Source organism: Devosia epidermidihirudinis (genome assembly GCF_000971295.1).
Taxonomy (GTDB): Bacteria; Pseudomonadota; Alphaproteobacteria; order Rhizobiales; family Devosiaceae; genus Devosia; species Devosia epidermidihirudinis.
Genome location: NZ_LANJ01000016.1, coordinates 228234 through 689606 on the forward strand (window position 1 = coordinate 228234; position 461373 = coordinate 689606).

Annotated in this window: 440 protein-coding genes, 2 tRNA genes, 1 other RNA gene and 5 pseudogenes (1 of these 448 cut by a window edge); 260 read left to right on the forward strand and 188 right to left on the reverse strand. The window is 60.8% G+C overall.

The genetic code is table 11. The annotated features are described in order from the left end of the window. Positions 1-646, reverse strand: the 5' end (the start) of a protein-coding gene (locus tag WH87_RS09435; protein ID WP_046139361.1) for an MFS transporter. The gene continues 869 nt to the left of window position 1, outside the view; the window shows 646 of its 1515 coding nt (coding positions 1-646); its start codon is at positions 644-646; its stop codon lies beyond the left edge, outside the window. A gap of 88 nt (positions 647-734) precedes the next feature. Here WH87_RS09435 and WH87_RS09440 point away from each other — a divergent pair, with 88 nt between their 5' ends. Then, entirely contained in the window at positions 735-1280 is a 546-nt protein-coding gene (locus tag WH87_RS09440) for a TetR/AcrR family transcriptional regulator (protein ID WP_046139360.1), read from the forward strand. Here WH87_RS09440 and WH87_RS18975 read toward each other — a convergent pair. Next, positions 1277-2119 carry a glycosyltransferase family 2 protein gene (locus WH87_RS18975; RefSeq protein ID WP_052726469.1) on the reverse strand — a complete coding sequence of 281 codons (843 nt, stop codon included), beginning with the start codon at positions 2117-2119 and terminating at the stop codon, positions 1277-1279. The genes WH87_RS09440 and WH87_RS18975 overlap by 4 nt on opposite strands. Before the next feature lie 133 nt (positions 2120-2252). Here WH87_RS18975 and WH87_RS09450 point away from each other — a divergent pair, with 133 nt between their 5' ends. After that, entirely contained in the window at positions 2253-2672 is a 420-nt protein-coding gene (locus WH87_RS09450; protein ID WP_046139359.1) for an Hsp20 family protein, read from the forward strand. A 15-nt stretch (positions 2673-2687) separates the two neighbouring features. Further along, positions 2688-2975: a DUF1150 family protein gene (locus WH87_RS09455; RefSeq protein WP_046139358.1), complete on the forward strand. Its 288-nt coding sequence runs from the start codon at positions 2688-2690 to the stop codon at positions 2973-2975. Between the two features lie 74 nt (positions 2976-3049). Here WH87_RS09455 and WH87_RS09460 read toward each other — a convergent pair whose 3' ends face one another. The 8 genes from WH87_RS09460 to WH87_RS09495 all read right to left on the reverse strand — a co-directional run bounded on the left by WH87_RS09460 (position 3050) and on the right by WH87_RS09495 (position 9818). Beyond that, positions 3050-3517 (reverse strand): PTS sugar transporter subunit IIA, encoded by a 468-nt coding sequence (locus tag WH87_RS09460; protein WP_046139357.1) that lies wholly within the window; start codon positions 3515-3517, stop codon positions 3050-3052. Between the two features lie 48 nt (positions 3518-3565). After that, positions 3566-4138: a ribosome hibernation-promoting factor, HPF/YfiA family gene (gene hpf / locus WH87_RS09465; RefSeq protein WP_046139356.1), complete on the reverse strand. Its 573-nt coding sequence runs from the start codon at positions 4136-4138 to the stop codon at positions 3566-3568. A gap of 248 nt (positions 4139-4386) precedes the next feature. Further along, positions 4387-5898, reverse strand: a complete 1512-nt coding sequence (gene rpoN / locus WH87_RS09470) for an RNA polymerase factor sigma-54 (RefSeq protein WP_046139355.1) — start codon at positions 5896-5898, stop codon at positions 4387-4389. A gap of 132 nt (positions 5899-6030) precedes the next feature. Next, positions 6031-6789, reverse strand: coding sequence for an LPS export ABC transporter ATP-binding protein (gene lptB / locus WH87_RS09475; RefSeq protein ID WP_046139354.1), 759 nt, complete (start codon positions 6787-6789; stop codon positions 6031-6033). Continuing rightward, positions 6786-7238, reverse strand: coding sequence for a lipopolysaccharide transport periplasmic protein LptA (lptA, locus tag WH87_RS09480; protein WP_082092603.1), 453 nt, complete (start codon positions 7236-7238; stop codon positions 6786-6788). Before lptA ends, lptB begins: the two co-directional genes overlap by 4 nt. Continuing rightward, entirely contained in the window at positions 7235-7888 is a 654-nt protein-coding gene (locus tag WH87_RS09485) for a hypothetical protein (RefSeq protein WP_046139353.1), read from the reverse strand. The genes lptA and WH87_RS09485 overlap by 4 nt, the downstream gene beginning before the upstream one ends. Before the next feature lie 6 nt (positions 7889-7894). Then, a complete protein-coding gene (locus WH87_RS09490) occupies positions 7895-8509 on the reverse strand; it encodes a ribonuclease D (protein ID WP_046139352.1) in 615 nt (204 codons plus the stop codon). An 85-nt stretch (positions 8510-8594) separates the two neighbouring features. Next, a complete protein-coding gene (locus WH87_RS09495) occupies positions 8595-9818 on the reverse strand; it encodes an FAD-dependent monooxygenase (RefSeq protein ID WP_046139813.1) in 1224 nt (407 codons plus the stop codon). Between the two features lie 262 nt (positions 9819-10080). Here WH87_RS09495 and WH87_RS09500 point away from each other — a divergent pair, with 262 nt between their 5' ends. From WH87_RS09500 to WH87_RS18980, 4 genes are all read left to right on the forward strand, one after another. After that, complete coding sequence (locus WH87_RS09500) at positions 10081-10419, forward strand: P-II family nitrogen regulator (RefSeq protein WP_046134535.1); 339 nt, start codon at positions 10081-10083, stop codon at positions 10417-10419. A gap of 20 nt (positions 10420-10439) precedes the next feature. Continuing rightward, positions 10440-11780, forward strand: a complete 1341-nt coding sequence (locus WH87_RS09505) for an ammonium transporter (RefSeq protein WP_046139351.1) — start codon at positions 10440-10442, stop codon at positions 11778-11780. Between the two features lie 339 nt (positions 11781-12119). Then, positions 12120-14885 (forward strand): DNA translocase FtsK, encoded by a 2766-nt coding sequence (locus WH87_RS09510; protein WP_052726467.1) that lies wholly within the window; start codon positions 12120-12122, stop codon positions 14883-14885. Between the two features lie 145 nt (positions 14886-15030). Beyond that, the gene (locus WH87_RS18980; protein WP_052726466.1) at positions 15031-15654 is read left to right on the forward strand and encodes a LolA family protein; all 624 of its coding nucleotides are present in this window, start codon (positions 15031-15033) and stop codon (positions 15652-15654) included. Between the two features lie 3 nt (positions 15655-15657). On the opposite strand, the gene WH87_RS09520 is transcribed toward WH87_RS18980, so the two are convergent. Continuing rightward, a complete protein-coding gene (locus WH87_RS09520) occupies positions 15658-16467 on the reverse strand; it encodes an undecaprenyl-diphosphate phosphatase (protein WP_046139350.1) in 810 nt (269 codons plus the stop codon). Between the two features lie 111 nt (positions 16468-16578). On the opposite strand from WH87_RS09520, the gene WH87_RS09525 reads away from it, so the two are divergent. From WH87_RS09525 to WH87_RS09540, 4 genes are all read left to right on the forward strand, one after another. After that, positions 16579-17256 carry a glutathione S-transferase family protein gene (locus tag WH87_RS09525; protein WP_046139349.1) on the forward strand — a complete coding sequence of 226 codons (678 nt, stop codon included), beginning with the start codon at positions 16579-16581 and terminating at the stop codon, positions 17254-17256. A gap of 128 nt (positions 17257-17384) precedes the next feature. Then, a complete protein-coding gene (gene queG, locus WH87_RS09530; RefSeq protein ID WP_046139348.1) occupies positions 17385-18527 on the forward strand; it encodes a tRNA epoxyqueuosine(34) reductase QueG in 1143 nt (380 codons plus the stop codon). Further along, positions 18524-19396 (forward strand): NAD-dependent epimerase/dehydratase family protein, encoded by an 873-nt coding sequence (locus WH87_RS09535; RefSeq protein ID WP_046139347.1) that lies wholly within the window; start codon positions 18524-18526, stop codon positions 19394-19396. Before queG ends, WH87_RS09535 begins: the two co-directional genes overlap by 4 nt. Continuing rightward, positions 19393-20046: a GNAT family N-acetyltransferase gene (locus WH87_RS09540; protein ID WP_046139346.1), complete on the forward strand. Its 654-nt coding sequence runs from the start codon at positions 19393-19395 to the stop codon at positions 20044-20046. Before WH87_RS09535 ends, WH87_RS09540 begins: the two co-directional genes overlap by 4 nt. Positions 20047-20226: 180 nt before the next feature. Here the strand turns inward: WH87_RS09540 and WH87_RS09545 are convergent, their stop codons facing one another. Further along, on the reverse strand, positions 20227-20778 hold the full coding sequence (locus tag WH87_RS09545; RefSeq protein WP_197410770.1) for an ActR/PrrA/RegA family redox response regulator transcription factor: 552 nt from the start codon (positions 20776-20778) through the stop codon (positions 20227-20229). Positions 20779-20997: 219 nt separating this feature from the next. Then, positions 20998-22311: an ActS/PrrB/RegB family redox-sensitive histidine kinase gene (locus tag WH87_RS09550; protein WP_245622361.1), complete on the reverse strand. Its 1314-nt coding sequence runs from the start codon at positions 22309-22311 to the stop codon at positions 20998-21000. A gap of 145 nt (positions 22312-22456) precedes the next feature. Here WH87_RS09550 and WH87_RS09555 point away from each other — a divergent pair, with 145 nt between their 5' ends. Together WH87_RS09555 and WH87_RS09560 are read left to right on the forward strand one after the other, a co-directional pair. After that, positions 22457-22936 carry a DUF2852 domain-containing protein gene (locus WH87_RS09555; RefSeq protein ID WP_046139344.1) on the forward strand — a complete coding sequence of 160 codons (480 nt, stop codon included), beginning with the start codon at positions 22457-22459 and terminating at the stop codon, positions 22934-22936. A gap of 198 nt (positions 22937-23134) precedes the next feature. Next, positions 23135-23872, forward strand: a complete 738-nt coding sequence (locus WH87_RS09560) for a M48 family metallopeptidase (RefSeq protein WP_046139343.1) — start codon at positions 23135-23137, stop codon at positions 23870-23872. Positions 23873-24060: 188 nt separating this feature from the next. Here the strand turns inward: WH87_RS09560 and WH87_RS09565 are convergent, their stop codons facing one another. After that, positions 24061-26616: a PBP1A family penicillin-binding protein gene (locus WH87_RS09565; RefSeq protein WP_052726464.1), complete on the reverse strand. Its 2556-nt coding sequence runs from the start codon at positions 26614-26616 to the stop codon at positions 24061-24063. Between the two features lie 283 nt (positions 26617-26899). On the opposite strand from WH87_RS09565, the gene WH87_RS09570 reads away from it, so the two are divergent. Next, on the forward strand, positions 26900-27238 hold the full coding sequence (locus tag WH87_RS09570) for a YnfA family protein (protein WP_046139342.1): 339 nt from the start codon (positions 26900-26902) through the stop codon (positions 27236-27238). Here WH87_RS09570 and WH87_RS09575 read toward each other — a convergent pair. After that, complete coding sequence (locus WH87_RS09575) at positions 27235-27552, reverse strand: hypothetical protein (RefSeq protein WP_046139341.1); 318 nt, start codon at positions 27550-27552, stop codon at positions 27235-27237. The genes WH87_RS09570 and WH87_RS09575 overlap by 4 nt on opposite strands. Positions 27553-27650: 98 nt before the next feature. On the opposite strand from WH87_RS09575, the gene WH87_RS09580 reads away from it, so the two are divergent. Then, a complete protein-coding gene (locus WH87_RS09580) occupies positions 27651-28184 on the forward strand; it encodes a hypothetical protein (RefSeq protein WP_156458176.1) in 534 nt (177 codons plus the stop codon). A 77-nt stretch (positions 28185-28261) separates the two neighbouring features. Here the strand turns inward: WH87_RS09580 and WH87_RS09585 are convergent, their stop codons facing one another. The 8 genes from WH87_RS09585 to mutM all read right to left on the reverse strand — a co-directional run bounded on the left by WH87_RS09585 (position 28262) and on the right by mutM (position 39716). Beyond that, entirely contained in the window at positions 28262-28987 is a 726-nt protein-coding gene (locus WH87_RS09585) for an ankyrin repeat domain-containing protein (protein WP_046173242.1), read from the reverse strand. Between the two features lie 217 nt (positions 28988-29204). Beyond that, the gene (locus WH87_RS09590) at positions 29205-30227 is read right to left on the reverse strand and encodes an LLM class flavin-dependent oxidoreductase (protein ID WP_046139338.1); all 1023 of its coding nucleotides are present in this window, start codon (positions 30225-30227) and stop codon (positions 29205-29207) included. A 352-nt stretch (positions 30228-30579) separates the two neighbouring features. After that, the gene (gyrB, locus tag WH87_RS09595) at positions 30580-33033 is read right to left on the reverse strand and encodes a DNA topoisomerase (ATP-hydrolyzing) subunit B (protein ID WP_046139337.1); all 2454 of its coding nucleotides are present in this window, start codon (positions 33031-33033) and stop codon (positions 30580-30582) included. A gap of 203 nt (positions 33034-33236) precedes the next feature. Next, positions 33237-34355: a DNA replication/repair protein RecF gene (gene recF / locus WH87_RS09600; protein ID WP_046139336.1), complete on the reverse strand. Its 1119-nt coding sequence runs from the start codon at positions 34353-34355 to the stop codon at positions 33237-33239. A 264-nt stretch (positions 34356-34619) separates the two neighbouring features. Then, the gene (dnaN, locus tag WH87_RS09605) at positions 34620-35741 is read right to left on the reverse strand and encodes a DNA polymerase III subunit beta (RefSeq protein WP_046139335.1); all 1122 of its coding nucleotides are present in this window, start codon (positions 35739-35741) and stop codon (positions 34620-34622) included. Positions 35742-35868: 127 nt separating this feature from the next. Next, entirely contained in the window at positions 35869-37320 is a 1452-nt protein-coding gene (dnaA, locus tag WH87_RS09610; RefSeq protein WP_046139808.1) for a chromosomal replication initiator protein DnaA, read from the reverse strand. 889 nt (positions 37321-38209) lie between these two features. Continuing rightward, positions 38210-38476 carry a 30S ribosomal protein S20 gene (gene rpsT, locus WH87_RS09615; protein WP_046139334.1) on the reverse strand — a complete coding sequence of 89 codons (267 nt, stop codon included), beginning with the start codon at positions 38474-38476 and terminating at the stop codon, positions 38210-38212. A gap of 352 nt (positions 38477-38828) precedes the next feature. Continuing rightward, a complete protein-coding gene (gene mutM, locus WH87_RS09620) occupies positions 38829-39716 on the reverse strand; it encodes a bifunctional DNA-formamidopyrimidine glycosylase/DNA-(apurinic or apyrimidinic site) lyase (protein WP_046139333.1) in 888 nt (295 codons plus the stop codon). Positions 39717-39814: 98 nt separating this feature from the next. On the opposite strand from mutM, the gene ubiE reads away from it, so the two are divergent. From ubiE to WH87_RS09650, 6 genes are all read left to right on the forward strand, one after another. After that, a complete protein-coding gene (gene ubiE, locus WH87_RS09625; RefSeq protein ID WP_046139807.1) occupies positions 39815-40579 on the forward strand; it encodes a bifunctional demethylmenaquinone methyltransferase/2-methoxy-6-polyprenyl-1,4-benzoquinol methylase UbiE in 765 nt (254 codons plus the stop codon). Positions 40580-40709: 130 nt separating this feature from the next. Continuing rightward, positions 40710-42266, forward strand: a complete 1557-nt coding sequence (ubiB, locus tag WH87_RS09630) for a 2-polyprenylphenol 6-hydroxylase (protein WP_052726463.1) — start codon at positions 40710-40712, stop codon at positions 42264-42266. A gap of 40 nt (positions 42267-42306) precedes the next feature. Next, positions 42307-42912: a hypothetical protein gene (locus WH87_RS09635; protein WP_046139332.1), complete on the forward strand. Its 606-nt coding sequence runs from the start codon at positions 42307-42309 to the stop codon at positions 42910-42912. Next, positions 42912-43373: a dUTP diphosphatase gene (dut, locus tag WH87_RS09640; RefSeq protein ID WP_046139331.1), complete on the forward strand. Its 462-nt coding sequence runs from the start codon at positions 42912-42914 to the stop codon at positions 43371-43373. Before WH87_RS09635 ends, dut begins: the two co-directional genes overlap by 1 nt. Beyond that, positions 43324-44097, forward strand: a complete 774-nt coding sequence (locus WH87_RS09645) for a DUF2259 domain-containing protein (RefSeq protein ID WP_082092605.1) — start codon at positions 43324-43326, stop codon at positions 44095-44097. The genes dut and WH87_RS09645 overlap by 50 nt, the downstream gene beginning before the upstream one ends. Further along, positions 44087-44812, forward strand: coding sequence for a HesA/MoeB/ThiF family protein (locus WH87_RS09650; RefSeq protein ID WP_046139329.1), 726 nt, complete (start codon positions 44087-44089; stop codon positions 44810-44812). The genes WH87_RS09645 and WH87_RS09650 overlap by 11 nt, the downstream gene beginning before the upstream one ends. Positions 44813-44874: 62 nt before the next feature. Here the strand turns inward: WH87_RS09650 and WH87_RS09655 are convergent, their stop codons facing one another. From WH87_RS09655 to fabA, 3 genes are all read right to left on the reverse strand, one after another. Beyond that, positions 44875-45597, reverse strand: coding sequence for an outer membrane protein (locus tag WH87_RS09655; RefSeq protein WP_046173243.1), 723 nt, complete (start codon positions 45595-45597; stop codon positions 44875-44877). A 136-nt stretch (positions 45598-45733) separates the two neighbouring features. Further along, complete coding sequence (fabB, locus tag WH87_RS09660) at positions 45734-46960, reverse strand: beta-ketoacyl-ACP synthase I (RefSeq protein ID WP_046139805.1); 1227 nt, start codon at positions 46958-46960, stop codon at positions 45734-45736. Positions 46961-47047: 87 nt separating this feature from the next. Further along, the gene (gene fabA / locus WH87_RS09665; RefSeq protein ID WP_046139327.1) at positions 47048-47578 is read right to left on the reverse strand and encodes a 3-hydroxyacyl-[acyl-carrier-protein] dehydratase FabA; all 531 of its coding nucleotides are present in this window, start codon (positions 47576-47578) and stop codon (positions 47048-47050) included. Between the two features lie 186 nt (positions 47579-47764). Here fabA and irrA point away from each other — a divergent pair, with 186 nt between their 5' ends. Further along, positions 47765-48211, forward strand: coding sequence for an iron response transcriptional regulator IrrA (gene irrA / locus WH87_RS09670; protein ID WP_046139326.1), 447 nt, complete (start codon positions 47765-47767; stop codon positions 48209-48211). 74 nt (positions 48212-48285) lie between these two features. On the opposite strand, the gene WH87_RS09675 is transcribed toward irrA, so the two are convergent. Then, positions 48286-49068 (reverse strand): aquaporin, encoded by a 783-nt coding sequence (locus WH87_RS09675; RefSeq protein WP_407060032.1) that lies wholly within the window; start codon positions 49066-49068, stop codon positions 48286-48288. A 79-nt stretch (positions 49069-49147) separates the two neighbouring features. Between WH87_RS09675 and WH87_RS09680 the strand changes: the two genes are divergently transcribed. The 12 genes from WH87_RS09680 (at position 49148) to WH87_RS18985 (ending at position 59418) form a co-directional block, all read left to right on the forward strand. Then, a complete protein-coding gene (locus WH87_RS09680; protein WP_407060036.1) occupies positions 49148-49612 on the forward strand; it encodes a TadE/TadG family type IV pilus assembly protein in 465 nt (154 codons plus the stop codon). Beyond that, positions 49609-51237, forward strand: a complete 1629-nt coding sequence (locus WH87_RS09685) for a pilus assembly protein TadG-related protein (RefSeq protein ID WP_156458178.1) — start codon at positions 49609-49611, stop codon at positions 51235-51237. Before WH87_RS09680 ends, WH87_RS09685 begins: the two co-directional genes overlap by 4 nt. Before the next feature lie 220 nt (positions 51238-51457). Beyond that, entirely contained in the window at positions 51458-51832 is a 375-nt protein-coding gene (locus WH87_RS09690) for a GntR family transcriptional regulator (protein ID WP_046139322.1), read from the forward strand. Continuing rightward, positions 51825-52739, forward strand: a complete 915-nt coding sequence (locus WH87_RS09695; RefSeq protein ID WP_046139321.1) for an ABC transporter ATP-binding protein — start codon at positions 51825-51827, stop codon at positions 52737-52739. The genes WH87_RS09690 and WH87_RS09695 overlap by 8 nt, the downstream gene beginning before the upstream one ends. Then, the gene (locus WH87_RS09700; RefSeq protein WP_046139320.1) at positions 52736-53623 is read left to right on the forward strand and encodes a hypothetical protein; all 888 of its coding nucleotides are present in this window, start codon (positions 52736-52738) and stop codon (positions 53621-53623) included. The genes WH87_RS09695 and WH87_RS09700 overlap by 4 nt, the downstream gene beginning before the upstream one ends. Positions 53624-53692: 69 nt before the next feature. Then, a complete protein-coding gene (locus tag WH87_RS09705; RefSeq protein ID WP_046139319.1) occupies positions 53693-54274 on the forward strand; it encodes an NAD(P)H-dependent oxidoreductase in 582 nt (193 codons plus the stop codon). A gap of 60 nt (positions 54275-54334) precedes the next feature. Further along, positions 54335-54616: a hypothetical protein gene (locus WH87_RS09710; RefSeq protein ID WP_046139318.1), complete on the forward strand. Its 282-nt coding sequence runs from the start codon at positions 54335-54337 to the stop codon at positions 54614-54616. Between the two features lie 79 nt (positions 54617-54695). Continuing rightward, positions 54696-55586: a metal ABC transporter substrate-binding protein gene (locus WH87_RS09715; RefSeq protein ID WP_046139317.1), complete on the forward strand. Its 891-nt coding sequence runs from the start codon at positions 54696-54698 to the stop codon at positions 55584-55586. Positions 55587-55648: 62 nt separating this feature from the next. Continuing rightward, a complete protein-coding gene (locus WH87_RS09720; protein WP_245622389.1) occupies positions 55649-56476 on the forward strand; it encodes a manganese/iron ABC transporter ATP-binding protein in 828 nt (275 codons plus the stop codon). Continuing rightward, positions 56473-57327, forward strand: coding sequence for a metal ABC transporter permease (locus tag WH87_RS09725; protein WP_046139315.1), 855 nt, complete (start codon positions 56473-56475; stop codon positions 57325-57327). The genes WH87_RS09720 and WH87_RS09725 overlap by 4 nt, the downstream gene beginning before the upstream one ends. Next, positions 57324-58160 carry a metal ABC transporter permease gene (locus tag WH87_RS09730; protein WP_046139314.1) on the forward strand — a complete coding sequence of 279 codons (837 nt, stop codon included), beginning with the start codon at positions 57324-57326 and terminating at the stop codon, positions 58158-58160. Before WH87_RS09725 ends, WH87_RS09730 begins: the two co-directional genes overlap by 4 nt. Before the next feature lie 226 nt (positions 58161-58386). Then, complete coding sequence (locus tag WH87_RS18985) at positions 58387-59418, forward strand: DUF2793 domain-containing protein (protein WP_052726462.1); 1032 nt, start codon at positions 58387-58389, stop codon at positions 59416-59418. Between the two features lie 105 nt (positions 59419-59523). On the opposite strand, the gene WH87_RS18990 is transcribed toward WH87_RS18985, so the two are convergent. Continuing rightward, positions 59524-60042, reverse strand: coding sequence for a DUF6622 family protein (locus tag WH87_RS18990; protein WP_052726461.1), 519 nt, complete (start codon positions 60040-60042; stop codon positions 59524-59526). A 146-nt stretch (positions 60043-60188) separates the two neighbouring features. On the opposite strand from WH87_RS18990, the gene WH87_RS09745 reads away from it, so the two are divergent. Continuing rightward, positions 60189-60932 carry a LytTR family DNA-binding domain-containing protein gene (locus tag WH87_RS09745; RefSeq protein ID WP_046139802.1) on the forward strand — a complete coding sequence of 248 codons (744 nt, stop codon included), beginning with the start codon at positions 60189-60191 and terminating at the stop codon, positions 60930-60932. On the opposite strand, the gene WH87_RS09750 is transcribed toward WH87_RS09745, so the two are convergent. Further along, complete coding sequence (locus tag WH87_RS09750) at positions 60925-61839, reverse strand: LysR family transcriptional regulator (protein ID WP_046139313.1); 915 nt, start codon at positions 61837-61839, stop codon at positions 60925-60927. The genes WH87_RS09745 and WH87_RS09750 overlap by 8 nt on opposite strands. Before the next feature lie 99 nt (positions 61840-61938). Then, positions 61939-62958: an oxygen-dependent tRNA uridine(34) hydroxylase TrhO gene (gene trhO, locus WH87_RS09755; protein WP_082092645.1), complete on the reverse strand. Its 1020-nt coding sequence runs from the start codon at positions 62956-62958 to the stop codon at positions 61939-61941. A gap of 91 nt (positions 62959-63049) precedes the next feature. Here trhO and WH87_RS09760 point away from each other — a divergent pair, with 91 nt between their 5' ends. Next, complete coding sequence (locus WH87_RS09760; RefSeq protein ID WP_046139312.1) at positions 63050-64087, forward strand: aldo/keto reductase; 1038 nt, start codon at positions 63050-63052, stop codon at positions 64085-64087. Between the two features lie 411 nt (positions 64088-64498). Here WH87_RS09760 and WH87_RS09765 read toward each other — a convergent pair whose 3' ends face one another. Both WH87_RS09765 and WH87_RS09770 read right to left on the reverse strand, forming a co-directional pair. Beyond that, a complete protein-coding gene (locus tag WH87_RS09765; protein WP_046139311.1) occupies positions 64499-65752 on the reverse strand; it encodes an NAD(P)/FAD-dependent oxidoreductase in 1254 nt (417 codons plus the stop codon). A 167-nt stretch (positions 65753-65919) separates the two neighbouring features. Further along, positions 65920-66831, reverse strand: a complete 912-nt coding sequence (locus tag WH87_RS09770) for a LysR substrate-binding domain-containing protein (protein ID WP_046139310.1) — start codon at positions 66829-66831, stop codon at positions 65920-65922. A gap of 105 nt (positions 66832-66936) precedes the next feature. On the opposite strand from WH87_RS09770, the gene WH87_RS19600 reads away from it, so the two are divergent. Next, on the forward strand, positions 66937-67080 hold the full coding sequence (locus tag WH87_RS19600; protein ID WP_156458179.1) for a hypothetical protein: 144 nt from the start codon (positions 66937-66939) through the stop codon (positions 67078-67080). 59 nt (positions 67081-67139) lie between these two features. Then, the gene (locus WH87_RS18995) at positions 67140-67625 is read left to right on the forward strand and encodes a hypothetical protein (RefSeq protein WP_052726459.1); all 486 of its coding nucleotides are present in this window, start codon (positions 67140-67142) and stop codon (positions 67623-67625) included. A gap of 32 nt (positions 67626-67657) precedes the next feature. Here the strand turns inward: WH87_RS18995 and WH87_RS19000 are convergent, their stop codons facing one another. Then, positions 67658-68566, reverse strand: coding sequence for an extensin-like domain-containing protein (locus tag WH87_RS19000; RefSeq protein WP_052726458.1), 909 nt, complete (start codon positions 68564-68566; stop codon positions 67658-67660). A 99-nt stretch (positions 68567-68665) separates the two neighbouring features. On the opposite strand from WH87_RS19000, the gene lepA reads away from it, so the two are divergent. Both lepA and WH87_RS09790 read left to right on the forward strand, forming a co-directional pair. Further along, positions 68666-70471 (forward strand): translation elongation factor 4, encoded by a 1806-nt coding sequence (gene lepA, locus WH87_RS09785; protein ID WP_046139308.1) that lies wholly within the window; start codon positions 68666-68668, stop codon positions 70469-70471. 116 nt (positions 70472-70587) lie between these two features. Next, the gene (locus WH87_RS09790; RefSeq protein WP_046139307.1) at positions 70588-70968 is read left to right on the forward strand and encodes a nuclear transport factor 2 family protein; all 381 of its coding nucleotides are present in this window, start codon (positions 70588-70590) and stop codon (positions 70966-70968) included. A 716-nt stretch (positions 70969-71684) separates the two neighbouring features. On the opposite strand, the gene WH87_RS09795 is transcribed toward WH87_RS09790, so the two are convergent. Together WH87_RS09795 and WH87_RS09800 are read right to left on the reverse strand one after the other, a co-directional pair. Then, positions 71685-72659, reverse strand: a complete 975-nt coding sequence (locus WH87_RS09795) for a DUF2971 domain-containing protein (RefSeq protein WP_046139306.1) — start codon at positions 72657-72659, stop codon at positions 71685-71687. A gap of 487 nt (positions 72660-73146) precedes the next feature. Continuing rightward, positions 73147-73605 (reverse strand): hypothetical protein, encoded by a 459-nt coding sequence (locus WH87_RS09800; protein ID WP_046139305.1) that lies wholly within the window; start codon positions 73603-73605, stop codon positions 73147-73149. Positions 73606-73878: 273 nt separating this feature from the next. On the opposite strand from WH87_RS09800, the gene WH87_RS09805 reads away from it, so the two are divergent. The 4 genes from WH87_RS09805 (at position 73879) to WH87_RS09820 (ending at position 75870) form a co-directional block, all read left to right on the forward strand. Further along, positions 73879-74358 (forward strand): hypothetical protein, encoded by a 480-nt coding sequence (locus WH87_RS09805; RefSeq protein WP_046139304.1) that lies wholly within the window; start codon positions 73879-73881, stop codon positions 74356-74358. Between the two features lie 524 nt (positions 74359-74882). After that, positions 74883-75089 (forward strand): cold-shock protein, encoded by a 207-nt coding sequence (locus tag WH87_RS09810; RefSeq protein ID WP_046139303.1) that lies wholly within the window; start codon positions 74883-74885, stop codon positions 75087-75089. Between the two features lie 47 nt (positions 75090-75136). After that, positions 75137-75328 carry a hypothetical protein gene (locus WH87_RS09815; protein ID WP_046139302.1) on the forward strand — a complete coding sequence of 64 codons (192 nt, stop codon included), beginning with the start codon at positions 75137-75139 and terminating at the stop codon, positions 75326-75328. A 62-nt stretch (positions 75329-75390) separates the two neighbouring features. Beyond that, positions 75391-75870, forward strand: a complete 480-nt coding sequence (locus WH87_RS09820) for a glutathione peroxidase (protein WP_046139301.1) — start codon at positions 75391-75393, stop codon at positions 75868-75870. Here the strand turns inward: WH87_RS09820 and WH87_RS09825 are convergent. Beyond that, positions 75867-76394, reverse strand: coding sequence for an SH3 domain-containing protein (locus WH87_RS09825; RefSeq protein WP_046139799.1), 528 nt, complete (start codon positions 76392-76394; stop codon positions 75867-75869). The two genes, WH87_RS09820 and WH87_RS09825, sit on opposite strands and share 4 nt — an antisense overlap. Positions 76395-76557: 163 nt before the next feature. On the opposite strand from WH87_RS09825, the gene WH87_RS09830 reads away from it, so the two are divergent. Genes WH87_RS09830 through truB form a run of 3 tightly spaced genes read left to right on the forward strand, consistent with a single transcriptional unit; the run spans position 76558 to position 78917 of the window. Continuing rightward, a complete protein-coding gene (locus WH87_RS09830) occupies positions 76558-77550 on the forward strand; it encodes a 2-hydroxyacid dehydrogenase (RefSeq protein ID WP_046139300.1) in 993 nt (330 codons plus the stop codon). A gap of 54 nt (positions 77551-77604) precedes the next feature. Further along, complete coding sequence (gene rbfA / locus WH87_RS09835; RefSeq protein WP_046139299.1) at positions 77605-78018, forward strand: 30S ribosome-binding factor RbfA; 414 nt, start codon at positions 77605-77607, stop codon at positions 78016-78018. Next, positions 78015-78917, forward strand: a complete 903-nt coding sequence (truB, locus tag WH87_RS09840; RefSeq protein WP_046139298.1) for a tRNA pseudouridine(55) synthase TruB — start codon at positions 78015-78017, stop codon at positions 78915-78917. Before rbfA ends, truB begins: the two co-directional genes overlap by 4 nt. Before the next feature lie 143 nt (positions 78918-79060). On the opposite strand, the gene WH87_RS09845 is transcribed toward truB, so the two are convergent. After that, positions 79061-79945: a 6TM ABC transporter family protein gene (locus tag WH87_RS09845; RefSeq protein ID WP_052726456.1), complete on the reverse strand. Its 885-nt coding sequence runs from the start codon at positions 79943-79945 to the stop codon at positions 79061-79063. Between the two features lie 236 nt (positions 79946-80181). After that, positions 80182-81231 carry a LacI family transcriptional regulator gene (locus WH87_RS09850; RefSeq protein ID WP_046139297.1) on the reverse strand — a complete coding sequence of 350 codons (1050 nt, stop codon included), beginning with the start codon at positions 81229-81231 and terminating at the stop codon, positions 80182-80184. Positions 81232-81754: 523 nt separating this feature from the next. Between WH87_RS09850 and WH87_RS09855 the strand changes: the two genes are divergently transcribed. After that, positions 81755-81976 (forward strand): hypothetical protein, encoded by a 222-nt coding sequence (locus WH87_RS09855; protein ID WP_156458180.1) that lies wholly within the window; start codon positions 81755-81757, stop codon positions 81974-81976. A 23-nt stretch (positions 81977-81999) separates the two neighbouring features. On the opposite strand, the gene WH87_RS19605 is transcribed toward WH87_RS09855, so the two are convergent. From WH87_RS19605 to WH87_RS09875, 5 genes are read right to left on the reverse strand one after another with little or no spacing between them, the layout of a single operon-like run. Next, entirely contained in the window at positions 82000-82224 is a 225-nt protein-coding gene (locus WH87_RS19605; RefSeq protein ID WP_156458181.1) for a hypothetical protein, read from the reverse strand. After that, a complete protein-coding gene (locus tag WH87_RS19790) occupies positions 82190-82336 on the reverse strand; it encodes a hypothetical protein (RefSeq protein WP_046139295.1) in 147 nt (48 codons plus the stop codon). Before WH87_RS19790 ends, WH87_RS19605 begins: the two co-directional genes overlap by 35 nt. 52 nt (positions 82337-82388) lie before the next feature. After that, positions 82389-82955, reverse strand: a complete 567-nt coding sequence (gene phnN / locus WH87_RS09865) for a phosphonate metabolism protein/1,5-bisphosphokinase (PRPP-forming) PhnN (RefSeq protein ID WP_046139294.1) — start codon at positions 82953-82955, stop codon at positions 82389-82391. A gap of 2 nt (positions 82956-82957) precedes the next feature. Then, positions 82958-84097 (reverse strand): alpha-D-ribose 1-methylphosphonate 5-triphosphate diphosphatase, encoded by a 1140-nt coding sequence (locus tag WH87_RS09870; protein ID WP_407060037.1) that lies wholly within the window; start codon positions 84095-84097, stop codon positions 82958-82960. Next, positions 84094-84786 carry a DUF1045 domain-containing protein gene (locus WH87_RS09875; protein ID WP_046139292.1) on the reverse strand — a complete coding sequence of 231 codons (693 nt, stop codon included), beginning with the start codon at positions 84784-84786 and terminating at the stop codon, positions 84094-84096. The genes WH87_RS09870 and WH87_RS09875 overlap by 4 nt, the downstream gene beginning before the upstream one ends. A gap of 154 nt (positions 84787-84940) precedes the next feature. Between WH87_RS09875 and WH87_RS09880 the strand changes: the two genes are divergently transcribed. The 3 genes from WH87_RS09880 (at position 84941) to WH87_RS09890 (ending at position 87564) form a co-directional block, all read left to right on the forward strand. Next, the gene (locus WH87_RS09880; protein ID WP_046139797.1) at positions 84941-86170 is read left to right on the forward strand and encodes a glycerate kinase type-2 family protein; all 1230 of its coding nucleotides are present in this window, start codon (positions 84941-84943) and stop codon (positions 86168-86170) included. Between the two features lie 9 nt (positions 86171-86179). Beyond that, the gene (locus tag WH87_RS09885; RefSeq protein ID WP_046139291.1) at positions 86180-86530 is read left to right on the forward strand and encodes a VOC family protein; all 351 of its coding nucleotides are present in this window, start codon (positions 86180-86182) and stop codon (positions 86528-86530) included. A gap of 95 nt (positions 86531-86625) precedes the next feature. After that, the gene (locus WH87_RS09890; RefSeq protein WP_046139290.1) at positions 86626-87564 is read left to right on the forward strand and encodes a Gfo/Idh/MocA family protein; all 939 of its coding nucleotides are present in this window, start codon (positions 86626-86628) and stop codon (positions 87562-87564) included. Positions 87565-87680: 116 nt separating this feature from the next. Here the strand turns inward: WH87_RS09890 and WH87_RS09895 are convergent, their stop codons facing one another. Next, the gene (locus tag WH87_RS09895) at positions 87681-88622 is read right to left on the reverse strand and encodes an aldo/keto reductase (RefSeq protein WP_046139289.1); all 942 of its coding nucleotides are present in this window, start codon (positions 88620-88622) and stop codon (positions 87681-87683) included. Positions 88623-89004: 382 nt separating this feature from the next. Between WH87_RS09895 and WH87_RS09900 the strand changes: the two genes are divergently transcribed. The 5 genes from WH87_RS09900 (at position 89005) to WH87_RS09920 (ending at position 94259) form a co-directional block, all read left to right on the forward strand. After that, entirely contained in the window at positions 89005-90600 is a 1596-nt protein-coding gene (locus tag WH87_RS09900) for an ABC transporter substrate-binding protein (protein WP_156458182.1), read from the forward strand. 63 nt (positions 90601-90663) lie between these two features. Continuing rightward, the gene (locus WH87_RS09905; protein ID WP_046139288.1) at positions 90664-91671 is read left to right on the forward strand and encodes an ABC transporter permease subunit; all 1008 of its coding nucleotides are present in this window, start codon (positions 90664-90666) and stop codon (positions 91669-91671) included. Continuing rightward, positions 91671-92570, forward strand: a complete 900-nt coding sequence (locus WH87_RS09910; protein WP_046139287.1) for an ABC transporter permease subunit — start codon at positions 91671-91673, stop codon at positions 92568-92570. Before WH87_RS09905 ends, WH87_RS09910 begins: the two co-directional genes overlap by 1 nt. A gap of 4 nt (positions 92571-92574) precedes the next feature. Next, on the forward strand, positions 92575-93423 hold the full coding sequence (locus tag WH87_RS09915) for an ABC transporter ATP-binding protein (RefSeq protein ID WP_052726455.1): 849 nt from the start codon (positions 92575-92577) through the stop codon (positions 93421-93423). Further along, positions 93420-94259, forward strand: a complete 840-nt coding sequence (locus WH87_RS09920) for a dipeptide ABC transporter ATP-binding protein (RefSeq protein WP_046139286.1) — start codon at positions 93420-93422, stop codon at positions 94257-94259. Before WH87_RS09915 ends, WH87_RS09920 begins: the two co-directional genes overlap by 4 nt. 76 nt (positions 94260-94335) lie before the next feature. Here the strand turns inward: WH87_RS09920 and WH87_RS09925 are convergent, their stop codons facing one another. From WH87_RS09925 to WH87_RS09945, 5 genes are all read right to left on the reverse strand, one after another. Next, entirely contained in the window at positions 94336-95106 is a 771-nt protein-coding gene (locus WH87_RS09925) for a DeoR/GlpR family DNA-binding transcription regulator (protein ID WP_046139285.1), read from the reverse strand. A 57-nt stretch (positions 95107-95163) separates the two neighbouring features. Beyond that, positions 95164-95568: a methylmalonyl-CoA epimerase gene (gene mce / locus WH87_RS09930; protein ID WP_046139284.1), complete on the reverse strand. Its 405-nt coding sequence runs from the start codon at positions 95566-95568 to the stop codon at positions 95164-95166. Continuing rightward, the gene (gene scpA / locus WH87_RS09935; protein WP_046139283.1) at positions 95565-97688 is read right to left on the reverse strand and encodes a methylmalonyl-CoA mutase; all 2124 of its coding nucleotides are present in this window, start codon (positions 97686-97688) and stop codon (positions 95565-95567) included. The genes mce and scpA overlap by 4 nt, the downstream gene beginning before the upstream one ends. A 153-nt stretch (positions 97689-97841) precedes the next feature. Then, entirely contained in the window at positions 97842-99821 is a 1980-nt protein-coding gene (locus tag WH87_RS09940; protein ID WP_046139282.1) for an acetyl-CoA carboxylase biotin carboxylase subunit, read from the reverse strand. 11 nt (positions 99822-99832) lie between these two features. Beyond that, positions 99833-101365: an acyl-CoA carboxylase subunit beta gene (locus tag WH87_RS09945; protein WP_046139281.1), complete on the reverse strand. Its 1533-nt coding sequence runs from the start codon at positions 101363-101365 to the stop codon at positions 99833-99835. 119 nt (positions 101366-101484) lie between these two features. Between WH87_RS09945 and WH87_RS09950 the strand changes: the two genes are divergently transcribed. Further along, positions 101485-102897 (forward strand): helix-turn-helix domain-containing protein, encoded by a 1413-nt coding sequence (locus WH87_RS09950; protein WP_046139280.1) that lies wholly within the window; start codon positions 101485-101487, stop codon positions 102895-102897. Between the two features lie 290 nt (positions 102898-103187). On the opposite strand, the gene WH87_RS09955 is transcribed toward WH87_RS09950, so the two are convergent. Both WH87_RS09955 and WH87_RS09960 read right to left on the reverse strand, forming a co-directional pair. Further along, entirely contained in the window at positions 103188-103742 is a 555-nt protein-coding gene (locus tag WH87_RS09955; RefSeq protein WP_046139279.1) for a gamma carbonic anhydrase family protein, read from the reverse strand. A gap of 10 nt (positions 103743-103752) precedes the next feature. Beyond that, on the reverse strand, positions 103753-105162 hold the full coding sequence (locus tag WH87_RS09960; RefSeq protein WP_156458183.1) for a protein adenylyltransferase SelO: 1410 nt from the start codon (positions 105160-105162) through the stop codon (positions 103753-103755). A 98-nt stretch (positions 105163-105260) separates the two neighbouring features. On the opposite strand from WH87_RS09960, the gene WH87_RS09965 reads away from it, so the two are divergent. Together WH87_RS09965 and WH87_RS19005 are read left to right on the forward strand one after the other, a co-directional pair. Next, entirely contained in the window at positions 105261-105944 is a 684-nt protein-coding gene (locus tag WH87_RS09965) for an HAD family hydrolase (RefSeq protein ID WP_046139277.1), read from the forward strand. Between the two features lie 336 nt (positions 105945-106280). Beyond that, positions 106281-107222, forward strand: a complete 942-nt coding sequence (locus WH87_RS19005) for a cell wall hydrolase (RefSeq protein ID WP_082092609.1) — start codon at positions 106281-106283, stop codon at positions 107220-107222. Between the two features lie 681 nt (positions 107223-107903). On the opposite strand, the gene pckA is transcribed toward WH87_RS19005, so the two are convergent. Continuing rightward, positions 107904-109496 (reverse strand): phosphoenolpyruvate carboxykinase (ATP), encoded by a 1593-nt coding sequence (gene pckA / locus WH87_RS09975; protein WP_052726453.1) that lies wholly within the window; start codon positions 109494-109496, stop codon positions 107904-107906. A gap of 247 nt (positions 109497-109743) precedes the next feature. On the opposite strand from pckA, the gene WH87_RS09980 reads away from it, so the two are divergent. The 6 genes from WH87_RS09980 (at position 109744) to WH87_RS10005 (ending at position 114179) form a co-directional block, all read left to right on the forward strand. Next, positions 109744-110460, forward strand: coding sequence for a response regulator transcription factor (locus WH87_RS09980; RefSeq protein WP_046139276.1), 717 nt, complete (start codon positions 109744-109746; stop codon positions 110458-110460). Between the two features lie 15 nt (positions 110461-110475). Then, entirely contained in the window at positions 110476-112278 is a 1803-nt protein-coding gene (locus WH87_RS09985) for a stimulus-sensing domain-containing protein (protein WP_407060038.1), read from the forward strand. Between the two features lie 3 nt (positions 112279-112281). Next, positions 112282-112758 (forward strand): HPr kinase/phosphorylase, encoded by a 477-nt coding sequence (locus WH87_RS09990; protein WP_052726452.1) that lies wholly within the window; start codon positions 112282-112284, stop codon positions 112756-112758. Positions 112759-112936: 178 nt separating this feature from the next. After that, entirely contained in the window at positions 112937-113338 is a 402-nt protein-coding gene (locus WH87_RS09995; RefSeq protein ID WP_046139275.1) for a PTS sugar transporter subunit IIA, read from the forward strand. Next, the gene (locus WH87_RS10000; protein ID WP_245622365.1) at positions 113335-113646 is read left to right on the forward strand and encodes an HPr family phosphocarrier protein; all 312 of its coding nucleotides are present in this window, start codon (positions 113335-113337) and stop codon (positions 113644-113646) included. The genes WH87_RS09995 and WH87_RS10000 overlap by 4 nt, the downstream gene beginning before the upstream one ends. After that, the gene (locus tag WH87_RS10005; protein WP_046139273.1) at positions 113643-114179 is read left to right on the forward strand and encodes a GrpB family protein; all 537 of its coding nucleotides are present in this window, start codon (positions 113643-113645) and stop codon (positions 114177-114179) included. The genes WH87_RS10000 and WH87_RS10005 overlap by 4 nt, the downstream gene beginning before the upstream one ends. Positions 114180-114188: 9 nt before the next feature. Here the strand turns inward: WH87_RS10005 and WH87_RS19795 are convergent, their stop codons facing one another. Then, positions 114189-114923, reverse strand: a complete 735-nt coding sequence (locus WH87_RS19795) for a hypothetical protein (RefSeq protein ID WP_046139272.1) — start codon at positions 114921-114923, stop codon at positions 114189-114191. A 145-nt stretch (positions 114924-115068) separates the two neighbouring features. Between WH87_RS19795 and WH87_RS10015 the strand changes: the two genes are divergently transcribed. From WH87_RS10015 to WH87_RS10035, 5 genes are all read left to right on the forward strand, one after another. After that, the gene (locus WH87_RS10015) at positions 115069-115575 is read left to right on the forward strand and encodes a DUF2937 family protein (RefSeq protein ID WP_046139790.1); all 507 of its coding nucleotides are present in this window, start codon (positions 115069-115071) and stop codon (positions 115573-115575) included. A gap of 100 nt (positions 115576-115675) precedes the next feature. Beyond that, a complete protein-coding gene (gene ahcY / locus WH87_RS10020) occupies positions 115676-117079 on the forward strand; it encodes an adenosylhomocysteinase (protein WP_046139271.1) in 1404 nt (467 codons plus the stop codon). A gap of 534 nt (positions 117080-117613) precedes the next feature. Then, positions 117614-120076, forward strand: coding sequence for a sensor histidine kinase (locus tag WH87_RS10025; RefSeq protein ID WP_197410771.1), 2463 nt, complete (start codon positions 117614-117616; stop codon positions 120074-120076). Between the two features lie 238 nt (positions 120077-120314). Beyond that, entirely contained in the window at positions 120315-120746 is a 432-nt protein-coding gene (tsaE, locus tag WH87_RS10030; protein ID WP_046139269.1) for a tRNA (adenosine(37)-N6)-threonylcarbamoyltransferase complex ATPase subunit type 1 TsaE, read from the forward strand. Between the two features lie 200 nt (positions 120747-120946). Continuing rightward, complete coding sequence (locus tag WH87_RS10035; RefSeq protein ID WP_046139268.1) at positions 120947-121987, forward strand: type I restriction enzyme HsdR N-terminal domain-containing protein; 1041 nt, start codon at positions 120947-120949, stop codon at positions 121985-121987. A 53-nt stretch (positions 121988-122040) separates the two neighbouring features. On the opposite strand, the gene WH87_RS10040 is transcribed toward WH87_RS10035, so the two are convergent. Together WH87_RS10040 and polA are read right to left on the reverse strand one after the other, a co-directional pair. Next, positions 122041-122991, reverse strand: a complete 951-nt coding sequence (locus WH87_RS10040) for an aminoglycoside phosphotransferase family protein (RefSeq protein ID WP_245622367.1) — start codon at positions 122989-122991, stop codon at positions 122041-122043. Between the two features lie 86 nt (positions 122992-123077). Then, positions 123078-125996: a DNA polymerase I gene (gene polA / locus WH87_RS10045; protein WP_046139267.1), complete on the reverse strand. Its 2919-nt coding sequence runs from the start codon at positions 125994-125996 to the stop codon at positions 123078-123080. A gap of 145 nt (positions 125997-126141) precedes the next feature. On the opposite strand from polA, the gene WH87_RS10050 reads away from it, so the two are divergent. Beyond that, complete coding sequence (locus WH87_RS10050) at positions 126142-126513, forward strand: response regulator (RefSeq protein WP_046139266.1); 372 nt, start codon at positions 126142-126144, stop codon at positions 126511-126513. Here the strand turns inward: WH87_RS10050 and WH87_RS20030 are convergent. Then, positions 126510-126851 (reverse strand): annotated as a pseudogene (locus tag WH87_RS20030) (transglycosylase SLT domain-containing protein); the annotation flags it as partial. The gene WH87_RS10050 and the pseudogene WH87_RS20030 sit on opposite strands and share 4 nt — an antisense overlap. 710 nt (positions 126852-127561) lie before the next feature. Here WH87_RS20030 and WH87_RS10060 point away from each other — a divergent pair. Genes WH87_RS10060 through WH87_RS10090 form a run of 7 tightly spaced genes read left to right on the forward strand, consistent with a single transcriptional unit; the run spans position 127562 to position 134244 of the window. Then, positions 127562-128434 (forward strand): sulfurtransferase, encoded by an 873-nt coding sequence (locus tag WH87_RS10060; protein WP_046139265.1) that lies wholly within the window; start codon positions 127562-127564, stop codon positions 128432-128434. After that, positions 128427-129815, forward strand: coding sequence for an LLM class flavin-dependent oxidoreductase (locus WH87_RS10065; protein WP_046139264.1), 1389 nt, complete (start codon positions 128427-128429; stop codon positions 129813-129815). Before WH87_RS10060 ends, WH87_RS10065 begins: the two co-directional genes overlap by 8 nt. Next, entirely contained in the window at positions 129812-130360 is a 549-nt protein-coding gene (locus WH87_RS19010; RefSeq protein ID WP_052726448.1) for a YkoF family thiamine/hydroxymethylpyrimidine-binding protein, read from the forward strand. Before WH87_RS10065 ends, WH87_RS19010 begins: the two co-directional genes overlap by 4 nt. A 17-nt stretch (positions 130361-130377) precedes the next feature. Continuing rightward, positions 130378-131145, forward strand: a complete 768-nt coding sequence (locus tag WH87_RS10075; RefSeq protein WP_046139786.1) for an ABC transporter permease — start codon at positions 130378-130380, stop codon at positions 131143-131145. Further along, on the forward strand, positions 131142-131897 hold the full coding sequence (locus tag WH87_RS10080) for an ABC transporter ATP-binding protein (RefSeq protein ID WP_046139263.1): 756 nt from the start codon (positions 131142-131144) through the stop codon (positions 131895-131897). Before WH87_RS10075 ends, WH87_RS10080 begins: the two co-directional genes overlap by 4 nt. A gap of 26 nt (positions 131898-131923) precedes the next feature. Further along, on the forward strand, positions 131924-132934 hold the full coding sequence (locus WH87_RS10085) for an ABC transporter substrate-binding protein (RefSeq protein WP_046139262.1): 1011 nt from the start codon (positions 131924-131926) through the stop codon (positions 132932-132934). Then, complete coding sequence (locus WH87_RS10090; RefSeq protein WP_046139261.1) at positions 132934-134244, forward strand: LLM class flavin-dependent oxidoreductase; 1311 nt, start codon at positions 132934-132936, stop codon at positions 134242-134244. Before WH87_RS10085 ends, WH87_RS10090 begins: the two co-directional genes overlap by 1 nt. A gap of 227 nt (positions 134245-134471) precedes the next feature. Here WH87_RS10090 and WH87_RS10095 read toward each other — a convergent pair whose 3' ends face one another. From WH87_RS10095 to WH87_RS10145, 11 genes are all read right to left on the reverse strand, one after another. Next, positions 134472-135704, reverse strand: a complete 1233-nt coding sequence (locus WH87_RS10095; protein WP_046139260.1) for an acyl-CoA dehydrogenase family protein — start codon at positions 135702-135704, stop codon at positions 134472-134474. Beyond that, a complete protein-coding gene (locus WH87_RS10100; RefSeq protein WP_046139259.1) occupies positions 135697-137025 on the reverse strand; it encodes an LLM class flavin-dependent oxidoreductase in 1329 nt (442 codons plus the stop codon). The genes WH87_RS10095 and WH87_RS10100 overlap by 8 nt, the downstream gene beginning before the upstream one ends. Before the next feature lie 59 nt (positions 137026-137084). Further along, positions 137085-138680, reverse strand: a complete 1596-nt coding sequence (locus WH87_RS10105; protein ID WP_046139258.1) for an ABC transporter substrate-binding protein — start codon at positions 138678-138680, stop codon at positions 137085-137087. Positions 138681-138739: 59 nt separating this feature from the next. Further along, a complete protein-coding gene (locus WH87_RS10110) occupies positions 138740-140404 on the reverse strand; it encodes a dipeptide ABC transporter ATP-binding protein (RefSeq protein ID WP_156458186.1) in 1665 nt (554 codons plus the stop codon). Further along, positions 140401-141339, reverse strand: coding sequence for an ABC transporter permease (locus tag WH87_RS10115; RefSeq protein ID WP_052726447.1), 939 nt, complete (start codon positions 141337-141339; stop codon positions 140401-140403). Before WH87_RS10115 ends, WH87_RS10110 begins: the two co-directional genes overlap by 4 nt. After that, on the reverse strand, positions 141339-142325 hold the full coding sequence (locus WH87_RS10120; RefSeq protein WP_046139256.1) for an ABC transporter permease: 987 nt from the start codon (positions 142323-142325) through the stop codon (positions 141339-141341). Before WH87_RS10120 ends, WH87_RS10115 begins: the two co-directional genes overlap by 1 nt. Positions 142326-142960: 635 nt before the next feature. Then, the gene (locus WH87_RS10125) at positions 142961-143518 is read right to left on the reverse strand and encodes a nucleoside/nucleotide kinase family protein (RefSeq protein WP_156458187.1); all 558 of its coding nucleotides are present in this window, start codon (positions 143516-143518) and stop codon (positions 142961-142963) included. A gap of 143 nt (positions 143519-143661) precedes the next feature. Next, a complete protein-coding gene (locus WH87_RS10130) occupies positions 143662-144426 on the reverse strand; it encodes a glutamine amidotransferase (RefSeq protein ID WP_046139254.1) in 765 nt (254 codons plus the stop codon). A 71-nt stretch (positions 144427-144497) separates the two neighbouring features. Then, positions 144498-145505 (reverse strand): rhamnose ABC transporter substrate-binding protein, encoded by a 1008-nt coding sequence (locus tag WH87_RS10135; protein ID WP_046139784.1) that lies wholly within the window; start codon positions 145503-145505, stop codon positions 144498-144500. Positions 145506-145573: 68 nt separating this feature from the next. Further along, positions 145574-146575, reverse strand: a complete 1002-nt coding sequence (locus WH87_RS10140; protein ID WP_046139253.1) for an ABC transporter permease — start codon at positions 146573-146575, stop codon at positions 145574-145576. Beyond that, positions 146575-149148 carry an ATP-binding cassette domain-containing protein gene (locus tag WH87_RS10145; RefSeq protein WP_046139783.1) on the reverse strand — a complete coding sequence of 858 codons (2574 nt, stop codon included), beginning with the start codon at positions 149146-149148 and terminating at the stop codon, positions 146575-146577. Before WH87_RS10145 ends, WH87_RS10140 begins: the two co-directional genes overlap by 1 nt. A 263-nt stretch (positions 149149-149411) precedes the next feature. Here WH87_RS10145 and WH87_RS10150 point away from each other — a divergent pair, with 263 nt between their 5' ends. Continuing rightward, positions 149412-150653 (forward strand): ROK family transcriptional regulator, encoded by a 1242-nt coding sequence (locus tag WH87_RS10150; RefSeq protein WP_046139252.1) that lies wholly within the window; start codon positions 149412-149414, stop codon positions 150651-150653. A 298-nt stretch (positions 150654-150951) separates the two neighbouring features. Here the strand turns inward: WH87_RS10150 and WH87_RS19015 are convergent, their stop codons facing one another. After that, the gene (locus WH87_RS19015; RefSeq protein ID WP_052726446.1) at positions 150952-151770 is read right to left on the reverse strand and encodes an SDR family NAD(P)-dependent oxidoreductase; all 819 of its coding nucleotides are present in this window, start codon (positions 151768-151770) and stop codon (positions 150952-150954) included. A gap of 209 nt (positions 151771-151979) precedes the next feature. Between WH87_RS19015 and WH87_RS10160 the strand changes: the two genes are divergently transcribed. The 4 genes and pseudogenes from WH87_RS10160 to scpB all read left to right on the forward strand — a co-directional run bounded on the left by WH87_RS10160 (position 151980) and on the right by scpB (position 155436). Further along, complete coding sequence (locus tag WH87_RS10160; RefSeq protein ID WP_046139251.1) at positions 151980-152369, forward strand: winged helix-turn-helix transcriptional regulator; 390 nt, start codon at positions 151980-151982, stop codon at positions 152367-152369. Between the two features lie 873 nt (positions 152370-153242). Beyond that, positions 153243-153319, forward strand: a tRNA-Arg gene (locus WH87_RS10165). 466 nt (positions 153320-153785) lie between these two features. Then, positions 153786-154732: pseudogene (locus tag WH87_RS10170) on the forward strand (DUF1403 family protein). 2 nt (positions 154733-154734) lie between these two features. Then, positions 154735-155436 carry an SMC-Scp complex subunit ScpB gene (scpB, locus tag WH87_RS10175; protein WP_046139250.1) on the forward strand — a complete coding sequence of 234 codons (702 nt, stop codon included), beginning with the start codon at positions 154735-154737 and terminating at the stop codon, positions 155434-155436. Positions 155437-155703: 267 nt separating this feature from the next. On the opposite strand, the gene WH87_RS10180 is transcribed toward scpB, so the two are convergent. Together WH87_RS10180 and WH87_RS10185 are read right to left on the reverse strand one after the other, a co-directional pair. Then, positions 155704-156621, reverse strand: coding sequence for a nucleotidyl transferase AbiEii/AbiGii toxin family protein (locus tag WH87_RS10180; protein WP_046139249.1), 918 nt, complete (start codon positions 156619-156621; stop codon positions 155704-155706). Continuing rightward, positions 156611-157450 (reverse strand): type IV toxin-antitoxin system AbiEi family antitoxin domain-containing protein, encoded by an 840-nt coding sequence (locus WH87_RS10185; protein WP_046139248.1) that lies wholly within the window; start codon positions 157448-157450, stop codon positions 156611-156613. The genes WH87_RS10180 and WH87_RS10185 overlap by 11 nt, the downstream gene beginning before the upstream one ends. 522 nt (positions 157451-157972) lie before the next feature. Here WH87_RS10185 and WH87_RS10190 point away from each other — a divergent pair. Then, on the forward strand, positions 157973-158296 hold the full coding sequence (locus tag WH87_RS10190) for a hypothetical protein (RefSeq protein ID WP_156458188.1): 324 nt from the start codon (positions 157973-157975) through the stop codon (positions 158294-158296). Further along, the gene (locus WH87_RS10195) at positions 158293-159402 is read left to right on the forward strand and encodes an ImmA/IrrE family metallo-endopeptidase (protein ID WP_046139246.1); all 1110 of its coding nucleotides are present in this window, start codon (positions 158293-158295) and stop codon (positions 159400-159402) included. Before WH87_RS10190 ends, WH87_RS10195 begins: the two co-directional genes overlap by 4 nt. On the opposite strand, the gene WH87_RS10200 is transcribed toward WH87_RS10195, so the two are convergent. From WH87_RS10200 to WH87_RS10230, 7 genes are all read right to left on the reverse strand, one after another. Beyond that, a complete protein-coding gene (locus WH87_RS10200) occupies positions 159399-160340 on the reverse strand; it encodes an alpha-glutamyl/putrescinyl thymine pyrophosphorylase clade 3 protein (RefSeq protein WP_046139245.1) in 942 nt (313 codons plus the stop codon). The genes WH87_RS10195 and WH87_RS10200 overlap by 4 nt on opposite strands. Beyond that, positions 160327-161418, reverse strand: a complete 1092-nt coding sequence (locus tag WH87_RS10205; protein WP_156458189.1) for a thymidylate synthase — start codon at positions 161416-161418, stop codon at positions 160327-160329. Before WH87_RS10205 ends, WH87_RS10200 begins: the two co-directional genes overlap by 14 nt. 236 nt (positions 161419-161654) lie before the next feature. Then, positions 161655-162281: a dCTP deaminase gene (dcd, locus tag WH87_RS10210; protein WP_046139244.1), complete on the reverse strand. Its 627-nt coding sequence runs from the start codon at positions 162279-162281 to the stop codon at positions 161655-161657. Beyond that, complete coding sequence (locus WH87_RS10215; protein WP_156458190.1) at positions 162241-163182, reverse strand: M48 family metalloprotease; 942 nt, start codon at positions 163180-163182, stop codon at positions 162241-162243. Before WH87_RS10215 ends, dcd begins: the two co-directional genes overlap by 41 nt. A gap of 489 nt (positions 163183-163671) precedes the next feature. Then, on the reverse strand, positions 163672-164025 hold the full coding sequence (locus WH87_RS20400) for a DUF6527 family protein (protein ID WP_407060033.1): 354 nt from the start codon (positions 164023-164025) through the stop codon (positions 163672-163674). Beyond that, positions 164025-165434: a ThiF family adenylyltransferase gene (locus WH87_RS10225; protein ID WP_046139241.1), complete on the reverse strand. Its 1410-nt coding sequence runs from the start codon at positions 165432-165434 to the stop codon at positions 164025-164027. Before WH87_RS10225 ends, WH87_RS20400 begins: the two co-directional genes overlap by 1 nt. After that, positions 165431-166297: a multiubiquitin domain-containing protein gene (locus tag WH87_RS10230; RefSeq protein ID WP_046139240.1), complete on the reverse strand. Its 867-nt coding sequence runs from the start codon at positions 166295-166297 to the stop codon at positions 165431-165433. Before WH87_RS10230 ends, WH87_RS10225 begins: the two co-directional genes overlap by 4 nt. Before the next feature lie 157 nt (positions 166298-166454). Between WH87_RS10230 and WH87_RS10235 the strand changes: the two genes are divergently transcribed. Then, complete coding sequence (locus WH87_RS10235) at positions 166455-166661, forward strand: transcriptional regulator (protein WP_046139239.1); 207 nt, start codon at positions 166455-166457, stop codon at positions 166659-166661. A 43-nt stretch (positions 166662-166704) separates the two neighbouring features. Here the strand turns inward: WH87_RS10235 and WH87_RS19620 are convergent, their stop codons facing one another. Then, a complete protein-coding gene (locus WH87_RS19620; protein WP_156458191.1) occupies positions 166705-166851 on the reverse strand; it encodes a hypothetical protein in 147 nt (48 codons plus the stop codon). A 90-nt stretch (positions 166852-166941) separates the two neighbouring features. On the opposite strand from WH87_RS19620, the gene WH87_RS19350 reads away from it, so the two are divergent. The 3 genes from WH87_RS19350 to WH87_RS10250 are packed head-to-tail and all read left to right on the forward strand — an operon-like array spanning position 166942 to position 168728. Then, positions 166942-167274, forward strand: coding sequence for a hypothetical protein (locus tag WH87_RS19350; protein ID WP_082092613.1), 333 nt, complete (start codon positions 166942-166944; stop codon positions 167272-167274). 9 nt (positions 167275-167283) lie between these two features. Next, entirely contained in the window at positions 167284-167769 is a 486-nt protein-coding gene (locus tag WH87_RS10245) for a helix-turn-helix domain-containing protein (protein ID WP_046139237.1), read from the forward strand. 11 nt (positions 167770-167780) lie between these two features. Next, complete coding sequence (locus WH87_RS10250; protein ID WP_046139236.1) at positions 167781-168728, forward strand: ImmA/IrrE family metallo-endopeptidase; 948 nt, start codon at positions 167781-167783, stop codon at positions 168726-168728. A 43-nt stretch (positions 168729-168771) separates the two neighbouring features. On the opposite strand, the gene WH87_RS10255 is transcribed toward WH87_RS10250, so the two are convergent. Next, positions 168772-169461, reverse strand: a complete 690-nt coding sequence (locus WH87_RS10255) for a HEPN domain-containing protein (protein WP_046173244.1) — start codon at positions 169459-169461, stop codon at positions 168772-168774. Positions 169462-169864: 403 nt separating this feature from the next. On the opposite strand from WH87_RS10255, the gene WH87_RS19020 reads away from it, so the two are divergent. After that, the gene (locus WH87_RS19020) at positions 169865-171364 is read left to right on the forward strand and encodes an alpha/beta hydrolase (protein WP_052726444.1); all 1500 of its coding nucleotides are present in this window, start codon (positions 169865-169867) and stop codon (positions 171362-171364) included. Positions 171365-171939: 575 nt separating this feature from the next. On the opposite strand, the gene WH87_RS10265 is transcribed toward WH87_RS19020, so the two are convergent. The 3 genes from WH87_RS10265 to WH87_RS20405 all read right to left on the reverse strand — a co-directional run bounded on the left by WH87_RS10265 (position 171940) and on the right by WH87_RS20405 (position 176102). Then, positions 171940-173604, reverse strand: coding sequence for a hypothetical protein (locus WH87_RS10265; RefSeq protein WP_046139234.1), 1665 nt, complete (start codon positions 173602-173604; stop codon positions 171940-171942). 226 nt (positions 173605-173830) lie between these two features. Then, complete coding sequence (locus WH87_RS10270; RefSeq protein WP_245622371.1) at positions 173831-175249, reverse strand: tyrosine-type recombinase/integrase; 1419 nt, start codon at positions 175247-175249, stop codon at positions 173831-173833. A gap of 652 nt (positions 175250-175901) precedes the next feature. After that, positions 175902-176102, reverse strand: a complete 201-nt coding sequence (locus tag WH87_RS20405; RefSeq protein WP_197410772.1) for a hypothetical protein — start codon at positions 176100-176102, stop codon at positions 175902-175904. Between the two features lie 158 nt (positions 176103-176260). Between WH87_RS20405 and WH87_RS20410 the strand changes: the two genes are divergently transcribed. Beyond that, positions 176261-176548: a sugar phosphate nucleotidyltransferase gene (locus tag WH87_RS20410; protein ID WP_052726443.1), complete on the forward strand. Its 288-nt coding sequence runs from the start codon at positions 176261-176263 to the stop codon at positions 176546-176548. A gap of 146 nt (positions 176549-176694) precedes the next feature. Here WH87_RS20410 and WH87_RS10280 read toward each other — a convergent pair whose 3' ends face one another. The 6 genes and pseudogenes from WH87_RS10280 to WH87_RS20040 form a co-directional block, all read right to left on the reverse strand. Next, the gene (locus tag WH87_RS10280) at positions 176695-177438 is read right to left on the reverse strand and encodes an ABC transporter ATP-binding protein (protein ID WP_046139233.1); all 744 of its coding nucleotides are present in this window, start codon (positions 177436-177438) and stop codon (positions 176695-176697) included. Between the two features lie 8 nt (positions 177439-177446). Next, positions 177447-178337, reverse strand: a complete 891-nt coding sequence (locus WH87_RS10285; protein ID WP_245622372.1) for an ABC transporter permease — start codon at positions 178335-178337, stop codon at positions 177447-177449. After that, positions 178276-179298: a glycosyltransferase gene (locus WH87_RS10290; protein ID WP_046139232.1), complete on the reverse strand. Its 1023-nt coding sequence runs from the start codon at positions 179296-179298 to the stop codon at positions 178276-178278. Before WH87_RS10290 ends, WH87_RS10285 begins: the two co-directional genes overlap by 62 nt. A gap of 3 nt (positions 179299-179301) precedes the next feature. Then, complete coding sequence (locus WH87_RS10295; protein WP_046139231.1) at positions 179302-180195, reverse strand: glycosyltransferase; 894 nt, start codon at positions 180193-180195, stop codon at positions 179302-179304. Further along, a complete protein-coding gene (gene glf / locus WH87_RS10300) occupies positions 180195-181346 on the reverse strand; it encodes a UDP-galactopyranose mutase (protein ID WP_052726441.1) in 1152 nt (383 codons plus the stop codon). Before glf ends, WH87_RS10295 begins: the two co-directional genes overlap by 1 nt. A 305-nt stretch (positions 181347-181651) precedes the next feature. Beyond that, positions 181652-181944, reverse strand: a pseudogene (locus tag WH87_RS20040) (integrase core domain-containing protein); the annotation flags it as partial. A 121-nt stretch (positions 181945-182065) separates the two neighbouring features. Here WH87_RS20040 and WH87_RS10310 point away from each other — a divergent pair. From WH87_RS10310 to WH87_RS20415, 4 genes and pseudogenes are all read left to right on the forward strand, one after another. Next, complete coding sequence (locus WH87_RS10310) at positions 182066-183094, forward strand: glycosyltransferase (protein ID WP_052726440.1); 1029 nt, start codon at positions 182066-182068, stop codon at positions 183092-183094. Continuing rightward, complete coding sequence (locus WH87_RS19365; RefSeq protein WP_082092616.1) at positions 183067-184011, forward strand: glycosyltransferase family 2 protein; 945 nt, start codon at positions 183067-183069, stop codon at positions 184009-184011. The genes WH87_RS10310 and WH87_RS19365 overlap by 28 nt, the downstream gene beginning before the upstream one ends. Positions 184012-184028: 17 nt before the next feature. Further along, a complete protein-coding gene (locus WH87_RS10320) occupies positions 184029-185156 on the forward strand; it encodes a polysaccharide pyruvyl transferase family protein (RefSeq protein WP_082092617.1) in 1128 nt (375 codons plus the stop codon). Between the two features lie 200 nt (positions 185157-185356). After that, positions 185357-185639 (forward strand): annotated as a pseudogene (locus WH87_RS20415) (transposase); the annotation flags it as partial. A 142-nt stretch (positions 185640-185781) separates the two neighbouring features. Here the strand turns inward: WH87_RS20415 and WH87_RS10325 are convergent. Continuing rightward, the gene (locus WH87_RS10325; RefSeq protein ID WP_156458192.1) at positions 185782-186987 is read right to left on the reverse strand and encodes a sugar transferase; all 1206 of its coding nucleotides are present in this window, start codon (positions 186985-186987) and stop codon (positions 185782-185784) included. Positions 186988-187638: 651 nt separating this feature from the next. Further along, the gene (locus WH87_RS10330; RefSeq protein ID WP_046139229.1) at positions 187639-188436 is read right to left on the reverse strand and encodes an AraC family transcriptional regulator; all 798 of its coding nucleotides are present in this window, start codon (positions 188434-188436) and stop codon (positions 187639-187641) included. 99 nt (positions 188437-188535) lie between these two features. Here WH87_RS10330 and WH87_RS10335 point away from each other — a divergent pair, with 99 nt between their 5' ends. Beyond that, positions 188536-189744, forward strand: a complete 1209-nt coding sequence (locus WH87_RS10335; protein WP_046139228.1) for a CynX/NimT family MFS transporter — start codon at positions 188536-188538, stop codon at positions 189742-189744. An 8-nt stretch (positions 189745-189752) separates the two neighbouring features. Continuing rightward, on the forward strand, positions 189753-190457 hold the full coding sequence (locus tag WH87_RS10340) for an SDR family oxidoreductase (protein ID WP_046139227.1): 705 nt from the start codon (positions 189753-189755) through the stop codon (positions 190455-190457). Between the two features lie 302 nt (positions 190458-190759). On the opposite strand, the gene WH87_RS10345 is transcribed toward WH87_RS10340, so the two are convergent. After that, complete coding sequence (locus WH87_RS10345; RefSeq protein ID WP_046139226.1) at positions 190760-192661, reverse strand: heparinase II/III domain-containing protein; 1902 nt, start codon at positions 192659-192661, stop codon at positions 190760-190762. A gap of 116 nt (positions 192662-192777) precedes the next feature. Here WH87_RS10345 and WH87_RS10350 point away from each other — a divergent pair, with 116 nt between their 5' ends. The 14 genes from WH87_RS10350 to kduD all read left to right on the forward strand — a co-directional run bounded on the left by WH87_RS10350 (position 192778) and on the right by kduD (position 207901). Beyond that, positions 192778-193812, forward strand: coding sequence for a LacI family DNA-binding transcriptional regulator (locus WH87_RS10350; RefSeq protein WP_046139225.1), 1035 nt, complete (start codon positions 192778-192780; stop codon positions 193810-193812). Next, positions 193812-194732 carry an ABC transporter permease gene (locus WH87_RS10355; RefSeq protein ID WP_052726437.1) on the forward strand — a complete coding sequence of 307 codons (921 nt, stop codon included), beginning with the start codon at positions 193812-193814 and terminating at the stop codon, positions 194730-194732. The genes WH87_RS10350 and WH87_RS10355 overlap by 1 nt, the downstream gene beginning before the upstream one ends. Continuing rightward, complete coding sequence (locus WH87_RS10360) at positions 194732-195628, forward strand: carbohydrate ABC transporter permease (RefSeq protein ID WP_052726436.1); 897 nt, start codon at positions 194732-194734, stop codon at positions 195626-195628. Before WH87_RS10355 ends, WH87_RS10360 begins: the two co-directional genes overlap by 1 nt. Positions 195629-195693: 65 nt before the next feature. Then, positions 195694-197145: an ABC transporter substrate-binding protein gene (locus tag WH87_RS10365; protein ID WP_046139224.1), complete on the forward strand. Its 1452-nt coding sequence runs from the start codon at positions 195694-195696 to the stop codon at positions 197143-197145. 70 nt (positions 197146-197215) lie between these two features. Next, a complete protein-coding gene (locus tag WH87_RS10370) occupies positions 197216-199144 on the forward strand; it encodes a hypothetical protein (RefSeq protein WP_052726435.1) in 1929 nt (642 codons plus the stop codon). A gap of 8 nt (positions 199145-199152) precedes the next feature. Next, positions 199153-200154 carry an ABC transporter ATP-binding protein gene (locus WH87_RS10375; protein ID WP_046139222.1) on the forward strand — a complete coding sequence of 334 codons (1002 nt, stop codon included), beginning with the start codon at positions 199153-199155 and terminating at the stop codon, positions 200152-200154. Positions 200155-200167: 13 nt separating this feature from the next. Continuing rightward, on the forward strand, positions 200168-201130 hold the full coding sequence (locus WH87_RS10380; RefSeq protein WP_046139221.1) for an aldo/keto reductase: 963 nt from the start codon (positions 200168-200170) through the stop codon (positions 201128-201130). Next, complete coding sequence (locus WH87_RS10385; protein ID WP_052726434.1) at positions 201127-202332, forward strand: glycoside hydrolase family 88 protein; 1206 nt, start codon at positions 201127-201129, stop codon at positions 202330-202332. The genes WH87_RS10380 and WH87_RS10385 overlap by 4 nt, the downstream gene beginning before the upstream one ends. Before the next feature lie 4 nt (positions 202333-202336). Then, complete coding sequence (locus WH87_RS10390) at positions 202337-204232, forward strand: DUF2264 domain-containing protein (protein WP_052726433.1); 1896 nt, start codon at positions 202337-202339, stop codon at positions 204230-204232. After that, positions 204229-205080, forward strand: a complete 852-nt coding sequence (locus WH87_RS10395) for an amidohydrolase family protein (RefSeq protein ID WP_046139220.1) — start codon at positions 204229-204231, stop codon at positions 205078-205080. The genes WH87_RS10390 and WH87_RS10395 overlap by 4 nt, the downstream gene beginning before the upstream one ends. Further along, positions 205064-205408 carry an L-rhamnose mutarotase gene (locus tag WH87_RS10400; protein WP_046139219.1) on the forward strand — a complete coding sequence of 115 codons (345 nt, stop codon included), beginning with the start codon at positions 205064-205066 and terminating at the stop codon, positions 205406-205408. The genes WH87_RS10395 and WH87_RS10400 overlap by 17 nt, the downstream gene beginning before the upstream one ends. Further along, positions 205405-206250 (forward strand): fumarylacetoacetate hydrolase family protein, encoded by an 846-nt coding sequence (locus tag WH87_RS10405; protein WP_046139218.1) that lies wholly within the window; start codon positions 205405-205407, stop codon positions 206248-206250. Before WH87_RS10400 ends, WH87_RS10405 begins: the two co-directional genes overlap by 4 nt. 59 nt (positions 206251-206309) lie before the next feature. After that, positions 206310-207140, forward strand: a complete 831-nt coding sequence (kduI, locus tag WH87_RS10410) for a 5-dehydro-4-deoxy-D-glucuronate isomerase (RefSeq protein ID WP_046139217.1) — start codon at positions 206310-206312, stop codon at positions 207138-207140. Further along, entirely contained in the window at positions 207137-207901 is a 765-nt protein-coding gene (gene kduD / locus WH87_RS10415; protein WP_046139216.1) for a 2-dehydro-3-deoxy-D-gluconate 5-dehydrogenase KduD, read from the forward strand. Before kduI ends, kduD begins: the two co-directional genes overlap by 4 nt. Before the next feature lie 80 nt (positions 207902-207981). Here the strand turns inward: kduD and WH87_RS19625 are convergent, their stop codons facing one another. Further along, complete coding sequence (locus WH87_RS19625; RefSeq protein WP_156458193.1) at positions 207982-208134, reverse strand: hypothetical protein; 153 nt, start codon at positions 208132-208134, stop codon at positions 207982-207984. A 277-nt stretch (positions 208135-208411) separates the two neighbouring features. Between WH87_RS19625 and WH87_RS10420 the strand changes: the two genes are divergently transcribed. The 3 genes from WH87_RS10420 to WH87_RS10430 all read left to right on the forward strand — a co-directional run bounded on the left by WH87_RS10420 (position 208412) and on the right by WH87_RS10430 (position 212608). Beyond that, positions 208412-209800, forward strand: a complete 1389-nt coding sequence (locus WH87_RS10420) for an aminotransferase-like domain-containing protein (RefSeq protein ID WP_046139215.1) — start codon at positions 208412-208414, stop codon at positions 209798-209800. A 115-nt stretch (positions 209801-209915) separates the two neighbouring features. Next, entirely contained in the window at positions 209916-210371 is a 456-nt protein-coding gene (locus WH87_RS10425; protein WP_046139769.1) for a DUF983 domain-containing protein, read from the forward strand. Between the two features lie 137 nt (positions 210372-210508). Then, positions 210509-212608 (forward strand): mechanosensitive ion channel family protein, encoded by a 2100-nt coding sequence (locus tag WH87_RS10430; protein ID WP_046139214.1) that lies wholly within the window; start codon positions 210509-210511, stop codon positions 212606-212608. A gap of 20 nt (positions 212609-212628) precedes the next feature. Here WH87_RS10430 and WH87_RS10435 read toward each other — a convergent pair whose 3' ends face one another. Both WH87_RS10435 and WH87_RS10440 read right to left on the reverse strand, forming a co-directional pair. Further along, positions 212629-213657, reverse strand: coding sequence for an FUSC family protein (locus WH87_RS10435; RefSeq protein ID WP_046139213.1), 1029 nt, complete (start codon positions 213655-213657; stop codon positions 212629-212631). A gap of 11 nt (positions 213658-213668) precedes the next feature. Continuing rightward, positions 213669-214934: an HlyD family secretion protein gene (locus WH87_RS10440; protein ID WP_082092622.1), complete on the reverse strand. Its 1266-nt coding sequence runs from the start codon at positions 214932-214934 to the stop codon at positions 213669-213671. Positions 214935-215033: 99 nt separating this feature from the next. On the opposite strand from WH87_RS10440, the gene WH87_RS19035 reads away from it, so the two are divergent. After that, on the forward strand, positions 215034-215516 hold the full coding sequence (locus tag WH87_RS19035; RefSeq protein ID WP_156458194.1) for a MarR family winged helix-turn-helix transcriptional regulator: 483 nt from the start codon (positions 215034-215036) through the stop codon (positions 215514-215516). Positions 215517-215572: 56 nt separating this feature from the next. Here WH87_RS19035 and WH87_RS10450 read toward each other — a convergent pair whose 3' ends face one another. From WH87_RS10450 to WH87_RS10475, 6 genes are read right to left on the reverse strand one after another with little or no spacing between them, the layout of a single operon-like run. After that, complete coding sequence (locus WH87_RS10450; protein WP_046139212.1) at positions 215573-216505, reverse strand: DUF4434 domain-containing protein; 933 nt, start codon at positions 216503-216505, stop codon at positions 215573-215575. A gap of 7 nt (positions 216506-216512) precedes the next feature. Then, on the reverse strand, positions 216513-217589 hold the full coding sequence (locus WH87_RS10455) for an ABC transporter ATP-binding protein (RefSeq protein WP_046139211.1): 1077 nt from the start codon (positions 217587-217589) through the stop codon (positions 216513-216515). Then, positions 217582-218442, reverse strand: coding sequence for an ROK family protein (locus WH87_RS10460; protein ID WP_046139210.1), 861 nt, complete (start codon positions 218440-218442; stop codon positions 217582-217584). The genes WH87_RS10455 and WH87_RS10460 overlap by 8 nt, the downstream gene beginning before the upstream one ends. Next, on the reverse strand, positions 218439-219290 hold the full coding sequence (locus tag WH87_RS10465; protein ID WP_046139209.1) for a carbohydrate ABC transporter permease: 852 nt from the start codon (positions 219288-219290) through the stop codon (positions 218439-218441). The genes WH87_RS10460 and WH87_RS10465 overlap by 4 nt, the downstream gene beginning before the upstream one ends. After that, on the reverse strand, positions 219277-220197 hold the full coding sequence (locus tag WH87_RS10470) for a carbohydrate ABC transporter permease (RefSeq protein ID WP_046139208.1): 921 nt from the start codon (positions 220195-220197) through the stop codon (positions 219277-219279). Before WH87_RS10470 ends, WH87_RS10465 begins: the two co-directional genes overlap by 14 nt. 4 nt (positions 220198-220201) lie before the next feature. After that, positions 220202-221455, reverse strand: coding sequence for an ABC transporter substrate-binding protein (locus WH87_RS10475; protein WP_046139207.1), 1254 nt, complete (start codon positions 221453-221455; stop codon positions 220202-220204). A 190-nt stretch (positions 221456-221645) separates the two neighbouring features. Between WH87_RS10475 and WH87_RS10480 the strand changes: the two genes are divergently transcribed. From WH87_RS10480 to WH87_RS10490, 3 genes are read left to right on the forward strand one after another with little or no spacing between them, the layout of a single operon-like run. After that, the gene (locus tag WH87_RS10480; protein ID WP_156458195.1) at positions 221646-222395 is read left to right on the forward strand and encodes a GntR family transcriptional regulator; all 750 of its coding nucleotides are present in this window, start codon (positions 221646-221648) and stop codon (positions 222393-222395) included. A gap of 1 nt (position 222396) precedes the next feature. Beyond that, positions 222397-223956, forward strand: coding sequence for a DUF4127 family protein (locus WH87_RS10485; protein WP_197410774.1), 1560 nt, complete (start codon positions 222397-222399; stop codon positions 223954-223956). Continuing rightward, on the forward strand, positions 223953-224627 hold the full coding sequence (locus WH87_RS10490; RefSeq protein ID WP_046139205.1) for an N-acetylmannosamine-6-phosphate 2-epimerase: 675 nt from the start codon (positions 223953-223955) through the stop codon (positions 224625-224627). Before WH87_RS10485 ends, WH87_RS10490 begins: the two co-directional genes overlap by 4 nt. Here the strand turns inward: WH87_RS10490 and WH87_RS10495 are convergent. Both WH87_RS10495 and WH87_RS10500 read right to left on the reverse strand, forming a co-directional pair. Further along, a complete protein-coding gene (locus tag WH87_RS10495; protein ID WP_046139204.1) occupies positions 224624-226090 on the reverse strand; it encodes an N-acyl-D-amino-acid deacylase family protein in 1467 nt (488 codons plus the stop codon). The genes WH87_RS10490 and WH87_RS10495 overlap by 4 nt on opposite strands. Before the next feature lie 2 nt (positions 226091-226092). Beyond that, a complete protein-coding gene (locus tag WH87_RS10500; RefSeq protein ID WP_197410775.1) occupies positions 226093-227046 on the reverse strand; it encodes a MurR/RpiR family transcriptional regulator in 954 nt (317 codons plus the stop codon). 296 nt (positions 227047-227342) lie between these two features. Here WH87_RS10500 and WH87_RS10505 point away from each other — a divergent pair, with 296 nt between their 5' ends. The 9 genes from WH87_RS10505 to WH87_RS10545 all read left to right on the forward strand — a co-directional run bounded on the left by WH87_RS10505 (position 227343) and on the right by WH87_RS10545 (position 235715). Continuing rightward, positions 227343-228137 (forward strand): ABC transporter ATP-binding protein, encoded by a 795-nt coding sequence (locus WH87_RS10505; protein ID WP_046139203.1) that lies wholly within the window; start codon positions 227343-227345, stop codon positions 228135-228137. 26 nt (positions 228138-228163) lie between these two features. Then, a complete protein-coding gene (locus tag WH87_RS10510) occupies positions 228164-229012 on the forward strand; it encodes an ABC transporter permease (protein WP_046139202.1) in 849 nt (282 codons plus the stop codon). 59 nt (positions 229013-229071) lie between these two features. Further along, complete coding sequence (locus WH87_RS10515; RefSeq protein ID WP_046139201.1) at positions 229072-230199, forward strand: ABC transporter substrate-binding protein; 1128 nt, start codon at positions 229072-229074, stop codon at positions 230197-230199. Between the two features lie 57 nt (positions 230200-230256). Beyond that, positions 230257-230595, forward strand: coding sequence for a hypothetical protein (locus WH87_RS10520; RefSeq protein WP_156458197.1), 339 nt, complete (start codon positions 230257-230259; stop codon positions 230593-230595). Beyond that, the gene (locus WH87_RS10525; protein WP_046139199.1) at positions 230592-231773 is read left to right on the forward strand and encodes a hypothetical protein; all 1182 of its coding nucleotides are present in this window, start codon (positions 230592-230594) and stop codon (positions 231771-231773) included. Before WH87_RS10520 ends, WH87_RS10525 begins: the two co-directional genes overlap by 4 nt. Further along, positions 231770-232546 carry an SDR family oxidoreductase gene (locus tag WH87_RS10530; protein WP_046139198.1) on the forward strand — a complete coding sequence of 259 codons (777 nt, stop codon included), beginning with the start codon at positions 231770-231772 and terminating at the stop codon, positions 232544-232546. The genes WH87_RS10525 and WH87_RS10530 overlap by 4 nt, the downstream gene beginning before the upstream one ends. Positions 232547-232556: 10 nt before the next feature. Next, positions 232557-233558 (forward strand): Gfo/Idh/MocA family protein, encoded by a 1002-nt coding sequence (locus tag WH87_RS10535; RefSeq protein WP_046139197.1) that lies wholly within the window; start codon positions 232557-232559, stop codon positions 233556-233558. A 12-nt stretch (positions 233559-233570) separates the two neighbouring features. After that, complete coding sequence (locus WH87_RS10540) at positions 233571-234614, forward strand: Gfo/Idh/MocA family protein (protein WP_046139196.1); 1044 nt, start codon at positions 233571-233573, stop codon at positions 234612-234614. Positions 234615-234785: 171 nt separating this feature from the next. Continuing rightward, on the forward strand, positions 234786-235715 hold the full coding sequence (locus WH87_RS10545; RefSeq protein WP_046139195.1) for an MYG1 family protein: 930 nt from the start codon (positions 234786-234788) through the stop codon (positions 235713-235715). On the opposite strand, the gene WH87_RS10550 is transcribed toward WH87_RS10545, so the two are convergent. After that, positions 235712-236320 carry a LysE/ArgO family amino acid transporter gene (locus WH87_RS10550; protein ID WP_046139194.1) on the reverse strand — a complete coding sequence of 203 codons (609 nt, stop codon included), beginning with the start codon at positions 236318-236320 and terminating at the stop codon, positions 235712-235714. The two genes, WH87_RS10545 and WH87_RS10550, sit on opposite strands and share 4 nt — an antisense overlap. Positions 236321-236417: 97 nt before the next feature. On the opposite strand from WH87_RS10550, the gene WH87_RS10555 reads away from it, so the two are divergent. Next, positions 236418-237320 (forward strand): LysR family transcriptional regulator ArgP, encoded by a 903-nt coding sequence (locus WH87_RS10555; RefSeq protein WP_046139193.1) that lies wholly within the window; start codon positions 236418-236420, stop codon positions 237318-237320. Between the two features lie 106 nt (positions 237321-237426). Beyond that, entirely contained in the window at positions 237427-238452 is a 1026-nt protein-coding gene (locus tag WH87_RS10560; RefSeq protein WP_046139192.1) for an aldo/keto reductase, read from the forward strand. Between the two features lie 37 nt (positions 238453-238489). Here WH87_RS10560 and WH87_RS10565 read toward each other — a convergent pair whose 3' ends face one another. The 4 genes from WH87_RS10565 to WH87_RS10580 all read right to left on the reverse strand — a co-directional run bounded on the left by WH87_RS10565 (position 238490) and on the right by WH87_RS10580 (position 243734). Further along, on the reverse strand, positions 238490-241123 hold the full coding sequence (locus WH87_RS10565; RefSeq protein ID WP_046139191.1) for an AAA family ATPase: 2634 nt from the start codon (positions 241121-241123) through the stop codon (positions 238490-238492). After that, the gene (locus tag WH87_RS10570; protein ID WP_046139190.1) at positions 241120-242244 is read right to left on the reverse strand and encodes a metallophosphoesterase family protein; all 1125 of its coding nucleotides are present in this window, start codon (positions 242242-242244) and stop codon (positions 241120-241122) included. Before WH87_RS10570 ends, WH87_RS10565 begins: the two co-directional genes overlap by 4 nt. 60 nt (positions 242245-242304) lie before the next feature. Further along, positions 242305-243342, reverse strand: coding sequence for a cation diffusion facilitator family transporter (locus WH87_RS10575; RefSeq protein WP_082092624.1), 1038 nt, complete (start codon positions 243340-243342; stop codon positions 242305-242307). A gap of 77 nt (positions 243343-243419) precedes the next feature. Continuing rightward, on the reverse strand, positions 243420-243734 hold the full coding sequence (locus WH87_RS10580; protein WP_046139189.1) for an ArsR/SmtB family transcription factor: 315 nt from the start codon (positions 243732-243734) through the stop codon (positions 243420-243422). Positions 243735-243852: 118 nt separating this feature from the next. Here WH87_RS10580 and WH87_RS10585 point away from each other — a divergent pair, with 118 nt between their 5' ends. Further along, on the forward strand, positions 243853-244845 hold the full coding sequence (locus WH87_RS10585) for an MDR family oxidoreductase (protein ID WP_046139188.1): 993 nt from the start codon (positions 243853-243855) through the stop codon (positions 244843-244845). A 3-nt stretch (positions 244846-244848) separates the two neighbouring features. Here WH87_RS10585 and WH87_RS10590 read toward each other — a convergent pair whose 3' ends face one another. After that, positions 244849-246726, reverse strand: coding sequence for an ABC transporter ATP-binding protein (locus WH87_RS10590; RefSeq protein ID WP_046139187.1), 1878 nt, complete (start codon positions 246724-246726; stop codon positions 244849-244851). A gap of 216 nt (positions 246727-246942) precedes the next feature. Continuing rightward, positions 246943-247932: a potassium channel beta subunit family protein gene (locus WH87_RS10595; RefSeq protein WP_046139763.1), complete on the reverse strand. Its 990-nt coding sequence runs from the start codon at positions 247930-247932 to the stop codon at positions 246943-246945. Between the two features lie 164 nt (positions 247933-248096). Between WH87_RS10595 and WH87_RS10600 the strand changes: the two genes are divergently transcribed. Next, complete coding sequence (locus WH87_RS10600) at positions 248097-248474, forward strand: VOC family protein (protein ID WP_197410776.1); 378 nt, start codon at positions 248097-248099, stop codon at positions 248472-248474. Here the strand turns inward: WH87_RS10600 and WH87_RS10605 are convergent, their stop codons facing one another. The 3 genes from WH87_RS10605 to ilvA all read right to left on the reverse strand — a co-directional run bounded on the left by WH87_RS10605 (position 248475) and on the right by ilvA (position 252193). Continuing rightward, positions 248475-249176, reverse strand: coding sequence for a pyrimidine 5'-nucleotidase (locus WH87_RS10605; RefSeq protein WP_046139186.1), 702 nt, complete (start codon positions 249174-249176; stop codon positions 248475-248477). A gap of 80 nt (positions 249177-249256) precedes the next feature. After that, positions 249257-250501 carry a hypothetical protein gene (locus WH87_RS10610; protein WP_046173245.1) on the reverse strand — a complete coding sequence of 415 codons (1245 nt, stop codon included), beginning with the start codon at positions 250499-250501 and terminating at the stop codon, positions 249257-249259. A gap of 168 nt (positions 250502-250669) precedes the next feature. Beyond that, positions 250670-252193 carry a threonine ammonia-lyase, biosynthetic gene (gene ilvA, locus WH87_RS10615; protein WP_046139184.1) on the reverse strand — a complete coding sequence of 508 codons (1524 nt, stop codon included), beginning with the start codon at positions 252191-252193 and terminating at the stop codon, positions 250670-250672. Positions 252194-252946: 753 nt separating this feature from the next. Between ilvA and WH87_RS10620 the strand changes: the two genes are divergently transcribed. Continuing rightward, the gene (locus WH87_RS10620) at positions 252947-253555 is read left to right on the forward strand and encodes a TetR/AcrR family transcriptional regulator (RefSeq protein ID WP_046139183.1); all 609 of its coding nucleotides are present in this window, start codon (positions 252947-252949) and stop codon (positions 253553-253555) included. An 11-nt stretch (positions 253556-253566) separates the two neighbouring features. Next, positions 253567-255066: a DHA2 family efflux MFS transporter permease subunit gene (locus WH87_RS10625; RefSeq protein WP_046139182.1), complete on the forward strand. Its 1500-nt coding sequence runs from the start codon at positions 253567-253569 to the stop codon at positions 255064-255066. Between the two features lie 55 nt (positions 255067-255121). On the opposite strand, the gene argB is transcribed toward WH87_RS10625, so the two are convergent. Continuing rightward, entirely contained in the window at positions 255122-256024 is a 903-nt protein-coding gene (gene argB, locus WH87_RS10630) for an acetylglutamate kinase (protein WP_046139181.1), read from the reverse strand. A gap of 191 nt (positions 256025-256215) precedes the next feature. On the opposite strand from argB, the gene WH87_RS10635 reads away from it, so the two are divergent. The 6 genes from WH87_RS10635 (at position 256216) to WH87_RS10660 (ending at position 260110) form a co-directional block, all read left to right on the forward strand. Then, on the forward strand, positions 256216-256767 hold the full coding sequence (locus WH87_RS10635; RefSeq protein WP_046139180.1) for a sigma-70 family RNA polymerase sigma factor: 552 nt from the start codon (positions 256216-256218) through the stop codon (positions 256765-256767). Continuing rightward, complete coding sequence (locus tag WH87_RS10640; protein WP_046139179.1) at positions 256764-257480, forward strand: anti-sigma factor; 717 nt, start codon at positions 256764-256766, stop codon at positions 257478-257480. The genes WH87_RS10635 and WH87_RS10640 overlap by 4 nt, the downstream gene beginning before the upstream one ends. Before the next feature lie 299 nt (positions 257481-257779). Then, complete coding sequence (locus WH87_RS10645) at positions 257780-258256, forward strand: fasciclin domain-containing protein (protein ID WP_407060039.1); 477 nt, start codon at positions 257780-257782, stop codon at positions 258254-258256. Positions 258257-258439: 183 nt separating this feature from the next. After that, positions 258440-258940, forward strand: a complete 501-nt coding sequence (gene msrB, locus WH87_RS10650) for a peptide-methionine (R)-S-oxide reductase MsrB (protein WP_046139177.1) — start codon at positions 258440-258442, stop codon at positions 258938-258940. 65 nt (positions 258941-259005) lie between these two features. Further along, on the forward strand, positions 259006-259713 hold the full coding sequence (locus WH87_RS10655) for a glutamine amidotransferase-related protein (RefSeq protein ID WP_046139176.1): 708 nt from the start codon (positions 259006-259008) through the stop codon (positions 259711-259713). Position 259714: 1 nt separating this feature from the next. Continuing rightward, the gene (locus tag WH87_RS10660; RefSeq protein ID WP_197410777.1) at positions 259715-260110 is read left to right on the forward strand and encodes a DUF1801 domain-containing protein; all 396 of its coding nucleotides are present in this window, start codon (positions 259715-259717) and stop codon (positions 260108-260110) included. A 181-nt stretch (positions 260111-260291) separates the two neighbouring features. Here WH87_RS10660 and WH87_RS10665 read toward each other — a convergent pair whose 3' ends face one another. The 6 genes from WH87_RS10665 to WH87_RS10690 form a co-directional block, all read right to left on the reverse strand. Continuing rightward, complete coding sequence (locus WH87_RS10665) at positions 260292-261050, reverse strand: sugar phosphate isomerase/epimerase family protein (protein WP_046139175.1); 759 nt, start codon at positions 261048-261050, stop codon at positions 260292-260294. Positions 261051-261059: 9 nt separating this feature from the next. After that, positions 261060-261527, reverse strand: a complete 468-nt coding sequence (locus WH87_RS10670) for a VOC family protein (RefSeq protein WP_245622373.1) — start codon at positions 261525-261527, stop codon at positions 261060-261062. An 88-nt stretch (positions 261528-261615) separates the two neighbouring features. After that, on the reverse strand, positions 261616-262863 hold the full coding sequence (locus WH87_RS10675; RefSeq protein WP_046139173.1) for an ABC transporter substrate-binding protein: 1248 nt from the start codon (positions 262861-262863) through the stop codon (positions 261616-261618). Positions 262864-262887: 24 nt separating this feature from the next. Next, positions 262888-263979 carry an ABC transporter ATP-binding protein gene (locus tag WH87_RS10680; protein ID WP_046139172.1) on the reverse strand — a complete coding sequence of 364 codons (1092 nt, stop codon included), beginning with the start codon at positions 263977-263979 and terminating at the stop codon, positions 262888-262890. Between the two features lie 11 nt (positions 263980-263990). Beyond that, the gene (locus WH87_RS10685; protein WP_245622374.1) at positions 263991-264956 is read right to left on the reverse strand and encodes a carbohydrate ABC transporter permease; all 966 of its coding nucleotides are present in this window, start codon (positions 264954-264956) and stop codon (positions 263991-263993) included. Beyond that, complete coding sequence (locus WH87_RS10690) at positions 264920-265816, reverse strand: carbohydrate ABC transporter permease (protein ID WP_046139170.1); 897 nt, start codon at positions 265814-265816, stop codon at positions 264920-264922. Before WH87_RS10690 ends, WH87_RS10685 begins: the two co-directional genes overlap by 37 nt. A 190-nt stretch (positions 265817-266006) precedes the next feature. Between WH87_RS10690 and WH87_RS10695 the strand changes: the two genes are divergently transcribed. The 3 genes from WH87_RS10695 to WH87_RS10705 all read left to right on the forward strand — a co-directional run bounded on the left by WH87_RS10695 (position 266007) and on the right by WH87_RS10705 (position 268591). Continuing rightward, the gene (locus tag WH87_RS10695) at positions 266007-266819 is read left to right on the forward strand and encodes an aldo/keto reductase (protein ID WP_046139169.1); all 813 of its coding nucleotides are present in this window, start codon (positions 266007-266009) and stop codon (positions 266817-266819) included. Between the two features lie 151 nt (positions 266820-266970). Further along, on the forward strand, positions 266971-267414 hold the full coding sequence (locus WH87_RS10700; protein ID WP_046139168.1) for a VOC family protein: 444 nt from the start codon (positions 266971-266973) through the stop codon (positions 267412-267414). 133 nt (positions 267415-267547) lie between these two features. After that, positions 267548-268591, forward strand: coding sequence for a LacI family DNA-binding transcriptional regulator (locus WH87_RS10705; RefSeq protein ID WP_046139167.1), 1044 nt, complete (start codon positions 267548-267550; stop codon positions 268589-268591). A 242-nt stretch (positions 268592-268833) separates the two neighbouring features. Here WH87_RS10705 and WH87_RS10710 read toward each other — a convergent pair. The 3 genes from WH87_RS10710 to WH87_RS10720 form a co-directional block, all read right to left on the reverse strand. Beyond that, positions 268834-268910, reverse strand: a tRNA-Arg gene (locus tag WH87_RS10710). A 130-nt stretch (positions 268911-269040) separates the two neighbouring features. Continuing rightward, positions 269041-270468 (reverse strand): sensor histidine kinase, encoded by a 1428-nt coding sequence (locus tag WH87_RS10715; protein ID WP_046139166.1) that lies wholly within the window; start codon positions 270466-270468, stop codon positions 269041-269043. A gap of 54 nt (positions 270469-270522) precedes the next feature. After that, the gene (locus WH87_RS10720; RefSeq protein WP_082092625.1) at positions 270523-271953 is read right to left on the reverse strand and encodes an FAD-dependent oxidoreductase; all 1431 of its coding nucleotides are present in this window, start codon (positions 271951-271953) and stop codon (positions 270523-270525) included. A gap of 236 nt (positions 271954-272189) precedes the next feature. Here WH87_RS10720 and rpmH point away from each other — a divergent pair, with 236 nt between their 5' ends. From rpmH to yihA, 4 genes are all read left to right on the forward strand, one after another. Then, positions 272190-272324 carry a 50S ribosomal protein L34 gene (gene rpmH / locus WH87_RS10725; protein ID WP_046136922.1) on the forward strand — a complete coding sequence of 45 codons (135 nt, stop codon included), beginning with the start codon at positions 272190-272192 and terminating at the stop codon, positions 272322-272324. Between the two features lie 15 nt (positions 272325-272339). Next, entirely contained in the window at positions 272340-272741 is a 402-nt protein-coding gene (gene rnpA, locus WH87_RS10730) for a ribonuclease P protein component (protein WP_046139164.1), read from the forward strand. Beyond that, positions 272738-274567 (forward strand): membrane protein insertase YidC, encoded by a 1830-nt coding sequence (yidC, locus tag WH87_RS10735; protein WP_046139163.1) that lies wholly within the window; start codon positions 272738-272740, stop codon positions 274565-274567. Before rnpA ends, yidC begins: the two co-directional genes overlap by 4 nt. Positions 274568-274639: 72 nt before the next feature. Further along, on the forward strand, positions 274640-275284 hold the full coding sequence (gene yihA / locus WH87_RS10740) for a ribosome biogenesis GTP-binding protein YihA/YsxC (protein WP_407060034.1): 645 nt from the start codon (positions 274640-274642) through the stop codon (positions 275282-275284). Positions 275285-275437: 153 nt separating this feature from the next. Here the strand turns inward: yihA and WH87_RS10745 are convergent, their stop codons facing one another. The 6 genes from WH87_RS10745 to WH87_RS10770 form a co-directional block, all read right to left on the reverse strand. Further along, on the reverse strand, positions 275438-276940 hold the full coding sequence (locus tag WH87_RS10745) for a tripartite tricarboxylate transporter permease (RefSeq protein WP_046139161.1): 1503 nt from the start codon (positions 276938-276940) through the stop codon (positions 275438-275440). Then, positions 276928-277422 carry a tripartite tricarboxylate transporter TctB family protein gene (locus WH87_RS10750; RefSeq protein WP_046139160.1) on the reverse strand — a complete coding sequence of 165 codons (495 nt, stop codon included), beginning with the start codon at positions 277420-277422 and terminating at the stop codon, positions 276928-276930. The genes WH87_RS10745 and WH87_RS10750 overlap by 13 nt, the downstream gene beginning before the upstream one ends. Positions 277423-277456: 34 nt before the next feature. Continuing rightward, complete coding sequence (locus WH87_RS10755) at positions 277457-278428, reverse strand: Bug family tripartite tricarboxylate transporter substrate binding protein (RefSeq protein ID WP_046139159.1); 972 nt, start codon at positions 278426-278428, stop codon at positions 277457-277459. A gap of 305 nt (positions 278429-278733) precedes the next feature. Next, complete coding sequence (locus WH87_RS10760; RefSeq protein ID WP_046139158.1) at positions 278734-279807, reverse strand: LacI family DNA-binding transcriptional regulator; 1074 nt, start codon at positions 279805-279807, stop codon at positions 278734-278736. Positions 279808-279993: 186 nt separating this feature from the next. Beyond that, positions 279994-280992 carry an AraD1 family protein gene (gene araD1, locus WH87_RS10765; RefSeq protein WP_046139157.1) on the reverse strand — a complete coding sequence of 333 codons (999 nt, stop codon included), beginning with the start codon at positions 280990-280992 and terminating at the stop codon, positions 279994-279996. A 37-nt stretch (positions 280993-281029) separates the two neighbouring features. Further along, positions 281030-281890: an amidohydrolase family protein gene (locus WH87_RS10770; RefSeq protein ID WP_046139156.1), complete on the reverse strand. Its 861-nt coding sequence runs from the start codon at positions 281888-281890 to the stop codon at positions 281030-281032. 228 nt (positions 281891-282118) lie between these two features. Between WH87_RS10770 and WH87_RS10775 the strand changes: the two genes are divergently transcribed. Together WH87_RS10775 and WH87_RS10780 are read left to right on the forward strand one after the other, a co-directional pair. Then, the gene (locus WH87_RS10775) at positions 282119-283822 is read left to right on the forward strand and encodes an IlvD/Edd family dehydratase (RefSeq protein WP_245622375.1); all 1704 of its coding nucleotides are present in this window, start codon (positions 282119-282121) and stop codon (positions 283820-283822) included. 33 nt (positions 283823-283855) lie between these two features. Further along, on the forward strand, positions 283856-284515 hold the full coding sequence (locus WH87_RS10780) for an RraA family protein (RefSeq protein WP_046139154.1): 660 nt from the start codon (positions 283856-283858) through the stop codon (positions 284513-284515). A gap of 114 nt (positions 284516-284629) precedes the next feature. Here WH87_RS10780 and WH87_RS10785 read toward each other — a convergent pair whose 3' ends face one another. The 6 genes from WH87_RS10785 to WH87_RS10810 all read right to left on the reverse strand — a co-directional run bounded on the left by WH87_RS10785 (position 284630) and on the right by WH87_RS10810 (position 291622). Then, complete coding sequence (locus WH87_RS10785) at positions 284630-285448, reverse strand: ABC transporter permease (RefSeq protein WP_046139153.1); 819 nt, start codon at positions 285446-285448, stop codon at positions 284630-284632. Then, complete coding sequence (locus tag WH87_RS10790; RefSeq protein ID WP_046139152.1) at positions 285445-286293, reverse strand: ABC transporter permease; 849 nt, start codon at positions 286291-286293, stop codon at positions 285445-285447. The genes WH87_RS10785 and WH87_RS10790 overlap by 4 nt, the downstream gene beginning before the upstream one ends. Then, positions 286293-287402 (reverse strand): ABC transporter ATP-binding protein, encoded by a 1110-nt coding sequence (locus tag WH87_RS10795; RefSeq protein ID WP_052726429.1) that lies wholly within the window; start codon positions 287400-287402, stop codon positions 286293-286295. Before WH87_RS10795 ends, WH87_RS10790 begins: the two co-directional genes overlap by 1 nt. Before the next feature lie 75 nt (positions 287403-287477). After that, positions 287478-288530: an ABC transporter substrate-binding protein gene (locus WH87_RS10800; protein WP_046139151.1), complete on the reverse strand. Its 1053-nt coding sequence runs from the start codon at positions 288528-288530 to the stop codon at positions 287478-287480. Between the two features lie 157 nt (positions 288531-288687). After that, the gene (locus tag WH87_RS10805; protein WP_197410779.1) at positions 288688-289728 is read right to left on the reverse strand and encodes a LacI family DNA-binding transcriptional regulator; all 1041 of its coding nucleotides are present in this window, start codon (positions 289726-289728) and stop codon (positions 288688-288690) included. Between the two features lie 457 nt (positions 289729-290185). Beyond that, positions 290186-291622, reverse strand: coding sequence for an MFS transporter (locus WH87_RS10810; protein WP_197410780.1), 1437 nt, complete (start codon positions 291620-291622; stop codon positions 290186-290188). A 610-nt stretch (positions 291623-292232) separates the two neighbouring features. On the opposite strand from WH87_RS10810, the gene WH87_RS10815 reads away from it, so the two are divergent. Beyond that, positions 292233-293471, forward strand: coding sequence for an O-antigen ligase family protein (locus WH87_RS10815; RefSeq protein WP_052726428.1), 1239 nt, complete (start codon positions 292233-292235; stop codon positions 293469-293471). A 159-nt stretch (positions 293472-293630) separates the two neighbouring features. Beyond that, a complete protein-coding gene (locus WH87_RS19040) occupies positions 293631-294674 on the forward strand; it encodes a glycosyltransferase (RefSeq protein WP_197410781.1) in 1044 nt (347 codons plus the stop codon). A 3-nt stretch (positions 294675-294677) separates the two neighbouring features. Here the strand turns inward: WH87_RS19040 and WH87_RS10825 are convergent, their stop codons facing one another. Further along, positions 294678-295739, reverse strand: a complete 1062-nt coding sequence (locus WH87_RS10825) for a 2OG-Fe(II) oxygenase (RefSeq protein ID WP_046139148.1) — start codon at positions 295737-295739, stop codon at positions 294678-294680. Positions 295740-296242: 503 nt separating this feature from the next. Between WH87_RS10825 and WH87_RS20195 the strand changes: the two genes are divergently transcribed. From WH87_RS20195 to WH87_RS10850, 5 genes are all read left to right on the forward strand, one after another. Further along, complete coding sequence (locus tag WH87_RS20195) at positions 296243-298048, forward strand: M10 family metallopeptidase C-terminal domain-containing protein (RefSeq protein WP_052726426.1); 1806 nt, start codon at positions 296243-296245, stop codon at positions 298046-298048. 440 nt (positions 298049-298488) lie between these two features. Then, positions 298489-299310: a transporter substrate-binding domain-containing protein gene (locus WH87_RS10835; RefSeq protein ID WP_052952322.1), complete on the forward strand. Its 822-nt coding sequence runs from the start codon at positions 298489-298491 to the stop codon at positions 299308-299310. 2 nt (positions 299311-299312) lie between these two features. Next, positions 299313-300095 (forward strand): amino acid ABC transporter permease, encoded by a 783-nt coding sequence (locus WH87_RS10840; RefSeq protein WP_046139147.1) that lies wholly within the window; start codon positions 299313-299315, stop codon positions 300093-300095. Between the two features lie 2 nt (positions 300096-300097). Then, a complete protein-coding gene (locus WH87_RS10845; RefSeq protein WP_052726424.1) occupies positions 300098-300754 on the forward strand; it encodes a glutathione S-transferase family protein in 657 nt (218 codons plus the stop codon). Next, a complete protein-coding gene (locus tag WH87_RS10850) occupies positions 300751-301479 on the forward strand; it encodes a creatininase family protein (RefSeq protein WP_052726423.1) in 729 nt (242 codons plus the stop codon). The genes WH87_RS10845 and WH87_RS10850 overlap by 4 nt, the downstream gene beginning before the upstream one ends. Positions 301480-301522: 43 nt before the next feature. Here the strand turns inward: WH87_RS10850 and WH87_RS10855 are convergent, their stop codons facing one another. Continuing rightward, positions 301523-302941, reverse strand: a complete 1419-nt coding sequence (locus tag WH87_RS10855) for a glucose/sorbosone family PQQ-dependent dehydrogenase (protein ID WP_052726422.1) — start codon at positions 302939-302941, stop codon at positions 301523-301525. Between the two features lie 339 nt (positions 302942-303280). Between WH87_RS10855 and WH87_RS10860 the strand changes: the two genes are divergently transcribed. Then, positions 303281-303715, forward strand: a complete 435-nt coding sequence (locus WH87_RS10860) for a c-type cytochrome (RefSeq protein ID WP_046139145.1) — start codon at positions 303281-303283, stop codon at positions 303713-303715. 89 nt (positions 303716-303804) lie between these two features. On the opposite strand, the gene WH87_RS10865 is transcribed toward WH87_RS10860, so the two are convergent. Continuing rightward, positions 303805-305562: a M28 family peptidase gene (locus WH87_RS10865; protein WP_245622376.1), complete on the reverse strand. Its 1758-nt coding sequence runs from the start codon at positions 305560-305562 to the stop codon at positions 303805-303807. A gap of 198 nt (positions 305563-305760) precedes the next feature. Here WH87_RS10865 and WH87_RS10870 point away from each other — a divergent pair, with 198 nt between their 5' ends. From WH87_RS10870 to WH87_RS10885, 4 genes are all read left to right on the forward strand, one after another. Next, a complete protein-coding gene (locus WH87_RS10870; protein WP_046139144.1) occupies positions 305761-306480 on the forward strand; it encodes a GntR family transcriptional regulator in 720 nt (239 codons plus the stop codon). 64 nt (positions 306481-306544) lie between these two features. Beyond that, positions 306545-308374 carry a hydantoinase B/oxoprolinase family protein gene (locus tag WH87_RS10875; RefSeq protein ID WP_046139143.1) on the forward strand — a complete coding sequence of 610 codons (1830 nt, stop codon included), beginning with the start codon at positions 306545-306547 and terminating at the stop codon, positions 308372-308374. 8 nt (positions 308375-308382) lie between these two features. Continuing rightward, complete coding sequence (locus tag WH87_RS10880) at positions 308383-310410, forward strand: hydantoinase/oxoprolinase family protein (RefSeq protein WP_197410782.1); 2028 nt, start codon at positions 308383-308385, stop codon at positions 310408-310410. After that, complete coding sequence (locus WH87_RS10885) at positions 310407-311768, forward strand: M20/M25/M40 family metallo-hydrolase (RefSeq protein ID WP_046139141.1); 1362 nt, start codon at positions 310407-310409, stop codon at positions 311766-311768. The genes WH87_RS10880 and WH87_RS10885 overlap by 4 nt, the downstream gene beginning before the upstream one ends. A gap of 87 nt (positions 311769-311855) precedes the next feature. On the opposite strand, the gene WH87_RS10890 is transcribed toward WH87_RS10885, so the two are convergent. Together WH87_RS10890 and WH87_RS10895 are read right to left on the reverse strand one after the other, a co-directional pair. Next, positions 311856-312815: an ABC transporter ATP-binding protein gene (locus WH87_RS10890; protein ID WP_052726421.1), complete on the reverse strand. Its 960-nt coding sequence runs from the start codon at positions 312813-312815 to the stop codon at positions 311856-311858. Continuing rightward, positions 312805-313803, reverse strand: coding sequence for an ABC transporter ATP-binding protein (locus WH87_RS10895; RefSeq protein WP_046139139.1), 999 nt, complete (start codon positions 313801-313803; stop codon positions 312805-312807). Before WH87_RS10895 ends, WH87_RS10890 begins: the two co-directional genes overlap by 11 nt. 96 nt (positions 313804-313899) lie before the next feature. Here WH87_RS10895 and WH87_RS10900 point away from each other — a divergent pair, with 96 nt between their 5' ends. From WH87_RS10900 to WH87_RS10935, 8 genes are all read left to right on the forward strand, one after another. Then, complete coding sequence (locus WH87_RS10900) at positions 313900-315507, forward strand: ABC transporter substrate-binding protein (protein WP_046139138.1); 1608 nt, start codon at positions 313900-313902, stop codon at positions 315505-315507. 25 nt (positions 315508-315532) lie between these two features. Next, the gene (locus WH87_RS10905; protein WP_197410783.1) at positions 315533-316474 is read left to right on the forward strand and encodes an ABC transporter permease; all 942 of its coding nucleotides are present in this window, start codon (positions 315533-315535) and stop codon (positions 316472-316474) included. Positions 316475-316476: 2 nt separating this feature from the next. Beyond that, positions 316477-317379, forward strand: a complete 903-nt coding sequence (locus tag WH87_RS10910; protein WP_052726420.1) for an ABC transporter permease — start codon at positions 316477-316479, stop codon at positions 317377-317379. Between the two features lie 2 nt (positions 317380-317381). After that, positions 317382-318545 (forward strand): M24 family metallopeptidase, encoded by a 1164-nt coding sequence (locus WH87_RS10915; protein WP_046139136.1) that lies wholly within the window; start codon positions 317382-317384, stop codon positions 318543-318545. Between the two features lie 21 nt (positions 318546-318566). Next, a complete protein-coding gene (locus WH87_RS10920) occupies positions 318567-319415 on the forward strand; it encodes an alpha/beta fold hydrolase (RefSeq protein ID WP_046139135.1) in 849 nt (282 codons plus the stop codon). Between the two features lie 390 nt (positions 319416-319805). Next, positions 319806-320831 (forward strand): methionine ABC transporter ATP-binding protein, encoded by a 1026-nt coding sequence (locus WH87_RS10925; RefSeq protein ID WP_407060040.1) that lies wholly within the window; start codon positions 319806-319808, stop codon positions 320829-320831. Next, positions 320828-321496 (forward strand): methionine ABC transporter permease, encoded by a 669-nt coding sequence (locus WH87_RS10930; RefSeq protein WP_046139134.1) that lies wholly within the window; start codon positions 320828-320830, stop codon positions 321494-321496. The genes WH87_RS10925 and WH87_RS10930 overlap by 4 nt, the downstream gene beginning before the upstream one ends. A 19-nt stretch (positions 321497-321515) precedes the next feature. After that, positions 321516-322322, forward strand: coding sequence for a MetQ/NlpA family ABC transporter substrate-binding protein (locus WH87_RS10935; protein ID WP_046139133.1), 807 nt, complete (start codon positions 321516-321518; stop codon positions 322320-322322). Between the two features lie 89 nt (positions 322323-322411). Here WH87_RS10935 and WH87_RS10940 read toward each other — a convergent pair whose 3' ends face one another. The 9 genes from WH87_RS10940 to WH87_RS10980 form a co-directional block, all read right to left on the reverse strand. Next, positions 322412-323326 (reverse strand): PfkB family carbohydrate kinase, encoded by a 915-nt coding sequence (locus WH87_RS10940; protein ID WP_046139132.1) that lies wholly within the window; start codon positions 323324-323326, stop codon positions 322412-322414. Positions 323327-323426: 100 nt separating this feature from the next. Continuing rightward, positions 323427-324176 (reverse strand): HpcH/HpaI aldolase family protein, encoded by a 750-nt coding sequence (locus WH87_RS10945; protein ID WP_052726419.1) that lies wholly within the window; start codon positions 324174-324176, stop codon positions 323427-323429. After that, a complete protein-coding gene (locus WH87_RS10950) occupies positions 324173-325060 on the reverse strand; it encodes a dihydrodipicolinate synthase family protein (protein WP_046139131.1) in 888 nt (295 codons plus the stop codon). Before WH87_RS10950 ends, WH87_RS10945 begins: the two co-directional genes overlap by 4 nt. A gap of 19 nt (positions 325061-325079) precedes the next feature. Continuing rightward, positions 325080-326582 (reverse strand): tripartite tricarboxylate transporter permease, encoded by a 1503-nt coding sequence (locus WH87_RS10955; protein WP_046139130.1) that lies wholly within the window; start codon positions 326580-326582, stop codon positions 325080-325082. Next, positions 326579-327112: a tripartite tricarboxylate transporter TctB family protein gene (locus WH87_RS10960; RefSeq protein ID WP_046139129.1), complete on the reverse strand. Its 534-nt coding sequence runs from the start codon at positions 327110-327112 to the stop codon at positions 326579-326581. The genes WH87_RS10955 and WH87_RS10960 overlap by 4 nt, the downstream gene beginning before the upstream one ends. Positions 327113-327117: 5 nt before the next feature. Continuing rightward, on the reverse strand, positions 327118-328062 hold the full coding sequence (locus WH87_RS10965; RefSeq protein ID WP_046139128.1) for a Bug family tripartite tricarboxylate transporter substrate binding protein: 945 nt from the start codon (positions 328060-328062) through the stop codon (positions 327118-327120). A gap of 53 nt (positions 328063-328115) precedes the next feature. Then, on the reverse strand, positions 328116-328808 hold the full coding sequence (locus tag WH87_RS10970; protein ID WP_046139127.1) for a GntR family transcriptional regulator: 693 nt from the start codon (positions 328806-328808) through the stop codon (positions 328116-328118). A 241-nt stretch (positions 328809-329049) separates the two neighbouring features. Next, positions 329050-330354 carry an MFS transporter gene (locus WH87_RS10975; protein WP_046139126.1) on the reverse strand — a complete coding sequence of 435 codons (1305 nt, stop codon included), beginning with the start codon at positions 330352-330354 and terminating at the stop codon, positions 329050-329052. Between the two features lie 42 nt (positions 330355-330396). After that, entirely contained in the window at positions 330397-330798 is a 402-nt protein-coding gene (locus WH87_RS10980) for a MarR family winged helix-turn-helix transcriptional regulator (RefSeq protein WP_046139125.1), read from the reverse strand. A 129-nt stretch (positions 330799-330927) separates the two neighbouring features. Here WH87_RS10980 and WH87_RS10985 point away from each other — a divergent pair, with 129 nt between their 5' ends. The 8 genes from WH87_RS10985 (at position 330928) to WH87_RS11020 (ending at position 340213) form a co-directional block, all read left to right on the forward strand. Next, a complete protein-coding gene (locus WH87_RS10985) occupies positions 330928-331638 on the forward strand; it encodes a polysaccharide deacetylase family protein (RefSeq protein WP_052726417.1) in 711 nt (236 codons plus the stop codon). A 249-nt stretch (positions 331639-331887) separates the two neighbouring features. After that, on the forward strand, positions 331888-332229 hold the full coding sequence (locus WH87_RS10990; RefSeq protein ID WP_046139124.1) for a hypothetical protein: 342 nt from the start codon (positions 331888-331890) through the stop codon (positions 332227-332229). A 113-nt stretch (positions 332230-332342) separates the two neighbouring features. Further along, the gene (locus tag WH87_RS10995) at positions 332343-333092 is read left to right on the forward strand and encodes an SDR family NAD(P)-dependent oxidoreductase (protein ID WP_046139123.1); all 750 of its coding nucleotides are present in this window, start codon (positions 332343-332345) and stop codon (positions 333090-333092) included. Between the two features lie 209 nt (positions 333093-333301). Further along, positions 333302-334282 carry a zinc-dependent alcohol dehydrogenase family protein gene (locus WH87_RS11000; RefSeq protein WP_046139122.1) on the forward strand — a complete coding sequence of 327 codons (981 nt, stop codon included), beginning with the start codon at positions 333302-333304 and terminating at the stop codon, positions 334280-334282. Positions 334283-334547: 265 nt separating this feature from the next. After that, positions 334548-335903, forward strand: coding sequence for a dihydroorotase (locus WH87_RS11005; protein WP_046139121.1), 1356 nt, complete (start codon positions 334548-334550; stop codon positions 335901-335903). 172 nt (positions 335904-336075) lie between these two features. Next, positions 336076-337329, forward strand: a complete 1254-nt coding sequence (locus WH87_RS11010) for a Zn-dependent hydrolase (protein ID WP_046139120.1) — start codon at positions 336076-336078, stop codon at positions 337327-337329. Further along, positions 337329-338432: a DUF917 domain-containing protein gene (locus WH87_RS11015; RefSeq protein ID WP_046139119.1), complete on the forward strand. Its 1104-nt coding sequence runs from the start codon at positions 337329-337331 to the stop codon at positions 338430-338432. The genes WH87_RS11010 and WH87_RS11015 overlap by 1 nt, the downstream gene beginning before the upstream one ends. 119 nt (positions 338433-338551) lie before the next feature. Then, positions 338552-340213, forward strand: a complete 1662-nt coding sequence (locus tag WH87_RS11020; RefSeq protein ID WP_046139118.1) for a urocanate hydratase — start codon at positions 338552-338554, stop codon at positions 340211-340213. Positions 340214-340725: 512 nt separating this feature from the next. Here the strand turns inward: WH87_RS11020 and WH87_RS19050 are convergent. Beyond that, positions 340726-341118 carry a VOC family protein gene (locus tag WH87_RS19050; protein ID WP_052726416.1) on the reverse strand — a complete coding sequence of 131 codons (393 nt, stop codon included), beginning with the start codon at positions 341116-341118 and terminating at the stop codon, positions 340726-340728. A gap of 296 nt (positions 341119-341414) precedes the next feature. Here WH87_RS19050 and WH87_RS11035 point away from each other — a divergent pair, with 296 nt between their 5' ends. The 8 genes from WH87_RS11035 to WH87_RS11070 all read left to right on the forward strand — a co-directional run bounded on the left by WH87_RS11035 (position 341415) and on the right by WH87_RS11070 (position 350093). Beyond that, positions 341415-342629 (forward strand): LysR family transcriptional regulator, encoded by a 1215-nt coding sequence (locus WH87_RS11035; protein WP_046139116.1) that lies wholly within the window; start codon positions 341415-341417, stop codon positions 342627-342629. Between the two features lie 90 nt (positions 342630-342719). After that, positions 342720-343961: an MFS transporter gene (locus WH87_RS11040; RefSeq protein ID WP_052726529.1), complete on the forward strand. Its 1242-nt coding sequence runs from the start codon at positions 342720-342722 to the stop codon at positions 343959-343961. 282 nt (positions 343962-344243) lie between these two features. Then, complete coding sequence (locus WH87_RS11045; protein WP_052726415.1) at positions 344244-345200, forward strand: ABC transporter permease; 957 nt, start codon at positions 344244-344246, stop codon at positions 345198-345200. Between the two features lie 5 nt (positions 345201-345205). Next, positions 345206-346063, forward strand: coding sequence for an ABC transporter permease (locus tag WH87_RS11050; RefSeq protein WP_052726528.1), 858 nt, complete (start codon positions 345206-345208; stop codon positions 346061-346063). Beyond that, complete coding sequence (locus WH87_RS11055) at positions 346060-347031, forward strand: ABC transporter ATP-binding protein (RefSeq protein WP_046139115.1); 972 nt, start codon at positions 346060-346062, stop codon at positions 347029-347031. The genes WH87_RS11050 and WH87_RS11055 overlap by 4 nt, the downstream gene beginning before the upstream one ends. Beyond that, a complete protein-coding gene (locus tag WH87_RS11060) occupies positions 347028-347999 on the forward strand; it encodes an oligopeptide/dipeptide ABC transporter ATP-binding protein (protein WP_046139114.1) in 972 nt (323 codons plus the stop codon). The genes WH87_RS11055 and WH87_RS11060 overlap by 4 nt, the downstream gene beginning before the upstream one ends. 47 nt (positions 348000-348046) lie before the next feature. Further along, entirely contained in the window at positions 348047-349600 is a 1554-nt protein-coding gene (locus WH87_RS11065) for an ABC transporter substrate-binding protein (protein ID WP_046139113.1), read from the forward strand. Positions 349601-349715: 115 nt separating this feature from the next. Continuing rightward, positions 349716-350093: a DUF427 domain-containing protein gene (locus tag WH87_RS11070; protein ID WP_046139112.1), complete on the forward strand. Its 378-nt coding sequence runs from the start codon at positions 349716-349718 to the stop codon at positions 350091-350093. A gap of 91 nt (positions 350094-350184) precedes the next feature. Here the strand turns inward: WH87_RS11070 and WH87_RS11075 are convergent, their stop codons facing one another. The 4 genes from WH87_RS11075 to WH87_RS11090 all read right to left on the reverse strand — a co-directional run bounded on the left by WH87_RS11075 (position 350185) and on the right by WH87_RS11090 (position 353696). Beyond that, positions 350185-351222: an extracellular solute-binding protein gene (locus WH87_RS11075; RefSeq protein WP_046139111.1), complete on the reverse strand. Its 1038-nt coding sequence runs from the start codon at positions 351220-351222 to the stop codon at positions 350185-350187. Between the two features lie 67 nt (positions 351223-351289). Further along, complete coding sequence (locus WH87_RS11080; RefSeq protein WP_046139110.1) at positions 351290-352102, reverse strand: ABC transporter permease; 813 nt, start codon at positions 352100-352102, stop codon at positions 351290-351292. Then, a complete protein-coding gene (locus WH87_RS11085) occupies positions 352099-352944 on the reverse strand; it encodes an ABC transporter permease (protein ID WP_046139109.1) in 846 nt (281 codons plus the stop codon). The genes WH87_RS11080 and WH87_RS11085 overlap by 4 nt, the downstream gene beginning before the upstream one ends. Then, positions 352944-353696, reverse strand: coding sequence for an MBL fold metallo-hydrolase (locus WH87_RS11090; protein WP_046139108.1), 753 nt, complete (start codon positions 353694-353696; stop codon positions 352944-352946). Before WH87_RS11090 ends, WH87_RS11085 begins: the two co-directional genes overlap by 1 nt. Before the next feature lie 151 nt (positions 353697-353847). Here WH87_RS11090 and WH87_RS11095 point away from each other — a divergent pair, with 151 nt between their 5' ends. After that, entirely contained in the window at positions 353848-354669 is an 822-nt protein-coding gene (locus WH87_RS11095) for an IclR family transcriptional regulator (RefSeq protein ID WP_046139107.1), read from the forward strand. A gap of 6 nt (positions 354670-354675) precedes the next feature. Beyond that, positions 354676-355458 carry an inositol monophosphatase family protein gene (locus tag WH87_RS11100; RefSeq protein ID WP_046139106.1) on the forward strand — a complete coding sequence of 261 codons (783 nt, stop codon included), beginning with the start codon at positions 354676-354678 and terminating at the stop codon, positions 355456-355458. On the opposite strand, the gene WH87_RS11105 is transcribed toward WH87_RS11100, so the two are convergent. After that, positions 355453-356253 (reverse strand): ABC transporter permease, encoded by an 801-nt coding sequence (locus WH87_RS11105; RefSeq protein WP_046139105.1) that lies wholly within the window; start codon positions 356251-356253, stop codon positions 355453-355455. The two genes, WH87_RS11100 and WH87_RS11105, sit on opposite strands and share 6 nt — an antisense overlap. Continuing rightward, positions 356250-356837, reverse strand: coding sequence for an ABC transporter ATP-binding protein (locus WH87_RS11110; protein WP_046139104.1), 588 nt, complete (start codon positions 356835-356837; stop codon positions 356250-356252). Before WH87_RS11110 ends, WH87_RS11105 begins: the two co-directional genes overlap by 4 nt. A gap of 91 nt (positions 356838-356928) precedes the next feature. Here WH87_RS11110 and WH87_RS11115 point away from each other — a divergent pair, with 91 nt between their 5' ends. Next, complete coding sequence (locus WH87_RS11115) at positions 356929-357792, forward strand: MurR/RpiR family transcriptional regulator (RefSeq protein WP_046139744.1); 864 nt, start codon at positions 356929-356931, stop codon at positions 357790-357792. A gap of 66 nt (positions 357793-357858) precedes the next feature. On the opposite strand, the gene WH87_RS11120 is transcribed toward WH87_RS11115, so the two are convergent. The 3 genes from WH87_RS11120 to WH87_RS11130 all read right to left on the reverse strand — a co-directional run bounded on the left by WH87_RS11120 (position 357859) and on the right by WH87_RS11130 (position 359978). After that, the gene (locus WH87_RS11120) at positions 357859-358902 is read right to left on the reverse strand and encodes an extracellular solute-binding protein (protein WP_046139103.1); all 1044 of its coding nucleotides are present in this window, start codon (positions 358900-358902) and stop codon (positions 357859-357861) included. Positions 358903-359254: 352 nt separating this feature from the next. Next, positions 359255-359515 carry a hypothetical protein gene (locus WH87_RS11125; protein ID WP_156458199.1) on the reverse strand — a complete coding sequence of 87 codons (261 nt, stop codon included), beginning with the start codon at positions 359513-359515 and terminating at the stop codon, positions 359255-359257. 256 nt (positions 359516-359771) lie between these two features. Continuing rightward, positions 359772-359978: a hypothetical protein gene (locus WH87_RS11130; protein ID WP_046139101.1), complete on the reverse strand. Its 207-nt coding sequence runs from the start codon at positions 359976-359978 to the stop codon at positions 359772-359774. Positions 359979-360125: 147 nt separating this feature from the next. On the opposite strand from WH87_RS11130, the gene WH87_RS11135 reads away from it, so the two are divergent. Both WH87_RS11135 and WH87_RS11140 read left to right on the forward strand, forming a co-directional pair. Further along, complete coding sequence (locus WH87_RS11135) at positions 360126-360794, forward strand: response regulator transcription factor (RefSeq protein ID WP_046139100.1); 669 nt, start codon at positions 360126-360128, stop codon at positions 360792-360794. Beyond that, positions 360791-362200 (forward strand): sensor histidine kinase, encoded by a 1410-nt coding sequence (locus WH87_RS11140; protein WP_046139099.1) that lies wholly within the window; start codon positions 360791-360793, stop codon positions 362198-362200. The genes WH87_RS11135 and WH87_RS11140 overlap by 4 nt, the downstream gene beginning before the upstream one ends. A gap of 6 nt (positions 362201-362206) precedes the next feature. Here WH87_RS11140 and WH87_RS11145 read toward each other — a convergent pair whose 3' ends face one another. From WH87_RS11145 to WH87_RS11155, 3 genes are all read right to left on the reverse strand, one after another. Beyond that, positions 362207-363640: a M81 family metallopeptidase gene (locus tag WH87_RS11145; RefSeq protein WP_046139098.1), complete on the reverse strand. Its 1434-nt coding sequence runs from the start codon at positions 363638-363640 to the stop codon at positions 362207-362209. Continuing rightward, positions 363640-364833 (reverse strand): MFS transporter, encoded by a 1194-nt coding sequence (locus tag WH87_RS11150; RefSeq protein WP_046139097.1) that lies wholly within the window; start codon positions 364831-364833, stop codon positions 363640-363642. Before WH87_RS11150 ends, WH87_RS11145 begins: the two co-directional genes overlap by 1 nt. 146 nt (positions 364834-364979) lie before the next feature. Beyond that, on the reverse strand, positions 364980-365462 hold the full coding sequence (locus WH87_RS11155; RefSeq protein ID WP_046139096.1) for a hypothetical protein: 483 nt from the start codon (positions 365460-365462) through the stop codon (positions 364980-364982). A gap of 413 nt (positions 365463-365875) precedes the next feature. Here WH87_RS11155 and WH87_RS11160 point away from each other — a divergent pair, with 413 nt between their 5' ends. From WH87_RS11160 to WH87_RS11190, 7 genes are all read left to right on the forward strand, one after another. Continuing rightward, positions 365876-367030, forward strand: coding sequence for a Gfo/Idh/MocA family protein (locus tag WH87_RS11160; RefSeq protein WP_046139095.1), 1155 nt, complete (start codon positions 365876-365878; stop codon positions 367028-367030). Between the two features lie 11 nt (positions 367031-367041). After that, positions 367042-367929 carry a carbohydrate ABC transporter permease gene (locus tag WH87_RS11165; protein WP_046139094.1) on the forward strand — a complete coding sequence of 296 codons (888 nt, stop codon included), beginning with the start codon at positions 367042-367044 and terminating at the stop codon, positions 367927-367929. Between the two features lie 86 nt (positions 367930-368015). After that, positions 368016-368858 (forward strand): carbohydrate ABC transporter permease, encoded by an 843-nt coding sequence (locus tag WH87_RS11170; protein WP_046139743.1) that lies wholly within the window; start codon positions 368016-368018, stop codon positions 368856-368858. A 112-nt stretch (positions 368859-368970) separates the two neighbouring features. Next, a complete protein-coding gene (locus WH87_RS11175; RefSeq protein WP_046139093.1) occupies positions 368971-370155 on the forward strand; it encodes an extracellular solute-binding protein in 1185 nt (394 codons plus the stop codon). A 73-nt stretch (positions 370156-370228) separates the two neighbouring features. Further along, a complete protein-coding gene (locus WH87_RS11180) occupies positions 370229-371305 on the forward strand; it encodes an ABC transporter ATP-binding protein (protein ID WP_046139092.1) in 1077 nt (358 codons plus the stop codon). A 30-nt stretch (positions 371306-371335) separates the two neighbouring features. After that, positions 371336-372202: a MurR/RpiR family transcriptional regulator gene (locus tag WH87_RS11185; RefSeq protein ID WP_052726410.1), complete on the forward strand. Its 867-nt coding sequence runs from the start codon at positions 371336-371338 to the stop codon at positions 372200-372202. Between the two features lie 38 nt (positions 372203-372240). After that, complete coding sequence (locus tag WH87_RS11190; protein WP_046139091.1) at positions 372241-374256, forward strand: family 20 glycosylhydrolase; 2016 nt, start codon at positions 372241-372243, stop codon at positions 374254-374256. A gap of 186 nt (positions 374257-374442) precedes the next feature. Here WH87_RS11190 and WH87_RS11195 read toward each other — a convergent pair whose 3' ends face one another. Further along, a complete protein-coding gene (locus WH87_RS11195) occupies positions 374443-375900 on the reverse strand; it encodes a M81 family metallopeptidase (RefSeq protein ID WP_046139741.1) in 1458 nt (485 codons plus the stop codon). Between the two features lie 195 nt (positions 375901-376095). On the opposite strand from WH87_RS11195, the gene WH87_RS11200 reads away from it, so the two are divergent. The 21 genes and pseudogenes from WH87_RS11200 to WH87_RS11300 all read left to right on the forward strand — a co-directional run bounded on the left by WH87_RS11200 (position 376096) and on the right by WH87_RS11300 (position 396182). Next, on the forward strand, positions 376096-376479 hold the full coding sequence (locus WH87_RS11200) for a RidA family protein (protein ID WP_046139090.1): 384 nt from the start codon (positions 376096-376098) through the stop codon (positions 376477-376479). A gap of 10 nt (positions 376480-376489) precedes the next feature. Next, a complete protein-coding gene (locus WH87_RS11205; protein WP_046139089.1) occupies positions 376490-377269 on the forward strand; it encodes an SDR family oxidoreductase in 780 nt (259 codons plus the stop codon). Continuing rightward, positions 377266-378327: a D-TA family PLP-dependent enzyme gene (locus WH87_RS11210; protein WP_046139088.1), complete on the forward strand. Its 1062-nt coding sequence runs from the start codon at positions 377266-377268 to the stop codon at positions 378325-378327. Before WH87_RS11205 ends, WH87_RS11210 begins: the two co-directional genes overlap by 4 nt. Positions 378328-378360: 33 nt before the next feature. Beyond that, the gene (locus WH87_RS11215; protein WP_046139087.1) at positions 378361-378855 is read left to right on the forward strand and encodes a GNAT family N-acetyltransferase; all 495 of its coding nucleotides are present in this window, start codon (positions 378361-378363) and stop codon (positions 378853-378855) included. A gap of 63 nt (positions 378856-378918) precedes the next feature. Continuing rightward, positions 378919-379497, forward strand: a complete 579-nt coding sequence (locus WH87_RS11220) for a DNA-3-methyladenine glycosylase (RefSeq protein ID WP_245622377.1) — start codon at positions 378919-378921, stop codon at positions 379495-379497. Positions 379498-379674: 177 nt separating this feature from the next. Beyond that, positions 379675-379848: pseudogene (locus tag WH87_RS11225) on the forward strand (plasmid stabilization protein); the annotation flags it as partial. Positions 379849-379946: 98 nt separating this feature from the next. Continuing rightward, on the forward strand, positions 379947-381791 hold the full coding sequence (gene recQ, locus WH87_RS11230) for a DNA helicase RecQ (protein WP_046139085.1): 1845 nt from the start codon (positions 379947-379949) through the stop codon (positions 381789-381791). Positions 381792-381912: 121 nt separating this feature from the next. Then, a complete protein-coding gene (locus WH87_RS11235; RefSeq protein WP_046139084.1) occupies positions 381913-382890 on the forward strand; it encodes a DUF1624 domain-containing protein in 978 nt (325 codons plus the stop codon). A 174-nt stretch (positions 382891-383064) separates the two neighbouring features. Then, the gene (locus WH87_RS11240; protein ID WP_046139083.1) at positions 383065-384921 is read left to right on the forward strand and encodes an ABC transporter ATP-binding protein; all 1857 of its coding nucleotides are present in this window, start codon (positions 383065-383067) and stop codon (positions 384919-384921) included. Further along, positions 384918-386816 (forward strand): ABC transporter ATP-binding protein, encoded by a 1899-nt coding sequence (locus WH87_RS11245; RefSeq protein ID WP_046139082.1) that lies wholly within the window; start codon positions 384918-384920, stop codon positions 386814-386816. Before WH87_RS11240 ends, WH87_RS11245 begins: the two co-directional genes overlap by 4 nt. A 187-nt stretch (positions 386817-387003) precedes the next feature. Beyond that, complete coding sequence (locus WH87_RS11250; RefSeq protein ID WP_046139081.1) at positions 387004-388308, forward strand: hypothetical protein; 1305 nt, start codon at positions 387004-387006, stop codon at positions 388306-388308. 141 nt (positions 388309-388449) lie between these two features. Further along, a complete protein-coding gene (locus tag WH87_RS11255) occupies positions 388450-389193 on the forward strand; it encodes a sulfite exporter TauE/SafE family protein (RefSeq protein ID WP_046139080.1) in 744 nt (247 codons plus the stop codon). Positions 389194-389225: 32 nt separating this feature from the next. Continuing rightward, positions 389226-390137: a LysR family transcriptional regulator gene (locus WH87_RS11260; RefSeq protein ID WP_197410785.1), complete on the forward strand. Its 912-nt coding sequence runs from the start codon at positions 389226-389228 to the stop codon at positions 390135-390137. 75 nt (positions 390138-390212) lie between these two features. After that, positions 390213-390596, forward strand: coding sequence for a hypothetical protein (locus WH87_RS11265; RefSeq protein ID WP_156458200.1), 384 nt, complete (start codon positions 390213-390215; stop codon positions 390594-390596). A 53-nt stretch (positions 390597-390649) separates the two neighbouring features. Then, a complete protein-coding gene (locus WH87_RS11270; RefSeq protein WP_046139077.1) occupies positions 390650-391138 on the forward strand; it encodes a copper chaperone PCu(A)C in 489 nt (162 codons plus the stop codon). A 3-nt stretch (positions 391139-391141) separates the two neighbouring features. Beyond that, positions 391142-391732: an SCO family protein gene (locus tag WH87_RS11275; protein WP_046139076.1), complete on the forward strand. Its 591-nt coding sequence runs from the start codon at positions 391142-391144 to the stop codon at positions 391730-391732. A 161-nt stretch (positions 391733-391893) separates the two neighbouring features. Further along, positions 391894-392820: a siderophore ABC transporter substrate-binding protein gene (locus WH87_RS11280; RefSeq protein WP_245622378.1), complete on the forward strand. Its 927-nt coding sequence runs from the start codon at positions 391894-391896 to the stop codon at positions 392818-392820. Positions 392821-392909: 89 nt separating this feature from the next. Continuing rightward, entirely contained in the window at positions 392910-393872 is a 963-nt protein-coding gene (locus WH87_RS11285; protein ID WP_046139075.1) for an ABC transporter permease, read from the forward strand. 134 nt (positions 393873-394006) lie between these two features. Next, complete coding sequence (locus tag WH87_RS11290; protein ID WP_046139074.1) at positions 394007-394969, forward strand: iron chelate uptake ABC transporter family permease subunit; 963 nt, start codon at positions 394007-394009, stop codon at positions 394967-394969. After that, positions 394966-395724, forward strand: a complete 759-nt coding sequence (locus WH87_RS11295) for an iron ABC transporter ATP-binding protein (protein ID WP_046139073.1) — start codon at positions 394966-394968, stop codon at positions 395722-395724. Before WH87_RS11290 ends, WH87_RS11295 begins: the two co-directional genes overlap by 4 nt. Before the next feature lie 59 nt (positions 395725-395783). Further along, complete coding sequence (locus WH87_RS11300) at positions 395784-396182, forward strand: VOC family protein (protein ID WP_046139072.1); 399 nt, start codon at positions 395784-395786, stop codon at positions 396180-396182. Between the two features lie 91 nt (positions 396183-396273). On the opposite strand, the gene WH87_RS11305 is transcribed toward WH87_RS11300, so the two are convergent. The 3 genes from WH87_RS11305 to WH87_RS11315 all read right to left on the reverse strand — a co-directional run bounded on the left by WH87_RS11305 (position 396274) and on the right by WH87_RS11315 (position 399028). Further along, positions 396274-397467, reverse strand: a complete 1194-nt coding sequence (locus WH87_RS11305) for a YeeE/YedE family protein (protein WP_046139071.1) — start codon at positions 397465-397467, stop codon at positions 396274-396276. A 63-nt stretch (positions 397468-397530) separates the two neighbouring features. After that, on the reverse strand, positions 397531-398460 hold the full coding sequence (locus WH87_RS11310; protein ID WP_082092656.1) for a sulfurtransferase: 930 nt from the start codon (positions 398458-398460) through the stop codon (positions 397531-397533). Between the two features lie 172 nt (positions 398461-398632). Then, on the reverse strand, positions 398633-399028 hold the full coding sequence (locus WH87_RS11315) for a winged helix-turn-helix transcriptional regulator (protein WP_046139737.1): 396 nt from the start codon (positions 399026-399028) through the stop codon (positions 398633-398635). A gap of 127 nt (positions 399029-399155) precedes the next feature. Here WH87_RS11315 and WH87_RS11320 point away from each other — a divergent pair, with 127 nt between their 5' ends. Continuing rightward, on the forward strand, positions 399156-399908 hold the full coding sequence (locus WH87_RS11320) for an SDR family oxidoreductase (protein ID WP_046139070.1): 753 nt from the start codon (positions 399156-399158) through the stop codon (positions 399906-399908). A gap of 268 nt (positions 399909-400176) precedes the next feature. Here the strand turns inward: WH87_RS11320 and WH87_RS11325 are convergent, their stop codons facing one another. From WH87_RS11325 to WH87_RS11335, 3 genes are read right to left on the reverse strand one after another with little or no spacing between them, the layout of a single operon-like run. After that, positions 400177-401718 (reverse strand): coiled-coil domain-containing protein, encoded by a 1542-nt coding sequence (locus tag WH87_RS11325; RefSeq protein WP_046139069.1) that lies wholly within the window; start codon positions 401716-401718, stop codon positions 400177-400179. A gap of 4 nt (positions 401719-401722) precedes the next feature. Continuing rightward, positions 401723-402661, reverse strand: a complete 939-nt coding sequence (locus WH87_RS11330) for a DUF6384 family protein (protein WP_046139068.1) — start codon at positions 402659-402661, stop codon at positions 401723-401725. Positions 402662-402692: 31 nt separating this feature from the next. After that, complete coding sequence (locus WH87_RS11335) at positions 402693-403919, reverse strand: hypothetical protein (RefSeq protein ID WP_046139067.1); 1227 nt, start codon at positions 403917-403919, stop codon at positions 402693-402695. A 239-nt stretch (positions 403920-404158) separates the two neighbouring features. Between WH87_RS11335 and WH87_RS11340 the strand changes: the two genes are divergently transcribed. From WH87_RS11340 to WH87_RS11410, 16 genes are all read left to right on the forward strand, one after another. Next, positions 404159-404626, forward strand: coding sequence for a CoxG family protein (locus WH87_RS11340; RefSeq protein ID WP_046139066.1), 468 nt, complete (start codon positions 404159-404161; stop codon positions 404624-404626). Positions 404627-404758: 132 nt separating this feature from the next. Continuing rightward, positions 404759-404881 carry a hypothetical protein gene (locus WH87_RS20200; RefSeq protein WP_281175227.1) on the forward strand — a complete coding sequence of 41 codons (123 nt, stop codon included), beginning with the start codon at positions 404759-404761 and terminating at the stop codon, positions 404879-404881. A 194-nt stretch (positions 404882-405075) separates the two neighbouring features. Continuing rightward, the gene (locus tag WH87_RS11345; RefSeq protein ID WP_046139065.1) at positions 405076-406080 is read left to right on the forward strand and encodes a BMP family lipoprotein; all 1005 of its coding nucleotides are present in this window, start codon (positions 405076-405078) and stop codon (positions 406078-406080) included. A 34-nt stretch (positions 406081-406114) separates the two neighbouring features. Continuing rightward, the gene (locus WH87_RS11350; protein ID WP_046139064.1) at positions 406115-407686 is read left to right on the forward strand and encodes an ABC transporter ATP-binding protein; all 1572 of its coding nucleotides are present in this window, start codon (positions 406115-406117) and stop codon (positions 407684-407686) included. Then, complete coding sequence (locus tag WH87_RS11355; protein WP_046139063.1) at positions 407683-408630, forward strand: GIY-YIG nuclease family protein; 948 nt, start codon at positions 407683-407685, stop codon at positions 408628-408630. Before WH87_RS11350 ends, WH87_RS11355 begins: the two co-directional genes overlap by 4 nt. Beyond that, positions 408624-409757, forward strand: a complete 1134-nt coding sequence (locus tag WH87_RS11360) for an ABC transporter permease (RefSeq protein ID WP_407060041.1) — start codon at positions 408624-408626, stop codon at positions 409755-409757. Before WH87_RS11355 ends, WH87_RS11360 begins: the two co-directional genes overlap by 7 nt. A gap of 3 nt (positions 409758-409760) precedes the next feature. Beyond that, positions 409761-410726, forward strand: a complete 966-nt coding sequence (locus tag WH87_RS11365) for an ABC transporter permease (protein WP_046139062.1) — start codon at positions 409761-409763, stop codon at positions 410724-410726. Positions 410727-410904: 178 nt separating this feature from the next. Next, positions 410905-411312: a cytidine deaminase gene (locus WH87_RS11370; RefSeq protein WP_046139061.1), complete on the forward strand. Its 408-nt coding sequence runs from the start codon at positions 410905-410907 to the stop codon at positions 411310-411312. Further along, on the forward strand, positions 411309-412103 hold the full coding sequence (locus tag WH87_RS11375; RefSeq protein ID WP_046139060.1) for a purine-nucleoside phosphorylase: 795 nt from the start codon (positions 411309-411311) through the stop codon (positions 412101-412103). The genes WH87_RS11370 and WH87_RS11375 overlap by 4 nt, the downstream gene beginning before the upstream one ends. Next, positions 412100-413089, forward strand: coding sequence for a deoxyribose-phosphate aldolase (gene deoC, locus WH87_RS11380; RefSeq protein ID WP_046139059.1), 990 nt, complete (start codon positions 412100-412102; stop codon positions 413087-413089). The genes WH87_RS11375 and deoC overlap by 4 nt, the downstream gene beginning before the upstream one ends. A 167-nt stretch (positions 413090-413256) precedes the next feature. Then, positions 413257-415623, forward strand: coding sequence for an aldehyde dehydrogenase family protein (locus WH87_RS11385; protein WP_046139058.1), 2367 nt, complete (start codon positions 413257-413259; stop codon positions 415621-415623). Positions 415624-415626: 3 nt separating this feature from the next. Further along, a complete protein-coding gene (locus WH87_RS11390) occupies positions 415627-415923 on the forward strand; it encodes a DUF6958 family protein (RefSeq protein ID WP_046139057.1) in 297 nt (98 codons plus the stop codon). Further along, entirely contained in the window at positions 415924-417243 is a 1320-nt protein-coding gene (gene deoA / locus WH87_RS11395; RefSeq protein ID WP_046139056.1) for a thymidine phosphorylase, read from the forward strand. Positions 417244-417366: 123 nt separating this feature from the next. Further along, complete coding sequence (locus WH87_RS11400; RefSeq protein ID WP_046139055.1) at positions 417367-418584, forward strand: phosphopentomutase; 1218 nt, start codon at positions 417367-417369, stop codon at positions 418582-418584. Between the two features lie 17 nt (positions 418585-418601). After that, positions 418602-419231, forward strand: a complete 630-nt coding sequence (gene upp / locus WH87_RS11405) for a uracil phosphoribosyltransferase (protein WP_046139054.1) — start codon at positions 418602-418604, stop codon at positions 419229-419231. Between the two features lie 57 nt (positions 419232-419288). Beyond that, positions 419289-419684, forward strand: coding sequence for a VOC family protein (locus WH87_RS11410; protein ID WP_046139053.1), 396 nt, complete (start codon positions 419289-419291; stop codon positions 419682-419684). Positions 419685-419724: 40 nt separating this feature from the next. Here WH87_RS11410 and WH87_RS11415 read toward each other — a convergent pair whose 3' ends face one another. From WH87_RS11415 to WH87_RS11430, 4 genes are all read right to left on the reverse strand, one after another. After that, positions 419725-420345 (reverse strand): HAD family hydrolase, encoded by a 621-nt coding sequence (locus WH87_RS11415; RefSeq protein WP_046139052.1) that lies wholly within the window; start codon positions 420343-420345, stop codon positions 419725-419727. 69 nt (positions 420346-420414) lie between these two features. Beyond that, positions 420415-420978, reverse strand: coding sequence for a TadE/TadG family type IV pilus assembly protein (locus tag WH87_RS11420; protein WP_082092635.1), 564 nt, complete (start codon positions 420976-420978; stop codon positions 420415-420417). 8 nt (positions 420979-420986) lie between these two features. Then, positions 420987-421550: a TadE/TadG family type IV pilus assembly protein gene (locus WH87_RS11425; protein ID WP_046139050.1), complete on the reverse strand. Its 564-nt coding sequence runs from the start codon at positions 421548-421550 to the stop codon at positions 420987-420989. Between the two features lie 121 nt (positions 421551-421671). Further along, on the reverse strand, positions 421672-422127 hold the full coding sequence (locus WH87_RS11430) for a pilus assembly protein N-terminal domain-containing protein (RefSeq protein ID WP_046139049.1): 456 nt from the start codon (positions 422125-422127) through the stop codon (positions 421672-421674). A 391-nt stretch (positions 422128-422518) separates the two neighbouring features. Here WH87_RS11430 and WH87_RS19375 point away from each other — a divergent pair, with 391 nt between their 5' ends. The 10 genes from WH87_RS19375 (at position 422519) to WH87_RS11475 (ending at position 431243) form a co-directional block, all read left to right on the forward strand. Further along, positions 422519-422683 (forward strand): Flp family type IVb pilin, encoded by a 165-nt coding sequence (locus WH87_RS19375; RefSeq protein WP_082092636.1) that lies wholly within the window; start codon positions 422519-422521, stop codon positions 422681-422683. A gap of 106 nt (positions 422684-422789) precedes the next feature. Continuing rightward, on the forward strand, positions 422790-422984 hold the full coding sequence (locus WH87_RS20205) for a Flp family type IVb pilin (RefSeq protein ID WP_046139735.1): 195 nt from the start codon (positions 422790-422792) through the stop codon (positions 422982-422984). A gap of 87 nt (positions 422985-423071) precedes the next feature. Next, positions 423072-423572: an A24 family peptidase gene (locus WH87_RS11440; RefSeq protein ID WP_046139048.1), complete on the forward strand. Its 501-nt coding sequence runs from the start codon at positions 423072-423074 to the stop codon at positions 423570-423572. Between the two features lie 206 nt (positions 423573-423778). Continuing rightward, positions 423779-424660, forward strand: a complete 882-nt coding sequence (gene cpaB, locus WH87_RS11445; protein WP_052726407.1) for a Flp pilus assembly protein CpaB — start codon at positions 423779-423781, stop codon at positions 424658-424660. Positions 424661-424673: 13 nt separating this feature from the next. Beyond that, on the forward strand, positions 424674-426113 hold the full coding sequence (locus WH87_RS11450) for a type II and III secretion system protein family protein (protein ID WP_046139047.1): 1440 nt from the start codon (positions 424674-424676) through the stop codon (positions 426111-426113). A 27-nt stretch (positions 426114-426140) separates the two neighbouring features. Next, positions 426141-427412, forward strand: coding sequence for an AAA family ATPase (locus WH87_RS11455; RefSeq protein ID WP_046139046.1), 1272 nt, complete (start codon positions 426141-426143; stop codon positions 427410-427412). A 78-nt stretch (positions 427413-427490) separates the two neighbouring features. Further along, on the forward strand, positions 427491-428984 hold the full coding sequence (locus WH87_RS11460; RefSeq protein WP_046139045.1) for a CpaF family protein: 1494 nt from the start codon (positions 427491-427493) through the stop codon (positions 428982-428984). Positions 428985-428986: 2 nt separating this feature from the next. Next, positions 428987-429961, forward strand: a complete 975-nt coding sequence (locus WH87_RS11465) for a type II secretion system F family protein (protein ID WP_046139044.1) — start codon at positions 428987-428989, stop codon at positions 429959-429961. 28 nt (positions 429962-429989) lie between these two features. Continuing rightward, complete coding sequence (locus tag WH87_RS11470; protein ID WP_046139043.1) at positions 429990-430991, forward strand: type II secretion system F family protein; 1002 nt, start codon at positions 429990-429992, stop codon at positions 430989-430991. Continuing rightward, complete coding sequence (locus tag WH87_RS11475; RefSeq protein ID WP_046139042.1) at positions 430992-431243, forward strand: hypothetical protein; 252 nt, start codon at positions 430992-430994, stop codon at positions 431241-431243. 3 nt (positions 431244-431246) lie between these two features. Here WH87_RS11475 and WH87_RS11480 read toward each other — a convergent pair whose 3' ends face one another. Further along, the gene (locus tag WH87_RS11480; protein WP_197410787.1) at positions 431247-432017 is read right to left on the reverse strand and encodes a tetratricopeptide repeat protein; all 771 of its coding nucleotides are present in this window, start codon (positions 432015-432017) and stop codon (positions 431247-431249) included. 141 nt (positions 432018-432158) lie between these two features. Here WH87_RS11480 and WH87_RS11485 point away from each other — a divergent pair, with 141 nt between their 5' ends. Beyond that, positions 432159-433508 carry a leucyl aminopeptidase family protein gene (locus WH87_RS11485; RefSeq protein ID WP_046139041.1) on the forward strand — a complete coding sequence of 450 codons (1350 nt, stop codon included), beginning with the start codon at positions 432159-432161 and terminating at the stop codon, positions 433506-433508. A 24-nt stretch (positions 433509-433532) separates the two neighbouring features. Here WH87_RS11485 and WH87_RS11490 read toward each other — a convergent pair whose 3' ends face one another. From WH87_RS11490 to WH87_RS11500, 3 genes are all read right to left on the reverse strand, one after another. After that, positions 433533-434165 (reverse strand): YqaA family protein, encoded by a 633-nt coding sequence (locus WH87_RS11490; protein ID WP_245622382.1) that lies wholly within the window; start codon positions 434163-434165, stop codon positions 433533-433535. A gap of 151 nt (positions 434166-434316) precedes the next feature. Continuing rightward, the gene (locus WH87_RS11495; RefSeq protein ID WP_046139040.1) at positions 434317-435255 is read right to left on the reverse strand and encodes a 2-hydroxyacid dehydrogenase; all 939 of its coding nucleotides are present in this window, start codon (positions 435253-435255) and stop codon (positions 434317-434319) included. Between the two features lie 70 nt (positions 435256-435325). Continuing rightward, positions 435326-436120 carry a c-type cytochrome gene (locus WH87_RS11500; RefSeq protein WP_046139039.1) on the reverse strand — a complete coding sequence of 265 codons (795 nt, stop codon included), beginning with the start codon at positions 436118-436120 and terminating at the stop codon, positions 435326-435328. Positions 436121-436391: 271 nt separating this feature from the next. Between WH87_RS11500 and WH87_RS11505 the strand changes: the two genes are divergently transcribed. From WH87_RS11505 to WH87_RS11530, 6 genes are all read left to right on the forward strand, one after another. Then, positions 436392-437219 carry a prephenate dehydratase gene (locus tag WH87_RS11505; protein WP_046139038.1) on the forward strand — a complete coding sequence of 276 codons (828 nt, stop codon included), beginning with the start codon at positions 436392-436394 and terminating at the stop codon, positions 437217-437219. 88 nt (positions 437220-437307) lie between these two features. Further along, entirely contained in the window at positions 437308-438150 is an 843-nt protein-coding gene (dapD, locus tag WH87_RS11510; RefSeq protein ID WP_046139037.1) for a 2,3,4,5-tetrahydropyridine-2,6-dicarboxylate N-succinyltransferase, read from the forward strand. A gap of 94 nt (positions 438151-438244) precedes the next feature. Next, positions 438245-438721: a DUF805 domain-containing protein gene (locus WH87_RS11515; RefSeq protein ID WP_197410788.1), complete on the forward strand. Its 477-nt coding sequence runs from the start codon at positions 438245-438247 to the stop codon at positions 438719-438721. A 23-nt stretch (positions 438722-438744) separates the two neighbouring features. Continuing rightward, the gene (gene dapE / locus WH87_RS11520; RefSeq protein WP_046139035.1) at positions 438745-439908 is read left to right on the forward strand and encodes a succinyl-diaminopimelate desuccinylase; all 1164 of its coding nucleotides are present in this window, start codon (positions 438745-438747) and stop codon (positions 439906-439908) included. After that, positions 439905-440447 carry a hypothetical protein gene (locus tag WH87_RS11525; RefSeq protein WP_046139034.1) on the forward strand — a complete coding sequence of 181 codons (543 nt, stop codon included), beginning with the start codon at positions 439905-439907 and terminating at the stop codon, positions 440445-440447. The genes dapE and WH87_RS11525 overlap by 4 nt, the downstream gene beginning before the upstream one ends. Before the next feature lie 16 nt (positions 440448-440463). Beyond that, a complete protein-coding gene (locus WH87_RS11530; RefSeq protein ID WP_046139033.1) occupies positions 440464-441054 on the forward strand; it encodes a hypothetical protein in 591 nt (196 codons plus the stop codon). Here the strand turns inward: WH87_RS11530 and truA are convergent. The 3 genes from truA to def all read right to left on the reverse strand — a co-directional run bounded on the left by truA (position 441051) and on the right by def (position 443365). Further along, entirely contained in the window at positions 441051-441788 is a 738-nt protein-coding gene (gene truA / locus WH87_RS11535) for a tRNA pseudouridine(38-40) synthase TruA (protein ID WP_046139032.1), read from the reverse strand. The two genes, WH87_RS11530 and truA, sit on opposite strands and share 4 nt — an antisense overlap. Next, complete coding sequence (gene fmt, locus WH87_RS11540) at positions 441788-442708, reverse strand: methionyl-tRNA formyltransferase (RefSeq protein ID WP_046139031.1); 921 nt, start codon at positions 442706-442708, stop codon at positions 441788-441790. The genes truA and fmt overlap by 1 nt, the downstream gene beginning before the upstream one ends. A gap of 141 nt (positions 442709-442849) precedes the next feature. Beyond that, complete coding sequence (gene def / locus WH87_RS11545; protein ID WP_046139030.1) at positions 442850-443365, reverse strand: peptide deformylase; 516 nt, start codon at positions 443363-443365, stop codon at positions 442850-442852. Between the two features lie 122 nt (positions 443366-443487). On the opposite strand from def, the gene WH87_RS11550 reads away from it, so the two are divergent. Together WH87_RS11550 and WH87_RS11555 are read left to right on the forward strand one after the other, a co-directional pair. Beyond that, the gene (locus tag WH87_RS11550) at positions 443488-444900 is read left to right on the forward strand and encodes a DNA recombination protein RmuC (protein WP_052726404.1); all 1413 of its coding nucleotides are present in this window, start codon (positions 443488-443490) and stop codon (positions 444898-444900) included. A 76-nt stretch (positions 444901-444976) separates the two neighbouring features. After that, entirely contained in the window at positions 444977-445456 is a 480-nt protein-coding gene (locus tag WH87_RS11555) for a hypothetical protein (protein ID WP_156458201.1), read from the forward strand. A 17-nt stretch (positions 445457-445473) separates the two neighbouring features. Here WH87_RS11555 and recR read toward each other — a convergent pair whose 3' ends face one another. The 5 genes from recR to WH87_RS11575 all read right to left on the reverse strand — a co-directional run bounded on the left by recR (position 445474) and on the right by WH87_RS11575 (position 449265). Next, the gene (recR, locus tag WH87_RS11560; protein WP_046139028.1) at positions 445474-446067 is read right to left on the reverse strand and encodes a recombination mediator RecR; all 594 of its coding nucleotides are present in this window, start codon (positions 446065-446067) and stop codon (positions 445474-445476) included. 66 nt (positions 446068-446133) lie between these two features. After that, positions 446134-446457: a YbaB/EbfC family nucleoid-associated protein gene (locus tag WH87_RS11565; protein ID WP_046139027.1), complete on the reverse strand. Its 324-nt coding sequence runs from the start codon at positions 446455-446457 to the stop codon at positions 446134-446136. Continuing rightward, positions 446454-448199: a DNA polymerase III subunit gamma/tau gene (locus WH87_RS11570; RefSeq protein WP_046139026.1), complete on the reverse strand. Its 1746-nt coding sequence runs from the start codon at positions 448197-448199 to the stop codon at positions 446454-446456. The genes WH87_RS11565 and WH87_RS11570 overlap by 4 nt, the downstream gene beginning before the upstream one ends. Before the next feature lie 76 nt (positions 448200-448275). After that, positions 448276-448371: signal recognition particle sRNA small type (ffs, locus tag WH87_RS19380), an RNA gene on the reverse strand. 39 nt (positions 448372-448410) lie between these two features. After that, positions 448411-449265, reverse strand: coding sequence for a DUF817 domain-containing protein (locus WH87_RS11575; RefSeq protein WP_046139730.1), 855 nt, complete (start codon positions 449263-449265; stop codon positions 448411-448413). A gap of 108 nt (positions 449266-449373) precedes the next feature. Between WH87_RS11575 and WH87_RS11580 the strand changes: the two genes are divergently transcribed. The 3 genes from WH87_RS11580 to WH87_RS11590 all read left to right on the forward strand — a co-directional run bounded on the left by WH87_RS11580 (position 449374) and on the right by WH87_RS11590 (position 453310). After that, entirely contained in the window at positions 449374-450219 is an 846-nt protein-coding gene (locus WH87_RS11580; RefSeq protein ID WP_046139025.1) for an LOG family protein, read from the forward strand. A 224-nt stretch (positions 450220-450443) separates the two neighbouring features. After that, on the forward strand, positions 450444-451859 hold the full coding sequence (gene sthA / locus WH87_RS11585) for a Si-specific NAD(P)(+) transhydrogenase (RefSeq protein ID WP_046139024.1): 1416 nt from the start codon (positions 450444-450446) through the stop codon (positions 451857-451859). A gap of 71 nt (positions 451860-451930) precedes the next feature. Then, positions 451931-453310 (forward strand): FAD-containing oxidoreductase, encoded by a 1380-nt coding sequence (locus tag WH87_RS11590; protein WP_046139023.1) that lies wholly within the window; start codon positions 451931-451933, stop codon positions 453308-453310. 140 nt (positions 453311-453450) lie between these two features. On the opposite strand, the gene WH87_RS11595 is transcribed toward WH87_RS11590, so the two are convergent. The 3 genes from WH87_RS11595 to WH87_RS11605 all read right to left on the reverse strand — a co-directional run bounded on the left by WH87_RS11595 (position 453451) and on the right by WH87_RS11605 (position 455978). After that, positions 453451-454284: a sugar phosphate isomerase/epimerase family protein gene (locus WH87_RS11595; protein WP_046139022.1), complete on the reverse strand. Its 834-nt coding sequence runs from the start codon at positions 454282-454284 to the stop codon at positions 453451-453453. Positions 454285-454365: 81 nt separating this feature from the next. After that, positions 454366-455187 (reverse strand): amidohydrolase family protein, encoded by an 822-nt coding sequence (locus tag WH87_RS11600; protein ID WP_046139021.1) that lies wholly within the window; start codon positions 455185-455187, stop codon positions 454366-454368. Positions 455188-455204: 17 nt separating this feature from the next. Next, positions 455205-455978 (reverse strand): IclR family transcriptional regulator, encoded by a 774-nt coding sequence (locus WH87_RS11605; protein WP_046139020.1) that lies wholly within the window; start codon positions 455976-455978, stop codon positions 455205-455207. Between the two features lie 154 nt (positions 455979-456132). Between WH87_RS11605 and WH87_RS11610 the strand changes: the two genes are divergently transcribed. The 4 genes from WH87_RS11610 (at position 456133) to WH87_RS11625 (ending at position 460497) form a co-directional block, all read left to right on the forward strand. Then, entirely contained in the window at positions 456133-457665 is a 1533-nt protein-coding gene (locus WH87_RS11610; protein WP_046139019.1) for a sugar ABC transporter ATP-binding protein, read from the forward strand. Next, positions 457665-458669 (forward strand): ABC transporter permease, encoded by a 1005-nt coding sequence (locus WH87_RS11615; protein WP_046139018.1) that lies wholly within the window; start codon positions 457665-457667, stop codon positions 458667-458669. The genes WH87_RS11610 and WH87_RS11615 overlap by 1 nt, the downstream gene beginning before the upstream one ends. 92 nt (positions 458670-458761) lie before the next feature. Beyond that, the gene (locus WH87_RS11620; RefSeq protein WP_046139017.1) at positions 458762-459709 is read left to right on the forward strand and encodes an ABC transporter substrate-binding protein; all 948 of its coding nucleotides are present in this window, start codon (positions 458762-458764) and stop codon (positions 459707-459709) included. Between the two features lie 56 nt (positions 459710-459765). After that, the gene (locus tag WH87_RS11625) at positions 459766-460497 is read left to right on the forward strand and encodes an SDR family oxidoreductase (RefSeq protein ID WP_046139016.1); all 732 of its coding nucleotides are present in this window, start codon (positions 459766-459768) and stop codon (positions 460495-460497) included. Here WH87_RS11625 and WH87_RS11630 read toward each other — a convergent pair whose 3' ends face one another. After that, entirely contained in the window at positions 460498-461289 is a 792-nt protein-coding gene (locus tag WH87_RS11630) for a GGDEF domain-containing protein (protein WP_156458202.1), read from the reverse strand. Positions 461290-461373: the final 84 nt, after the last annotated feature.

The window sequence follows — 461373 nt, forward strand, 5'->3', positions numbered from 1 at the left end:
TGATGGCGTAGACCGTGGCGATCAGCCCGGCGATCAGCAGCAGGGCCTGACCGATGGTCCAGTTGCCGCCGCCATCAGGCTTGCGCTTTGGCACGGTGAAATAGGCCAGCGGCCAAACGATCAGCATCACCGGCACATTGATCAAAAAGACCGAGCCCCACCAGAAATGCTCCAGCAGAAAGCCGCCCGCCAGCGGACCCATCGCGGCACCGGCCGAGCCGACCGTACCCCACAGGCCCAGCGCAATGCCGCGCTCGCGGCTGTCCTCGAATGTGTGGCGAATGGTGGCCAGAATGGATGGCATAACCATCGACGCGCCAAAGGCCAGCACCACGCGAGCGCCGATCAGCATGGCGGCACTGGGCGCAAAAGCGGCGGCAATCGAGGCAAGGAGGAAGATCACCAGACCCGTCAGCAGCATGCGGCGATGGCCGATCTTGTCGGCCAGGGTGCCCATGGGCACAAGCAAGCCCGCCATCATCAGCGGATAGATGTCGATGATCCACAATATCTCCGTACCCGTTGCGCCGAGGGCCAGCGTCAGCGAGGGAACAGCGATATGCAGGATCGTCATGTCGATCACGATGGGCGTAAACGCCAGCATGACGGCAAGCAGGACGAGCCAGCGGTTGCGGGGGGAAGACATCAAAAACCTCTTGGCGTTGGCAATAATCGATTGAGATAAAACGAGGTCCGGATATATATCCGTCCAGACGGTTTGAAAAGAGACGAAAATGGGTCGACGCCAGACAATTGATCGCGGTGCCTTGCTTGACGCGGCCGAAAAAGTCGTGCTCCGCGACGGCCCGGCCAGCCTCACCATGGATGCCGTGGCCAAGGAGGCCGGGGTCAGCAAGGGCGGCGTGCTCTATGCCTTTGTCACCAAGGACGCGCTGATCGATGCGCTGATGGGGCGGGTCTTTGACTCCTATGACAGGTTGGTCGCCGACTACCTGGCGCGCGAAGGCGGGTTGCCGCACGCCCAGATCCGCGCCCATGTCGATGCCAATCGGCATGAGGACGCGGCGACCCATGCCCGGGGCATTGCGCTGATGGCCAGCTTCATCCGTTCCCCCGCCTATCAGGAGAGCTCGCGGGCGTTTTATCGCGACTTGTTCAGTCAAATAGACCCAGCGACTGAGCGTGGCCGCAAGGCACGCCTGGCGCTGCTGGCGGTCGAAGGGGCGTTCGTGGTGCGCGGCTTTGCGTTCTACCCGTTCAGCGATGCCGAATGGCAGTCCATCCACGACGATATCGTCAGCCTGCTGCTCGAAGGCTAGGGGCGCGCCGCCAGCATGGGTTCGAGGTGATCCTCGAACAGCAGGCCCGGTTGGGCCGCCAGTGCGTCGCCATAGAGCGCCTCGGCTTCCAGCGATATGCGCAGGAACGCGGCGACGCCGTCGACCTCTTTTGCCGGCAGGCCGTAGTAGCCGGTTTCCAGCCGGCGCAGGATTTCCTGCTTGGAGCGGATCATACCCGCCGCGACATTGGCGCCATTGCTCATCGAGCTTGAGCGCTTGATGTAGTCATGCAGCGGCGTGCCCAGATGCAGCGAGGTTGGCGTGGTCCGGTAGAGTTGCAGCAGGAATTCCAGATCCGTCATATTGCTCATGGTCGGATCGTAGCGACCGTCAGCGCGTCGACGGTCCCAGACCAGCATGGAATCCATGGACAGACTCACCGCCTTGTGGGTGCCCGGTGTCAGCACGCGGTCAGTGCCGTTTCCGACAAAGCGCAGATGCTCGAAGCGGTCGGTCATCACGTCGAGCGCTGTCGTCACAATGGCGTGCTCGGCAAGCCCCGCCACGGCGCGTTCAAGCTTGGTGGGCTTTAGGCGGTCATCCGCATCAAGGATCGCCGCATAGGGGGCTTCGATCTGCTCCAGCGCCACGTTGCGCGTGCGCGATGCCCCCAGTCCGACGCCGCCGCTGCTGAGATGGCGGATACGCGCGTCGGCGATCCCGGCTTGTGCGAGGAACGCTGCATAATCCACGTCGTCATCGGCTATCAGCCAGAGCTGCCAGTCCTGGTAGGTCTGGTCCAGCACGCTTTGCACTGTCGTGACGATGGTGTCCTGGGCGTTCCAGGCGGGGGTAATGACGGCGATGGTCTGGCTCATCTGGCGCTCTCGAACCGTCGTGCAAACGGTCTTGAATGAATCCTGTCCCTGACCCATATCTGCCCAAGGCGCGCGATGCCAAGCTTTGATGGGTCCGCGCCGATACGTTGCTTGACGATCAAGGACGGAATGGATGTCGCGTGTTTCGGTATTTTCAGCTCCTTTTCTGCTCGGCTTCGAAGCCTTTGAGGAGCGTGTCGATCGGTTGGCCAAGGCCACCGATGGCTACCCGCCCTACAATATTGAGCGGACAGTCGATGCCGAAGGCACCGAGCGGTTTCTCGTGTCGATAGCCGTTGCCGGATTTGGCGTGGGTGAGCTCGAAGTGCTGGCCGAGGACAACCAGATTGTGGTCCGTGGCCGACAGAAGGATGAAACGGGACGCGAGTTCCTGCACCGCGGTATCGCGGCGCGGCAATTCCAGCGTTCCTTCCTTCTTGCCGATGGCATGATCGTGAAAGATGCAACTTTAGGGCATGGTATGCTCGTTGTTGCTATAGAGCGACCCAAGACGTCCAAGATCGCCCGCCGTATCGACATTCGCTCACTCTGAGGAAAGGGCCGACAAATGTATGAAAAACGCAATGACGAGGCCACGTCCGACACCCTGGTCCATCCGCTCAAGTTACTGACCCGCGCGCAGTTCGCCGCGCTGGGTGGGGATGCTGTCGCCTATGTGCGCTGTGTGCACGGCGATATCCTGTCCGCGATGGTCAAGGACGCCGAGTTCGAGAGCGATACCGATTATCAGCTGGTGATGTCTGCTGACGGCAAGCCGCTACTGGTGACCGACACTGAAGATGCGGCGCTCGAATGGCTGGGCGAACAGAATTTGGGCCTGGCGACGCTGCACTAGGCGCGCAACAGACCCCGCAAATGAGAAAACCCTCGGTCGTGACCGAGGGTTTTGTTTTGGGCTTATGCCGTTCCCTAAGCGGGGACGGTGTCGGCAAGCGGCGCCGTCAGGATTGTGTGGAGCTGGGCCGGATCATCGATCTGGCGCAGTTCATCGACAATCGAGTCGGTCCGCAGCAGGCGCGCAACGCGCGACAGTGCCTTGAGATGGTCTGCACCGGCCCCGGTGGGGGCCAGCAGCATGACAACGAGGTCAACGGGTTCATCATCGACCGAATCGAAGTCGATCGGACTGGGCAGCCGGGCAAAGAGAGCGGTGACGCCATCAAGGCCCGCAATCTTGCCGTGCGGAATGGCAATACCATTCCCAAGGCCCGTAGAACCAAGTTCCTCGCGGCCAACAATGGCCGCAAGGATGTCGTTGACGGGAATCCCTGTCAGCTCGGAAGCTTTTTGAGAAAGGATTTCAAACAACTGGCGTTTTGTCTTCACGTCCGAGCAACAAAGCACGGCGCTCTCAGCCAGGATTTCGGCCAATTCCATTAAACTTGCCTTAGAGTCAACTACGCTGGACTGTGGCGACCGGGCGCTTCAATTTGCCCCGAGGGCTGGATCGATCCAGCCAATATTGCCGTCGGAGCGGCGGTAAACCACATTCAGGCCGCCATGTCCAGCGTGGCGGAACATCACGACCTGTCCGCCGGTCAAATCCAGCTCCATAACCGCCTCCTCGACGCTCATTTGACGCAGGTTTTTTGTAGTCTCGGCGATCACCGGTGGCGCGTAATCCTCATCGAACTCGTCAATGTCGTCGGAGGCGCTAAACACTGTGTATTGCGCGGTTTCACCGTCGCCATTGGCCGCGCCACGACGGTGCGAGCGGAGTTTGCGATTGTAACGGCGCAGGCGCTTTTCGATGTTGAGCGCCATCACTTCATAGGCCGCTGTCGCGTCATTGCCCTGGGCGCTGGCCTGCAGCGTCGCGCCGGTATCGAGGTGGACGACACAGTCCGCTCGGAAACCGATTCCATCGGGCGTGAGGGTGAGATGTCCGTCATAGCCGCCGTCGAAATATTTCGTGACGACGGTGGCGAAATGGTCCTGCGCTTTGCCGCGCAGTGCATCGCCGACGTCCATGTTCTTTCCCGAAACGCGTAAGGTCATGGCTTCCTCTTCCTTCTTGTCGTTGTAGTCGACACGAGGATCCCGAAAACCGTTTCCCGGAGTTCGGGATCACGCCTACACCATCATCTGGGTATGGCGCAGGGGTGATGCTAGCCCTGCCGGGGGCCCCTCGCAATGCGCAAGACCCCCGTCGGGGCCGTTTATGGCTTGGACATCGCCATACATTGGCCTTAGCCTTCGCGGGCAGTTAAGGCGAAGCGCTGATTTGTCGACAGATCACGATGACGTTAGCTGGTGGCTTGCAGGTTCTTCTTCTGCCGGCGACGGATCACCGAGGAGGGGATGTTCATGCCCTCGCGGTACTTGGCCACAGTGCGGCGGGCCACATCGATCCCCTGCTCCTTCTGCAGCATCTCGGCGATGGTATCGTCCGACAGCACATCGGCCAGCGTTTCTGCCTCGATCAGCTGGCGAATGCGGTGACGCACCGCTTCGGCCGAGTGCTCGCTCCCACCATCGCTGGAGGCAATGGCGGTGGTGAAGAAGTATTTCATCTCGAACAGACCGCGCGGCGTCGCCAGATATTTGTTTGAGGTAACGCGGCTGACGGTCGATTCGTGCATTTCGATGGTTTCGGCGACCATTTTGAGCGTCATCGGGCGCAAATGCGCGATGCCGTGGGTCAAAAAGCCATCCTGCTGCCGCACGATTTCGGCGGCGACCTTGAGAATGGTCTGTGCCCGCTGATCAAGGCTTTTGGTCAGCCAGTTGGCGGTGGCCAGGCAATCGCTGAGGAACGCCTTTTCGCCGGGATCGCGGGTCTTTTTGGTCACCGTCGCATAGTAGACGCGATTGACCAGAACGCGCGGCAACGTCTCCGAATTCAGCTCGATCTGCCAGGTGCCATCGGGCCCTTTGCGCACGAACACGTCGGGCACCACTGATTCGACCGGGCCACTGTCAAAGGCCAGGCCCGGGCGCGGGTCGAGCAGCCGAATTTCGGCCAGCATGTCGTTGAGATCTTCGCGGTCGCAGCCGACCGCACGCATCAGGCCGGCCATGTTGTGCTCGGCCAGCATGTCGAGATGACCCAATAGGGCCTGCATCATCGGATCGAGCCGGTCCCGCTCGCGCAATTGCAGGGCGAGGCATTCGGGCACGGTGCGGGCAAACACCCCCACCGGATCGCAGCCTTGCAGGGCCTCAAGCACCGCCTCGACGTCGGCAAGCTCGGCGCCGAGTTGTTCAGCAATGGCGCTGGGTTCGGCGACGAGGTAGCCCGCTTCGTTGAGGCCGTCGATCAGATGCAGCGCGATCAGCCGGTCGGCTGTCGTGCGCAGCAGCATATTGGCCTGCGCTTCCAAGTGATCGGACAGCACCGGGCGCGAGGCGACGAACTGGTCGATATCGGGGGCTTCGCCGGTGGCGCTGCTGCCGTCGCGATCCAGCCGGCTCGATGGATTGAGCTGATCCTGCGCACTCTGATCGGGAAACACGTTGTCGACCGCTGTATCATAGCCATCGGCGATGGAATCAGCGTCCTGGATGCGATCGCCGCGATCGACGGTGTCTTCATAGGCGCTGATTTCGGTGGAGCGTTCGGGCGCTTCACTGGACTCATTGTCGCCGGGCTCGCTGCCATCCTCGCGCTCCAGCAGCGGGTTGCGCAGCAGCTCGGCGTCGACGAATTCGTTGAGCTCAAGGTGGCTCAACTGAAGCATCCGGATGGACTGCATCAGCTGCGGCGTCAGTGTCAGGCTCTGGGCCTGCCTAAATTCCAGACGCGGCGAAAGTGCCATTAATGGAGTACCTTAGCGCAAACAAAGGCCGTTTCCGGCCGCTTCCCGCGCGGACCATGACTCATTTCCGGGCAGGGGGCAAGCCGGAGGGCAAGTTCTGTGCCAAGTGGCCGGGGATGTTTGCTGGGCGCCCTAGAGCTCGAAACTCTCGCCCAGATAGACCCGGCGCGCATCGGGGTCGGCACTGATGGTTTCCGGGCGACCCTGGATCATCACCTTGCCGCCATGGATCACATAGGCACGGTCCACCAGCCCCAGCGTCTCGCGCACGGCATGGTCGGTGATGAGAACGCCAATGCCGCGCTTGGTGAGCTGTCGCACCAGCCCTTTGACCTCGGCCACGGCAATCGGATCAACGCCCGCGAACGGTTCGTCGAGCAGCATGAAGATCGGGTCGGCCGCCAGGGCGCGGGCGATCTCGACGCGACGACGCTCGCCGCCCGACAGAGCCAATGCGTTGGACTTGGCGAGATGCCCGATGGAAAATTCCTCTAGCAAGGAGGCCAGTCGCGCCTTGCGCTCGCTGCGGTCCCGAACGTGATTTTCCAGTACCGCCATGATGTTATCGGTGACGCTAAGGCCGCGAAAGATCGACGGCTCCTGCGGCAGATAGCCAATGCCCAGCCGTCCGCGCTGGAACAACGGCAAATGAGTGATTGGGCGCCCATCAAGGTGGATCTCGCCGCCGTCGGGTTTCACCAGCCCCATGATCATGGTGAAAACGGTGGTCTTGCCCGCGCCATTGGGGCCGAGCAGGCCAACAGCCTCGCCCCGACGCACGGCGATGGACACATCGCGCACAACGGTGCGCTTACCAAAGCTCTTGGCAAGGCTGTGGGCAACCAGCCAGCCTGTCTGGTCGATACGCGGCTTGGTTTCGATGTCGGTCATTGCGAGGTGAAGACCCCGGTCACGCGGCCACCGCCGGTGCTGGTAAAGGTCGAGACATTGGTCTTCATGTTCACCACCAGCTCGCTGGCGTTCACCGTACCACCGGAATTGGTGACCTTCACATTGCCGGTGAGGCGTAGCAACTGATCGGCCGGGGTAAACACCGCGTGCTCGCCCGTCGCGTCCTGATCGGAGGTCTTGAGGCGCACGGAACCCGACGCGTCAAAGGTCTTGATATCGGACGTGCCACCCTCGCCATAAATCGCGACGACTTTGGGTGCCCAGACAGTCACCGTTGGGTGGGTCACCACGACATTGCCGGTGAACACGGCCTGGTGGGTGGTTTCATCCAGCGTAAATTGGTCTGCGGTGATGTTCACCTTTTGCTGTGCCAGCGCAGGGCTGGCGAGCAAAGCAAGGGCTGCGGCGATCAAAAGGTGTCGTTTCATGGAATAGCCGCTCCGTCCGTTGCGCTACCTGGCGTATCGGGCAAGGTGACGCTGACATTGGAAAAAGTCCAGATCATCGCCTTGGCATCGTAGTGCATCGTCTCTGCGATCACAGTCGTTCCGTTCGCGTAATTGATGTCGACCGGTCCCTGACTGTCGAGTGTCTGGCTTTCGGCTCGAAAGACCGAACGGCTGAACTCGCCTTTCGTGCCATCTGAATCCTCGAAATAGGCGCGCCCGTCGATGGTCACTTGTTCGCGGGTGGTATCGAGCAAGGCCTCTTCGGTGTTGACGTTCATGGTCGTGCCCTTGGGGCTGTTGACGACCAATGCCGCATCGATGAGGTTGATCTTGTCGGTCGAGGTCAGTGGCGCCTCGGCCATCGAGGCCCAGACGCGATAGGCCGAGCCATCGTCCAATAGGCCCGAATACTCGGGCGCCTCCACGGTGACGCGGTCCCGGGTCACGGCGATCTTGTCGATGCCGAAGCGATTGGCGATGCTGGAGATATATATCTGCAGCATCAACCCAATCAGCAGGACTGCGCCAGCCAGCGGCAAGCCGATGCGCAGCACCGCCACCACGCGATTGCGCGTGGCGAGGCGCTGGTAGATCGCAAGGCGTTGTGCTGCGTCGCCGTGGCTGTCCATTGCGTCCTAACTGTGTGCGAAAATGTCGGTTTCGCCCCAACCCAGCAGATCGAGTTCGCAGCGTGTCTTGAGGAACTCAAAGCACTCCTGCGCGATCTCGTAGCGCTTTTCGCGCTTCAGCATGCGGTCGAGGTGGCGCTTGAGATCGTGCAGATACAGCACGTCGGATGCCGCATATTCGAGCTGCGCATCGGTGAGCTTTTCCGCCCCCCAATCCGAGCTCTGCTGCTGCTTGGAGAGATCGACATTAAGCAGCTCGCGCACGAGCTCTTTCAGGCCATGTCGGTCGGTATAGGTGCGTACCAGCTTGGACGCGATCTTGGTGCAATAGATCGGGCCGGTGACGACGCCGAAGCGGTTCTTCAAAGCGGCGACATCAAAGCGCGCATAGTGGAAGATCTTGGTGACATTGGCGTCGCCGAGCAACTTGACCAGATTGGGTGCGTCGTTGCTGTCCTGGGCAATCTGCACAATGTCGGCGCTGCCGTCGCCCGGCGACAGCTGGATGACGCAAAGACGGTCGCGCAGCGGATTGAGCCCCATGGTCTCGGTATCGATGGCCACTTCGCGGCCGTAGCGGGACAGGTCGGGCAGGTCGCCACGGTGCAGTCTGATGGTCATGATGCTCACATATATCTGGCGTTTTTACCCTGATGACATAGCAACGGGGCAATGGAAAGGCACGCTAGCGGCAAAGCGCCCTCAACTATAAGGGCAGTCCGCTCAGCAGCTTGGGACCCGAGGTCGAAACGCCTGATGCCGTGCGGATCAGTGCCGCCTTGACCGGGCCGGCGCGATCGATAAGCCCCAGCCCGAAGTCGCGAATGGCCCGGACGGGCGCCACATCATTGGAGAACAGGCGATTGAGCCCATCGGTCATCGCCGCCATGCTGGCCGTGTCGAGCCGCCGCCAGGACTGGTAGCGCTCGAGCACGTCATCGCCGCCATGATCGAGCCCCAACCGGATCGCGTCGACCACGGTTTCGGCCAGTGCCGCGACGTCCTTGAGACCAAGATTGAGCCCTTGACCGGCAATGGGATGCACCACGTGGGCGGCGTCGCCCACCAGAGCAAGCCGTGGCGCGATGAAGCTGCGCGCGATCTGTAGCCTGAGCGGAAAGCCCATCAGCTTTTCCTCGACAGTCACGGCGCCAAGGCTTGAGCCCATGACGTCTTCGATTTCGCGCGCGAGGCTTTCGGCATCCATGGCGAGAAAGCGTGGTGCGTCGTCGGTTCGCTCGGTCCATACCAAAGAGGACCGATTGCCGGGGAGGGGCAGGCTGGCAAAGGGCCCGGCTGGGCGGAAGTGCTCATAAGCCGCGCCATTGTGCGGCAGGGTGTGGGCAATGGTGGTGACAAGGCCAGTCTGGCCGTAATCATGCCCGGTGACGCCAATGCCTGCCCAATTGCGCAGGGCCGATTGCGCGCCATCTGCTGCGACCACGAGGGGGGCGACGAGGATGCGGCCATCGGCCAGCACAAGCTGGGCGCTACCACTCTCATTGATAAGCTGGGTGATCTCGGCGGGTGCGATGACGCTGATGCGCTCGCGGGCTGCATTGAGCAGGACTTCTCCGCTCAGCCGGTTGGGCACCATATGGGCGAAGGCTTCGCCCGGCGCGACTTCGCCGCCAAATTCGAGAAATTGCGGCCGTGCGATATCGCCCTTGCCCGAGTCGGTGATCCGCATCTCTGTGATGGGCTGCGCGCCATCGGCCATGGCGGCCCAGACGCCCAGCGCCTCAAACACCCGGCGCACGCCTGCAGCAATGGCCGAAGCGCGGTTGTCGCGCGGCACCGTCAGGGGGCGCCGATCCACCAGCCCGACCTTGATGCCACGAGCCGATTGCACCAGCGCCAGCGCCAGGGTCAGTCCCACCGGGCCCCCTCCCACGATCAGTACGTCAAAGCGTTCTGTCGGCTGCGTCATGCTGGTCTCCTTTGCACGCATTTGCGCTCCTGCCCCCCATTTGCGCAAGCGTCTGAACGTCGCGCGTGCAGTGCCTGTTTTTTGCACAGCGTCCCTTCAAACTGCACAAATTGCGAGCAATCGCGATCACCAGATTTGAGCAGGGATTGTGCGTAAATGCTAAGCCGCTGAATCAAAACATATTTTTCATGTGGCCAAAAGTTGGCACGGCGCTTGAGTCTAGGAAGGCATCCAGACCGCGCCAAGTCGCAAAGGGGCACACATGAAACTGGTGATCGCAATTATCAAGCCATCCCGCCTCGAAGAGGTTCGTCAGGCTCTCAACTCGCTCGATGTACACGGCATGACCGTCACCGAGGTGAAGGGCTACGGCCGCCAGAAGGGCCATTCCGAGATTTATCGCGGCACAGAATATGCCGTCCACTTCCTGCCAAAGCTCAAGGTCGAGATCGCCGTAGACGATGCACTCGCCGATGCCGTCTCCACGGCCATCCGCGACAGCGCCCAGACGGGCCGCATTGGCGACGGCAAGATTTTTGTCCTCGACCTGCTCGCTGTCACGCGCATTCGCACCGGTGAAACCGGCGCGGCCGCCCTTTAAAGCGTCATCGGAGAAAACAGATGAAGACGTCAAAGATCCTGGGGAGCGTCGCACTGGCCTCCCTGTTGCTGGCTCTCCCAGCCTTTGCCCAAGAGGCGGCGGCCCCGGCCGTCGAAGCTGCCGCTGAAGTCGCCAAGATCGACACCGGCGACACCGCCTGGTTGATCGTTTCGACCCTCCTGGTCATCATGATGACCATTCCGGGCGTGGCCCTGTTTTATGGCGGTCTCGTCCGCTCCAAGAACATCCTGTCGGTCGTGACGCAGGTGTTCGGAGCCTTCTCGATGATCTCGCTGCTCTGGGTGGCCTATGGCTATTCGCTGGCCTTCTCGGGCCCAAGCGAAGGCGGCATCTCGGCCTTTATTGGCGATTTCTCCAACTTCTTCCTCGCCAATGTGAACCCCGACTCAGTCTCGGGCACCCTGCCTGAACTGGTGTTCGTGGTGTTCCAGCTCAGCTTTGCCTGTATCACAGCGACCCTGGTCGTTGGTGGCATCGCCGAGCGCATGAAGTTCGGCGCGCTGATGGCGTTCCTGGCCATCTGGTTCACCTTCTCCTACCTGCCGATCGCCCACATGGTGTGGTCGGGCGCTGGCCTGTTCTTCAACATGGGTGCCCTCGACTTCGCTGGCGGCACCGTGGTTCACATCAACTCCGGTGTGGCCGCTCTCGTCGCTGCCATCGTTCTGGGACCACGCCTTGGCTATATGAAGGAGCCAATCGCTCCCCATAACCTCGTCTTCACCTATATCGGCGCCTGCCTGCTCTGGGTTGGCTGGTTCGGCTTCAACGCCGGCTCCGCTCTTGGTGCCAATGGCCTTGCCGCGCAGGCTTTCCTCAACACCATCACCGCGCCTGCCGCCGCCGCCATTGCCTGGGCAATCGGTGAAAAGGTGACCCGCGGTCATGCGTCGGCTCTCGGCTTTGTCTCGGGTGCCGTGGCAGGCCTGGTTGCCATCACGCCTGCTGCCGGTTTCGCTGGCACCTTTGGCGCCATCGTTCTCGGTGCTGTCACCGGCTTTGTCTGCCTGTGGGCCGTCGTGACCCTCAAGCCAATGCTCAAGTACGATGACAGCCTCGACGTCTTCGGCATCCACGGCATCGGCGGCATTGTCGGCGCCATCGGCACCGCCATTGTGGCTGATCCGGCTCTGGGCGGCTTTGGTGCCGAGGGCTATGCCTTGGGCGGCCAGCTCGTCACGCAGGTTCTGGCGGTCCTCGTGGCCATCATCTGGTCGGGTGTGGTTGCCTTCCTCGCCATGCTCATCGTCAAGGCCATCTTCGGTGGCGCCCGGGTCTCGGAATCGAGCGAAATCGACGGTCTCGATCTCTCGAGCCACGGCGAGCGTGCCTACAACTAAGCTTGCAACACACCCGGCGGCGCGCTGCCGCCGGGTACCTTCCAGAGCGTCTTAGCGTTGATCGTGGCGTGCGGCACGTGTCCCTCTTGGCCCGCCACAGAGGCTTCCCACTCGCAAACTGCACGGGCCGCACACCACGATCAATTGCTTCTCTGCGGGGCGTAACTTCCCTTCGTTACTCGCGGAAAGACTGGGCTCGCTGCACAAGCGGGCCCATTTTCTTGGCTTTATGCGGGCATTTCCAGAACGTGATCGCGATGGTTAGCCTTGGGTTAACCCGTGCGTTCTAGTCTGACCCCAGATTGGCCCGGACCGTCCCGGGCCGCCCCGGAACAGCCCATGCCTAGCCATCCTTCGCCCGTGCTCGATGAAATTCGCTCCGTGCCGCAACGTGGTACGCGCAGCGGCAGCAAGCCTCTTCCCACCCCGCCACCGGCGCTGGCCATTCGCATTCCTGTGCGTCTGGCCGGGTTCGTGTTGCTGGGGCTGGTCGCGATCTGTCTGATCGCGCTGGCGACGTGGTCGGTAGATGACCCGAGCTTCTCCTATGCTACCGGCAAGCCTGCCGCCAATTGGCTGGGCTTTCCCGGCGCGGCTATCGCCGACCTGCTGTTCCAGTGCCTTGGGCTCGCCGCGCTGGTGTTTCTGGTGCCGCCCGCCATCTGGGGCTGGGCCATGGCGCGCCGCCGCGTGCCATCCAAGATGGGTCTTCGCCTGCTGGGCTGGATTGGCGCGACCATTCTGGCTGGTGGCGTGTTTGCTTTTGTCGCCATGCCAACGAGCTGGCCGCTGCCAACGGGTCTGGGCGGCCTGGTCGGCGCGGGCTTCTCGGGCATTGCCACGATGATCACTGGCGCGCAGCCACAGGCCGTGACGGCGGCCCTGTTTGCCATCATCATCGCCGCGCCTGCCCTGGCGCTGTTCTGGATCGGCATGGGCCTTGGCTCGGCTGTGCCAACCGGCCCCAAAAAGGCATCCGCCGCCAATGCGAGCCGCAAGGGCGCGACTGTACAGTCTGCCGAACACGAACCTGAAACCAATCCCATCATGGACGTGGCGCTCGGGGCGCTGGTGCATATGGGCTATTCGGTGCGCACGGCCTATCGCCGCGCCCGTGCCAGCCATGCTGAACGCCGCGCTGCCGATGCTGAAACCTGGCGCGACGACGAGGTCGAGCCGAGCATGGAAGGCCATGCCCCGGTCGTCGAACGCCGCGAGCCGCAGGTGTCGAGCACTCAGCGTCGCATCCATGCGCCGGTTGAGCCGGCCTTCGTCGAGCCGTCCTATGGCGAGCCGATGGACGAGCCACATCTCGAGGTTTCGCCACGCATCAATGCGCGTCCGAGCTATGACGATACCGAACTCGATTATCCTGAAGAGGTCGAGGACGACGACATGCCGTTCGTGCCCGATGTCCCCGTGGCACCGGTCAATCATCGCCAGCAGGGCGACTCGCGTTTCCATCCCGCCGATCCAACCAAGCCGCGCGCCGTGGCCGTTGCTGCACCCGCGCCGCGTCCGGTGCAGGGCCAGCGCATGCTGCGTGAAGCACAGGCCTCGTTCCTCGACGAGCCCGGTGGGTTTGAACTGCCGCCGCTGAGCCTTCTGTCCGAACCCAAGCACAACGGCCCATCGCCCGAGCACGCCCCTGAGCGGCTTGAGGAAATGGCGCGCCAGCTGGAAGGTGTTCTCGAAGATTTCGGCGTCAAGGGCGACATCATCAACGTCCGCCCCGGCCCCGTCGTGACCCTGTTCGAGCTTGAGCCCGCACCTGGCATCAAGTCGAGCCGCGTCATCTCGCTGGCCGACGATATCGCCCGCTCGATGTCGGCGCACTCGGCCCGCGTGGCCGTGGTGCCGGGCCGCAACGCCATCGGTATCGAGTTGCCCAATCAGCAGCGCGAAACCGTCTATTTCCGCGAAATGCTGGCCAGCTCCGACTTCGAAAAGATGAAGGGCAAGCTGCCAATTTGTCTCGGCAAAACCATTGGTGGCGAGCCGGTGATCGCCGATCTGGCGCGCATGCCGCACTTGCTGATCGCCGGTACCACCGGCTCGGGTAAGTCGGTGGGTATCAACACCTTCATCCTCAGCCTGCTCTATCAGATGACCCCGGCCCAGTGCCGCATGATCATGATCGACCCCAAGATGCTCGAACTGAGCATCTATGACGGCATCCCGCATCTGCTCACCCCTGTCGTCACCGACCCACAAAAGGCCGTCGTGGCGCTCAAATGGGCGGTGCGCGAGATGGAAGATCGCTATCGCAAGATGAGCAAGATCGGCGTCCGCAATATCGACGGCTTCAACCAGCGCGTCAGTGAGGCTGCGGCCGAAGGCAAGACCATCACCCGCACCGTGCAGACCGGCTTTGACCGCGAAACCGGCGAAGCCATCTTTGAGAGCGAGGAATTCAACCTCGAAGTGCTGCCCTACATCGTTGTTATCGTCGACGAAATGGCCGACCTGATGATGGTGGCCGGCAAGGACATCGAAGGCGCTATCCAGCGTCTTGCCCAGATGGCCCGTGCCGCGGGTATCCACATCATCACCGCAACCCAGCGCCCATCGGTCGACGTCATCACCGGCACGATCAAGGCCAACTTCCCCACCCGTATCTCGTTCATGGTGACCTCCAAAATCGATAGCCGGACCATTCTGGGCGAGCAGGGCGCCGAGCAGCTGCTCGGTAACGGTGACATGCTCTACATGGCCTCCGGTGGCCGCACCAAGCGCTTGCACGGCCCGTTTGTGGCCGACAGTGAAGTCGAAGCGGTGGTCAACCACCTCAAGAGCCAGGGCACGCCGGACTATCTCGACTCCATCACCGAAGACGCCGAAGAGGGTGGCGAATTTGGTGGCGAGAGCGCTTCGGGCGGTGGCGACGACTATGCCGGTTCGGGCGACGAGCTCTACGACAAGGCCGTCCATATCGTGCTGACCGACAAGAAGGCCTCGACCTCCTATGTCCAGCGTCGTCTGGCCATCGGCTACAACAAGGCCGCGACCCTGATCGAGCGCATGGAACGCGAAGGCGTCATCAGTGCTGCCAACCATGCTGGCAAGCGCGAGATCCTCGTGGGCAACAATGCGGATGGCTATTAGGCCATCCGCTCGCGTGGGCGCATCTGAGGCGCCCGACCTGACAATGCTGGCGCAATGAACGGGGTGTGAATGGAACCTTCCACCTGTTGCCGCAATTGGTTTCTAGGTTAGCTTCAACCAAGTTCTTCAGTCAGGGACCTATTCCATGATTCGCCGCGATGCCTTGTTGCTCGGCCTGTCCGCCGCTTTTGCTCTCAGCGTTCCTGCTTTCGCGCTCGATCGCGCCCTGACGGCCGGCGAGCAGCAGATGATTGCCGACATCAACGCCCACAATTCGGCGATCCGCAGCATGGTTGGCCGCTTCCTGCAGATCGATTCCCAGGGTGGCCGCACCGAAGGCACGTTCTTTCTCGAGCGCCCCAACAAGATCGCCTTCCGTTACGCCCCACCAAGCCGCGAGGAAATCGTCTCGGTGGGTCGTGGCTTTTACGTGCTCAACCGCAAGGACGAGACCTATTACGCCTATCCGCAGGACTCGATCCCGCTGCGCCAGTTCCTTGGCGACAAGATCAACCTGCTCAATGCCAATGTTGTCGATGTTGCGTCTTCGGACGGCTATATCTCGATCACGGTGATCGATGAGACCGTGGCCGGTACCGTTCAGGTGTCGCTGGTGTTCGACACCGACACCAAGGATCTGTCGCAGTGGAGTCTGGTCGAGCCCAGCGGCGCCGAGCTGACCTTCTCACTGTATGATGTGGAAAAAGACGTGAAGATCCCTCCCGCCTTTTTCTCCATTCCGTCGAACTATTCTGCTGTTCGCAAGTAAGGCCTAGCGCATCACGAGCAGGGCGATCAGCCCTGCACCACCCACGGCAATGCGCCAGTAGGCGAACGGCGCAAAGCCGTGCTTGGACACGAAATCGAGCAGATAGCGCACCACGATGGCGCCCGCCACGAACGCCGCGGCAAAGCCAATGGCGATATTGATGCCCACGCTCATGTCGATGAGATCGCGGCTTTTATAGAGATCATAGCCGAACGCGCCGACCATGATGGGCAGGGCGATAAAGAAGGTGAACTCTGCCGCCGCCCGCTTGGTCGCGCCAAACAGCATGGCGCCAACCACGGTTGAACCCGAGCGCGAGACGCCCGGGATCAGGCTGATCACCTGGAAAAGCCCAATGATCAGAGCGAGATGCCAGGGGAACTGGTAGATGTCGTCGTACTTTTCCTGCTTGGGCATGCGATCCACAATCAACAGGATCACGCCGCCGATCAGCAGGCTGAGGCAGATCAGCAGCGTCGATTCCCAGAGATCGCCCTGGATGAAATCGCGCAGCAGCACGCCGGCAACCACCGCCGGCAGACAGGCAATCACCACGGCCAGCGCGAAGTGCCAAGCATAGGCCTTGCCGGTCAAAGCGTCGCGGATCAACACGCCCAGTTTGACGAAGTATACCGTGACAATGGCGAGGATCGCGCCGAGCTGGATCAGCACAATGAAGGTCGCCGGCTGGGTCAATCCGAAGAAGTGGCCGGCCAGCAGCAGGTGACCGGTGGAGCTGACGGGAAGGAATTCAGTAAGGCCTTCGATAATTCCCAGGATCAGCGGCACAAAAAGACCTTGATCGGCGTTCATTTGATCCCCTAATTCAATTCTCGTGAGCGGTGAGGTACTAACCCACTAAACCCGTTTGCCATAAGCGCCAAGCCGCCCGTCGATCGTCGGCCCAAAAAGAGACGAGCCCCCATGCCGAGCCTTCTCCATCATCCACTCGATCCCTCCTCGCGCCTCATTCGTTTGATGTGTGCCGAATATGGCGTTCCTCTGGATATGGAAGAAATTAAGCCCTGGCTGCGCACCGCCGAGTTGCTGGAAATCAACCCCGCAGCGACCCTGCCCATCATGCTTGATGATGGCGATGTGCCGATTGTGGGGCTCCTGGCCAATATCCACACCATCGAAGATCTCTATACCCCCGATGCCATTGCCGGCCTGATCCCGCCTGAGCCTTTGGCCCGCGCCGAGATGTGGCGGATGATCGAGTGGGTGATCTCCAAGCTCAATGACGAAGTGACGCGCTACGTGCTTGAAGAAAAGATCGTCAAGCGCGACCAGCGCGGCGCGACGCCCGATCCTGCCGTGCTGCGCATCGCCAAGGCGAACCTCAACGAGCATATGCTCTATTTCAACTGGCTGTTCGCCACCCGCTCGTGGCTGACCGGGGATGTGATGACGCTGGCGGACTTCGCGTTGGCCGCGCATCTGTCGACGCTGGATTATCTGGGCGATATCGACTGGGGCAAGGCCGGGGAAACCCGCGACTGGTATTCCCGCATCAAGTCGCGTCCGGCCTTCCGCACCCTGCTCAACGACCGCGTCGTCGCCATGCCGCCTCATCGCGGTTATGCTGATCTGGATTTCTAGGCCCTTCGATCTGCGGCAAATGCTAAGGTGATCGTCACCACCCGGCCTGTCCGGGTGGTCCATACGGCGCTGCGGCACCGCTGGATTGCCCGGACAAGCCGGGCAATGACGGCCAACGGATAGACCCAATGACCATGGCAGCTGCCACTCCATCCCCCGATAAACTGGTTGCCGAATTGCGCGCCCGGGCGCTGGCTTTGGGGTTTGGCAGCTTTGGCATTACGCCTGCCGATGCACGCCCGGACCTGCCGGAAAAACTGGCGACGGCGATCGATGCCGGCTGGCACGGCGATATGGACTGGATGGCCGAGACCGCCGAACGGCGCGGCAGCCCCAATGCGTTGTGGCCGCAAGCGCGCTCGATCATCCTGCTCGGCTACAATTACGGCCCCACCAGCGATCCCCTGGCGATTCTCGGCGAAAAATCTCTTGGCTCGATCTCGGTCTATGCGCGCAATCGCGACTATCACGAGATCATCAAGGGCAAGCTCAAGGAGCTGGCGGGACTTTTGGCGCGGCGCAGTGGCGCTGAGGTTAAAGTCTTCGTCGATACCGCCCCGCTGATGGAAAAGCCGCTGGCGGAGGCCGCCGGGCTGGGTTGGCAGGGCAAGCATACGGTGCTGGTCAGTCGCGAATTCGGCTCCTGGTTGTTCCTCGGCGCCATTATGACATCGGCAGAACTACCCGAGGATAAGCCGCATGCCGAAAGCTGCGGCAAGTGCACCCGGTGCCTTGATATCTGCCCCACCAAGGCCTTCCCGGCGCCCTTCCAGCTCGATGCGCGACGCTGCCTCGCCTATCTCAGCGTCGAGCATAAGGGCCAGATTCCATTGGAGTTTCGCACGCCGATGGGCAATCGCATCTATGGGTGCGACGATTGCCTTGCCGTGTGCCCATGGAACAAATTCGCTTCGGTCAGTCGCGAGGCCAAACTGCGGGCGCGCGAAGATCTGGAACGGCCGACACTGGCCGATCTGGCGCGGCTCGACGATGACGGGTTCCGGACGCTGTTTGCCGGCTCGCCTGTCAAGCGTATCGGCCACGCCCGGTTCCTGCGTAACGTGCTGATCGGCATCGGCAATTCTGGCGATGACAGCCTGAAACCGTTGGTGGAAGCCCAGCTTGAGGCGCAGGATCCGCTGGTGCGGGGCGTTGCCATCTGGGCGCTGCGCAGGCTCGATCCCGCGCGCGCGGACAGTCTGGCTCTTGCCTATAGTGCCCGGGAAAGCGATAGCTCGGTGAAGAGCGAATGGACCGTGGATATCTCATGAACGCCTTTTTCTTCGGCCTCGGATTTTCGTCGCAGGCGGCTGTCACAGCCATGCACACATTGGACGAAAACGTTAGCACACTGGGAACAGTTCGCACCGCCGAACGCCAGAAAGCGCTACAATCCGCTGGGCTAAACGTGCACGTTTTTGACGGCACCGCGCCCGGTCCCGATCTCGGCCCAGACCTGCGCAAAGCCAGCCATGTGGTGCTTTCCATTGCGCCCGGACCCGAGGGTGATCCGGCGCTGATCCATCACCGCGCCGATCTCGACGCTGCTGAGGACCTCGAGTGGCTCTGCTATTATTCCACGGTGGGGGTCTACGGGGATTTTGGCGGCAACTGGATCGATGAGACCGCGCCGCTGGTGCCGCGCAATGATCGCTCCGATCGCCGGGTGCTGGCCGAACAGGCCTGGCGCGATTACGCCGCAGAGCGTGGCGTCAAACTGGCCATCCTGCGCCTTGCGGGCATCTATGGCGCCGGCCGCTCCGCCTTCGATAAGCTGCGCGATGGCACAGCGCGACGCGTCATCAAGCCGGGTCAGGTGTTCAACCGCATCCATGTCGCCGATATTGCCCGCGTGACCGCGTTGGCCGCACAGCAGCGGCTAGAGGGCACCTTCAATCTGGCCGATGACGAGCCCGCTCCACCGCAGGATCTGGTAGTGCTGGCGGCGCAGATGCTGGGTGTGGAGCCGCCACCGGAAGTGGCGTTCGACACGGCGGAGATGACCCCGATGCAGCGCAGTTTTTATGCTGACAACAAGCGCGTCTCCAATGCTGCCATCAAGGCCGCGCTGGGGACCGAATTGATCTATCCAAACTATCGCGACGGCCTTGCGGCCATTTATCAGGACGAGCATCCATGAGCCCAAGTCCCGCCAAGTCTGCGCCGCAGCCCATCGTGCTTGAGGGTCGCTATGTCAGGCTCGAACCGATTGGTCAGCAGCACGCTGCGGACCTTTATGCGGTTTCCACCATGGCGGGCGGCAGCGAGCGCTATCGCTGGTTGTTCACCGACGCGCCGCAAAGTCTTGCCGAAATGGAAGCGCGGATCGAGCAGGGCAAGGCGGTATCAGACCCGAGCTATGTGGCGGTGATCGACAAGCGCAGTGGCAAGGCCGTCGGCCAGCAGGGCTGGATGCGCATTCGCCCCGAACACGGCTCCATCGAAATCGGCGGCATCTATTGGGGCCTGCCCATGGCGCGGACCCCGCTGGCGACTGAGGCGCTGTTTCTCTTCGCGCAGCACGCCTTCGATGAGCTCGGCTATCGGCGCTTTGAGTGGAAGTGCAACAACAACAACGAGCCCTCCAAGGCCGCCGCTTTGCGCTTCGGCTTCCAGTTCGAGGGCGTGTTCCGTCAGGACATGATCCTCAAGGGCGAGAGCCGCGACACGGCCTGGTTCTCGATCCTCGACAGCGAATGGCCCGCCATGCGCGCGGAATATCAGCGCTGGTTGAGCCCGGACAATTTTGATGTGGATGGGATGCAGAAGACACGGTTGGTGACGCGCTAATTCGTCTCGGGAGCCCTATGAGACCTCATCCTGAGCTTGTCGAAGGACGAGGTCGGGGTATGCCGAACGCTCCACTTCAGCGACCTCGTGGTTCGACGGGCTCACCATGAGGTCTTTGGGGGATTGCAAACGCTCTCGGGTCAGGCCCGAGAGTGACGATCCGGTGGGTGCCCCCAAGTCTTACTTCGGCGCGCGCTTGGCCAAAATACGCTGCAGGGTGCGGCGGTGCATGTTCAGGCGGCGGGCTGTTTCCGAGACATTGCGGTCGCAGAGTTCGTAGACGCGCTGGATGTGTTCCCAACGCACGCGGTCGGCGGACATCGGGTTTTCGGGCGGCTCGGGCTTTTCTTCGCCGGTGGCCAGCAGCGCGTTGATGACGTCATCGGCATCGGCGGGCTTGGACAGGTAATCCACGGCGCCAAGCTTCACCGCAGTGACGGCGGTGGCGATGTTGCCATAGCCGGTCAGCACCACGGCGCGCGCATCGGGGCGCTTGGTGTGGAGGGCAGAGACAACCTCAAGCCCATTGCCGTCTTCCAGTCGCAGGTCGACCACCGCATAGGCGGGCGGACGTTCGGCGACGGCGGCAAGGCCATCGGCGACCGAGCCGGCGATGCGAACATCGAAACCGCGGCGCGCCATGGCGCGCTCAAGTCGGGAGAGGAATGCCGCGTCGTCATCGACAAGCAGCAGGCTTGGGTCGTTGGCCAGAAGATCTTCGATCGTGCTCATGGGTGTCATTTAGGGCCTTGACGCGAAAAGGTCAAAATTTGCGTGGGATACCCCCTCCTAGCCTCCCCCTGATAGGGGGCAGGACCCCCTTGTGGGTAGGCGACATATCCTCACAGGCAGCAGATTATTTCAGGCGATGAGATGCTGACGGGGGCCCGAGGTCACCGCGTCATTCCCGCTTGCGTGGGAATGACGCGGTGATGGTGGTGGCAGCCGGCCCTACGCCGCCTCCACCGCGCTGCGCGGCCAGACGATGCGGACCTGGGCATTGCCATGGCTGTCGATATTCTCGAAGGCCAGCCGCGCGCCGCTGCGCTCGAGCAGGGTCTTGGCGATGAAGATGCCGAGCCCAAGGCCGCCCGGTTTGTGGGCGTCGGCGCCCTGCGGATCACGGGGGCGGCTGGTGAGATAGGGCTCGCCCAGTCGCGCGATCAGTTCGGGCGCAAAGCCGGGGCCGTCATCGGTGATGGCCACCGACACGGATTCACGATCCCAGCTGGCTTCGATCTTGACCGTCTGGCGCGCAAATTCGGTGGCATTCTCGATCAGGTTCCCAAGGCCATAGAGCAGGCCCACGCTGCGGTTGAACACCGGCGGCTCGCCTGCGGTTTTTTCGGAATAGAACAGGATGGCCTTGCCGCGGCCCTCATGCGGGCGAGCGACTTCGGCCAGAAGGTCAGTCAGTGGCACGGCCGCAAACGGGTCGCCGCCCTCATTGCCCAGATTGCGCAGTTTGGCCAGGATCGCCCGGCAGCGCGCCGCCTGGGCGATGATCAACTCGACGTCGTCGGCCAGATCGCTGCCCGGCTCGGCTTCGGCCCGCATTTCCTTGGCGGCCAGGGCAATGGTGGAGAGCGGCGTGCCCAGCTCATGGGCGGCGGCAGCGGCCAGACCATCCAGCGCCGAAAGCTGCTCTTTGCGCGAGAGGGCCAGCTCGGTCGCGGCCAAGGCGTCGGCAATCTGGCGGGCGTCGTGCGCGACGCGCATCGTATAGGCAGAGATGAACACCACGCCGCAGATGATCGAGACCCAGATGCCGATCACATAGATGCGATTGAACACCAGCCGCTGATTGGGATCCCAGGGCAGGGGCAGGTGCCAGACCGACAGGACCGAGGCGATGATGGCCGCAAGGACGGCCACCGCCACGGTGACGCGGCGCGGCAGGGTTGTCGCGGACACCGAAACTGGCGCCAGCAGCAGCAGGGAGAACGGATTCTCCAGCCCCCCGGTCAGCGCCAATAGGCCCCCGAGCTGACAGAGATCGAACACCACCTGACTGGCAGTGAAGGTCGAGGAGGGGCGATGGGCCGCGCCGAAGCGCACCACCAGCCAGATATTGAGCCCCGCCGAGATGGCGATCAGCACAAAGCATTCCATCAGTGGCAGCGGAAAGCCCAGTCCAAAGGCCACAAACAGCACGCCAATGGCCTGTCCGCCCACGGCCAGCCAGCGCAGCAGGACCAGCGTTTCCAGCCGCAGCGGCCGCCAGGTGGAGGGCAAGGGCAGGCCATCTGCCTGGGTCATGGTCATGAGGGAGCCTTCATTATGCGCAATCGCCCGTGTCGTATGGGGATCATGTTTTTCATTTCAAGACCAAAAAAGTGATGGGCACATTCTTGATCCTGTCCGCAACGGGGCCAAATTAGGCTCATCGTGACTGGGAGAATGCAACGAAATGAACACAGCAATCATCAAACCTCAATGGTCGCCGCTCACCATCGGTCTCATGGTCATCGGCTTCATCACGTTCTGGCCGCTTGGCCTAGCCGTCCTAGGTTATATCCTCTGGGGCGAAAAGTTCGGCGGCTCGCCTGAAAAGGCACAGCGCTACTTCAATCAGGGCAAGGCCTGGTGCACGTCCAATAAGGGCCGTCATGGCTTTGGCGCACACCGCTACGCGTCCAATTCGAGCGGCAATGCAGCCTTTGACGATTACCGCGCTGAACAGCTGCGCCGTCTTGAAGAAGAACGCGCCCGCCTCGACGCCGAAATCGACGCCTTCCACGAATATATGGCCAACCTCAACAAGGCCAAGGATCGTGAAGAATTCGATCGCTTCATGAATGAACGCCGCGGCTCGCGCCAGGGCTATGAGCCCAAGCCAGACAATGGCGATCAGAACAACAACAATGGCTGGGGCAACAATAACAGCTGACCCAGCTATTTACAGGCCGCGCATAAGCCCCCAAGCGCGGCCTGACCTTTCTCCTGAGCCGGTCGTTTCCCACGACTGAACTGGCGTCCTCCCAAGGGCGCCATTTTTGTTTTGTGATCGCGGCGCGCGGCTGGGGTGGGGAGTCAAAGCCCGGCTTTCCCGCTATGCTCGTCCCTGCGATTCCCTCTTCGGGTGCCCATGAACCTGTTTTTCCGCTCCAAGCCGAAAATCCCAGCCTCGACGGTGATCGAGATCGATGGCGAGCCGGTGACGGTCACCGTGCGCGTCAATGCGCGGGCCAAGAGCTATCGCCTGTCCATTCCCCATAGCGGTGGCCCGCTGCTGACGCTGCCGCCGCATGGCAAATGGGCTGAGGCGGAGGGGTTCCTTCATCGCCATCGCAACTGGCTGGCCGCCCGTATCCATCGCGCGCCAACCGCTGCCAGTTTTTCCGATGGCGGCGTGGTACCGCTGCGCGGCGTCGATCACGCCATTGTCGGGACCGGCAAGCTGCGGGGGCGGGTGGAAGTCACCGAGATCGATGGCGTGCCGACCCTATTGGTCCCCGGCGCACCGGAACACACGGCGCGGCGGCTGACGGACTGGTTCAAGGATGAGGCGCATGCCGATCTTGTGGCGCGCACTGCCATCCACGCGGCGCGACTGGGCGTGGTGGTCAAGACCATCAAGATGCGCAGCCAGGCCAGCCGCTGGGGCTCCTGCTCGTCATCGGGCAATATCAATTACAACTGGCGGCTGGTCCTCGCGCCGCCCTTTGTGCTCGATTATGTGGCGGCCCACGAAGTGGCTCACCTGGTCGAAATGAACCACTCGCCGGCGTTCTGGGCCACGGTCACGCGCACGCTGCCCGATATGGACCGTGGCCGCGCCTGGCTCAAGGCGCATGGGCGGCAGTTGATGGCGCATGGTGGGTAGGGGGCTCCCCCCCGCCTCAAGACCTCAGGGTGAGCCTGTCGGTCGTGTGCGTGGAGAAGTCCGCACTCACCGACCTCGTCCTTCGACGGGCTCAGGATGAGGTCTCATCTCGTCCATCCGTTCTTACGCACGAGCGGGGGCAGCCCCAAAGAAAAACACCGGATGCTGGGCACCCGGTGTTTCACACATCAATTGCCGAAGATCAGGTCCATCAGCGTGCGCTGGCGGGCTGGCTCCTGGTAGACTGGCTGCTGCTGGCCGACATTGGCCGGGGGCTGCATCTGGGCCGGAGCGCTTGGTGCCCAGACCTGCTGGCCGGTGGCCGGATCAATCACGATCACCATGGGCATTCCGGTATTCGGGTCAATCGGGGCCTGCGGCGCAACGAGTTGCTGCTGCTCCTGCTGGATCGGGAAGCCGGTGGCGCCATCGAAGGCCTGACCATCAACGATGATCTGCCCCGTTGGCATGCCGGTGGTCGGGTCGATCTGGTTGCCATTGGCATCAACAATGGTGCCACCGGCGGGCAGGCCGGTATTGCCATCGACCATCGGGCCGGTCTGGATCGGCTGGTTGGACTGCACCGGCATGCCGGTGGCGCTGTCGACATACTGCACCTGCGGCTGGCCCGTGGTCGGGTCGATCACCACCTGCCCGGTCGTTGGGTCGATGACATGCTGGGGCACGATCTGGCCGTCATAGCTGCCGCCGGGGATCGGACGCGGGTCCTTGCCGGCATGGGCCTTGGTCATGAACTGGGTCCAGATTGCCGCCGGCACGTTGCCGCCCGACAGCGTGGTCTTGGTGTCATTGTCGTTGCCCAGCCAGACGCCGGTGACCATGGCCGAGGTATAGCCGACAAACAGGGCGTCGCGCGCCTGCTGGGTGGTGCCGGTCTTGCCGGCAAATTCCCACTTGCCCACGCTGGCCGACTTGCCCGTACCCACCTCGACGGCGGTCTTGAGCATGTCGTTCATTTCCGCCAGCACCCGGGGTTCAATGACGCGGCCAGGACCGGCGTCCGAGGCCTCATAGAGCACTTTGCCCTGCACGTCGGCGATCTTGGTGATGACATTTGGAATGACGCCGATGCCGCCATTGGCAAAGGGTGCATAGGCGCTGGTCAGCTCCAGCAGGTTCACTTCCTGGGTGCCCAGAGCAATCGAGGGCACGGCAGTCAGCTGGCTCGAAATACCCATGCGGGTGGCCACATCGACCACGGCCGCTGGCGTCACGTCGATGGCGAGGCGCGCTGCAATGGTGTTGAGCGAATAGGCCAGGCCCTGACGCAGGGTAACGGTGCCGGCATATTTGCCCGAGGCATTGCGCGGGCTCCAGCCATTGTAGTCGAACTGGGCATCCTCGGCCAAAGTGTCGGGCGTATAGCCCTTTTCCATGGCGGCCAGATAGACGAAGGGCTTGAACGAGGAACCGGGCTGACGCTTGGCCGTGACCGCGCGGTTATACTGGCTGGCCTGATAGTCCACGCCGCCCACCATGGCGCGCACTTTGCCATCCACATCCATGGCGACGAGGGCGCCCTGACTGAAGCCGCGCTTGGGACCTTCGGAGGCCACCATTTCCTTGACGATGAACTCGGCGTCCTTCTGCATCTTGAAGTCGATGGTGGTCTGCACCACGACGTCGCTGCTGATGTCGCCGATATAGGCGGTCATTAGGCTTTCCACCCAGTCGGCCACATAGGATTCCGAACCGGCAACGCGGGTGCGCACCGTCTGGTCGGGATTGATCTGCGCCGCCGAGGCTTCATCGCGCGTAATATAGCCTTCCTGCGCCATGGAGTTGAGCGTCAGGCGCTGGCGTTCCTTGGCCCGTTCAGGATTGTTCTTGGGGTTATAGGCGGATGGCGCGGGCAGAATGCCGGCCAGCATGGCCGCCTGACCCAGCGACAGATTGCGCGCCGAGACACCGAAATAGGTCTGCGCTGCCGCCTCGATACCGGTTGCACCGGCGCCGAAATAGACGCGGTTCATATAGAGTTCGAGGATTTCTTCCTTGGTGTAGTTCTGCTCGAGCCATACCGCCAGAATGGCTTCCTGCACCTTACGGCCGATATTCTGGTCGGGCGTGAGGAACAGGTTCTTGGCCACCTGCTGGGTAATGGTGGACGCACCACGCGTCACCCCGCGCGCCTGCACCGACTCCACAGCCACGGCGAGCAGACCGATGGGGTCGACGCCGAAGTGGGTGAAGAAGCGCCGGTCTTCGCTGGCGACAATGGCCATGGGCACATAATAGGGCAGCTCGCGGAAGGTCACGGCCTCGCCACCGGTCTGGCCGCGATTGGAGATCAGGCTGCCGTCAGCCGCGAGAATGCGGATATTGGGCGGACGGTCAGGGATTGCCCAGGTGTTGGACGACGGCAATTGGGCGCCGTAATAGACGATGACGCCGATAACGGCGATGCCGCCCCAGAGCGAGAAAATGAAGCCCCAATAGAGGATGCCCATGAGAAAGCCGCCGGTGCGCGACCGGCGCTTGGGCTTTTTGCCACGGGCAGGCTGGGCCTTGCCGCGCTTTGGGGTTTTGGGGGGCTTGCCGCCGCCGCCATTGCCTTTGGGCTCTGGTGCAACGCGGTTCGAGCGTTCATCGCCAATGGACAGGCCAGTTGTTGCGCCCATGACGGGTTCAACCCGCCCACCCTTGGTGGTGGGTGCAGACGGTTTGCTGGCTTTTTTGGGCTGTCCGCCAACGCGGTCATCGGCGGAAATGCGAAAGTCCATCAAGCGAACCCTGAAGAAGTGCCTTTTGCCGCTTCTACCCGGTTCCGCGCCATTGGGGAACAAGAGGTTAGCGTAGGTGAAGGCCAATCCTGACCGACTCGTGTTGACGTCATCTCCTTCGAGGCGTCAGCCACGCGGCCATGCCCCCTTGTCCGGATAAATTGTGGCCGGTTTATGTGGGGTTTGCCGGTTCCGCCCAGCCTGTGGCGGCTGCGCCACAAGCGCGACGGAGCACCATTTATTGTGCTAGGCGGGACCTCAACCTGATCAGGAATGTCCTCCCATGCCCATTTTTGCCACCACAGCGATGATCTATGCCGGGGCAGCGCTCGCCGAAATCGCCGGGTGCTTTGCCTTTTGGGCGTGGTTGCGACAGGGACAGTCGCCGCTCTGGCTGGTGCCAGGCCTTGCTGCGCTGATCACCTTTGCGTGGCTGTTGACGCTGGCTCCGGCCGAACATGCCGGACGCGCCTTTGCCGCCTATGGCGGGGTCTATATCGCGGCCTCTTTACTCTGGATGTGGCTGGCCGAAGGCCGCACACCCGACCGCTGGGACCTGACCGGCGGCGCACTGGCTCTGGTTGCGGCCGCCATTATCCTGTTCGCGCCGCGCGCCAGTTAGCAGTTGAGATTGCGATAGGCCTTGAGGGCTGCGGGCAGGAACTGGTCGGCGCCGCCGGTCCATTCCTGAACCACGTCCTCGCCAAACTCGCCGTTTTCGCAATCGTAGGTCACGTAGGACGAGCCGACTTCCTTGCCCTCGACACTGACCAGCAGCACATGGGTGCGTTCATCCGAGCCATCCTGCTTTTGCGCCGTGATTTCGTAGAAATAGGGCGCGTCGATATAGACGCGCAGCAGCGGTACGGCTTCCTGGGCATGGGCAGGCAGGGCAAGAACTGTCAGCGTCAGGCTGGCAAGGAGAGCGGATTTCATGGACAAAGCCTCGTTGAGCACACAGTGATGCACGACATTGTTGCGCCAAATATGGCCGGTTAAGTCAGACGCGTGAAGCACTTATGGAGCCTGCCCGCATGAAGCGCCTGCTTGCCGCCCTCAGCCTTGCTGTCGCTCTCTTGCTCTCTGGCAAGGCCATGGCCCAGCAACAGGCAATGCTGGACGAGGCGTTTCGGGCGGCGCAAAAGACCTTCGAGCGGGCGCTGCCCGGCATGGGCGAGACCCAGTTCGGCGTGGATATCGACGACTATGGTAATGCGCTTCTGGCCAAGCGTTTCACCTCATCCCACTGGAAGGGCGCGGTCACGCTCAAAACCGAAATGGGCGACGGCAAAGGCTCGTGCAGCCGCTTTGCCGCCTTTGTCCGCATTCCGCCCAATCAGGGCGTGGTGACGCTGGTGCTGTGCCCGCAGTTTTTCACCAAGGGCGCCGATGCCCTGCGCGAGCTGACCATTTTGCATGAAATGGTGCATGTGGTGGCCGGACCCGATGAGTGCCGCGCCATGGCACTGGCAGCCCTGATCCAGCAGCGCGCCACGGGCAAGTTCACACCGGTGGATGGCTATTGGACGGCCAGCGGCTGTGAGGGCGGGCGGTTCAAGCTGCCTTAGTGAGGAGGGTGTGATGCCGCCTTGCACCATAAGCGGACGTTGGGAGCGCACATTGTCCCTCCCTTGATCTCGGCGCATTAATGGTTTCCGGGCGTCTTTCCGAGCAGCGAGAGCATTTCTGTCGATCCGGTGGCCTCGATGCAGTCCGCCGTTGTTTCTCCCACCCCGGATGGAGCGTCGAGGGCCGCGCCCTGCCTAATCAGGACCCCTACGGCATCGACATATCCGCCCTCCGCCGCGATGCACAGCAGCGGGCGCCCGGCTACGGACTGGTTGGCGTCTCCGCCGGATGGCTGGGCCCGGGTATTGGGGTCTCCGCCATTGGAGAGCAACTTTTCCAACAGGACCGAGTCGCCCATCATGGTCGCCCCGATCAACGCGGAAATGCCAAAGCGGTTCGCTTGATTCACATCAGCGCCAAACGCCAGCAGCATGTCTACCCCGCGAGTATTTCCGCTCATGATCGCCATAATCAGTCCATTGTCACCGACTGAGTTTGTGCCATTGGGGTCAGCGCCGGCCTCAAGCAACATTCGCAGGATTGTAGGATCACTCTGTTCAGCGGCGTAAGTGATCGGCTTGCACCTCGTACCCGGTGGGCATTCGGGGTTGAGCTCCCTGCTGACCGTATCGGGGTCATCCAAATGCCGCGCCACGGCATCGGCGTTGCCTTGGGCAACGGCAGTGATGAGGTAGTCGTCGGCAGTCGGTTCCGCCGCAGCAACCGGCAGCAACATCCACGCGAACAGGAATGCGACGATGAACCACTTCGACATGCCAAGTCCTTTGACGGTTTCAAACATCAAAGCATAGCTGGAAGGTTGAGCAGTATTGTTACACCAGCAGATAGTTAAAACGATCTTGCTATGGTGGGGATGTGTCAGTGAGGAAGTCGGATGTCTGTCTCGGGCGAGAAGCTGACATGGATAGCCCAAGTCAAAAATGACGACGCTTGGGTGGACAAGGCTCTGCCGACATCCCTCCGCGCAAGGGTGGAGGGATGTCGGCAGATGGTTCGGCTTAGCGCCAGCCCAGGGCCGGGGCGACGTGCTTGAGGATGCTCTCGATGACATGGGCGTTGTAGTCGACGCCCAGCTGGTTCGGCACGGTCAGCAGCAGCGTATCGGCTTCGGCGATGGCTTCGTCTGCGGCCAGAAGCTTGATCAGCTGCTCTGGCTCGGCGGTGTAGCCACGGCCGAACACGGCGCGCTTTTCCGGCTCGATATAGCCGAACTGATCTTCCTCCGAGCGGCCCGTGCCGAAATAGGCGCGGTCCATGTCATTGACCAGGGCAAAGATCGACCGGCTCACCGACACGCGGGGCGTGCGGGTGTGGCCAGCTTCCTTCCAGGCGGCGCGATAGGCGCGGATCTGCTCGGCCTGCTGGATATGGAACGGCTTGCCGCTCTCGTCGAACTTCAGCGTCGAGCTCTGCAGGTTCATGCCCAGCTTGGCCGCCCAGACGGCGGTGGCGTCGGTTGCCGCGCCCCACCAGATGCGATCGACCAGTCCCTCCGAATGGGGCTCAAGGCGCAACATGCCGGGAGGATTGGGGAACATCGGACGTGGATTGGGCTGGGCAAAGCCATTGCCCTTGAGCACTTCGAGCAGAACCTCGGTCTGGCTGCGCGCCATATCGGCATCGGTCTGGCCCTCGGCGGGGGCGTAGCCGAAATAGCGATAGCCATCGATGACCTGCTCGGGCGAGCCGCGGCTGATGCCCAGCTGCAGACGACCACCGGCAATCAGATCGGCCGCGCCGGCATCTTCCGCCATATAGAGCGGGTTCTCGTAGCGCATGTCGATGACAGCCGTGCCCAGCTCGATCTTTTTTGTTTTCGCGCCGGCAGCAGCCAGCAGCGGAAAGGGCGACGCGAGCTGGCGGGCAAAGTGATGCACGCGGAAATAGGCGCCATCGGCGCCCAGTTCCTCGGCAGCCACGGCCAGATCAATGGACTGCAGCAGCGCGTCGCCTGCACTGCGCGTGCCCGATTGGGGCGAAGGGCTCCAATGGCCAAAGGACAGAAAGCCGATGTTTTTCATGTGACGGACCCGTTGCTTGAATAACCCGCCAAAGGCGGGGCCCCGTGGGGCTTGTCACCTTAGCTATAGTCTGTAGGGGGCGAGAAAAAGCCGCATTGGCGCAACGATCTGGTCTTGCTGAGCGAACGATGGTCCCGGCTCAGGCGGCCAGTCTGGAAAAAGAGACGGGGCGAGCGCGTTGGGGGGCAAAGCGCTCAGCCCCTTGAGCCCCATCGCTAGCGATGCGCCCCAATCTAATGACGCTGTTGTCCTACATTTGGTTCCAAGCGCTTGAAAAAATAGAGTGCTCGGAAGAACGGGCACAAAAAAACAGCCGGCCCATGGGACCGGCTGTTGCAAGATTTGATACGCCTTAGACGTCCAGGTTGCTGACGCTGAGGGCGTTTTCTTCGATGAACTCGCGGCGGGGTTCGACGAGGTCACCCATCAGGGCGGTGAAGATCGCGTCGGCTTCGTCGGTCTGGTTGATTTCGACCTTGAGCAGGGTGCGCGCATTGGGGTCGAGCGTGGTTTCCCAGAGCTGGGACGCGTTCATTTCGCCCAGACCCTTATATCGCTGCAGCGATACGCCCTTGCGGCCGGCATCGGTGACGGCCTTGAACAATGTCGACGGCCCATAAATCGGGATAGTGTCGCCCTTGCGGGTCAGCGTGGGAACGCCGCCATAGATTTCGTCGAGGCGGTCGGCCAGCAGGCGCAGCTTGCGCGCATCGGCGCTCTGCAGCAGCGGCTTGTCGAGCAGGTGACGCTCGGCCACGCCACGCACGGTGCGCGAAAAGGCCAGCTCATCCGCATCGGTGATTTCGCCGCTCCAGCCCTGTTCCCACTCGTCCGAAATGCGGTCGAGACGGCTGGCCACGCGGTTCATCACTTCGCCGATCTTGGCGGGATCATTGAGACCCTCTGGGTCCAGACCGCCAACGATAGCGGCCTGCTCAACCAGGCTCCGGTTGTAGCGCGTGTTGAGGTTGTTGATAGCGCTGACGATGCTGCGGGCCTGCTGCACAATGGCCTGCAGGTCGGGGCCGGCATGCTGGTGGCCATCGCGCGTCGTGAACACCGCTTCATCAAGGCCAGCCTCGATCAGGTAGTCGTTCAGCGCGTCTTCGTCCTTGAGGTACTGTTCGGACCGACCGCGCATCGCTTTGTAGAGCGGTGGCTGGGCGATGTAGATGTGCCCGCGTTCCAGCAACTCCGGTGTCTGACGGTAGAAGAAGGTCAGCAGCAGCGTGCGAATGTGGGCGCCGTCCACGTCGGCGTCGGTCATGATAATGATCTTGTGGTAGCGCAGCTTGTCGGCGTTGAACTCTTCGCGACCAATGCCGGTGCCGAGCGCCGTGATCAGCGTACCGACCTGATCGGACGAGATCATGCGGTCAAAGCGTGCGCGCTCGACGTTGAGGATCTTGCCGCGTAGGGGCAGCACGGCCTGATTGGAGCGGTCACGCCCCTGCTTGGCCGAACCACCTGCCGAGTCACCCTCCACGATGAAGATTTCCGACTTGGCAGGGTCGCGTTCCTGGCAGTCGGCAAGTTTGCCGGGCAGGGACGAGATTTCGAGCGCGCCCTTGCGACGGGTCAGCTCGCGCGCCTTGCGGGCAGCTTCACGGGCAGCAGCGGCCTCAGCCACCTTGCCGACGATGATCTTGGCTTCGTTGGGATGCTCTTCAAACCACTGGCCGAGCTTCTCGTTGACGATGTTTTCGACAACGGGACGCACTTCGGACGAGACCAGCTTGTCCTTGGTCTGGCTGGAGAATTTGGGATCGGGCACTTTGACCGACAGCACGCAGGTCAGACCTTCGCGCGTATCGTCGCCGGTGAGCGTGACCTTTTCCTTTTTGGAAATGCCGCTCGATTCCGCGTAGCCGACAACCTGACGCGTCAGCGCACCACGCAAGCCTGCAAGGTGGGTACCACCATCGCGCTGCGGGATGTTGTTGGTGAAGCAGAGCACGTTCTCGTGGTAGCTGTCGTTCCACTGCAGCGCGACTTCGACGGTGATGCCGTCCTTCTCGCTGATCATGGTGATCGGGCGCTCCACGACGGGGGCTTTGGACTTATCGAGGTAATTGACGAAGGCTTCCAGGCCCCCCTCATAGTACAGCTCGACATGGACAGGCTCGGGATGACGCAGGTCATTGAGCAGGATGCGGACGCCCGAGTTCAGGAACGCGAGCTCGCGCAGGCGATGCTCCAGCGTCTTGAAGTCGAACTCGACCATGGTGAAGGTTTCAGCCGAAGGGAAAAAGCTGATCGTGCTGCCGCTGCGCCCTTCATAGGTGCCGGGCTGCTTGTCTTCGACATAGGTGCCGGTCTGCGCCAATGGCGCATCCGAATCGCCATGGGTGAAGCTCATCTCGAAGATGCCGCCGTCGCGACGGATATGCAGCTTCAGCCACTGGCTGAGCGCGTTCACCACCGAGACGCCTACGCCGTGCAGGCCGCCCGAGACCTTATAGGAGTTCTGGTCGAACTTCCCGCCGGCATGGAGCTGGGTCATGATGACCTCGGCTGCCGAAATGCCTTCTTCCTTGTGAATGCCCGTCGGAATGCCGCGACCGTTATCGGCGACCGATACAGAGCCATCGGCATTGAGCGTCACCGTCACGAGGTCGGCGTGGCCGGCCAGGGCCTCGTCGATGGCGTTGTCCACCACCTCATAGACCATGTGATGCAGACCCGAGCCGTCATCGGTGTCGCCGATATACATGCCGGGGCGCTTGCGCACCGCGTCGAGGCCTTTCAGCACCTTGATGCTGTCTGCGCCGTATTCGTTCGGGACGGGATTTTCGCTATCGGTCATGGGGTCCGAATCATGTCGTTTCTATAGGGTTTAGTTCTAGCGGATAGGGGGTGTATCCCCAAGCAAAATGGGCTTTTTAGGGCTGTTTGCGGGGGAATCATCGCCTGTTTGCGCTGGTATTGTGACCAGCGTGGAAATCGCTCCACCCGCAACGCTGTCCGTGGCCCCGGCGGGGAGGGCCGATCGTGGTCAGGCACAGCAATTTAGTCCGGGTAAACCCGCCCATCCCTGACCGTCAGCATCTGTGCCCGGGGCCCGAGAGCCTCGAACAGCAGCTTGTCCGTGCCGGTCAAAAAGCACTGCGTGCCCAGCCCGTCCAGCGCCGAAAACAGCGCCCGGCGACGATCTGGGTCGAGGTGAGCGGCGATTTCGTCGAGCAGCAGGAACGGCGTGATCGCTGTGCGCAGCTTGACGAGGCGGGCATGGGCGAGAATGAGGCCGATCAACAGGGCCTTTTGTTCCCCCGTCGAGCCCAAGGCGGCTGGCATGCCCTTTTGGGCGTAGGTCACTTCGAGATCAACGCGGTGTGGACCAGATATGGTGCGTCCAGCGGCGCGATCAACCCCGCGCGAGCGCTGCCAGGTGCTAGCGAGCGCCGTTTCGAGCGCGGTTGAAGCCGACGGTTCCTCGCCGCCCTCAAACAGCGGCGTCAGCGCCAGATGGGCCGCCGGGAAGCTGGCATCATCAAGGCTTTGTTCGATCAGACCCTGCAAATGCGTGAGGCTATCGGTGCGCGCGAGATGGATCGATGCGCCCAGTTCAGCCATCTGCGCCTCGATGGCGCTGAGCCAAGAACTGTCGCCATTGTCCTCGAGCAGGCGATTGCGCTGCCGCATGGCCTTTTCATAGTCGTTGACCGAAGCAGAATGGCTGGGGATGAGCGTGGTCACCAGCCGGTCCAGAAACCGCCTGCGATCGCTTGCCGGGCCCGAGAACAGCCCGTCCATGGCGGGGGTGAGCCAGAGGACGCGCAGATAGTCACTCATCGCCTCAATCGAGCGCGCATTGGCGCCATTGATGCGGACCCGCCGCCCGCCGCCCTCGCCGGGCGCAGCGCCGGTGCCGATATCGGCGGGGCCATCATTGGTTTCCACAGTCGCCGCCACCGCCCAACCAATGTCCGAGCCCTGCGCCTGCACCGTATCGAACGCGGCGCGGCGCAGTCCGCGACCGGGCGAGAGCAGGGACACCGCTTCGAGCAGGTTGGTTTTGCCGGCGCCATTGGGGCCGGTCAGCACCACATGACGCTCATCAAGATCGAGCGCCGCCGCCGCATAATTGCGGAAGGCGGTGAGGCGCAGGCGGGAGAGGTGGCGGATCATGGCGTAATCGGGTGGAGGAAAGGCCCCCTCACCCGCCCTTCGGGCGACCTCTCCCCCAAAGGGAGAGGTGGTGCATGCCAAAACGCGGAGCCCCCTTCACCTCTCCCTTTGGGGGAGAGGTCGGCGCACAGCGCCGGGTGAGGGGGCCTTTTTAAAGAGAAGGGAAATCGCTTATGCGGCACACCCGGGCCCTGCGAGCGCAGCTCTCCGGGCCTAGTCGACTTAAATCGCTCCACTGGAGCGATTTCCCCTGCGGGACGCCGCCTAGACGCGCATCGGCATCAGGACGTAGAGCGCGCGGGTTTCGCCGTCGTCTTTCACCAGCGTGGGCGAGCCCGCGTCGTTGAACATGAAGATGGCGCTTTCGCTGCGGATCTGGCCGATGATGTCGAGCAGGTAGCGGGCATTGAAGCCGATTTCAAAGCCATCGGTGTCGAACTCAACCGCCAGCTCTTCGCTTGCCGTGCCGTGATCCGGATTGGTCACGGAAAGCTCGAGCAGACCATCCTTGGCCTGCAGCTTGACGGCCTTGCCGCCGCGATCAGAAGCAATGGTGGAGACGCGGTCGACGGCGATCGAGAAGCTCGAGCGATCGACGGTCATCTGCTTGTCGTTGTTCTTGGGCGTGACGCGATCGTAATCGGGGAAGGTGCCCTCGATCAGCTTGGACAGCAGAACGACCGAACCCACGGTGAAGCGGATCTTGGTGTCGGACACTTCCACATTGACGTCGCCATCGGCGCCATCAAGCAGCTTCTGGACTTCGCCAACGGTCTTCTTGGGCACGATGATGCCGGGCATGCCCGCAGCGCCTGCGGGCGCGTCGATCTCGGCGCGCGCCATGCGGTGACCATCGGTCGCCACAGCGCGCAGCACGGTGCCGACATTGCTGACGTCCACGGTGTGGAAATAGATGCCGTTGAGGTAGTAGCGCGTCTCTTCATTGGAGATGGCGAACTGGGTGCGTTCGATCAGCTCACGCAGCGCCGAGGCGGGCATGGTGAATTCATGGCCGAAATTGCCCGACTTGAGGTCGGGAAAGCTTTCGGGGCTGAGGCAGGCGAGGTTAAAGCGCGAGCGCCCGGAGGTGAGAACCATGTTCTCGCCGCCATCGGTCTCCAGACGCACTTCGGCGCCGTCGCTGAGCTTGCGCACGATTTCATAAAGCGTATGGGCCGGAACGGTCGTGGTACCGGGCGTCGCGACCATGGCGGGGACGCCTTCGGTCACTTCGATGTCCAGGTCGGTCGCGCGCAGCTCAACCTTGTCCTCGCTGGCCTTGAACAGCACGTTGGCCAGAATCGGATAGGTGTTCCGCCGCTCGACAACCCGGTGCACATGGCTCAGCGACTTGAGCAGATGATTGCGTTCGAGCGTAACCTTCATCGAAATCTTCCCTGGCACTTACGCGCTGCCATAAGCAGCAAAAACCCCCGGCAAGCCGGGGGTTGGACATTTACAATTTGTTGACGCAAAGGCAAGGGCATGGGCGGTCGCACCGCCCATTTTACCCCTATTCTTCGAGCATACGCTTCAACAGTTCGATTTCCTGCGCCAGCTCGACGTCGTCCTTGATCATCGATTCGACCTTGCGCACCGAGTGCAGCACGGTGGTGTGATCGCGGCCACCGAAGCGACGGCCAATTTCGGGCAGCGAGCGCGAGGTCAGCGCCTTGGCGAGGAACATTGCGATCTGGCGTGGACGCACCACGTCGCGGCTGCGACGGGCCGACAGCAGTTCATTGCGCGGCACCTTGTAGTGGCGCGAGACGATCTTGAGGATGTCTTCGATGCGGACGCGACGGGCTTCGCGGCTGCGGATCAGATCGCCCAGGGTCTTTTCGGCCAGCGGCACCGTGATCAGCTCGCCGGTGAGCTGGTTGGCCGCGACGAGGCGGTTGACCGCGCCATCGAGATCGCGGCCATGGCTGATGACAGCGCGGGCGACGTAATCGATCACGGGGGCGGGGAAGTGCATGCCGTAGCGCGCGGTCGCCTGATCGGCGCGGCGCTGCACGATGGACTTGCGCAACTCCATGTCAAAGCCGGAGATCGGCACGACCAGACCGCCCGACAGGCGCGAGCGCACGCGCTCGTCCAGCATTTCGAGATCACGTGGCGGCGCGTCGCCTGCCACCACAACCTGCTTGGCGCCGGTCAGAAGGGTGCCAAGGGTATGGCCGAATTCTGTAGCCGACTTGCCCTGCAGGAACTGCATATCGTCGATCAGCAGCAGGTCGACGCGGCGGAGCCATTCCTTGAAGCCGAGCGCGGACTGGCGCTGCACGGCGGTGATGAAATGGTACATGAAGTGGTCGGCGGTCAGATAGACAATGTTCTTGGTGCTATCGGCCTGCTGGGTGGCATGGGCGATGGCATTGAGCAGGTGCGACTTGCCCAGGCCCACGGTCGAGTGAATGTAGACCGGATTGAAGGTCACGGTGTTGTTGGCGGCGGCAGCAGCAATCTGCTTGGCAACGCCAAAGGCCATTTCGTTGGCCGCGCCGGGCACGAATGTATCAAAGGTCATGCGCGCATCGATGGCGCTACCAGCAAGGGCGTCGCCCTTGGCGGCGGAATTATCGCGGACGAGGCGTGGGGTCGCAGGAGCCTGGGGCGCGGCGTTTGCGGTCGCGGCTGGCGCCTCACTGACAACAGGTTCTGCAGCGGGCTGGGCAAGGCGCGGGCGGGCCTGGCCATTGACGCGCAAAGTCACCTGAATGCGGGCAACATCTTCCATGTCCTGACGGAAGGCTTCGAGCATCCGGTCGGAATAGTTGGACTGGACCCACGAGCACAGGAAGCGCGTTGGTGCCGACAGGTGCACCACGTCTTCGACAATCTCTTCGAGCTCAAGACGGGCAAACCACGAGGCGAACACGTCTTCGCCAACACCGGCCTTGAGACGGGCGCGGACACGGTTCCAGAGTTCGCGCTGGCCTTCGGCAGAATCGGTGGAGCTCATGACAGGTTTTTCGCCCTTGTTGGTCGAGTGAGTGGAGGAAGAGGTGGCACTTGCCCAGTCTTCACTCCCGGCGGTCGCCTGTCGCGTCATTGATAGCCCCATTTCTGTTCTGCCAACTGGTCCGCAAAGCCCAGTCGGCGTTTGTCTGATCGCCCTGTCCCTGGACATTGTTGTCCATTTGGCCAAAGCTTCGCCCCCAGCCCCCAACGTTGTGGGCGCACTACTTCTGCCCGGCGGTTCATCCCGCCAGCAGCTCGTCTAAATCTTGCCGTGAACCAGGTCGGTGTGACCTATGGCTTACAGTCCCCCAGGTCCGAAACGCGAACCTGCCGCAAACGCAACTCTCACTAGTTCTAACGCCCCAACATTTTCGGTGTCCCGAAAACGACCATTGGTTTGACCTGCCAGCATATTCAGACGCTCGTTTTTGGCGTCTCGTTTCTTGCTGACCAGATTACTTTAGAGCCAGCGTTTTGGCCCCGCAACACGTGAATCTGCAAAATGGGGGGTTGACTCCGAGGATGTCTTTTTTGCTTCCGGCTAGCTCCAAAATCCACTCAAACCAAGGCTCTGTGACTCAACGCAGATTCCCGTCACAGAGGGGGTGGAAGAGGTAAAAATTTTATTTCCACTACGGATATTTTCGACCCTCTGGTGACTTTGTCGCGCCTCGTTCACCGCGCTGGTGTAACCGGCAAAGCACTGGCGGTGCGGCAAAAACGTTGCGCGCACTTTTATAGACTTTGAGGCGTAACGAGCGTCACAAGACAGACTCGGTACTGTCATGAAAGAAAAACCGCTGTCGACCAGACCAAAGAAAATGGGCCCCCGAGGGAGCCCATTCAATCTATGTCGCTGGCTGCCAAAACGGCGCCGCGGTATCAGCCAATCAGGCGCTGAGAGCCTTAACGCGGCTGTTCAGACGGCTGACCTTGCGGGCTGCGAGGTTGGCATGCACGATGCCCTTGGTCGCTGCACGGTTGATCTCTGGAGCCGCAACAGCCAGGGCTTCCATGGCAAGCTTGTGATCGCCAGCAACGATCGCTTCTTCAACCTTGCGGATGAAGGTGCGGACGCGCGAACGGCGCGACTTGTTGATCGCAGTGCGAGCTTCGATCTTGCGGGTAGCCTTTTTGGCTGAAGGCGTATTGGCCATAACGGTCCTCTTGGCGTCCAACCGGCCAAATGACCCCCAAGGGGTGCAAGCGTCCGGAATAAAATGAAATCGGCGGCGTAGCTATGCCGCTAAGTTGGGCGGTCTATAAGGGATGGGGCGGGGAGCGTCAACTGGATTCAGGGAACGAGAGGTTCTTCACATCCCCCCAGGCTACAGCCAAGCCGCAAGCCCTCTTCCACCTCGCCCCTCAGGGGAGAGGTCGGCGCGCAGCGCCGGGTGAGGGGGCCGATGGTGCAGTATGGTGCGTTCCCCCGGCACCGCACCCCTCACCCTGTCCCTCTCCCATGAGGGGCGAGGGGACGCTGGAGCTGTCCTTCCGGCTCCTGGGGCTCTAAGGCTTCTTCTGGCACACCGGGCAAAAGAATGTCGATCGGCCCGATTGCACGATGCGCTCGATGGTCCCTGTGCACATTGGCGTCGGGCAGGGCTCGCCTTCACGGTCATAGACGGCGAAGCGGTGCTGGAAATAGCCCGATCCACCCTCGGCATTGCGGAAGTCACGCAGCGTCGACCCGCCCACTTCGATGGCCTCGATCAGCACTTGCCGCACGGCATTGGAGAGATCCTCCAGCGCCGCCTTGGGCTTGCCCCTGGCCGTCACCAGCGTGCCTGCCAGCACAGTGGGCAGGATGTGGCTGCGATGCAGCGCCTCCGCCACATAGATATTGCCCAGCCCCGCTACGACCCGCTGGTCGAGCAGCGCCGCCTTGATCGGGCTTTTCTTGCCGGCAAATTTCTCGGCCATTTCATCGGCGTTGAAATCATTGCCCAGCGGCTCGGGACCAAGGTCCTTGAGGTAGGGACTGTCTGCAAGGTCATCATAGAGGTCGATAAACCCGAACCGGCGCGGGTCGGCGTAGATCAGATGACTTTTGCCATGCTTGGGGTGATCAATGTCCCAGACCATATGATCATGTTTGGGCTCGGTGCCTGGTTCGTAATAGCGCGGCGGCTTGTCGATGCCGTGCTCGGCAAAGCGCCAGGAGCCGGTCATGCCCAGATGGCTGAGCACGGTCTTGCCATTGGAGAGGCCGATCAGCAGATATTTCGCCCGTCGCCCGACCGAAATGATGGTCTGGCCCTCAAGGCTTTCCGCCAGATGCTCGGGGAAGGGAAAGCGCAGATTGGGGCGGTTGAGCGTGACCTTGTCGATTCGGGCGCCGTCGATCCAGGGTTCCAGCCCCCGTCGAACGGTTTCAACCTCTGGCAATTCGGGCATAGTAACCTCGTTCACCTGCGCGGCTTTGCGCGATTGGCAAAGCCCATATCGCTTCTATATGGTGCGCGCCAACCGCTAAACAGCAAACGAGCATGGCCATGACCGAGGCGCGCGAGACAACCCATTTCGGCGAGCAGACCGTGGCGATGGACGACAAGCAGAGCATGGTCAACGCCGTGTTCCACAATGTCGCCGACCGCTATGACCTGATGAACGACCTGATGAGCGTGGGTGTTCACCGCCTCTGGAAGGACGCCATGGTCAATGAACTGGCGCCGCCCAAGACCGGATCGCGCCCCTATCGCGTGCTCGACATGGCGGGCGGCACCGGCGATATCGGCGAGCGCATCATCAATGCCTCGGTCGGTTATGCCGAAGTGGTGGTCTCCGACATCAATACCGACATGCTGCGCGTCGGCGCCGAGCGCGCCAAATCCTGGCGCTATCCGGCCCAGGCAAGCTTTGTTGAAGCCAATGCCGAAGAGCTGCCCTTTGAGGACAACAGCTTTGACGCCTACACAATCGCCTTCGGCATTCGCAATGTGCCGCGCATCCAGAAGGCGCTGAACGAGGCCCATCGCGTGCTCAAGCGCGGCGGCCGCATTCTGGTGCTGGAGTTTTCTCAGGTCGACGTGCCCGGCTTTGACGCGTTCTACCGCGCCTATTCCGACAATGTCATTCCGCCCATGGGCAAGGTCGTCACCGGCGATTCCCAGCCCTACCAGTACTTCATCGAATCGATCCGCAAGTTCCCCAACCCGGCCCTGTTCACCTCGATGCTCGTCGAAGCCGGCTTCAAACGCGCCAAGCACACCTCCTTCACCGGCAACATCGCGACACTGTTCTCCGGCTGGAAGATTTGATGAGCGTGCGGGCTGCCCACCGAGTCATTCCCGCGAAAGCGGGAATCTCCCTTCGGTCGAGCAAGAGGGATTCCCGCTTTCGCGGGAATGACGCCCTGCTGATGAGTGCCGACGGCTTCGAGACCATTTCATGCTGATTTCTGCGTATTTTCGTTTGGCTCGGGCTGGCTATGTGTTGGCGCGCGAGGGTGCGCTGTCCATGGTGTCGACCAAGGGGCTGCCGCCGGCTTTGGCGCCGCTCCGGCTCGGTATCTGGTTTGGCCGGCTGATCGAGCGGCCCAGTGTGCGCAAGACCGGCCATGTTGAACGCCTGACCAAGGCGCTGAACCTTTTGGGCCCTACCTATGTCAAATTCGGCCAGACACTGGCCACGCGCCCCGACGTTGTTGGTCCTGCCATCGCCAATGACCTGGCGGGGCTGCAGGATCGCATGGACCCGTTCGATGCGGCGCTGGTGCCGGCCATTCTCGAAGAGGCGCTGGGCCCCAAGGCGGCCGAACTGACCGAGATGAGCCCGCCGATCGCGGCGGCCTCCATTGCGCAGGTGCATCGTGCCAAGTTGCGTCCGGCGTCTGGTCTTTCCAGAACCGTCGCGGTGAAAATCCTTCGCCCCGGCGTGGCGGACCGCTTCATGTCCGATATCGAGAGTTTTTACGCGGCAGCGGGGCTGGCCGAGCGTTTCGTGCGATCCACCCAGCGCCTGCGCCCCACAGAAGTGGTCGAAACGCTCGACCGCTCGGCACGACTGGAGCTGGACCTGCGGCTTGAGGCTGCCTCGATTTCCGAGATGGCCGAGAACATCAAGGACGACGAAGGTTTCGTCATTCCTGATGTCAGCTGGGACCATGTTGCCCAAAACGTTCTGACCACCACCTGGGTCGACGGTATCCCGATCCGCGATCATGCCGCGCTCGATGCGGCTGGGGTCGATCGTAAGAAGCTTGCGGCGACGCTGCTGCAGAGCTTTCTGCGCCACGCCATTCGCGACGGCTTCTTCCATGCCGACATGCATCCGGGCAATCTCTTCGCCGATCCGCGCACAGGCAACGTGATTGCCGTCGATTTCGGCATTATGGGGCGCATCAATCGCAAAGAACGGCGCTTCCTCGCCGATATTCTCTACGGCTTCATCACACGCAATTATCGTCTCGTGGCCGAGCGGCACTTCGATATCGGCTATGTGCCCAAGGATCAGTCGGTCGACGATTTCGCGCTGGCGATCCGCTCCATCGGCGAGCCGCTGCATGGCCGCACCGCGTCCGACATCTCGATGGCGCGCGTCCTGGGGCAGCTGTTCACCATCACCGATCTCTTTTCGATGCAGACCCGGCCCGAGCTGGTGCTGCTGCAGAAATCCATGGTGCTGGTGGAAGGCGTGGCCCGCGCGCTCGATCCCAACCTTGATATCTGGACCGTGGCCGAACCTGTTGTGGGTGATTGGCTGCGCAAGGAAGAAGGCCCCCTGGGCCGCATCGAAGACATCAAGGATGGCTTCAAGGCCTTTACTGACGCCACCAGCCGCGTCCCGGTCATTCTGGCGCAGGCCGAACTGGCGCTCGCGGACTATCACGCCAACAAGGACCGTCCTCGCGACAAGCTGATGCGTCGCGCGCTGCTGGGCCTGATCATCATCGCTGGCGCGACCCTTCTTGCTGCGCTATGGCGTCTGCTCACCACCGCGCTCTAAAGCGCCCCATACACGCCGCCAACTTGCTGGGAGACAAAGCATGGGCATCAAGATCATCGGCAAACTTGCCGCAACCCTGCTGCTCGGCGGCGCCCTTGCTGGATGCATCGACGCCAGTGTCGACGTTGAAGTCACCAGCGAGACCACGGCCAAAGCCACGGTGACCCAGATCATGGGGTCGGAAATCTATGAACTGATGAAGCAGGGCATGGAACAGGACGCTTCCGAAACCGGGGACGATGATTTCTGCAAAGACGGTGAGCTGACCGAGAACGAAGACGGCAGCGCGACCTGCGTCTTTACCGAGGAAGGCGCTTTCGCCGACCTGACTTTTGGCGATGATACTCAGGCGGTGACGTTCACCTCTGCGGGTCCCGGACTTGTGCGCGTTGCGCTGCCGACCGAAGAGATGCGCTCGTCAATCAATGCCGAAGAGGACATGGACGAAGAAAGCATGCAGATGATGGAGGCCTTCTTTACCGGCCATGCCATGACGCTGCGCTTTTCGGGCCTTGAAGTCACCGACACCAATATGACCCTGTCCGCCGACAAGACCTCGGCCGAAAAGGTCATCCCCTTTGTCGATCTCATCAAGGGCGACGTCGAACTGCCTGACGAGATCTATGCCGTCGTGCGGGTCAAGTGATGACGGCTCCACTGTCTATTGACCTAGTCTGGCTGCCCCATGGCACGGGCCTGGCCGTGCCGGCTCAGCAGACCGCTAGCGCTGCCGGCATGGATATGACGGCAGCGATTGCCGAGGGTGTCGAGCTGGTTTTGCAGCCTGGCCACCGCGCGCTGGTGCCGTGTGGCTTTGCCATGGCGCTGCCGCTTGGCTACGAGGCCCAGGTGCGCCCGCGCTCCGGGCTGGCGGTCAAATTTGGCATCACCGTGCTCAATGCACCGGGCACGATCGACGCCGATTATCGCGGCGAGGTCATGGTGCCGCTGATCAATCTGGGTCAGGATGCCTTTACCGTGCGGCGGGGCGACCGGATTGCCCAGATGGTCATTGCGCCCGTCACTGCCGCCCAGTTTTTGGTGAAGGACGCACTTGATGCAACAGAACGCGGCAGCAACGGCTTCGGCTCAACCGGTCATCGCTAGGCTTCACCGCATCTGCGTGCTGGCGCTGGCCCTTGTGCTGGCGCTGGCGGCGCCCACGCTTGCGGGCGATCGGGCGTCGCTCAATGTGTTGGGCTATTCCGAAGACGGAGACTATTTCGCCTTCGAGGAATTTGGCATCCAGGACGGCTCAGGCTTTGCCTATGCCAATATCTATCTCATCGACATCGCTAGGGACCAATGGGTCAAGGGCACGCCCATCAAGGTGCAGGCCGAAACCGAGGAGCGCTCGCTGGCGGCCGTGCGGGCCGAGGCGACCGAATTGTTCGCCCCTCTGCAGGCCAAGCACGCCATCGGTGAGCCCGCCGACCTCTTGGCCGTGATCGGCGATGGTGTGGCCGACAATGACGGCAGCGAGCTGGCCTTTGGCGCCATCGGCTATATGGGCCCCGGCTCGACCCAAGGCGCCTATCAGCTCAAGCTCGACACCTTCGATATTCCGGCCAATGCCAATTGCCAGCCTTTCGAGGGCGATCCGCTGCGCGGCTTTGCGCTCAGCCTCACCGAGGATGGCAAAACGGTCGAATTGCATCGCGACACGACCCTGCCTGCCTCGCGCCGCTGCACGGTCACCTATCGCCTCTATGGCGTTGCCGTGCCGTTCCCCGGCTGGTCCATCGAGCGTGGCGTCGCGATCATCTCGGCCTATTCCTATGGCTTTGAAGGTCCCGACCGTCGCTTTCTGGTGGTTCCTCTTGGCCGCTGATCCGCTCTCGCGCGACGAGATCACCCGCTATAGCCGCCACCTCGTGCTCAAGGGTATGGGCGGCGGTGGCCAACAGGCGCTGAAGGCAGCGCGCGTACTGGTGGTGGGGGCAGGGGGGCTCGGCAGTCCCGTCATCGCCTATCTTGCGGCAGCAGGGGTCGGCACGCTGGGGGTGGTCGATCACGACACGGTCTCGCTCTCCAATCTGCAGCGCCAGATGATCCACACCACTGAGAGCGTTGGTGTGAGCAAGGCCGACAGCGCCGGGCGTTTCGTCGCTGCGCTCAATCCGCATGTCGCGATGATGGTTCATGCCGAGCGGCTGACGGCAGACAATGCCGGGGCAATTCTTGGGGGTTACGATCTCGTGCTCGATGGCACGGACAATCTCGCCACCCGCCGCATCGTCGCGGCGTCGGCAGCGACACTTGGGCTTCCACTGGTCTCTGGCGCCGTCTCGATGTTTGATGGCCAGGTCACCGTTTTTGCCCCCGGCGGGCCCGCCTTCGATGCGCTCTATCCTGCCGAAGCTGACGATGCCGATCTGCCCAGCTGCGAAGCCACCGGCATTTTGGGGCCGCTGGTCGGCGTCATCGGCACGTTGATGGCGATGGAAGCCATCAAGCTGATCACCGGCATCGGCACGCCGCTGATTGGCCGAGTGCTGACCTATGACGGCAAAGACTCGCGTTTTTCCGAGTTCAGTTACTCGTAAATTCGCTGCCAACCGGCCCTGCAAGCCGGTGATGGCACCAGCCTGCAGGGATCCTTGCAGGATTAGAATTTGTAGTTCAGGCCAACTTTGACCGTGTGCGCCGACAGGTCGTAGTCGTAGTTCCAGTCACTGCCATTGTAGACGCCGGATGCGGTGGCCGATCCGAAATTGAGATAGGAATATTCGAGCTTGGCGCTCCACTGCTCGCTAAAGGCATATTCCACGCCCGCGCCCAGCGTATAGCCAACCAAAAGCCCCCCCGTTGTTGCATTGATCAGGCCGCCTCCGCAGGCGCCGACATCACAATTGTCGTCGACCCTGCCCTTGGCGCCTGTCAATGCCAGGCCAGCCTTGGCATAGATCAGTGCCTTATCGGCCGTGACGCCCAGACGACCGGCAAGCGAGGCGTAGAGGCCGCCATTGATTGAGGCAAGCGTGTCGATCGGGCTGTCGGGCTGGGGTGTCGTGCCATCAAGACCCAGATAGCTCACTTCGCCCTCCACACCCAGAACGAAAGCGCCATGCTGCGCATTGTAGCCCAGCGTCAGACCGGCCAGCGCGCCCCGCGAATTGACGCCGAAAACCTCGCCGCCCAAATTGTATCCGTCGACATCGGTGAAGTCCGAAGCGCCCCAGCCATAGCCCAGAAAGGCGCCCGCATAGGCGCCGGACCAATCATAGACATATTGGTCGGCCGCAGCCGCCGGAGCGACATAGATGTCGGCGGCAGCAACGCTGCTCGTTGCGCCAGCCAGCAAGGCCGCTACCAGTAAGAATTTTTGCATTGTTCAACCCTCGATAATTGCGAGGGGAGGATGGTTGGACGTATCAGTCCGCGCATCATTCATATGAATGAGCGCCATCGCGACGAAACGGCGCTGTGTCCCGATGAACACAGCGCACTTGCGGGAGTGTCAGCCTCTAAGCGTCGGGGTGCTTGAACACGAGCGCGGCGTTGGTGCCGCCGAAGCCGAACGAATTGCTCAGCACCACGCCCAGATCGACATTGTCCTGGCGCTCGCGAAGGATTGGCATGTCGGCAAAGGCGGGGTCGAGATTGTCGATATTGGCGCTCTGGGCGATGAAGCGGTGCTTCATCATCAGGATCGAATAGATCGATTCATGCACGCCCGTCGCACCCTGGCTGTGGCCGGTCAGCGACTTGGTCGCCGAGATCGGCGGGCAGGCGCCTTCATTGCCGAACACGGCACGGATCGCTTCGATTTCCTTGAGGTCGCCCACAGGGGTCGAGGTCGCGTGCGGATTGATATAGTCGATCTTGCCTTTGACATTGGCCAGCGCCATGCGCATGCAGCGCTCGGCGCCTTCGCCCGATGGGGCAACCATGTCCAGGCCATCCGAGGTCGCGCCATAGCCGACCAGCTCGGCCCAGATCTTGGCGCCGCGTGCCTTGGCGTGTTCGTATTCCTCGAGCACCAGAACACCCGCGCCGCCGGAAATGACAAAGCCATCGCGGGCCGCATCATAGCAGCGCGAGGCAACCTCTGGCGTTGCGTTGAAGTCCGAGCTCATCGCGCCCATGGCGTCGAACAGGTTCGACAGCGTCCAGTCGAGATCTTCGTGGCCGCCGGCAAACACGATGTCCTGCTTGCCCAGCATGATCTGCTCCATGCCATTGCCGATGCAATGCTTGGAGGTCGCGCAGGCGGCGGTGATCGTATAGTTCACGCCCTTGATGCCGAAGGCGGTTGCGAGAGTAGCCGAGGCCGTCGAGCCCATGGCCTTTGGCACGGCCAGCGGCCCAATGCGCTTGGGGCTGAGCTTTTCGCGGGTGATGTCAGCGGCTTCGACGATGGTGCGGGTCGATGCGCCACCCGAACCCATCACGATGCCGGTGCGTGGATTGGAAATGTCTGATTCTTCGAGGCCCGCATCGGCAATCGCCTGCTGCATTGCCAGATAGTTCCAGGCCGCGCCCTTGCCCATAAAACGGGTAACGCGACGGTCGAGCAGCTCGAACGGGTCGAGGCGTGGATCACCCTTGACCTGGCTGCGGAAGCCAAGGTCGGCATAGTCCTGTGCAAACACAATGCCTGGCTTGGCATTGCGCAAGCTCTCAGTGACCTCGTCCAGCGAATTGCCGATCGAGGAAATGATACCCATGCCGGTGACGACAACTCGTCTCATCTTGGCCTCGTTCTGTCGTCTGATGGGCGCCCAGTCCGGGCGCCGCGTCTTCATTAATGCTTTGCGAAAGCGTCAAAAATTGGCGCTTTAGGCGCTCTTCTGGTCCGCCAGCTGGCTATCGGTGAACAGGCCAACCCGCAGGTCCTTCGCCTCATAGATCACCTTGCCGTCTGCCTTGACCCAGCCATCAGCAATACCAAGCGTCAGACGTGAGCGCATCACGCGCTTGAGGTCGATACCGTATTCTACCAGCTTGACGTCATCGGTCACCTGGCCGGTGAACTTGATTTCGCCACCCAGGGCGCGGCCCTTGCCGGGCTGGCCGATCCAGGAGAGGAAAAAGCCGGTCATCTGCCAGACGGCGTCAAGACCCAGGCACCCAGGCATGACCGGATCGCCAATGAAGTGGCATTTGAAGAACCACAGGTCCGGATTGACGTCGAGCTCGGCACGCACCTGGCCCTTGCCATAGGCGCCGCCCGTTTCGTCGATGCGGGTGATGCGATCAAACATCAGCATTGGCGGGGCTGGCAGACGGGCATCGCCCTGTCCCGGCAATTCGCCACGACCATGTGCCAGCAGTTCTTCATACCCAAACGCATTTTGCCGATCGGCCATGCACCACACCTCGGTTAACCCTAGGGTTTGTCTCGTATAGGGGCTGCAAACGGGGGTCAAGTCGGCGCCCCTCGGCCTTTGGACGCACCTGTGCGCCTGCGGCAGCTGTGCCGCTTGTATGAAAATCGTGCCATAGTTATAAGGATTGCAGGAATTCCGGCCCTTTTTGTATTCTACAAGGACCCAATGTCAGATCGTACCCAGACCGCCCGGTCGCTTCCGTCGCGCAAACCATGCCTCACGGCAGTCCTGCGCATGGCCGGTCTTCGCCCGACCCGACAGCGCGTTGCGCTGGCTGAATTGCTGTTTGGCGGCCCTCATCGCCATGTGAGTGCCGAACAGCTGCACGGCGAAGCCAACGACGCCAGCGTCAATGTTTCCCTGGCCACCATATACAATACGCTGCATCAGTTTCATGAAGCTGGCCTGCTGCGCGAAGTGGCCGTGGACGCGTCCCGCTCCTATTTCGACACCGATACCTCCGACCACCACCATTTTTATGTGGAAGACGAGCAGCGGATGATCGATATCCCGGCTTCCTCGGTCGAGTTCCTCACCCTGCCAGAGCCCCCCAAGGGCATGATGGTGAGCCATGTCGACGTGGTGATCCGCGTGCGCAAGGCGCAAGGCTAATCAGGTTTTCTCAAATGCAAACTGCCCGCCCGTTTTCAAACGGGGCGGGCAGTTTCGTTTCTTGCCGCCTGAGATCAGACCTTGAGGATCTTGGCGCGATAGAGCAGGCCGCCGATGGCGCCGCCCACCAGTGGGGCAACGATGAACAGCCAGAGCTGGGCCAGCGCATTGCCGCCGACCAGCAGGGCTGGGCCGAAGCTACGCGCAGGGTTGACCGAAACGCCGGTGATCTTGATGCCGACGAGGTGGATGGCAACCAGCGTCAGGCCGATGGCGAGGCCAGCAAAGCCGGGCGACGACTTTTCGCCGGTGGAGCCAAGGATCACGACGACGAAGATCGCGGTGAAGACGATTTCAAAGATCAGGGCCGAGATCAGCGAGTAACCGCCGCCATAGCCTTCGCCCCAGCCATTGACGCCAAGCCCGCTGGCATTGCTGCCGGCAATGGCGAGGATGATCAGCGCGCCGACCAGTGCGCCGGCAAACTGGGCAACCCAGTACTGCACCATTTCATTGGCCGACATGCGGTTGTCCAGAAATGCGCCGAGGCTGACCGCCGGGTTGATGTGGCAGCCCGAAATTGGCCCGATGCCGTAAGCCATGGCCACGATCGCCAGACCAAATGCCAGGGCGAAGCCAACTTGGCCAATAGCCTCGCCGCCAAACACCACTGAGCCACAGCCAAACAAAACCAGCACGCCCGTGCCGATGAATTCTGCAACAAGTTTATTCATAGCCCCTATCGCCCTCCAGAACGACTTCCCAAACGCCCCGATTCGCTTGGGCGCAAAGTGAAGTTTTATGCGAGGACTCGTTTGGCGCAAGCAGGATAATGGCGCGGCAAATATAGGGCGCATGGAACACCGCCGTCTGGCGTCGAGGACTTGGGTGGGTGCCGTCTCGCGTTAATACGTAGGTGTTTGATTACTATTCAGAATCCGCCAATGTGTCATGTATTGCGCATGGAGGTCTGTCATGCGCGCCGTTGCAGCCTGGCTCCGCGATACGCGTGGGACATCGGCGGTAGAGTTCGCTCTGTTGACGCCGGTTTTCCTGCTGCTGCTTACCGGCATGCTGGCTTACGGCATCTATTTCGGTGCGGCGCATTCCATTCAGCAATTGGCCGCCGACGCGGCGCGCACGTCCATTGCAGGGCTCAATGCCGGCGAGCGTGACCGGCTGGTGCGGGATTTTCTCACTGCCAATGCGGGCGATTACATGCTGATCGACCGGCGACGCCTTGTCTTCAGCATCGGCGACAAGATCAACGATTCCAGCCAGTACAGCGTCACCTTGCGCTATGACGCCACCAATCTGCCGATCTGGAATCTCTATCCGCCGCTGCCCATGCCCAACCCGCAGATCGCCTATAGCTCGACCATCCGAAAGGGCGGGATGTGAGCCTTTTGGGTCGATTCTGGCGGGGCGAGGCGGGCAATATGGTGGTGATGTTCGCCATGGGGTTCTCCATATCGGCCGTGGTGGGCGCCATCGCGGTGGACAGTGCCGCGCTTTATTCCGAGCGCCGATCCGTGCAGAACGCGGTCGATCTGGCGGCGCTTGCGGCGGCGGCCGACCCATCACGGGCCAGTCAACTGGCCGACGCTGCGCTCAGGGAGGCGGGGCTCAGCGGCACGGTTCGCGTCCGGACGGGGCGCTATACCGCCAGTGCCGCGCTGACGCCGCAAGCGCGCTTTGTAGTGGGCGGTCAACCGGCCAACGCGGTCGAGGTCCATCTGGAGCGGCGCGGCACGCTGCACTTTGCCAGTGGCTGGGCCGAATCTCCGCTGATCAGTGCGCAGGCGCTGGCCACCCTGACGCCTCAGGTCGCCTTTTCCGCTGGTTCGCGGCTCGCCAACTTCGACGGCGGCATTGCCAATGACGTGCTCGACCAGTTGCTTGGCGCCAGGGTCAGCGTCAGTGTCGCCGACTATAATGGCCTGCTCGCCGCGCAGGTCGATGTGTTCTCGTTCCTCGAAGCGCTCTCCCAGCAGCTCAATCTCAAGGCGGTAACCTATGATGATGTGCTGGCCGCCAGCGCCGACCACGGCAAGATTGCCGCCGCACTCGCTGCGGTGCTGACCGGAACGCAGCAGGTGGCCGCGCGCAACATTGCCCGCAGCGTCGGCAATAACGGCGTCGTACCCCTGCGTCGGCTGTTTCAGCTGGGCCAATTGGGAGCGGCCACGCTGACCTCGGGTGGTGGTCGTGGCCTCTACTCGGCGGTGTCGGCGCTCGAATTGCTCAGCGTCAGCGCCGGGTTGAGCAATGGCAAGCGGCAGATCGGCCTGGGCGTCGCCGCCAATGTCCCGGGCCTGCTCGGTATCAATGTCGGGCTGTCGGTGGGGGAGCCACCCCAGGGCGGCTCGTGGTTTGCCATCGGCCCCAATCAGACCGTGACGCGCACGGCGCAGGTGAGGCTGCGCATCATCTCCCGGCTCACTCTGAAGCTGCTGTTCCTCAGTCTGTTGCAGGTGAACGTGCCGCTCTATCTTGATGTGGCGCCAGCCGAGGCCATTGCCGACAGCGCGACCTGCCCGTCGCCATCCAGCCCGCGCGGCACGGTGACCATTCTGGCCAAGCCGGGGGTGGCGCGCCTGTCTCTGGGCGAGGTGAACGAGAACAGCTTCGGCGCCTTCAACACCACGCCAAACATCGGCACGGCGGTGTTGATCAATATGCTGGGCATCAAGGTCACGACGCTGGCCCATGCCGCCATCGAGCAGGTCACGCCGATCAGGCTGCAATTTTCATCGGCCGATATTGCTGCCGGTAAGGTTCGGACCGCGCACACCAGTACCTATACGACATCGCTGGTCGGCTCTCTGCTCGGTGACCTCAAACTGGTCGCCGTGGGCATTTCGCTGGGGGTGATCGGTCCGGCGCTGGAAGCCCTGCTGTCGCCGCTTACCCCGGTTCTCGATCTCACCATCGAACGCCTGCTCGCGGCGCTTGGCCTGTCGCTGGGTGAGGTCGATGTCAAAGTCTATGGCGTCCGCTGCACACATCCCGTGCTGGTGGGGTAGGGCGTTCTAATACGGCGTAATGTCCCAATTCTCGTCCTGCCCACCAGCCGTCACCCCCGGGCTTGACCCGAGGGCTCTTCACTTGTCCAGCGTGCCCAAACACCCTCGGGTCAAGCCCGAGGGTGACGATCCGGGGTGGGGCGGCACGGCATCAAAATCACCCCGCTTGACTCTCAAAATCAGTGTGCTACAAAACTAGCACACTACATAGGCGCAACACATGGATGATTTCCACTCCAGCCAGCCGATCTTCGTGCAGATCCGGCAGAGGCTCACCGAGATGATCCTGCGCGGGCAGGTGGGGGAAGGCGATGCCTTGCCATCCGTCCGCCAGATCGCCGCCGATCTGTCGGTCAATCCGCTCACTGTCACCAAGGCGTTTGAGGCGCTGGTCGACATTGGCGTCGTCGAAAAACGCAGGGGCCTGGGCATGTTCGTTAAAACCGGAGCGCGAGCAGAGCTGCTCGCTTATGAGCGCGAAAAGTTCCTCAAGGAGGACTGGCCGCGCATCGCCGCCCAGATCAAGGCGCTCGACCTCGACATCAAGAACCTTCTCAATCCCGTCATCGCACCGCAGGGGCAGACACATGACTGAGCATTCCATTTCCAGCGCGCCCGCCACTGCCGAACCCATCGTGTCGGCCCGCGGCCTGCGCAAGAAATTCGGCCGCAAGGAAATCCTGCATGGCCTCGATTTCGATATTCCTGCCGGGCGCATCTATGGCCTGATCGGCCACAATGGCGCGGGCAAGACCACCACGCTCAATGCCATGCTGGGTCTGACCAATTGCGAAGGCACCATTCGGGTGCTCGGCGAAGACCCCTTCGCCAAGCGCGCCAAGCTGATGGAAAACGTCGCCTTCATCTCCGACGTGGCCAGCCTGCCGCGTTTCCTCAGGGTGCGTGAGCTGTTCGCGCTGCTGACCAATATCCATCCCAATTTCAGCCCCGAAAAAGCGCGCAGCTTTCTTGAAGGCACCGACATCAAGCCGGAGATGAAGGTCAAGCACCTCTCCAAGGGCATGATGGCCCAGCTCCATCTGGCGGTGGTGATGGCGATTGACGCCAAGCTGCTGGTGCTCGATGAGCCCACGCTCGGCCTCGACATCACCTATCGCAAGCGCTTCTATCGGCGCCTGCTCGAAGATTACATGACCGAAGAACGCACCCTGCTCATCACCACCCATCAGGTGGACGAGATCGAGTTCATGCTGTCCGACATCATGTTCATCCGCGATGGCGATCTGATCCTGCACATGCAGATGGAGACCGTGAACGACAAGTTCACCCAGCTGGTCGTCAGCGATGAGGCGGCGATGGCGACGGCCCGCCAGTATAAGCCGGTCTATGAAGAAACCCGGTTCGGCCAGACCGTGATGATCTTTGATGGCGTCGACAAAGCCGTGCTCGAGCCACTCGGCAAGCTCTCGACGCCCACCCTGTCCGATCTCTTTGTGGCGCTGATGCAGCGTCCAACCGCCAATCCGGAGACCGCCCGATGAAGGCCTTTATCGCCATGGTTCACCGCGAGTTCCTGGAACATCGCGGGGCATTTTTGATCGGCCCGCTGATCCTCGTGGCGGTGCTGTTTGGCGCCACCATTCTGGCCTTCACCGTCGGGCGGGTCGACGCCCGGTTCTCGGGGGCCATGTTCACCGTCGTGCCGCTGCGCGTCTTTGAGGTGGGCTTCATCGCCTTTGGCATCGGCTGGTCACTCTATCTGATCGCGACGCTGTTCTTTTATTGCGCCGATGGCTTTGCCGCCGACAAGCGCAACAATGCCATGCTGTTCTGGAAGTCCATGCCCATGTCAGATTTCAAGGTGCTGATGAGCAAACTGGCTGCCGCGCTGACTATTCTGCCCGGCGTGATCTTCGGCGTGGCCCTGCTCAGCGGCGTGCTGCTGTTTGGCGTCGCCTTTGTCACCATGATGATCAATGGCACCGTCACCATGGGCTTTTTGGGTGGCATCACCCAGATCTATGGTCAGGTGGCGCTGGCGCTGCTGGTGCTGATGGTGTGTGGGCTGCTCTGGTACATGCCGTTCATGGCCATTGTCGGGGCCATTGCGACTGTGGTGGGCCGCTGGGCCATTCCAATTGCCCTCCTGCTACCCGCGCTGATCTCGACGCTCGAATGGGTCACCTTTGGCGGCTACCACCCTTTCATGACGCGGACCTGGACCTTCCTTGAATACCGCTCCGCGCTGCCGGACACGCCTTATGCCGAAAGCTGGTTCACCTCCGAGACCCCGTTCAGCGGCATCGCCTTCGCGACCGACCTGATCAACCGTCTCGATTGGGTGCAGGTTGGGATCGGCGCCGTCTTCGCCGTCGTGGTGATCTACATTGCCAGCGAGTATCGCCGCCGCGTCAACGACAATTGACCTTGGCGTGATCTGCTGGCATCGGTGCCGCCGCGCCCCCAAACGCGGCGGCATTGCCATGGAGACGATATGCGCGCCCTTCTCGTGCTCGCCCATCCGCTGAATGACAGCCTCTGCGCCCATCTGGCGCGTCAGGCTGAAGCGGCTTTGCGGGCGCGCGGCATCGCGGTGGACGTGCTCGATCTCTATGCCGAGGGCTTTGCCCCCGCCCTGACCGCCGATGAACGCCGCGCCTATTACGCAACGCCCCAACCCGATGCCGCAATCACCGCCTTGCAGGCCCGTCTTGCTGCTGCCGATACGCTGGTGCTGGTGTTTCCCATCTGGTGGTTCTCCATGCCGGCCATGCTCAAGGGCTGGTTTGATCGGGTCTGGTTGCCCGGCTTTGCCTTTTCCAGCGGCACGCCGATCCAGCCGCTGCTGACCGGGCTCAAATCCTGCCTGGCCATCACGACACTCGGCTCGCCCTGGTGGGTGGATCTGCTGGTCATGCGCCGCCCGGTGCGCCGCGTGCTCAAAACCGCATTGCTGGGCGCCTGCGCCCCCCAGGCGCGCTTCGCCATGCTGTCGCTTCCGGCAGCCGAAGCCACTGACGCCGCTCGCGCGAAGTCCTTCGTCTCGCGCATCCAGGCGGCGGTCGCCCGGCTCTAACCTCTTGCGTCGTGTTCGTATTTTGTTCTAGTCTCGTCCGGCTAGAACCAGAGTATGACTATGCCCATCAAATCCTCATCCGGCGATACGCCAGAGCCCAAGCCCAGCAAGCTGATTGTCGTGCTTGCCTTCGTGCGCGACGAGGAGGGGGATTTGCAGACCGCGTTCGAGCCGCGTGAAGTGCAATCAGAAGATCGCGCCAAGCAGGAAGGGCGCAAGCTTGCGGCCAGCGGGAGCTATGCGGGCGTATTGTCCTGGTGGCGTACGGCCGATCTGGTCAATGGCGAATTCGGTGATCCGGTCATCCTGTTCCAGCACGGCGACGTGCCGCAAATGGACTGATTCCGCGGTCGCGCATTTCTTGTTGCGAATGATTTGCAATTGCACTATCACTCTGGGACCTGAAGTTCCGGAGTGACCAATGCATCGTCGCCTTTTTGCCGCCCTCGCCTTGTCCACCGCGCTGGTCGCGAGCCTGCCCGCTTTCGCTCAGGACCGCATCAAGGCGGTCACCTCCTTCACCATTCTGGCGGATATGGCGCGCAATGTGGCTGGGGACGTTGCCGACGTTGTCTCGATCACCAAGCCCGGCGCCGAGATCCACAACTACCAGCCCACCCCCGGCGATCTGATCGCCGCACAGGATGCCGACCTCATTCTGTGGAACGGGCTGAACCTTGAGCAGTGGTTCGCCCAGTTCCTCTCCAATATGAAGGATGTGCCCAATGCCGTGCTGACCGATGGCATCGATCCCATGGGCATTGGCGAGGGACCCTATGAGGGCAAGCCCAATCCACACGCCTGGATGTCGCCCACCGACGCGCTGATCTATGTCGAAAACATCCGCAAGGCCTTCGTCTCGGTCGATCCGGCCAATGAGGCGGCGTACAACGCCAACGCAGCAGCGTACTCTGCTGAAATTACGGCGACCGTTGCCCCGATCCGCACGGCGCTCAATGCCATTCCCGAAGACGAGCGCTGGCTGGTGACCTCGGAAGGCGCGTTCAGCTATCTGGCGCGCGATTTCGGGCTCAAGGAACTCTATCTCTGGCCGATCAATGCCGATCAGCAGGGCACGCCCCAACAGGTGCGCCGGGTGATCGACGCCGTGCGCGAGCATCACATTCCGGTCGTGTTCTCCGAGAGCACCATCTCCTCCAAGCCTGCCGAACAGGTGGCCCGTGAAACCGGCGCGGCCTATGGCGGCGTGCTCTATGTGGACTCCCTTTCCGAGCCGGATGGTCCTGTGCCAACCTATCTCGACCTGCTTTCCGTCACCACCACGACCATCGTCAAAGGCCTCTCCCAGTGACCTCCCAGCCCGGCCTCGCCGTCAACGATATCACCGTCGCCTATCGCAATGGCACGACGGCCATGAAACACGCCAGCTTCACCATCCCGCGCGGGTCGATTACTGCGCTGGTTGGGGTGAACGGGTCGGGCAAATCCACGCTGTTCAAAGCCATTATGGGCTTTGTGCCGCTGTCCTCGGGGTCTGTAGAAATCCTCGGGGTCAGCGGCAAGGCAGCGCTCAAGCGCAACTATGTCGCCTATGTGCCGCAGTCCGAAGACGTCGACTGGAACTTCCCGGTTCTGGTCGAAGACGTGGTGATGATGGGCCGCTATGGCCACATGAACCTGCTGCGCCGCCCCCGCCCGATTGACCACGAGATGGTCACCTCGGCGCTCAAGCGCGTCAACATGCTCGAGTTCCGCCATCGCCAGATCGGCGAGCTCTCGGGCGGGCAGAAAAAGCGCGTCTTCCTCGCCCGTGCCCTGGCGCAGGAAGGGCAGGTGATCCTGCTCGACGAGCCCTTTACCGGCGTCGACGTCAAGACCGAGGACGCCATCGTGGCGCTGCTGCGCGACCTGCGCGACGAGGGCAAGGTCATGCTGGTTTCCACCCACAATCTGGGCTCGGTCCCCGAATTCTGCGACCGCACCGTACTGGTCAAAGGCACCGTGCTCGCCTCGGGGCCGACCAGCGAAATCTTCACCCGCGAATGGCTGGAAATCACCTTCGGCGGTGCGTTGCGCCACTTCGTGCTGGCCGGGTCCGATCTCCACGACGACGATGATCCGCGCCATGTCACCGTGCTGACCGACGATGAGCGGCCGCTGGTCATGTATGGCGAGAACGGCAACATGACCACGCGCCAGTCCGACCCGGCGGACAAGGCCAGGGAGTCGATCGACAAATGATCGACCTGTTGCTCGAGCCCTTTGGCTACCACTACATGATCAACGCCATCTGGGTCTCCGCCCTGGTCGGCGGGGTCTGTGCGTTCCTCTCTGCCTATCTCATGCTCAAGGGCTGGTCGCTGATCGGCGATGCGCTCAGCCACTCCATCGTTCCGGGCGTCGCCGGCGCCTATATGCTGGGTCTGCCCTTTTCGCTTGGCGCGTTCTTTTCCGGCGGGCTGGCCGCGGGGGCCATGCTGTTCCTCACCCAGCGCACCAAGCTCAAGGAAGACGCCGTCATCGGGCTGATCTTCACCGCCTTTTTCGGCCTCGGCCTGTTCATGATTTCTCTGTCGCCCACCTCGGTCAATATCCAGACCATCGTCATGGGCAATATCCTGGCCGTCACGCCTGAGGATACGCTGCAGCTGGTCATCATCGCGGTCGTCTCGCTGGCCGTCATGCTGTTCATCTGGAAGGACCTGATGGTCACCTTTTTTGACGAAAGCCACGCCCGCTCCATCGGCCTTAATCCGCCTTTGCTGCGCGCGGTGTTCTTCACCCTGCTCGCCGCCTGCACCGTGGCCGCCATGCAGACCGTGGGCGCGTTCCTGGTCATCGCCATGGTGGTGACACCCGGCGCCACGGCATATCTGCTCACCGACCGCTTCCCGCGCCTCATCGTCATCGCAGTGCTGGTCGGCACGCTCTCCAGCCTCTTCGGCGCCTACATCTCCTTCTTTCTCGATGGGGCCACCGGCGGCGTCATCGTGGTGCTGCAGACAATCGTTTTCCTGCTCGCCTTCTTCTTTGCGCCCAAGCACGGCATGCTCGCCGCAAGGCGCCGCGCTGCGGAGGAAATCGCCAAATGAACGAGTTCCTCGTCTACGCGCTCTGGCCGTTCCAGTTTCCCTTTATGACCAATGCCATGACCATTGCCGTCATGGTTGCGGTGCCCACGGCTTTGCTCTCCTGCTTTCTGGTGCTCAAGGGCTGGTCGCTGATGGGCGACGCCATCTCCCATGCGGTGCTGCCAGGCGTGGTGCTAGCCTATATTGCCGGCCTGCCGCTCGGCATCGGGGCCTTCGGCGCCGGCATGGCCTGTGCGCTCTCGGTCGGCTACCTCAAGGAAAACAGCCGCATCAAGGAAGATACCGTGATGGGTGTGGTCTTTGCCGGCATGTTTGGCCTCGGCATCGTGCTCTACACCTCGATCCAGACCGATGTGCATCTCGACCACATCCTGTTCGGCGATATCATGGGCACCGATACGGGCGATCTGATCCAGACCGGCATCATCGCGCTGATCGTCGTGGCCATCATCCTCGCCAAATGGCGCGACCTGCTGCTGTTCACCTTCGATCCGCAACAGGCCGGGGCCATTGGCCTGCCTGTCCGCGTGCTGCATTATGGCCTGCTCACCCTGCTGTCCCTGACCATTGTCGCTGCCCTGACAGCCGTCGGTATCGTGCTGGTCATCGCGCTTCTGGTTGCCCCCGGCGCCATCGCCTATCTCATCAGTAAGCGCTTCGCGCCGATGATGCTGATCGCCGTCTGCGTCTCTGTGGCCTGCTCGCTGCTCGGCATCTATGCCAGCTTCTTCATCGACAGCGCCCCGGCACCCACCATCGTGCTGCTGATGTCAGCGACCTTCATGGTGACGTTTGTGGTCACCACCAGACGGCGTGTGGTGGCGACGGTCTAGGGGAGGAAGAGTACCCCCACCTAACCTCCCCCTGAAAAGGGGGAGGAACCCGCGCAGTGGGTTTCCGCGATAGTGCTTCAGGCACAATCTGTCCCTCCCCCTGTTCAGGGTGAGGCTAGGAGGGGGTACCCTTCTCTTTTCTGCGCGAGAGAAGCAGCCGCACGCTTCTCCCCCTTATCCCCGCTCGCTCACCCAGCCGGATACTCCTCGCCCAAAGGAGTTCCCCATGGATCACACGCCCCGCCTGTCGCTGCCCTTCATCATGCCCAGCCAGGCGCAAAAGCACATCACCCACAACGAGGCCATTCAGGCGCTCGATGCGCTCGTCCAGCCGCTGGTCGAAAGCCGCACCATCACCGCGCCGCCGACCAGTCCAGTCGAAGGCGAAGCCTATCTCGTGCCCGCTGGCGCGACTGGCGTCTGGGCCGGACACAGCGACCAGCTCACCGCCTTCCAGTCCGGCACCTGGATGTTTTACGATCCCGCGCCCGGCTGGCAGGTCTATCTCAAAGCTGACAAAGCGCTGCTGGTGTTCGATACCAGCGGCTGGGTGCCGCTGGCCGCGCTGGGTGCGGCCCTGCCCAAATTGGGCATCAACACCAATGCCGACACCACCAACCGTCTGGCCGTGGCCTCAGCGGCAACGCTGTTCAACCATGCCGGCAATGGCCATCAGCTCAAGCTCAACAAAGCGGCGACCGCCGATACGGCGAGCCTGCTCTACCAGACCAATTTCTCCGGCCGCGCCGAAATGGGCCTTGCCGGTGACAATAACTGGCGCCTCAAGGTTAGCCCGGATGGCTCAACGTGGGTCAACGCCATCACCGTCGACGCCGCCACCGGAGTAACAACCCTCGCCGCATCCCTCCGTCCCGCTACCGACAATGCCCTAACCCTGGGCGCATCGGGCGCGCGCTGGTCCGCCGTCTGGTCCGCCACCGGCACCATCCAGACCTCCGATGCCAGACAGAAAACCGACATCGCCCCCACCGATCTCGGCCTCGATTTCATCTGTGCCCTCACCCCGGTCAAATACCGCTGGACCACCGGCACCCGCACCCATTACGGCCTCATCGCCCAACAGGTGCAGGCGGTGCTCGATGGCAGGGATTTCGCCGGACATATCCTTGGCGACCCCGGTGATCCCGACAGCGAACAGGGTCTGCGCTATGATGCGTTCATCGCGCCACTGATTGCGGCTGTGCAAGAGTTGGTTGGGCGGGTTGAAGCGCTGGAGAGCAAGCATACCCCCACCTAGCCTCCCACTCAAAAGGGGGAGGAATTCGTCCGGTGCTCGGGCGAACACGATCTGTTCCTCCCCCTGTTCAGGGGGAGGTTAGGAGGGGGTACTCTACCCCACGCATTAAGCCCCAACGCGCTCCGTACCATTGAGCACACCCAGCCGCGAGATCATGCGGGTCAGCAGCATTACGCCAAAGAATGCGGAGATCCCCACGGTCACCAGCTGAAATGTCCCGTTGCTCAGCAGCTCTGGCGACACGTTGGCCGCGACGGTTTTGACATAGCGGATGGTAAAGGCGCTGAGGATCACGGCCAGCGATGTCCATTCCCCCGCCAGCAGCAGGCGGCCGCGTCCGGCGGGAACCGATGGATAGCGCCGTTCAAGCGACAGCCCGGCGGCAATGCCACCCAGCGCGCCCAGTCCGACACCGGCGATCACGGCCATGCTCAGCCCCGAGCTGAGGATGGTGTAGGCCGACAGCGCCATCAGCAGCAGTGGAAACAGCACCAGACCGCGGATGCCCACTTCGCGGGGCTGCATCTGCTTGATGCCGCGCCAAATCAGCAGCGCCAGAATGATCCAGACCCAGGAGGGCGTGTGGCTGACAATGTCGAAAATAGTGGGTGTGGTCTGGTCCATTTTGCGTCTCCGAACTGTGTGTGTCCGCCGGGGGCGGGCTTGTCGAAAACCGGTGTCGCGCTATGCTCGGCCCATCGCAAACGCGATTGCGCCAATCGAAAGCCTGCTTCGTGAACGGATCCCCTTTGCATTTGGCGCTGCGTGAAATGCAGGCCGTTTTCACCTCACCGCGCACGTTGGTGAGCATGGCCGCCGCCGTGCTGCTGCTCGGCCTGTCTGGGCCCTTCGGCACGCTGGAGAGTTTTGATGCGGCGACGCGGCTGGTCTATTGGCTGGCCGTGGTGGTGTTGAGCTACACCCTGTCGCGCGCCGTTGCGGTGGCCGCCATGACCAGCCTTGCGCCGCGCATCACGCAGCTGCCGCTCCGGGTTACGCTCTCGGCGTTCATTGCCAGCCTGCCGGCGACGATCGTCGTGGCGCTGGTCAGTCTCGTCGCCTATAGCAGCGGTGATCAACCCTCGTTGGTGCGGCTCTGGCTCTATTGTCTTGCGGTGGCCTTGGCGCTGGTCTCGGTGATCGCTGTCACCGAGCGGAGTGCACCTGTCGCCGAACTGGCCCTGCCTGCCGCGCCGGTACAAGCCGCCATCCTGCAGCGCCTGCCGCTGCCGGCGCGCGGCAAGCTCAGCCACATCTCGGTGCAAGATCACTATGTCGATGTGGTCACTGATCGCGGTCGTGCGCTGATCCTGTTGCGCCTGTCCGATGCGATGCGTGAAACCGAAGGCGTGCCGGGTCTGCAGATCCACCGCTCCCACTGGGTGGCGCTGGACGCGGTGCGCAAGCCGCTCAAAATAGATGGCAAGCCCATGGTCGAACTGGCCGACGGCACACGCCTGCCGATCAGCCGCAGCTTTCTACCCGAGGCGCGCGCCGCAGGGCTTGTCAGCTAGCCAGCCGGTTCTCGATGATCACGCCGACGCTTTCGCATTCCCGCGCGATCTCGGCAATGAAGTCGGACAGCATCTCGCGCTCCAGCGCCGCCAGCGAGCGCACCACAATGGCCGTGTCGCGGTTGAGTGGCTCGAAATTGGTTGGCGCAATCTCCACCAGCCGCCCCGCCTTCACATCATCTGCGATCGCCGAATTGACAAAAAAGCCCAGTCCCTCGCCCTTGAGCGCCAGACGACGCGCCGGGCCGGTGGGCAGTTCCACGCTGGTTCGTGCCAGCCGCACCAAAGCCGAAGCCGTCTCGGGTTCGGCCTGCCACCAACGCAGCGAGATCACGCGCGGCACCAGCGCCAGCACATCTTCGATGCTCGGCTGGCTTGGCAGCTTGGCGGCAATTTCGGGCGCCACCACCAGCGGCACCCGCTCGCGCATGATCAGCAGCGGCACCAGATCGACGACCAGCGGATCAAGATTGGGCCAGCATAGAATGCCCATTTCCACATCGCGCTCATGCAGCATGGCGGCAATTTGCGACTGCCGCCCTTCCATTACCACCACATCGACGCTGGGATATTTCTCCTGAAACCGCAGCAGCGGCTCGGTGATCAGCGGCGAAACCAGGCTGCGCAGCGAGGCAATGGCGATCCGTCCGCGCTCGACCCGGCGCAGGGCCTCGCGCCCCTCCTGCGCCGTGCCGATAATGCGGCGCGCAAAGGGCAGAAAGGTCATGCCCTGATCGGTCAGTGTCACGGTGCGCCCGCGCTGAAACAGCGTCACGCCCAGCAATTGCTCGAGCGCCCGAATGCGCATCGAGGCGGTGGCCTGGGTAATGTTGAGATAGGCGGCGGCGCGGGTAAAGCTCTGATCACGAACGATGCGGTCAAAGGTGCGAAGCTGGTCGATATCCATCGAAAATGCTTATGCTGGCGGAAGTATTCTGGGCACTTTCCAGCCTAGCATCAGCATTTACGATCAGGGAAGCGGGATGCGTGCATCCCAGCCATTCCCCTATCCGGCTTTGTTGCGCTCGCGCGAGGCTTCGGCGTCGGCTTTCTTGGCCGCCCGGGCGCGTTTGGCCGCCTGCACGGCATCATCGCCCAGATGCGCGCCGCCGCGCTGACGCGCCAGGTCCATCTGCTTTTGTCGCTCGGTGGCCGCCGCGTGCTTGGCCGCGTCATCCACGCAATGGGGACATTTGACGCCCTCGACATAATCCTCATGGGCGCGATCATCCGCCGTCAGCGGATGGCGGCAGGCCCGGCACAGCGTGGCATCGCCTTCGACCAGCCCATGGCCGACCGAGACGCGCTCGTCGAACACAAAGCACTCCCCGGCAAAGCGGCTCTCGGCTTCGGGCACCACTTCGAGATATTTCAAAATGCCGCCCTTGAGGTGGAACACTTCCTCAAAGCCCTGGCTCAATAAATAGCTCGACGCCTTTTCGCAGCGAATGCCGCCGGTGCAGAACATGGCAACCTTCTTGTCGCGCGCCGGGTCGAGGTTCTGGGCCACATAGTCCTTGAACTCGGTAAAGGTCTGCGTCGCCGGGTCGAGTGCGCGCTGGAATGTGCCCAACCCCACCTCATAGTCATTGCGCGTATCGACCAGCACCACGTCATTGCGCTCGATCAGCGCATTCCAGTTTTCCGGCTCGACATAGGTGCCAACCTGCTTGCTCGGATTGGCCTCCGGCGCGCGCAGCGTCACGATTTCGGGCTTGAGCCGCACCTTCATGCGCAGGAACGGCATCTCCGCCGCGCTCGAATACTTGACCTCGGCGCCCGCCAGCCGCCCAGCAAAATCGGGACCAGCAAACAGCATGTCCGCCAGCGCATCGATATCAGCGTCCGTGCCCGCCACCGTGCCATTGATGCCCTCGGGCGCCAGGATCAGCGTGCCCTTGATGGCGTGGGAACAGCAGAACTTTGCCAGGATCGGCTGGAGGGCCTCGGCATCTGGCAGGTCGGCAAATTTATAAATTGCCATGACCTTGAAGGGCTGGGCGGACTGGGGCAGGTTGGATGTCATATCAATCTTCTGCGGGCACATTGGCCTGCTCTTAGCACTGCATGCGCGCAGCGTCACGCATGGGCAAAATACAAAACTTAGGGAGGTCGCCATGACCTATCGGGCCGATACGTCGCGCTATGACAGTATGCAGTACCGCCGCTCCGGCAAATCGGGCCTCAAACTCCCTGTCATCAGCCTGGGCCTCTGGCAGAATTTCGGTGGCACCCGCGACTACCCCAGCGCCATGGAAATCCTCGGTTATGCTTTTGATCAGGGCATCACCCATTTCGATCTCGCCAACAATTATGGCCCGCCCGCCGGCTCGTCCGAAGAGCTGTTCGGCCAAGTGCTGGCGCGTGACTTCAAGCCCTATCGCGACGAGCTGATCGTCTCGACCAAGGCTGGCTACAATATGTGGCCCGGCCCCTATGGCGAGTTCGGCAGCCGCAAATACCTGCTGGCGAGCCTTGACCAATCGCTCAAGCGCATGGGGCTCGATTACGTCGATATCTTTTATTCGCACCGCTACGATCCCGAGACCCCGCTCGAGGAAACCATGGGCGCGCTGGCCCATGCCGTCCGCACCGGCAAGGCGCTCTATGTCGGCATTTCAAGCTATCCCGAAGCCGAAACCCGCAAGGCTCATCGCATCCTCAAGGAAATGGGCGTCGCCACGACGATCCACCAGCCCAGCTATTCGATGATCAATCGCTGGATCGAAAACGATCACACCATCGACACCTGCGGCGAACTGGGCATTGGCATCATCGCCTTCTCGCCGCTGGCGCAGGGCGTGCTCTCGGGCAAGTACAATTCGGGCGACAAGTCGGGCACGCGTGGCGAAAACCCCAATGGTTCGCTCCGGGCCAGCCATATCGAACCGCGCGTCCTCGCCGCCGTCGACAAGCTCGGCGAGATCGCCAAGTCGCGCGGCCAGTCCATGGTGCAGTTGGCGCTCAGCTGGGCCCTGCGCCGCAAGGAAATGACCTCGGCGCTGGTCGGCGTGCGCAATCTGGAGCAGCTCAAGGACAATCTGGGCGTGCTGAATAATCTCGACCTCAGCGCCGAGGAAATCGCCGCCATTGATGCCGCGACAGCAGACGGCCAGATGGAACTCCACCCCCGCCCCAGCGGCTGGCTGCGGTAAGGGGGCGGGGCAACCGCCCGTTCCCCCCATCGTCACCAACCGGCTCGTCCGGGTGGTCCATCTTTCTCCCGTGCGGGGGCATGGATTGCCCGGACAAGCCGGGCAATGACGATGGTTGGGGGGACAGTGTGCGCTCCCCACCCTCGATCGTCACCCTCGGGCCTGAAGGGTTCGTCACTTGGAGAATGTCCGGTAAGACCGCAAGGCGGCCCCCGCTGACCCCTCCCCCATCGTCACCACCCGGCCCGTCCGGGTGGTCCATCTTCCTCCATGCGGGGCATGGATTGCCCGGACAAGCCGGGCAATGACGATGGTTGGGGGGCAGTGTGTTTCCCACCCTCGATCGTCACTCTCGGGCCTGACCCGAGGGTGACGATCCTGTGGAGGAGGCCAGTTCGGCGTCGCTCCACTCTACCGATGCAGAAACCGCTCCATGCCAAAAGGCTTGATGTCGATCGCGGTTTCTTCCCCGGTCATGGTCTGCGCCAACAGCTCACCCGTTGCCGGCCCCAGCGTGAAGCCGTGATGCGCGTGGCCGATCCCGACGAACAGGCCCTCATGGCGCGGGGCCTTGCCGATGATCGGCATCATGTCGGGGGTGCAGGGGCGAGCGCCCTTCCAGGGCTGGGCGTCGACCCGTTCGCCCAGATCGATCAATTCGCGGGCTGACTTCTCCGCCTTGTCGAGTTGGACCGGCGTTGGCGCCGCGTCGCGCAAGGCAAATTCGGCGCCAGTGGTCAGGCGAATGCCGCGCGCCATCGGGGCGAGGGCGTAGCCAACCTCTGGGTCCAGCACCAGGGTATTGAGCTTGGCGCCCTTTTTGGTGTCGTAGTGCATATGATAGCCGCGCTTGACGAAGAGCGGCAGGCGGTAGCCGAGCTTTTCCAGCACATCCGGCGCCCATGGGCCCAGCGCGATCACCGCCTGTTTGGCACTATGGCGCACGCCGTCCACGGTCGCCGTCCAGCCGCCATTGTCGGGCTCAAGCGCGTTGGCGCCGCCCGAGACAAATTTGCCGCCCAGCCGCTGGAACAGTTCGAAATATTGCGTCACCAGTGCGCCGGGGTCGCTGACCGTCCACGGATCGGTCCAGTGGATCGCGCCCGCGAGGCCGCCCTTGAGCGCGGGCTCCATCTGCTTGAGTTCGGGCCATTCCACCACGCGGTGGGAAATCCCGAAGCGGTCGTGATCTTCCTGCGCCTTGAGCGCTTCGGCCCGCAGCTTCTTGTCGGTGCGGAAGGCGAGCAACCAGCCGCTCTTGCTGACCAGCGCCTCGGCCTCGGGGCCTGCCTGGGCCATAAGATCTGCATGGGTCACGATCGAACGACCGATCAGCGGCGCATAGCTCTGCACCACCTTGGCGTAATGGTCCGGCGAGGATTCCCACCAATAGCGCAGCAGCGCAGGCGCCAGCTTGGGCAGGGCCAATGGTTCATAGCGCGCCGCGGTGGACAGATGCAGGCCCACCTGCATCAGCATGGCCAGATCGCGCGGAAAGGCATGCGGGCGCACGCCCTCGCGCTGAATGATGCCGGCATTGCCAAAGCTGGTTTCGCGGCCCGGCTCGCGCCGATCAATCAGGGTGACGCTCCGGCCGCGACGCAGCAGGTAAATGCCGGTGGCAACGCCAACAATACCCGCTCCCAGAATGATGACGTCGTCCATAAAAGGCATGCTCCCCCGCAGTGATACAGCAGGATGCTAGCATAGCCTGTTTGCCGCTTTTGTTCATATCTGTGGCATTGCCAGCGCTGAACGCCAGTTTCATCCGGCAATTGGCCACTTTTGTGCAAATTTATGCTGACTTTGTCTGACGATGCGCGCAGCTCTGATTATGTGCGGCTCTGATAGACATAGCCGCGCACGCTGGCCGGCACCTCGACGTCCAGCCATGCGCGGAAGGCGCGCAGCTTGTTGGTTTCGCGTCGGCCCTTGGCGGTGGCCAGCCAGTATCCGTTCGGCCCCTCGAACGGCATCTCGAACGGGCGCACCAGCCGCCCGTCGCTCACCGCATCCGCACTCATCATGTCGACGGCCAGCAAAACCCCTTGCTCGGAAATAGCCGCGTCAAAGGCCAGCGATGGATCGGTATAGGTGGGGCCCGGCAGGCAGATATTGGGATCGACCCCTGCCATGGTGAACCACTTTTCCCAGTCCAGCATGCTGGTCGCGTCATGGATCATTGGCACCTTGGCGAGATCGGCTGGGCTCGTCAGGAGCGGCGCGATGCGCGGCGCACACACCGGCTGGAACGATTGTCCGCCGATCATACTGGTTGTGATGCCTGGCCAGCGCCCTGTGCCAAAGCGAATGCCGCAGTCGATATCGGGGCGGCTGAGATCAACCATGGTCCCCGTTACGGTCAGGCGCACTTCTATATCGGGGTGCAGCGTGGTGAACTTGTTGATGCGCCAGATCAGCCAGCGCGAGGCAAAGACAGCACCCACGGTCAGGTTCAGCACATGCTCGTCGCTGCCCTTTAAGCTCCCCAGCCCATCCTGCAGCGCGGCAAAGCCCGCGGTCAGCTGCGGCAATGCCTGTTTCAGCGCAGGCAGGGGGCGTAGCCCCGCAGGGGTACGCTCGAACAATTCCATGCCCAGCCGCTCTTCGGCGCGGCGCAAATGCTGGCTCACCGCGCCGATGGTAACGCCCAATTCTTCCGCAGCAGGCGCCAAAGCCCCGCGCCGGGCCACGATCTCGATGGCGCGCAAGGCATTGAGGGGAATGGGAAATGGGTTTGCCATATAGTTTTTCTACAATGGCTGTCTCACCTTGTCCATTGCGGACCACCAGCGCAAGGCGCATCTAGGCCTCATTCATCCATGACGACCCATAAAGGAGGTCACAAAATGTCAATTCTTGCTGCTCTCCTGCGACGCCTGTCGACCGCTTTTGCCGGTGCTGGCGCTACGCATGAACCAGAGATGATGAGCCAACGCGACTGGGCGGACTTGCCGGCCTACCATCCGGTTTCTGACCGCGCGCCGTGCTGAGGCCATAATCGGACGCTTGAAGGGACGGGTTGACGCCCGTCGCCCTTCAGGAGTTTCCGATGATCCGTCCCCTTGCGATGTTTGCCGTGCTTGCCATCGGCCTGTCCCCGGCCCTGGCGCAGGAAGCCGTTCTCACCCAGCCGGCCCCCGAAGATATCGTGGTCAATCCATCCGCGCCGACGGCCCAGCCGCCCAAGCGCGCCAATATGCTGACCGGCATCTATGCCACCAAGGCCGTGATCGAGCTGTGCGCGCTCACCATCGATCCCAAGGTGCTGGCAGCCATCGATTCCGACACCACCAATCTGCAGACCTCGATGGGCATCGATGCCGCCACCGGTACGACCGCCTATGAACGGGTCAAGGCTGACGTCGAAAAGACCAAGCCAGATTGTGCCGAAGGCAGCGCCGATCGCGCCAGTGTGGATGCCGTGACTGGCCTTTACGCACAAAAGGCCGCAACGGCCACCGTGCCGCCAGCAGAAGCCGCCGCTGCAACACCAGCGCCCGTCGGCACCGAAGCGCCGGCTGCGCCCAAGCCATAAGGCGAAGGCCCTCGGTCACCCGGGGGCTTTTTCTATTCGCAGAGCTGCGCCGTACAGGTTTTGCCGTGGCAGCCCAGATCGACATGCAGATGGTCATGATGTTCGGCATTGGCCTCTGGCCCCAGCGTGGTCGTGAACCCGGCGCAGGCCGCGTCATGGGCTAGCCGCAGTAGCCGTCCCTCTGGCTTGGCCGCCGGTTTCCAGTTGGCGGTGACGTCGATGGTCTTGCCGTCCTCCAGGGTAAACCCGGTCACATCCACCGCGTTGGCAAAGCCATGTTCGGAGGTGAAGCCCGCGTCCGCGTTGTTCCGCTTGCGGCACATATAGCTGGTGCCGGTCTCCACCTGTGCCAAAGGGCTTCCCAGCATGGCTTCGGCATAGCCATCTACCGTGGCGATCCAGCCGGGCAGGGCGCTCGCCATGGCGCAATTGGTGGTGATGGGCGTCGAGAGTGGCACCATGCGGCCTCGGCTCAGAACGGCCGTCACCTTGAGCGGCGAGCGCTCGCCGCACGCGCCTTCGCTCAGCGGCGGCAGGGCCTCGGCCTCCACCAGTCCCATGATCACTGCCGGGCACGCCGTTTGGTACACCCGATCATCCTGCGCCGCAGGCTCAACGTCATCGGATGCAGGAGCGGGGGTAGTCGCGGTCGGGGCAGTGTTCGGCGTTGTCTCCGCCTCAGCCTCGTCCGCGGTTTCCTTTGGCCGGGGTCGCGGCAGGGGCGTTGCAGCGTCCTCGGTCACATCATCCGCCGTGGGCTCCACCGGGCGGGGCCGTGGCACCGGTGCTGTTTCCGCGCGCGGCACCGACTTTGGCGGTGGTTTGGCACTGGGTGCGAGTTGGTCCAGCATGTCCTGAAACGAGCCGAAAAGGTCCTGCCCGACCGCTGGCGGGGCCAGCAGCAATGGCAGGGCAATGAGCAGGTGAATGAGCTTGGCCATCCCCCTTAACGCACGAACCTGCAAAAAGGCTCGTTTTGCCCCTCTTAACCTGCGCTAAACCATCTTTGCGGGCTTGAGCGGTTCTGCTATCAGCGCGTCATGACAACGCCGCTCAAAAACATCCGCAATTTTTCCATCGTCGCTCACATCGACCATGGCAAGTCCACGCTAGCTGATCGCCTGATCCAGATGACGGGCGGGTTGGACCTGCGCGAGATGAAGGAGCAGGTGCTTGATAATATGGATATCGAGCGCGAGCGCGGCATTACTATCAAGGCGCAAACCGTCCGGCTGAGCTATAAGGCACAGGATGGCGAGGACTATATCCTCAACCTCATCGACACGCCCGGACACGTCGACTTCGCCTATGAAGTCAGCCGCTCCATGGCCGCCGTGGAAGGTTCGCTCCTGGTTGTCGACGCCTCGCAGGGCGTTGAAGCCCAGACGCTGGCCAACGTCTATCACGCGCTCGACGCCAATCACGAGATCGTTCCGGTCCTCAACAAGGTCGACCTGCCCGCAGCCGATATTCCGCGCGTCAAGCAGCAGATCGAGGACGTTATCGGCATCGACGCGTCCGATGCCCTGGAAATTTCGGCCAAGACCGGCATCGGCATCGACACCGTGCTCGAGGCCATCGTCACCCGCCTGCCGCCCCCCAAGGGCGACATCACGGCGCCGCTCAAGGCGCTGCTGGTCGATAGCTGGTACGATACCTATCTGGGCGTTGTGGTTCTGGTGCGCATCATCGATGGCACCATGAAAAAGGGCCAGAAGATCCGCATGATGGCGTCCGGCGCCGTTTATGAGCTGGATCGCGTGGCCGTCAACACGCCCAAGCTGGTCGAAGTCAAGGAACTGGGCCCGGGTGAGCTCGGCGTCTTTACCGCGTCGATCAAGGAAGTGGCCGATACCAACGTTGGCGATACCATCACCGACGACAAAAAGCCCACTGCCGAGCCGCTGCCCGACTTCCGTCCGGCCCAGCCCGTGGTGTTCTGCGGCCTGTTCCCGGTTGATGCATCCGACTTTGACGAGCTGCGCGCTGCCATGGGCAAGTTGCGCCTCAACGACGCCAGCTTCTCCTATGAAATGGAAACCTCGGCCGCGCTGGGCTTCGGCTTCCGCTGCGGTTTCCTCGGGCTGCTGCATCTGGAAATCATCCAGGAGCGCCTCAGCCGCGAGTTCAATCTCGATCTGATCGCGACCGCCCCTTCGGTGGTCTACGAAATCGCCATGACCAATGGCGACACCATCATGCTGCACAATCCGGCCGATCTGCCGGACGTGATGAAGATCGAGGAAATCCGCGAGCCCTGGATCAAGGCGACGATCCTGACGCCCGACGAATATCTAGGCTCCATTCTCAAGCTCTGCCAGGATCGCCGCGGCATCCAGCGCAATCTGAGCTATGTCGGCAACCGTGCTATGGTGGAATATGATCTGCCGCTCAACGAAGTCGTGTTCGATTTCTATGATCGGCTGAAGTCCATCTCCAAGGGCTATGCCAGCTTTGACTACAACCTGGCCGATTATCGCCCCGGCGATCTGGTCAAGCTGAGCGTTCTGGTCAATGCCGAGCCGGTCGATGCGCTCTCCATGCTGGTGCACCGCACCGTGGCCGAAAGCCGTGGCCGCATCATGTGCGAAAAGCTCAAGGAGCTGATCCCGCCGCATCTGTTCGTCATTCCGATCCAGGCGGCCATTGGCGGCAAGATCATCGCCCGCGAAACCGTGCGCGCCATGCGCAAGGACGTGACGGCGAAGTGCTATGGCGGCGACGCGACGCGTAAGCGCAAGCTCCTGGAAAAGCAGAAGGCCGGTAAGAAAAAGATGCGCCAGTTCGGCAGCGTCGAAATCCCGCAAGAGGCGTTCATCAAAGCGCTCAAGATGGGCGACGACTAGGTCCACGCTGCGCCCAAAGCGCCAGCATCCACCGATCACATTCTGCGATGCCGGGAACAGCCTTCCCGGCATTGGCGTTTCTCCTCCAGCGAACTTTTTTGCGGAGAGGAAAGTCAATGACGACCAAACGCGAAATTCTCGATCTCGAGCGGAAGTTCTGGACCACCATGGCCGGCGGCGAGCACCAGCAATCGGCTGGGCTCTTGACCAGCAAGGCCGCCATGACCGGCCCCATGGGCACGCATACCTTCAGCCCCAGCGAATATATCAAGATGAGCGAAGGCAGCTCGTTTTCCATCGAGAACTGGGCCATGAGTGAGGAAGATGTGTTCTTCCCCACGCCCGACAGCGCCGTTTGCATCTATCGCGTCAAGCAATCGGTCAAGAATGGCGGCAAGACGGAAAAGATGGACACCATGGACACTTCGGTCTGGGTGCGCGATGGCGACGGCTGGAAGTGTGCCCTCCACACCGAAATGCCCAACCAGACCCACTAGCCCCCGTCGCGGCAGGGCCAGCAACCCAGCCCCGGCATCCACCAACGCGGTCCCCGGAGCCAATCCGAGGGCCGTATTCTTTCGCTAGCCGGCAATGGGGCACACCCTCTCCCAACTGCTGGGTTATTCCGACCCAGTCCCGAATCCACGCCCGACCAGCCGCACCACCATCGCGTGAGCGGTCAAAGCCCAGCACGAGCCGCGCCCCCAATGTCATCCCGGCGCAGGCCGGGATCCATGCTGAAGGCTCACCTCGATATGGATCCTGCGGACAACCAAGGATCTGGATTCCGGCCTGCGTCGGAATGACCCCGCGCAGGAAGCTGCCGTAGCTCGACGCCAGAGTTCGCCCCGCAACCAACCCAACCACCACGCTGCCCTCGGGCCCGACCCGAGGGCCACCATCACCTCGCACCAAGCCGCAGGGGCCATCGGATCACGTCCGAGGGCAGCCTGGTGTTTGGGATGCTGCGTGATTTTCAATTCTAGGAACCGACCTCCCAGTCGACGCCCTCCCCCTTGCGGGGAGGGAGCGCAGGCGCGGACGGATTTGTATGCTCTCTAAGCGCGTAGTCCAGATAGCGGCAAGACTAAGCCCCGCCCCCACCACCGCGCTGCCCTCGGGCCTGACACCCGAGGGCCTCTATCCTGCGCACCAAGCCGCCAATGGCCCTCAGGTCAAGTCCGAGGGCAGCCCCGTGAACCGGATGCCGAAACTACGTGCGAAGGGGGGTATCACTGATTGTTACGCGGTCGGCCGCGTCCTTGACCCCTAATTTTTCAAGAACTTTGACAAAGCCTTCGGCGATCCCATCTGGGAACTCACAGGGTCCAACAATAATTCGCTCCAGAAGTTCTGGAACGGAGATTCCAATGTCCGGAATTTCTTTTGGGTTTTCTAGTTTTAGTTTGAGAACATTTTGTGGACTGCCGCTCACGGACTCTACGTCCTGTTCAAGAACGCCGATATTATGGTGCCCAAGAATGTGCAACATCCTCCACTCCTGCTCCTCGGCAAAGCCACGATGCTTTTGAGAAATAGAATAGGCAATGAGCGTTTGGAATAGCATGTGCGAGAGCCAGTTGATGTCGACCTCGCGCAGAAATTCTTCATTCGCTCTGACGCGGGCGGGTAGCGTTCGCATGACTTCAAAAAAAGTATTGCGATCTTGGTAAATTACCGGCGTTGAAAAAACTCCCAGTGCATCAGTAAATCGCGCCATAGTATGAGTCCGAATGACCAGCGCCACAGGTGCTGCACCTCGGCCATAACCTCGCCACATCGATAGTCGGCCGATCTCGTTCTCATGCTGGTGATGCATTGAGAGGCACGTGATATAAGTCTGGTTCTCGATGTGACCGATTATCCCGTTGAACTTGTTTATCACTTGCTCAACCAAGTTCGGTTGGATGGCGTTTAATGCTGAAATGAAGTCAGCCCGTCCAATGTCTGGCTCGTTAGGTGCAAAGAAGCGCCGAAGCATGCCTAAACCGTGCTGGACTTCGCTGAAGTCATTCATAAAGCGCACATTGCGCAACCAGATTTGCTGCCCCTTTAGTATCCGCAATGCGTTTTCGGCAGTTGTATAATGGGCGAGTAATTGGCCTTTTTCATTGAGTTCTTCTCTTAGAAGAGCTGCCTGAGGCATGAAGATTGCAACTAATCGTTCGAAAATCTCATGATCGTCCATGCTGTGACGAACGTCCTACTTCTTAGTCGGGGGAGTTGGAGGAGCTGGAGGTGGCGAACTCGGCACGCCCACAAGAGGATGGGGTTTGCTTTGCGTTGGACTAAACGGTGGTCGCACCATGAAATTACCTATTTCTCGGGTGTGGAGGTGGCGAACGAGGTATGTTGGGCCATGAAGTCGCGCCTGGACGCGCTTTACCTGCGCCCTTCTTATCTAAGGCGTCAGTTATTTCTCAGCTGGCGGTTTGGGTTTGGACATAGGAGGTGAGACGCTTATCGCGCCATGGGTTTGAATACTCGCCCCCGGAATGCCGACGCGATTAGTTTCAACCTGGAGCGAAATAACCTGTGTCAGGCCGGTTCTGGGTTTGCTCACTTTGGTCACCTGTTCGCCAGGGGTGGAGAAGAAATCGCAGGAGCAGGGCATGGTGCATAAGGAGATGGAATTCCATCTGGGTTATAGGGCTTAGAAGGAGATGAAGAGCGGCTCATGCAGTTGCTCCAAGGTTGTTGAAACAGAAGATCAATAGGGCGGATAGACCAGACATGAAGAAAATGAAGGCGCTGATGTTCAGTTGGCTTGTTATAGTCCGCCATATATTCGCATGAGGGATTTCGGCGTTGCCTAATAGATAATTTTTGTCCCAGGAGTTGCGCTCAGTTTCCATGTCTTTCCAACTGGTCCAATATGACAGCAAGTTAGTAAGCATTGTGGCGGCGAAGGCCAGCCACGAAAGAGCTAGAATAGGCTGCAAATGTATCGGCCCATCGCCGATGAATGTGTCAACGAAGAGAGCAGAAGCGCCAAGCGCTCCAGTTGAAAGGAGAATAAGCGTTTTATCAAAAAGACCAATTTGTGCGATCCCAAGCTCCACAAGACTCTTGCGGTGATCAAGGTAAAGCTGACGGTCGATCAGTTCAGTCGTTTCGGACTTATCGTTGCTCATAGTATTACAGTAATCTGATTCACGCTTTAGGTCATGTTTCCGTTTCGTTCCTAACAGCTAAATGGCGTGCTCTTCTTCTTTGGGAAAAGATGCGCAATCACCTGCCGCATCATGGTCTGGGGTGTCAGTAGCAGGCAAGCCGCCAATGCCAAATTCTGTGCCTTCGGGAAGGCTATGCCCACGCAAAGGCCTCGTTGGCCAAAACCTAATCCCCGCCCCCATCACTCCGCCTTACCCTCTTCTGTCCGCCCGCCCGAACAGGAGCCCCGCAAAATGCCCCACCACAAAGCCGATCCAACCACCACCCGCATGCTGGCCGCGCGCCACGAGGCTCTGTGGCTCAAACTTACCGCGCTGCATGGCCAGATCGCCGCCGTCGCCACCAAACGTCCGCAGACGCCCGTTTCCGCACACACCATTGGCGTGGCCGAAGCTCTGTTGCGCGAGGCCATGCCCTTTATCCCCAAGGGTGATCCCCTGCCGATGGCAGCGCCCGATCATGGTGGGTTGCTGACCCAGCTGGGGCAGGCGCTGGCGGCGATGGATTATTGGGAGGCGAGCCGCTCGCGCTGGGATGATCAGGCCAAGGCCTATCTGTGGCAGGTCAAAGGCGATCCGCCGCTGCCGGTGCGGCGCTTGCGGCCCAAGCTGGTGGGGCCTGCCAGCGCCGAAGCCGATCCGGCGCGCGAGGCAAAAATGCTCGATCTGCGTCAGAAGCTTGCCAAGCGCATCGAGCAGTTCAACAACCGCTAACTCATTATCCAGCTTATCCCCCACCCCGCGTGCCGCGCTATTCTTGGGCCATCGGTCCGGGATGCTTGTGGTACTGCAGCGACCAGTAGCCGGGACGACAGTCGGGAGGGCAGGGGTCGCGCTCCGCCCTGGGCTGCGTGGCTTTGATGTTCGGGCATGGGGCTACGGCGCCATGCTGGGGTCTTGTGCCGCCTTCCGAGAAAAACCCGGCGCTCCGAGGCGATGTTCGTCTCCTTCTTCTCCCTCCCAGAGACGGTCACCGCCTCGGAGCTCCACTTGTCCTGCCGGGTCCGGCGGCGTCTGCGCCGACCGGCGTTTCGGCGCGTCCTTGTGGGGGGAGGCCGGGGGTGCTACACTGGCTTTACGTTTTCAGCCTTCCAAGGCGACCTGATCCTCCCGACACTTGTGCCGGTTGCTTGGCGATCCCCGAAATTTGCGAACGTTTAGGCCCCGTGCGCATGTTGCCACGGGGAATTGCTCGTTCGCACCTGCTTCCGGGCCTCGCTACAAGGGCGTTTCGCCAAATGATCAACGGTACTGTAAAATTCTTCAATTCCACCAAGGGCTTCGGTTTCATTCAGCCTGATGATGGCTCCAAGGACGCATTCGTCCACATCTCTGCTGTCGAAAAGGCCGGTCTGTCCGGCCTCAACGAAGGCGACAAGGTGTCCTACACTGTGGAAACCGGTCGCGATGGCCGCGCCAGCGCCACCGATCTGCAGGTTCTCTAAGCCAAAATGGGCCGCCTCCGGGCGGCCCTGCCTTTGGAGGGCACCCCATGCACAAATACCAGATTGGCGACGTGCTCGATCTGCTGCCCATGCGCGGCAGCAGCCTGCGCCGCGCCGGAGAATGCAAGATCATGGCGCTGCTGCCCTATGAGGGCCACGCCGTGCAATACAAGGTGCAGGCCACCGCCGAGACGCACCAGCGCATCGTCAGCGAAAACGATCTGCGCGAAACCGTCTGAGACGGGCGATTGCGGGGAGCGCTTTTGGCGTTACAATCCCCGCTCCTCCCTCAGGCAGTATCATGACCACATTATCCGATTTCACGCTTCCGCTTCTCGATGGAACGCCCCAGTCGCTCGCCGCCTATGAAGGCAAGCTTGTGTTGATCGTCAACACCGCCAGCAAGTGTGGCTTGACCCCGCAATATGAGGGGCTCGAGGCGCTCTGGCGTACCTATCGCGACAAGGGGCTGGTGGTGCTGGGGTTCCCCTGCAACCAGTTCATGGGGCAGGAGCCCGGCAGCGCCGAAGAAATCGCCGAGTTTTGCTCCATCACCTATGATGTGAGCTTTCCTCTGTTCGCCAAGATTGACGTCAACGGCGCCGATCAGAGCCCGCTCTATGCCTGGCTCAAGGCCTCAGCCCCGGGGATTTTGGGCACGGAAGCGATCAAGTGGAACTTCACCAAGTTCCTGATCGGGCGCGACGGCACGGTACTGGAACGGTTCGGCCCCGAAGTGCTGCCCGCCGATATCGCCGGGCCCATCGAAAAGGCGCTCTAGTCGAAGTCCTCATCCGGGTAGACGCCCCAGAGTTCTTCCTGGTGCAAATAGCCCGAATAGGTGGCCGAGCGCTGGTCACCCTCCTGGTGCGTAGTGCTGACCTCGCACCAGGTGCCATCACACTGCTTGATGGTGACGCGCAGGCCCGGTCCCAGCCGGGCGCGCACTGTGGCGTCGTCAGAGCGATTGGCCAGCAGCGGGATATCCCCGTTGGCGATCAGGGGCGTAACATAGCCGACGCGTGTGCCCGACAACAGGTTCTGGTGCACCCAGCCCTCTTCGCCATCCGCATCGCGGATCTTCCGCCAGGTGTCGAATTCCTGGACGATCTCGACCGGCAGGCCGGATTTGAGGTAGGTCCACGCCACTTCATACTTGGTGCCGGGCCCGACGCGGACATTGATCGGGGTCGAGCGGGTCGAGGCAAAGCGCGGCAGTTTCAGCCCGCTTGGATTGTCTGCCTGCGCAAATGCGGGCGCCAGCGAGCCAACCATGACCAGAACCACCAATAGCAGTCGCGTCATCAGGCGATGAAAATGCGGGAAATGACGGGTGCGCCGTGCGCGTAAGGTCTCGTCGAACATGACTTTGCAGAAAAATGGAATTGCCCTATCAGTACTGACAGAACCTTAATGGTCGCTGAAAGGGTGGTGCTTATCGCCCTTGGCCGCCTCGCCTCTGGACCGCATGACCAGCCATAAACCCAAGATACTCGTGACACGGCGCCTGCCCGAATCCATCGAGGCACGCATGGCCACCCTGTTTGAAACCGACGTCAACGAGGCGGACGTTACCTTGTCGGGCGACGACATTCTGGCCGGGCTTGATGGCAAGGACGTGCTGGTTTCCTCGATTACCGACCGCATTGACGCTGATTTGATCCGCCGCCTGCCCAAATCGGTGCGGCTGATCGCGCAGTTTGGCAATGGCGTCGACAATATCGACGTTGATGCAGCGCTGGCTGCAGGCCTCACCGTCACCAATACTCCCAGCGTTTTGACCGAAGACACGGCTGATATGGCCATGGCCCTGATGCTGGCGCTGCCGCGGCGATTGGTCGAGGGCACGCAGATGCTGGTGCGGGATCGCGCCTGGGCCGGCTGGTCGCCAACTTCTATGCTGGGCCATCGCCTGCGGGGCAAGGCGCTCGGCATTGTCGGCATGGGTCGTATCGGCACGGCAGTGGCCCAGCGCGCCAAAGCGTTCGGGCTCAACATTCACTATTACTCGCGCAATCGTCGTCCGCCCGGCGTCGAGATGCCGCTCGAGGCGACCTATTGGGACGATCTCGATGCTATGCTGGGTGCGGTCGATATTGTCTCGCTGCACACGCCCCATACCCGCGAGACGTTCCATATTCTGTCGGCTGAGCGCATGGCGCTGATGCGGCAGGGCAGTTTCGTCGTCAATGTCAGTCGCCCTGAACTGGTCGATGAGGCCGCGCTTGTCGCTGCCATCGAGGACGGGCATCTCAGTGGGGCCGCGCTCGACGTGTTCGACAATCGCAACGGCATTAATCCGCGCCTTTTGGCACTGGCTGAGGCCAACAAGGTCGTATTGACCGCCCATATGGCGTCGGCAACGCTCGAGGCCCGCATTGAGATGGGCGAGACGGTGATCGTCAATATCCGCACCTTTATGGATGGCCATCAGCCGCCGCATCGCCTGCTGCCCGGATGACAATGCACTGGCTCTGATTGACGCCGGGGCGGCAAGGGCCTAATTCCCCCATCCATGAGCAAAGACAACAAATCTACCGGTCCTACCCAGCGCATGCTGCGCGTTGGTGAACTTGTGCGCCACGCGCTGGCCGCCATGTTCGCCCGCGGCGATGTCGAGGATGACGCGCTGCGTGGCGCCGTCATCACCGTGCCCGAAGTGCGCATGACCAATGACCTCAAGATCGCCGACGCCTATGTGATGCCACTGGGCGGCCAGCATGCCGAGGAAATCGTCGCGGCACTGAACCGCAACCGCAAGTTTATCCGTGGTCGCGTCGCGCCTCAGCTGAACCTGAAGTTCGCGCCCGAACTGCGCTTTTTCGTCGATGACACCTTTGAAGAAGCCAGCCGCATCGACGCGCTGCTGCGCTCGGACAAAGTGCAGCGTGATCTGCAGGCTGACGACGAGGATGGCGAAGAGTCTTGAGCGCGCCAAAACGCGCCAAGCGCGCCATCTCGGGCTGGGTCGTTCTCAACAAGCCCTACAACATGACCTCGACCCAGGCCGTGGGCAAAGTGCGGTGGTTATTCAGCGCCGCCAAGGCGGGGCACGCCGGCACGCTTGATCCCCTGGCCACCGGCATTTTGCCGATTGCGCTGGGCGAGGCCACTAAGGCTGTGCCGCAGGTGCAGGACGGCACCAAGGTCTATCACTTTGCAATTCTGTGGGGCAGCGCCACAACGACCGATGACGCCGAAGGCGAGGTCGTCGCGACCTCTGACGTCCGACCCGATCAGGCGGCCGTGGAAGCCATCCTGCCGCGCTTTACGGGCACCATCATGCAGCGGCCGCCGATTTATTCGGCGCTCAAGATCGATGGCGAGCGCGCCTATGATCTGGCTCGCGCTGGTGAAACCGTTGAGTTGGCCGAGCGTGAAATCCAGGTCGATGAACTCAACCTGATCTCGCATGATAGCGAAAAGACCGTTCTTGAAGCGGTGTGCGGCAAGGGCACCTATGTGCGGTCGCTGGCGCGCGATATCGCCGAGGCGCTGGGCACGCGTGGTCACGTCTCCATGCTGCACCGTGCTGCTGTCGGCCCGTTCAATGATGCCGATGCGCTGACCATCGATCAGCTCGAAGCGCTGGAGCAGCCAGAGCGCGATGCGCTGCTCAAGGGTGTTGCCGCGGGCTTTTCAGATCTGCCGGAAATCCGGCTCGACGCGGCTCAGGCCAGCGCCGTGCGCCATGGCAATACCGTGCTGCTGACCGGGGCGGGGTCGCCGATCACGCTGGATGAATGCTGGGCAAGCTTTAAGGGCGAAGTGCTGGCAACGGGGTGGGTCGAATTCGGCCAGTTCCGCCCCAAGCGGGTCTTCAACTAGGCTTCTGAAATGCAAAAGGCGGGGAGCAATCCCCGCCTTCTTTGTCTTCACCGGTGGATGAAGAACACAATAATCAGGACCAGCCAGATCGGCACGCCCAGGAGCCAAAGGCCGAGAGCTCTAAACATGGATAGTCTCCTTTCCTAGAAGCGACGGAATACGTCGGCAAACACAGTGTTTTCGTCGCGATGATTGCCACCCTTCTGGGCTGCCCAAAAGGCGCCGATGGCCGAGACAAGCAGCGATGCTGCAATCAGGAAGGCGCCGATAATGCTGACATTGCGGGCAATGCGGGCTGCCTCGATTGCGTCCTGACGGGCCTTTTCGACATTGGCTGCCACCGTATCGACGCGGGCCTGTGCATCAGCCTGCGAGAGACCGGTATTGGCTGCCACGACATTGGCGAGATAGGTGCGGTCGTCTGCACTTACAGTGCCGTCACCCAAGGCGGCCTGAACGAAGATACGCCCTGCTTCATCGCGTGCCGTGGTGGCTTCGACCGGCTGGGTCGAGCGGAACAGGGTATCGATGAAATAGGCGTTCGGATCGACCGCGTCGCTGGCAACATTGGAGGCAGCCGTGGTGACGGTTGCGGCGGCACCACCTACAACGCTGGCGGCCGCGCCAACACCACCAACGGCGATGATTGCGCCGATGATCGCCGAACCACCCCACACCAGAAGGCCATGTGCGCCATCGCGCAGATCGCTTTCATCTTCGGTGGCGTCGAAATAACGACGACGCAGGCGTCCGGTCAGATAGCTACCCGCCATAAAGCTGGAGATTTGCACCCATAGGAACCAGCTGGCTGCTGCGATGCCGACAAAGATCGGCGACACGCCGCCGCGATCATTGAGGTCGATGAAGTTCAGGCCGACGGCCGATCCAAAGCTGATCAGGACCAGAGAAATGGCTGTTGCGAGGACAATACCGGCAATGATAGCGGGCCAATCGACATAAGACGATTGGTCGCGATGGGTTGCTGGCTCTTCGATGATGGTAACGCCCGCGGGCGCGTCAATAGTCATGGCGGCGGCTCCTGTTGTTCTTGATTTGGATCGGGCCCTGAAAGATCAGTGCAGACCGATGAACGACAGGATGGCCATGACGATGACGACCAAGCCGACAAGATAGATGATCGAGTTCATTTGATTTTACCCTCTTGTTTGACGCACGTGCTCAAACAACCAGAGGGGAGGGATTTCGTTCCGGCGCTGCACGACTTTTGTGCAGAGCAGCATGCAGCAAAGAGCGTTAGATCGCCTTAGGATTTCCAGTCAAAGGACGGCTGGACGAGCGTGTGCAGGTCTTCCAGCGGCTCACCTGCAATGCGGCGCAACAACAGTGCGCCAAGCTGACGACCGGCCCCGACGAAGTCCTCCGAGACCGTTTCTGCACCCGGCTGGAATTGGGCAAACATCATCGAGGATTGCTTGGACACCACATGAACGTCCTGACCAACGGTCTTGCCGCTGTCATTGAGCCCACCAATGACGGCCAGCGCTGACACTTCCGACGCGCAGACATAGCCGTCGGGGCCATCGGGGCGTTTGCTGCGCTTGATGACATAGTTTCGGATCGCGTCGGTGGGGCTGCTGAGATTGATGTCGGCGGCAAATTCAAACGCGATCCCCGCCTCACCGGCCGCGCGCGCTACACCCTTTTTGAGATGCTCGGTATAAGTGAGCTCGCTATCGGGCAGCACAATGGAGATTTTTCGGCAGCCCTTTTCAACCAGGCGCTTCACCGCACCATAGGCATAGGCCTCATTGTCGAAGTCGACATAGGGGTGTGGTTCGGGCCAGTGGGTACGGCCGTGGCTGATAAAGGGGAAGTCATTGTCGAGCAGGAAGCGCACCCGCTCGTCAAACGTTTCGGCCTTCGAGAAGATCACCCCGTCTGCCATACGATTGCGCACAATGTGGCGGACTGGCTCAATGGGCAGCACATTGCGGAACAGCGGCGTGATGACGACGTGGTAGGCCGTGTTGCGCAGCGTCTCGGTCAAGCCACTGACGATGTTGGAGCCGAAACCATAGATCTGCTCGTCCGGCTCAAGCACCAGCGCGATCACATTGGTCCGCCCGGTCTTGAGGCGCAGCGCAGCGCGGTCCGGCAGATAGCCGATTTCGGCGGCAATTTTCTGCACCCGGTCGCGAGTTTCCTGCGCCAGTTCCGGCGCATTGTTGAGCGCGCGCGAGATTGTCGTGACGGCAAAGCCAGTCATCTGGGCAATGGTTTTCAGTGTCGGCTTGCCCGATGGTTTAACGCCACGCTTGGCCTTGCTCGCCACCGGCTGATTGTCGTCGGACACTTCTTACACCCCAGGAGCCGCGTTCTCTGCGCAGCTGACTTTATTGCCGCGACAACATCATAGTGTCATCAACAGTTCAAGCGCTCTGCACGTCCGGCCTTCGCCGGACAATATGTGTCGAATTATGACCGCTTGTGTCATAATTTTGTCGCCCTACGAAAGTCGAGCAGTCTTTTTCAATAAATCGTCGATTTTCGATGGTTGGGTCACTGGAAATCAGCAGGGTGCTGACCTATCTTCACCAAACTGGTTCGACACTCAACGAACCGTGTGCGTGCAACCCATGAGGAAAGGACTGAAGATGACGACATCGACTAGCTTCACCACCCATGCGGCTATTGCACTCGTACGCACCAATTTGCATGGCGCCAAACGCTGGCAAGGGACCTGTCGCTCGAAACGAATGTGACCTGCGTCACACCACCGTCTCACAGAATCGATAGACCCCCAGCATTGACGGCCAGATGGTGCAATTGATTGCCCATTCCTGTTGGCCTTCAGCGCGCAAGTGGAGAATCCACCCATGCAGGAAAATAGCTTAGATCGGGCCAAGGCCCACAGACCCATTGTGATAGAAGTTGCGGGCGAGCCGTTGGGCGTTGTCGTGCCGCATGCCGAAGGCTACCGGTTTTTGGCCGTGAAGCTTCCAGCCTTCGCCATTGACGGACAGCAGTTCGAAACAGTCGAGAAGGCGCATTTCGCCGTATCGCAGGCTGTGCGTAAGGGAACAGCCGACGCCGCGTAAGCGCAGCGTCGGACCCACTTTATTTAGTCGTCATTGGTGGAATTGAGTTCGCTCGGCCGCTTGCCCTCGGCAGTCGGTCCGGCTGGTGAAAGACATGCCTCAACGGCATTAGCCAATGCTTCCACGTCGATTTTTGACGCACCGGCTTGCGCCTGGCGGTCAAGCTCTGTCGACAAAGCGGAGACGAGCGCCTCGCGGCGCCCGGTGTTTGAACTAGTTGTTTCCATTGATGGAAAGCCCGCCGTCATCTACCCGCACTTCAATGCCAGGGCGCGACTGCTGCTGGTAGGTGTAGATACCAAAGCCCACGACAGCCACCAGCAGGATGGCGATAACAGCATAAAGACCATTGCGATTCATGAGAACTCCTGACGCTAGATTATGCTGGTCAACGCACAACTTGCCGTCTGGTTCACTCAACAGCCGCAATTGCTCGCAGCGCCAAGACAAAGGCAGTAACGCCAATAGCCAGTGAGCCGGAATTGTCGATGATAACAGGTGAAATCCCGGCGGGAACCGGGCCGCTCTCTCGCGCCAGACGTGCCGTCACCTGATCGGCGCTTTCGCGTCCGCGCGAAATCAGTCGTTCGGCGCGCAGGGAAATCTCGGCCGTGATCAGCACGACCGAACAGGCGGGATACTTTTCGCGCGCTGCGCCGATGATATGGCGCGAGACATTGGCCACCACGGTTTTGCCAAGGGCGATATCGGTTTCAAGGCTGATCGGCAGCCCGTAGCGCAGATTGTGCGCATCCCAGGTCAGCGCGAAGCGGCCGGCGTCTTCAGCAAGCCGGAAGTCCTCAACCTCCATGCTGTCGTGGTCTTCGACCTCGGCATCGGCGGGGCGCGTCACGGTGCGGCGGACAAAGACAAAGCGCTTGTCATTGTCCAGCGCCTTGCGCGCGCCATTGATGAGACTGTCCTTTCCGACACCGGATGGACCCACGACCAGAACGAGTGAACCGAGTGGTCGTGCCATGGTCAACTCACCCGCTGTCCCTGGCGCCAGACGCCACGCACCACTGCCATCTCGCCCACCATTTTGACTCGTACCAGATCGGCACGCTTGCCGATGGCAATCTCGCCACGATCATCGAGGCCGGCGGCCTTCGCCGGATTGCGGGTTACCGTTGCCAAAGCCTTTGAGAGGCTGAGCCCCTCAACCCGGCGTGGCAGCAGAAAGGCTGCCTGCAGCAATGCGAAAGGCACATAGTCCGAACTCAGAATGTCCAATAGCTCCGCCCGTACCAAATCGGTTGCAGAGATATTGCCTGAATGCGAGCGCCCGCGCACCACGTTTGGCGCGCCCATCAGAATAGCAAGCCCGGCATCGTGGGCAGCGGCGGCTGCCTCCAGCGTTGTCGGGAATTCAGCAATCGCGACGCCGTCGGTTGCGGCCTCTTCGACATGCGCGAGCGTCGCATCGTCATGGCTCGCAAGCGGCAAGCCGAGGACCTTGGCACGCGCCACAATGGCCTTGCGATGGGGCTGTGCGTAGCGCTCATGCTGGGCCAATGCGTTGGCGAGGTACTGCTCAACCTCAGCCTCGGTCGTGCCCATCTTGGTTTTGTAGAAGAGCTTATAGGCCTCCATCGACAAAAACTGCCGCTGGCCGGGGGTATGATCCATCAGCGAGGCCAGTCGGGTCGTCGGATGATCGGCAAAAGCCTCGAAATGATCCAGCACGTCGTGACTGGGCAATTCGCAGCGCAGATGGATCAGATGCTCGGCGCGCAGCCAGCCCTGCGCATTGCCGGTGCGAATGGCGTTGACCAGCTTGGCGGCATGAATTTTCATGTCGGGCAGATCGAGGTCGGAGCCGATACGCACGGCATCGAACACAGTGGTGATGCCCGAACCAGCCACCTGCACGTCATGGGCATGCAGCGATGCCAGCGGATCCCAAAACACGCCGGGGCGGGGGCGATAATGGTTCTCCAAATGATCGGTGTGCAGCTCGACCAGGCCAGGGATTAGGTAGTCGCCCTCAAGATCCTCGCCGACACCGGACGGGCCGGTGGACATATCCGAGATCAGATCATCGTTGACCGATAGTGCGCCCTCGATGACCCCATCAGCGAGTACAAGCTTCGCGTTGCGGAAGGCACTCGAACCCATCAGGCAGACGCTCCCAGCTTGAAGTCGGCGATGCGACGGAACGGCTTGCCGGCATCTGCCTCGTGAAACAGCGACAGGCGATCGAGGATGACAGGTTCATCGAGCACCGGCGCAAACCAGGTGGTGGCTGCGCGAGCGATGTCGTGCGCGTCCTCCTCGGTAAGCCGGTCACTGAGCGTCATGTGGAACTGAAATTCCTCGAACACATAGGGATAGCCATAGGCGTCAAGCAATTCAATCTGCCGCTCGGTCAGCCCTTTGCTGGCGCGGGCCGCACGATCCTTGACCGTCATTGGCGCGCGCAAAGGGTCGAAACTCTCAACAACATGCGCCGCAAAATCCTGCAGCGCTTCGTTCGCCTCGGGTACCAACGCCAGAAATCCTTGCAAGGATGCCAGCTTCAGCGGGCCCAGATTGACCGGCTCATGCTGCACTACAAAATCGGCGAGGGCTGTGCGGAGATCGGCTTCGCTCGTATCCTCGACCAAGGCCATCGGCGCCTTGATGGTGGCGTGGAAACCATAGCGGTTGGCCGACTGGGTCAGGTTGAGCAGGCGCGGGCGGTCGATGCCGGCCACGGGGCCATCAAAGAGATCGCCACTGGCCGGGTCGCGGCCAAGCCATGTGCAGGCGCGTTCCCACAAAGTGCCAGTCGCTGCCGGGGCGAAATAGATCGCGAATCGTTCTGTCATGGGAACTCCTTGCCCAGCGCGCTAGACCAATGATGTGTCGACGGTTTGACACTTGCTGGACAGTCCCCACCGCATGTCCACTAATGCTGGCTATCCTTGCCAGCCTCGAATCGCAAGAAGGGAGCCACCATTGGACCGTAGCCTGCTGCTCGAGATGTTTCACCATGCGGTAGCGCAGGCGCAACCCTCGCTCGCTGTTCGGCTCAATCTGCCGCAGCGACCCTTGGGGCGCACGGTGGTGATTGGCGCAGGCAAAGCCTCGGCGCAAATGGCGCGGGCGTTTGAGGCGGCCTGGGATGGTCCGCTCACCGGGTTGGTGGTGACGCGTTATGGCTATGCCGCGCCATGCGAGCGCATTGAAATTGTCGAGGCCTCCCATCCCGTGCCCGATGAGGCCGGATTTCTGGCTGCCCGCCGCATCATGGAAACAGTATCCGGGTTGGGGCCAAACGATCTTGTGGTCGCGCTGATCTCTGGCGGTGGTTCGTCCTTGTTGCCAGCGCCGGCCCCGGGTCTGACACTCGATGACGAGCAGGCCATCAACCGCATGCTGTTGGCATCGGGCGCACCAATCGGGGTGATGAACCTCATTCGCAATCAGTTCTCCGTCATCAAGGGTGGGCGCTTGGCGGCGCGCTGTGCACCTGCGCAGGTGGCGACCCTGGTGGTGTCAGACGTTCCGGGCGACGACCCGGCCGTTGTTGCGTCCGGGCCAACCATCCCGCTGGCAGGCACGCGCGAGCTGGCGCGCAAATACGTCAATCTCCACCGGCTGGACCTGCCCCCGGCGGCCGCGCGCCTTCTGGCCGGGGAAGACAATCTCGCTCCCCTTCCCAATGATCCGGCGTTTGCCCGCAACAGCGTCCGCACCATCGCCTCGGCGACGCTCTCGCTCGATGCTGCAGCAACGCTTGCACGACAGCGCGGCATTGAGGCCGCAGTCCTTTCAGATTCCATCGAAGGGGAGTCGCGCGATGTGGCGCAGGTGCATGCGGCTATGGCGCGCGAGATCGCCCTGCGTAATCGCCCCTTCAACAAGCCCGTCGTGCTGCTTTCGGGCGGAGAGACCACCGTCACCTTGCGCGGCAATGGTCGGGGCGGACGCAACGCTGAATTTCTGCTGGCGCTGGCGATCGCCATTGATGGGCTCGAGGGCGTGACGGCCTTGGCTGCTGATACCGACGGCATTGACGGCTCGGAAGACAATGCGGGCGCCTATGTGGATGGCACGACGGCCACGCGCCTGCGTCACGCCGGCATCGACCCGCAGGCTGCCCTGGCCAACAACGACGCCTATTCGGCCTTTGCAGCGATTGGTGACTTGCTGGTGACCGGGCCTACGGGCACGAATGTGAATGACTTTCGCGCGATTATCATCCGGTAGGAGAGAGCTATGGCAAAGGCTGTTGGCATTGGCGGCGTCTTCTTTCGCGCCCGCGACACCGAGGCGCTGGCCGCCTGGTATGAAACCCATCTGGGTATCACCGGCTTCTGGGATCAGGCGGCGGGACTGACCGTGTTCGCGCCGTTCAAAGCCGATACAGACTACTTCCCCGCCGACCGCCAGTTCATGCTGAATTTCCGCGTCGATGATCTCGATGGGCTCATTGCCCAGCTCACCGCGGCTGGCATCGCGGTCGAGACGCGCCCCGATGAATGGGACACTACCGAGACCGGTCGCTTCGCCCGTATCTCCGATCCCGAGGGTAGTCCCATCGAGTTGTGGCAGCCGCCCGAAGACTGATCGTCAAATAGTCATACAAATTCACGCGGCGGGACTTGGCAGACCCCGCTGGCGTCTGCTCTATACCGCCCTCAGTTTCCGAGGAGAGCTGCCGCATGGCCAAGCGCAAGATTGCAATTATCGGTGTGGGCAAGATCGCACAGGACCAGCACCTGCCGGTCATCGATCGGTCCGATGATTTCGAGCTGGCGGCGACCGTCTCGACCCGGGGCCTCGGCCACAATGGCCTGCCTGTCTTCAAGACTCCCGCCGAGCTTTATGCGACCATGCCCGAAGTCTCGCTGATCTCGATCTGCACACCGCCCGGTATTCGCCATCAGTATGTCCGCGAGGCGCTCGACGTCGGCAAGGACGTGATGATGGAAAAGCCGCCCACCACGACCATTTCCGAGCTGGATGACTTGATCGCCCACGCCAAACGGCTGGATCGCGTGCTCTACCAAACCTGGCATAGCCAATATAATCCAGCGGTGGACCGGACCAAGGCGATCCTTGCCGAGCAGGGCGTCAAATCGGTGCGCATCGATTGGCGCGAAAGCGTGCGCAAATGGCACCCCGATCAGGATTGGGTCTGGGAGCCCGGTGGGTTCGGTGTCTGCGATCCCGGCATGAATTCGCTGTCGATCTTCACCAAGATCCTGCCTTTCCCGGTTTTTGTCGAAAGCTCCAGACTGACCTTTCCGGCCAACCGGCAGACGCCCGTTGATGTAGAAATCGTCTTCAGGTCTGGTCAACTGCACAAGCCCAAGCTATCGGCAGGCTTCAACTGGCTGGAAGAGAGCGGCGAGATTTGGACGGTGCAGATCGAGACTGGCACCGGCGATGTCCTCAAGCTTGAGGGCGGTGGCCGCACCCTGCGCATCAATGACGAGATCGTGCTGCAACATGGCGATGACGAATATGCCGCCATGTATGAGCACTTCGCGCGCCTGCTCGACGAGCACAAAAGCGATGTCGACGCTGCGCCGCTGCGTCTGATGAGCGACGTATTCCTGATGGGGGCGCGCATCAACGGGCCCGCTTTTGAGTGGTAGGCGTCTAGCGCGACGTTTTCACCGAGCGTCATCACCCGGCTTGTCCGGGTGATCCATCGCCTTGTAGTGGAGAGTGGATTGCCCGGACAAGCCGGGCAATGACGATTGGTCGGGGATTACTTCCCTGCGTCAGTCAGTGCCTTCACGTCGTCTTCGCTCAGCTTCAGACGCACGCCCTTGGCTAGGCTCTGCACCTGCGCGACCGAGGTCGCCGATGCAATCGGCGCGCTGACGCCAGGCTGGGCAACGAGCCATGCCAGCGACACTTCGGCGGGCGTCGCGTCATTGGCCTTGGCGACGGTGTCGAGTGAAGCAAGAATGCTCTGGCCCTTGGCGTCGAGATACTTCTCGATCCCTCCACCGCGCTGGCTTTTGCCGAGGTCGTCCTTGCTGCGGTACTTGCCGGTGAGGAACCCGGAGGCGAGGCTATAATAGACGATGGTGCCGATATCGTCCTCGAGCACCAGCTTCTGCAGGTCGCCTTCAAACTCGGCGCGATCATAAAGATTGTAGCGCGGCTGCAGCACATCATAGCCCTGCAGCGACTTGATCACGGCGATCTCATTGGCTTCGCGCACCATGGCAGGCGGAAAGTTCGACGCGCCGATCACCCGCACCTTGCCCGCCCGAATGAGCGTGTCATAGGCGCCAAGCGTTTCCTCATGGCTGGTTGTCGGGTCAGGCCAGTGGCTGAAATAGAGGTCGATATAGTCAGTCTGGAGGCGCTTGAGCGACCCTTCGACACCCGCCTTGATGGCTTCGGCGCTGAGCCCGCCCGGCTGATTGGCCGAGTTGACCTTGGTGAACAGATGCATGGCTTCTCGGTTGCCGCGCGCCTTGAACCAGTTGCCGATGATGGTTTCGCTGAGGCCGGGAGGATTGCCGGGCACCCAATTGGGGTACCCTTCGGCCGTGTCAATCGCGGTAAAGCCCGCTTCGGCATAGGCATCGAGAATGTCGAACGCGCCTGCTTGGTCGACGGTCCAGCCAAACACATTGGTCCCCAGCACCAGAGGTTCAATGACGAGTTCGCTGCGTCCGAGTGGTCGGCGGTCCATGATAAGTCTCCATTGTTGGCTGATAGCAAAACGCCGCTGGAGGCATTCCGTTCGATCTTTGAGGCGCGTCCGGTGCCTTTTTCAGGTGCGGACTGCGCATCAAAATCAAATTGTGAACTAAAGTGAGAACTCTCTTCCAGCGGCAAGATGAGGCGGAGTTTGATCGACTGGAACACCCGCAAAGGGCGTGGTCAAGCCACGACAAGTGTGGCGAACGGTTCATTCTCAATCCGTCCAATTCTGTGGAATGGCCTTGTTGCCGTCATCAGATTGACCAAATGGTCAAACTCAACCATTGCGCTCCCATGGATTCTACGCTTTGTTGGCGGCCAAGCTCTGGTCTACACGCCCGGGCGCTAAAAACTATCGGGAGAAAACATTCATGAAATTGATGAAAAGCCTGTTGGCGGCGACCGCCATCATTGCTTTGGCCGCTGGTGCTGCCCAGGCCAAGCAACTGGTGTTCTGCTCTGAGGCTTCGCCCGCGCATTTCGATCCAGGTCCGACCACTGGTGGTAACGACTTCGACGCGTCTTCGCGCACGATCTTCAACCGTCTGGTTGAGTTCAAGCATGGCGGAACCGAAGTTGAACCCGGTCTGGCCGAGAGCTGGGAAATCTCCGACGACGGTCTGGTGTACACCTTCCACCTGCGCCCAAATGTGAAGTTCCACACCACGTCCTACTTCACGCCGACCCGTGATTTCAACGCAGACGACGTGATCTTCTCGTTCGAGCGTCAGTGGAAAGAAGACAACGCGTATTACACGTACCTGTCCGGTCTTTCCTGGGACTACTTCCAGGGCATGGATATGCCCAAGTATCTCAAGAGCATCGAGAAGGTCGACGATCTGACCGTCAAGATCACGCTCAACGAGCCAAACTCGCCAATGATTGCCAACCTGGGCATGGACTTCGCGTCCATCATGTCCAAGGAATATGCCGATCAGCTCGAGGCTGCGGGCACGCTGGCTGACTTCGCTTCGGCTCCAGTTGGCACCGGCCCATTCCAGTTCGTCGACTACCAGACCGACGCTGTCATCCGTTACTCCGCCTTCCCAGATTACTGGGCTGGCAAGGTTGCCATCGACGACCTGATCTTCGCCATCACGACCGATCCGGCCGTGCGCGTGCAGAAGCTCAAGGCTGGCGAATGCGATATCATTCCATACCCAGCACCAGCTGACATTGCTGACCTTCAGGCTGATCCGAACCTCGTGGTTCAGGAACAGGAAGGCCTCAACATCGGCTATATGAGCTACAACACCACCGTTGCTCCGATGGACAACGTTGCGGTCCGCAAGGCCCTCAACCAGGCTATCAACAAGGACGCCATCATCGAGGCCGTCTATCAGGGCGCCGGCCAGGTTGCCGTCAATCTGATCCCGCCAACCATGTGGTCCTACAACACTGCAGTGAAGGACGACGCCTACGATCCAGCAGCTGCCAAGGCAGCTCTCGAGGCCGCTGGCGTCAAGGATCTGACGCTTGACCTCTGGGCCATGCCTGTCAGCCGTCCATACAACCCAAATGCGCAGCGCGTTGCTGAACTCATCCAGGCTGACTGGGCCGCTGTTGGCGTAAAGGCCAATATCGTCTCCTACGAATGGACCGAGTACCGTGAGCGCGGTAAGGCCAAGGATCGTCCAGGTGCGTTCCAGATCGGCTGGACCGGCGATAATGGTGATCCAGACAACTTCTTTGCGACCCTGTTCTCCTGCTCGGCTATCGGCGTTTCCAACTATTCCAGCTGGTGCGACGAAGGCTTTGAAAAGCTGATCCAGGACGCCAAGACTGTTCCCGATCAGGCTGAACGGACCAAGCTCTACGAGCAGGCCCAGGTTGTGTTCAAGGAACAGGCTCCAGCCCTGACCCTGGCCCACTCCAAGGTGTTCATGCCAATGAGCAAGCGCGTCATCGGCTTCACCATGGACCCGCTTGGCATTCACCGCTTCGACAACGTCGACGTGGCTGAATAATATCGGCTCTAGCGAAAACAAGGGCGGCGCTGCATAAGCGCCGCCTTCATCATTGGCGGGATCATGCTTCGATACATTCTGCATAAGCTGGCGCTGATCGTGCCAACGGTGATCGGCATCACCATCTGCTCATTCGCGTTCATCCGGCTTCTGCCCGGTGATCCCATTCTGGCCATGGCTGGCCAGCACGGCGTGTCGCCTGAACGCTACGAAATTCTCAAGGAACAGTTCGGCTTCAATATGCCGATCTGGCAGCAATATCTGAGTTATGTGTGGAATGTGCTGCACGGCGATTTCGGTATCTCGCTGGCCACCAAGCGCCCTGTGCTGACCGATTTCCTTGCGCTGTTCCCCGCAACCATCGAGCTGGCTCTGTTTGCCATGCTGCTGGCCGTTGCGCTGGGGATTCCCGCTGGCATCTTTGCTGCCGTCAAGCGCGGCTCCTGGTTTGACCAGCTCACCATGGGGGTGGCGCTGACGGGATATTCCATGCCCATCTTCTGGTGGGGCCTGCTGCTGATCATTTTCTTTTCCGGCTATCTCGGCTGGACACCCGTGTCAGGGCGTATCGCTATCAACTTCTTCTTCAAGCCGATCACCGGCTTCATGTTGGTGGATACCCTGCTCTACGGCAATTGGGCGGCCTTCGTGTCGGCGGTTCGCCACCTGATCCTGCCCGCGGTGGTGTTGGGCACCATTCCGCTCGCCGTCATTGCGCGGCAAACCCGTTCGGCAATGCTCGAAGTGCTGGGTGAGGATTATGTCCGCACCGCACGCGCCAAGGGTCTGTCGCCCAGCCGCGTCATCAATATCCATGCCCTGCGCAATGCCATGATCCCGGTGGTCACCACCATTGGTTTGCAGGTTGGCATGCTGATGGCCGGTGCGATCCTGACAGAAACCATCTTCTCTTGGCCGGGCATCGGCAAATGGATGATCGAATCCATCTCCAAGCGTGACTATGTCGTGGTCCAGTCCGGGCTGCTGCTGATCGCGCTGGTGGTCATGGCGGTCAACCTCATCGTCGACGTGCTCTATGCCGTCATCAATCCTCGGATAAGGGCGCGCTGATGACCGAGATTACCCCGACTGCCACCGAACGCCCGCGCCTCGCGGCGCTGGCGGAATTCTGGCACTATTTCTCCATGAACCGCGGCGCCGTCATCGGCCTCGTCGTGTTCGCCATTCTGGTCATCGTGGCGTTGTTTGCCCCCTGGATCGCCCCCTATCCGGCCGACCAGCAATTCCGCGATGCGCTGCTGCTACCACCGTCCTGGATGGAAGGTGGCCGCTCGGCTTACCTGCTCGGCACCGATCCGGTTGGCCGTGACATGCTTTCGCGCCTGATCCACGGTTCGCGCTATTCGCTCGCCATTGGTCTTGTCGTGGTGACCGTTGCGCTCAGCGTCGGCATCGTGCTTGGCGTTCTAGCCGGCTACTTCCGTGGCTGGGTCGACGTCGTCATCATGCGCGTCATGGATATCATTCTGGCCTTCCCGTCGCTGCTGCTGGCCCTTGTGCTGGTGGCCATCATGGGACCGGGTCTGTTCAATGCCATGCTGGCCATTGCCCTGGTGCTGCAGCCGCACTTTGCCCGTCTCGTGCGCGCGGCAGTGATGGCCGAAGCAGGCAAGGATTATGTGACCTCTGCCCGCGTTGCTGGTGCTGGCCACATTCGCCTGATGATCAAGACCATTCTGCCAAACTGCGTGGCACCATTGATCGTTCAGGCCACCCTGAGCTTTTCCAATGCCATTCTCGAAGCGGCCGCTCTTGGCTTCCTCGGCATGGGTGCTCAGCCGCCAACCCCTGAATGGGGCACGATGCTGGCTTCCGCACGCGAATTCATTACCCGCGCTCCATGGGTCGTGACCTTCCCGGGTCTGGCTATCCTGATCACGGTTCTGGCGATCAATCTCGTGGGCGATGGCCTGCGCGACGCGCTCGATCCCAAGCTGAAGCGGAGCTGATCTGATGGCACTGCTTGAAATCAAGAACCTCACCGTTGCCTTTGATACCTCGGTCGGCTTGTTCAAGGCCGTCGATGGGATCGATGTGTCGGTCGAAGCCCGCGAAGTGCTCGCCATTGTCGGCGAATCCGGTTCGGGTAAGTCGGTGGCCATGCTCGCTGTGATGGGGCTGCTGCCATCGACCGCCACAGTCACTGCCGATGTGATGACCTTTGAAGGGCTCGACTTGCTCAGGATGAGCCCGGCCGACAAGCGCAAGATCATCGGCAAGGACATTGCCATGATCTTCCAGGAACCAGTGGCAAGCCTCAATCCGTGCTTCACCATCGGCTTCCAGATCGAGGAAGTGCTCGAGCGTCATATGGGCCTTAAAGGCCGTGCCGCGCGGGCACGCACGATCGAACTGCTGCGTCTTGTCGGCATCACCGACGGCGCCGATCGATTGGGGGCGTTCCCGCACCAGATGAGCGGTGGCCAGTGTCAGCGCGTCATGATCGCCATGGCGATTGCGTGCAATCCCAAGCTGTTGATTGCCGACGAGCCAACCACGGCGCTCGACGTAACCATTCAAAAGCAGATTTTGGACCTCCTGGTGAGCCTCCAGGCCGAGCACGGCATGGGCCTGATCATGATCACTCACGACATGGGGGTGGTGGCCGAAACCGCTGACCGCGTCATCGTGCAGTACAAGGGGCACAAAATGGAGGAGGCCGACGTGCTCTCGCTGTTTGAAAACCCCAAATCCAACTACACCCGCGCGCTGCTGTCTGCTCTTCCGGAAAACGCGGTGGGCGATCGCCTGCCGACTGTCGCCGACTTCAAGTTCACCGACGAAACGGGAGCTGCCCTATGACAACACCCGTTTTGCAGGTGCGCGATCTCAAGCGCGATTATGTGTCCTCCGGTGGCCTGTTCCGCCCGGCCAAGGTGGTCCGCGCCGTCAAGGGCGTGAACTTCAGCCTCGAGAAGGGCCGCACCCTGGCCGTAGTCGGCGAGAGCGGCTGCGGGAAGTCTACGCTTGCGCGCATGATCACGCTGATCGACAACCCGACCTCGGGCGATATCCTGATCGATGGCGACAAGGTCGATGCCAGCCATGGCGTGACCAAGGCGATGCGACAGAAGGTGCAGATCGTCTTTCAGAACCCCTATGGTTCGCTCAACCCGCGCCAGAAGATTGGTGAAGTGCTGGCGGAGCCGCTGCTGCTCAACACCGATATGCCTGCCTCGGAGCGGCGCGACCGCGCCATGGCCATGCTGATCAAGGTCGGTCTTGGTCCCGAGCACTTCAACCGTTACCCGCATATGTTCTCGGGCGGGCAGCGCCAGCGCATCGCCATCGCCCGCGCCCTGATGCTCAATCCGAGCTTCCTCGTGCTCGACGAGCCCGTCTCCGCGCTTGATCTCAGCGTGCAAGCGCAGATTCTCAACCTGCTCAAGGATTTGCAGGACGAGTTCGGCCTGACCTATGTGTTTATCAGCCACGATCTCAGCGTCGTGCGCTACATCGCCGACGAAGTCATGGTGATGTATTTCGGTGATGTGGTGGAGCACGGCACGCGGGACGAGGTGTTCTCCAACCCCAAGCACAGCTACACGCAGACCCTGTTCGCCGCGACGCCCAATTCGGGTGTCGAACACATCAAGGCCCGCCTAGCCAAAAAAGCTGCCCTGGCTGCTGCTGGCTAGAACCTATCGTGGTGCTGGCGCGGGATACCCTGCCAGCACCGCGACAACGCGCGATCTATCGGGTCGCGGCGCTCGCTTAGGCGGACGATCCAATTTCGACCAAAGTGACGCCTGACGTCACACATTGCGCGCGAAAGCGTTCAGATGGGCAATGGTCGGTGACGAACGTGCCGATCTGGTCGATGCGCGCGATACGGACGGGAGCGGTGCGCTCGAATTTACCACTGTCGGCCACCAGAATGACGTGACGGGCATTGGCGATGATGGCTTGCGCCACCTTCACTTCGCGGAAATCGAAATCCAGCAGCGCGCCATCTTCATCGAGCGCCGAGGCACCGATCACGGCATAGTCGACCTTGAACTGCGAGAAGAACCCGGCAGCCGCCTCACCAACAATGCCGCCATCGCTGGCGCGCACCACGCCCCCGGCAATCACCACCTCAAAGCGCGGGTTGAGCCGCATGCGGTTGGCGACATTGATATTATTGGTGACCACCAGCAGGCCGGAATGCTCCAGTAGCGCCTGGCTGACCGCCTCGGTGGTCGTGCCGATATTGATGAACAGCGAGGCATCATTGGGGATCAGGGCCGCCGCCGCGCGACCAATCGCATCCTTCTCGCCCGCCGCGATCTGCCGCCTCGCCTCGTATTCAAGGTTTTCGGTGCCTGAGGGCAACATGGCTCCGCCATGCACGCGGGTCAGCAGGCGCCTGTCGCAGAGCTGGTTGAGATCTTTGCGGATGGTCTGCACCGACACGGCAAAGCGCGTGGACAAATCTTCGACCACAACCCGGTTCTGGCCACGCGCCAGAGCAATGATGGCCTGTTGTCGTTCAGTCGTATCCATAGAGCCTATACTTTCGTTTCGCAGATATCATAGGGTGAAACGAAAGCAGGAGAAAGCTCAGACCTCTTCGAGTTCGATCAATGTCCCATCAAAATCCTTGGGATGGAGGAACAGCACCGGCTTGCCATGCGCGCCAGTTTTTGGCTTTCCATCCCCCAGCACACGCGCGCCGCCTTCGGTCAATGCCGCTGCGGCGGCCAGAATATCGGGCACCTCAAAACAGATGTGATGCATGCCCCCGCTCGGGTTCTTGGCGAGGAAGGCCGCTATCGGCGAGGCTTCGCCCAAAGGCTCCAACAGTTCTACTTTGGTATTGCCGGTATCGATGAACACGACTGTGACGCCATGCTCCGGCAATGCCTGCGGCTGGCCCACATGCGCGCCCAGCAGATCCCGATACTTCGCCGCGGCCGCCGACAAATCTGGCACCGCGATAGCGATATGGTTGAGACGACCGATCATCGATTGCTGAGCCTTCCTTCGATTTCGTTCAGCACCGAGAACGCAGCGCTAAGCACGTTGGTGCCGGGGCCGAAGATGCCCGCCACGCCGGCATTGTAGAGGAAGTCATAGTCCTGCTCGGGAATGACGCCGCCGACGATGACGGTGACGTCGCCCAGGTCGCGCAGCTTGAGCGCTTCGATCAGTTCGGGCACCAGCGTCTTGTGCCCTGCCGCGAGCGAGGACACGCCAACGGCGTCGACCTTGAGCTCATCGACATGGCTCGCTACTTCCGGCGCGGTCTCGAACAGATCGCCCATATGCACCTTGAAGCCGAGGTCGGCGAAGGCAGACGCGATGACCTTGGCGCCGCGATCATGGCCGTCCTGGCCCATTTTGGCGATGAAGATCGATGGGGCGCGACCTCGGGCCGTCTTGAAGGTCTCGATACGGTCGACAATCGCGGAAAACTCCGGGTCGTCGCCATAGCCACCAGCATAGACGCCCGAGATGACGCGGGTGATAGCCGAATGGCGACCGAACACGTCTTCCATGGCCGAGCTGATTTCGCCCAGAGTGGCGCGGGCGCGGGCAGCCTCGATGGCCGCTTCAAGCAGATTACCTTCGTCTTTGGCCGCAAACTCGCGCAGCGCTGACAGCATGGACTGGCACTTGGACTCGTCACGGCTGGCGCGAATGCTCTGCAATTGTGCGACCTGTTCCTCGCGCACCTTGGCGTTGTCGATATCGCGGACGTCGATGGGATCTTCGACGTCGAGCCGGTAGCGATTGACGCCGACAATGACATCCTCGCCACGGTCGACGCGCGCCTGCCGCAGGGCAGCGGCTTTTTCGATTTCGAGTTTTGGCCCGCCAGATTGAACCGCTTGCGTCATGCCGCCAACCAGCTCCGCTTCGCCGATCAGCTGGCGCGCGCCCTCGACCAATTGCTTGGTCAGTGCCTCGACATAATAGGAGCCACCCAGCGGATCGACCACATCGGTGATGCGGCTTTCATGCTGGAGGATGAGCTGCGTATTGCGGGCGATGCGGCTGGAAAACTCGGTCGGCAGCGCGATGGCTTCGTCGAACGAATTGGTGTGAAGGCTCTGCGTGCCACCCAAAGTGGCCGCCAGCGCCTCGATGGTGGTGCGCACGATATTGTTGTGCGGGTCCTGTTCGGTCAGCGAGACACCCGAGGTCTGGCAATGGGTGCGCAGCATTTTTGAGCGCGCATCCTTGGCGCCCAGCCCGGTCATGATCTCGCTCCAGAGCTGGCGTGCGGCGCGCAGCTTACTGACCTCGAGAAAGAAGTTCATGCCAATGCCGAAAAAGAAGCTCAGGCGCCCGGCAAAGGCATCGATATCGAGCCCCTTGGCTTGAGCGGCGCGCACATATTCCATGCCATCGGCCAGCGTATAGGCCAGCTCCTGCACGGCGGTCGCCCCCGCTTCGTGCATGTGATAGCCCGAAATCGAGATCGAATTGAACTTGGGCATGTGCTCGGCGGTGTGGGCGATGATGTCGCCGATGATCCGCATCGAAGGCTCGGGCGGATAGATATAGGTATTGCGGACCATGAACTCCTTGAGGATGTCGTTCTGGATGGTCCCGTCGAGCTTGGCCTGCGGCACGCCCTGTTCTTCGGCAGCCACTATGAACATGGCCAGCACGGGGATCACAGCGCCATTCATGGTCATCGACACGCTCATCTGATCGAGCGGAATGCCGTCGAACAGGATCTTCATGTCCTCGACACTATCGATGGCCACGCCTGCTTTGCCAACATCGCCGGTGACGCGCGGATGATCGCTGTCATAGCCCCGATGGGTGGCCAGATCGAAGGCGACGGAGAGACCCTTCTGGCCTTTTTCCAGCGCTTGCCGGTAGAACGCATTGGACTCTCGTGCGGTCGAAAACCCGGCATATTGCCGAATGGTCCAGGGGCGGTTGGCATACATGGTCGCCCGCACCCCGCGCGTGAACGGCTCGACGCCAGGCACTTCCGGGCTATCGCCGAAATAGACCGGCTTGACCGAAATGCCTCCGTAATCGCGATCTAGCGACGCGACGGGCGTATCCCGAAGTTCCTTTTGGGCGAGTGCGGCCCAATGAGCGAAATTGGTTTTTGGATCAGACATCGTAACCCCCACCCTTGATCCCTCCCCACAAGGGGGAGGGAGATGACTGCGCCTCTGGCGGGCAAATGCCTGCAACAGTCACAGGGCGGGCTTCCATCCCCCTTGTGGGGAGGGAGTGAGGGTAGGCGGATCTGGTCATAAACAGGAAGCGCATCATACCGCCTCAAACTCAAGGATCACCTGATCCACGGTCAGCACAGCGCCGGACACGACGTGCACCTTGCTGACGCGGGCGCGTTTTTCGGCCTTGAGCACGTTTTCCATTTTCATCGCCTCGACAATGGCCAGGGTCTGGCCGTCCTCGACGATATCACCTTCGGCGACGTCGATGCGGACCACCTGACCGGGCATCGGGCAGAGCAGGTATTTGCTCATGTCAGGTGGCAGCTTGATCGGCATATGCTTGAGCAAGGCGGCGACATGAGGCGTCAGCACCTGCACCTTGAGATCGGCCCCGCGATAGCGGATGCGGAAGCCGGACGTGGTCGGCTGAACCTTGAGCACGGCGCGTCGGCCGCCCGACCAGTCGATAATGGCGATACGCTCGCCCGGCTGCCAGAGTAGCTGTGCGGCCTCGCTGTGCCAGTCGGCGCCGATGACCAAACCGTCCGGCGTGGCCTCCACCCGGACCGGCGTCGCCTTGTCGCCAATCTGCACGTGCAGCACGCGCTCGCCGGTCGCCGCGACAGCGCGATTTTCGCGGCGCACCATCATCATGGCGGCAGCGCCCACCACGTCGAATAAGTGCTCATCGCTGAGCGCTGCACCATGGAAGCCCTCGGGGAATTCCTCGGCGATATAGCCGGTGGTGAGGGCGCCGGTGCGGAAGCGTTCCTGATCCATAACGGTCGACAGGAAGGGCAGGTTATTGCCGACGCCTTCGACTTCGAAACTGTCCAAAGCCACGGCCATAGCATCGATGGCCTCGATGCGGGTCGGGGCCCAGGTGCAGAGCTTGGCGATCATTGGATCGTAGAAGGTGGAGATTTCGCCGCCTTCGAACACACCGGTATCGTTGCGCACGGCCAGCGTGTCCGACGCGCTCTCCGCCGGTGGGCGATAGCGCGTCAGCCGACCCGTCGAGGGCAGGAAGTTCCGATAGGGGTCTTCGGCATAAAGCCGACTTTCAATGGCCCAGCCATTGCACTGCACCTGATCCTGTGTCAGCGGCAGCTTTTCGCCATTGGCGGCGCGGATCATCAGCTCAACCAGATCAAGCCCGGTGATCAGCTCGGTCACCGGATGCTCGACCTGAAGGCGCGTATTCATTTCGAGGAAATAGAAATTGCGGTTGCCGTCGACGATGAACTCCACCGTCCCGGCGCTGGTATAGCCAACGGCCTTGGCCAGAGCGACCGATTGCTCGCCCATGGCCTTGCGCGTGGCTTCATCGAGGAACGGCGAGGGGGCCTCTTCGATGACCTTCTGATTGCGGCGTTGGATCGAGCATTCGCGCTCATTGAGATAGAGCACATTGCCATGGCTATCGCCGATCAGCTGGATCTCGATATGGCGTGGCTCGGTGACGAACTTTTCGATGAAGATGCGATCATCGCCAAAGGAGGACGCCGCTTCCGACTTGGAGCGCTCAAAGCCCTCGCGCGTCTCCGCGTCGTTCCAGGCAATGCGCATGCCCTTGCCGCCGCCACCCGCCGAGGCCTTGATCATCACCGGATAGCCGATGGACTTGGAAATGGTAACGGCGTGCTCGGCGTCGTCGATCAGCCCCATATGGCCCGGCACGGTCGATACGCCGGCCGCCGCCGCAAGCTTCTTGGAGGTGATCTTGTCGCCCATCGCCTCGATGGCGCCAACGGGCGGGCCGACAAAAATCAGTCCGGCGTCTTCGAGAGCCTGGGCAAATTTCAGGTTTTCCGACAGGAAGCCATAGCCCGGATGTACCGCCTGCGCGCCGGTTTGGCGGCATGCAGCGATGATCTTGTCGATCTGGAGATAAGAGTCCTTGGCCGGCGACGCGCCGATATGGACGGCCTCGTCGGCCATGCGGACATGGAGGGCTTCCCGGTCGGCATCGGAATAAACCGCGACCGTCGCAATGCCCATCTTCTTGGCTGTCTTAATAACCCGGCAAGCAATCTCGCCGCGATTGGCGATGAGGAGTTTGGTGATCATGCTGTCTCTCCTCACAGTGGAATATTGTCGTGCTTCTTCTTGGGCATGCTGTGCGTCTTGTGGCGCAGCGTCGAGAAGGCGCGGATGACGCGGCGTCTGGTGCCGTGGGGCATGATGACGTCGTCGATAAAGCCGCGCTCGGCGGCAACGAATGGATTGGCGAAGCGCGCTTCGTAATCGGCGGTGCGCTGGGCGATCTTGTCCTTGTCGCCCAGCTCGGAGCGATAAAGGATTTCCGTCGCGCCCTTGGCGCCCATCACGGCGATTTCCGCTGATGGCCAGGCATAGTTGACGTCGGCCTTGATGTGCTTGGACGCCATCACGTCATAGGCGCCGCCATAGGCCTTGCGGGTGATGACAGTGACCAGCGGCACGGTGGCCTCGGCATAGGCGAACAGCAGCTTGGCGCCATGCTTGATGATGCCGCCATATTCCTGCGCCACGCCGGGCAGGAAGCCGGGGACGTCGACAAAGGTCAGGATGGGGATTTCAAAGCTGTCGCAAAAGCGGATGAAGCGCGCGGCTTTCTTACTGGCGTTGATATCGAGGCACCCGGCCAGCACCAGCGGCTGATTGGCAATGACGCCGACGGGGTGGCCATCGAGGCGGATAAAGCCGACCAGAATATTGCCGGCGTGGTCCTTCTGCAGCTCGAGAAAATCGCCTTCGTCGGCGACCTTTTCGATCACCTCGCGCATATCATAGGGCTTATTGGCGCTGTCGGGGATAATGGTGTCGAGGCTGATATCGTCGCGCGCTGCCGGCTCATGGGTCGGGCGATGAGGCGGCTTTTCGCCTGCCTTCAGCGGCAGGAAGCCGAACAGGCGCCGCACTTCGAGCAGGGTCTCGATGTCATTCTCGAAGGCCGCATCGGCCACCGAGGAAATCTTGGTGTGGGTGGAGGCGCCGCCCAGCTCTTCCTGGGTCACGGTTTCATTGGTGACGGTCTTGACCACGTCAGGGCCGGTCACGAACATGTAGCTCGTGTCCTTGACCATGTAGATGAAGTCCGTCATCGCCGGGGAATAGACGGCGCCACCGGCGCAGGGGCCCATGATCACCGATATCTGTGGCACAGCGCCCGAGGCCTGCACATTGCGCCAGAACACATCGGCATAGCCGCCGAGCGACGCCACGCCTTCCTGAATGCGCGCGCCGCCGCTGTCATTGAGACCGATCACCGGCGCGCCGTTTTGTAGCGCCAGGTCCATGATCTTGCAGATCTTTTTGGCATGGGTTTCGCTGAGCGAGCCGCCAAAGACTGTAAAGTCCTGGCTGAACACATAGACCATGCGGCCTTCAATCGTGCCCCAGCCGGTGACCACGCCATCGCCGGGAATAATCGTTTCGGCCATGCCGAAATCGGTCGCCCGATGGGTGACGAACATATCGTACTCTTCAAAAGAACCGGGATCGAGCAACACGTCGAGCCGCTCGCGGGCTGTCAGCTTGCCCTTGGCGTGCTGGGTATCGATCCGTCGCTGTCCACCGCCGAGCCGCGCCAGCGCGCGTTTGTCTTCCAGTTCGGCGATGATTTTTTGCATCAGCGGTCTCCCATGCTTTGGTGGAGACTACAGCGTTCCCAATCTTGCCCCAAGACGGCAAAGGGCGATGCTGTTACAATCGCACAAGTTCAGTTTTGTAATTTTGTGGAAGTGTGAAGATGGCGGGTCGGAAAGTGTTTGCTGGAGCGCGGCTGCGGGCGCTGCGCACCCAACATAAACTGACCCAAGGCGAGCTTGCCGCCCGGCTGGACATCTCGGCGTCCTATGTCAATCAGCTCGAATCCAACCAGCGCCCGCTGACCGCCTCGGTGATGCTGGCGCTGGCCGATGGCTTCAATCTTGATCTGTCGAGCCTGATGACCGACGCGAGTGACCGCCTGCTGGCTGATTTGCGCGAAGCCTTGGCCGATCCGGTGTTTGGCGAAGGCGTGCCCAACCTGCAGGAGCTCAAGACCGTCGCCGCCAATGCGCCCGATATGGCGCGCGCCATGCTGCAGCTCTACGAAACCTATCGCAAAACCAATGAAAAGCTGGCCAGCGTCGATGCTGTGCTGATGCGCGACCCGCAATCGGGTATGCAAACCGCCTATGAGGAAGTGCGCGACTTCTTCCATTACGCGGATAATTATGTCGACCCGCTCGATCGCGCCGCCGAGGCGCTGGCAACAGAGCTGGGCGAATTCGGCTCTGACCGGCTGCAGCGGCTGATGGCCTATTGCGCCGAAGCCCATGATCTCAAGGTCGTGCTGACCGCGCCAACACGGCCCGATCTGATCAAGGACTATGATCGCGCCACGCGCACGCTGGCGATCAATGCGCGGCTGGAACCGGCGACGCAGTTTTTCCAGATTGCCGGGCATCTGGCGGGGATGGAACAGACGACGCTGTTGGCGACATTGCTGGACAGCGCCAATTTCAAGACCGTCGAAGCACGTTCGATTGCCCGCATGGGGCTGACTAATTACTTCGCCGGCGCGCTGCAGATGCCTTATGGGGCGTTTCTGCGCGCCGCCGAGGCTCATCGCTATGACATTGAAGAGCTGGGGCATCTCTTTGGCGCCAGCCTTGAACAGGTCTCCCATCGCCTCTCCACTATGCAGCGCCCACGCGAACGCGGCGTCCCCTTCTTTTTCGCACGCGTTGACGCGGCGGGGACAATTACCAAGCGACATTCTGCAACTGCGCTGCAATTTGCCCGCTTCGGGGGGGCCTGCCCGCTGTGGAATGTGCATCGGGCCTTTGAGGCGCGCGGGGAGATCATCCGGCAGCTGGCGGAGACACCGGATGGCAATCGGTATCTGTGCCTTGCGTGGTCATCAGAAAAGCGCAGCGGGGGCTACCACGGCACGACGCGGCGCTATGCCTATGCGCTGGGCTGCGAGGTGAGCCATGCTGGCCGCCTGGTCTATGGCGAGGATATGGATTTAGCCCGTGCGAGCTTTGATCCGATTGGGATTTCCTGCCGCATCTGTGAGCGCCGGGCCTGTCCGCAACGCTCGGTGCCGCCCCTGGCGGCGAGCATCAGCGTGCCGACGGATCGGCGGAGCATTGTGCCCTATGAGATCGGGTGATTTTTGGTCTTCGGCTGGAGCTGAGGGGCCTTCACCCCTCACCCTGGCCCTCTCCCCTGAAGGGCCGAGGGGACGATGGAGCTGAGAGCTCAGATGATGTGGCTGGGGTTTGCTGGGGCTTAGCAGTCATATCCCTCCCCCTTGTGGGGAGGGATCAAGGGTGGGGGTGGTGCCCCACTTTGAGTTGGCGGAGCGATGCCCCCACCCTGCTCGATCACGGACTTAGCAAGCTAAGTCCTATCTCGCTTCCCTCCCCGCAAGGGGGAGGGTGTCGACTGATGGAGCAGCGATCAGGCCGGCTCGAAATCCCCAAGACTTGCAGGCACTTCGACCATGCCGTTGGCGAAGCGTTTGGCGTTGCGGACGTAGCGGTCGGCGGAGGCGGTGAGGGCGAGGACGCCCTCGGCATCGATCTCGCGGACGACTTTTCCTGGGGCGCCGAGGACCATGGAATTGTCGGGGATCACTTTATTCTCGGTGATCAGGGCATTGGCGCCGATCAGGCAGTTTTTCCCGATCCTGGCACCATTGAGCACGGTCGCGCCCATGCCGATCAGTGTGTTGTCGCCAATGGTGCAGCCATGCACGATCGCGCCGTGGCCGATTGTAACATTGGCGCCGATAACGAGGGGATAATTGGTGTCGGTGTGGAGAACGCAGTTCTCTTGCACATTGGTGCGCGCGCCAATCGTGATAGCTTCGATATCGCCGCGGGCGACGACGCCGAACCAGATGCCGACCTCGGGGCCAACATGAATATCGCCGACGAGAACCGCCGTGGGGGCAATCCAGCCGACATTGGGATCAATCTGGGGGGCAATGCCATCGAGGGCAAAAATGCTCATTGTGGTCTCCTCACGGTTCAATGCCATAGGCCTGTCGCATCTCGGCGATCTCGGCCAGCGTAGCGTGGAACAGGCTCCAGTCATCTGCCTCGGCTATGGGTGCCCAGATGGCCTCGACCTCATCGATCAGCATGGTGCGCGGGCTTCGGCGCGCAAAATAGGGATGGCCCAGATTGACCTCATCGGCCGGGCCATAGTGCTCCAAACCATTGGCGACAGAACGGAAAAGCTCGCTGGCATAGAGCGCAGCCGAGGGGCTGCCCGCGGCACGCTCGGCGCTGAGGCTGCCGCCGCGCCAGTCAAAGAAGAACTGCTCATAGGGCGCCTTGCTGGCCGAGAGGAACCCGAACAGCTCGGTAACAAAGGCGCCGTCGCTCTCCACATCGCGGGGCTTGAGGCCAAGACGGCGCAGGATCTGCCGGGGCAGTTCTTCGCGGAAGATCGGCCAGACCGTGTTGAGGGCCGGCTCCAGCGCCTCGATGCTGGAGAGGGGTAAAAGGCTTTCGGCGAGGCGCGTCAGGTTCCACGCCAAAGTGTCGGGTTGGCGGCCAAAGGCATAGAGTCCGGTTTCGTCAAAATAGGCGGCGGTGAAGTCCGGGTCATAGGCGGGGATAAAGCGCCAGGGGCCGTAGTCGAAGCTCTCGCCGGTGATGTTGATATTGTCGGTATTGAGCACGCCATGGACGAACCCGGCGGCGATCCATTGCGCGCCAAGCTTGGCTACATTGGCGACGACCGCGCCGAGAAAAGCGGCCGCTTTGTCTGTCTCATATGAGACATCGGGGTAGTAGGTGCGGTTAGCATAATCGAGCAATAATGCGAGGGATTCCGTATCCTCGAGATAAGCCAGCCGCTGGAAGGTGCCGATGCGGATATGGCTGTGGCTGAGCCGCACCAAAACCGAGCCGCGTGTCGGCGAAGGCTCGTCGCCCCGCTGCAGCGCTTCCCCGGTTTCAACCAGCGAAAAGCTCTTGGAGGCATAGACGCCCTGCGCCTCGAGCATTTCGGTGGCGAGAATTTCGCGCACCCCGCCCTTGAGCGTCAGCCGCCCATCGCCGCCGCGCGACCATGGCGTGCGCCCACTACCCTTGGTGCCGAAATCGAGCAGGCGATCATCGACAAGGTCATGCCCCTGCGCGAACAGGAAGCCCCGTCCATCGCCCAGGTCGGCATTATAGGTGCGGAACTGATGGCCATGATAGCGCAGCGCCAGTGGGGTGGGGATAGACCCGGGCAGGGGGGCGAAGCGAGCGAAATGCTCGACCCACTGCGCATCGCTCAAATCATCGAGCCCCATGCGTTTGGCCCAGCGCTGGTCGCGGTGGCGCAGGATGGTCTGGGGAAAATCGGCGGGGGTAACGCGATCAAAGAAGGCGTCACCCAGCGTCTCATGGCTGCGGGCGGGTTTGAACTGGGTCATTGCCCCCGATTCTATGCTGCTGGGCGCAGCCGAGCGCAACCCTGCCTTTCGCCGGGACATCTAGCAGAAGCGGACAAATCGCCCTATATGCACTCAAGATGAAACCCCAAAGCGACATCCTGCGCCTCGCGCCTTTTCAGGCCGTCATTTTCGATATGGACGGCACCATCCTTGATACCGAATCCGTGTTCCGGACCATTGTGTTTGAAGTCTGCGCCGAGCTGGGCTTTGAGATGACCGATGCGGTGCATCGATCCATGGTCGGCGGCAGCCACGAGCGCACCAATCAACTGCTGGTCGAAGCCTATGGCGTCACCTTCCCCTATTCCCTGTTTGACGAGCGGTGCCGCTTTGTCATGGGCGAGCGGAGCATGGATGGCGTTCCGGTCAAGGCCGGTGCGCATGAGTTCCTGAACGAGCTGCGCGAACGCGACATCCCCATGGCGGTGGCGACTTCCTCGCGGCACGAACATGCTCACCATCACCTGGGCAAGGCCGGTCTGCTCGACATGTTCCGCACGGTGGTGACCCGCGATGACGTGGTCAATCCCAAGCCGCACCCCGAACCTTATCTGACGGCCGCGCGCCGGTTGGGCGTCGATCCGCTAACCTGTCTGGCGCTTGAAGACAGCAATACCGGTGTGCGGGCCGCTCATGCCGCTGGCATGCAGACCATCATGGTCCCAGATCTGGTGCATCCAAGCGATGAAATTCACGGTCTTGGCGTCTCGGTGATCGAGAGTCTGAACCACGTGCGCCTGCTGGCCTTTCCCAAGGGCTGAACTTTCCCACAGATTGCCGACTTTACGCACAGGCTCCGGACACGTCCGGGGCCTTTATTGTCATGTCACTGGTTGTGCTGACCATTTGAGAGCGCCCCGCAATTAACGCTTAAACTTTTAAGAATCGTCGAAACACCGTCTTCACCAACTACCAAACCATTCAATTTATTGGGTTTTCATCTGTTCTCAGCTCGATTAACCGTAACTTAAGAAGCTAACGGCTATGGTTAACCAGCCGTAAATTTCGACTTCCCAGCGGTGCCAAGCTTGGCTAGGGTGCCGCCCGGAAGTGACCAAGGATCTGCGCAAGCGGATCCGGACGAAGGCTCGCCAGATATGGCTGACGGGCTCAGGGGTAAGGACGGGGCATTGCAGCAAAACTGGCAAGCACACATTGCGCGCACGATTTCGCATGCACTTGCCTTGGGCGCGGTAGCGCTCGTGCTGTTCATCACCTTGATTCCAGCCCACGCCGAAACCCTTCGCGTCGCTGACGTTACCCCTCTCTCAGTACCGGTCGATCTGGTTGCCGTCCGGGCCCAGCCTGCCATCGGCCCGACCATGGTGCCGCTTGCTCCCGGCGAGCAGGCGCTGACCGCCGAACTGCTGGCCAACTATGTTGTCCGCCAGGAACAGCTGCGCGCCTTTGACGTGATGGCGGCGCTGCCCCAGCCAGAACTCAACCCCGAAATGCTGCTGGGCTATATCGCTCGCGGCTCGTTCGGTGGTGGCAATAGCGCCGTCTCGGCCATTGCCAGCTTCACCACACCAGCGGCATCGGCCAAGGTTGAAGCCGGCCTCAATGCCACGGCGCTCGCCGCCTATATCGACAATGGCTACCAGCCGCTGTCCAAGCGCCTTGCCGTTGCCGAAGCCGAGCGCAAATGCCTGACCACGGCGATCTATCACGAAGCCCGTGGCGAGAGCGAAGCCGGTCAGCTGGCGGTCGCCAATGTCATCGTCAACCGCGCCCGCTCCGGCAAGTTCCCATCCACGCTCTGCGGCGTGATCTACCAGAACGCCGACAAGGGCCTCTATCGCTGCCAGTTCACCTTCGCCTGCGATGGCCGCAACGAAGCCCCGCGTGAACGCCGCGCACTCGACCGCTCGGCCGACCTCGCCCAACGCGTTTACGGCGAATTCGCCCGTGGCGAAGCCGTTGGCGCCGTCCCCGGCTCGGCCCTTTACTACCACACGACGGCGGTGAACCCGTCCTGGGCCAACACCTACAATGCCGTCGCCCAGATCGGCTCGCACATCTTCTACTCGCCAAACTAAGGCGAGGGTTTCTCAGACACTGTTGGGGTGATGAGCTGCTGAGGGATCGGTGGCTGCATAACTTTGTACCCCAGTCCTCGGTGTCATCCCGGCCTTGAGCCGGGATCCATCTTGAGGTGGTGCCTCGGATCCCATGTCTGTTCGATCCACCTTGCGGGGCGTGATCTCGGGATGGGCCCGGCTCAAGGCCGGGGTGACCCGGTGGATGAGAATAAGGCTCGGCCCGATTTTGCCGAGGCGAACGAGCCGACTACGGCGGTGCACCCCTCACCCGGCGCTGCGCGCCGACCTCTCCCCTGAGGGGCGAGGTGAGTGGGGTCCGGTGCTCGTCGCAGAACTGTATGCGCTACGATCTGCCTTGTACCCCAAGCACTCAAGCCCCAAGCGCTCAGCTCCATCGTCCCCTCGCCCCTTCAGGGGAGAGGGCTAGGGTGAGGGGTGAGGTGGTTGGGGGCTTGCACTGGTGCATCCAAATTCATCCCGGCATGAGGCTGGGTGCGGCGTAGAAGCAAGGTTACCCCCACCTAACCTCCCCCTGAAAAGGGGGAGGGACCGTCCGGGGATGTGGTTTGATGGTGCCCCAATAGGTGATCTGTGAAGGGGCATAGGGGGCGGAAATAGCACCCTTGCAAAAACAAAAGGGGCGCTGGGGCGCCCCTGATGTCCCTTGGGAGGAAGCTCTTATTCTGCGGCTTGCGCCAGGATCGGGCCCGGGGCAGCGTTGGCGCCGTCGCCGAACTTTTCGAAATTGGCCCGGAACAGGCCAGCCAGGTGGATCGCCTGGCGATCATAGGCGTCGGCATCGGCCCAGGTCTGGCGCGGGGTGAGGAGGCGCGTTTCAACGCCGGGGACCAGCTCGGGCACTTCAAAGCCGAACAGCTCATCGCGGCGCATGGGGACGTTGTCGAGTTCACCATCGAGTGCCGCGCTGAGCAGGCGCCGGGTCGAGGCGATATCGATGCGCTTGCCGACGCCATAGCCACCACCGGTCCAGCCGGTATTGATCAGCCAGGCGCCAGCACCGCTGGCCTTGAGTTTTTCGGCAAGCATGGCGCCGTAGACCGTGGGGTGCAGCGGCATGAAGGGCGCACCAAAGCAGGCTGAGAACGTGGCCTGGGGCTCGGTGACGCCGCGTTCGGTTCCCGCGACCTTGGCGGTATAGCCGGACAGGAAGTGGTAGACCGCCTGTTCGGGGCTGAGGCGGGCGATGGGCGGCAGCACGCCAAAGGCGTCGGCGGTGAGGAACACCACGGTGCGCGGCACCCCGCCGACACTGCCCTTGGCAATGGCCGGAAGCACGTGGATGGGGTAGGCCGCACGGGTATTTTCGGTGAGCGAAACGTCATCAAACGCTGGCGCACTGTTAGCATCGAGCACGACATTTTCGAGCACAGTGCCAAAGCGTTTGGTGGCGGCATGGATTTCGGGCTCTGCCTCGGGGCTGAGCTTGATGGTTTTGGCGTAGCAGCCGCCTTCGAGGTTGAAGACCCCGTCGTCGCTCCAGCCATGTTCGTCGTCGCCGATCAGTGGACGGGCCGGATCATTGCTGAGCGTGGTCTTGCCGGTGCCCGACAGGCCAAAGAACAGTGCACTGTCGCCATTGGCGCCAATATTGGCCGAGCAGTGCATCGGCAGCACGCCATTGCGCGGTGCGTGGAAGTTGAACAGGCTGAAGACGCTCTTCTTGATCTCGCCAGCGTATGAGGTGCCGGCGATGACAACGATATTGCGGCTCATGTCGAGCGCGATCACCGTTTCGGTGCGGCTGCCGTGGCGGGCCGGGTCGGCCTTGAAGCGCGGCGCGTGCACGATGGTGACGGGCGTAGTGTTGGCGCCGGTCTCCACCATCTCGCCGGGGCGGATCAACAGATTACGGATGAACAGGGCGTGCCAGGCGCTCGGGGTCATGACCGTCACGCCATACTGATGGCGTGGATCGGCCCCGGCCAACAGGTCCTGACGGAACACGGCGCTGCCGGCGAACGAGGCGACGGCATCGGCGAGCAGCACGTCGAATTTCTCGGGGCTGATGGCGCCCGAATTATCCCACCACACCGTGTTTTCGGTCAGCCCGTCGCGCACGATGAACTTGTCCTTGGGCGAGCGGCCGGTGAACGCGCCCGTGCGGACGCTGACAGCACCATCGGCAGTCAGCTCGACTTCATCGCCCTGCAGCGCAAATGCAACCAGGGCTGGTGCAATGTCGTTTGCAGACAAGGACCCGGCTCGCGCCGCTATGTCGGTTCTGAGGGCCTGGTGGTCGAACGCGCTCATTTTCTTAACTCCGGTATGGCGCGACAAATGTTTTTGTGTCGCGATCAACGGGGGTAAGGTAGGGCCGCAATTCCTCGTACAACCATCCCGAAATCGGTCGTAAGACGGAAGTTGCATCGCTGTTCGAAGTGTAGTGGAGGGCTATGACGCCCTTGGCCGCGCCTTATTTAACGCGTAATTGTCACCTGAACGTCGCCCTGCTGCCCAATAGGGCAACACCGTAGCGTCAGATAAAGAAAGGCTGCCAATGCCCAAGATCGCCCTGGTGGATGACGACCGTAATATTTTGACCTCAGTGTCGCTGACACTGGAGGCGGAAGGCTATCAGGTCGCAACCTATACCGACGGTGCATCCGGTCTTGAGGGGCTGACCACTGACAAGCCCGACCTGGCCATTCTCGATATCAAGATGCCCCGCATGGACGGCATGGAATTGCTGCGCCGCCTGCGCCAGAAATCCGATGTGCCGGTGATCTTCCTCACGTCCAAGGACGAAGAGATCGATGAGCTGTTTGGCCTCAAGATGGGCGCCGATGATTTCATCACCAAGCCGTTCAGCCAACGCCTGCTGGTCGAGCGCGTCAAGGCGATCCTGCGCCGGTCCGCGCCGCGCGATCCATCCGCGCCTGCCGGTACGCCCGGCGAAGTCAGCACCGGCAAGGCGCTGATCGAGCGCGGCTCGCTGGTGATGGACGAAGAGCGCCACACCTGCACCTGGAAGGGTCAGCGCGTGACGCTGACGGTGACGGAATTTCTGATCCTGCAGGCGCTGGCGCTGCGCCCCGGCGTGGTCAAGTCGCGCAATGCGCTGATGGATGCGGCATATGACGATCAGGTCTATGTCGATGATCGCACCATCGACAGCCACATCAAGCGGCTGCGCAAGAAGTTCAAGGCGACCGATGACGATTTCGAAATGATCGAGACGCTGTATGGCGTCGGCTATCGCTTCAAGGAGCAGTAGGCACTTCCAGTGGCTATTCTCGACCCCGATGTGAACCACACGCCAGACGCGGCTCCCGAGCCGCGCCCGGCTAAACCGCGTCGGTCCAAGTCTGCGCGCAGCGCCCGCAAGTCGCGCTGGCGCCTGTTGGTGACGCCCTTTGCCAAAGTGGCCAGCGGCATCAATCGCTTTCTCGATTTCACGATCTTTTCGAGCCTGACGCGGCGCATCATCGTGCTCAATCTGGCGGGCCTGCTGGTGCTGGTGGTGGGGATTTTGTACCTCAACCAGTGGCGCGCCGGCCTGATCGATGCGCGCGTGCAATCGCTGCGCGTGCAGGGCGAAATCATCGCAGCGGCCATTGCCGCATCGGCCACGGTCGACAGCGATGTCATCTCGATCAATCCCGACCGCCTGCTGCAATTGCAAGGCGACGGCACGGTCTCCTCGCTGTCCTATTTCGATCCGACGCTTGAGTTTCCCATCAATCCCGAACGGGTGGCGCCGCTGCTGCGCAACCTGATCACCCCGACCCGCACTCGCGCCCGCATTTATGATCAGGGCGGGCTGATGATTTTGGATAGCGACAACATCTATGCCCGTGGCGAGGTGATGCGCCAGATCATCCAGACCAAGACCAGTCCGGATTTTTTCCTGTGGGACTGGTGGAATGCGGTGCTGAGCTGGGTGCCCGGCGAGAACTTCCCGCACTATCAGGAATATGGCGTCGACGAAGGCACTCGCTATCCCGAAGTGGCCTCGGCGCTGGCCGGAGCGCCCGCCGATTTCGTGCGCGTCGATGCGCATAACCAGCTGGTCGTGTCGGTTGCCGTGCCGGTGCAGCGCGTGCGCGCCGTGGTGGGGGCGATCCTGTTGTCCACCGCGCCGGGCGATATCGACAGCGTCGTGGCGCAGGAGCGTTGGAGCATTCTGCGCATCGCGCTGATCGCGGCAGCCGTACAGATCGCACTATCACTGCTGTTGGCAGGCACAATTGCCGGGCCGATGCGCCGGCTGTCGGAAGCGGCAGAACGTGTCCAGACGGCGGGTGACGCGCGCGCCGAAATTCCCGATTTCACCGACCGCCCGGACGAAATCGGACACCTTTCTGGCGCGCTGCGGCGCATGACCGACGCGCTCTATAACCGCATCGAGGCTATCGAGCGCTTTGCCGCCGACGTGTCCCATGAGTTGAAAAACCCGCTGACTTCGCTGCGCAGCGCCGTGGAAACCCTGCCGCTGGCCAAGCGCCCCGAGGACAAGGAACGGCTCAACGACATCATCCAGCATGACGTTAAACGCCTTGATCGACTGATCACCGATATCTCGAGCGCCAGCCGCCTCGATGCCGAGCTGGCGCGCGAAAGCGCCGAGCGGGTCGACGTGGAAAAGCTGACCGAGGCCATGGTGTCGATCCAGAAGGATATGGCGCTGGGACGCGGCGTCACTGTCGAGATGGAAAAGCGCACCGGCAAGGGCACGGCCATCGTCAATGGCCACGAAAGCCGCCTGGCGCAGGTGCTGGCCAATCTCATTGACAATGCCGTCTCGTTTTCGCCTGAAGGCGGCGTGGTGCGCGTGGCGCTGTCGGCCGACAATGATGGCATTACCATCACCGTAACCGATGAAGGGCGCGGCATTACCGGCGATTTCGGCAAGATCTTCCAGCGCTTCTATACCGACCGGCCCGACACCGAGAGCTTTGGCGATCACTCGGGCCTGGGCCTGTCGATTTCCAAGCAGATCGTGGACGCCCATAAGGGCACGATCCGCGCGCATAACCGCGATGATCGCTCCGGCGCGGTGTTCACCGTCGTGCTGCCCCGGGCGCGGAAATAGGCTGTGGCTATCAGCGCGCCAACCAATGTGCACGCCACCGGCCTCTTGCTCGGCTCAACCGGCGTGTTGCTGCGTGGCCCCTCGGGGAGCGGCAAATCTATCCTGGCACTGGCCCTGCTTGACCGCTGGGACGGGCGCGGGCAATCGGCGTTTCTGGTTTCCGATGACCGGGTCGATCTGACGGCGGCCGATGGGCAGCTGCTGATGCATGCGCCCGAGGCAATTGCCGGGCTGATCGAGCTGCGGGGGCGCGGCATTGTCGAGCGGCCCCATCGCAGCGGGGTCGCAGTGCATCTGGTCATCGACCTGGTGCCCGAGCTGGTACGGATGGTGGAGGAGGACGGCTTTGTCACCGAGCTTCTGGGTGTGGTTCTGGCGCGCGCGCCTGTCCCAGACTCACGTGTGCTTGGTCTGGGCCACCAAACCCTTTTGGTTGTAGAAGCAATAGCCGCACTTGGGCCTTTAGCCACGTATCCGTGACAAAATACCACTTGAATGAAGTCCCATCCGGGGCAAGACTAAGGTTTGCTTGGCGTTATAGGCCGGGTTCCGCACAGCGCGCCGTTCTGCTATTTGGCAGGCGCTCGCTGAGGGCAAGGAATGCTGGGATGTGTCTTTGCCATTCGGCGAGCATGTGTCGGCAGGCTGGGGAATGTGCATGATTGGTTTGGTTCTGGTGACGCACGGTGCGCTCGCCAATGAGTTCAAGTCGGCGCTCGAACATGTCGTCGGCCCGCAGGAATACTGCGAAACCATCGCCATCGGCCCCGATGACAACATGGAAAACCGCCGCAACGACATTCTCGACGCGGTCGACCGTGCCGATCAGGGCGCCGGGGTCATCATCCTGACCGACATGTTCGGTGGTACCCCATCCAATCTGGCGATCTCAGTGATGCAGAACCGCGACGTCGAAGTGATCGCCGGGGTCAACCTGCCCATGCTGGTCAAGCTCGGGCGCGTGCGCAACGACATGGACATCAAGGAAGCGGTCAATCTGGCGCAGGAAGCTGGCCGCAAATACATCACCGTCGCCAATTCCATCCTTGGTGCCAAATGATGGAGAGTGCGGCAGGCGACAGGGCGGTTGCCCAGCAACTGACCATCGTCAACCGCAAGGGCCTGCACGCCCGCGCCTCGGCCCGCTTCGTGCGCACCGCCGAGTGCTTTGACGCCAATATCAACGTGGTCAAGGACGGCACCTCGGTCGCGGGCAATTCGATCATGGGCCTGATGATGCTCGGTGCCGGTCCCGGCTCGACCATTCTGGTGCAAGCCAGCGGCAAACAAGCCCGTGAGGCGCTCGAAGCCATTGTCGAGCTGGTCAATAACGGCTTTGACGAGGACAGCGACGGGATCGCTGGGTGAGTGAAACCATCGATCTGCACAGCGCCGATCCGCGCTGGCCTTTGCAGTTCGAGAGTGAACGTGACCTGATCCTGCCGTGCTTTCCGACGTCGCCCCGGCTGATCGAGCATATGGGATCGACCGCCATTCCGGGCCTTGCGGCAAAGCCCATCATCGACATCATCGTGCTGGTTGAGGATCTGACGGCCGCAGCTGCTGCCATTCCGGCGCTCGAGGCACTGGGCTACCGTTATTGGGCAGCCAACCCGGACAAGACCAAGTACTATCTTGCCAAGGGATTACCGCCCGCGCCGCGGCGGACCCATCACCTGCACATCCATGATGATGCAGACGAAGTGCGGCGGCACCTGATGTTTCGTGATCACCTGCGGGCCCATCCCGAGGTACGCGACGCCTATCTGGCGCTCAAGCAAGAGCTGGCCCAACGGTTTCGCGATGATCGCGAAGCCTATTCCAGACACAAGACTGAATTCATCGACGCACTGGTGCTGTCATTGGGCGGCCCGGCCCGCAAGGTCGCCTGGGACCGCTAGTGTGGGCGTCTAGCGCGTCGTGTCGTCGTCGCGTCTGCCGCCCAGGCCGAGGCCCATGCCCATTCCGCCGCCACCCATGCCGCCGCCCATTCCTCCGCCACCACCGCCGCCTGAGCCTCCGGCTTCATTGGAGCCTTTGCCGCGACCGCCGCCGGCGGCGCTTTGGGGGCGGGTTGGGCCCTGGAGCGGGATGTTGGCGTCGGCGGGGATAGGGTCGAGGTCGAGGGCCTTGCGCACGTAATTGCGGAGAGAAATCACCAGCTCTGCAGTGCGGATCGGCTTGCCTGCCGCCAGGTCATTGGCGGCCTGCGCGGCGAGGCGGACGTGTTCTTCGGTGCCGAGCAGGACGATATCGGAAAGCGCAGCTTCCACCGCGTCGCGGATGCGGCGGGCGCGTTCGAGGGCGGAAGCGGGTGGCTCGTGCCCTGTGGCTTCAGCCACTTCACCGCCTTCGGTTTCGTCCTCTTCATGCGCCTCAAGCGCCAGCTCGGCCTGTCGACGGGTAATATCGCGCAGGTGAGAGGGATCAACGCTCAGCCGCCCGGTGAACGAGCCGCCCAGCACCTTGTAGGCAGCGATCAGGGTTTTGAGGCGCTCGTTGATCTGACGGTTCATGCGCTGCTGGCGCTGTTGAATGGTCAGCATCATGACGATGCGAATGCCGACGCCGATCAGAGTAAACAAGGCCAGGCCGAGCACGGTGGTGACAATGCCCTCCCAGGAACTGAAATCAAGATTGCGCACGAAATCTCCTGATCGTCTGGCGGGGCAAGACTTTAGTCACCTTACCGGCACAGGGTAGCAGATAGTGGTGATTTGGCGGAGATGCCAAATTGTGGCCGTGGAGATGGGCGATGAGCGACTGCCCGGTCAGAACTCGGAGTGGCGCATGCGGCGGTTGATTGCAGGAATTGGCGGGCTTGGTCTGGCGGTGACGCTGAGCCAGTTTCCCGAATATGCCCAGCAATATACCCAGCGTCTTGGCGGCGCCGTGGATGAACTACGCGTCATCATCGACGACTTCGACCGCGCGGCGCTGGCCGGTGGGCTGGATCGCACCAGCGCCTTGCAGCGCTATCAAGTGTCCAATGACGAGTTTCTGGCGGGGCGCGGCGTGTCGATGGCGGCGACCTTCCAGCGTTACGATTATCTACAGGCCACGCTGCTGCGCATCGAGGGCGCGTCTCCTATCGAACGCTTCCAGGAGCTGCCTGCCTATCTCGATACCGACATTGGCCAGCGCACGCTCGAGAACTACAAGCCCGCCGTACCCGTCACCATGGAAGGCATTCTGTATGCCGGGGGCGGGTTCATTGTCGGGTTTCTGGTGTTCTCGGCCATCTGGCGCTTCCTGGCGCTGCCGTTCCGGCGCAAGCGTTACCCTGCCTATCGGTAGCGAGATATAAACCTTTCTTTATATCCCGGTTGATCGCCCGGCTGCTCTTGCGTATAGCAGGAGCCAAGATCCTTTCAGTTTCACGTCAGCGGAGCCCGCCATGACCACCCAATCGACCGACTATGCGGTCAAGGACATTTCCCTTGCCGATTTTGGCCGCAAGGAAATCCAGATCGCCGAGATCGAAATGCCGGGCCTGATGGCCATCCGCGAGGAGTATGCGGCGGCCCAGCCCCTTAAGGGCGCACGCATTGCCGGTTCGCTCCACATGACCATCCAGACCGCCGTTCTCATCGAGACGCTGGTCGCGCTCGGCGCCGAAGTGCGTTGGGTGTCGTGCAACATCTTCTCGACCCAGGACCACGCCGCTGCCGCCATCGCGGCTGCCGGTATTCCTGTGTTCGCGCACAAGGGCGAAACGCTCGAAGAATACTGGGCCTTTACCGACCGCATGATGGACTGGGGCAATGGCCTCACCCCCAACATGATCCTCGATGATGGCGGCGACGCCACCATGTATATCCTGAACGGCGCCAAGGCTGAAAAGGACATCTCCGTCCTCGACAAGCCCAGCAACGAAGAAGAAGAAATCTTCTTTGCCACCATCAAGAAGCGCCTGGCCCAGAGCCCCGGATTCTTCACCGCCATCCGCGACGCGATCCGTGGCGTGTCCGAAGAAACCACCACGGGCGTGATGCGCCTCTATCAGCTGCACGCCAAGGGCGAGCTGCCGTTCCCCGCCATCAACGTCAATGACTCGGTTACCAAGTCCAAGTTCGACAACAAGTACGGCACCCGTGAATCCCTCGTCGACGCGATCCGTCGCGGCACCGATGTGATGCTGGCCGGCAAGGTCGCCATCGTGTGTGGCTATGGCGATGTGGGCAAGGGCTCGGCCGAGTCGCTGCGTGGCGCTGGCGCCCGCGTACTGGTCACCGAAGTCGATCCGATCTGCGCGCTGCAGGCCGCCATGGAAGGCTTTGAGGTCGTGACCCTCGAAGAAGCCGCACCACGCGCCGATATCGTTGTGACCGCCACCGGCAACCGCGACGTGCTGATGATTGACGATATGCGCAATCTCAAGGACATGGCGATCGTCTGCAATATCGGCCACTTCGACAACGAAATCGACGTGCTCGGCCTGCGCAACTTCAAGTGGACCAACGTCAAGCCACAGGTTGATCTGATCGAGCAGCCAAACGGCAAGCGCCTGATCCTGTTGTCCGAAGGTCGTCTCGTGAACCTCGGCAATGCCACCGGCCATCCATCCTTCGTCATGTCGGCCTCGTTCGCCAACCAGACGCTGGCCCAGATCGAACTCTGGACCAATGGGGCAAAGCTGGAAAAGAAGGTGCACGTGCTGCCAAAGCACCTCGACGAGAAGGTCGCCGAACTGCACCTGGCCAAGCTGGGCGCCAAGCTGACCAAGCTGAGCAAGACCCAGGCGGACTATATCGGCGTGCCCCAGAACGGCCCGTTCAAGTCCGGCGAATACCGCTACTAAGCGACTTGCATTGAGTTTTGTGCCCGCGGCCTTGGTCGCGGGCATTTTTGTTTGGGGATGCCCTCGTCTCCGCCGCCCCACACCTGTTCAGGGGACAGGGGGGCTCGACGCTGTCACACCGCGTTTGATGTGCGCGGGTGCTTCCTTTATGTCGAAACCCACCCTCGCCATTGCCCGGCTTGTCCGGGCAATCCAAATTACAGCGCATGCCGACTCCGGGATCACCCGGACAAGCCGGGTGATGACGATAGATGGGCAGATTTCTGGATAGGCGAGGCACTTTGGTCGTTGCTGCTTCGTTCTCGGGTCAAGGGGCGATATCTGGCCTTAGGGTTAATTGAGCACCCATTAAGACTCTTTTAGCTGATTCACCGTGCCGCTATGGTCAGGGTGATTCGGCAGCTGGGTTTGAGCGGCCAATCGGGAGACGGCAGGTGTCTTTGGGGGCTCCGCGTTCGCCGCTCTGTTTTGAGTGCACGTGTACCGATCCATCAGGGTCGGGCTGGCAACGACAACAAGACCAAGAGGCAGCGCATGGCGCCGGATCACTTCCGGAAGCATAGGGGATTCGCGGTACTGGCCGCAGCACCCCTAACCCTGATCACGGCTTCGCCAGCGCTGGCCCAGAGCGGAGCTGTCTCCAGCCTCGCCGGAGCTGCGCCGCTGGCGATCGCCGTTGGTGCCGGGTGCTTTGCGCTGATCGCGCTGGTCATGGTGCGCACCGTTAAGAGCGAAGGCAAGGCCACGCGCCGCCGCGCCGCTGAACAGATTGCGGGCCTGCGCGCCCTCGTTGATGAATATGAAGGCCTGCTGTCGGGCACCCGTGAAGTGACGGTCCTCTGGACCGAGAACACCGGCAGCGCGCCCAAACTGCTCGGCCAGGCTGCCGCTGTGCTGCCCATTGGCCGCCAGCCCGCCAGCGTCCTCAATTTCCAGAGCTGGCTCTCCGCCAATGATGCCGAGCGCCTGTCACGGCTGCTCGAAGATTTACGCGTCCACGGCCACGCCTTTGCCGAAAGCCTCAACACGCTCGATGGGCGCCTGGTGCGGGCCAATGGCTGGGTGTTGGGTGGTGGCGCCGCCATGCGCCTGCGCCCGGCCTTTCTTGAGCCCACCGCCGAGCCCCAAGTGGTGGCGGCGGCCGCCAGCGGCGATATGGACAGCGTGCGGGCCGTGCTGGACTCGCTCGGCGCACCGGCCTTTGCTCGCGACGGTGCTGATCGCCTGATTTATGCCAACGCGCCCTATCTGGCGCTGGCCAAGGCCCTGAACAAAGGCGGCACCGAAGCTGCGCCGCCCGAACTGCTGCCCGCCGACCAGTTGCGGGCCCATCTCGATGCCTGTGACGACAGCACCATGCCGACCAAACTGTCGCTGGACTGGCCGGGGCAGGGCAAGTTTGAGCTGGTGGAGTTCGCCGTGGCCGGTGGCCGCGCGGGTTATCTGCGCCCGCTCACCGATGCTGCCGCCAAGCCAAGCGATGGCGGCGTCAGCCATATCAGCGGCATTGTCGATGCGCTGGCCACCCCGATTGCCATTTTCAACGCCAAGCGCGAGCTGATCCAGTTCAACCAGGCCTATGCCGAGCTGTGGAACCTGACGCCGAAATTCCTGGTGCTGGGGCTCGATGAGCGCGCCATTCTCGACAAGCTGCGTACCGAGGGCATGCTGCCTGCCGCCGTCGACTACCACGAGTGGCGCAAGGAACATCTCAAGTCCTATGAGCGCACTACGCCCCACGAAAACGAAGCCTGGCACCTGCCCGATGGCCGCTCGATCAAGGTGATCTCGGCGCCTGCGGGCGCCGATGGCGGCGTGGTCTATGTGTTTGAGGACATTACCGAGCGCCTCAAGCTCGAAAGCACCAACAAGACGTTTTCCAACGTGCAGCGCGAGACCATCAACGCGCTTTCCGAGGCCGTGGCGGTGTTTGGCACCAATGGCCGGTTGACCCTGTCCAATCCGCGCCTGTCGGCGCTGTGGAAAGTGTCGATGACCGAGCTGGGGCAAAACCCCCATATCGACCAGATTGCCGAGGCCTCTGGCCGCGCCATTCCCGAGGACGGCGCCAGCATCTGGCGCGACCTCAAGCGCGGCATCATTGATCTCAATCCGACTCGGTCGGACCAGACAGGCCGCATCACCCGCTCGGACGGCCGTCTGCTCGATTTCGCCATCACCCGCCTGCCCGACGGGCAGACCATGATGACCTTCCTCGACGTGACCGAAGGCGCCAGCTATTCGCGCGTGCTCAAGGAGCGCAATGACGCTCTCGTCGCCGCCGATCTGCTCAAGGACGCGTTCGTCGAAAACGTCTCCTATGAGCTGCGCAGCCCGCTGACCAACATCATTGGCTTTGCCGACCTGTTGGCCGGCACCGAAGGCGGCACGCTGAACGAGCGCCAGCGCGCCTATATCGACTATATCCGCGCCTCCTCGGTGACGCTGGGCGTGCTGATCGACAATATTTTGGACCTGGCCTCGGTCGACGCCGGCATTGCCGAGCTGCGGCCTGAACTGCTCAATGTCTCGACGCTGGTGGAAAAGGCACGGGCCGGTCTTTCGGCGACCTTCCCCGAGATCTCGGGTGAAAAGCCGATCAACCTGGTGGTCGATATCGACGATCATCTGCCGCCGTTCATCGCCGATGGCACGCGCATTGTGCAGGTGTTGTACAACCTGCTGTCGAACGCGGCGCGCTTCTCGCCACCGGGCGGAGAAATCCGTCTCTCGATCAGCTGCCGCGCCGAGCGCATGCTGTTCATCATCGAGGATGAAGGCCCGGGCCTGACCGACGAGATGAAAAACGCCATCCTCACCCGCATCGATCAGCCCGCACCGGGCCGTCAGCGCGGGGCTGGGCTGGGCCTTGCCATCGTCAAGACCTTCGTCAATCTGCATGGCGGCACCATCAATGCCGAACGCCGCGAACCCCGCGGCAGCCGCATCATTGTCAACCTCCCCCGCGACAGCGCCATGGCCGGCGTCGCCGAATAGGCTGTCAGCCCGGGCAAGATGCCTCACATCGCCTCGCCCCTGTGGGGAGAGGCCGACGCGCAGCGGCGGGTGAGGGGGCGATGCTGCAGTGACTACTGGGACATCCGCCCCTCACCCTGTCCCTCTCCCCAAAGGGGCGAGGGGACGATGGAGCCGAACGTTCGGGAGGGCTTGAGAGTGGGCCGCCTGAAAGGGTAGTGCTAGCCCACCACACGCCGACACAGCTGAGGCAGGCCGCATGCCCTCGACCATCTCCCGCTTCCTCCCCGATGACGCCGCCACATCAGCGCTGGGCGCCGAGCTGGCCGATAGCCTCGTCCCCGGCGATTTGGTGATCCTCAATGGCGATCTCGGCGCCGGCAAAACCGCACTGGCCCGTGCCATCATCCGCACGCTGGGCAATGACGCGACCATGGACGTCCCCTCGCCCACCTTCGCGCTGGTGCAGCCCTATGACAGCACCAAAGCCCCCATCCTCCACGCCGACCTCTACCGCCTCGGCGACCCCCGCGAAATCGACGAACTCGGCCTGCTGGACAACCCGGCCGCCATCGTGCTGGTGGAATGGTCCGAACGCGCACCGGAATTGGTCGACGCGGCAACCGTCGTGGTGGACCTGGCTATCCCCGCAGGCGGGGAGGGGCGGAGCGTGAGTGTAACGCGGCGGTAGTTTCACCCGCGATGTCATCCCGGCGCAGGCCGGGATCCATGCTGAAGGCTATCCTTGATGTGGGTGACGCGGTCCGCCACGGACATGGATTCCGGCCTGCGCCGGAATGACCCGGTGGGGTGGGGCAATTCTCGGGCCAAACGATATCGATTTACAAGCGCCCGGAGGCCCCATAGGCTTTAAGTATTGTGGGGGGCTACATGTCATTCAAGGAAGATGTCGCCGATCTGGCGAAGCGGGCTATTAGTGCGCAGGCAGTTGCACAGACCGAGGAGGCGACGAAGAATGCGATTATTATGCCATTTCTTCGTGTGCTTGGGTTCGATGTATTTGATCCGACGCAGGTCATTCCCGAATATGTCGCCGATGTAGGCCTGAAAAAGGGCGAGAAGATCGACTATGCGGTCAAGATCGGCAGCCGCATCGAATATCTCGTGGAAGCAAAGTCGGTCTCAACCAACTTGCGCGATGCGCAATTCAGCCAGCTATTCCGCTACTTTCATACCTGCGACGCCAATATCGGCATTCTGACAAACGGGCTGCACATCTGGTTCTTTACCGATCTGGAAGCGCCCAACAAGATGGACGCCACGCCGTTCTTCAAATTCGATCTGTTGTCCTATGACGACAATGACCTCAAGGAGCTTGAGAAGTTCCACAAGAACAATTTCAGTATTGAGAACATTCAGGCGGCGGCGTCTTCGCTGAAATACCTGCGCGGTGCGATGAGCTTTATCGAGGCACAGTGGGCCAATCCCGACGAGGAGTTTGTGCGTCTAGTTGCACGTAATTTCTATGAGGGCAAGCTCACCGGAGCAGTCGTCGAGGGGATGAAACCCATCGTTCGCAGGGCGTTTGATGATCTGTTCCGCCAGCGCGCCAAGCATAAGATTGACGTCGCCTTTGACGGTGGCGCGGACGAAGAAATCCCTGTTGTCGAAGACAAAAAGATCGAGACGACGCCTGACGAAATTCAGGGCTTCCTGATCGTCCGGGCTATCGCTGCGGAGCTCGCACCTGTCTCGCGTATCGTCATGCGGGATGCCCAGTCTTATTGCTCGGTGCTGTTTGACGACAACAATCGTAAGCCGATCATACGGCTGCACTTCAACGGCAAGTCGAAATTTGTGACCGTGTTCGGCGCTGACAAGGAAGGCACGCGGCACAATATTGCCGCCGTCGAGGATATCTTTGGCCTCAGCGGGGCACTGAAGGAGGCGGTCTCCAGTTATCTGGCTTAGTTGCCGCTCTACCCCCATGTCGTCCCGGCGAAGGCCGGGATCCATGCTGAAGGTTATCCCTGATCTGGATGGCGCGGCGCACCACGGACCTGGATTCCGGCCTTCGCCGGAATGACCCGGTGGGGGAGTTGTGTCGGGGGCAACCCCAACACCCGCTCCAACTCTGCCCGATGCCGCCCCATCCATGCGGCGCTTCGTGCGCGCCAGGCCATGGCCCATAGGGCTTCCACTGGGCCGGTGCTGTCGGGGGTGAGGGCGGCTTGGTGGGCTTCGTTGGCGGCGTCGGCTATGGCGAGGGTGATCATGGTGGGGACGAGGTCGAGGCGGTCGGCATGGGGGAGGCCGTAGCCGTCGACGATGTAGCGGAGTTTTTTGGCACGGGCGGCGAGGGGCGGCAGGCCGATGCGCAGTTCGAGATCGTCGTCGAAGAGATGGGCATTGAGCCAGCAGAGCTGGGCGAGTTCCACCAGCGGATCGACGGGGCCGGCCTGTTCCCAATCGATGAAACCGACGGGCTGGTGATCGCGCGCGATGATGTTCCAGTCGCCGAGATCGCAATGGCCGATGATGGGTTGGCGGGTGCCCAGACTCCGGCCAAACCAGTCGCGCCAGATGGCGTTTTCCGGCGGGAGGAATCTGGCGCTGGCGCGGTGAAAATCGGCCAGCATCTTGCCCAGATTGAACATCGCCTCGTCGGGCCAGGGGCCGGGATGGAGCGAGACGCCATGCACGAAGCTGAGGGTTTCGCGGCCGGTGGCGTCAAAGCCGCTGCCGATAACGCGCGGCCCGCCGTCAAAGCCTTCGGCCTCGAGATGGCGGAGCAGGGCGTGGACGGAGGGGGCCCAAGGGCCGGTCTCGCGGTGGACGACGTCGCCGACCTTGGCAACGGCGGTGCGGCCGCCACCGGTTAGGATTTCTTCGTCGCTGGAAATAGTGGTTCCCCCCTCGCGATCGTCACCCTCGGGCTGGATCCGAGGGGTTTGTACTGAGTGCGAGTTCGCCACGTGTAGAGCCCTCGGGTCAAGCCCGAGGGTGACGGGCGGTGGGTGTGGGGGGAGGTGACCCCCCCTATGCACCAATGGTGTGGGCGTTAGTGCGCTTCGTCCCAGTTGTTGGCGGCGTGGGCGTCGACCTGGATGGGGACGGTGAGGCGGACGGCGGGTTCGGCGGCGCCTTCCATGACGGCCTTGATCACCGGAATGGCCTGATCCTGCGTTCCCTCTGGCACTTCAAAGATCAGTTCGTCATGCACCTGCAGCAGCATGTCGGCGTCGATCTTGGCCTTGGCCAGCTCGGGCTCCATGCGGATCATGGCGCGGCGGATGATATCGGCGGCCGAGCCCTGGATGGGCGCGTTGATCGAGGCGCGTTCGACAAAGGCCCGCTCGCTCGGATTGTGCGAATTGGCATTGGGGAAATTGATCTTGCGGCCAAAGATGGTCGAGACGAACCCATCGGCTTTCACGCGGCGCTTCTGTTCGTCCATATAGGCGCGAATGCCCGGGAAGCGCTCGAAATAGGTCTTGATGTAGTCGCCGGCCTCGCCGCGGCCAATGCCGAGCTGATTGGCCAGGCCAAAGGCGGAAATGCCGTAGATGATGCCGAAATTGATCGCCTTGGCGCGGCGACGTACATCGCTGGGCATGCCCTCAACCGGCACGCCAAACATCTCGCTCGCCGTCATGGCGTGAATGTCGAGACCTTCCTCGAACGCATCCTTGAGCGCCTGAATATCGGCGATATGGGCGAGGACGCGCAGCTCGATCTGGCTGTAGTCGGCCGAGATCAGCACCTTGCCCGGCGCGGCAACAAAGGCCGTACGGATCTTGCGGCCATCGGCGGTGCGCACGGGAATGTTCTGCAGGTTGGGATCGTTGGAGCTCAGCCGTCCGGTCAGCACCGAGTGCTGGGAATAGGTAGTGTGAACGCGCTTGGTGCGCTCGTTGATGTAATCGGGCAGGGCATCGGTATAGGTGCCGCGGAGTTTGTTGAGCTGGCGCCAGTCGACAATGGTGCGGGCCAGCGGAATGCCCTTGAGGGCGAGGTCTTCCAGCACATCGGCGCCGGTGGACCAGGCGCCGGTCTTGGTCTTGGTGCCGCCTTCGAGGCCCATCTTGTCAAAGAGGATTTCGCCCAGCTGCTTGGGCGAGCCCAAATTAAAGCTCTGCCCGGCCAGCTCATGCGCCTCGGCCTCGAAGGCTGCCGCGCGCTGCGCAAATTCGCCCGAGAGGCGCGACAGGATCTGGCGATCGATATTGACGCCGCGCCCTTCCATGCGTGCGAGCACAGGCGCGAGCGGCCGCTCGATGGTTTCGTAGAGCGTCGTCATGTTCTCGGCGACGAGGCGGGGCTTCAGCACGCGCCAGAGCCGGATGGTCATGTCGGAATCTTCGGCCGCATAGCGCGCGCCATCCTCGATGCTCACCTGGGCAAAGGTCTTCTGCCCCTTGCCCGAACCAATCAAATCCTTGATCGACTGGCCGGGATGGCCGAGCCAATGCTCGCCCAGTTCGCTCATGGTGTTGAACTGCGGACCATCAAGCGAATAGCTCAGCAGCAGCGTGTCATCGATGGAATGAACCGGCACATCATAGCGCGCCAGAAGCCCCAGATCATACTTGGCATTGTGGAAGATCTTGAGGATCGAGCGGTCGGCAAACAGGGGCCGCAACATGTCGAGCGCCACGCGGATATCCATCTGGCCTTCGGCCAGTCCGCCGCCGAAAATGTCGCCCTCGCCCTGGGTGTGGCCCAGTGGCAGATAGGCGCCATTGCCCGGCGCGGTGGAAAAGGAAATGCCGACGAGATCGGCGGTCTGGTTGTCGAGGCCGGTGGTTTCGGTGTCGGTGGCGACATGGCCGACCGAATAGGCCGCGTCGATCCAGCGCTGCAGATGCTCGGTATCGCGGATGATCTCATAGGCCTCGGGCTTGAACGGGATGGCGCGGGTCTGCGCATGCATGTCAGCGGCGTGGGCAACGGTCGAGGCATTGGAGCGGCCGGTGGCCTCCTGCCGCGCGGCACGCGCTTCGGCGCGGGCGGCATTATCAAAGCCCACGGCACCCGGCGCAGTCTTGGCAGCCAGCTCAGGATCGGCGGCAAAGTCGTCGGGATTGGCATCGAGATGGGTCGCGAGCCGCTTGGTGATGGTGGCAAATTCCATCGCCTTGAGGAACGGGAACAGCTTGCCCGGCTCGATCGGCTGGCGCGCCAGCGCATCGACATCGAGTTCCACCGGAACGGTCTGGCTCAGCGTCACCAGCTGCTTGGAGATGCGCGCCAGATCGGCATTGTCGCGCAGCTTTTCGCGGCGGGCGTTCTGCTTGATCTCGTCGACATGGTCGAGCAGGTTTTCGATCGTGCCATAGGTATTGATCAGCTCGGCCGCGGTCTTGACGCCAATGCCAGGGACGCCTGGGACGTTATCGACGCTGTCGCCGCAGAGCGCCTGCACTTCGATGACCTTGTCGGGCGTGACGCCAAACTTGGAAAACACCTCTTCCACGCCAATCCAGCGCAGCGGCGGCTGGCCGGGGCGCGGAATAGTGTCGAGCATGCGGATCGAGCCATCGGGCTCAACCATCTGCATCAAGTCCTTGTCGGAGGACACAATGGTGACCTTGCCGCCCGCCTCGCGCGCCAGGCGCGCATAGGTGGCGATGATATCGTCAGCCTCCCAGCCCTCCATCTCGATGGAGGGGATGTTGAAGGCGCGGGTGGCCGAGCGTGTCAGCGGAAACTGCGGCACCAGCTCGGCGGGGGCCGGCGGACGCTGGGCCTTGTATTCGGTATAGACATCGTCGCGGAAGGTCTTGCCCTTAGCGTCGAAAATCACCGCCATATGAGTGGGTTCATCCTCGCCCTTGAGGTCCTCGGTCAGCTTGAACAGCATGTTGCAGAACCCCTGCACACAGCCCACAGGCAGCCCATCCGACTTGCGGCTAAGCTGGGGGAGGGCATGGAAGGCACGGAAGATATAGGCCGAGCCGTCGACGAGCAGCAGATGCATGAGGCGATTCCGGGAGTGAACGAAGCGCGACTTTAGGGCAGTTGGGCGACCGGCAAAAGGGGCGAGGTCCCATTTGAGCCACGATCACGCGCTAGCAAAACGTCAGCGACACTGCATTATGGTGGTGCGCATGGGAGGGCTATCCATGGAAGCATATGCACTGGCGGCCACCATTCTGGTCGTAGATGATGACGCGCTGATCGGCATTGGCACCGTCGATATGCTGTGCGACCTCGGCCATACGGCGCGCGATGTGTCTTCGGGACAGGCGGCGCTCGATATTCTGGCGAGCGGTGAGCGTGTTGACGCGCTGATTACCGATTTCGCCATGCCCGGCATGACCGGCGTTGAGCTGGCCGACAAGGCGCGCCTACTGCGGCCCGGCCTGCCTATCCTGTTGGCGACGGGATATGATGAGCTGCCCAATGGGGCGGTGTCTGACCTGCCGCGGTTGGGCAAGCCGTTTCTGCAATCAGAACTGATTGAAAAGCTGAGCCAGGTCCTGGCGCGCGCTTAGCGCAGCCCGGCTTCTTCGAGCAGGCCCGCGCGCTTGGCATCATAATAATAGCCGCGCGCGTAAAACCGCATCGCCTGGTCTTCATTCTGCTTGGCGGTCACATAGGCCCCCGCCAGATACTTCACTGCAAAGCGCAGATTGGTTTCGGCATCGAGCAGACCCGCAGGGGCGCCCGAATAGCCCATGCCACTGGCCGTGGCGTGGCTGATCTGCATCAGGCCGTAATAGGGCCCGTTGCGCGCGGCAGCGTTGTAGCCGCTTTCACGGACGATGACGCGGCGCACCAGCCGCTCCGGCACGCTATATTGCTGGGAATAATGGGCAATCATGCCATCGAGCTCACCACCGGCATACCCCAGCGCCATGCTCGGCGCTTCCGGAACGGTGCTGGCCTTGGGCACATGGCCGGGCTTGGTTGGCGCCACTGCGGCAATGGCGGCAGTTGCCCCGCCGCCCGGGGCTGGTTTGAACGAACTCATCGAGCAACCGGACATTGCGATGGACAGTAAAACTGTCGCCGCAACTGCTGCCACGCCACTCATTTTCGTCGTTTCAAAAACCATTCGAAAACTCTAGCTCATTGCATTGTTCAGCGCGATAGAAACCAAACACGGCATCTTGATGGCGATTTGAGGACACTGCCACAATGTGATCCCATCGATTGCACGGCCCACGCTCCACGCCGCCCCCATACAAGCCAAATGGTTTGCGAAAGATGAACACCGCTACCTATTGGGCGTTTTGTGATCACAGGGGCTACGGGTAGCGGGCGTGTTTGGGCGGGGTGATTTTGGGGTACCATCGCGGCTGGGGATGGGCGTGAGTGGCGCGCTTGCAGTTCGCGTGTCTGCCGGGGAGAAAACGTACACGCTGGAGACCTGACTGAAGCCGGTGCGTCGAATTTTTTATGGAGCGCACCTCATTGGGTGTCGCTCTGCCGGGTAAAATTCTCTCCGTTCCGGCCAGCATTTGGAACCTCATTGCCCAGCGCCAGATTTGAAGTCTAGTATGTCTGTGTAATTAGTGCGCCAAATTCCTTGGTGCCCTAATGCCTCCTCTTTTGACGCTTCCCTCCCCGCTCGTTGCTCCGTACTGGCTTCAACAGCACCTCGAAAATCCCGATCTGATCATACTGGACGCGACAGTGCCGTATGGGTCCAATGGCCCAGACGAAGCACTCGGGCTTGCCTCATGGGCAGCAGGGCGTATTCCTGGAGCGCGATTTGCCCGCCTGCAGTCCCATCTATCCGACGTCACAACCGGGTTTGGTTTTAGCCGTCCGCAACCCGATGCGCTCGTTGAAGCGCTGGCAGAGCTTGGCATTGGCGAGCATTCAACTGTCGTTATCTACGATAATTTCCTCAATATGTGGGCGACCCGCGTTTGGTGGTTGCTGCGTGGCATAGGTTTTGAGCGGGCCGCTGTGCTCGACGGCGGGTTGAAAGCCTGGGTGGCGGAAGGCCTGCCGGTGGAGGCGGGCCCGACAGCACCTTTAGCGCGCGCGGACACGCCGCTTCATGCACGCGCGCTGACTGGCTTCAACGATGTTGGAGATGTTCTGGGCCGGGCGGGCGGCGGCGCGTTGGTCTGTGCGCTTCCAGAGAGCTACTTCGACGGCAGCGAGCCCGTGAATGGTCGCCATGGGCATATCCCAGGCAGCGTCAATATTCCCGCAGCGAGCTTGTTGAATGAGGCAGGACAGTTCCTGCCGGTCGAAGTCTTGCGCCAAAAGCTCGCGGGGGTCGCCGGCGCCCCAACGATTACGCTGTATTGCGGCGGCGGCATTTCGGCGACCATCGTGGCGTTTGCGCTGCATCTCATCGGCGCTGCCGACAAAGTATCCGTTTATGACGGATCCCTCGAAGAATGGAATGCAGACCCCACCCGTCCGTTGGTTGGTGGGAGTGCCAGAAATGGCTGACAAGATCATCCGGTTCAATGGCTTCAAGCAAGCCACGGTGAGTCATGCGGCAGTCGGCGTCTGGAGGCACGAGGGTAACCAGTCGCATCGCTATAATGCGCTCGATTACTGGGTCGAAACGGCAAAGACGCTTGAGGCTGGCCTGTTCGATGGCCTTTTCGTCGCTGACGTGCTGGGTGTGCTTGATACCCATGGTGGGCGTATCGACGAGACGTTGAAGCAGGGGGCGCAGACCCCATCGATCGACCCGCTGCTTGCGGTGTCGGCGATGGCGGCAGTCACCAAGCATCTCGGCTTTGCCATCACGGTGTCGACGACCTATGAGCAGCCGTATTTGTTGGCGCGAAAGCTAACCTCACTCGATCATCTCAGTGGGGGGCGCATCGGCTGGAATGTCGTCACCTCGGCATTGGAAAGTGCGGCGCGTAATCTGGGCTATGACAGCCAGACGCCGCATGACGAGCGCTATGCCATTGCTGAAGAATTTCTCGAAGTTGCCTACAAGCTTTGGGAAGGCAGTTGGGAAGACGATGCGGTTGTGCTTGATCGCGCCAATGGCGTTTTCGCCGACCCGGCCAAGGTGCATGCCATCGGCCACAAGGGGCGCTATTTCAGCGTGCCGGACGCGTTCATCGCCGAACCGTCGCCACAACGAACTCCGCTGCTGTTTCAGGCTGGAAGTTCTTCGATTGGCAAGGATTTCGCAGCCCATCACGCCGAGGGTATTTTCATCTCGGTGCACAAACCGGAGATTGCACGACGCATCGTCGATGATATCCGGCAGCGCGCTGAGCGCTTTGGGCGCGACCCGGCCAGCGTCAAGATCTTTGCCATGGCGACGGTGGTAACTGGGCCGGACGACGTGAGTGCCCAGGCATTGCATCGTGCGTTGTCGGCTACGGTCAGTACTGAGGGCCATCTGGCGCGACTGAGTGCGATCCTGCAGCTCGATCTTTCACAACTCGACCCAGACGTGCCGCTCGAATATGTCGCGACGGCCGGCATTCAGGGCGTACTCGAAATGTACACCAAGCTCGATCCCGAGCGGCGCTGGACGCCACGGGCTATCGGCGAGTTCTTGGGGATTGCTGGCGGCGGTGCCGAGTTCGTTGGAAGCGGCAACACGGTGGCTGACGAAATCGAAGCTTGGGTCGATGCGTCGGGGATCGATGGTTTCAACATCACCGATCCAATGCCCCTGCGCAGCTTTGCCGATTTTGGCACCTTTGTGCTTCCCGAACTCCGCCGACGGGGGCGTGCGCGCACGCACTACGAGGGCAAGACCTACCGGGAAAGCCTTTACGGCGCCGGTCAGCCACGCCTCCGTTCCGACCATCCCGGTCGCGCTTTCCGATATTCAACGACAGGAGACGACGCATGAGCAATCGCGTCACCGCCCAGTTCTCACTCGTCCCAGCATCAGACCGTTTTGTCGAAATCATAATCGACGCTGTCGATGGCATTGCTGCTATTGAAGGGTTGAGTGTCAGCACCGACGCCGTGTCCAGCGCGTTGGAAGGCTCCGGTACTGCGGTGACGACCGCGCTTAGTCAGAGCTTCGTGCGGTCGGCCAAGACCGGCGCACATGTTGTTCAGCCACTTTTGGTCGCAAGTGATGCGACTAATGCCGTCAGCCCGCTGGACCTGTCTGGCTTTATGGCTCCCATATCATCGGGTGTCGCTGCCTATGCCCAGTTTGCGGCGTTTGGCGTGTCTGACGAGGCACGTTCTGAGGCCGTGGCGTTTCTCAACCTACTGGGCCTTTCAACTAACAGTAAGCCTTTGGTCATCCGTGTCGATGGTGACGCCCACCTGGTGATTGCTGCGCTGGTGTTTCTGGTCGAGCGGCTGGGGGCGTCATCGGGGCTCGCCACTATACAGGCCACCTTGGTTGCCAACTTCCCTGCCGCGGAGAAGTTCGCGTGAGCGCTTCGACGACGGCGTTGCAGCGCTGGTGGCATGCGGTCTGGCCCGCCAGCACCTTGATTGCGGCAATCGTGCTCGCTTGGGAGGTCTACGCCCGCTTTTCAGGCGTCAAGCCGACGACGCTGCCATCGCCATCACGGGTCGTCGAGCAGTTAATCAGCAACGCACCTGCGCTGGCTGACAACGCGCTGCCGACGATCATCGCGACTGCCAGCGGATTTGCCCTTTCGGTCACCAGCGCTTTCGTTTTTTCCATCCTGGTGGATTTTGTCAGACCGCTGCGTCGGGCATTGTTCCCGGTCTTTATCATCAGTCAGACCCTGCCTCTGGTGGCCATTGCTCCGCTGGTGGTGCTTTGGTTTGGCTTCGGCTTGCTGCCTAAAATTCTGCTCATCGCCCTCGTCACCTTTTTCCCGATGATGGTGTCGCTGGTGCAGGGCTACGACTCTACCGACAAAGACATGGAGTGGTTGCTGCGCTCCATGGGGGCCGGTCGACGCAAGGTATTCTTGCTCGCACGACTGCCTTCGGCAATTCCCTACTTCTTCACCGGGCTCCGCATTTCCATCACTTACGCTGTAGTGGGCGCAATCTTTGCTGAGTATTCCGGCGCAGCCAAAGGGCTGGGCATCTACATGCTCTCCGCCAAGAACAATTTCAGACCGGACCTGGTCCTTGCTGCAGTGTTCTGCAGTGCCTTCATCACGCTCGTGCTGTTTGGCATGACCGTTGTGCTGGAGCGGGTCAGTACGCCCTGGGTTCGACGTGAGGGAGAGGCACAATGAGTGCAGAAACCAAACGTCTTGCCCTCCGCGGCGTTGGAAAACAATTCGGCGATCTCAATGTGTTGGGCGATGTCAGCATCGATGTGGCCCCCGGTGAATTCGTTTCGATTTTGGGGCCCTCAGGGGCGGGCAAGTCGACGATTTTCCAAATTCTTACTGGTGGCACCAAAGCCGATACAGGCGTTATCGCCTTTGACGGTTCGGAGCTTGCGGACGCGTCTGACAAGTTCGCCCTGATGCCGCAGAAGGATGCGCTTATGCCGTGGCGTCGCATTGTCGACAACGCGACACTGGGGCTGGAAGTGCAGGGGCTGTCCCGCAAAACAGCGCGTGAGAAAGTGGCTCCGCTCTTTGAAGAATTTGGTCTCGCCGGGTTCGAGCAGCACTACCCGCATCAATTGTCAGGCGGCATGCGTCAGCGCGTCGCGCTGCTACGGACGGTGATTCAGCAGCGGCAGATGTTGTTGCTGGACGAACCCTTTGGCGCGCTCGATGCGCTAACGCGAACCGCCATGCAACAATGGCTTGAACGGATGTGGGGGCAGCACAACTGGACCGCACTGCTCATCACTCACGACGTGCGCGAGGCCGTTTTCCTGTCTGACCGCATCTATGTGCTGTCGGCAAGACCGGCGCGCGTTACCCATGAAATTCGCGTGCCGCTCGCGCGGCCGCGCCGTGTTGCGGACCTTGCTTCTCCCGAGGCCACCCGCATTGAAGCCGAGCTGCTTGAAGCGCTGCTCGGGACCTGAAGCGCCAATTCAACCAAGGCAATCCAATGACTCTCATCAATCGCAGGCTTGCAATTGCACTGCTCGCCACCGCTGCCAGTATCGGGGCTATCGCTCCGTCCTTCGCGCAGAACCAGGCCGTAACCGTCGCTCTGGACTGGACCCCGAATACCAACCACGTCGGCCTCTATGTTGCCCGCGATCAGGGGTTCTACAAGGACGCTGGGCTGGATGTTGAAATCCTGCCCTATAGCGATACTGCCGCTGGCACGCTGGTCAGCAATGGCCTGGCTGCTTTCGGCGTAGCTGGCGTCGGCTTCTATTCGCAGCACGCTGCGGGCGCCGATCTCAAAGCGGTGTATGCGGTGGTTCAGCACGAAACGGGCCGTCTGGTCTATAACGCCAATCGCACCGACATTACCTCGCCCAAGGACCTCGACGGCAAGACCTATGGCGGCTTTGGCAGCGCTTGGGAAAGCGCGCTGATCAGCTCGATCATCAAGGCCGATGGCGGGCAGGGCAATATCGAGACGGTGACCCTGGGTACATCGGCCTATGAAGCGCTGGCCAATGGCTCGGTCGATTTCACCCTTGAGATCGTCACCTGGGAAGGTGTCAAGGCACGCCTCGTTGGCGAAAAGCAGGGTGCTTTCAAATATAGCGACTATGGCGTTCCCGAGCAGCACACGACACTACTTGTTTCGAGCGACGAGTATTTGGCCAACAACGCGGATACAGCCAAGGCATTTCTGGCGGCGACGCAGAAGGGCTATGCATGGGCTGCCGACCATCCCGAAGAAGCTGCTGACCTGTTGATAGCGGCTAATCCCGACGCCTTGACCGACCGCGAACTGGTGCAAGCTTCGCTCAAGGAGCTGGTGGACGGCCACTATCTGCGCAGTGAAGACGGGGTTATCGGTCGGATCGATCCAGCTAAAAATGAAGGCATCGGCAAGTATCTTTTCGAGAACGGCATTCTCAAGGATGGCAACGGCGCGGCGCTGACCGCAGTGCCTGACTTCTCCACCTATGCCTCGAACGACTATCTGCCGAACTGATGACTCCTCAAGCCCGCCGCCACCTTGTCCTCAATGCCGTGGTCTTCGGCCTCGGTAACCATGAAGCTGCATGGCGAATGCCGGAAAGCGATCCGTTTGCCTCGACCAATCTCAATCATTGGGTGGACCTGGCACAGATCGCCGAGGCGGCGGGTTTCGATACCCTGTTTCTCGGCGACGTGCTGTCGTTGCTGCCCGGCGCCGAGAAACACCTCTCCGATACCATGGACCCCCTGATTATCCTGTCGGCGTTGGCTGCGGTGACCAGTCGGATCGGGTTAATCGGAACGCTATCGACGTCATTTGAGCCGCCTTTCCACATTGCGCGTCGCTTTGCCTCGCTGGACCACATTTCGGGCGGCCGGGCCGGGTGGAACATCGTCACCTCGTCTAACGTGCTGGAAGCTCGAAATTTCGGCCTCGCTGCTTTGCAAGACCACAAAGACCGTTACGCCATGGCAGAAGACGTCGTGCAGGCGACGTTGGCTCTATGGCGCAGCTGGGAGAGTGGCGCCCGGTTGGGCGACAAAGCGCGTGGGCAGTATTTCGATCCGGCAAAGGTGCACGCGGTTGACTATGCCGGGGCGTTCGTATCCACGGCAGGGCCGCTCAATGTCCCACGCTCGCCACAGGGACGTCCCTTGCTTGTTCAGGCGGGGTCTTCGGAGGATGGCCGGAATCTCGCATCCCGCTATGCTGACGTAGTGTTCACCGCGCAGCCCGGTGTGGAGGACGCCCGTGCATTTTACTCGGATATCAAGCGCCGGGCACTGGAGCATGGGCGGCGCGCTGACGATGTTCTGATCCTGCCCGGCATCATGCCGGTGGTTGCAGAGACGCGCGAGGCTGCGCAAGCTCGGCTCGACGAAATCAACGGGCAGGTTGTCCATCAACACGCCCTGGCGCTGCTGTCGGAGTATCTGCAAACGGACGTCAGCCAGTTTGATCTGGATGCGCCGCTGCCTGCTGACGTGGGTGACGCAGGCCGGACACAGGCGAACAAGAGTCGGTTCACGTTGATTGTTCAGCTTGCCCGACGCGAAAATCTCACCCTAAGGCAACTGCTGCAGCGCGTTGGTGGTGGACGCGGACATTTCCTTCTGGCGGGCACAGCAGAGGACATCGCCGACACGATGGAGGAATGGTTCCGCTCCGGCGCGGCCGATGGGTTCAGCGTCATGTGCCCGGTGTTGCCGGCAGATCTCCGTTCATTCGCTAACTTGGTTGTCCCTGTCTTGCGCGCGCGAGGCCTTATCCCGAGCGAGCCAACATCCGGGAACCTAGCGGATCGTTTGAATGCTCATAACTGAGGGGGTAGCAGGTGTGATGGCTTGGCGCGCTGGCTCGACTGATGGCGAAGCCTTAATGCGTCAGTGACGTGCCCGTAATGTCTTCCGCCATGTCGGAGACCAAGAGGTCGAGTGTGGCTAAGAACGCGATGGGCAGGGGCTGATCGCCAAAGTGGCACGGATGCTCCCCCAATCCCATGTCCTTCGCATCCAACCAGGCCCCGCTGGGCGGGGCCTGAGTGGTATCGTCAGGCCGAGGCTATTCCCACGCCTCCATGGGCGACGGGTTCGGTGCCATTGACGGCCCAGTCGCCCACTATGCGGGCGTGGTAGATGCGCGGATTGTGCGAACAGAGGGTGCGGGCATTCCGCCAATGGCGGTCGAGCCCGTGCTCGCGCAGTAGTGCTGATGCGCCCAGTGCGTCAAACAACGTCGTCGTCGCTTTCAGGATGAGGTCGGTCACCACGGTGACTGCCTGGTTAACCTCGAACTCTGCCTCGCGTCGCAGCTGCGCCAGATCGCTGGCGTCGGTATCACGCAGAATGCCCTGATGCGCTCGCTCGAGCGCGGCGGCCGCGGTGAGGGTGATGCTGGCCGCGGCGTAGGCTGCGGCCCGCACTTCGCCAATGACGGCGAGCAACTGGGCATCCTGTGAGGCTACAGACGCATTGCCCCGGCCGTAGACCCGTTTGCGGTTGCGCAGCAACGTAGCCACTTCGTTGGCGGCGGAGCGACCGATACCCGCCAGCGTCGCCAGATGCACCGTCTGGAAAAAGCCATTGCTGTAGAGAAAGCGAGTGGACGTGGGTTGGAACTGCTCGTCACTTGCCAGAACCTCGGTGAGGATGATTGTGCCACTGGCGCTCAATTGCTGTCCGAAACCATCCCAGTCATCGATGATCTGTACCCCCTCAGCATCGGTTGGTACGACAAGGCGGGCCTGCGAACCGTCGGGCAAGCTGACGCCCAGATTGAGCCATTCAGCATAGAGTGACCCGGTGGTGTAGAACTTGCGCCCGTTGATCCGCCAATGTTCGCCATCACGGGTTGCGGTGGTCCCGAACCGGCCCAGTGCTGCACCACCCGTTTCCGATAGGGCGCTGCCGAAGGTCTGGCCGTCGCGGATACGAGAAAACCAGATGTCCCGCCAGGCTTGATCGCGCGAAATCAGCAGGTCTTCGACGACGCCGAAATGGCTGCGAAAGGCATTTGTCAGATTTGGGTCAGCGGCCGAAAGTTCGATCAGCAGGGCGAAAAGTTCGGGCAATGTCGCGCCCGATCCACTAAGCTCGCGGGGCAGACGAAGGGCTGGTAGCCCCAATGCCTTGAGTGCGGCGATTTCATCGCGGGGTAGGACGTGTTCGCGCTCGCGGTTAACGGCGCCGGCGGCGATATTCTGCAGCACCGGGCGATAGGGAGCGATGAGCTCGTCGTACCGTGCGCTTGGGCCTGCGCCCCAGAGGTTGAGGCGATCAGTCATACGAGGGCTCCTCTGGGTGATGCCATTTTGGTCGGGTAAGCCCCAGCCGGTCGCGCAAGGTGTCGCCCGCATATTCCGTACGGAACAGGCCACGGCGCTGCAGCTCGGGCACGACGTGATCAACGATGGCTTCCACGCCGGACGGGATGACGTCGGCCATCAGGTTGAATCCATCAGCGGCTCCGGCGCGGAACCACTCCTCAATTGAATCTGCCACCTGTTCAGGCGTACCGACAAGAAGTCTGTGGCCGGTGCCTCCTGCCAGGCGACGCGCCAGTTGGCGCACCGTGAGCTTGTCGCGTTGCGCCAGTTTGGTAATGGAGTCGAACATGGAATGGCTCGCCCCAGCAGGCCGAACCAGATCTTCTGGCAGGTAGCCATCCACCTCAAGCGCCTCGATGGGGAGGCCGAGCCCTTCCGCCAACCGTCCGAGGCTGTAGTCGAGCGGCAGGAGTTCCAGCAATTCCTCATGCCGGGCTTTCGCTTCGGCTTCGGTGCCGCCGATGACCGTTGCCAGCCCGGGCAAGAAAACCAACTCGGATGGATCGCGGCCAAAGGTGGCTGCTCGTGCGCGAATATCCTGCACGAAAGCGACGCCATCCTCGATGGTTTGGGCGACCGAGAACACCACCTCGGCGTGCTGCGCTGCCAGATGACGCCCTTCATCCGAACCGCCAGCCTGGACGATCACCGGATGGCCCTGCGGACCGCGCGGAAACGTCAGAGGTCCCTTGACCGAGAAGTGCTGGCCGTGATGGTTGATCGCGTGGACTGCAGCGGTATTGACGAAATGCGCACTGGCCTTGTCGCCGACAAAGGCTTCTTCCTCCCAGCTGTTCCAGAGTTTTTTGAGGACAGTAGCGAACTCGCCGGCCCGCGTGTAACGCGCCCCATGCTCGGGGTGCACATCCTGGCTGAAATTAGCAGCCGTGTCCCGGTCCGCAGTGGTCACCAGGTTTACCCCGATACGCCCATTGGACACGTGATCCAGCGTGCCGAACCTTCGGGCAATATTGTAGGGGTCGTTGTAGGTCGTGGAGACCGTAGCGATTAGACCGATGTGGCTGGTTTGAGCGGCAATTGCGGCAAGGATGATTGTGGGTTCCAGCGCCTGGTAGGGACGGCGGGCAGGATTGTCCTTGAGTACCGGCGTATCAGCCAGAAAGATCGCGTCCAGCAGCCCGCGCTCGGCGATCTGCGCGGTGCGGACGTAGTGATTGACGTCATAGATTGCGCGCGGGTCGCTGGATGGATGGCGCCAGGCCGATCCCAAAAAGCCCGAGTTCAGGATGTTGACGTTCAAATGCAGTTTGCGGGTCATAAGTCGGTCCAATGGCAGACGTCCCCCGCCCGGCTGGCAGACAGGGGACGAGATGGGCGTTAGTCGGCAAGCCAGATGTCGGCGAAGTTGCCGTTGATGCCGGTCGCCCCGACTGTGTGGTTCTGAACCCGGGTATTGTAGAGCGTGTAACGGAACTGGCTGACCGTATGGATGTCGGGCAGATCGTTCACAACCTGACGCTGGAAGTCCGCGAACTGCTGGAAGCGTGTCTTTGGGTCGATCTCGACGGCAGCGGCCAGCAGCAAGCGATCCACTTCGGGGTTGTTGTATGCTGTGGCGTTGGAGAACGGCACGCCACGGCGCAGGTTTTCCGACCAATAGATGCGTTGCGTGCCAATCGTGGGGTCAAAGCTGTTGGTGATACCGTTCACGATGATGTCGAAATCGCGCTCGGTGAACACCCGGTTGACATAGGCGGCGAAGTCTTGCGTCCGCAGTGTGGCTTCGATCCCGACCTCAGCCAGCCGCGCACGCAAATACTCTGCTGTTGGACGATCTGTATCGGCGAGTGGGCGCGGGTCGATGCGGATCTGGAAACGCACGCCATTGGCATCGCGCGGATAGCCCGCCTCATCCAACAGACGATTGGCCAGATCCACGTCTACCTCATAGTGCGGCAGGCCCGGCGTGTAGTAGGGCACTTCGGGGGCGAACGGTCCATCGATCACCGCGCCATAACCGTAATAAATGGTGTCGCGGATATAGTCCTTATCGATGAGATGAGCGATCGCCAGTCGAACGTTACGATTGGCCAGGATCTCGTTTTCAAGGTTGAACTCGATGCGGTTGACACCCGCGTCATAGACCTGGCCCCGCGTCTCGAGCGCGAGGTGCGGGTTTTCATCAATCAGGCGACCCAGATCGGACAGCGGAACGGATGCCCCCCCGCCAATATGGACTTCGCCCGTTTCGAAAGCTGCCGTCCGCGCTGCGCCATCCGTGATGAACCGGATAATCACCGAATCCAGATAGGGCTTGCCGGCCTGCCAGTAGTCCTCGTTCCGCTCCAGCAGGACATGGCTGCCTCGGACATATTCGATAAAACGGAAGGGACCGGTGCCGACCGGGGCGGTCAACGCAGGATTGCCGGTCGGGTCGCCCTCGCCAAATAGGTGCGCGGGAACGATTGGAACTTCGTCAGCGGGAAGCGCACGGAGCAAGTAGGGTGCAGGCTTGGACAAGCGCAGCACCACCTCATGATCCGAAGGGGTTTCGATGCTCTCCAGATTGGCGAAGGACGCCCGCCCGCGAGAGTGATTCTGGGACACAATGCGGATTGAGGCTTCCACGTCGCGCGAGGTGAAGGGAGTGCCATCGTGGAAGGTCACGCCTTCGCGCAACTTGAAACGATAGGTCAAACCGTCTTCGCTGATGTCCCATTCTGTTGCGAGTTGCGGACGTGGGTTGAGGTCGTGGTCATAGTCTAGAAGGCCTTCGACGACTTTGGCGCTAATGCCACGTTCAACGCCGGGCGAAACCAGCGAGATCAACGAGGGCGGGGCTTGGTTGAGCGCATAGACAAGTGTTCCGCCCCGACGAGGCTCGTCCTGCTGAGCCCGCACCGCTATGGGGGCAATAAACGGCAGCGCAGATGCGGACAGCATCAACTGACTAAAGTGGCGTCTGGAAATCATCAGGAAAACTCCATGGTGTAGCTGGTGGGTGCGGGCACGACGGCCCGAATTTCGTTGGGTTAGTGCGCTGCCTCGATCAGGCGTCGGGTCTGTGCGTGGGTTGGGGCGAGCAGCAGCGTGCGCGCATCGTTCTCTTCGACGATGCGACCGGCATGCATGACCGCGACCCGGTCTGAGAAATAGCGAACGATCGCAAGGTCGTGGCTGATGAAGATGTAGGAGAGACCGTGGGTCGCCTTCAGATCGGCCAGCAGATTGAGAATTTGCGCCTGAACCGACACGTCCAGAGCCGAGACAGGCTCATCCAGAAGGATCAACTCCGGTTGCAGAATTAACGCCCGAGCAATGCCAATGCGTTGGCGCTGTCCGCCTGAAAACTCATGCGGCCATCGGTAGGCAGCGCTGCGCGGTAATCCCACTTGGTCGAGGACTTTGAACACCTCGCCCTGGCGCTGAATAGGGTCGCGCTCGCCGTGGAATGCAAGAATATTGCCCAGCAGTTCGCCGATGCGATGGCGCGGATTGAGCGAGGCATAGGGGTCTTGGAACACCATCTGCACCCGGCGGCGTAGGGCACGCCTGGCAGCCGCATCTGAGTTCAGAATGTCCTGACCATTCAGCCGGATCGATCCGGCGCTTGGGCGCAGTAGGCCAACGATGGTGCGGGACAGCGTGGACTTGCCGCAGCCGGATTCTCCGACCAAACCCAGCGTTTCGCCACGGCCGAGCCTCAGAGAGAGGTCATCGACCACCCGGCGCTCACCATACTGTACGCTGATATTGGACACACTGAGGAGCGATGTATCACACGGGCTGGGCGTCAAAGCTGGAGCTGACGCAGGCAGTGGCGGACGGGTCAGCGTGAAACTGTGATCACCCGACGGATCGACATTGGCCGCCACTTCGACGAGGCGCCCGTTGGTATAATGAAGGTCATCGTGGAGGCGCACGGATGCGTTGATCAGCCCGCGCGTATAGGCATGTTGGCTTTGCGCAAATAACTGCTGGGACGGCAGCTCTTCCATCACCTGACCATGGTGAACCACAATGACGCGATCGCTCCATTGTTCGACCAATGGCAGGTCATGCGAAATCAGGAGGAGGGCCATGCCGAGCTCGCGTCGAAGCCGGTCGAGCAATTCCAGAATTTGTGCCTGAATGGCACTGTCGAGGGCCGTGGTGGGCTCGTCGGCGATCAGCAGATCGGGGTTCATGGCGATGGCCATGGCGATCACCACGCGTTGCCGTTGACCGCCCGAAAGCTCATGCGGGAACGCCCGGATATTCCGGGTTGGATCGGGAATAGCGACCTGGTGCAGCAACTCGAGCACACGGGCCCTTCGCGCGCAGCTTCCAAGATTGGTGTGCACGCGCAGAACCTCGGCGATCTGGTGGCCGATTCTCTGGACGGGGTTGAGCGAGGTCATCGGCTCCTGGAACACCATGCCGATCCTTCGACCGCGCAACTGGCGCAGCGCCTTTTCGTCGAGGCCGTTGATATTCTGTCCATCGAAGACGATGCTGCCGCCAATCCGGGTGCTGTCCGGCAACAGGCGGAGCAGAGCCAGCGCGGTGGTGGATTTTCCGCAGCCCGATTCACCGACCAGAGCGACCGCTTCGCCGGGTGCGATGTCGAAGCTGACGCCGTCGACGGCTCGGCCCTGGCGACGCACGCTGGCGTAATCAACCGTCAAGTCACGGACGCTGAGGAGGGGCGCGCTCACGATATCTGCCCCGCTGCGCCATGCCGGGGGTTGAGCACGTCGTTTAAGCCATCACCAAGCAGGTTGAGCGCCAGGACCGACACCACGATAAAGCCGCCGGGAATTGCCGTGAGATACCAGTGGGTCCGCAGCAATTCGCGACCGCTACCGATCATAGACCCCCAGCTCACTAGGTTTGGGTCGCCCAATCCCATGAAGGAGAGCGCGGCTTCCATCAAAAGGGCGGAGGCCACCATGATCGAGCCCGTAACGATCAGAGCAGGGGCTGCATTGGGTAGGATTTCATGCCGAATGATGTGGCTGTGGTCGTAGCCCACCACACGAGCCGCACTGACGAAATCCTGAGCCGAGAGACGCCGGAACTCGGACCGTGTTAACCGGGCAATCACGTCCCAAGACACAAGGGCGATGCCCAAAATGACCGTGAGCAGCGATGGCCCGGAAAACGCCACCAGAACCACCAGCAATACAAAGCTCGGGATGGTCTGGAAAATCTCGATAAAGCGAACGATCAGATCATCGACCCAGCCGCCAAAATAGCCCGCCACAGCACCGATCAAAATGCCGATCACAACGCCGAGCAACGTTGCGGACAGACCCACGAAGATCGACGCCCGCGCACCATGCAACACCCCCGCCAGCACATTGCGACCCAATGCATCCGTGCCAAGGGGAAACGCCGCAATCTCGCCGGGCCACAACCGGGCCGGGCCGGCGATCGACAGTGGGTCGCCCGGCGTCAATAGGGGCGCGAGTAGGGCCAGCGCGCCGATAGCGGACAAAATGGTCAAGCCAACCACCACGAGCGGGTTGAGCAGTACGCGGCGCACACTGCTGCTGGGCTCCGCATTTCCAGCGGCAGCGTTGGCAACCGCTGCACCGGGGCCCAAGGCACGGCGCGCGAGCTCGTCATTGATATCTGGGTTGTGGCTCATCAACGCACCGCCACTCGAGGATCCAGAAGCGATTGGACGATGTCAAAAATGGCATTCATGGCGATCACCAGCAGCGCGCTGACAATCAGGATTCCCAGAAGGACGGTGTATTCGCGCGAAAGGATCGCCTCATAGGCCAGGCGGCCCATGCCGGGCCAGCTGAACACCGTCTCGATGACGACAGCGCCACCTAAGATGCCGGCGACATGCATGCCCACCATGGCAGTGATTGGGCCGAGGGCGCTCCGCAGGATGTGCACGCGGATGAGACGGTAGCGGCCCATGCCCTTGGCAATGGCGGTGCGGACATGGTCCTGCGATTTGGCCTCGATAACTGAGGCACGCACCAGCCGCGCATAGATCGCCACATAGTAGAGGGCCAAGGACAACGCGGGCAGGGCGAGATGGCGCGCCCGATCTACAAACCAGTCGAGCCCGCTTAGCTTGGCGCCCAGCGTGTAGCCGCCTCCAGTGGGCAACCAACCCAGGCGGATGGAAAAGAACACGATGAGCATCAGCCCGATCCAGAAGGCGGGGACCGAATAAAACAGCAGCGACAGAACCGAAAGAATTCGATCAGGCCACCGGCCGGGTCTCATGCCCATGACCGTTCCCGCGAGCAGGCCCAGGCTCACTGCAAGGACGATTGCCGCGGCCATCAACGTAATTGTGCCGGGCAGACGCTGCATGATCAGCTCCGACACCGGCATGCCGTATCGGAGCGAATGGCCGAGGCTGAAATTGGCAAGCCCAGCATAGTAGGAGCCCAATTGGGACAGCAACGGGAGATCGAGCCCAAACGCGCTGCGCAGTTGTGCCATCGTCTCAGCGGTGGCCGATCCGGCCTCGGCCGCCATGAAGTCGGCGGCATCACCCGGCGCCAGCTGGAGCATGAAGAAACCCAGCGTAACGATAATGAAAATCGTCGGGATGGCCTGCAGAAAGTTACGCAGCAGACTGCGGAAAATGCGTCTGGATTGAGTCATCTCGTCTCACGAGCTGGGCTGGAAACATGGCGTGCCAGAGCGATCGGAGAACTGTCCGAGTGCTGTGGGATCTGGATGTTGGAGTTGTGTCGCAGAACCTTTGGCTGCTTTGAGCCGCAGGTTTGTGCAATGGCTATTGCGATCTACAGAGGCTCAGAGCTGCTGCTCGTTGATCGCCTGCCGGGTCACTGCCCCTCAGAAACACCATTGGCAACGGGCGCTGCACGCGCTCCGTGTCGATGCTGAGATGTGCCCTTGGTCAAGAAAACTCATGCTTGAAATGCGCCTATATTCTATAGAATAGATAGGTTTATGCGTAGCACCCCAACCGCATGGCGTGGTTTCAAATGGCTGTCCCGTGCTAAAATATCCTCCTGCGACGCGAGCGGATTGGGGGACGAATATTTCAGCTCAAAGGGGCTGCGCTGACGCCCTCCGCGGGGCTCTCATTCTCATGGAGGGGCCGGCAGGAGTACTCGTCATTCGGAAGCTATGACCGTTGATCTGTTAGTTTAGATCGTGGAGATCAGAGATGCTTCTTAGCGGATGAAACCAATAAGAAAGGGGCGGCGACACTTCTGATTGTTTCGGCCGCCGCGCTTCACTACGCAGATTGGTGCCGCGGCGATGCTTGGTTAGAGCCCCCAAGTTCTGGTTTCGGCAGCGGCTTCCTGGCTCATGACCCTGAACTCTGGCTCGGCGCTGTATCGCTGCACCAGTTCGGCATTGGGAAGGTCATTGCCCTCGACTTTGTCGACGATCTCGCTGGCGGACAGTCCCCGGCCGCTCCATCGCTGCATCAACCGCGCCCTCAGGTCATCGGCAGCGGTGTGAATCCAGATCGTGGTATCAAAATAGGGCAAGAGGCCCTGCCAGTGGCCAATTTGGTAGAGCAGATAGTTGCCCTCGACAATGATATGGCGCGCGCCCTGGGGGAAAATCGCTGCACTGCCCCTCGATATCTCAAGAGTACGGTCGAAGACGGGAGCGGCGATTTCGGGCTCTGAATTGGCCCTAAGGCGAGCCAGCATTGCGATGAGGCCACCCAGGTCGAACGTGTCTGGCGCTCCTTTGCGAGGCAGTAGCCCCCGGGCGAGAAGCACGCCGTCGTCGTAATGAAAGCCGTCCATCTGCATAACGACCGCCGACCCTGGCGTTTCGCGGTTCAGAGCCTCCACAAGCCTCATGCTCATGGTCGACTTTCCCGTGGCCGGGGCCCCAGCGATGGCGGTAAGGCTGCGAACGTGCGCCCCGCGTGCAGCAACCACGCGCGTTATTTCATCGAATGCCACTGTCGTCGTCATGCGTCAGCCTTGGGAATAGCAAATGGTATTGTTCAGAGTTCGTGGGCGGCCCACCGCACCATGCGCACCATCAGGTCGGCATAGTGGGGCCAGCTGAGGAAGTCACTGGAAAGCCAGTGGGGCCCAATATCGGTCATCCAGGCGATTGAACGACCCGAGCCAACCGTACGTGCTGCGAGCAGGGGATGGATCTGGTTCCGGTGATGGACGCGCGCGATATATCTGCCTCCCGGTGCATGGCGGGGCACCGTGATGTTCATGCCGAGAACCGGAGGCCAATTGGCCGGCAAACCGGCGACGATGGCATGGTCCGGATCGGTGACTTCCGCGGTGAGCCCCTCTGGCGCCTCAATGCCATCTGCGTAAGGCAGGCATTCTACGGGCAGGCATTCCTCGACGGCAGTTCGGTGAAATCGGGCCGAGCCATCCATTCCCTGAAAACTGCAATAGCCGCCAGCCATGATCAGCCCACCCCCGCCCTGTACCCAGTCGCGGAGGACATTGAGCCGGTTTACCCCCGGATTGCCCTTGCGGGTTTCGGGGGTGATCAGCAGGGACGAAGCACCAATGTCGGACAAGACGACAACCGAATAGCGGTCCAGTTCTGCTGCCGAGAATGGAAATTCGGCCTCGCAACGCTCCCCGCCCAGTTGCTCGACCTCGATGCCGGACTGATTGAGCGCGGCGATGAAAGGACGGGCACCGTTGCGAATCTCCCAACTACTGCCCACATCCCCGCCCTTGGCAGCAAAGGATGTGACAGCAAAAGTTTCGCCAGCGAGCAGAATTGGTTTCATTGGAAGACCTGGGGTTAGGCGATGGATTGGCGGCGCCAGTAGTTGGGAGGCTATGGCGCCGCCAGCGCTGGCTAGAACTTGAACTCGTCAACGTTCGCCGGCGTCACGATCTCTGCAGGTCCGAGGACGACTTCGCCACCCGCAGCGATCGTATATTCGCCCAGCCGGCCGGCCTTGAAGGTTTCGCCTTCCTTGCCGGTGATGGCGCAAGATGCCACGGCCTGGGCTGCATAATATGTGAGGTAGCCAAGGTCCTTGACGTTCCACCAGATATCCTGGACCGAGCCGTCCTCGATGTACTTCTTGATCAGAGTCGCCGGAGCAAGGCCGGTCAGCTTGACCTGACCGAGCATGCTTGCCTGCTCCAATGCACGGGCGGCAGCGGGAAGTCCGATGCCGGCGGGTACGATAATCCCTTTGAGGTCTGGGAAGGCTTGCGCCAGCGCCAGTGCCTGCTGCTGATTGACCTGTTCGCTTTCCTCGCCATAGGAAACCTGAACCAGTTTCATGTCAGCATATTTGGAGTCAGAGGCCAGTTTCGACTTAATAAGGTCGATCCAGGCGTTCTGGTTGGCCGCCGTGGGCGTGGACGACAGGATGGCAAAGTCGCCTTTGTAGCGAATGAGCTGGCCCATGGACTCCAGCATCATTTCGGCGAGACTGTCGCCTTTGGCCTGATTGAGGAAGAGCGTCCGGGCATCGGGGGCAACGTCGGAGTCATAGGAGACAACATGGACGCCCTGGTCCATGGCGCGCTTCAATGCTGGGGCAACTGCATTGGCATCATTGGCGGAAATGGCGATGACGCCGACCTGCTGGGACACCAGATTGTTGATGAATTCGATCTGGGCTTCCGCGGTTGCAGCGGATGGAGCCTGCTTGATCGCCTTGCCGCCGATCTCCGCCGCTGCCTCATCTGCGCCGGTCTGGGCGACCTGGAAATAGGGGTCAGTATCGAGCTTGGGCAAGAAGCCGACCGTGACTGGTGCTGTGGCACATTGCGGAGCGGCCATGGCGACCGTCGATATGGCGGCAAGACTGGTCGCCGCGAGCAGCGTTCCGATCATTTTCAAAGACATGAATTCCTCCTGTTTATTCACTTCCAGGGCCTGTTAGCGACGGATCGCAACGAGCAGATGCCTGGACTTCACCTGCGGGTATGGGAGTATGAGAAAGCCGAGCGGACGCGCTCGAAGACTTGGCGCGCGGCGTTGCTGGCCAGCAGCGAGCCGATCAGCAGCAGGCCGATGACGGAGCCCTGTGCGTCACCGCCGATTTGCAGCAGGCCGAGCACATTGCGTATGGTGGCGACCAGCAACAGCGCCCACAGCACGCCAGTCAGCCGTCCTTTGCCGCCGAAGACACTGAGCCCACCAAGCAAGGCAATGGTGATGACGTCGAGCTCCAGCCCTACGGCATTGTTGGCGCGGGCATTGGCAAGACGAGCAGCGTATACCAGGCCGGCAATGGCGCAGACGGCGCCAGAGGTGACGAACAGCATGAAGACTGTGCGTTCAATGCGGACCCCGGAATAGCGCGCCGCCGCAGGACTACCACCGATGGCATAGATGCGTCGCCCTGCAGGCATCTTCTGCAACACGATGGCAAAGACTGGCGCCAGTATGAGGAACGGCACGATGGTCCATGGAATGGGCGTGCCCGGGACGTTGCCAATACCGAAATCAAGGAAGGCGTTGGGGAAGGCATTGATCGAGCCCGAGCCGAGCACGATGTAGCCGAGCCCCCGGAACATCGCCATGGTGGCGAGCGTGACCACCAGTGATGGCAGCGCAAGGCGGGTGACCAGGGCGCCGTTGAAGGCGCCGCAGAGCCCCCCAGCCACAATGGTGAGGGCGATGGCTGGAAACATTGGCATACCAGCCTGGATCAACAGGCCGAAGCAGACGCTGCTCAGGGCAAGAATGCTGGCGACGGACAGGTCAATTTCGCGAGCGATAATTAGCAGCACCATTGGCAAGACGATGAGCGCGCGTTCCGATGCCCCGGCGATGGCCTGGGAAATGTTGAACGAGGTAAGGAAATTGGGCACGAACAAGCAGGCATAGGCGATGACGAGGATCGTCAGCACAGCCAGGAAATTATCCCAATTGGCGAAGCGGGCGAGGTTGTTTTGAGCTGGTGCGAACATCAGTGGCTCCTCAATCGGGCATTGGCAGCGCGGTGCGCAACAAGGGCGTCGATGCCCACAGCGATGAGGATGACGAGGCCGTAAATGCCTTGCAGCCAGAGGGGATCGACGCGGACAAGTGTCAGGCCATTACGAATGACCAGAAGCGTGATGGCCCCAAGCGCCACGCCCAGAATGGTGCCGGACCCGCCGCGCAGGGCGACCCCGCCAACCACAACGGCTGCAATGACGTTGAGTTCGAACCCATAGGCAACGCGCGCATCCACCGTGGCATAGCGCGAAGCCCACAGGGCACCTGTGAAGCCGGCCAGTGCGCCCGCCGTAACAAAGGCCATAAAGACGCGCCGCTGCACCGGAATGCCGATCAGCTTTGCGCCTTCAGGGTTGGAACCAACGGCGAAGAGTTCGCGGCAAGCGGGCAGGGACCGCAGCGCCCATGCAATAGCCGCCAGTGTCGCTATTGAAATCAGCAGGATGGCCGGAATGCCCAACAGGTTGACGCTGGTCAAATCCAGCCAGGACTGTGGCACCTGGTCGGCACTGATTTGCTTGCCGCCCGCCCAAAGGCTGTTGATGCCGCGGAACACGGTCATGGTGCCCAGCGTGACCACGATGGCGGGCACGTTGCCATAGGCAATGACCAGGCCATTAACGACGCCACAGACGATGCCGATTCCGATGGCCAGCGCCAATGCGCCAAAGACCCCGATCTCGGGTGCAACATGCAGGGTGGATGCCGCGCCATAGGCCGCCAACCCGATGACGGCGGCGACGGACAGGTCGATGCTGCGCGTCAACATCACCAGCATCTGGCCAACAGCCACGATCATGATAAGCGCCGCATCCATGGCCAGAGCGGACAGGTTGGCCGGACTGATCATGCGTGGATTGATCGCCACGATCGGCAGGGCCACAGCGACGATGGCGGCGACCAGACCAAATTCCCGGCGGGCGAAAATCCGCTGTATCAGGCCTGTATTTTCAATGCTGCTCTCATTGTCGGCGGGGCGGGCGGCGGTTGCCGATGTGAGGTCGGCGGCACTGGTGGCGGCCGTCACGATCTGCGCCTGGGTTGTCGTGCCGCCTTCGAACTCGCCGGCGAAATTGCCTTCACGCAGCACGATGATGCGGTCGCACATGCCCAGAAGTTCCGGCAGTTCCGAGGAGATCAGGATGATCGCTAGGCCCTGGGCAGCCAATTCGGCGATCATTGCATGCACATCGCCCTTAGTTTGCACGTCAATGCCCTGAGTGGGCTCATCAAGAATGAGGATATGGGGATTGGTCGCCAGCCATTTGGACAGCACGACCTTTTGCTGATTGCCGCCAGACAATGTGCTGACGGCCTGATCATAGCTGCCATAGCGCAGCCGAAGCCGATCCAGATGGGGCTCCACAAGTCCCAGTTCGGCCTGCCGGGATATCAATCCGCCGTGCGTAACTTTGTCGAGAATGGTCAGGGAAGCATTGGTGAGAATGGAAAAATCCATCACCAGGCTCTGGCCCATGCGGTCTTCGGATACATAGGCGATGCCGCTCGCCATCGCGTCCTTGGCCGAGGCGAAGCTGGTGGGACGACCAGCCAGTTCGATTGTGCCCGTGCTGGGTTGATCTATACCGAACAGGACGCGTGCAATTTCGGTGCGTCCGCTGCCGACCAGGCCACCAAAGCCGAGTATCTCACCAGCTTTGAGGTCAAAGGAAATATCGTTGAATGCGCCAGTGCGCGACAAGCCAGTGACGCGGAGGACCGTGTCGCCATGAACATTGTTATGCTCGGGATAGAGGCTGCTGATCTCGCGACCGGCCATCATTTCAATGGCCTTGGAGCGGCTGAGCTCGCTGGCTTTTGCGGTGCCGATAAGGCGCCCGTCGCGCAAGACCGTAATTCTATCGGCCACGCGGAACACTTCGTCCATGCGGTGACCGACAAACATCATGGCGACGCCCTGCCGCCGCAACTCATCGACAACCTTGAGTAACCGCTCCACCTCGCGCTGCGATAGCGCCGCCGTCGGCTCGTCCATGATCAGGACTTTGGCGTCGAGCGAGAGCGCCCTGGCGATTTCGACGAGTTGCTGTTCGGATGTGCGCAGGGTGGATAATTGCGTATCGGGTGCGCAATCGAGCCCCACGAGCTTGAGCAGGCGCTGGGCCTCGCGCTCACGGCCGGCATAGTCGATGGTCATCCGTGGCGTTCCGCTCGCGACATGACCGATGAACAGGTTTTCCGCCACGGACAGATCGGGAAACAGTCCCGGATGCTGATGCATCACCGCAATGCCGGCGGCCTGGGCACTCAGCGGTGTCGTGAAATGTTGCGGCTGCCCGTCGACCAAGATGGCCCCAAGGTCAGGTTGGTGCACCCCTGCCAACAGTTTGACGCAGGTACTTTTCCCTGCGCCATTTTCGCCCAACAAGGCGAGAACTTCCCCGGCCCGCAGTTCAATTGAAACGTCCGCAATGGCGAGCGTCCCACCGAATGCCTTGGTGACACCGATCAGTGCAGCGCGGACGCTCGGCTCGTCCGGAGACAGGCTTGAGCCAGGTCCGCTGGCGATTGCTTCAATCATGCATTCCTCCCGGCCGCGTTGGGGCCAGATGCTCGCAAGAACCGCCACCTCCATGGCTGGGCCTTGATTAATCATTAATTAAAGCATATTGCTATAATAAAAGGCCGGAGGGAGTCAACGGTCTAACGAGCGATAAAAAGTCAACGAATGGATCGCGGCAAAATCCGGAGCCGGATCCAGTCAGGGCAACACTTTGGAATTGTTAAGAGGATGTGTAAGAGAGAGCGTTCCGCGTCGAACAGAACGCTTGGGGGATATGAGGAATGGCTGGCAGTAAGGGCAGTAACTCGGTCCAGGTTCGGCACTACAACGAACGTGTTGTGTTGCAGGCGATCCGCCGTTCCGGGGAAGCCTCCAAGGCCGAGATTGCCCGCTTTGCTCACCTGACCCCGCCGGCGGTTGCGACAATTGTTGATGCGCTGGCCGCTGCGGGTCTGGTTCAAGAAAATGGCAAGCGCTTCGGCGGCAAGGGACAACCTTCGGTCATGTACGGCCTTGCGCCCAATGGCGCGTTTTCGATTGGCCTGCATATCGGCCGCCGCTCGCTCGATGCAATTGTTCTCGATTTTGCCGGCTCAATCGCCGATTCCGAGACGCACGAATATGATCATCCAACACCTAGCCAGACGGCACAGATCGCTAATGCTGCAATTGCCCGTTTCCGCAAAAATCTGGGCGCTGAGCGCTGTAAGCGACTGATCGGCGTCGGTGTCTCGGCGCCCTATTTCATCGGCGGTTGGGACAACGAGCTGGGATTTCCGCTCGAGGTTCGCGAAGCCTGGAAAATGACCGATATTCGCACCGGTTTTCTCGAAACCGGTGGCCTGCCCATCATGGTGGAAAATGACGCCTCGGCGGCCGCACTGGCTGAGCTGGTCTATGGCATCGGCAAGACGACATCGGACTTCCTGCACATCTCGCTCAGCACCTTTGTTGGCGGCGGACTGGTTCTGGATGGGACGTTGCAGACCGGTCCGAACGGCAATACCGCGGCTATCGGGCCAATTCCGGTGATGCCATCAAAGCTCAATTCAGTGCCAGCTCCAGTCGGAGCCTTTGAGGTGCTGCTGCACCGCGCCTCGATCTTTACCTTGATCCAGCATCTGCGCTTCAACGGCTTCGACATCAGTCGGGTTCGCGATCTGGAGCCAATGCCTGCTACTGCTGCGGCGCTCACTCAGGAGTGGCAGGACGACTGTGCTGACGCCTTGGCACAGGCCATCGTCAGCTGCATCGCGGTGATCGACGTGGATGCCATCGTGATCGACGGTATCCTGCCGCCAGCTCTGCTGGTCGACACGGTCGAGCGCACCCGCCAACGCTTTGCGAGGGTACTGCCCGCCGGTCTGGTCGCCCCCCACATCACGGCGGGTTGTATTGGTAACAAGGCTTCGGCGACGGGTGCTGCCCTGCTGCAAATCTACTCCATGTTCGGTCCCGACACCGGCGTGTTGCTGAAAAAAGCCAATGACAAGAAACCGCTGATGGTAGGGTCAGCGCCGTAAACCCCACGCGTGCAAAGCAGCAATTGCCTGCGCGGTGCGATATGAGCCCAACAAGGGATGGGGCAGCGTTTGATGCGCGATGGCCCAAAAGCAGCCAGTCAGCAAGCCGTCGCATTCGGGCCGTCTGAGTTGCGACCAATTCACTCTGATCCAGACCCTACCCAAACGGGACGGACTGCTGAGCCGCAAGGTCTACCCTGTCATTCCGCCCAAAGTGGTATGTCGTTTTTCCCCACTTGGGCACAGCCTCCTTGTGCTGGTGACTGGCATCTGATGGGTAGGCACTGAGCTGGCGTGACTAAACCGAGGCCAGCTCGTGGGACTGGCGCATGACTTGTTCAGTGATCTTCGGGTCCACGGTGATTTTTGTTCTATTGTCGAACTTTCCTGGCCGTCCCCAGTATGTTGGTGTGACCCAGTCGGAAGATAGCACGGCTTTGACCAGATTGCTCGCCGACTCCGGGACGGAATTATACACCAGCGGCTCCGCAATTCTTCCGAGCAGCTGCATGAACCCAGGAGCCGCCCGCATGATGTCAGTACGCGCAGTGCCGGCATTGATAACACCTACCTTGAAGCGCGGTTCGAGTTCAGCGAGGCGGGCGGCATAGTGTAGGTTGGCGGCATTTATCTGCGGACTATCGCGAGTGAAGCGGAAGTCGTTAAAGAGCGGAAAATGCTCAGGCTGGATGTTCGTGTTCATCGCCACCTTGGCGGTCATCATGAGGACGCGCGGCTGAGGAGCGCGACGCAGTGCGGGCAGCAGGAGCTGCGTAAGATGGTACCGGCTCAAGTAATTGACCGCAAACATGGCGTTCAGACCATCAGCGGTTCTGGGATTGTCTATGGCGAGAACACCAGTCGTATGAACGAGCGCGTCGAATTGGTCATAGTCAGCGAGCAGGCGGGTTGCGGTACCAACGACGCCTGCGTGGCTAGATAGATCAGCAGCGATAAACCGGGCACGGTTGGCAGAGTGTCCGAAGGAGCTCAGGGCGTTCTGCCCCTTGACCGCACTGCGACCGATAAGAACCAGAGTGGCTCCGCTCTCGAGGAGCCGCCGCGAAGCCTCAAGGCCAATACCACTGTTGCCGCCGGCGACCAAGATGGTGGTCATTCGTGTTCTCCTTGTGGGCTATATCCCTCGCCACATTCGCCTGAGCGGCGTGAAGCTCATCACTCAAACAAACAGGAAGGACGACCTTGGTATCAAATTCGACGTTACGAACTATTTGTTCGTGACAATGTGCTAGCCGGCGATTAATTCTGCAAGAACGCACTTTTTAATTTGGTGCGATCAGAAATGTTCGTGTTCCAAGGTGCAGAATGGCCAAGCTCCCCGACTCTCCGAACTTTACACCGGAGACCATTGAGGCCTGCCGGATTGTCGTGGAAATACTCGATCGCGTTGGCGACAAATGGACTGTGCTGGTGGTCTGGGTGCTCTCGGAGGGACCGATGCGGTTCAATGCGGTGCAGCGCAGCATTCCAGGTCTGTCGCACCGCATGCTGACGCTGACGCTGCGCGGATTGGAGCGTGACGGTCTGGTCAAGCGACGGATCTACCCCACGAGTCCACCCAAAGTGGAATACGAATTGACTGCTTTTGGGCAGTCGCTGCGGGATCCCTTGAGCGTGCTGGCCAGTTGGGCAATGGATAACAAGGGAACAATTCTAACGGCCCGCGAGCGCTTCGACACCAAGGCCGACCAATAGGGCGTCTTGCCCGCAAATTGGAACCGAGCAGTCGCTCCTGCTGGCGGAAGGGAAGCGACGGAAACACTACCGGTTAAACCGTACCCTGGCCCTCGATATCCGCTGTTCACAATTGAGCGTCCGCCGAGCGAATTCAACACGGCGCGCATCCCGCGGCTCAGGCGAGGATTGTCGAAGGTAAGCGGCCCCTTGGTTTCCCCTTCCAAACTTTCCGCGCGGCCGCAAAACTCCCAGCGATAGATCACTCCAGTCGGCATCTTTAAAACTGGCTACAGCGCTGGTTCAAAAGATCAGCGGGGAGACGTAATTTGCGGTGCCGAAGCAAGACAGGTCGGAGAGCCTACAGCGACGCTTAGCCGAAAACTGCCTGGCTTGGTCAAGATGACCTCCTGCAGCGGCTCGGCGCCGGAAGTGTTCGCCCTGATGTTTGGCCCAAGACTAAAACTTCAAATTTCAACGCGTGTTTGATTGTCTCGCAAAGAGCTATGCGCAACTACCATTGACGGAATCCTCTAACGAGCGCGGTGCAGTCAGGACCCAATGTCAGTTTTTGGGAAATCGAGGGTTGGTGCTGGACGGCTGGAATGGGCGCAAAATCGGCCGCTGGGCAACTTGCACGAACTGGAACCCTCCAAATGCTTCGCTTGGATCGCTTCCGGCGCTCGTTCTACTCTGTCTGCAGCATCGCCACCTCCGGCACGCCTTCCTGAGCGCCTCCTGTCGCACCCGACACGATTCTAACGTGTTGCCTTGCCTGAGGAGGGGCAGCGCGTTCTCCATGCCAGGGCACAACTTCAACTTAGCCCGTTGCACGCAGGCGCGGCTTTCGGTAGGTTGCGCCCGTTCAGCCGGGGTCCGCCCCGCGTGACGGATGCACCCGTAGCTCAGCTGGATAGAGCGCTGCCCTCCGAAGGCAGAGGCCACACGTTCGAATCGTGTCGGGTGCGCCAACTTTACCGTTATATTTCAATGAGTTATGGCGCTTCGCGCGAGCCTAATTTCGCCAGTGGCAAGCTGCTCGTAAGCAGTAGAGTTCACTTTAGTACGAGTTGAATGACGCTAACGGGTGCAATTTTCCGTTGGATTCATTCATTTCCTGCGGAAGCGGTCGCGCGGTGATGCTGCCGCGCTGCTGAGCACTGCCCCCGTGGGCAGCGGTCGGACTCGTGGTTCATCAGCGGGTTTGGACCAGTACGAACTGACGATCTCTGTCCAGTCTAGGGGCCTGCCCGCGAGGTTCGTAGCTTCCCTCGCTTGAAGGGTTCATGTCGACGGTTCAGCCGCTCATATCTACGCCATTGCCGAGTGTAAGGGATTGATAATGCAACATTATCGGTCATTATTATTGGCCGACAGGCGGGGCGGATAGGTGGCATTATTGTGGTACTAAGCGCCGCTGCGTGTTAGACTGTCCACATGAAACCGCGCGCTGATTTGCTGGTTATCGATCCTCCGCTTGTGCCCAAAGCGCCGGTGTGGGCGCGACCGCGTGGCTTGGTTTTGCATGACGTCGACGCTGCCTACCTTGCCGGTTCAGCCTTGAATTCCTTGGACAATCTGGTGCGCAGTGACGTTTCCTGGGTCGGTGTCTAGCGCCAGCGCCTAGCCCTTAAATCTGCTGCAGCCGCCGTCCAACTGCTCGGCCGACCGGAGGATGAATCCGCCCTGCGGGACGCCCTGCTTTTACGCACGCCTGGAGACGATCCGGGCCTTGCAGGAAGGATACTTTCCGCTTGGCGTCGGCTGGCTGGCCGCACGACGCGGCTGGACGCGGAAGCTGTCCGCGCGGTCGCCGTTGAGCTGGGGGTGAAATGGGACGATGATCTCGGGGACGTTGTCGATAACGCCGAAGATCTGGTGACCTCAGGCCGACCGGCGCCAGTCCTGGCCGCTGAGATCGCAGCCGAGCTGTATCGCGCCCGGCCGGATGCGGAACACCTGGCCTTCTGGCTGGCCGATCTCGTATTGGCGGCGAAATTTCGCTGGCCGGTGCCTGTGCCGCTGCTGATCGGCCAGGTGAACACGTCGGGATTCAAATCCGGTGAGCCGCGCCGGCGCATTCGGCCGGGAGGCGAAGGCTGGGGCAAGGCGGTGCTGCGCGCCTATGCCCAGGCCGCGGCCGAGGCCTGTGATCTCGGCGACGACATCGCCAGACGGGCTGCGTTGCTCGTTAAGGTGGCGCCAAAGCTGCGCGCCAAGGGCTCGGCCGACGTAGTGAAGTTGCTGCTTGATGAAGATGCGCTGCCAGCGTCGTGGTCGAGCGCAAAACTGTCGGCACGCGGCGGCTGTTCGATAGGTTGCAGGATCTGGGTGCCGTGCGCGAGTTCAGCGGCCGACCGACCTTCCGGCTATATGGGTTGTGACGATGGCCAAGCGCGCGAAACAAGCCGAAAGCCGACCAGACGAAGGTCTGTTCGATGCGGAGCTTGCCGAACTGCCGCCCGAAGCGCGTTGGGGGGAGTGGATGAACCGTGTGGAAGCAGTGCTGTTCGCAGCGCCGCAGCCGGTCGAACGCGAGGCCTTGGCGCGGATCGTCGGACGCGATGTAAGCATCGATCACTTAATCGAGGACATTCGCGAAAGCCTGCGGGGCAAGCCTTATGAGGTGGTCAATGTCGCAGGCGGGTGGGCGTTTCGTACGCGGCTGGCCTACGCCCAGGCGATCAAGACGTCGACGGTCGGGCTGGAGCGCCGGCTGGAGCTGACGCAGACGGAACTGATGGTGCTGGTATCGATCGCCTATCACCAGCCCACTACGCGGGCAGGGGTGTCCGAGATCCTGGGGCGAGAGATATCGCGAGATATCATTGGTCAATTGCGGGACAAGGAGATGATTTCAGCCGGTCCCCGCAGTCCGACGCCTGGCGCACCGTTCACCTATGTGACGACCAGGCAGTTTTTGGCGCACTTTAGCCTGAACACTCTGCGCGATCTGCCGGACATAGAGGCCCTGCAGGATGCAGGGCTACTCAAGAGCGATGCCGGCGTTCAGGACGTGACCAAGGCTCATGTCGTGTCGTCATTTGTCGATGAAAGCCAATTTTATCGACTAGTCCGAGTTGCCTAACGTTCGAGCTTGCTGCCGCTGGGTAGCCGAGGACAATCAAGCCCGGCTATCGCATCAGGGCGGCGCCATCAAATCGCGCAAACCAGCGCATGGCAACAACAGCCGCCGCAGGTTTGATGGTAGGGAGCAAAGATTGCCGGCGCACCTCGTGGAGGCGGATGCAACGTCTTTGCCGATGCCCTCGCTCTGGATGGTATCCGTCCCAGTCCACGCATTCCGCGCCCAGATCAAGGTCGAGTACCGAAGCATGACGGTGGCCCAGCCCCACTAACCCGCGAGGCCTTCAATCAGCGTGCGTTGCTCGGCGTGCTTATCCGCATTGTTCTTTTTTAGCTTTTCAAGGTTCTGCAGCTTCCATCTCACGGCCGGGAGATTGGTGGCCTGCGGCAGTCCTATAGCGTCAAAATCTGGCTCGCCATCATGGAGTGAAAGCAGAAACTTCATTGCTGGTCCATCCATCTTGGCCAGGATGTCTGCGAACAGTTTGGTGCGGGTTTCTTCGAGCTCGGCCACGGAAATGGGACCTGCGGTCATGCCCTCGAACTCGGCGACGAAGCGCTCTTCCAAGGGCTGCGGGGCCGGGCGCAACAATTCATGCGGCGGCCTTGCAGAGCTTGCCACGTAAATAAGGAAGGTGCGGAAAAGGGCAGGGGTCAGCCCCTCGTTTTCGTAGAGCAGTTTGATATCGAAGAGGTCGCGAGGGTGTTGGCGGTCTGTCGCGGCGTGCAGCTTGCCGCCGTACAGATCTTCGAATGCGACAACGGGCATTTCAGCGAAACCGAAACGATCCTGCACGGCGTCACTGACGGCCATCAATGTTGGTTGGTGCACGGTGCCACGCGCGACAGGCGACGTCTCGACCTTAATGATGGCGCCGCGCTGGCGGACAATTATGCGCGTGTCATTGTCGCCGCCACCTGCGGTGCGCTGTGCTTGCGCGTCAGGCATCGTCTTCACGATGTCCGCAAGAATGACGTCGAGTGTGGAGTCGATCTTCGCCAAGCTTGTCGCCCGGTCTTCGATCGGCAGGTAGGTGAGGTCTATGTCGACCGACAGTCGCGGTAGGTCGCGATAGAAGAGGTTGATGGCCGTTCCGCCTTTCAGGGCGAAGACGTTATGCTTTGCGATCAAGGGCAGGCATGCGACGAGAAGCCGTACCTGGTCCTCGTAAGCCTCACGCGCCATCTTGTCCCTCCGTCCCCACAAACTCCGCAGGTAGCGTTATGCGGTAACGCTTGTGCAGCTTGCCCCCTTTAACCAGCATGCGGTCGCCGCTGCCGAGGTCGATAGCACTTTCATCGATATATTTGCGCCATGCATGCGCGTGCCGGTCCGCGAAGACGAAAAACAGGCGTTTGGTTTTGATGCTGCGGCACATCTGCAAAAGCTGCATGATCAGTTTCGGGCGGAGGTTGCCCATCGATTGGAAGAGCATGTCGAGATTGTGAAAGCTCTCGTGGTTAGGGGTTTCGTCGATGGTCTCCAGAAGTGCGCGCTCCGGTGAAGACATCGCTAACGGCCAATCCCACGGGCTCGCTGTCAGGTCTGGAGAGCCATTCTCGAGCGAAAAGTCCGTGTTCTCGACCCCCGTTTTTGAGTCTTGGAAGAGCGAGCGCTGGCGGACGACGATCTCAGCGGTTAGGTCGAGCTTTGAAAGCCAGGACGGGGGGGCACCGTGCAAATAGAGTTTGCGGCGTCCCGACATGCGTACGTAGTGCGTGAAGCCATGAAGCTCCAGCGCCGATGTTGCGGCGACGTGGAATTTGAAATGCATAAGCCATAGCGCGGAGAGGACCGGTATCTTCCAGTCGCGCTCTGCGCCGGGACTGCCCCCTAGTGTGAACGGCCGACGATACAGGCCCTGTAGGGGGCGCTCAAGCCAGCCCGCTTGCACATAGGACTGTGCGAGTTGCCTGTAGATTCCATGCTCTTCCAGCCAAGGGGAATCCACAAGGAATCCTGGTGGTACGGTGTCGAGCAGGTTCTTTAGCTTGGTGCTGTTACGTCCAGTCATGTTGGACAATATAGCGCTTTCTTAAAGTCGTTGCAAAATGTCGCTTTATCAGTAGTCAAATATGTCTAGTTCCACTGGACATGGGTTCATGCATTCAAAGTAGCTAAAGTTTGTAAACAGAGTAATATGAGCCTGTGCAAAGCCCTGGCTTCTAACCAAGCCATGTTCTGGGTCGGTGGCGAGTGAGCTATGGATACGCCGACCGGACGCTCACCGTCCCCTATCGTGTGCTCCAAACGCGATGCAAACATATCGTCGATAAATGTAGAGAGCTGGACCTGTCGCCTTGTATGTTGATCTGCCGACTTCCGGTTTGTGAAATCGTGCGCCTGCCAAGAGCCAGAAGATACAGCCGTGATGCTCGTGCAAGGTCGATTGATCAAGATCGCCTATACCGGTAACCGATGAGTTGCGTTGCCTGACGAATGATTCGATTTGTTATTGCCCGGCCTGCCACGACGATTCGCTAACGCGAAGTAATTGCGAGGTCGAATTCCGGGACTTGCTGCGGACGATTTGGCCTTGGAGCTTTCATTCGACTCTACGAAGATAAGGCAGGCGACCATCGACTTCAAAGTTGCGAAGCGAGCGCTGGGTGATGAACTTGCTCGTGCGTTTCAGAGTTTGGTCTGCGATATGAACGACGCTATGTACCTGAAGGAATTACCGGAGAGCCCCAGCGTTATGCTCAATGATGGCGGCGTCAGGTTGAGTTTTCTGCTCCGGGGAGATGCGTTCCTTGATGCGTTTCCAGTTTCGGACGCCGTCGTGAATCTTGAAAACTGGGGTGAAGTTCACCGACTCAAGCTGGTGAACATACACAATGCTGGCCAGGTGCTGATATGACCGACCTAAACTGGGCATCACCACCCGGAGAAACCATCGCCCGCGTGATGGCAAATCGAGAGATCGACGCGTCGGATCTTGCGGATGCGCTCGGACTGTCCAGCGACGAGTTCGATAATCTGCTTTCAGGCTACCGAAGGCTTTCAGGCAAGGACGCTGAAATCCTAGCTGACAATCTGGGATCGACACCTCGGTTCTGGTTGGCGCGGGATAGTGCCTACGTGGTGGATAGCGCGAGGCTAGAGGAAGCCGCAAAACCCGCCACTGAGGCATCCTGGCTGGAATCGATGCCGACCGCTTCGATGCGCAAGCTGGGGTGGCTGACCCACACAGGTAAGTCGAAAGGGAAGCTTAGGGATGAGCTTCTTGATTTCTTCGGCTGCGCCTCGATACAGCAATGGGGGACTCGCTACTCCTCGGGCGTTGGTGCCGTTGCCTTCCGGACATCGATGTCTTTGGCATCCGACGGTATGGCCACGCTCGTGTGGCTGCGTGCCGGGGAGCGTCTAGCCGCAGATCGAACGACAGCGAAGTTTGATCGGGCAGCCTTTGAGACGCAGGTCCCAGAGTTGAAGCGCCTTGCGGTTTTCAAAAGTCCCGCCGCAATCCTTGAGAGATTAGTGCCCGCCTGCGCCGCAGCTGGCGTAGTCGTCGTCACAGCGAAAACTCCTGATGGCTGTCGAGCCAGCGGTGCATCCTGGTTTGACCCTGAGGGCCGACCAGTCATCCTGCTGAGCTTCCGGCACCTCGCAGAAGACCACTTCTGGTTCACCTTTTTCCACGAAACTGGCCACGTGCTTCTTCATGGTGCCAGCCACATCGACGGCGAGGGTGCAACGATGGGGGCTGACACTGCCGTTCAGGAAGATGAGGCCAACGCATTTGCGCAAGACATTTTGTTCCCCGATGAACGCATGGATGACCTATTGTCGGGTAGCCTCCGGCCGAAAGCGATAATTGCCGCAGCCAAGGCTGCACGCATTACGCCGGGCGTCATCGTAGGTCAGCTGGAAAAAAGAGGCATAGTTGACCACGGTAAGCTCTCGTTCCTCAAAAACAGGTACCGCTGGTCGGACAGTCCTTACGTCCCTGACCTCATCGCTTAACCGCTGAAATAGACGTAGTGGTTGGGGCTTTTCTGCCAGTTGCAAAGACTGTCCTCGAGCACCTGCTTGCCTACGTGCAGGGTGTCATCGAGCCTATCCACGACGGCCTCAATTTGCTTTCGCGACATTGCCGCGGCTCCCGGTGCTTGGACGAGGAGCTTGGCTCCTGAGAAGGGGCCCGTCGCGCCCGACATGTGGACGCTGTCGGCGTCGATGGGCGCGAGCTGAAGCTTACCAACCATGGTGAGGAAGTCGAAGTTCCCCAGCCGGCCGAACCCGTAGACAGGTGCCATCGATCGATAGAGTGCCGGGAACACGACTGTTGGCTGCTGTCCGACCTTGAGGTGGATGTTGCGGATCTTCGTGTTGAAATCGCCGTCGGCAATAAGCCAGTCGTAAAATGTCGAAAAGACGAGGCCGATCTTGTCGGGCTTTTTGCTCTGGTATTGACGGTGATTAGAGAAGCGGCCAGAGATTTTGGGGTCCGCGAGATCGGCTTGGTGCGCCTGCAGCATTGCGTCGAATGCCGCGGGCTGGCGAGCATACTCTGCAAAATTCCAAGTCGGCCCCGATCCAAATGATCCCATGACATTGGAAGCGAGTTTCCATGCGTCCTCAACATGCTTGCCGAAGTGGGTCGCGACGAACGTCATCCATACGGCTTCGTCGAGGTCACCATTCTGACCGAGCAATGCGGCGCCCTTCAATGGATCAAAGAGACTGGAATTGGGATCGATGCGGCCAGGATCGATGGCTCTCGCTTGCATGTTCCTGATATATTCGATCCGCCGAAGGCTTGAGATCATCTGCTGCACAAACGTGTCCCGAGCGCTGAGCTGGACGATCCCGGGCAGGGCGCCATGCTGTGCTTCAAAGGCCGCGAGCCCGGCCATCAGCGCTGTGTACTGATCTCTATGAGCGCCATTAGTCGTTTGCATCGTCTTCAGTCTCGGTTTCGGGGAAAAGCGGCAGCGTTGTGCCGCCACTGGAAGATTTCTTTGCGATTTTATCCAGGATGTAGAGGCTGAAGCCTGGGAAGGAAAGCTGGCCTAGCAATGGCTTCGTATCCCGATCGGGAGCGAATTTCCCTATGGCATAAAACCGAAGAAGGATGATGATGTCGTTCCAATAAGGGTCGAGTCCCGCCGGTGGCACGTAATCGAGCTCACCCGCACGAAGTCGGCGTTCCGCATCAAGGACGACTGCAATCGCCGGCCAAGGATCCCCTTTCGGCATCGGCGGCATCGGCCTGATGTCGTGAAATCCCTCATCGACGAATTTTCGAGCCATCGTTCTAGAAGGTAATTTATCGGTATCGTCGTAGAGATGGAGACTGGCCACCGAATGCTGATAACTACCCACTTCGACATCGAGCTCACGTGCCGCGATTTCCTGCATCATCGTGAATGCGAATATGTCGTGCGGAAAACCGAGGACAACGTCATTCGAACGCATGTGAACGTGTAGGTGTAGGAGCTTCTTTCGGATCACGAAATGGAGCGTGCAGGTGCAAGGGATGTCCTTGCTTTTCTTTTCACCGTCTTCGTTTGCGTAAATCTGAATAATGGCGTTGCGAGATCCCTCTCGCTCGCGGAGGGTGCCGATGATCCGCTGCCACTGATCCTTATACTTTTCCGTAACACGCCCTCTGTCGGCGGCGAAAATCCTCGCGCCGTACGCACCGTTCAAGGTTTCCTTATCGTCGGAAAACTCGTGGTACCCATCGATATAGTATTGGATCTGTTCGAGCGCATTGCTCCCTGACAGATACCAAAGGCATTCTCCCAGGGCGCTGAAGACTCTCGATCGAGATTTTGACCTACTAAGGCGCGCTCGAGGGTCTGTCAGCTCAAGCAGCGCTCCAAACGCTTCAGTGCTGTAGCCCTTTCGGGAATTGACCTTGGTGTTTCCTCGGCTGCGGGACAACAACCGAGCGAAAACAGCCCGCATCAAGTCATCGAGGTTGGACGCTGTGTGGTGGAACACGATGTTCTCAATCAAATCAATTGAGGCCAAGCTGCCAGCAATCTCCGTAATACAGCAAGTGCCGTTTGGGATTGTCAGGAAGAAAAACGCTTGAACTCATATCTCGATTTAGTGGCGCCGAGCGGAACGAATGGTCTGCTCGGCAACAAACGCTACGGCAGACTCTGGCCACATTCTGCTCCTCGGTAGGTAGAGCACAGGATTCTAAAACGCTGTCGTTAAGTATGCGACACTAGGTCACCCGTGACCCTTAGAATGGGCAGCCATCAGTAGTGAAGGCTGGTTAGGTGCACTAGGTCTAGATCTTCGGCTGCCTTGGACGCGACGGGACGAATGTTCCCGAAGTATTTCCGAGCAATACCGCCATATTCGAGGTCTTTGTCGATCGCGGTAAGGCGCATCTGGAACATTTTGGCGCCAACGACCAGTTCGACCGGGCTGTTGCCATGATTGAAAAGCTCGGCCGATAGGCACCCCCGAAAGCCAGGTTGAATCATAGTGTTCATGCTGATGCCCAAGCGCGTGTAACTGCTTCGGGTCAGGATGTCTGCATACACGTCACGGGGCAGAGCGACGTATTCGAGCGTGGTGGTGAGCGCGACCTGACCAGGATAGAGAACGAACCTCTCGCCCAGATCGCGCCGGGTCGGCTGGAAGTACGACGACATCGACCGAAAACCCTCATCTGATTTCGTCAGGCCGATGAACGGGCGTCGCGTGACTATGGAAACTAGAAAATCGTAACCCAGTCGCAGGTCAACGCTAATTTCGCCAATCTGTGCTGAGTCCAACAATGGCTCGATCCAAAGACCTTTTGAACCATTTAGACCAAGCCGACTTTCTATTTCGGCCTTAAGAAGCGTTGGCCTGCCAGAGCTTTCGGATGGAAGCATTTCTGATGGACTTCTCCGTTAGGTCGTTGACGATGCGGACGATCTCGAGCTGCCCAGCGCCCGTAGCCCAGTCAGGCCCATCGCCATGGATGGCATTGGCCATGTAACTCCATGCAGCGGGAAACAGCCCGAACAATTGGGCATGTTCTGTGATCGCTACAGGCCGAATGTCATCGAAGGCGTGCTTGATCTCAGGCAGTTCAAATCGCTTCTTCAGACCGGGTAACCCACGTCTGCGAAGCACGTTCTGCCACATGTCGATCTCGGCATTTTCGTTTCCGACCAGGTAATCCTCGATAAGTTCGAGGCGCTTCGCGGTTGACGGGTGAGAAAATGTCACGCCGGCGTCAGGGCTGATGGAGGACAGGGTGTCTGCAATCGCTCCACCAACATATGAGGCCGCGAACAGGTCCGCAAAATGCTCTTGGCGGTAGTTTTTCAATATCGGCGCATGATCTGGATTCGGTGGGTTCAAAAGCATTGAGGCCTCGGTTAGCCCATGGCTTAAGTCGATGAAATGCCCCAACTCGTGGAAGAGTGCGCTGCAGAACAGCGGCAGGTATTTGTACAATCGCGGCACGCCGACAAATATCAGCCGACTGTCCGGTATCGCTTCGAATTCGGGTATGGTTTTTGAGACGTAATCCCACGGGTCGCCGTAGTGCAGGTGAAAATCCCGCTCTTCCGTGAGCGCCGTCGCTAATAGGAACTCCCCAGGCAGCCATTCTGAAATGGCCGGCCTCAGGCAGAATTCGATTTCATAGGGTGACTCCTTAGTGGTCGATCCTTGGATGTACCGGTGAGTGGCCCAAATTTTGTCCACCAGCGACCTGACGATGGTTTCATCGTAAGCGGGCGATTTGCTCCGTACATGTTCGGTGAGCTCGACGAGCTTGGACACCTGCCTTTCGAGCGCACCGTTGAAATACGGCGTCGTCGCAAGCTGTGATAGACTTTCATGGAGCAGTGCGAGGTCAGTCCGCGGGTGCAAGGACCGGCTCCAGCGTCGACAGCGCTCTCTTTGCAACTGTTGGACTAAGGTCCTTCGCGCTCCGGACTTCAGACAGAGCAGCGGTCAGCTCGCAGTTCGACATCAGTTCACTGGCCAGCTGCATCGCTTGTGGAAGCTGGGCAGCAGATATTTCTTCCGGATTGCGGACGAGGGACTGCGCTTGCCGGAGCAACAGGTCGAAATACTCGCTGAGCCGAGGGGGTAAAGCGCTGCTGTCACGCGAACTGAGCAACAGGGCCAGCCGGAATAGTTCAAGGCGTTTGTCTGCTTCCGATGGTACCGCCGCTAGCATCGATTTCCCCGACTCGATTGAGTTTGAGTATTACCCAAACTTGCGCAACCGGGAATAGATTGCGTCGAGGCAAGATTTACAGTCCCCTACTTGCCGCTGTCCGGGCACCAGTCCACCATTCCATTCCGCACCCAAAAATGTGCTCGGCATCCGTCGGTTCTGCGGACCGATGGCTTTATTGTCGGTCGAAGAGACCAGTTTCTCGACACCGACCAGCTTGGTCTGCGGTTGGCGGCAAGCGATAGCAAGAGGGGCGTGCCACATCCACATGGGCACTGGAAGGTTGCCCATTTTGGTGCAGATGGATCGCCGACGATGTGAACGACATCCTTCAGCAACTTGTCCGGCGGCGGCATGTCCCGGCAATTCTGTGTGCGAAGGTGAGCTGGCGCGATGAGATGAAGCGCCTCAAGGATCCACAGCAGTGTGAGCCTGAGCATCAGCCGACCCTCCCCAAAAATGGCTTGGTGTCGCCCAGGCCATGGATGTGAGATTGTCCGCAGATGCGGCAAGGTTGGAGCATGGCGCCGGGTCGGACATCTTCAATTCGGGTGAATTTGCGCACACGGTTAGAAACCGATCCATCAGGGCCGCGAAACCCAGTAAGGCGCTGAATAAGCTCCTCAATTGCCATGGTCGCGACAGATGTGGTGAACGAGATCACCGCGGGCGCAGGATTGCCTTCACCGCGAACATAGGCCTCCTTCTTACGGCGTTCGTATTCCGAGGGATCGTTGCGCCGCAGAGCCTCCTCGGCCGCGATACTGGGATTGACGATACGCCGGCAAAGCAAGCACGCTGAACCTGGCTCCAGAATAGTGACCCGACCCTCGGCCTCGAGGCGACGTTCCGTGTCCTGTTCAGCCACCCTCAGGGCCAGTCCGAGATCAATTACCGGGATATGGTAGTAGTAGGCGAGGCGATTGAGCAGGGCCCGGCCGTCATGATCGTCGGTGCAGCCGAAGATCACGTCCATGGACTTCAGTGCATCTTGGTATTGCTCGGTACCGACCCAACCGTCGAAGGTTTCCAATCGGGTTCCCAGAGCCATTTCCGAAATTTCACGGCGCGCGACCTCGATTTTCTTCCGGTGGTCGTCGGCGTCAGCCCGGGTGGCGCCATAAAGGCGATTCAGGTTTGTATCTTCAACGGTATCGGGGTCGAATACCCCAATGAAGCCTGCGCCCATTCGGGGGAGCTGCTGCAGAATAGGACTGCCAGTGCCCCCGCCGCCCACGACGCCAAAGCGCAGGGACCGCATAATCGCGGTAAATTCCTGACCCAGTGCCAGGGACTGCCGGTCGAAAGCTTGGTCTAACTCATCCGAAGCGCGTCGGGAAAACCGCTTCCACCGGGGACCGATCGTCGAGATCGTGGTGAAATCGTCGAAGGTGTCCGGGGACGACCACACGCGACCGAGCACGGACCCGTCACCACAAAATAGGAGACTGGCTGTCAGGGCGCCAGTACCGTTGCGGTTGAATGCCAAGCGCGCCAACTCGGCCTCGTTGGCGTCATCCTGGTCTGAAAAGTGCGTAGGGCCCCCTGGATGGCTATGCGCGATCCCAACTTGAACGCCCTCGCGTTCGGCTCGCGCCAGCAGCTTTACGAACTTATCCGTCTTCCAGGAGATGTGGTCGAAGCCGGATGAGGTGATCTCGTCCTCGGTCACTGGGATCACTTCGCGGACCATGAGACGAATACGAGGCTCTTGGGTGAATGGGTCGCTTCCGATGTGCGAGACGCCGTAGAGCACGTAAGCAGCGTGTTCCATCCTGTCCGCACGCAAAAGAGTGGAGGCCAGGGCGTCAAGATGACTGCCCTGCAATGTCAAATCCGCTCTGGTCATGCTGCGATCTCCAGGGCACGCCCGATGCGGCGCAGCATGGTCCAGATGCCGTCGACGCCAGGACGCCAATCAGAGTTATGCCGCGACCAGCGCTGCCAATTTCCGCCAGCGAAGGAAAAGGGCTGGTCGGCTGCCCGTGGATATTTCTTGTCGGCGGCCAGACGCACCCAGGGAGAAAGGAAAAACATGTCGGGAGCGCAGTCAGGATAGCCGGGAGGCAGCAAGACAAGAATGTCGGCCGAGCTGGTGTCGAACCGCCCCGCCGGCAGCGGGTAGCTCTTAATGATGACCGCCTTGTTGCCTGCCTGATCGACTTCCTCGAAGTTCACGCCGTGCTCGTTGAGGAACGCCGCGTCGTCGGGGGGCAGAACGCCCCCCGAGCCTTCGGTGGTGGTGTCGATCCCGGTGAAAAAGCGCTCGACGCCTTCACCACGGAGATCGACCGACTGTTCGTTGGGGATCAGCTTGTCGTCGCCGACCCGCTGCGCGAGCCAGACCCCGTACGAGGCCGGGTCCACACCTGCCAGGCGCTTCAATTCGAGGCCGGTAATGATCGGGCGCCCCCAGTCGAACTTGCGACCGTCGACCGTGAGCCTGAAGGATGCATCACTGCGGAAGGTGATGAAGTCTTCCCGGCCAGGCTCCCGCAGGTCAACGGCCTCGTCGAGGCGGATGTCCTCGAGCTGGCCGTTCACGAGCTTCTGGAACACCAGAAATTCGTCTGCCGGAAACTGCCTGGTAGCTTCCAGAAGCTGCAGGCCGTTGACGATGGGGTCGTCAAAAACGTGCGGTTTCCCGTCGATGGTTACATGGAACCGCGTAGGCTTCGCCGCTGCGGTAGTCGTCAAATCGTCGATGCTCATATCTGTTCCCTTTCAGGTTCATGAGAGACTTCCCTCGAAGCCTGACCTATAGATAATAGCTAAAAAATAGCTATGCAATAGCCAAAAAGAATGAATTAGAATGTTGACTTTTTGTGCATAAAAGCATAGGTTTTTTGGCCCACAGGAGGACGCCCATATGAAAAAAACCATGACTTTGAACTTAACAGACGCGGAAATGAGGGCGCTTGAGCAGCTCTCAGAGACCAAAGATCTGTCCAAAACAGCGGTGCTGCGCCAAGCTCTAAAGCTGTACCAACTGGTGGATGTCAGACTTCAGCAAGGCGGAAAATTTTTCTTCGAAGACGAAGCGAAGAAGGAAAAAGCCGAGTTAATGGTGCTATAGTTTGAGCGCTTTCCCGGTATTTTTGACAGATCGGCGAACCAGGTCATCGGTCGACGCGCATCTGGTCGAGGGCATAACGTCCGACCACCTGCAACAGGTCGAAGAGACATGGCAGCCAGCTGTCGCCCGACACATTCAGGGTCTCATAAGCAGCGGTGCTCCCCGCAGCGATTGGCCGCAAAGCTGGCATTGGGACTGGCCTAAGAAGATGTCTGCCCTAGGGAATCTTCTTGCCTATCGGAATTTCGCGATCACTCGCAACGGACGCCTACAGGGTCTGATGATCGTGAAGACAGAAGGTTACCGGGCGCGCGGGCCGAACCAGACGGGACAACACCTCGTCTATATCGACTATGTTGAAACTGCTCCTTGGAACCGTCGTCCGATCGTTTCTGAACCAGAATTTTCGGGTGTCGGCACCGTCTTCATGCGAGCTGCAATCGAAATCAGTCGCGAAGAGGGCTTTTATGGTCGCATCGGCCTTCATTCTCTGCCCCAGTCCGAGCCGTTTTACCGCAGGCTGAACATGACCGAACTCGGGGCGGATTCGTCAAAACAGAACCTCACATATTTCGAGATGACGTCTGAACAAGCTGACGCATTCTCGAGCTAAGGACACACCATGAAACTCGTTATCACGAGGGAGTGGTTTGAGCGCAGATCAAAACTGGAAGGTGACAGTGACATCGCCGTTGGTACATTGGCCTATGATCCGCTCCCCGAACCAGCATCCCCAGTCGAAGTTTCCGACAATTCTGACACTTCGAGAATCGCATTTGGCTCACTCGTTGAATTGAAACGGCGAGAGGCTGGCATGACCCGAGAGACCCTTGCTGAGGAAGTCGGAGTCGACCTCAGTGAGATCGTTAGCATCGAACGCGACGCCCATTTCAGACCAGAACCACGCACGGTCTACAACTTGGCGAGCAAGTTCAGGCTTCCGAGCAAGGCGCTGCAGCAGCTTTCGGGAAATGCCACCATCAAGGACAGCAATCTGGATGGCCACGCGCTCAGGTTTGCTGCTCGCTCTGGAGAGCAGAATCAAAAGCTCTCCCCGGAGCAGAAACGAGCTCTGGAAGAGTTCGTCGCCTACTTGGCCAAACTTTAGAGGCAGCCGTCGTGCGGAACATCATTTTGAGCCGCCCGACGGCTTTAGATATCGACAGTCAGGTACAAAAGGTCTTGCGGGGGCTCGGCAATCCTGAGCCCCCACTGCACCTCAGCGATGTGCGCGAACTCCTCAAGCTTGACCGCCGGTATTATTCCAGCACGGATGATAGCTTCCTGCGCGAAATGGTCAGTCGTATCGCTGTCGCTGGGAAGCAGGTCTTGTTAAGACCTTCGCTCCTCAGGGATGCGATCAAGAGCTTCGACCTCAGGGCATTGTATATTCCTGACCGTCGCCGAATACTGCTCGACAGGGAGCAGCCAGACGCAAAGCAGCGCTGGAACGAGGCCCATGAAGTTGGGCACAGCCTGATACCGTGGCATGATGACCTCATGCTTGGCGACCAGGATCAGACCCTGTCCAAAGGCTGCCATGACCAGATCGAGGCGGAAGCCAACTATGCAGCCGGACAATTGCTGTTCCTGCAGGACAGGTTTCCCATTCTGGCAAAAGATGCTCCAATCTCGCTTTCCGGGGTGCGAAGCCTAAAGGGTGTATTTGGTAATACTCTCACCACCACGTTCTGGCGGTTCATAGAATCCAGCCACTTGGAGACCCCGATGTTAGGGCTGATCGGTGGGCACCCGAAACGGAACGATCTCAATCCTGCCGGTAGCCAGCTTTTGCGCCATATGATCGAGTCGCCTGCATTCAAGCAGATGTTCGCCACGCCCACCCTCGAGCTGCTGACCGGTGAACTCGGCAGGTATTGTGGGCCGCAAAGGGCCGGGCCGCTTGGGCACTCGGAGGTCATTCTGCTCGATAGAAATGGTGACGCGCACCGATTTGGCTTCGAGTCTTTCTTCAACGGATATGATTGCCTGACGCTGGCCGTATATCGGTCACCTCAAGCAAGGATCATTAGCCTCGGCTCCATTGACCTGCCCGCTCGGGCGTAGATCAGCAGGTGCGCCAACATCATGTCGTAGTGGGTGAAACGAGTCACAGCGCCGCGGCAATAAGCTTCATCTCGTCTAAGATGAGTTCAATCCTCGGCTTTGCGTTCGGCGTCGGCCTAGACTTTAGGTATGAGCCTACATGGGTGACCTTATGCACGCCTCGCTGGAGCCCGGTGTTGATCAGCGCATCGCTCGCCATAGCCTGGTTCATCGCGTTGTAACTGCGATCTGAGTCGTGAGCGATGTGGTTCCGAAGGGACAGCCATAGGTTGATGCACTGCTTCCTCGCCCCGGAGAGCCCGTTGATCCCAGCTCTGTGCGCTTCAGGCAAGTACTTAGCAGCACCTTTTCTGAGCGCGTCGTAACTCGAGAAGGTAACGTTGTTTCCATCGCTATCGAGCAGCTCGGTGATCATGTCCACCGTCATGTGCTTCGTAAGCGTCACGGTCGTAAAATGCTGTGCAATCAGCTGTTGTTTCGCCGTGTGATCGGCTTCGAAAGCGTTCCGCAAGTGAATCTGAAACTGCGAGGTGTCGCGGTTGATGTAGGCGATGAAGAGGTCATTGATGAAGCTCTCCCACAAGGTCGCCGCGGTAAGGATTGTATTCCTCACCAATAAGGTTTGGTCCTTGTCGGTCGTCAGTGCCGCTCTTACTGTGGCGTAGAAAGCTTGGACTTCTGCCAGGCTTGTGTCGAAATCCGACCGGACATCGTCCGGATTCATCTTACGCATGTTTTCTCCCACTGCGCCCCTCAGTAGCGGAGATCACCATACTGCCCGTGTCTCCCGGTGGAAAGGCGAGCGGCAACCCCACCCCTTTCTGGTGCCCGGTAAGCCCGGTATCCATGTCTGCTTTCGGGAATCCGGCGGCCCGGCTCAAATGACCGAAATGAGGGCGCTTTTTGCCGGTAGCAAACGCCCCCCTTTGCGGTCAGTGTAGAAGTCCCAAAAGCAGACCGGCAATTTCACCGCTTAATTCGTCACGGATCGGCAACGGCAAGCGCAATTGAGACCGATGCCTGCCCCTGCACGCAAGGATCACGAGGTTCTTCAAGAGGTTTGACGGACCAATGTGGGGATGGTTGTCTTAGGCTGACTGCTAGGTGTGGGGTTGGATTTCAGTCAGGGGGGGGCAATGGCTAAGGCCGAGCATGTCGCGTGGGTTAAAGATGGCTACAGGTCGTGGAATGATCGTCGAAGGCTAGTGAGCTTTTCTCCGGATTTGTCGGGGTTGGATTTCAAGGAAGTCCTACCAGGGCGTGACAACGGCAAAAAAGGTCGAGGGCCCGAGTTTCGGCGGTTTGATTTCACTGGCGCTGACTTGCATGGCGCCGACCTAAGTGGGCTGGATTTCAGTAAATCGAAGTTTGATGGTGCCGACCTTTCTGGGGCAAACCTGACGCAAGGTATCTTTGTTGCGGCCACGTTTCGGGGGGCCAATCTGTCAAACGTTCGAGCCGGAGGTGCGGTTCTTTTCCAGGTCGACTTGGAGGGGGCGGTTCTTGTTGGCTCAGATCTTGAGGACCGACCGTCTGATCGTAACAAAGCTGACCAACGAGCACTTCCACACTGGGAACTACCAGAAGATAAGTGGACAACGGATAACCTTCGAGATCTCAAGCGGGCGTCTGACCCGAGCGATATCGCCGGGGCGATGCGTGTAAAAGAGCCGACTTATCAGGTGCTCTTCGCAACCAATCGAAAACAGGTCGGTAACGGTAGCGGGCTCTCGTTCAGCGCCGAGCGAAGTAAGAATCTGTCCTATGGTTCCTGTCAGGTATTTGTACCACGCTCGCATGAGGTTGGATCGGTTGGCTCCTCATTCTTTAAGCGCCTATTCGTGGGCGATGACCGCTTAAAAATCCGAAAAGTCATCCCCCTCAACGGCGAATTGCACTGGCAGATCGTCAATGAGAACTTCGGAACCGAGTCGGGCTCGTCGCCTCCCACCATCCTAATCCACGGGTACAACAGTTCGTTTTTGTCGTCAGTGCTTTGGGCTGCCCAGATTGGCTTCGATCTAGGATTGAAGCGAGGAATTAGCCTGTTCAGTTGGCCTTCCCAAGGTCAGACCAAGGACTATGCTGCAGACGAAGCGGCGACCGAAGCAAGTAAGTACATGCTCATGGAGTATCTCTTACAATATTTCGAAAATACCGGCGGCGTGCCGATCAACATCATCGCTCATAGCATGGGATGTCGATGTCTGGTCGGAGCGCTCGAGTTGATAGGCACGAAAACGCCGGAATTGCTCGGGCGGATCAATCACATAATCATGGCTGCTGCAGACGTGGATCAAGGGGTCATGCAACATGCAGGTCTGCACATCGTACTGAACTCTGGAAGAACCACGTCCTACGTCTGTGGTGCCGATGTTGCATTGGCAGCCTCAGGCTGGCTGCACAAATATGCGAGAGTCGGTCTTTTGCCCCCTGTTTTTCTCTTCAATGAAATTGACACCGTAGAAGTTCAAAAGACTGACCTTCTCAATCTTGGTCATGGATATGTGGCAGAGACGAAATCTATCCTCGCAGACATGTTTCAGATTCTGATTCATTCGGCGGCTCCAGATAAGAGGTTTTCCATAAGGCGGTCTGATCCAGGACCTAACGCACATTGGAAACTGAATGAGTAATGGGTACAACCATGTGTGGAGGTAGCTCCGTTGACAATTCAAAGCTGCCCGCCCGCTTTCCACCCCGCAGGTGCCACGAGGAGACCGGACCGAATGGCAGTTATTGGGATACTTCCCAAGTCGCCAAAATGACCGGGAGGGGGCGCACAGCCGCCGCCACCCAGGAAGCCGCTACTTGGATTCGCATAATATGCGGTATGGAACTATCGCCATTGCGCGAAGCGGAGCCTGAGACGCTATGGATCGTCTATATTCGGGCCTACGGGGCGCGACATGTCGGGGCGGTCAAGGCGCCGGCGTTATCACCGCCACGGGGCCTACCTGTTCGCATTGAGACTTGTCTCAAAGCGACTAGCGAGCACTCGTGACCTGACGACGTTTCGCCATTCCGTCTGAGCTGCTGGATCACTTCGGCGGCCCCCCTCGGCCCTAACCGCTGCCAATCCCGAAGCATAACGCGTGCTGCAGTCGAGGGGGGTAGTTCAACCTGATCAGCGACATCGCATATGAAATCGTGCAGGTCTGGCTCCATGCGAATATGCATGTCTTCGGACTTCTTTTCCAAGAGACTGATCCTACACCGGTGTGGGTAGCGCTTCTCGGGCCGTGCCGCGATTGCGCCACAGAAGCAGCTGCAGCGGACGGTCAGTTCGAAACGCGTTCCAAGCCTTAATACTGATGGCCACGCGCTCCGCCTCAGCGAGTCGCACGCGATGCGAAGCACGTGTTCTGATCAAGCGTTCGCGCAAATGACGAACGGGGCTGTGTTCCGCCAAATTCACACCGTCAATCAAGCGGGCAAAAAAAGCATCGGCACGCTCTGCGTCTTTTTCAGCAAAGGTACAGTGCAGGGCTGCAGCAATACCGCTTCCCATAATTTCCCGGATCGCTGCTACATTTTTAAGGCTGCTTCTGATCTGCGGCGTCGCATCGAGCAGTTCAAGCAACTCGCCCGTGGATGGGGACGAATTTGCAGCCAAGACCACGCCGGTTCGGATCATCCAAAGCCAGCGCAGCGCGGAAGCTAGGATAATTGTGTTAGCCTCGCCGCGTTCGCGGAGCACATCGCTCATTGCTCGCCTGCGTCCGATGTCGAGCGAGCTGATGACTCCATCAGGCAGTCCCTCGACGATGATTGCCGGAAAGGCCTTCTTTGCCTTTTTGGCTGCCTCCAAGCGGTGCTGGCCATCTAGCAAACGCCCACTAGCGCTGATCTTGATTGTCTGGCCGTTCAGCCGCCATCGACCCGCCTCGATGTCTCGCGCGTATTTGGCAATTACGACGGCGGATACCGTCCTGTTCGGTCCACGATCAGTGAGAAGAGTATCTGCCAAGGCGGGATCGATCATAAGGACACGCACGTTGATCTGATCGCTGGCCATAGGTTTGGCCTGGGGCTGCCGAGGCGCAACTACGCGGCTCAAAGGTCCCCAATCCAGTTCACCCGCAACGCGTGGAAAGCTTTCGCGTTCAGGCGCAAAGCGCAGCATTTTGATAGCTTTGCCAGCTGCAAAGGCGTTCCATGCCTTAATCGCGACAGCAAGCACATAGGTTTGTTTCCTGGCGCCACCCTGACCGCGAGTCGCCATCAATACTTCCCTGAGTTGCCCGACGGGATCGTCAGTTGCCTCGGTTATGGGGTCTTGTATCTGCGCTAGGAACTGGCCTGCTCGGATTGGGTCAACCGCACTGGCTAAGTAGTGAAGCGCGATACCACAACCATGCGGCAAAAGCGGCATGGCGCGCAGTGCCGGCCTGATACTGTCACGGACCCCCGGGTGCTCCTCCAACACACCCAAAAGCGTAGTTGGAGTAGGTGCCTTTCCGGCACCCGGTGTACCTCCTGCACCGTAGGTCCAGAGTATTTTGAGCGCTGCGCCGAGCGCCCGACCGTGGTTCTCCTTCCGCATCGACAGAACGTCCGCGAGGGTCCGCTTGCGAACGGAGTCGATCGTTTCGAAGGCAGCAATATCTACCCCCTGCACGATTAGTGTATCGAAGGACGCGCCAGATCGGATGCATGCGTTGAGACGAGTGCGGCCGTCTAGAACTTGTCCGTCAGGCGACAGCACGATGGGCGCCCCATTTAGAGTCCACCGTCCGTCGCGCATATCACTTTCAAACGCCTGAACCGACGCTTGATCAAGCTTGCCGCTGCTGACCACCCGTTCAAGCAGGCGCTTGGCAATCTCCGGCGTGACGCGTTCGATACGGGAGGTAATACTTGAAAGGTCGCTCATGACTGCTCCAACTGACCCAGCTTACCGTGCCGATGTCCCATTGATCAGTCAGTTTCGTGTCGCACTTGCATGACGCTCATGTGAAAGGCCTTGCCGCTCGAGCCTGTGGTACGGCCGTGTCACGCCATGATTTGGAGATGGTCAAATGATGCTTCTTGCTCGCATTCTGTGAGACGCGAACGTTGGCTCGCAATTTGCAATCGGTCGAGTTGAGGCATTGCACTGCCTAGCTTGCATCCGTACTTGACGCCAAATGTCGGGAGATTGCCACCTCCGACCTGTGCCCGGTTTCCGTCCTATGCCTCCTTCTCGGACCCACTGTGGCGTTGTCCGTCTGCCCAAGGAAATGGGCGAGCGCTGATTTTCTGGAATCCCTATCGAGCGCGTAGGCGGTGTGGGTAAACGCGACGCCGTCCAGCAGACCTTGGATGTAGCCAGCGATGCTGTCGGCCGCCATGATGAGCGCGGTGTCAACGGTGTGGATGTACCGGCTGGTGATCGTACCTCGCGAATGCCCAACCAGTGCGGCGATTGTCGCTTCGGTGAAGCCGAGATTATTGGCAATACTAGCAAAGCTGTGTCGCAGAACATGAGGGGTGATGCCAGCCAGGTCAGTGTTCTGGAGTATCTTCGTCCAGTGTCGGGGGAAGCTACCGAACGGCGTGTCATCCTCCCAGCCGGGAAAGACATAGTCTTCAGCACGGTGTTTCTCGTCGCGACGACCCTCAAGATATTCCAGGACCGGTAGGCCGATCGGACGCACCGACGCTCCTTCCTTGCTATCGGCCAAGCGCAGGCAACTGCCCTCGATGTCGACTTCGCCACAGCGCAGACCGATGGTTTCGCTGCGTCGGCAGCCCGTCAGGGCGATCAATCGGATGATTTCAGCGGTGGTTTCGTACTGCCCGTCCTCAACCGCCTTCCGCAGAATATCGCCGAGCGTTCGATACTCCTGCTCGCTAAGGCGGCGGGCGTTAACCTGGTCTTTCGGCTTGCGAACGCCATGAACGGGGTTCTGCTCGACAATGCCGAGTTCAACCGCGTAGGTCAGAATGCCGCCGAAGAGACCGATTGTCCGAGCTGCGGTACCAGCTCCGCCGCGTACGATCGCACGACCACGCAGCTTGTCCGTCTTGATGTTCGCACGTGTCTTGCCTGCCATGATGTCCTTCATCGCCTGCGCGATGTCGGACTCGGCTAAATCTCTAACGCGCCGGCTGCCGAGCAGGGGAACGATGTGACGCTCGATGCGTCCGATATCGGTGGAGATCGTCGTGGCCTTCTTCGGCCTGCCTCGCTTCCCAAGCACCAGTCCGTTCCTCAGATCTTCGAGGTAGAGAGCGCAAAGTTCCTTGACCGTGATCGCCTCGCGATCGAGCTTGCGCTCCTCTGCGGGGTTGCCGCCCCGTGCGACTTGACCGAGCAGAACCTTTGCCTCGCGCCTGGCTTCTTCAGGAGTCCAGACTCCGTGAAGTCCGATCGTAACGCGACGCGAACGGCCGGCAGCCCGATACTGCACAACATAGCTTCGCTTCCCTGAACGGAAGACGCGCAGTCCGAAACCAGGCAATTCCTCGTCCCACATGACATAGTCCGAGGACTTGATTTCAGTGGCATCTACGGTTCGTTTAGTCAGCTTCGTCATTCGTGCAGGTTTGCTCGGCAGAATTCTCGCGTAAGCAATGCGTAAGCACTACGCGGAGGGGTTTGAACCGCTCCGTCGTACCGTCGGCCTTAGTAGATTTCAATTTTATTTTGTGATTTCAGTGGCATAGCGCGCACTCGGATAGAAACGGATAGTTTTCGGCGGAACCGACTATCCCTTCTCCGAAGGCAGAGGCCACACGTTCGAATCGTGTCGGGTGCGCCAACAATTACCCTGTCTATACAGGGCTTAGAGCTGCCGAATGTTCGCGTTGAATACGCTTTTCGCAAGCCGGTCACAAACTGGTCACATCGAAAGGCATCTGCCACATGGCATCGATCCGCAAACGATACGACAAGTGGCAGGCACAGGTTCGCCGCACCGGTCACAGTCCTCGCGCTAAAAGCTTCCACAACCGTGCCGATGCACCACGTTGGGTCAGGCAGACCGAACTGGAACTCGATCGGCTTGTACTCGCTTACGATCCAGCTCGGCTTGCGAGAACCACCGTCGCTGACCTTCTCACTCGCTACGAGGATGAGGTCACTCCACACAAGCGAGGCGCAGCCAGTGAAACAAAACGTATTGAGGTGTTCCTTCGTGAGAAGTGGGCAAATCTTACACTCGCCCGAATAGCCCCATTCGCCTTTACTCAGCATAGGGAGGCACTTCGTCTTGGTGACCGGGCCGCAACAAGGGCGTAATCGAGGACCATTTCGACCGCCAGTTCGAGCTCGAGGCGACACTCGAAGTTCGCGGCAAGATTGCCGCGCTCGACGAATTGCGCAGGGACCTGCCATCGGCGGGCCGCACGAGTTTTACCCGCCAGCAGGAGCCGCTTGGCCTTGGCCATGCGGTCTGGTGTGCGCGCGATATTGTTGGCGACCAGCCGTTCGCGTTGCTTTTGCCCGACATGGTTTTCCGCGCCAAGCCCGGTGTCCTCAAGTAGATAATGGATGCTTACGAACCGCTGGCAATGGCATCGGCGTTGAGGAATGTGCCTGGGAGGACGTGCCGTCCTATGGCGTCGTCGGGCGTGGCGATGGTCCGGATCGGGGCTTTGCCATCAATGGTATGGTCGAAAAGCCCAAGCGCTACGAAGCGCCGTCCAATCTTTTCATCTCGGGCCGCCATATCCTGCAGGCGGAGATCTTCTCGCTGCTCGCCCAGCAGCCGCGTGGCGCCGGTGGCGAAATCCAGTTGACCGACGCGATGCAGACGCTGATGTGCCAACAGAAATTCACCGGCGTCAATATGAGGGCAAGGTGTTCGACTGCGCCTCCAAGCTCGGCTTCCTGACCGCCAATGTGGTGTTCGCGCCTGATCTCGGCGATATCCGTCCTGGATTCCTTGGAGAGCTCCACAAGTTGGGCCTTAGCACCCGTCGTGACGGTCTAGTCTAACTTACCACATTGGGCGGCAATGCCTTCGGATACGGCAGCGCTTTAGCTCCCGAAGTATTCTGGAAGAATATGCTCCATTGGTCCGTCGGCGCGAATGGTGCCGTGATCAAGCCAGACAATTCTTGTGCAGTTTTTCTGCAGAAGCTCGCGGGAGTGGCTGGCTAGTATGAGGATATGCGTTGAATCAACGATTTCCTTTAGCCGACGATCCGCCTTTTTCTTGAAGTCCTCATCGCCCGTCGACAGCCATTCATCCATGATGAGAATTTCCGGCCGAATTGCGGTCGAGATCGAAAAGGCGAGCCTGAGCTGCATGCCAGTTGAATAGGTACGCAGCGGCATGTTGAGGAAATCGCCAAGGCCGGTGAACTCGGCGACTGCGTCGATCTGGCGGTCCAAATCCGACTTGCTCATGCCCATCATGGCTGCGCGCAAGCGGATATTTTCCCATCCCGTCGCCTCGGGATCGATGCCGAGGGAAATATTGATCAGGGAAACGCATTGGCCCTCAATATGGGAATGGCCCTCCGTCGGCTTGTAGATTCCCGACAGCAAGCGAAGCATTGTTGTCTTGCCGGCGCCATTATGGCCGACGAGACCGATGCGTTCGCCATGCGCGATCTTGAGGGTCACATTGCTCAGGCCACGCACCACAAGCAGGCCATCGTCCTGCTTATTGATGATGCCGCCCGTGGAAAGGCCCAAGACGCGGTTTTTCAGCGACCGGCTCGACGCATTGTAAACCGGGAAGGAGACCGAGGCATTTTCAAGCTCGATATGGGACATGTCTTTCCTCAAAGCCAATACGGAACGCGCCAGCGGTAGCGACCGAAAAACACCAGCGTGACGGACCAGCCCACTGCACATATCAAAGTGCCGATAAGCCATTGTTCGGGCGCGGGTGCTTCACCGAGCAGGGGCAGGCGAACCAGCGAGAGCAGATGAAAAAAGGGGTTCATCAGCAGGATCTGCTGGACGATGCCGTCCGAAAGGCTCTGCGGAGTCCACATGATCGGCGTTGCATAAAATGAAATCTGCAGCACATTGGCGATGACCTGAGGCATATCGCGGAACCGGGCGCATAGCGTTGCCAGTAGAAGCGCCATCCAGAGCAGGTTTGCCGACAATAGGATAAATCCGGGTATGGCCCAAAGTAGGTTGAAGCTCGGTGCGGTCCACAGCACGATCAGAAGGATGGGGTAGATCACCAGATTATGCGCGAGGATGATGCAGTTTCGCCACCAGACGCGTACGATATGCACGAAGAGCGGCAGTCGGACCTGTAGGATAATCCCTTCGGAAGCACTGAACGCAATGCAGCCTTCGGCGATCATGGTGCTGATAAAGGTCCAGAAGATCAGGCCGCTGGCGACAAAGGGCAAAAAGTTGATGATGTCAAGCTGAAACAGGGTGCCGAAAATGGCGCCGAGCGCCCCGATCATGACGCCCATATTGATCGTTAGCCAGAATGCGCCAACTTTGGAGCGGCGGTAGCGTTGCGCCACGTCCTGCCACCCGAAAACCAGTGGGATGTACCTGGAATGATACGTTTCGGAAATGTCGGCCTGTGACACCCGAAAAGCGCTTAACATATTCATCGGCTTCCTCGAGGTAAAAGCGATCCTATTGATGACGCGGTCTGCGGTTGCCCGCCGTTTTTTCATCCGCCGATGAGGCTGTCGCATCGCTCGCTGCGACATGTAACGGCGGCATGGGCTTCCAGGCCGGGTCTTGCATGATGGTCCTGGCTTCTTCCATGCCCTGCCGCAGGGCAGACCAGCCTTTCAGGGAGCGTTCGACCAACAGGAGGCGCACCAATTCCTTGGCCAGAGTAAGTCCGGTGCCCATCGCGAACAGGATAGGGCTGTATCGGTTGTCTTGCCGAAGGTAGCGCGCGACATGGCCGCGGTTTCGCATGACGTAGCGGCGTGACAGATCGGAAGAATCGCTCAGATGCCGAATGCCCAGGCTGATCTGGCGTTGCCGCCGCACCCTCTGCATTACAAATTTGTCAACGCACGCCACGGGCCCGCGTTGGGATGCCAGCCAGCCATAGACGACATCATCCCAAGTGATGAAGAAGCGCGGATCGGGCAGGCCTATCTCGGCAACGCGCTTCGCAGAAATGAACAGGCCCTCGAAGGTCGACAGATTGGTTTCCCAGACATCGCTTCTTTCAAAGATATTGCCTGGGCGTGGAAGGTGTATGCCCAGCGACTCGACAAAGAAATTCTGGAAGAAATAGGTGCTGCCATCCGCATTGTGGCGTCGGCCTATGATCGTTTCGTAGCGATCAGTGTAATGCATCAAATCGATCAGGGCATCGGGATATACCATAACGTCGTCGTCCATCATCCAAACCCATTCCGCGCCAAGCTCGAGCGCGGCCTGCATCCCGACCATGAAGCCGCCCGACCCGCCGGTATTTTCGGGCAGTTGCACGTAGGTGAGATTGGCAATTCTGTCGGCTGCATTGCGGACGATGTCCTCGCTGCCGTCATTGCTGGCATTGTCGACCACGATGACGTCCTGGGGTACGGCAGTCATTGCTTCCACACTTGCCAGAAGATCGGCAAGCAGAGCGGGCCGCCTGTGGGTGACGATTACGATCGCAGTTCGCGCTGCAGGATGAATGGGCTCGGACATGGTTCAGCGCGGCGTTGCGTCGAATTTGTAGCGCAGCCCGTCGCTATAGGCCTTCCACCACAGTCGGAACGCCGCGGGATCGCGCCTTTTGATGAGGAGCGCGATGGGGTAGCAGATCAAATCCATAAGCAGGCTTTTCAAACGTCGATGACGTCGTGCCAGGTAGCCACGGTTGCGGAAGAAGTAATAACGTTTGAAATCGGTTTGTGGAACAAGTACCGCGACCCGGCCAGGGACGATGTCGACAACTTCCCCCCAACCAGGAGGATGGCTCACAAGCGCTGCCGTCGTGGTGCCGAAGGGCAATTTCGTCGCACGCAGCTTGAGCATGAAATCCACTTCATCGCCGCGGATAAACAGCCGCATGTCGGGCAGACCAATCTTAAAAAAAACCTCCCGACGGATGAGTGCACCGTTGAAGAACTGCCCGACATTCGGGATGAAGCCGACCGAGCGAACGACATCAAGATCATATTCGAGCTTGCCGCCGATCTGGAACGGAAAGGAGAGGCGTCGCGGATCGTCCGGCGCTACGATGACCGGGGAAACCACATCCAGTTTCCGCTCAACTGCCTGGCGCAGCAGCGTTTCGAGGCACAGCTCGTCTGAGGGACAGGCATCGTCGTCCATCATCCATATCCAATCTGCGCCGCTGGAAATCGCAGACAGCACGGCATAGGCAAAGCCGCCCGCCCCGCCAAGATTAATCGCCGAAGGCACATGCGTCACCGAGGCACCCAGCGCGCTAGGCGGTGCCGTCTGCGCGCACACCAGATAGGTGTGCGACGCCACGGATTGCTGCGACAGTGCTGCAAGCAGCCGCTCGACATCGCCGGACCAGCGATTTGTCAGAACTGCGACCGCAACGGTGCCATAAGGTGATGCGGGCAGCGTCATCAGCTTTGCGAAAGACGCGGCGTAATGTCGGTCTCGAATGTCTTGATCGCTGCCGCGATCGCTTGGTGCATGTCGAGATAACGATAGGTTCCCAGACGACCGCCGAAGATGACATTGGTCTCTGCTTCTGCAAGTTTTTTATAAGCCTGATAGGTTTTCTTGTCGTCCGAGGTGTCGATCGGATAATACGGCTCGTCGTCGCGGCCGGCGAAGCGCGAGTATTCTCGCACGATCACCGTCTTGTCGTCCGGATACTGGCGTTCTGGGTTGAAATGCCGGAATTCGAGGATGCGCGTATAAGGGACAGCTTCGTCCGAATAGTTCATCACCGCCGTGCCCTGGAAATCGCCGACCGGCAGCACCTCTTTTTCGAAGTCAATCGTGCGCCAGTTCAACTCACCCGCACGGTAGTCGAAATAACGGTCGATGGGCCCGGTGAATACGACGAGCTTGTCGGCCGGAATGGCGTTCTTCACCGCAAAATAGTCTATGCCCAGCGAAACTTCAATATTGCGATGCTCGAGCATCTTATCGAAAATTGCCGTGTACCCATCAGTCGGCAGTCCTTCATAGGCGTCGCTGAAATACCGGTTGTTGAAATTGTAGCGCACGGGCAGGCGAGTGATGATCGAGGCCGGAAGCGCCGTGGGATCGGTCTGCCATTGCTTTGCCGTGTAACCGCGAATGAAGGCATCATAAAGGGGCCGGCCAATCAGCGAGATCGCCTTCTCTTCCAGATTGTCCGGCTCCTTTCCACCCAGTTCCTGCGCCTGGGAGGCGACAAGTGCGCGCGCCTCGTCCGGTGTAAACTGGCGGCCGAAAAACTGGCATATCGTGCCCAGGTTGATCGGCATGGAATAGACGCTATTGCGATGGGACGCGAACACTCTGTGCTGGTAGGACGTGAAGGTGGTGAAATTGGCGAGATAGTCCCAGACCAGCTTGTTGGGCGTATGGAAAAGATGGGCACCATATCTGTGCACTTCAATGCCGGTTTCCTTGTCGTTCTCGCTATAAGCATTGCCGCCGATATGGTCTCGCCGATCAATAATCAGAACCTTTTTGCCGAGGGTCTTGGCCGCGCGTTCGGCAATGGTTGCCCCGAAAAAGCCGGCGCCAACGATCACAAGATCAAACTGGGAGAAATCCACTGTGTCACCTTCATAAACTATCTCGGTTCCTGCGGACCGGAGCCTTTGTGGAAGAGCTCTCTGCCGCAAGGCCCTGGTTCGGCAAAACGCCGGATTCTCGCCCATGGCGCTCGCCACCGTCGCGGAACAACTCCGTTCAAGTCGGCGCAAGTCATTTGCCACAGGAGACAGGCAAAGAAAAGCAGCATCCCGTGAAGTTCAAAGTCGCGTTAGCGTACTCTAGAAGGGCGTTCAGTAGCCAAGTTGGGAAATTGCCGTGCTCCCCGACTTTGGACTACACGGCTGGGGATTTTCTGGGGGTGCTCTCACGAAGAACCAGATGCGCCGGAGGCATTCATGTGCGATATCGGCGGCTTGTTGCCGATGGCGCTGTGTTGGCGGAGCTCGTTTTACTGCCTGCGCCATTCCTCCACATTCGCCCGGGCATCGTCAAGGGGCAGGTACCAGTGCTGGTTCATGCACTCGGCCCGGAACCTTCGTTGAAAGATTCGATGTAGGCATTGTTCGTGGGCTTCCCGGGTCGGGATGAATCCTGGACAACGCCCTGCTTATAGGTCGGCGGATCGAGATCGCGAGGCACGAACTCGCTGCCATCGTCAAACGAGGAGCTTGCGTTCGTTGCAACAGGCATGGCATTTCCAGTGCATTGCTGGCGCTGCCATAATTATACAGAACTAATCAGGTCGCAGAGAATTATGACGTGAATAGAAACCAGCTTCATGAATTTTTTATGCTCGATTGGTACTTTTCGTAATATCAGTGACGACGCCGCCCTGAATTCCGACATACAAAATAGACTTGATGAAGTCACTCTTGAGATGAGCACGATGAGATTAGAAGAAAAGCAGAAATATTCTGTTGCAGTTATTACAAGAACAAAGAGTAGGGAATTTCTGCTAAAACGCGTCGCGGAAAAGTTGCTGGCGCAGTCTTTTCGGGATTTCGTCTGGGTTGTTGTTAATGATGGCGGATCAGAACAAGACGTGGATGCTGTAGTGGATTTTTACAGATCTAGGCGTATGCCTGCTATAGTTTTGCACAACGGGATCAGTGTAGGCATGGAGGCTGCGGCAAATTTGGGCATCCAGGCCAGTCACTCAAAATACATTCTCATCCACGATGATGATGACACACTTGAACGCGAGTTCTTAGAAAAAACCACGCAGTTCCTTGAATCCACCGAAGCTCGATCGGTGACGGTAAATATTACCGAAATACATGAAACTGTGACAAATAAATCTACCAATATCAGCTGGGTTCGCCCTTGGGATACCGGGATGCCTTCGCTGGCTCGTATGGTGTGTATAAACCGCTTTGTCCCCATTTCATTCTTGTACGAACGAACCTTGCACGATGAAGTTGGCTACTATGACGAAAGCCTCAAGGTGTGCGGGGACTGGGAGTTCTACCTCCGTTTGCTGCGCATCAGCGATATCGAAAAAATCCCCGAATATCTTGCGAACTACCACATCCGCGACAGTTCTGACGATGAATTCGCGATCAATTCCGTAAAAAAAGAGTTCGACCACCAGCGTCACGACATGCTGGTTCGCAATAGGCTGCTGCGGGCGGAGCTCTCTGACGGAAAAGCAAGCATAGCGTCGCTGGTCACGGTAGGCGCTCAGCTGTGGGATGCCGAGCGTAAACTTTGGGGCATCGAGCAGAAGGGCAGAGAGGCTTTTGAGTTGAAAGACCGAATTTTGGGTCGTCTTCGAAAGAATTGGTTTTTGAAGCGGGTATTTCGATAGTGTCTAGATCTGATCCGAACGTTGATGCTGTTGTTGTAACGTACAACAGATTCTATAAGCTTCAAAATTGCCTAAACGCCATTCGCGATCAAAGCTGGCCTGTTAGGCATATTCACGTTGTCGATAACAACTCGACAGACGGTACGAGAGAATGGCTGCGCGCCAATGCGGATCGTTACGGCCTAGTACTACACTTGCTTGACCACAATGGAGGTGGTGCAGGTGGGTTCAACGTTGGCTTGCGTGAGGCCTACGCATCAGGTGCCGATTGGGTGTGGGTCATGGATGATGATGTGTTGCCCAAGCCCGAAAGCCTTCAGGCCCTAACTATGAGTCCCTTCTTCGTCGCCCACATCGGAGGGGAAAAAACGGTCGGGTTCTTGTCCAGCCGAGTGGAATGGACAGATGGCAATGTATGCTTGATGAACATTCCAGTCCCTAAGTGGCCATGGAACGGTTCATTCAAAGAAATGAGGTCAAGCCTGCCTTGTGTATCCAATTCTTTTGTTTCCTGCATGGTCAGCCGCGAAGGGATTGATCGGGTTGGACTGCCCATAAAGGAATTCTTCATCTGGGCAGACGACACCGAATATACTAGGCGCTTATCTTACCATTTTAGTTGTTATTACGTGGACGATAGCGTCGTCGTACATGATACGCCGATGAATCGCCTCCCAACTTACTCTGACGTAAATCGCGATAATCTTTGGAAATACAAGTGCGACATTAGAAATGTGGCGGCCTTTGAAGCTCGAGTTGGCAGGAAGTTAGATTTTTTTATCGCTGCCTCCTATGTTTTGAAAAACAGCCTAGCCTCATTTCGGGCAAATAAGGATGTCAGAATCCTTGGCGCTCTGTTGCGGGAGGGAATCCGCGGACTTTTCTGGAACTATAAAACGTTGATCGAGCGTCCATAGTAGATTAGGCGGCGAGTGTGAACCAGAAGACTATATACCTGATCTCCGCAGCTGGCTCCCCCAACTTCGGTGACGAACTCATTACACTGGCGTGGCTCAAACGCTTACGAAAGGAGCGACCCGGAGACCGTTTGGTTATAGATTGTCATAACCCCGCTTTTTTCAGCATACTGCTGCATCGTTACAGTTGGGGAGAGGGTATTGTCGTTACCGATCTTTGCTGGCGTGCAGCCCATCGCGCTGGCAGGCACGGCGTATATGATGGGATGAAGACTCAGAAGCCTCTACTTTATAGTGATTATTCGAATGCGTATGACGACATCAAATGGGCGATGACCTCGCTAAGCGGAGAATTTGAAGCAGTACACCTTTTGGGCGGCGGATATATTTCTGACCGCTGGCCTGACAACCTCCTTTTACCGATGGTCGCGGAGTGGCTTGCGAAACAGAAAGGTGCGCGGTTATTCGCAACTGGTGCAGGAATTTTTGTCAGCAACTTTCCGCTCATGTTTGATGTCGCTTCATCGTTTCAGGCTTTCGATTACATTTCAGTCAGAGACACGATATCCCTCCAAACCCTTTCTCAAATCGGAGTAAAAGCCGTCTCTGAACCCGACGACGTTGTACTTTGCCTGCCGCCCGGTCCCTCTCATGGTGGAAATGGGGTTGCTTTGAATGTGCAGCTCGACCAGTTTTCAGCGGACGAGTATGCGCGGCTTAGCATGAGGATTGCCGAACAATTTGCAGCGGAAAATTCAAAAATATTTGCCTTAGATCTTTACCCGAGCGTTGATACCGCATTCGCAAAGATTGCAACATCAAGTTTCGCAGATGTAGAATTCATATCTATTGAAACCGTGTTGGATGCTATAATAAACGAGAATTGGGATCAGCAGTTTTGGGGTGTAGGCAATCGCGCAGTGGGTAGCCGATATCATTTTCATTATGTTTGGTCTTGGCTCGGGAGTACAGGATCTTTCGTTAGTGCAGACCAATACTATTCTGTAAAACACTCTGAAGTTACGTCTATTGGTAGCAAGTGGGGGCGTCACCCAAACGTTGGTGCCATACCGAGTATTAACCGAATGACCCTTATGGATCAAAAGAACAGGGAATTTCGTTTGCTCTATGGGTCGGGAACATAAACATTCACGTGCTGACGAAGGTTTTTTGTGTGGTATTTTTTATGGATTGACCTGGTCGCTCAACGCGAATAGCTACGCGTCTTTGTAGGCACTGACCTGAGCCCCAAGTCCGCTCCAATTTACGGAGGGTCCTTTGGTTATTGTTTGGCCCTAAGCTGTCTGTATTTCTGACCTGTGCCCCTGGATCAGAGGTCGGACGCATGAAGCGCAGCAGGTTCAACGAAGAACAGATTATTGCGATATTGTAGGAGCAGGAGTCCGGGCTGGGGACGGCGGACCTGTGTCGCAAGTACGGCGTCAGAAGATCGACCTTCTACAAGTGGAAGGCCAAGTATGGCGGTCTGGAAATGTCGGGCGCACGGCGGCTGATGACCCTGGAGCAAACGAGAGCACCCGGCTCAAGGAGTTCCTGGCGAGGCGATGCTGGGTAGTGCCATCCTCAAGGATGTAGCAGCAAAAATGGTGACGTCCGACGCAAAGCGGGATGCATATGGCTCATGCCTTCCTGGTGCACGGAGTGAGCAATGCCCAGGTCGGCGCATCCCTCAGCAATTCGCTAAATTAAGTAGTCGACGCCTGTGAGTTGTCGGGGGTGTGAGTCCTAAACACGTGCAGCACGCGCATTTCAAAGCGCTCCTATACGCCAGAGAACGGTGCGGGCAGTCTTGATCAGGATCAGCAGGTCCAGGTCAAACGACATGTGTTTGATGTAGTAGAGGTCGAACGACAGCTTGGTCACCTCCTGGTCGAGATCCGAGGTATACCCTAGCTTTACCTGGGCCCAGCCGCTGAGGCCGGGCGGGACCAGTTGGCGGTTGACATATTGCGGCAGGCGTTGTTCCAGCGCCTCCGCGATTTCAAGCGATACCGGCCGCGGTCCAATCCAGCTCATTTCACCTTTGAGGATATTCAACAGTTGTGGCAGCTCGTCCAGCCTAAGCTGACGGAGGATCTTGCAGCCTGGCAGAATTCTGCCATCATCTGCCTGCGTAGCGCCGGCCTCAGTGCCCTTTCGCATGGTTCGAAATTTGTACATCCGGAAGCTGCTACCGGCGAAGCCTCGGCGTTCCTGAATGAAGAGGGACGGCCCGCCGTCCAGAAGCCTAATGTACGTCCAAATTATCGTCGCAACTGGAATAGCTATGGGTAGCAGCACGATGACACTGGCAATATCGATGGTTCTCTTGACGAACGCATAATAAATTTGGTCAGGTCGAAACACCAAATCGGACACATCAAACTCTTCAATTTTTGCCCTGCCTGTGACACGTTCGAGGTGGTAAGACCACGGCACCACCTCGAAGCCTGACATGTATAAACGGGTCACTGCGGCAGAATATTCTGGCGATTGGTGGGCGGCTGTGTCGATCAGAACCTTGTCGAACGCGCGAAGACATGGAGTTTCAAATGAGATCAAGGGCAACGAAAAAGGGAATTGCTGGACAATCTCGGCGGCATCCTCAAATTCTAGCAAGCCGACTCGGTGGCAGTTGGCCCGCTGCAACAGGTAATTGGACACAGCCAGTCCTGCGCAGAACATCGGCGCACAGGCAGACAATGCTACGTAGCTTATTGGGATTCTGAGTGCGGAGAGCCCAGCAACACCGAACACGAAGGCCACCACCCCGACGACACTCGCCGTGCTGAGCGGAGATTCTTGGCGCTTTAGCATTGTCAGGACAAGCGCGGCTGCCAGGAGGAGGACGAGCAGAGAAAGAAGGACCGCTGCTACGTTCGGCCAGTCGTTTCGGCCCGCGCGGAAGATGATAAGGGCGTAAACTGCCGCCTGTAGCATCCACGCAACGGTCAGCGGCGGCAGCATGAACTTCATCGCGCTTGCGGTGTGATCCCTGCGTATAGAGGCCCCCTGGGCGACAAGATGGCTTAAGGTGTTGCCGTGTTGAGCTAAATCTCCGCGCGCCCGAACCAATTAAGCCATCCTCAAACCACTAAAAGCCTAAGAAAGCGAAGACGCATATTCAGCGGGATTGCTCAACCCCAATTTTGACGTCATCGGCTTGGTGACGGCGACGATTGAAGGTGGTGATGCGCATAGCTTAATCCTCAATCTGACTGTCGTCTTGGATACATGCGAGCTTGGGGCGAAGGCAGTTACGATCGTGTTGTGCCCCTCATGATTTTTTACGTCCAGCGCAACTCTACATCTTGACTTGTCTAATGGCGAAGGCCGTTGCTGGAAAGGCAGAGGTCACGTTTTGGGACGAAAAGCCGTACCAAAACAGACAAAAGCGTCTTGCATTATGTTAGAACAAGCAATGCCTTTCAATTAGTTACGAAGATAAGCCAAGTGGTAAATAACGCTTTTGTGCTCCGAAGGCAGAGGCCACACGTTCGAATCATGTCGCGTGCGCCAAAAAATGACCGGTTCATGCACGTTACCTGAGAGTGCCTGCACAAGGTCCCCAAAAAGGTGCCAGTGAGGCATCAAGCCCATGGGGACTTGGCTGGTCGGTCGACATCCTCACTCGGATCTTCTCTTCTCGGCAATGTAACGGGCCGGAGGCTTTCCGAGGGCGTGTTTGAACATGGTGATGAAGGCGCTGACGGATTCGTAGCCGAGGGTGTCCGATACGCCCTGGACCGTGACGCCGGCCGATAGCTGCTGCAGCGCCAGGATGATGTGAAGCTGTTGGCGCCAGCGCCCAAAGCTCATGGCCGTTTCGCTGACCACTAGCCTGCTGAGGGTGCGTTCGCTCATGGCGACGCGGCTGGCCCATTGGGTCAAGGTGCTCCTGTCGCCCGGAAACTCGATCAGCGCGTTGGCGATTTTGGTCAGCGCCGGGTTGTCCGGTATCGGCATGTGGAGCGCAGCGATCTCGGCGCGGCGCAGCTCTTCGAGCACAACCCGAGCGAGCTGATCCGAGTGCGCGTCCGGCACATGTTCGCGCTCGGTCTGATCGGCCATGTGGTTGATTATTTCGACAACCATCGTGCTCAGCGACAGGGTACAGCATTTCGTCGGCAGCCCAGGTACGTCGGGGTCGACGAACAGCAGGCTGATCCGCCCATTGGCGGTGACGTGATTACTATGCAGCACATCGCCGGGAATCCAGACGCCGCTACCGGCGGGCACCATCCATAGCCCGCCTTCCGCGCGACACATCACCCCGCCCTGCAGGGCGACGACGAGTTGCGCCTTGCGGTGCCGATGCATTGGCAACTCCAGCTCCTGATCGCTCACCGAGATACCAAGCGCGATTGCGTCGCGCTGCACCGCATCGACATCAAAGGTCGCCAGACAGGTGTGGAGGGATTGCATGGATTGACCGGATTTAGAAAGATAATGTCATAGTATCTAAATTCGGGGGCCGTAGCCAGTGGTAAACCTGAGGCCATTCAAGCCACAGGACGCCTCTTCATGTCTGCCTCTCACCGCCGCCTGCACCCCGCATGGATCATTGCCGGTATTTTGGTTTTTGCCACCAATCTTCGTGGCCCCTTCACCGCCATCAGTCCTCTGCTCGACACGATCCGGGATACCTTCGGCATGGGCTCCAGCGAGGCCGGGTTCCTGATTACCCTGCCTTTGCTGACCTTCTGCATTGTCTCGCCCTTTGCGGGCCTGCTGGCGCGCGAATATGGCCTTGAGCGCGCATTGTTCGCGGCGCTCATCGTCATGGCCGGCGGCATCGCGCTGCGCTCGACTGGTCCGTCATGGGCGCTGTTCGTCGGAACCGCAGTCCTTGGCGGGGGGATCGCAATCGGGAACACTTTGTTGCCGAGCCTGATCAAACGGGACTTTCCAAGCCAGATCACCAAGCTGACGGCCATCTATTCGGTCACCATGGGCGTGGTATCGGCCGTGGGCTCGGCCATGGTCGTGCCATTACTCTATGCGTTCAACTGGCAGGTATCGCTGGGGGCGTTTCTGGTGCTGCCGATCGTGAGCGCACTAATCTGGCTCCCGCAGTTGCGTCGTCACTCTCGCCCGAGCGCTGACACGGCCGCGCCGCCACATGGCGGGCCCATATGGCGTTCGCCTCTGGCGTGGCAGGTGACGCTGTTTTTTGGCATCAACTCCTTTGTCTATTACGCTGTCGCCGCCTGGCTGCCCTCGATCCTTGTTGACCTTGGATACACGCAGGGCGAAGCTGGCTCCCTGCATGGCACCATGCAATTGGCCTCGGCCTTGCCGGGGTTGCTGATCGTGCCCATCGTACAGAGGGCGCGCGATCAACGCGGTCTTGCGGTGGGCCTTGCCCTTGCCGGGCTGGTGTCGCTGATCGGTCTCAAGCTGTTCCCTTTGATCGCTATCGTCTGGGTGTCGCTGTTTGGCTTCGGGATTGGTGGCGCCTTCATCGTCGCGCTTGCGTTCATCGGGTTGCGGACCAGCTCGGCGCAGCAGACTGCCAGCCTTTCAGGTATGACACAGTCCATTGGCTATCTGATGTCGGCAACGGGGCCGGTGCTCGTCGGCTTGTTACACGATGCCACCAATGATTGGTCCACCGTTCTCATGGTATGCATGGCAATGTGCGTCGTACTGGCTGGTGTCGGACTGGGTGCCGGCCGGGCCATCCATATCGATACGCATCGGCCAACCAAACAACCTCGCCTTAATCACTGACAGGGAGCATCAAAATGGAAAAAGTCGCTTTGGTAACGGCCGGGGGCAGCGGGATCGGCGCCGCCGCAGCGCGTCAACTCGCATCAGACGGCTACAAGGTTGGCATCCTGTCATCGTCCGGGAAAGGCGAAGCGATCGCGCAGGAGCTGGACGGGTTTGGCGTGACCGGCTCGAACCAGTCCAACGCTGACCTCTCGCGCCTGATTGATGGGGCGCTTGGCCTGTGGGGATGTATCGATGTCCTCGTCAACAGCGCCGGTCATGGGCCGCGCAAACAGCTCCTCGAGCTGACTGACGAGGATTGGCATGCGGGCCTTGATACCTATTTTCTCAATGTGGTGCGGCCGACCCGGCTTGTCACCCCAGCGATGCAGAAACAGGGTGGGGGCGTGATCATCAATGTCTCAACCGCCTGGGCCTTCGAGCCGAGCACGACCTTTCCGACTTCCGCGGTTGGCCGAGCCGGACTTGCGGTATTCACCAAGATGTTCGCCGACACCTATGCCGCTGACAATATCCGGATGAACAACGTGCTGCCTGGCTGGATCGACAGCCTGCCGCAAACCGATGAGCGCCGGTCCGACGTGCCGCTCAAACGCTATGGAACCAGTCAGGAAGTCGCCGCGACAATTGCCTTTCTCGCCTCGGACGGCGCCGGCTACATCACGGGCCAGAATATCCGTGTCGATGGCGGCCTGATGCGTTCGGTCTGATCGCTGGATGCCAAGTGTGCGCTTTTCAGGCTGGCGGCAGAGTACCTGCCAGTCTGGCTCGTTGCGAACGGGAGACCTGCGTCACCCGAGGCGGGCGGTGGAGGTGCCGATGGAGGGAAGCCTGCAATGCGCGGGGGAGAATTGGTCGAGCACCTCGACCTCCCGCTCCGGATCGCCATCCGTATCCGACACGATCATCAATAGCCGCGCTCCAGCGCACACATCTCGACAGCCTTCTGCACCCGGTGATCTAGCAAAAGCGTCAGAGGCCCCGCATCAAGTGCGGGGCCTTTTGTTTGGGACTAGTGCAGCTGCACCGCCAGCTGTGCGGTCTTTGAAGGATGACGCAGGCGCAGGGTGAGGCGGGTGAGATGATTGCCCCAGTTGGCGACCAGAGGGAGATCGCTGATTGGGATTTCCTCGATTTCCAGAGCGAGCAGGCTGGCGTCATAGCTGATGGTTGCAGCGCCGGAGACGTGGCCGGGGGATAGCTCGCGGGCCACCAGTTGAACCGTGCCGTCCGGGCCCGCGATTGCTGTCGCTGCCGTCAACAGATGCAGGCTGACATCGATGGCGGATTGGGCTGTAAAGCTGTCTGCGATGGTCACGCCTTGTCCGCGATCGAGCCGTGTCGTGCGGGTCCAGTGTTCAAGGCCGATCTGGGCAGGGTAGGCCCGCTCCATGCGCAGGGTGAGGCTGGCAGTGTGATCGGTCACGCTGTGGCTGACCGCATCGGCGCAAAAGCTGCGGCCCGCAGGCTGTTCGGCACCGGCAATGGTGGGGACATTGTGGAACTGCGAGCGCATGGTCCAGATCTCATAGCGGGCGGCGCTGAAGGTCTGTTCGGTATAGGTGCCGACCCCGGCGTCAACGAGCAGCGGCAGGCCGTCGCGATAGACAATGATGCTGCCGACATCGTTGTGGTTGTGACTGTTGTCATTGTGCCCGCCCTTGGCCGCCAGCATCCAGCCCTGGCTGGAATTGGCCTGATCCCGGCTGACCAGAAGGTCGAGGCTGGGCAGCCAGCTGTCGCGCTTCAGGTCGATTGCGGCGGGGGGCGCTTCAAGGCACGGGCGCACGCCGAAGCTGGTGACGGCTTCGAACAGGCTCTGACCATCCACCAACAGCGCGGCGATCTGGTCTGGCGCGATGGTGTCGGGCAGGCCCTGCGACTGGGCCAGCCATTTGGCATACTGATCCAGCTTGGGGTCGGCGAGGAGGTCGGCCCAACGCTGCACCAGACAGGCGGGCACCGCGATACGCGGGGCTGAGTCAGCGAAGTTGACGAAGTAGTCGTCGGCAATACGGGTATCGACGACGAAGCGGGCCATGTTGCGCAGGCGTTCGTCCGACTGCAGAGCGGACTGGTCGAGGATGGGGCTGAGGATCTCCAAACATTGCAGCAAGCCCGACATGGCGTGCTTCCAGTAGGCAGGGCCCTCGGGGCAGCCACCGTCGTCACCGTACACTGCAACGAAGCGGTCGAGGGTCGCGACGATCTTTTCGATGGTCTGGCGGAAGCTGTCCTCATCGGTCTCGATGAGCGCGGCTGTGAGCAGCCAGTTCGAACAGATCCAGGGGTTCCAGTTGTTGATCCGGATCGTCTTGAAAATCGGGTGCGGGGTGGTGCTCATCCACCAGAAGTCATCGCGCGTCTGACTTGGGGTGAGGATGCGCTCGCGCAGCGCCTGGCGCATACGAGCGGCGATCAGCGGGGAGACCGCGTCCAGCTTATCCCCAAGCAAATGGGTGGCCATGACGACGGTGCCCGAGGCGATGCCGACGCCGAGATCAACGACGGGCTCGGCAGGGTCGGGCAGGCCATAGCCTGCTCCCTGCAGGAACAGATGGCACGGCATGCACCAGCTGGCTTCCTCGCTGGCGGACCATAGGGCGTCGATGATGGCCTCGATGTATCGGCCATCGCGCTGGGCCGCTTCGCCCAGCACCAGATCGCGCAAAATGTCCCGCCGTGTCGCGGTTTTGCGCTCAAAAGTCTGGCGCGTGCCGGTGCGGGCAAAGTCGAGATAGCCAGTGGCCGAGAGGGCCGGCCAGTCACGCGCCAGCGCCACATCGGCGCGGTCAACGAGCCCGTCTGTGGGGAGCGCCTGCACCGCCGCGGCAATGCGTGCGCGGAGCGGATTTTGTATTTTGGACAGCAGGTCTTGGGTGCTCGTGACCATGCTGGCGATGCTGCGTCCCACGTGTTCCTCCTCAGGATGCCTTCGTTGAGCGGCGTTGACATAGCACACCGGAAGCGCTACCGAAAGCGCTACCGGAAGCGCTACCATAAAATGAGTGAGTGCCCGAGGGAGAGAGCATGAGTTCAGATTCGCCACAGAATGTGACCATTTTTGACATCGCCGAAGCGGCGGGTGTCTCGGTGACGACTGTCTCCCGTATTCTCAACAATCGCCCTGATGTGTCGGCCAAAACGGTCATCAAGGTGCGCGAAGTCATGGCCCGGCTGAACTATCAGCCCCATGCCAGCGCGCGGCGTCTGGCGTCCGGACGCAGCAATGTCATCGCCGTCCTGCCCCATGCTTCGGCCGGCGAGCTGGGCAGCGTGACCTACGAGTATATTACCGGCATCGTGGATGCGGCCGAGGAGGAGGACTTCTCGGTCAACCTGCTGCCGCGCAGCACCACGCGGGAAAAACTGCGCTCACTATTCACTGCCGGACAGTTCGATGGCGTTGCCCTGCTGCAGGTGCAGACCAATGACTGGCGTGTGGATGCGCTACGGGAAAGCACCAAGCCATTCGTGCTGCTGGGGCGGACTGAAGACATCGCCGGCATCAGCTATGTCGACGTCGATCTGGTGCGCGGCGCCCATGAGATGGTGGAAGCCGTCGCCAAGGCTGGACACACGCGCATCGTGCTGATTGGTAACGCCCTCAACCAGAAGGTACGCCGCTTCAGCGCGAGCCTGATCCATGATGGCTATCAGTCCGGGATGCAGGCGCTGGGTCTGGAGCCGCTGGTTCTCGACACCGAGTTCAGCGTCGATGGCGTGGTGCATGCGGTCAAGGATGGCCTCTCGGTCGTGCAGCAGCCTGCCTGCTTCTTTATCGGCGGTCACGTCGCCATGCCGCAGGTCCTCAACCGCCTGCGCGCCGATGGCATCGACATTCCATCCCGGGTTTCGCTGGTGTCGATCCTGCCAAACTCGGTGGCCGAGATCACCACGCCGCGCATCACCACCATCGATTTGCCTGGGCGTGAGCAGGGGCTCAATGCCGGTCGCATCCTGATCGATCAGATCACGGGTCGCGCCGGTGTGCAGCAGACCCTGCTGCCGCCCAATATTATCTGGCGCGACAGCGTCCAGAGCACAGCAGGAGGAATTGCATAATGGCTGCTGTCGCCAAGAAAAGCCGTCGGGCATCCGCCAGTCGCAAGCGCACAATGGTTCTGCTGTTGATGTGCCTGCCTGCGCTGATCTGGCTGCTGCTGTTCAAATACGCGACGCTGGCTGGCAGCTGGATCGCCTTCACCAATTTCCGTCCGCGCCTGGGTATTTTCGGCAGCGAATTTGTCGGTCTCCGGAACTTCGAATTCCTGTTTTCGTCCGCCGCCGCCCTCAATGCTTCGCGCAATACCATTCTGCTCAACGGGCTGTTCATCGTGGGCAGCACCATCTTCACCCTGTTCATCTCGGCGCTGATGTTCGAGGTCTTCAGGAGCCGTTTCGCCAAGTACTACCAGACGACGTTCCTGTTCCCCTATTTCATCTCCTGGGTGATCGTCAGCTACTTCGTTTTTGGCTTTTTGAGCAGCAACGGTATCGTCAACGGCATTCTGTCCCAGCCCATCGAGTTCTATCAGAGCCCGGGCTGGTGGCCGCTGATCCTGCTGCTGGTGGTGATCTGGAAGACCACAGGCTGGGGCACGCTGATCTATCTGGCTGGTATGCTGGCCATCAATCCGCAGCTCTATGAAGCCTCGCGCGTCGACGGCGCCAGCAAGGTGCAGCAGTTCTTCACCATCACGCTGCCGCTGATCATGCCACTGGTGATCATCCAGTTCCTGCTGTCGCTGGCCAATATCTTCAACGCCGATTTCGGCCTGTTCTATCAGGTGCCGCTCAACCAGGCGCTGCTCTACGACAGCACCGACGTTCTCGACACCTTTATCTACCGAGCCCTCGTGCAGGTCGGCAATGTCTCGATGAGCGCCGCCGCCGATCTCTACAAATCGGTCATCGGCTTCGTGTTGGTTATTGTCGCCAACTGGGTTGTCCGTCGCATCGATCCAGACAAGGCCCTGTTCTGATGGCAACCATTGTTCGTAAACGTAAGTTCCGCTGGGACCGCTTCATCGCCAACGCGATGCCGCATGCCGCCCTGATCATCTTTGCCTTCGTCACGCTGATGCCTTTGCTGCTCATCGTGTCGGCTTCGTTCTCAGATGATGCGATGTTGACGCGGCGTGGTTTCTCCCTGTTGCCGCAGGGGTTCACCACCTTCGCCTACCAGTATGTCGCCGATACCGGCGCGCAGATTTATCGCGCCTATATGGTCACGGTCGGCATCACGGTTGTGGGTACCACGGTTGGCCTGTTCATCATGTCGCTGCTGGCCTACGCGCTGTCGCGTCCTGATTTCCGCTACCGTCGCCTGTTGTCGTTCCTGGTGTTCTTCACCTTGCTGTTCAATGGCGGCTTCGTGCCGTTCTACATCCTGATGACCCAGTATCTGGGCCTGGTGGATAACTACCTGGCACTCGTTCTGCCCAATCTGGTCAACGTGTTCTTCGTGTTGATCCTGCGCACCTACTTTGCGGCGCTGCCCGGCGAAGTATTCGAGGCGGCCCGTATGGATGGCGCTGGCGAGTTCAGGATTTTCCTGCAGATCGCCATGCCAATGGCGGGCCCGGCTCTGGCCACGGTCGGCCTGATGACGGCGCTCACCTACTGGAACGAGTGGGTCAACGTTCTCTACTTCATCCGTGATCCCGAAAAGGTCACGCTGCAGTACCTGCTGTTCCAGATCCAGCAGAACATCCAGCTTCTTCAGGAAAGCGACACATTCGCCAGCCTTGGGGTGACCATTCCGGCGCAGAGCGTTCGCATGGCCATCGCGGTGATCGCCACCGGTCCGGCTGCGCTGCTGTTCCTCGTTTTCCAGAAGTACCTCGTCCGCGGCGCAACTCTGGGTGCGTTCAAATAGGCGCGGGCCTGCCGACACCAATTCCGGACAAACCGGATCGCTCGTCAATTAAGGAGGAAATGACAATGAAACTGAACAAGAAGGCATCCGTGCTGTCGCTTGTTGGCGCATTCATGCTGACCGGCACCGCGCTGTCGGTCGCCGCCGACGTGCCCACGCTGCGCATGATGCTGCCCTTTGGCGCCACCGGCACCTGGACAACCCAGGGCGTGGCCGACGTAATGGCCGCGGTCAATCCAATCCTTGAGGAAAAGATTGGTGCGCATCTCGATATCGTGCCGATCCCGGCTGCCGACTACAACCAGCGCATGACGCTGGTGATGTCCTCGCGCGAGGCCTTCGATATCGCGATGACTGCCCCATGGACCAACAACGTCTATCGCAACATCGCACAGGGTAACTTCCTGGGTCTGAATGACTATCTGGCCGAAGTGCCCGAGCTGACCGAAGCCGTTTCGCCCGAACTGCTGACAGTCGGCAGCGTTGCCGGTGAGCTCTATGGCATTCCAGTCGAACAGCTCTTCCCCAAGAGCTTCGGCTTCAGCGTCAAGACCGAGCTGGCGGACAAGTATGACATCGCCGTTGATGACATCACCTGGTTCGACGATCTGACGCCAGTGTTCGAGCGGGTTGTTGCAGGCGAAGGCCAGGGCTTCTACGCCTTTGGCGGCCGCCTTGCTGCACTGCCCGAACTGTTCGGCTTTGATCCCCCGCTGGGTGCAAATGCCGCCGCCGTGGTCAAGATGGACGATGCTGAGCGGAACGTCGTCAACCTCTACGCCACCGAGGAATACCGCGCGCTGATGCGTCTGCGTCGTGAATGGCACGTTGCGGGTCTGACCGATCCGAACCCGATGAACCGCGAGCAGGCCCGCGCGGCCATCTCCGCCGGAACGCAGGGCTTCAACCTCGACAGCGCGCAGGACCGTCCGGGCGACCGTGCCTTCCTGGGGCTGGACTTCACCACCAAGCGATTTGCGCCGCTGGTGCTGACTACGGGCGCTATGAACGCATCGATGATGGCTGTGTCGGCCGATAGCCAGCATCCCGTCGAGGCGCTCAAGTTGATCACACTGCTCCATACCGATGCCGAAGTGTTCAACACTCTGGCGCTGGGCATTGAAGGCGTGAACTGGAAGCGTGCGGACAGCGGTCTGGTCGAGCTGACCGACAAGGCGTCGTACTGGCCAAACATCAACTGGGTGTGGGGCAATAGCTACCTAGCCTACCCACAGAAGCCGACCGACGAGGCAGACACTGCCGAAGCCAAGGCTGTGAATGCCGAAGCCAAGGCATCGACCATTCTGGGTTTTGCCTTCGACACCGTGCCGGTTGAAAACGAAGTCGTCGCCATGTCCTCGATCCTCGCCAATTTCGAGCCACTCGAAGGCGGTCGCGTCGAAGACGTTGATGGCTATATCGACCAGCAGGTCGCGGCGCTTGAAGCTGCAGGCCTGGCCAAGGTGCAGGAAGAGATGAAGCGTCAGATCACCGAGTGGGCTGCCGCGCAACAGTAAGGTCCTCCCAGACCGACCCGTCGGCGCCTAACGCCGCCGGCGGGTTTTTCTCCGCACAGAGTTGTTTGCAATGACTAAAACCTCTCCCCACACTGTTATCCGTGCCAGCGAGCCTTGCGCCAATCCTCCCGCCTGGGCGGTCGCGGAGCGCGATCTGCTTGCGCGTCTCGATACGGCGGTTGAGCCCTATCTCGCCAAGTATCTCAAGGAAGACGGCACGCTGATCTACCGTGATGATTGGGTGCAGGGGCGTGATGGTCTCGATGACCTCTACGAGTCCTTCTACAATTTCCCGCTCGCCTACCTGCTGGGCGCCTCACCTGACCTGTTGGCCAGCGGCCATCGCCAATGGGAAGCCATGACCCGCCAGGGTGAGGCTTTTGGGCTGGTGCACAACGAATACGAAGTCGGATACGACCAGTTCCACCAGAGCGAAGGCAATCTGCTGTTCTACTTCCTCTGCGCGGCGGACCCAGAAAATCCCATGCTGCAGGAACGTGCCCGTCGCTTTGCCGGCCTCTATATGAATGCGGATCCAGAAGCGCCGAACTACGACGAAGAGCACAATATCATCCGGGCCGTGCACAACGGTTCCAAGGGGCCGCGCTGGGGCTACATCGACGGCGACAGCATGTGGTCCAAGGGCATGGCGCCCTATGGCCTGCCGTTCGACGATATCCCCGGCATCACCTCCTATGACGACATCGCCGCCTGGCACAACGACCCCCGCCGCAACGAGAACAGCAAGCGCCTGATCGCCGTAATGAACGAGCGCATGGGCCGTGGCGACAGCGTGGCCAACCTGCCTGTCACCAGCCTTGTCACCAACGCTTTCCTGATGACCCGCGAACCGGCGTTCCGCCAGTGGGTGGTCAATTATGTGGGTGGCTGGTGGGCGCGTGCCGAGGCCAATAATGGCGTCATCCCCGACAATGTCGGGCTTGATGGCGAAGTGGGTGAATATTTCGACGGCCGCTGGTATGGCGCCGCCTATGGCTGGAGCTGGCCGCACGGCTATGACAGCGTGATCGACGCCGCAACCGTGGCCGCCGTCAACACCGCCATGCTGACTGGCGACACCGGCTGGCTCGATCTGCCCGGCCGCCACTTCGACATGCTCTATGAAAAAGGCGAGCGCATCGAAGATTTCCGCACCATCGAATCCTCGATCTCCAATGCCTGGATTCGCAACGCTGCCGCCGCGACCGGTCGCTACGATACCTATGTGATGCCCAAGCGGTTCAAGGACACCGGCTGGTTTGATTTCCAGACCATTGGCCTCGCCAATCTGGTGGCCAGCTGGTCGGTGACGCAGTCCGAAACCGATCGCGCGCGCATGGCCCAGCTGGAGGCCGACGAGCCCTATGACTGGACGCAGAGCTACGCGTTCCACTCCAAAGGTGACGATAGTCACGACCGCCCCTGGCTGACCTTCCTTGAGGGGCGCAATCCCGAATATCCCGAGATTGCGCTGCGCCATGCCATGGAGCAGGTCGAGCATCGGCTCGAGCTGATCCGCACCGATGTGGCCGATCTCAGCCTCGTGCATATCCATCACTGGCAGAACCACAATCCGCTGACCACCGAGGCCCTGATCCAGCTGACGTTGGGTGCCCCGCAGGCGCTCTACAATGGCGGCTTCATCCAGTCCTGCTTCCGCTACTTCGATCCTGACCTTGCGCGTCCCGGCCTGCCCGCCGATGTGGCCGCTCTGGTATTTGCCATCGGCGAGGCCAGCGCCGGCCTGCAGCTGATCAACTTGTCCAAGACCAACACGCGTCGCGTTCTGGTTCAGGGCGGCTTCCATGGTGAGCACCGCATCACCGCGGTCCGCGCCGAAGGCACCGACGCCGCAACGGCGGTCGGCAGCCGCTATCTGGTGGTCGATCTGCCTCCCGCAACAACCGTTCGGCTCGACGTCGGCCTGGCTCGCCTTGTGGCCGAGCCCGGCTACGATCTGCCCGACTATGCAGCATTCGCGTCGCAAGCAAACGACTGAGGAAGTCCATGTTCGACATCAAAATCGACAATGTCACCAAGAGCTACGGCGCGACGCAGGTCATTCCGGGCCTGTCGCTTGAGCTGGCCGCGGGATCGTTCACCGTGTTGCTTGGCCCGTCCGGCTGCGGCAAGTCCACGCTGCTGCGCATGATTGCGGGGCTTGAGGAAGTGACCACCGGCGCCATCTTCATCGATGGGGCCGACGTGACCGACAACGAGCCGTCCGAGCGCGGCATCGCCATGGTGTTCCAGTCCTATGCGCTCTATCCGCATATGACGGTCTACAACAACATGGCCTATGGCTTGCAGATTGCCCGCATGCCCAAGGCCGAGATTGACGAGCGCGTGCGCAAGGCTGCCGCCATTCTGCAGCTGACAGACTACCTCAAGCGCAAGCCGGCCGAACTCTCCGGCGGGCAGCGCCAGCGTGTTGCCATTGGGCGGGCCATCGTGCGCGATCCCAAGGTGTTCCTGTTCGACGAGCCGCTGTCCAATCTCGACGCGGCCCTGCGCAATCAGATGCGCATCGAGCTCGCCCAGCTGCACGCTCGCCTTGGCGCAACAATGATCTACGTGACTCACGATCAGGTTGAAGCCATGACGATGGCCGACACCATCGTTGTGCTCAACAAGGGGTGTGTGGAGCAGACAGGCGCGCCGCTTGATCTCTACAACAAGCCTGCCAGCATCTTCGTTGCCGAGTTCATTGGCTCGCCCAAGATGAACATTTTCGGCGGCACTGTTGCCGAACAGGCCGGGGCAGCCAAGTTTGGCGTGCGCCCGGAGAACCTGGTAATCGGGGACTTGCCCGGCGCCTGGCCCGTTACGGTTACTTATGTCGAAAAGCTGGGTGCAGACACCATCATTCACACCGATGGTGGCGAGCTTGGCGCGGTGATCGTGCGCGCGGAAGGCACCTATGCCGCCGAGCAGGGGCAGGTGATCCATGTCACGCCGCAGCCCGAGCATGTGCACCTGTTCAACGATGCAGGCCGTCGCATCAACTAGAGGTCAGACGTCGATGCGTTCCCGTCAGGTGGGGCAAACCGCCCTCCAAATCTGCGAACTCGCCTTCGGCGGCGCCAGCATTGAGCAGGCGACCGACGCCGAGGCCAACGCCGTGCTCGAAGATGCCTGGTCCGCCGGTATCCGGCACTTCGACACGGCGCCGCATTACGGTCCCGCCGTGTCCGAGGTGCGCATTGGCCGTTTCCTCGCTGGCAAACCGGCGGCAGACTTCACCATCTCCACCAAGGTGGGGCGCCTGCTGGTGCCAGACACTACCGGGGCGCTGCAGCGTCATATGGATTACACCTACGATGGTATCATGCGCTCGGTCGACGAGAGCCGGCAGCGCACGGGGCTCGACCGCTTCAACGTCTTGCTGGTGCACGATATTGGCCCGACCACTTATGGCGAGAACGGTGAGCGCAGCCACCTCGCCGACTTGTTCGACTCAGGCTGGAGGGGGTTGGAGCAGCTGCGGAGCGAGGGCTCGTGCGATGCCATCGGGCTAGGCGTCAACGGCGTCGAGATTTGTCTGACGGTTCTCGAACGCGTGCAGCTCGACATCATTCTGCTGGCCGGACGCTATAGCCTGCTCGACCCTCAGGCCGATGCCGAACTGATCCCGCTCTGCGAGGAGCGCGCCGTTTCCTTGCTGCTAGGGGGCGTGTTCAATACCGGCATTCTCGCCACGGGCGCCGTTCCCGGCGCGCTGTTTCAGTACAGACCAGCCAGCGAAGAAATGCTGGAAAAAACCCGGCAGATTGAAGCGGTGTGCGCCGAATTCAATGTGCCGCTGCCGGCCGCCGCTTTGCAGTTTGCCAAGGGCCATCCGGTCGTCCCATCGCTGCTGGTGGCAACAGCCAGCCGCGATCAACTGGCGTCCAACCTGGCCAATTACCAGTTCCCCATTCCAGCCGAATTCTGGGTCCGACTTTCCGAACGCGGGCTCGCTCGCCACTACTCATTGGACAAATGATGACTTTTCCCGCCGTTGCCCGGTCCACGCCCGTATTGGCCGAAGACCTGACTCGCCATGATCCATATGAAGCCACGCTTGGCCGTTGCATCGCCATGCTGGAGCGCGTGTCTGATATCGACGGCGATCGCGCACCGCGCCTGGGCAATGCCGACCTGAGCTGGACCTATTGCCCCGAGCATGACTGGGTCGCTTCATTCCGCATCGGCACGCTGTGGCTGTCGTACCAGACCACCGGAAACACCTATTTTCAGGACCGCGCGCGCGTCCGCGACAGCTATTACGACAAGCTGCTGGTGACGCCGGATTGGCACGACCACGATCTGGGCTTTCTGTTTTCGCTGAGCGCAGTGGCTGATTACCGGCTCACCACCAATCCGGTCGCGCGTGAGCGGGCCCTGGGTGGCGCCCGCTTGCTGGCCAGCCGCTTTGTTGAAAACGGCGGCTATATCCTTGCGTGGGACGAGCGCGTTGCCTTCGACAACAGCGAGAAGGGTGAGGCCTGGTCGCGCTTTGTCAAAGGCCGCATGATCGCCGACACGATGCAGAACCTAGCGCTGCTCTATTGGGCCGCCGATCAGGAAGGCGATCCTCGCTTCGCCGAGATTGCCACGCGCCATGCACGCTCGGCCGCGCAATATCTCCTGCGCGAGGACGGCACGAGCTTCCATACGTTTGCCTTCGATCCCGCGACTGGTGCCCCGGTCGGCGGCGCGACCCATCAGGGGTTTTCGAACGCCTCCTGCTGGTCGCGTGGCCAGGCGTGGCTGATCCACGGCTTCGCGCAGACCTATGCCTTGTCTGGCGAAACCTTCAGTCTCGACGCGGCGCGCAAGGTGGCGGGCAAGTTCGAAGAGCTGATGGGCGACGACCTTGTGCCGGTCTGGGACTTTGATGCGCCCCGCGAGGGCGAGGTGATCGTCGACAGCTCCGCTGGTGCCGTTGCCGCTGCGGGCTATCTGTTGCTCGCCAGTCTGGTCGAGGGCGAGGAACGCAAGCGTTGGCGCGCGACCGGGCTGCGCCTGCTCGATGGACTGTTGCAGCGCTGCGACCTGACCGGTCGGACCGATGCACAGGGCTTTCTGGACGAGGGGGCAGCGAACGTTCCCAAGGGCCGCGCGCGCAATATGCTGCCCTATGGCGACTACTACTTCATGGAGGCCCTGATGCGCGCGACGGGTCATCATCGCTTCTTCTGGTGATATCATGACAGTCCAGCACCCACGCGACGTCGCGCCTGTGTCCACGCGCGATGAGATGGCGGCCTATCTGCTCGCCCTTTATGCGCCGCTTGAGGGTTACTATTCGCCCGGTCGTGCGCAGGTGCGGCTAGCCCCCTTTGCAGGGGATTTTGACGTGGAGTCTGGCTATCTCGAAGGCTTCGCGCGTCCCCTCTGGGGCCTCGCGCCGCTGCTGAAGGGGGGCTACGAGGTTCCCTTCTGGCCTGAAGTGCTCAAGGGCCTGAGCAATGGCGTTGACCCGGAGCACCCCGAATATTGGGGCGACGTTGTCGACTTCGACCAGCGCATTGTTGAATCGGCCGCCATCTCCTTCACGCTGATGCTGGTGCCCGAGAAGAGCTGGGCGCTGCTGGACGAGAAGGCGCAGGCCAATCTTGCGCGCTGGCTCACCCAGGTTGTTACCGTCAAATCGCCCCCCAATAACTGGGGCTTCTTTCAGGTTCTGGGCCATCTCGCGCTCAATGGGCTGGGGTTCCAGACCAACCGGGAGTCGCTCGAAACGCTGCTCGATTTCCTTGAATCCTGCACCATCGGCCCCGACGGCTGGTCGTCCGACGGATTGCGGCCACAGGTCGACCACTATGTCGGCTTCGCCATGCATTTTTACGCGTTGCTCTACGCGGAGTTTTCCGACAACGCGGTGCGCAGTGAACGCTTTCGAGCGCGGGCGAAGGCTTTTGGCACCCAGTTCCGGGAATGGTTTGCCGATGATGGTGCGGCGCTGCCTTATGGACGAAGCCTGGTCTATCGCTTCGCGCACGGCTCGTTCTGGAGCGCCGCTGCCTTTGCCGATGCTTCGGACTTTAGCCCCGGCGAACTCAAGCGTCTGGCTCTCGGCAATGTCCGCTGGTGGCAGGGAACGGACGCGCTGGATCGCGATGGTGTCCTCTCGATTGGTTTCGCCTATCCCAACCCCGTCGTTGCGGAATTCTACACCTCGGCCCAGTCACCCTATTGGGCATTCAAAGCCTTCCTGCCGCTTGCCCTGCCACCGGAGCATCCATTTTGGCAGGCTGTCGAACAGGCGCCGGTTTCTCAGCCGTCCGCGCGCCTGCAGCCGGTTCCGGGCATGGTCATCCAGCGTCATGCAGGTGTGGTCACCGCGCTGGCCGGTGGACAGGAGGCCGCTGACCGCTTTCTCCACACTGCTGAGAAATACGGCAAGTTCGCCTATTCGACCCGATACGGTTTTGGCGTTGAGCGCGACAGCCGCTGCTTTGCCTTTGGCGCCTTTGACAGCATGTTGGCGTTGAGCATTGATGGCGTTCACTACGCGATGCGCAAGCACAGCGACGAACACGGCATTTTCGAGGGCGTGCAATATTCCAAATGGACGCCACTGCCCGGCGTGACTGTTGAAACGGCGACCATCCCGGCAGGCGTTGGTCACTTCCGGGCGCACATCATCGATACGCCGCAGGCGCTTCAGCTCGCAGAGGGCGGTTTCTCACTGGCGATGCCGCGCCGTTCGTCCGTCAGCATGGCAGGCGACGACAGCTCAATCGTCCTGTCGACCGATGGCGATGCGTCCGCCTTGCATGTCATTTCAGCACCAGCGCCTGTTGCCCTGCAACATCAGATCGGTGCACCGGGCTCCCATCTCTACTTCCCGCGCGCAGTGGTGCCACAGGCCCGCCTGTCGATTGAGCCGGGTCGCCATGTGCTGGTGAGCTGGTTCGCGGCGTCGCCTGACAAAGCCGCCGTGGCCGAGGGGCCGCCCGCTGCGCCCGATACCGAGGGGCTGTTTGAGCGCCTGCGGGCCAATGCCCGCCCGCCCGAGGGCTGGCACGCGACATCCAAAAACGCGGTCGCCTTCCTCGTCGCCCGGGATCAGGCGACCAATAAATTGGGCCGCGCATGATCATCGATAGTCACCAGCATTTCTGGCGTCTTGAGACGGGGTTCTATGACTGGATCCCGCCCGCCGACGCCGTCCTGCGCCGCGACTTTGGCGTGGCCGATCTGGCGCCTGAGCTCCGCGCGCTTGGTATTGGCGGCACGGTTCTTGTGCAGGCCGCCAATACCGAAGAAGAGCTGCCGGAGCTTGCCGCGCTGGCGGCAGCATCTGGCTTTGTCTTGGGTATTGTGGGTCCGCTTGAAGTTGACCGGGCCGATGTCGCCGCGCGCATAGCTACAATGGCGGCGCTGCCTCTCGTTGTCGGTTTTCGTCCGCCCTTTACGCCCTTGTTCGACACAGGGGGCAGTCTCACCGAGAACGCTGAAACAGCGCTGGCCGCAATCGAGCACCATGGCCTGGCCTTCGATTGTCTGGCGGTTGGCCCGGCGCTGGGGTTGATCCCCACGCTCGCCCAGCGTTTCGAGAGTGTCCCCTTTGTGGTCGACCACGGCGGCAATCCCAATCTGTCTGAGGGGATGGTCAGTGTCGAATGGCGCAAGAGCATGGAGGCGATCGCCCGCCAACCCAATGCGGTGTGTAAGCTCTCTGGCCTGCTGACCCGCGTGCCACCTGGCAGCGGCACAAGCCTTCTTGCCGAACACGTGTCGATCCTGCTCCAGCTCTTCGGGCCATCGCGTTTGCTGTGGGGCAGTGACTGGCCAGTGCTGACCAAGGCCGGCAGCTACAGCACCTGGCTCGACCTCAGTCGCGCGCTTCTCTCGCACCTCAGTGGTGACGAAACCGCAGCGGTTTTTGGCGGCAATGCTGCCCGCATCTACAAGCTTGGAGGTCGCGATGGCGTCGCAATCTGAACTGCTGGTCTATGTCTGCCGACTGCATCGCGACAAGATCGCGCTCTACGAACAGATCCACGATGGCATGCCTCCGCGCCACGCCGAGGTGACGCGCCTCGGCTACGAGGTGCTCGATATCTATCGCCTCGATGACCAACTCATCATGCTCTCGCGCCGCCCGGCGGGTCCGTTGCCCGAGGCAACCGAAGAGTCAAAAGCCTTCGCCGCCAAGTGGCACGCTGCCCTCGCCGAATGCTTTGCCGAGCCCTGGAAGCAAGCTGATCCCATTTTCTCGCTTGCCACTGCTGGCAGCGCGACACCTCAAGACACGGTGGCCCAGCCATGAAGTTCGCCAGTTTTATCATTGATGACATCGCCCATTATGGCGTGGTGCGTGGGGAGGTGGTGCATGCTGTGCCATCGACGGTCACCCGGGAGTTTCCCGATCTTGCCAGCGCCATAGCGGCACAGGCACTGCCCCAGGTGGCCGACGCTGCCGTGCGCGATGGCGCGGTCTATCCGATTGCCACTTTGCAGTTCGCCCCGGTTATCCCCAAGCCCGGCAAGATCATCTGCGTTGGCCTCAACTATCGTGCCCATGGTGACGAGACGGGCCGACCCGACTTCCCTGCGCTGTTCGTGCGCTTTGCCGACACCCAGATTGGCCACGGCGAAGACCTGCAGATGTCTGCGGAATCGGAAATGTTCGATTTTGAGGGCGAGCTGGCGGTGGTGATTGGTAAGCCCGGGCACCAGATTGGGCCAGAGGCAGCGCTCGATCACGTCGCCGGCTATTCCTGCTACAATGACGCCACGATGCGTGATTGGCAGCGGCATTCCACCCAGTACACGGCTGGCAAGAACTTCCCCGGCACAGGCGCCTTCGGGCCGTTCCTCGTCACTGCCGATAGCGTCGGCGACCCGACCAATCTGGCGATCGAAACTCGTGTCGATGGTGTTGCGCTGCAGAGCGCCAGCACCGCCGATATGCTGTTTTCGGTGACCGATATCATCGCCTACGTGTCACGCTTCACGGCGCTTTCGCCTGGTGACGTGCTGGTGACCGGAACGCCAGTGGGGGCAGGATCGGGGCGCAAGCCACCGGTGTTCCTGCGTCCCGGCACGGTGGTTGAAGTGGAAATCGCCCGCGTCGGCCTCTTGCGCAACACAGTCAGCGCAGCGCGCTAGCCTTTCCCCCAATTGTAACCGCCTGCGCGTTTCGCGGCAGGCCCAAAAGGATAAGTTCAATGACCACAGATTATGATATTCGCTTCGCCATCGATCCGGTGACTGCAGCCACGATGAACACAGGTGAACTGCGCGAGCATTTCCTCATCGAGGACCTGTTTGCCGAGGGCGCGGTCAACTGGACCTATACCCATTATGACCGCATGGCTGTGGGCGGCGCAGTGCCGAACGGCGCTACCCTGCGCCTCGACACCATCAAGCCGACCGGGACCGCCGAATTCCTCGAGCGTCGCGAACTGATCGCAGCCAATATCGGTGAGGCTGGCACCATCACCGTTGATGGCACCGAATACGCCGTGGGCGCGCGCGACATGCTCTATATCGGCATGGGCGCCAAAGACGTGTTGTTTGCTGGGGCAGGCGCCAAGTATTACCTGCTCAGCGCGCCAGCCCATGTTACGCACCCGACGACGCTGATCCGCCAGTCCGACGCCAAGCGCCTCGAAATGGGCAGTCAGGCGACCGCCAACGAGCGCACCATCTACCAGTTCGTCAATGCTGACAGCGTCAAGACCTGCCAGCTGGTGGTTGGCCTCACCAGCTTCGCACCTGGCTCGGTCTGGAACACCATGCCAGCGCACGTGCATGACCGTCGCATGGAGGCCTATCTCTACTTTGACCTGCAGCCAGACGCCTTCGTGCTGCACCTGATGGGCGAGCCCGATGAGACGCGCCATCTGATCGTGCGCAATGAAGAAGCGATCATCTCGCCACCATGGTCGATCCATAGCGGTGCGGGCACCGGTTCCTACACGTTCATCTGGGCCATGGCTGGCGACAACGTCGATTACACCGATGTTGAAAAGGTCGGCATGGACGAACTGCTGTGACAGACCTTTCTGCATTCAGCCTAGCCGGCAAAACGGTGATGGTGACCGGTGCCAATACGGGCATCGGGCAGGGCATTGCGCTCAGCATCGGTTGCGCTGGTGGCCGGGTGATCGGCGTTGGCCGGTCCAGCATGGATGAAACGGCGGCCTTGTTCGCAGAGATGGGCGCTGCATTCACTGCCCTTGAGGCCGATCTCGGATCGACGAGCGCTGCCCAGGCGATGTTTGACACTGCCTGGGACCAGCACGGGCCGATTGACGGGCTGGTCAACAATGCCGGGATCATCAAGCGCGTCGATGCGGTGGACTTCACCGAGGCCGACTGGGACGCAGTGATGGACCTCAACCTCAAGACGATGTTCTTCCTCTGCCAATCGCTCGGCAAGCGGGCGCTGGCGGCAGGTCGCAGCGCGCGGGTCGTCAATATCGCCTCGATGCTGAGCTTTCAGGGCGGCATTCGGGTGGCCAGCTATACCGCTTCGAAAAGCGGCGTTCTGGGGATCACTAGGCTTCTGGCCAACGAATGGGCGGCGCAGGGCATCAACGTCAACGCCATTGCGCCGGGCTATATTGAGACCAACAATACCGAAGCGTTGCGGGCTGACCCGAACCGCTCCGCGTCGATCCTCGGCCGCATTCCGGCCGGGCGTTGGGGCGTGCCGTCCGATATCGGCGACGCTGCAGTGTTCCTGTTGTCGCGCGCCTCAAACTATATGCACGGCGCCGTTATCCCCGTGGATGGCGGCTGGCTGGCGCGGTAAGCGCGCTGCACCTTTTGGGCCCGCCTCGTCGCCGAGGGATGGGCCCAAAGGCGTCCCGCGTCTGAGCGGCGCGGGACGCATTAGTATGGGCGCTTGCCTGTGCGGGCTTCGATGTCGTTGTCGAAGCGCCAGGTCTGAAACTGACCCCAGCCCAATCCCGCCATCAGCGCGACAAAGCAGGCGACAACTCCCAGCATGACTGGGTTTTCAATGAAGTAAGAAATAAACGCCATTCCGGTGTCTCCTGTTCACGGCTCGAGCGGGCTGGGCTGAGCGTTTGTCTTCGTATGCGTGTGTGTGCATATATATTCCATATACTGGTGGATTGTATGAATTCGCAATGCATCCAATCTGGGTGTGGCAATTCGTCTGCGCTGTTCGAGTAGCTGTCGTTGCAATCTGGGGTTGCATTGAGGAGCAGGTTTGCGCGGCGCCAAGCCGGTTGTCTGTTTGACATTGCCCGGAAGCGTGAGCATAGCTCGCCATACAATAGAGATTTGGGACATCGCGATGCGGCAAGCTGAGGCTGGGGCGACATGGGTGCCGTCGGTTCACAAGGATGACGGTCCTCTCTATTTGGCGGTTGCGAACGCGATTGGCGCTGACATCGCGAGCGGTCGGCTACGCGCCGGGGACCGCCTGCCGCCCCATCGCACGCTTGCCGAAAGTCTGGGCGTCGATTTCACGACGATCAGCCGCGCCTATAAGGAGGCCGGGCGGCGAGGGTTTGTCGAGGGTCGGGTCGGGCAGGGCACCTACATCCGGGCGCAGTCGTCCGGCCGGTTGCAGCCTGCGTCCGGCATTGTCGACATGAGCATGAACATGCCCCCCCGCTTCGGCAATGCGGATCTGGTGGAGCGGATCTGGCGCGATGTTGCATCGATCCAGCGAGGTGATGGGCTCGAACTGCTGTTGCGGTATCAGGAGGCCGGCGGCAGTGCTGGTGATCGCAATGCAGGCGCAGCCTGGCTTGCGGCGCTTCTGCCCGAGGTCGTTCCCGAACGCGTGCTGGTTGCGCCGGGGGCGCAGGGTGCGTTGATGGCCACTGTCGGTCATCTGGCACGCGCGGGCGACACCATTCTCGCCGAAGAGCTGACATATCCCGGTTTTCGGGCGCTGGCGCAGTATCTAGGGCTGCGTGTCCGCCCGCTTGCCATGGATGGACAGGGCATCCTGCCCGACGCATTCGAAGCGGCCTGCGCCGAGGATAAGCCCAAGGCGCTCTATTGCACCCCGACTTTGCACAACCCGACGACGGCGACCATGGGGCCGGAGCGACGCCTGCAAATCGTTGAGATTGCCAGGCGCTTTGGCGTGCCGATCATCGAAGATGACGCCTATGGCATGCTGCCGCGCCAGCCGATCGCGCCTTTGGCAGCGCTGGCGCCCGAGCTGGTCTATTACATCTCCAGCCTGTCCAAGTGTCTGTCTCCAGCCCTTCGCGTTGCCTATATCGTCGCGCCCAACGCCAGAGCCGTAGCGCCGTTGGCGTCCAATATCCGCGCCTCAACCTCGATCGCCTCGCCGCTGACCGCGGCTGTTGCCACGCGCTGGATTGAAACCGGCACGGCCAGCAATATCCTGAAGGCAACGCGGCAGGAAACCAGCGAGCGCCACAGGCTGCTGTCCCGGCATTTGACGACCGCCATAAGCGACCCCGAGGCTTTTCACGCCTGGTTGCCGCTCACCGGGCCATGGGACCGCCACAGCTTCACGGCCAAGCTCCGCAGCGTCGGAATCGGCGTTGTCGCCAGCGATGCCTTTGCCGTTGCAGAGGCGCCCGAGGCGGTTCGTCTCGGTCTGGGCAGCGTGGCCTCGCGCGAGGATCTTGAGGTCAGTCTTAAAACGATCGCGCAGATTCTGGATCAGGCCCCCAGCTTTGGCGGCATGGTCGTCTAAATCAGCATGCGCAGTTGTGCCTCAGGTGGGAATGGGCAGCCATGCAAACTTGATTGTCTGCACAACGTGCATACATATGCTATAGCGTATGCGTGATTGATCGCGAGATATGGACATGGATGAGCAATTAGACGCTACCATCAGCAGCGGCCAGGCGTCGCTGGCGGCCCCTGCCGAGAAAACGGTAGATGCAGACGAGCGGCGGTTTTGGCCCGCGGTGCTGAAGGGTATGCGGTGTCGTTGCCCCAATTGCGGCAAGGGCAAGCTGTTCTACAAGTATCTCAAGGTGGTCCCGACCTGCTCGGTCTGTGGCGAGGATCTTACCGCTCAGCGTGCGGACGACCTGCCGCCCTATCTCACCATCATGATCGTCGGCCACATTCTGGTTTTCGTGATGCTCGACATGGAGCTTCGTGGCGCAGCCAACCCCTGGGTCTACATTGCCATCTTTGTCCCGCTGTCCATCATCATGCCGCTGGTCATGCTGCCTTCGGTGAAGGGTTTTGTCGTCGCGTTGCAGTGGTCGCGCCGTATGCATGGCTTTGCCAAGGGCGGCAAGTCGATCGACTAAGCTGATCTAAGTCGCCCGTGCCGAGGGCCGTTCCGGCATGCTGTAAGCTTGCCGTCAGTTTGAAGACTAGTATTGGCGAATTGCGCGGGACATGCGGGTATATGTTCCGCTATTCGCCCCTGGATTCGGACTGAGCCATGAGATTTCTTGCGCCGATTTTTGCACTCGTGCTGGCCCTGCTGGCGACTGGGCATGCCTTGGCGCAGGCGGAGGCCAAGCCCGATAGCAAGGCCGAGGCCATCGAGCGGCTGATTGTAGTGCTTGATGACGATGAACTGCGCGGCGAGCTGATCCAGCAATTACGGCAATTGACCCCGGACGCAGATACCGATCAAGGCGCTGCAGCCCAGCCCGCTGCGCCAGCAGAGACCGAGCCCCCGCCCGAGTTGGGGGTGGTGGAGGCATTGACGGGCTGGTCGACCGGGTTGGTCCAGCAATTGCCCCGAACGACGTTTGGCGTGCCGATCGATCAAAAGGCCGCGCAGGCCGCTGCCCAGGTCGGCGCGCGCATCGAGGCGGGGGCCAAGAGCGGTGAGCTGCTCGGCTTTGTGATCTGGGCGCTACCCAGCCTGATTGTTGCCGGGCTGGGCGGTATGGCCGTCCGCAGGCTGGGGCGTGGTCTGGTTGCGGCACATGTCCCGGTCCGCAAGGGCCGTTTGATCCTCGGGCTCGCGCTGAAGCTGGCGGCCTTCATTGTACTGGTGCTCGGCGTGACGATTGCCGTGCAGGTCTTCCAGCCCTCCGACACGGCCAGCCGGATTTTCACCATTCTCGCAGTGGGCTTTCTGATCTCTCTGATGACGGCCGATCTTGCGATATCAGCGCTATCGAGCCTGGCCGGATGGCGTGGTCTCCGGCTCGTCCACTATTGCCAGATCCGGTTCTATCCCTGGTGGCTGAGCATTCTGCTGCTCTCAACCTTCGCCGCGCTCTGCAACGATCCGGTTCTGCGGCAGGTGGTGGGATGGTCGGCGACTGACCTGATGTCGTTCGGGCTGAATCTTTTGGCGGCGACCGTCACTTTTGTATTTGTCGTGCGGCAGCGGCTGGCCATCGGCAACCTGGTTTTCGGCAAGCCCGGCAAGGCGGACCAGACGGACAACCTCCTGCTCAGTGCGACGCGGCGGTTCTCCCGCCATTGGCACTGGCTGGCCTATGCTATCCTGATCCTCAGCATCATGAGCCTCATTGCCGGGCAGCGCAATAATGACGCGTTCTCGCAAATGCTGTGGTCGCTGGGATCGGTACTGGTGGCCTTTATCGTCGCGGCGGTGGTGCAGCGCTTGCTGGCTAATTGGTTGGATGGGTCGCGTCGCAATCGCGGTGCGGTGCGCCAGGCCGTGCTGGGTGGTGTGGTGCAACTGCTGCGCATTGGCTCAAATGTGGCGATCGGGTTGATCACCACGGCGATCATCGCCCGGGTGTGGGGCTTTGATCTCTGGGGCTGGCTGTCGCGTGATGGCCAGCAACTGGTCCGGCCTCTGTTTGCCGCAGGGGTTTGTGTCATCGTCGCCTGGCTGATCTGGGTGGCGCTGGATGCCTGGATTGCCAGTGCGCTGACTCCAACCGATGCCTTTGGGCGTCCCCGCAAGCGCTCCAGCCGCGCGCAGACCCTGCTGCCGCTGATCCGCAACGGGGCCATGCTGCTGCTGGTGCTGCTGACCGGCATCGCAGTGTTGGCCAATATCGGGGTCAATGTGACGCCATTGCTGGCGGGCGCTGGTGTCTTCGGTCTGGCGCTGAGCTTTGGGTCCCAGCAATTGGTGCAGGATGTGATCACCGGCATTTTCATTCTGGCCGAAGATACCATTGCCATTGGCGATACCATCAATACTGGCGATCGCAGCGGTGTGGTGGAGGGGCTATCGCTGCGCACCATCAAGCTGCGTGACGCCGATGGGGCTTTGCATTCGATCCCGTTCTCCACGGTCAAGGCGCTCAAGAACAGCTCGCGCAATTTCGGGGTTTTCCGGCCCCGCTATGCCGTGCCTTCAAGCGTTGATCCCGAAGTGGTCATGCAGGTGATGCGCGACACTGCGACTGGTTTGCGGGAGGACCCGAAATACGCATCCTCGATCAGCGGCGATCTCAAGAGTGTCGGCATCGACGAGATCAATGCCGGCTCGGTGGTGGTCAGCGGTTCGATGCGCACGGCGCCGCTGCGCCAATCCGAACTCGCCCGCGCCTTCAATGGTCGCTTCCGCGAGGCGTTGGAGGCAAAAGGCGTGACGCTGTAACGTGCCGCCTTTTGCGAAGATCAGGCAGCCTGAAGTGCCTCTGGGCGCGACGGGATGAAGATGGCCTCGAGCAGGGACAGCATCGCGATGGCGCCGACCATGGCGCCGCTGGTGAGCACCACGCGCTGGATCACCACCTCGAATGCATCGCGGGCGCCGAACGTGGCCGAGACCAGCATGACAAGGGCCACCGAGCAGACATATTGGTAGAACAGCGGGCGGGCGCGCCCCGTGGTCATCTTGTCGATGAGCCAATAGGTGATCAGCGTGATCAGCGCGGCCAGCACTGGAAACTGTGGCACGACATGGTAGATTGCCATGGCGATAATCGCCACAAAGGCGCCGATCAGCGTGCCGCCGCCACGGTCGACCAGCTGATCCATCCGGCCGCCGCGATCAGGCTCGGCACAGATGAAAGCCAGCATGATCGGGACGATCAACAGGTTCATGTCGCCAGTGGCAAAGGTCGCGAGCAGCACCGGCACATAGACCGCAAGCCGGATCAGCAGTTCAGCGCGGGGGCTGGTCGTGTCGAGTGGCTTGGCCACCGGCACGTGGACGCGGCTGGTCTGGGGCGGGAAAACGATGTTGAGCACGATCATCGCCACGCCAAGAATGACGCCACCTGCGGCCATACTGTCGCGGATGGCGGCAAGCGCCATGTCGCTGAACAGCGCCGACATCGACATCATGGCTGGAAACACCGTCAACACGATGCCGCCACGCGAACCCTTGAACAGCATCAGGGCAATACCGGCGGCGGCCATGGCGACGTTGATGACAATGAACAGCATGGGCTCGTTGACCGTTGCCGCTGCGATCCAGCTGAAGACAAAGGCCAGCACCGGCATGGCAATCGGGCCAGCAAAGGATGCTACGTTCAGTGCGCCGCGCTGATTGGACATCATCGACATAGCAAAGACGATCGGCATCATCGGTTGGCTGACACCAAGCGGCTCGGCCAAGATGACGCAGATCGCGACGGCCAGCGCGGTGCGCAGGGCCAGATATGGGTCCTCATTGGGATCAACCCGGGTCAGCTCTTCCATGATCGCGCTCCTTAGTTGAAGCCGGACAGCAGGCTCGACACCCGGAGCAGGCCGCGCGCTAGCGTCGGCACAAAGCCTTCATCGGGCAGGATCAGTACGCTGGCTTCGGAGCCGAGGCGGACATTTGGCGGCAGGGCCGACATGTCGTTAATGGTGACTCGGACGGGGACCTTGCGTGCAGGCGGAAACCAACGAGTGTCGTTGGACGACTGGGCCAGGCCATTGACGCTGGTGCGGCCACTATTGATGCCCCAGGCGATGCTCTCGACGGTGGCCTCGAACTGCTGGCCGGGCGCTGCTTCGAAAATGACGATGGCCCGATCGCCAGCGCGTACATTGAGCAGCTGGTTTTCGCGCAGATCGGCAATAACCATCTGCGTTGCCGGATTAATGAAGGTCATAGCTGGTGTGCCGGCTGCCACGAACTGTCCTTCGGCCAGTGACAGGTTGGAAACATAGCCATCGGCTGGCGCCACGATGGTGGTGTTGACCAAGGCGAACTGGGCGCGGTCGAGCGCGGCCTGCGCGGCGCGCAGATTGGGGTTGTTGCCGTCGGCCGTGCTGGCCGAAAGCTTGACACGTTCGAGCTCGGCGGTGGCGGCAGCGACGTTGAGCCCTGCCGTCTGGTAATTGGCCTCAATCGGGGTGAAGCGGGCGATCGGCATCAGGCCCTTTTCATGCAATTGGGTCGCGCGGTCGAGATCCTGCTCGGCAGTGATCAGGGCCACTTTGGCCTGCGAGAGCTTGGCCTCGGCGGCGGGAATGGCTGCAACGCCGGCAGTGACGCTATTGAGCGCTTGGTCGAGTTGAGCCTGAGCCTGGGCGACATCCATTTTGAACGTGGTGTCGTCGATTTGGAACAGCGGCTGGCCAGCTGTCACTTCGGCATTGTCGGCGATCAGCACATGCTGGATGGGGCCGGCGACGCGGGGAGCGATCTGGGTGACATTGGCCGTGATCGAAGCACCCGTTGCATAGGGGGCATAGTGATCCGACAGCGGATACCAGGCGATCAGCGCACCGAGGGCAACCAGGACGCCGAGGCCGAAAATGCGGGCCTTGCGGCGGCTCTTATTGGCAGGCGCGACCGCTTCGATAGCGGGTTCCGGCGCTGGGGCAGCTTCAGTCTGCTCGATGATGGCGGGCGCGGCAGGCTTGGGGGCAGCCGGTTCGGCTTCTTTTGTGCGAGCGATCGGCATGGTCACCACATTGGCTTCGTTCGAGGCCGCGGCGGTTGTCTTGTCTTTCTCATCCACCATTTCATTCCCCTGTGTCATAGTCCGCTTCCGTTTGAAGCCGCCTATGTAGACGATCCAATATCGCTATGCAATAAAGATACTTTGTTGCATAGCTAAATTGTGAATGAGGAATATCCCGTGGACTCCGAGATCGAGCTCGATGACCTGTTGCGCGACCTGACAGGGGAGATCACCCATCTCTATCGCTGGCTGGCCGAAAGCGCGGGCATCAACCACACCGATCTGATGTGCCTGTTTTTCGTACGCTCCACCGAAGGCGCCACGCCGAAGGCACTGGCCCAGCATGTCGGTCTGACATCGGGCGCAACGGCGATTCTGCTCAATCGACTGGAGAAAGCGGGCTTCATCATTCGCAGCCCTCATCCGACCGATCGACGGGCCGTGTTGCTCTCGCTCGGTCCCGAGGTGGAGCGCTCGGGACTGCTGCAGCTACGCGAGCGGTTCATCGGTATGAACCGGACGGTGTTCGCCTCGTTCTCCGAAGATGAGCTGACGATTGTCCGCCGCTTCATGGGGGCGCTGCTGCTCAATAGCCGCAACTCACTGCGCCAGTTGCGCACCGAAGATCACGCAAGTCGCAGCGAAGCCAAGCAGCACTAGAAACACAAACGCCGACGCTTTGGGCGTCGGCGCAGGGCAGGGAGATCGGCGACGGTCTAGAGCGTCGCGATGTATTCCTTGTAGCGGTTGTAGAGGTGCCCGGCCTGCAGGTACGCCGACTGCGGGCTCATGAAGTGGGAGAACTCGAAGGTGATGGCCTTGTCGTAACCAGCGCGGCGCGCGGCTTCCAGTTTGAGGCGCAGTTTTTCGAACTTGATGGGCAGAAAGCGGATCGGCATGTCGCGGTCAAAGCTTTCCGCATTGGTCCAGCAGGACAGGCCGTATTTGTCGCCCAGCGCCTTGTTGACCGAGAAGAATGCATCGAGCTCGTGATAATCGATATGGCCATCCTGAAAGGCGACGGCGTCGATGGCGCCGGAAATGCCGTCAAAGATTTCGGCCCATTCGCGCTCATGCTCGCGCACGGACACGGCCTGTTCCTTGGTTAGGGTGCCAAGGCTTGCATCGACCGCTTTCTTGCCGTCGATCCAGGGGGAGATCAGCGTTGGCAGATTGCCGCTGATGGCCTTGCAGTGCTTACCCAGCTCGGAAAACGCCTCGATGGCGCCCTTGGTGCGGCGGCTGATTTCATGGGTGATGTACCAACCCTTGAAACTCTTGTGGTGACCATAGCGCTGCCAGACCTCGTCGACGACATAGCGGTTGGCGTCGATCTCGCCGGTCATGTCGCCGGTGTCCCAATACTGCCCGCTGTCATAGAGGCCGAAATAGAAGGCCATATTGAATTCGTCGGCCAGCTCGAGAAACATCGACACCAGATCGACCGGCGGCTCATAGCAGCCAAAGCGGCTCATCAAATGCGGCGACGGGTAAGTCAGGAACCGCCGATAGCCCGAACGGATCAGGATGACCGTATCGATGCCCACCGCCTGCATATGGGCGAAGTCCTTGCGCCATTCCTCGCGGCCCCAATTCTGGTGGGCGATGTCGTGGCTGATCTCGTCGATAAAAGTGCCTGTGATACGCATATTGGTCTCAGTTCAAACGCTGCTGGCTGATCGGATCGAAAACGTGGAGCAGGTCGGGCGCAATCCGCAGCGACACTGCATCGCCCGCAACGGGGCGCAGCGTCTTGTCGGCAAGGCGCACGACGATGGTGCCGGCGTCGGTGTCGATGTGAACGACATGCTCGTAGCCCAGTGCTTCCACCAGCGCGATCTTGCCGGACAGGCCCGGTGCGCCCGCTTCGCCAAGTCGAATGTCCTCCGGGCGCGCGCCGAGCAGGAACTCGGCCGGGGTATCCGGCAGCGCGCCTTCAGAAAAGGCATTTCCGGACACCAGCGCGAGCTGGCCATCACGGTGGGCGGTGACAATGTTCATCTTGGGCGTGCCCAGGAACCGCGCGACAAACACATTGGCGGGGCGGCTATAAAGCTCGTCGGGCGTGCCGATCTGCATCAGGTTGCGATCATTGCCGGCGCGCAGCGGGGCGAACACAGCAATGCGGTCGCCCATGGTCATGGCTTCGGTCTGATCGTGGGTCACGTAGATCATCGTGGTCTTGATGCGCTCGCGCAGGCGGATGATTTCGGCGCGCATGCTGACACGCAGGTCGGCATCGAGATTGCTCAGAGGCTCATCGAACAGGAACACGTCGGGCTTGCGGATAATGGCGCGGCCGAGCGCCACACGCTGGCGCTGGCCACCCGAAAGGTGGGCCGGACGACGATCAAGGAACGGCGTCAGTTCCAGTGTCTCAGCGACTTCACGCACCTGCCGGTTGATCTCGGCCTTGGGCAGGCCCTGCACTATCAGCGGATAGCCGATGTTCTGCGCCACCGTCTTGTGCGGGTAGAGTGCATAGCTCTGGAACACCATGGCGACATTGCGCTTGCCGGGAGCGACATTGTTGACCACGCGGTCGCCAATGCGGATCGTGCCGGCACTCAGCTCTTCCAGTCCCGCAATCATACGCAAAGCCGTGGACTTGCCGCAGCCCGAGGGGCCGACAAACACGAGAAACTCGCCGTCGCGCACGGAGATGTCGAGATCCTTGAGGATTTCAACCTTGTCATATGTCTTGGAGACCGCTTCCAGGTCGACCTTACTCATGGGCGTTTTCCGTTTCTGAATGTGCAAGGGCCAGCTCTGCCGCGCCAATGACGCCGGCATCGCCACCCAACAGGGCCGGGCGCAGCTCCGTGCGGTGCGGCCCTGAGGCCAGCCGCTGTTGCAGGCCGGCAAAATAGCTTGGGACGAGACCAATGCCGCCGCCGACCACGATGACCGCGGGGTCGACCAGCCATTGCAGGGTCCGCAGTACCAAGGCGGCGCGGTCCATCGACAGATCGATGATCTCGCGTGCCCAGTCCGCGCCCGTCGCCGCGGCTGCAAACACACCGCGTGCATCATCGGCACGGCCTTCGGCCTGCTTGGCGATCCAGCGGCCCGAGCAGAGATTTTCGATGGCGGTGGAGCCGTCGACAGTCGCGAGTGGCATCAGGCCAACATGGCCGCCGAGGCCCGAGATGCCACTGACCAGTTTTCCGCCCAGAACAAGCCCGCCGCCAATGCCGGTCGAGATGGTGACAAAGCCCATATCTCGCCCCTGTCCCGCGCCACGCCGATATTCGCCCCAGCCAGCGGCCTGGGCATCATTGGTGCAATGCACGGGCAGGCCGAGCATGTCGCTGAGGGTGGCTTCGAGCGGAAATCCGGCTGGAGCCGGCAGGGTCTCCGGATTGAGTGCATACCAGCGCCCGTCGCGAATGCCCCCGGTAACGGCGGCGCCCGCGGAGCTATATTGCCCACGCCAGCCGGCAGCGGCGTCGGCAATGGCGGCGCACCAGGCGTCGCCGCCACCATCGCGCGGTGTCGCGACCTGACGCCGCTCCAGCACCACACCATCACGAACAAGTGCCACGAGGATCTTGGTGCCGCCGATGTCGATTGCCAGAGCGGTCATTTGAGCGCTCCCGCGGCCACGCCGCCGATGAAATAGCGCTGGCCAAGAATGAAGATGACGATGGCGGGCAGGGTGAACAGTACGCAGGCGGCCATCAATGGCCCCCACTGCACGCCATGCGAGCCAAGGAAGGAATAGAGTCCGATTGAGAGCGTATAGGCCTTGTCGTCATTGATGTAGATCAGCGGATTGAGGAAGTCGGTCCAGGTCCAGACGAACTGGAACACCGCCGAGGTGACCAGTGCCGGCCGGGCGATCGGCAGCACGATGTCCCAATAAACGCGCCATTCCGAAGCCCCATCCATCTTGGCCGCTTCGATCAGCTCATTGGGGATCGACATCAGGAATTGGCGGATCAGGAAGATGAAGAACGGCGTGCCCAGAAACGCTGGAACAATCAGCGGAATATAGGTGTTGGTCGCGCCCAGCCCGTTCCACATCATGTAGATCGGGATCAGCGTCACCTGTGGCGGCAGCATCATGGTGGCCAGCACGGTGATGAAAACCAGATTGCGCCCCGGCCAGCGCAGCTTGGCCAGTGAATAGGCGACCAGCGGCGAGGCCAGCAATGTGCCAACCACGCTCAGCACCGAAATGAGCAGCGTGTTGGACAGATAGCGCCAAAACGGAAACTGCGTCATCGCGGTGCCGAAGTGCTCCAGCGTCCAGCTGCGCGGCCAGAATTCTGGCGGCGCACTGAAGATCTCGCCGGACGGCTTGAAGGCCGTGGTCAGCATGATCAGGAACGGGAATACAAAGACCAGTGCCATGAAGATGGCCAGCCCATAGCGCCAGACCTGACTGATGATCTGGCCGATCGACATGTGGTGGCGTTCAACGGTTGCCATAGAACACCCATTTCTTTGCCGACCACAGCACCAACAAGGTGATGGCCAGCGTCACGAAGAGCAGCACCCAGGCCATGGCCGAGGCGTAGCCCATTTTGAGGAACATGAAGGCATTCTGGAACAGGTAGATGCTGTAAGTCAGCATCGAGTCACCCGGTCCAACGGCCGATTGGGCGGTGAGGCCCGGATCCTTGGACAGCACGAACGGCTGGGTGAACACCTGCAGGAACGCGATCATCAAAACGATGATCTGGAACAGCGTCACCGGCGAAACCATGGGCCAGGTGATGTCGATAAAGCGCCGCCAATGGCTCGCGCCATCGAGCTCTGCCGCTTCATAAAGATCAACCGGAACATCCTTGAGCGCTGCCAGATAGATCAGCATGGTGCCGCCAACCGTCCACAGCATCAGGATCAGCACCGAAACGCCACCCCAGGCCGAGTCAGCCAGCCAATTGGGCTGGGCCAGACCGAACCAGCGCGCGATTTCGTTGACGAAGCCATATTGCGCATTAAGCAGCCAGCGCCACAGAAAGCCTGCCGCCACCACGGGCACAATGCTGGGCAGATAGATCAGCGCGCGCCACAGAGCCTGGCCGCGCAGCTTCATGTTGAGAATATGTGCTCCCGCCAGCGAGATGGCGATATCGACGGGAACGCCGACAAAGGTGAAGTAGAGCGTGTTGTAAAGGCTCTTCCAGAATTTATCGTCCGCCAACATGCGTTCGTAATTGGCGAGCCCGACGAAGCGAGGCGCCTTGAACAGGCTGAAATCGGTCAGACTGTACCAGCCAGACGCCAGGATCGGCCAGGCGTAGAGAACGCCAAAGCCGATCAGAAAAGGCGACGCAAAAGCCAGGCCCTTGAAAAGGGCCCAGCCAGAGTGTTGTGAACGAAACGTGCTCACTGGATCAACGCGTGTACGAAGCGCTGCGATCTGCGACGCTCTTGAGGGCGGCGTCTACAGTCTGCGAGCCCTGCAGGATCTGATCGAATGCCGACACCAGATCGGTGTTGTATTCAACCATGTAGAGCGATGCAGGCAGGCCGTGGTTGTTGGGGCTGTTCAGAGCGTCCAGCCACACATTGAAGTTTGGCAGATCGTCATAGGCAGCGCTCTTAACCAGCGACAGGCGGGCTGGAAGGTTGCCCAGCACGTGGCTGAACTTTTCCATGGCCGGTGGGCTCATCAGGTACTTGAGGAAGACGCCAGCGGCTTCCTTGTTGGGCGAGTTGGTTGGGATGAACAGGGTGCTCACGTCCGACCAGGTCGAGCCCAGCAGCTCAGGCGTCTTGCCTGGAACTGGAACAACGCCCCAATCCATGCCGGCTTCGGTGTTGAACTTGGAGCGCCATTCGCCCTCAAAGATCATCGCATACTTGCCAGCCACGAACGGGTCCTGGTCAGACATGTATGGGCCGTAGCCAGCGATGAAGCGGTTGTAGGCTTCTGGCGTCACAGGGGCGACGACATTGTCGAAGAAGAACTGCACGCCTTCGACAAACCCGGGATCAGTTGGGCTTGGCTCATCCCCACGGTTCCAATCACCGCCAAAGGCGTAGCCCAGGGTCTTGAGGCCGGCACTGACGTCGCTGAGGCCGAGGCCGAGCTGGGTCACATTGCCGTTCGCATCAACCTTGGTCAGCTTGGCAATGGCGTCTGCCAGCTCAGCTGTGGTGGTTGGAGGGGTCACGCCGGCTTCGTCGAGAAGCTTCTTGTTGTAGACCAGCTGAAAGTTGTGCGTGGCGATTGGCAGCGAATAGATCTGCCCATCCACGACCAGCTGCTTCATCGCGCTTTCCGGGAAGTCGGAGATGTCGATGTCCAGATCGTTCAGCGGCAGAAGAATACCCTGATCGGCCCAGGCCGCAACGTTGCTGGCGAAGTTGTCGGAAATGTCGAACGCGCCACGCGAGCTCGACATGGATGCCAGCTGCTTGGTCGTGTCTGGGCTGGAAACGCCCGTCACCACGATGTCGGTCTGGCTGGCATTGAAATCAGCGATAATCTCTTCAAGCGCCTGCCCCTCAGCACCGCCCCAGAGATATGAAAACGTGATCTGTGTTTGCGCGTAGCTAGCACTGGTTGCTCCCAAACCCAGTGCCAGGGTCGCCGCGGCCCCGATCAGGCCGTTGCGGACGGACCTGTTTGAAAAAGTCTGCATGCTCGGTCTCCTTTGCTGCGTTCCCCGAACGCCTAATTGGTGTAGACCATTTATTTTTATACCGTCAACGGATAAGCGTAGATTCAGCTAAAAGCAGCAGTCAGGCTACAAAATGTGAAAATTGGTATAGACCAGAGATTGCGCAGCTTGAGTGCCTGTGGTTGTATGCCGCCATTCGGAGGATCCCGATTTGCCCACCCCAGATACTGTGCCAGAAACTGCACGCCCGACCGGCAAGGCAGCTCGCTTGCGTGAGTATTTGACCGGTCTGATCGATGGCGGATTGCAGCCGCATGATCGCATGCCGACTGAGCGCGATTTGGCCGAGCAGTTCCAGACCACGCGCCTGACCGTTCGTCGCGTGCTTGACCAGTTGGGCCATGAAGGGCGGCTTTATCGCACCCAGGGTGCAGGCACCTTTGTCAGTGAGCCGCGCATCGCCAAATCGGTGGATTTGACCTCGTTCACCACCGACATGCGCGCCCGTGGCCTCAAGCCCGGCTCGCTCGGCACCCATGTCGAATGCATCGCAGCAGGTGCCGAAGTGGGGGCTGAACTGCATATCAGTCCGCGCGATTTGGTGGTGCACATCACGCGCGTGCGCACCGCCGATGGCGTGCCGATGTGTCTTGAGCATTGCTACATGCCCGCGGCCTTGGTGCCGGGTCTCGAAACCCTGCAATGGGATGGCTCGCTCTACGAAGTGCTGTCGCAGACCTATGGGCTGAACGTCGAAAAGGCCGAGCAATCCATCCGCGCCACCGTGCTTGGTGCCGATGATGCAACGGCGCTGTCCGTGCCCGAGTTTTCGCCAGCCTTCCGCGTGCAACGCGTGGCGTTTGACGCGCGTGGCCGCCGCCTCGAATTCGCGCTCAGCACCTATCGGGCCGATCGCTATTCCTACGACATGGTCATCTATCGCAATCCCGGGAACTCCTGATTTGACTACGACCCCCAGCGTTGCCCGTGGCGGCCGCTTCACCATTGCGCTCGTTCCGCTCGATGAGCGCCCCGTCAATGTCGAGCTGCCCATCGCCATTGCTGCGATCGCCGGCGCCGATCTGGTGCTGCCGCCCGATGAACTGATGCCCGACATTCGTGTGCCGGGCCAAGCGGACGCCATTGGCGACTGGCTGGCTGAGGTCGCGCCCAAGGTGGACGCCGCCGTTGTCTCGGTCGATACGCTCGCTTTTGGCGGCTTGATCGCCGCACGCACCACCGACGATAGCGTGGTCACGGCATTGAGCCGGCTTGATCGCCTGCGCGCCCTCAAGGCAACGGCGCCCGATCTGCCGATTGCCGCTGTCAGCCTCGTCATGCGCGCCACCAATTCCTACAATCCTCAGGAAGAGCCGCTCTATTGGGCGGAGGTGGGCAAGGAACTCCATCGCCTCGGTGCACTGCATCACCGCGACTTTCTGGTGCGAGCCAAGGCGCTGGCCGACGATGGCAATGCGGCAGAGCTCCAGGCCCTGCGCGATAGTCTTGATCCCGCTGTGATCGCCGATTTCGAGCAGCGCCGTCTGCGCAACCATCAGGTCAATTTGGCTATGCTTGGCATGGCCGCTGAGCGCAGTGTTGATCCGCTGCTGATTACCGCTGACGACACCGCCGAATATGCGGCAGGTTCGCTTGAGCAGGTCTGGCTCGGCCAGTGGATGACCGTGCTGCCCACTGGCGGCGAGGTGCTGATGTATCCCGGCGCCGATGAAGTGGCTGCCGTGCTCGTCGCGCGCCAGTTGACGTGCCTCTCGGGTGTGGCTGCAACGTTCGCGGTGGCCTGCGCCGAAGACGATGGTCTGGGCCGTATCGCAAAATATGAAAACAGCTCCATCGAGACCGCGGTCGCTCGCCAGCTCAAGGCCAGCGGCGCGCGTCTCGTGACCGATGATGATGCCGAAGTGCTCGTCATCCATGCGCCCGATCCGCACCGCCGCGATTTCGTTCATGATAAGATCAGCTTTGACGAAGTCGACCGCCTCGCTGCCGACAAGACCGCAAAGCTCATTGCGCGCCTGCTCGGCGAGGGGCGTCGCGTTGCTCTCGCCGATCTGCGCTATGCCAATGGCGGCGATCCGCTCCTGGTCGAGAATCTCATCGCCAATGGCCTGGCCCTCAAGCTCTCGGCCTATGGCGGCTGGAATACGGCGGGCAATAGCCTGGGCTCCGTGGTGGCAGCTGCCGCTGCCGCCCAGATCGGGCGGGCCATGGGCACGCTTGATGAAGGTGCTGCACGCCGCATGCTGATCCATCGCCTGCTCGAGGATTACGCCTATCAATCCGTCGCCCGGCCGCAGCTCGAGCGCCGCCTCGACGCTGACTACAAAACCCGCAAATTCGAAGCTGAGGGGCTCGAAACCAGCATAGAAACCAACATGACGGCCGAACTCACCACGCTCCTCCATACCATCGCCCCCGGCGCAACCGGGGTCACCAACATTAGCTTCCCCTGGCATCGCAGCTTTGAGATCAACTTTGTTCTGACCGGGGTGTCAGCATGAGCGCTGTTCTTGATCGCCTCGCGCGCAAACTGATCGTCTCCTCGCAGGCCATGGATCCGCGCAGCCCCTTGCGCACCCCTGAAATCCTCGCGCTGATGGCGCAGGCCGCCGAACTTGGTGGCGCAGGTGGCTTCCGCGTCAATGGGGTCGACGTCGTCAAGGCGCTGCGCCCCAAAACGGACCTGCCCATTATCGGCATCGTTAAGGATTGGCGCGAAGGGTTCGATAATTACATCACGACGACGCTTGAGGACGTCGAGGGTCTTTGCGCCGCTGGTGCCGATATGATCGCCATTCAGGCGACCGAAGGCACGCGGCCCGGTCCCGATTTTGCCGTTCTGGCCGCCGCCGCCCATGCGCATGGCGTCGCTGTCATGGCCGATATCGCCACGCTCGACGAAGCCGCATCGGCGGTTGCTGCGGGTGCTGACGTCGTTGCCACCACCATGGTTGGCTATACGCCCTCCACACAGGGTGCTGCGCGTCCACCTTTTGATCTGGTCCGCACGCTCTGCGCGAGCCTGATCTGCCCGGTCATTGTGGAAGGCGGCGTCTGGACGCCGGAACACGTCGCCGAAAGCTTCGCCTGCGGCGCCCATGCCGTGGTCAGCGGTTCGGCCGTTACGGCTCCAGACCTGATCACTCAGCGGCTGGTGGCTGCGATCGGTTAAAGCGCGCGGGACACAAGACGTCCTGCACGACCGGGTTGAGACTGCCCCGGTGCGAAGGTCATGACGCCATTAACCATTACCCAGGCAATGCCCTCGGACTGGATGGTGGGGCGCTCATAAGTAGCCCGGTCCCGGACTGTATCGGGGTGGAATGCCACGAGGTCGGCGAACTTGCCCGGCGCCAGCGTACCGCGATTGGTGAGGCCAAAGACCCGGGCGGTCACGCCGGTCATTTTGTGGACAGCGATTTCGAGGTCGAACAGGCCGACTTCGCGCGCATAGTGACCCAGCACACGCGGGAAAGTACCCCAGAGCCGTGGGTGCGGATGATCGTCGTGTGGCAGGCCGTCTGAGCCGATCATCGATAGCGGCGAGCTCAGAACGCGCCGCACATCATCCTCATCCATCTGGAAATAGATCGCGCCCGCCGGCTGCAGCCTTGCTGCAGTTTCGTCCAGATCGATGCCCCATCCTGCCGCAATATCGGTGAGATAGCGCCCGGTCATCTCAGGGAATGGGCGCGACCATGCGATCATGATGGGGTAGGTGTCGGTGATCAGATCCGCACGCAGATTGGTTGAGCCGGCGGTATAGGGGTAGACGTCGAAATTGATCTGGTGCTCGTGCGCAGCGGCCTCGATTTTCGGCAAGGTTTCAAGCGTGCGCCCCCAGTTCTCGACGCCTGCGCACTTGTGGTGCGAAATCACCAGTGGTGTGCCGGCGCTTTTGGCGGTGGCAACGGATTCATCGATGCTGTCTAGCACGTTCTCAAATTCGTTGCGCATATGGGTGGCATAAATCCCGCCATGCCTGGCAACATAGCGCCCCAGTTCTGCAACTTCGTCCGCGTCGGCACCGGCATTGGTCGGGTAGAACAGGCCCGTTGACCAGCCGACCGCGCCGTTCTCCATGGCCTCGGTCAACATCGCGGCCATATCAGCAATTTCAGCCGGATTGGCCTTGGCTGTTATGTCATCCATTGTGGCAAGGCGGAGAGCGGAGTGTCCGACAAGGGCAGCCACGTTGAGTGAGGGCCGTGCCTCGTGCACCGCTGCCGCATAATCGCCAAAGGTCGAGAACTGATAGGCTTCGGCTCCGCCCAGCAGGTTCATCGGTGGCGGTGGGGCGCCCTCAAAACGCACCGGCGCGAGCGAAATCCCGCAATTGCCGACAACTACGGTCGTTACCCCCTGGCTGATCTTGGGCACCATGTCGGGCGCGTCGAGCACGATGCGGTCGTCATGGGTGTGTGCGTCGATAAAACCCGGCGCGAGCGCGAGGCCTGCAAGATCGGCTTCATTCCGTCCGGAACCAGCAGCGATGACGCCGGGTAACTCGATGGCGGCAATCTGATCGCCGCGCACGGCGAGGTCGCCTACAAAAGAGGGCGCCCCGGTACCATCGATGATCCGCGCATTGCGGAAGACCCAATCATAGATGTCGTTCGTGGATTGCACAGACATGATCACTCGTGTGGCTTGATGGTTTTCATCAGGATGGTGGGATCGGTCGAGGGCGTCGCGATGGCGATGCCGATGCTGGCCACCGTGTACCGGACGCGCCGCAACGTCTCGCGCGCCGCCGGGCCCTTACGGTCGGCAACGCCGGTAGCGATGGTGTCGATGACGCCCATGTGGGCGTAGCGTGATGGTGTCGGGATCAAAACGTTTTCGTCTTCCCCGATGACGATGGGAATGAGGATATCCGCGCCCTGCGCAATCGGGGTGTCGGGGCGGGTTAGCGCAATCGTCGTAGCGCCAAACGAGTGGGCAATGTCCACGGCCTCCGCGACGGCCTTGGAGCGTCCGCTGTTGGAGATCGCAATCACCACGTCGCCCTGTGTCAATGTCGCCGCCGACATGCGCTGCTGGTGGCCGTCGGTATAGGCGGACACCGGTATGCCGATGCGGAACAGGCGGAGCTTGGCGTCTTCGACAAGGCTCGCCGAGCCGCCGCCCTGACCGTAAATGTCAATGCGGCGCGCATTGGCCAGCGCATCGATGGCACGCCCGACCGCTTCGGTATCGAGGGCGTTGAGGGTGTCGCGCATGGCGTTCATGGCGCGCGTCATCACCGACTGCGCCAATTGCCCGATATCGTCGGAGAACTGCCGTTCAGGACGAAGATAGGCTGCAGCAACGGTGAGCGTCGTCGCCAGCATCACCTTGAATTCTCTGAAAGAGGCGCAGCCGACTGAGCGGCAGAACCGCGTGACGGTCGGCTGGCTAACGCCGGCCAGCGTCGCCAACTCGGCGATCGTCATGCGTGTTGCCGCGTCATAGTCATTGCGAACGGCCCGCACGACTTGCCGCTCTGCGGGTGACATGTCGTTCTCCACCCGCTGCATGCGAGACACCACGTCAATCACTTCCGATTGCGTTGCTTTCTTGGGGTGGCTTGCGGCGGTTTTGGCGGCCATCTGCATCGGTTTCCGTTCGAAGATGTAAGAAATTTAATTACAGGCATCGGGATTGAATGCAAGCGCTGTCGTCCCTGTTTGGTTGCCTCGTCGTGGTGATCTGGCCTCTGTATGGAGTTTCATATGCCGGGAAACCAGCGTAAATGCTGACATTATCACGAAATGCCTAGATCGAGTAATACTAAAGTCCAATCGTTTGGTCTGTGAAATTCTGTTTCAACTTTGACAGGGAGTTGGCGTGCCATGACCGAGGAGGGTTGGTGGCGCTTGCCAGTAGAATGCAGGGGAGGGGCAGTATGCTCGCTGCAAGCGGGTCGTCGGTTGACGCCCAGAATTCAGTCAAGATGACCGTGGATGGAGCTTCAAAGTTCTATCAGACCCGCTCCGGTGGGGTGCATGCGCTCGACGACGTATCGATCAAGGTGCGAGAAGGCGAGTTCCTTTGTCTGCTGGGGCCCTCGGGCTGCGGTAAGTCGACCTTGCTGTGGTCGATGGCGGGTCTGCATGGGCTGAGCGGCGGAGAAATCCGGCTGGGCTCGGAAAAGATCACCAAACCGCATCCCGAGATCGCGATGATCTTTCAGGAAGCCAACCTGCTGCCCTGGCGCAATCTGGCGCGCAATATCGAGCTCCCCTTCGAAATCAAAAAGCAGGACCCGGACCGCGAGCGCATCAACAAGCTGCTCAAGCGCGTGGGACTTGAAGGCTTCGAAACCAAGTATCCGCGCGAGCTGTCGGGCGGCATGCAGCAGCGTGCCTCTATTGTGCGCAGCCTCGCCGTCAATCCATCGGTGCTGCTGATGGATGAGCCCTTTGGCGCGCTCGATGCGTTCACCCGTGACGAGATGAACCTGCTCATCCAGGAAATCTGGATGGAGACCGGCAAGACCATCATCTTTATCACCCACTCGATCAGCGAGGCCGTGTTCTTGGCTGACCGGATCGTTGTGATGTCGGCCCGTCCCGGCCGCATCGCCAATATCGTGGATGTGGACCTGCCGCGTCCGCGCCCCGTGAAAATTCAGACCACACCGGACTTCCTGGATCGCGTCGAGGCCATCAAGGCCATGATCGACCATCGTCCCAGTTAACACAGTCCACGCCAGGAGTATTAGACATGGACAGCGCGTTGCAGGACAAGATCCCGACGTTTGGTGCCAAGGGCCAGAAGGCAGACGTCAGCCTCGGCGGCGGCATGAGTTCGCTGATGAGCGGGCCAAGCCGGTCGGCCTTCGAGATTTTCATCATCATCATGGTGGCGGTTGTCATTATCGGGGGAACCGAGCTGGCGATCCGCCTGCTTGAAGTGCCGCTCTATATTTTCCCACCTCCGAGTGCCATCGGCATGGCGCTGGTCACCGAGTGGCCGTTTCTGTGGCCGCATCTGGTGACGACGCTGTGTGAACTGCTGATCGGCTTTTCCATAGGCGCATCGGTCGGGTTCGTGCTGGCTGCGGTCATCACCCAGTTCCCGTTCGCCGAGAAAATCATCACGCCATACATCCTGCTGCTGGTGACCACGCCCATGCTGGCGCTGGTGCCGCTGCTGGTGCTGCGGTTCGGGTTTGGCTGGGAGCCGCGCATCATTGCGGTGGCGCTGGCATCTGGGCCGATGGTGATGATCAATTCTGCGACGGGCTTCCGCCGTGTTGACCTCGCCAAGATTGCCCTGGCCCGCTCTTTCGGGGCCTCGACTTTCCAGATCTTCACCAAGATCCGCATTCCCATGGCCATGCCCATGATCATGGTTGGCCTGATGGTCGGCTCGATCTTTGGCCTTCTGACCACGGTTGGTGCGGAGATGGTGGGGGGCGCCGAGGGCCTCGGCAATCGGCTCAACTATTACTCGTCGATGATCCGCATGCCGCAGTTTTTCGCAGTGATCACCCTGCTCGCGGTCATCGGTATCTCGATCTACGTCATCTTCTTCCTGATCGGGAAGAAATGGACCAGCTGGGAGTCCTGACCCCCAGCACCACCCGGCTGAGGGGCCGGGTTCAGAAGAAACATTGGGAGGAGAACGCAATGTCCAATTTCTTGACTACTGCTACGATCGGCCGTCGCCGCCTGTTGCAGATTACGTCTGCTGGTATCGCCGTGTCTGCCCTTGGGCTCAACACCAGCGGCGTCTTTGCGCAGGGGCAAGCCGTCCGCTGGGTGTCGCCCCGCGGCACACTCGAAGTGGTCGATGACTTCGCCTATTGGGTGGCCAAGCGCATGGGCTATTTCGATGACGTCGAAACCGTCATCGAAGCCGGTCCGCAGGATGGCACCGCAACGGTCAAGCTGGTCGATCAGAACCAGTCCGATTTCGGCTATCCATCCCCCGGCGTGCTCTCGCTTGGTCTGGAGCAGGGCATGAAGCTCACGTCGGCCTTCCACATCATGGCTGGTGACGTGTTCGACTTTGCCTTCCAGAAGGGCAAAGCTCCGGCCGATCTCAAGGGCATGGAAGGCATGACGGTCGTGCTGGGTTCTGCCGGTTGGCAGTCCATTGCTGACCCGATGCTGGCCGCTGCCGGTGTCGACATCAGCACCATCAAATATGTGGAAGTCAGCGCCTGGGGCCAGGCCCTCGCGCAGGGTCAGGCCGATGCGGCTCTCACCTGGGAAGGCTTGCGCGCCCAGTGGCGCGGCCAGGGCTTCGACTTCGACTATCTGCTCGGCAAGAACGCCTCGGTGTTCCCTGCCAACAGCTTTGTCGTGCGGAGCGCCGACCTCGAAGACCCGGCCAAGGTTGACCTGTACACCCGCTATCTGCGCGGCTGGGCGCGTGGTCTGGAATTCGGCTGGCTGAACCCTGCCGCCGCAACACAGATTGCCATGGAAGAGTTCCCCGGCCTTGCGACCCAGATGGACCCTGCCGCAGCGGTTGAATCGCTGATGCAGCAAAGCGCGCTGATGCACGCCCATTGGGATCGTCGCGGCAAGTGGGGCTTCCATCTGCAGGACAGCTGGCAGGCCTATTTCGATGCGATCCACAAGATCGGTCAGGTCTCTCAGGCGTTCGATGCGTCCAAGGTCACGACCAACATGCTGATCGATGGCGCCAATGATTTTGACCATGCCAAGGTCAAAGCCGATGCCGAAGCTTTCGTGCTGTCTGCAGACTATGCAGCCGTCGACGTACCGGCCATCGAAGCGACCATCTGATCCTTCAGGCGGGGGCTTCGGCCCCCGTCACTTCTCATTGCATTGCGGGAGCAGACCGTGTTCGAATTCGATCACGTGGGCATCACCACGACCACAAAACAGCCCGAGGAAGACTGGGTTGAACAGTCCCGGATCTGGGTCACCAATCCTCGAAACCACCCCCAGCACATCGAGTTTCTGCGCTATGCGCCCGATAGTGGCGTGCCGGCTCTCGTGCGTGACAATCCTCACGTGGCCTACCGCGTCGACGATCTTGCTGCGCGGGTCGCAGAGGCCGACGAGGTGCTGATCGCACCCTTCGCGGTCGGTGACTTTCTCGAGGTCGCCTTTGTGCTCAAGCACGGCGCGGTGTTCGAATACATGCATTACCTCAAAGACGGCTGGTTCGGACAATGAGCTACAATGCAATTCTGACCTACGCGTGGGACCTGGCCGAGCACGGCACCAACGCGGCCGTGGCATCGTTCGCCGATATGGGGCTTGATACGGTCTCCATGGCCGGCAGCTACCACGCCGGCAAGTTCCTCCGGCCTCAGGGCAAGACTGGCAAGGTCTATTTTCCCGAGGATGGCACAGTCTATTTCCGCCACAACGACGCGCGCTATGGCGCGATCAAGCCGATCGCAAATACGCTGCTGCAACAGTCCGATATTCTGGGTGAGCTGTGCGCCAACGACGCCATGCATACCAATGTCTGGTTGGTTCTGCTGCACAATACTGCACTTGGCATGCGCCATCCCGACAGCGTTGTGCGCAACGCCTTTGGCGACCCCTATTACTACAACCTCTGCCCGTCGGCCCCGGCGGCGCGCGCCTATGCCATCGGGCTGGCCGTCGATGTGACGGAGAGCTATCCGGTCGCCGGCATTTCCGTCGAAGCGCCGGGCTTCACGCCCTATGCCCATGGCTACCATCACGAGATGAGCTTCGTGCGGCAGAACCCGTGGTTCGAGAACTATATGGGGCTGTGTTTCTGCGATCATTGTATTGCGGCAGCGGCCAAGACGGGGCTCGACGCGACGGCGCTGAAGCACCGTGTCGCGACCCAGATTTCAGAGTTCCTCGAGAGCGATATCGATATTCCCGATGATATGGGCCGCGCCTTCTGGCAGGCCGATCTGCAGGGTGATGCCGAGCTTTCGGCCTATCTCGATTTCCGCTCGGCGCAGGTGACCTCGCTGATTGCTGAAATCCGCGATCGCGTCCGCAAGGATGCCAATGTGGCCGTCATTCCATCAGTGGCCCGCCCGACCGCGGGCGCCTGGTATGAAGGCACAGACCTCAGAGCCATCTCCAAGCGCACCGGCATCATCGAGGCGTGCTTTTATGAGCCCAATGCCGGGCGCATCGCTGCCGATCTGTTCGGTCTCAAGCGCCGCGTGGCGCCGGGGACAACAATTCGAGCAATCCTCCGCCCTAGCTTTCCCGACATCGAAAACAAGGCGGAGTTTCTTGCCGCGGTCGATAGCCTGGTTGCGGGCGGTGTAACCGATCTGGCCTTTTACAACTGGGGCCATTTGCGTCGTCGCAACGTGGACTGGATTGGCGAAGCGCTGGCGCGGGTGCGGCCATGAATTCGTTCGCGGGAAAGACGGTCGTCATTACCGGCGCGGCGGGTGGCATTGGGCAGAGCCTGAGCCTCTGGTTCGGCCAGCGCGGTGCACGCATTATCGGCATCGACAAGTCGGTCAATGCGGCAGCGGCCCTGACGGCACTGGAGGACAATGGCATCGACGCCATGTTCCTGCGCCTCGATATCGGGGACATCGCCGCCGTGGCCGAGGCCTTCGGCGAGCTCGATCGTGTCGATGTGCTGATCAACAATGCTGGGTATTCCAACCACCATGTGCTGCGCCTGACCACGCCCGAAAGCTGGGCCGAAGAGATCAACGGCAACCTCAACGGGGCGTTCAATTGTGCCCATGCGGCCATCGAGCGGATGAAGCCGCAGGGTGGTGGCGCCATCATCAACATCGCCTCAGTCAACGGTCAGTCTGCGCTGGGCGATCCCGCCTATAGCGCGGGCAAGGCGGGCATGATTTCGCTGACGCGCACGCTGGCGCAGGAGCTGGGCAAGCACGGCATCCGCGCCAACTGCGTCATGCCGGGCACGGTGCGCACCCCGCTCTGGCGCGAGCGGGCGCAGAAGGATCCCGAAGTGCTCAAGACGCTTGAGCGCTGGTATCCGCTGGGCCGCATCGTCGAGCCCAAGGAAGTGGCCGAAGTGGTGGGTTTTCTGGCGTCGGATGCGTCCAGCGCTGTTTCAGGGGCTGTCATCCCCGTCGATTGCGGCCTCAGCGCCGGCAACATTGTCATGACACGCGAGCTGACGCTCGAAGATCTGTGAGGGGAAATTCATGTCTCAACTGCGAATTGGTATCATTGGCCTGGGTTGGTTTGGCGAAATCCACGCCGAGACCATCATCGGCATTCCAAGCCTGAAGCTCGATGCCCTGTGCACGCGCAATGCCGAGCGGCTGGCCCAGCAGGGCGAGAAGTTCGGCGTGCAAAAACTCTATGCCGACTACAATGACATGCTGGCCGATCCCAATATCGACGCGGTGTCCATCTGCACCATGTGGGACCAGCACACTGAGCCAGCCATTGCCGCGCTCAAGGCTGGCAAGCACGTGTTCCTGGAAAAGCCCATCGCCTCGACAGTCGAGGATGCACGCAAGATTGTCGCCGCCTCCAAGGACTCCAAGGGCATCCTGTTTATCGGCCACATTGCGCGCTTCAACCCCCGTTTCCGCATGGCCAAGCAGGCCATCGACGCGGGACGCATTGGCAAGATCGTAGCGCTGAGCTCGCGCCGCAACATTCCGGCGGCCTGGACCCCGGAAATTCTCAACAAGATTGGCCCGATTGTTGGCGACGCCATCCACGATACCGACCTGATGCTGTGGTTGACCGGCGACAGGATTGTCTCGGCCTATGCCCAGACCGTCAGCGTGCGCGACCTCAAGAATCCCGATATCGGCCAGACTATGTTCCGATTTTCCAGCGGCGCAACTGCGACGCTGGAAACCGTGTGGTGCATGCCGGAAAAAACGCCCTTCGATATCGACGAGCGCATGTCGATCATCGGCACGGAAGGCATCATCCACATTCAGGATACCTTCCCCAATCTGGCGATCGTCGACGACAACAAGCTGCATAGTCCCGACACCACCTATTGGCCAGAATTCGACGGCGTTCGTGGCGGTGCGCTGCGCGATGAATTCGACTACTTTACCCGCATGGCGCTGGCTGGAAAGCAGCCCGATATCGGCCGTCCGGAGGATGCGGCGGCGGCGCTGGAGGCCTGCCTGGCCGCCGAAGAATCCGCGCGCAGCGGCAATGTCATTCGCATTGGTTAGGGGAGAAACCGCATGAGCAAGCTTCGCGTTCTGGTCGTTGGACTGGGCAATATGGGTATGAGCCACGCCCTCGGGTACACGCGCATCGATGGCTACGAGGTCGTCGGCGTCTGCACCCGCAATATCGACAAGGTCAATCTGCCAGAGGCCTTGCACGGTGCCGAGAAGTTCTCCGACTTCGACACGGCAATGGCAACGCTGAAGCCGGACGTGGTGTCGATCAACACTATGCCCGACACCCACGCCGCCTATGCTATCAAGGCCATGGAAGCGGGCGCACATGTGTTCGTGGAAAAGCCGATGGCACTCACCGTGGCCGACGCGCAGGAAGTGGTGGAAACCGCCAAACGCACCGACAAAAAACTGGTGATTGGCTACATCCTGCGTCAGCATCCAAGCTGGATCAAATTCATCGAGATCGCGCGCGAACTGGGTACGCCGCTGGTGTTCCGCATGAACCTCAACCAGCAGTCCAACGGGGAAACCTGGGCCTGGCACAAGCGCCTGATGGACAGCTTTCCGCCCATCGTCGATTGTGGCGTGCACTATGTCGACGTCATGTGCCAGATGACCGATGCCAAGCCGATCAAGGTCCACGCCATCGGTGCTCGCCTTACCGACGAAGTGGCCAAGAACAATTACGGCATGCTGCAGGTGCAGTTCGATGACGGCTCGGTGGGCTGGTATGAGGCCGGTTGGGGCCCCATGGTCAGCGAGACCGCATTCTTCGTCAAAGACGTGTTTGGTCCCAAGGGCTCGGTGTCCATCGTCATGGCCGAAAACGCCAGCGGCGTGAAATCGGACGATATCAACGCCCACACCAAGACCAACCAGATCCTGCGCCATTATGCCGACATGTCCAAGCCAGACGAGCGCATCGACATGACCGACGAGCCTGACCACGATGATCTGTGTGAACGCGAACAGCGCTATTTGCTCAAGGCCATCACCGAGAACATCGATCTGAGCGACCACATGGAGGATGGCGTGCAAAGCCTGCGCATCGTGCTCGCCGCCGACGAATCCATCCATACGGGCGAAGTCATCAAGCTCTAGTCATCACCACGCCCCGGCACCACAGCGCCGGGGCGCACATCTCCTGTCGCGTCTCTGTTGTCTAGGGCGACTGGAAATTATCGCCGGATGCGATATGAGGAGCGTCCTGTTTACGCGGTGGCACGGCCATGTTGCGTGAAACCGTTCGGCTCCCCAGCAAGGCACGCATCTATGACCCCAGACTTCCTCGTCACCCATTCCGGTGGTTTTCACGCTGACGAGGTGATGTCGTCCGTCATCCTGACCAAGCTGTTTCCCGCAGCGCAGATCGTGCGGACGCGCGCGGCGGAATGGATTGCTCCGGCGGCAGACCGTATCATTTATGATGTGGGCGGCGCCTATGATGCCGAAGCGCGGATTTTCGATCATCACCAGCGTGGCGCCCCTCGCCGGGAAGATGACCAGCCCTACAGCTCGTTCGGTCTGGTCTGGAAGCATTATGGCCGCGACTACCTGACCGCGTCGGGCATTGCCGCCGAGCACCTCGACGCCATCCACGCCAAGTTCGACACGACCTTCGTGCTGCCCGTCGACCTCGTGGACAATGGCGCGCTCGATGTATCGTCGGCTGGTGTGCTGGTCGGGCTGACCCTGCCGGCGCTGATCGAGACGCTCAAGCCAGTGTTCGACGAAACCGATCCCGAGGCTGAACTGCGTGGCTTCATGGGCGCTCTGGGCATCGCCCGCAGCTTCGTTGAAGCCAATATTGCCCGCAGCGCTGCCAAGTTGCGCGCGGAAGCTCTGGTGCATCAGGCTATCGTTGCAGCGGGTGAGAGCCGCATTCTGGAATTGCCGATGGGCATGCCGTTCCGCCCCGCCGTCATCAAGGCGGGTGCCGATCACCTGCTGTTTGTCGTCAATCCCCGCGACAAGGACTGGTCCCTCACCGGCATCCGCAAGGCTGATGAAGGCTTTGAGCTGCGCGCCGACCTGCCGGTCGCCTGGGCGGGTCTGACCAATGGGGATCTTGAAGAGGCATCCGGCGTGCCCGGCGCTGTGTTCTGCCACAATGGCCGCTTCATCGCCGCAGCCAAGACCCGTGAAGCCATTCTGGCGATGGCCGAGATTGCTGTGCGCGAAGCGCTGGCCAGCGCTGCCTAGAACCCGATCAGCAGCTTGATCGCTATTGCCCACATGGTGATGGCGATCAAGGCCTCGAGCACGCGCCACGCGGCGGGTTTGGCAAAAACCGGCCGCAGCCATGTCGCGCCATAGCCGAGGGCAAAGAAGAACGCGAAGGACGCCGTAATCGCGCCAACCATGAACGAGGTTTCGCGTCCCGGATAACCGCTGGAGACCGTGCCGAGCAGCATGACGGTGTCGAGATAGACATGCGGATTGAGCCAAGTCAGCGACAGGCAGATCGCAATGGTCGGCCACAGGCCCATTGATGGCACAGCCTCGCTGCCGAGCGCACCATTGTGCCGAAAGGCGGCGTAGAGGCTTTTGGCGCCATAAAGAAACAGGAACGCCGCACCACCATAGCGCATGACAGGATCGAGCCAGGGCAGCAGCGCGCCGATGGTGCGAAAGCTGGTGACACCAACGGCGATCAGGATGGCGTCGGAGACGGCACAGGTGAGGCAGACGGCAAGCACATGCTGGTTCTGCAAACCCTGCCGCAGCACGAAGGCGTTTTGCGCGCCAATCGCGACGATGAGGCTAAGGCCCATCATCAGTCCGGTCGCATATACTGAAAGGTCCATTCTGCCTGCACTCACCGCGTTGGAGGCCCTCCCTCTAGCGCTGCCATCGTGCTAAGCCAAGATAATGCTTCTAACGTCAAGTAAGCGCAGCTAAGCCATGATCGACTATCAATCTCTGCGCGCTGTCGCCGCGATTGTACGCACCGGCAGCTTTGAAAAGGCTGCCAAAAGCCTCAACGTGACACCGTCGGCGATCTCCCAGCGCGTCAAACAGCTTGAAGAGCGGCTGGGCGTGGTGCTGATCGAGCGTGGCAATCCCTGCACCGCAACAGAGCGCGGCGAGGTGCTGTGTCGGCACATGGAGCAGGTGGGTATGCTGGAGCAGGGGCTGTTCGAGCGCTTGCCTTCGCTGCGCGACAACGGCGAAGGCAGTCAGAGCGTTACGCTTCATATCGCCACCAACGCCGATAGTCTCGGCACCTGGTTTGTTGACGCCATGGCCCGCTTCACGCGACTCTCACCTTATCTGCTCAACATCGCTGTCGATGATCAGGACCACACGGCCGAGTGGCTGCAGCGCGGCAAGGTGGTGGCTGCGGTCACCAGCCTTGAAAAGCCAGTGCCCGGCTGCCGCTCCATCCCCCTCGGCACCTTGCGTTACCACGCCACTGCTAGTCCAGACTTTGTCGCGAGCCATTTTCCCGATGGCGTCACCGCTGCTGCGATTGCCAATGCCCCGGCGCTGACCTTCAACCAGAAGGATCGCCTGCAGAGCCAATGGATCCGTCTGGCATTTGGTCACGACATTGCCCATCCAAGCCATTGGCTGCCCTCGACGCATGGTTTTGTCGATGCGAGCCTTTCCGGCATGGGCTGGGGCATGAACCCGAGCCAGTTGGTCAGGGAGCACCTCAAGTCCGGTCGCCTCGTTGAGCTTGTGCCCGGACTGACGCTCGACACGCCGCTGTTCTGGCAGGTCAATAGGCTTGCCGCTGATCAGCTATCGACGCTGACCCGTGAGGTCGTCGCGGCGGCTCGGAACAGCCTTCTGCCCGCCTGAGAAATCGCTGCTGGGAATATCGACAATCCCCGCGCGGGGGCGATAGGCTCGTCTCAGAATTCACACTGCGCCGTCCGGCGCGGCTGTCTCCACCACAGGACACATCATGACCTATCGCGCGGCCAATGGCCGATACGAAACCATGCAATATCGCCATGCCGGTCGCTCGGGCCTGAAGCTGCCGATCATCAGTCTTGGTCTCTGGCAGAATTTCGGTGGCGCGCGCGATTACCCATCGGCGTTTGAAATGCTGGGCGCCGCCTTTGATGCCGGCATCACCCATTTCGATCTCGCCAACAATTATGGCCCCCCTCCCGGCTCGGCCGAAGAGCTGTTTGGGCAGGTCTTGGCCCGCGATTTCAAGCCCTATCGCGACGAGCTGATCGTCTCTTCCAAGGCTGGTTACAGCATGTGGGAAGGCCCCTATGGCGAATGGGGGAGCCGGAAGAACCTGATCGCCTCGGCGGATCAGTCGCTCAAGCGCCTTGGGCTCGATTACGTCGACATCTTCTATTCGCACCGCTTTGATCCCGCGACGCCGTTGGAGGAAACTATGGGCGCGCTGGCGACCTTGGTGGCGCAGGGCAAGACGCTTTATGTCGGCATTTCCAATTATCCCGAAGCCGAGACACGGCAGGCCCACGCCATTCTGAAGTCGCTCGGCGTACCCTGCATCCTGCATCAGCCCAGCTATTCGATCCTCAATCGCTGGATTGAAGACGACAAGACCGTAGATGCTTGCGGTGAACTCGGCATCGGCATGATCGCCTTCTCGCCGCTGGCGCAGGGCGTGTTGTCCGGCAAATACAACACGGGCGATACGGCTGGCGCGCGCGGCACCAGCAACAATCCGTTCCTCAAGGCCGACAATATCAAGCCGGAAACGCTTGAGGCTGTCGGCAAGCTGGCGGCTATCGCCAAGTCACGTGGCCAGAGCCTGCCACAGATGGCGCTGGCCTGGGTGTTGCGTCGTCCGGAAATGACTTCGGCACTGATCGGCATTCGTACGCCGGCGCAGCTACACGACAATCTCGGCGCACTGAACAATCTGGACTTTGCCGATGAGGAAATCGTCGCCATCAACGCAGCGACGACAACGGGCATGGTCCCGTCGCATCCGCGTTGGTGGTAACAGCAATGCTGGCCGAATGGGGAACCGTCCGGTCAGCCTAACTGGCTGATGGGGTCCAGTCGGTCATCTGCAGAATATTGCCGCCCAACTTGGCAAAGGCGCGCTGGCGACAGGAGAACACTACGATCTGCTGGTCGCGCGACTGGCGATGCAGCGCATCGAACATGCGCTCAATGCGGTCATCATCGGAATAGACCAGCGCATCATCGAGAATGACCGGGGCCGGACGTCCGTCGCGCGCCAAGAGGCGCCCAAAGGCCAGCCGGGTCAGAATGGACAACTGCTCGCGCATGCCGCCGCTGAGCCGGTCCACATCCTCATCCTGCCCCTTGCGGCGCACCGACTGCGGCAGCAGCGTGTTTTCGTCAAAGGTGATCGAGATGTCATCGAACAACAGCCCGATCAGCGGCAGTAATTCCGTGATGACGGGCTTGAGATAAAGATCGCTCGCTGCCGAACGGGCGGCGACCAATGTCTTGCGCAGACGATCGAGAACCGCCACTTCGGTTTCAAAGCGTTGCACGCGTTCGCTGGCGGCGGCCAAGGCATCCCGTGCCTCGAGCCATGCTTCTTCCACGGCTTCGTCCGACTGCGTGCGGATCTGTCCGTTCAGCTCGGCCAGCACCACGCGCAGTTGCGCGGCTTCCTGATTGGCGGCGCTATCCACCGAGCGGGTGCGGCGCAAGGTGGCCTCGGCGCTGGCGAGGTCATGGGCAGCACTGCGTAGCGGCGCGAGGCGGGCGGTGGCGGCATCGAGCGCCGCCTGCTGTTGATCCAACGCGGCACGTAACTGAGCTTCCCGCTCACCACGGCTGGCGATGGGGCCGAGTGTCGCGTCGAGCCCCTTGAGCGTCGCGTCGATGGTCGCGTGGCTGGTCTGAGCCTCGACCAGAGCCTGATCGGCCTGCGCACGACGTGGCTGGATTTCGCGTACGGCATTGCGACTACTGGCAACTTCAGCGGTGGCGGTGGCAAGGCTGGTGCGAACCTGTTCGGGGTCGGCCTTGAGCTCTAGCGCGCCCGCGCTGATGCTGTCGAGCCGAGCGACCTCGTCGCGCACGTGCTGAATGCCCTTGGGCGCCAGATCGCCGAGGCGCTGAACAGCCAGATCGCGCTCTCGTGTCGTGGCCTGCGCCTGGCTTTGCTTTTGGCGGGCAGCGTCGAGGCTGTTGACGCCCAGGCTAGCCAGCATTTCCTTGTGCTTGCGCTCGGTTGTTTCGATAGCCTGATCGGCTTGCGGTGGTCGATTGGAACGCAGCGTCAGTGTGCCGACACCAGCAATGTCCAGCCGCACCGACCCGGCAAAGCCACGATCTTCGCCGTCGGCAACGGTATCGTCCGCAATACTGACCGTGCCCGACTTGCCATCGGCATAGTCCATGCGCAGCGTTGGCAGAGTGGCCGCCTGCGCAGCGCGCAACCGCACTAGGTCGATCTCCAGCGCCTGCAATTGCTCCACCGCATTGGCGGGCAGGGTGAGCAGCGCAAGGGCCGCATCACCGTCTTCCACCTGCTGACGCGCGGCCTCGGCCTGTTCAAGCCGAGTGCGCATGTCGCGCACCTGTTCGGCGGCTGCACGCGCTGCCAAAGCGGCATCGAGGCGGGTCAGCAGATCGCGCGTTTCCTGTTCGGCCAATTCGGCTGCGGCGACGGCGGCGCTTGCCCGCTCGCTATCGGCGAGGGCGGCGGCACGGCGTTCAGTGGCTGCATCGCGCTGGGTCATTGCCTGGGCCAATTGTCCCTCAAGCTCTGCCGCACGCTGTTGGGCGGCACGATAGGCGGAAAGCGCATCGGCGGCTGCGGTATGCCGATTGCTGGCAAGGGCGGCTTCGGCCTCGGCAGCTTTGAGCGCATCGCTGTGCGACTTGGCAGCTTCAAAGGCATCCTCGGCAGCCGATATCGCCTGCTGGCGCTGTGCGGCTTCTTCGGCATTGTCCAGTTCGGCCAGCCGAACCAAGGTCTGCCGACGTCGATCCAGCGCCTCGCGTAGGGCGGTGACTTCTGCACCAAGGATGTGCGCCTGTTCGGTCAACCGCTGTTGGGCCTCAAGCGCCGCCTGATAGGGGCCGCCCGTTTTGGGGCGACCGGTCGCAGTCACGAGGCGGTTGAGTTCTTCCTCGCAGGCGGCGATGACTTCGGCCATGCGGCGGCCGCCGGTCAACGCTTCGACCTCGCCCTGAACGGAGGTGAGGAGGCTCTCGCGCACGCGCTTATCGCCTTCTTCTTCGCTTTTGCTGCGCTTTTCAATGCCGGTCAGGCCCTGACGCACCCAAAGCAATCCGGCAGGCCCCGCCGTGCCGCCCCGGATCAACTCGCCGATAAAAGCCTCGGCCTCATCAGCCTGGGCAATAAGGCGGGAGGTTTCGAGATCGACCACGCTGGCGCGCTTGCCGCTGTAATATTGCTTGGTCAGGCGATAGCGCCCGGAAGCGGTGGAGATGTCTGCCTCGACCAGGGGGCTGCCGCCGCTATAGGGGCGCAGCATCTGGACGCCCGAAGCCGTGCCGGTATGGGGATGGAAGAACAGTGCGTGCAGCGCCTCAAAACAGGTCGACTTGCCATGTTCATTGGCCGCGGTCAGCACATTGACGCCGTCGCCAATACCCTCGATGGCGACGCCGCGCCCGGCGAAGCGCTTCACATTGTGCAGGCGGAGGGCTGTGAGCTTCATGCCTCGATGGTCTCGCAATAGGAGAACAGGCGCACCAGCGCCTCCCGGGCAATCAGACGCTCGGCGCTCGACTGGCTGGCGTCCTCGCTCTGTTCCAGTAGCGCCTGCGCAGCCTCGCGGAGCGCCCCGGCGCGGTCGATCTGATCGAGATCGCTGGCTTCGCAATCGGTGGCGAGATCAGTCTCGTCGAGTTCGAGATGGGCAAAATCCGGTTCCGCCTCGCGGATCGCACTAGCCAACGCCATGCGCGACGCAAGGCGCGTCCGCCCAGATGCGACAACGCGGAGCAGCGTTTGACGGCGCGCCGTGCCAGTGGGGAGGCTGATCGTGAAGTCCGTGGCGCCATCCTGCCCCGACAACAGATCGAGCGGCAGTGTGCTCCACACAAAGCTACCTGTTTCGACTGGCCGAATATCCGGAAGCGCGCCTGCTCCGGCAATGCTCACCGCCAGCGCTTGTCCGGGTGTGTCGTGCTTGAAACGGTCGGGCTCGGGCGTGCCAGAATAGCGGGTGCGCTCATTGACGCTGACCTGTCCGTGCCAATCGCCCAGCGCCAGATAGTCGAGGCCCGCGCGGGCGGCGCGGTTCGGCGCGATGACATCGGAGGCGGCGGCATCCTCGGAGAAATCCTGGATCGCGCCATGGGCAAGGCCGATGCGGATAGTGCCTTCGAGCGTCGCTGCGCCATCCATCCAGTCGCTGAGATCGCGGCCGGGACGGCGGGTGGTGCAGGGCGCGGGCAAAACCACGACGCCGGGGGCAAGCTCAAGCGGCGTGGCGGTGGTCGCCAGCGTCACGTTGGCAGGCGATGCGCTGCGGGCGGCGTTCCAGAGTTCGTCGGCGAGCAGGGAATCATGGTTGCCCGGCAGGATCACCCAGTGGATGGGGGCATGATGGCCCATTTCGGCCAGTGCTTGCCGCAGCATAGCGGGCGTCGGCGTTTCGGTATCGAACGTGTCCCCTGCCAGAAGGATGGTCTCGGCGCCCTGCGCCCGGGCCTGTGCCGCAAGACGGGTGAGGGCGCTGTGACGCGCCTCGCGCAGTCGCCCGCGCAGGTCTTCGGCCATATTGCCGAAGCGCTTACCGATATGCAGGTCCGAACTATGGATAAAGCGAAACATGGGCCCCGAACGTTTTCTACACCCATGCCTAGCCTTGTGCGGGTTTGCGCCGCAAGGGGCTTAAGGGATACCACCCTCCGCCAGCACGCAGTCGGGACGCGCCTTGTCCCAGGCAATCTCGATGGTCGAGTGGATGATGCCATACTGCGCAAGCAGCTCTGCCTTGGCGGCCTGGGTCACCGCATCGGGGTCAGCGCCTTGCGCCAGCGCGATCTCAAGCGTTGCGACGGGCTTGCCCGAGGTGATCGACCACACGTGAACGTGACGCACCGCCTCCAGGCCCGGCACGGCTGCGAGCAGTTGACGGCTCAAGTCTTCGATCACCACATTGGGAGGCGTACCTTCCATCAGGATGTGAAGCGAGCCGCGGAACAACCGCCAGGCGCTGCGCAGAATGAGCAGGCACACCAGCACGGACAGGATCGGATCGATTGGCATCCAGCCGGTCAGCCAGATGATAACCGCCGCCGCGATGGCCGCCACCGAGCCGAGCAGATCGCCGAGCACATGCAACATGGCGCCGCGGATGTTGACGTGATCCTTGTCGCCACGCGACAGCACGAAGAACACGCCGATATTGACGAACAGCCCCAGCACCGCGACGATGAACATCGGCCCGGCCAGCACTTCGTGCGGCGTAAACAGGCGTTGCACCGCCTCGTAGGCAATCCAGCCGACCAAGGCGAAGAGGGTAATGGCGTTGACCAGCCCCGCGACCACTTCGAGCCGCATATAGCCAAAGGTGCGCTGGCCATCCGAGGCGCGGCGACCAAAGCGGAATGCGGCCCAGGCCAGCAGCAGCGCGGCAGCGTCGGTCAGCATGTGTCCGGCATCGGCGATCAACGCCAGCGAGCCCGACATCACGCCCGCGACGATCTCGGCGACCATGAAGCCGGCGGTCAGCACAAAGCCGATCAGTACCACCCGTTCATTGCCCGCGCCGACCGTGGGCGCATGGCTGTGATCGTGGCCTGAATGGTCATGGCCCGAATGGTCGTGCCCGTTCTCGGTGTGGTTGTGGCCTGTAGCGTCATGGTCATGATCGGCGTGATCATGGTCCGCGTGGTCATGCTGTCCGCTTTCGCCAGCCGTGCTCATCGTCGATCCTTCTCATTCATTGCTACATATGAATACATGTTCATATATAGCAATCAAGTGAAATCGGCGAGGCAGCTTTAGGCGTCGCTGTCCTCGCTATGGTCTTCCATGGCGTGCGCAATCATGTCCGTCAGCATATGGGCGATATGATCGTCCGCCGTTTCGTAGAACACCTGCTTGTTGCGTCGGGTTCCGCGCACCAGCCGCGCGCCGCGCAACAGGCGCAGGTGATGGCTGACCAGCGACGGAGAGGCATTGACGGATTTGGCGATATCGCCGACCGCGATGGGCTCGCCCAGACACGCCAGCAGCACGCGCAACCGCGTCGGATCGCCCAGCAGGCGATAGGTTTCGGCGAGGTCGGCGATCTGGCTGTCGCTGGGCGTGGTCATGCTTTTACTCAATGGGGCTTGCTGTCCCAGAGGTAAGGCGCTTTGCCCCATGACGCCAGAGGGGTGGCTCGAACGGGCGGCGCGTGGCAAATTGGCGGACAATCGAGGAGCCCGCCCCATGACCTTTCGCGCATTGGTGACCAACAAGGATGCCGAGGGCAAAGTATCCTCGGGTGTTGAGCAGGTGGAAGAGGCGCGTCTGCCCGAGGGCGACGTTACGGTCGACATCGACTGGGCCGGGCTCAATTACAAGGATGGGCTCTGCCTCACGGGCGCTGGTGGACTGGTGCGGACCTATCCCCATGTCGCGGGCATCGACTTTGCCGGAACGGTGAGCGACAGCCAGTCCGACCGCTATGGCTTGGGCGACACGGTGGTGCTCACCGGGTGGCGCGTTGGGGAGACGCAATGGGGCGGCTATGCCGAAAAGGCGCGGGTCAGGGCCGACTGGCTCGTGCCGCTGCCGCGAGGTTTCAGCACGCGCGACGCCATGGTGATCGGCACGGCGGGGCTGACGGCGATGCTGGCGATCAATCGGCTGGAAGCGGTTGGCCTGAAGCCCGATGGCGGCGAAGTACTGGTGACGGGCGCCGCGGGCGGCGTAGGCAGTGTTGCGGTGACCCTTCTGGCCAAGCTGGGCTATCAGGTGGCGGCCTTGTCGGGGCGGGCGGAACATGCGGCCTCGCTGCTGGCACTGGGCGCCTCGAGCGCGGTGGATCGCGACAGCTTTCTGGCCGAGCCTGATAAGCCGCTTGAGACGGCGCGCTGGGCCGGGGTGATCGACAATGTCGGCGGCAAGGTGCTGGGCAAGGTGCTCAAGCAGGTGAAGTACGATGGCCTTGTCGCCAGCATCGGCAATGCCGGTGGGATCGGGCTTGAGACTAATGTGCTGCCGTTCATCCTGCGTGGGGTGACGCTGATCGGCATTGATAGCGTGATGCAGAAGTTCGAGACCCGGGTGACGGCGTGGCAGCGGCTGGGCGAGCTGTTCGACTTTGAGGCCTATGGCGCGGGCAATGTCACCGAGATCGGGCTGGAGCAATTGCCAGAGGCAGCGCAGGCGATATTGGCGGGGCAGGTGAAGGGGCGCACCTTGGTGAAGGTGCGCTAGCCCCTACCGATATCCAGCCGCCTGCAATTCAAACAGTTCGGCATACCGTCCGCGCATCGCCACCAGATCCTCGTGCGAGCCGGACTCGAGGATGCGCCCGTTCTCCAAAACCAGAATGCGGTCGGCCATGCGCACGGTCGAGAACCGGTGCGAGATGATGACGGCGGTCTTGCCGGCGGCCAGACTCTTGAAGCGTGAGAACACTTCCGCCTCCGCCTTGGCGTCGAGGGCGGCGGTGGGTTCGTCGAGGATGATCAGATCGGCGTCGCGCATATAGGCGCGGGCAATGGCGACCTTCTGCCATTCACCGCCCGAGAGGTCGCGGCCTTTCTTGAACAGACGGCCCAGTTGCTGGTCATAGCCTTGTGGCAGCTTGGCGATCACCTGATCGGCAAGGCTGCGCTCGGCGGCGTCGGCGATCAGGTCCATATTCTCCTGCTCGGCGATCCGCCCAACCCCGATATTCTCCCGGGCGGACAGGCTATAGCGGATGAAGTCCTGAAAGATAACGCCGACATGGGCGTGAATGTCTTCGATGCGCATGGCTTTAAGGTCAATGCCATCAATGGTGATGCGGCCTTCATCTGGATCGTAAAGCCGGGTCAATAGCTTGACGATCGTGGTCTTGCCCGCGCCGTTCTCGCCGACCAAGGCCAGCGTCTCACCGGCCTTTAGCGTGAAGGACAAGTTGCGGATCGCCCAGCCTTCGGTATCGGGATAACGGAAGCCGACATTGTCGAAGACGATGCCTTTTTGGATCGGCTGCGGGAACGGCTTTGGGTTCACCGGAGAGAGGATTGTCGGCTCGATCTCGAAGAACGAGAACAGGTCGTCGAGATACATCGACTGGCCGGCAATCTGGGTGAAGCCAAGCAGGATCTTCTGGAACAGCCCATTGAGGCGCAGGAACGAGCCCGACAGGAACGCCAGATCACCAATGGTGAAATCGCCGGTGATGGTGCGCCAGACGATGAAGGCATAGGCGCCATAATAGGTCAGCGTCGAAATGGCCGAGAACAGCGCGCCCCAGGCGGCGCGTTTGGTCGAGAGGTCGCGGTTTTCGAGATAGATGGTGTGAGCCAGCTGCTTGAAGCGGGCGATCAGGAAATCGCCGAGCCCGAACAGCTTGAGCTCCTTGGCCGTTTCGGCGCTGGCGCCGATATAGCGGATATATTCCAGCTCGCGCCGTTCCGGCGTGCGCCAGCGGCTCATGAAATAGGCCAGTGTATTGAACCGTGTCTCGCCCCAAATGGCCGGAACAAAGCTCAACGGCAGCAACAGGATCAGCCATGGCGCGTAAAAGAACAGGCCGGCGGCAAGGGTGACGACGGTAATGATGTCCTGCGCCTGCCCAAACATCTGGCTGAGCAGCGCATTGCGCCCAGCGGCCTGTCGGCGGGCGCGCTCCAGCCGGTCCTGATATTCAGCGGACTCGAAATGCATCAGGTCGAGCTTGGCGGCATGTGCCATCAGCTCGACGCTGACCGTGTTGGAATGGAGCTCGGACAGCACCGAGTCCACGAGGCCGGTGGCGCGCGACAAGAGATCGGATGCGATGACCAGGGCCAGCTCGATCCCCAGGAATAGTATGACGCGGGACAGCTCGCCGCTGGCCCACCAATCGCCAAATCCGGCGCCGGGATGGGCGCCTGTGCTGAGCCGTACCACCTCATCGATGATCAGCTTGCCCACGTAGAGCATGGCGATGGGCTGCAGCGATGAGATCAGCCTGAGGCCAATGCTGGCGGCGGTCAGCGGCTTACTGGTCCGCCAGATCTGCGCCACCAAACGCCCAAGATGGCGCAGATTTTCAATGCGTTCGCGGAAGGTCGGGGCTTTGTCGGGGATCGGCGGTGGGCGGCGGCCCGGAAGATCGGTCATGCCAGCAATATAGGCGCGCGCTGGTGAGGCGGGAAGATGTTGGATAAGCCCAATTTATTACGGTTTGGAAAGCTGGGGGCGGGGCAGTTGCCTCTGCTCTTGCGCCCCCTCCCCCTTGCGGGGAGGGCCTGGGTGGGGGTGGCATTGTGGTCACTGCACGCCCCCCACCCTTGATCCCTCCCCCACAAGGGGGAGGGAGACGACTGCAAAGTCGGCTTAATAGCGCTGACGTTCTGCGGGCTTGTTGCCCATGATGGCTTCGATCTTTTCGATCACATCAGGGGTAAGCTTGGCCTTGGACTTGAGCGCCGAGAGGTTGTCCTCAAGCTGCACTTTCTTGGATGCGCCCAGGATCACCGTCGAGACGTGTGGGTTGCTGAGGCACCAGAGGAGGGCCAGGTGATGGATCGGCAGGCCGATCTCCTTGGCCAGGCTCGCCAGCTGGCGGATTTTGTCGAGCTTGGCCTTACCGGCTTCGCTGGTCCATTCCTTCTTGAGCCATTCATAGCCGGGCAGGTTGAAGCGGCTGTCTGCGGGAATACCGTCATTATACTTGCCGGTCAGCGCGCCCGAGGCGAGGGGCGACCAGATCGTGGTGCCCAGGCCCATCAGGTCATAGAGCGGCAGATAGTCGTTCTCGACCTTCTCGCGCACGAACAGATTGTACTGTGGCTGCTCCATTACCGGTGGAGTGATCTTGAGGTCCTTGGCTACGGCCCAGGCCTCGGTCAGCTGCTGGGCGTTCCACTCGGAGGTGCCCCAATAGAGGATCTTGCCCTGAGTGACGAGGTTGTGCATCGCCCAGACAGTTTCCTCGATCGGGGTATCGATGTCCGGCCGGTGGCAGAAATAGAGATCGAGATAATCGACGCGCAGGCGCTTGAGTGCGGCATGGGCGGCTTCGGTGACATGCTTGCGGCTGAGACCCTTCTGGGTTGGCTTTTCCCCGCCCCAGAACACCTTGGACGAGACCGAGTAGCTGTCGCGGCTCCAGCCCAGCTTCTGCAGCGCTGCGCCCATCAGGGCTTCGGATTCGCCGGCTTCATAGCCTTCCGCATTGTCGAAGAAGTTGATGCCCTCGTCATAGGCGAGGCTCATCAGCGACATGGCCTCCTTCTCGTCGACCTGCTTGCCGAAGGTGACCCAGCTGCCCAGCGACAGTTCGCTGACCTTGAGGCCGGTTTTGCCCAAGCGACGATATTCCATGGTCTGTTCCTTGAAGTTGGCGGCAGTGCCGCAATTCATTCATCGTCATTTGACGATGGAGTGAAGGTTCTACGCCTGCCATTTGAGCCTGTAAAGCCGTCGCCCCTGCCGCTTTGAACCTGTGCCTGCGCCGCGCGTTGTGGATGGACGCACAGGAGGCTTTCATGCTGCTCAAGGACATCGACTCCACGGCCATCATCGCCGTTACTGACATGACCCATGCACGCGAGTTCTATGGTCGTCTGCTGGGGCTCGAAGAGGCGTCCAGCGATGACAATATCGCCCGCTATCACACCGGGCGAACTTCACTGGTGGTCTATAAATCCGATAACGCTGGCACCAATAAGGCCAATGCCGTTGTCTGGGGCGTTGGCCGCCAGATCGACGCTATTGTCGCCGACCTGCTGGGCAAGGGGATAAAGTTTGAGCATTATCCCGAAATGGGCATGGACTATGCCAATGGCATCCATTCGGCGGGGAGCTTCAAGGCCGCCTGGTTCAAGGATCCAGACGGCAATATTTTGCATCTCAATTCGATGTAGCTAAGGCAGCTTGCGCAAGAACGACGCCAGATTGTCGGTGATGTGGTGCACATGCGGGCCGCTGGCGCGACCCAGCTCCCACGCCTCGACCTGCTCATGAGCATAGTCCGGGCCCGCGACGACCTGAACGGTGGACATGCCGACATCATGCGGCACGACGAGGTTCTTTTCGAGATCGTCAAACATCACGGCGCGGCTGGGATCAATGCCGTGCAGTGCAAAGAAGCCGTCATAGGCTTCCCGGTGCGGCTTGGGCACGTAGGTCATGGCGCGAATGTCATGCACATGCTCGAACAAGCCATCCCCGCCGAGCTTTGAGAGCACCGAACGCGCATGGCCGGTATCTCCATTGGTCAGGATGAACTTGCGGCCGGGCAGGGCACGGATGGCCTCGACGAGATCGGGATGGGCCTCGACCGGGCTATAGTCGATGGCGTGGACCGTGTTGAGGAAGTCATCGGGGTCGATGGCATGCTTGAGCATCAACCCGTTCAGTGTGGTGCCGAAATCGCGGTAATAGCCCTTCTGCAGGGTGCGGGCGGCTTCGAAATCGAGCTGGGTGACGTTCATCACGTAATTGGTGATGCGCACGTCGATTTGTGCGAACAGGTTGCAACTGCGCGGATAGAGCGTGTTGTCGAGGTCAAAGACCCAGTCTGTGATGTGGGAGAGGCTGCGGATAGGCGGCGTAAGATCGTTCATCGTTCAACTATGCCGCAAATTCGGAAAAAATTCACCTAACGTCTGCGTGGGAGCGGCGCGAACGCCGCTCCCGGGAGCAATTATTCTGCCTGATTGGCGGTAACGCCAAGGCCAAGAGCCGTGATCAGGCCCGCTGGATTGGCCGCAGCGGCCATCAGCACCAGCACCGAGGTTGGCGATGGTGGGGCAACCTTGACTTCAAGGCTCTGTGGGTTGTCGAGGAAGGCCGAAACCGGTGGCACGACCAGATCGGTCAGCGCGGGAATGCCCGCCTGGCCGATCAGTGCCGGCAGCATCGACTTGATGCCCGATACGAAGGTTGCACGGTCGGTACCCGACTGGGTGGCGAAGAACTCCAGCAGCTTGCCCGCAAGCGAGGCATCGTCATAACGCACCGACGCGCCGACGATGGACACGCCCTGCATCAGCGCCATGGTGCTCATCATCTGGGCCTGAGCCTGCTCTTCGCTGGCGTCGCCTGAGGCGGCCATGGCGGCCTGCATGGCGTAGATCTGATCGAGAACCGCTGGCGTGAGACCGGTCAGGTCGGCCTTGAGGTTGATCTTGCCAACCTGCGGGAAGTCGAACTTGGCTTCATTGATCACCATGTGGCCATCGGCCATCGACCAGGTCACGTCCTGGGTGATGTTGCCCGAAATGTTGGTCAGGCCGAGGGCCTCGATAACAGCGCCGGCCGATGCGTCTTCTTCGCCCACGGTCGACAGATCCAGCCGGATATTGTTGGCGGCAAAGGTCGAGTGCAGATCGGTGAGCGCAGCCGCGCCCTGCTCGGGATTGAAGGTCGTGTTGCTCGTGATCGAGTCGATCGAGATGACCTCTTCCCCATCGCGGGTGACCGATAGCTTGCCGGTGCTGGCCGACTGCCAGAGCTGCAGGACCGCCACGGCTGGAATAGTGTCGCCAGCAGGCACGTAAATGCCGTCGACGCGAATGTCGCTCAGCGTGAGATGGCCCGTTGGGTCTTCGGCGAAGTCAGTGTCGATATCTGGAACGGTGAGCGAGGCAGCCTTGTAGCTGCCATCAGCGCCCTCGGTGACGCCCGAGAAGGTCAGCTCGGTGTCGATCACCACGGGCTCCATGCCGTCTTCTGCAGCCATCTGGGTGAGACCGACGGTCACGCCATCGACCGTGATGGTGTCGCCATCAAGAGTTGCCGTACCGAACTCGAGGTCATAACCGATGGTTTTGTAAACTTCGGCGACGCGATCAACAAAGGCCTGCGCGTCGAGTGCCATGGCGGGCTGCAGCATGATGCCGGTGGCAACGCCGGCCAGCAGGATCAGGCGGGTCTTGGTCATCATCATCAAATTCGTCTCCGGTCGATTATTGTGTTGTTGTAACGGTTCGGCGGCGGTCCAGTCTGCCGATTGCAATGGATTGCGGCGGAAAAACGCCCCAGCACTCAAGAAGTTACTTATTGCGCAAAGATAAGACGCCGGCGTGAAACACAACCTTTGCCAAGCGCCATGGTTTCAAAGTCGTTCGTGATCCAGAAATTGTCGATAGGCCGGGTTGTCGGTTTCGTTCCAATAGGGGAAGCCCACCGCATCGATGTGGGCGATGAAATCGGCGCGCGTGGCCTCCGGCACCTGCACGCCCACCAATACGCGGCCGTAATCAGCGCCATGATTGCGATAGTGGAACAGTGAAATGTTCCACTCGTCATTGAGGCCTTCGAGGAACTTCAGCAGCGCGCCCGGCCGCTCGGGGAACTGGAAGCGGTAGACGATCTCGTCGTCGAGATCATTGACCCGTCCGCCGACCATGTAGCGCACATGCAGCTTGGCCACTTCATTGTCGGTCATGTCGGTGACCGACAGGCGATTGGCCTCGAGCATGTCGATGACCTCGGCCTTTTCGACGTCACCACCGCTGAGCTTGATGCCGACAAAGATGCGCGCCGCTGCCCCATGGGCGAAGCGGTAGTTGAACTCGGTAATCGAGCGCTGGCCGATCAGGCGGATGAACTCGCGATAGCTGCCCTTGCGCTCGGGGATTTCGACCGCCAGCAAAGCCTCGGCCCGCTCGCCGATTTCGGCGCGTTCGGCGACGTAGCGCAGCCGGTCGAAATTGACATTGGCGCCTGAATTGATGGCGATCAGCGCCCCCTTGGGCGCGGTGCCGCGCTCGACTTCGCGACGGAGACCGGCCAGGGCCAGCGCGCCAGCCGGTTCGGCAATGGCGCGCATATCGTCAAAGATATCCTTGATCGCAGCACAGATTTCATCGGCGGTGACGGTAACGATATCGTCGAGCAGCTCGCGGCAGAGGCGGAAGGTTTCCTCCCCAACCTGACGCACGGCCACGCCATCGGCAAAAAGGCCCACCTGATCGAGTGCTACCGGATGGCCAGCTTCGATGGCCGCCTTCATGCTGGCGGCCTCTTCGGGTTCAACGCCGATCACCTTGATCTCCGGCCGGAGGAATTTGACGAAGGCTGCAATGCCCGCTGCCAACCCGCCGCCGCCGACCGGCACATAGATGGCGCCGATGTCGCCGGGATGCTGGCGCAGCAATTCCATGCCGATCGTGCCTTGCCCGGCAATGACGTCGGGGTCATCGAAGGGATGAACGACGACATAGCCGTTCTCTTCGGCCAGCTGGGCGGCGTGGGCGCGGGCGGCGTCGAAGCCATCGCCGAACAGCACGACCTCGCCGCCGCGACGGCGCACGGCGTCCACCTTGATCACCGGCGTCGTGGTCGGCATGACGACGACAGCGCGAATGCCAAGCCGGCTGGCCGATAGGGCCACGCCCTGCGCATGATTGCCGGCGGAGGCGCAGATCACGCCGCGCGAACGTTCTTCAGCGGTCAGGTGGGCGATGCGATTATGCGCGCCGCGGATCTTGAAGGAAAACACCGGCTGCATATCTTCGCGCTTGAGCAGCACATCCACACCCAGCCGCCCCGACAGCAGCGCCATGCGCTCCAGCGGCGTTTCTTCAGCCACTTCGTAGACCGAGGAGGTGAGAATACGGCGGACATAGTCCTGCATGGCGGCTGCTCCATCTATTCGAAGGCGATGGAAGCCCAGAGCGCGGTTTTGTCAATGCCGACGTGGAGAAACCCCGCGCGGCCAGATGGCGGTGCGGATGAAGCCAACAGCGTGCATGCGGCGAGCTGCGCCTCATGGGTTTTGTAATAAGTGAAGCGAAACTCGCCGCACGCGATGGGTTTTCGCAGTTGGCGGCATCCTTTGTCGGGGGCCTTCCCCGTCTCCGGTCCACGCAACCCACGGGGTTTACGAACATCCCCCGCTCCCATCTGCCCCCCACGGCCGGTTCGCGCGACCCGCTGGTGTCGTGAGGTGGTGGTGGGAGTATGCGGCGGAGTGGCGGTGGCGGGGATAAGTTTTTGGGGGAACTTCTCACCTGCAACGCTTCGTCACCCTCGGGCTTGACCCGAGGGGGTTTTTACAAGTGCAGAGCCCTCGGGTCGGGCCCGAGGGTGACGATTTGTGGGTGGGGCGTGATGGTGCGTTTGAAACTCCGTCTCGCCCATCCACAGATGCTGCCCTCGGACTTGATCCGAGGGCCATTGGCCGCTTGTGCCAGTTGGAGAGTGGCCCTCGGATCAAGCCCGAGGGCAGCCCGGTTGGTGGGGATGAGCTCGGAAGGGGAGGGATCTGAGGACCAACACGTATCCCACCGACCCATGCATCCGATGCATCTCAGCTTCTCAATCAAGTGATTGATTGGCCGATCTCGCGGGTCTATAGAGGCTGCCCGATCCTTGTGGACACATCTCGATGCAGTGCGACCAGCCGACCTTCAAGCGTGAAAGCGGTGATGAACGACGCCTTGCCATTGCGGCGGCGGCGCGGGCGCTGATCGTTGAAAAGGGGCTGGAAGGCCTGCGTACACGCGACATTGCCGCGCGCGTCGGCATCAACATCGCGACGCTGCACTATCACGTGCCCACCAAGGAGGCGCTGATTACGCTGGTGGCTGAGAGTATGCGCGACGACTTCAAGCGCCAGGCGCTGCGTCGCTCACGCCATGGCAAGACCGGACTTCAGCAGTTGCGAATGGAGTTCGAGGATTTCCAAGAGTCCCTCACCGATACGCCAGAGCTGATTACCGTGTTGACCGAGCTGATCGAAAAAGCCCGGCGCGATGCAGGGATCTCCAGCATCATGGCGCCGATGCACGATTTCTGGCGCTACCAGTTTGCCTCCATTTTCCGCCTCGGCGTTGACGATGGATCGTTCCGGACGGACGTCGATCCGGTCGCTGCTGCTCTCATTACCACCGGCGCGCTGATGTCATTCGGCCGGATCTGGACCGATTTCAGCGTCAGCTACGAACAGCTGACCACCGAACTCGAGCGCTCATTCATTCTCAAATCACCTTCGTAAGGACGTCTCCCATGTCTCCCACCGCTTATGCGCCACCTGCGCCAAATACGGCCGATCCGCGCCGCTGGCCGGCGCTGTTTATCCTGCTGATCGCCAACTTCATGAACCTGATCGACGTGACCATCGTCAACGTCGCGCTGCCGTCCATGCGGGAAGGCCTCGGGGCGACCGATAGCCAGATCGAATGGGTTGTGGCCGCCTATGTGCTGGCCTTCGCACTGGGCCTGCTGCCCTTTGGCCGCCTTGGAGATATCGTTGGCCGCACGACGCTATTCCTGTGGGGCGTTGCCGGTTTCACCATCGCCTCGGCGCTCTGTGGCCTGTCGCCCAATATCGAATTCCTCATTGTTGCCCGCGTGATCCAGGGTCTGGCTGGCGCCATGATGACGCCGCAGGTGCTGGCCATCGCCACCGTGACCTTCCCGCCCCATGAACGCGGGCAGGCCTTCTCGTTGTTCGGTCTGTCGGCAGGTCTCGCCTCGGTCTGCGGCCCCATCGTTGGCGGCCTTCTGATCTCGGCCCAGCTGTTTGGTCTCGACTGGCAGCCGATCTTCCTCGTCAACATTCCCGTCGGAATTGCCGCCGTGGTCGCCGGCTATTTCCTCATCCCACGCCTGCCTGGGCACTCCGCGCTCAAGAACGACTATGTCGGCATTGCTCTGTTCGGCGCCGGTATCGTCATGGTGGTGTTCCCCATCGTTGAGGGCCGCGCCTATGAATGGCCGCTCTGGTGCTTCGCCATGATTGTGGCGGGTGTCGCGAGCCTGATCGGTTTCGTGCTCTGGACCCGTGCCCGCGCCAAGGCCGGTCTGCCGCAACTGCTGAACTTTGATCTCATCGCCAATCGTGATTTCATGTTCGGCGCCTTCGTCATCACCGTCTTCGCCTCGGGCATTCCAGGCATGTTCATGGTGATCTCGATCCTGCTGCAGTCGGGCTTCGGCTTCAGCCCGCTGGAATCGGGCCTCACCAATACGCCGTTCTCGGTGGGGGTGCTGCTGGCCTCGTTCATTGCCGGCCGCTTTGGCTCGCGTTACCTGCGCGGACGTCTCGCGGCCTCCGGTGCGCTGCTGGCGGGCGGCATTGGTGCGCTGCACTTCATCATTGCTTCGACCGGCGATACCATTGACCACTGGAGCTTCCTGCCGCCGCTGCTGCTGGCCGGTATTGGTCTGGGTCTGGGCTTCTCGTCGCTGTTCCAGCTGGTGCTGCGCAATGTGCCCCATCGTGATGCTGGTGCCGGTTCGGGCGCTCTGCAGGCCTTTCAGCAGGTCGGTGGTGCGCTGGGCGTGGCACTGGTGGGCGAAATGTTCTTCGGTACGCTGTCGAGCGGCTTTGCCGCCGGCAATGCCCCACACGCTGCCTTCGCAGACGCAGCCAGCTTTGCGCTCTGGTATCAGGTCGGCAGCTTCCTGCTGGTTCTGCTCTTGGTCCCCTTCTTCAAAAAGGGCGGCGAACAAGGCCAGGGGCAGGGGCGCGGCGCCCCTGCGCATGTGGCCATCGAGGTCTGATAAAAAGAAAGGCCGCCCACTGGGCGGCCTTTTTGTTTGGCGGTGATTTCAGCGCTTAACGCACGATCAGCGTACCAGCACCATGCTCGGTGAACAGTTCCACCAGCACCACGTGTGGCGTCTTGCCATTGAGGATCACGACACCCTCAACACCGTTGTCCAGCGCTTCGAGGCACGTTTCGACCTTGGGGATCATGCCACCCGAAATGGTGCCGTCAGCGATCAGCTCCTTGGCTTCCTTGACGGTCAGCTCAGGCATCAGCTTGCCGTTCTTGTCGAGCACGCCGGGAACGTCGGTCAGGAACAACAGGCGCTTGGCACCGAGCGAGCCGGCAATGGCGCCAGCAAAGGTATCGGCGTTGATATTGTAGGTATTGCCGTCGCGGCCGGGGGCAACCGGGGCAATGACCGGGATCATCTCTGAGCGGGCCAGAAGGTCGAGCAGCGTGCGATCGACTTCGACGGGTTCACCGACAAAGCCGAGATCAATGACGCGCTCGATATTGGAAGTCGGGTCTTTGACGGTCTTCTCTGCCTTTTTGGCAAAGACCATATTGCCGTCCTTACCGCACAGGCCAATGGCCCACTCGCCCTCTGCATTGATGAGGGCGACGATTTCCTTGTTGATCGAGCCGGCCAGCACCATCTCGACGACTTCCATCGTCCGCGCGTCGGTGACGCGCAGGCCACCTTCGAACTTGGATTCGATGCCGAGCTTGGCGAGCATGGAGGCGATCTGCGGGCCGCCGCCATGCACCACGATCGGGTTGACCTTGGATTGCTTGAGCAGAGCGATATCGCGTGCAAAGGCCTGGCCCAGCACGGCATCACCCATGGCGTGGCCGCCGTATTTGACCACAACGGTCTTGCCCTCATAGCGCTGCATATAGGGCAGGGCCTGGGCAAGGATGCCAGCGTCGTGGGAAAAGCGGTCGGTCGAGTTGTTCTGATCGGTCATGACGGACCTGTTCCCCTGATAAGGCGGCGCAAAAATGACCGGACGGGTCTAGAACATCATTGCACAAAGGAAAAGACGGTTCTCATGGCAAATGTTATGATCCATTGTGCGCATGGCCGCGTTATGACCCTGCCGGACATCGCGCAGCGCAGGGATGAGTGATGGGTAACGGCCAGGGGGCGGGCTAAACCATGACCACGCAAACGCCATCGCAAGACATCGCCGATCTTATTTCCCGTTGCGCCATGCGCGATCGGGCGGCGTTCCGCACGCTGTATGACCGCACCAGCGCGAAACTCTTCGGCGTCGTGTTGCGTATCTTGAGAGATCGTTCAGAGGCCGAAGAGGCCATTCAGGAAGTCTATGTAAAGGTTTGGCAGCGTGCCGACCGATACGTGGCCGGTGCGACCAGCCCGATTAGCTGGCTCGTGGCGGTGGCGCGTAATCACGCGCTCGACATTCTGCGGGCCCGACGCCCGGTCTCCGACGATATCGACGTGGCGCTGGAAATACCCGACGCCGGACCCAGCCCCGAACGTGCCGCTGAGGACAGCGACGAGAGGGGCCGGATTGAGAAATGCCTTGGCCTGCTCGATGTCGAGCGCGCCGATGCCGTGCGCGGCGCCTACCTCGATGGCTTCAGCTACGAGGAATTGGCTGAACGCTACGCGGTGCCACTGAACACGATGCGGACCTGGCTGCGCCGAAGTCTCATCAAACTGAGAGAGTGCCTCACAGCATGACAACGCCCGAAGACATTGATGGAGACGACGGCGGCGCCAAAACCGTCGTGGCTGAATATGTGCTCGGCCTGCTGCCAGCTGGGGAGCATGAGCGCATTGGCCGCCTGATCGAGGACGATCAGGCCCTGCGCGCCGAACGCGATTTCTGGATCAGCCGCTTTGGCGCGCTTAACAGCGATTATGAAGAGGTCGCCCCGCCCGGCCATCTCTATTCCGGGATCGAAGCCCGCGCCTTTGGCGCTGCGGCACCACCGCGCAAAGCTTCGATCTGGGAATCCCTACTGGTGTGGCGCAGCATTGCGGCGGGTGCACTGGCGGTGGCAGTCGCTGCGGTGGGTTTCAACTTGATGCAGCCGGCGCGCGACGTCGCGAGCCTCACCACCCAGCTGGTGGCGGCGCTTGAGGAGGAGGGCAGCAATGTCAAATTCGTCGCGCTCTATGACGGCAGTGGCAATGTGCGACTGACCGCGCTGTCCGGCGAAGCGGTGCCGCAAAAGGATTTTGAGCTCTGGGCCATTCAGGGTGGTAATAACCCCATCTCCATGGGCGTCATTCCGGTCGGCGAACGCTCCAGTGTCACCATCGCGCCAGACGTTCTGGCGGGCTGGGGCGAAGGCTCGGTGCTGGCGATTACGCTTGAGCAATCGGGCGGCTCGCCGGACGGCACGCCGCATGGCCCGATTGTCGCCAAGGGTGCTGTCACCGCCATCTAAAAATCAGCGACTCGTATTTCTACGGGGTGGATGGCCAAGCGCTATCCACCCCGTATCGTTTTGACCTGCCGAATGTTTTTCACGGTTGAAAGTTTTTTCGATCTTTTTGTGCCTGAGCCGAAACAGCTGAAACTTAATCGGAAAAGCGCCCGTTCCTTTCATTGTCCCAGCCGATCAACGGGAACAAAATTCGAGGAAGGAACAAACAAATGACCATCTCTCTGCGCGCCCTGACCCTGGCTTCCGTGCTGACCCTGTCGTCCTTCGCTGGCGTTGCTGCCTTTGCTGCTGACAACCCAATGGTTGGTGGCGCTGCCATGTATGCCGACAAGAACATCATCGAAAACGCCGTCAACTCTGCCGACCACACCACGCTGGTTGCTGCCGTCAAAGCTGCCGGCCTTGTCGATACACTGTCGGGCCCTGGCCCATTCACCGTTCTGGCCCCAACCAACGAAGCCTTTGCCGCCCTGCCTGCTGGCACGGTCGACAATCTGCTGAAGCCAGAAAACAAGGACATGCTGACCAAGATCCTGACCTGTCACGTGATCGCGGCCAAGGCCCTCTCGACCGACATCGCGTCCATGGTCAAGGCTGATGGCGGCAAGCATGTCGTTGACACCGTTGGTGGCTGCAAGCTGACGCTCGAAGACAATGGCGGCAAGATCACCGTGACCGACGAAAACGGTACCGTGGCCAATGTCACCATCGCTGACGTCAACCAGTCGAACGGCGTGATCCACGTCATCGACAAGGTGCTGACCCCAAAGATGTAACCAGACAGACCGCCATTGCGAATGGCGGTTTGAGAGAGGCCGCTGCCCTCGCGGCCTCTCACCATAACTTGACGTGCCATTGCCCCCGCCCCGGATCTACAATGGCCGTCATATGCCCCGCGTCACGGCTCGTTCTCCTCCACGCGAGCCGGGGCGCGGGACTTATTTGCAAAGGACGAGATCATGGACATCACGCGTCGTAATTTGCTGTTGGGTGGCACCGCCATCGCTGCGCTTTCGGGCTTCGCGCTGTTTCGTCCCATGGGCGAAACCGTGGCCGCTGAGGGCGACTTTCCCTATAAGCTGAGCGACGATGAGTGGAAGGCCAAGCTCTCGCCCGAAGCCTATGATGTGCTGCGCCACGAAGGCACCGAGCGCCCTTATACCTCGCCGCTCAATGACGAGCATAGCGCGGGCACTTTCGTCTGCGCCGGGTGTGCGCTGCCCCTGTTTCTGTCGGACACCAAGTTCGATAGCGGCACCGGTTGGCCGAGCTTCTACACCTTTATTCCAGGCGCTCTGGGCACCACCAGCGATACCTCGCTGTTTATGGAGCGCACCGAAGTGCACTGCTCCAATTGCGGTGGCCATCAGGGCCACGTGTTCAACGATGGCCCCCAGCCCACGGGCCTGCGCTATTGCATCAACGGCGTCTCGCTCGCCTTCGTGCCCAAGGCGGCTTAGCCCGTTGATTGTTGAGGCTCGATATCGATATGTGTGAGCAATAGCCTCACGCACGAGATCCGCCCATGAAGCTCACCATCATCCAGACCGGCGATGTGCCCGTATCCCTGAGGAATGACTTCGGGCCCTATCGGCGGATGTTCGAGAAAATGTTCGACGCGACGGGGCAGGGTTTCAACTATGACACGGTGCCCGTCTCAGACGGCGCGCCCATGCCCGATCCCGCCTCGCTCGATGCCATCGTCATCACCGGCTCGGCTGCCGGTGTCTATGATGATCTGCCCTGGCTCAATCCGCTGCGCGAGTTCGTGCGCGACGCCTATGGCAAGCGCACGCCCATGCTCGGCATCTGCTTTGGCCATCAGATCATGGCCGATGCACTGGGGGGCGATGTCCGTCAGTCTGAAAAGGGCTGGGGCCTTGGTCGCCACACCTATCGCGTGGTCGGACGGCCCGACTACATGCGCGGCGCACCCCCAACGTTGGCGGTCGCCTGTTCGCATCAGGATCAGGTTATCGCGCCGCCGCGCGAGGCCGAGGTGATCCTGGCCTCCGACTTCACCCCCAATGCGGGGCTGGCCTATCGCAACGGCGCGGCGCTGAGTTTTCAGCCCCATCCCGAATTTGCCGATGACTATACTTTGGCGCTGGCCGAGCTGCGGCGCGGCAAAGCCCCAGACTCGGTTGTGGACAAGGCTGTTGCCTCAGTTGCCACACCGTCCAGCAGTGCAGATGTTGCTGGCTATATCGGGCAGTTCTTCAAGGGGCGCTGAAATGGCAGTGTTGGACATGGTATCGGTGGTCGATACCTATCTTGATGATTTGCAGCACGCCCGAAAGCCCGAGGTGCTGACCCTGCGGCGCCTGATCCTCGATGCCGTGCCCGATCTGGTCGAGCGCATCAAGTGGAACGCCCCCAGCTTCGGTCTGGGCGCTGACGACCGCATCACCATGCGCCTGCACCCCGGTGATCGTGTCCAGCTGATCCTGCATCGTGGCGCCAAAGCCGGCGCCGACGATTTCTTCCGCTTCGAAGATCCCGCCAAGCTTTTGTCCTGGGCCGCACCCGATCGCGGCGTGGTGACCATCCGCGATGCCAACGATCTTACCGCCAAAGCCGAAGCCCTCAGCGAAGTCCTGCGCCGCTGGGTGGCGTGCACGACACGGTAATTTTGGGCTGACTGGCTGGGCACCGGTGCCCACAGGTGTTTTGCTTGGGCTGCACCGAACCCGCTCCTCGTCAGCTTTTTTGCCGACGAGGAAGCAGGATGGGACAGACGATGTGGCCACGTAACATCGTCCGCCTCGCACAGCTCTGGGCTAGGCCCCCAATGCCCAATCCATTCAACTCTCAGAGCCCTATGCCCCGGATGAAGTTGATTGACCTTCGGGCGAACCGTTCCCAGTCACTTGGATTGTCGTGCTCGACAACCAGATGATCCGCCGCTGTTTTATGGAAGTTCTGAGCAAGTAGACGCCAGTCGATGATGCCATCGCCCGTCGCCGTCCACCCCTCATCCACAGTCGTGCCTGCAGGAGCTGTGTCTTTGGTCTGGATAGCAATGATCCGGTCCGCAAAACGCTGGATTTCACCTGCTGGGTCGACGCCGGCTCGCACGATCCAGCCACAGTCGATTTCGAACCAGACGTCCTTGCCCCCCGCTTCGAAGATATGATCGATGGGACGTGTTCCATCGGGTAGCGGCACGAACTCGAAATCGTGGTTGTGCCAGGCAACCTTGAGGCCGTGGGATGATGCGGCGTCTGCGCCACGTCCGAGTTTTTCGCCCAAGGCCCGATAGTAATCCGCCGTCGGTTCGCGTTCTTCGGCGGTTACATAGGGCGGGATCAGCACATTGGCGCCGAGGGTTAAGGCGATATCGATGAAACGATTGGGCTCATCGACCAACCCAGACAGGGGCATGTGAAAGCCATAACAGGCGAGGCCAGCATCATCGAGTTGGCGCCGGAACAGCGACGGATCGGCTTCATACGCTGGCAGCCAAGGTTCAATTGCGTCGTATCCCATGGCCTTGAGTAAGGGCAATTGTGCTGCGAGTGGTGGAAAGTAGCGTGAGGAGTAGAGCTGATAGGCGATCTTGTAGGTCATGGAATGCCCCTAGCCCTGAGGATGCTTGTCTTTGTCGAACTCGAGCAGCTCAACCATCACACCGAGATCTTTGACGGTGTCGTAGTAGGCGTAACGCCCATGACTGCCATCAAACTCGCCACGCTGCAGCAGTCGGTGCCCCTTGCCTTCGAGATAGGCGTTGCGCTCCGTGAGGTTACGCGTCTTGAACGCGATGTGATGGCACCCCGGCCCTTTCTCTTCGAGCAAATCACGCCAGGCACTTTGTTCCGGGCCGGGCTGGAGAAACTCCACATCGATATTGCCGAATTTGAACATCATGATGCGGCAGCCGACATTGGCGGGTTTGCCATTATAGATGGCTTGCGCCTCTTCTGGCTCAGCGGCCTTGCCTTCGGTCGGCATGGGCTTTCCGGTGAGGTCCGCGAACCATTGGGCAGATTTGATAACATCGTGGGTGACGAAGCAGATTTGCATCACCGCGTCTTCGTCCAGCAAGCGCGTGTCCATTTTGGTCGTCCAACTCGTGTTAAAATAAACCGGCGGCCCAAGCTTGTCGGGTCGCCGGCCTCCGGGGAGGATAGGGTTAGCCGAGGATGGTCTCGTAATTGTCCTTGAGCTTGGCGATCACGTCCTCAACGCTCATCGAGGGATCGCCCCAGTAGTTGAACACAACGTCCCAAATCGAACTCTGCCAATCGGAGTCGACTGTGTTGTTCGGGCTCTGCACCTGCCGCGCCGGGTCGGCAAGAATGCTCAACACTTCTGTGCTGCATGCATCAAGGCTGGCCGCAGGCGCATCAAGACGCACAGGAGTTGACCCCTTCGCGGCTGAGAACTTGGCCTGAATCTCTGGATCGACGACCACGGATGCGAAGTCGAGTTCTGCGGCTTTCATCTCATCAGATACGCCGCCGAGCAGACCCCAGGCGTCAACCGTGACAACGACGGATTTGGCTCCGGGGATTTCGACACAGCCGAAGTCTTTGCCGGCCACCTTGCCAGCGCCCAGCCATTCACCTTTCATCCAGTCGCCATGCACCTGCATGAGAGCCTTGCCCGTGATCACCTGATTGGTGGTCTCGTTCCACGGGCGGTTCTGTGCCTCGCGGCCAGCTTCCTGTGAGAATAGGCGCAGGGTTTCCAGCGTTTTGGCGAAGGCTGGGTCATCAAACACGGCAGGATCGACGTCACCACCATAGATGCTGCTGTAGATGTCAGGACCGGCGATGGCGGCAACCAGAGCGTGCATCAGATAACCGACCTGGAAAGGCTGGCTCCCGACAGCGACCGGTGCATAGCCTGCGTCGCGGACCTTCTGAAAGTCTGCGAACATCGCATCAAGCGAGGTCCAGGATGCCGGATCGACACCCACGGCGGCGGCAACGTCCTTATTGTAGTAGACCATACCGTCGATATGGAGGGCAGTAGGCACCTTGACGATCTCGCCATCAACGGCGATCGACGCAGCTACCGCAGCTGGAAGATTTTCCGTGACGTGATTGTCGGTGTACCACTGCGTCAGCGGGAAGCCGAAGCCCATGCCGGCCAGATCGCGATAGACGCCGGGATTGGACTCCATGAACACATTCGGGGGCTGACCACCTGTTACCAGGCTCATCAAATTGACGTTTGAGCCGGTATTGTGCGGGATCGCAATGTCGGTCCAGGTGTGGCCTTTGGCTTCTATACCTGCTTTGAGGACATTGAGGGCCGCCACTTCGGGCGCGGCCGACCAGCTATGATAAACAACAAGATCCGCTGCCATGGCGCCAAACGATGTGGCTCCCAGCAACAAACCGGCGGCAAGGCCGGGCAGTATTCTTGAAGACATCTCTCTCTCCCTTGTGATGTCGGCTTACATCCGCTGCCCGCTCCGGGCGTCGAATAGGTTGGCCTTGCCTCTGAGGTAACGCACCGTCGCGTGCTCGCCGGGCTTCAGCCGGGCAGCGATGTCGGGGTCGACACGAAGGGCAAGAAGTTCGTTTTCAAAATTGAAATAGGCGCTGGCATCAGGGCCGGTGCGCTCTGCGTATTGAACCGGGATGTCAAAGGTTGCGGCACCGTCACCGGCGCCCACCAGGAAGTGCTCGGGGCGCAGGCCCGCGATCACGTCCTCGCCGTCCTTGGGAGGCGCGACGAAATTGTAGTCGGAAACGTCAAAACGCACGCCGGATGGGAATACCGCCTCGACCTTGCCCCCGCCAACGGCAAGCTTGGCAGGGCGCAGATTCATTCCGGGAGAACCGATAAAGCTAGCGACAAACAGATTGGCAGGGCGCTCGTAGATATCGTCCGGGGTTCCGAACTGCTGAATGACACCACCGTTCATGACCGCAATCTTGGTTGCCATGGTCATGGCTTCGATCTGGTCGTGCGTTACATAGACGATGGTGTGCTTCAGAGTGTCGTGCAGCTTCTTGATCTCGAGCCGCATCTCGGTGCGCAACTTGGCATCGAGGTTCGATAAGGGCTCGTCGAATAGGAACACACCGACATTCTTGACCAGGGCCCGACCGATGGCCACGCGTTGGCGCTGTCCGCCAGAGAGGTTTGCGGGCTTGCGGTTCAGCAGTGGTTCGATCTGCAAGAGCTTGGCGGCCCAAGCGATCCGCTTTTCAATTTCCTCACGCGGCAGCTTGCTGGCCGCGAGGCCGAACTTGAGGTTGCCGTGCACGGTTTTCGTTGGATAGAGCGCATAGGACTGGAACACCATGGCAAGGCCACGGTCTTTGGGGTCGACGTCAGTCACGTCGCGGTCGCCGATCATGATGCGCCCGTCTGTCACGTCCAACAGCCCCGCCAACAAGTTCAACAGCGTGGTCTTGCCGCAACCGGAGGGACCGAGCAGGACGAGGAAATCGCCGTCGTCGATTGCCAGATTGAGATCGTCGAGAACCTGGACTTGACCATAGGTCTTGGTGATGTGCTCAAAGCTTACACGTGGCATGACAGTTCCGATCAACCCTTGATGGCGCCGGCGGTAATGCCCTGAACGAAGAGCTTTCCGACGAAGAAGTAGATGACGAGTGGGGGGATGGCGGTCAGCAATGCCGCGGCCATGTTGTCGTTGTAACGGGTCACACCGGTGGAGATGGTAATGAGGTTCGCCAGGTTTACCGTCATCGGCTGGCTCCCCGGCCCACCGAAGGTCACCCCGATCAGATAGTCGTTCCAGATGCTGGTGATCTGCATGATCAGAACGACGATCAGGATGTTTCCCGACATAGGCAAAATAATCTCCGTGAAGATGCGCCAGAAGGAGCCAGAGTCCATCACCGCAGCGCTCATGATCTCCTGCGGGATATCTTTGTAGTAGTTGCGGAAGATCAGGGTCAGCACGGGCATGGCTAGCACCGCATGAACCAGAGCCACGCCCCAAATGCTGCCGTAGACTTTAAGCGCAGCCGTCATCGAGATCAGAGGGAACATGATGATCTGGAAAGGCACAAAGGCGCAGATAAACAGGATGAACAGGAACGCTCCCGCCCAGCGCACATTCCACAATGCCAGCGCATATCCTGTGATCATCGAGATCCCGATCGAGAGGATCAGCGACGGGATGAGAATGGACACCGAACTCCAGAATCCGACCTTGAGGCCGTTGCAGTTGATGCCGGAACACGCGCTGTTCCACGCATGGTCCCATGCCTCGAGTGTCCACACATACGGCAACGAAAACATCGCGCCTTCGCGGATCTGATCCATCGTCTTGAAGGACGTGACGACCACGACATAGAGCGGAATGCAGAAGAACAGCGCGCAGAGCGCCAAGAAAACAAGAACGGCAATAGAGCGGCCGGTGATCGTCTTCTTTTTACGCGGGAAATAGGGCGCGCGACTGACTGTAACCTCGCCCTTGGCATTGCGCGCGGCAATCGTAATCTCGCTCATTTTGCAATCCTCGCGCTGCGGCGTTGTTGCCATGCTGTCAGCAGCACCAGGGGCAGAAACACGATGGCCGTGATCACCAGCATCATCACCGCGGCGGCCGAGGCGAAGCCGAGATTGCCGCGACCGGTCATGGCCTGGATGGTGAAGAAAGCGGGCACATAGGTGGACTGGCCGGGGCCGCCATTGGTCATGGCAACAACAACGTCATATGCCTTGATCACGCCGAGTGAGAGCAGAATGGCGCAGGTGACAAATGTGAACTTCATCATCGGAATGATGATCTGGGTGTAGAGCTTCCAGAGGCTGACGCCGTCGAGGCGCGCGGCGCTCCAGATCTCCGAATTGATCGACTTGAGGCCTGCCAGCATCAGCGCCATGTAGAAGCCGGAACTCTGCCAGACCGAAGCCAGAATGATCGCCCACATGGCGGTTTCCCCGCTGGAGAGCCAGCTGGCATTGACCCAAGTCAGCCCCAACGAGTGCAGGAAAGGCTCGACGCCATATTCCGGATTGAAAATCCAACGCCAGGCAGCACCGGTGACAATCAGGGAAATAGCCAGAGGATAGAGGAACACCGTGCGGAAGAAACTCTCGCCGCGTCGTTCGCGGTCGATCATGGCGGCTAGCACAAAGCCAAAAACAATGGCCAGCGCGCTACCAATCCCCAGGATGATGAGGTTCTGCAAAGAGATTGCCCAGGCATCGTCCCTGAACAGACGATCATATTGGCGGAACCAATCACTCCAGTCGATGGTGTACTCTGGAATGCGCCGACTGCGGGTCAGCGACAGATAAACCGTCCAGATGATGCCGCCGACGAAGGCAACAAGCGTCACCGCAATAGCTGGCACGAGCGCCAGTTGCGGCGACCATCGGCTCCAGCGTAAGGCCATGGTCTCTCCTCCCATACGCGCCGGGCGGATTTGTCCGCTCTTCGTCGCGCCAACTCTTGCGAGTTGTATTAGCGTTAAACTAAGATCACGAAAAACGATCCGTCAATAGCAAAAGCAGCACTTCATCCGCTAGGACCCACCGCTTTCGGCCGGCCGGACATAACAAGCGCAGCAATGAGGAGAAATAATAATGCAAAATCAAACGAATATACCCCAAATGGGCTTCGGCACCTATGGGCGGCAAGGCGACGCTGGCATTGCCGCTCTGCTGGTTGCCCTTGAAACCGGCTATCGTCACTTCGACACGGCGCAGGACTATGACACGGAGACAGAGGTCGGTGAGGCGATCAAGCGATCCGGACTCAAGCGCAGCGATGTATTTGTTACCACCAAGATCAGCACGCACAATCTCGGCCCCGGACAACTCATCCCTTCACTGGAACGTAGCCTCGACACGCTCCAACTCGACCAGCTCGACCTCACGCTTATCCACTGGCCCTCACCAAATGGCGCGGTGCCACTTGAGGTCTATATTGAGCAGCTTGCAGAAGCGCATGCACTGGGGTTAACGAAATTGGTCGGCGTTTCCAACTTCACCATAGCCCTGCTCGAGCAAGCGAAGGCATCGATGGGCGATGTTCCGATCAGCAACAACCAGGTTGAGCTCAATCCCCTCCTGCAAAACAAACGTCTTGCAACCCATTGTAAAAATGAAGGGATTTCGGTCACCTGCTACCTGCCAATCGCACGTGGTGTGTTGGGTGACGTGCCGATCATTCGCGATTTGGCCATCAAATACCATGCAACGCCGGAGCAGATCGCCTTGGCCTTCGAGTTTGCCAAAGGCTACATCGCCATTCCCACATCTGGTCGCGCAGAACGCATTCGTGCCAACTTTGAAGCAATCAAACTGTCGTTATCGGTAGAGGACATCGCCGCAATTGAAAGCGTTGATTGCGGCCAGCGCGCCATCAATCCGGACTGGGGTCCAAACTGGGACTGAGCACCATGCAGGCAGTTGACAAGCCAAACGCTTGCGATAGATGCTAGGCGTATTAACGTTCCTACGGTCTGTGCCAATGACGTAGGGAGCGATCTGCGGGCATCCAGTTCGCAGATGAAAACGCAGTGACCGCAATAGGTCGGGAGGAATTATGAAGGGCATTACGAGTCTGGGCCACGTTGCTATCAACGTGATCGATCTGGAAAAATCGCTCGACTACTACGTCAACAAGCTGGGTTTTCCAGAAATGCTGCGCCTGAAACGCGACGATGGCGAAACGTGGCTGGTTTATCTCCGCATCACGGACGATCAGTATCTCGAAATCTTCCCTGGCGCTGAAAATGATCGCGCGCCGGCCAGCTGGCACACCAATGGCATGACCCATATGTGCTGGACCATTGAAGACCTCGATGGGACCGTTGCCCGTATGAAAGCAGCTGGCATTCAGTTGCTCTCCGAGCCCAGCCAGGGACTCGACGGCAATCGCCAAGCGTGGCTGGAAGACCCCGATGGCAACCGTATCGAGTTGATGGAAATGCATCCCGATTGCCTGCAGTACCAGGCCATCAAACGCCTCCGTGCTGAAGGCGTCTGATCAAAATCGAGCCCGTCAGGTCAATTATTGTCTGTTCCCCAGAATTCAGACCGAACAACACTTGCCGCCATTACAAAACGGCGTAGTACGCAAGTAGCATGGCGCGATTGTCGCCTAGAGCAGGTCTGAAGTCATGGGCAAATCGATCATACGATTAAAGGACATCGCTGACCGGACGGGCTTTTCCGTCAACACCGTGTCGTTGGCGCTGCGACAGAGCCCCCGCATTCCGGAGGAAACTGCCCAACTCATCCGCGAAGCGGCCGAGGCACTGAACTACCTGCCCAATCAGGTTGCAAAATCGCTGGTCAGCCGCGAGACCAAGACCATTGGGCTTGTTCTGACGGACATCACCATTCCAACCCTGACCCGAACCGCGCAAGCGATGGAGCTGGCGCTTGCAGAGCGCGGCTATTCTACGCTTTTTGCCACGTCAAATAACGACCCTGCCGAAGAGCGCCGGGTCATAGAGATGTTCCGCTCCCGACAGGTCGACGGAATGCTCATTTATCCACACCGCCACCGCGAGCTGGACCATATCCATAAACTTCGTCGGGCGAACTATCCCATCGTTTTGCTGGTTGGTGACCCCTCAGCGGGCATCGATGCGGTGTGCATTGACGAGTTCGACGGGGCGTTCCGCGCTGTCCAGCACCTCACCGAGATGGGCCATGTTCGCATCGGTATATTGGATAGCTCGAACCCGATCGGCAACTCCGAGAAGCTGGAAGGCTATGTCAAAGCCTTGAGCGACGCCGATATCGCCTTCGATGCTTCGCTTTTCGTAGACCCCCAAGGCCACTCTGTGATCCGCGGTTTTTGGGCGATGGACACTTTGATGAGCAAGCCTGACCGACCAACTGCGGTTTTCTGTGCAAATGACTCCCTTGCACTCGGGGCGCTGCGATGGACGCAAAAACATGGTCTGCGCGTACCTGACGAAATTGCGATTATCGGCTTCGATAATATCGAGTTCGCCGAACACGCAGCGACGCCGATCTCCAGTGTGCACTATGACGTGCAGATGGTAACCGACCTTGCAGTCGACCGCTTGGTGGGGCTTATCAAGGCCGGTGACAAACTGCCCGCCCCCCGGGTCACCATGATCGAGCCGTCGATTATCGTGCGTGAAAGCACCAACGGGCGCGTGGTCCAGCGTTCTGGGCGAGCTCTGTAGGGCTTGGGTACCACCACCGTAACCGAAATCTGCCGAGCCGCCCTCGGGTCGGGGGAGTGAAGAGGGCGTCCCCGAGAGTGACGCAAACGGACTTGCACTGCGCTAGGTGCTAAAGCCGAGCGCGTACGCCCGGCGATTTGCGCGAAAGCACAAGGGAGACGGACCAACGCCTCTGCGAACCAACAGAGGCAGGTGCGTGCCCAGCAAAATTCAGAGTGTTGAGCTTCATCAAAAGGATGAAATGGCGCGCCCTAAGAGATTCGAACTCCTGACCCCCAGATTCGTAGTCTGGTGCTCTATCCAGCTGAGCTAAGGGCGCGCACTACCGTTTGAAACGGTGGTTCAGGGCCTTGCGAAGTCCGCATCGCCCTGAAGCGACGCCACCCATACAGAGGTGATTTGTGCTTGGCAAGCGCACTCTAAAAGTTTTTAGCGGGAAGTTGTGACGATCAGCTGACACGCAGCGTTTTCGGCAGGATGATATCGAAGCGCGTCCCGACGGGTTGATCGACCAGGATCAGCCTGCCGCCGTGGGCTTCCGTGATCTCGCGGGCGATGGCGAGGCCCAATCCGGTCCCCCCTGCACGGGCAGAGCCTTCAAAAGCAACGAACAAATTATCTCGCGCCCGTTGTGGCAGGCCCGGCCCGTTATCCACAAAGGCGAGCACAATCTCGTCCGAGGAATCGATCTGGGAGACGGAAATCTCCTTCGGCGGCGAATCGGCGCGAACAGATTCGAGAGCCTCCCGGGCATTCTTGAGCAGGTTGAGCAGCACGCGCGCGAATTGCCCCGCATCGACATTCAAAATCAGATCGTCTGGAATGCCATTGCGGAAGCTGATGCTGGGATGCCCCACAAGGCGCGCGTCAAACGCAGCGTCCTCAATGAGCGCCCGCAGGGTCACCGGGGCCATCACAGGGGGCGCCGCGGTCTCGCGGCCATAATCGAGCACCGACTGAGCAAAGCCGATGGCCCGATCGAGTGTGGTCACAAGGCGCGGCGCCAGCCGCTGCACCTTGGGATCGTCCAGCGTCGCCACCTGATCGGACAGCAATTGGGCCGAGGTCAGCGTGTTGCGCAGGTCGTGATTGATCTTGGCGACGGCCAGCCCGAGGTCGGCCAGGTGCCGGCGTTGGCGCAGCATGGAGAACAGGTCGGACTCCATGGCCGCCAGTTCTCGCTCGACAATGCCGATTTCATCTCGGCGCGGCGACGGTGCGATAATGAGGCTCGCATTTTCCGGCTCCTGGCGAAACGCCAGCATATTGGCGGTCAGACGGCGTACCGGATGGATGAAGAGGCGGCTGACCAGAAGGTAGAGCGCCAGGGCCGAAATAGCGGCAATGACCAGCGAGGCCAGGAAAATGTCGCGCGAATAGACCCACATGTCCTGGCGCAGCGGGCGCTCGGGCATCAGCAGTTCGACGAGGCTTTCATCGAGATCACCTTCACCCACAATGCGCAGGGTCCGGCCGGGGCCAGCAAACAGCGTATCGATGGCGCCAACGATCAATGTGGGCAGATCGCGCTGGCGCATGTCGGCGGTGACAACGACATCGGGCGTCACCGGGTTGGCCAGTTCGATGAGCTGGCTCTGCCCTTCCCGGCGATAGACGATGGCATTGGCGCCAGCGGAGGTCAGCAGGCGGTCAGTAAGGTTGCGCGGCAGGGCCATGACATCGGGCACGGCATCGAGCACTCGGGCGGCCACGACGCCGACGCGCAGGCGATCATCGAGCCAGCTGGAGCGGAAATTGGCGAGCGAGGGCAGATAGACCACGATGGTGACGACCAAAATCACCATGGTGATGGTGGCGATCAACTTGATCGAAAGGCCGGAAAACCATTTTGGCAAAACGCGACGTTCGGCTGTCATTACAAGACAATATAGGGATAATGGCCCGGCGCGTCAGCCCCCGCCGCGTGCGCGTCAGGGTAGCAATCGACGCAGGTCCATTCGGCGTTTCGTCCAGAGGCTAAGCGGCCGCAAAGCGCGCGCCTGACGGCCCAGATCGGCGAGGACCGCCGCAGGACTGGCGGGCGGCAATGCGAGGCCGGCCAGATCGGCAGCCGGTGTTTTGCTGGCCATCGCGAGGGCGACCATCGCCGCGACTTCGCCCGCCGCGGGTCCGATCGCCGTGCCACCCCGGATTTCACCCTGGCGGCCCACGATGAGCTTGGCCATGCCGGAGGCTTCGCCGCGCGCGCGGGCGCCGTCATTTTCCGCCAGCCCGGAGCGAAGAATGGTTTGTCCGGCGCGGAGGTGACGGCTGGGTTCGAGCTGACCGACCTGGGCAAAGGTTGGTTCGGTCGCGACGACGCTGGGGACGCTTGCGGCATCGAATCGGTCGGCACGGCCGAGCAGGATGCGATCGAGAACGATGTCAGCCTGTCGCGCGGCGGCTTGCGGGCGATCTTCACCAGCGGCCCCGCCGATGGCGCTGATGCGGGCGTTGGTGGTCTGGCCATACTCATTGAGTCGCAGGCGCTCTGGCCGCACAGAATCGCGACGCAGGTTGAGTTGGGTCAACCACGGTGCATCGAGATCAGGCTGGCGACCGAGCGCCACCAGCACATGGGAGACGTCGAGGTTTTCTGCGCTACCATCAGCGTGGCGCAGAGCAATGCCGGTTCCCTGGTTGCGCGGCAGGATGGTCGCAACGTCAGCGTCTTCGAGGATGGCGACGCCCTCATCGCGCAGCGCGCCCACAAGGATGTTGACCAGCTCGCGATCAAACCCGGCCAGAAGCGGGCCATGCGGCACCAGCGTCACCGCCGAGCCGAGGCGACGATAAGCCTGCGCCAGCTCCAAGGCCGTCGCATCGCCACCGATGACAACCAGATGGGTGAGCTTACGGATATTGGTGAGAATGCTATCGGGAGTGAAATAGGGGATCTGATCGAGCCCCACGATGTCAGGCACGACGGCCCGGGCACCAGTCGCCAACACATAGTGACGCGCCTGAACCCGGACCTCGCCGATGCTGAGGGCGTTGCGGGCGCTAAAAATAGGTTCGCCTTCAATATGAGTTATCCCCAGGGCGGCAAGCCGTTCGGGGGAGGCGCGTGGCGAAACAGCGGCGGCTTGGGCGGCCGCCAGTTCGCTGATGATGCGGAAATTGGGTTTGGGTTCGGCGCGGTCGATACCGACGCTATGGGCATTGCGCACGGCATGAGCGCGGGCGGCGCTGGCGAGCAGGCTGGCACGCGCCAAACGGCCTGCCACCGGGTCTCCGGCCTCCTCAAGCCCGCGGTCGATCAGCACAACGCTGGCGCCGCGATCGCGCGCCGCCATTGCCAAAGACAATCCGCATGCTCCCGCGCCGATAACGCAGAGATCTGGTTTGATAATGTCTGCCATTCCCCGCCAACGGCCAGATATAACCCCTGACAGAACTTATGGGGTGAGATGATTGTTAAAACAACGGGGCAATGGCACAGGGGAATGGCGTCATGTTGCGTTGACTTGGGGATGAGTTTTCCCTATAGACGCCACCAACCCGCACATTGGGCGCCCAGCGCTCCAAGTGTGTCAGAAAAATTCCTTGCGCAAGCAATGCCAATCTAGAGGAACCGCGCAGGCCGCGGTTTGATGTTATGAAGCGTACTTACCAGCCAAGCCAGCTCGTGCGTGCCCGCCGTCATGGTTTCCGTGCCCGCATGGCGACCAAGGACGGTCGTGCGATCATCAACAAGCGCCGTCGCGACGGCCGCAAGAAGCTCACGGCCTAAGGGCCCTGTGGCCGGATGACGGCCATAGACAAGCCGACAGGCGCTTTGCGCCGGCTGACCAAGCGTTCGCAGTTTCAAAGGGCTGCCCGGGGCAATCGCGCCGGGCGCTCTGCGTTTGGACTCCAGACAATTGGTACTGACGATGCCGAAGCCGGCATTGGGTTCACCGTCACCAAGAAGACGGGCAATTCTCCACAGCGTAACCGCATAAAACGTCGCCTTCGCGCGGCTGTGACAGCATGCGCGCGTGACTTTATGCCCGGCCACGACTATGTGCTCGTGGGACGGCGCGAAGCGCTCTCCGAACCTTTTACGAAGCTGGTTGCCGATCTGGGTGCCTTGATTGTGCGCGTGCACACGCCCAAAACCGACAATGAGCGCAACTCTTCCGGCCGCGGCCCACGGAAATCGAGATGATGAAAGACAATCGTAATGTGATCCTCGCCATCGTGCTCAGCATGGCTGTGCTGTTTGGCTGGCAGTTTTTCGTTGCCGGACCACAGCTCGAACGTGCTCAGCAGCAGGCGCAGATCGCAGCAGAGCAGAAGGCAGCCGCTGACGCTGCCCTTGCAACGCCTGTGACGCCCGGCCAAGCAGCGGCAACGCCCGCCCCCGTCGGAACGCAAACCTATGCCGACCGCGAGACGGCCATTGCTGCCACGCAGCGCGTGACCATCGACACTGCCGACCTTGAAGGTTCGCTGAACCTGACCGGCGCGCGCCTCGATGACCTGCGCCTCAAGGCCTATCGCGAGACGGTTGATCCCAATTCGCCAATCATCACCCTTTTGACCCCAGCCGGTCTGCCAAACGCCTACTTCGCTGAAGAGGGCTGGGTTCCGGTTGCTGGCGCCAATATCGCGGTTCCGTCCAACCAGACGGTCTGGGCTGTTGAAGGCGCCAACACCACGCTGACCGCAACTACGCCAGTGACCCTGGTTTGGGACAATGGCGCAGGTCTGGTTTTCCGCCGCACCATTTCGGTCGACGAATACTACCTGTTCACCGTCAAGCAGACGATCCAGAACAATACCGGCGGCGATGTTGCGCTCTATCCATACGCACGCGTCATCCGTCACAACACGCCGCACGTTGCCAACTTCTTCATCCAGCATGAAGGTCCGCACGGCGTGCTGGGCGGCAATAACCTGGTGTCCAAGAAGTATGCAGACCTGCAAAAGGACCTGCAGGCCACTTACGAGAACACCTCGGGCTGGCTCGGCTTTTCCGACAAGTACTGGGCAACCGCCGTCATGCCACCGCCAGGCACCGCGCTCAATGCGCGCTTCAGCTGGCAGAACAATGCTGGTTATGACGACTACCAGACCAGCTATGTCGAGACGACACCGGTCGTGATTGCTTCGGGCGCAACGGCAGAGCGCGAAAGCTATCTGTTTGCCGGCGCCAAGGAAGAATCTGTCATCTCGGCCTATCAGAACCAATATGGCTTTGACCGTCTGGAACTGCTCATCGACTGGGGCTGGCTGAGCTTCATCACCAAGCCGATGTATTACCTGCTGAGCTTCCTCTACAGCATCATCGGCAACTTCGGCGTCGCCGTGCTCTGCGTGACGGTTATCGTCAAGGCGATCTTCTTCCCGCTGGCCAGCCGCTCCTATGCGTCCATGGCCGCCATGCGCCGCGTGCAGCCTGAGATGAAGTCGATCCAGGAACGCCTCAAGGACGACCGTCCTGCCCAGCAGCAGGCGATGATGGAGCTGTACAAGAAGGAAAAGATCAACCCGCTCAGCGGTTGCTGGCCGGTGCTGATCCAGATCCCTGTGTTCTTCGCGCTCTATACGGTTATCTTTATCAGCCTCGATATGCGCCATGCGCCGTTCTTTGGCTGGATTCAGGATCTGGCGGCGCCCGATCCAACCAATATCTTCACCCTGTTCGGCCTGATCCCATGGGATCCGACTGCAATGCCTTTCATCGGCGGGTTCCTGCATCTTGGCGTGTGGCCTGTGATTATGGGCATCACCATGTGGGTGCAGATGAAGCTGAACCCACCGCCACCAGATCCAACCCAGGCGATGATCTTCAACTGGATGCCAGTGATCTTCACCTTCATGCTGGGCACGTTCCCTGCTGGTCTGGTGATCTACTGGGCCTGGAACAACACCCTGTCGGTTACCCAGCAGTGGTTCATCATGAAGCGCCACGGCGCAGAGGTGAACCTGCTCGGCAATATCCTCGACAGCTTCAAGCGTAAGCCCAAGGCTGAAACGCCCAAGGCCTGATCGCCAAAAGTCCTACAGCATGCTAAGGCCCGCCGGACGCTTCCGGCGGGCATTCTTTTTGAGGCAAGTATTATGAGCGAAGTCGACTACGCGCCCGACATGATCGAAAAAGGCCGCCTGCTGTTCGCGCGGCCCTTCCTGTTCACCAAGGGCTGCGTGCGCATCGCCGACCTGCCGCCGATGGACCGGGTAGAAATTTCGTTTGCCGGACGCTCCAATGTGGGCAAGTCGAGCCTGATCAACGCGCTGTGCGGCACTTCGGGCCTGGCCCGTACGTCCAACACACCGGGCCGTACGCAGGAGCTCAATATCTTTGAGAGCCAGAGCGAAAACCTGCGTATCGTCGACATGCCCGGCTATGGCTATGCCAAGGCCCCTGAAGACAAGGTGCGTCAGTGGACGCGTCTGGTGCATCAGTATCTGACCGGCCGCACGACCCTCCGCCGCGTCTATGTGCTGGTCGATGGCCGCCATGGCCCCAAGGACAATGACCTGACCGTGATGAACGAACTCGACCGCGCTGCGGTGAGCTATCAGGTCGTGCTGACCAAGGCCGACAAGCCGCTCAAGGCTGACCTCGAAAAGGTCATCGAAGCCACCAAGGCCGCCATCGCCAAGCGCGCCGCCGCGCACCCGCGCGTCATCCTGACCTCAAGTCACAAAGGCGACGGGCTCAAGGAACTGCGCACTGAAATCGCGATGCTGCTGGAGAGCTAAGGGTGCTTCGTATGCGGCCACTTGCAATCCAGCACACGGAAAACTGGTGGCAAGTTCAGCTGGGATGGTGATCAACAAACCAAAAGGCCTCCTAACTATACGATAGCTAGGAGGCCTTTTTTCGAGGTGCTTTGACTACCGGCGCTGCCGCGCTCAGGCCATTGCCACTCTTCTCTTTGACCACTGGCGCCAGAGATAGAGGATCAGTGGAGTTACCCAGACCAGAACGGTGAGGACACCGATGGTGCCGGCGATTGGGCGGGTGAAGAACTCCAGGAAGTTGCCACGCGCCTTGATCATCGAGGTCAGGAACGTCTCCTCGAGCAGGCGCCCGAGGACGAGGCCGAGCAGGGCAGGTGCGACCGGGAAGTCGTTCTCTTCCATGAACCAGCCAACGATGCCGAAGACCAGCATGATGGTGACCGAGGTCAGCGAGTTGTCCATGGCAAATGCGCCAACGATGCAGAACACCATGATGACGGGCATAAGCACGGAGCGCGGCACGTCAAGGATGTAGCGCGACAGCTTGATGGCGCCGTATCCCAGCGGCAGCATCAGCAGGTTGGCCAGGATGAACGACAAAAAGATGCCATAGATCAACACCGGCTGGGTGGTGAAGATGGTCGGTCCGGGTGTCAGGCCCTTCATGAACAGCACGCCGATAACAATCGCCGTCATGGAGTCGCCGGGGATGCCGAGGACAGTCGCCGGGATATAGCTGGACGACACGCTTGCGTTGTTGGCGGCGCCTGCAGCGGCGATGCCTTCGAGCGAGCCTTCGTCGAACTCTGTCTTGTTCTTGGTGAAGCGGCGGGCCAACGCATAGGAGATCCAGGCGGCGATATCAGCGCCTGCGCCGGGTAGCGGGCCCGTGGCGGTGCCGACAACGATGCCCTGTGCAACGCCCTTGCGGTAACGCCAAAGCTCAGGTCCGACGCCTTTGAAGATGTTGCCGATCTTGGTCTTCATCATGGTCGGCAGCGCCTCGCGCGACTGCGCGTAGCGAATGATCTCGGCGATGGCGAAGATGCCGATCAGCGTGGGAACAAGGCCGATGCCACCGAGCAGTGCCGGGACGCCGAACGTGAAGCGGGGCTGGCCAGTAACTGGGAACAATCCAATGGTCGCGATGAGTAGGCCGAGTACCAGCGAGATAATGCCCTTGAGGGGGCGCCCCGGCGATATGAAGGCGGCGCAGGTCAGGCCAAGACAGGTGAACCAGAAATACTCATAGCTGCTGATGTTAAGCGCAAACCGGGCGACTGCGGGAGCGAAGAACATCAGGAAAATCGCACCAACAAGACCGCCAAGTGCTGAGGTGACAACGCAGATGCCCAATACAAGCTCGGCCTTGCCGCGCTGGGTCATCTTATAGGCGGCCTCGGTATAGGCGGCGGAGGCGGGGGTGCCCGGAATGCGCAACAGGACCGATGGGATGTCGCCAGCAAAGATGGCCATGGCGCTGGCGCTGACGATGGCGGCGATGGCGGCCAGCGGCTCCATGAAGAAGGTAACGGGCACCAGGAGCGCCACGGCCATGGTTGCCGTCAGACCTGGAATTGCGCCAACGAACAGCCCAAAGATTGAGGCGAGCAGGACGACGAGCAGAACGCTCGGCTCCATCAACGCAAAGAAGGCGGGGCCTATAGCCTCCATGTCAAAACTCCTGCGAAGGGTTCGAGGATGCCCCATGGCAGCGGCACCAGCAGGACATCCTGGAAGGCCAGCTTGGCGGCAATTACGGTGGCGATAGCCACGAGAACTGACAATAGAGGCTTGCGGGTGAACTGCAGCAGCATTGCCAAGACGGCGATGCCGGCAGAGATCATAAAGCCCAGTGTGCCAGACGTGAGAATGTAGAAGAGCAGGGCGCCAAGCACGATCGCCGTGTTGGCGACGTGGCGTGGTGACTCCACCCAATTGCCCATCACGAGCAGTGGCGTCGCGGCTCGTTGACGCCACCCTGTAGCGGTTAGGATCAATCCGGTGACAACCAGGACCACGCCGAGGATGGAGGGGAAGAATCCCCCTCCATATGCGCTGCCGAATACCGGTTTGGGCTGCATGGAAGACGCCACAAGAACAGTGACGCCGAGGGCGGCAATAAGCGGCCCCATGATAAGATCGGACACCTTCATTCGGTCAGCTCCAAATCAGTAACGCTCGATCTGATCAGTTGATGACGCCAGCGGCGCGGAGGACCGTTTCAGTGTCGGCTTCGTGCGTATGCAACCATTCCAGAAGGCCGTCGCGGTCAGCGTAGCGCAAACCAAAACCGCGGCTCTTCATGGTCGCCTGGAAGTCTTCGCTGTCGTAAATCTGCTTCACGGCGACTTCGAGCTTTTCAACGATCTCGGCGGGCAATCCGGCCGGGCCAACCAGCGCGCGGAAAACGCCACCTGGTGCAGCATTTGCAATCTGCTCATTGGCGGCCGGGATATTCGGGAAGCTCTCGAGACGCTCGGGAGCAAGAACTGCGAGGGTCCGTACTTCGCCTGCGTCCAACATGGAGGCGGCCTCTGGAACCGAAGCTGCAAGGATGTCGATGCCGCTGGCTGTTAGTTCCTGAAGACCGGCCGCTGCGCCGGCGTTAGGCACCCAACGGAGTTCGGTGATGTCGATACCCTCATCGATAAACACCTTCGACAAGGCGCTGCTCCAGCTGCTTGGGCAGGTGGCGCCGCAGCCAATTGCCAGCGACTGCGGATCTGCCTTGAGCTTGTCGAGGACCTGATCGAGGGTCTGCAGCTCACTATCCGCTTTCACGTGCACAGCGGCGTAGTCAAAATTGTACTGTGCGATTGGGGTGTAGGAGTCGCTGGTCAAGTTGCCCATGCCGAGATGGCGGTAGGGCGCATAGTTGAACAGGATGCCGATGGTGTAGCCGTCAGGGGCAGCGCCAGCCAGCTCGGTGATCCCAGCGATACCACCGCCTTCAGCACGGTTCACGATATTGAAGGGCTGGCCGAAGATCAGCTCGAGGTCATGCGCCAGTAGGCGGCCGGTGGCATCGGTCCCGCCGCCCGCGCCGGCAGCCACGATGACGGTGACAGGGCGCGCCGGCCACTCTTGAGCGAAGGCGGGTAGAGCAGATGTGCCGATGGCGATGGCGGACAGCGCGATCGCTTTAGTAAGGTGTTTCATAGTGCATCCCTCGTTGCAGTTGAAGCTGGTGACAGCGCAGGGGACATCGCTCCGCAAACGGAGGCGCCACCATTGCTGGACAGGCAGGAATTGAGTTTTGACTTATCGTTTCCGCTGCGATCACAACCGGCAGGATGGGCGTGATACGGCGGTTGACAGTGCGGAAGCCACGGTCGATTTATCGACGTCGGCGCGCGTCACCTAATACGATCATTGTCTCGTCTCCCTCTGCTTTAACGATACATCTTTCTTCCGTGTTGTCAAACGGGAGGCGCGGTTTCTGATTATGGTTCAGGCGTCAGTCTTTAGTCGAAGTCAGCGGAGCTGAGCGGCCGTGTGAGCTGCGCTGTCGAGCGCCCTACCTCTAGGGTCACAGGCAGAACGAGCTCCTGGCTGGAAAAAGCACCGTGTTGAAGCCGATACAGAAGCTCCTGCGCGGCACGCTCGCCGAGAAGGTGGGCCGACGACTTAACTGTTGTCAGCGTGGGCTGAACGTATTGCCAAAAATCGAAGCCATTAAAGCCAGTGATCTGGACGTCGTCTGGTACGACGAGGCCCCGCCGTACACAGGTCATCATCGCAGCAACGGCGAGTTGGTCATTGCCGCCGACAATCGCATCGGGCGTGCCGTACTGTTCCAGCGCGATGGTTGTCGCGTCGCGCGTTTGCAGAAAGCTCTCATTGCCGCAATTGATCTGTCGCAGGTCGGCGCCCGGAACTTCTGCCACCGCCGACGTTACTCCTGCCCATCGCCCATCCATCGCGGGCCAATGGGCATCCGGCATCAGCATCCACAAGCGCCGCATGCCGTTACCCAGAAGATGGCGGCCAATTTGCAGGCCGCCGCTGAAATCATCCTGCCGGAGGCGAATGCAATCCGGACGCGGCGGCAGGGTGTACTCATGCATCAGGACTATTGGTACTCGGAGGGCCTCGATTGCTGTCAGAAAGCGTTCGCGTTCTGCGAGGTCGCCAGAGAAAATAGCCACGATGCCGTCGGCCTCAAAGCCACGGAACAAGTCACTCTTGCTAAACTCCGAAGGTCGAATGCCGCGAATGATCAGGCTGTAGGAGTGCCGATTGAGATAATTGGTCAGTCCAGTGACCTGGGCCGTGATGAAGGGATCGGACAGGAAGTCAGGATCCTCCACCACTATGAGCATGGTGATAGCCCATTGATGAGACAGCCGGAGGCGTCTCGCTGCCACGGAAGGGCGATATCCCAACCGCCCGACGACCTCGCGGATGGTGTCGGCCGTGGTTGGCGCTACGCGCCCGCGACCGTTCAAGACGTTCGACACAGTCATCGCGGAAACGCCGGCTTCGCGCGCTACGTCGTGAATCGTGATGGCTTTGTCAGCCCGAGTATCGTCGCTCATGGTAATGTCTGCTGGCCGACCGTCGGATGAGAATAGGAAACGGCGCCACCGATAACATGGCAGCATCTTCTTTGCCTCTTCAAAATGAGGCCGTGCTTGAGGATGAAATCCTGAAATGAATTAGGAAAACAAATGGCCCCCGCCATGATTTCGAGGCGAGGGCCTAATATTTATGCTCGTCAGATATCAGAGTTGCCGAACGATAACTTGCCCGGGATCTGCCTCTGGCTCCACGCGGTTGCGAAGAGGGCGGCCGAATGTCGGAAGATCAATCTCGAATTCATCGCCAGGCTTCACTTCAATTCCTGACGCGTAGCTCATGACGGCTGCGCCAAAGAAGTAAGCATGCAGGTCGCCGGGGCGGCGGAACATGCTGTAGCGGAAGTGATAGTGTTCAAGGTTGGCGATAGAATGAGACATGTGCGCCTCGCCGGAGAGGACGGGCTCTTCCCAAAGGACTTCACTCTCTCGCCAGATGCGCGAATACCCAGACACTTCTTCTGGCAGATCGCCGATGAGCAATTCTGGCCCGATCGAGCATGCGCGAAGTTTTGAGTGGGCCAGATAAAGGTAGTTGGCGCCCTCGGTCACGTGATCGGAATATTCATTGCCGATCGCAAAACCGATGCGGAAAGGCACGCCTTCTTGATCATTGATATAGAGGCCGACGACTTCTGCCTCTTCTGCACCGGCCAGTGCGAATGCCGGCATAGGCAGGGGAGCGCCCGGTGGGACAACGCAGCTGCCGACGCCCTTGAAGAACCATTCTGGCTGAACACCAATGCCCCCATCGGTCGGCTTGCCACCTTCAAGACCCATGCGGAAGATCGCCAGGGAATCTGAAACGTCGCCGCCCTCGCCGTGCATGGCGATATGCATTTGATCGCGCGCTGCAGCGCTGCCGATGTGGGTCAGGCCAGTGCCGGTGACGAGCATCCGGGCAGGTTCTGGGTGGTCGACCGGGGTCAACACGCGCTCATTGTCCAAAAGCGCGTCATAGTCGACAGCTGCACTCTTTGCAGCCGCCGCGATGACTGCCTGGAGCGATTGCCCGGTAGCAATGGCCTGCTGCGCAAGGTCGTACACGGTAGTTACCGCCTCGAGAGGGGTAACCAGACTGTCAGATGCCTCGACGATGCCGACGCGACGCTGGTCGTGATTGTCCAGAAACTGGATGACACGCATTATGATTTTCTCCGATCAGGTCGTATGGGAACGGCTATCAGCCGGGATAGCCGCCATGCCACCAATGCTCGAGGGGATTGGAGTGCAGGATCGCATCCATGGTGTCCTGAGTCACACGCGGCAGGCGCGTGCCTTCGATGTGGTCGTTGACGTTGAGCAGGCCATCAATCGATTCCTGGACGGTGGCCCAAGGGAAGTCGGTCCCCCAGAAAATCTTGTTGCGCTTGGTAATCAGGTACTCCTGGGCGCAGACCAAGATATTGTAATACTGCCACGGCCGGTAACAGAGCGCCGAAACTTCGCAGTAGACGTTGGGGTGCTTGCGCGCGACGACGATGCATTCCTCGTACCAAGGGTGTCCCATATGGGCCATGACCATCTTGAGGTCCGGGTAGCGGGCCGCAATGGTGTCGACATCAAGCGGGCGACCATAGTTGATCGGGGCATTGGCGCCGAACGTGGTGCCCATATGCATGGTCAGCGGGATGTTCTTCTTCTGCAGATATTCGTAGACCGGCTCCAACCGAGGGTCGAGTAGCGACACACCGTTGTAGATCGGGCCGAACTTGACGCCCTTGAGGTGCAGGTCTTCGATCGCGTGAACCAAGAGGTCCATGTAGTCGGGTCGGCGAGGATCCATAGCGGCAAAGCCAATGAATTTCTCAGGGTATTTGGCGACGGCGCGCGCAGTCACCTCATCGTCGCCATCGACGCCGATCGCATCCTTATAGCGCAGCGAGAAAATGATCGCCTTGTCGACGTCCTTCATCGCAGCGAACAGGGTGTCAGCGTCCGCAGCGAGGCCCATGGCCCCTGGGCGCGAGGTGGGCGTTAGGGAGTGGAACAAGGGCAATGTCTGATCGGCGTCGAAGACATTGACGTGGCAGTCGACAATCATGCGTAACCTCCATTTTGATTTAACGTTACATTTTGGTTTGCTGAACCGTCAAGGGTTGTTGTCCAGAGATAGCGCATGGGGCTCAAAAGTTTCTTGCTGTCACAAGGCGCTAGCTCAGGAAAAGTCCGTTCAACCGGAGGAGGGGATGGACATGATTTAACGTTACATGCTAGCTTTTTATCAAATCGCCCCAACTGGAGCCCGTAAACTGTGGTCAAGACGTCGAAATTGCGCAGCACTCAATGGTTCGGCACGCCAGACAAGTACGGATTCTACGCACGCAGCTGGATGAAAAATCAGGGTATCCTGCCCGAGATGTTCGACGGGCGCCCGGTTATTGGCATCTGCAATACCTGGTCCGAAATGTCCCCCTGCAACGCTCACCTTCGTGCGCTCGCGGAGCATGTGAAAAAGGGCGTGTTGCTGGCTGGCGGCTTCCCGGTCGAGTTTCCGGTGATGAGTGTCGGCGAGCCAATTACCCGGCCCACCGCGATGATCTATCGCAATCTCATGAGCATGGACGTCGAGGAGACGCTGCGCGCCAATCCTTTCGACGGCGTGGTCCTTCTGGCCGGTTGCGATAAGACAACGCCGGCCCTGATGATGGGTGCCGCCAGCGTCGATCTGCCGACGATCCTGGTTTCGGGCGGACCGATGCTGAACGGACGTTTCCGGGGCAAGCAGCTCGGGTCGGGCACTGATGTCATTCGTTATGACGAGATGCTTCAGACCGGCGAGATGAGCTTGGCCGAGTTCCAGGATGCTGAAGCTGCGATGAGCCGGTCGGCCGGCTCCTGCATGACCATGGGCACCGCGTCGACCATGGCCTCTATGGGCGAAGCGATGGGCTTGGCTCTGCCACAGAACGCCAATATTCCCGCCGTCGACAGTCGCCGTGCCGTGCTCGCTGCGGAGTCTGGCAAGCGCATCGTTGATATGGTGCTGCAAGACGTCAAAATGTCGAAGATCGTCACCAAGGCCGCGTTGGAAAACGCTGTCGTCGTCAACGGCGGTATCGGCGGTTCAACCAATGCGGTTGTCCATCTGATTGCTTTGGCGGGGCGGCTAGGTATCGACTTTTCGCTCGATGACTGGGACCGGTTGGGCAAGGACATTCCTTGCCTGCTCGATCTCATGCCCTCTGGGCGCTTTCTGATGGAAGAGTTCTACTACGCTGGCGGATTGCCCGCGCTGATGAAAGAATTGCTTCCGTACTTGCAGGGGGATGCGCTGACAGTGACCGGCAACACGCTTGCTGAAAACCTGGCAGCCGCTGAGTGCTTTGACACCGAAGTCATCCGCCCGCTTGATCGGCCGCTGAAGCCTCGCGGCGGGATTGCCGTGCTACGCGGGAATCTGGCGCCCGACGGCGCGGTGATCAAGCCATCGGCTGCTTCACCTGAACTCATGCAGCATCGCGGTCGTGCAGTGGTGTTCGAGAGCATGCCTGACTTCAAGGCGCGGATCGACGATCCTGACCTCGATGTCGATGAGAGCTGCGTACTTGTTCTGAAATCTGCGGGCCCAGTTGGTTATCCCGGCATGCCAGAGGTCGGAAACATGACCCTGCCGCGCAAGCTGCTTCTCAAGGGCGTCCGCGACATGGTGCGCATCTCTGATGCGCGCATGAGTGGCACCGCGTTCGGGACGGTCGTTCTCCATGTTGCGCCAGAATCTGCAGTCGGTGGACCACTGGCCCTGGTGCGCGATGGCGACATGATCGAACTCGATGTCGATGCCGGGCGTCTTCATCTCGATGTGTCGGCCGAAGAGCTGGCCATTCGCAAAGCAGCATGGGCTGCCCCCAAGCCGCACTATGACCGAGGCTATGGGCGCATCTTCATCGACAACGTCATGCAGGCCGACAAAGGCGTCGATTTCGACGTCCTCGTAGGCGGCAGCGGCGATGGCGTTCCCGCCAAGTCTGTCTGACCCATTCACCCCAACCAAAGTAAAGTTGCTGATATGACCGTGAAGCCTCTTCCCGCTAACCACGAAAAGCTGTTTGCGGCTGTTGTTTCCGATGCGCTCGACGTCGTCGGAATCGCCAATAGCGTCCTGCCTCCGCGCATCCGTCCGCTCGATGACTCGCTGACCCTGATCGGTCGCGCCCGCACTGGCATGTATATCGAGACGGCCGAAGTCGAAGACGGCGTGAACCCCTATGAGCTTGAAATTAAGCTCGTGGACGACCTCAAGAGCAACGAAATTGCCGTTCTGGCCTGCGGTGGCTCCAACCGGATCGCGCCATGGGGCGGCTTGCTTTCGACGGCATCGGTTGGCCGTGGCGCGGCAGGGTGCATCACCGACGGCATGGTCCGGGATATCCTGACCATCCGTAAGCTCAAGCTTCCGGTGTATCACAACGGCATTGCCCCCTTGGACTCAAAGGGCCGGGGCCAGATCATGGCGATCGACGTCCCAGTGATCCTCGCGGGTGTGCGCATTCAACCCGGCGATCTGCTGATTGGCGATGCGGATGGCGTCGCGGTGATCCCGCACCAGCGCGAGGATGAAGTTCTTGCGGTCGCCTTTTCCAAGGTAGAAGGCGAAGATCGCTCAAGCGCTGACCTTCTCAATGGCCACTATCTGCGCGATGTCTATGCGCGCTACGGCGTTCTCTGACTTAAAAAGGCCGGGTGGGCTAACGTCTGCCCGGCCGTAAGGCCTGAGCCGAAATTGCAAAAGGCGCGCCGCATTTCAGCGGCGCGCCTTTCGAGTTTTTACGGTTTGGCTTGATTAAGCGGCGGAGCCGCCACGAGACAGCCCGCGGCGCAAGACCGCGACCAGTCCCAGCAGCCCAATCGATCCGAACGTCAGGATCGTCGACACCGCAGCGACGACTGGGGACACGTTGAATTCCAGGTCTTCAAAGATCTTCCGTGGAAGGGTCTTGTCATGGACACTCGACAGGAAGAACGACACCACCGGTTCGTCGAACGAGACGATGAATGCGAACACACCGCCGGCAATCAGCCCGGGCATGATCAATGGTAGCGTGACGTATCGGAATGCATTGAAGCGTGACGCCCCAAGGCTCATAGCAGCCAGCTCGAGGTCAGCGTCCGAAGTGGCCAGCGCGGCCGAGACCGTGATGATCACATAGGGCACCGCCAGCACAGTATGCGCGAGCACAAATGCCGTGATCGAGCCCGACATGCCCATTTGCGAGAACATCAGGTACATTGCCACACCGACAACGATGCCTGGTGCGATAATCGGCGCCAGCATGACCATGGTGACGGCCTTCTTGGCTGGCAACCGTCCCCGCGTGACGGCCAGTGCGACCATCGTGCCAAGGACCATTGCGATCAAGGCGACCATCACGGCGATCTTCGCCGAAAACAGCATCGGCTGAAGCCACGCCTGATCGCCCAAGAGCTTATTGTACCATTCCAGCGTGAACCCGCGCGGCGGGAAGCGCAGGTAGCGATCGGGGCCAAGTGAGATCGGAACCACGATGACAGTGGGTATCAGGAGAAACACAATACCGAGGATGCCTGCCGTCCGCGCAACCAAGCTCGAGACCGAAAGACGTTTGAGAGAAAAACGGCTCATTTCTGCTCCAACTTGTTGAGCTGCATGAAGCGGCTGAAGATCAATAGCAAAACGGCAACGGCAATTAGGAGCAATGCGGACAGCGTAGCCCCGCGCGCCCAATTGAACTTTTCGGTGATCTCCGTGCTGATGGCGGTGGCGAGCATCATCGAGCTTGGCCCGCCGATCAGCGCCGGGGTGACGAAGGCACCAAGCGACACCACGAACACCATCAGGAAACCGGCCAGAACGCCGGGGCGTGAGAGCGGTAAGATGATGTGCCAGAACACTGCGAGATTGGAGGCTCCCAAGGATAAGCCTGCTCGTGGCAGTTCGTCGGGAATGGCCCGCAACGACTGATAAATTGGCATGACCATGAATGGCAGCATGACATGCGCCTGGGCCACGATTACCGCGATCTCATTGTAGAGCAGGGACAGCGGCGCATTGGTGATGCCAAGAGACTGCAGGATGGCGTTGACCGCGCCGTTACGCTGCAGCAGCACCGTCCAGGCAAAGCTTCGTACCAGAACACTGGTCCACAGTGGGATGAGAACACAGGCGCCGATCACCATGGCCCAGAATGGGGGGGATGAGCGCATGAGGTTGGCGATCGGATATCCGATAAGCAGTGCAAGGGCTGCGACCAGGAGGCTAACGCGGAAGGTCCGCAGGAAGATGACCTGCGTAAAGTCGTTGCCCAAAACCTCGCGGTAGTGATCAAGGGTAAAGGCTGGGTCAAAGAGGCTGACACCGAGCAGCTTGATGATGGGCCAGCAGAACACGAACAGGAAAATGATCAGCAGGGGAAGAACGAGTCCAAAGCTGAGGGGACCTGAAAGGCTTCGGCGGTCGGATTGCGCCATCAGCGCCCTCCTTCTTCGGCCGCAAAGGCCATAGATTGACCTGGCTGCACCGAGAGATGAACGACGTCATCAAGCGCAACGCTTTTGGCTTCTTCGGGATCAAGTCGGATGGCGATCCTGGTGCCGTTCGAGAGTTCGCCAATGGCCGACACCGCAGAACCGCCGAAGCTCTTTGACAGAATTTTGGCCGCCATTGTGTCGGGCCCGCCAGCTGCGCCCAAGGTGACGTGGTCGGGACGGAGATACACGGTGGCAGGCGCGCCTATTTCAAGTCGATCATGTGGTGCGGTTCTGCAGTCGATCGAGCCGCCACCGTCGAGAGACACTGAAACCCCACCCTGTTCCGTCGTTCCTGCAATCCGGCCGCTAATCTGGCTGGACTCGCCGACAAAGCCCGCCACAAAGCGCGTGGCTGGAGCGGCGTAGATCACGTCGGGCGCTTCAATCTGTTCAATCCGACCGCGTGACATCACGGCGATACGATCGGACATGCTCAGCGCTTCTTCCTGATCATGGGTCACGAAGATGATCGTCAGACCAAGCTTGCGCTGCAGCTCTTTGATCTCGATCTGCATTTCTTCGCGCAACTTCTTGTCGAGGGCAGAGAGGGACTCGTCCATCAATAGCAGCGGTGGCCTAAACGAGATTGCCCTCGCGATAGCGACGCGCTGTTGCTGGCCGCCCGAGAGCTGTGCCGGCATTCTATTGGCCAATTCCGTGAGCCGTACCGTCGCCAGTGCCTCTTCGACCACGACGTCGGATTGCGCACGCGTCATGCCGCGCATTTTCAATGGAAAACGGATGTTCTCGCGCACAGTCATGTGCGGAAAGAGCGCGTATTTCTGGAAGATAACGCCGATCTCACGCTTGTTGGGCGGCAAGTCGGTCACATCGCGGTCGCCGATGTGGATGCGCCCGGCTGTGGGCACTTCAAAGCCTGCCAGGCACATCAGGATCGACGTCTTGCCCGAGCCGCTAGGCCCCAGAATGGACAGGAATTCGCCCGAGCGGACTTCAAAGTTGGCGTTATCAACCGCAGTGACGTGCTCGCCATAGCTTTTGACAAGTTGGCTGACACGCACTGTCGCGCCCATATTGGACATGGCCATGCCTTTCTATTCTAGGATAATTCAAACAGTCACGCGGCCCGATAGGACCGCGTGACGACCCGGCATCGGGTCCGATTACTGGCTGAGGAACTCGATCATGCGCTGGCGCATTTCGGCGTCGTTCTCAGCGACCCATTTCCAGTCGGGTGTGATTTGCACGGCAAGATTGGCTGGATCGCCACCGCGCGAGGCGCGCTCTTCTGGGCTCAGCAGATCAGTCGCCAGACGGTTTGGTGTCTCGAAGGGAAAGTCCTGCGAAAATGCGACGTGAATAGCGGGGTTTGCGAGGAAGAAGTTGATGAACTTGAGCGCAGCTTCCTTGTGTGGTGCGTTCTTGAGAACAGCCCACATGCCGATATCTTTGACGCCACCCTTCCAGGTGAACGCGACGGGCTCGCCTTCTTTGATCAGGGTTGAAGCGCGGCCCGAACCCATCAGGGACATCACGACTTCGCCGGTTCGCAGAATGTTCTGGGACTGATCGGCGGTCGTCCACCACACAGAGATGTGCGGCTTGATTTCTTCCAGCTTGGCAAAGGCGCGGTCGGCGTCGATGGGGAAGATATCTTCTGGCGGAACGCCGTCAGCGATGAGTGCTGCAACCAGTACCGAGGACCAATAGCTCGCGTCAGGAAGGGCGCGCGGACCAGGAAAAGCTTCGACGTCCCAGAAGTCGGCAAAGGTCTGAGGAGCCTTTCCTTCTGGGAAGGCATCTGTGTTCCAGGCAAGAACGTTTGCGCCCCAGGTGCGGGTTACTGCATGGCCCATGCAGGTGCCCTCAAACGCAAACTCAGCTGCGTTCGACAGGTCATCACAGCTGATTGGGATCAGATAATCCGTCATTGCGAAATTGTCGTGCGGCAAAGCGGTGACAATGTCCCACTCGGCTTCAGGCAAGGTTGCCATGGCCTGGACCTTGGCCCACTGCGCACCAAGGCCGGAGGCGACTGGAATAATGTCGATGCCGGTTTCAGCGGTGAAAGCGCTGTAGAAATGCTTCTGCATGGCCTCTTCGAACACGCCCCCCGACGTGACGATAACAAGCTGCTCGGCCTGCACGGCGTGAGACGCGATCATGGCAAGGCAGGCGGCCGCACCGATGGTCGTCTGACGAATGAATCTCTTCATATTCCAGTTCCCCGTTTGAAATAGTCGAATGTACAATAGCTGACATTTAACGTTAAACTCTGTCAACGAGAATCCAGTGACGCCGATCGAGCGGCAGTGAACAGATCACCTCTGCGGTTGAATCATCAGGACAGATCGACGGGGAAGCTGCTCGATCCTACGTCGTTTCGCCAGGCTCCAGGTACACGGGCAAGACGATCTCGTTCTGCTCGAAACTACCCTTGATGAAGCGGTCTATCATGACCTTTCCAGCAGTTTCACCCAGCGCGTAGGCGGGCGATATTACGGTGGTAATCAAGGGACGCGCGTAGCGGCGCGATTCAAATCCATTGAATCCAACGACAGATATTTCGTCTGGTATTGCAATGCCTTGAGACTGCAGCATCAGCATCGCACCGATCGCCAGGCGGTCATTTGCTCCAAATATCGCGTCCGGTCGCGGGGAGTTGGCAAGATGCTCTGCAAGGGTCGCTTGTACAGCATCGAAGCTCTCGTCAGGCGAGTTGAGGATGCTGATATTTGCGTTTGGATTAAGCTTGCGGATCTGGGTACAAAAGCTGTCCACCCGGGCCTCGATCGCTGGCCAATCCGTCTGTGGTTTGATGATGACGAACCGCTCGCGCCGCCGCGCTGCCAGGTGGTCGGCAAGCATCTGCCCTCCGAGTTGATCGTCCTGCCGAATAACACAGATGTTCCCGTCGATCGGGCGATATGTCTCCTGCAACAGCACGATGGGCTGATCCAGCCGCCGCAAGTCCTCAATGACTTTTTCGCGTTTGTCGCGGCTGCCTGACAGGATCACGTATAGCCCATCTACCGACAGATTATGCATCACGTGAGATTGGCCGAAGTGTTCAAGCGAAATCCCTTGAACGGTTAGTGTATATCCGGACAGGCTGAGCGAATTGCTCAATCCCGCCACAACATGCGAGTTGAAGTGATCCGAAAGAAATGACTTTGTTTCATCGATGATAAGGATGCCGGCAGCCCGCCGATGGGAGACCCTCAGGCCTCGCCCGCTTTCTTGCACCCGGTAGTTGAGTCGCGAGATTTCTTTCTCGACGACCTTACGGGTGGCATCACTCACGAACTTGAAACGTCCATTTACAACATTGGACACTGTCATAGGTGAAACGCCTGCCGCCGCAGCCACCTCCTTTATGGTCACGCGCTTCTTGAACTTCGACGTCTCATTCATGACAAAACCTTCGTGGCCATGCGCGCTCATCAGCAGCTGTACTTTTATGTAACGTAAAAGTTTTGGTCTACAATCCAGCGCCATACCTTTTTAGTAATACAGGCTGAAGTGTTAAGGCAACTCAGCCCTGGTTCTGGAGGCAGCGGACCGTTTTGGCGGCAACGCGGCCCTGAAGCTTCGCTTTTCTAGTGGTACAGGATGATGGCTTAGATACTACCAGCGTCTATCCGGACGTGCGGGTAGAGACGGAAGGCATCGTTATTCCTGCTGCTCGAAGGAAATTTCGCCAAAAGCTCCATTGAGACGCAATTGCAATCACCGGTTCGCGCCCTTTTGGTTGAAGTGCGACCAAGTTAGCAGCGTCATCGTAGAGCAGGGGGAGCAACGTGGCCGACCTTAGGGGGCCTTCATAGGGTCTGCAGGCCGGCGCGATGCGGCGGCCTGCAAGTGAGTTTAGTTAGTGCACTGCGATTGGCGTGTGATCGGGGCCGGATTGTTTGGCGATGCCGCGGGGCAGTACGCAGAATGCTACTACCGCCGTGCCCAGCATCATTAGGCACGAGACCCAGAATACCGCCGCATGGCTGGCGACCAGATCGCCGGCATCGTTGCCGCCTGCTGCCGCGATGGAGGCGAGCGAGGTGAAGATTGCGAGGCCCACCGAGCCGCCCACCTGGCTGGCTGCATTGAGCACCGCGCCCGCAACCCCGGCATCAGCCGGCTCGACGCCACGCATGGCGACGTTCTGCAGCGGCATGAAGACAAGACCCATCCCGATACCCGAGATGATCAGCGCCGGCAGAACTTGCGCGGCATAGCTGCCGTCGGCTGAGACCTGCGAGAGATGCAGCAAGGCAAGCCCGGTGATCAAGAGACCGCCGACCAAGAAAGGTTTGGGGCCAAAACGATCCAGGAAGCGCACACCAAAACCGGCGACAATCAGTGTTGCAAGCGTCTGCGGCATGGTGGCGAGACCGGCCATGAATGGGGGCATACCCAGCACCAACTGCAGGTGGAACGCGAGATAGAGCATGGTTCCGATCATCATCGCTCCGGCGATGGCCTGAACGAAGATTGCCGTGCCACGCACACGGTCTGTAATGACACGCAGCGGCAGGAGCGGATGGGCCACCCGGCTTTCCACGACCACAAAGGCGGCGATCAGCACAATGCCGACAGCGAGGAAGGCCAGCGTTTCTGGAGCGGTCCATCCATGTTCGGCCAGCGTCAGCCCATAAACCAGCGCGGCCAGGCCCGCGACGATGAGCACAACGCCCGGAACGTCGATGCGCTTGCCGGTCAGCGGCGCGGACTTGGGCAGGGTGAACGAGCCCATGATCACGATGGCCGCCACGATTGGCACGTTGATCAGCAGTGTCCAGCGCCAGCTGACAAACTCGGTCAACACGCCACCCATCAACAGGCCGATGGCCGCACCGATGCCGGCACAGGTACCGAAGACTGCGAAGGCGATGTTACGGCCCGGGCCAGACGAAAACGACGTTGTCAGGATGGCCAATGCGGCGGGTGCCATCAGGGCAGCGAAAATGCCCTGCAAGCCACGCGCCGCAATCAGCTCGCCGCCATGGCGCACCAACCCGCCGAAGGCGGAGCTGGCGGCAAAGCCGATGAGACCGACCATCAGCGCACGCTTCATGCCAAGGCGGCTGACGAGCAGGCCGCCCAACAGCAGCAAGCTGCCGAAGGTCAATGCATAGATGGTGATGGCCCAGGATCGCGTAGCATTGCTGAGGCCGAGGTCAAGCTGCGCCTGGGGTAGGGCGATAGCCACAATGGTGCCGTCCAGGACGACGATCAGTTGCACCAGGGCAACCGTGGCGAGGATCAGCCATTCCTTTGCGCCAGGCATGGTTTGGGGGGATGTATTTTGCAATTCGAACTCCGCACAGGCAGGCGAAGGTCGATCAAACGACCCCGCGCCTTACCACTGACCCTAAGGTCAAATGAAATGGCGCCATGGGATCGCTAGACAGCGACAAAGCTCGTCGGAACGAGTGCTGGACTAACCAACCAGCAATTTCTCTTTTTCGGCAGTGTGTAATGCCCGGTCGAGCCGGGCATCAATGCATGGTGCTTTAGCAAATTGCTGCCGGCGGCAGAACCACTATTTTTGCCGATGCTCCGCTTTGTTGATGCCTCGCGTGACAGACATATTTTGCGGAACTGGACGCAAGTTAGCTCAAGCGGATATGGCGCTAAGTCGATCAGGTAATGGTGCCAGTAGTGGCCCTCGATAGGGTTGTTCTGTCGTATGGAGCGCTCTCATTTTGTGGGCGCTGACAGCGGTCTACAGAACAAGGGCTGGCAGGATGTCATCGTTCTCTCCGGGCGATATTGGGAGCCGCAGCGCGAGGGTGCACGGACGGCCGTTACGCCCTCGTGTCCTACCCAGTCGCGGCCTGCGTGTGCCCCGACAAACAGAGGTCCAGAACCATGTTGCGCGGCGTTGGCCGCCATTGCCGGTGCTGGCGTTTCTTATCGCTATGCTCATTCCCTGGCAGTTCTACATAGGGCCGCTGCATCTTTCGGCAACACGCGCCGTGCTGTTGATTGCGCTGGTCCCCTGTCTGGTGAAATGGACGAGCGGCCAGGCCGGGCCGATCCGCATGCCTGACATCGCGGTGCTGCTGTTCATTGTCTGGTGCGGTATCGCCACGATGCAGATTGAGGGGGCGGGTTATGCCGTGCAGTCGGTTGGCATGCTGCTCATCGAAACCGCTGGCGCCTATTTTCTGGCGCGGGTCTATATCCGCACCGAAGACGATTTTTACGCGCTGAGCCGGGCCCTGTTCTGGGTCATGGCCCTGCTGCTGCCATTCGCTTTCCTGGAAGCCATAACCAAGCAGCCTGTGCTGATGGATCTGTTTGGGCGCGTGATGCGCACCTATGACATCGCCGGGTCCGACCCGCGCTGGGGCATGCGGCGCGCCCAAACGGTGTTCCAGCATCCCATCCTCTATGGCGTGTTCTGCGGCATCGCCTTTGCGCCGACCGCTCTGGTGCTGACCTATGGTCGCCCGTTGATCGAGCGTGGGGCTATGGTGGTAATTGTCGTCGCCGCTGCTTTTTTCAGTCTTTCCAGCGGCCCCATGACGGCACTGGCACTGCAGATTGCCTTGGTCTGCTGGAACTATGTGTTGAAGGGGTTCCCCGGGCGCTGGAAGCTTTTCTGGGGCATTCTGGCGTTCGTCTATCTGTTCGTCTCGGTCTTTTCTCATCAGTCACCCGCCGAGCACCTGATCAACCTTGTGGCCTTCGATAAGGGCTCGGCCTGGCAGCGGCTGCTGATCTGGAACTATGGTACGGGGTCTATAGCTGCCCACCCGGTGTTCGGAGTGGGCTTTGGCGACTGGGCGCGCATGGATGGGCAGACCTCAAGCGTTGACATGTTCTGGATCATCTCCTCGTTGCGACACGGCATTCTGGCCGGCGTTTTTCTGGCGATGGTCTATCTCGGCGCCGCTCTCATGGTCGGGTTCCGCAAAGGGCTGAGCCCCGCACAATTACGGTGCCGAACCGCCTATCTGGTGGCTCTTGCCGGATTCTTCGTTGCGGGCTGGACGGTCGATTTCTGGGGGGAGGTCTATACGGCCTTCTTTTTCATGATCGGCAGCGGACTATGGCTGCTGACCGCTACGGGCGAAGAGCACGAGTCAGAGGAAATGCCAGCGTGCCAACGCAACCTCAGGCCGCGGCGCGTTATCCCGGCGCGACAGCGGTAGATCGGCATGCTTCAGACGGCCCGCATATTCAAATGCCTCACCTTTTGCGCGATGCCCTATGCAGGAGTGGGCTGGCCCCAAAGCTGTGCCAGTATCCTCGCGGGTTTTTCTGATACGCCTGTTGCGCCGGTGCTGGTCTTGCCGCGCAGCCGACGCCCCTTGGCTGACAATGTCGAGGTCGTCTCGGCGCTGCCCTGGCCCCGCACAATGTTGCCCTGGCGCATGGTGGCCGATGGTAGTCAGGCGCGGGTGGCGCATCGTTTCACCCGGATGCTGGAACAGGCCGATCCCGAGACAACGATCGCCTATTTCTGGCCTGGTGTGCCGCATGATCTTGTCAAACGGGCGAAAGGCCTCGGCATCTTCACCGTGCGCGAGATGATCAACACCGCGCTCGGCTCTGCCAAGCCCGCGCTCGATGCCGCCTATGAGTGCGTGGGTCTGCCGCCCGCGCATCTGATCACAGACGCGGGGGTCGAGGATGAGAATGCGGAACTTACGCTCTACGATCTGGTCTGTGCCTCCAACGCTCCCTGCGAGGCCTCGCTGATCCGGGCCGGTGTGCACCCCGAGCGGATCTTTTCGACCAGCTTCGGCTGGTCGCCAGAGCGTTATGGCCCCATGGGTATCGCCGAGCCCGAACGGGCGGGGCCCACGGTCCGCTTCCTCTTTGCCGGCTCCATCAGCGTGCGCAAAGGCGTTCCGACACTGCTCGAGGCATGGACCAAGGTCGTAGGCAGTGCCGAGCTGACCCTGGTGGGCAATGTCGAACCCGCGCTTGAGTCACTGGTTGCCAATGCCGTGGCCAGCGGCTCGGTACAACGCCTCCCCTTCACGCCAGACATCGGCGTGCTCTATCGCTCGCACGACGTCTTCGTCTTCCCCACCATCGAGGAAGGCGGGCCACAGGTGACCATCGAGGCAGGCGGTTGCGGCCTGCCCGTCATCACCACGCCAATGGGCGCCGCCCGTCTGGTCAAGGACGGGGTCAACGGCATTATCGTCGAGGCCGGCGCAGCCGACGCTCTGAGCGCGGCCATGTCATCGCTGGTGTCAGACGCGGAGCTGCGCCAGCAATACGCTAAGCGGATCACGCTGGACGCTCAGGCCTTCACCTATGACAAGCTGGGCGCCGGCCGGGCGCTAGCCTTCGTCGAACGCCTTGGACGGCGCCATTCCCTCGAAGGCGCGCAGCATCTCTGACCATCAGCGCCCGCTCGCGGCCATCCTCTTGGTATAGTCGTCCCGAACCCGCTGGGCCTCTTCGTCATAAAGGAAGGTAAGGAACGCATAGCGGGTGCCACGTGTCAGCTTTGTGACTTCATGCAGCAGCGAGCAGGAGAACACCACGGCGCTACCGACTTCAGCGCGGTAGGTCCTCGGGCCAAACTCGGGAAATCCCAGATCACCGCCCTCGTAGTCGCTGTTGAGATTGATGGTCACCGCAAATCGCCGATGCGCCACAGGGGGCGCGGTATTGTCCCGGTGCGCATGGAAATGGCCACCAGCGGCCGCCTCATAACACCCCACGAGGTACCGTTCGATTCGTGTGGTGCGAAATTGGAACGCCCGGTGGATGATCGGCAGCAGCCGCCGCACCAGCAAATCCCGGCAATGTTGCACGGTCTGCTCATCGGAGATGTACCAGTCGAGGCGCTTGCGGAATGTGGGATCGAACCGCTCGGCCACCTTGCCCGCGCTTTCCACCACGCCGATCTCGCGCCCACCCTCTGCCTCATACATGTCGATCAGGCGCGCGCAAAGCCCGGCATCGAACACTCCTGGCAGGATCAGCACTGGCGCGTCATGGGCCTGTGGCTTGTGTTTCTGTCGGGCCTCAAGCAAGGGCAAGACATTCGTCGCAATCTGCTCCGCCCCTTTCGCTACCGCGAGGACCTGCAGCGCAGGGCTCAGCACGAATACGGTGCATCGGTTTGCAGAGGGACCGCTTGCGCCGTCCACGCCATAGCGTTTGGCCAGGTCGCCGTTCTGGTCCTGACCAAAGTGCCACCCGGGCCTATTCTCGAAACTCAGTTGTGGCCCAGATCCAGCACTCAGACCGATCACGGTGGCCCCGTCACCTCCAAAGAGATCGCCCCGGCGCGCGAAGGCGCTCAATGCCTGCTCGGCGTCTGCGCTCGCTGAACGGCCATAAAACAACAGCACGACCTCGCGTCCCGCCAACTCGTCGAGAACCACGCGGGCCGCGCCAGCAGACTGCGGAACCGAGAACCAAGGCGCCGGATCTCCAACCTCAAGGGTCGACATCGCTACCTCATTGTGGGTCGCCCAACGCTCGAACCGCCAACATGCGCCGCAAACGCACCGACCAATTGTGTCCGTGCTTCGCCACATTTCATGCCTCTTTCGACGGGCCTCTCAGACTTACAAAGCGTAGGGTCATCCGCAATCAGCGAAAATATAGCTCAACAGCAACACGATAGATCAAAGGGGTTATATCGACGCGGACTCAGTAGTCCTTTTGAGCTATAGCGCCCCGGTTCTGTGGGGGTCTCCGCCCATAGTGTTGCTGATCGGTCACATATGTCGCTATGTCCCCGAAATTCATGCGGCGCTAAGAAAATAATCGAGGGACGTACATCTGACAGGACATCTGCTTAATTATGGTGCCTCAGTTGTTTGCCGTTCTGGTATTTTGGAGCGCGCTCAATTGCGGCGGAATTGAGCGGGTTTGTCCGTTATTTAGCCACTCGACAGCCCAATTTGATGGTCAAACCCCATCCGGTGTTAACCATCAAAAGGAACATCAAATGGCAGGTTGGCCAGATGCAACAAACACTGGCGTGCCGGATGGCGTCGTCCTCACCAAGTCCGGTTCGATCACCATCACCAAGCCAGGGACGGTGATCGATGCCCTCGATATCCAGGGCACCATCAACATCCAGGCGAACAACGTCACCATCAAGAACAGCAAGGTGACCTCGAGCGACTTCGCCGTGATCCGCATTGCGCCCGGCGTCACCGGTACCGTCATTCAAAACAATGACATCAACGGCAAGGATTCCGGCGGGCAGGGCATTTTCGGCCAGGGGACGTTTATCGGCAATGACATTTCCGGCGTGGGTGACGGCATCAACGTGACCGGCGACAAGGTGTTGATCCAGGATAACTACATCCACGATCTCGGTGGGCCGGCGAGTTCCCACTATGACGGCATCCAGATCGATGGTGGCGTCTCCGACATCCGGATCGAGCACAATACGGTTATCAATCATCACGATCAGACGTCAGCTGTGATGATCGACGACTATTTTGGCCGCACCTCGAACGTGGTCGTCAACAACAACCTCCTCACCGGTGGTGGCTACACCATCTATGTCACCGGCCTTGATGGGCACGGGACAGACAATGTCACCGTCACCAACAACCACATGGGCAAGGGGACGTATGGCTACACCTACTTCGCCGCCGCCAACCCGGTCTATTCGGGGAATGTGAACGATGGGGCGGCTCTGGCAGCCCAGTTGGGCAATCAGGGGCCGAATACAGGCACACCGCCCACCGAGTTGCCAACAACACCTCCACCTGGGTCAACTACGGCCACTGATGGGGCGGATCGATTGACCGGTGATGACAAGGACAACGTCATCGACGGCAAGGGTGGCAACGACATCATCGATGGCCGTGGCGGCAACGACACCATTATCGGTGGAGCCGGCTTTGACACCATGACCGGCGGTGCGGGCAACGATATCTTCGTGTTCCGCAGTGCCAGCGAGATCGGCAACAAGCCGGGCGCGCGTGATATCATCACTGACTTTACGCCCGGTCAGGACAAGATCGACCTTTCGGCGATCGATGCTAACACCAAGCTTGCCGGCAATCAGGAGTTCAGCTTCATCGCCGCCAATAATGGCAGCTTCACCAAGACCCCTGGTGAGCTGGCCTGGCACACTGAGTCCGGTAAGACCATCGTGCAGGGCGACATTGATGGTGACGGCATCCACGACTTCGAAATCGAACTCAAGGGTGTGCTGAACCTCAAGGCCAGCGACTTCATCGGCGTTGGGTCTGGGTCGGGTGGCAAGCCATCGGTGCCAGACACCTCGGTCCCACCAACCGATACGCTGCTCAAGATCACCGGGACTTCCGGTGCTGACAAGCTCGTGGGCACGGCGGCCAATGAGTATCTCGATGGTCAGGCTGGTAACGACACCCTCAACGGTGGCGGCGGCAACGACGTGCTCTATGGCGGCCTTGGTCGGGATGTCATGACCGGGGGTGCCGGCAATGACGTGTTCCTGTTCAAATCCGTTGCCGAAATGGGCACCAATGGGGCTACCCGTGACATCATCACTGATTTCACGCGCGGCCAGGACAAGATCGATCTGTCCGCCATCGACGCCAATACCAAGCTCTCGGGCGATCAAGCGTTCAGCTTCCTGGCTGGTGACAATCAGGCCTTCACCAAGACGGCGGGTGAGCTGGCGTGGCACTACGAAGCCGCCCAGAACCGCACCATCGTTCAGGGTGACATTAATGGCGATGGCATCCACGACTTTGAAATCCAGCTGACCGGCCGCGTCCCGCTGACCGCCGGCGATTTCATTCTCTAACAAACCTCAGGCCGGTGGCAGCAATGCCTCCGGCCTATCGCTCTCGTGGTGCGTGGGCAGGGTCCCACTGCGTAGAATCACAGCTGCGCCGTTTCGTGCGGCACCCGTTTGGCAGAACTCATTTCGCGTCAGATGTGTTGGGATAAGAATAATCTTGCGAATGTAAAGTCATTTAAATTCAGCGGGTTGTAATAATTCTACTGAATTTATAGACACTATCCATCGCCCGATGGACACACAGATGACGCTCGCTTCACCGCTATGGGACGCCCCGGCTCAGATGGCGAAGACCGCGCTGGGGCTACCGCCGCCCGTTCTCGGCAAGCGCAGCCATCTCGATCAAGATTTTCATCCCATTCGACAGTGAACCAAGCCGTCCGGCGGGGCGCTTTGCGCTGCACGCTTCCCTGTTCGGATAGCCCATCCCATGAAAGAGACGCATGATGAATAGACGCGACATCTTTGGAGCCGTTGCACTCGGTGCAGGCCTCGGCATTGCTAGCCAGGTTGCGGCCCAGGCGCCCGCAGCGGCCGATATTCCGGCCAACAACTCACGTTTGGCGAAAATCCTGGAACGCGGCGTATTGCGTGTCGGCACGACAGGCGATTTCAACCCCATGTCGTTCCGCGACACCGCGACCAACAGCTATCAGGGTTATGATATTGAGGCCGTGACGGCTCTAGCGGCGGACCTCAAGGTCGAGATTGAATGGGTGTCGGCAGAGTGGGCAACCATCACCACAGGCATTGCCGCTGATCGGTTCGACATTTTCTCGGGTGCGTCTGTCAGCGTTGCGCGCGCACGCGTTGCCGCCTTCTCAATCCCCTATACTGAGGCAGGTACCGTGCCGCTTGGCTTGGCTTCCGCCGCAGACCGCTTCAATAGCTGGGCCGCCATCAATGAGGCGGGCGTTCGTGTTGCCGTCAGCCAAGGCACCGTTTTCGAAGATCAGGCGCGCCAGCATTTCCCGAACACAACCATTCAGGCCGTGCAGTCCCCTGCGACGGGTTTCCAGGAGGTGCTGTCTGGCCGCGCTGACGTGACCATCACCTCCAATGTCGAAGCTGCAACACTGGTCGCCAAATATCCGGAATTGAAGGTTCTGGTGCCGAGCGCCGAGCAGCGCAACAAGCGCCCTTTTGCCTATGTCGTCGATCAGAACGATCCTGTGTGGCTGAACTTCATCAACACCTGGGTATCCCTGCGCCGCATCGAGGGTTTCTACGCCGCGCTCGACGCGAAGTGGCTCGGTAAGGCCTGAGCATGACGCGAGCCAAGACCAGGGCAAGCCGTGTGCTTGCCCTGTCAGCTGCCGTTATCCTCGGACTCATGGTGAGCGGCTGCACCAGCACCAACTACACGTGGAGCTGGTACATCCTGTCTCCGTTTGATGTGCGTGGTCAGCAGAATCTGTGGTTCTTGCTGGCGGGCTTTGGCACGACGGTCGGCCTTTCGGTCGCCGCGTCGTTGATCTCCATGGCCCTGGGGATCGGCATTGCGCTGTTGAGTTTTGCACGCTGGCGCTCGCTACGACTGGCGGCGCGCAGCTATGTGGAAGTCTTCCGGGCCATTCCGATTCTGGTCTTCATCCTGTGGGTGTTTTATGGCCTGCCGATCCTGACCGGCGTGCAGTTTGACGTCCTGACCACCGGCCTCGTGTGCCTGGCGATATCGGATTCTGCTTTCACTTCGGAGATCTTCCGCAGCGGCCTTCAATCGCTCGACAAGGGGCAGCCAGAAGCTGCCCGCAGTCTGGGGCTGGGACCGGTGCGCACCATGCGTCTGGTGGTCCTGCCGCAGGTTATCCGAGCAATCCTGCCGGCCCTGGGAAACCAGTTTGTCTATGTGCTCAAAATGTCGTCGTTGGTATCGGTGATTGGCCTGCAGGAGTTGACGCGTCGGGCCAATGAGCTGACGCTCGTCGAATATCGCCCGCTGGAAATCTACACCTTCCTCGTCGCCGAATACCTCGTGCTGATCCTGATCATTTCCTGGCTGGTGCGTCGCCTTGAAGTGAAACTGCGCCTGCGCACGAACGGGCGCTGACCATGAGTACAAATCTGCGCCTGCACGCTACGCCCGGCAGTCTCTACTCCGCCAAGGTCCGCATCGCCCTGTTGCACAAGGGGTTGCATTGGGAAGAGGTCGCGCCGGACGGCGGCTATCGTAGCGATGCCTACCGATCGCTTGTGCCACAAGGTTCGGTGCCTGCGCTGGAAGTTGATGGCGCTCTGATCGTGGATTCCGAAGCGATCGTCGAATACCTCGAGGAAGCCTATCCGGCTCAGCCCTTGCTGCCATCCGTCCCCCTCCAACGAGCCCAAATCCGCTCACTCTCGCGCTATCACGATACGGCGTTTGAGCCCGCAGTCCGCGCGCTTTTTCCATCAATTGGTGAAGGCAGGCGTCCTGCCGACGATCTGGTCGAGCGCATCAATACTCGCCTTGCTATTCTGGGCCGCATTGCTCAGCCGTCGCCGCTGCTCGGTGGAGCAGAGCTGTCTATGGCTGATCTCGGATATCCCGTCAGCTTTGCCTCAATCGACATTATTGCTGCCGCGACGAGGGCGGCACTTGTTTGGCCGGACCCTATCCGGCGCTATCAGCAATCGCTTGATCAGGTGCCTGCGGTGGCAGCAGTTCTCGCGCCTTATCGTGCCATCACAACACAATGGGCGGCGGCAGCCCTTGGATCCCAAACATGAGACTGGACCTGAGCACCTGGGAGGAGATCGACGCTTATCTTCTGAAGTCAAAGGCAGTGATCCTGCCTGTTGGCTCCACCGAGCAGCATGGTCCTCTCGGGATCATCGGCACGGATACGCTATGCGCAGAGGCGGTGGCGCAGAGGGCCGGAGCGATCAGTGGCGGGCTGGTGTTGCCGGTGCTGGCCTATACGCCTGCCCCCTTCAATATGGGGTTTGCCGGCACGATCTCGGTCACTGAACCTGTGTTCGCCGCATTGGTTACCGAAATCCTTGCAGCGCTTGCCCATCACGGGTTCAGGCAGGTCTACGTGCTCAACGGTCATGGCGCCAATCTTGAGCCGCTGCGACGTGTCGCTGCTGCGCAAAGCGCCCTCGACATTCACATTCGATCCTGGTGGGACTTCCAGTCAGTGCGTTCCCTGCGCGACGCGCTGTACGGCTCATGGGAGGGCATGCATGCAACACCGTCCGAAGTCGCCATTACTCAACACACCCACCGCATCGTTGATCACCCGGCGATCCCGGCTCCCGAACCGCTGACAGCTGAGTTCATTGTCGCCCATGCAGGCGACCGCCACGGCCCGCCCGATGAGCACCGCCGGCAATTCCCTGATGGGCGCGTTGGTTCCCATTCGGGCCTCGCGCGGCCTGAGCATGGTGAGCAGCTGCTGACATTGGCCAGCCAAGCGTGTGCAGACGAGTTCGCTGGCTTGTGGGCGTAGAAATGAAAACGGCGGGCTTGCGCCCGCCGTTCGAGACCTGAGCTTACTGGCCCTGGTAGGTGTACAGCAGGATGGCGCCTGGATTGTGCAGGATGCCGGTTGCCAGCTCTTCACCGTACTTGGCGGCAGCCGAACCGAACGCGTCGGTGGCAACGAACACCGAAACGCCATCGGGTGCGACGAGGATGTCGCGGTAGCGGTTCTGGGTGTTGAACCAAGCAACAGGCAGGCCTTCAGCGCTGAGGCCGTCTTCCGACAGCTTCTGCACATAGACAACGCCATGCTTCAGGGTTGGGATCAGGATCGAGTTGTCCCATTCCGCAATGCCGTTTTCGCCAGCGACGTAGTAAGCGGCGCTACCGGGCGCGATGGTCGGGCTGCAGATGAAGCCGCAGATCGAGGTCGTGTCATCCACCGTGAAGTAGGCGGCGATTGGCTCGACAACTTCACCCTTGAACTCGGACTCGGCAGTGGTCGGAACCTGGCTGGTCGAGGCGGAGTTGCGTGGCAGGTCAGCTGGAGCCTCGTGCCATGCTGGGTAGTTGTAGGCGCGATCGTCGACATAACCGGAAACGTTGGGCCAGCCGTAGTTGCCGCCGGGCACCAAGATGTTCAGCTCGTCATCGCTGGCAGGGCCATGCTCGGTCGAGTAGAGGATGCCGTTGCTGGCGAAGACCAGACCCTGTGGGTTGCGGTGACCATAGGTGAAGACATGGCTCTTCACGCCTTCGATTTCCGGGTTGTCGGATGGAATGGAGCCGTCAAGCTCCAGGCGCAGCACCTTGCCCGAATAGGCGTACCAGTCCTTGGCATCAACCTGATCCTGGGTCGGCAGGATCTGCGCGCGGATTGGGTCGCCTTCCGGACGACGGTAGCGGCCCTGCTCGCCGAGCGAGTAGTAGATCTTGAGATCTGGGCCGATAACGACGCGACCGGCATTGTGGTCGTCGCCAGCAGGAATGCCCTCGATCAGAACCTGGGGTTCTTCCAGCTGCTCGGAGGTGGCGTTGTAGGTGTAGCGAACGAGCTTGGCGCTTGGCGCAGGCGCCTCGGCCGTGCCGTCATTGACGGTGTAGGCAACATAGACGTAGTCGTTGCCGGTGTCCTTCATGAATTCTGGGTGCAGCGCCAGGCCGAACAGGCCCTCGTGCTGAATGCCGGTGAAGACCTCGTCGATCGTCAGGAGTGGGAACTTCTGGCCCGACACTGGGTCCACGCGGGTAACGCGACCTGCGGTGCGTTCGGTGACCCAGATCTTGTCATCGGGACCCCAAACCATGGCCCATGGGTTTTCCAGCTGCGTGGTCAGAACGCGCGAGGAAAACTTCTCAGCGGGGCCGTTGGCGATCTCCACAGGATTGACCTGCGCCAATACCGGAGCTGAAGCCATAAGCGTACCCATTGCGACGGCAAGGATTGCGGTCGTCATGCGCAGACGCTGATTAGTCTTTTGGTTTTTCATTAGTTCTACCCTAATTTCACATGCATTGCCGGGCGCATCTCGTTATGCTTTCAGTCCCGGCGCGGCAGTTCAGGCTTGGTGAGCAGGAAAGTGTGTTTTGCCCACCTGATGGCCTTCGCGGACTATGAGAAATTATCAAGCTGTGTCAATGTGAAGCGGTGACGATCTGCCGCGTAAAAGGGCTTGAAGGTTTACAGACGATTGCCGGAATCGCGCTCGTCGATGGTAGAAAGCCCTTGAATTGCCCGCACCATTGTTGAGATGACGTGGGGCGCAGTTAATATATGTAAGCGAGAGATTTGGCGTCTCGTGAAATTGAGTTGAGGTCAGATAGTAAAAATGAAGTCTAACATCCCATTTATTGGTGCGCGCCGCTCGCTGAGCCTAGGCGCCGCAGCAATTGCGTTGTTGTTTGCTGGTGGCATGGTGTTCACGCCCGATCTGGCCCGGGCTGAATCCGAGGTCGCAACGGCCGGAACCGGCTGGTTCACCGAGGCGCAGGTTGCGCGCGGACAAAAGCTTTATGATGCACGCTGCTCGTCCTGCCACGGCATGGAAATCGCCGATGGCTGGCGCCTTTGGGATGGGTCGGCCCAAGAGCTGGTCGACTTCATCAAGTCCATGGGCATGCCTGCTGACAATCCAGGCGGTCTGCCTCCGCAGCAATATATCGACATCGTGGGCTATATTATGCACCACGGCGGCGACTTTCCGTTCGGCGATGAAGTCTTGGTGGGCACGGACGCCGTTAACGAGGCTAAGCGCCCCGAATAAAACAAAGGGCGCACAGCGATGTGCGCCCTTCTGTGTGCGAATAGTGATTCTGGCGCCGAGGCATGACTGCCTCGGCGCCGTTTTTTCGACTAGTTATGTGCCTGCTTCACCAGGCGTGTAGCCTGACGAAGGGCAGCGGCGGTGTGGTTGGCACCGCGGTGCAACTGGGTCAGTGCGAAGCCGAGAGACTCGGGGCCGTGGTTTGCCAATTCGCTGGCAACTGCGAGCGCTGGCAGCGGCGGGACGGGGAGCGCCGGGTCGTGCGAGAAGCGGCGACCGCGCGTGTAGTTGAGTGGGACGAGAATGCGCGCGAGGTTCTGGATCGTGGCATTGGCCTGGGCCTCGTCGATCGAACCGTCGTTGATGCCGGCGTAGAAGGTATCGAGAGCGCTGGTTAGGTCTGCAAGGCTCGCGGTGACGGCGTCAAGCATCGGCGCGTGTTCGCCGGCGGCCTTGCGGTAGCGGGCGATGGTGGCGTCGAACTCGGCAGACGTAGCGCGCCAGTCGAAGGGCAGGACGGGGGCGTTGGCCACCGCCATGATGGCTGCCAGATACACCTTGATATCGCGGATCAGAATGTCGCGATCGGCGATGTCCATGAGGTCGTTTTCGGTGTGCCAGGCGATGTTACCGCCGCAGCCGCCGACCGTGTAATAGTTCATCTCCTTGCGTTTCTCGACGGTCATGGTCGAGGACAACATGAAGAAGCTGGAAAGCCCAATATTGTTGAAGGAATAGTCGCCAGCGCGCAGTGGGCGTTCGCCGCCGAAGGGCAGGTCGGCCACCTCGCCAATGACAGACTGGCACAGCTCGGTGGCTTCGCTCATGCAGGCGACGTTCTCGTAGACATCGGCCCAGCGGCAGCCGGGGCTGTCGCAATTGACCTGCGCGACGCAGTTTTCGTCGAGATCGAGAGCAAATTCATCGGCAAACCAAGCCGAACCGGCGTAACGGCCCGTTGAGTGCCCGGGCCACCAGGCGATGCGCACCGAGCGGCGAAGGGTGCTGCGATTGTTCCAGAGCACGTGCGCGATCTCGAGCATGGCGGCGTCGCCGGTGGCGTTGTCACCAACGCCGACATCCCAGCTGTCGTAGTGACCGGCGAGCAGTACGAACTTCTCAGGCTCGATATTGCCCGGCACGTTGACCACGGGCACCAGCGACTTGAACCAGCCTTCTTCGAGGCGCGTATGGATGGTTGCCGTGCCGCCGGCTTGCGCCAGCGCGATCAGCTTCTGCCCATCGACATTGTTGACGACAGCAACGGGAATGGTGGGCTTGCGGGGCAGGTCATCGAGATCAGGTGTGCCCCAGATCGAGCTGCAGATGCCCCAGTGGCGATCAATGCCCGGATTGACGGCGATGACGCCGATGGCGCCCTTCTCCTGGAATTCCAGGACCTTGTTTGGCGAAGCAAAGCCATCGGTCAGGACGATCTTGCCGCGAATGCGCTCTGCCGCGGCGGCGTTCTCGTCGCGATTCTTCTCGTAAAAGCTGGAGACGTTCGCCGAAAGGCTGCCGGGCACGTGGTGCAGGGTGCCGGTGAGGCCATCGGGGCAAGTGATGGAATAGGCGGGGGGCTTGGCGGCAAAGGCTTCGCCGCCAGCGACGACCGAAGCCTCATAAGGAATAGAGAGATAGAGCGAGGCTTCGAGGAGTTCGACGGGCACGCCGAGCGCAGTCAGGCGGCGGGCAATGTCATGCGCCGAGGCTTCAACATCTTCTGGCCGCCAGCGCGGCATGGTCGAAAAAGCTTCCACCAAAGGCCATGCGGCATCCGCGTTAACTTGTTCTACTGCCTGCTTGATCGTCTTATCCAGCACATCGACCTCCATCATGAGCGCCATAGGTAGCGTCGACCGACAGAACGTGCTCTGCAGGCTGACGCGCACACGATGCCCTATCGAATCTTGTACGACAATCCGGATTGTACGACAATTTTAGGCTAGGCTTTGGTGTTCGCTCCCGCTAAGCTTCACAAAAGCCTTTCGGGGTCTGCCTGTGAGCGGCAAGCCCATGGAAGGATGCAACCTTGGACTGAATCTATGGATGATCTGCGTACGATCTTTCAGACTGATGCGGTTGGTGTGTCTCAGGCACACGACCAGGGAGAGGCGCACACGCCGCAATTGGTGCGTGAGCGCGTATTCGACGCCGTCCGCGACGCCATTATCGGTGGTCGCATTGCGCCGGGCACCCGCCTGATCGAGCGAGAGCTCTGCGAGGCGTTCCAGATCAGCCGGACAGTCGTGCGCGAAATTGCGCGGCGCCTTGAAGCTGAGAAGTTGGCTGTCGTGGTGCCGCATCGCGGACTGACGGTCGCCACGCTGACGCCGAAACATGTCCGCGACATCTATGAGATCCGCATCGAGCTTGAAGCAATCGCCGTCCGCAGTTTTCTCGGTGTCGCAACCGATGAGCACATTGCCAAGGCGCAGCAATACGGCGAGACGGTTCTTGCGGCGGGCGCGCGTATGGACAAGGTCGCCATGGTGCAGACCATGGCTGAGCTCATGCGCTTCATGAGCGATGTCGCCGACAATCAGGTTGCTACCGAAATTCTCGATCAGCTGGGCACGCGCATCAACATGCTGCGTGTGCTCGCCATGTCCGATCCCGGACAGCTGGAAAACGGCTTGAATGGTGTGAAAGCCATCATCGACGGCGTTACCGCCCGCGACGCCAAAGCGGCTGAAACGGCCGTTCGCGTTTATGTGCGCCGTTCAGGCGAAGCCGTACTTCGCCACATGGGCGCCGAGGAGTGAGCCGCCGCTAAACCGCCGGCTCCCCCGCCGTCTGCAAATCAATTTCTTACCTGGAAGGCCATTGATGACATCGAATTCATCCGCCATGCCGGCTGCGTCGCCGGATGTCGCTCCCATTTGTGATCCCGTAACGGTCGAGATCATTCGCGGCGCGATCATGGCAACGCAGCGCGAGATGGAAGCTCTGATCGAGCGGACCGCGATTTCTGCGTTTATCCGCGAGAAGAAGGACTTCTACACCGCCCTGTTCGACGAGCGCGGTGTTATGGCTGTGGGGTCGATGGTGCCGATTTTTGGCGACCTGACCACGCCGGTTTTCGAGAAGTTCCCGCGCGAGACGATGAAGCCGGGGGATCTCTATTGGTACAATGACTGCTATGGCTCCAAGGGCGCGGTGACGCACTCGAACGACCAGGTGTTGCTGGCGCCAGTGTTCCACAATGATCGCCTTTGCGCGTTCGTGATGAGCTGGGCGCACTTCGCCGATATCGGCGGTTTGCACCCCGGCTCGATCAGCCCTGATGCGACCTCGATCTATCAGGAAGGCATCATCATCCCGCCGACCAAGCTGATCGATGCTGGCGTCGTCAACGAGATGGCATTGTCGATTTTCCATCGCAATTCGCGTTTCCCCGCACAGAGCGAAGGCGACATGTCGGCCCTGATGGCGGCCGTGCACCTTGGCGTTACCCGTGTCGCCGAAATTGTCGAGCGCCACAGCGCTGACCTCGTCTCCGATGCACTGGCGCAGTTGCTGAACCGCACGCGCACTCTCGTGCGCCGTCGCCTGGCCGAAACCTTCGACTACGGCACCTACAAGTTCTCCGACCAGATCGACACTGACGGTCATGGCAATGGCCCGTTCAGCCTGCGCTTTGCTATCACCCGCGAAAAGGGTGCCGATGGCGAAGACCGGTTCATCTTTGATGCGACCGAGAGCGACGATCAAGCACCAGGTCCGGTCAACCTGATCATGAATAAGGGCGTGCCCGGCATGGCGCTGGGGCTCTATTTCCTCGGTGGCGATCCATCGCAGGTGGTCAATGCTGGTGGCCCACTGGCCATCGACGAGGTGCGTCTGCGCCCTGGCTCAATCGTGCAGCCAAACTTCCCGGCGCCGCTGGGCATGCGTGGCCTGACCATGATGCGTATGCTGGCCGTGCTCAACGGTCTGGTCAATCGCGGCAAGGGCGGCGCTCCGGCTGCGCACTCGGCCTATGTTGTGACTATCATGCGCGGCACGTTCGGCAAGGAAACCGGCACTTCGACGCCATTCCTGCTGGCGGACGGCATTGGCGTTGGTTATGGCGCCCGCGATTTCGCTGACGGCATCGACGCCGTCTACTTCGTCGCTCAGGAAAACTATCCGGTCGAGTTCCTCGAGTCCGGCTACCCGATCCGTCTGCGCCAGTACGGCGTTGTGCCGGATTCCGGCGGTCCCGGTCGCTGGCGCGGTGGCACGGGCATCGTGCGCGAATATGAAATCCTGGCGGACGAAGCGCTGCTGGCGATCCGTATCGACGGCGTGAAGAACCCACCCTGGGGCTATGCAGGCGGCATGTCCGGCGGCAGCGGCTATATCGTGGTCAATCCCGGCACGCCTGAAGAGCGCGAAATCCCGCCGCTGTCCGATGGCACGGCACTCAAAAAGGGCGATATCCTCCACATCCGCACCGGTGGCGGTGGTGGCAACGGCCATCCCTATGACCGCCCGGCAGCAAGCGTGCTCGAAGACGTCCTCGGCGGCTTTGTCACGGCTGATGCAGCCCAGAAGTTCTACGGCGTGGTGATCCGCGACGGCGCGCTCGACAGCGCGGCGACCGACACGCTGCGGGCCCAACGTCCAGACGTTAAGCCCTTCCACCGCAACATCTATCTCGACGAGCTTGCTTGATTATGGCCATGGATAACACTCGACCAAACCTCGCCGTTGCCGTGGACATCGGCGGCACTTTTACCGACGTGGCACTGGTCAATCGCGCTGGCCAGAGCTGGCGCGCCAAGACGCCGTCCATCCCATCGGACCCGTCTGAAGCGTTCCTGAACGGTATCCGTCTGGCACTTGAGCAGGCTGGCGCTTCGGCGACCGAGCTGGATCAGGTTCTGCATGGCACCACCGTTGCCACCAATATGATCCTTGAGGGCAAGGGTGCGCGCACCGCTCTGGTCACCACCCGTGGCTTCCGCCACGTTTTGGCCATTGGCCGTCAGGATATTCCGCGCAAGGCAAACCTCTACACCTGGATCAAGCCGGTTCCACCGGTTCCCGCCAGCCGTATCGTCGAGATCGACGAGCGTGTTGCTGCCGGCGGCGCTGTGCTCGAAGAGCTCAACGAAGCCAGCGTGCGCGAAGCAGCTGAGCAGATCCGTGGCATGGACGTGGAAGCTGTGGCCGTCTGCCTGATCCACGCTTACGCCAACGCTGCGCATGAGCGTCGCGTGGCTGAGATCTTGCGTGAAATGCTGCCAGATCTGGCCATCACCGTCTCCAGTGACGTGCTGCCAGTGGTGCGTGAGTATGAACGCTCGCTGACGACGGTTCTCAACGCCACGGTGATGCCTGGTGTGACCTCCTATGTCGCCAAGCTGGAACAGCGTCTGACCGACGAAGGCGCAACGCCTCCACTGATGCTGATGCAGTCCAATGGTGGTGTCGCCGGCGCGTCCAAGATCCGTGTTGCACCAGCTCTGACCGCGCTTTCTGGTCCTGCTGCTGGTGTCGTGGGCGCACGTGCTGCCGCTGAGGCTTGCGGCATCACCGATATCATCACTGTCGATATCGGTGGCACGTCGGCTGATATCTGCCTGATCAAGGATGGCCAGATTGGCCTCACTCAGCACGGCGCTGTTGGGCAGTGGCCATTGGCGCTGCCTATGGTCGACATGATCACCATCGGCGCTGGCGGCGGCTCGCTCGCCCGCATCAAGGATGGCGGCCTGACTGTTGGTCCCGAAAGCGCTGGCGCGCGTCCGGGTCCTGCCTGCTATGGTCATGGCGGCACCGAGCCGACCGTGACGGACGCGCATGTCGCTCTCGGCCAGCTGCCTGCACGCCTTCTGGGCGGTCGCATGCTGCTCGACGTCGAAGCAGCACGCGCTGCCGTGATGCGCGTTGCAACGCCCCTCGGCCTCGATCTCGAAACTGCCGCGCGCGGCATTCTCGCCATCGCTGACAACCACATGGTTGGTGCCATGCGCGTTGTTTCGGTGGAACGTGGTCATGACCCGCGTGATTTCACGCTGGTGCCATTTGGTGGCGCTGGCCCCTTGCATGGTTGTGCATTGGCTGAGCTGCTCGACATCGGTCGCGTGCTGATCACTCCAGCACCTGGCGTGCTCTGCGCCGATGGTCTGCTAGCTGCCGATCTGCGCTCGGAGTTCTCCCGTGCGATGGCGATTGCCGGCGCTATGGATCCCGAAGCAACCCAGCCCATCATTGCCGAGCTGGAACAGCAGGCGTCCGAATGGCTGGACGTCGAGGACGTGGCCGCCGAGGCGCGCGTCATCGAACGCAAGGCGCTGCTGCGCTATGCTGGTCAGGGTGGCGAAATCGCTGTGGACTATGCCGCTGATCGCGCCATCGTTGAGGAAAACTTCCGCGCAGCGCACAAGGCGCTGTACGGCTTCAACCTCGGGGCACCGATCGAGCTGGTGACCCTGCGCGTGCATGCGACCGGTCTCGCAGCCATCCCGCCAATCGTACAGCTCGAGCCTGGCGTAACGCCTGAGCCCGAGGAGTTTACGGCTGTCAGCATTGGCGGCGAAAGCCACGACGTGCCTGTGCTCGATCGCTCCAAGCTTGGGGCAGGGGCCGTGTTCAGCGGTCCAGTGATCCTGACCCAGCTCGACACGACAACCTACGTGTCACCCGGCTGGCGTGGTGAAGTGCATGCATCGGGCGGTATCCTGCTGACGCGAGGTGAGGCATGACCTCGCCCAATCTCGCGCCGGTTTTCGAGCACATCGCAGCGCGCGACGACGAATATGTCGCGCGTCTGATCGACTACGTGCGCAACCCATCCATCAGCGCCCACAATATCGGTATCCGTGAGGTCTCCGAGATCTTGGTGAAGATGCTGGGCGATCTGGGGCTGGAAGTCGAAGCAGTGCAGACGAAGGGGCACCCCTTCGTCCTCGCTCGCTACGAGGTCGATCCCAGCAAGCCAACGATCCTGCTCTATGGCCACTATGACGTGCAGCCACCCGATCCGCTGGAATTGTGGGAAAGCCCACCGTTCGAGCCAACGATCCGCAACGGGCGCATTTATGCGCGCGGCGTGGGCGACAATAAGGGCCAGCACTTCGCGCAGATCATGGCCATCGAGGCGCATCTGAAGGTACATGGCACCCTGCCCTGTAACGTCATTTTCCTCCTCGAAGGCGAGGAAGAAATTGGCTCGCCGCAGATCGCCGACTTCGTACGGGACAACAAGGACCGCCTCAAGGCCGACGTTGTCGTCACCGCCGATGGTCCGCTGCACGAATCGGGTCGCGCAACGCTCACCTATGGTGTGCGCGGCATGACCTCGTTCGAGCTGCGCGTGCGTACCGCTGCCCGTGATGCCCATTCGGGCAATTACGGCGGCGTGATGCCAAACGCGATCTGGACGCTGGTGCACCTGCTCTCGACGATGAAGACCCCAGATGGTCGCATCACCATCGAGGGCCTGCATGACCAGGTCATTCCGCCCACCGAGGCGGAGATCGCGGCAACACAGGCACTGCCGCTCGACCTGCCAGAGTACATGGCCAATATGGGCCTTGATAAGCTCGATGCACCAGCCGATCGCCCATTCTGGGACCGGCTGATGTTCCACCCCACGCTGACCATTAATGGTCTGCATGGTGGCTATGGTGGGCCGGGTACGAAGTCGGTTCTGCCAGCGGAAGCCGTCGCAAAATGCGACATCCGCCTGGTCGACGCGATGACACCAGAGCACATTCAGGCCTGCGTGCGCGCGCACGTCGCCAAGCATGCGCCCGAAGTGGAAGTGATCACCTATGGCAGCATGCTGCCCTCCAAGACGCCGCTCGACGACAAGTGGGGCGTGTTGATCCAGGAGGCTATTCTGGAAGCCCGTGGCGAGACGCCGCTGGTTTATCCATCTGCCGGTGGCAGCCTGCCAGACTATGTCTTCACCAAGGTGCTCGGCGTTCCTGCCTATGTGATGCCCTACGCCAATGCGGACGAGGCTAATCACGCGCCCAACGAGAACATGGAAATCGACCTGTTCCTCAAGGGCATCCGCACCGGTGCGGCTTTGCTGGATCGTCTCGGTCGGCTCTAAGGGATTTCTACAAGAACGAAAAAGGGCGGCTGATCCTCGGATCAGCCGCCCTTTTCTTTGCGAGGGCCGCTTTGTGTGCCGGTGCTGCTAGTTGTGCACCGGATGGTAGCAGGCGACAGCGCTATGGCCCTGCGCCTGAATGAGCATGGGTTCGTCCACACGGCATTCGGCCGTGACGCGACTGCAGCGCGGATTGAAGCGGCAGCCAGGTGGTGGATTGACCGGATTGGGTGGCTCGCCCCGGGCCGCTGTACCGCGCGCGAGTCGGGCCAGTTTCGGATCGGGCTCAAGCGCCGAGCCACGCAGGGCGATGGCATATGGGTGGCGCGGGGCGACCAGCACCTGTTCGGCGGCGCCTTCTTCCACGGTCCGACCCAGATACATCACCATGACGCGGTTGGAGATGGCGCGGACCACAGCCAGATCGTGGGCGATGAAAATGATCGCTAGATCGAGACGCTTCTGCAGATCGATCAGCAGGTTCACCACCTGCGCCTGCACCGACACGTCGAGCGCCGACACGGGCTCGTCGCACACCAAGACGGAGGGTTCTGCGGCCAAGGCACGGGCAATGCCGATACGCTGGCGCTGACCACCCGAAAACTCATGTGGAAAACGGCTGGCAGCGACCGGATCGAGCCCCACTGCCGTCAAAAGCTCTTCGACACGTGCCTTGCGGGCTGCGCCACGGGCAAGGCCGTGCACGTCGAGCGGCTCGGCAATGATGTCGAGCACGGTACGGCGCGGGTTAAGCGACAGGTAGGGATCCTGAAAAACCATCTGCACCTGGCGGCGCAGAGCGCGGTCGCGCTTAATCGGCGCACCCTGGAACAGAATCTCGCCTTCGTCGGGGGTCTCAAGGCCCACCAGCATGCGGGCGAGGGTGGATTTTCCACAGCCCGATTCGCCGACGACGGCCAGGGTTTCGCCCGGTGCCACCGACAGGCTCACGCCTTTGACGGCGTGGAACTGCTTGCCGAACATGGCGCCGCCGGCATGGAAGGTCTTGGACAGGCCACGGGCCTCAAGAATCGGATCAGCCGACATTGGCGGTCTCCAGAAGTGGATAGTGGCAGGCTCTGGCGCGGCCATCGGCGCCCATGACCAGCTCAGGGCGGACTTTGGTGCAGAGATCGCCGATATGGGTACAGCGAGGATTAAAGGCGCAGCCGGGTGGCGGGGCGATCAGATTGGGTGGTGAGCCCTTGATCGGCTCCAGTCTTTCCACAGTTTCAATCCGTGGAGCAGAGGCCATCAGTGCCGCGGTATACGGGTGGGCTGGGGCGCGGAACAGGTCATCAACCGTGCCGGTTTCCACAAGGCGTCCGGCATACATAACGGCAACACGTTCGGCGGTGCGTGCAACGACGCCGAGGTCGTGAGTAATTAGTAGCATTGCCATGCCTAACTCCTCGCGCAGCTCGTCGAGCAGATCGAGAATCTGTGCCTGAACCGTCACGTCGAGGGCCGTCGTGGGCTCGTCCGCGATCAGCACTTCTGGCTTCAGAGCGATGGCCGATGCGATCAAGATTCGCTGGCGCATGCCGCCCGAAAATTGATGGGGATAATCGTCGATACGGCGCTCCGAGGAGGCAATATGGACCGATCGCAGCAGCTCGATGGAACGCTCGCGGGCCTCTTTGCGGGACACGCCAAGGTGGGTCCGGTAGAGTTCGCCCAGCTGGTCGCCAATCGATAGAACCGGGTTCAGTGCCGACAGTGCGTCCTGGAACACGAGGCTCACGACACGCCCGCGTAGCTTGCGTTTTTCCTCTTCGCTAAGCGTCAAAAGGTCGTTGCCGGCCAGGTTCATCCGGTCGGCTTTAATGGTCGCGTTTCCGCGCACAATGCCCATGACGGCACGGGTCGTAACCGACTTGCCAGAGCCTGACTCGCCGACTAGCGCCAGCACCTCGCCACGGCGCAGGTCGAATGAGACATCGCTCACCGCCTTTACCTCGCCGCGCAGGGTGTTGAAGCTGACGTTCAACCCCGAAACCGAAAGGACGGTGCGCTGGTCTGCCTGTTCTTTCATCGCTGAAGAAGCCTCGCTGAAGAATTGTACGACAATCCTTGACACGGCTTCGGTCAAGCCGCAACACTCAGCTCGCAATCGAATAGCGAGACAACAATGATCCGCACTTTTAGGAATGCCTTTACCCGTCGTGCTGTCCTTCTGGGTGGCGTCGTCGTGGCGATGGGAGTAGCCGGTCTTACGCAGGTTAACGCGCAGGACACGACCCGCCTTGTGATCGGCACCACAGCCGATGTCGTGAACTTCAACCCACTGGTCGGCAACAGCCGTTCCGACGTCTGGGTGACCAATCTTATGTATCCGCGGCTCATGCAAATGACCGCTGCCGGCTCCAAGGATCCTTATGTCGCAACCGACTGGGGCTATTCTGAGGACGGCAAGAGCGCCTGGCTCGAGATTCGCAATGATCTGACCTGGAGCGACGATACCCCGTTCACGGCTGATGATATCGTCTTCACCATTACGGCCATCGTCACGGAAAAGATCGGTGTCACCGCCGGTTTGGTTCCAGCATTCGTCAGCGCCAAGGCTGTCTCGCCAACGCGCGTCGAGTTCGAGCTGAGCCGCCCGGACAGCGCATTCCTGAGCAATATCGGCTTCTGGATGCCGATCGTGCCAAAGCACGCATTCCCAGAAATCGGTTCGGTTGCTTCATTCGCCAATGACAGCAACTGGGTCAGCGCCGGTCCATTCCAGCTGACCACGGTCGAAGTCGGCCAGCGTTACGTGCTTGAGGCTTCGGATAATTATCCGCTGGTTGAAGCCGGTCGCGCCACGATCGACGAAGTCGAATTCCGCGTGTTCCCAGACGTGAACGCACAGGCTCTTGCTCTGCGCGCTGGTGATCTCGATGTGATCGCAAACGCTCTGCCAGCGCCGATTGCCCGCACTCTGCAGGGTCAGCCTGGCATCACCGTTGAGAAGGCGCCGTCGCTTGGCTGGTCGCACGTCCTCTACAACATGAAGCGTGAGCAGCTTGCCAATGTTCTGGTTCGCCGGGCGCTTGCGCATTCGGTTGACTACGCTGCTATCCGTGCCATCGCGATGCAGGGCCTGGCTGAAACGACCAACTCGTCGGTCATCTCGCCAGTGCTGAGCTACTGGGCTGATCCAACCATCACCGAGTACACGTTCGATCCCGCCAAGGCCAAGGAACTGCTGACCGAAGCCGGGTATGTCGACGCCAATGGCGATGGCTTCTTTGATGATCTGGATCTGTCGCTGCTCTATGAACAGAGCGCTGCCGATGTCGCCAACTGGGCGCAGATCATGAAGGACAGCGCCGCTCAGTCGGGTATCAAGATCAGCCTGGTTGGTCTTGAGCGCAATACCTACCTGGCGCGTGGCCGCGAGAAGGACTTCGACATCTACGCCGGTAACTGGGCTGTGATGGAAGAGCCTGCCGCCTACCTCGGTCTGGCGTACCGCACCGATGGTTTCATCAACTACGCCTCGATCTCCGATCCGCAGCTCGAAGCCTATATCGATGAAGCTCAGGCAGCCACGACCCCTGAAGCCGTCAAGGTTCCAGTACAGGCCGCTGCGAAGTTGATCCATGATCAGGTGTACGACAACGTGCTGTACTACCAGACTTTCCAGTTCGCCTTTAACAGCGATCGTTGGGAAGGCCTTGTGATGCAGCCGTCTGACCTGCTCTCGCTGGTCAACCCGCTGTCGCTCGCTTCGGTTAAGCCTAAGGACTGATAGCGTGCATCTTACCGGATACTTATTGCAGCGGCTTCTTCGTGGTGTGGTGACCTTCTGGTTCGCCGTCACGGTCACATTCTTCCTCGTCCGGCTTTTGCCGGGCGACCCTGTGCTCGCGGTTGCGGGCCCAGGGATGACCGAGGAAATCCGCCTGCAGCAGCTGCAATTATTCGGATTGGACCGCCCTCTGGCGGTCCAATACTTCTCCTATCTGCGCGAGCTGGTGCAAGGGAACCTCGGTATCTCGTTCCTGCGCAGCAAGCCGGTGACCACGGTGCTCATGGAGCGCATGCCGTGGACCCTGCTGCTGACAAGTACGGCTCTGGTGCTGACCGTTCTGTTGGGCATTCCGCTCGGCGTGCTGGCGGCAACCCGTGCGCGCGGATGGACCGACAAGATCGTTCAGGTGTCGGGCGTTATCGGGCAGTCGCTGTTCGTGCCGTCCATCGGCATCCTGCTGCTCTACACGCTTGGCCTGATGGCTGGCATTTTCCCAATCGGTGGCGCGGTCAAGTCTGGCCTCACCGGTGTTCAGTATTACCTCAGCGTCGCACACCACCTGGTGCTGCCGTGCCTGACTTTGGTGATGGCACAGCTTGCGTCCTACGTTCTGACGCTCCGCTCCACCCTCATTGAAGCGCTGGGCGAAGAGTATTGCGATCTGGCTCGTGCCAAGGGCACGCCGGAACGCAAGGTGATCTGGAAGCACGCGCTGCGGAACGCTCTGTTGCCAACTACGACGCTGATTGGTCTTCAGATCGGCTTCCTCGTCGGTGGTGCAGTTCTCACCGAGACCATCTACGCCTATCCCGGCGTTGGCCGTGCGATCTTTGAGGCTGTTGGCCAGCTGGATTTCCCTGTGCTGCAGGGTGCCTTCGTCTTGCTCGCAGCGACTGTCGTGGTGGCTAACCTTGTCACCGATCTTGCCTATGGGCTTCTCGATCCTCGGGTTCGCGCCGGATGACTATGACCAATAATACTCCCGAGGCGGTTCAGCCTTCGGCTGCGGCCGGGCAACTCGCCCCCGCGGACCTGACTCCAGCGCGCCGCACATGGCGCGCTTTCCGGGCCAATGGCCTGGGTATGGGCTCGGCCATTGTGATCCTGATCATGATTGCCATCGCCATTGCGGCGCCGCTTCTGGCCCAGTTCCCGAGCGGGTACGGCATCGACATTCTGATGCCGCCCTCGCCTCAGCATCCGTTCGGCACGGACGATCTTGGTCGCGACGTGCTGGCACAGGTGATCTGGGGTACCCGGATCAGCATGATCATCGGCTTTGCCGCGTCCGTGCTTGCCATCATCATCGGCGTGGCCCTTGGCGTTCTGGCAGCCTATGCACGTCGTCTCGACGGCGCGATCTCCATGTTGGTCGACGTGTGCCTGGCGCTGCCCGTATTGCCGCTGATGATCCTCGTCGCGGCGCTGGTTGGCCCATCGGTCACCACCCTGGTGCTGGTGATCGCGCTGTTCTCGTGGCCCGAAGTGACGCGTATAGTGCGCTCGCAGGCGCTGTCTGTGACCCGTCTGCCCTATGTCGATGCCGCCCGCACCATTGGCGGTTCGCACATCTGGATCATGACGCGCCATCTGTTGCCGGCCGTCGCTCCCATTATCGTGGTGTCGGTCGTTTTGACCGCATCGCGTGCTGTTCTGTCCGAGGCAGGCCTGTCCTTCCTCGGTCTGGGCGATCCAGAAAGCTGGTCCTGGGGCAAGATCCTGTTCAATGCGCAGCGCTCCGGTGCGCTGACTGTCGCCTGGTGGTGCACCCTGTTCCCATCGCTGGCCATTCTGTTGCTCGTCGTGTCGTCGACCCTTGTGTCGATTGCCTATAACGACGCGCGCAATCCCAAAACTCGGGAGAACTGATCGTGAAGCAACGTCTTTCGCGCGACACCTATGCGCGCATTCAGGACGGGTTGCGCGCCCGTATGGAAGCGCAGGGCCTCGATGGTCTGCTGGTCGATGACCATCACCACGTCGCCTATCTCACTGGCTTTTTTCACTTCCCCAATGAGCGGCCAGCTGCCGTCTGGCTGACGGCCACGGAATGCTTGATGCTGGTGCCTGCCCTTGAGGCTGACCACGCCGAAAAGCAGAACACGGCCGCGGAGTTCGTGGTTTATCCGGAGTTCCCGGGTATTGAGGACGCATTCTCGATCCTGCTCTCCAAGGTCAATCCAACCGGCCGCATCGCCTATTCACCCACGACGCCGATCGGGCGCGTGGAAAAGTTCAAGCGCTACGCACCGAACGCCACCTGGGTCATGTCCGAGGTTGTGGAAGATGCGCGCTTGATCAAGTTCCCCGAAGAAATCGCGCTGCACCGCGAGGCCGCCCGTATTTCGGATGCGATGGTGGAATCCGGCCTCAAGCTCATTCGCGACGCGATGGCCGCGGGCACCCCGCTGCCGACCGAAGCCGAGCTTGCCAGCTATGTCACGCGCTTTGGCGTTTCGACTATGTATGCCGAGCACGAAGATGTGGTTGTCGGCCAGATGCTGGCTGGTGGCCTTGTTTACACCGGGAAGAATGCTGCTTTCCCTCATGGCCTGCCATCGGCTGAGCGGGTCAAGCCAGGCGAAACGTTCATCCTGTCGCTGGGCTGCGCCGTTGGCGGTCGCTTTGCCGAAAGCGAGCGGACCTTCGTGATGGGCGAGCCGAGCGATGAGCAGCGCCGCTATTTCGAAGTCGCTGCGCTGGCTCAGGCCACCGGCACCGATGCGCTGATTGCTGGTCGCCCGTGCTCGGAAGCCAACCGCATCTGCCTGCAGGTGATCCACGACGCGGGCATGGGGCAGTTTTTGCGCCATCGTCAGGGCCACGGCATTGGCCTCTGGCTGCATGAGCCACCCTGGATTGCCGATGGCGACAATAGCCCGCTGCAGCCGGGCATGATCGTGTCGTCCGAGCCGGGGCTCTATATTCCCGGTCATGGCGGCTATCGCATTTCGGACACCGTGCTCATCACCGAAGCGGGGCCAGAGCGCCTGACCACGCGTCCGCGCACACTCGAAGACTGCATTATTGCCTAACCTGATCTGAGGAGACTAATCATGGATGTGACCATCAATGGCGCACGCCTGAATATCGAAGTGCTGGGCGGTGAGAACACCGATAAGCCCGTGATGATCGTTCACCACGGCGCGCCGGGTCTTGGTAGCCATGCCGAGCCAAAGGGCTCCTTCGGCAAGTTCTCCGATGACTTCCGCGTTGTCGTGTTCGACGCGCGTGGTAGCGGTGCTTCGGAAGATCTGGCGCCGTTCACGCATGATCAGTGGGCCGCAGACGTCGAAGCCATCCGCGAGTGGATCGACGCCGAGCAGATCATCATGGCTGGCGGCAGCTATGGCGGTTTCATCTCGATGGAATACGCGATCCGCTATCCCAACCGCGTCCTCGCCATGGTGCTGCGCGATACCTCGCCAGACAATTCCCATCGCGAACTCTCGCGCGCCAACGCGCTGGCTTCGCCACGCATCGAAGTCGACCTTGAGCTGTTCAACCGCATCATGGCCGGCACCACCCGCGATAACGCAGACCTCAAGGCTGCTTGGGGCCATATCCTGCCGCTCTATGACCATGACCTCGACATGGACAAGGTGAAGTCGCGCACCGAAAACACCCCGTACCACTTCGAAACGCACAACTATGCGTTTGCCGTGAACCAGGAAAACTACGACCTCAAGGACAAGCTCCCCGGCATCACCGCGCCGACGCTGATCACTGTTGGTCGCCACGACTGGATCACCCCAGTCTCCGCATCTGAAACCATTCACCGCCTGATCCCAGGCTCGGAACTGGTGATCTTCGAAAACTCCGGCCATTCGCCGCAGGTGGAAGAGGCCGACAAGTTCGAGGCCACTGTCCGCGACTTCCTCAAGCGCGCCCTGGCACGCAGCTAATCAAAAAAGTGGCGCTTCGATCACCTCGAAGCGCCACTTTTCTTTGATGGCCTTCTATCTTCGCTGAGCGTCCGGCTACCTCGGCTCGGTGACCCCTCTGCATTTTGCCCTGATACATTTCAGAGTGCTCGGGCTGGACTGGCTGCCGGTCCACGCCGACAAATGCGCCTGCCCGCGAGGCTGCTTTCCCGTCCCCCAAAATATCTCTCCGCTCCCATCCGGAGAGCCGATTGCTACTTAAGTTGAACCTTGCGCGAAACAATTTTCGCGTCGGTGAGCTCGCTAGGCAAAGGATTTAATCTCGACCATTCATGTCGTGAAGGTTAGTCCATATGCTTGTCGACAACCCAACAAAGAGAAGGACGCCTTTTGACCGCCGCACTGATTTCCTTGAACAGGGCCACGAAATCCTTTGGGCAGGGAGATGCACGCATAACGGCGGTTGATCATGTTGATCTATCTGTCGAGCGTGGGCAGATCTTTGGCGTTATTGGTCACAGTGGTGCGGGAAAGAGCACGCTTATTCGTTTGTTGAACGGATTGGAGCGGGCTGACAGTGGCGAGATCAGCGTTGCTGGGCTTGATCTTTCCCACGCCAGCGAGGCCGCCTTGCGCAAAGCGCGGCTGAAGATTGGTATGATCTTCCAGCACTTTAACCTGCTGTGGTCGCGGACCGTGGCCCAGAACATCGCCTTCGCCCTCGAGATTGCCGGCGTTGACCGTGCAACCACCAAGGCGCGAGTCACCGAGCTGGTTGGGCTTGTGGGCCTTGAAGGTCGCGAAGACGCCTATCCTTCCCAGCTCAGTGGTGGTCAGAAACAACGTGTCGGCATTGCCCGCGCCTTGGCCAACCACCCCGATGTGTTGCTGTGCGACGAGGCAACGTCCGCGCTCGACCCCGAAACCACTGATGCGATCCTTGATCTGCTGTCCGACATCAATCGGCGGCTCGGGCTGACCATCGTACTCATTACCCATGAAATGCACGTGGTGCGCCGCATCTGCGATCAGGTCGCGGTGATGGAAGCCGGCAAGGTTGTTGAAACGGGTCCGGCCAAGGCGGTCTTCGCACAGCCGCAGGCCGAAGTGACCAAGCGGTTCGTCCGCCAGATCACCAGTGCTGACACCGTCGACGGCGCGTTCGATCCCGCTCTTGCTGGGGGCGTTGAAGGCACGCTGATCAAGCTGATCTATGTTGGTCCGCTGGCGCGCCAGCCTGTCCTTGCCGATGCCATCCGCCAGTTCGATCTGCCCATCAATATCGTCCATGGCCGCGTCAGCCGCACCCGCGATGCTGCCATTGGCGAGCTCTATGTCGAGGTCCCGGCCGAGGGCGCAGCGCTGGATGCGCTGCTCGCCTATCTGGCCGAGCGTGACATCGTCTCCGAGATCGTTCGCGGAGGAGCTCAGTCATGATCGAGTTGCTCTTCCCCAATCTGCGCATTGATCAGTTCTGGAAAGCTACTGTCGACACGCTCTACATGACCGGTCTGGCCGGAACGGCGACCTTCGTGCTGGGCCTGCTCGTCGGCACCATCCTGTTCCTCACCAGCCCCGGCCAATTGCTGGCCAATCGCGTGGTTTATGGTGCGCTGTCCCTCGCGACCAATATCTTCCGTTCGATCCCCTTCATCATCCTGATCGTGCTGCTGATCCCGGTGACTCGCTTCCTTGTCGGGCGCATGCTCGGCGTCAATGCCGCCTTGCCGGCTCTCGTGGTCGGCGCTGCTCCATTTTATGCGCGTCTTGTCGAGATCGCTTTCCGCGAAGTGTCCAAGGGCGTCATCGAGGCAACCCGCTCCATGGGCGGTGGCATCGGCACCATCATTTTCAAGGTTCTCATTCCTGAAGCGGGCCCAGGCCTTGCCTCAGGTCTCACCGTCACCCTGATTTCCCTCGTTGGCTATACGGCCATGGCAGGGGTGATCGGCGCCGGTGGGCTCGGCCACCTGGCCTATCTCGAAGGCTTCCAGCGCAACAATGGCGACGTGACGCTGGCCGCCACCGGAATGGTTCTCGTCATCGTCTTTGCGATTCAATTCGTCGGCGATCTGGCGACCCGAAAACTCGACAAACGATAACAGTGTAAAGGAGCCAATTATGGCAAAGACCTCGTTCATCACCGCAGCCGTGCTCGCCACGAGCCTGTTGGCTACCCCAGCCTTCGCCGAGAAGCTGATCGTGGGCGCATCCTATGTGCCGCATGCCGAAATTCTCGAGCAGGCTGCGCCAATCCTGGCCAAGGAAGGCATCGAACTCGAAATCGTGCCGTTCCAGGACTACATCCTGCCAAACACCGCACTCGCATCGGGCGAAATTGACGCCAACTACTTCCAGCACGTGCCCTATCTGAACGAAGTTCTGAAGGACAACCCAGAGTACAAGTTCGTCAATGCCGGTGCGATCCACGTCGAGCCAATTGGCCTGTATTCCAAGCGTTGGAAGAGCCTGCAGGACCTGCCAGAAAATGGCGAAGTCATCTTGCGCGATTCCGTTGCCGAAGAAGGCCGTATCCTGGCGATCTTCGTGCGCGAAGGTATTGTCACCCTGCCAGAAGGCAAGGACGTCTATACCGCACGCGTCAGCGACATTGTCGGCAATCCAAAGCACCTGACCTTCAAGGCAGACGTGGAAGCAGCGCTTCTCGCTCAGGTCTATCTCAATGACGAAGCTGATGCCGTTGTCATCAACGCCAACTACGCGCTCGACGCCGGTCTCAACCCAGTGACCGACCCGATCGCCGTGGAAAGCGCCGAGAACAACCCATACGCCAACATCATCACCGTGCGTGAAGGCGACGAAACCCGTCCGGAGATCGTTCGTCTCGTGGAAGTTCTGAAGTCCGAGCCAATCCGCAAGTTCATTGAAGACAAGTACAAGGGCGCTGTCGTCCCAGTCGCCGAGTAAAACTCTCTGTGGGCCGACTGAAAGGTCGGCCCACATTGTCCTGCGCGCTGCCGATAAGGCCGTCTCACACCGAGGCTGTTCTGTTCACGTCATTCGCTGACGGTTTGCGCCAATAGGGAAAGCACAGCGTCGCGATTGGGACTGCCGAGCCGCCCGCCGAAGACGGTGCACTTGATGGCCGCAGCGGCGTTGGCGAAGGCGATGGCGGCAGGGATCGCTTTACCTTCGGCGATGGCCAGAGTGAAGGCGCCGTGGAATACGTCACCTGCAGCCAGGGTATCGATGGCTATGACTTCCGGCGGGCGAGCCTGACGCACAACCCCGTCTTCGACCCAGAAGCAGCCTTCGGGCCCCGCCGTAACGGCAACAAAGCCCGCGAACCGCTCAGTCAGGATCTGCACGGCTTCGGGGATCGTCCTTGCGTTTGATAGAGTGAGCGCTGCGGGTTCGGAAAACACCGTGTGTGTTGCAAGCTCCGCCAGCGTCGTGATGACATCTGCCGGGCCAACGTCGGCATCCAGCACCGCGATCTTGCCGGCCGCGCGCGCGAGCTTGAGGACTCTCGTTGCACCTGTCGGCCAGCGCACGTCGACTTGCACAGCGTCGGCGCTGGTGATGAGGTCGTCCGGGATCCAGTCGGCGTCCTCGCCCAAGGCGCGGTCATAATAGGGAATGATCAGGCGCTCACCACTCTCGTCGACGATGACGGCGCTGAGCGGGGTTGGTACGCCAGCATATTGGCGGATAAATCGACAATCGACGCCCTCGGCCTGCACATCGGCAACGAACCTATCGCCGACGGCGTCATCGCCTATGCGCGTGATCAGCGTCGTCTTGCCACCCAGCCGGGCTGCGGCGATGGCGGCACTCGTCGCCATGCCATGCGCTGCCTGCACCAGAGCCTTGGGAAGCACTTTGCCCGGCCCTGTCGGAAGGGCATCGACGGAAAAGATCATGTCGACAGTGGCAGCACCGGCAAAGACGATATTGGGCGTGGAAGGCATAGGGGCGTTTCGTTCTGAATGCGTTGGCCGCGACTATATGCGAAATCGCCGACCCGTGGGTCGGCGATCAGAACGTACAGGCGATGATACCGCATTGAATCTACGCCCGGTTGGCCTTGGCCATGGCGATAGCAGCCTCGGCCAAAAGGTCGGAGTCGTTGGCCGAAATGACAAAGCTCACGCCCTGATCGCGCCAATAATGCGCCTGTTCTGACCCGCCGCAGTCGATACCAACCAGCTTCCCGGCGGCCTTGCCGCGCGCGATGATGTGAAGGATCGTTTCGCGCAGCTTGTCGGACTCGAGATAGCTGGTGCGGCCAAGGCCGATGCTCAGCGAAAGGTCATTGGGGCCGATATAGATGCCATCAACGCCGTCCACGGCGAGGATTGCATCTACGTTGGCCAGGCCTTCGGCAGTCTCGATCATCGCAATGCAGGTGGCGCTAGCATCGCCCTCTGCCGGCTGTGGTACGCTGGAGCGAACATTGCGCCAGATCGGGCCCCAGCTGCGGTTGCCCGCCGGTGCGTACCGGCAGGCATTGGCCGCAATCGTGGCCTCTTCGGCGTTGTTGACCAGCGGCACGATGATCACTTCAGCGCCCAGATCGAGCGAACGCATGATCAGGTCAGGCGTGTTCCACGGCACGCGCACGGCTGCCGGAGAGCCCACCTTGTGCAGGCCGTCGAGCAGGGGGCTGAGCGAGGCCATGGTGTTGAAGCTGTGCTGAAGATCGACGCAGATGAAGTCGAACCCCGCACCACCCATGATCTGAACGACCTGAGGATCGGCAAAGCCGCTCCAGGCGCCATAGAGCATGTCACCACCGAGCAGGCGCTGCTTCAGGGTCATTGTGCTGGCGTCCCATACTTTTCGTTGAGCGCCTCGAGCATGGTCATGGTCGCGGCGTCTGGCTTGCCCACTGCCATACGGGCGTGGCCGGCGGGAATGCCCTGCAGGCGCAGGCCGGTCTTGAGGCGTTCGATGTCACCCAGCAGGCCATCGATAGTCTCATCGACTTCAGCCTGCAGCGCCCCGCGATCGGCGATGGCCACGCCCGATGCAACGGCCTCTGCCATAGCAACGAAGGGCTCGGGGTAGACCGAGGCGATGCCTGAGATCACGCCATTGGCGCCGACCTGATCGAGACGACCGATCTCGCGGTCCGAGCCTGTGAAAACGAGGAAATCATCGGGGAGAACCTTGCGGAACTCGCCCACGGTTTCCAGCGATTCGCCTGAAATCTTGACGCCGATGATGTTGGGCAGTTCGGCAATTTTTGCCATCAAAGCCGGGGTGACCGTGATGCCGGTGCGGGCGTGGAAGATATAGACGAAGACGCCCAGACCATCCGAGACTTCCGAAATGCGGCTGTAGAAATGCAGCAGCGCCTCATCGGTCGATGGCAGGAAGTATGGCGTGATCGCTGCAACTTCCTTGGCGCCTTCCGCGCGGGCCTGGGCGATCAGGCGCTCGACTTCGTAAAGGCTCGACGCGCCAACATGCACCACGACGCGCTTGTTGGAGAGCACGTCGAGGCTGAGACGTGTCAGCGCCTTGCGTTCGTCTTCGCTGAGCGAGGGGAACTCACCGGTGGTGCCCAGCACGAATGCGCCGTCCACACCCGATGCCGCGCATTTGCGCAGGATGGCGGTGTTGCCCTCGATCGAGATTGCACCGTCGTCACCGAACGCGACCGGGATCGCTGTGAAGATGATGGGTTTGGCAGAAGACATTTGGACTTACCTTTGGTGATCAGTTTGTAGGCGCAGCGGCGGCCTGCTTAGCCCGTCGACGCGCAATGATGGGAGCGGCGAGCGACACCACGATGGCGATCAGCGCCAGCGAGATGAGGGTTGCCGAGATGGGCTTGCCAACGAGGCCGGCAGGGCCATCGATGAGCAGCGAGCGGCGCAGATTGGACTCTGCAAGCGGGCCCAGGATCAGGCCCAGAACGATGGGGCTGGCCGGAATGCCACTGCGCTTGAGGATGACGCCAATGACGCCGAACACCAGCATGACGATGACGGTGAACATGTTGTTGGTGGTGGCGTAGGTGCCGACCAGGCAGAACACCAGAACCGTCGCCCAGATGTAGTGCACGGGCATGTCGAGCAGCTTGACCATCATCGGCATGCGCACGAGGTTGATCGCAAGCGTGATGAGAGTCGCAAGCACCATGATGGCCGTGATGGTCACCACAAGGCTTGGCTGGTTGACGAACAGGCTTGGCCCCGGCTGGATGCCCCAGACAATCATCGAGCCAATCATCACTGCCATCACCGAGTCACCCGGAATGCCGAGAGCCATGGTGGTGGTGAGCGAGCCGCCCAGCGTGGCGCTGGAGGCGACGTCCGAGGCAGCGATGCCTTCAATGCTGCCCTTGCCGTATTCGGCCTTGTTCTTGGACGCAGCCTTGGCGCGATCCCAGCCCAAAAGACCGGCAATATCGCCGCCCGCACCGGGGATGATGCCCACGACCAGACCGACCAGACCCGCAATGCCGGTCGGTTTGACGATCTGCTTGTACTCAGACTTCGTTGGCCACCAGCGACCAAGCGCCGAGATCGGTTTGATCTTGAACTGGCGGTGGGTCAGGAGCTGGTCGAACAGCTCGGCAATGCCGAACAGACCAATGATCACGGCGATGAAATCGAGGCCACCGTTGAGGTCGCGAATGCCGAAGGTGAAGCGCGCATCGCCGGTGATGGGGTCACGGCCAATGGTGGCAATGGTCAGCCCGATGACACCTGCAAGCAGGCCCTTGGCGATCGACTTGGATGAGATCGAGATCATGATCGTCATGGCCAGAATGACCACGGCAAACATTTCGCTCGGACCGAACTTGAGCGCCAGCTGTGCCAGCGGCACGGAGGCGAAGGCAAACAGCACCATGCTGGCGATGATGCCGATGGCGGACACCAGCGCTGAGACGATCAGTGCCAGACCGGCACGACCATTCTTGGCCATGGGGTAGCCGTCAAAGGTGGTGGCGATCGAGGCCGGCGTGCCGGGCGTATTGATCAGGATGGATGGGATACGGTCGCCGAAATTGGCGGCGACATATATAGTCAGCAAGACGGCCAGACCCTGCACCGGATCGAGCGTCATGGTAAAGCCGCTGGCGAGCGCCACAGCCATAGTCGCGGTGATGCCTGGGAACATGCCCACCAGCATACCGATGATGACGCCGGCGCCCATGCACAGCATGACGGTCGGCTCAAGGACGGCCAGGATGCCGTCGAGAAGAGCGTTCATAGCGGCACCCTGAGCATGGTGTGGAACAGACCGTAGATGAAGCCGGTCGTGATCAATGGGAAAAGAACGAGGCCCTTCCACGCGCGCAGGCCAAACAGCCAAAGCAGCGCAGCAAGGTAGATAATCGTCGGCACGATGTAGCCAATCTGCGCCCAGGCGAAGACGTAGAGCGCGCTGAGGGCCAGGGCCAAAAGCATGCGCTGCCAGCCGCCGTCCGCAACACTTTCCAGATCGCCCCGGCTGACAGTGGGGCCGAACAGGGCAAAGCCAACGAGAATGGCAGATAGACCCGCCGCGATGGACGACAGCACGGTCGGCCACCATTTGGGATCAAGACCACCCGCACCCATGCGCAGGTAGATGTTTTGCGACAGAACAATTGCTGTCACCGACAGGACCAGAGCGGTCACTGCAATAACGATCTCAAGTCTTCTGGAGGGGCGTGCCGCAAGGTCGTGCTCGGCGGCCAGTTCCTCCGGCGACAAGATGATGTCGCCGGAGGAGTCCGCGAGCTGGTTCAGCTCGGTCATGCTTTTTACTTCAGGATTTCAGCGTAGCGGGCAGCTTCGGTCGCGATGAACGCTTCCCATTCTGCGCCAGTACGGTAGGCAGGCAGAATGCCAGCCGGGGTGATCGCATCGAGGAAGGTCTGCGTTGCGGCGGCCTTCTTGATCGAGGCTTCGAGGGTTGCCTTCACGTCGTCTGGGATACCGGCTGGGCCATAAACGCCGCCCCAGGCACCAAACTGCAGATCATAACCCTGTTCCTTGGCGGTCTTGACGCCTGGGAAGCGTGGGTGCTCTTCGTCAGCAAAGATCGCCAGAACCTTGAGGGTGCCGTCAGCGAAAGCCGTTGCGGTTTCGCCAGCGCCAGCCGTCACTGCATCGACGTGGTTGCCAAGGGCTGCAGCAACCGCTGGAGCGCCACCGTCAAATGGAACGGGGGTGATCTTGGCGCCAGTGGTCTTGGCCAGGGTGAAGGCCGTTGCGGCGAAAGCCGAGGCAGCGCCCGAGTTGGAGACCGAGAGTTCCTTGGTCTGCGCGGCTTCGATGAACTCGGACAGCGTGTTGTATGGGCTATTGGCAGGCACAGCCAGAACGACCGGGCTGTTCATGATCTGGCCGAGATAGGTGAAATCGGCGCGGTCAAAGTCGTAGCCGATGTTCTCGACGATGGCGAATTCCACGGGGCCGAAGCCGATTGTGTAGCCATCTGCAGGCTGCTCGGCGACGTGGGCGAAGGCCACGGTGCCGGTTGCGCCGGGACGGTTTTCAACGATGATGCTGACGCCCAGATCCTTTTCCATCTCCGAAGCGATTGCGCGCGAGGTGCGATCGGATGCGCCACCGGCAGCTGCCTGCACGACGAAGGTGATGTCCTTGGACGGGAATGCATCCTGAGCAAAAGCCGATGCCGTGAAGGCAACGCTGGCAAGCGCCGCAATGGCGATCGTCTTGGCAAATAGAGTGCCGGTCTTCATGTCTCTCTCCCTTTGAGATTATTGGTTGTTTGGCCGATTGATCGGTCCAGTTGTCAGGCGAATTGGTTGCGTCTGCGCTCCAACGCCCTCTCCCACACCGTCACCATCCGTTTGCGTGAGCCTTCGAGATGGTTGACGAGTTCGGTTTCTGCCGCCGCCGGGTCACCGGCCTTGATCAGCTCCAGCAATTCGCGGTGCTTGGCGGCGCTGTTCAGCAAATGCTGGTCCAGCGAAATGGTCAGACGCAGCAGCGTCATCATGATGGCTTCGTGCTGCTGCCACACGTCGGCCAGCCGCTTGTGGCCCGAGATCACGCAGATCTCGTTGTGAAAGGCGACGTCGGCCTGGGCAAAGCCCGCGGCGTCGTTCTGCTCGGCGGCGCGCTGCATAGCGTCGACCAGCCGATTGATTTCGCCGAACTTGGCTTCGTCATAGCGCGTCACGGCCAGTCGCACGGCGAGGCCTTCAATGGCGCTGCGCAGCGAATAGATCTCGTTGATGCCGTCCTGATCGATGCCGAGCACGACGACGCCTGGCTGCTGGCTTTCGACCAGGCCTTCAACTTCCAGAATCCGGAAGGCGTCGCGGATCGGGCCGCGGCTGACGCCAAACTTCTCGGCCAGTTCGACCTCGATCAGCCGTTCGCCGGGCGCAATTTCGCCCGCCGCTATGGCGACGCGCAGCTCTGCCGCCACACGGGCGCCAAGCGCTTCTTTCTGGATAATTGTTGCTGGGGTCCTCCTCAAGATCCCGGCCTCCTCTGCAATTTCGCGTCGACTGTTAACTGTTAACAGTCGACAGGTCAACACGAGGCCTGAGGGCGGGTGGAGGTTATCCATTCGACCAAAGTCGTGGTGTGATGGGCATTTTCGGGGAGTTGAGCGGCTCGTGCGGCTCGATTGAGCAGGCAGTCCGGCGGGTCCTGCTGGCTCCGTCCTGCGCTCATTCCAGCGGCGCAGGGCGGAGTTTCTGTTTTACCGTCGCTGTTTAGGCCGCGGCGGATGCAGGCATGGTCGGCGCTGTGCGGTCCTTGCGACCGATCGAGATGGCGAGGCCTGCCGCCAGAAGGCAGAGGGCGCCTGCCACGAGAATGGCGGGGCCATAGGTGCCCAGCTCGGTGCGTGTTGCCCCAGCCGAGAAAGCTGCCGCGGCCGCGCCGAGCTGGTGGCCGGTGAACACCCAGGCGAAAATCAGCCCAGCCTTGTCCGGCCCGAAATTGTCCGCCGCCAGCTTGACGGTGGGCGGCACGGTGGCGACCCAGTCAAGGCCATAGAACACGGCGAAAGCTGCGATGGCAGGCGCCGAAAAGCCGCTATAGGGCAGATAGAGCAGCGACAGTCCGCGCAGGCCATAGAACCAGAACAGCAACCAGCGGCTATCGTATCGATCCGAGAGCCAGCCGGACCCTATTGTACCGATCATATCGAAGATGCCGATAAGGGCGAGGATACCTGCCGCGCCGACAGCAGCGATTCCCACGTCGCCACAGATGGAAATCCAGTGAGTCTGGATCAGCCCATTGGTGCTGAAGCCGCAGATGAAGAAGGTGAGAAACAGCACCCAGAACGCATGCGAGCGCGAGGCTTCCTTAAGGGCCAGAAGCGGCGACAGCAGCAATGCCCCGAGGCTGGCGCTGCGCGGCGGGCGAGGGCGGATTTCGGTAGCGCCATAGGGCGCAATGCCGAGATCGGAGGGCTGATCGCGCATCAGCAGCAGCACAAGGATCATGGCGAGAGCGATGATGGTGACGACAAAACCCATGGCCGCGCGCCAGCCGAAGTCTTCGGCAAGGGTGGCCAGCAAGGGTAGGAAGACGAGCTGGCCGGTGGCGCTGCTGGCGGTCATCAGGCCAACGACAAGCCCCCGCTGCTTGTCGAACCAACGTGCGGCAACGGTGGCGCCGAGGACCATGGCCGTCATGCCAGTGCCGACGCCAACAATGAGGCCCCAGAGCAGCACCAGTTGCCAGACCTCGGCCATGAAGAACGAGCCAACAATGCCGATGGCGATCAGGATCAGCGCCGTCGCGACCACATTGCGCACGCCAAACTGGTTCATGAACGCAGCAGCGAACGGACCGAAAAGGCCAAATAAAACAAGGCGCACGGCCATGGCCGAGGAGATATCAGCCGTCGACCAGCCGAACTCGGCCTCGAGCGGGCCGATCAATACGCCGGCCGAGCCCATGGCCCCGGCGGTGGCCAGCATGGTGAGGAATGTCGTGGCGGCGACGACCCAGCCATAGTGGATGTTTCTTGCCTGCAACCAGTCGGCGAGCCGTTGCGAAATCATCGAGGTCTGTCCTTTGCGGGTATATGCCCGTAATGCGGTAAATTAGAAGGCGGTGGGGAGAGTCTGGAGGGCCTTGGCCATGTCGCCGCCCAGGATGGTCTCAATCTTTTCCTGCGTCGCTTGCCACAGGGGCAGGGCGGTCGCGATGGTCTGGCGCCCTTGTTCGGTGAGCATGACCGAGCTTTCGCGAAGGTCTTCGCCGGTGGCGATCTCGGTCAGCCCGAGCTTGGCCAAGACCCTGATATTGCGGCCCACGGTGGAGCGATCGAGATCCATGATCTCGCCAATCCGTGTCAGGGAGGCTGGCTCGTTGCGCTGGATTTTGCGCAGCAGAGAAAACTGGGCGACGTTGATGCCGCTCGGCGCCAGCGCGTCGTCATAGGCACGGGTCATGCGCCGTTCGGCAGCGCGCAGCGATGAGCAATAGCAGATGTCCGAAGTCATGATGCGGGCATATACCCGTAAATCGGCTTTGGCAAGCTGGTGTGGTGTTCACGACGGCGTGGCGTGATTGGATTTGGCTCGGTTTGGCGATACAAACTCAGCGTTTGTGTTTGCACGCCAGGTGTTTAGATGCGCGGATTCTTGCTATCGGTCGTGCTCTCTGCACTGATGGCGTCATCAGCTTCGGCGTCCAGTTTGTTTGAGCCGCAGCTGCATTTTTCGCCCGGTAAACCCAGCCAGCCGCGCGTGGCGCTGACGCTCGATGCGTGCTCGGGCGACATTGATCACCGCATTCTCGATGTGCTGGTGAAAGAGGAAATCCACGCGACAATCTTCGTCACGGCGCGCTGGTTGGCGAAAAATGCTGAGGCCGCAGATATACTTAAGAGGCATCCCGAGCTGTTCGAGATCGAGGATCACGGCCGCAATCATGTGCCTGCGGTGACCGGATCAGTCGCGCCTTATGGCATCAAACCGGCCGGCACCTTGCAGGCGGTATCCGATGAAGTGCTCGGCGGGGCTGAGGCCATTGCGCAGTTTTTTGGTACCGCGCCGACCTGGTTCCGTGGCGCGACGGCGCTCTATACCGATGACGCCATTCAGGAAATTGTCGCGCTCGGGTTCCGCGTTGCAGGCTTTTCTCTCAATGCCGATATGGGCGCCAGCGTCGACGCCAAGACGGCGGAGCGGCGGCTGGGCGCGGCAAAGGATGGGGACGTGATTATCGCCCATATCAACCAGCCAAAGCGTCCCGCCGGGGCGGGGATAGCGCAGGGGATAATGGACCTCAAAAAGCAGGGTTTTGTCTTCGTTCGGCTCAACGATGTGGACGCAAAATAGGGCTGCAACCCGTCACACCTGAGGGGCAATGCGTTAGCACACTGCTAGCATCTGGCGGCGAAACGGGTGCGAAAATGCGGGAGGAACGAATTGGGCGGTTTTGGAGGTCAAAACCTGCGCTTCGTTGACCCTACACTATCAAAGTCACGCGCTTGAGCAAGATGGTTTGGGTTGACCCTGACCCGCGCTTTTCCGGGGTGGTCGTGCTCCCGCATCGCTCACATCTTCCAGACGAAAAGGGAGGGTGTCGTGAACAGGGCAACGCTGATCAAACTGACCCGGGTGTTGGGCATGATGGGGTCCGAGCATGCGGGCGAGAGAGCCTCTGCCGCGCTTGCTGCCCATCGGCTGGTGGCGGCGCTGGGTCTGACATGGTGGGAACTGCTGGACCATCGCGAAACCGCTGGCGGGAAGGTGGAAGTGCGCCGGGTGCATGAATATGGCGTCGACCAGCATGCGGCAGCCGAAGCGCGGATGCGCCAGTTGCGCATGACCTGTGCGTCGCTGACCCAGGAGAACAAGGCGCTGAAGCGCCGCATCGCCAACATGGTGGAACAGGCGCGCAAGGCATCGCTCGACAACGACACCTGACGACTATTGGCTGGCATAGGCCAAAAATCGCGGTAGGTTCGGGCGCTCCGAAACACTCGGACCAATGAACAATGTGCCGGAACAGCCGGCACGCGGGGAAGAGGAATACCACTATGACGTCTCGTCTGGACAATCGGTCCGCCATCATCACCGGTGGCGCCCAGGGCCTTGGCTTTGCCATCGCCCAGCGCCTGCTCGCCGAAGGCGCCAGCGTGACGCTGTGGGATGTGAATGCCCAAGTGCTGGCAGAGGCGCAGCAGCAATTGGCGGGCCTGGGCAAGGTCGCGACCTTTGCCGTCGATATCACCGATGAGGCCTCTGTGGATGCGGCCGCCGCTGCGGCCGATGCGGCGGGCAGTGGCTTTGACATTCTCGTCCATAGCGCCGGGATTTCCGGCCCGACCATGCCGATGGCCGACTATCCGCGCGATGAATGGCGGCGCGTGCTCGACATCAATCTCTATGGCGCGTTTCTGGTCAATCAGGTCGTGGTGCGCCGGATGATCGCCAACAACTACGGTCGCATCGTCAACATCGCCTCCATCGCGGGCAAGGAAGGCAATCCCAATGCCTCGGCCTATTCGGCAGCCAAGGCGGGCCTGATCGGACTGACCAAAAGCCTCGGCAAGGAAACTGCCGCGCTCGACATTTCGGTCAATGTCATCACCCCGGCCGCTGCCAAGACGCGTATTCTCGAACAGGTGAGCCAGCAGCATATCGACTATATGCTGTCCAAGATTCCGCGTGGCAGGTTCCTGCTGGTCGAGGAAGTCGCCTCTATGGTCTCCTGGCTCGTGTCGGCGGAAAACTCCTTCACCACTGGTGCAGTGTTTGACCTCTCCGGCGGTCGCGCCACCTACTGATCGATCGCCGCCCGCGGGCGTGTGTTCGCTGGCGCCTCGCGCCTTTTGCGGGGCTGTTCTTCACGCCGCCCGTTCCGCATTGCGCATAAGGCGTTCACTTATGCGCGTGGAAGTGTTGGCGCGTTCGGTTGACGGCGCAGCGCCCCCTATGCGCTGGTGCGGCCAAGGGCAGAGCTTGGCCCCATCTCTTTCAGACAAAGGACATCACCATGCGCGCAGTCTTGCTTGGGGAATATGGCGGGCCGGAAAAGCTGGCTCTGGCAGAGGTAGAAAAGCCGGTGCCGGGCGCTGGCGAGGTGCTGGTGCGCATTCATGCTGCTGCACTCAATCCGGTCGATGCCAAAATCCGCAATGGTCTGCCCATCGGTCCGGCGCTGCCGGCGATCCTGGGCGCAGATCTGGCGGGTGTGGTCGAGGCTATCGGCGCAGATGTGACCGGCTTTGCCATTGGCGACGAAGTCTATGGCTGCGCCGGTGGCGTAAAGGGGCTCGGCGGCACGCTGGCGGAATACATTGCCGCCGATGCGCGGCTGTTGGCGAAGAAACCGAAAACGCTTTCGTTCCGCGAAGCTGCAGCACTGCCACTGGTGGCGATCACCGCTGCCAATGCGATGACCCGCGTGGCCATTGCCAAAGGCGAAAAAGTGCTGGTGCATGGCGGCATTGGGGGCGTCGGCCACATCGCCGTGCAGATGGCCAAGGCGGCTGGTGCCTATGTGGTGGCGACTGTCAGCACCGAAGAAGCCGGCAAGATCGCCCGTGATCTCGGCGCTGACGCCACCGTGATCCGCTCGACCGCTGTGGCTGACTATGTGGCCGAACATACCGCTGGCAAAGGCTTTGACGTGGTGATCGACACCGTGGGCGGCGAAAATCTGCTGCGTTCGTTTGAAGCCACGACCGTGGGCGGACGCGTGGCAACAACCAATGCGCGCACCACCATCGACCTCGGTCAGATGCACGGCAAGGCGCTGTCGCTGCATGTGGTGTTCATGTTGCTGCCGATGCTGACCGGCAATGGCCGGGCGGCGCATGGGGACATCCTGCGCGAGATTGCCGAACAGGTCGACGCCGGCAAACTGCGCCCGCTGCTTGACCCGCATGCGTTCAATCTGGCCAGCGCGGGTGATGCGCATTCGCTGCTGGACTCGGGTAAGGCGCGCGGTAAGATCGTCGTCGACATTCAGTAGCGGCGCGCAAAAATTCCGTGCGCTGCTGGGCTTTAACAGGCAGCGCACGGGTTCGCACTTTGGCATTCGCACGATTGGCAGAGCGCAGAGGGCGAATATCGTGTCTCGGAAATGGGATATCCCGCCGCCTCGTCCCATCCAATACCATTCAGGCCATGAGACGTGGCGATCCATGGTCAGTTCAGCGGTGCGCTGGACATGATCTGCGTCCTGTCTGTCCGCGACTTTGGGCTCTGGCCCCAAGCCGAGCTGAAGGTGTGTAAAGATGTCTGACTTCGATCTTGTGCTGGCCGGTACTGTCGTTATGCCCGATCGCATCGTCGAGAACGGCTATGTGGCCGTGCGGGCGGGCAAGGTGGTGCATGTGGGTGAGGGCATCGCGCCATCGGCCCATGAACGCCACCTGTTGGGCGAGGCGCTGATCCTGCCCGGTGCGATCGACGCGCAGACCCATTCGCTGAGCCAGAAGAATCAGGAAGACTTCATCTGGTCCACCCGTTCGGCCGCGGCCGGTGGCGTCACCACCATTGTCGACATGCCCTATGACGAGGGCAATCTCGTTGCCTCGGCAGAAGCGGTGCGCATCAAGGTGGCCCATGCCGAGCCACAGGCGCGCGTCGATTTTGCGCTCTATGGCACGGTTGTGCCCGAAGAGGGCGCCAGCAAAATTGCCGAGCAGGTGGAAGCGGGCGTTGCGGCGTTCAAGTTTTCGACCTTTGGCACCGACCCGATCCGCTTTCCGCGCATTCCGCCTGCTCTGCTCGAAGAATGCTTTGCCGCCATCGCCCCAACCGGGCTGACCGCAGGCGTGCACAACGAGGATGATGAGGCCGTGCGCGCCGCCATGGCCAAGGTCAAAGCGCTGGGCATTACCGATTACCGCGCCCATGCGATGAGCCGTCCGCCGCTGACCGAATTGCTGGCCTCGCTGCAGATTTATGAAACCGGCGCGCTGACTGGTTGCCCCGCCCATGTGGTGCATTGCTCGCTGGGCCGCGGCTATGAGATTGCCCGCAGCTACCGCGATCAGGGGTTCGATGCGACCATCGAATGCTGCATCCACTATCTGACGCTGGATGAAGAACACGACGTGGCGCGGCTTGGCGGTAAGGCCAAGATCAATCCGCCGATCCGCCCCCGTGCTGAAGTGGAAAAGCTCTGGGAGCATGTGCGCAAGGGCAATGTGACCTTGATTTCCACCGACCATGTGAGCTGGTCGGAAAACCGCAAGACCAATCCGGACATGCTGGCCAATGCCTCGGGCGTGCCGGGGCTGGAAGTGATGGTGCCGCTATTCGTCAAGGGCGCGCTGGAGCGCGACATTCCCCTGACCTGGGCGGCGCAGCTGATGGCGCACAATCCAGCCCGCCATTTCCGGCTGGGCCAGAAGGGCGCACTCCAAGCGGGCAAGGATGCCGATATCGCCGTGCTGTTCCCGCGCGCCAAGCGCTATGACGCGGCTGAGAGTGGACACAATGTCGTCGGCTGGTCGCCCTATAACGGGATCGAACTGCCATGGACGGTGGGGCTGACCTATCTGCGCGGCCAGCAGGTGTTTGACGGCACCAATGTGGCAGCGCCGGGAACGGGGCGGTTTGTGCGGCCAGAGGTAAAGCACTGATGGTTTTTTCGTGGGTTACCCCCACCCTCATTCCCTCCCCACAAGGGGGAGGGAAGCCTGCTTGGGTCCAGACCGGTATTGTGCCACAGAACGTTTCCCCATCGTCTCCCTCTCCCTCGAGGGGAGGGATCAAGGGTGGGGGGCCGTTTAGCCCCGATCTCGAGACCAGCTCATGAACTCAAATTCTTCCATCAACGCAGATCGTATTGGCGCTGATATCGACGCCCTTTCGGCGATCACCGAGCCGGGGCGGCCCTGGACGCGGCGGGCGTTTACGCCGATGTTTCTTGAGGGCCGCAAATGGCTGGAACACGCGCTGCATGAAGCGGGTGCGGTGACCCAGATCGACGCGGCGGGCAATCTGATCGGCGTGGTGCCGGGCAAGCATCCCGAGCTGGGCTCGATCATGGTGGGCTCGCACTCCGACACAGTGCCCGATGGCGGGCGTTTTGATGGCATTGCCGGCGTGGTGGCGGGGCTGGAAGTGGCGCGGGCGCTGCGCGACCAGGGCATGGTGCTGGACCATACGCTCGAGATCGTCGATTTTCTCGCCGAGGAAGTGTCGATCTTTGGCGTCTCCTGCATCGGTAGTCGCGGCATGAGCGGCACGCGTCCGGCCGAATGGCTGGCGCGCACGGGCGACGGGTTGACGCTGGAGCAGGGCATATCCCAGGTGGGCGGCAAGCCGCATGGCCAGGCGCAGCGCGACGACATTAGGGCTTTCCTCGAACTGCATATCGAGCAGGGGCCGGTGTTGCAGGATGAAGAGCTTGATGTGGGTGTGGTGACGGCGATTGCCGGGATCACCCGTATCGAAATCATCGTTGAAGGCCGCGCCGATCATGCTGGCACGACGCCGATGACCCTGCGCAAGGATGCATTGACGACCGCCGCCTGGATTGCGCTGGGCGTGGAGGAATTGGGCAAGGCGCTGGCATCCGGCGAGCATCATTTTGCCGCCACGGTGGGCGAATTCGAGATGACCCCGAACGCGGCCAATGTGGTGCCGGCGCGGGTGCGCATTCTGATCGATGCGCGGGCCGAGCAGCGCGACGACATGGAGCGCTTTGTGGATGAGCTGGATCGCGGCGTCGCGGCAATCTCGGCAAAAACCGGCGTGCCGGTGAGCCCGCTGCGCATCGTATCGGACAATAACCCGACCCCGGGCGATGCTATGCTGCTCGATGTGCTCGATGCCGCCTGCGAAACCGCTGGCGCGCGACACCGCCGCATGGCGTCGGGCGCCGGGCACGATACGGCGTGGATGGCGCGCATCACCAAGGCGGCGATGATCTTTGTGCCCTGCGTCGATGGCCGCAGCCATTCGCCGGACGAATTTGCCACCACTCAAGATATCGCGCTGGGCGCGGCGGTCCTTCTGGATGCCGTGGTGGCGCTGGACAAGAAACTGCAGGAGACCGACTGATGGGGCGCATACTGACCGAAAAGGACGTCGAAGCCGCAGTAAAGGGCGGCTCCGTCTATGCTGCGGGCGGGGGCGGCTGGGCCGACCATGGCCGCATGCTCGGCTATGCCGCTGTCAGTATCGGCAAGCCGGAACTGGTGAGCATCGAAGAACTCGACGACAATGACTGGGTGGCCACCGCCGCCGCCATTGGCGCGCCCGCCTCGACCACCCCATGGGAAATGCAGGGCGTCGACTATGTCAAAGCGGTCTCGCTGCTGCAGGACGCTTTGGGCGAAAAGCTCAGCGGGTTGATGGTCGGGCAGAACGGCAAATCTTCGACGCTCAATGGCTGGCTGCCATCGGCCATTCTGGGCACCAAAGTCGTCGATGCCGTGGGTGACGTACGCGCCCATCCCACCGGCGACATGGGGTCCATTGGGATGGCCGCTTCGCCTCTCCAGATGATTCAGACCGCCGTGGGCGGCAATCGCAGCGAAGACCGCTATATCGAGCTGGTGGTGAAGGGCGCGACCGCGAAAGTCTCGCCGGTTTTGCGCACCGCCGCCGACCAGTCGGGGGGCTTTATCGCCTCCTGCCGCAATCCACTGCGCGCCAGCTATGTGCGCCAGCACGCCGCCCTGGGCGGGATCTCGCTGGCGCTGGTGCTGGGCGAGGCCATTATCGAGGCCGAAAAGCGCGGTGGCTCAGCTGTCATCGACGCCATCGTCAAGGCGACGGGCGGCACGATTCTGACCAGGGGCACGGTGCACAAGAAGGACGTGGTCTATACCAAAGAAGCCTTCGACATTGGCACCCTGTCTCTGGGCGAGGGGGCAACCGCCTCAACGCTGCATGTGATGAACGAATATATGGCGGTGGATGATGCCAATGGTACGCGCGTCGCGACCTTTCCCGATGTGATCACCACGCTCGACGCTGCCGGCCAGCCGCTCTCGGTCGGTCAGGTGCGCGAGGGCATGTACATCTTCGTGCTGCACGTGCCCAAGACCATCATTCCACTGAGCTCCTCGGTGCTCGACGCGACGGTTTACCCGTTTGTCGAAGACCGCATGGGGATCGATTTGACGAGCTATGCGCTGGATGGCGTAAAGCGAGATTAGTTTATGCGCGATGTCACCCCGGCCCTGAGCCGGGGTCCATCCCGAGATCTCAAGATGGATCCCGGCTCAAGGCCGGGATGACACCGAGTGAGTTGCAGCCTCAACTGAAAGCCATAACCATGCCCACAGCCAATCCACGCCATCCCAATTTCCCCATTCCGGGCGGCCCGGAGCTGCGCGCCAAGGGGTGGCGGCAGGAGGCGTTGTTGCGCCTTTTGGAAAACGTGCTGAGCGTGGGCGAAAACCCCGATGAGCTGATCGTCTATGCGGCGCTCGGCAAGGCGGCGCGCAACTGGGCGAGCCACAAGGCGATCGTTGAAACGCTGCTGAAGATGGATGAGGATCAGACCCTCATCATCCAGTCCGGCAAGCCGATTGGCCTGCTCAAAACCCATGCCAAGGCGCCGCTGGTCATCATGGCCAATTGCAACATTGTCGGGCAATGGGCCAAGGCCGAGGTGTTCTACGAGCTGGAAAAGAAGGGTCTGATCTGCTGGGGTGGCCTCACGGCGGGCGCCTGGCAATATATCGGCAGCCAGGGGGTCATTCAGGGCACTTATGAGATTTTCATGCGCATTGCCGAGAACCGTTTCGGCGGTTCGCTGGCGGGCCGCTTCGTTCTGACAGCGGGCCTGGGCGGGATGGGCGGCGCGCAGCCGCTGGCCGGTCGCATGGCTGGCGCGGCGATCCTCTGTGTCGATATCGATGCCGAGCGGGCGCAGAAGCGCAAGGAGATCGGCTATCTCGAAGAGATCGCACCTGATCTCGATACCGCCCTCGCCATGATCAACACGGCGGTCGCCGAAAAGCGCGCCACCTCGATTGGCCTTGTGGGCAATGCCGCCGAGATCTATCCCGAAATCGCCCGTCGCGGCATTGTGCCCGATATCGTCACCGACCAGACCTCGGCGCACGATCTGGTTTACGGCTATGTGCCCAAGGGCATGTCGCTGGACGAGGTCAAGCGCCTACGCGTCGAGGGTCCCGGCCAGCTTATGGCAGCAAGCCGTGCCTCGATTGTCGACCATGTCCGCGCCATGCTGGCCTTCCAGGCGGCGGGTTCGGAAGTGTTCGACAACGGCAATCTGATCCGCACCCACGCCAAGGCAGGCGGGGTCGAGAACGCCTTCGATATCAAGATCTTCACCGAGGCCTATCTGCGGCCGCTGTTTGCGCGGGCCATTGGGCCATTCCGCTGGATGGCGCTGTCGGGTGACCCCAGCGACATCGCCAAAATCGACGACAAGCTGCTCGAAATGTTCCCCGACAACAAGATTGTCACCAACTGGATCGCACTGGCGCGCCAGCATGTGCCGTTTGAGGGCCTGCCTGCGCGCATTGCCTGGCTGGGCCATGGCGAGCGCACTGCTTTGGCCCGCGCGGTCAATGCCATGGTGGCCGATGGCACGCTCAAAGGGCCGGTGGCGTTCAGCCGCGACCATCTCGATGCGGGCGCCATGGCGCACCCCAATATCATGACCGAGCGCATGAAGGATGGCTCGGACGCCATCGCCGACTGGCCGCTGCTCGACGCCATGCTTCTGTGTTCGTCCATGGCCGATCTGGTCGTGGTGCATTCCGGTGGCGGCGGATATGCGGGGTATATGACTTCGGCTGGGGTGACGATCGTGGCGGATGGTACGTCCGGGGGCGACGAGCGGCTCGACCATGCGCTGACCAACGACACTGCGCTGGGCGTCATGCGCTATGCCGATGCGGGCTATGACGAGAGCTTCGACGAGATCGAAAAGAAGGGTATTGGCCACATTCAGGTGGGGTAGGGCGCTGTGCCCCCAAGACCTTATGGTGAGCCTGTCGAACCACGAGGTCGGGCTCACCGATGCTGCCACGACCTCGTCCTTCGACGAGCTCAGGATGAGGTCTACTGGGTGCTTCGCCGCTCTAGCGCTCCACACCCACGGGGCTGTCCTCGGACTTGATCTGAGGACCATGGCCCGCTTGTGCCGGGGTGTGAGTGGCCCTCGGATCAAGTCCGAGGGCAGCGGCGGTGGTTGGGAACTCATATGAGTGCCCACACCCACAACGTCATTCCCGCGAAAGCGGGAATCTCACTTAAAGGTGTAAGGGGGATTCCCGCTTTCGCGGGAATGACGCGGAGGGTTCAAGACCTCATGGTGAGCTTGTCGAACCACGAGGTCGGGTTCGCTGATCTCGCCACGACCTCGTCCTTCGACGGGCTCAGGATGAGGTCTGTTGAGGGTGTGAGTTGGTCCTCCCACCAACAAAAACGGCCCCCGGATCGCTCCAGGGGCCGCTTGGTTTGTGGGGCAGCTCAGACGTCGAACACTTCCATCAGCTCCACCCGGGTACCGCCGGGGACGATGAGGAAGCAGACGCGGACGCCGGGGTCGACGACGAGGGGCTCGCCGACCAGCTTGGCGCCGAGGCCTTCAAGGCGCGCGATCTGGGGTTCGAGTTTGTCGACAGTGATGCCGAAATGCTCGAGGCCGAGATAGGTCTCGGTGGTGCCGGGGGCCAGAACTTCGCCGGTGCGCGGGCCCGAGATGTTGACCATCAGACCACCAGCGCTGCGGCAGCGCACGAAGTGATCGCCGAACGGGCGCACGCGGTCGCTGACCAGCTCGAAATTGAACGCCTTGATGTACCAGTCAGCCGTTTCGCGCGGCGCAGTGGAGCGGAGGTGAATGTGGTTGATTTCGTACATGCTCGATCCTGACGCAATAAATGGGCTGATCCGTACCGCCCGGTTCGCTGTCGATGAGAGAACAGCAGGGGAGCGGCTGAAAGATATCAAAACATAGACGGGCTATGCTGTCCCTGACAGAGCGCCGCCCGCATCCAAGTATATGACAATCAACGGCTTTGCCGGTTTGGGGCAATTGGCCCTGTGGCGCAACCACACGCTGGTGATGCGTTTGGCCGGACACTGGGCGTGGACAAAGCCCGCACTCTGGTCGACAAGTTTGTCCGTACCGACGGGTTCCGAGGGGGAGCGTTGTCTTGAATATTGCCACCATTTGCGCCGTGCGGACGATCTTTTCAGTGCGGGGCGTGCGCGAAGCGGCCCGTATCGAGGGCCGCCCGCCCGCGACCATGAGCGCCGCGCTGTCGCGCTTTGAAGCCGCTGTCGCTGTGCCATTGGTACGTCGCGATGGCTCAAGCCTGACCCTGACGCTGGAGGCCGAACGGCGGCTGGAAGCGATCAATCGCATCGCCGACGCTTCCCGTCAGTTGATGAGCCTCGCCGGAGCGCCCGACGATACGCCCATCGCCCCGATCAGCATTTTGGGGCTGATCCGCTTCACCGAAGTGGCGCGCGCCAGCAGCATTCGCAAGGCCGCCAAAAACCTGGGCGTCGGCCAGCCGCAACTGACCCGGCAGATCTCTGATATGGAGCGCCATCTTGGCTTTGCCCTGTTGCAGCGCAACGGGGCAGGGGTGTCCTGCTCGTCCTATGGCCATGCGGCGCTGCCGATTGCCGAGCAGATCATTCAGGACTGGGATGTGGTGTCCCAATCCGCCGCCGAGCGTTTCAGGCATAATATCGAGACCTGGCGGCTGGGCACGGTGATGCCGCTGGGGCACGAAAGCTCCATCGCCCATATGTTGGCTGCAGTAGCCGCCGGCTGGGAAAAGCTGCGGCCACGCCAGCACCTGGCCATTTCCAACGCCACGGCGGACGAATTGCTGTCTGGCCTCAAGACGCGCCATTTCGATGTGGTGCTGATCGACCACCTGACCGTGCCGCCCGAATTTGAATGCCAGTCGGTCAAAACCGATACGCTGTGGCTGGTTGGTGCGCCGGGGCTGGACGAGACCGCGGATATTGCCAGCGTGCTTGGCTCCCGGACATTGGTGCTGCCCAGCTTGCGCGGTGGTATCCGGCAGGCGGCGGACCGCTATCTGCGGGAAGTTGCCGCGACCTGGGCTTATGGCCCCAAGCGCATCGTTGAAGTCGATTCCGTGCCGGTGATCGTCAACATGGTGGCGCGGCATGATTATCTCAGTGTGCTGCCGCAAAGTGCGGTCGAGCGGCTGCCCTATCGGCTCAGCAAATGGCCGCTGCCCGAGAGCTATCGCCAGCAATTGACGCTGGTCTGGCGCATCGGGGTGCTGCCGAAATTGCTGGTCGAGGGCATTGTCGGGCTGATGCAGGACGTGGCCATGCCCCCGCCAACTGAAGAGCGCCAACCCCTCCTGATACTTTCGTCCTGATCCCATCGGCATCTGCTGTTCAGGATTTAGGATATCATTGGCCTCTGGCCAATCCGCTAGTGCTTGATCTCGAGTGGGGGCGAGGTCGCGGTGTCGGTCGAAATTCAAAGCCAGAACGCCTGGTGGGAACGCGCCAGCCGCGCCCTGCGGCATCCCAATTATCAGCGCTATTTTATGGCCCAGGTTCCCCTGCTGGTGGGCACGTGGATCCATTCCATCGCGCTGGGCTGGCTGATGTGGCGGCTCAGCGGGTCGCCCTGGATGCTGGGTGTGCTGGCCGTCTGCGATCTGGGTCCGACCTTCCTGCTCAGCCCCTTTGTCGGCACCGTCATCGACCGAACCGACCTGCGCAAATTGCTGATTGCCATCCAGGCCGGGTTCGTTTTGTTGGTTGGCATCCTCATCGTTGCGACGCTCACCGACACCATTACCATTCCGCTGCTGATCGGCATTACGCTGGGCATTGGCATTCTTGCCGCCTTCGATAACCCGGCGCGGCAGGTGTTTGTGGCCGAGCTGGTCGGCCCCGATGATCTGCGCAATGCCATTGCGCTCAACACCATGCTGTTCAATCTGGCGCGGCTGATCGGCCCAGCCATCGGTGGCGCCGTGGTGGCGACGGCGGGGGAGGGCTGGTGCTTTGTGCTTAAGGCCATCGCCTATTTGCCTATGCTGTTCGTGCTGATCCGCATGCGCCCGCCACAGCGTATTGCCCTGGAACGGCAGAGCTTTTTCAAGGAAATGCTGGAAGGCTTCGCCTTTGTGCGCCACCACCCCGAAATGGGGCGGCTGCTGATCCTGGTCGCCACCTGCAGCTTCTGCTCGGTGCCGTATTTCTATTTTCTGCCGGCGCTCGTGCGCGACATGCTGGGGCAGGATGCCGATGCGGCGGGCCTGTTGATGAGCCTGACCGGGCTGGGTGCAATCCTCGCCGCCATCATGCTGACGGTACGTGACCGGCTCGATCAGCTCCGCGTGTTTCCCGCATGGTCGGCTTTGGCGCTGGGGCTGGTGTTGATCGGCATGGGCTTTTCGGGAACCTACTGGATCACGGCGCTGCTGGCTCTGCCGCTGGGCTTTTCCATCCTGTCGCAAAACCTGTCATCCAATACCATGCTGCAGCACTTTGCGCCGTCCGGCCTGCGCGGCAGGATCATGGCGATGTATTCGATGATGCTGCTGGGCACGGTGCCCCTCGGCTCGCTTCTCGCAGGCGCGTTGGGGGCATCCTTTGGTATGCCCGTCACGTTCATTGCCGGTGGGGCGCTGTGTTCGGCGGTTGGTATCGCGCTGGCCCTCACCCATGGCAAAGCGCCGCCGGTTTCTGCCTAGAACCGCCCAATTCACACGCTACTGACAGCTTTGGGGAACACTGTCCTATAGACGGTGTGATTCTCGGCATATTCCATCAACTTCTATGCAAGGCCTTGAATATATTGCCTGTTTTTTAGGCGGGTCAGGGTTTCTGATATAGAGTGTCCCGAATTTGGGATATCACCCGGTGCAAGTGTCGCGATATCATCGCTCCATGCCACCACGCTGAGGGGCGGGGTGGATACGAATTGGGAGCTGTTTCGGCCTTTTGGGGCGCATGAAACGGAAGGGGCTGGTCGGTTGCGACTATTTGAGAATTTCCTGTTCAATCGCATTCTGACGGCCGTTTTATCGGTTTTTGGGGCGATGCTGGTCATCGTTGTGTTGCTCAATATGGTGCCGGGAGATCCCGCCACGGCGCTGCTCGGGCCAATGGCAACGCCGGAATACGCACAGCGCTTCATCGCTGAAATGGGGCTCGATCAGCCCATCTATGTGCGCCTGTGGAAGTTCTTCAGCCAAGTCGCCGTGGGCAATCTCGGCACCGATGTGATCTCGGGCCGCAGCGTCAACGCCATCGTCTGGAATGCGCTGCCGCACACCTTCGCGCTGGCTTTGGCCTCGATGGGGTTGGCCTGCCTGATCGGCATTCCGGCCGGCGTCTATGGCGCGGTGCACAAGGGCTCGATCGGCGACACGCTGATGGCCATGGTTTCGGTAGTTTTCGTTTCCGTCCCAAGCTTCATCCTCGGCATTTTCCTTTTGATCGTGTTCTCGGTAATGCTCAACTGGCTGCCTGTGCTGGGTGTGTCGGACAATGCCACCCTGGGTGACCATCTTGTCCGCATGATCCTGCCAACTGTGGCGCTGGCGCTGGGCTGGATCGGGCTGATTGCCCGTCTCGTGCGCACCTCGATGCTTGAGGCGCTCGGCCAGAACTATGTGCGCACCGCCCGGGCCTATGGCCTGCGCGAGAACATGATCCACTACAAATACGCGCTCAAGAACGCTGTGATCCCGACGCTGGCCATTATCGGCATGGGGATCGGGCGCCTGCTGGGCGGCGCGGTACTGATCGAAATCATCTTCGCCCGTCAGGGCTTGGGAAGCGTGCTCTACGACGCCTTGCAGGCGCGCAACTTCTCCGTGCTGCAGGGCTCCGTGTTCGTCGTCGTTGTCATCTTCGTCGTCGTCAATCTGCTGACCGAACTCAGCTACTCGTTCTTTGACCCACGCATTCGATACAACCGGCGGTGAGCATCATGAGGGGCCTGTCTATACTTCTCAAAACGCTGCGCCAGACGGCGCGGTATCCAAGTGGCGCAATCGGGTTGGCGCTGGTGGCGGCGATCCTGTTCATCGCGATCTTCGCCCCGTTCCTGGCGCCATATGATCCCAACAAGCTCGACGTCATCAACCGCCTTGCCGGCCCATCGGCCGAGCACTGGCTGGGCACCGACCAGCTGGGGCGTGACCTGCTGAGCCGCCATATCTATGGCACGCAGGTCGCCATGACGGTGGCCCTGTCGGTGATTGCGCTGGCCCTGTTGATCGGCATGGCGCTGGGCATTCTGTCGGCTTACGTGCCCGGCCCGGTCGAGCGCCTCATCCTGATCGCCTTTGACTCGTTTTCCTCCTTCCCCAGCGTCATTCTGGCCATGGCTGCCGTGGCGGTGCTGGGATCGTCCATGCCGATGCTGATCATCGTTATCGCGACCAGCCTCGTGCCCCATTTTGGACGTGTCGCCCGGGCGCAGGTGCTCTCGGTGATGAACGAGCCGTTTGTCGAGGCCGAAAGAGTGTTCGGCGCCTCCCAGTTGCGCATTCTGGTGTTTCACATCGTGCCCAATATTCTGGCGCCGCTGATCGTCATCGCCTCGCTCGACATTCCCATCGTGATTGCCATCGAGGCGAGCCTGTCCTTTCTCGGTCTCGGTCTGCGTCCGCCGCTGGCGAGCTGGGGCGGTCTGCTGCAGGACGGCTACCAGAACATGTCCAAGGCGCTGTTGCCGGTTCTGATCTCCAGTGCCGCCCTCGCTATCGCCACGCTTGCCTTCACCATGTTCGGCGAAGCCCTGCGTAATGCCATTGATCCACGCTCTGCGAGGAGGCCAGATTGACCGAGCCACTCCTCTCCATCCAGAACCTGCGCCTGACCGCTCAAACCGACCGGGGCACGGCATCCATCCTGCGCGGCATCGACCTGACGGTTGAACGCGGTCGTATCCTCGGCATTGTCGGGGAATCCGGCTCGGGCAAGTCGAGCCTTGTCAGCACCATCATGGGCTTGCTGTCGCCGGGCCTCAACGCCGAGGGCAGCGTCAAGCTCGACGGCGTCGATCTGTTGACGCTGGGCAGCTCCAAGATGCAGGCCCTGCGCGGCAACAAGATCGCCATGATCTTTCAGGACCCGATGACGGCGCTGAACCCGGTGTTCCGGGTCGGCACGCAGCTGGTCGATGTGGTGCGCAACCGCTATCCCGGCGTCTCGCGCGAGGAGGCTGTCAAACGCGCCAGCGACGCCCTGGTTAAGGTCGGTCTCAGCGACCCCGAGCGGCGCATGAAGGATTATCCTGGCCAGCTGTCGGGCGGCATGCGCCAGCGCGTGATGATCGCCATGGCGCTGCTGTGCCAGCCCGATATTCTGATCGCCGATGAGCCAACCACGGCGCTCGACGCCACCATCGAGGCGCAGATCATCGATCTGCTGCGCCGCCTGCGCAACGAGTTCTCTGGCTCGATCATCTTCATCTCGCACAATCTGGGCACCGTTCTGCAGCTCTGCGACGAGGTCGCGGTAATGTATGGCGGTCATCTGGTGGAGCTGGGCGCGGTGCGGGACGTGCTGGCTCAGCCGCTACACCCCTATTCGCGCGCCCTGATCGGTTGCGAAATCGATGACCAGCCGCTCGATGTGCCGCTGGCGTTCATTCCCGGCAAGGTGCCCGAGACGGTGGACAATCCACCCGGCTGCATCTTTGCGCCGCGCTGCAATTACGCCGCCGAGGTCTGCACCCGCGTCATGCCGCCGCTGCGAGCATTCGAAGGACAACTGGCCGCCTGTGCCCGGCTGGAGGATATCACATGACGACCGGCACCTCCGTCCGTCTGGACAATGCAAGCGTGGTCTTTCTCAACGTCATCCGCGCGCTGGATGGCGTCTCGCTCGAGATCAAGGCCGGTGAAACCGTTGGCGTGGTTGGCGAATCCGGTTCGGGCAAGAGCACGCTCTGTCGCCTGCTTGTCGGGCTGACCCTGCCCACCGGTGGCGATGCCCAGATTATGGGCCAGTCGGTCAAGACCGCGCTCAAGACCGATCGCAAGGCGTTCCGCCGCCAGATCCAGATGCTGATGCAGGATGCAGTGGCAACACTCTCGCCGCGCATCACCATTGGCGGGTTGATGATGGAGGCTGTCGCCATCCATGGTCTGGACCGCCAAGAGACCGAGGCGCGCATCCACACGCTGTTGGAGCGCCTGCGTCTGCCAGTGTCGATCCTGGATCGCTATCCGCACGAAATCTCTGGCGGACAGGCGCGCCGCGTCGGCGTGATCCGCGCGCTGCTGCTGCGCCCGTCCGTACTGGTGGCCGACGAGCCAACCGCCGGGCTGGACGTGTCGGTGCAGGGCGAGCTGCTCAACCTGCTGCTGGAGTTCCAGCGCGAGATGAACCTGACCTTCGTCATGGTCAGCCACAATCTGCACGTCATCAAGCGCGTCACGCAGCGTACCATCGTCATGTATCTCGGCCAGATCGTCGAGGACGCGCCGACGGCGACACTGTTCAAGCATCCGGCGCATCCCTATTCGACCACGCTGCTGTCGACCAATCCGCTGCTGTCGGCGGGTGGGGCGTCCAATGCGATCATCCTGCAGGGCGAAGTGCCCAGCAATGCCAAGCCGCCATCGGGTTGCCGTTTCCACACGCGCTGCCCGGTTGCCCAGCCGACATGTTCAAAGACCATGCCCGAGCTGACCCGGACCGAAGCCGGTTCGCTGGTGCGGTGCCATTTCCCCTATTCCCTCGCGCTTCCCGGTGCACACCAGGACACCTGAGGGCCTGCCGATCTGATCTACGAATTCAAACAACGAGGGCGTACGACATGTTAACGAGCACGAACTTCACCCGCCGGTCCATTCTGGCCGGTATCGCCGGTCTTTCCGCCGCTACAATGCTGCCCGGCGGGCCAGCATGGGCACAGGAACAGCGCAGCCTGACGGTGCGCATCAGCCGCGAAATCCAGAACCTGGATCCCCCATTCATGACCGGCACGACCGACAGCAACGTGCTGCGCGCCGTGTTCCAGCGCCTCGTGGCCTATGTGCCGAACAAGTACGAGTATGAACTCGACGCCGCCGAGAAGATGGAGCAGGTCAGCCCACTCCAGATCGACTTCACCCTCAAGAAGGGCCAGATGTTCACCGGCGGCTATGGCGAGCTGACGGCTGATGACGTCAAGTTCTCGTTCGAGCGCTATATCCGCCCGGACGCTGAAGGCAAGGAATCCAGCTACAAGGCTGACTGGGCTGCGCTGGTCGAAGTGCAGGTGCACGACACCTATACCGGCAGCATCATCCTGTCCAAGCCATCGCCGAGCCTGTGGGAAGTTGTGCTGGCCGGTACCTCTGGCCTGATCCAGTCGCGCAAGGCCGTCGAGGCCCTAGGTGCCGAGCACAGCCGCACGCCAATCGGTTCGGGGCCATATATGGTGACCTCGTTTGAGGCTCACCGCGGTCTGACCCTGTCCCGCAATCCGGACTTTGCCGACTATGTTCCGGACTACGAGACCGTCAATCTGATCTACATTGCCAACCAGAAGACGGCCGAACTGGCGCTGCGCGCCAAGGAAATCGACTTCACCGAACTGTCCATCGACGCGGCTGAAGAGCTGATCGGCGCCGAAGGCATTACCGTGGAAAAGCGTCCCGGCCAGCGTTTCGTCTGGATGGGCATGAACATGCAGAAGGCGCCGCTGGACAACCTTGCGGTGCGCAAGGCGATCCGTGCCGCCATCGACGTCGACGAGATGGTGCTGGCTGGCTATCAGGGCAATGCGCCACGCCTCAACACCATGATCCCACCCGGCCTGCTCGGTCACTGGAGCGATGCTCCGGTCTACCAGCGCAATGTCGACGAAGCCCGCCAGCTACTGGCTGAGTCCGGCGTGACGCTGCCGATCACGCTGAAGCTCACCCTGCTCAACGAACCCGGTTTCCAGAATATGGGTTTGGTCGCGCAGGCACTGCTGTCTGAAGTCGGTATCAATATCGAAATCGATCAGCGCGAAGCCGCAACCTTCTGGTCTTCGGGCAAGGGCGAGTCGGGCGATGACCTCGAGCTGTTCTTCCTGCGCTTCAACGCCAACCCAGATCCGACCTACAATGCCCGCTGGTTCCTGCCGAGCCAGATCGGCGACTGGAACTGGCAGCGTTTCGACAGCGCCGAGTTCGCCCGCATTCAGGACGAGAGCGGCAGCAATCTCGACCGTGACAGCCGCGTGCAGCAGATCATCGAGCTGCAGAAGCTGATGGACGAGTCCGCCTCCATGGTCTGGCTGACCAACGAAGTCTTCGCGCTGGGCTACCAGAGCTCGGTTCAGCCAGCCTTCCTGCCCGACGGCAACAACTGGCAGTTCCCTTACTTCAAGGCCATCTGACCCCGAACACAGTCACTCCCTCCGCCTGGCGGCAGGGAGTGACGACCCACAGGATAGTTTGGCGATCCCATGCCTCGAGCAATCCTGAAAACCCGCAAAGTCTGAGGAGCACACTATGAGCGACAGGCCGATCAAGATTCCCGGTCCCGATCACCCGATCGACATCACGAACAATCCCCAGCGCGTCGTCGTCACGCTCAATGGCGTCGTCATTGCCGACACGCGCAATGCGGTGACGCTGGTCGAGAGCAAGTATCCGGCCGTGCAGTATATTCCGCGCGAAGACGTGAAAATGGAACTGCTGGAGCGCAGCGATCACACGTCCTACTGCGGCTACAAGGGCGACGCGTCCTATTACAGCATCCCCATGGGCGGCGAGCGGTCGATCAATGCGATCTGGAGCTACGAGACGCCCTATGACGCCGTCGCGCCGATTAAGGAACGCCTGGCGTTCTACCCTGATCGCGTCGATTCCATCACCATCGGCGATTAGGCCGGTGTGACGCCGAGCAGTTGCGTTTCCATCGGCGTCGGATGAACGGGGGCAGAGCACAAGCTGCCCCCGTTCTGCATTCTAGCGGACCTTACTTGGCCAGCTTGTCCCAGCCTTCGGCGATCGACTTGATGGCGGCCGAGAAGGCAGGCAGGTTGGATGGGAAGTGGACATTGGCATAGGCGCTGGCTGGCAGCGTCTTGGCCTTCACTTCGTCCGACAGCGCGATGTCGCGGGTCGGGTGGGCATAGCCGTCAGCCAGCAGAGCCTGACCTTCGTCCGAGAACAGGAAGTCGATGGCGACCTTGGCAGCGTTTTCGTGTGGTGCAACGGCGCTGATATACTGAGCGAACAGCATGCCGACGGTGCCATCGGTTGGGATGATCACGTCGAGTGGCAGGCCGGTTGCGTCGCGCTTGGCAAAGCCGTCGAAGTCATAAACCAGCGAGATCGGGCATTCGCCCTTCTGAACCGACGCAACGTTCAGGACCACGCCTTCACGCAGGTTGCCGCTGTCGCGGAGCTGCTGGAACCAGTCGAGGCCTGGCTGCACATTGTCTTCGCCGCCGCCATTGGCGTAAGCCGCTGCTAGCACCGAAGCGGTGGCATAGGTCGAGACGCGTGGATCGCGGCTGCAGACCTGATCCTTGTATTCGGGCTTGAGCAGATCGTTCCAGGTCTGTGGTGCAACGGCGACCTTGTCGGTGTTGACGAGGAACGCGATAGCGCCCCAGTACGACGAAGCCCAACGGCCATCTGGATCCTTGTACTGGTCTGGGATGCTGTCCCACGAGGCATTCTTGTAGCTGGCAGCGAGATCGTTCTCGAGCAGACGGCCCAGGAAGTCGTAGCCGATGTCGGCAATGTCCATCACTGGCGCGTCTTTTTCGGCCAGCAGATGGGTGATTTCTTCAGCCGAGGTCATGTCGGTATCGGTGTGCTTGAGGCCGAACTTGGTCTCGATCGTTTCAAAGATCGTACCCAGGTTCACCCAGTCGTCGGACATGCCATAGCTGACATATTCGCCTTCGGCCTGAGCGGCAGCAAGGACGTCGTTGGCTGCGGCTGGCAGCATTGGCAGGGTGAGGGCGCAGGCGCCGAGTAGGCTCGCAAAGAGGGTCTTCGACATAGGTTTCTCCGAGGCGGGTCTTTTCCGATGCGCGTCCACCCCGCTTGTGGCGCGCACGTTGTTGCCGTCAGGCGCGGGAGGCTACCTGACGGGATTTGTTGGCCTGCCCCGCCGTCCACAGCACGCCGAGCGCGATGAGCCAGGCGATGGCAAAACTCATCAGAGCCAGGGCACTGGCCTGGCGCGCGTCGGAGCGGGTGAACTCGACGAGGTAGATGGGAAAGGTTTTAAAGCGCGTGCCGATCAACAGGTTTGCCAGCACGAACTCGGCAAACACCGCCGAGAACACCAAGAGGCTGCCATTGACGACGCCGGGCATGATGTTGGGCACGATGACACGGAGCAGCACCTGCAGCGGATTGGCGCCCAGGATCTGCGCGGCTTCGGTGAGGCTCTTGGTGTCGATGCTTTCGAGCGAGTTGATCACCGCCCGATACATGAAGGGCAGGGTGATGATCACATAGGCCGCGATCAGGATATTGGGCGTATTGATCAGTGGCAATGGTACCTTGGCGTAGAGCCGGATCAACCCGAGCGCCAGCACCACGCCGGGCAGGGCGAAGGGCAGGATCGAGAGGAATTCGAGGAACGGCTTGGCCTTGGGCAGACGGGTATGGGCCAGGTAGGTCGTGGGCACGACGAGCACCAGCGACACCAGCACCGAGACGGTCCCGGCCCAGATCGAATTCATCAACGTGGTCATGAAGGCCGAGCGCGCGGTGACCTTTATCCACCAGGCAAAGGTCAGCCCTTCAGGCCAAAGGGTGCGGTCCCATCGCGTGGCGACGGAGAACAGCCCCGTGGCAATGACCGGCACAATCATGAACAGCACGAACAGGGCCAGCACCCAGAAGCGCCAGGAGGGAACACGCAAGGTCATTGGCCGCGCCTCAACAGACGGGCGAAGTGCTGATAGGCGAACAGGCAGATCACCATGATGATCAGCGACAGCACCGCCAGCGCATCGGCCAGTTCAGGATCGAGCACGACTTCGCCGCGCACCAGCGCCGCGATCTGCACGGGCACAAGGTTCACGTCGGACCCGGTCAGGGTCCAGGCGGTGGCATAGGCGCCAAAGGCGTTGGCAAACAGCAGGAAGAAGCTGCCCAGCATGGCGGGTGCCAGCATGGGGATTGCGATCAGCCGCCAGTATTCCAGCTTTGTCGCGCCAAGGCTGGCGGCAGCCTCCGCCCATTCACGGCGCAATCCGGCCATGGCCGGGATGACCAGCAGGATCGAGAGCGGCGTCTGGAAGTAGATGTAGGCGATGCCCAGGCCCGAGATCGAATAGATGCGGAAGCCGGGGTAGAGATCGATGCCGACATAGCCCAGGAGCAGGGTGAGGAACCCGGTCGAGCCCAGCGTAATGATGAAGGCGAAGGCCAAAGGCGCGCCGCCGAAATTGGCGGTGACATTGGCCAGAGCTGTCACCGCATGGCGGAGCATGGCGTTGGGCGAGGTGACGATGGCATAGGCGACCAGCGTGCCAAAGATGGTGCCGCCAATGGCGGTGGTCAGCGACAAATAGAGGCTGTTGCCGAAGGCCGCGATGATATTGGGGGTGAGGGCGCGCGCGAAATTGTCGAGCGTAATGCCCGCGCCGCCGCTGAGGCTGGAGCGCACCAGCGTCACCACGGGCATCAGCTCGAACGCCGCCGCGAACAGCACGAAGGGCGTCAGACCCAGCCAGGCCAGCCGCGATTTGTTGGTCGTCGCCGCCATCAATTGACCTCAACCACCACGCCATCGCGCGCCACGCTGATGGTGCCGGCAAAGACTGTCGCAGCCTCGGCCGCAACAATGGCGTCGTCAGTGGCGGGATAGAGATGGGTCAGCAGCAGATGGCTGATATCAGCCGCCTTGGCGAGACGTGCCGCGCCATGCGGGGTCAGGTGATTGTCGGTCGGCGTGCCTTCGGGGAACGAGCATTCGCAGATGAACAGATCGGCCTTGCGCGCCAGATCGGCCAGTTCTGGTGTCTCGATGGCGTCACCGGAATAGACGAGGACGGCATCCTCGGCGGTGATGCGATAGGCGAGGCTGTTGTCGGTGTGGCCGGTGAGGGCCGCTTCGAGCGTAAAGCCGGGGAACTGGGTTTGGCCGGGGACGAGTTCGACGATGTCGAGCGCATAGGTCTTGGGGCCAATGCCGCCGAACACCGCGCAGAGCTGGTCAACGAACGCGGCAAGACCCTGACAGCCGATCAGTTGCAGGGGTGCGGTGCGTTCCCAGCCGGGGGTGGCGTTATAGGCCTGCAGCAGCGTGACCAGATCGAGGATGTGATCGACGTGCAGATGGGTGATGACGATGCGATTGAGATCGCGATAGCTGACGCCAGCGGCGAGCAGACGCGACAGCGTGCCGGGGCCGATATCGAACAGGATTTCATCCTGCCCGATGCGCAGCAGATAGCCGGACGAACTCCGATTTGCGGCGGGCAAAACCGTGCCCGCGCCCAGAACTGTGACCTGCATTTTCTACTCAGCCGCCGTGTCGTGCCAATTTCAGATCAGGATCAAAATCAGCTATTGTTTGTTATTGCCAAACAGCGTTTACTATTACCGTATGTATCTTTGATGACGGCGCGGCTCGCTGCGTCTTGTCGTGCGCTGACGGGAGACGGTAATGGCCGATGAGAGCTACAGGGTGCAAAGCCTTGGGCGCGCTTTGGACATTGTGGAATTGATCGCCGTGGCCGGTCGTGACGGCGCCCGCCTGACCGATCTGGCGCAGTCTGTCGGTATCTCCAAAGCCGCTGCCTACGCGATTATCCAGACGCTGATGGCGCGTGGGGTTCTCTCGGCAACCGGCGAGGGCATGACCAAGCGCTATCGGCTTGGCTTGTCGCTGGTGCGGCTGGGCGACATGGCGGTGTCGAGCACCGGCATTGCCGATATTGCCATGCCCATCCTTCGCGATCTGACGCAGGCCATCGGTCTCACCTCGCGCATTGCCGTGTGGGACGAAGAGGCCGCCGTGGTCGTGGCGCGCGCCGATGCGCCGGACAATGTCCGGTTTGACGCGGCGCTGGGCCGACGCGAACGACCGCATTGCTCGGCAGTGGGCAAGGTATTTCTCGCGGCCATGCCGCGCGCCGATGCGGTGAGCATTCTGGAACGCACCGGCTATCCAACGCGGACGCCGCGCACGCTGGATACGCTGGCCGCGCTGGAGGCCGATCTCGATGCCACGCGGCAACGCCATTACGGCATTGATGACGAGGAAGACCACGAAGGCATTGCCTGCGTCGCCGCCGGGGTTTTCGGCTATGACGGCTCGGCAGTGGCCGCGATCAGCGTCACGACGCTCAAGCAATTGCTGCCCGATGATGCTGTGCCGGCACTGGCTAAATCCATCATCGCCCATGCCGACCGGTTGTCACTGGCCATGGGGGGCATGTCCGCTGCCCAGGCCTGGCACAAGCGCATCCATCTAATCGCAGAATAGATCATCATGTCCCTAACCAAGACCGCGCTCGATGCGCGCGCCGACTTTGCCCAGGCCCTGGCGCGCGAGGCGGGAAAAATTGCCCTGCGCTATTTCCGGGCGGGTGGCGCGACCGGCGCCACGCTCAAGGGCCCGCAGGATTACCTGACGCAGGCCGATACCGAAGTCGATGCCCTGATCCGCACCTCGATCGAGGAGGCATTCCCCGAGGACGCCGTGTTGACCGAGGAAACCGGTGGCACCGGTGGCGCCCAGATCTGGGTGATCGACCCCATCGATGGGACGGCCAATTTCGCGCGCGGCATAGCCTGTTTTGCCATCTCGATTGCGTTCTGCGTCGACGGTATCGCCGAGATCGGCCTGGTCTACGACCCGGTCGCCGATGAGCTGTTCAGCGCGCGGCGGGGTGGCGGGGCCCTGTGCAACGGGCAGCCCATCACGGTCAGTGCCAATGCTTCACCCGGCACGGCTGCGCTCGACATCGGCTACTCGCGGCGCAATCCAACGGCAGACTATGCGGCGCTGGTGGCGCGGCTGCTTGAGGATGGCTACGACGCCATGCAGTTTGGCTCGGCAGCGCGGGGGCTGGCCTATGTTGCCGCCGGGCGTGTCGATGGGTTTTACGAGGCCCATCTCTATGGCTGGGACGTGTTGGCCGGGCTGCTGCTGGTGAGCGAAGCGGGTGGGTCTGCCTCGGCATTTCCGACCACGCTTTGGGAAACCGGCGGGGCTGTTCTGGCGTCCAATGCGCTACTGGCCGATCAGCTCAAGGCACGCCTTCCCTTATGACCCTGGCTTGAGCCGGTCGAGCCGCAGCCGATGGCGATCATCGGTGAGGCGGAACAGGGCCAGCCAGACGGCAATGACGATGCTGGCAATGGCGGCGCCAGCGAGCATGAACATCAGGAAAATCTGCGACTGGGCCGCCACCATCGGGTCCTGACCAGCCAGAATCTGGCCGCTCATGATTCCGGGCAGGGTGATGATTCCAGCGCCCGCCATCTGGTTGATCACCGGAATGGTGCCAGCATGGATGGCCTTGCGCAGCATGGGACGGAGGGCCTCGCCGCGCGTGCGGCCCAGCGCCAATTGCCCCTCAATGGCATTGCGCTCGACCGAGATTCCACCCAGCAGGGCATTGAGCGCAATGCTGGTGGCGTTCATCGCCGTGCCCAGAATGATGCCAGTGATCGGAACAATGATGCGCGGCGCCGTCCAGTCTTCGGTGCCCGCCAAAGTCGAGAGGGCAAAAGCCGCGATCAGGATGGTCGAGGCGCTGATGGCAATGCCACTGAGGGCAAAATGCCAGCCGCCGCGCACGCGCATTTTCTGACGCGCGCCAACCTCGTAGGACGCGGCGGTGAGCATGGCGACGATCAGTGCCACGGTCAGCCACGGATTGGCGCTTTCAAACAGAAAGCGCAGCACCAGACCGACCAGCAGCAATTGCACCGCCATGCGCAGGGACGCGATCAGCAATTGGCGCTGAATGCCCAGGCTCAGCAGCAGCGAGAGCCCCGCCGCCGTCAGCACGAGACCACTGGCGAGGATCAGTTCGAGCGTGGTGAAGGTCAGCCCGTTCATGCTGCGTCCCCGATGGTCAGGATGGAGTCCGCAAGGCGGGTGATCTGGTCGGCATCGTGGGAGACGAGAATGACGGCGAGACCGTCAGCCATCAGTGCCCGCACCATGCCCTCAAGCGCAAGCGTGGCCTCTAGATCGAGGGCAGAGCTGGGCTCGTCGAGCAACAACACTTTGGGGCGTTCTTCGATGGCGCGGAGAAAGGCGAAGCGCTGCCGCTCGCCGGTCGAAAGGCGTTCGGGCGGGGCGGATATGGCGTCTTTGGGCAGGCCCAGCTGGGCGGCCCTATCGGCCAAAGCCGCCGGGTCGCGGAAGTGTTCCCCGATGGTGGGGGCCCACCAGCCGGGCTCGGAGGCGGCATAGCGCACCTGACTGCGCCACAGCGGAGCGGGAATGGCGCTGGCGGGGACGCCATCGAGCCGGCACTCGCCGCTATGGGGCACCAGATCAGCGATCATGCGCAGCAGGATGCTCTTGCCGCTGCCCGAGCGACCGGCAACAGCGAGGCACTGTCCACCCGTCACCGAAAGGCTCACGGGCCCGGTGTCGAAACACTGCAATTGCGTGGCGTCCAGCGCTATGGGCATGGCGAAGTCCTGAAACGTGGCCCTGCGCTGCTATGTCATTGCGTCAGAGGCGAAGCAGTCGGTAGTATACGCTACCGAACGGGAGGGTGTCATGTCAGCCGACGAGTTCACATTGCGCGTGCAATCCCGCCTGCCCGAGCTGCCGCCAACCATGCGGCGGGTGGCGCAATACTTTGAGCAGAACCGGGTAGAGGCGGTGTCGCGGTCGGCGAGCGAACTGGCCCATGTCATCGGCACATCGGACGCCACGGTTATCCGCTCGGCCAAGGCGCTGGGCTATTCCGGGCTGCCCGAACTGAAGCGTACGCTGGCCATGCTGATGGCCCAGACCTCGCCATCGGATCGCTTCCGCCAGACATTGCGCGCCACCGATGCTGACGCCAGGCAGGCCATTGCGCAGATCATCGCTCTGCAACAGCAGCAATTGGCCGAGGGCTTTACGTCTGCTGCGCTCAATCAGTTGCAGGGCGTGGCCGAAATCCTCGACGGGGCAGAGCGCATTGTCGGCTTCGGCATCGGGCCGACCGCCTATCTGGTGCAATATGGCCTGCACCTGATGCGCAGGCATGGCCGCAAGACCCTGGCGCTAGACGCGACGGGAAGCACCCTGGCCGATCAGATGCTGGACCTGCGCGCGGGCGACGCCATCCTCGCCTTCTCCTATGGTCGCCCCTACGCGGAAATCGAGGTTTTGCTGAGCGAGGCCAAGACGCAGGGGCTCAAGCTTATCTTCGTCAGCGATACGGCAGACAGCCGCTTGAGCCGACAGGCGGATGTGTCGGTCACCGTGTCACGCGGCGGGGCGCGAGGCATGGCCCTGCATGGCGCGACGCTGGTGTGGCTGGAGGCGCTGATTGTGGCGCTCTCGGTGCTGGCCAGTGCACAGACCACCCTGGGGCTGGAACAACTAAGCCGCCTCCGCAGCCCACTGGGCGGCAAAGGCGGCTCGATTTGAGGTAAGCCTGAGGCCTCTTCACCTCTCCCCCAAGGGAGAGGTGAAGAGAGGCGCTGCTCCCTAGTCTTAGTTCTGTGGGCCGAGGTCGAACTTGAGTTCGTCGACCAGAGCGGCGGCTTCAGCGCGGTGAGCGGCAACGTCCACCAATGGGGTCTGTACAGCCTTCAGCGTACCCCAGCTCTGGGTCAACTCGGATGGCGACACGCTTGGCACCACGGGGAACTCGTAATTGGTGTCGGCATAGATGCCCTGGGCTTCGTCGGACAACAGGAACGCGATCAATGCATTGGCATTGTCCAGGTTCGGTGCGTGCTTGGCAATGAAGCCGCCCGCAACGTTGACCTGGGTGCCGTCGGTGTCAGCATCTGGGTAGATGATCCGCGATGCGCTGGCCCAATCCTTCTGCTCTGGCTCTTTCTCGTTATTGAGCATCGCACCCATGTAATAGGTGTTGGTGATGGACAGGTCGCAGGTGCCGGCCAGGATATTCTTGACGCCTTCGCGGTCGCCGCCGGTTGGGGCATAGGCGAGATTGTCACGCACGCCGGCCAGCCAGGTGCGGGTGGCGTCGAGGCCATGGGCCGCAATGCGCTGGGCGATCAGGCCGATATTGTAGGGATGGCTACCCGAACGGGTGCACAGGCGCCCCTTCCACTCTGGACCGGTAATGTCCTCATAGGACAGCGCAGTCGCGTCGACGCGGTCCTTGGACACGTAGAACACGCGGGCGCGCAGCGACAGCGCGGTCCAATTGGCGTCGTCATCGCGGAAGGCTGCGGGGACGCGCTCGACCAGAACCGGGGTGGTGATGGGCTGGGTCAGGCCCTGCTCTTCGGCACCGACCAGATTGCCGATATCGACGGTGAGCACGACGTCAGCCGGCGACAGCTCGCCTTCGGCAGCAACGCGCTCAAGCAGTCCGTCACCTGCATACAGCACTTTTGCTTCAATGCCGGTCTCTGCGGTGAACTTGTCCAACAGCGGCTGCAACAGGCTCTGTTCGCGGTAGCTGTAGATATTGACTTCGCCGCTCTGGGCGAATGCGGGCATGGCGACGCTGAGCGTGGCGGTGCCGAGCAGGGCAGCGGTCAAAAGGGCAAGTTTGTTCATTTTCGTCCTCCAGGGCGCAAAATGCGATGGAGGCGGTGTGCCCAATGAAGTGTGGGAAGTCAAATAGTCGAGCAAATTCAGTGCCTTGCAGTTTATACTGGCTCTAAACTTGAGGAATTTGCGCAAGTGCTACAGGCGCTTAGTGGCCACTGACGGCGTGTAGAATTTGGGATTTGGCGCGCTGCCGGGACGGCAAGTCTGTAGTGGCTTGCAGTTTGCACTACATTGCAGCGGGCATGAAAAAGGGCAGCTTGCGCTGCCCGGTAGAAACCCGAACCAAAAACCGGCCGGGGACAATAGCTTAGTCGCATCTCAGCTGCAGGCGGCAAGGCCGCCTGCAGATGCACGCCAATTAGCCCTGAGGAGCCAGGACAGGCTGCAGCGTATCAGCATCGAAAAATGCCATGGTGGAACCACCATTACCGTTGGACACGAATGCGCGGATATAGCCGCCCCATTCTTCAACGCTGGTCACGGCAACGCCGTTGTCGATCAGAGCGCGCTCAATTGCGGCTTCCGAACGGCCCAGGATCTGTGTGTCAGCCATAGCGAGTGTGGGAGCAACTGCCATGGTGGCGACGGCAAGTACGGATGCAATAGTAAGAGTTTTCATTTGAAAAATGCCTTTCGTTTGAACACCCTCACAATGCGCCCCGTCCATTGCCTGAACATTGCAAAGTGTAATTATTTTCAATTAGTTAGTATGGCCAGAAAAAGGCAAACGGCACCCTGCGGCAAAACAGGGTGCCGTGCGCCAGACGCCGTGGGGACCATTACAGCGCCAGGCCTGGAGGGGAGCATTTGCTCCTATAAGGATGAGAGGTGCGCCGGGGCAGCAGACGAAAACGCCTGGTGCCTTTGGCGAAGGATTATGCGGACACGGGAGCCTCGATTGGAAGATCCGTTGGCGCGACAATGGCAGTGGCGAGGGGCGAGGCCGGCTTCTGAACCAGCACGACGCTGGTGCCGCCAACGGCCAGGATGGCAATGACAGCGGGCCAGAACCATAGCCTGGACGCACCCGTTCCATGGAACGGAGGAGTGGCAGTGGGGCGGTTCGCGCTGTCATGCATCATTTGGGGCTCCTTGCGGAACAGTTGGATGGTCGGTGGTCGACCTGTCGGAACCCTCAATGGGCGCTTTCGATTACGGGAACGTTGCGGGCGCGCAATGCACCGGCAATGTTGATGGTTACACTTGCGGGGATAGGTTAGGATCGTTCGATGCGAATATTGCTGGTCGAAGACGAGATGGACATGGCGACGGCGCTGACGGCGGCGTTGAGCCGGCACGATATTGTCGTGGACCATGCCCGAACTCTTGAAATTGCCGAAGAAGCCTGCCGCAGCGGTGTCCACGATGCCGTGTTGCTGGATCGTAAGCTGCCTGATGGCGATGGTCTGTCACTAATCCCGGTATTCCGCCGCGAACAGGCCGGGCTGCCGATCATCGTCCTGTCAGCGCTGGGCTCGCCCGAGAACCGTGTGGCCGGCCTCGATCATGGTGCCGACGACTATCTGGCCAAGCCATTCTCCACCGAAGAACTACTGGCGCGGTTGCGCGCAGTTATGCGCCGCCCGGCGCAGATGGGTGCTTCCATGGTCAGCGTTGGCCTGCTGCGCTTCAATCTGACCGCGCGCGAAGCCGAAGTCGATGGCAAGCCGCTGGAGCTGACGCGCCGCGAACTGCTGGCGCTTGAAGTGCTGGTGCGACGATCGGGCCGTACGGTGACGCGCAGTGCGCTCGAAGAAGCGGTCTATGGCTTTGACGATGAAATCGCCTCGAACTCGCTGGACGCGCATATCTCCCGGCTGCGGCGCAAGCTGACCGGAGCGCAGGTGGAGATCCACGGCATTCGCGGGCTAGGCTATCTGTTGCGAGCCGTGGCGTGAAGAAACTCTGCGTGAAGGGGCAACGCGCCAATTCCCTGCGGCGGGCGATGACGCGCAGCATGGTGCTGACGCAAATCCTGGTCCTGATGCTGTTCGCGATGGTGGCGTCCCTGCCCATTATCAGCATTGTCAGCAGCGAGCAGGGTGTGGATGCCTCCATCGTCGATGTGATTTCGGCGGCCATCAAGCGAAATGACGCGGGTGATCTCGAACTTGTCGATATCGGGCGGCTCTATGGCATTTCCCGGCAATATCCCGAGTTCTGGTTCTATGCGGCCGACGTGGACGGCAAGAGCGTCCATATGGGACCCCTCCCGGCCGAAATTGACAATATTCCACTGAACCTGACGCGCATCACCTCGGCCAATATCGCCGATATCGGCACCCCTGCGGCGCCTGCGGCGATTATTCGTCAGCACGAGAGCGATGCGGGGCGTCTGTGGATTCTAACGGCGGGTGGGCCCAAAGTGGGCATGCGCATGCTGTTTTCGCTGATCTACAATCCCGTTCTGCTCGGGCTGATGGCGCTGCTGACGGTCTCGTCCATTCTGGTCGTGCCACTGATCGTGCGGCGCCAGCTTCGGGGCGTACAAAGCCTTGCCGATGAAGCGGACCTGATCGACGTCAACCAGCGCGGCGTTCGGCTGTCGCCCACTGCGGTGCCGAGCGAATTGCACTCCCTGGTGCGGGCGATCAATTCAGCGCTGGAGCGGCTGGACGAAGGCATGGAGCGACGCCAGCATTTCCTAGCCGACGCGGCGCATGAACTGCGCACGCCCATCGCAATTCTGCATACGCGCATTGAATTGCTGCCCGACGACGAGGACCGCAGCCGGTTGATGCTCGACATTGCCCGTCTGGCCAACCTCGCCAACCAATTGCTCGACCTGCAGCGCATCGACACCGATCAAACCACCTTCCGCCCGGTTGATCTGGTTGAGATGGCGGCGCAGGTGACCTCTGACATGGCCCCCCTGGCCATTGGTGCGGGTGATGAAGTCTCGTTCGACGCCGAACGGGATGTGGTGATGGTTTCGGGCGATCACGCGTCGCTGTCGCGCGCGCTGACCAATCTGATTCAGAACGCGATTGCCCATGGCGGCGCCAAGTCGATCATCAAGGTTGCGGTCGGCAGCGATGGCTCGCTGCGCGTCAGCGACACGGGGCCGGGCGTTGCAGAGCAGTATCGCAAGGCGATCTTTGAGCCGTTCCACCGCGTGGTGCCACTCGATCACGGTGCAGGGCTGGGCCTGAAACTGGTCAAGGATATCGTCGACCGTCACAACGGCCAGGTCACCGTGGGCGATGCGCCCGGTGGCGGGGCGATGTTTGAAATCCGCTTGCCGCTGGCCGAAAAGACCAGCGCCGCCGCATCCGCACGACGGAAAGAGACCGCGCCGGTCTAGGCTGGATCAGCTGGCCCGGCGTGACCACTTCACGTCGGGCGTAAAGGCAAACTCCTTGTCGAACGGATATTGCCGCCCGGGTTTGTGGTGGCGCACAAGGCGCTCGACAAACTGGTCGACCACGCCGGGCGACAAAGCCATCAGGCTTGGATTGGCGATGGGGCCGAGATCCGGCGAGAGATAGCCCGATTTGACCACCACGATCTTGGCGGTGCGCGGATCGAGCCCGAGCCGGGTGAAATCTTCCATATTGTGGAAGGGGCGGCGGCGCTTGGTGAGAACCAGATCGATCCCACCAATGCGGACAACGGCCTCACGCAGGCGCGGCTCGCTGGCTTCGAGCAGGAAGATCACCTCGGCATTGGCTTCAACCGGCGTGCTGGAGGGATCAAGGCTCGCACCGATCTTGAGGCGAACCATGTTGCCCTCGCCGGCGGCATAGGCCGCATCGGTCGCGTCGGCATCGGCGATGCCAGCGAAAATGACGCCTTGTGCGTTGCGGGCGACCAGAGCGGCCAGTACTTCGGCCCGGTCACCTACGCCGCCACCGGTGGGATTGTCGCCTGATTCGGCCAGAACAACCGGAGCGGTGGTCGCTGCGACGGCCTGGTCGACGCAGTCTTCAATGCTGCCAACGGTGGTGCCGAAGACGAAATCGGCACGTAAGTCCCAGTAATTCTGCGCCAGATGGCGCGCAGCGTCAGCCATCGCGTCGCGATTGGTGCCGGTGACGACGGCACAGGCGGTGGCGCGGGGTTCATCGGCCCAGACATAGCCAACCTGGAACGAGGCATCCCAGATGCCGGAAGGGTCTTCGACCGCCTGCAACTGGGTGTAGAAGGTGCGCGCCGGCTCATCCTGCGTTGATGTGCGTTCGCCAGGCAGCAGCACGGGCACCGGGCACCATGCCAAAACCGGACGCTGGCCCGTGGTGAGGGCACGGACGAGCATGGTTACGGCGCGGCGCATGGTGTCGGGCACGTCGATATGGGGCGCTGTGCGGTAGGTGGAGAAGATATCGAGATTGTCGATGATCTTCTGGCTGACATTGCCGTGCAGGTCATAGCTGGTGGCGATCAGCACCTTGGGGCCGACCACACCGCGTACAGCGGCAATCAGATCGCCTTCGGCATCGTGCAGTCCGTCGACGAACATGGCGCCATGGAGCGCCAGATAGACGCCGTCGAGCGGGCCAGCCGTGCGCAGGCCATCGAGGATCTCAGCTTTCCAGCGGGCATAAAGTTCACCTTCCACCGGCCCGCCCGCAATGGCGCGGGCGTGAAGAATGGTGATGAACTCAGCCGGGAAATGCGTCAGGAAATCGAAGTAGCCGTCCTTGAGCATGGCTGGGCCACGCAACACGCGGAAATCGGGCTCGCGCGCCAGCACCGGATTATAGGTGCTGCATTCCATGTGAAGACCGGCAACGGCAATACGCATCAGAGCACTCCTGGAACGTCAGCTTCTGGATTATGAGTCGGGGCGGGCGCCGCGCCAGTCGACGCCAACCGCCCCGTCAGCAACAGGCTCAGCAACAAGACCGGAATGAGGCAGGCAATGCCCACGCGCATGTCGGCATGTTCAGCGACGAACCCGATCACTGGTGGGCCGACGAGGAAGCCTAGCAGGGCCACAAAGCTGAGGATCGCCACATTGGCCGAGCTCGAACGGTCGGTGAGGCGTGCGGCAGCCGTCACGGCCAGGGGGAAGGCTACCGAAACGCCGATGCCGATCACCGCGAAGCCGAACAGCGCAACGGGTGTTGCAGGAGCCACATAGAGGATGCAGGCGCCAACGAGCGCCAGCGTGCCGCAAATGCGGGCCGTGGTGACGGTGCCGAATTTCTTCTTGAGCGTGTCGCCGCCGAAACGGCCCGCTGCAACCATGGCGGCAAACACCGCATAGCCCAGCCCCACCACGCCGCCTTCAGCACCAAGCGCATCGCGGAGGAAGATCGCCGACCAGTCGGCCATCGCGCCTTCGGTCATGGTGGTGCCGAACACGAACAGGCAAATGCCGAGCAGAGCCCAGCTGGGCAATGCCCATGCCGAACGCTGGCCGTGAGCCGTCGCCGGTTCCGGCGCGGGCTGCGGCAGGGCGCGGCCGGCCCAAAGTGCAATGGGCAGCACCAGCACGGCCACGAGCATGATTGCCCATTTGGCTTCGAGCCCGGCGGCGGCGAGGCCCGAGCCGATGAGGCTGCCTACCATAATACCGACCGACCAAAAGCCATGCGAGGTGGTCATGATCATCGAGCCAGTGGACTTCTCGACAGCATCGGCCTGAACATTGAGGCCCAGCTCGACAAAGGAAATGGTCGAACCGGCCAGCATCAGTGCCACGAACAGCATGATCGGGTCGGTGCTGAACGCGGGCAGGCTGGCAGCGATGGTGTAGAGCACAAAGCCCCAGACGATGGCGGCGCGTGGGCCAATCTTGCCGACCAGCGGCCCGGCAAAGGGCAGGGTCAGCAGCGTGCCACAAGGCAGGCCGAGCAGGGCAAAGGCCAGGCCGGCAGGGCCAAGACCCAGCGCGTGCTGGACTTCAGGAATGCGGGGGAGCCACGACCCGAAGGCAATCGGCTGTAGGAAGAAGGCCAGCATGGTGAGGCGCTGGGGGGTGAGAAATGACATAACGCTCGTCCGATTGAACTGGGTGTGGCAGGCACTCGGTCACACTCTCTGCGCTGTCCTCGGACTTGATCCGAGGACCTCTCGCCGCACGTGCCAGGCTGCCGGTGGCCCTCGGGTCAAGCCCGAGGGCAGCATTGTAGATGGGTTTACTTCTTGCCCATCGGATAGGGCAGGTAGCCCGCAAAGCCGGTGAGCTTCCAGACGCCGTCGACGCGGCGGAGGAAATAGAGCGTCTGCCAGTTCATCACGTCCTGGCCGCCATCCTTAAGCGCCAGGACGCCGTCGAACTTTTTATGGGCGAGGGCGATGTCGCCGTTGATCTCGATTTCCGTGAGGCTGGTGGCGCGGTGAATGCCGGCCAGCACGTCTTCGGCATATTCCAGCTTCTGGCTGTCCTTGGCCTGGCGAATCCAGTCGTCGCGATAGGCCTCGAGCGTTGGGAAGCTAATGCGCCAGTCATCGGGATTGCCCGATTTGCCGCCATTGATGCCGAGAAAGCCCTCCCGAACAAAATCGCCGTCGACCATGCTCCAGTCGGCGGCGACGAAGGCGGCGATGTCGCGATCCACCAACATGGTCCAGATGGCGCTGCGGTCCGCATCATTGGGGAAGGGATTTGTGCTGCTCATAGTCTCGTCTCGCCTCTTTAACTTGCCCACGCGTTCAGAAGGGTGTCAGCTAGCATTCGACCTGTGTGATGCCGCGCGACCCCAATGCGCCATTTGTGTTGGATATTTTCATTCGTGTCATTGGCATAACGGGCAAAACAAGAGCCCACATGGATACCAATTTCGACATGCTGCGCCATTCTTTGGCGCTTGTCCACACCCATTGACGGCCATACTTTCAGCAAAACGCCTAGTTTTTCAGCAAAGTGGCGGCTTTCCGCGCAAAAGTGCGGGGTGGCTTAAATTGGTATTGAACTGGTGGCGAATTCATGTTGACATCGTCTTGGGAACGCCGTTTATTTTGAAAATAGTTTACAAGAATGCCGACTATTCCGGAAGAGAATGGCGGCAAGTAGGGCAACGGACAGGCGCACATGCGGGTAGGCATTATCGGCCTTGGTTATCGTCTCGGTTATCTGGCGCGGGTATTTTCTGCCGCCCGTGATGACTTCAATGTGGTTGGTTATGTAGACCCGGCGCCAGCGGGTCTCCCCTATGCGACTGAGCACGGCGTATCCGTCGGCACCCAGTATGACTCGCTCGAAGCGCTGCTGGACAATGGTCAGCTCGACCTGCTGATGGTGGGCTCTCCCAATCACCTGCACCTCGAACACATCCGTATCGGCCTCGACCGCGGCCTCAAGATTTTCACCGAAAAGCCTGTTGTCACCAGCATCGAAGACACCATGGCGCTGGCCAAGCTGATTGCTCAGTACGGCTCGGACAATCTGATGGTTGGCCTCGTGCTGCGGTATGCGCCGCTCTATGTGGATCTGCGCAAGGCGCAGGCCGAAGGCCAGCTCGGCGATATCACCTCGATCGAAGCGTCCGAGCACATTCCGCCCTATCATGGTGCGTTCTTCATGCGCGACTGGCGTCGTTACGAGCGCTATTCGGGCAGCTTCATGCTCGAAAAGTGCTGCCACGACCTCGATCTCTATAACGGCGTCATGGGTTGCCGGCCGCAATATGTATCGAGCTTTGGCGGTCGCCGCACCTTCGTTCCGTCCAATGCGCCGCAGGTTTCCGGCATCAACGACATGGAAGTCTATCACCGCAAGCCCAGCGGCTGGCAGGGAAGCGACAAGGTGTTCGACAGCGATGGCGACATCATCGATTTCCAGACGGCGATGGTCCAGTACGCCAACGGCGCAGCGCTGACCTTCCACACAAATCTCAATGTGCCCGATGATTTCCGGCGCTTTGCCGTGATGGGTGCCAAGGGCATGGCTGAAGGCGACTTCATCCGCAATTTCCTGCGCGTCACCGATAGCCGCACATCCGAGCGGCTGGTCGACGCCACCTACAAGACCAGCGGGCTCAGCCAGCACTATGGTGCGGATGAGCAGATGGCTGAGGATATTCTCAAGCATGTGCTCGAGGGCGCGCCGCTGCCGGTATCGGTCACCGATGCCCTTGAAGCTGGCCTGCTGGCCCTGACAATGGATCAGGCAATGCGCACCAAGACCGTCATCGACATGACCCCGATCTGGGCTGAATTCGATGCCGCTCTCGGCCGATCGAACTGAGGAGAGAGCCGATGACCAGCACCCGCAGCGCAACCCTCTTTGCATTGGCCCTGCTGGCCCCGGCACTGATCTACATCCTCACCATCGTCGCCTATCCGCTGGTGGACACATTCATCCTCAGCTTCACCAATGCGGCGCTCCGCCCCGATTATGACTGGGTCGGCTGGGCCAATTATCAGCGCATCTTCACCGCCGGTAACTTCACCGAGGTGATCATCCGGACCTTCATCTGGACGCTGCTGTCGGTGGGCATGAAGATGATCATCGGCATGTGCGGCGCAGTGCTGCTCAATGCCGCCATTCCCGGCCAGGCGCTGTTCCGCATCCTGACCATGCCACCCTGGGTCGTGCCCATGGCTATCGGCATCTACATGTGGAGTTGGATGTATAACGGCCAGTTCGGCATGATTTCGGGCCTGTTGCAGAATTTCGGCTTCATCAGCCGTCCCGTGGCGTGGCTCGCTTATGGCGACACCGCGTTCTGGGCCACCATCGTCACCGACGTGTGGATTGGCGTGCCCATGGTCACCATTTATTTCCTTGCCGCCATGCAGTCCATTCCACGTGATCTGCACGAAGCTGCCTGGACCGATGGGGCAGGGCGTTTCTATCGCTTCCGTCGCATCACGCTGCCGCTGATGGTTCCAGCCGTGCTGACCATGAGCCTGCTCAGCCTGATCTCCACCTTCAACTCGTTCGATATCATCTGGATCCTGACCCAGGGCGGGCCGTCCGGTTCGACCACCACCATGATCATCGACACCTACAAGACTGCTATCGGCAGCCGCAAATATGGCGAAGGCGCTGCCCGCGCCGTGGTGATCTGCATCTTCGTGCTGACCTTCTGCTTCGTCTACTTCCGCGCCGTTCGCAAACTCTCGCAGGGAGAAGCCAAATGAGTGACGTCGCCCGCACCACCGAAGTTGCCGCCGCCGACAGCCCTGCCATCGTCAAGCCAAAGCGCCGCGTGCGCGCCAGCAAGCCGATGATCGACCGCTATCGCTGGTTTGAAATTCTCGGGCTCTATGCCGGTCTGCTGGTGTTCCTGTTCTTCGTGCTGTCGCCTTTCATTGAAGGGTTCATGGTGTCGCTCAAGCCGCTCGCGCAGCTGTTCTCGACGCCATACAGCTTCATTCCCAAGCGCGCCTCGTTCGATGCCTATTTCCAGATGTGGCAGAGCGTGCCGATGCTGGGGCTCTATATCTTCAACTCGTTCTTCATCTCGACCGTGGTGACGCTCATCGTCATCGCCGTGGTGGTGCCGGCAGCCTACGCTTTCGCCCGCTTCCAGTTTGCTGGCGCCGGCCTGATGCTGGGCGCATTCCTGGCCGTGAACATGTTCTCGGGCGCCGTGCTGCTGATCCCACTGTTCCGCCTGATGCGGTCCATGGGCCTGCTCAACACCTACTGGGCGATGATTGTGCCCGGTGCCGCCTTCCTCATTCCATCGTCCATCTGGCTGCTGCGCACCTATCTCATCCGTATCCCCAAGGAACTGGATGAAGCCGCGTGGGTCGATGGAGCTAGCCGCCTTTACACGCTGCGCCGGGTCATTCTGCCTTTGGCCATGCCAGGCATCGTGGTGGTCGCCATCATGACCTTCATCGGGGCCTATGCGCAGCAGTTCATCTTCGCGCTGACGTTCAATTCCAAATCCGAATTCATGCCGCTGCCAATCGGGCTCTTCGCCTTCTTCGGCAAACAGGAAGTGGTCTGGAATGAGCTGATGGCCGCCAGCTTCGTAGGGGTGCTGCCGGTCATGATCGTCATCGTATTTCTGCAACGCTACCTCGTGGCCGGTCTGACGGCGGGGGCAGTCAAGCAGTAGGAGCTTGGGTTCGGGGGCTGGGGTCCCTGATGCCCGGAGAAGCGTGCCCACAGGGCATGTAATGCAAGGGAGACTACACGTGAAACATACTACCGGACTTCTGGCCGTATCGATGCTGGCACTTGCCTGCGCAACGCCAGCTGCCTTCGCGCAGGACAAGGAAATTTCCTTCATCAACTGCGGTGACGAACTCACTGCCGGCTATCCCGAATACATCGCCGAGTGGGAAGCTGCGAACCCAGGCTACAAGATCGTTCCCGAGCTCGTTGGCTGGGGCCAGTGCCAGGACAAGGTGACCACGCTTGCCGCCGCTGGCACGCCCGTCGCTCTGGCCTATGTCGGCTCGCGTACCCTCAAGCAGTTCGCTCTGAACGACCTGATCGTTCCAGTGCCGATGACGGATGAGGAAAAGGCCGCCTACTACAACTACGTGCCAGAAACCGTCACCTTCGATGGCACCCAGTGGGGCGTGCCGGTGGCTTTCTCCACCAAGGCTCTCTACTGGAACAAGGCGCTGTTCCGCGCTGCTGGTCTCGATCCAGAAGTCGCTCCGAAGACTTGGGAAGAAGAAATCGCCTTCGCCAAGGCCATTTCCGAAAAGACCGATGCTGATGGTTTCGGCGTCGTCGCCAAGACCTTCGACAACACCGTGCACCAGTTCCTGCACTGGGTTTACACCAATAACGGCACTGTCATCGACGCTGACAACAACATCACGCTCGACAGCCCACAGAACCTGGCTGCTCTGACTGCGCTCAAGGACATCACGGCCTATGCCGAAGAAGGTCCAACCGCTTACGAGCAGAACGAAGTGCGCGCCATCTTCCTCGATGGCAAGCTCGGCATGATCCACGCTGCCGTTGGCGCCGTGAACCGCCTTGAAGACACCGACATCGAATGGGGCGTCGCCAACCTGCCGCTCGGCACCGATGCAAAGGGTCCAGGCACTCTGCTGATCACCGATGCGCTGGCTGTGTTCAAGGGCACCGGCGTTGAAGAGCAGGCGATCGACTTCGCCAAGTTCCTCACCGCTCCAGATCGTCAGTTCGAAGCCGAAATGGCACAGGGTCTGACCCCACTGCGTCCAGTACCTGCCGTTGCAACCCTGGTTGCCGAAAAGCCATACTGGAAGCCATTCCTCGATGGCATCGAGTTCGGTGGTCCTGAGCCTCTGTTCACCGACTATATCGGTTTCCAGAACGTCATGATCGAAATGGTCCAGTCGGTTGTTACCGGCGCTGCCGAGCCACAGGCCGCCCTCACCAAGGCTGCCGGCGAACTCGAGCAGTACAAGTAATCTGAGCCAAAACGCCGTCGCCCCAAATCGGGGCGGCGGCATCCTACCCCCGCCCTATCTGGAGCCGCGGTCCATGTCCCAGCTGAGCCTTAAGAACCTGCAGAAGTCCTTCAACGAGGCCCATATCATCAAGGGCATCAACCTTGAGGTTTCCGAGGGTGAGTTCGTGGTGTTTGTCGGCCCGTCCGGGTGCGGTAAATCCACCTTGCTGCGCATGATCGCAGGCCTTGAAGATGTGTCCTCCGGCGAGATCGTCATTGGCGGCAACAAGGTCAACGACCTGCCACCCGTGCAGCGCGGCATCGCCATGGTGTTCCAGAGCTACGCGCTCTATCCGCACATGACGGTGTTTGAAAACATCGCTTTCCCGCTCCGCGTCGAGCGTCTGCCCCAGGCTGAAGTCGAGCAGCGCGTCAACGCCGCCGCCAAAGTGCTCCAGCTTGAATCCCGGCTGCAGCAGCGCCCCGGCACCCTGTCGGGCGGTCAGCGCCAGCGCGTCGCCATTGGCCGTGCCATTGTGCGCCAGCCCAAGATTTTCCTGTTTGACGAACCCCTGTCCAACCTCGACGCCGCGCTCCGCTCCGAGATGCGCATCGAGCTGATGGAGCTGCACAAGCGGCTGGGGTCCACCATGATCTACGTGACCCACGATCAGGTTGAAGCCATGACCATGGCCGACAAGATCGTGGTGCTCGACGCCGGGACCATCTCGCAGGTTGGCTCGCCGCTCGAGCTGTATCACCGCCCCGACAATCTCTTCGTCGCCGGCTTTATCGGTAGCCCCAAGATGAATTTCATCAGCGGCACAGTGATTGGTTCGGACGGCAGCACGATCAATGTCGATCTCGGCGCATTGGGCACCATCGCCCTGCCACGCACCACCAAGATTGGCGCCGGCCAGCAGGTTACGCTGGGCATTCGTCCCGAGCATCTGCGTCTGGGCAAGGGCGAGTTCTCGCTCAGTGTCACGCCAAAGATCGTCGAGCATCTGGGCATCCATACCGTCACCTATTCCACCCTGCCGGCGGGCGAAAACTTCGTTGGGCTTTATGAAGGTGACCCCAAGGTCAATGAAAGCGAAGCCCATGACGTTGGTTTCGCCCTGTCTCAGGCGCACCTCTTTGACCAGGCGGGTCTGGCGATCTACTAAGCCGGACCACCCCGCCCTCAGGAGAGCCTTATGCTGGACATCGTCGGCCTGTTGCAGACCGAAAAGAACGAGTTCACGCGCTCCGAACGGGCGTTGACCGAGATCGTGCTGGCGGACGTCGATAGTGTGCTCAAGATGAGTATTGTCGACCTCGCCGCACAGGCCGATGTGTCCCCGCCCACCGTCACCCGCTTCTGTCGCCGCCTCGGTTGCGACAGCTATGCCGATTTCAAGGTGCGGCTGGCGCAGTCCCGCTTTGTTGGGCAGCGCTATTTCGCGCCCACAGCGGGGCCATCGAGCGTGCGCGAGATCGCCCAGGGCGTGGTCAACGCCATCCAGTCCACCATCTACGAAACCTTCGACCATCTCGATTTCGATGCCATCGAGCGCGCCGCCGAAAGTATCGTGAAGGCCAGTTTCGTGCTGTCTTATGGCTCGGGCGGTTCGTCCTCCATGGTGGCGGCTGAAACCGAAGTGCGGCTGTTCCGCCTGGGCATCAAGATCGCCTCGTCGATGGACCATCAGGTGCAGCTGATGCGCGCGGCGTCGTCGCCCACCGGCACGGTGATCATCGCCTTCTCGCTCAGCGGCAATAATCTGCCGCTGGCCAAGGCGCTGGCGGTGGCCGGGGAATATGGGCTGACGCGCATCGTGCTGACGCGCTCGGGCTCGCCGCTGGCCGAATATGCCGATGTGCTGCTGCCCATCGATCGCAGCGAAAACAACGACATCCTGCAGCCAACATCCAGTCGCTACGCGTTTTTGGCGACCGTCGACATTCTCGCGCAGACCGTTGCGACGCGGCTCGGGCCGCCCGCCATCGCCAGCATGCGGCGCATCAAGCATCAGCTCGTCGTCAATCGCGACGGCGAGGATACCCAACCGCTCGGCGATTAGTCGCCGCTTCTTTCAACCATCAGTTTCCGGACGCTGCCATGACGACGCCAAGACTTTCGCTCACGACCCATTGGACGCCCGCCAGCGACGCCGCTCCGCTCGCCTACAGCCTCAAGCTCACCAATAATGGTGACGAGGCGATCAGCGATTTCACGCTGTCCTTCTCCGGTCCCGCCCGCATCGATCCACTGGCGACTATTGAGAATGGTACGCTGCTGGTGCGCCTCTCCAACCACACGGAAGCCGCGCCACCCGAAGGCTTTGTGCTGAAGCCCGGCGAGACCTGGGAGCTGACCTTCCGTGGCCTCAGCTGGCCGCTGCGTCACTGGCAGGATGGCGCCAACGGCGCCTATGTCGTGCTGGCCGATGGATCTACCGTCACCATCCCGGTTGCGCCAACCCACGCCACAGGCAATAATGCGCCGCTGCGCAAGGGCTCGACGCGCTACAAGATCCCCGGCAAGGCTCCGGTGTCCGTGTCCATCGTGCCATGGCCAAAGTCCGTCGCCACCACGGGCGCACGCACTACGCCAGTGGGCTTTGAGCTGCAGCCGCAGGGCGATCTGGCAGGAAATGTCGCTGCCGCCTTTGCCCGTCTCGTCGATGACCTCTTCCCCGTCGAAGGCATTGTCCGCCCCGCCTCGCAGGCCGGCTTTCCGGTCAAGCTGGTGGAAAAAGCTGGCTTCGCTCCGGAAGCCTATGAGGTCACCTTCGCCGTCGACGACGTCACCGTCACTGCTTCGACCCATGCGGGCCTGCTCTATGGCCTGATCACCCTGGGTCAGGTGCTGCGCGGCGCGCTGCAATACCCGCAAACCTTCGTCTTCCCCACGGGCGGCACCATCAGCGACGAGCCCGGTTTCCGCTTCCGCGGCACCCATCTCGACGTCGCGCGCCAGTTCTATTCCGCTGCCGAAGTGAAGCGCCTGCTGAAGCTGCTGGCCTGGAACAAGATGAACCGCTTCCACTGGCATTTGAGCGAGGACGAAGCCTGGCGCGTTGAGATCGACGCCTATCCGCAGCTGACCGAAATCGGCGCCTGGCGCGGCCACGGCAAGGCATTGCCGCCGCTGCTGGGCTCGGGACCACACCCCACCGGCGGCTTTTACTCAAAAGCCGTGATCCGCGAGATCGTGCAGCTCGGTCAGGATCTGGGTATCCAGATCATCCCCGAGATCGACATTCCCGGCCACAGCTACGCCACGCTTCAGGCACTGCCGCATCTGCGCGATCCCAACGAGATCGGCGAGTACCAGTCGGTGCAGGGCTTCCCCAATAACAGCCTCAACCCAGCCTATGAGCCGGTTTATGAGTTCATCGACACGGTGGTCGGGGAAGTGCTTGAGCTGTTCCCGGGCGGTATTTTCCACCTCGGCGCCGACGAAGTGCCGCTGGCGGCATGGTCCGGTTCGCCCCTGGCGCTGGACCTCCTGGAAAAGCTCGCTGGTCCTGCCATGCGCAAGAAGCACGAAGCCCAGCTTAACAAGCTTGGCAATCATGGTGGCGCCGACGAAATCGAAGGCTCGCCGACGGCCATCCTGCAGGCCGAATTTATTCGCCGCGTGCACCAGATCATCGCCTCCAAGGGCGCAGTGACCGGCGGCTGGGAAGAGACTGCGCATGGCGACGTGGTCGACAAGGCCAAGACCTATCTCGTGGGTTGGCGCAATGTGGAGATCAACCGGGCGCTTGCGGCGCGTGGCTATGACATCGTCGTCTCTCCCGGTCAGCGGTATTACCTCGACATGGCCAACTCCACCGATTGGGCCGAGCCGGGCGCTGCCTGGGCGGGAAATTCCAACGCGCAGGAAACCTATGAGTTCGAGCCACGCGATGGCTGGAACGAGGAAGAGCTGTCCCACCTGCTGGGGATCCAGAGCTGCATCTGGAGCGAGTCCATGACCGACCGGGCAATCTTTGACCGCCTCGTCTTCCCGCGCATTTCCGCCATCGCGGAATCCGGCTGGACCCTGCCTGAGCGCAAGAGCTGGAAGCGGTTTGAAGCGCTGGTTGGCCTGATGCCAATTCTTTACGGGAACTGGTCGGAAGACTGAGTTTCTTATTCTCCGACAACGCAATCGTCACCCTCGGGTCGAGCCCGAGGGTGACGAGCGGTGTGGAGCAAAGTTCACCGTCCAACCACAACGTCATTCCCGCGAAAGCGGGAATCCCCCTGGCGATGTGAAGGGAGATTCCCGCTTTCGCGGGAATGACACTGTGGCTGAAAAGAAGTGTGGGCCTCAGGCCCAGGGGTTCTCCACCATCGGCCAGATGTCGCGACGCGCCTTGCGATAGGGCGTGGTGGCGGGCGTGTTCGGATAGGGCTTGCCGGCCGCGCAGTAGATGATCTCCGAGGCGATCTTGGAGAACGAGTCATAGAAATGGTTGGTCGACTTGATCAGCAGGATCTTGCGCGATGTCGGGTCGATCCCCAGCGCCGAGAACAGGCTGGGGTCAAAGCTCTGGGCGCGGGTGGAGTTGAGGATCACATCGATCCCGTCAAAGCTGATCCAGGCCGCATCGCCGAACGGGGCAAAGCTTTCGCCAAACTTCATTTCAGCATTGGCGACCAGCTTGCGCACGGTGACGATCTTGTCGATGGGGCTGCCAGTGAGCGGCGCTGACTTGGCGCCAAAGCGCAGCGGGATCTCGGCGCCTTCGCCAGCGGCCATGCAGATCTGCACCGCAATCGGGTCCCAGATTGTGCCCACGGCCACATCGGTCACGCCCTGTGCGATCAGCTCTGCAAGAACCACAGTGGCGTCGCCCGCCGTGCCGCCACCGGGATTGTCCCAGACATCGGCAATCACCACGGGCCCCTTGGGCGCGGCGACGGCGGCAGTGACCGCCGTCTTTTCATCGACCTGCGCCACCATGAAGGTGCCGCGCATGGAGAAGAGGTCCCGGCCCAGCTTTTCAGCCAGAGCCGCGCCCTGCGCCGCCGCATTGTCGGTGACGGCAATGATCTTGGTGCCCATTTCGGGCACGTCGCCGGCCATAAAACCGTGGATGACCGAAAGCGACAGCACATCCGGTTCGGACTTTTCCAGCGCATAGAGCTGGTCGACAAAGCCGCGCATCGGCTGCTTGGAGGTGGGGAACACGTCGATCATGCGGCAATCGAACACCGACATGACGGGCGTGATTTCCTTGGTCAGTGCCCGCACGGCAATCGACCACAGATCGCGGGCGCGATCGACGAAGTCGGTGTGTGGAAACTCCTTGAACACGACGAAGAAATTGGCGGCTGCGACGCGCTTGGCGGTCAGGTGGCTGTGCGGGTCGAGCTCGGCACAGATCAGAACGTCAGGCCCGACAATGTCGCGCACGCGGGACAGGAAATCGCCCTCGGGGTCATCATAGCCCTGCGCCACCATAGCGCCATGCAGGCCCAACACCACGCCATCAACAGGCAAGGCGGCTTGCAGCTGCTCGAGGATTTCATCGCGCAGATATTCATAGGTGCTGCGTGCCACAAGACCTGCGGGGTCGGCCCAGCTCGAGCTGCCCTCGATCAGCGTCCAGCCCAATTGCCCACACACTTCGCGGCCCACGGTGATCGGCGCGGTGCACAGCGTCGGCGTCACCGGATGCTGACCAGGGCCGGCATAAAGCGATGCCTCAAAGGCCCGCCGGTCAATGGCGATGGGGGAAAAGGTATTGGTCTCGGTGGCCAGAGCGGCGGTAAACACGCGCACGACAGTCTCGCAATTTGGCTTAAGCGGAAATGGGTTGCCGACATGGCTGCCCAATAGGAGGCTAGCATAGCTTAAAGCCATCAATCACGTAAGAAATTTACAGAAAATGTGCCATTTGGCGCGGCGCGCGGCGAAAATTTGCGCAATACTGGTTGAATTAAGAAACTGGCTTACAAAAACTCGAGGGAGAGACACATGCCGATCAAGCGTTATGGTGCTGAAAAAGCTGGTGCCGGTGGTCAAAACCTGCCCTTCGCGCGCGCTGTGGAAGCGGGCGGGTGGCTACATGTGTCGGGGCAAGTTGCCATGAAGGACGGCGAGATCGTTCATGACGGCATTGTCGAGCAGACGCATCTGACGATCCAGAACGTCATCGCCATCCTGACTGAGGCTGGCTATGGGCTCGAACATGTGGTCCGCTGCGGTGTCTGGCTGGATGATCCGCGCGACTTCTGGAGCTTCAACGCCGTCTACAAGAGCTATTTCGGCGAGCATCCGCCAGCCCGTGCCTGCGTGCAGAGCCACATGATGGTGGACTGCAAAGTGGAAATCGACTGCATCGCCTATAAGGGACCTTAGGGGATCTGCCATGAGTGACACTGTGTTCGGCCTGAAAGGCAAAACCGTATTGATCAGCGGCGCGGGGGGCGGCATTGGCCGCTCACTGGTCCTTGCCTTCCAGAATGCGGGCGCCATCGTCGATGGAGCGGACCGCGAGGCGTCAATGCTCGATGGGCTTGGTGTGCGCCATCAGGTGCTGTTCGATCAGGCCGATCCAGCGGGCACCCGCGCGGCGATCAAACACTACCTTGCCAAGGCGGGTACCCCAGACGCAGTGGTGTCAAATGCCGGGTTTACCCGTGCGGAAACGCTTGACCAGATTGCCAGCGACGATGTCTGGGAGTCAGAGGTCAATATCAACCTCAATGGCGCCTATGCCATGACCGACCCGATCGTTCAGGCAATGGCCGCACGAGGCAAGGGCGCGCTGGTGTTCATCTCCTCGGTCAACGCCATCGCCCACTATGGTAACCCGGCTTATTCGGCGGCGAAGGCTGGCCTTGTTGCTTATGCCAAGGCCATTGCGGTGGAGCGTGGCGGGCAGGGCGTGCGCGCCAATGTGATCTGTCCCGGTTCGGTCCGCACCCCGGCATGGGATCACCGGCTGGAAGCCGACCCAGCGCTGCTTGATGGCGTGCTGCCGCATTATCCTTTGGGTCGCATGGTGTTGCCCATGGAAGTGGCCAATGCGGCGGTGTTTTTCTGCTCTGATGCGGCTTCGGGGATCACCGGCACCGTATTGCCGGTTGACGCAGGGCTGACAGCTGGCAATCTGCGTTTTGTTGACGATGTCTTGAGGGGCAAATGACCGATTTTTCTGAACTCGATACGCCCGCTGTCCTGATCGACGTCGACCGCGTCGATGCCAACCTCAAGCGCGTCCAGTACTATGCCGACAGCCATAGGCTGAAACTGCGGCCCCATATCAAGACCCACAAGCTGCCCCGCTTTGCCAAGCGCGCCATTGATCTGGGCGCCATTGGCATCACAGTGCAGAAGCTGGGCGAGGCCGAGGTGATGGCCGATGCCGGCATCACCGAAATCTTCATGCCCTACAATATCATCGGCGCAGCCAAGCTGGCGCGGCTGAAGGCGCTGGCGAGCCGAGTCAATATCTCGGTGACGGCGGACAGCGAGCAAACCGTGGCAGGGCTGTCCGCGACCTTTGCCGATGCGAGCAAGCCGCTGCTGGTGCTGGTCGAATGCGACACCGGCATGGGACGCTGTGGTGTGCAGAGCCCTGCCGCCGCCGTGGCGCTGGCACAGAAGATTGCCGCATCGCCCGGCCTGCGCTTTGGCGGGCTGATGACCTATCCGGCGGCCGGGCTGGTCGAGGCCAATGCGGCCTGGCTCGCTGCAGCCAAGCAGGCTTTGGCCGATGCAGGGCTGCCTGCGCCCATCGTGTCCAATGGCGGAACGCCCGATATCTGGCGCGCCCATGAGGTGAAGGCCGCGACCGAGCATCGCCCCGGCACCTATATTTATATGGACCGCTTTCAGGTCTCCAAGGGCGTTGGCGGCTTTGCCGACTGCGCGCTGACTGTATTGGCGACCGTCGTCAGCCGCCCCACCGAAGACCGCGCCATTATCGATGCCGGGTCCAAGGCGCTGACCAGCGATACGCTGGGCATGGCCGGTTTTGGCCTGATCGAGGCCTATCCTGACGCGGTGATTGTGGGGCTGAGCGAAGAGCATGGTACCATCGATCTCAGTGCCTGCGCGACCAAGCCCAAGATTGGCGAAAAAATCCGCATCATCCCCAACCATGCCTGCGTGGTTAGCAACCTGTTCGCAACGGTGACGCTGATTTCCAATGGCGCGGTGGTGGAAACCGTGCCGGTTGCCGCGCGAGGACGCGTCGACTGACGTTGACTGTGTTGAGGGGGAGAGAGCTCGACCATGACTGATCTGCTTGTCCGACTATACGATCTGCCGGTGTTTGAGGCGGAGGCCAAGGTGGCGGCTGCCGGAATTGTGGTGCGCCGCGCCATCGCGCCTGAGGGCCATGTGATCCTTGATTGGATCGGCAAGCATTTCCACCGCACCTGGGTGAGCGAGGCCACAAAGGGCCTGGCGCAGAACCCGGTGACGACCTGGATCGCGGTCAAGGACGGCAAGCTGCTGGGGTTTGCCTGCCATGACACCACGGCCAAGGGGTTCTTTGGGCCGACCGGTGTTGATGCCGAAGCGCGCGGGCAGGGGATCGGCGAGGCACTGCTGATTGCCACGCTGCGCGGGATGCGCGAAGCCGGTTACGGCTATGCCGTGATCGGCGATCCCGGTCCTGTGGCGTTTTATCAGAAGCGGCTCGACGCGCTGGAAATCCCGAACTCCAAGCCCGGGGTTTATGCCGGGATGCTGCGCGGCGAACAGGATGGGCCGATGCCGGAGTGAAGGGGAGGCGCGGTTGGGTGGGATCGTTTATTGCTCACACAGAATCTCTGACGCGGATCGAACGTGCCCCAGTCCAATTCCATCCCACCCAGCTTCTTTGATCGTCCCGTTCTCGACGTTGCCCGCGACCTCATCGGCACGACGCTCCTTGTCGATGGCGTGGGCGGGATGTTGGTGGAGGTGGAGGCCTATGAGCCATCCGATCCGGCCTCGCACAGCTTTCGTGGCCCCACCCCGCGCAATGCGGCGATGTTCGGCCCGCCCGGCCATGCCTATGTCTACAAAATCTACGGCATTCATTGGTGCTTGAACTTTGTCTGCCAGACGGGCAGTGCCGTGTTAATCCGGGCGCTGGAGCCGACTGAGGGTATTGATCGCATGGCTAACCGCCGCGGAGGGTTGGGCATCCGTCAGCTATGCTCAGGTCCGGGCAAGCTGTGTCAGGCGCTGGATGTCAGCATCGCGCAAAACGGCCTGCCGCTCGATGCGCCCCCTTTTCAACTGCTCGCGCGCGATGCCGAACATGACATTGCCACCGGCCCGCGGATCGGACTGACCAAGGGTGTCGAGACGCCCTGGCGCTTTGTGCGTAATGGATCGCGGTTCCTCAGCAAGCCATTGCGACCGATCACAACCGGCTGAATTTGGGAACAATCCCGGCGCCGGGCGGTTTTGTCTGTGTAGGCGCAGGCGCGCGTCAACCGGACACGGTGGCAGAGGGAACGGGTTGGTTTTTCCGGTTTCCCGACCCGGCCAACGAAACGGCAGCCGAGCCCTTATCCCACCCGCGCCGCGTCTCGCTGACACGAGGAGACGACAATGCCCCAAGGTGACAAGTCCGCCTATACCGATAAGCAGAAGCGCAAGGCCGCCCACATTGCCGAAGGCTATGAGGATAAAGGCGTTTCGGACAAGGAGGCTGAGGCTCGCGCTTGGGCCACCGTCAACAAGGAAGATGGTGGCGGCAAGAAATCCGGCTCCGGCCGCGCCAAGGCACACTGACAAAACAGCAACATGCACCACTAAGCGCTGTGGTGTGCACCCTGTGAGTTGCGCGGACATTGACCGTGTGATTCAAGGTCAGGGTGAGCATGACCGAGTCGAGCGCAGACCTTTTCCAGCCAATCGTGGGGCCCCGCGCCCGCGATCCCTTGGCTGTGCTGCGCGATGTTTTCGGCCATCGCAGCTTCCGCGGTCAGCAGGATGAAGTGGTCCGGCATCTGGTGGATGGTGGCGACGCTGTCGTGCTGTTCCCCACCGGCGCCGGCAAATCCATGTGCTACCAGATCCCGGCCATTTGCCGGCGCGGTGTGGGCATCGTGATTTCCCCGCTGATCGCGCTGATGCGCGATCAGGTGGAAGCCCTCAAGCAGGCTGGTGTGGCGGCGGCAGCGCTCAATTCGTCGTTGACGCAGGAAGAGTCCTTCGATGTGCGCCGCCAGTTGCGCAATGGCGAACTCGACCTGCTCTATGTGGCGCCCGAACGTGTGGCGACGCCGGGCTTTGCCAATATGCTGTCGGGCATCGAGATTGCGCTGTTTGCCATCGATGAGGCCCATTGCGTGAGCCAGTGGGGCCATGATTTCCGCCCCGAATATCGCGAGCTGAGCCGCCTCACCGAGCTATTCCCCGGCGTGCCGCGCATTGCGCTGACCGCCACTGCCGATCCCACCACACGCGAAGATATTATCGAGCGGCTGGGGCTGGACGATGCGCGGGTGTTCACCACCAGCTTTGATCGGCCCAATATCTCCTATTCCATCGTTGAACGCGACAAGGCGCGCGATCAGCTGCTGAGCTTTCTGGCCGCGCACAAGGGCAGCTCGGGCATTGTCTATTGCCTCAGCCGTGCCAAGGTTGAGGACGTTGCCGACTGGCTGAGCAGCAAGGGCATTCCGGCGCTGCCCTATCACGCAGGCATGTCCCCCGAGCGGCGCAGCGCCAATCAGGACGCGTTCCTCAAGGATGACAATATCTGCATGGTGGCCACGGTCGCCTTCGGCATGGGCATCGACAAGCCCGACGTGCGCTATGTGGCGCATATGGATCTGCCAGCCTCCATCGAAGCTTATTATCAGGAAACCGGCCGCGCCGGTCGCGATGGCCAGCCGTCTGATGCCTGGATGAGCTATGGCATGGCCGACGTCGTGCAGCGTCGCCGCATGATCGACGAGGGCAACGCTCCAGATGAGGTCAAGCGCCTCGAGCACGGCAAGCTCAATGCTCTGCTGGGTGTCTGCGAGACGGCGGAATGCCGTCGCAAGGCGATCCTCAATCACTTCGGCGAAGCCCATCCCGGCAATTGCGGCAATTGCGATACGTGCCGCTCGCCGGTGGAAAGCTGGGACGGCACAGAAGCCGCCATCAAGGCGCTGGCCGCGATCTATCGCACCGGCATGCGCTTTGGCGGCGCCCATATCGTTGATGTGTTGATGGGCAAGGCGACCGAAAAGGTCGAACGTTTCGGGCATCAGAACCAGCCGGTCTTCGGGCAGGGCAGGGATCTCGACTCCAAGTCCTGGCAGTCGGTGTTACGTCAGTTGACTGCGTCCGGGTTGATCGTGGTCGATCACGGCAATCATGGTGCGCTGACGCTGGGCGAAGGGGCACGGGCGGTGTTCAAGCGCGAACGCGCGGTGATCCTGCGCAAGGATCGCCCCCGCAAGTCCGTCGAAGTGCGGCGCTCGCTTGAGCGTATCGCCGATGTTCCCGACCATGCGCGGCCGATTTTTGAGGCCCTGCGCGAAGAGCGTACGCGTCTCGCCAAGCTGCAGGGTGTGCCGCCCTATGTCATTTTCCACGACAACACGCTGCGCGCCATGGCGCTGGCCCAACCGCGCCATCCCCATGATATGCTGAACCTGCCCGGCGTCGGTCAGGCCAAGCTCGACCGTTACGGCGACGCCTTTTTGGCAGTGTTGGCAAAGGTGATTTGATGGACGACCTCGTGGTTCGACAGGCTCACCATGAGGTCTACCGCGGTCGCAGTAGCTCGGCAGACCTCATCCTGAGCTCGTCGAAGGACGAGGTCGTGGCACACAAGCAAGGCGCAGTCCCATGACCGATACAATCAAGTCTCCCCGCTTTGCCGTTGTCGACATTGCCCGGGGCGTCGCGATCATTGCGATGATCGCCTATCACCTGTGCTGGGACCTCAGCTACTTCCGCTTCATCGAAGCCAATGTCGGCTACGATCCGCAATGGGTGTTCATTGCGCGCAGCATTCTGTCGGTCTTCCTGTTCCTTGTGGGCGTTGGGCTGGTGCTGGGCCATGGCAAGGGAATTCGCTGGGCTGCGTTCTGGCGGCGCTGGGTGTGGGTGGCGGCGGGTGCGTTGGTCATCACCATTGCCACCTGGTTCGCCTTCCCCGACAGCTTTGTCTATTTCGGCGTGCTGCATGCCATTGCACTGTTTTCCATTCTGGCGCTGCCATTCCTGCGCGCGCCGCTATGGCTGGTGATCATCGTCGCGCTTGCGGTGATCGGGGTGCATTTCGTCTTCACCGATCCGTTGTTTAACGAGAAGGCATGGTCCTGGCTCGGCTTCTGGCAAATCCCGCCGCCTGCCAATGACCTGGTTCCGGTGTTCCCATGGTTCGGTGCGGTGCTGGTTGGGGTGATTGCAACCCGTCTGGTGCTGGCCTCATCGTTGGCTGGTAAGCTCCTCGCCATTCAGCCCACGGGACGGTTCGCGCGCCTGCTGACCACGATGGGGCGTTGGAGCCTCTTGATCTATGTGCTGCACCAGCCGCTGCTGCTGGCTGTGCTGTTCCCGCTGGCGCAGGTGACCCATCCAGAGATCGCCATGCGCAGCACCGATTTCATGAACTCGTGCCAGCAGTCCTGCGTTGATAGTGGCACCGATGCCAAGCTCTGCGTCACCTACTGCCAGTGCGGCCTGGAGAACGTTGAAACCAACGATCTGTGGGAGCCCATTTTTACCGGCACCATCACGCCCGAAGTGCAGACCCAGCTCGATGCCAGCAACCGGCAATGTTCGGCACTGATCTATCCGGAGCTCAATTCCAGCCCTTAGCGGCGATATTGCGCCATCCCGTCTCATACTTTGTGATTTTTGCCCAAAATCGGTCTTGAATGGTACGGCGAATGGGCGTTCATTGTTTTCGCGAGTTGATTTGTCCGGGCTGCGCCTAGTGTTGGCTCCGTGCCGGTTCGGACCCCACATACAAATTGAAGTCTGGATACTTCCTTGACCACCGACAAGGCTGGCCGCGTCCATTCACGCGGCGATGCACGTGCACATGTGGCTGCTGCCCATGCTGGTAAGGGCCAAGGCCCACTGCTGCGGATTTCCCTCTATTCGCTGCGCCACCCCTGGCAGGCCTCGGCCGCCATCGGCGCGACAATCGTGGCCTCGGTGCTGCAATTGCTCATTCCTCGGCTTTTGGGGCACGCCATCGATCAGGCGCAGGACGTGTTGAGCGTTGGCGCGGCGGGGGCGGAACAGGCGCTATTCTGGAGCGCCATGCTGCTGCTGGGCCTGTCGGTGGCGCGCGGCATCTTCACCCTGCTGCAGAACTACTATTCGGAATCGGTCGGCCACCACGTTGGTTATGAGCTGCGCCTTGCCTTTTACGACAAGGTGCAACGGCTGCCCTATGCCTATCACGACAAGGTCCATACTGGTGATCTCATCACCATGGGCCTGCTCGATCTGGACGGCGTGCGCATGTTCTTTTCGACCGGCCTCGTGCGTGTGGTGCTGCTCTCGGTGCTGATCGGGGTGGGCGCCTATATGCTGCTCAGCACCGATTTTGTGCTGGGCCTATTGGCGCTGAGCTTTGTGCCCTTCGTTGCCTGGCGCTCGTCGGTGGCGCAGCTGACATTGCGCGCCACCTGGATCATGCTGCAGGACAAGCTGTCTGCACTGACCCGGGTGATGGAAGAAAACCTCGGCGGCATCCGCGTCGTACGAGCGTTCTCTGGCCAGAAGTTCGAGCTCGCCAAGTTCGACGTCGCCAGCAAGGAGGCGCTCGAGCTGTCTCATGAACGGGTCGGCATTCGCGTGCGCAACACCTCGGCCATGACCTTCTCGTTCTTTGCGGCCATGGGCCTCGTGCTCTGGTTCGGCGGCAATAAGGTGATCGCGGGCGAAATGAGCGTTGGTACGCTCGCATCGTTCCTCACCTTCATGACGATCCTGCAGATGCCGGTGCGCCAGCTCGGCCTGATGGTGAACTCCTTCGCGCGCGCCTCGATCTGTGGCGACCGCCTGTTCGGGTTCCTCGATGAACCCATTTCGATCGCCGATGAACCCGGCGTGCCAGACCTCAAGGTCACCAAGGGCACGCTCAAGTTTGACAATGTCAGCTTCACCTATCCCGGCGCCAATCATCCGACGCTCGATGGCGTTAGCTTTGAGGCCCATGCGGGCGAAACCATCGGCATCGTCGGCGCGCCCGGTGCGGGCAAGTCGACGCTGGCCCATCTCATTCCGCGCTTCTACGATGTCAGTGGTGGCCACATCACCATCGACGGGCAGGACGTGAGCAAGGTGTCGCTGCAGTCGTTGCGTCGCTCGGTCGCCGTGGTGCAGCAGGACAGCTTCCTCTTCACCACCACTATCGAAAACAACATTGCCTATGGCGATCCCTGGTCCAAGGAGACCAAGATCGAAAAGGCCGCCGAAAGCGCGCAGCTGCACAATTACATCATGGGTCTGCCAGCCGGTTATGACACCGTGGTGGGCGAGCGTGGCGTGTCACTGTCGGGCGGGCAGCGCCAGCGACTGTCGATTGCGCGCAGTCTCGTGCTCAAGCCTGCGGTCATGGTGTTCGACGATTCCACGGCGGCTATCGACGCGGGCACTGAACACCGCATTCGCAGCGCCATCCGCCGCTATGCCAAGGACCGCGTGACGCTGGTGATCAGCCATCGCCTGAGCTCGCTCCTGCATGCCGACCGCATCCTGTTCCTCGACAATGGCAAGATCGTCGAAGAGGGCAGCCACGAGGAATTGCTGGCTGCCGGAGGTCGTTATCGGGCGCTGTATGATCTGCAGACCCGCCCCACCGAAGACATCGAAATGGGGAGCGCAGCCCAATGAGTGCGATTGAGGAAGAAGACCGCGAAGTCGCAGCCTTTCCCGGCCAGCGTCCGCCGCGCGCCAGCGTGGGCAGCCATCGCATCGAAGAAGAAGTCTTCGGCAAGGCCTATGACCCCAAAACGGTCCGACGCATCTGGGCGTTCGTGAAGCCCTACCAGACCAAGATCTATATCTCGGTCGGCGCTGTTCTGGTGTTTACCGCCACCCAGCTTGCCATTCCCCTGATCATCGGCCGCGCCATCGATAGCGGCATGACCCAGGGCGGCAACACGACCAATCTGCTGTGGGCCATGGTGGCCTTTGCCGTGGCGGTGCTCTTCAACTTCGCTGCCTCCTATGTGCAGGAAACCGAAGTCGGCAAGGTGGCCGAGAACGTGCTGTTCGATATGCGCCGGGCCATGTTCGCCCAGCTGCAGCGCGTGTCGCTCAGCTTTATGGACAAGACCGAAGTCGGCCGCCTGATGAGCCGCTTGCAGGGTGACGTGAACTCCATGCAGGAGTTTCTGGAAACCTCGGTGATCTCCGTCGGTGACGTCGTGCTGCTGATCGGCATCGTCGTCGTCCTGCTGACGCTTGATTTCCGGCTGGGCCTTTTGACGCTGTCCACCATGCCCATCCTGTTCATCGTGCGCATCTTCTGGCTGCCACCCGCCAAGCGCGCCTTCTGGGCTGCACACGAGACCAACTCGATCACGGCCGGTGCCATGGCCGAGGGCATCAATGGCGTGCGGACCGTGCAGAACTTGGACCGCCAGAAGGTCAATTTCGATCTCTATGACGACAAGGCCTACAATAATCTGCTGACCCAGCTGACCGGTTCCCGCTATGCGCAGGTCATGGTGCCGATTGTCGATAGCCTCACCGGCATCGCCATGGCGACCGTGGTGGTTGTCGGTGGCTCGCTGGTGCTCAATGGCGGGCTGGAAATCGGCGTCATCGTCGCGTTCCTGTTCTACATCCAGCGCTTCTTCGATCCGATCCGCTCGCTGACCATGCAGTATTCGATCATGCAGCGCGCCATGACCTCGGGCCGTCGCATCACCGAAGTGCTCGACGTGCCGGTGTCGATTGCCGACAAGCCTGACGCCGTGACGCTGACTCGCGATATGGATGGCTCGGTCGAGTTCAAGAACGTCACCTTCGGCTACCGTGAAGACAATCCGGTGCTCAAGAATGTGAGCTTTCTGGTCAAGCCAGGCGAGACGGTGGCTCTGGTGGGGCCCACCGGCTCGGGCAAGACCAGCGCGATGTCCCTGGTGCACCGGTTCTATGAGGTGCAGTCCGGTGCCGTAATGGTGGGCGGGCACGACGTGCGCGACATCACCCAGGAATCGCTGGGCGAACAGGTCGCCATGGTGCTGCAGGAGCCGTTCCTGTTCACCGGCTCGGTGTTCGACAACATCCGCTACAACAAGACCTCGGCGACGCTGGACGATGTGATCGCGGCGTCCAAGGCCGTGGGTGCGCATGAGTTCATCTCGCGTCTGCCCGGCGGCTATGACAGCGTTCTCGAACAGCGCGGCGCCAACCTGTCGCTCGGCCAGCGGCAATTGCTGAGCTTTGCCCGGGCTCTGGTGGCTGATGCCAAAATCCTGGTGCTCGACGAAGCAACCGCCAATATCGATAGCTACACCGAACGGCAAATCCAGAAGGCTCTTCTCACCTTGCTCGAAGGCCGCACCGGCATGGTCATAGCCCATCGCCTCGCCACCATCCGTGGCGCCGACCGTATCATCGTGCTGCAGAACGGCGAGCTGATCGAAACCGGCAATCATGACGAGCTGATGGAGAAGGGCGGGCTCTATTCCAAACTCTACAACATGAACTATGCCAGCTTCGACGACATCCCCGATGAAGTCGTGGCGCAAGCCAATGCCAAGGCTGCGAGCACCTGAGCCATCCACTCACGACTCCTCCCCCTGAGCCGGGGAGGAGTAGAGCCGAGTTGGGCAATCAGTAGACCTCACCATGAGGTCTGTTGCAGCCTCCAAAAACTCCGTCCGCGCTGTAGTCCGGTGATTTGGCAAGGGGTATGCACCGCCCGCTAATCTGCTAACGTGCCCGGGAAATCGGAGTACCAGCATGCGTTTAGCCGTTCTTGCCGCCGTCCTGCTTGTCACCACGCCAACTCTGGCCGTCGAGGCGGTGACCTACAAGGGCACGCTGGGTAATCTTGAAATTCTGGCTGAATTGGCGTCGCCGGCACGCGGCAGCCTAGTTGGGCGCTACAGCTACCTCAACAAGGGCGGCGACATTCCGCTCGATCTGCTGGAGGGCGCCAATGGCGAAATCCGCATGGCCGAGGAAGCGCCGTGTACAGTGACCACCTGCGTTGCCGACAGCAATGGCGACGTCACCGACAAGCCGATTGGCGCAACCTGGACGCTGACCCAGTCACGCGATGGCGCAACGCTCACCGGCACCTGGCAGGGCGCGGGCAAGGACGGCAAGTCATTCCCGATCAAGCTGGAACGCATAGGTGATCGCGAGCTGCCTGAAGGCACTGTGCTGACGCCCTATGGCATCTATGACAGTATCTCCATGCTGACCTATGACGGCGACGAGATCTTTGCGCCCCATACTGCGCCCTATGATTTCGCCAAATCGGAAGTGGTGATGGATGCTGGACCTGAGGAGACGCTGGAGGGTTCCACCTTCCGCTATGTCACCGATCCGCGCACCAAATTCGCCTTCCCGCGCGTGCTGGAACTGGCCGATGGTTCGTCGACAAAGATGATCAATGAGGCGCTGGAACGCCGCCATGCGCAGCTGAACTATTCTGCCTTTGACTGTCTGGCGCAGGCCTATGCCGGGTTTGGCGCCAACCAGAATACCGCGGGCATGGAAACCGGCACGCTGGGCGGCTGGGATGAAGAGAGCGTCGTACTGGGCTATCTATCCCCGACCGTGATCAACTGGACCGAGTCCGGCAGCACCTATTGCACGGGGGCCCATCCCGACAATCACAGCTACACCACCATTCTGGACGTGGAGACCGGCGAAGCTCTGCCACTGGCCAAGGTGTTCAAGGATTGGGTTGCTACCGGCAGCATGGACGATTACGGCGCCGAGGTGGATCAGTCCGTCGCGATCGACAATCCCAGCCGGTATTTCTGGGCCGCAGACAAGGCGCTGGTCGACTATGTCATCGCCAATCGCACGCCGGCCGAAGACAGCGAATATGAAGAACAGTGCGGTATCGACGAGCTGATCGCCAGCAATCTTGGCATGCGCTTTGCCCCCGGCGATCAGGTGGTGTTCTCGCTCGATGGACTGCCCTTCGTCAGCTTCGCCTGCACCATGGATCTGCTGACCGTCAAACTCGCTGCGATCCCCCAGTTGCTGGCACCAACGGCCAGTGAGTACTTCCCTGACCTCAAGCCGTAACTGACCCATTGAGCGGTTGCCCCGGCAGGGGTGACCGCTCGTTGCGCACCAGCCAGCGGCTCCCGGCACCCCCTCATGCCGTATCCGTTCTAGTCCGACTGCCGCGACAAGCGCACAAGTCGCGGGACAACGGAGCGAGCAATGAGCGTCTGGATTGGTGCAGTGATGGTGGGGGCGGTGTTCTTCACCTCAACACTGTCGGGCATTTTCGGCATGGCGGGCGGGTTGATCCTGCTGGCCATTCTGCTGTCCATCATGCCGGTAGGTACGGCCATTGCCGTGCAGGGCGCCATCCAGATCATTTCCAATGGGTCGCGCGCCTTCCTGTCCCGCGCCTTTATCGACTGGCGCGTGCTGGGCACGATTTGCCTCGGTCTCCTGACCGCCGGCATTCTGTTGTTCATCCTGCGGTACACGCCATCGCTGGCCACTGTCTGTATCGTCATTGGCCTGATGCCGATCCTGGTCTGGATTCCGCGCGATTGGCTGGCACTCGACGCCAGTAAGCCCCTCCATGCTTTCATCTGCGGCTTTGTCGGCGGCGGCCTCAATCTGGCGGTGGGGGTGTCGGGGCCAACCATCGACATTTTCTTTATCCGTACGCCAATGGATCGTCGCAAGATCGTTGCCACCAAGGCGGCCACGCAGGTCATCTCGCATGGCGCCAAGGTGGTGTTTTACTGGAACGCCACTATGGTTCTGACCCCTGGCGAATGGATCGCCGTGCTGATAGCCGCGCCCTTCGCCATTGGCGGCGCCAATGTCGGGTTCTGGGTGCTACAGCGCCTCAGTGACGCCAATTTCAAGCGCTGGACGCGTTGGATCGTTACCGCTGTGGGGATTTTCTATATGTCGCGCGGCATTTCCTTGGCTTTCGGCGCTTGATGGCTATTGTGCCGATCATCTGGGGAGATGACATGGCACCGTTCGATAGCGTCACCGCACGCCTGATTTTGCTGTTGGCAGAGACCGGCTCTATTGGCCGCGCCGCGGAGCGAGAGGGCATAGCCTCATCCGCCGTCAGCCGCCGCGTGTCAGACCTTGAGAGCCGGTTGGGTGTGGTGCTGTTTGATCGCTCGGCGCAGGGCGTCAAGCTGACCACGGCGGGACAGGCCTATGCCGAAGGCTGCCGGGCGGTGTTGCGCTCGATTGCCGATCTCGACGCGGTCATGGCGGAGTTCGGTTCGGGCCAGCGCGGCAGTCTTCGTCTCGCCTGCACCAGCTCGGCCCTGACAGGTCGCCTGCCTGAGTTGTTGGCGAAATATGCGGCCGCCCATCCCGGTATTGTGCTCGATATTCAGGAAATGGGCGCGGCCAAGGGGCTGGTGGCGCTGGACGAGGGCAGGGCGGATATCGCTATTGTCTCGGACAATTACGACTTCACCCGTTTTGAAGTGCGTCCCTTCGAGGATGATCGCGTCTGGGTGCTCGCGCCGCCCGATCATCCGCTCGCGGCCAGCATTCAGCCGCGCAAGGATATTCTCTTCGAGACGGTTATCGACCACGCCATCGTTGGCATCCACCACGCCGGATCGCTGGATCGCCTGGTGGGCGATGCGGCCAAGAAAGCGGGAAAGCCGCTGATTGAAAATGTGCGCGTTGAAAGTTTTCCCGCGCTGGTGCGGATGGTCGAGGCGGATTTCGGCGTCGGCTTCCTGCGCTCGACCAGCCTCCATTTGCTCGCGGGAACTGACCTCGTCTGCGCCCCGCTGGCCGAGCCCTGGGCCCTGCGCCAATTGCTCGTCGCCCGCCGCAAGTCGAGCCCGCTTTCGGCGGCGATGAAAAGCTTTATCGCGCTTTGCAACGACACCTATTCGCCGTCGGTGTAACCGCGGTGGGCGGGAACGTATCGCCGCGACATTTCGGCTCTTCCGTCAGTCCGCTGCCCGTCCTATGAGAGTGCCATGCACCAGTCACGTAGCATAGCGCGAGAGATCGGGACGGCTTTTGCCGTGCTGGCTATCTATCTGCTGACCATTCTGGCGCCGATGCATCAGGCGCGCGCCAGCCAGCTCGACTTTGCAGCGCTGGGCTACCAAACCGAACAAACCGGTTGGGTGCTGTGTAATCCGGCAAACACCGGCGAGCAGGATCGCGACGTTCTCGTCGCCAAGTGTCCCGCAGCCGGTATTGGCAAAAACGATGTTCTGGCGCCCAGCACGCTGGCATTGCCGGTTCACGTACCGCTGGCATCGCTTGCGGCACCATTGCCTGCCTATGTTGCGGTGTTTGATCCGGCGCCTGCCGCGCCACCCAATGGGTCGCGCGCACCCCCGGCACAGGTCTGATCTGCCGCCCGTTCTCGGGCCAATCCAGTTCACGTCTATCCGGAAGTCTAATCATGATCCGTTTTGCCCGCGCCGCCGCCCTGGCCGCCATTCTGCTCGTCACCCCAGCCTTCGCCCATGATGGCGTTGTTCACCTGGGCGATATCAACATCTCCAAGCCGTTCAGTCGCGCGACCCTGCCCAATGCTCCCGTTGGCGGTGGCTTTTTGACCATCGAAAACACCGGCGCCGAGGCCGATACACTGGTGTCCGTGAAAGCCGTCGAAGATGTGTCTGGCGATGTGCAGATCCACACTATGGCCATGGAAGGCGACGTCATGAAGATGCGTCAGCTGGCCGATGGCATCGAGATCCCGGCTGGTGAAACCGTGGTGCTGGCGCCCGGCGGCGCGCACATCATGTTCATGGGGCTCAAGCAGCGCTTTGTTGAAGGCGAAACCGTCAAGGTTACGCTGACTTTTGCCAAGGCCGGTTCGGTCGAGGTCGACTTGCCAGTTCTCGGCGCCGCCGCCGATGGCGCAGCCTCGCACGAAGGACACTAAGCCATGAATATCAAGACGGTTCGCATCTGGCTTTGGGTTGCTGTCGGCGTGCTCGCCATCACGGCGGGTGCAGGGGCTTTCTTCCTGCGGCCGCAACAGGCTGCATCCGGCTTTGGCGTCGGCACTTACGCGCTGGTTGATCAGCACGGCAATGCGGTCGATCAGACCATGTTCCAGGGTCACCCCTCGGCCCTGTTCTTTGGCTTCACCCATTGCCCCGAAGTGTGCCCGACCACGATGGCCGAAATGGCTGGCTGGTATGAGTCGCTCGGCGATGAAGCCAAGACCCTCAAGGCCTATTTCGTCACCATCGACCCCGAGCGCGATACGCCTGCTGTCCTCGGCGATTATGTCAGCTGGATCAGCGATCGCATCACCGGCATTTCCGGCTCGCCCGAAGAAATCGCCAAGATCGCCAAGGCCTGGGGCGTCTATTATGCCCAGGTGCCGCTGGATGATGGCGGTTACACCATGGACCACACGGCCTCGGTGTTCCTGATCGACTCCAAGGGCGATTTCCAGGGCACCATCGCCTATCGCGAAGACAACAAGACGGCCCTCGGCAAGCTGCGTAATCTCATCGCCAAATCTTAACTCTGCGATCCGGGTCGGCTTTGGTCGGCCCGGTCAACCCTAAAGATGATCAGATTCGTCATCTTAACTTTTGACTCTCTGGTTTCTGGTCGGTACGAAATCCGGACACGCGCCCTCACCATAAGGCGCCTCCCCTTTCGCGATACCGGATTGGAAGCCCCGTGCACACATTCACCCGTACTCCCGCTCTTGTCGCTGCGCTCGTCGCTGGCGCCATGTCCATGACCGCTCTGGCCGCTGTGGCACAGGAAAAGGTCATCACCCACCCACAGGGCGAGACCACCATATCGGGCGTGCCCTCGAAGGTTCTGACCTCTGATTGGGCAACCTTTGACAATCTGCATGCTCTCGGCGTGCCTGTTGCTGGCGTGCCTGCATCGAACGCACCAAGCTATCTGAGCGGTTTCGTCGATGCGGATGCCCTGCAGATCGGCTCGCTGTTCGAGCCTGATTTCGAAGGCATTGCCGCTTCCGAATCCGACATTTATTTCGTCGCCGCACGCTCGGCCAAGGCCTATGAAACCGCCAAGGACATCCTGCCAACGGTCGACCTGTCGATCAGCAATGGCGCGATTATCGAAGGCGTTGAAGCCAATATCACCAAGCTCGGCGATATCTTCGGCCTCGAAGCTAAGGCCAAGGAACTCAACGACGCGCTCAATGCCAAGGTCGCAGAGGTCAAAGCCGCAGCCGAAGGCAAGGGCAATGCGCTCGTGCTGGTGACCAATGCGGGCAATATCGGCGTCTATGGCCCCGATTCCCGCGTGTCCTGGATCTACAATGAAGTCGGTATCGAATCCGCTATGCCGAAGGTCGTCGATGGCGACCATGGTGGCGACACCGTCTCGTTCGAGTTCATCCTCGAAACCAATCCTGATTGGCTGTTCGTTGTCGATCGCGATGCCGGCACCGGTGAAACCGCTGGCGCTGCAGCAGCCCTGCTCGACAACGAGCTGGTCAACCAGACCAAGGCTGCCAAGGAAGGCCACATCGTCTACCTCGATCCACAGGCCGCTTACATCACCATGCACGGCTATTCCGGCGTGATGCTGCTTCTCGATCAGGTTTTGGCTGGCCTCAACAGCTAAGTCTCAAGGGCGCTCTGCGCCGCGCCAGACCCGGCGGCCGCAAGGCTGGCCGGGTTTGGCTGTTTTATTGAACGCGAGGTAATCGACCCGTGCGCTGGCTGCTTTTGGCATTCGTGGTGACGCTCATTCTGGCGGTGATCAGCCTGTTTGTGGGCGTCAGTGACGTGTCGATCGGCGCACTGCTGTCTTCGAGCGCTGAAGATCGGCCGATGCAGGTGCTCCTGATTAGCCGCATTCCGCGCACGCTCGCCATCGTGCTGTCCGGCGCGTCGATGGCCATTGCCGGCCTCGTGATGCAGATGGTGGTGCGCAACCGCTTCGTCGAACCCTCGACGGCGGGCACCACGGAATCGGCAAGCCTCGGTTTTCTCGTCATTACGCTACTGGCCCCCGGCTGGCCGCTGATCGGCAAGATGGGCGTTGCGGCTGTCTTCGCCATGGCCGGTACGGCGCTGTTCCTGCGCATCCTGCGCGCGGTGCCGCTGCGCGATGTGATGCTGGTGCCGTTGGTCGGCATCATGCTGGGCGGTATTATCGGCGCCATCACCACCTTCTTTGCCTATCGCTTTGGACTTCTGGCGTCGCTGCTGGCCTGGAACATGGGCGACTTCTCCGGCATCATGCGTGGGCGCTATGAACTGCTGTGGATTGGCCTCGCCTGTGCGGTCGTTGCCTATATCGCCGCCGATCGCTTCACTGTTGCCGGCATGGGCCGAGACTTCACCACCAATCTGGGCCTAAACTATCAGCGCGTCATGGTGCTGGGGCTGGTCATCGTTTCGGTGGTGAGCGCGGTGGTGCTGGTCTCGGTTGGCTCGATCCCGTTCCTCGGCCTGATTGTGCCCAATGTCGTCAGCCTCATGGTGGGCGACAACATGCGCCGAACCGTCCCCTGGGTGGCCATTTCTGGCGCAGGCTTTGTCCTGGCCTGCGATATTCTGGGTCGCGTCATCCGCGCACCTTATGAGATTCCGATCAGCGTCGTCGTCGGCGTCATCGGCAGCATGGTGTTCCTCTATCTCCTGCTGAGGACGCGCCGCAATGCAGCCTGAGTCACTGAACCTGTTCCCCACCCACAGCGTCATTCCCGCGAAAGCGGGAATCTCCCTTATGGGACGCAAGAGGGATTCCCGCTTTCGCGGGAATGACGCTGTGGCAGTTGGCATCGTTGAAGGGGAGGATTGCTATGCCCACTAAGCTTTCCCGCCCAGCCCTCGTGCTGATCATCCTTTCTGTGCTCGCCCTCATCTCCATCGTCGCCTTCATGACGCTGGGCGCCAAGGGGAGCTGGAGCTTTGTGCTGCCCTTCCGCGGCAAGAAGCTGCTCTCGCTGGTGCTGGTGGCCTATGCCGTTGCGCTCTCGACCGTGCTGTTCCAGACCGTCACCAACAACCGCATCCTGACCCCCTCGATCATGGGCTTTGACGCGCTGTATGTGCTGATCAAGACCGGCGTCGTGTTCTTCCTCGGCGTTGGCGCGCTGACCTCGCTCAATGTGCAGGTGCAGTTCGGCATCGAAGTGCTGGTCATGGTCGGCTTCTCGGGCCTCTTGTTCCGGTGGTTGTTTGTCGGGCAGGAGCGGAGCCTCCATCTCTTGGTGCTGGTCGGCATTGTCTTTGGCATTCTGTTCCGCAGCCTCAGCCAGTTCATGCAGCGCATGCTCGATCCCAATGCGTTCAACGTGCTGGCCGATACGTTCTTTGCCAGCTTTGCCACCACCGACGCCTCGCTCCTTCTGGTCTCGACCATCATCGTTGGCGTCGTCACGCTGATCCTGCTGCGCATGCTGCACACCTTCGATGTGCTCTCGCTGGGGCGGGCGCAGGCGATCAATCTCGGCGTCGATTACAAGCGGACTGTGGTCACCATTCTGGTGATGGTGTCAGTGCTGGTGGCGGTCTCGACCGCCCTGGTTGGTCCCATTACCTTCTTTGGCTTGCTGGTCGCCAGCCTCGCCCATGGCCTCGTGGGCAATAGCCGCCACAAATACATCCTGCCCGCTGCCGTGCTTTTGGCAGTGACCTGCCTCGTCGGTGGCCAGACCGTGCTGGAACGCCTGTTTGCCTTTGATACGGCCCTCTCGATCATCATCGAATTCCTGGGCGGCATCGTCTTTATCTATCTCATCCTGCGGAGAGCTGCCCGATGATCGTCACCGCTGACGTCACCAAGAACTATGGCTCCTCCTGCGTGGTCGATGGCGTGACCCTGTCGCTACCCAAGGGCGGCATCACCTCGATCATCGGCCCCAATGGCGCGGGCAAGTCGACGCTGCTGTCCATGGTCAGTCGCCTGATGGATATGGACAAGGGCACCGTCACCGTCGACGGGCTCGACGTCACCAAGACCCCCAGCGACGTGCTGGCGCGCCGCCTGTCCATCCTGCGGCAGGACAATCACATGACAGCCCGCCTCACCGTGCATGATCTGGTGTCGTTCGGGCGCTACCCCTATTCCAAGGGCCGTCTGACCGTTGAAGACAAGCGCCATATCGACGAGGCCATCGGCTATCTGAACCTCAATGATCTCTCCGGCCGGTTTCTCGATGAACTCTCCGGTGGGCAGCGGCAGCGCGCGTTCGTCGCCATGGTTCTGTGCCAGGACACCGATTATGTCCTGCTCGACGAGCCGCTCAACAATCTCGACATGAAGCATGCCATGGGCATGATGAAGCTGCTGCGGCGCGCGGCCAATGAACTCGGCAAGACCGTGGTGCTGGTGCTGCACGACATCAATTTTGCCTCCTGGTATTCCGATTACATCGTGGCGATGAAGAACGGGAAGGTGGCCCACGAAGGCCCCGCCGCCGCTATCGTCACGCCCGATGTGCTATCCGATGTCTATGAAATGGACATCAAAGTGCATGAAATCGGCGGCCAGCGCGTCAGCCTTTATTACGAATAGGGCTTTCCGGGGCGGGCTTGGCCCGTGCTAAGGCAAGGGCCAGCACAGGAATCACGATCATGAAGCCATCCATCGCCATCATCACCATCGGTGTCGACGACCTCGAGCGCGCCTTTTCGTTCTATCGCGCGCTGTTCGATATCAGCGACGAACAGATTGGCGCAGGCGAAGACCATGTGGCCTTCTTCTTTGACGACGCGTTTTCCTTCGTGCTGTTCCCGCGCGAGCAGATTGCCGAGACCGCTGGCAAGGAGGTGGCTGTCGCCGGTACGCCCGGCTTCGTGCTCAGCCACCGCGCCAGCAGCCCCAAGGAAGTCGATGAGATCCTCGACAAGGTCCTGATCGCCGGAGGCGCGATCATCACCGGCGGCACGGAGTCCGAATGGGGCTATTCAGCCTATTTCGAAGACAGCGAAGGCAATGTCTGGGAGCTGATGGCGACCCCGCCAGCAAACTGATTTTCCCCTGGCCCTCATGGTGAGCCTGTCGAACCACGAGGGAACACTGTTCGTGCCACAACCTCGTCCTTCGACACGCTCAGGATGAGGTTTACTGGATGGCAAAACGGCGCGCCCACACCCTTGCTACGGCCCAGGCCGCTGCAATGCCCAGTGTCATGGCGACGAGGAACACCCAGCCCGAGAGCGATCCGGCCTGGATGCCCGACAGCAGCACGCCGACCGTGCAGCCAAGCGCCGTCATCGCGCCCCAGCCCAACAATACGCCGCCAACCAGCCCGCGCGCCACATCGCGCCCGGTGAGGCGGCGCGGGTGGAACTGGTTGGCCAGTAACGACGTGATGAATGCGGCGGCGATCAGCCCGATAACAAAGAGCCCGTTATTGGACAGCAGCGCCTCCTTGATGACGGTGGCGCAGCCCCGCAACCCATCGAGACCAAACAGCGTGCTCGGTAGAACCGACCAGGCCGTGCCCGCCGTGCGTACGATGCTGCCCAGTTCGGCGGTGACGCCCAGCGGCGCGACGCGGAAATAGGCGAGGGTGGAGATAATGCCCACCAGCGTACCCGCCACAACGGCGGGCCAGCGGATGATGAACAGGCGTTGGATAGCCGAGGCGAGCGTCAGCCCGGATTGCTCTTGCGTCGCGACCGGACGCGCCCACCACAGTGCGGCAATCGCCAGTGCCGCAATCAAAGCCAGGGTCAGCACTAGTCCACCGGCATAATCGAGATGGTTGGGCAGCCAGAGCACGAAGGCATTGGAGGTGATGGCGAGGAATAGCGGGTTCCACGTCAAAAAGCCCAACCCAAAGCCAAGCGCCGCGCCGATGATGGCAAAAGGCGAAATGACGGAGCCTTCGGCCAGCCGATAGAAATGGGCCGACAGGCACGAACCCGAAATCGCCATGCCCAGACCAAAGGCAAAAGCGGCGATGACCAGCGTGATGCTGACAGGGCCAATATGAGCCGTCGGCGGCAAACGTCCGGGGGCAGGGGTGGGCAACCAGGCGCCAAAAATGGCGGTATAGCCAATGGCCCCAACCGCGAGCGCCACCAGAATGGCAATGACGCCAGCGGCCTCGCGCCGCTCCACCAGATCGCGGAAATTGCAATAAAAGCAGAAGCGCGAGCGCTGCAGCACCGCGCCGAACGCCGCGCCGATGGCCAGCGAAAAGGCCAATGGCCGCCCTTCGGGACCTCCGGCATTGAGCACGAGAAAGCCGGCTACGAGGCCGACGGCGATCAGGGCAGGAATGCCGAAGCGAATGGCAGGATTGGTCATGCGTCCTCACGAGAAAACGGGCGCCCGGAGGCGCCCGCTACTATGCCTTGATTCGATGTTTGATCAGATCTTGCCCCAGACGGTGCCCGATGGGTTGTCGATCGGCACGCCAACGGCATTGCCATATTCGGTCCACGAGCCGTCATAGTTGCGCACTTCGTAGCCAAGGATGCGGCTCAGCACGAACCAGGTGTGGCTGGAGCGCTCGCCAATGCGGCAATAGGTGATGATCGGCTTGGAGCCGTCGATGCCGAGGGCGGCGAAAGCAGCTTTCAGATCGTCGGCGGACTTGAAGGTACCGTCTTCATTGACCGCACCACCCCATGGGAAGTTCACGGCGCCCGGAATGTGGCCGGCGCGGATTGAAAGCTCCTGCACGCCCTCTGGCGCGAAGATTTCGCCGCTATATTCCTTGGGGCCACGGATATCGACCAGCGACACGTCCGCGCCGCCTTCAACGACGTCGAGCACGTCAACCAGACGCGCGCGAAGGTCTGCGGGCTGCTCTGGCAGCTCAATAGCCGAGGCTGCGTATTCCGGCGTTGCAGTATCGAGCGGCAGGCCCTGAGCTTCCCAGAGCTTGCGGCCGCCATCGAGCAGCTTCACCTCGCCCAGACCGTGAATGTCGAACACCCACGCACCCCAGGCGGCAAACCAGTTATTGTTGTCGCCATAGAGAACGACAGTGGTGTCTTCGCCAACGCCAGCTGCCTGGAGCAGGGCTTCGAAGTTTTCGCGGCTGACGATGTCGCGACGGATCGGGTCGACGAGGTCGGTGTGCCAGGCCAGATTGACCGCGCCAGGGATATGGCCGCGCTCGTATACTCCGGTGTCGACGCTGACTTCGAAGATGCGCACGTCTGGGTTGGATAGATTTTCTTCAACCCACGCTGCAGTAACCAGTGGGCCTTCCTGTGCTACTGCGCCGAAGGACAGTCCAGTCAAAATTGCTGCACTTGTCGCGCTCGCAAGAAGTCTTAGTGTTGGTCGCATATTGCCCCGCTCCATTATCATCGACGGCCAACCCGCCCGTTTCTAATGGTCGGCAATCACAGTGATATTGGCAAAGCATGAGGGGCTAAATTGCCCGTTCGTGCAGAAAATATGTGTCGCGCCAGCGGTTTGCTGAGCAAATCAATTCCTAGCGGCTTAGTCGTCTAATCTGTCAGGCTCCGCCATTACGTTCGCTAAACGCTTTCCGGCTGTCTTCGATTTGTGCGTGATGGGCCTCTGCCCATTCCCACACGCCACAAAATGCTGCGCTGAGGCCGCGCCCCATCTCGGTCAGGCTGTAATCGACATGCGGTGGAATGACGGGATGCACGATGCGCAGGACGAGGCCGTCGGCCTCCATCTGGCGCAGCGTCTTTGTCAGCATCTTCTGGCTGATATCGCCAACCTTGCGCCCCACATCGGTGAAGCGCAGCGTGCCGTGTTCCTCCAACGCCTCCAGAATGAGCATGGTCCACTTATCGGCCACCTTGCCAATGATGTCGCGCACCAACCCGTCCAATGCTGGATCGAGGGCTTTGGCAGCCCGATTTTCGCTCCAGGCGTAGATTTTTGGGCTGTTAGTGCCTTGTGACAATTACACTCTCCTTTTGGTGTGTATCGAACTTTCGAGCGCGTACTTACCAGCGTGCAGTGTGCGGCATATATTGGCTTCACGCAAGATCAAGGAGCTTTCCATGCAGACCACGGGCAATACCATCCTCATCACCGGCGGCGGTTCGGGCATTGGCCGCGGCCTCGCCGAAGCCTTTCACCGCCAGGGCAATCAGGTGATCATTTCGGGTCGTCGTCAGGCTGCGCTCGATGCCGTCGTCGCGGCCAATCCCGGCATGGCGGCTTTCACCGTCGACATGACCGACAAGGCCAGCATTGCTGGTCTGGCAGCGCAGGTCATCGCGGCCTTCCCCGCGCTCAATGCCGTCATCAACAATGCCGGGATTATGGTGGACGAAGATCTGACCGGCGCGCCCGGCTATCTGGACATCGCCGAGGACACTATCGCCACCAATCTATTGGGGCCAATCCGGCTGACGGCGGCGCTGCTGCCGCATTTCCTGGCGCAGCCCAAGGCGACGATTATGACCGTCTCGTCCGGGCTGGCCTTCGTGCCCAAGGCCGGCACGCCCACCTACAGCGCCACCAAAGCCGCGATCCACTCCTATTCGGTTTCGCTCCGCCACCAGTTGCGCGACACAGTGGTCGAGGTGCTGGAAATCGCACCGCCTTATGTGCAGACGTCCTTGCAGGGTGAACAGCAGGCCAACGATCCCAATGCCATGCCTCTGGCGGACTACATTGCCGAGACGTTCGAGCTGCTGGCCAATCCACCTGAAAGCGGCGAAATCCTCGTGCAACGCGTCCACCCCCTCCGCTTCGCCGAGCAGACCGGCAATGGCGCTAAGGTGTTCGGGTTTATCAATCCGGTGTGAGTTGGCTATAACCCCAATGAGACCTCATCCTGAGCCCGTCGAAGGACGAGGTCGGGATGCGCTCCACCCGCACCACCTCGTGGTTCGACAGGCTCACCATGAGGTCTTCTGGGGATCGTGCGACATGGCCAGCTCCATCGCCGCGCTGTCCTCGGGCTTGACACGAGGACCATTCGCCGCGTGTGGTTCGCTGAGAGTGGCCCTCGGATCAAGTCCGAGGACAGCCCGGTGATTTTGGAGGGTAGCTCAATCTAAGCGGCGTCTAGCTCTAGAACCCGCCGCCTGTCTTGAACCCACCAGAATTACGGGTGCCGCTGGAGCCGGTGCGGGGGCGGGAAAAGCCGCCGCCGCCGGAATTACCACCCGATGGGCGCGACCAGCCGCCGCCAAAACCGCCTGTTGGTGGGCGCGGCTTGGAGTTCGAGCCGCCGCCACCAAAGCTGGAATCGGGCCAGTTGAACGTGCTGCCGCCATTATCGGGCCAGGGCGAGCTGGAGCGCTGACGGGTATTGTTGGCGCCGCCACCAGAGTTCCAGTTCTGGCTACGCTGCCACTGGTCCCAATAGGATGCGGCCGAAATTCCGCCGCGCAGGAAGTCGTTAAGCATGTCGCTGACGAGCCGGTCTTCACCAAAGGTGGAGCGAGGATCGTCAAAGCCCTGCTTTTTGAACTCCCACTGAATGTCCTCGAGCTCGCGGCGGCGGGCGGCCAGCGTTTTGAGGCGCTCTTTCTGCTCGCGCGTCTCGGCCTCTTCGTCCTTGGCGCGGACGCGCGCATCGTCGATCTGCGCAACGATGGTATCGTCCTGCCCCGTGCGAGTGAGGCGCGCTTCGGCCAGAAGGGTCTGGATGTCCTCGCGCCCCAGCGCGGTTGCGAGCTCCGCCAGCGCGCTTTCAAACACCGGATTGCCCCCTTGCGACAGCACGCCGAGTGTCTTGGCGGCTTCGTCGCGCTGGTCTTCGGCCGTCACGATCTGTGCATCGAGCGCGGCGATGCGCTTTTGCGATGCTTCCATCGCCGCGCGGATCGGCTTGCCACCGGCAGCATCGATAGCCGCTGTCTGCAAAGCCTCGACTTCAGCCTGTGCCGCCTTGGCGATCTCGATCTGCCGCTCGGCATGCTCGCGCAGGCGCAACGGAATTTCGTTGAGCATGGCAAAGTTGGGCCGTGCCTTGATGAAGCCGACAATGTTGGCGACCAGACTATCGAGGTAGCGGATGAAATTGTTGGCGCGGTAGTTGGACGTGCCATAGCCCGCGTCCCACAGATACATGAACAGCGTATCGTCGCGATATGGCTTGCCCTTGGCGTCGCGATCGGCCTCTGCCTGCTCGGTCTTGGCCATCGATTGATTGGCGATATCGGTCAGCTCGCTCGCTTCCTTGCGCTTGGCGGCATAGGCCGGGTCCTGCGCAATGGTGTCGGCGAGGCGATTGGCCAGCGCCTTCAGCTCGCCCTGCTGGGTTTCGAGTTCCTTGAGCGCTTCAGCGCGTTGCGCTGTCAGCGTTCCCAAAGCCTCGTCGCCTGCGGCCACAGCCTTTTCGGCCTGGCTCAAATCCTTGGCATGGGACTTGAGCATTTCACGGGCGCGGAGTTCGGCGGACGAAATGCGCCCATCCAGCTCGCTTTGAACTGTCGGATCGAGCCGCAGCTGCGCCAGCTGGCGAAACAGCTCCGCTTCGCTTTCCTTGATCTTGGAGACGCGATCGGCCGAGCGCGCTAGGCGCTTGGAGATTTCGTCCTCCTCGCGCCTGATGTCGCGCATTGCCTCGTCGAGCGAGGCCAGGGCTTGTGGTCCACGAATGCTCATTGCCCTACCACCGCGTCACTGCGCCGCCGAGAACCGGCATACTGTATTCGACATCGAGGAAGCCGTCGGCCTTGCGACCCACTTCATTGCCCTGGATGATGCCATCGTCCTGCTTGTCGGCGGCAACGGCATTGTAGACCGTCTCCGGCACGCGCAGGCCCCACATGTTGACGTTTTCGGTGGTGCCGGTTTCCTCGTTGAGGATCGGCAGCGTCAACGGATTGCCACCGTCGCCAATCGCCTCCACCACAATGTAGTAATTGGTGGCTTCGGTGTTGATCTCGGGGAAAGTCCAGAAGCCCGATCGGACGTCCGACCGGTTGACCACACGCAATGTGTACTGCAGGCGCAATCGATCGCGCAGTGCAGTCAGATCGGTTACCGCCTTTTCAGCGCCAACGCGATTGCCTTCGGCCGCAAAGGCCTTGCCGCGAGTGCGCAGCGCCTCGGCCTGAACGACCGCCTGCTGCACTTTGGTTTCTTCGTAGATGGTCTGGTAGAGGCTATCCATCTGCGCGGGCAGGCCAACGGCCAGCTCCTGCTGCGCTTGACGTGCCTGTCCGGCCTCATAGGGGCGATAGACGCCAAAATAGCCGATCGCGCCGACGATGAGCGCCAGCACCAGCGCAGCGACAGGCTTGCCCCAGCGCTTGCGGCCCACATAGATGCGCGCCATCGACGCGCCAAAGCTGGGCTTGGGCGGATCATAGACAAAACGGCTTTCCGCCAACGCAGCCACGCCCTCTTTGAGGATATGGTCGGGCACTTCGATGCCCTGCTGGTGGTAAATGTCGCGCAGCTTTTCGATCAGCTGCTGCTCGCGGGTCACGCCCGCAAGCTCACGTGTTGCCAAGTCCTGCCGGTGACGGAGCGTGTCGACCACGTCCATCGCCAGCATGACTTCATCCAGGGGCGCAGCGGATTTCGCTGTCACGTCACTCATTGTTGGCGTTCACCCGTGGTTCCTGCCTCGCTTAGTTCTTGGTGTCGAGCAGCAGCGCATTGCCTTCGGCGGCGAGAGCCGCAAGGCGGCGCTTGCCGTCTTCCACTGCATCGCGGATTTCGGCCGAATTCTTGGTTGAGGCCACGCGCATCTCATTGATGATGGTGCGGCTCTTTTCCTGGAAGTTGACGACGGAGTCGACGAGCTTCTTGACCGCATCGGCGCGCACGGTCGGGCCATAACCAGCGCGAACGGCTTCCTCCTGCACCTTGTCGCCAATCTCGGAGAGCGTCTCGAGGCTCTTGCTCATCCCTTCCTTCATGGCGTTGAGGGTCTGGGTGGATTCATGCAGGCCAAACATGCCGGTGAACGAAGCCGAAAGGGCGGTCAGGACGGTCTCGTTGGTTGAAAAGAAAGAGATCGACTGCTGATAAACGCGCTCCTTGGCATTGGTCGTCTGCATCAGACGCGCCATCACCACTTCGGAGGTGTTGTAGGAAATGGTCAGATTGTCCGAGAGGTCCTTGGCGATCTGGTAGCGCTTTTCCTCATTCTGCATGTCGCGCAGCTTCTCGTCGCGGTCCATTTCGAGGCGCGCGCGATCTGCCGGAACCGTGCCGGCATAACCAGCGACTGCGGCCAACGACGTCTGCAGGATGTTCTTTTTTTCTTCGAGGCGCTTTTCAGCGGTTTCCAGCACTTCGAGCGCCATCACTTCGGACTGCTTCAGCGCGCCACGGAAGTCGCGATAGGCTTCCAGAATAGTCTGCTCGCGGTCGATCTGGTCCTTGGTGTCCTTGGTGACGTCGAGATAGACGTCGCGGATCTTGTTGAAGCGGGTGGCGATGTCGCCCCGGCTGACCTTCATCCACACATTGGAGACGCGCTCGAACAGATCGATCTTGTTGTCGGCCAACTGGTCGACCATGCCCTTGGCGTCGTCGCGGATGGAATCGAAGCCCTTGGTGATGTCTTCGTAGCGCTCACCGATCTTCATGGCCGAGACCTGCTCGCGCACCACTTCGTTAAAGGCGCTAGCCTGGCTCAGCGTGCGGCCGATCAACACGACGCGGGTTTCGTCCAGCTCGGTGATCTGGCTGAGCAGGCCGGTGATCGGCTGCTCGCCCTGCTGTTCGGGCCAGATGCCCAGATCGCGGATGGCCGTGACCGCACGGTCCAGATACTGCAAAGGCTTTTCGGTAATCGCGGCGAGTGGCGCCGTGTCGGTTGGCTGAGCAGTGGTCACTTCATTGGCCATTCTGTTAGTCCCCGTAATCTGACGCCGAACCGGCGGATTGCGCTTGCGCGCCCTATAGATTGCCCCTGCCTCGGCGCCTGACAATTGCAACACCGTCGCAGGGCAACTATTTAGACCATATTGGTGCGAAAAAGCCGCACGTAAAGAGCGGGGCGCTAAGACTTGTCAGGCAATTGTTTCACGGGTCATTCGGGCCACAATAGGGCCGGGGATCTGGCTGTCGGCGGAGGACTTGTCTGATGGATTTTGGTGGACGCTATTTGATCGCCGCGCCGCGCGAAAAGGTCTGGGCCGCGCTGAACGATGCGGAGGTGCTCAAAGCTGCCATTCCGGGTTGCCACAAGATCGAATGGGTGAGCGAGACAACGCTTGATCTCGAGATCAAGGTGAACCTGGGCGTGGTCCATCCAGTCTTTAAGGGTGGTTTGACGCTCTCGGGCATCGTCCCGGCCGAGCGCTATACGCTTGCGGGCAAGGGCAAAGGTGGACTACTGGGCCTTGCCGAGGGCGCAGCAGACATTGTGCTGACCGACGAGGGCGACCAGACCCGCCTGGTCTTTACCGCTGAAGGCGGCGCGTCGGGCCAGATCATGCGGCTCGGAAAGGCCATTATCGGCAACTCGGCGCAAAAGGTCATCGACGGGTTTTTTGAGCGCTTCGGCAGCGCCATGGGTGCGGACGTCACGCCGCTTGGAGTTGAGGCGTAAGCCCCTGTCGGTGCTGCCTTTACCAAACCTTAACCACGCCCACTTCTGCCTTCAAAGGATCACAATCGGGCGCGGTTTGTTGGGTTAGGAAATGGCCAATCCGATCCAGCCAATTTGAAACAAATCCGCGCCATGACCAAAAGCACTCGTGACACTCTCGCCCTCTTCGCCATTGCTACTTTTGCGATTCTGGCGGTGCTGTATAATGACCTTAATCCAGGCAATGTGCTGCTCGATCTGCTGGCTCGGCTTTAGGCCCTTGCCTGAGCTGTAAGCGCGGCGCTGCCTGCCTATTCACCAAGGCGGCAGAATTTTGACCAGTCGGAAAAAATTACTAGATTCCCTCTTGCGGGCACATCGTTTGCACGATTGTATCCTCCTTTAGCGCACGGACATTGTCCATTGGCGGCTCAAGCCAATGCCCCCGTGCGATACAGGGAGATCAAACAATGAAATTCTCGACCTTTACCAAGGCCATCACTGGCGGTATCGCGCTCAGCGCGCTTTTGACTGGCGCTGCTCTCGCTGAACCAGCCCTGATCTATGATCTGGGCGGCAAGTTCGACAAGTCCTTCAACGAAGCTGCATACAACGGCGCCGAAGCCTGGAAGAAGCAGACGGGCGGCAATTATCAGGATCTGGAACTGCAGAACGATGCTCAGCGCGAGCAGGCTCTGCGCCGTTTCGCATCGCAGGGTGCAAACCCGATCGTGATGATGAGCTTCATGTGGGAATCTGTGCTGGCGCCACTCGCCGCTGAATTCCCAGACACCAACTTCGTCGTGATCGACGCTGTTGTGGACGCGCCAAACGTTCAGTCGATCCGTTTTGACGAACACACCGGCTCGTTCCTCGTCGGCGCTCTGGCTGCCATGAAGTCTGATTCTGGTACCTACGGCTTCATCGGCGGCATGGACGTTCCGCTGATCCACCGCTTCTACTGCGGTTATGCACAGGGCGTTAAGGCTGTTAAGGCCGATGCCAAGCTGATCGAAAACTACACCGGCACCACCCCAGCTGCCTGGAACGATCCAGTCACCGCTGGCGAGCTTGCCAAGGCTGCAATCGACTCCGGCGCTGAAGTGATCTTCGCTGCTGCTGGTGGCTCGGGCCTGGGCGTGCTGCAGACCATGGCTGACGCTGGCAAGTACTCGATCGGTGTCGACAGCAACCAGAACTACCTGCACCCAGGTTCGGTTCTGACCTCGATGGAAAAGCGCGTTGATAACGCCGTCATCGAAGCCTTCACCAATGCTGGTGACGACGCAACCTTCAAGCCAGGCAAGATCAACCTCGGCCTGCAGGGTGACTTCGTGGGCTATGCGCTCGACGAGTACAACAAGGACCTGCTCACCGCAGACATGATCTCCCAGGTTGAGGCTCTCAAGGCCAAGATCCTGTCTGGCGAAATCCAGGTTCATGACTACGAAACCGACTCGAGCTGCCCGCTCTAAGCGGCACCCGATGAGCGGTACCTCCTCAGACAACATGCAGCGGCCGGAAACGGCCGCTGCAGCCACCCCTGCCAACGGCTGGGCCATTGAGCTTGAGAAGATCAACAAGCGATTTGGCGCCGTCCACGCGAACAAAGACATCGACCTCAAGGTCGCGCGCGGCACTATCCATGGCATCGTAGGCGAGAACGGCGCTGGCAAGTCCACGCTGATGTCGATCCTCTACGGCTTTTACAAAGCCGATAGCGGCACCATCCGCGTCAATGGCACTGAAGCCAACATCGCTGACAGCCGCGCCGCCCTGGCGCTTGGCATCGGCATGGTCCACCAGCACTTCATGCTCGTCGACAATTTCAGCGTGCTCGAGAATGTCATTCTGGGTGCCGAGGATTCTGGCTTCATCAAGCCAAGCCTTGACCGCGCCCGTCGCGAACTCGATCGCCTGGAAACCGAGTATCAGCTCGAAGTCGACCCCGATGCGACCATCGAAGATATTTCGGTGGGCCAGCAGCAGCGCGTCGAAATTCTCAAGGCGCTCTATCGCGGTGCTGAAATCCTTATTCTGGACGAGCCCACCGGCGTTTTGACGCCCAAGGAAGCGGATGATCTGTTCCGCGTGCTCCGCACCCTGCGGGAGCAGGGCAAGACCGTCATCCTGATCACCCACAAGCTGCGCGAGATCATGGCGATCACCGACAATGTCTCGGTGATGCGTCAGGGCGAAATGGTGGCCACGGTCAAAACCGCTGAGACTTCGCCTGAACACCTTGCCGAATTGATGGTCGGTCGCAGCGTGCTGCTGCATGTGCAAAAGGACGCGGCCAATCCGGGCAAGACCCTGCTCGAGGTCAAAGACCTCGTCGTCACCGACGACATGGGCATTACCCGCGTCAAATCCGTGAGCTTTTCCATCCGCGCTGGCGAAATCGTCGGCATTGCGGGCGTCTCGGGCAACGGTCAGACCGAGCTGCTCGAATCTATCACCGGCATGCGCGATCAGCGCTCCGGCACTGTTATCCTCAATGGCAATCCGCTCTCGCTCAAGGGCGATGACGGTGCAGCCCGCGCGCGTGCTGCAGGTCTTGCACACGTGCCCGAGGATCGTCAGCGCATGGGCCTGATCACCACGTTCAGCGAGTGGGAAAACGCCATCCTTGGCTATTCCGACAGCGAGGACTACGGCAAGGGCGCCATGCTCGATATCGCCAAGGCGAAGGCCAAGGCCGCCGAGCACATCAAGACCTTTGACGTGCGCCCGGCCGACATCAACCTCAAGACGGCGCTGTTCTCTGGCGGCAACCAGCAAAAGATCGTGCTGGCCCGCGAGATGGACCGCGACCCCGACGTGCTCGTTGTGGGCCAGCCGACGCGTGGCGTCGACATTGGTGCCATCGAGTTTATCCATAATCAGATCATCAAACTGCGCGACGCCGGCAAGGCAATCCTGCTGGTCTCGGTCGAGCTGGACGAAATCCGCTCGCTGTCCGACCGCATCCTGGTGATGTTCGACGGCCAGATCGTCGGTGAAGCCGAGGCTGCCACCGCCACCGAAGGCCAGCTTGGCCTGATGATGGCCGGCGTCGTCGAAGAAAGGCAGCCATCGTGAGTGCGCTGGGCCGGACGGTTCGGCTTTTTTTGGTGGATGGGAATGCTCAATCAGGCCTGATTACGGCTGAGATTATTAATTGGACTGGTCGCGTGGTGGTTGCGCCTAGAGAGCGGCTTGCTGATCTTGTCCGACGCCCCGAGGCAGAAAAGACGGGTGTTTATATCTTGCTTGGTGATGCTCCCGACCCGAGCGTACGCCGTACAATCTACGTGGGAGAGAGTGACGTCGTTGGGCGCAGAATTGTTCAACACTCGAGAGACGAACAGAAGGATTTTTTTGAGCGGGTTTGCCTAGTCACAAGCTCGGATCAGAATTTAACCAAGGCCCACGTCCGATATCTGGAAAGCCGGATCGCGGAGATAGCTACTGCGTCTGGTAGGGCGCACGTGCTGAACGCGAATGATCCACCAACCGGAGTCATGCCCGAGTCCGACATAGCGGACATGGAGTTCTTTATTGAGCAGCTCAAGACTGTGCTGCCGGTGTTGGGTTTTGACATACTCAGGGATCCCATATCGATCCGCCAAAAGCCGGAAGACGAAAACGTCGTCTGGTTGGCAGATAGCCAAAACAGACTGGAGCTTAAGCTCCGCAATAGCAACGATGGTCTGCTAGCTGAGGCAGTATTAGTCGGCGACGAGATCATTGTACGGGAGGGCAGTCTAGCGAGAAAAGATCCTGATTTCGCCATGAACCAATACAGCGGATTGAGGGATCAGCTGATCGCCGATGGCTCGTTGCAAACAACCGACGACGGCAAGACCCTGAAATTTTGTCGCGACGTACCTTTTTCCAGTCCGAGCGCAGCAGCGGCGGTAATTTATGGCCGGAACGCTAATGGTCGGACTTCTTGGCGCGTTAAAGCCACGGAACAAACTCTGAAAGAGTATCAGAACGCGATGCTTGAAGCTGCTAGTGCCGATTTGGAGGCTGCATCGTGAGTGCGCTGAGACCCCTACCGCGCTGGGCCGATCTGGCTCTGCTGCCTGTATTGAACCTGCTGCTGGCTGTGCTGGTGTCGGGCCTTGTGGTGCTGATGATCGGACAAAACCCGCTCACCGCCATCTGGGCCATCATCACCGGCGCGTTCGGCAATGGCTACAACATTGGCTACACGCTCTATTACGCCACCAATTTCGTGTTCACCGGTCTTGCGGTGGCGCTGGCAGCCCATGGCGGTCTGTTCAACATTGGCGGCAACGGTCAGGCCTATGTCGCTGGCCTCGGTGTGATCCTCGTGGCGCTCGCGCTGCAAGATACCCATTGGCTGATCGTGGCTCCGGCGGCTCTGGTCGCGGCGGCTGTGTTTGGCGGCGCCTGGGCGTTTATTCCCGGCTATCTGCAGGCAAAACGCGGCAGCCACGTCGTCATCACCACCATCATGTTCAACTTCATCGCTGCGGCGCTGATGATCTACATGCTCAACCGCGTGCTCAAACCGGCCGGCGTGTCGGGACCTGAATCGGCGATGATCGCTGAGACCGGGCGCATGCCCAAGATTGGCAGCTTCTTTGCGCCGTTCAACTATACCCCGGTCAACCTCTCCATCTTCATCGCGCTGTTGGCGCTGGTCGGGGTCTATTTCCTGATCTGGCGGACCAAGTTCGGCTATGCCCTGCGCGCCATGGGGCAGAACCCCACGGCGGCTCGCTATGCCGGTATTTCCAACTCCAAGATGATCATCATCACCATGACGCTCTCGGGCGCTCTGGCGGGCATGGTCGCGTTCAACGAAGTGCTGGGCGTGCAGAACCGCCTCGTGCTCGATTTCGTTGCCGATGCGGGCTTTGTTGGTATCGCTGTGGCGTTGATGGGGCGCAACCATCCCATCGGTATTGGTCTGGCCGCACTGTTGTTCGGCGCGCTCTATCAGGGCGGCAACGAACTGCAATATGTGATTTCTGGCCTTGATCGCACCGTCGTGGTGATCATTCAGGCGCTGGTGATCCTGTTCACAGGTGCCATGGAGGGGCTGTTCCGCCCCGGATTGCAACGCACATTCATGCTGTTCTCACCCGAACAAAAAGCCGAAGCGGTTAGCCGCGAAACCGTTGGGAAGGAGAGCTAAGCCATGGATATGGGTGCAATTCTCTCCATTCTCGACGCGACGCTGCGTCTCTCCACCCCATTACTTCTGGCGTGTCTGGCCGGTCTTTATTCCGAACGCGCTGGCGTGTTCGATATCGGCCTTGAAGGCAAGATGCTGGCCGCTGCGTTTGGCGCGGCGGCTGTCGCCGCTGTCACCGGGTCAGCCTGGCTCGGCCTGCTCGCCGGTATCGGCGTCTCGGTTGCCACCGCTGCCCTTCAGGGCGCCGCGGCCATCTCGCTCAAGGGCAATCAGTTGATCGCTGGCGTTGCCATCAACATGCTGGCCGCTGGGCTGTGCACGTTCCTCGGCCAGCAATGGTTCCGTCAGGGTGGGCGCACACCTGCGCTTGGGCCCAATGGTCGCTTTGGCACCATCGATCTGCCCTTCGCCAATGAAGTTGCCGGTGTGCCGATCCTCGGACCGATCTATTCCGAGCTGATTTCCGGGCACTACATTCTGGTCTATGTCGCCTTCCTGATGGTGCCGATCACCGCCTATGTGCTCTATCGCACCCGGTTTGGTCTGCGCCTGCGCGCCGTGGGCGAAAACCCCAAGGCCGTCGATACAGCCGGTATTTCGGTGGTGGCTTTGCGCTATCAGGCCGTCATCGTCACCGGCGTGCTTTGCGGTCTGGCCGGGGCATATTTCTCCATCGCGCAGGGTTCGGGCTTTGGCAACAACATGACGGCGGGCAAGGGCTTCATCGCTCTGGCCGCGCTGATCTTTGCCAAGTGGAAGCCAGTGCCCGCCATGTTCACCTGCCTGCTCTTCGGTTTCCTCGATGCCCTGCAGATCCGCCTTCAGGGTGCGCGTCTGTTCGATGTCGAAATCCCCGTTCAGGCCATTCAGGCGCTGCCCTATGTACTGACCGTCATTCTGCTTGCTGGCTTTATCGGCAAGGCCGTTGGCCCCAAGGCCGGTGGTGTTGCCTACACCAAAGAGCGCTGACGTTCGGACCCTCGCCCCTCAGGGGAGAGGGTAGCGGCGCCGGAAGCGTAGCGACCTGGCAAAGCTCGGGTGAGGGGTGAAGGCCCAAGGATGACCCGCAACGCTGAGCCTCTCTTTTGGCCATGGGCCACCGTCTCCCCCGGGGAGAAGGCAAGAGGGGGCGGAGGAGAAGAGATTGATGACTGAAACGACCGATAAGGCCTTGTTCGAGGCCGCCGAAGCTATTCGTGCCAAGGCCTATGCGCCCTATTCGCGCTTTCAGGTGGGCGCTGCCATCCTTGCGGATGACGGCAAGATCTATTCGGGTGCCAATATCGAGAATGCGGCCTATCCGCAGGGCAATTGCGCCGAGGCCTCGGCTATTTCGGCAATGATCGCCGGTGGCGGCAAGCGCATCACTCGGATCTATGTCACCGGGCCCGGCTCGGCTCCAGTGACCCCATGCGGCGGCTGCCGCCAGCGTATCCGCGAATTCGCCGATCTCGACGTCGAGATCATCAGCCATGGCGTGGATGGCGAGCCGCTCGTCCGCACCCTCGATCAACTGCTGCCCTATTCCTTCGGCCCCGAGTATTTGCCCAAATGACCAAAGCGTCCAAAACCATCCAGAAGATCGCCGGCAAAGAGCCAATTGCTGCCGCCATCGTGCTTGGCTCGGGCCTGTCGGCCATTGGCGATCTGCTGGCCGACAAGGTCACCATTCCTTATTCCGAGCTCAAGGGTTTTCCCGGCGGCGGCGTTTCTGGTCATGGCCGTGACCTGCTGATCGGCACCATGGGCGGCAAACGCATTGCCATCCTCACTGGTCGTCAGCACGCCTATGAGCATGGCAATGCTGCGGCCATGCGTCCGGCACTCGAAGCCATGTCCGAGATTGGCGCGGAAAAGCTGCTGCTCACCAATTCGGCCGGTTCGCTCGACGAACGCTTCCAGCCAGGCGATCTGATGCTGCTCAGCGATCACATCAACTATGCCGGCATGAACCCGCTGATCGGCGAGCCAACCGACCGCCGCTTTGTGAACATGGTCGATTGCTACGCTCCTGATCTGCGCGCCAAGGCACACGGACTGGCCGACAAACTCGACATCAAGCTCGGGGAAGGCATCTACCTTTGGTATTCCGGCCCGAGCTTTGAAACGGTTGCCGAAATCCAGATGGCCATCCGTCTCGGCGCCAATGCCGTAGGCATGTCGACGGCACCCGAGGTGATCCTCGGGCGTTTCCTTGGCATGAAGGTCTGGGCCTGCTCGTCCATCACCAATATGGGCGCGGGGCTCTCGAGCGAAAAAATCAGCCATGAGCACACCAAGATCATGGCAGTGCAGGGCGCGGAGAAGCTGAAAAAGCTCATTCCCGCGCTGGTGGAGGAGCTATGAACCTACGCGTCGTCGACACCAAACCGACACACACACCGCACAAGCGCAATCCCGGCTTTCCGCTCGATCTCGATTGGGTGGAACGCGTCCGTATGAACCGTTCGGCGCTGGAGCGCCGGGCTGGCAGCATCGGAGCGCGCCGGACCGTCAAGAAGGACTATCAGCTGGCCTGGCTGCTCAAGGCCATCACGCTGATCGACCTGACAACGCTCAATTCCGACGATACCGACGGGCGCGTCGAGCGGCTCTGTGCCAAGGCGCGCCATCCGCTGCGCAGCGATATCCTCGCCAAGCTCGATCTCGGTGACCTGCGCATCCTGCCCGGCGCGGTCTGCGTCTATCACAACTTCGTCGGCACCGCCGTCCGCGCACTCGAAGGCACCGGCATTCCGGTTGCCGCCGTCTCTACGGCCTTCCCGCATGGTCTGGCGCCGGTCGAAACCAAGCTGCGCGAGATCGAACTCTCGGTCGCCGATGGCGCCAAGGAAATCGACATCGTCATCGAGCGTGGCATGGTGCTGCGCGGCGACTGGCAGGCGCTTTACGATCAGGTCAAAGCCTTCCGCAAGGCCTGCGGCGATGCCCATATCAAGACCATTCTGGGCACGGGCGAGCTGGCCACCCAGACCAATATCGCCAAGGCGAGCCTGGTCTGCATGATGGCGGGCGCCGATTTCATCAAGACCTCGACCGGCAAGGAAAAGGTCAACGCCAATCTCGTCACCTCGCTGACCATGATCCGCATGATCCGCTGGTTCGCCGAAGAGACCGGCATCGAAATCGGCTACAAACCTGCCGGCGGTATCGCCACGGCAGGCGACGCGACAAAGTACATGGCGCTGATGAAAGAGGAGCTCGGAACGCACTGGCTGCAACCGCACCTTTTCCGCTTCGGTGCTAGCAGTCTGCTAACCGATATAGAGCGTCAGCTAGAGCACGGGTTAACCGGTCACTACGCGGCGGACTACCGCCAGCCGATGGTTTGACACGGCCACATTGTAAGAGGCCGTGCGGGTTTCGTTCTATCGTCATTGCCGGGCTTGTCCCGGCAATCCACCTCAGTTTCGCATGCTTTGAGCGCGCGGGTGGATCACCGGGACAAGCCCGGTGATGACGGTGACGAGGACTTTCCTGGGCCGACAAGGAGAACGACATGAACAAGATTGCGCAGATATTTCAGTCGCTTGACTACGGCCCGGCCCCAGAGGGCCCCGAGCAGGCCAATGCCTGGCTCGACAGCCACGGGCGCAAGTTTGGCCATTTCATCGATGGCAAATGGACTGCCCCCGGAAAGACCTTTTCGACCGACAATCCGGCCAGCGGCGAAAGCCTCGCCCAGATCAGCGAAGGCACGGCTGACGACGTCAACGCAGCGGTGAAAGCCGCGCGGGCGGCGTTCAAACCCTGGTCTGCCCTGTCCGGTTATGAGCGCGGCAAATACCTCTATGCCATTGCGCGCGCTGTACAAAAACACGCCCGCCTGTTCGCGGTTCTCGAGACCATGGACAATGGCAAGCCGATCCGCGAAAGCCGCGACGTCGACATTCCGCTCGTCGCCCGCCACTTCTACCACCATGCCGGCTGGGCCCAGCACCTGAGCCGCGAATTCCCTGATGCCGTGCCCTATGGCGTCTGCGGGCAGATCATCCCGTGGAATTTCCCGCTGCTGATGCTGGCCTGGAAGATCGCTCCGGCGCTCGCTGCCGGCAACACGGTCATCCTCAAACCAGCCGAATTCACCTCGCTGACCGCCTTGCTGTTCGCCGAAATCTGCGAGCGCATTGGCCTACCCAAGGGCGTGGTCAATATCGTGACCGGGCAGGGCGGAACCGGCGAAGCCATTGTGGCCCATGAAGGAATCGACAAGATCGCCTTCACCGGCTCGACCGAAGTGGGCAAGGCCATCCGCGCCGTCACCGCTGGCACCGGCAAGGGGCTGAGCCTCGAACTGGGTGGCAAAAGCCCCTACATCGTCTTTGAAGACGCCGATATCGACAGCGCCATCGAGGGCCTGGTTGACGCCATCTGGTTCAATCAGGGCCAGGTCTGCTGCGCCGGCTCGCGCCTGCTGGTGCAGGAGAGCATCGAAGACCGCTTCATCACCAAGCTCAAGACGCGCATGGCAAGCCTCCGCGTCGGGGACCCGCTCGACAAATCCATCGATATCGGCGCGTTGGTCGCGCCGGTGCAGGTCGAACGCATTCGCGACCTGATGAAACGCGGCGTCGCCGAAGGCGCGGTGGTCTACGAGGCCGATGGTCCGGTTCCTGCCAATGGCTGCTTCCTCAAGCCAGCGCTCGTTACCAATGTCTCGCCCGCCAATACGCTGGTCGCCGAAGAAATCTTCGGGCCGGTACTGGTCGCCATGAGCTTCCGCACGCCTGAAGAGGCAGTGGCGTTGGCCAACAACACCAAATACGGCCTCGCCGCGACGATCTGGAGCGAGAACATCAATCTCGCGCTCGATATCGCCCCCAAGATCAAGGCCGGTGTGGTCTGGATCAATGGCACCAATAATTTCGACGCCGCCGTCGGCTTCGGCGGCTACAAGGAAAGTGGCTTTGGCCGCGAAGGTGGCCGCGAAGGCATGGCCGCTTACCTCAAGCCAGCCTGGGAAAAAGAGCTCAAAGTTGCACCCGCCGCCAAGGCCATTGCCGCCAAGGGCGACAACCCGCTCGATAGCGCCCATGTTGATCAGACCGCCAAGATGTATATCGGCGGCAAGCAGGCCCGCCCCGACAGCGCCTATGAACGCTTGGTGTTCGACCCCGCCGGCAAGCTGATTGGCGAAGTCGGCGAAGGCAACCGCAAGGACATCCGCAACGCGGTGGAAGCCGCGCGAGGCGCTCTGGGCTGGTCGACGACCGCTGCCCATTCGCGCGCGCAAATCCTCTATTTCCTCGCCGAAAATCTCGATTATCGCCGCGATGAGTTTGCCGCCCGCATCAAGGCCCAGACCGGCGAAGATGGTGGCAATGAAGTCGCCCTCTCGGTGGAGCGCCTGTTCGCCTTCGCTGGTTGGGCCGACAAATATGATGGCGCGGTACACAATCCGCCCATGCGCGCCGTGGCTGCAGCCATGGTCGAGCCGCTCGGCGTGCTGGGCATTGTTGCGCCAACCGCACGGCCGCTGCTTGGTTCGATCGCGCTGATCGCCCCGGCTCTGGCCATGGGCAACACTGTGGTTTTGGTGCCATCGAGCCAGTCGCCGCTGTCGCTGACCGATCTCTATCAGGTCATCGAAACCTCTGATGTCCCCAATGGCGTCATCAACATCGTCACCGGTGACAGTGTGACCTTGGCCAAGACCCTGGCCGAGCATGATGGTGTTGATGGTCTATGGTTTGCCGGATCAGCCGAAGCCTCCACCATGGTGGAAAAGGCCTCGATCTCCAATCTCAAGCAGACCTGGACCACGCGCGGTCTGAATTACGATCTGGCGGATCGGCGCTTTGAGGGCGACTATTTCCTTGCCAAGGCAACGCAGGTCAAAAACGTCTGGATTCCATACGGGGCCTGAGCCATGAGCGACAAGATCGAGGTCGAAAATGTCGGGCAGCCGGGCAAGACCTATCGGGTCGACGCCACCAAATACGCGGCAATGCGCGCTGCCGTATTGAAGGTGGTGCCCGATGTGGCGCCCGGCATACCAGTGGCTGCACTGATCGATGGGGTCAAAGCACACCTGCCACAGGACCTGTTTCCAGGTGGCGAAAAAGCCGGCTGGTGGGTCAAGTGCGTGCAACTCGATCTGGAGGCCAAGAAGGTTCTGGCACGCACGCCTGCGCCGGTCCGGCTTTACCGCGTGACGGGGCAATAGATGGTTTTTCTTCCTCAGGAAGTCATTGCGCGCAAGCGCGATGGCGCAACGCTTACTGCCGATGAAATCAGCGAGTTCATTGCTGGGTTCACGAAGGGAAGCGTATCGCACGCGCAAGCGGCGGCCTTTGCCATGGCGGTCTATTTTCGCGACATGGATATGGGCGAGCGCGTCGCGCTAACCCTGGCCATGCGCGATAGCGGCACGGTGCTTGATTGGTCCGATCTCGATGGCCCTGTGGCCGACAAGCATTCGACCGGCGGCGTCGGCGATAATGTCAGTCTGATGCTGGCGCCGATCCTTGCCGCCATCGGCATTTATGTCCCGATGATTTCGGGCCGAGGCCTCGGCCATACAGGCGGCACGCTCGACAAGTTCGATGCCATTCCTGGCTACACCACCAGCCCCGACAATGCGCTGTTTCGCAAAGTGGTCGAGGACGCCGGTTGCGCCATTATCGGCCAGACCGCCGACCTCGCGCCCGCGGACAAAACCCTCTACGCCATCCGCGATGTGACGGGCACGGTGGAATCCATCCCGCTGATCACTGCCTCCATCCTGTCCAAAAAGCTGGCCGCAGGACTTGGGGCGCTGATCCTCGATGTCAAAACTGGCTCGGGCGCCTTCATGCCGACGTTGGACAAGTCGCAGGCGCTGGCCGAAAGCCTCGTGACCGTCGCCAATGGCGCGGGCCTCAAGACAGCAGCGCTGATCACCGACATGAATGAACCGCTGGCATCGGCTGCTGGCAATGGTCTGGAAGTCCGCAACGCCGTCGACTTCCTCACCGGCAAGCATCAGGACGCGCGCCTGCGCGAGGTGACCCTGGCGCTTTGCGCCGAAGTCGCGGCGATGACCGGCATTGCCCCAGATGTTGCCGCTGCCCGTAGAATGGTTGATGACGCGCTCGATAGCGGCCGCGCCACCGAGCGCTTCAGCCGCATGGTGGTGGGTCTTGGTGGTCCCGCCGATTTCGTCGACAACATGGATCACCATCTGACGCCTGCGCCGATCATCCGCGACGTGTTCGCGGACGGGCAGGGCACCATTGTCGCCATCGGCACCAAGGGCGTCGGCATGGGCGTTGTCGCGCTCGGCGGTGGCCGCACCATGCCCACCGACAGCATTGATCACACGGTCGGCTTTGATCGCCTGTTGGGGCTGGGTGCTGTCGCAGACAAGCAAACGCCGCTGGCTCGCATCCACGCCCGGGACGAGGCTTCCGCAGCTGATGCCGAGGCGCGGCTCAAGGCCGCCTATCGCTTGGGGGACCGGGTGCCAAATAACCCGCTTATTGCTAATCGGATTGCTCCGACCTAAGTCCAATCAACGGTGTCATTCCCGCGAAAGCGGGAATCCCTCTGACAATGTGAAGGGAGATTCCCGCTTTCGCGGGAATGACGCAGAGTTCAAACTGAACGCCATCTGCTCAAGGAGCCTGCAATGCCCCGCGCCATTCTGTGCATTCTCGATAGTGTCGGCATTGGTGGAGCGCCGGACGCCGACAAGTACGGCGATGTTGGCTCCAACACCTTTGGACACATCGCTGAATTTGCCGCTGCGGGAAAGGCCGACCGCGCGGGTTTGCGCTCGGGCGCGCTGCATGTGCCCAATATGGACGCGCTGGGCATTGGTGCGGCCATTCAGCTGTCTACAGGGGTACTACCGCCCGGCCTTTCGGCAACGGCCAAAGGCGGGCGCTTTGGCGTTGGCCGTGAAGTCAGCAAGGGCAAGGATACGCCCTCGGGGCACTGGGAAATCGCCGGGGTGCCTGTGCCGTTCGATTGGGGCTATTTTTCCCAGACCGAGCCAACCTTTCCTCCCGAGCTGATCGCCGAGTTCATCACTCGGGCCAAGCTGCCGGGCATTCTGGGCGATAAGCACGCCTCGGGCACCGATATCATTGCCGAGCTGGGCGAGGAGAGCATCCGCACTGGCAAGCCGATTTGCTACACCTCCATCGACAGCGTGTTCCAGATCGCCGCGCATGAAAGCCATTTCGGCCTCGAACGGCTTTATGAAATCTGTCAGATCGCGTTCGAGCTGACCGCGCCGCTGATGATCGGGCGGGTCATCGCGCGACCTTTTGTTGGCGATGATGCATTCAGCTTCAAGCGAACCGGCAATAGGTGCGACTTCGCCATTTCGCCACCAGAGCCAACTTTGCTCGATCGCAACCAGGCGGCAGGCAATCAGGTGTTTGCCATCGGCAAGATCTCCGACATCTACGCTGCGCATGGCGTGACCCACAAAATCAAGGGCACAGGCCTGCCGCAGCTGTTCGACAAGACGCTTGAGGCGCTGGAAATGGCGGCGGACCATGCGTTCGTCATGACCAATTTCGTCGATTTCGACAGCGAATATGGTCATCGCCGCGATGTGCCCGGCTATGCGGCGGCGCTGGAATATTTCGACACGCGCCTGCCAGAGCTGATTTCCAAGATGGCGCACGACGATCTTTTGATCCTGACCGCTGATCACGGCAATGATCCGACCTGGCCGGGGACAGATCACACGCGCGAACAGGTGCCGATCCTGGTCTTTTCCCCAAGCCTGTCACAAGGCGAGATTGGCATTCGCTCCACCTTCGCCGATATAGGTGAAAGCATAGCCGCCTGGCTGGGCCTCGCGCCTGGCCGCCACGGCAAGAGTTTCCTCTAGTACGAACGGGATATCCAATGAGCAACGTGACCGTCCTCGATCACCCGCTGATCCAGCACAAGCTCACCATCATGCGGAACAAGGAAACGTCCATTGCGGGCTTTCGCCGTCTGCTGCGCGAGATCGCACATTTGATGTGCTACGAGGTCACCCGTGATCTTGAGCTTGAAATGGTGCCTATCGAGACGCCGATGACCGAGATGGAGTCGCCGACGATCAAGGGTAAGAAGCTGGTATTTGCCTCGATCCTGCGTGCCGGTAATGGTTTGCTCGATGGCATGCTCGATCTGGTGCCCGCCGCGCGCGTCGCCCATATCGGCCTCTATCGCGATCACGAAACATTGGAGCCAGTGGAATACTACTTCAAGGCTCCGGCCGATCTAGCCAACCGCCTGATCATCGTGGTCGATCCCATGCTGGCCACTGGCAATTCCGCGACTGCAGCCATCGAGAAGCTTAAGGAGCGCGGGGCCAACAATATCCGCTTCCTGTGCCTGCTGGCTGCGCCCGAAGGCATCAAGCACTTCGCAGAGGCCCAGCCCGATGTGCCTGTTTACACCGCGTCCATCGACACCCATCTCAACGAGAAGGGCTATATCATCCCCGGCCTCGGCGACGCGGGCGACCGCATGTACGGCACGAAATAAGGTTCTGCCCGCGCGGGTCCTCGCTGCGCTTGTCCAAGCTAAACAAGAGTTCAACTCATGGCTAAACTCGTCCACTCGATGATCCGTGTTCTCGATGAGGCACGGTCTGTCGAGTATTACCGCAAGGCATTCGGGCTCGATGTGGTTGACCGCATCGCCTTCCCGGACTTTACGCTGGTGTACCTGGCGTTAGCGCAGGGCGGGTTTGAACTCGAACTGACCATCAATGCAGGCCGCACCGAGCCTTACAATCTGGGTGATGGTTATGGCCACCTCGCCGTCGTGGTGGACGATATCGACGCAGAATATGCGCGATTTGGTGCCGAGGGGCTGACGGTCGGCAAGCTTGTCGATTTCAAGAACGGTGATACGCCGGTGGCGCGTTTCTTCTTTGCGACGGACCCCGATGGCTACCGGATCGAAGTCATCCAAATGGGCGGACGTTTCCGCTGAGCCCAAACAAAAACCCCGGATCGCTCCGGGGTTTTCTGTTTCACTTGGCTTTGAGCGGCAGGCCCAGAGCAATCAGTTCCTTGCGCAGGGCAGCGGGATCCTTGAAGTGGATACCTTTCATGCCGTATTTCCGCGCGGCGACGATATTGGGCTCGCTGTCGTCGATGAAGACGCAGGATTCAGGCGCCATGCCGTAGCGCTCGCAGAACACGCGGTAGAGGCGCGGATCGGGCTTTACCAGACCTTCAAGGCCCGAGACGATCACGCCGTCGAACTTCTCGAGGAATGGCCATTCTGGCAGGCAGCTGACCCACTTTTCCCAGGAGAAGTTGGTGATGGCGAACGTCGGGATGTCTTGTTCGATCAGCTCGTTGTGGATGTCGATCGTGCCCTGGATGAAGCCACCCAGCGTTTCCTTCCAGCGCAGGTCATAGGCCTGAATTTCGCGCCAGTATTTGGGGAAGCGGGTGATCAGCTTGGCTACGCCTTCGGAGTAGATCTCGCCGGCGTCGAATTCGAGATTCCAGTCCAGCGTGCAGATGTTGTCGTGGAACCACTGGGCGTCCTCTTCTGTCTCGAAGAGCTTGCGGAACAGGTACATAGGGTTCCAGTCGACGAATACGCCACCAAGGTCGAACACGGGAATAATCGTATCGTTCATGTCTGGAAACACCGGAGTAAGAGAAGATACCCGGCTTTTGGCATGCGCCCATGCGGGGCGCAAGCTGTGCTAGCGGATCTGGATGCCGCCCTCGAAGCGGGGCAGGTAGTAAGTCACGCGGTGGAGCGGGACAGTGGCGTGAAACACTAAGCCTCGCAGTGGTAGATAGGAGAAACTGGCCTCCGACACGATGACCGTGTTGTTTTTGGCGAGGTCGAGCAAGGCGTCGGGCAGGGTGAAAGACTGGTTGGCTCGGTATTGCACGCCTACAGCATATTTTCTGTCGACGTATTGTCGCGACCACAGCACTTTGGCCGACTGTCCATCAGCTGCAACAGATACGGCAGTGACAACTTGGGTAACAGGGTCGGCGGAATGTGGGGCCATGATCCCCTGCGCCGCTTGAAAGTAGTCCGTGAGCGTTGCGGCCGTGATGGCCGTGTTTGACCGTGCGACCAGATCACCCACTGCGCCACTGATGGATTGGACACGCCTGTCCATTGAAATCAAAGCACTGGCTTCCACGCTGCCGAGATAGATCAACAACATGACAGGCAGGATCATTGCGAATTCTACCGCAGCAACACCGGTATCGGCGCGTCGGAATCGAGCTAGCAGTGTTCGAAAGCTCATCGTCCCCCCTAGCTGAATGGTTCGTTGCGGAACACAGTTACGGAGGCCAGCAAAACCTGGTTGTCCGGCAGGTTGGCGAGGCTCGCGCCAAGGTTAAGAACCAAAGGCCAACGGTAATAGGCTTGCACAACGATGACGTCTGAACCAACACCTGGTTGGAAACTCTGCGGTTGGGTCCAGTCGCAGTTAGAGGTTTTACAATTGAAGTCGACCGGTGGCTTGTAGTTCGCAGATGCGAAATTATCGATCACACTCACCTGTATGTGCAGGCCGGCGCAGTTCTTGAACAGACCGAAAAGTCGTCCACACAGGTCTTCGCGGAAATTATCAATCGTGTAGTTACCGGTTGCTTGACCAATACGGATTATGCGGCCCGAGTCCTGCACTGCGCTCTCAAGCACCTGACCCGACAACAGGACCACTGCGGTTTCCAGAATGGCGCCCAGAATGGCAAAGAACGGAATAGCCAGGATGCCGAACTCGATCATGGTCGCGCCGCTTTGATCGCGCAGGAAACCACGCCGCCGCGGCAGCACAAAGCGTCCCAATCGTTTTAAGAAGCGTCCAGCCATGAACCACGCTCGGTTTGTTCGCCCGAAGCGTAGAATGTTCTGCCTAATCGTTGGTTAGTGTAAGGCGCTACGCCGCGGACGTTTGAAGTCACCGTTAACCGCGAGTAAAACGGAGCGGCGTCTATTCCATTAGACTCTGGACGATTGCCGAGGACTTGACGACGTCTGTGGAGTAGGAGGTATCGTCACCCATCATCACAACCGACTGACAAACCGGCGCGCAGGCAACGCTGGTGCGGCTCGTGCCCTGGTAGACCGTGGTAACGCCAGCCTGCATCTGCACCACTTCCACAAGTGTGTCCGCAATGGGGTTTCCGGCGCTATCGAGCACGATCAGGTTGGTTTGCCCAAAGCTTTTGCCGGTCAGGATCAGCGTCTGCGGGTCCTGGATAGTCACGTCAGCAATGCCGGGGTTGCCGACGATCACCGTCGCGGCTGGCGAATTGATGCGCAGAATTCTTGCCATGTTGACGTTCACGTTGATCGGGGCACCGTCCTGGGCTGCAACGGGAGATGGAGCCGCGGCCGCCAGCATGGGCAGGCACAGGGCGATGACAGCAGCGAGGTTTGAACGCATCAGATGGACCCAACGGTATTGAACACCATGAGGACATTTTCCACGCGAATGGTGAATATTTGGCAAATGCCGCCCTGAAGTGGTTATTGAAACGTTTCCATGTATTTGGTGAGTGGGGTAAGTATACGGTTGCCGATTTGCTTATTTCGTGACGCATGGTGAGTATTTAGAACCTGCGAGTTCTCCTATATATAGGGCGTTGGGCATTCCGTAAAATGCCGCCAATTCTATTAATGCTTTGATTAGCATGATGAAATCGAGGCGGGAGTGCTTGTTTGGAGGGGCGTAGATTAACTCAATATCAACAAGTAACGATTAGCTTTGTACATGTTCGATATGTGACGTGTCGAACGATGGCGTCATAAGATGACGTGATAAAAGGAGCCTGAGAATGAAGCTTTTCGCACGTTTTGCGCAGGATGAATCTGGCGCGACCGCAATTGAATACGGCCTGATCGCCGCTCTGATCTCTGTGGCCATTATTGTTGCAGTGTCCACCCTCGGCAATACGCTCCGCGGCGTGTTCACCAACATCAATGCCGAGCTGAACAAGTAATAGTTCAACAAACGAACTGTTGTAAAAACGGAAAAGGCCCGAGAGGGCCTTTTCTTTTAGATGGTCGGGCCATCGTACATCTGCGGTGCACAGCGCTGGGGGCGAGATGTTCAAATTGACTGGCAGGTTGGTTTCCGCGTTCCTGCGCGACGAGCAGGGCGCCACGGCAATTGAGTACGCGATGATCGCCTCTCTTTTGTCGATCGCAATTATGACGGCCGTCCTTGGTGTGAGCAACGGGACCGGCAGCCTGTTCGACAGTGTGTACACGAAAGTCGTTTCCGCAATTCAAGGCAGCTAATTGCACAAGCCGTGTTCGGACGTTTGCTAAGAATTAATGTCGCGGGTGGATAGTGGCATCTCGACAATCCTCCGCAAGAGCCCGTAAATGCCCACTGTCGCGCTGTTCATATTTCCCTTCTTTATGGCATTTGCTGCGTCGTCAGACCTTTTGACCATGCGTATCTCCAACAAGCTGGTATTGTTGCTGGTTGCGTCATTTTTTGTTCTGGCCTTCATCCTGCAGATGCCTCTCGCGGAAATGGGCATGCATCTCGCTTGTGCGGCGGTTGTGCTCCTGGTGGGGTTTACCTTTTTTGCCTTCGGTTGGATCGGTGGAGGGGACGCAAAGCTCGCTGCCGCGACGACGCTCTGGCTGGGATTTGGCCTTGCTCTACCGTTTCTGATTTATGCGGCGTTGCTGGGTGGCGCACTTACCCTGCTTGTTTTAGCACTGCGCCGCTACCCGCTTCCCTCCTTCCTCGCCCGCTTGAGCTGGCTAGATCGCCTGCATGACCCCAAGTCGGGCGTGCCATATGGCATCGCATTGGCCATCGCAGGGCTGCTGACGTACTCAAGCTCATATATATTTTTGGGGCTCACGGCCTGACCGTATCGTTCTAGACTAGAGGGCCGTCTGATCATTGCGATTGTGCGGCTCTTTGTTGTTTTTGCCTCTTTCTTCATGACGCATAATATTTACTTGTTGTTAACTTTGCTTGAAAAGCTCCAGTTAACCAAACTTTGACCCTTTGGGCGCAGTATTCACCTAACGAAGCTGGGCCTATACGCCCGGACTGTAACCGGAGTTAGGTCATGAAGCCGGCGCGTATCATCTTGTTGGTTGTGGCGCTTGTCGCTGGCGGGCTTGCTGCATTTCTCGTGACGCGCGGTGGGCAACCGAAAACAACCCAGGTAACGAACACCGAGGTTGTGCAGGAAGCCAAGACCAAAATTCTGGTCGCCAAGGCCCCTATTGGCATGGGCGAGCGTCTTTCACCGGCAACGGTGGAATGGCAGGACTGGCCGGAAGGGGCGGTCCGGTCCGAATACGTAACGATCTCGGCTACACCAGAAGCACCCGAGGAGCTTAAGGGTGCTGTTGCGCGCTTCGAGTTTTTCCCGGGTGAACCGATCCGTGAAGCCAAGCTGGTCCGCACGGAACAAGGTTACCTGTCTGCGGTGCTGGGCGAAGGCATGCGCGGCGTCTCCGTGCTGGTCAGCGCTGAGTCCAGCGCTGGCGGTTTTGTGGTGCCAAACGATCGGGTGGACGTCCTACTGACCTCCCAGACAAGCGCGGGTGAGCGTTCAGAGGTTATCCTGTCCAATGTTCGCGTCCTCGCTATCGGAAAGCGTCTCGGTGAAATGGGCGCGAGCGGCGGTGGCGAAGATCCGAACGCGGCATCGCCTACACCACAGGTTTTCGACAACACCACCATTGCCACCTTGGAGCTTAATCCGGGCCAGGCTGAGACTTTGGTCAATGCATCGACACGTGGCCAGCTGGCTTTGACTTTGCGCTCGGTGATCGACTTCAAGAGTTCCGGCGGCGTTGCGCAGAATGGCAATAATCAGGCCGTTCGACTGATCCGCTTTGGCAAAGAGCAAAGCGTCCTGACTGGTGCTGCCGATGCTTCCCAATACTCCAATTCAAACGAGCCCACGGCGGTCATAGACCCCCAGTCGGTGCCACGATAGGCCGGAGAGAACCATGACCAAGTTGTTCACATTCCTTCCGCACAAGCTCAATCGTGTCATAGTTGTACCGGCTCTGACCGCGATGCTGATCAGCCCCATGCTCGCTCAGCAGGCCTTCAGTCAGGAGACCCATGTCACTATTTCTTCGGCCGCCTACGGCGCTACGCGCAAGGTGCAGGTCGAACTGAATAAGACCGTTCTGGTTGATCTGCCAGCCGGCGCGGCCGAAGTGATTGTTTCTCAGCCAAGGGTCGCTGCGGCGATCATGCGAACTAGGACCCGGGCCATCGTCCAGGGAATGACCGGCGGCGATACGAATATCTTCTTCCTCGACGACCAGGGCCGCACGATTTCGGTCCTCGACGTCAAGGTGATGGAAGAGCCGTCGCAAGTTGGCAACGCTCTGGAGATTGCCTTGGCGCGCTCCATTCCAGGTTCCCGCATCAAAGTAGAATCTGTGACGCTGGATAGTGGGGGGTCGGCTACCAATCGTGTCGTGCTGACCGGTACAGTTCTGTCTGGCGAAGATAGAGACCGTGCAACCGAGGTGGCGGTGCAGTTTGCAGGTGATCCGAGAAACGTCGCCAATATCGTGGATGTCGCCGGCGCCCAGCAGGTTATGCTGCAGGTTACAGTCGCCGAAGTTTCGCGTGAGACGGTCAAGCAGCTCGGCATCAACCTTTCGGGCAGCGTCTCTGTCGGCACCTTCGGTGCGAGTATTGGCAGCAAGCAAATCTCGCCTGCGGCAGGATCCGGCATTTCGGCCGGTTTCTCGGCGGGCAACGTCCAGCTGTCTGCCGAATTGCGGGCGCTTGAACAACGCGGCTCACTACGCACTTTGGCAGAACCCGTGCTCACCGCAATGTCAGGCCAAACCGCAGACTTCCTCGTTGGCGGTGAAGTTCCCGTGCTGTCTGAAGTCCAGGAAAGCGGCAAGCGGGTCTACGTGATGAAGGATTTTGGCGTGAAGCTGAAGTTCACACCGACCGTCAAATCGAGCGGCCTCATCGCCATGCAGGTGGAAACCGAGGTTTCAGAGATTTCGGAAGGTGGATTCACGGTCGGCACCGAAACCGTTCCGGGCTTCAACAATCGCCGGGCGTCCACTTCGGTTGAACTACGCCCAGGTGAGACCATGGCCATCGCGGGCATGATCCAGGAAAAACTCCGTCAGCGTATCTCTGGCATGCCTGGCCTGAGCAATATTCCGATCCTGGGGGCGATGTTCCGCAGCCGTGAATATCAACGCAACCAGACTGAACTGGTGATCATCGTGACGCCCTATCTGGCGCAGCCTTCGGTGGCTCGCCCAGTATTGCCAACGGACCAGATGGTTCCAGCCAGCGACGCTGAAGCCATCTTCCTGGGTCGTATGGAGACGATTTATGGCGTCAGCCGGACGGGCGAAATGCGCGGCGGGTTCAGCGGCTCGGTCGGCTTCGTGCTGGACTAAGAGCGGACGGCAAGGAGCAATACGAGCATGAGTTTTCTGACCCCCGACGTCGTCAAGGCCGATGAAGCGAGCACCGAAATTGCAGGCGGCGCTCGCCTGATCCCGCGCATCACCATTCAGGCCTTTTGCGAGAATTCGCAGACTGCACAACTGGTTGAAAGCGCGATCCATGATCGGCGCATGTCCAAAGTCGCTCTGACCACGCATAACGGCGGCATTGATGGTGCTGTTGAAACCTACAAATCCAACCCGACGCCGAATCTCATCATCGTTGAGACGACGCTGCCGCCAGACGAGATGTCCGGCGCGCTGGAGCGCCTGGCTGAAGTGTGTGACGCCACCACGCGTGTTGTCGTGCTTGGCCACGTCAATGACGTGCAGCTTTATCGCGAGCTGATTCGTTCAGGAATTTCCGAATATATCGTGCTGCCGGCAACGTCCTCGCAGATCGTAACAGCGATCACCGAGTTGTTTGCTGCAGACGGTGCGGCCCCTATCGGGCGGACGGTTGGCTTCGTGTCGGCCAAGGGGGGCGCTGGCGGCTCGACGGTCGCACACAACGTCTCTTGGGCGGTGGCTACGGCGCTTCGCCAGGATAGCTTGATCCTCGATATGGATCTGGCCTTCGGCACGGCTGGTCTCAATTTCAATCAGGACCCACCCAACGGGATCGCTGATGCGCTACTTGCGAACCAGAAGGTCGATCAGACCATGCTGGATCGTCTGATGAGCAAGGCTGCCAATCATATCAACCTGCTGACAGCGCCGGTCACGCTTGACCGCACCTATGACTTCGAAGAGCGCGAGTTCGAGCAGATCATCGAAATGTGCCAGGGCTCGATGCCTGTCGTAGTGCTCGACATTCCCCATGCCTGGAATGCCTGGATACGCCACACTCTAGCGACAGTGGACGAGGTCGTGATCGTGGCTGAGCCAGATCTGGCCAGCCTGCGCAATGCCAAGAACCTTGCAGATACCATCAAGGCGCTGCGTCCAACCGAGCGTCCGCCGTCATTGGTGCTGAACAAGGTCGGCATGCCACGCCGTCCAGAAATCAACCCGGCGGAGTTTGCGACTTCGGTTGAGTGCCCGCTGTTGGGACAAATTCCATTTGATGCAGCGCTGTTTGGTACCGCTGCCAACAATGGCCAGATGATTGCCGAGGTCGCCGCCAACAACAAGATCAACGACGTGTACCGCGCGATTGGTCTGCATGTGACGGGTCGGCAGACCGCAAACGTCGCAGGCAAATCATCAAGCCTGATGAAACTGCCTTCATTCCTCAAGAAGCGCGCCTGACCGGCAACGGGACGGCAAAACTGGGGGCTGGGTTCGAACGGTCGTACCCGCCGGGCCCCCTAGAACGGTAGGACGACTATGTTTGGCAAGCGCACAACTTTCGGTGGCAACACTCCAGGCGTCAGCGAAGCTCCGCGTCCCGTACCGAGCGCCCCACCCCGACCTGAGGCGGCTCCCGTATCGCGCCGCGCGTCCGATGGCGATGCCATGGCTGCGCGCATGCGTAGCAATGAGGATGTGGTCGACGTTCGCGCGCCCGCCGATGCGCAGCGCGACAAGGAATACTTCCACACCAAGTCTGCCATTTTCAGTGCGTTGATCGACTCTATCGATCTCAGCCAGCTCGCGACTATGGAGCAGCAGGCCGCACGCGAAGAAATCCGCGATATCGTCGCCGAAATCATCGCGCTCAAATCCATCATCATGTCGATCTCCGAGCAGGAAGACCTGCTTGAGGATATCTGCAATGACGTGCTGGGTTACGGTCCGCTTGAACCGCTGCTGGCGCGCGACGATATCGCCGATATCATGGTGAATGGCTCCCAGCGCTGCTACATCGAAGTCGGTGGCAAGGTGAAGCTCACTAATGTGCGCTTCCGTGACGATGCCCACCTGATGAACGTCTGCCAGCGCATCGTGAGCCAGGTTGGCCGTCGCGTCGACGAAAGCTCGCCGATTTGCGACGCACGCCTGCCAGATGGTTCGCGCGTGAACGTTATCGCGCCACCGCTGTCGATCGATGGCGCAGCACTCACCATTCGTAAGTTCAAGAAGGACAAGCTGACCCTGCAGCAGCTGGTCAAGTACGGCTCGATCTCGCCCGAAGGCGCAGAGGTTTTACGCATCCTCGGCCGTGTTCGCGCCAACGTTTTGATCTCAGGCGGTACTGGTTCGGGCAAGACGACGCTGCTCAACTGCCTGACCGCCTTCATCGAGAAAGACGAACGCGTCATCACCTGCGAAGACTCGGCCGAATTGCAGCTGCAGCAGCCGCATGTGGTGCGTCTTGAAACGCGCCCGCCAAACCTTGAGGGCGAAGGCGAGATCACCATGCGTGATCTTATCAAAAACTGCCTGCGTATGCGCCCAGAACGCATCATCGTCGGCGAAGTCCGTGGCCCTGAGAGCTTCGATTTGCTCCAGGCCATGAACACCGGTCACGATGGCTCGATGGGCACGCTCCACGCCAACAGCCCGCGCGAGGCCCTGTCCCGCCTTGAGTCCATGATCACCATGGGCGGCTATAGCCTGCCCAGCCGCACCATTCGCGAAATGATCACCTCGTCAATTGACGTGGTAGTGCAGGCCGCTCGTCTGCGCGACGGATCGCGCCGCATCACCCACATCACCGAAATCCTCGGGATGGAAGGCGATGTGATCGTGACGCAGGACGTGTTCCTCTATGACATCATGGGCGAAGACGGCAACGGCATGCTGCTGGGGCGTCACCGCTCAACCGGTATCACCAAGCCGCAGTTCGCCGAGCGGGCCCGCTACTTCAATGAGGAAGCGAACCTCGTCGAAGCGCTCGAAAAATCCAACACTGAACATCGCCAGATGGTGGATTCCTGACCATGTCCGTCATCCTGATCTTCTTCCTCGCTATCGTGACGGTCGGCGCGGCCGGCTTTGCCCTTGTGCCCTCGCTGATGGGTGGCGGCCGGGCAGAACAACGCCGAAAGGCCTTCCAGGGCGACATCCGCGCCAATCGGCGCGAGAACGATTCGATCAAGCGCGGGGATGAGCGTCGCAAGAGCGTTCAGATGGCGCTCAAGAGCCAGACGGATTCGCTGAACGCCAAGAAGCGGGTGACGCTGCCCCAAATGCTGTTTCAAGCGGGGATGACAACCAAGCCTGCGACCTTCATCCGCAACAGCATCATTGTCGGTGCCGTGCTGTTCCTTGTGCTGGTCGTCGTGCAGGTGCCGTTCTACTTTGCGGCGATTTTTGCCGTCGCTGCCGCGTATTTGCTGCCGCGCATGTATGTCGGTCGCAAGCGCAAGAAGTATCAGTCCCAGTTCCTGGACGAGCTGCCCAACGCCGTCGAAGCCATCGTGCGTGGCGTCAAGACGGGTTTGCCGCTCAACGACTCCATCCGCGTTGTGGCCAAGGACGCCAAGGAACCGGTGAAGTCGGAGTTCCAGCGCGTGCTGGACCAGCAGTCCTTCGGCATGTCGATGACCGAAGCCGTGACCGTGTTGCTTGATCGTGTGCCGCTGGCGGAGGTGAACTTCTTCGTCGTGGTGATCACTGTGCAGCAACAGGCGGGCGGTAACCTCAGCGAAGCATTGGGCAACCTGGCCAAGGTGCTGCGCAACCGCAAGAAGATGAAAATGAAGATCCAGGCCATGTCGTCGGAGGCCAAGGCTTCAGCGGGCATCATTGGCTCGCTGCCTTTCGTCGTCGCGACCCTGGTGAGCCTTGTGTCGCCGGCCTATCTGTCGCCGCTCTTCACCACTCCTATGGGCAATATCTGGCTGGGCGTTGCGGCCCTGATGCTATCCTTCGGCGTCTTTGTGATGAACCGAATGGTTCAGTTCGACTACTAGCGCGCGTGATTCAATCAGGGAGCCTGACGTGAACTTCATCGACCTCTTGACCCAGCGGGACTTCCTGATTGCTGCCTTGGCTGCCATCTCCGCGGCAGCGGTGGTGTTTACCTTCGGAACCGGCTTCATCGTCAAAACCGAGATGAAGCAGCGCATTCGGCGCGTGGCTCTCGAGCGCGAAAAGATGCGCGCCGAGGAAATGTCGCGTCTGCGTGGCGGCAACGTGCAGCTTGAGGGCCGTAGCATCCGGCGCAATACCGAAACCAAGAGCTACATGACAAATGTCGTCAATCGTCTCGATCTGAGAAAAGCTTTTCAGGACGACGCGACCGTCGACAAGTTGGCCATGGCTGGTTTTCGCGGGCAGGGACACCTAACCACGTTTCTGTTCATGCGGTTTGTAACGCCGATAGTGGTCTTGGCTTTGGCTATCACTTATCTGGTGTTCATCGCGCCGGGCGGACGGCCGCTGTACATCAGCTTGGCCTACGCCGTAGGTGCGGCGATTGTGGGCGCGTACCTGCCCAATCTGATGCTCAAGAATACCACGACAAAGCGTCAGGCCTCGATCCGCAAGGCCTGGCCAGACTGCCTTGATCTGTTGCTGCTTTGCGTTGAAGCCGGCATGTCGATGGAACACGCCTTCAAACGTGTGACGAAAGAAATCGGCCAACAGAGCGCCGAACTGGCGGAGGAACTCGCGCTGACGTCTGCTGAACTGTCATTTCTTGAAGATCGTGGCCGCGCCTATGACAATCTCGGCCGTCGTACCGGTCTCGACAACGTGCGCGCGACCATGACGGCGCTTATTCAGTCGGACAAATACGGTACTTCCGTGGGCCAGGCGCTGCGCGTCATGGCCGAAGAAGGCCGCGAAGCCCGCATGATGGAGGCCGAAAAGAAGGCCGCATCGCTGCCGCCCAAGATGACGGTACCGCTGATCCTGTTCTTCCTGCCGGTGCTGTTTATCGTGATTATGGCGCCGGCCATGCTGAAGGTCTTCGGGCCGGGTGGCCCTGCGGGCGGCTAAATGTACAAGCCGCTCACCTATCCCGAGCGAAAGCCAGTCATGGCGTTCCTAGCCACGTGGCTGGGACTGTCAGCGCCGCTGTTGTTGGTAAACTACTCGATCAAGCAACAATGGGACATCGAGCTCGGCTATTACGCCGTCGAAGCCATGATTGTGATCCCGGCTATTATTGCGGTCGGCGTGGCGTTTTTTGTGTTCCTGCATCAGGAGCCGCCAGAGCCTGGTAGCATGGATGATCCCGAAGGCTGGTAGATCTTAGCCCTTGTCAATCAGATCCCAGCGGTTCTGCTGGGTGAGCAGGGCGCGGACATAAGTCATGTTGCTGGCGACCTGTTCGGGTGGCAGCTCAGCGGCATAAAGTGCCCGGGCCTCCTCAAACCTGCCCTGCAGACCCACGACGAGCGCAAGGTTCTGGCGAATGCGGCTGGTGGCGCCCTTCATCTGGACGGCTCGGCGCAGATGCTGCTCGGCGGCAGGCAGTTCATTGGTCATGGCATAGGAGAGGCCGATATTCGCCTCGATCGAAGCTTCACCCGGTGCAAAGACGAGAGCCTGTCCATAGAGCTGACGAGCCTCGGCATTGCGTCCAAGCTGATCCAGCGTGGCGCCCTTGACCATCAGCGCATTCCAATCCGGTGTTTCAGGACGAATGGTATTGTCCAGCACCTGCAAGGATTGCTCGAACCGACCGTCAGCCGTCAGCGCCTTGGCATAGGCGATCGCGATGTCCGGGTCCTTGGGGAATGTGGTCATACCTGTTTCGAGCACTGCCACGGCCTGGCCGCTTTGTCCGACGGCGCGCAAGGCCGCCGCGAAATGGATGACGATGTTTTTGTCACGCGGGTTGGACTTATAGCGCGCTGTGAGATCCGCCAGCGTCTGCTGGGTCTGGCCAGCCGCCATGCCGGAATAGTCGGGGGAGGGCATGCTGGTGCGGTTCGTGGCACATCCGGCCAGAAGTGCGGCCGTGATGCCGACAAGCAGCAGATTGCGCAGGGGCTTGGAAAGACCAATAGCGGACGTCACAGGCAACTCCTCGGGCAGTCTGGCCCAGTTGCCAAAGCAATAGATCATTAACCCTAACACCCGGTTAAAGCCCGGTTTTCCGGCGTTGCGGGCTTGGTACGGCGTAGCTAAAACTGTGTGGTCAAGCAAAGAGGAGCGCTCATGTCCACGACCCAGGAACTGCCCATCATTTTCGTGGACGACAATGGCCTCGATGCCGCTCGGCTCACTGATACCCAGCGACGCTGGGCTGATGCGAACGGCTTTGCAGGACAGGCCGGGAAACTATTGGCGCTGCCGGGCGAAGAGGGCGCTCTTGGCGGTTATCTGTTTGGTACGGGCAAGTCCGCAGGGAGCTCACCTTTGATCGCTGGCCTTGCAGGGGCGGCGGTCGGGGCAGGCACCTATCGGCTGGAAGGCGCCTTTGGTGACCCGACGTTGGCTGCTATCGGCTTCCGACTTGGCGCCTATCGTTTTGATCGCTACCGCGCAGCCAAAGAGGTACCGGTGCTGACCCTCCCAGAGGGCGCTGATAGTGCGGAGGTGGAGCGTTTGGTGGCCGCCTCAACCATTGCGCGGGACCTGATCAACACCCCGCCCAATGATCTGGGCCCAGACGCGTTGACCGCATTCATCGAAACGTTCGCGGTCGAGCGGCAGATGACGATAAAGACCATCACCGGCGATGACCTACTTGAGGCTGGCTTTCCGATGGTCCACGCCGTCGGACGCGCCAGTGCTGAAGCGCCGCGCCTGCTCGATCTGGCTTGGGGCAACCCGCTCGATCCCAAGGTGACCCTGGTCGGCAAGGGCGTGACGTTCGACACCGGGGGGCTCGATATCAAACCGGCCTCCGGTATGTTGCTTATGAAAAAGGACATGGGTGGGGCGGCCAATGTGTTGGGCCTTGCCCACGCTATCGTGTCCGCAGGGCTTAAGGTGCGTCTGCGCGTGCTCATCCCGGTGGTCGAAAATGCCATTGCTGGCCCGGCTTTCCGGCCCGGCGATGTGCTCAAGTCGCGCAAGGGCCTGACGGTTGAGATTGGCAATACGGATGCGGAGGGGCGCTTGATCCTCGCCGATGCTCTTGCGCTGGCGGACGAGGAAAGCCCTGACTTGCTGCTGGACATGGCGACGCTGACTGGCGCGGCTCGGACCGCCTTGGGGCCCGACTTGCCGCCGCTCTATGCCACCGATGACGTCTTGGCGCGCGAGTTGATGGCGGCTGGCAGCCTTGCCGATGACCCGCTCTGGCAAATGCCGCTCTGGTCGCCCTACGACGCGATGATGAATTCCAAGATTGCCGATGTAAACAATGCGGGCAGCAGTGGTTTTGCCGGCTCGATCACTGCGGCTCTGTTCCTGCGCCGCTTTGTCGAGAACGCCACTGCCTGGGTACATCTGGACATTTATGGCTGGGCACCCGAGGCGCGAGCCAGTCGGCCCTATGGCGGTACCGACCAAGGCATCCGCGCCGTCTACGGAGTTCTCAAGCAGCGCTACCCGGCCTAGGCCGGATAGCGTCGTTGCGAAGAATTAGAGCTGCGGCAGCGCGAATTCGGCAGGGGTTGCTTCGTCAATCGCCTGCACTGTTTCCTGCACCTCGACGCCCGACTTGGGAAACAGCAGTGGGGCCATGGCAAAGCCGACGATGACGGCGATCAACATGCCCCAGCCCGCGAGCGCCTTGTGCTTCTCGATGAAGGCATTGGCGGCAGGGCCAAAGAAGTAGAACAGCCCGCAAGGGATGAAGTAGCGCGCGGCGCGCCCGATCAGACCGTAGAAAATGAAGGTCCAGATATCGAGGCCGGCCACACCGCTGGTGATGGTGATTACCTTGTAGGGGATCGGCGAGACAGCGCCGATCAGCACCATCAATGGGCCATTGTCGTTAAAGCTCTGCTGCAGTGAGTTGAAGCCGCCACCAGCGCCGTAGAAGTCAATGATCGGGCGACCGACTGCATCGAACAGGAAGTAGCCGATAGCGTATCCGGCAAGGCCGCCTGCGACCGAGGAAACGGTGCAGATGGCGGCAAGGCGCCAGGCGCGCAGTCGATTGGCCACGATCATCGGGGCCAACATGATTTCCGGGAAGATTGGCAGGATCATCGCTTCGAGGAAGCACAGCAAAGCCAGGATAGGCTCCGCAAGGCGATGCTGAGTCGCCAATTTTAGGCGGTCATAGAGCTTTAGCTTAGTGGGTTGGGTGGTGCTATCTGACATGCGGCCTTTGGGAGCTGATAAGCAGTTACTGCGCCAGAATATATTGATTGGCTAACGCAACGTATATGGTCACGACAGCGCAGCGATGACATTTGCGTCAATAACCCCGTGTCCGGTCCACAACATTGATCAAAGGCTTGCCTGCCTCGTGGTCTTTGAGGACCTTGGAGAAGTAGGTGACGCCCGTAGTTTCGTTGGAAATAGCGGCAATATGGGGCGTGATGTAGCAGTTCTCGATGTCCCACAGTGGGCTGTCGGCGGGCAGCGGCTCAACCTCGAAAACATCAAGGCTTGCAGCGCCCAATGTTCCATCGGCGAGCGCTTTGACGATATCGGCCTCGCGCTGGTGTCCACCGCGCGCCGCGTTGACGATGACAGGGCCGCCGTCGAGCTTGCCGCGCCGCAATTTGCGGAACGTCTCATAGTTGAGAATGCCGGTGGTTTCGGCGGTCAATGGCAACAGGTTCACCAGAATGTCGGTGCCAGAGAGAAATTCATCCAGCGTTGCATTGCCCGCGAAGCCCTCGACGCCCGCGATATCCTTGGGCGAACGGCTCCAACTACGCAGGGTAAAGCCCAGCGGCTTGAGCCGCGCCACTGCATCCTGCCCGAGCACGCCCATGCCCATGATCCCGACGGTCGTTTCCGAGGCCGCGGGCGGATAAAGTTGGCTCCAGCGATGTGCCTTCTGGTCAGCCCTGAAGCGGGTATAGAGGCGGTGGTGCATGGTGACATGGGCCACCACATAATCGCTCATGCGCTGGCTGAGATCGTCATCGACAAAGCGTGCGATCGGCACATTGGGTAGCTTGGGGTTTTTGAGCATGGCGTCGACACCGGCTCCCAGCGAGAAGATCGCCGTGAGATGGTTCAGCCCGTCAAAGGCGTCAGCTTTGGGTTTCCACACGAAGAGATAGCGCACGTCATCCGGGTTGAAGTCATCCCCGCGCTGAACCACGGGGTAGGACCCAAGAACCTCGCGGAACCGCCGGGCCCAGCTGGCTTCATCGACATCGGACAGGTGCAACAAAAGCATTGGAATTCCTCAACAAAAAAGCCGCGCCAAATGAGGGCGCGGCTTGTGATCTGTTCTGCGGTGCGTCGGCTTACTGTGCCGGAGTTGCGGGTGCTGCCTCGGTGCCGCTGGTGGTGGGCGTGCCCTCTACCTGCGTTTCATCCTGAGTGGTCGTCGGCGTCGCCGTTGGTGCAGCTGGCTCGGCAGCGGCCGGAGCCGCTTCAGTTGCCGCTGGAGCGGCAGCAGGTTCAGCCGCTGGCGCAGCTTCTGCCGGGGCAGCCGGTTCAGCAGCTGCTGGCTCAGCCGCGGCTGGCGCTTCTTCCGCAGCAGGGGCTTCTTCAGCGGCTGGGAACGGCACTGGGTTGGCAGACAGGGTCTGCAGGTATGCCAGGATGTCCGCGCGTTCTTCAGCGGTACGGATGCCGGCAAAGTTCATCTTGGTCTTTGGAACGTAATCGCTTGGCTTGGTCAGGAAGTGATTGAGGTTCTCATAGGTCCAGGTGTCGCCAGCAGCGTGGTGCGCCAGCATGCCATCGGAGTATGCGAAGTCAGGCAGCGAGCCTTCGGCGCGACCGACGATATCAAACAGGTGCGGGCCCTGCTTGTTGGGTTCACCTTCGCCGAAGTTGTGGCACGACTGGCACTTCTTGACGGCAGCAGCGCCCTTTTCGACGCTGGCCTTGGCCAGAAGGATGCCAAGTGGCACTTCGGGTGCGGCATCAACAGGCGCGCTGGCTTCAGCCACGACGGGCTCTGGCAGGGCATAGCCCGGGCCCCGATCCTCGATCGGATGATAAATAGCCTCGGCAACGAAGCCGACACCCATGACAAACAAAAGAGTGCCAAGGACGGCGCCCATGATCTTGTTAAGCTCGAACGAATCCATTTGGTCTCTCTGCCAGTCCATCCCCGTCGGACGATAATCGAACCCGCCCCAACTTTCGATATCCCAATGGAATAGCCAACGGAATATCGCCTCAACGGAGGGGCTCGACGCGCGCGGAAGATAGTCGCAACACCCAAATCGTGCAACCGTGCAAACCCGACCTGCGACAATTCCTCGCCCACGAGCCCTCGCGGGCGCGCCTCAGGTTCAATTGACTCCGCTCCCGCCGGGGTTCAAAAGCCTCATCGCCTATAGGATACGGACCTCCGTCATGACCAAAAAGATCGCTTTTCAGGGTGAGCCGGGCGCATTCAGCCATGCCGCCTCCAACAATCTGTTCCCCGGTGAAGAAGCTATCGGCTGCGTGACCTTTGAGGAAACCATCGCCGCCGTGCAGTCGGGCCGCGCCGACTATGCCGTCGTGCCGGTGGAAAACTCGCTCTATGGTCGCATTACCGACATCCACCACCTACTGCCGGCAAGTGGTCTCTTTATTATTGGCGAGACCTATCTGCGCGTCGAAATGAATCTGTTGGGCGTGCCCGGTGCTACGCTGGACGACGTGAAGTCTGTGCAGTCTCTTTCGGTGGCGCTCGGCCAGTGCCGCAAATTCATTTCGGACAATGGCTTCCACACCATTAATGCAGTGGATACCGCCGGATCGGCCCGCGAAGTCGCCGAAAAGGCCGACAAATCAGTCGCCGCCATCGCCTCGCGCTTTGCCGCCGAAATCTACGGTCTGACCGTTCTCGCCTCCAATATCGAGGACGCCGCACACAATACCACGCGTTTCCTTGTGCTTTCGCGCGACAAGGCTGAGGCGCCGCAGGGTGACAAGGTCAAGACGACCTTTGTATTCCGCGTGCGCAACGTGCCCGCAGCTCTCTATAAAGCCATGGGCGGTTTCGCCACCAATGGCGTCAACATGACCAAGCTCGAAAGCTATATGGTCGGCGGCGCGTTCACCGCGACTCAATTTTACGCCGATATCGAGGGCCACCCCTCCGATCCAGGCGTCGTGCACGCATTTGAGGAGCTTGGTTTTTTCACTGACCAGTTCCGCATCTTGGGCGTTTACCCGGCCGCAGCCGCCAAATAGGTGCACACACCTGCGCCCCATGCTCAATTGACACTGGGGCCTTGCCCGTTATGGTCCCGCTCGCATTCTATTTCTGAGGAATAACGCCATGTCGCATGTCGATCTTGCCAAGACCATTGATGCCGCCTTTGAGGCGCGTGCAGAGGTCAATTTCGGCACCAAAGGCGAGGTCCGGGATGCAGTGGAAACTGCGCTTTGGCTGCTCGATAGCGGCACTGCGCGCGTCGCTGAAAAGCGTGACGGCGAATGGCAGGTCAACCAGTGGCTCAAGAAGGCCGTGCTGCTGTCCTTCCGTCTCAATGACAATGAGATGATGGCTGGTGGCCCACAGGGCTCGGCTTGGTGGGACAAGGTGCCCTCCAAGTTCGAAGGCTGGGGCGAAAAGAACTTCCGCGATGGCGGCTTCCGTTCTGTCCCCGGCGCGATTGTTCGCCGCTCGGCCCATATCGGCAGGGGCGTCATTCTGATGCCCAGCTTCGTCAATCTCGGCGCTTACGTTGATGAAAACACTATGGTCGACACCTGGGTAACCGTCGGCTCCTGCGCACAGATCGGCAAGAACGTTCATATTTCGGGCGGCGTCGGCATTGGTGGCGTGCTTGAGCCGCTGCAGGCCGGTCCCGTCATCATCGAGGACAATTGCTTTATCGGCGCGCGCTCCGAGGTCGTCGAAGGCGTTGTTGTCGGCGAGGGCGCGGTGATCTCGATGGGCGTGTTCATCGGCGCATCCACCAAGATCGTTGATCGCGCGACCGGCGAAGTCCACATCGGCAAGGTGCCACCCTATTCGGTGGTTGTGTCGGGTTCGCTCCCCGGTAAGCCGCTGCCGAATGGCGAGCCCGGTCCAAACCTGTACTGCGCCGTCATCGTCAAGACGGTCGATGCTCAGACCCGCAGCAAGACCGGCATCAACGAATTGCTGCGCGACTGACCGTATCTGGCGGGAAAACATCGAGTCACCTAGACTAGTGCGTGCCGGAAGGGTCCCGGCATGCACTATTCGAGGGAAACTTATGGATAAAATAGTGTCGCTGCTGACCACCACTGATGGTCGCATAGGTCGGCAGCAATGGTGGCTTGGTGCTATCCTGATCGGAGTCATCAGCATCGCGCTGATGTTTATTGTGTCGGCCCTTGGTCTTGGTGCCAACGAATCCTCGCTTCGTTGGACCTCGTTCATTATCGGCTTGATCCTGATCTATCCCGCCTATTGCCTGGGCTTGAAGCGTCGCTGGGATCGGGACAATAACGGGCTCGATCTCAAAATCCTGCTGGGCCTGTCTGTGCTCAGCAGTCTTATCCAGACGCTCGGTATTGGCCTCACCCCAACGGACATCGGCAACGGAATTATCGTGCAACAACCCGCCATCTGGCTGAATGTTTTGCAGCTCCCAATCGCGGTGTTTGCTTTGTACGTTTTCGTGCAGCTTGGCTTCCTCAAAGGCACCTCCGGCTCCAATTCCTATGGCGCCGATCCGCTGCAATATCCTGAAACGGTCTGACACAAGAAGAACGGGATTGCCTCGTGACTGATACCTCTGCGGGCGATCCCGTCCGACTGCTCGAAAGCCTCATTGCCTGCCCTTCGGTGACACCGGAGGAAGCGGGAGCGCTGGACCTGCTCGAGCGTGAACTGACCGCTTCGGGTTTCGCGGTGACGCGGCTGCGCTTTGAGGGCGATGGCTCCTATCCCGTCGACAATCTTTTTGCCGTGCGTGGCAATTCCGGTCGCCGCCTGCTGTTTGCCGGGCACACCGATGTGGTGCCGCCCGGCGACCTCGCCAACTGGACCAGCGATCCCTTCGTGCCACGCCAGGCCGATGGCAAACTCTACGGTCGTGGCGCTGCGGATATGAAATCGGGCATCGCGGCCTTTGTCGCCGCCGCCGCTGCCATTCCCGCCGATGCCGGCACCATCATGCTCGCAATCACCAACGACGAGGAAGCCGACGCCATCAACGGCACCGCCAAGTTGATGGCTTGGGCAGAGCAACAGCAACACGGCTTTGATTTCGCCATCGTGGGCGAACCCAGCTCGTCTGCAACGCTGGGCGACAGCATCAAGATCGGCCGTCGCGGCTCGCTCTCTGGACTGGTCGTGGTCGAGGGCACGCAAGGCCACGTCGCCTATCCCGATCGCGCCAACAATCCACTGCCCACCCTCGCGCGGATTGTCACCGCGCTGAGCGACGTGACGATTGATGCGGGTACCAAGCACTTCCCGGCCAGCAATCTGGAAGTCACCACCATCGACGTGGGCAACCCTATCTCCAACGTCATCCCCGCCAAGGGCAGCCTGCGGTTCAACATCCGCTACAACGACCTTTGGACGCCGGAAACGCTGGCCGAATGGGTGCGTGAGCGCATCGCCAGCGTTGATCACAACGGCGCCAAGGTCAGCTTCAGCATTCCTGGTGCGCCGTCACGTTCCTTCCTGTCGCCACTCAGTGCCGATGTGGAAACCCTCGGCGATGCCATTGCGGCCGTCGCCGGTAAGCGCCCGGAACTGTCGACTGGCGGCGGCACCTCGGACGCGCGCTTCATCGCCCAATATGGGCCGGTGGTGGAATGTGGCCTTGTCGGCTCTTCTATGCATAAGGCGGACGAGCACATCCTGATCTCCGACCTGGTCGGGTTGACGGAAATCTATCGCGGCTTCATGGCCCGCTTCTTCGGGCTCGGCGCATGAAGATCTGGTCCGCCATCAGCCGCGCCTTTTTGGGCTGGCTCTTGATCATCAAGGGCGACACAGGTTGGCGTGAGCACTTCACCATCAGTGTGGCCGGGTTTGCTACTGCCCTGGTCGTCTTCCTGTTCTTCGGTTTTCTGGCGATCGCGGCAGCATCGACCTATCAAGGCATGCCCGGTGTGCTCGGTATTCTCGACGCGCTCTTGGCCCAGTGTCTGTGGATAGCCGCAATCCTGATTTCGATCCGGGTCACTGCCGCGATCCTGAAGTCAAAAACCAAGACCTTCGAGCTGCTCATCCCGGCGATCTATTTGATGGTCGCCTATCTGTTGGTTGGTTCGGTTCTTAATCTCGTGCTGCCACTGGCTGTACTTTTGGTCAGCGTGGCGCTGCTCTATCCGTTTTACAGATTGGGCCGTGTTGCGGGCGGTTGGCCTTGGGCCAATGCTGCGGCATTTGCGGTTCTGACGGTCGTACTTCTTGTCGGATTGCCCTGGGCGCTCTACATGCTGTCCAGCACTGCCGCTCCCTTAGCCTGATTATCGAGGTAAGCCCTTGGCCAACACGACCACGTCCTTCCTCGATGAGTTTGTTTCCGCGGCGCGCGGCTGTTTTGCGCTGTTGGTCGGCAATCGGCAGGCATCGTCATATTTTGACTTCCGTCAGACCGGTCTCGTCGGCTCCTTCATTGCCCTGATGATCGGCCTCGCCGTGCAGGCCTTCGGCCCGCAACTGCTGGGTCATCCTTCTCCCAAGGGTATTGCCAGCGGCCTGCTGATCCTGTCGGCCCTTGTGCTGGCGGTGCAATTTGGCGCCGCCTGGCTGGTGCTGCGCTGGATGGGCCGAAGTGACGGCTTTGTGCCCTTCATCGTGGCGCAAAACTGGGTCGCTCTGTTTCAGAGCATTCTGGCAGTTGCCATTATCGTCTTCATTGGCGAGCCCTTCGTCATCGCACCTGGCTCAGAAGTGGCGCAGCTGACCTCCGCCAGCATTCCCTATATTGTGCTGGGCATTGCCGCACTGGTCGTGTCGGTCAATATCGCACGCCTGATCTTGACGCTGCGTCCGCGCCATGTGGCGGCCTTCGTCATCGCGCAGTTGCTGACGGCTTTGTTCCTGCAGCCGATCCTGGCTGCACTTGTCTAATAGTCGACGTGGGTGAGAAACAAACCTGCTGACGGCGCCATGGCGCCGCAGCGACTGCGGTCGCGTGCGTCGAGCGCGGCGCGAACATCCTGCGGTTTCCACTTGCCCTCGCCCACCAGCTTGAGCGAGCCCACCATAGAGCGCACCTGATGGTGAAGGAAACTACGGGCGCTGGCGACGATGATGATGTGGTCGAGCTCGCGCCGCACCGATAGCACGTCGAGTGTACGCAGCGGCGACTTGGCCTGACAGTCTGACGAGCGGAAGGTCGTGAAGTCATGCAGGCCAGTGATCATGCCGGCGGCATAGTCCATCGCATCGGCATCAAGCGGCATCGGCAACTGCCAGACATGATTGCGCTCGATGACCGCCGGGGCCCGACGATTGAGGATACGATACTCATAGTGCCGTGCCAGCGCCGAAAACCGCGCCTCAAAATCATCGCCAACCGCTTCGACCTTGAGGATCGCTACCGGATGGGGGCGCAGGTGATGGTTCAGCGCCTCGCGAATGCGGAACGGGTCCCATTCCTTGCTGAGATCGAAATGCGCAACCTGGCCCAGCCCATGCACGCCCGTATCGGTGCGCCCGGCGGCTTGCGTATTCACCGTCTCGCCGGAAAACAGCATGATTGCCCGCTCCAGCACCTGCTGCACACTGATCTGCGACACCTGACGCTGCCACCCGAAAAAGGGCGTGCCGTCATATTCGATGGTGAGCTTGTAGCGCGGCATTAGAGAACGGTCGGCGGCAGCGTGCCCGCGCCGCGCAGGAAGGTGGCCGCATCCATAGCGCCCTTGCCCTCGCGCTGCACCTGGGTCAGACGCACGGCGCCGGTACCACAAGTAATCGTCAGATCACCAAGGATCGTCCCAGGCACGCCGTTGCCAGCGCCCAGCGTCGAACGCAGTGCCTTGACGCGCACGGGCTTGCCACCCAGCTCGATCTCAAACCATGCGCCGGGGAAGGGGGAGAGGCCGCGAATGTGGTTGTGGACCTCTTCGGCCGGGCGCGACCAGTCGATGCGCGCCTCTGCCTTTTCGATCTTCTTGGCGTAGTTGGCGCCGTCTTCGCTCTGCGGCGTGAAATCCATGCTGCCGCGGTCAATCGCAGCCAGTGCACGCCCCATCAGATCAGCGCCAACGCGCATCATGGTGTCGTGCAGCTCGCCCGCCGTCATGTCGGGGCCAATCGGGATCACCTCACCGAGGCCAACCGCGCCGGTATCGAGCCCTTCGTCCATCTGCATCACCATGACGCCGGTCTGGCTGTCACCAGCCATCACCGCGCGCTGAATAGGTGCAGCACCGCGCCAGCGCGGCAAGAGCGAACCATGCAGGTTGATGCAGCCAAGGCGCGGCGCATCGAGAATGGGCTTGGGCAGCAGCAGGCCATAGGCCACTACGACCGCCAGATCGGCATCATGCAGCGCAAACACGCCCTGCTCGTCCGCACCCTTGAGCGAGCGCGGCGTAAACACCGGAATACCAAAACCTTCCGCCGCCACATGCACCGGCGACTTGCGCTCTTCCTGCCCACGGCCAGCCGGTTTGGGAGCACGCGTATAGACCGCGACGACCTCATGACCCGACGAAACGATCTCGGTCAGCGTCGGCACGGAAAAGTCGGGCGTACCCATGAAGATGACGCGCATGGTGGTGGCTCCTCTGCCGTGGGCTCGCGCCCGAGATATCCAACCACCGTCATTGCCGGGCTTGTCCCGGCAATCCATGGCTCAGCACAGAATTAGGTCACCGGTACGAGCCCGATGATTGCGACAACCAAATACTGGCGCTTAGCCAGCGGCTCGCTTGGCCTGCTTGTCGAACTTTTTGATCACGCGGTCGCGCTTGAGGCGGCTCAGATAGTCGATGTAGAGCACGCCATCGAGGTGATCGAGTTCGTGCTGAATGCAGACGGCAAGCTTGCCTTCGGCTTCCAGCGTCACTTCCTTGCCCTCGAGATCGGTATAGTTCACCGTCACGTCGTTCGGGCGCTCGACCTCGTAGTAGAGCTCGGGGATCGACAGGCAACCTTCTTCAGTCACCTGGATCTGCTCACCAAAGTGAGTGATCTCGGGATTGATCATCACCAGCGGCGTCGGGGTTTCGCCCTCGGCTGCCAGGTCCATCACCACGATGCGCTTCATCACGCCGATCTGCGGCGCAGCCAGGCCAATGCCGGGTGCGTCGTACATAGTTTCGAGCATGTCCGCAGCGAGGGTCTTGATCTCGGCATCGACCTCTTCAATGGGATCGGCGACAGCGCGCAGGCGCGCATCAGGAATGACGAGAATGGGGCGGATAGCCATGGCAAAGTGTCCAGCGAAAACGGATTTGCCTCTCGATATGGTATTTAACGCGCCGCGGTCAACTCTTGCTGTGGACTAATGAGAACATTCCGCGAACGTTCGAATCGGGATATGCATGGCAAATGGACAACATGCTCTTCACTCTCGGCGACTTCCCGGTAACCACTTTTCTGGCGGTGCTGGTCGGCTTGCTCGCTGTCCTTTTTGTGCTGGGCGCGGTTATCGTCGGCATGGGCGGCGCGGCGCGACGCATTGCGGCGGCAGGTGATGAAGCGCGAACGCAGCTGAAGGCGGGCTATGAAGTCCGGCTGGCCGAGCGCGATGCGCGGATTGCGTCGCTGGACGGCCAGATCAGCGCCGAGCGTGAACGGGCTCGCGATGCTCTCGATGCCGAAAAGGAAAAAAGCGCCGACTTTTACGCTGAGCTTTCGGCGATCAAGGCGCGTCTGGTCGAGCAGAAGCAGCAATCGGAAGCCAATCTGTCGCGGTTTCTCGACGCGCGCCAGCAGATGACTGACGAGTTCAAGGCCATTGCCGGTGATGTCCTCAAGAGTCACGGAGAGACTTTTTCGAAACAGAACCGTGAGCAGGTGGATACGCTTCTCAAGCCGCTACAGGACAAGATCGGGGAATTTCACCTCGGCCTCGCCCGAGATCGCGCGACAATGAGTGAGCAGATCCGCGCTTTGCTTGAAAGCAATGTGCAGATCACCACGGAGGCGCATAATCTGACGCGGGCGCTCAAGAGCAATGCTCAGACGCAGGGCGCCTGGGGCGAAATGATCCTTGGGACAATCCTCGAACAATCGGGTCTGCGTGAGGGTGAGCAATATATCACCCAGCAGAACCATGCTGGCGAAGACGGCGGTCGGGTGCGCACCGACGTCGAAATCCTGATGCCCAATGACGATAGGCTGGTCATCGATTCTAAAGTTTCGCTGACGGCCTTTGAAGCCTACACCAACGCGGAAGACGATAGCCGTGCCCAGCATCTGGCGGCGCATATTCTATCGGTGCGCAATCACATCAAAACCTTGGGCGACAAGACCTACCATCGTCATGCGCGATCCAGCCTCGACTATGTGATGATGTTCGTGCCGATCGAGTCTGCCTTGGCCACAGCGATTCAGGCTGATGCCAAGCTCGTTGAATACGGCATGAGCCAGGGCGTGATGCTGACGACGCCGACGACGCTGATGACCGTTTTGCGCACCGTGCGCAATGTATGGGACATTGAAAAGCGCCATCGCAATGCCGACGAAATCGCCGACCGGGCGGGCCAGCTTTACGACAAGGTAGCCGGGTTTCTGGCCAGCATGGATAAGCTCGATGCCAATCTGGACAAGGCGCGGCAAAGTTTTGACGATGCGAAGGGGCAACTCTCTAGCGGCCGCGGCAACGTGGTGCGTCAGGTGGAAATGCTCCGGGAACTGGGTGCGAAATCGAGCAAGGTACTGCCAGGCAATTGGCATGGCGGCGAAGAGGCCCCCGCGCTGCGGCTGGTCGGGATCGACGAGCCCGGTGATCTCGCCTGAGGCCGTGCTGTCTTTGTGATCGAACCGGCTGGGCCATGATGCGTTGTTTCTGTTCAACCAGCATCAGGAGACCATCATGGCGCAGCACCACGACCATCACGGCACTATGGTGCCACAGGATACCAATTTTGATAACGCCGACCAGCCTGGCATCGCCCAGCCCTATGCGCAGGCCGAGGTCGAAGAATTGCTCTATGGCGACGACCGCCCGGCCAGCGAACGTCTGGCGCGCTTGCGCGAATTGCGCGAGGAAGCCGGGATTCGTGAAAGCGGCGATTGGGGCGGCAACGACCCAGCGGCGCTGCTCGAGGAAATCGAGCGGGCGATTGATGAGCTTAGCGCGACCATCGCCAATGCCGACGACATCGAAGATTACTCTGCCCTTCAGGCGCCGTTGGACCGTGACCCGGCCGATCGTCTGGATGCTCTGTCACCCGACGATGTCGATGCGCGCTTTGCCATTGAGGGTGAAGATGATGGCGATGAGTTCGGTCCGCTTGACGACACCGAGTGGGATGAGGGCGATGACTTTCGCCCCGAGCGCGGCGTCCACTAGCGGCTTGGTCGCACTGGCTAAATTTCGGTGCGGGCCTTGAGCGCCTGGCTCAGCGTGCCCTCATCGAGATAATCAAGTTCCCCGCCCACGGGTACGCCGTGTGCGAGGCGCGTGACCTTGAGCCCGCTGCCGGTGAGGCGGTCGGTGATGTAGTGGGCCGTGGTCTGGCCCTCGACGGTGGCGTTGACGGCCAAGACGATCTCGCGGAACTCATGGGCACGCGCAACCAGCGCGTCGACGGTGAGATCGTCGGGTCCCACGCCGTCGAGGGGAGACAGCACCCCGCCGAGGACGTGATATTTGACCTGCCCGACCCCGGCGCGCTCCAGCGCCCAGAGGTCCGCAACATCTTCCACCACAATGAGAATTCCGCTGTCACGCCGGGGATCGGCGCAGATCGTGCAGGGGCTTGCGGTGTCGATATTGCCGCAAACTTCGCACGTGCGTACGGCGACAACCGCGCGATCCAGCGCGGCCGACAGCGGGATCATCAGCTGTTCTTTTTTCTTGATCAGCTGCAACACAGCCCGGCGTGCCGAGCGGGGGCCGAACCCGGGAAGGCGGGCCATGAGCTGAATCAGCTGTTCAATTTCGGGTCCGCCGGAAGCCATTTTCTCGTTAACTCAAGGCCGAATTGGCTAGCACACTGTTAGCGTTTGCGCCGGAAAGTGCGGATTCTAGAATGGCAGTTTCATGCCCGGAGGCAGAGGCAGGCCGGCGGTCACTTCGGACATGCGCTGCTGCATTTCGGCTTCCGACTTTGCCTTGGCGTCGTTGTGGGCAGCAAGGATCAGGTCCTCGAGCACTTCGACATCGTCTTCCTTGAACAGGGACGGATCGATCTTGAGACCCTTCATCTCTCCCTTGCCGCTGAGCGACACGACGACAAGACCGCCGCCGGAGCGCCCTTCAGCGACGAGATTGGCGAGGTCGGCCTGCATGGCCTCCATCTTGCCTTTCATCTCGCTGGCGGCCTTCATCATACCCATGATGTCTTTCATTCGTCGTCCTCTTCAGGTGGGGGCGGGGGCACGTCGGGTTGCGCGGTGGTGGCGTCATCGCGCACCGTCACGTTCACCACCTTGGCGCCGGGAAATGTCTCAAGAATGGCTTTGACCAGAGGATCTTCATGCGCTGCAGCGTGAGCGGCTTCAACCTTCTGCTCTTTTTCCTGCCTGATGGTCAGCCCTTCAGGCGGCTTGGTCGACACCATGACCAGCCAGCGCTGGCCGGTCCAAAGCTGCAACCGGGCAGAAAGCGTCGCGATAATGGCTGGATCGGTGCCTTCGCTCAGCGCCACTTCAATGCGGCCCTGCTCGAACGAAATCGGGCGCATCTGGCCCTCGAGCGCCAACCGCACCAGAACGTCACGCTTGGCAGTCGCCAGCGCGATCAGTTCCTTGTAACTGGCAACAGTCGCCATCGCGGGCTGAACCTGCGCCTGCGGTACGCTCGGCTGGGTCGCCACGGCTTCGGTCGAAATCGGCTGGGGCGCCTCAAGGCGCATGGCCGACGGCCCACCCGATGGACCACGCCCGATCGGTGCGCTTTGCTGTGGCATTGGCGCCGGGGCAGGCTGATTGGACAGCTTGGCGATTAAATCGTCAGGGCTGGGCAAGTCCGCGGCATAGGCCAGCCGGATCAGCACCATCTCGGCGGCCTGCAGACCATTATTGGCCCGCGCCACTTCTTCGTGCCCCTTGAACAGGATCTGCCAGGCCCGCGTCAGCGCCCGCATCGGCAGGCGGCCAGCCAGATCGGCACCGCGCTTGCGCTCATCGGGGGTCAGTGACACGTCATCGGCGGCGGCAGGCACCACCTTGATGCGGGTCACGAGATGGGTGAAGTCGGCGAGATCAGCGACCAATGTCTGCGGGTCGGCGCCCATGTCATAGAGCGAGCGCATCGTGGTGATGGCGTCGCCAATGCGGCCCCCCATCAATTCCTCGAACAGATCGATAATGCGGGCCCTGTCACCAAGACCCAGCATGGCTTTGACCGTGGCAGCCGTCACCGTGCCATTGCCATGGGCAATCGCCTGATCGAGTAGGCTGAGATTGTCACGCGCCGAGCCTTCGCCCGCGCGCACGATCATCGCCAGCGCCTCGGGCTCAAAGCTGATGCCTTCCTGACCCAGAATGGATTCGAGGTAGGCCGACATGATCTCGGGCGTGATGCGGCGCAGATCGAAACGCATGCACCGGCTGAGGATCGTCACCGGCACCTTGCGAATTTCGGTGGTGGCGAAGATGAACTTTACGTACGGCGGCGGCTCTTCCAGCGTTTTCAGCAGGCCGTTAAAGGCGGCTGTGGAGAGCATGTGCACTTCGTCGATGACATAGACTTTGTACGGCGCGGACGACGGCGCGTATTTCACCGAGTCGATGATTTCGCGGATGTCGTTGATGCCGGTATTGGAGGCGGCGTCCATTTCGATGACGTCCACATGGCGGCCTTCGATAATGGCGCGGCAATGCTCCCCCTCTACGCTCAGATCGAGCGTGGGGTGGGGCCCGCTGGCATCTTCATAGTTGAAGGCACGCGCCAGAATACGCGCTGTCGTGGTCTTGCCCACGCCGCGCACGCCGGTGAGGATAAAGGCGTGATGGATGCGGTTCTGCGCAAAGGCATTGCCCAGCGTCTGGACCATCGCATCCTGTCCGACAAGTGTCGTGAAGTCGCGCGGACGATATTTCCGGGCGAGGACGAGATAGGGCGACGAAGGGGAATCGGGACCAGCCATTTCGCTTTCTTACCACATTGGGTGGGAAAGCCTCTGCTTGGGCTGCGCAAAGCAGCTTAAATAGGCAAAAGGCCGAAGTAGGAGGCTGGCATCGACCCGTGAAGGTCTCGTTGGGGCTGCTTCCTTCCGGACCTGACCCGGTTGGCGAGGAACACGTCCGCGCCAACCTCCCGCTGGCTATATGCGAATAAATTACGTCTGTGGCAAGACCTCAGACGTCTTGTTGATAGGCTTTGGGTGGATGCACAAGCGTCACCAGCACTACGGAGATCAACATCAGCAGATACCAGGAGCCCAATTTGCCCCAGCTGACCATGGCCCAGCCATCGGACTGGTTGGGATAAATCCAGGCCCGCGACCATGTTCCGATATTCTCGCCAATCCAGATGAACAGCGCCACCAGCAGGAAAGCCAGCAACATCGGCATGCGATGGCGGAAGCGAAAGACCCGGTAATGCATCTGGCTCCGCCAGTAGAGCAGCACAACTGCGGCAAACAGCACCCAACGGAAATCCGCAATAAAATGGTGGGTGAAAAAGTTGGCATAGATGGCGACGGCTAAGACGATCGTCGCCCAGACCGGCGGGTAATGGGAAAACCTGATGTCGAAAATGCGTTGGATACGCGCCATGTAGGAGCCGACACAGGCATACATGAAGCCCGAAAACAGCGGCACCCCGCCGATCCGCAGCATGGCGTCTTCTGGATAGATCCAGGAGCCGGCAGCGGTCTTGAACAGCTCCATTCCCGTCCCCACCAAATGAAAGATCAGGATCACCTTGGCCTCGTTGAGCGTTTCAAGCCGAAACACCAACATGCCGATCTGGATCACCAGCGCCGCGACGAACCAGGCGTCGTAGCGGGCAATGCCGATATCGGGCCACCACAGCCGCGTGACGAGGATCATGCCCAGCATCAGCCCACCGAAGAGGCACGCCCAAGCCTGTTTCAGCCCAAACACCAGGAACTCGACCACGCCATCGGCGACACGTCCGCGCGGCAGGCGCGCCAGCAGCTGATGGGCCGCATTATCAATGCGTTCTTCCAAACTCGTGAACTGGTTCACTGCCCCCACCACTTGCCCCCTCGACCACGGCTGGTTATGCCCTTTGGAAAATCTACGAATTGTGGCGGACACCTGCTGCGATAAGGGGACTGAGATGGAGAAGCCTGCATGGCCAGACGCCGCCCAACGTCACTGCGCACCTCTCAAGAGGATATTGCTGCCTCCAAGCGCGCGCCTTCGACGCCGCAAACCGAGTCCCATGCTTTCCGCCTGGCTTTTGCCGACGATGATTTCATGACCTCGGAAGACACCCGCGGCATCCGGTTCCAGCTGGAGTATCTCAAGCCTGAATTCCGCATGCGCGAGGCCGGGATCAATTCGACCGTGGTGCTGTTTGGCGGCGCGCGCATTCCTGAGCCGGGCAAGCCTGCCTGGGCTGCGAAAAACGAGACGCAGAAGAAAAACCTTGAAGCCGCCTCGCGTTACTACGAGGAAGCTCGCCGCTTCGCTCAACTGGCCTCAACGGCTTCCAAGGCAAGCGACTACAAGGATTTTGTGGTGGTTACAGGCGGTGGCCCTGGCGTGATGGAAGCCGGCAATCGCGGCGCTGCCGATGTCGGCGCGCCCTCGATCGGTCTCAATATCGTGTTGCCGCATGAGCAGGCGCCCAACCATTATGTGACGCCTGAGCTGAGCTTCAATTTCCACTATTTCGCTACCCGCAAGATCCACTTCCTGATCCGCGCCAAGGCCGTGGCGGTGTTCCCCGGTGGCTTCGGCACGCTGGACGAGTTCTTTGAAACCCTGACGCTGATTCAGACCGGCCGCATGGACAAGGTGCCCCTGCTGCTGTTCGGTGCAGAGTTCTGGAGCAAGGTCATCAACTTCGAGGCTCTGGCCGAAGCAGGCACCATTGCGCCGACAGACCCGGAGCTGTTCTCCATTGTCGACACGGCAGAGGAGGGCTGGGAGGTCATTCGCAAGTTTTATGATTTGCCAGAGGTGACTGTTTAAGTCGCCCACCTATTCCACCCACTGTTGCTGCCCTCGGACTTGATCCGAGGGCCACTTGCAGTCTGGCACAAGCGGCGAAAGGTCCTCGGATCAAGTCCGAGGACAGCCCGGGGTGGAGGTGAGGCTGTGTGTTCAACCGCAAGCACCGCCCCTCATTGCATCGTCTGCAATGGCAGTGTCACACTGGCCCGATAGGCGTCAGGCACGTCGAGACGGGGCTATGCATGGAACAGTTTGATCTTGTGGCCATTGGCAGCGGGCCAGCCGGGCGTCGGGCGGCCATTCAGGCGGCCAAGCTGGGGCGCTCGGTGCTGGTGGTGGAAAACCGCCTGCGGCTCGGCGGCGTGTCGGTCCATACCGGGACCATCCCTTCCAAGACCCTGCGCGAGACGGTGCTGAACCTGTCCGGTTGGCGCGAGCGTGGTTTTTACGGCCTCGCCTATCGCGTCAAAAAGGACATTGAGGGCAAGGACCTTGGCGCCCGTCTGCTCAAGACCCTCGACTATGAAATCGAAGTGCTGGAGCACCAGTTTGCCCGCAATGGCGTGCGGACGCTGGGCGGCGTGGCGCGGTTCGCCGATGCCAATCATCTCGAGGTTTCGACGCCTGACGGCGAGACCACGCGGGTTGGCTTTCTCCACTCCATCATTGCGGTGGGCACGTCCCCGTTCCGGCCGGCCAATATTCCCTTCAACGATCACTCGGTGCTCGACAGCGATAGCTTGGTCACCGAGCCGCGCGTGCCGCGCAGCCTGACGGTGGTTGGCGCAGGCGTCATCGGGCTGGAATATGCGACGATCTTTTCGGCACTCGACGTGCCGGTGACCATTATCGAGCCGCGCGACTCCTATCTCGATTTCATTGATCGCGAGATCATCGAAGAGTTCACCCACGACCTGCGCAAGCGCGGCGTCACCATTCGCCTCGGCGCCAAGGTGGTGAGCGTTGAGCTGGACGAGCAGGGCTGGGCCATCGCCGTGCTGGCCGATGGGCGACGTGTGCGCTCCGACATGTTGCTCTATGCCGCCGGACGCGTCGGCGCGACGGCCGATCTTGGGCTTGATACCTGTGGCGTGGTGGCGGACGACCGGGGGCGCCTCAAGGTCGATCCCCTGACCTTCCAGACGTCGGTGCCGAACATCTACGCGGCGGGCGATGTGATTGGTTTCCCCTCGCTCGCCTCCACCTCAATGGAGCAAGGCCGGATCGCGGCGCTGCACGCGTGTGGCGCGGCGATGCCGAAGGCGCCGGAATTCTTCCCCTATGGCATTTACGCGGTGCCCGAAATCTCCACGGTTGGCCTGACCGAACAAGAGGTGAAGGCCAAAGGTATTCCCTATGAGTGCGGTGTCGCTCGCTTCCGCGAAACCTCGCGGGGGCACATCATGGGGCTGCAATCGGGCATGATGAAGCTGATCTTCTCGCTGGAAAACCGCAAGCTGCTGGGCGCTCATATCGTTGGGGAAGGCGCGACCGAGTTGATCCATATCGGCCAGGCGGTGCTCAATCTGGGCGGTACGCTGGACTACTTCGTCGAGAACGCCTTCAATTATCCAACGCTGGCCGAGGCCTACAAGATTGCGGCGCTCGACGCGTGGAACCGCATGCCCCGCACAACGCCGGTTGCGCCAATCGCTTAAAGGGTAATTCTGCCTACTGGCGCGCCGCTTTTGCCGGACTTAGGATCGCTCCCGATTTGAGGGGCAATCCTATGGCCGAACAGTTTGACGCCATCATCATCGGAGCGGGCCAGTCGGGCCCTTTCCTCGCAGCCAGACTGGCCGAAAAAGGCCAGTCCGTTGCGCTGATCGAGCGTGAGCATCTGGGCGGAACCTGCGTCAACGATGGCTGCACGCCCACCAAGACCCTGGTAGCCAGCGCTCGTGCAGCCTGGGCAGCGCGCCGGGCCGGGGACTTTGGCGTGGTGGTCAAAGGGCCCGTGACTGTCGATATGCGGCAGGTCAAGGCGCGCAAGGACAAGGTGGTCAACGCCTCCGTCACCAGCCTCTCTGACTGGCTGGGTGGCATGAAGACGCTGCAGTACATTCAGGGCGAGGGGCGCTTCGTGTCGCCAACTGAGGTGGCGGTGGACGGTCGTATTCTCACTGCGCCGCGCATTTTCATCAATACCGGCGCCACCGCCAGCGTGCCCGATTGGCCGGGCCTGAACACCGTTCCCTATCTGACCAACACCACAATGATGGACCTCGACACGCTGCCGAGCCATCTCATCATCGTTGGCGCCAGCTATATTGGGCTGGAATTTGCGCAGATGTATGCGCGCTTTGGCTCCAAGGTCACGGTGATCGAACGGGGCAGCCGCGCCGCGACGCGTGAGGACCCCGATATTTCGGCCTCCATCCGCTCCATCCTTGAGGCTGAGGGCGTCACGTTTCTTTTTGGTACCACGGTGGAGGCGGTGTCGCGGGCCGGCAATGGTGTGCTGATGTCGCTCAAGGACAGCCAGCGCCGCTCGTCGGTCGAGTGTTCGCACCTGCTGGTCGCGCTGGGCCGCACGCCCAATACTGGCCAGCTCAATCTATCCGCTGCTGGCCTTGAGACAGACGCCAAGGGCTATATCCCAGTCGATGATCATCTGCGCACCAAGGTTGCCGGCATCTGGGCGATGGGGGACGTGAATGGGCGCGGTGCCTTCACCCATACCTCCTACAACGACTTTGAGATCGTTGCGGACAATCTCGTGGATGGCGGCAAACGCTCGATTGCGGGTCGCATTCCCGTCTACGGCCTGTTCATCGACCCGCCGCTGGGCCGCATCGGCATCACCGAGACGGAGGCGCGAAAACTGGGTCGCAAGGTGCTGATGGGCGCCATGCCGATGGCGCGGGTCAGCCGCGCCAAGGAACGCGGCGAGACCCAAGGGCTAATGAAGGTGCTGGTCGATGCCGAAACCAAAAAGGTTCTCGGGGCCGCCATTCTGGGCATTGGCGGCGATGAGATCGTCCACTCACTGCTGCAACTGATGGCGGCGGGCACGCCTTACACCACCATGATGCACACCGTACACATCCATCCAACGGTGACGGAGCTGATCCCGACCCTGCTGGCCGATCTCAAGCCGCTCGATTAGGGGCTGGGGAGGGCGACATCGTCCCGCCCCACCGCGTCACCCTTGGGCCTGATCCGGGGGCTCTTCACATGCCGGGCGTTTTGAAACACCCTCGGGTCGCGCCCGAGGGTGACGATCTGTGGTTGTTTGACCGCCTAGCGTCAAACGTCGCGCGAGAGGATGAAATCGCGTTCCGTGGCGAGGCCGTGCCATTCATTGGGGATTTCGCTGTCGAAGATCAGGGTGTAGGGGCCCTTGTAACCGGCCTCTTCCGCCAGTGCGACGCATTGGCCGAAATCGGCTTCGTCGAGATCGCCGTCGATGAAGCTGGCCTTGGCGTGGCAGAGCTCGGCCCGGCCAAAGATCGACTTGAGATCGGAATACTTGGTCTCGCCACCCCAGTTGCCGAAATCGCCCATCAGGCCAATGCGGCCATCAAGCTTGTCGAGCAGGTAGTGCACATGGGCCGGCTCAGCCAAAAGGTCGAACCAGTTCTCGGTGACAAGGCGCACGCTTGAGCCCGCATTGCCATCAGCCAATGCCGTCAGCGCCTTGACCGAGCGGTCGAGCGCGTCACGGGTTGGCTTCTGCTTGCCGGCGATAATGCGGGCGTGTTCTGCGCCCAGTTCATTGGCGACTTCGATCCAGCCAGCAATCCAGGCCTGATCGCGTTCGCCATGTTCGGGATGGGTGATATCGCCTGCGTCGATCAGCAGGGTCTGCAGCCGGACATCGGCCGTCTTGAGCTGGTCGCGCAACTCACCGAGATAGATCGGGTCGCGGCTGCGCAGGTGAAACGATACGATCTCAACGCGGTTATAGCCGTGGTTCGCCAGAACCGAGGGCAGGCCCAGAAGCGACTCTTCGCCTTCGCCAAAGGTTTCCTGCCCCGAGCCAATTTCGCTGGTCGTCAGGTCATGTGGATAGGTCCAGCCGAGCAGGCGGTGAAGCGACCAGGTGGAGACGGCAATACGATCGGCGGCAATCTTGGACATGGGTCTAGCGATCCGTTTCTTCGTTCAGGTCAGACGATGCCGCATGCCGGGACGTCCCGGCAAGCGGCATGTTCTCAAGACCTAAACTTTGTAGATACGCTCTGCGTTCCGGTGCAGCAGCTTTGCCTGCTCATCTTGGCTGGCACCCTTGATGATCTCGCGGGTCGCCTCGACCCAGCGGGTAAGGTCGCCGCCCAAGCGGACCACGGGATGATCGGAGCCCCAAACCACGCGATCCCAGCCGAAGCTTTCAATGATGTGCTCGACATAGGGGCGGAGCGTGTCGACCGTCCAGTCGGGGCCGGAATAGGCGATAATGCCGGAAACCTTGGCCACCATGTTTGGCAGCTTGGCGATGCTGGTGATGTATTGACGCCAGGGGTCGAGCCCCGCGCCGGTCACATCTGGCACGCCACAATGGTTGAGGATGAAGGTCACGTCCGGAGCACGCTCAGCCAGCATCTGGCCAACAGGCAACTGGTCGGCCCGCACGCAGAGATCAAAGCTCAGATCATAGTCAGGCAGGTGGCGGATGTTTTCCACGAACAGGTCCGACTGGCTGAGGTCATCGGGCGAGCCGTGCAGAATGCGGCGGACACCTTTAACATGGGCGAGTTCGGAGAGACGCTCGATCTGGTCGACGAAATTGGTGTGTTCGGGACGGCATGCTGCAATCGCACCGGCGATACGGGGCAGGGTGATGACATATTCGCTCTCGGCCATGATGTCGGCCTCGGCGACGTCCACTTCCATGTGCAGTGCGGACTCGATCCCCAGTGGCAGGGCTTCCTCGAAGTAAGATTCCACCGTCCATGGCTTGTTGATGGCGGGGGCGCCGCTCAGCCATGGATAGTCAAAGCGTTCCGGATAGACGAGGTGCAGATGGGTATCGAGAATGCGCAAGGCGTTCCTCCGTTAGATCAGGCGCTTTCTGGCGAGCGCTGGGATATTTCGGCGCAAGTATGCTGCAGCAGTTTGAGGACGCTGGGCATATCGGGCGCGTCTGATTTGTCGAGCCGTTTGGTATAGGGGCATGTCAGCACGGCGATCACACTCCCCAGGGGACCGAAAATCGGCACGGTAATGTTCGAGACGCCCGCAACCTGAGCGCTCGGGGTCATTTCATATCCCTGTTCGCGTACGCCTTCGAGTCGCGCTTCGAGCTCTCGGGGCATTTTTTCCGGCCCCAGATCCTGCTCTTCCAGCATCAGCTTGCGCTCTTCGGGTGTTGCAAAGGCCAGGTAGACATGGCCCGAGCCGGTATTGACCAGACCGATGCGGCTGCCGACGCGGATTGAGACGTTCCAGTAGCCCGGGCTATCGACCTGGGCGACCACCACCAGCACATTGCGATCCTGCACCACCATATGCACCGCCTGCTGGGCGGCACGCGCAAAGTTGCGCAGTACGGGCGTCGCCTGGCTGATCATCCGGTGCAGGGGTGGGCGGGCATGCGCCAATTCGAACAGCTTGAGCGTCAGCGCATAGCGATCCTCGGGTGTGCGGCGAACATAGTCGCGGCGCACCAGGCGATCGAGCATGCGGTAGATCTCGTTCGGCGTGCGATCCAGCGCCTTGGCGATCTCGCCCTGACTGAGGCCGTCGTCGGTTGCCGCCAGCAGTTCAAGGATGTCCAACCCCTTGTCCAGGGCGGGAGCGCGGTAGCGCTCTTGCCCCTCGTCATCCTGCGCCATCAGCGCTTCTCCCCATTCTCGTTGAGCGCAGGCTACACGAATCCGCTTGCAAGGAAACTTCATTCATGAATAAATTGTTCGTATATGACGAGGCGGAGGCCTCGCGTGGAGGAATTCGGTACATGCTGCTGCCCGAACGGCCGGTTGTCATTCCATGACCGCTCTTGTTGAGCTTTCTGGCATAGAGAAATCGTTTCCAGGCGTGCGTGCATTGCACAACGCCCAGTTCGAGCTGTTGTCTGGCGAAGTTCATGCCCTGATGGGTGAGAACGGCGCTGGCAAGTCGACGCTGATGAAGATTCTCTCTGGCGTCTATCAGCGCGATGACGGCGACATCCGTCTCGATGGTCAACCTGTCGAAATCGCCTCCCCACGCGCCGCGCTGGGCATGGGCATTTCCATCATCCATCAGGAACTGGCGCTGATGCGCGACCTGACGGTGGCGCAGAACATCTTTATCGGCCGCGAACCCCGCATTCTGGGTGGTCTGGTGCTGGACGAGCGGGCGCTCAATGCGCAGGCCGAGGCAATCTTTGCCTCGATGAACCTGAAGTTCGATCCCCGCGCCATGGTGGGCGAGCTGACCATTGCGCGACAGCAGATGGTCGAAATCGCCAAGGCGCTCTCCTACAAGTCGCGCGTCCTGATCATGGATGAGCCGACGGCGGCGCTCAATGACGCCGAGATCAACGAGCTTTTCGCCATCATCAACCGCCTCAAGGCGGAAGGTGTCGGCATTGTCTATATTTCCCACAAGATGGATGAGCTGAAGCGTATCGCTGACCGCGTCACCGTGATGCGCGACGGCGAATATGTCGGTACCGTCCCCGCTGCCACGACGCCCATGGAAACCATCATCTCGATGATGGTGGGGCGCACCCTCAGCAACGAACCCAGTGCGCTGCCTGCTGCGTCCGACGCGCCAGTCGCGCTCGAAATTCGCGGCTTCAAGCGCGGCAACGTCATTCGCGATGTCAGCCTGTCGGTGCGCAAGGGTGAAATCCTTGGCCTTGCCGGCCTGATGGGCGCTGGCCGCACCGAAGTCGCGCGCGCTATCTTTGGTGCCGATCCGATCGAGGCAGGCGAGATTTTCGTCAACGGCAACAAGGCGACGATCCGCTCGCCGCAAGACGCCGTCCGCGCCGGCATCGGCTATCTGTCTGAAGATCGCAAGCAGTTCGGCCTCGCGACCGGGCTCGACGTGCGCAACAATATTGCGCTGGCCTCGCTCTCGCGCTTTACCGGCCCGGTCGGTGTGCTGCGCGAGAATGCCATGCGCGAAACGGCCCAGGGCTATATCCGTCAGCTGGCGATCAAGACGCCGTCCGACACGCAGGAGGCTCGCCTTCTTTCGGGTGGCAATCAGCAGAAGGTGGTTATCGCCAAGTGGCTGCTGCGCGACTGCGATGTGCTGATTTTTGACGAACCAACGCGCGGTATCGACGTCGGTGCCAAGTCCGAAATCTACAAGCTGCTCAATGCGCTGGCCGAGCAGGGCCGCGCCATCATCGTGATTTCCTCTGAGCTGCCCGAAGTGCTGCGCCTCAGCCACCGGATCGCCGTGATGTGCGAGGGACGCCTCACCGGGATTCTGCCCGGCGGCGCCAGCCAGGAAGAAATCATGCATTTGGCAACGCTGCGCCCAAGCGCGGTTGCCGAAACCGAAACCAACAGGAAAACGGCCTGATGACCCCGATTGATAATGCTGCCAAGCCAGGCCTGTTCGCCAGCATCCGGACCTCGGGTGCCTATCACAAGCTGCTCGCCTTCTCCGGCCTGATTGCCCTGGTGATTGTATTCAGTTTTGCGTCGCCAAACTTCATGCAGACGCAAAACGTGCTGGCCATCCTGCAGGCGACGTCGGTCAATGGCGTGCTCGCCATCGCCGCAACGTTGGTGATCATCACGGGCGGTATCGATCTGTCGGTCGGCACCCTGATGACCTTCTGCGCGGTGATTACCGGCGTGGTGCTGACCTATCTCGGTCTGCCGCTGCCACTGGGCGTTCTCGCCGCCATTCTCGCCGGCACTGCAAGCGGTCTGGTCTCCGGTACGGTGATCGCCAAGCTCAAGGTGCCGCCTTTCATCGCGACGCTGGGCATGATGCTGATCCTCAAGGGTCTGTCGCTGGTGATCTCGGGGACGCGCCCGATCTATTTCAACGACACCCCCGGCTTCAGCCAGATCTCGACCGGCTCGATCATCGGCTCGATCATTCCGGCGCTGCCTGTGCCAAACGGCGTGCTGATCCTGTTCCTCGTCGCCATCATCATCAGCTTCGTGCTGAGCAAGACAGCGCTGGGTCGCTACACCTTTGCCCTCGGCTCGAATGAAGAGGCCGTGCGTCTGTCGGGCGTCAATGTCGATCGCTGGAAGATCGGCGTTTATGCGCTGGCTGGTAGCGTCTGTGGCGTTGCGGGCCTGTTGATCGCCTCGCGCCTCAATTCGGCGCAGCCTGCTCTGGGGCAGGGCTACGAACTCGACGCCATCGCGGCTGTCGTCATCGGCGGCACCTCGCTTTCGGGTGGTCGCGGTACAGTTCTGGGCACGCTGATTGGCGCGCTCATCATTTCCGTGCTGGCCAATGGCCTGCGCATTCTTTCGGTGGCTCAGGAGTGGCAGACGGTCGTGACCGGCACCATCATCATCCTGGCCGTCTACGCCGATATCCTGCGGCGCCGCAGTCTTTAAGCGCCGATTTCGCTGCGCTGATCCACACCAGCGCCACAAACAAGAAGGCGACAAGCCTCAGGGACTGACGACTTTTCACACTGGGAGGAACTATGTTCAACCGCCGTACGCTTATCGGGGCCATTGGCGCCCTGGCTCTCCTGACCACTGCTGGCGTGCCAGCTTTCGCTCAGGAAAAATACGACATCGCCCTGATTTCCAAGGGTTTCCAGCATCAGTTCTGGCAGGCTGTTAAGGCCGGTGCCGATCAGGCCGCTGCCGAGCTCGGCGTCAACGTGACCTTTGAAGGTCCAGACAATGAGACCCAGGTTGACCGTCAGATCGACATGCTCGCTGCCGCACTGGCCCGTAAGCCAAGCGCCATCGGCTTTGCCGCTCTCGACAGCCAGGCAGCGATCCCGCTGCTGCAGCAGGCCAAGGATGCCGGCATTCCGGTCATCGCCTTCGACTCCGGCGTTGAAAGCGACATTCCTGTTACCACTGCAACCACCGACAACGTCGCTGCAGCAGCACTCGCTGCCGACGCCATGGCCGGCCTGATCGGCGACGAAGGCAAGATTGCCGTTGTTGCTCACTCCCAGACCAGCCGTACGGGCATCGATCGCGTTGACGGCTTCGTCAACCGCATCAAGGAAGCCTATCCAAAGATCGAACTCGTCACCGTTCAGTACGGCGACGGCGACCAGCTTGCTTCGACCGAAATCACCAAGTCGATCCTGCTTGCCAACCCAGACATCAAGGGCGTGTTCGGCACCAATGAAGGCGCTGCTATCGGCGTTGCCAATGGCGTCAAGGAACTCGGCTCCAAGGTTGTCGTCATCGGCTTCGACTCGGGTGCTGCTCAGAAGCAGGCTATCCGTGACGGTCTGATGGCAGGCGCTATCACCCAGAACCCAGTTGGCATCGGCTACCAGACCGTGGCCGCAGCCGTTGCTGCGCTCAAGGGCGAAACCCTGCCAAAGGTCATCGATACCGGCTTCTACTACTACGACGCCAAGACCATCGATAACCCAGAAATCGCTGCTGTTCTGTACGACTAATCCAGTTCCGGACCGGGCGTTCGCGCCCGGTCCGACCCCTCCAGAAGAGTACTTCCATGGCTGACCTGAACGGAAAAATCGTCCTCATCACCGCCGCTGCCCAGGGCATTGGTCGCGCCTCGGTCGACGCCTTTGTCGCCGCTGGTGCCAAGGTGATCGCGACCGACATCAATGCGGCCAAGCTGGCCGAGCTCGATGGTCTGCCCAATGTCACGACGCGTATCCTCGATGTGCTGTCGGCTGATGCGGTCAAGCAGGCCGTGGCCGAAATCGGTCGCATCGATGTGCTGTTCAACTGCGCTGGCGTGGTGCATTCCGGCAATGTGCTGGAGATGAGCGACAAGGATCTCGACTTCGCACTCGACCTCAACGTCAAGGCGCAGATCCGCACCATTCAGGCCATTCTGCCGCAAATGCTGGAGCGCAAGGACGGCGCCATCGTCAATATGGCCACCGTCGCGTCATCCATCAAAGGCGTGCCTAACCGCGCCGCCTATTCGATTTCCAAGGCCGCGGTGATCGGGCTGACCAAGTCGATCGCCTCGGACTTCACCACGTCCAATATCCGCGTCAACGCCATCTGCCCCGGCACGGTGGATTCGCCATCGCTGCACGAGCGCTGGCACGCAACTGGCGACTTTGAAGGCGCCCAGAAGGCGTTCATTGCGCGCCAGCCGATTGGCCGTATCGCGCGCCCAGAAGAGGTTGCCGATCTTGCGGTCTATCTCGCCGGCGCTACCTACACCACCGGTCAGGTGCATATCATCGATGGCGGCTGGACCGCCTGATTACGACGCAATGCGGGCTGCGTTGGTTTCCGACGCGACCCGGTTCCGGCCGGCAGCCTTGGCGGCATAAAGCTGCCGATCGGCTTCATTGAGGATATCATGCAGGCTATTGCAGCTCGCCGTGTAACCCGCAACGCCCAGGCTGACAGTCACGCTGGGCGGGGTCTTGTGCGGGAAAGCCAGATTGGCGACGGTCTTGCGCAGCATTTCTGCGACGGTGAGCGCGTTGCGTCCGTCGGTCATGCGCAAGAGAGCGACGAATTCCTCGCCACCGAAGCGCGCGAAACAATCGCTGCCACGCAGCCCTTCGTTGCAGGCGCGCGCAACAGCGCGCAGCACGTCATCGCCGATGCTATGGCCATAGGTGTCGTTGATTGCCTTGAAGTGATCGATGTCCAGCATGACGATGGCCATCGGTGCTCCAGTCGCCCGCGCATTGGAGAATGCCAGCTCGGCTTCCACCATGAAGGAGCGGCGATTGGCGACGCCGGTCAGCGCATCGGTATCGGCTGCGCGGGTCAACGCGGTCTGAGCCGCATCGAGATGATAGACCATCCGCCAGGCCAGCAGACCCAAGCCGGGCGCGCTCAGCACGGGCGAAAGAATAGCCACCAGAATGCCGTACCAGAAAAAGCCTTCTGGCGCGGGCAAGACGAGCATGACAGCGATAGTGACCAGAACGGACGTCGTTGTCGCAATCGCAGTGGTCAGCGCCAAAGCCCTGGCGACGCCCAGCTTCAGCATCCATGCGTAGTATCGCGCATAATTTTCAGAAAATTTCGTCGTCTGCACTTTTCGTCCTCGTCGGCCACAAGGCAGTGCGGCTTGTCCTCACCATGCCATGTCGACGGTTCCGTACCGTTAACCCACATGCTT

Coding starts and splice junctions, on each gene's coding strand:
- WH87_RS10380 (WP_046139221.1), top strand. CDS start 200,168: ATGCGTTCCCGTCAGGTGGGGCAAACCGCCCTCCAAATCTGCGAACTC.
- WH87_RS10065 (WP_046139264.1), top strand. CDS start 128,427: ATGGCTGACAAGATCATCCGGTTCAATGGCTTCAAGCAAGCCACGGTG.
- WH87_RS18995 (WP_052726459.1), top strand. CDS start 67,140: ATGATCCGTCCCCTTGCGATGTTTGCCGTGCTTGCCATCGGCCTGTCC.
- WH87_RS10550 (WP_046139194.1), bottom strand. CDS start 236,320: ATGGACCTTTCAGTATATGCGACCGGACTGATGATGGGCCTTAGCCTC.
- WH87_RS09570 (WP_046139342.1), top strand. CDS start 26,900: ATGCCCATTTTTGCCACCACAGCGATGATCTATGCCGGGGCAGCGCTC.
- WH87_RS10605 (WP_046139186.1), bottom strand. CDS start 249,176: ATGAACGATCTTACGCCGCCTATCCGCAGCCTCTCCCACATCACAGAC.
- WH87_RS10025 (WP_197410771.1), top strand. CDS start 117,614: ATGGCGCCGGATCACTTCCGGAAGCATAGGGGATTCGCGGTACTGGCC.
- WH87_RS10585 (WP_046139188.1), top strand. CDS start 243,853: ATGACCTTTCGCGCATTGGTGACCAACAAGGATGCCGAGGGCAAAGTA.
- WH87_RS10400 (WP_046139219.1), top strand. CDS start 205,064: ATGGCGTCGCAATCTGAACTGCTGGTCTATGTCTGCCGACTGCATCGC.
- WH87_RS11050 (WP_052726528.1), top strand. CDS start 345,206: ATGAGGGGCCTGTCTATACTTCTCAAAACGCTGCGCCAGACGGCGCGG.
- WH87_RS10565 (WP_046139191.1), bottom strand. CDS start 241,123: ATGAAGCTCACAGCCCTCCGCCTGCACAATGTGAAGCGCTTCGCCGGG.
- WH87_RS10325 (WP_156458192.1), bottom strand. CDS start 186,987: ATGAAGTTCATGCTGCCGCCGCTGACCGTTGCGTGGATGCTACAGGCG.
- WH87_RS11095 (WP_046139107.1), top strand. CDS start 353,848: ATGGCCGATGAGAGCTACAGGGTGCAAAGCCTTGGGCGCGCTTTGGAC.
- WH87_RS11305 (WP_046139071.1), bottom strand. CDS start 397,467: ATGACCAATCCTGCCATTCGCTTCGGCATTCCTGCCCTGATCGCCGTC.
- WH87_RS11005 (WP_046139121.1), top strand. CDS start 334,548: ATGTCTGACTTCGATCTTGTGCTGGCCGGTACTGTCGTTATGCCCGAT.
- WH87_RS11440 (WP_046139048.1), top strand. CDS start 423,072: ATGCCCACTGTCGCGCTGTTCATATTTCCCTTCTTTATGGCATTTGCT.
- WH87_RS09675 (WP_407060032.1), bottom strand. CDS start 49,068: ATGCGCCCTATATTTGCCGCGCCATTATCCTGCTTGCGCCAAACGAGT.
- WH87_RS10330 (WP_046139229.1), bottom strand. CDS start 188,436: ATGCAATCCCTCCACACCTGTCTGGCGACCTTTGATGTCGATGCGGTG.
- WH87_RS10125 (WP_156458187.1), bottom strand. CDS start 143,518: ATGAGCATGAGGCTTGTGGAGGCTCTGAACCGCGAAACGCCAGGGTCG.
- WH87_RS11610 (WP_046139019.1), top strand. CDS start 456,133: ATGACCGCTCTTGTTGAGCTTTCTGGCATAGAGAAATCGTTTCCAGGC.
- WH87_RS10920 (WP_046139135.1), top strand. CDS start 318,567: ATGGATGTGACCATCAATGGCGCACGCCTGAATATCGAAGTGCTGGGC.
- WH87_RS10950 (WP_046139131.1), bottom strand. CDS start 325,060: ATGTCTTCTGCCAAACCCATCATCTTCACAGCGATCCCGGTCGCGTTC.
- WH87_RS09505 (WP_046139351.1), top strand. CDS start 10,440: ATGAAGACGTCAAAGATCCTGGGGAGCGTCGCACTGGCCTCCCTGTTG.
- WH87_RS10505 (WP_046139203.1), top strand. CDS start 227,343: ATGCTCGCTGCAAGCGGGTCGTCGGTTGACGCCCAGAATTCAGTCAAG.
- WH87_RS10640 (WP_046139179.1), top strand. CDS start 256,764: ATGACAACGCCCGAAGACATTGATGGAGACGACGGCGGCGCCAAAACC.
- pckA (WP_052726453.1), bottom strand. CDS start 109,496: ATGAGCGCGTTCGACCACCAGGCCCTCAGAACCGACATAGCGGCGCGA.
- WH87_RS11430 (WP_046139049.1), bottom strand. CDS start 422,127: ATGCGTTCAAACCTCGCTGCTGTCATCGCCCTGTGCCTGCCCATGCTG.
- WH87_RS10440 (WP_082092622.1), bottom strand. CDS start 214,934: ATGACACAGGGGAATGAAATGGTGGATGAGAAAGACAAGACAACCGCC.
- WH87_RS11270 (WP_046139077.1), top strand. CDS start 390,650: ATGATCCGTTTTGCCCGCGCCGCCGCCCTGGCCGCCATTCTGCTCGTC.
- WH87_RS10245 (WP_046139237.1), top strand. CDS start 167,284: ATGAAACTCGTTATCACGAGGGAGTGGTTTGAGCGCAGATCAAAACTG.
- deoC (WP_046139059.1), top strand. CDS start 412,100: ATGAACCTACGCGTCGTCGACACCAAACCGACACACACACCGCACAAG.
- WH87_RS09730 (WP_046139314.1), top strand. CDS start 57,324: ATGAACGAGTTCCTCGTCTACGCGCTCTGGCCGTTCCAGTTTCCCTTT.
- WH87_RS11385 (WP_046139058.1), top strand. CDS start 413,257: ATGAACAAGATTGCGCAGATATTTCAGTCGCTTGACTACGGCCCGGCC.
- WH87_RS19620 (WP_156458191.1), bottom strand. CDS start 166,851: ATGCCAGCTTTGCGGCCAATCGCTGCGGGGAGCACCGCTGCTTATGAG.
- WH87_RS10035 (WP_046139268.1), top strand. CDS start 120,947: ATGTCATTCAAGGAAGATGTCGCCGATCTGGCGAAGCGGGCTATTAGT.
- WH87_RS10770 (WP_046139156.1), bottom strand. CDS start 281,890: ATGATTGTCGACTGCCACGTCAATGTCTTCGACGCCGATCAGACATTG.
- WH87_RS10255 (WP_046173244.1), bottom strand. CDS start 169,461: ATGCGTAAGATGAATCCGGACGATGTCCGGTCGGATTTCGACACAAGC.
- WH87_RS10845 (WP_052726424.1), top strand. CDS start 300,098: ATGAGTACAAATCTGCGCCTGCACGCTACGCCCGGCAGTCTCTACTCC.
- WH87_RS09750 (WP_046139313.1), bottom strand. CDS start 61,839: ATGGATATCGACCAGCTTCGCACCTTTGACCGCATCGTTCGTGATCAG.
- WH87_RS09550 (WP_245622361.1), bottom strand. CDS start 22,311: ATGACCATGACCCAGGCAGATGGCCTGCCCTTGCCCTCCACCTGGCGG.
- WH87_RS09885 (WP_046139291.1), top strand. CDS start 86,180: ATGGCAAAGGCTGTTGGCATTGGCGGCGTCTTCTTTCGCGCCCGCGAC.
- WH87_RS10750 (WP_046139160.1), bottom strand. CDS start 277,422: ATGAAGGTGTCCGATCTTATCATGGGGCCGCTTATTGCCGCCCTCGGC.
- WH87_RS10715 (WP_046139166.1), bottom strand. CDS start 270,468: ATGACAGCCGAACGTCGCGTTTTGCCAAAATGGTTTTCCGGCCTTTCG.
- scpA (WP_046139283.1), bottom strand. CDS start 97,688: ATGTCTGATCCAAAAACCAATTTCGCTCATTGGGCCGCACTCGCCCAA.
- argB (WP_046139181.1), bottom strand. CDS start 256,024: ATGACCGATCAGAACAACTCGACCGACCGCTTTTCCCACGACGCTGGC.
- msrB (WP_046139177.1), top strand. CDS start 258,440: ATGGACATCACGCGTCGTAATTTGCTGTTGGGTGGCACCGCCATCGCT.
- WH87_RS11060 (WP_046139114.1), top strand. CDS start 347,028: ATGACGACCGGCACCTCCGTCCGTCTGGACAATGCAAGCGTGGTCTTT.
- WH87_RS11595 (WP_046139022.1), bottom strand. CDS start 454,284: ATGTCCAAGATTGCCGCCGATCGTATTGCCGTCTCCACCTGGTCGCTT.
- WH87_RS11290 (WP_046139074.1), top strand. CDS start 394,007: ATGCCCACTAAGCTTTCCCGCCCAGCCCTCGTGCTGATCATCCTTTCT.
- WH87_RS10560 (WP_046139192.1), top strand. CDS start 237,427: ATGACCTATCGCGCGGCCAATGGCCGATACGAAACCATGCAATATCGC.
- WH87_RS10525 (WP_046139199.1), top strand. CDS start 230,592: ATGAGCTACAATGCAATTCTGACCTACGCGTGGGACCTGGCCGAGCAC.
- WH87_RS11105 (WP_046139105.1), bottom strand. CDS start 356,253: ATGAACGGGCTGACCTTCACCACGCTCGAACTGATCCTCGCCAGTGGT.
- WH87_RS10540 (WP_046139196.1), top strand. CDS start 233,571: ATGAGCAAGCTTCGCGTTCTGGTCGTTGGACTGGGCAATATGGGTATG.
- WH87_RS10980 (WP_046139125.1), bottom strand. CDS start 330,798: ATGACTTCGGACATCTGCTATTGCTCATCGCTGCGCGCTGCCGAACGG.
- WH87_RS11450 (WP_046139047.1), top strand. CDS start 424,674: ATGACCAAGTTGTTCACATTCCTTCCGCACAAGCTCAATCGTGTCATA.
- WH87_RS09635 (WP_046139332.1), top strand. CDS start 42,307: ATGGGCATCAAGATCATCGGCAAACTTGCCGCAACCCTGCTGCTCGGC.
- WH87_RS09940 (WP_046139282.1), bottom strand. CDS start 99,821: ATGATCACCAAACTCCTCATCGCCAATCGCGGCGAGATTGCTTGCCGG.
- WH87_RS11580 (WP_046139025.1), top strand. CDS start 449,374: ATGGCCAGACGCCGCCCAACGTCACTGCGCACCTCTCAAGAGGATATT.
- WH87_RS10965 (WP_046139128.1), bottom strand. CDS start 328,062: ATGAAGACCGGCACTCTATTTGCCAAGACGATCGCCATTGCGGCGCTT.
- WH87_RS20195 (WP_052726426.1), top strand. CDS start 296,243: ATGGCAGGTTGGCCAGATGCAACAAACACTGGCGTGCCGGATGGCGTC.
- WH87_RS10375 (WP_046139222.1), top strand. CDS start 199,153: ATGTTCGACATCAAAATCGACAATGTCACCAAGAGCTACGGCGCGACG.
- WH87_RS09565 (WP_052726464.1), bottom strand. CDS start 26,616: ATGGACTTTCGCATTTCCGCCGATGACCGCGTTGGCGGACAGCCCAAA.
- WH87_RS10280 (WP_046139233.1), bottom strand. CDS start 177,438: ATGTCCCATATCGAGCTTGAAAATGCCTCGGTCTCCTTCCCGGTTTAC.
- WH87_RS10285 (WP_245622372.1), bottom strand. CDS start 178,337: ATGCGACAGCCTCATCGGCGGATGAAAAAACGGCGGGCAACCGCAGAC.
- ubiB (WP_052726463.1), top strand. CDS start 40,710: ATGCTGATTTCTGCGTATTTTCGTTTGGCTCGGGCTGGCTATGTGTTG.
- WH87_RS10690 (WP_046139170.1), bottom strand. CDS start 265,816: ATGGCCTTACGCTGGAGCCGATGGTCGCCGCAACTGGCGCTCGTGCCA.
- WH87_RS09770 (WP_046139310.1), bottom strand. CDS start 66,831: ATGGCAAACCCATTTCCCATTCCCCTCAATGCCTTGCGCGCCATCGAG.
- WH87_RS09580 (WP_156458176.1), top strand. CDS start 27,651: ATGAAGCGCCTGCTTGCCGCCCTCAGCCTTGCTGTCGCTCTCTTGCTC.
- WH87_RS10500 (WP_197410775.1), bottom strand. CDS start 227,046: ATGGCCGCCAAAACCGCCGCAAGCCACCCCAAGAAAGCAACGCAATCG.
- WH87_RS09945 (WP_046139281.1), bottom strand. CDS start 101,365: ATGCAAAAAATCATCGCCGAACTGGAAGACAAACGCGCGCTGGCGCGG.
- WH87_RS10555 (WP_046139193.1), top strand. CDS start 236,418: ATGATCGACTATCAATCTCTGCGCGCTGTCGCCGCGATTGTACGCACC.
- yihA (WP_407060034.1), top strand. CDS start 274,640: ATGAGCGAAGTCGACTACGCGCCCGACATGATCGAAAAAGGCCGCCTG.
- irrA (WP_046139326.1), top strand. CDS start 47,765: ATGTCAGATCGTACCCAGACCGCCCGGTCGCTTCCGTCGCGCAAACCA.
- WH87_RS11110 (WP_046139104.1), bottom strand. CDS start 356,837: ATGCCCATAGCGCTGGACGCCACGCAATTGCAGTGTTTCGACACCGGG.
- WH87_RS10115 (WP_052726447.1), bottom strand. CDS start 141,339: ATGAGCCACAACCCAGATATCAATGACGAGCTCGCGCGCCGTGCCTTG.
- WH87_RS10455 (WP_046139211.1), bottom strand. CDS start 217,589: ATGAGTAAGGTCGACCTGGAAGCGGTCTCCAAGACATATGACAAGGTT.
- WH87_RS19350 (WP_082092613.1), top strand. CDS start 166,942: ATGATCGTGAAGACAGAAGGTTACCGGGCGCGCGGGCCGAACCAGACG.
- WH87_RS10825 (WP_046139148.1), bottom strand. CDS start 295,739: ATGTCGACCCTTGAGGTTGGAGATCCGGCGCCTTGGTTCTCGGTTCCG.
- WH87_RS19625 (WP_156458193.1), bottom strand. CDS start 208,134: ATGGCGTTTATTTCTTACTTCATTGAAAACCCAGTCATGCTGGGAGTT.
- kduI (WP_046139217.1), top strand. CDS start 206,310: ATGACCACAGATTATGATATTCGCTTCGCCATCGATCCGGTGACTGCA.
- WH87_RS09955 (WP_046139279.1), bottom strand. CDS start 103,742: ATGAGCATTTTTGCCCTCGATGGCATTGCCCCCCAGATTGATCCCAAT.
- WH87_RS09830 (WP_046139300.1), top strand. CDS start 76,558: ATGACCAGCCATAAACCCAAGATACTCGTGACACGGCGCCTGCCCGAA.
- WH87_RS10265 (WP_046139234.1), bottom strand. CDS start 173,604: ATGAGCGACCTTTCAAGTATTACCTCCCGTATCGAACGCGTCACGCCG.
- WH87_RS09800 (WP_046139305.1), bottom strand. CDS start 73,605: ATGAGCAACGATAAGTCCGAAACGACTGAACTGATCGACCGTCAGCTT.
- WH87_RS10370 (WP_052726435.1), top strand. CDS start 197,216: ATGACTAAAACCTCTCCCCACACTGTTATCCGTGCCAGCGAGCCTTGC.
- WH87_RS11015 (WP_046139119.1), top strand. CDS start 337,329: ATGGGGCGCATACTGACCGAAAAGGACGTCGAAGCCGCAGTAAAGGGC.
- ahcY (WP_046139271.1), top strand. CDS start 115,676: ATGACCACCCAATCGACCGACTATGCGGTCAAGGACATTTCCCTTGCC.
- WH87_RS09585 (WP_046173242.1), bottom strand. CDS start 28,987: ATGTTTGAAACCGTCAAAGGACTTGGCATGTCGAAGTGGTTCATCGTC.
- WH87_RS10355 (WP_052726437.1), top strand. CDS start 193,812: ATGGCTGCTGTCGCCAAGAAAAGCCGTCGGGCATCCGCCAGTCGCAAG.
- WH87_RS10130 (WP_046139254.1), bottom strand. CDS start 144,426: ATGAAACCAATTCTGCTCGCTGGCGAAACTTTTGCTGTCACATCCTTT.
- WH87_RS11475 (WP_046139042.1), top strand. CDS start 430,992: ATGTACAAGCCGCTCACCTATCCCGAGCGAAAGCCAGTCATGGCGTTC.
- WH87_RS10785 (WP_046139153.1), bottom strand. CDS start 285,448: ATGAGCCGTTTTTCTCTCAAACGTCTTTCGGTCTCGAGCTTGGTTGCG.
- recQ (WP_046139085.1), top strand. CDS start 379,947: ATGACCGAGTCGAGCGCAGACCTTTTCCAGCCAATCGTGGGGCCCCGC.
- WH87_RS10060 (WP_046139265.1), top strand. CDS start 127,562: ATGCCTCCTCTTTTGACGCTTCCCTCCCCGCTCGTTGCTCCGTACTGG.
- WH87_RS09700 (WP_046139320.1), top strand. CDS start 52,736: ATGAAGGCCTTTATCGCCATGGTTCACCGCGAGTTCCTGGAACATCGC.
- WH87_RS11145 (WP_046139098.1), bottom strand. CDS start 363,640: ATGCGTATTGCCGTTGCCGGTCTTCACATGGAATGCAGCACCTATAAT.
- WH87_RS11320 (WP_046139070.1), top strand. CDS start 399,156: ATGCAGACCACGGGCAATACCATCCTCATCACCGGCGGCGGTTCGGGC.
- WH87_RS11155 (WP_046139096.1), bottom strand. CDS start 365,462: ATGAGCAGCACAAATCCCTTCCCCAATGATGCGGACCGCAGCGCCATC.
- WH87_RS11165 (WP_046139094.1), top strand. CDS start 367,042: ATGACCAGCACCCGCAGCGCAACCCTCTTTGCATTGGCCCTGCTGGCC.
- WH87_RS09820 (WP_046139301.1), top strand. CDS start 75,391: ATGACCACATTATCCGATTTCACGCTTCCGCTTCTCGATGGAACGCCC.
- WH87_RS11410 (WP_046139053.1), top strand. CDS start 419,289: ATGGCTAAACTCGTCCACTCGATGATCCGTGTTCTCGATGAGGCACGG.
- WH87_RS10515 (WP_046139201.1), top strand. CDS start 229,072: ATGTCCAATTTCTTGACTACTGCTACGATCGGCCGTCGCCGCCTGTTG.
- WH87_RS11075 (WP_046139111.1), bottom strand. CDS start 351,222: ATGTCGAAGACCCTCTTTGCGAGCCTACTCGGCGCCTGCGCCCTCACC.
- WH87_RS11190 (WP_046139091.1), top strand. CDS start 372,241: ATGACGACGCCAAGACTTTCGCTCACGACCCATTGGACGCCCGCCAGC.
- WH87_RS10420 (WP_046139215.1), top strand. CDS start 208,412: ATGCGGCAAGCTGAGGCTGGGGCGACATGGGTGCCGTCGGTTCACAAG.
- WH87_RS10975 (WP_046139126.1), bottom strand. CDS start 330,354: ATGATTTCGCAACGGCTCGCCGACTGGTTGCAGGCAAGAAACATCCAC.
- WH87_RS09535 (WP_046139347.1), top strand. CDS start 18,524: ATGAACGCCTTTTTCTTCGGCCTCGGATTTTCGTCGCAGGCGGCTGTC.
- WH87_RS10705 (WP_046139167.1), top strand. CDS start 267,548: ATGGGCAAATCGATCATACGATTAAAGGACATCGCTGACCGGACGGGC.
- WH87_RS09805 (WP_046139304.1), top strand. CDS start 73,879: ATGCCCCACCACAAAGCCGATCCAACCACCACCCGCATGCTGGCCGCG.
- WH87_RS10425 (WP_046139769.1), top strand. CDS start 209,916: ATGGATGAGCAATTAGACGCTACCATCAGCAGCGGCCAGGCGTCGCTG.
- WH87_RS11245 (WP_046139082.1), top strand. CDS start 384,918: ATGAGTGCGATTGAGGAAGAAGACCGCGAAGTCGCAGCCTTTCCCGGC.
- WH87_RS09510 (WP_052726467.1), top strand. CDS start 12,120: ATGCCTAGCCATCCTTCGCCCGTGCTCGATGAAATTCGCTCCGTGCCG.
- WH87_RS09710 (WP_046139318.1), top strand. CDS start 54,335: ATGCCCATCAAATCCTCATCCGGCGATACGCCAGAGCCCAAGCCCAGC.
- WH87_RS11400 (WP_046139055.1), top strand. CDS start 417,367: ATGCCCCGCGCCATTCTGTGCATTCTCGATAGTGTCGGCATTGGTGGA.
- WH87_RS19010 (WP_052726448.1), top strand. CDS start 129,812: ATGAGCAATCGCGTCACCGCCCAGTTCTCACTCGTCCCAGCATCAGAC.
- rnpA (WP_046139164.1), top strand. CDS start 272,340: ATGACGGCCATAGACAAGCCGACAGGCGCTTTGCGCCGGCTGACCAAG.
- WH87_RS10085 (WP_046139262.1), top strand. CDS start 131,924: ATGACTCTCATCAATCGCAGGCTTGCAATTGCACTGCTCGCCACCGCT.
- WH87_RS11340 (WP_046139066.1), top strand. CDS start 404,159: ATGGATTTTGGTGGACGCTATTTGATCGCCGCGCCGCGCGAAAAGGTC.
- WH87_RS19000 (WP_052726458.1), bottom strand. CDS start 68,566: ATGGCCAAGCTCATTCACCTGCTCATTGCCCTGCCATTGCTGCTGGCC.
- WH87_RS10180 (WP_046139249.1), bottom strand. CDS start 156,621: ATGGCGCGTGAGGCTTACGAGGACCAGGTACGGCTTCTCGTCGCATGC.
- WH87_RS11390 (WP_046139057.1), top strand. CDS start 415,627: ATGAGCGACAAGATCGAGGTCGAAAATGTCGGGCAGCCGGGCAAGACC.
- WH87_RS10675 (WP_046139173.1), bottom strand. CDS start 262,863: ATGTCTTCAAGAATACTGCCCGGCCTTGCCGCCGGTTTGTTGCTGGGA.
- WH87_RS11615 (WP_046139018.1), top strand. CDS start 457,665: ATGACCCCGATTGATAATGCTGCCAAGCCAGGCCTGTTCGCCAGCATC.
- WH87_RS11505 (WP_046139038.1), top strand. CDS start 436,392: ATGACCAAAAAGATCGCTTTTCAGGGTGAGCCGGGCGCATTCAGCCAT.
- WH87_RS10185 (WP_046139248.1), bottom strand. CDS start 157,450: ATGACTGGACGTAACAGCACCAAGCTAAAGAACCTGCTCGACACCGTA.
- WH87_RS11160 (WP_046139095.1), top strand. CDS start 365,876: ATGCGGGTAGGCATTATCGGCCTTGGTTATCGTCTCGGTTATCTGGCG.
- rpsT (WP_046139334.1), bottom strand. CDS start 38,476: ATGGCCAATACGCCTTCAGCCAAAAAGGCTACCCGCAAGATCGAAGCT.
- WH87_RS11130 (WP_046139101.1), bottom strand. CDS start 359,978: ATGATGCATGACAGCGCGAACCGCCCCACTGCCACTCCTCCGTTCCAT.
- WH87_RS09950 (WP_046139280.1), top strand. CDS start 101,485: ATGGCGGGTCGGAAAGTGTTTGCTGGAGCGCGGCTGCGGGCGCTGCGC.
- WH87_RS11070 (WP_046139112.1), top strand. CDS start 349,716: ATGAGCGACAGGCCGATCAAGATTCCCGGTCCCGATCACCCGATCGAC.
- WH87_RS10795 (WP_052726429.1), bottom strand. CDS start 287,402: ATGGCCATGTCCAATATGGGCGCGACAGTGCGTGTCAGCCAACTTGTC.
- WH87_RS11100 (WP_046139106.1), top strand. CDS start 354,676: ATGTCCCTAACCAAGACCGCGCTCGATGCGCGCGCCGACTTTGCCCAG.
- WH87_RS09825 (WP_046139799.1), bottom strand. CDS start 76,394: ATGACGCGACTGCTATTGGTGGTTCTGGTCATGGTTGGCTCGCTGGCG.
- WH87_RS11150 (WP_046139097.1), bottom strand. CDS start 364,833: ATGTCATTTCTCACCCCCCAGCGCCTCACCATGCTGGCCTTCTTCCTA.
- lepA (WP_046139308.1), top strand. CDS start 68,666: ATGACAACGCCGCTCAAAAACATCCGCAATTTTTCCATCGTCGCTCAC.
- WH87_RS09525 (WP_046139349.1), top strand. CDS start 16,579: ATGCCGAGCCTTCTCCATCATCCACTCGATCCCTCCTCGCGCCTCATT.
- WH87_RS19050 (WP_052726416.1), bottom strand. CDS start 341,118: ATGTACGAAATCAACCACATTCACCTCCGCTCCACTGCGCCGCGCGAA.
- WH87_RS10805 (WP_197410779.1), bottom strand. CDS start 289,728: ATGAATGAGACGTCGAAGTTCAAGAAGCGCGTGACCATAAAGGAGGTG.
- WH87_RS09455 (WP_046139358.1), top strand. CDS start 2,688: ATGTATGAAAAACGCAATGACGAGGCCACGTCCGACACCCTGGTCCAT.
- WH87_RS20405 (WP_197410772.1), bottom strand. CDS start 176,102: ATGGCCAAGGCCAAGCGGCTCCTGCTGGCGGGTAAAACTCGTGCGGCC.
- WH87_RS09450 (WP_046139359.1), top strand. CDS start 2,253: ATGTCGCGTGTTTCGGTATTTTCAGCTCCTTTTCTGCTCGGCTTCGAA.
- WH87_RS10295 (WP_046139231.1), bottom strand. CDS start 180,195: ATGACGCTGCCCGCATCACCTTATGGCACCGTTGCGGTCGCAGTTCTG.
- WH87_RS09920 (WP_046139286.1), top strand. CDS start 93,420: ATGACAACACCCGTTTTGCAGGTGCGCGATCTCAAGCGCGATTATGTG.
- WH87_RS09925 (WP_046139285.1), bottom strand. CDS start 95,106: ATGGATACGACTGAACGACAACAGGCCATCATTGCTCTGGCGCGTGGC.
- WH87_RS09880 (WP_046139797.1), top strand. CDS start 84,941: ATGTTTCACCATGCGGTAGCGCAGGCGCAACCCTCGCTCGCTGTTCGG.
- WH87_RS19015 (WP_052726446.1), bottom strand. CDS start 151,770: ATGACCACCATCTTGGTCGCCGGCGGCAACAGTGGTATTGGCCTTGAG.
- ilvA (WP_046139184.1), bottom strand. CDS start 252,193: ATGCAGGACTATGTCCGCCGTATTCTCACCTCCTCGGTCTACGAAGTG.
- WH87_RS19605 (WP_156458181.1), bottom strand. CDS start 82,224: ATGACGGCGGGCTTTCCATCAATGGAAACAACTAGTTCAAACACCGGG.
- WH87_RS11200 (WP_046139090.1), top strand. CDS start 376,096: ATGCCGATCAAGCGTTATGGTGCTGAAAAAGCTGGTGCCGGTGGTCAA.
- fabB (WP_046139805.1), bottom strand. CDS start 46,960: ATGAGACGAGTTGTCGTCACCGGCATGGGTATCATTTCCTCGATCGGC.
- WH87_RS10430 (WP_046139214.1), top strand. CDS start 210,509: ATGAGATTTCTTGCGCCGATTTTTGCACTCGTGCTGGCCCTGCTGGCG.
- WH87_RS10050 (WP_046139266.1), top strand. CDS start 126,142: ATGGAAGCATATGCACTGGCGGCCACCATTCTGGTCGTAGATGATGAC.
- WH87_RS11000 (WP_046139122.1), top strand. CDS start 333,302: ATGCGCGCAGTCTTGCTTGGGGAATATGGCGGGCCGGAAAAGCTGGCT.
- polA (WP_046139267.1), bottom strand. CDS start 125,996: ATGCATCTGCTGCTCGTCGACGGCTCGGCCTATATCTTCCGTGCCTTC.
- WH87_RS18980 (WP_052726466.1), top strand. CDS start 15,031: ATGATTCGCCGCGATGCCTTGTTGCTCGGCCTGTCCGCCGCTTTTGCT.
- WH87_RS09910 (WP_046139287.1), top strand. CDS start 91,671: ATGACCGAGATTACCCCGACTGCCACCGAACGCCCGCGCCTCGCGGCG.
- WH87_RS09790 (WP_046139307.1), top strand. CDS start 70,588: ATGACGACCAAACGCGAAATTCTCGATCTCGAGCGGAAGTTCTGGACC.
- WH87_RS10865 (WP_245622376.1), bottom strand. CDS start 305,562: ATGGCGCTCATGATGGAGGTCGATGTGCTGGATAAGACGATCAAGCAG.
- WH87_RS20205 (WP_046139735.1), top strand. CDS start 422,790: ATGTTCAAATTGACTGGCAGGTTGGTTTCCGCGTTCCTGCGCGACGAG.
- WH87_RS10310 (WP_052726440.1), top strand. CDS start 182,066: ATGAATTTTTTATGCTCGATTGGTACTTTTCGTAATATCAGTGACGAC.
- WH87_RS10090 (WP_046139261.1), top strand. CDS start 132,934: ATGACTCCTCAAGCCCGCCGCCACCTTGTCCTCAATGCCGTGGTCTTC.
- WH87_RS11115 (WP_046139744.1), top strand. CDS start 356,929: ATGTCAGCCGACGAGTTCACATTGCGCGTGCAATCCCGCCTGCCCGAG.
- gyrB (WP_046139337.1), bottom strand. CDS start 33,033: ATGACCGATAGCGAAAATCCCGTCCCGAACGAATACGGCGCAGACAGC.
- WH87_RS10945 (WP_052726419.1), bottom strand. CDS start 324,176: ATGACCCTGAAGCAGCGCCTGCTCGGTGGTGACATGCTCTATGGCGCC.
- WH87_RS10120 (WP_046139256.1), bottom strand. CDS start 142,325: ATGACTCAATCCAGACGCATTTTCCGCAGTCTGCTGCGTAACTTTCTG.
- WH87_RS09540 (WP_046139346.1), top strand. CDS start 19,393: ATGAGCCCAAGTCCCGCCAAGTCTGCGCCGCAGCCCATCGTGCTTGAG.
- WH87_RS10870 (WP_046139144.1), top strand. CDS start 305,761: ATGGATGATCTGCGTACGATCTTTCAGACTGATGCGGTTGGTGTGTCT.
- WH87_RS10150 (WP_046139252.1), top strand. CDS start 149,412: ATGGCTGGCAGTAAGGGCAGTAACTCGGTCCAGGTTCGGCACTACAAC.
- WH87_RS10000 (WP_245622365.1), top strand. CDS start 113,335: ATGATGGAGAGTGCGGCAGGCGACAGGGCGGTTGCCCAGCAACTGACC.
- WH87_RS11265 (WP_156458200.1), top strand. CDS start 390,213: ATGCACCAGTCACGTAGCATAGCGCGAGAGATCGGGACGGCTTTTGCC.
- WH87_RS09915 (WP_052726455.1), top strand. CDS start 92,575: ATGGCACTGCTTGAAATCAAGAACCTCACCGTTGCCTTTGATACCTCG.
- WH87_RS09575 (WP_046139341.1), bottom strand. CDS start 27,552: ATGAAATCCGCTCTCCTTGCCAGCCTGACGCTGACAGTTCTTGCCCTG.
- fabA (WP_046139327.1), bottom strand. CDS start 47,578: ATGGCCGATCGGCAAAATGCGTTTGGGTATGAAGAACTGCTGGCACAT.
- dapD (WP_046139037.1), top strand. CDS start 437,308: ATGTCGCATGTCGATCTTGCCAAGACCATTGATGCCGCCTTTGAGGCG.
- WH87_RS10195 (WP_046139246.1), top strand. CDS start 158,293: ATGACCGACCTAAACTGGGCATCACCACCCGGAGAAACCATCGCCCGC.
- WH87_RS11465 (WP_046139044.1), top strand. CDS start 428,987: ATGTCCGTCATCCTGATCTTCTTCCTCGCTATCGTGACGGTCGGCGCG.
- WH87_RS10890 (WP_052726421.1), bottom strand. CDS start 312,815: ATGTCGGCTGATCCGATTCTTGAGGCCCGTGGCCTGTCCAAGACCTTC.
- WH87_RS10955 (WP_046139130.1), bottom strand. CDS start 326,582: ATGAACGCTCTTCTCGACGGCATCCTGGCCGTCCTTGAGCCGACCGTC.
- WH87_RS10230 (WP_046139240.1), bottom strand. CDS start 166,297: ATGAGCATCGACGATTTGACGACTACCGCAGCGGCGAAGCCTACGCGG.
- WH87_RS10225 (WP_046139241.1), bottom strand. CDS start 165,434: ATGACCAGAGCGGATTTGACATTGCAGGGCAGTCATCTTGACGCCCTG.
- WH87_RS19020 (WP_052726444.1), top strand. CDS start 169,865: ATGGCTAAGGCCGAGCATGTCGCGTGGGTTAAAGATGGCTACAGGTCG.
- WH87_RS10930 (WP_046139134.1), top strand. CDS start 320,828: ATGATCGAGTTGCTCTTCCCCAATCTGCGCATTGATCAGTTCTGGAAA.
- WH87_RS10635 (WP_046139180.1), top strand. CDS start 256,216: ATGACCACGCAAACGCCATCGCAAGACATCGCCGATCTTATTTCCCGT.
- WH87_RS10335 (WP_046139228.1), top strand. CDS start 188,536: ATGTCTGCCTCTCACCGCCGCCTGCACCCCGCATGGATCATTGCCGGT.
- WH87_RS19375 (WP_082092636.1), top strand. CDS start 422,519: ATGAAGCTTTTCGCACGTTTTGCGCAGGATGAATCTGGCGCGACCGCA.
- lptB (WP_046139354.1), bottom strand. CDS start 6,789: ATGACCGACATCGAAACCAAGCCGCGTATCGACCAGACAGGCTGGCTG.
- WH87_RS10855 (WP_052726422.1), bottom strand. CDS start 302,941: ATGAAAAACCAAAAGACTAATCAGCGTCTGCGCATGACGACCGCAATC.
- WH87_RS10655 (WP_046139176.1), top strand. CDS start 259,006: ATGAAGCTCACCATCATCCAGACCGGCGATGTGCCCGTATCCCTGAGG.
- rpmH (WP_046136922.1), top strand. CDS start 272,190: ATGAAGCGTACTTACCAGCCAAGCCAGCTCGTGCGTGCCCGCCGTCAT.
- WH87_RS11590 (WP_046139023.1), top strand. CDS start 451,931: ATGGCCGAACAGTTTGACGCCATCATCATCGGAGCGGGCCAGTCGGGC.
- WH87_RS10700 (WP_046139168.1), top strand. CDS start 266,971: ATGAAGGGCATTACGAGTCTGGGCCACGTTGCTATCAACGTGATCGAT.
- WH87_RS10570 (WP_046139190.1), bottom strand. CDS start 242,244: ATGTTTCGCTTTATCCATAGTTCGGACCTGCATATCGGTAAGCGCTTC.
- WH87_RS09895 (WP_046139289.1), bottom strand. CDS start 88,622: ATGGACCGCCGACCACTCGGACGCAGCGAACTCGTCATTGAACCTCTG.
- WH87_RS10145 (WP_046139783.1), bottom strand. CDS start 149,148: ATGATTGAAGCAATCGCCAGCGGACCTGGCTCAAGCCTGTCTCCGGAC.
- WH87_RS09745 (WP_046139802.1), top strand. CDS start 60,189: ATGCAGGCCGTTTTCACCTCACCGCGCACGTTGGTGAGCATGGCCGCC.
- WH87_RS09855 (WP_156458180.1), top strand. CDS start 81,755: ATGCAGGAAAATAGCTTAGATCGGGCCAAGGCCCACAGACCCATTGTG.
- WH87_RS18975 (WP_052726469.1), bottom strand. CDS start 2,119: ATGAGCCAGACCATCGCCGTCATTACCCCCGCCTGGAACGCCCAGGAC.
- WH87_RS11605 (WP_046139020.1), bottom strand. CDS start 455,978: ATGGCGCAGGATGACGAGGGGCAAGAGCGCTACCGCGCTCCCGCCCTG.
- WH87_RS11370 (WP_046139061.1), top strand. CDS start 410,905: ATGACTGAAACGACCGATAAGGCCTTGTTCGAGGCCGCCGAAGCTATT.
- WH87_RS09905 (WP_046139288.1), top strand. CDS start 90,664: ATGCTTCGATACATTCTGCATAAGCTGGCGCTGATCGTGCCAACGGTG.
- WH87_RS10405 (WP_046139218.1), top strand. CDS start 205,405: ATGAAGTTCGCCAGTTTTATCATTGATGACATCGCCCATTATGGCGTG.
- WH87_RS11080 (WP_046139110.1), bottom strand. CDS start 352,102: ATGACCTTGCGTGTTCCCTCCTGGCGCTTCTGGGTGCTGGCCCTGTTC.
- WH87_RS10860 (WP_046139145.1), top strand. CDS start 303,281: ATGAAGTCTAACATCCCATTTATTGGTGCGCGCCGCTCGCTGAGCCTA.
- WH87_RS10365 (WP_046139224.1), top strand. CDS start 195,694: ATGAAACTGAACAAGAAGGCATCCGTGCTGTCGCTTGTTGGCGCATTC.
- WH87_RS09440 (WP_046139360.1), top strand. CDS start 735: ATGGGTCGACGCCAGACAATTGATCGCGGTGCCTTGCTTGACGCGGCC.
- WH87_RS10390 (WP_052726433.1), top strand. CDS start 202,337: ATGACAGTCCAGCACCCACGCGACGTCGCGCCTGTGTCCACGCGCGAT.
- WH87_RS10450 (WP_046139212.1), bottom strand. CDS start 216,505: ATGCGTATCACAGGCACTTTTATCGACGAGATCAGCCACGACATCGCC.
- sthA (WP_046139024.1), top strand. CDS start 450,444: ATGGAACAGTTTGATCTTGTGGCCATTGGCAGCGGGCCAGCCGGGCGT.
- WH87_RS11350 (WP_046139064.1), top strand. CDS start 406,115: ATGCAGCGGCCGGAAACGGCCGCTGCAGCCACCCCTGCCAACGGCTGG.
- WH87_RS11090 (WP_046139108.1), bottom strand. CDS start 353,696: ATGCAGGTCACAGTTCTGGGCGCGGGCACGGTTTTGCCCGCCGCAAAT.
- WH87_RS11275 (WP_046139076.1), top strand. CDS start 391,142: ATGAATATCAAGACGGTTCGCATCTGGCTTTGGGTTGCTGTCGGCGTG.
- WH87_RS19600 (WP_156458179.1), top strand. CDS start 66,937: ATGTCAATTCTTGCTGCTCTCCTGCGACGCCTGTCGACCGCTTTTGCC.
- WH87_RS11300 (WP_046139072.1), top strand. CDS start 395,784: ATGAAGCCATCCATCGCCATCATCACCATCGGTGTCGACGACCTCGAG.
- WH87_RS10100 (WP_046139259.1), bottom strand. CDS start 137,025: ATGACCCGCAAACTGCATTTGAACGTCAACATCCTGAACTCGGGCTTT.
- truA (WP_046139032.1), bottom strand. CDS start 441,788: ATGCCGCGCTACAAGCTCACCATCGAATATGACGGCACGCCCTTTTTC.
- WH87_RS10095 (WP_046139260.1), bottom strand. CDS start 135,704: ATGACTGATCGCCTCAACCTCTGGGGCGCAGGCCCAAGCGCACGGTAC.
- WH87_RS10840 (WP_046139147.1), top strand. CDS start 299,313: ATGACGCGAGCCAAGACCAGGGCAAGCCGTGTGCTTGCCCTGTCAGCT.
- WH87_RS10900 (WP_046139138.1), top strand. CDS start 313,900: ATGATCCGCACTTTTAGGAATGCCTTTACCCGTCGTGCTGTCCTTCTG.
- mutM (WP_046139333.1), bottom strand. CDS start 39,716: ATGCCCGAATTGCCAGAGGTTGAAACCGTTCGACGGGGGCTGGAACCC.
- WH87_RS10575 (WP_082092624.1), bottom strand. CDS start 243,342: ATGAGCACGGCTGGCGAAAGCGGACAGCATGACCACGCGGACCATGAT.
- WH87_RS10465 (WP_046139209.1), bottom strand. CDS start 219,290: ATGGCAACCGTTGAACGCCACCACATGTCGATCGGCCAGATCATCAGT.
- WH87_RS11170 (WP_046139743.1), top strand. CDS start 368,016: ATGATCGACCGCTATCGCTGGTTTGAAATTCTCGGGCTCTATGCCGGT.
- WH87_RS10595 (WP_046139763.1), bottom strand. CDS start 247,932: ATGGAATATCGTCGCTTGGGCAAAACCGGCCTCAAGGTCAGCGAACTG.
- WH87_RS10140 (WP_046139253.1), bottom strand. CDS start 146,575: ATGTTCGCACCAGCTCAAAACAACCTCGCCCGCTTCGCCAATTGGGAT.
- WH87_RS10460 (WP_046139210.1), bottom strand. CDS start 218,442: ATGACCGCTCTGGCAATCGACATCGGCGGCACCAAGATCCTCGTGGCA.
- rbfA (WP_046139299.1), top strand. CDS start 77,605: ATGAGCAAAGACAACAAATCTACCGGTCCTACCCAGCGCATGCTGCGC.
- WH87_RS10620 (WP_046139183.1), top strand. CDS start 252,947: ATGCAGTGCGACCAGCCGACCTTCAAGCGTGAAAGCGGTGATGAACGA.
- WH87_RS11020 (WP_046139118.1), top strand. CDS start 338,552: ATGCCCACAGCCAATCCACGCCATCCCAATTTCCCCATTCCGGGCGGC.
- WH87_RS10660 (WP_197410777.1), top strand. CDS start 259,715: ATGGCAGTGTTGGACATGGTATCGGTGGTCGATACCTATCTTGATGAT.
- WH87_RS11120 (WP_046139103.1), bottom strand. CDS start 358,902: ATGAACAAACTTGCCCTTTTGACCGCTGCCCTGCTCGGCACCGCCACG.
- WH87_RS10935 (WP_046139133.1), top strand. CDS start 321,516: ATGGCAAAGACCTCGTTCATCACCGCAGCCGTGCTCGCCACGAGCCTG.
- WH87_RS10910 (WP_052726420.1), top strand. CDS start 316,477: ATGACCAATAATACTCCCGAGGCGGTTCAGCCTTCGGCTGCGGCCGGG.
- WH87_RS11205 (WP_046139089.1), top strand. CDS start 376,490: ATGAGTGACACTGTGTTCGGCCTGAAAGGCAAAACCGTATTGATCAGC.
- WH87_RS09690 (WP_046139322.1), top strand. CDS start 51,458: ATGGATGATTTCCACTCCAGCCAGCCGATCTTCGTGCAGATCCGGCAG.
- WH87_RS10105 (WP_046139258.1), bottom strand. CDS start 138,680: ATGATTTCCAGACGCCACTTTAGTCAGTTGATGCTGTCCGCATCTGCG.
- WH87_RS11495 (WP_046139040.1), bottom strand. CDS start 435,255: ATGCTTTTGTTGCACCTGTCCGATGTCGATGAAGCCAGCTGGGCCCGG.
- WH87_RS09980 (WP_046139276.1), top strand. CDS start 109,744: ATGCCCAAGATCGCCCTGGTGGATGACGACCGTAATATTTTGACCTCA.
- fmt (WP_046139031.1), bottom strand. CDS start 442,708: ATGCGCGTCATCTTCATGGGTACGCCCGACTTTTCCGTGCCGACGCTG.
- WH87_RS11180 (WP_046139092.1), top strand. CDS start 370,229: ATGTCCCAGCTGAGCCTTAAGAACCTGCAGAAGTCCTTCAACGAGGCC.
- WH87_RS10590 (WP_046139187.1), bottom strand. CDS start 246,726: ATGACCGATCTTCCGGGCCGCCGCCCACCGCCGATCCCCGACAAAGCC.
- dcd (WP_046139244.1), bottom strand. CDS start 162,281: ATGCTTCCATCCGAAAGCTCTGGCAGGCCAACGCTTCTTAAGGCCGAA.
- WH87_RS11415 (WP_046139052.1), bottom strand. CDS start 420,345: ATGAACGATACGATTATTCCCGTGTTCGACCTTGGTGGCGTATTCGTC.
- rpoN (WP_046139355.1), bottom strand. CDS start 5,898: ATGGCACTTTCGCCGCGTCTGGAATTTAGGCAGGCCCAGAGCCTGACA.
- WH87_RS10360 (WP_052726436.1), top strand. CDS start 194,732: ATGGCAACCATTGTTCGTAAACGTAAGTTCCGCTGGGACCGCTTCATC.
- WH87_RS11425 (WP_046139050.1), bottom strand. CDS start 421,550: ATGGCTGGACGCTTCTTAAAACGATTGGGACGCTTTGTGCTGCCGCGG.
- WH87_RS10875 (WP_046139143.1), top strand. CDS start 306,545: ATGACATCGAATTCATCCGCCATGCCGGCTGCGTCGCCGGATGTCGCT.
- WH87_RS09520 (WP_046139350.1), bottom strand. CDS start 16,467: ATGAACGCCGATCAAGGTCTTTTTGTGCCGCTGATCCTGGGAATTATC.
- WH87_RS10290 (WP_046139232.1), bottom strand. CDS start 179,298: ATGTCCGAGCCCATTCATCCTGCAGCGCGAACTGCGATCGTAATCGTC.
- WH87_RS09995 (WP_046139275.1), top strand. CDS start 112,937: ATGATTGGTTTGGTTCTGGTGACGCACGGTGCGCTCGCCAATGAGTTC.
- WH87_RS10995 (WP_046139123.1), top strand. CDS start 332,343: ATGACGTCTCGTCTGGACAATCGGTCCGCCATCATCACCGGTGGCGCC.
- WH87_RS09715 (WP_046139317.1), top strand. CDS start 54,696: ATGCATCGTCGCCTTTTTGCCGCCCTCGCCTTGTCCACCGCGCTGGTC.
- WH87_RS09590 (WP_046139338.1), bottom strand. CDS start 30,227: ATGAAAAACATCGGCTTTCTGTCCTTTGGCCATTGGAGCCCTTCGCCC.
- WH87_RS10610 (WP_046173245.1), bottom strand. CDS start 250,501: ATGATGATGACCAAGACCCGCCTGATCCTGCTGGCCGGCGTTGCCACC.
- WH87_RS11365 (WP_046139062.1), top strand. CDS start 409,761: ATGGATATGGGTGCAATTCTCTCCATTCTCGACGCGACGCTGCGTCTC.
- phnN (WP_046139294.1), bottom strand. CDS start 82,955: ATGGCACGACCACTCGGTTCACTCGTTCTGGTCGTGGGTCCATCCGGT.
- WH87_RS10685 (WP_245622374.1), bottom strand. CDS start 264,956: ATGGCAACAACGCCGCAGCGCGAGGATTGCAAAATGAGCGAGATTACG.
- WH87_RS11330 (WP_046139068.1), bottom strand. CDS start 402,661: ATGAGTGACGTGACAGCGAAATCCGCTGCGCCCCTGGATGAAGTCATG.
- WH87_RS10745 (WP_046139161.1), bottom strand. CDS start 276,940: ATGGAGGCTATAGGCCCCGCCTTCTTTGCGTTGATGGAGCCGAGCGTT.
- WH87_RS10665 (WP_046139175.1), bottom strand. CDS start 261,050: ATGACCTACAAGATCGCCTATCAGCTCTACTCCTCACGCTACTTTCCA.
- WH87_RS11255 (WP_046139080.1), top strand. CDS start 388,450: ATGAGCGTCTGGATTGGTGCAGTGATGGTGGGGGCGGTGTTCTTCACC.
- WH87_RS09960 (WP_156458183.1), bottom strand. CDS start 105,162: ATGACCCAGTTCAAACCCGCCCGCAGCCATGAGACGCTGGGTGACGCC.
- WH87_RS18985 (WP_052726462.1), top strand. CDS start 58,387: ATGGATCACACGCCCCGCCTGTCGCTGCCCTTCATCATGCCCAGCCAG.
- WH87_RS11335 (WP_046139067.1), bottom strand. CDS start 403,919: ATGGCCAATGAAGTGACCACTGCTCAGCCAACCGACACGGCGCCACTC.
- WH87_RS11010 (WP_046139120.1), top strand. CDS start 336,076: ATGAACTCAAATTCTTCCATCAACGCAGATCGTATTGGCGCTGATATC.
- WH87_RS10815 (WP_052726428.1), top strand. CDS start 292,233: ATGCTCATTCCCTGGCAGTTCTACATAGGGCCGCTGCATCTTTCGGCA.
- WH87_RS10985 (WP_052726417.1), top strand. CDS start 330,928: ATGCGCGGATTCTTGCTATCGGTCGTGCTCTCTGCACTGATGGCGTCA.
- WH87_RS10015 (WP_046139790.1), top strand. CDS start 115,069: ATGCGGCGGTTGATTGCAGGAATTGGCGGGCTTGGTCTGGCGGTGACG.
- WH87_RS10625 (WP_046139182.1), top strand. CDS start 253,567: ATGTCTCCCACCGCTTATGCGCCACCTGCGCCAAATACGGCCGATCCG.
- WH87_RS10885 (WP_046139141.1), top strand. CDS start 310,407: ATGACCTCGCCCAATCTCGCGCCGGTTTTCGAGCACATCGCAGCGCGC.
- WH87_RS09810 (WP_046139303.1), top strand. CDS start 74,883: ATGATCAACGGTACTGTAAAATTCTTCAATTCCACCAAGGGCTTCGGT.
- dnaN (WP_046139335.1), bottom strand. CDS start 35,741: ATGAAGGTTACGCTCGAACGCAATCATCTGCTCAAGTCGCTGAGCCAT.
- WH87_RS10435 (WP_046139213.1), bottom strand. CDS start 213,657: ATGGAAGAGCTGACCCGGGTTGATCCCAATGAGGACCCATATCTGGCC.
- WH87_RS11325 (WP_046139069.1), bottom strand. CDS start 401,718: ATGAGCATTCGTGGACCACAAGCCCTGGCCTCGCTCGACGAGGCAATG.
- WH87_RS20200 (WP_281175227.1), top strand. CDS start 404,759: ATGACCAAAAGCACTCGTGACACTCTCGCCCTCTTCGCCATTGCTACT.
- WH87_RS11485 (WP_046139041.1), top strand. CDS start 432,159: ATGTCCACGACCCAGGAACTGCCCATCATTTTCGTGGACGACAATGGC.
- WH87_RS10895 (WP_046139139.1), bottom strand. CDS start 313,803: ATGAAAGAACAGGCAGACCAGCGCACCGTCCTTTCGGTTTCGGGGTTG.
- WH87_RS11295 (WP_046139073.1), top strand. CDS start 394,966: ATGATCGTCACCGCTGACGTCACCAAGAACTATGGCTCCTCCTGCGTG.
- WH87_RS09695 (WP_046139321.1), top strand. CDS start 51,825: ATGACTGAGCATTCCATTTCCAGCGCGCCCGCCACTGCCGAACCCATC.
- WH87_RS09900 (WP_156458182.1), top strand. CDS start 89,005: ATGAAATTGATGAAAAGCCTGTTGGCGGCGACCGCCATCATTGCTTTG.
- WH87_RS10755 (WP_046139159.1), bottom strand. CDS start 278,428: ATGAAACACCTTACTAAAGCGATCGCGCTGTCCGCCATCGCCATCGGC.
- ubiE (WP_046139807.1), top strand. CDS start 39,815: ATGACCGAGGCGCGCGAGACAACCCATTTCGGCGAGCAGACCGTGGCG.
- WH87_RS10940 (WP_046139132.1), bottom strand. CDS start 323,326: ATGCCTTCCACGCCCAATATCGTCTTTGCCGGTGCTGCCACTGTCGAC.
- scpB (WP_046139250.1), top strand. CDS start 154,735: ATGGCCAAGCGCGCGAAACAAGCCGAAAGCCGACCAGACGAAGGTCTG.
- WH87_RS09795 (WP_046139306.1), bottom strand. CDS start 72,659: ATGGACGATCATGAGATTTTCGAACGATTAGTTGCAATCTTCATGCCT.
- WH87_RS10960 (WP_046139129.1), bottom strand. CDS start 327,112: ATGACCGAGCTGAACCAGCTCGCGGACTCCTCCGGCGACATCATCTTG.
- WH87_RS11235 (WP_046139084.1), top strand. CDS start 381,913: ATGACCGATACAATCAAGTCTCCCCGCTTTGCCGTTGTCGACATTGCC.
- WH87_RS10510 (WP_046139202.1), top strand. CDS start 228,164: ATGGACAGCGCGTTGCAGGACAAGATCCCGACGTTTGGTGCCAAGGGC.
- tsaE (WP_046139269.1), top strand. CDS start 120,315: ATGCCCTCGACCATCTCCCGCTTCCTCCCCGATGACGCCGCCACATCA.
- WH87_RS11215 (WP_046139087.1), top strand. CDS start 378,361: ATGACTGATCTGCTTGTCCGACTATACGATCTGCCGGTGTTTGAGGCG.
- WH87_RS10800 (WP_046139151.1), bottom strand. CDS start 288,530: ATGAAGAGATTCATTCGTCAGACGACCATCGGTGCGGCCGCCTGCCTT.
- WH87_RS10135 (WP_046139784.1), bottom strand. CDS start 145,505: ATGTCTTTGAAAATGATCGGAACGCTGCTCGCGGCGACCAGTCTTGCC.
- WH87_RS10475 (WP_046139207.1), bottom strand. CDS start 221,455: ATGCAGACTTTTTCAAACAGGTCCGTCCGCAACGGCCTGATCGGGGCC.
- WH87_RS09555 (WP_046139344.1), top strand. CDS start 22,457: ATGAACACAGCAATCATCAAACCTCAATGGTCGCCGCTCACCATCGGT.
- WH87_RS10495 (WP_046139204.1), bottom strand. CDS start 226,090: ATGTCTGTGCAATCCACGAACGACATCTATGATTGGGTCTTCCGCAAT.
- WH87_RS09815 (WP_046139302.1), top strand. CDS start 75,137: ATGCACAAATACCAGATTGGCGACGTGCTCGATCTGCTGCCCATGCGC.
- dnaA (WP_046139808.1), bottom strand. CDS start 37,320: ATGAGCTCCACCGATTCTGCCGAAGGCCAGCGCGAACTCTGGAACCGT.
- WH87_RS10385 (WP_052726434.1), top strand. CDS start 201,127: ATGATGACTTTTCCCGCCGTTGCCCGGTCCACGCCCGTATTGGCCGAA.
- WH87_RS11345 (WP_046139065.1), top strand. CDS start 405,076: ATGAAATTCTCGACCTTTACCAAGGCCATCACTGGCGGTATCGCGCTC.
- WH87_RS09655 (WP_046173243.1), bottom strand. CDS start 45,597: ATGCAAAAATTCTTACTGGTAGCGGCCTTGCTGGCTGGCGCAACGAGC.
- yidC (WP_046139163.1), top strand. CDS start 272,738: ATGATGAAAGACAATCGTAATGTGATCCTCGCCATCGTGCTCAGCATG.
- WH87_RS10645 (WP_407060039.1), top strand. CDS start 257,780: ATGGTTGGTGGCGCTGCCATGTATGCCGACAAGAACATCATCGAAAAC.
- WH87_RS09495 (WP_046139813.1), bottom strand. CDS start 9,818: ATGACGCAGCCGACAGAACGCTTTGACGTACTGATCGTGGGAGGGGGC.
- hpf (WP_046139356.1), bottom strand. CDS start 4,138: ATGACCTTACGCGTTTCGGGAAAGAACATGGACGTCGGCGATGCACTG.
- WH87_RS11175 (WP_046139093.1), top strand. CDS start 368,971: ATGCTGGCACTTGCCTGCGCAACGCCAGCTGCCTTCGCGCAGGACAAG.
- WH87_RS11250 (WP_046139081.1), top strand. CDS start 387,004: ATGCGTTTAGCCGTTCTTGCCGCCGTCCTGCTTGTCACCACGCCAACT.
- WH87_RS19790 (WP_046139295.1), bottom strand. CDS start 82,336: ATGAATCGCAATGGTCTTTATGCTGTTATCGCCATCCTGCTGGTGGCT.
- WH87_RS10535 (WP_046139197.1), top strand. CDS start 232,557: ATGTCTCAACTGCGAATTGGTATCATTGGCCTGGGTTGGTTTGGCGAA.
- WH87_RS10720 (WP_082092625.1), bottom strand. CDS start 271,953: ATGGCAGACATTATCAAACCAGATCTCTGCGTTATCGGCGCGGGAGCA.
- WH87_RS10200 (WP_046139245.1), bottom strand. CDS start 160,340: ATGCAAACGACTAATGGCGCTCATAGAGATCAGTACACAGCGCTGATG.
- WH87_RS11455 (WP_046139046.1), top strand. CDS start 426,141: ATGAGTTTTCTGACCCCCGACGTCGTCAAGGCCGATGAAGCGAGCACC.
- WH87_RS11555 (WP_156458201.1), top strand. CDS start 444,977: ATGGCGCAGCACCACGACCATCACGGCACTATGGTGCCACAGGATACC.
- WH87_RS11460 (WP_046139045.1), top strand. CDS start 427,491: ATGTTTGGCAAGCGCACAACTTTCGGTGGCAACACTCCAGGCGTCAGC.
- cpaB (WP_052726407.1), top strand. CDS start 423,779: ATGAAGCCGGCGCGTATCATCTTGTTGGTTGTGGCGCTTGTCGCTGGC.
- WH87_RS09485 (WP_046139353.1), bottom strand. CDS start 7,888: ATGGACAGCCACGGCGACGCAGCACAACGCCTTGCGATCTACCAGCGC.
- WH87_RS09460 (WP_046139357.1), bottom strand. CDS start 3,517: ATGGAATTGGCCGAAATCCTGGCTGAGAGCGCCGTGCTTTGTTGCTCG.
- WH87_RS10835 (WP_052952322.1), top strand. CDS start 298,489: ATGATGAATAGACGCGACATCTTTGGAGCCGTTGCACTCGGTGCAGGC.
- WH87_RS10580 (WP_046139189.1), bottom strand. CDS start 243,734: ATGACCACGCCCAGCGACAGCCAGATCGCCGACCTCGCCGAAACCTAT.
- dut (WP_046139331.1), top strand. CDS start 42,912: ATGACGGCTCCACTGTCTATTGACCTAGTCTGGCTGCCCCATGGCACG.
- WH87_RS11260 (WP_197410785.1), top strand. CDS start 389,226: ATGGCACCGTTCGATAGCGTCACCGCACGCCTGATTTTGCTGTTGGCA.
- WH87_RS11310 (WP_082092656.1), bottom strand. CDS start 398,460: ATGCGACCAACACTAAGACTTCTTGCGAGCGCGACAAGTGCAGCAATT.
- WH87_RS11525 (WP_046139034.1), top strand. CDS start 439,905: ATGAAGATCTGGTCCGCCATCAGCCGCGCCTTTTTGGGCTGGCTCTTG.
- WH87_RS10545 (WP_046139195.1), top strand. CDS start 234,786: ATGACCCCAGACTTCCTCGTCACCCATTCCGGTGGTTTTCACGCTGAC.
- WH87_RS09875 (WP_046139292.1), bottom strand. CDS start 84,786: ATGACAGAACGATTCGCGATCTATTTCGCCCCGGCAGCGACTGGCACT.
- WH87_RS09725 (WP_046139315.1), top strand. CDS start 56,473: ATGATCGACCTGTTGCTCGAGCCCTTTGGCTACCACTACATGATCAAC.
- def (WP_046139030.1), bottom strand. CDS start 443,365: ATGGCTATCCGCCCCATTCTCGTCATTCCTGATGCGCGCCTGCGCGCT.
- WH87_RS20400 (WP_407060033.1), bottom strand. CDS start 164,025: ATGCTCAGGCTCACACTGCTGTGGATCCTTGAGGCGCTTCATCTCATC.
- WH87_RS11125 (WP_156458199.1), bottom strand. CDS start 359,515: ATGAAAACTCTTACTATTGCATCCGTACTTGCCGTCGCCACCATGGCA.
- queG (WP_046139348.1), top strand. CDS start 17,385: ATGACCATGGCAGCTGCCACTCCATCCCCCGATAAACTGGTTGCCGAA.
- WH87_RS18990 (WP_052726461.1), bottom strand. CDS start 60,042: ATGGACCAGACCACACCCACTATTTTCGACATTGTCAGCCACACGCCC.
- lptA (WP_082092603.1), bottom strand. CDS start 7,238: ATGAAACGACACCTTTTGATCGCCGCAGCCCTTGCTTTGCTCGCCAGC.
- araD1 (WP_046139157.1), bottom strand. CDS start 280,992: ATGCGTGTCATCCAGTTTCTGGACAATCACGACCAGCGTCGCGTCGGC.
- WH87_RS10395 (WP_046139220.1), top strand. CDS start 204,229: ATGATCATCGATAGTCACCAGCATTTCTGGCGTCTTGAGACGGGGTTC.
- upp (WP_046139054.1), top strand. CDS start 418,602: ATGAGCAACGTGACCGTCCTCGATCACCCGCTGATCCAGCACAAGCTC.
- WH87_RS09500 (WP_046134535.1), top strand. CDS start 10,081: ATGAAACTGGTGATCGCAATTATCAAGCCATCCCGCCTCGAAGAGGTT.
- WH87_RS10695 (WP_046139169.1), top strand. CDS start 266,007: ATGCAAAATCAAACGAATATACCCCAAATGGGCTTCGGCACCTATGGG.
- WH87_RS10600 (WP_197410776.1), top strand. CDS start 248,097: ATGCTGCTCAAGGACATCGACTCCACGGCCATCATCGCCGTTACTGAC.
- WH87_RS11375 (WP_046139060.1), top strand. CDS start 411,309: ATGACCAAAGCGTCCAAAACCATCCAGAAGATCGCCGGCAAAGAGCCA.
- WH87_RS10530 (WP_046139198.1), top strand. CDS start 231,770: ATGAATTCGTTCGCGGGAAAGACGGTCGTCATTACCGGCGCGGCGGGT.
- WH87_RS11565 (WP_046139027.1), bottom strand. CDS start 446,457: ATGAAAGACATCATGGGTATGATGAAGGCCGCCAGCGAGATGAAAGGC.
- WH87_RS10680 (WP_046139172.1), bottom strand. CDS start 263,979: ATGCCACGTGTAAGCTTTGAGCACATCACCAAGACCTATGGTCAAGTC.
- WH87_RS09490 (WP_046139352.1), bottom strand. CDS start 8,509: ATGACCATCAGACTGCACCGTGGCGACCTGCCCGACCTGTCCCGCTAC.
- WH87_RS09705 (WP_046139319.1), top strand. CDS start 53,693: ATGCGCGCCCTTCTCGTGCTCGCCCATCCGCTGAATGACAGCCTCTGC.
- WH87_RS09760 (WP_046139312.1), top strand. CDS start 63,050: ATGACCTATCGGGCCGATACGTCGCGCTATGACAGTATGCAGTACCGC.
- recR (WP_046139028.1), bottom strand. CDS start 446,067: ATGGCTTCCGGCGGACCCGAAATTGAACAGCTGATTCAGCTCATGGCC.
- WH87_RS09545 (WP_197410770.1), bottom strand. CDS start 20,778: ATGAGCACGATCGAAGATCTTCTGGCCAACGACCCAAGCCTGCTGCTT.
- WH87_RS19005 (WP_082092609.1), top strand. CDS start 106,281: ATGGCTGACGGGCTCAGGGGTAAGGACGGGGCATTGCAGCAAAACTGG.
- WH87_RS10490 (WP_046139205.1), top strand. CDS start 223,953: ATGAGCGCTGTTCTTGATCGCCTCGCGCGCAAACTGATCGTCTCCTCG.
- WH87_RS10350 (WP_046139225.1), top strand. CDS start 192,778: ATGAGTTCAGATTCGCCACAGAATGTGACCATTTTTGACATCGCCGAA.
- WH87_RS09560 (WP_046139343.1), top strand. CDS start 23,135: ATGAACCTGTTTTTCCGCTCCAAGCCGAAAATCCCAGCCTCGACGGTG.
- WH87_RS10760 (WP_046139158.1), bottom strand. CDS start 279,807: ATGAGCGACGATACTCGGGCTGACAAAGCCATCACGATTCACGACGTA.
- WH87_RS10235 (WP_046139239.1), top strand. CDS start 166,455: ATGAAAAAAACCATGACTTTGAACTTAACAGACGCGGAAATGAGGGCG.
- WH87_RS11550 (WP_052726404.1), top strand. CDS start 443,488: ATGGACAACATGCTCTTCACTCTCGGCGACTTCCCGGTAACCACTTTT.
- WH87_RS11065 (WP_046139113.1), top strand. CDS start 348,047: ATGTTAACGAGCACGAACTTCACCCGCCGGTCCATTCTGGCCGGTATC.
- WH87_RS09965 (WP_046139277.1), top strand. CDS start 105,261: ATGAAACCCCAAAGCGACATCCTGCGCCTCGCGCCTTTTCAGGCCGTC.
- WH87_RS10880 (WP_197410782.1), top strand. CDS start 308,383: ATGGATAACACTCGACCAAACCTCGCCGTTGCCGTGGACATCGGCGGC.
- WH87_RS10080 (WP_046139263.1), top strand. CDS start 131,142: ATGAGTGCAGAAACCAAACGTCTTGCCCTCCGCGGCGTTGGAAAACAA.
- deoA (WP_046139056.1), top strand. CDS start 415,924: ATGGTTTTTCTTCCTCAGGAAGTCATTGCGCGCAAGCGCGATGGCGCA.
- WH87_RS11185 (WP_052726410.1), top strand. CDS start 371,336: ATGCTGGACATCGTCGGCCTGTTGCAGACCGAAAAGAACGAGTTCACG.
- recF (WP_046139336.1), bottom strand. CDS start 34,355: ATGATCCGCCACCTCTCCCGCCTGCGCCTCACCGCCTTCCGCAATTAT.
- WH87_RS10790 (WP_046139152.1), bottom strand. CDS start 286,293: ATGGCGCAATCCGACCGCCGAAGCCTTTCAGGTCCCCTCAGCTTTGGA.
- WH87_RS09890 (WP_046139290.1), top strand. CDS start 86,626: ATGGCCAAGCGCAAGATTGCAATTATCGGTGTGGGCAAGATCGCACAG.
- WH87_RS11625 (WP_046139016.1), top strand. CDS start 459,766: ATGGCTGACCTGAACGGAAAAATCGTCCTCATCACCGCCGCTGCCCAG.
- WH87_RS10850 (WP_052726423.1), top strand. CDS start 300,751: ATGAGACTGGACCTGAGCACCTGGGAGGAGATCGACGCTTATCTTCTG.
- WH87_RS09720 (WP_245622389.1), top strand. CDS start 55,649: ATGAAACACGCCAGCTTCACCATCCCGCGCGGGTCGATTACTGCGCTG.
- WH87_RS11135 (WP_046139100.1), top strand. CDS start 360,126: ATGCGAATATTGCTGGTCGAAGACGAGATGGACATGGCGACGGCGCTG.
- WH87_RS10780 (WP_046139154.1), top strand. CDS start 283,856: ATGACCGTGAAGCCTCTTCCCGCTAACCACGAAAAGCTGTTTGCGGCT.
- WH87_RS11570 (WP_046139026.1), bottom strand. CDS start 448,199: ATGGCTGGTCCCGATTCCCCTTCGTCGCCCTATCTCGTCCTCGCCCGG.
- WH87_RS09765 (WP_046139311.1), bottom strand. CDS start 65,752: ATGGACGACGTCATCATTCTGGGAGCGGGTATTGTTGGCGTTGCCACC.
- mce (WP_046139284.1), bottom strand. CDS start 95,568: ATGATCGGTCGTCTCAACCATATCGCTATCGCGGTGCCAGATTTGTCG.
- WH87_RS11210 (WP_046139088.1), top strand. CDS start 377,266: ATGACCGATTTTTCTGAACTCGATACGCCCGCTGTCCTGATCGACGTC.
- WH87_RS11085 (WP_046139109.1), bottom strand. CDS start 352,944: ATGGCGGCGACGACCAACAAATCGCGGCTGGCCTGGCTGGGTCTGACG.
- WH87_RS11620 (WP_046139017.1), top strand. CDS start 458,762: ATGTTCAACCGCCGTACGCTTATCGGGGCCATTGGCGCCCTGGCTCTC.
- WH87_RS11420 (WP_082092635.1), bottom strand. CDS start 420,978: ATGAGCTTTCGAACACTGCTAGCTCGATTCCGACGCGCCGATACCGGT.
- WH87_RS10160 (WP_046139251.1), top strand. CDS start 151,980: ATGGCCAAGCTCCCCGACTCTCCGAACTTTACACCGGAGACCATTGAG.
- WH87_RS09645 (WP_082092605.1), top strand. CDS start 43,324: ATGCAACAGAACGCGGCAGCAACGGCTTCGGCTCAACCGGTCATCGCT.
- trhO (WP_082092645.1), bottom strand. CDS start 62,958: ATGACATCCAACCTGCCCCAGTCCGCCCAGCCCTTCAAGGTCATGGCA.
- WH87_RS10270 (WP_245622371.1), bottom strand. CDS start 175,249: ATGACGAAGCTGACTAAACGAACCGTAGATGCCACTGAAATCAAGTCC.
- WH87_RS09845 (WP_052726456.1), bottom strand. CDS start 79,945: ATGACTATTGACGCGCCCGCGGGCGTTACCATCATCGAAGAGCCAGCA.
- WH87_RS11500 (WP_046139039.1), bottom strand. CDS start 436,120: ATGGATTCGTTCGAGCTTAACAAGATCATGGGCGCCGTCCTTGGCACT.